This window comes from Caulobacter sp. BE264, from assembly GCF_031457805.1.
Classification (GTDB): Bacteria; Pseudomonadota; Alphaproteobacteria; order Caulobacterales; family Caulobacteraceae; genus Caulobacter.
In genome coordinates this window covers 1-393,807 of the sequence record NZ_JAVDXI010000005.1, presented here as the reverse complement: position 1 = coordinate 393,807, position 393,807 = coordinate 1, and the positions used below count along the sequence as shown (strand labels likewise).

Annotated in this window: 372 protein-coding genes, 4 tRNA genes, 11 pseudogenes and 2 riboswitches; of the genes and pseudogenes, 223 read left to right on the top strand and 164 right to left on the bottom strand. The window is 67.1% G+C overall.

Going from position 1 to position 393,807, the window contains the following annotated elements; translation table 11 throughout:
• Positions 1–7: 7 nt before the first annotated feature.
• Positions 8–84 (top strand) — tRNA-Met (locus J2X45_RS14785).
• A 54-nt stretch (positions 85–138) separates the two neighbouring features.
• On the opposite strand, the gene J2X45_RS14780 is transcribed toward J2X45_RS14785, so the two are convergent.
• Complete coding sequence (locus J2X45_RS14780; protein ID WP_310216030.1) at positions 139–1,611, bottom strand: inorganic triphosphatase; 1,473 nt, start codon at positions 1,609–1,611, stop codon at positions 139–141.
• A gap of 84 nt (positions 1,612–1,695) precedes the next feature.
• Here J2X45_RS14780 and bioB point away from each other — a divergent pair, with 84 nt between their 5' ends.
• Complete coding sequence (gene bioB, locus J2X45_RS14775) at positions 1,696–2,721, top strand: biotin synthase BioB (RefSeq protein ID WP_310216027.1); 1,026 nt, start codon at positions 1,696–1,698, stop codon at positions 2,719–2,721.
• A 3-nt stretch (positions 2,722–2,724) separates the two neighbouring features.
• Here the strand turns inward: bioB and J2X45_RS14770 are convergent, their stop codons facing one another.
• Positions 2,725–3,006: a hypothetical protein gene (locus J2X45_RS14770; protein ID WP_310216025.1), complete on the bottom strand. Its 282-nt coding sequence runs from the start codon at positions 3,004–3,006 to the stop codon at positions 2,725–2,727.
• Between the two features lie 546 nt (positions 3,007–3,552).
• Positions 3,553–3,847 (bottom strand): annotated as a pseudogene (locus J2X45_RS20355) (hypothetical protein); the annotation flags it as partial.
• Positions 3,848–3,937: 90 nt separating this feature from the next.
• On the opposite strand from J2X45_RS20355, the gene J2X45_RS14760 reads away from it, so the two are divergent.
• Positions 3,938–4,342 carry a DoxX family protein gene (locus J2X45_RS14760; protein WP_404980072.1) on the top strand — a complete coding sequence of 135 codons (405 nt, stop codon included), beginning with the start codon at positions 3,938–3,940 and terminating at the stop codon, positions 4,340–4,342.
• An 85-nt stretch (positions 4,343–4,427) separates the two neighbouring features.
• Complete coding sequence (locus J2X45_RS14755; RefSeq protein WP_310216022.1) at positions 4,428–4,793, top strand: hypothetical protein; 366 nt, start codon at positions 4,428–4,430, stop codon at positions 4,791–4,793.
• Positions 4,794–4,984: 191 nt separating this feature from the next.
• Here the strand turns inward: J2X45_RS14755 and J2X45_RS14750 are convergent.
• A pseudogene (locus J2X45_RS14750) lies at positions 4,985–5,074 on the bottom strand (hypothetical protein); the annotation flags it as partial.
• A gap of 125 nt (positions 5,075–5,199) precedes the next feature.
• Here J2X45_RS14750 and J2X45_RS14745 point away from each other — a divergent pair.
• The 5 genes from J2X45_RS14745 (at position 5,200) to hisG (ending at position 10,742) form a co-directional block, all read left to right on the top strand.
• Positions 5,200–5,970 carry a TIGR04255 family protein gene (locus J2X45_RS14745; protein WP_310216020.1) on the top strand — a complete coding sequence of 257 codons (771 nt, stop codon included), beginning with the start codon at positions 5,200–5,202 and terminating at the stop codon, positions 5,968–5,970.
• Entirely contained in the window at positions 5,961–6,461 is a 501-nt protein-coding gene (locus J2X45_RS14740; RefSeq protein WP_310216018.1) for a hypothetical protein, read from the top strand. The genes J2X45_RS14745 and J2X45_RS14740 overlap by 10 nt, the downstream gene beginning before the upstream one ends.
• Positions 6,462–7,138: 677 nt before the next feature.
• The gene (gene hisS / locus J2X45_RS14735) at positions 7,139–8,638 is read left to right on the top strand and encodes a histidine--tRNA ligase (protein WP_310216016.1); all 1,500 of its coding nucleotides are present in this window, start codon (positions 7,139–7,141) and stop codon (positions 8,636–8,638) included.
• Positions 8,639–8,640: 2 nt separating this feature from the next.
• A complete protein-coding gene (locus tag J2X45_RS14730) occupies positions 8,641–9,780 on the top strand; it encodes an ATP phosphoribosyltransferase regulatory subunit (RefSeq protein WP_310216013.1) in 1,140 nt (379 codons plus the stop codon).
• The gene (hisG, locus tag J2X45_RS14725; RefSeq protein ID WP_310216010.1) at positions 9,777–10,742 is read left to right on the top strand and encodes an ATP phosphoribosyltransferase; all 966 of its coding nucleotides are present in this window, start codon (positions 9,777–9,779) and stop codon (positions 10,740–10,742) included. Before J2X45_RS14730 ends, hisG begins: the two co-directional genes overlap by 4 nt.
• 340 nt (positions 10,743–11,082) lie before the next feature.
• Here hisG and J2X45_RS14720 read toward each other — a convergent pair whose 3' ends face one another.
• Positions 11,083–11,985, bottom strand: a complete 903-nt coding sequence (locus tag J2X45_RS14720) for a LysR substrate-binding domain-containing protein (RefSeq protein ID WP_310216007.1) — start codon at positions 11,983–11,985, stop codon at positions 11,083–11,085.
• A gap of 120 nt (positions 11,986–12,105) precedes the next feature.
• Between J2X45_RS14720 and J2X45_RS14715 the strand changes: the two genes are divergently transcribed.
• Together J2X45_RS14715 and J2X45_RS14710 are read left to right on the top strand one after the other, a co-directional pair.
• Positions 12,106–13,110, top strand: a complete 1,005-nt coding sequence (locus J2X45_RS14715) for a sodium-dependent bicarbonate transport family permease (RefSeq protein WP_310216005.1) — start codon at positions 12,106–12,108, stop codon at positions 13,108–13,110.
• A gap of 169 nt (positions 13,111–13,279) precedes the next feature.
• The gene (locus tag J2X45_RS14710; protein WP_310216002.1) at positions 13,280–14,041 is read left to right on the top strand and encodes a hypothetical protein; all 762 of its coding nucleotides are present in this window, start codon (positions 13,280–13,282) and stop codon (positions 14,039–14,041) included.
• A 66-nt stretch (positions 14,042–14,107) separates the two neighbouring features.
• Here the strand turns inward: J2X45_RS14710 and J2X45_RS14705 are convergent, their stop codons facing one another.
• The 7 genes from J2X45_RS14705 to ybaL all read right to left on the bottom strand — a co-directional run bounded on the left by J2X45_RS14705 (position 14,108) and on the right by ybaL (position 22,611).
• Positions 14,108–16,225 (bottom strand): M13 family metallopeptidase, encoded by a 2,118-nt coding sequence (locus J2X45_RS14705; protein WP_310216001.1) that lies wholly within the window; start codon positions 16,223–16,225, stop codon positions 14,108–14,110.
• Positions 16,226–16,429: 204 nt separating this feature from the next.
• Complete coding sequence (locus J2X45_RS14700) at positions 16,430–17,002, bottom strand: SCO family protein (protein WP_310215998.1); 573 nt, start codon at positions 17,000–17,002, stop codon at positions 16,430–16,432.
• Positions 17,002–17,448: a copper chaperone PCu(A)C gene (locus J2X45_RS14695; protein ID WP_310215995.1), complete on the bottom strand. Its 447-nt coding sequence runs from the start codon at positions 17,446–17,448 to the stop codon at positions 17,002–17,004. The genes J2X45_RS14700 and J2X45_RS14695 overlap by 1 nt, the downstream gene beginning before the upstream one ends.
• A gap of 142 nt (positions 17,449–17,590) precedes the next feature.
• Complete coding sequence (locus J2X45_RS14690; RefSeq protein ID WP_310215992.1) at positions 17,591–19,636, bottom strand: TonB-dependent receptor domain-containing protein; 2,046 nt, start codon at positions 19,634–19,636, stop codon at positions 17,591–17,593.
• Between the two features lie 98 nt (positions 19,637–19,734).
• On the bottom strand, positions 19,735–20,154 hold the full coding sequence (locus tag J2X45_RS14685; RefSeq protein ID WP_310215990.1) for a DUF2946 family protein: 420 nt from the start codon (positions 20,152–20,154) through the stop codon (positions 19,735–19,737).
• 61 nt (positions 20,155–20,215) lie between these two features.
• Complete coding sequence (locus tag J2X45_RS14680; protein WP_096034491.1) at positions 20,216–20,668, bottom strand: MaoC family dehydratase; 453 nt, start codon at positions 20,666–20,668, stop codon at positions 20,216–20,218.
• Between the two features lie 266 nt (positions 20,669–20,934).
• Positions 20,935–22,611 (bottom strand): YbaL family putative K(+) efflux transporter, encoded by a 1,677-nt coding sequence (gene ybaL / locus J2X45_RS14675; RefSeq protein ID WP_310215987.1) that lies wholly within the window; start codon positions 22,609–22,611, stop codon positions 20,935–20,937.
• Positions 22,612–22,682: 71 nt separating this feature from the next.
• Here ybaL and J2X45_RS14670 point away from each other — a divergent pair, with 71 nt between their 5' ends.
• The 11 genes from J2X45_RS14670 to J2X45_RS14620 all read left to right on the top strand — a co-directional run bounded on the left by J2X45_RS14670 (position 22,683) and on the right by J2X45_RS14620 (position 34,977).
• Complete coding sequence (locus tag J2X45_RS14670) at positions 22,683–22,931, top strand: helix-turn-helix domain-containing protein (RefSeq protein WP_062098038.1); 249 nt, start codon at positions 22,683–22,685, stop codon at positions 22,929–22,931.
• 42 nt (positions 22,932–22,973) lie between these two features.
• Positions 22,974–24,773 (top strand): cation:proton antiporter, encoded by a 1,800-nt coding sequence (locus J2X45_RS14665; RefSeq protein WP_310215982.1) that lies wholly within the window; start codon positions 22,974–22,976, stop codon positions 24,771–24,773.
• 46 nt (positions 24,774–24,819) lie between these two features.
• Positions 24,820–25,650 (top strand): methyltransferase domain-containing protein, encoded by an 831-nt coding sequence (locus J2X45_RS14660; protein ID WP_310215980.1) that lies wholly within the window; start codon positions 24,820–24,822, stop codon positions 25,648–25,650.
• A 101-nt stretch (positions 25,651–25,751) separates the two neighbouring features.
• The gene (locus tag J2X45_RS14655) at positions 25,752–26,393 is read left to right on the top strand and encodes a TetR/AcrR family transcriptional regulator (protein WP_310215977.1); all 642 of its coding nucleotides are present in this window, start codon (positions 25,752–25,754) and stop codon (positions 26,391–26,393) included.
• A complete protein-coding gene (locus tag J2X45_RS14650) occupies positions 26,390–27,373 on the top strand; it encodes an HlyD family efflux transporter periplasmic adaptor subunit (RefSeq protein ID WP_310215974.1) in 984 nt (327 codons plus the stop codon). The genes J2X45_RS14655 and J2X45_RS14650 overlap by 4 nt, the downstream gene beginning before the upstream one ends.
• A complete protein-coding gene (locus tag J2X45_RS14645; protein WP_310215971.1) occupies positions 27,370–28,290 on the top strand; it encodes an ABC transporter ATP-binding protein in 921 nt (306 codons plus the stop codon). Before J2X45_RS14650 ends, J2X45_RS14645 begins: the two co-directional genes overlap by 4 nt.
• Complete coding sequence (locus J2X45_RS14640) at positions 28,287–29,429, top strand: ABC transporter permease (protein ID WP_310215970.1); 1,143 nt, start codon at positions 28,287–28,289, stop codon at positions 29,427–29,429. Before J2X45_RS14645 ends, J2X45_RS14640 begins: the two co-directional genes overlap by 4 nt.
• A gap of 333 nt (positions 29,430–29,762) precedes the next feature.
• Entirely contained in the window at positions 29,763–30,968 is a 1,206-nt protein-coding gene (locus J2X45_RS14635; RefSeq protein ID WP_310215967.1) for an OmpA family protein, read from the top strand.
• 486 nt (positions 30,969–31,454) lie between these two features.
• Positions 31,455–33,338 (top strand): ribonucleoside-diphosphate reductase subunit alpha, encoded by a 1,884-nt coding sequence (locus tag J2X45_RS14630; protein ID WP_310215964.1) that lies wholly within the window; start codon positions 31,455–31,457, stop codon positions 33,336–33,338.
• A 325-nt stretch (positions 33,339–33,663) separates the two neighbouring features.
• The gene (locus J2X45_RS14625) at positions 33,664–34,551 is read left to right on the top strand and encodes a lipid A-modifier LpxR family protein (protein WP_310215960.1); all 888 of its coding nucleotides are present in this window, start codon (positions 33,664–33,666) and stop codon (positions 34,549–34,551) included.
• An 84-nt stretch (positions 34,552–34,635) separates the two neighbouring features.
• Positions 34,636–34,977, top strand: coding sequence for a hypothetical protein (locus J2X45_RS14620; protein ID WP_310215957.1), 342 nt, complete (start codon positions 34,636–34,638; stop codon positions 34,975–34,977).
• Between the two features lie 6 nt (positions 34,978–34,983).
• On the opposite strand, the gene J2X45_RS14615 is transcribed toward J2X45_RS14620, so the two are convergent.
• The 7 genes from J2X45_RS14615 to divL all read right to left on the bottom strand — a co-directional run bounded on the left by J2X45_RS14615 (position 34,984) and on the right by divL (position 43,499).
• Positions 34,984–36,711 (bottom strand): serine hydrolase, encoded by a 1,728-nt coding sequence (locus J2X45_RS14615; RefSeq protein ID WP_310215955.1) that lies wholly within the window; start codon positions 36,709–36,711, stop codon positions 34,984–34,986.
• 65 nt (positions 36,712–36,776) lie between these two features.
• Positions 36,777–38,054, bottom strand: a complete 1,278-nt coding sequence (locus tag J2X45_RS14610; protein ID WP_310215952.1) for a patatin-like phospholipase family protein — start codon at positions 38,052–38,054, stop codon at positions 36,777–36,779.
• A gap of 16 nt (positions 38,055–38,070) precedes the next feature.
• Positions 38,071–38,769: a hemolysin III family protein gene (locus J2X45_RS14605; RefSeq protein ID WP_310215949.1), complete on the bottom strand. Its 699-nt coding sequence runs from the start codon at positions 38,767–38,769 to the stop codon at positions 38,071–38,073.
• A 231-nt stretch (positions 38,770–39,000) separates the two neighbouring features.
• Positions 39,001–39,771 (bottom strand): sulfite exporter TauE/SafE family protein, encoded by a 771-nt coding sequence (locus J2X45_RS14600; RefSeq protein WP_310215947.1) that lies wholly within the window; start codon positions 39,769–39,771, stop codon positions 39,001–39,003.
• Between the two features lie 69 nt (positions 39,772–39,840).
• Positions 39,841–40,887 (bottom strand): aspartate-semialdehyde dehydrogenase, encoded by a 1,047-nt coding sequence (locus J2X45_RS14595; RefSeq protein WP_310215945.1) that lies wholly within the window; start codon positions 40,885–40,887, stop codon positions 39,841–39,843.
• 98 nt (positions 40,888–40,985) lie between these two features.
• The gene (locus J2X45_RS14590; protein WP_024265966.1) at positions 40,986–41,063 is read right to left on the bottom strand and encodes a hypothetical protein; all 78 of its coding nucleotides are present in this window, start codon (positions 41,061–41,063) and stop codon (positions 40,986–40,988) included.
• Positions 41,064–41,189: 126 nt separating this feature from the next.
• Complete coding sequence (gene divL / locus J2X45_RS14585) at positions 41,190–43,499, bottom strand: cell cycle protein kinase DivL (protein WP_310215943.1); 2,310 nt, start codon at positions 43,497–43,499, stop codon at positions 41,190–41,192.
• A gap of 168 nt (positions 43,500–43,667) precedes the next feature.
• Here divL and J2X45_RS14580 point away from each other — a divergent pair, with 168 nt between their 5' ends.
• From J2X45_RS14580 to J2X45_RS14570, 3 genes are all read left to right on the top strand, one after another.
• Positions 43,668–44,069, top strand: coding sequence for a metallopeptidase family protein (locus tag J2X45_RS14580; RefSeq protein ID WP_310215940.1), 402 nt, complete (start codon positions 43,668–43,670; stop codon positions 44,067–44,069).
• Positions 44,066–44,473 carry an SWIM zinc finger family protein gene (locus J2X45_RS14575; protein WP_310215939.1) on the top strand — a complete coding sequence of 136 codons (408 nt, stop codon included), beginning with the start codon at positions 44,066–44,068 and terminating at the stop codon, positions 44,471–44,473. Before J2X45_RS14580 ends, J2X45_RS14575 begins: the two co-directional genes overlap by 4 nt.
• A 61-nt stretch (positions 44,474–44,534) precedes the next feature.
• Complete coding sequence (locus J2X45_RS14570) at positions 44,535–45,158, top strand: class I SAM-dependent methyltransferase (RefSeq protein WP_310215937.1); 624 nt, start codon at positions 44,535–44,537, stop codon at positions 45,156–45,158.
• Here J2X45_RS14570 and J2X45_RS14565 read toward each other — a convergent pair.
• The gene (locus tag J2X45_RS14565; RefSeq protein ID WP_310215935.1) at positions 45,155–45,862 is read right to left on the bottom strand and encodes an NAD-dependent deacylase; all 708 of its coding nucleotides are present in this window, start codon (positions 45,860–45,862) and stop codon (positions 45,155–45,157) included. The two genes, J2X45_RS14570 and J2X45_RS14565, sit on opposite strands and share 4 nt — an antisense overlap.
• Before the next feature lie 162 nt (positions 45,863–46,024).
• Between J2X45_RS14565 and J2X45_RS14560 the strand changes: the two genes are divergently transcribed.
• On the top strand, positions 46,025–47,152 hold the full coding sequence (locus J2X45_RS14560) for a ferritin-like domain-containing protein (RefSeq protein ID WP_310215931.1): 1,128 nt from the start codon (positions 46,025–46,027) through the stop codon (positions 47,150–47,152).
• Positions 47,153–47,281: 129 nt separating this feature from the next.
• Positions 47,282–47,827: a lipocalin family protein gene (locus J2X45_RS14555; protein ID WP_310215930.1), complete on the top strand. Its 546-nt coding sequence runs from the start codon at positions 47,282–47,284 to the stop codon at positions 47,825–47,827.
• Positions 47,828–47,905: 78 nt separating this feature from the next.
• Here the strand turns inward: J2X45_RS14555 and phyR are convergent, their stop codons facing one another.
• A complete protein-coding gene (phyR, locus tag J2X45_RS14550) occupies positions 47,906–48,706 on the bottom strand; it encodes an anti-anti sigma factor/receiver protein PhyR (RefSeq protein ID WP_310215928.1) in 801 nt (266 codons plus the stop codon).
• Between the two features lie 227 nt (positions 48,707–48,933).
• On the opposite strand from phyR, the gene J2X45_RS14545 reads away from it, so the two are divergent.
• The 5 genes from J2X45_RS14545 (at position 48,934) to J2X45_RS14525 (ending at position 52,945) form a co-directional block, all read left to right on the top strand.
• Positions 48,934–49,119, top strand: coding sequence for a NepR family anti-sigma factor (locus tag J2X45_RS14545; RefSeq protein WP_096053953.1), 186 nt, complete (start codon positions 48,934–48,936; stop codon positions 49,117–49,119).
• 2 nt (positions 49,120–49,121) lie between these two features.
• A complete protein-coding gene (locus tag J2X45_RS14540; protein ID WP_310215925.1) occupies positions 49,122–49,727 on the top strand; it encodes a sigma-70 family RNA polymerase sigma factor in 606 nt (201 codons plus the stop codon).
• Positions 49,724–51,430 carry a sensor histidine kinase gene (locus tag J2X45_RS14535; RefSeq protein WP_310215923.1) on the top strand — a complete coding sequence of 569 codons (1,707 nt, stop codon included), beginning with the start codon at positions 49,724–49,726 and terminating at the stop codon, positions 51,428–51,430. The genes J2X45_RS14540 and J2X45_RS14535 overlap by 4 nt, the downstream gene beginning before the upstream one ends.
• A gap of 89 nt (positions 51,431–51,519) precedes the next feature.
• Positions 51,520–51,663, top strand: coding sequence for an entericidin A/B family lipoprotein (locus J2X45_RS14530; RefSeq protein ID WP_310215920.1), 144 nt, complete (start codon positions 51,520–51,522; stop codon positions 51,661–51,663).
• A gap of 160 nt (positions 51,664–51,823) precedes the next feature.
• Positions 51,824–52,945, top strand: coding sequence for a hypothetical protein (locus J2X45_RS14525; RefSeq protein ID WP_310215919.1), 1,122 nt, complete (start codon positions 51,824–51,826; stop codon positions 52,943–52,945).
• Here J2X45_RS14525 and J2X45_RS14520 read toward each other — a convergent pair.
• From J2X45_RS14520 to chpT, 3 genes are all read right to left on the bottom strand, one after another.
• Positions 52,906–53,736, bottom strand: coding sequence for a protein-glutamate O-methyltransferase CheR (locus tag J2X45_RS14520; RefSeq protein WP_310215917.1), 831 nt, complete (start codon positions 53,734–53,736; stop codon positions 52,906–52,908). The two genes, J2X45_RS14525 and J2X45_RS14520, sit on opposite strands and share 40 nt — an antisense overlap.
• Positions 53,733–54,110 (bottom strand): response regulator, encoded by a 378-nt coding sequence (locus J2X45_RS14515; RefSeq protein WP_310215914.1) that lies wholly within the window; start codon positions 54,108–54,110, stop codon positions 53,733–53,735. The genes J2X45_RS14520 and J2X45_RS14515 overlap by 4 nt, the downstream gene beginning before the upstream one ends.
• Positions 54,111–54,189: 79 nt before the next feature.
• Positions 54,190–54,867: a histidine phosphotransferase ChpT gene (gene chpT / locus J2X45_RS14510; RefSeq protein ID WP_310215911.1), complete on the bottom strand. Its 678-nt coding sequence runs from the start codon at positions 54,865–54,867 to the stop codon at positions 54,190–54,192.
• A gap of 140 nt (positions 54,868–55,007) precedes the next feature.
• Here chpT and J2X45_RS14505 point away from each other — a divergent pair, with 140 nt between their 5' ends.
• Both J2X45_RS14505 and cysQ read left to right on the top strand, forming a co-directional pair.
• Positions 55,008–55,199 (top strand): DUF3553 domain-containing protein, encoded by a 192-nt coding sequence (locus J2X45_RS14505; protein ID WP_024265963.1) that lies wholly within the window; start codon positions 55,008–55,010, stop codon positions 55,197–55,199.
• Entirely contained in the window at positions 55,196–55,996 is an 801-nt protein-coding gene (gene cysQ, locus J2X45_RS14500) for a 3'(2'),5'-bisphosphate nucleotidase CysQ (RefSeq protein ID WP_310215908.1), read from the top strand. The genes J2X45_RS14505 and cysQ overlap by 4 nt, the downstream gene beginning before the upstream one ends.
• Here the strand turns inward: cysQ and J2X45_RS14495 are convergent.
• Positions 55,993–56,865 (bottom strand): DMT family transporter, encoded by an 873-nt coding sequence (locus J2X45_RS14495; RefSeq protein WP_310215905.1) that lies wholly within the window; start codon positions 56,863–56,865, stop codon positions 55,993–55,995. The two genes, cysQ and J2X45_RS14495, sit on opposite strands and share 4 nt — an antisense overlap.
• A gap of 85 nt (positions 56,866–56,950) precedes the next feature.
• Here J2X45_RS14495 and mmcB point away from each other — a divergent pair, with 85 nt between their 5' ends.
• Positions 56,951–57,409, top strand: coding sequence for a DNA repair putative endonuclease MmcB (gene mmcB / locus J2X45_RS14490; protein WP_310215902.1), 459 nt, complete (start codon positions 56,951–56,953; stop codon positions 57,407–57,409).
• Positions 57,410–57,457: 48 nt separating this feature from the next.
• Here mmcB and J2X45_RS14485 read toward each other — a convergent pair whose 3' ends face one another.
• Positions 57,458–57,775 carry a hypothetical protein gene (locus J2X45_RS14485; RefSeq protein ID WP_310215899.1) on the bottom strand — a complete coding sequence of 106 codons (318 nt, stop codon included), beginning with the start codon at positions 57,773–57,775 and terminating at the stop codon, positions 57,458–57,460.
• A gap of 46 nt (positions 57,776–57,821) precedes the next feature.
• Positions 57,822–59,669 carry a DNA helicase RecQ gene (gene recQ / locus J2X45_RS14480; RefSeq protein WP_310215897.1) on the bottom strand — a complete coding sequence of 616 codons (1,848 nt, stop codon included), beginning with the start codon at positions 59,667–59,669 and terminating at the stop codon, positions 57,822–57,824.
• A gap of 120 nt (positions 59,670–59,789) precedes the next feature.
• Here recQ and polA point away from each other — a divergent pair, with 120 nt between their 5' ends.
• Positions 59,790–62,681 carry a DNA polymerase I gene (polA, locus tag J2X45_RS14475; protein ID WP_310216066.1) on the top strand — a complete coding sequence of 964 codons (2,892 nt, stop codon included), beginning with the start codon at positions 59,790–59,792 and terminating at the stop codon, positions 62,679–62,681.
• A 169-nt stretch (positions 62,682–62,850) separates the two neighbouring features.
• Positions 62,851–64,788, top strand: coding sequence for a methyl-accepting chemotaxis protein (locus J2X45_RS14470; RefSeq protein WP_310215894.1), 1,938 nt, complete (start codon positions 62,851–62,853; stop codon positions 64,786–64,788).
• A gap of 61 nt (positions 64,789–64,849) precedes the next feature.
• On the opposite strand, the gene J2X45_RS14465 is transcribed toward J2X45_RS14470, so the two are convergent.
• Positions 64,850–64,987, bottom strand: a complete 138-nt coding sequence (locus J2X45_RS14465) for a hypothetical protein (RefSeq protein ID WP_310215892.1) — start codon at positions 64,985–64,987, stop codon at positions 64,850–64,852.
• Positions 64,988–65,192: 205 nt separating this feature from the next.
• Positions 65,193–66,380 (bottom strand): acetyl-CoA C-acyltransferase, encoded by a 1,188-nt coding sequence (locus tag J2X45_RS14460; protein ID WP_310215890.1) that lies wholly within the window; start codon positions 66,378–66,380, stop codon positions 65,193–65,195.
• A gap of 266 nt (positions 66,381–66,646) precedes the next feature.
• Here J2X45_RS14460 and J2X45_RS14455 point away from each other — a divergent pair, with 266 nt between their 5' ends.
• Together J2X45_RS14455 and J2X45_RS14450 are read left to right on the top strand one after the other, a co-directional pair.
• Entirely contained in the window at positions 66,647–69,049 is a 2,403-nt protein-coding gene (locus J2X45_RS14455) for a TonB-dependent receptor (protein WP_310215887.1), read from the top strand.
• 233 nt (positions 69,050–69,282) lie between these two features.
• Positions 69,283–71,025 carry an amidohydrolase family protein gene (locus tag J2X45_RS14450; RefSeq protein WP_310215885.1) on the top strand — a complete coding sequence of 581 codons (1,743 nt, stop codon included), beginning with the start codon at positions 69,283–69,285 and terminating at the stop codon, positions 71,023–71,025.
• A 4-nt stretch (positions 71,026–71,029) separates the two neighbouring features.
• Here the strand turns inward: J2X45_RS14450 and J2X45_RS14445 are convergent, their stop codons facing one another.
• The 5 genes from J2X45_RS14445 to J2X45_RS14425 all read right to left on the bottom strand — a co-directional run bounded on the left by J2X45_RS14445 (position 71,030) and on the right by J2X45_RS14425 (position 75,215).
• Positions 71,030–71,461: a DUF1330 domain-containing protein gene (locus J2X45_RS14445; RefSeq protein ID WP_310215884.1), complete on the bottom strand. Its 432-nt coding sequence runs from the start codon at positions 71,459–71,461 to the stop codon at positions 71,030–71,032.
• A gap of 69 nt (positions 71,462–71,530) precedes the next feature.
• The gene (locus tag J2X45_RS14440; RefSeq protein WP_310215882.1) at positions 71,531–72,232 is read right to left on the bottom strand and encodes a TPM domain-containing protein; all 702 of its coding nucleotides are present in this window, start codon (positions 72,230–72,232) and stop codon (positions 71,531–71,533) included.
• 1 nt (position 72,233) lies between these two features.
• On the bottom strand, positions 72,234–73,154 hold the full coding sequence (locus tag J2X45_RS14435) for a YgcG family protein (RefSeq protein WP_310215881.1): 921 nt from the start codon (positions 73,152–73,154) through the stop codon (positions 72,234–72,236).
• Position 73,155: 1 nt separating this feature from the next.
• A complete protein-coding gene (locus J2X45_RS14430) occupies positions 73,156–73,806 on the bottom strand; it encodes a LemA family protein (protein WP_310215878.1) in 651 nt (216 codons plus the stop codon).
• A 116-nt stretch (positions 73,807–73,922) separates the two neighbouring features.
• A complete protein-coding gene (locus J2X45_RS14425; protein WP_310215876.1) occupies positions 73,923–75,215 on the bottom strand; it encodes an acyl-CoA dehydrogenase family protein in 1,293 nt (430 codons plus the stop codon).
• 137 nt (positions 75,216–75,352) lie between these two features.
• Between J2X45_RS14425 and J2X45_RS14420 the strand changes: the two genes are divergently transcribed.
• From J2X45_RS14420 to sugE, 11 genes are all read left to right on the top strand, one after another.
• Entirely contained in the window at positions 75,353–75,769 is a 417-nt protein-coding gene (locus tag J2X45_RS14420; RefSeq protein ID WP_310216064.1) for a hypothetical protein, read from the top strand.
• A gap of 245 nt (positions 75,770–76,014) precedes the next feature.
• Positions 76,015–76,338: a CC_3452 family protein gene (locus J2X45_RS14415; protein WP_310215874.1), complete on the top strand. Its 324-nt coding sequence runs from the start codon at positions 76,015–76,017 to the stop codon at positions 76,336–76,338.
• A 153-nt stretch (positions 76,339–76,491) separates the two neighbouring features.
• On the top strand, positions 76,492–76,731 hold the full coding sequence (locus J2X45_RS14410) for a hypothetical protein (protein ID WP_310215872.1): 240 nt from the start codon (positions 76,492–76,494) through the stop codon (positions 76,729–76,731).
• A gap of 192 nt (positions 76,732–76,923) precedes the next feature.
• On the top strand, positions 76,924–77,478 hold the full coding sequence (locus J2X45_RS14405; RefSeq protein ID WP_310215871.1) for a F0F1 ATP synthase subunit delta: 555 nt from the start codon (positions 76,924–76,926) through the stop codon (positions 77,476–77,478).
• A gap of 49 nt (positions 77,479–77,527) precedes the next feature.
• Positions 77,528–79,060 (top strand): F0F1 ATP synthase subunit alpha, encoded by a 1,533-nt coding sequence (atpA, locus tag J2X45_RS14400; protein ID WP_310215869.1) that lies wholly within the window; start codon positions 77,528–77,530, stop codon positions 79,058–79,060.
• 34 nt (positions 79,061–79,094) lie between these two features.
• Positions 79,095–79,970 (top strand): F0F1 ATP synthase subunit gamma, encoded by an 876-nt coding sequence (locus J2X45_RS14395; protein ID WP_310215867.1) that lies wholly within the window; start codon positions 79,095–79,097, stop codon positions 79,968–79,970.
• A 48-nt stretch (positions 79,971–80,018) separates the two neighbouring features.
• Positions 80,019–81,638, top strand: a complete 1,620-nt coding sequence (gene atpD / locus J2X45_RS14390; protein ID WP_310215865.1) for a F0F1 ATP synthase subunit beta — start codon at positions 80,019–80,021, stop codon at positions 81,636–81,638.
• A complete protein-coding gene (locus J2X45_RS14385; RefSeq protein WP_310215864.1) occupies positions 81,638–81,889 on the top strand; it encodes a hypothetical protein in 252 nt (83 codons plus the stop codon). The genes atpD and J2X45_RS14385 overlap by 1 nt, the downstream gene beginning before the upstream one ends.
• Positions 81,889–82,149, top strand: coding sequence for an ATP synthase F1 subunit epsilon (locus J2X45_RS14380; protein ID WP_010921274.1), 261 nt, complete (start codon positions 81,889–81,891; stop codon positions 82,147–82,149). Before J2X45_RS14385 ends, J2X45_RS14380 begins: the two co-directional genes overlap by 1 nt.
• Before the next feature lie 207 nt (positions 82,150–82,356).
• The gene (locus J2X45_RS14375; protein WP_310215861.1) at positions 82,357–83,061 is read left to right on the top strand and encodes a hypothetical protein; all 705 of its coding nucleotides are present in this window, start codon (positions 82,357–82,359) and stop codon (positions 83,059–83,061) included.
• A gap of 111 nt (positions 83,062–83,172) precedes the next feature.
• Positions 83,173–83,493, top strand: a complete 321-nt coding sequence (sugE, locus tag J2X45_RS14370; RefSeq protein ID WP_310215859.1) for a quaternary ammonium compound efflux SMR transporter SugE — start codon at positions 83,173–83,175, stop codon at positions 83,491–83,493.
• Between the two features lie 10 nt (positions 83,494–83,503).
• Here sugE and J2X45_RS14365 read toward each other — a convergent pair whose 3' ends face one another.
• Genes J2X45_RS14365 through J2X45_RS14350 form a run of 4 tightly spaced genes read right to left on the bottom strand, consistent with a single transcriptional unit; the run spans position 83,504 to position 87,314 of the window.
• Positions 83,504–84,253 carry an alpha/beta hydrolase gene (locus tag J2X45_RS14365; protein WP_310215857.1) on the bottom strand — a complete coding sequence of 250 codons (750 nt, stop codon included), beginning with the start codon at positions 84,251–84,253 and terminating at the stop codon, positions 83,504–83,506.
• 51 nt (positions 84,254–84,304) lie between these two features.
• Positions 84,305–85,588 carry an alpha/beta hydrolase gene (locus tag J2X45_RS14360; protein WP_310215855.1) on the bottom strand — a complete coding sequence of 428 codons (1,284 nt, stop codon included), beginning with the start codon at positions 85,586–85,588 and terminating at the stop codon, positions 84,305–84,307.
• Positions 85,589–85,618: 30 nt separating this feature from the next.
• Positions 85,619–86,107: an RNA pyrophosphohydrolase gene (locus J2X45_RS14355; protein WP_310215853.1), complete on the bottom strand. Its 489-nt coding sequence runs from the start codon at positions 86,105–86,107 to the stop codon at positions 85,619–85,621.
• A gap of 22 nt (positions 86,108–86,129) precedes the next feature.
• Complete coding sequence (locus tag J2X45_RS14350) at positions 86,130–87,314, bottom strand: divergent polysaccharide deacetylase family protein (protein ID WP_310215852.1); 1,185 nt, start codon at positions 87,312–87,314, stop codon at positions 86,130–86,132.
• A gap of 195 nt (positions 87,315–87,509) precedes the next feature.
• Positions 87,510–87,598: riboswitch (glycine riboswitch) on the top strand.
• 384 nt (positions 87,599–87,982) lie between these two features.
• On the opposite strand from J2X45_RS14350, the gene J2X45_RS14345 reads away from it, so the two are divergent.
• A complete protein-coding gene (locus J2X45_RS14345; RefSeq protein ID WP_310215851.1) occupies positions 87,983–90,385 on the top strand; it encodes a TonB-dependent receptor in 2,403 nt (800 codons plus the stop codon).
• 79 nt (positions 90,386–90,464) lie between these two features.
• Here the strand turns inward: J2X45_RS14345 and J2X45_RS14340 are convergent, their stop codons facing one another.
• The 6 genes from J2X45_RS14340 to J2X45_RS14315 all read right to left on the bottom strand — a co-directional run bounded on the left by J2X45_RS14340 (position 90,465) and on the right by J2X45_RS14315 (position 96,119).
• Positions 90,465–91,859, bottom strand: a complete 1,395-nt coding sequence (locus J2X45_RS14340) for a S41 family peptidase (RefSeq protein WP_310215848.1) — start codon at positions 91,857–91,859, stop codon at positions 90,465–90,467.
• 113 nt (positions 91,860–91,972) lie between these two features.
• Positions 91,973–93,028 carry a peptidoglycan DD-metalloendopeptidase family protein gene (locus J2X45_RS14335; protein WP_310215845.1) on the bottom strand — a complete coding sequence of 352 codons (1,056 nt, stop codon included), beginning with the start codon at positions 93,026–93,028 and terminating at the stop codon, positions 91,973–91,975.
• 16 nt (positions 93,029–93,044) lie between these two features.
• Positions 93,045–93,509 carry a 23S rRNA (pseudouridine(1915)-N(3))-methyltransferase RlmH gene (gene rlmH, locus J2X45_RS14330; RefSeq protein WP_096054103.1) on the bottom strand — a complete coding sequence of 155 codons (465 nt, stop codon included), beginning with the start codon at positions 93,507–93,509 and terminating at the stop codon, positions 93,045–93,047.
• Positions 93,510–93,676: 167 nt separating this feature from the next.
• Positions 93,677–94,108: a ribosome silencing factor gene (gene rsfS, locus J2X45_RS14325; protein WP_168193729.1), complete on the bottom strand. Its 432-nt coding sequence runs from the start codon at positions 94,106–94,108 to the stop codon at positions 93,677–93,679.
• Positions 94,109–94,228: 120 nt separating this feature from the next.
• Complete coding sequence (locus J2X45_RS14320; protein ID WP_310215842.1) at positions 94,229–94,879, bottom strand: nicotinate-nucleotide adenylyltransferase; 651 nt, start codon at positions 94,877–94,879, stop codon at positions 94,229–94,231.
• The gene (locus J2X45_RS14315; protein WP_310215840.1) at positions 94,845–96,119 is read right to left on the bottom strand and encodes a glutamate-5-semialdehyde dehydrogenase; all 1,275 of its coding nucleotides are present in this window, start codon (positions 96,117–96,119) and stop codon (positions 94,845–94,847) included. The genes J2X45_RS14320 and J2X45_RS14315 overlap by 35 nt, the downstream gene beginning before the upstream one ends.
• Positions 96,120–96,303: 184 nt before the next feature.
• On the opposite strand from J2X45_RS14315, the gene J2X45_RS14310 reads away from it, so the two are divergent.
• The gene (locus tag J2X45_RS14310; protein ID WP_310215839.1) at positions 96,304–96,519 is read left to right on the top strand and encodes a DUF4287 domain-containing protein; all 216 of its coding nucleotides are present in this window, start codon (positions 96,304–96,306) and stop codon (positions 96,517–96,519) included.
• Between the two features lie 4 nt (positions 96,520–96,523).
• Here the strand turns inward: J2X45_RS14310 and J2X45_RS14305 are convergent, their stop codons facing one another.
• Genes J2X45_RS14305 through J2X45_RS14290 form a run of 4 tightly spaced genes read right to left on the bottom strand, consistent with a single transcriptional unit; the run spans position 96,524 to position 98,719 of the window.
• On the bottom strand, positions 96,524–96,787 hold the full coding sequence (locus J2X45_RS14305) for a hypothetical protein (protein WP_310215838.1): 264 nt from the start codon (positions 96,785–96,787) through the stop codon (positions 96,524–96,526).
• A 56-nt stretch (positions 96,788–96,843) separates the two neighbouring features.
• Complete coding sequence (locus J2X45_RS14300) at positions 96,844–97,683, bottom strand: aldo/keto reductase (RefSeq protein ID WP_310215835.1); 840 nt, start codon at positions 97,681–97,683, stop codon at positions 96,844–96,846.
• A 20-nt stretch (positions 97,684–97,703) separates the two neighbouring features.
• The gene (locus tag J2X45_RS14295) at positions 97,704–98,360 is read right to left on the bottom strand and encodes a Pr6Pr family membrane protein (protein ID WP_310215834.1); all 657 of its coding nucleotides are present in this window, start codon (positions 98,358–98,360) and stop codon (positions 97,704–97,706) included.
• The gene (locus J2X45_RS14290) at positions 98,357–98,719 is read right to left on the bottom strand and encodes an MmcQ/YjbR family DNA-binding protein (RefSeq protein WP_310215833.1); all 363 of its coding nucleotides are present in this window, start codon (positions 98,717–98,719) and stop codon (positions 98,357–98,359) included. The genes J2X45_RS14295 and J2X45_RS14290 overlap by 4 nt, the downstream gene beginning before the upstream one ends.
• Positions 98,720–98,748: 29 nt before the next feature.
• Between J2X45_RS14290 and J2X45_RS14285 the strand changes: the two genes are divergently transcribed.
• Complete coding sequence (locus J2X45_RS14285) at positions 98,749–99,609, top strand: NAD-dependent epimerase/dehydratase family protein (RefSeq protein ID WP_310215832.1); 861 nt, start codon at positions 98,749–98,751, stop codon at positions 99,607–99,609.
• A gap of 96 nt (positions 99,610–99,705) precedes the next feature.
• Here J2X45_RS14285 and J2X45_RS14280 read toward each other — a convergent pair whose 3' ends face one another.
• From J2X45_RS14280 to J2X45_RS14265, 4 genes are all read right to left on the bottom strand, one after another.
• Positions 99,706–100,212, bottom strand: coding sequence for a YkgJ family cysteine cluster protein (locus J2X45_RS14280; protein ID WP_310215830.1), 507 nt, complete (start codon positions 100,210–100,212; stop codon positions 99,706–99,708).
• 190 nt (positions 100,213–100,402) lie between these two features.
• Positions 100,403–100,933 carry a hypothetical protein gene (locus J2X45_RS14275; RefSeq protein WP_310216061.1) on the bottom strand — a complete coding sequence of 177 codons (531 nt, stop codon included), beginning with the start codon at positions 100,931–100,933 and terminating at the stop codon, positions 100,403–100,405.
• Between the two features lie 5 nt (positions 100,934–100,938).
• On the bottom strand, positions 100,939–101,292 hold the full coding sequence (locus tag J2X45_RS14270) for a VOC family protein (RefSeq protein ID WP_310215828.1): 354 nt from the start codon (positions 101,290–101,292) through the stop codon (positions 100,939–100,941).
• A 44-nt stretch (positions 101,293–101,336) separates the two neighbouring features.
• Entirely contained in the window at positions 101,337–101,996 is a 660-nt protein-coding gene (locus J2X45_RS14265; protein WP_310215826.1) for a methyltransferase, read from the bottom strand.
• A gap of 15 nt (positions 101,997–102,011) precedes the next feature.
• Here J2X45_RS14265 and J2X45_RS14260 point away from each other — a divergent pair.
• Positions 102,012–102,136: pseudogene (locus J2X45_RS14260) on the top strand (hypothetical protein); the annotation flags it as partial.
• Here the strand turns inward: J2X45_RS14260 and J2X45_RS14255 are convergent.
• Together J2X45_RS14255 and ubiA are read right to left on the bottom strand one after the other, a co-directional pair.
• Complete coding sequence (locus J2X45_RS14255) at positions 102,132–103,076, bottom strand: fatty acid desaturase family protein (protein ID WP_310215824.1); 945 nt, start codon at positions 103,074–103,076, stop codon at positions 102,132–102,134. The pseudogene J2X45_RS14260 and the gene J2X45_RS14255 overlap by 5 nt on opposite strands.
• A gap of 71 nt (positions 103,077–103,147) precedes the next feature.
• Complete coding sequence (ubiA, locus tag J2X45_RS14250) at positions 103,148–104,095, bottom strand: 4-hydroxybenzoate octaprenyltransferase (protein ID WP_310215822.1); 948 nt, start codon at positions 104,093–104,095, stop codon at positions 103,148–103,150.
• Between the two features lie 129 nt (positions 104,096–104,224).
• Between ubiA and J2X45_RS14245 the strand changes: the two genes are divergently transcribed.
• The 3 genes from J2X45_RS14245 to J2X45_RS14235 all read left to right on the top strand — a co-directional run bounded on the left by J2X45_RS14245 (position 104,225) and on the right by J2X45_RS14235 (position 106,774).
• Positions 104,225–104,482, top strand: coding sequence for a hypothetical protein (locus J2X45_RS14245; protein WP_310215820.1), 258 nt, complete (start codon positions 104,225–104,227; stop codon positions 104,480–104,482).
• 69 nt (positions 104,483–104,551) lie between these two features.
• On the top strand, positions 104,552–104,845 hold the full coding sequence (locus J2X45_RS14240; protein WP_310215817.1) for a DUF454 family protein: 294 nt from the start codon (positions 104,552–104,554) through the stop codon (positions 104,843–104,845).
• Between the two features lie 135 nt (positions 104,846–104,980).
• Complete coding sequence (locus J2X45_RS14235; protein WP_310215815.1) at positions 104,981–106,774, top strand: ABC transporter ATP-binding protein; 1,794 nt, start codon at positions 104,981–104,983, stop codon at positions 106,772–106,774.
• Here J2X45_RS14235 and J2X45_RS14230 read toward each other — a convergent pair.
• Positions 106,755–108,503 carry a DUF4153 domain-containing protein gene (locus tag J2X45_RS14230; protein WP_310215813.1) on the bottom strand — a complete coding sequence of 583 codons (1,749 nt, stop codon included), beginning with the start codon at positions 108,501–108,503 and terminating at the stop codon, positions 106,755–106,757. The genes J2X45_RS14235 and J2X45_RS14230 overlap by 20 nt on opposite strands.
• 100 nt (positions 108,504–108,603) lie before the next feature.
• On the opposite strand from J2X45_RS14230, the gene J2X45_RS14225 reads away from it, so the two are divergent.
• Both J2X45_RS14225 and J2X45_RS14220 read left to right on the top strand, forming a co-directional pair.
• A complete protein-coding gene (locus J2X45_RS14225; RefSeq protein ID WP_310215810.1) occupies positions 108,604–110,103 on the top strand; it encodes a S10 family peptidase in 1,500 nt (499 codons plus the stop codon).
• A gap of 66 nt (positions 110,104–110,169) precedes the next feature.
• A complete protein-coding gene (locus J2X45_RS14220; protein ID WP_310215807.1) occupies positions 110,170–110,577 on the top strand; it encodes an iron chaperone in 408 nt (135 codons plus the stop codon).
• On the opposite strand, the gene J2X45_RS14215 is transcribed toward J2X45_RS14220, so the two are convergent.
• Both J2X45_RS14215 and ppk2 read right to left on the bottom strand, forming a co-directional pair.
• On the bottom strand, positions 110,574–111,161 hold the full coding sequence (locus J2X45_RS14215; RefSeq protein ID WP_310215806.1) for a hypothetical protein: 588 nt from the start codon (positions 111,159–111,161) through the stop codon (positions 110,574–110,576). The two genes, J2X45_RS14220 and J2X45_RS14215, sit on opposite strands and share 4 nt — an antisense overlap.
• A 146-nt stretch (positions 111,162–111,307) precedes the next feature.
• A complete protein-coding gene (gene ppk2, locus J2X45_RS14210; protein ID WP_310215804.1) occupies positions 111,308–112,069 on the bottom strand; it encodes a polyphosphate kinase 2 in 762 nt (253 codons plus the stop codon).
• Positions 112,070–112,115: 46 nt separating this feature from the next.
• Here ppk2 and J2X45_RS14205 point away from each other — a divergent pair, with 46 nt between their 5' ends.
• Entirely contained in the window at positions 112,116–112,832 is a 717-nt protein-coding gene (locus tag J2X45_RS14205) for a 16S rRNA (uracil(1498)-N(3))-methyltransferase (protein WP_310215802.1), read from the top strand.
• 139 nt (positions 112,833–112,971) lie between these two features.
• Positions 112,972–114,333, top strand: coding sequence for a glutamate--cysteine ligase (locus J2X45_RS14200; RefSeq protein WP_310215800.1), 1,362 nt, complete (start codon positions 112,972–112,974; stop codon positions 114,331–114,333).
• A 123-nt stretch (positions 114,334–114,456) separates the two neighbouring features.
• Here J2X45_RS14200 and J2X45_RS14195 read toward each other — a convergent pair whose 3' ends face one another.
• A complete protein-coding gene (locus tag J2X45_RS14195) occupies positions 114,457–114,600 on the bottom strand; it encodes a hypothetical protein (protein ID WP_310215798.1) in 144 nt (47 codons plus the stop codon).
• Here J2X45_RS14195 and J2X45_RS14190 point away from each other — a divergent pair.
• A pseudogene (locus J2X45_RS14190) lies at positions 114,547–114,763 on the top strand (hypothetical protein); the annotation flags it as partial. The gene J2X45_RS14195 and the pseudogene J2X45_RS14190 sit on opposite strands and share 54 nt — an antisense overlap.
• 127 nt (positions 114,764–114,890) lie before the next feature.
• On the opposite strand, the pseudogene J2X45_RS20350 reads toward J2X45_RS14190, so the two are convergent.
• Positions 114,891–115,211, bottom strand: a pseudogene (locus tag J2X45_RS20350) (DUF427 domain-containing protein); the annotation flags it as partial.
• A 92-nt stretch (positions 115,212–115,303) separates the two neighbouring features.
• On the opposite strand from J2X45_RS20350, the pseudogene J2X45_RS14180 reads away from it, so the two are divergent.
• The 3 genes and pseudogenes from J2X45_RS14180 to J2X45_RS14170 form a co-directional block, all read left to right on the top strand.
• Positions 115,304–115,426 (top strand): annotated as a pseudogene (locus J2X45_RS14180) (hypothetical protein); the annotation flags it as partial.
• A 3-nt stretch (positions 115,427–115,429) separates the two neighbouring features.
• Positions 115,430–117,310: a peptide MFS transporter gene (locus J2X45_RS14175; RefSeq protein WP_310215794.1), complete on the top strand. Its 1,881-nt coding sequence runs from the start codon at positions 115,430–115,432 to the stop codon at positions 117,308–117,310.
• A gap of 288 nt (positions 117,311–117,598) precedes the next feature.
• Positions 117,599–118,096, top strand: coding sequence for a GNAT family N-acetyltransferase (locus tag J2X45_RS14170; protein ID WP_310215791.1), 498 nt, complete (start codon positions 117,599–117,601; stop codon positions 118,094–118,096).
• Positions 118,097–118,112: 16 nt separating this feature from the next.
• Here the strand turns inward: J2X45_RS14170 and tldD are convergent, their stop codons facing one another.
• Genes tldD through J2X45_RS14150 form a run of 4 tightly spaced genes read right to left on the bottom strand, consistent with a single transcriptional unit; the run spans position 118,113 to position 121,325 of the window.
• Positions 118,113–119,549, bottom strand: a complete 1,437-nt coding sequence (gene tldD / locus J2X45_RS14165) for a metalloprotease TldD (RefSeq protein WP_310215788.1) — start codon at positions 119,547–119,549, stop codon at positions 118,113–118,115.
• A gap of 56 nt (positions 119,550–119,605) precedes the next feature.
• Positions 119,606–120,442 carry a GIN domain-containing protein gene (locus J2X45_RS14160; RefSeq protein WP_310215786.1) on the bottom strand — a complete coding sequence of 279 codons (837 nt, stop codon included), beginning with the start codon at positions 120,440–120,442 and terminating at the stop codon, positions 119,606–119,608.
• Positions 120,439–121,002: a DUF1700 domain-containing protein gene (locus tag J2X45_RS14155; RefSeq protein ID WP_310215784.1), complete on the bottom strand. Its 564-nt coding sequence runs from the start codon at positions 121,000–121,002 to the stop codon at positions 120,439–120,441. The genes J2X45_RS14160 and J2X45_RS14155 overlap by 4 nt, the downstream gene beginning before the upstream one ends.
• Positions 120,999–121,325 carry a PadR family transcriptional regulator gene (locus J2X45_RS14150; protein ID WP_310215782.1) on the bottom strand — a complete coding sequence of 109 codons (327 nt, stop codon included), beginning with the start codon at positions 121,323–121,325 and terminating at the stop codon, positions 120,999–121,001. Before J2X45_RS14150 ends, J2X45_RS14155 begins: the two co-directional genes overlap by 4 nt.
• 375 nt (positions 121,326–121,700) lie before the next feature.
• Between J2X45_RS14150 and coxB the strand changes: the two genes are divergently transcribed.
• The 12 genes from coxB (at position 121,701) to J2X45_RS14090 (ending at position 133,279) form a co-directional block, all read left to right on the top strand.
• Entirely contained in the window at positions 121,701–122,618 is a 918-nt protein-coding gene (gene coxB / locus J2X45_RS14145; protein ID WP_310215780.1) for a cytochrome c oxidase subunit II, read from the top strand.
• Between the two features lie 26 nt (positions 122,619–122,644).
• A complete protein-coding gene (ctaD, locus tag J2X45_RS14140; protein ID WP_310215779.1) occupies positions 122,645–124,303 on the top strand; it encodes a cytochrome c oxidase subunit I in 1,659 nt (552 codons plus the stop codon).
• A gap of 104 nt (positions 124,304–124,407) precedes the next feature.
• The gene (cyoE, locus tag J2X45_RS14135) at positions 124,408–125,427 is read left to right on the top strand and encodes a heme o synthase (RefSeq protein WP_310215778.1); all 1,020 of its coding nucleotides are present in this window, start codon (positions 124,408–124,410) and stop codon (positions 125,425–125,427) included.
• Positions 125,424–125,585, top strand: coding sequence for a hypothetical protein (locus J2X45_RS14130; RefSeq protein WP_010921233.1), 162 nt, complete (start codon positions 125,424–125,426; stop codon positions 125,583–125,585). Before cyoE ends, J2X45_RS14130 begins: the two co-directional genes overlap by 4 nt.
• Positions 125,563–126,213, top strand: a complete 651-nt coding sequence (locus J2X45_RS14125) for a cytochrome c oxidase assembly protein (RefSeq protein ID WP_310215774.1) — start codon at positions 125,563–125,565, stop codon at positions 126,211–126,213. Before J2X45_RS14130 ends, J2X45_RS14125 begins: the two co-directional genes overlap by 23 nt.
• 69 nt (positions 126,214–126,282) lie before the next feature.
• Positions 126,283–127,155: a cytochrome c oxidase subunit 3 gene (locus J2X45_RS14120; RefSeq protein ID WP_310215772.1), complete on the top strand. Its 873-nt coding sequence runs from the start codon at positions 126,283–126,285 to the stop codon at positions 127,153–127,155.
• Positions 127,156–127,224: 69 nt separating this feature from the next.
• Positions 127,225–127,587, top strand: coding sequence for a DUF983 domain-containing protein (locus J2X45_RS14115; protein ID WP_310215769.1), 363 nt, complete (start codon positions 127,225–127,227; stop codon positions 127,585–127,587).
• Positions 127,580–128,266, top strand: coding sequence for an SURF1 family protein (locus tag J2X45_RS14110; protein ID WP_310215767.1), 687 nt, complete (start codon positions 127,580–127,582; stop codon positions 128,264–128,266). The genes J2X45_RS14115 and J2X45_RS14110 overlap by 8 nt, the downstream gene beginning before the upstream one ends.
• Positions 128,266–129,663, top strand: coding sequence for a threonine synthase (thrC, locus tag J2X45_RS14105; protein ID WP_310215764.1), 1,398 nt, complete (start codon positions 128,266–128,268; stop codon positions 129,661–129,663). The genes J2X45_RS14110 and thrC overlap by 1 nt, the downstream gene beginning before the upstream one ends.
• Positions 129,664–129,709: 46 nt before the next feature.
• Positions 129,710–130,981, top strand: coding sequence for a pitrilysin family protein (locus J2X45_RS14100; RefSeq protein ID WP_310215762.1), 1,272 nt, complete (start codon positions 129,710–129,712; stop codon positions 130,979–130,981).
• A 17-nt stretch (positions 130,982–130,998) separates the two neighbouring features.
• Positions 130,999–131,577, top strand: coding sequence for a GNAT family protein (locus J2X45_RS14095; RefSeq protein WP_310215760.1), 579 nt, complete (start codon positions 130,999–131,001; stop codon positions 131,575–131,577).
• Between the two features lie 34 nt (positions 131,578–131,611).
• Entirely contained in the window at positions 131,612–133,279 is a 1,668-nt protein-coding gene (locus tag J2X45_RS14090; protein ID WP_310215758.1) for a bifunctional diguanylate cyclase/phosphodiesterase, read from the top strand.
• Here the strand turns inward: J2X45_RS14090 and J2X45_RS14085 are convergent.
• Positions 133,276–133,863, bottom strand: a complete 588-nt coding sequence (locus tag J2X45_RS14085) for a YqgE/AlgH family protein (protein WP_310215756.1) — start codon at positions 133,861–133,863, stop codon at positions 133,276–133,278. The genes J2X45_RS14090 and J2X45_RS14085 overlap by 4 nt on opposite strands.
• A gap of 128 nt (positions 133,864–133,991) precedes the next feature.
• On the opposite strand from J2X45_RS14085, the gene J2X45_RS14080 reads away from it, so the two are divergent.
• Positions 133,992–134,474: a peroxiredoxin gene (locus tag J2X45_RS14080; protein ID WP_310215754.1), complete on the top strand. Its 483-nt coding sequence runs from the start codon at positions 133,992–133,994 to the stop codon at positions 134,472–134,474.
• A 33-nt stretch (positions 134,475–134,507) separates the two neighbouring features.
• Here J2X45_RS14080 and J2X45_RS14075 read toward each other — a convergent pair whose 3' ends face one another.
• Positions 134,508–134,951 carry a MarR family transcriptional regulator gene (locus J2X45_RS14075; RefSeq protein ID WP_310215752.1) on the bottom strand — a complete coding sequence of 148 codons (444 nt, stop codon included), beginning with the start codon at positions 134,949–134,951 and terminating at the stop codon, positions 134,508–134,510.
• Between the two features lie 124 nt (positions 134,952–135,075).
• Between J2X45_RS14075 and J2X45_RS14070 the strand changes: the two genes are divergently transcribed.
• On the top strand, positions 135,076–136,056 hold the full coding sequence (locus J2X45_RS14070) for an alpha/beta hydrolase (RefSeq protein WP_310215749.1): 981 nt from the start codon (positions 135,076–135,078) through the stop codon (positions 136,054–136,056).
• 117 nt (positions 136,057–136,173) lie between these two features.
• Here J2X45_RS14070 and J2X45_RS14065 read toward each other — a convergent pair whose 3' ends face one another.
• Positions 136,174–137,931, bottom strand: a complete 1,758-nt coding sequence (locus J2X45_RS14065; RefSeq protein WP_310215746.1) for an acyl-CoA dehydrogenase — start codon at positions 137,929–137,931, stop codon at positions 136,174–136,176.
• Positions 137,932–138,128: 197 nt separating this feature from the next.
• On the opposite strand from J2X45_RS14065, the gene J2X45_RS14060 reads away from it, so the two are divergent.
• From J2X45_RS14060 to J2X45_RS14045, 4 genes are read left to right on the top strand one after another with little or no spacing between them, the layout of a single operon-like run.
• Positions 138,129–138,776, top strand: a complete 648-nt coding sequence (locus tag J2X45_RS14060; protein ID WP_310215744.1) for a YceI family protein — start codon at positions 138,129–138,131, stop codon at positions 138,774–138,776.
• Between the two features lie 33 nt (positions 138,777–138,809).
• Positions 138,810–140,093, top strand: a complete 1,284-nt coding sequence (locus J2X45_RS14055; RefSeq protein WP_310215743.1) for a YceI family protein — start codon at positions 138,810–138,812, stop codon at positions 140,091–140,093.
• A complete protein-coding gene (locus tag J2X45_RS14050) occupies positions 140,024–141,001 on the top strand; it encodes an L-threonylcarbamoyladenylate synthase (RefSeq protein WP_310215740.1) in 978 nt (325 codons plus the stop codon). Before J2X45_RS14055 ends, J2X45_RS14050 begins: the two co-directional genes overlap by 70 nt.
• Before the next feature lie 23 nt (positions 141,002–141,024).
• Positions 141,025–142,434, top strand: a complete 1,410-nt coding sequence (locus tag J2X45_RS14045) for an FAD-binding oxidoreductase (RefSeq protein ID WP_310215738.1) — start codon at positions 141,025–141,027, stop codon at positions 142,432–142,434.
• Here J2X45_RS14045 and J2X45_RS14040 read toward each other — a convergent pair.
• Together J2X45_RS14040 and J2X45_RS14035 are read right to left on the bottom strand one after the other, a co-directional pair.
• A complete protein-coding gene (locus J2X45_RS14040; RefSeq protein WP_310215737.1) occupies positions 142,431–142,727 on the bottom strand; it encodes a transcriptional regulator in 297 nt (98 codons plus the stop codon). The genes J2X45_RS14045 and J2X45_RS14040 overlap by 4 nt on opposite strands.
• On the bottom strand, positions 142,724–143,176 hold the full coding sequence (locus tag J2X45_RS14035; RefSeq protein WP_310215736.1) for a hypothetical protein: 453 nt from the start codon (positions 143,174–143,176) through the stop codon (positions 142,724–142,726). The genes J2X45_RS14040 and J2X45_RS14035 overlap by 4 nt, the downstream gene beginning before the upstream one ends.
• Before the next feature lie 134 nt (positions 143,177–143,310).
• Here J2X45_RS14035 and yaaA point away from each other — a divergent pair, with 134 nt between their 5' ends.
• From yaaA to J2X45_RS13995, 8 genes and pseudogenes are all read left to right on the top strand, one after another.
• Positions 143,311–144,078, top strand: coding sequence for a peroxide stress protein YaaA (gene yaaA / locus J2X45_RS14030; protein ID WP_310215734.1), 768 nt, complete (start codon positions 143,311–143,313; stop codon positions 144,076–144,078).
• A gap of 98 nt (positions 144,079–144,176) precedes the next feature.
• Positions 144,177–144,974: a 3-hydroxybutyrate dehydrogenase gene (locus J2X45_RS14025; protein WP_310215733.1), complete on the top strand. Its 798-nt coding sequence runs from the start codon at positions 144,177–144,179 to the stop codon at positions 144,972–144,974.
• Positions 144,975–145,044: 70 nt separating this feature from the next.
• Positions 145,045–146,106 carry a patatin-like phospholipase family protein gene (locus J2X45_RS14020; protein WP_310215731.1) on the top strand — a complete coding sequence of 354 codons (1,062 nt, stop codon included), beginning with the start codon at positions 145,045–145,047 and terminating at the stop codon, positions 146,104–146,106.
• A gap of 9 nt (positions 146,107–146,115) precedes the next feature.
• Positions 146,116–146,547: an NUDIX hydrolase gene (locus J2X45_RS14015; RefSeq protein WP_310215729.1), complete on the top strand. Its 432-nt coding sequence runs from the start codon at positions 146,116–146,118 to the stop codon at positions 146,545–146,547.
• Positions 146,525–146,671: pseudogene (locus J2X45_RS14010) on the top strand (hypothetical protein); the annotation flags it as partial. The gene J2X45_RS14015 and the pseudogene J2X45_RS14010, both read left to right, overlap by 23 nt.
• Positions 146,672–146,753: 82 nt before the next feature.
• Positions 146,754–147,521 (top strand): site-2 protease family protein, encoded by a 768-nt coding sequence (locus J2X45_RS14005; RefSeq protein WP_310215727.1) that lies wholly within the window; start codon positions 146,754–146,756, stop codon positions 147,519–147,521.
• A gap of 64 nt (positions 147,522–147,585) precedes the next feature.
• Complete coding sequence (locus J2X45_RS14000) at positions 147,586–148,368, top strand: SDR family oxidoreductase (RefSeq protein WP_310215725.1); 783 nt, start codon at positions 147,586–147,588, stop codon at positions 148,366–148,368.
• Positions 148,369–148,421: 53 nt separating this feature from the next.
• Positions 148,422–148,644, top strand: a pseudogene (locus tag J2X45_RS13995) (hypothetical protein).
• 7 nt (positions 148,645–148,651) lie between these two features.
• Here J2X45_RS13995 and J2X45_RS13990 read toward each other — a convergent pair.
• Positions 148,652–149,149 (bottom strand): helix-turn-helix domain-containing protein, encoded by a 498-nt coding sequence (locus J2X45_RS13990; protein WP_310215722.1) that lies wholly within the window; start codon positions 149,147–149,149, stop codon positions 148,652–148,654.
• Between the two features lie 85 nt (positions 149,150–149,234).
• On the opposite strand from J2X45_RS13990, the gene J2X45_RS13985 reads away from it, so the two are divergent.
• Positions 149,235–149,888: a glutathione S-transferase family protein gene (locus tag J2X45_RS13985; protein ID WP_310215719.1), complete on the top strand. Its 654-nt coding sequence runs from the start codon at positions 149,235–149,237 to the stop codon at positions 149,886–149,888.
• A 68-nt stretch (positions 149,889–149,956) separates the two neighbouring features.
• Positions 149,957–150,922, top strand: a complete 966-nt coding sequence (locus tag J2X45_RS13980; RefSeq protein WP_310215717.1) for a nitronate monooxygenase family protein — start codon at positions 149,957–149,959, stop codon at positions 150,920–150,922.
• Here J2X45_RS13980 and J2X45_RS13975 read toward each other — a convergent pair.
• A complete protein-coding gene (locus J2X45_RS13975; RefSeq protein WP_310215715.1) occupies positions 150,919–151,674 on the bottom strand; it encodes a Crp/Fnr family transcriptional regulator in 756 nt (251 codons plus the stop codon). The genes J2X45_RS13980 and J2X45_RS13975 overlap by 4 nt on opposite strands.
• Positions 151,675–151,786: 112 nt before the next feature.
• Here J2X45_RS13975 and J2X45_RS13970 point away from each other — a divergent pair, with 112 nt between their 5' ends.
• Complete coding sequence (locus J2X45_RS13970) at positions 151,787–152,323, top strand: hypothetical protein (RefSeq protein ID WP_310215713.1); 537 nt, start codon at positions 151,787–151,789, stop codon at positions 152,321–152,323.
• Here J2X45_RS13970 and J2X45_RS13965 read toward each other — a convergent pair.
• Positions 152,320–152,547, bottom strand: coding sequence for a hypothetical protein (locus tag J2X45_RS13965; RefSeq protein ID WP_310216060.1), 228 nt, complete (start codon positions 152,545–152,547; stop codon positions 152,320–152,322). The genes J2X45_RS13970 and J2X45_RS13965 overlap by 4 nt on opposite strands.
• Positions 152,548–152,709: 162 nt before the next feature.
• On the opposite strand from J2X45_RS13965, the gene J2X45_RS13960 reads away from it, so the two are divergent.
• From J2X45_RS13960 to J2X45_RS13940, 5 genes are all read left to right on the top strand, one after another.
• Complete coding sequence (locus J2X45_RS13960; protein ID WP_310215712.1) at positions 152,710–153,138, top strand: TIGR02301 family protein; 429 nt, start codon at positions 152,710–152,712, stop codon at positions 153,136–153,138.
• A 146-nt stretch (positions 153,139–153,284) separates the two neighbouring features.
• Positions 153,285–154,259, top strand: a complete 975-nt coding sequence (locus J2X45_RS13955; protein ID WP_310215710.1) for an SPFH domain-containing protein — start codon at positions 153,285–153,287, stop codon at positions 154,257–154,259.
• 4 nt (positions 154,260–154,263) lie between these two features.
• Positions 154,264–154,725: an NfeD family protein gene (locus tag J2X45_RS13950; protein WP_310215708.1), complete on the top strand. Its 462-nt coding sequence runs from the start codon at positions 154,264–154,266 to the stop codon at positions 154,723–154,725.
• A gap of 125 nt (positions 154,726–154,850) precedes the next feature.
• On the top strand, positions 154,851–155,777 hold the full coding sequence (locus J2X45_RS13945; RefSeq protein WP_310215707.1) for an ABC transporter ATP-binding protein: 927 nt from the start codon (positions 154,851–154,853) through the stop codon (positions 155,775–155,777).
• A complete protein-coding gene (locus J2X45_RS13940) occupies positions 155,774–156,535 on the top strand; it encodes an ABC transporter permease (protein ID WP_310215706.1) in 762 nt (253 codons plus the stop codon). The genes J2X45_RS13945 and J2X45_RS13940 overlap by 4 nt, the downstream gene beginning before the upstream one ends.
• Here J2X45_RS13940 and J2X45_RS13935 read toward each other — a convergent pair.
• From J2X45_RS13935 to thrB, 3 genes are all read right to left on the bottom strand, one after another.
• Entirely contained in the window at positions 156,532–156,999 is a 468-nt protein-coding gene (locus J2X45_RS13935; protein ID WP_310215705.1) for a recombinase family protein, read from the bottom strand. The two genes, J2X45_RS13940 and J2X45_RS13935, sit on opposite strands and share 4 nt — an antisense overlap.
• A gap of 85 nt (positions 157,000–157,084) precedes the next feature.
• A complete protein-coding gene (rnhA, locus tag J2X45_RS13930; RefSeq protein WP_310215704.1) occupies positions 157,085–157,534 on the bottom strand; it encodes a ribonuclease HI in 450 nt (149 codons plus the stop codon).
• Positions 157,534–158,484: a homoserine kinase gene (gene thrB / locus J2X45_RS13925; RefSeq protein ID WP_310215702.1), complete on the bottom strand. Its 951-nt coding sequence runs from the start codon at positions 158,482–158,484 to the stop codon at positions 157,534–157,536. The genes rnhA and thrB overlap by 1 nt, the downstream gene beginning before the upstream one ends.
• A gap of 9 nt (positions 158,485–158,493) precedes the next feature.
• Between thrB and J2X45_RS13920 the strand changes: the two genes are divergently transcribed.
• Together J2X45_RS13920 and J2X45_RS13915 are read left to right on the top strand one after the other, a co-directional pair.
• On the top strand, positions 158,494–158,805 hold the full coding sequence (locus tag J2X45_RS13920; protein WP_310215699.1) for a hypothetical protein: 312 nt from the start codon (positions 158,494–158,496) through the stop codon (positions 158,803–158,805).
• Positions 158,806–158,808: 3 nt separating this feature from the next.
• Positions 158,809–159,192, top strand: coding sequence for a type II toxin-antitoxin system death-on-curing family toxin (locus J2X45_RS13915; RefSeq protein ID WP_310215695.1), 384 nt, complete (start codon positions 158,809–158,811; stop codon positions 159,190–159,192).
• A gap of 569 nt (positions 159,193–159,761) precedes the next feature.
• On the opposite strand, the gene ispH is transcribed toward J2X45_RS13915, so the two are convergent.
• Positions 159,762–160,721, bottom strand: a complete 960-nt coding sequence (gene ispH / locus J2X45_RS13910; RefSeq protein ID WP_310215693.1) for a 4-hydroxy-3-methylbut-2-enyl diphosphate reductase — start codon at positions 160,719–160,721, stop codon at positions 159,762–159,764.
• A gap of 141 nt (positions 160,722–160,862) precedes the next feature.
• Here ispH and J2X45_RS13905 point away from each other — a divergent pair, with 141 nt between their 5' ends.
• From J2X45_RS13905 to J2X45_RS13865, 9 genes are all read left to right on the top strand, one after another.
• Entirely contained in the window at positions 160,863–161,573 is a 711-nt protein-coding gene (locus J2X45_RS13905) for a Tat pathway signal sequence domain protein (RefSeq protein ID WP_310215690.1), read from the top strand.
• A complete protein-coding gene (locus J2X45_RS13900; protein WP_310215688.1) occupies positions 161,570–163,372 on the top strand; it encodes an arginine--tRNA ligase in 1,803 nt (600 codons plus the stop codon). The genes J2X45_RS13905 and J2X45_RS13900 overlap by 4 nt, the downstream gene beginning before the upstream one ends.
• 173 nt (positions 163,373–163,545) lie before the next feature.
• Positions 163,546–166,059: a zinc-dependent metalloprotease gene (locus tag J2X45_RS13895; RefSeq protein ID WP_310215686.1), complete on the top strand. Its 2,514-nt coding sequence runs from the start codon at positions 163,546–163,548 to the stop codon at positions 166,057–166,059.
• 91 nt (positions 166,060–166,150) lie between these two features.
• A riboswitch (glycine riboswitch) is annotated at positions 166,151–166,241 on the top strand.
• A 167-nt stretch (positions 166,242–166,408) separates the two neighbouring features.
• Entirely contained in the window at positions 166,409–167,521 is a 1,113-nt protein-coding gene (gene gcvT / locus J2X45_RS13890; RefSeq protein ID WP_310215684.1) for a glycine cleavage system aminomethyltransferase GcvT, read from the top strand.
• A gap of 18 nt (positions 167,522–167,539) precedes the next feature.
• Complete coding sequence (gene gcvH, locus J2X45_RS13885; protein ID WP_310215681.1) at positions 167,540–167,905, top strand: glycine cleavage system protein GcvH; 366 nt, start codon at positions 167,540–167,542, stop codon at positions 167,903–167,905.
• 117 nt (positions 167,906–168,022) lie between these two features.
• Positions 168,023–169,369 (top strand): aminomethyl-transferring glycine dehydrogenase subunit GcvPA, encoded by a 1,347-nt coding sequence (gcvPA, locus tag J2X45_RS13880; protein ID WP_310215679.1) that lies wholly within the window; start codon positions 168,023–168,025, stop codon positions 169,367–169,369.
• Complete coding sequence (gene gcvPB / locus J2X45_RS13875) at positions 169,366–170,946, top strand: aminomethyl-transferring glycine dehydrogenase subunit GcvPB (protein WP_310215676.1); 1,581 nt, start codon at positions 169,366–169,368, stop codon at positions 170,944–170,946. The genes gcvPA and gcvPB overlap by 4 nt, the downstream gene beginning before the upstream one ends.
• Before the next feature lie 131 nt (positions 170,947–171,077).
• Entirely contained in the window at positions 171,078–171,497 is a 420-nt protein-coding gene (locus J2X45_RS13870) for a hypothetical protein (protein WP_310215673.1), read from the top strand.
• Positions 171,494–171,940, top strand: coding sequence for a hypothetical protein (locus J2X45_RS13865; RefSeq protein ID WP_310215671.1), 447 nt, complete (start codon positions 171,494–171,496; stop codon positions 171,938–171,940). Before J2X45_RS13870 ends, J2X45_RS13865 begins: the two co-directional genes overlap by 4 nt.
• 69 nt (positions 171,941–172,009) lie before the next feature.
• Here J2X45_RS13865 and J2X45_RS13860 read toward each other — a convergent pair.
• Positions 172,010–173,693 (bottom strand): annotated as a pseudogene (locus tag J2X45_RS13860) (PAS domain-containing methyl-accepting chemotaxis protein).
• A gap of 380 nt (positions 173,694–174,073) precedes the next feature.
• Between J2X45_RS13860 and J2X45_RS13855 the strand changes: the two are divergent.
• Positions 174,074–174,538: a hypothetical protein gene (locus J2X45_RS13855; protein WP_310215667.1), complete on the top strand. Its 465-nt coding sequence runs from the start codon at positions 174,074–174,076 to the stop codon at positions 174,536–174,538.
• Positions 174,436–175,215 (top strand): HTTM domain-containing protein, encoded by a 780-nt coding sequence (locus J2X45_RS13850; protein ID WP_310215664.1) that lies wholly within the window; start codon positions 174,436–174,438, stop codon positions 175,213–175,215. Before J2X45_RS13855 ends, J2X45_RS13850 begins: the two co-directional genes overlap by 103 nt.
• Here the strand turns inward: J2X45_RS13850 and J2X45_RS13845 are convergent.
• Entirely contained in the window at positions 175,212–176,303 is a 1,092-nt protein-coding gene (locus tag J2X45_RS13845; protein WP_310215662.1) for a glycosyltransferase family 1 protein, read from the bottom strand. The two genes, J2X45_RS13850 and J2X45_RS13845, sit on opposite strands and share 4 nt — an antisense overlap.
• Positions 176,303–177,127 carry a UDP-2,3-diacylglucosamine diphosphatase gene (locus J2X45_RS13840; RefSeq protein ID WP_310215661.1) on the bottom strand — a complete coding sequence of 275 codons (825 nt, stop codon included), beginning with the start codon at positions 177,125–177,127 and terminating at the stop codon, positions 176,303–176,305. The genes J2X45_RS13845 and J2X45_RS13840 overlap by 1 nt, the downstream gene beginning before the upstream one ends.
• A gap of 263 nt (positions 177,128–177,390) precedes the next feature.
• On the opposite strand from J2X45_RS13840, the gene J2X45_RS13835 reads away from it, so the two are divergent.
• Both J2X45_RS13835 and J2X45_RS13830 read left to right on the top strand, forming a co-directional pair.
• Positions 177,391–178,020 (top strand): helix-turn-helix domain-containing protein, encoded by a 630-nt coding sequence (locus J2X45_RS13835; RefSeq protein WP_310215660.1) that lies wholly within the window; start codon positions 177,391–177,393, stop codon positions 178,018–178,020.
• Positions 178,021–178,258: 238 nt separating this feature from the next.
• Positions 178,259–180,388 carry an FG-GAP-like repeat-containing protein gene (locus J2X45_RS13830; RefSeq protein ID WP_310215658.1) on the top strand — a complete coding sequence of 710 codons (2,130 nt, stop codon included), beginning with the start codon at positions 178,259–178,261 and terminating at the stop codon, positions 180,386–180,388.
• Positions 180,389–180,469: 81 nt separating this feature from the next.
• Here the strand turns inward: J2X45_RS13830 and J2X45_RS13825 are convergent, their stop codons facing one another.
• A complete protein-coding gene (locus J2X45_RS13825) occupies positions 180,470–180,691 on the bottom strand; it encodes a hypothetical protein (protein ID WP_310215656.1) in 222 nt (73 codons plus the stop codon).
• A gap of 224 nt (positions 180,692–180,915) precedes the next feature.
• On the opposite strand from J2X45_RS13825, the gene J2X45_RS13820 reads away from it, so the two are divergent.
• Positions 180,916–181,152, top strand: coding sequence for a hypothetical protein (locus tag J2X45_RS13820; protein ID WP_310215653.1), 237 nt, complete (start codon positions 180,916–180,918; stop codon positions 181,150–181,152).
• Between the two features lie 298 nt (positions 181,153–181,450).
• Here the strand turns inward: J2X45_RS13820 and J2X45_RS13815 are convergent, their stop codons facing one another.
• Positions 181,451–181,945, bottom strand: coding sequence for an Lrp/AsnC family transcriptional regulator (locus J2X45_RS13815; RefSeq protein ID WP_310215650.1), 495 nt, complete (start codon positions 181,943–181,945; stop codon positions 181,451–181,453).
• 99 nt (positions 181,946–182,044) lie between these two features.
• Between J2X45_RS13815 and J2X45_RS13810 the strand changes: the two genes are divergently transcribed.
• The 5 genes from J2X45_RS13810 to J2X45_RS13790 all read left to right on the top strand — a co-directional run bounded on the left by J2X45_RS13810 (position 182,045) and on the right by J2X45_RS13790 (position 187,969).
• Positions 182,045–182,305 carry a DUF6356 family protein gene (locus J2X45_RS13810; protein ID WP_310215648.1) on the top strand — a complete coding sequence of 87 codons (261 nt, stop codon included), beginning with the start codon at positions 182,045–182,047 and terminating at the stop codon, positions 182,303–182,305.
• Positions 182,302–183,303, top strand: coding sequence for a putative sulfate exporter family transporter (locus J2X45_RS13805; RefSeq protein WP_310215646.1), 1,002 nt, complete (start codon positions 182,302–182,304; stop codon positions 183,301–183,303). The genes J2X45_RS13810 and J2X45_RS13805 overlap by 4 nt, the downstream gene beginning before the upstream one ends.
• Before the next feature lie 152 nt (positions 183,304–183,455).
• A complete protein-coding gene (locus tag J2X45_RS13800; protein WP_310216058.1) occupies positions 183,456–184,907 on the top strand; it encodes an amino acid permease in 1,452 nt (483 codons plus the stop codon).
• A 109-nt stretch (positions 184,908–185,016) separates the two neighbouring features.
• The gene (locus J2X45_RS13795) at positions 185,017–186,165 is read left to right on the top strand and encodes an acyl-CoA dehydrogenase family protein (protein ID WP_310215644.1); all 1,149 of its coding nucleotides are present in this window, start codon (positions 185,017–185,019) and stop codon (positions 186,163–186,165) included.
• Between the two features lie 196 nt (positions 186,166–186,361).
• Positions 186,362–187,969, top strand: coding sequence for a globin-coupled sensor protein (locus tag J2X45_RS13790; RefSeq protein WP_310216055.1), 1,608 nt, complete (start codon positions 186,362–186,364; stop codon positions 187,967–187,969).
• 277 nt (positions 187,970–188,246) lie between these two features.
• Here J2X45_RS13790 and J2X45_RS13785 read toward each other — a convergent pair whose 3' ends face one another.
• On the bottom strand, positions 188,247–188,558 hold the full coding sequence (locus J2X45_RS13785) for a hypothetical protein (protein WP_310215643.1): 312 nt from the start codon (positions 188,556–188,558) through the stop codon (positions 188,247–188,249).
• A gap of 296 nt (positions 188,559–188,854) precedes the next feature.
• Here J2X45_RS13785 and J2X45_RS13780 point away from each other — a divergent pair, with 296 nt between their 5' ends.
• From J2X45_RS13780 to J2X45_RS13720, 13 genes are all read left to right on the top strand, one after another.
• Complete coding sequence (locus tag J2X45_RS13780; protein ID WP_310215641.1) at positions 188,855–190,876, top strand: methyl-accepting chemotaxis protein; 2,022 nt, start codon at positions 188,855–188,857, stop codon at positions 190,874–190,876.
• Complete coding sequence (locus tag J2X45_RS13775) at positions 190,876–191,163, top strand: STAS domain-containing protein (protein WP_096053365.1); 288 nt, start codon at positions 190,876–190,878, stop codon at positions 191,161–191,163. Before J2X45_RS13780 ends, J2X45_RS13775 begins: the two co-directional genes overlap by 1 nt.
• Complete coding sequence (locus J2X45_RS13770; RefSeq protein WP_010918320.1) at positions 191,160–191,525, top strand: response regulator; 366 nt, start codon at positions 191,160–191,162, stop codon at positions 191,523–191,525. The genes J2X45_RS13775 and J2X45_RS13770 overlap by 4 nt, the downstream gene beginning before the upstream one ends.
• Positions 191,526–191,593: 68 nt before the next feature.
• On the top strand, positions 191,594–193,867 hold the full coding sequence (locus J2X45_RS13765; protein WP_310215637.1) for a chemotaxis protein CheA: 2,274 nt from the start codon (positions 191,594–191,596) through the stop codon (positions 193,865–193,867).
• A 3-nt stretch (positions 193,868–193,870) separates the two neighbouring features.
• Complete coding sequence (locus J2X45_RS13760; RefSeq protein WP_310215636.1) at positions 193,871–194,338, top strand: chemotaxis protein CheW; 468 nt, start codon at positions 193,871–193,873, stop codon at positions 194,336–194,338.
• Positions 194,338–195,219 carry a protein-glutamate O-methyltransferase CheR gene (locus J2X45_RS13755; RefSeq protein ID WP_310215635.1) on the top strand — a complete coding sequence of 294 codons (882 nt, stop codon included), beginning with the start codon at positions 194,338–194,340 and terminating at the stop codon, positions 195,217–195,219. Before J2X45_RS13760 ends, J2X45_RS13755 begins: the two co-directional genes overlap by 1 nt.
• Complete coding sequence (locus J2X45_RS13750; protein ID WP_310215634.1) at positions 195,219–196,253, top strand: chemotaxis response regulator protein-glutamate methylesterase; 1,035 nt, start codon at positions 195,219–195,221, stop codon at positions 196,251–196,253. Before J2X45_RS13755 ends, J2X45_RS13750 begins: the two co-directional genes overlap by 1 nt.
• Positions 196,254–196,256: 3 nt before the next feature.
• Positions 196,257–196,646: a response regulator gene (locus J2X45_RS13745; RefSeq protein WP_019847929.1), complete on the top strand. Its 390-nt coding sequence runs from the start codon at positions 196,257–196,259 to the stop codon at positions 196,644–196,646.
• Positions 196,643–197,206: a chemotaxis protein CheD gene (locus J2X45_RS13740; RefSeq protein ID WP_310215633.1), complete on the top strand. Its 564-nt coding sequence runs from the start codon at positions 196,643–196,645 to the stop codon at positions 197,204–197,206. The genes J2X45_RS13745 and J2X45_RS13740 overlap by 4 nt, the downstream gene beginning before the upstream one ends.
• A 3-nt stretch (positions 197,207–197,209) precedes the next feature.
• Positions 197,210–197,593 (top strand): chemotaxis protein CheU, encoded by a 384-nt coding sequence (locus tag J2X45_RS13735; RefSeq protein WP_310215632.1) that lies wholly within the window; start codon positions 197,210–197,212, stop codon positions 197,591–197,593.
• Positions 197,594–197,600: 7 nt separating this feature from the next.
• Positions 197,601–198,203, top strand: a complete 603-nt coding sequence (locus J2X45_RS13730) for a response regulator (protein ID WP_310215631.1) — start codon at positions 197,601–197,603, stop codon at positions 198,201–198,203.
• Positions 198,200–198,670: a chemotaxis protein CheE gene (locus tag J2X45_RS13725; protein ID WP_310215630.1), complete on the top strand. Its 471-nt coding sequence runs from the start codon at positions 198,200–198,202 to the stop codon at positions 198,668–198,670. The genes J2X45_RS13730 and J2X45_RS13725 overlap by 4 nt, the downstream gene beginning before the upstream one ends.
• A 269-nt stretch (positions 198,671–198,939) precedes the next feature.
• Positions 198,940–201,954: a TonB-dependent receptor gene (locus J2X45_RS13720; RefSeq protein WP_310215629.1), complete on the top strand. Its 3,015-nt coding sequence runs from the start codon at positions 198,940–198,942 to the stop codon at positions 201,952–201,954.
• An 84-nt stretch (positions 201,955–202,038) separates the two neighbouring features.
• Here J2X45_RS13720 and nagA read toward each other — a convergent pair whose 3' ends face one another.
• From nagA to J2X45_RS13700, 4 genes are all read right to left on the bottom strand, one after another.
• Complete coding sequence (nagA, locus tag J2X45_RS13715) at positions 202,039–203,175, bottom strand: N-acetylglucosamine-6-phosphate deacetylase (protein ID WP_310215628.1); 1,137 nt, start codon at positions 203,173–203,175, stop codon at positions 202,039–202,041.
• Positions 203,175–204,266 (bottom strand): SIS domain-containing protein, encoded by a 1,092-nt coding sequence (locus J2X45_RS13710; protein ID WP_310215627.1) that lies wholly within the window; start codon positions 204,264–204,266, stop codon positions 203,175–203,177. Before J2X45_RS13710 ends, nagA begins: the two co-directional genes overlap by 1 nt.
• Before the next feature lie 28 nt (positions 204,267–204,294).
• Positions 204,295–205,038, bottom strand: a complete 744-nt coding sequence (locus J2X45_RS13705) for a GntR family transcriptional regulator (RefSeq protein ID WP_310215626.1) — start codon at positions 205,036–205,038, stop codon at positions 204,295–204,297.
• Positions 205,039–205,117: 79 nt separating this feature from the next.
• The gene (locus tag J2X45_RS13700; RefSeq protein ID WP_223395741.1) at positions 205,118–205,186 is read right to left on the bottom strand and encodes a hypothetical protein; all 69 of its coding nucleotides are present in this window, start codon (positions 205,184–205,186) and stop codon (positions 205,118–205,120) included.
• A 123-nt stretch (positions 205,187–205,309) separates the two neighbouring features.
• On the opposite strand from J2X45_RS13700, the gene J2X45_RS13695 reads away from it, so the two are divergent.
• From J2X45_RS13695 to nhaA, 5 genes are all read left to right on the top strand, one after another.
• Entirely contained in the window at positions 205,310–207,979 is a 2,670-nt protein-coding gene (locus J2X45_RS13695) for a TonB-dependent receptor (RefSeq protein ID WP_310215625.1), read from the top strand.
• A 157-nt stretch (positions 207,980–208,136) separates the two neighbouring features.
• Positions 208,137–210,410, top strand: coding sequence for a family 20 glycosylhydrolase (locus tag J2X45_RS13690; RefSeq protein ID WP_310215624.1), 2,274 nt, complete (start codon positions 208,137–208,139; stop codon positions 210,408–210,410).
• Between the two features lie 16 nt (positions 210,411–210,426).
• On the top strand, positions 210,427–212,958 hold the full coding sequence (ptsP, locus tag J2X45_RS13685; protein ID WP_310216052.1) for a phosphoenolpyruvate--protein phosphotransferase: 2,532 nt from the start codon (positions 210,427–210,429) through the stop codon (positions 212,956–212,958).
• Positions 212,959–212,962: 4 nt separating this feature from the next.
• Positions 212,963–214,765 (top strand): N-acetylglucosamine-specific PTS transporter subunit IIBC, encoded by a 1,803-nt coding sequence (gene nagE, locus J2X45_RS13680; protein ID WP_310215623.1) that lies wholly within the window; start codon positions 212,963–212,965, stop codon positions 214,763–214,765.
• A 169-nt stretch (positions 214,766–214,934) separates the two neighbouring features.
• Positions 214,935–216,167, top strand: a complete 1,233-nt coding sequence (gene nhaA / locus J2X45_RS13675; protein WP_310215622.1) for a Na+/H+ antiporter NhaA — start codon at positions 214,935–214,937, stop codon at positions 216,165–216,167.
• Positions 216,168–216,344: 177 nt separating this feature from the next.
• On the opposite strand, the gene J2X45_RS13670 is transcribed toward nhaA, so the two are convergent.
• The 4 genes from J2X45_RS13670 to J2X45_RS13655 all read right to left on the bottom strand — a co-directional run bounded on the left by J2X45_RS13670 (position 216,345) and on the right by J2X45_RS13655 (position 219,333).
• A tRNA-Ser gene (locus tag J2X45_RS13670) sits at positions 216,345–216,434 on the bottom strand.
• A 171-nt stretch (positions 216,435–216,605) separates the two neighbouring features.
• On the bottom strand, positions 216,606–217,451 hold the full coding sequence (locus J2X45_RS13665; protein WP_310216050.1) for an MBL fold metallo-hydrolase: 846 nt from the start codon (positions 217,449–217,451) through the stop codon (positions 216,606–216,608).
• Between the two features lie 90 nt (positions 217,452–217,541).
• The gene (locus tag J2X45_RS13660) at positions 217,542–218,207 is read right to left on the bottom strand and encodes a hypothetical protein (protein ID WP_310215621.1); all 666 of its coding nucleotides are present in this window, start codon (positions 218,205–218,207) and stop codon (positions 217,542–217,544) included.
• Positions 218,208–218,304: 97 nt separating this feature from the next.
• On the bottom strand, positions 218,305–219,333 hold the full coding sequence (locus tag J2X45_RS13655) for an RluA family pseudouridine synthase (RefSeq protein WP_310215620.1): 1,029 nt from the start codon (positions 219,331–219,333) through the stop codon (positions 218,305–218,307).
• Between the two features lie 95 nt (positions 219,334–219,428).
• On the opposite strand from J2X45_RS13655, the gene J2X45_RS13650 reads away from it, so the two are divergent.
• Together J2X45_RS13650 and J2X45_RS13645 are read left to right on the top strand one after the other, a co-directional pair.
• Positions 219,429–221,918 (top strand): TonB-dependent receptor, encoded by a 2,490-nt coding sequence (locus J2X45_RS13650; RefSeq protein WP_310215619.1) that lies wholly within the window; start codon positions 219,429–219,431, stop codon positions 221,916–221,918.
• A 32-nt stretch (positions 221,919–221,950) separates the two neighbouring features.
• Positions 221,951–223,642 carry an alkaline phosphatase D family protein gene (locus tag J2X45_RS13645; RefSeq protein ID WP_310215618.1) on the top strand — a complete coding sequence of 564 codons (1,692 nt, stop codon included), beginning with the start codon at positions 221,951–221,953 and terminating at the stop codon, positions 223,640–223,642.
• A 100-nt stretch (positions 223,643–223,742) separates the two neighbouring features.
• Here the strand turns inward: J2X45_RS13645 and J2X45_RS13640 are convergent, their stop codons facing one another.
• Positions 223,743–224,369, bottom strand: coding sequence for a LysE family translocator (locus tag J2X45_RS13640; RefSeq protein WP_310215617.1), 627 nt, complete (start codon positions 224,367–224,369; stop codon positions 223,743–223,745).
• Between the two features lie 46 nt (positions 224,370–224,415).
• Between J2X45_RS13640 and J2X45_RS13635 the strand changes: the two genes are divergently transcribed.
• On the top strand, positions 224,416–225,462 hold the full coding sequence (locus J2X45_RS13635) for an acyltransferase (RefSeq protein WP_310215616.1): 1,047 nt from the start codon (positions 224,416–224,418) through the stop codon (positions 225,460–225,462).
• On the opposite strand, the gene hisI is transcribed toward J2X45_RS13635, so the two are convergent.
• Complete coding sequence (gene hisI / locus J2X45_RS13630) at positions 225,420–225,818, bottom strand: phosphoribosyl-AMP cyclohydrolase (RefSeq protein WP_310215615.1); 399 nt, start codon at positions 225,816–225,818, stop codon at positions 225,420–225,422. The genes J2X45_RS13635 and hisI overlap by 43 nt on opposite strands.
• A 91-nt stretch (positions 225,819–225,909) precedes the next feature.
• On the opposite strand from hisI, the gene J2X45_RS13625 reads away from it, so the two are divergent.
• Positions 225,910–226,794 (top strand): DUF817 domain-containing protein, encoded by an 885-nt coding sequence (locus tag J2X45_RS13625; RefSeq protein ID WP_310215614.1) that lies wholly within the window; start codon positions 225,910–225,912, stop codon positions 226,792–226,794.
• A gap of 84 nt (positions 226,795–226,878) precedes the next feature.
• Here the strand turns inward: J2X45_RS13625 and folE are convergent, their stop codons facing one another.
• Positions 226,879–227,529, bottom strand: coding sequence for a GTP cyclohydrolase I FolE (gene folE / locus J2X45_RS13620; RefSeq protein ID WP_310215613.1), 651 nt, complete (start codon positions 227,527–227,529; stop codon positions 226,879–226,881).
• A 195-nt stretch (positions 227,530–227,724) separates the two neighbouring features.
• Between folE and cysS the strand changes: the two genes are divergently transcribed.
• The 6 genes from cysS to J2X45_RS13590 are packed head-to-tail and all read left to right on the top strand — an operon-like array spanning position 227,725 to position 233,245.
• Positions 227,725–229,116 (top strand): cysteine--tRNA ligase, encoded by a 1,392-nt coding sequence (cysS, locus tag J2X45_RS13615; protein WP_310215612.1) that lies wholly within the window; start codon positions 227,725–227,727, stop codon positions 229,114–229,116.
• Positions 229,117–229,118: 2 nt separating this feature from the next.
• A complete protein-coding gene (locus J2X45_RS13610) occupies positions 229,119–229,580 on the top strand; it encodes an SRPBCC domain-containing protein (protein WP_310215611.1) in 462 nt (153 codons plus the stop codon).
• A 6-nt stretch (positions 229,581–229,586) separates the two neighbouring features.
• On the top strand, positions 229,587–230,048 hold the full coding sequence (locus tag J2X45_RS13605) for an iron-sulfur cluster assembly scaffold protein (protein WP_310215610.1): 462 nt from the start codon (positions 229,587–229,589) through the stop codon (positions 230,046–230,048).
• Positions 230,049–230,100: 52 nt separating this feature from the next.
• Positions 230,101–230,355: a membrane protein insertion efficiency factor YidD gene (gene yidD, locus J2X45_RS13600; RefSeq protein WP_010918351.1), complete on the top strand. Its 255-nt coding sequence runs from the start codon at positions 230,101–230,103 to the stop codon at positions 230,353–230,355.
• Positions 230,352–232,319, top strand: a complete 1,968-nt coding sequence (gene thrS, locus J2X45_RS13595) for a threonine--tRNA ligase (protein ID WP_310215609.1) — start codon at positions 230,352–230,354, stop codon at positions 232,317–232,319. The genes yidD and thrS overlap by 4 nt, the downstream gene beginning before the upstream one ends.
• A complete protein-coding gene (locus J2X45_RS13590; RefSeq protein WP_310215608.1) occupies positions 232,319–233,245 on the top strand; it encodes a glycosyltransferase family 2 protein in 927 nt (308 codons plus the stop codon). Before thrS ends, J2X45_RS13590 begins: the two co-directional genes overlap by 1 nt.
• A 57-nt stretch (positions 233,246–233,302) precedes the next feature.
• Here J2X45_RS13590 and J2X45_RS13585 read toward each other — a convergent pair whose 3' ends face one another.
• Genes J2X45_RS13585 through J2X45_RS13575 form a run of 3 tightly spaced genes read right to left on the bottom strand, consistent with a single transcriptional unit; the run spans position 233,303 to position 236,240 of the window.
• Positions 233,303–233,668 carry a hypothetical protein gene (locus tag J2X45_RS13585; RefSeq protein ID WP_310215607.1) on the bottom strand — a complete coding sequence of 122 codons (366 nt, stop codon included), beginning with the start codon at positions 233,666–233,668 and terminating at the stop codon, positions 233,303–233,305.
• Positions 233,665–234,564 carry a hydroxymethylglutaryl-CoA lyase gene (locus J2X45_RS13580; protein WP_310215606.1) on the bottom strand — a complete coding sequence of 300 codons (900 nt, stop codon included), beginning with the start codon at positions 234,562–234,564 and terminating at the stop codon, positions 233,665–233,667. Before J2X45_RS13580 ends, J2X45_RS13585 begins: the two co-directional genes overlap by 4 nt.
• Complete coding sequence (locus J2X45_RS13575) at positions 234,561–236,240, bottom strand: glycosyltransferase family 39 protein (RefSeq protein WP_310215605.1); 1,680 nt, start codon at positions 236,238–236,240, stop codon at positions 234,561–234,563. Before J2X45_RS13575 ends, J2X45_RS13580 begins: the two co-directional genes overlap by 4 nt.
• Positions 236,241–236,296: 56 nt before the next feature.
• On the opposite strand from J2X45_RS13575, the gene J2X45_RS13570 reads away from it, so the two are divergent.
• Positions 236,297–237,034: a glycosyltransferase family 2 protein gene (locus J2X45_RS13570; protein WP_310215604.1), complete on the top strand. Its 738-nt coding sequence runs from the start codon at positions 236,297–236,299 to the stop codon at positions 237,032–237,034.
• A gap of 98 nt (positions 237,035–237,132) precedes the next feature.
• Positions 237,133–237,555 (top strand): hypothetical protein, encoded by a 423-nt coding sequence (locus J2X45_RS13565; protein WP_310215603.1) that lies wholly within the window; start codon positions 237,133–237,135, stop codon positions 237,553–237,555.
• Here the strand turns inward: J2X45_RS13565 and J2X45_RS13560 are convergent.
• Positions 237,552–238,016: a tRNA (cytidine(34)-2'-O)-methyltransferase gene (locus J2X45_RS13560; RefSeq protein ID WP_310216047.1), complete on the bottom strand. Its 465-nt coding sequence runs from the start codon at positions 238,014–238,016 to the stop codon at positions 237,552–237,554. The two genes, J2X45_RS13565 and J2X45_RS13560, sit on opposite strands and share 4 nt — an antisense overlap.
• A 204-nt stretch (positions 238,017–238,220) precedes the next feature.
• Between J2X45_RS13560 and petA the strand changes: the two genes are divergently transcribed.
• Genes petA through J2X45_RS13545 form a run of 3 tightly spaced genes read left to right on the top strand, consistent with a single transcriptional unit; the run spans position 238,221 to position 240,909 of the window.
• On the top strand, positions 238,221–238,772 hold the full coding sequence (gene petA / locus J2X45_RS13555) for a ubiquinol-cytochrome c reductase iron-sulfur subunit (protein WP_310215602.1): 552 nt from the start codon (positions 238,221–238,223) through the stop codon (positions 238,770–238,772).
• A 5-nt stretch (positions 238,773–238,777) separates the two neighbouring features.
• Complete coding sequence (locus J2X45_RS13550) at positions 238,778–240,058, top strand: cytochrome b N-terminal domain-containing protein (protein WP_310215601.1); 1,281 nt, start codon at positions 238,778–238,780, stop codon at positions 240,056–240,058.
• 5 nt (positions 240,059–240,063) lie between these two features.
• Positions 240,064–240,909, top strand: a complete 846-nt coding sequence (locus J2X45_RS13545) for a cytochrome c1 (protein ID WP_310215600.1) — start codon at positions 240,064–240,066, stop codon at positions 240,907–240,909.
• Between the two features lie 77 nt (positions 240,910–240,986).
• Here the strand turns inward: J2X45_RS13545 and J2X45_RS13540 are convergent, their stop codons facing one another.
• The 5 genes from J2X45_RS13540 to ychF form a co-directional block, all read right to left on the bottom strand.
• A complete protein-coding gene (locus tag J2X45_RS13540; RefSeq protein WP_310215599.1) occupies positions 240,987–241,760 on the bottom strand; it encodes a hypothetical protein in 774 nt (257 codons plus the stop codon).
• A gap of 62 nt (positions 241,761–241,822) precedes the next feature.
• Positions 241,823–242,356: a histidine phosphatase family protein gene (locus J2X45_RS13535; RefSeq protein ID WP_310215598.1), complete on the bottom strand. Its 534-nt coding sequence runs from the start codon at positions 242,354–242,356 to the stop codon at positions 241,823–241,825.
• Positions 242,353–243,030: a dienelactone hydrolase family protein gene (locus J2X45_RS13530; RefSeq protein WP_310215597.1), complete on the bottom strand. Its 678-nt coding sequence runs from the start codon at positions 243,028–243,030 to the stop codon at positions 242,353–242,355. Before J2X45_RS13530 ends, J2X45_RS13535 begins: the two co-directional genes overlap by 4 nt.
• The gene (locus J2X45_RS13525; RefSeq protein ID WP_310215596.1) at positions 243,030–243,710 is read right to left on the bottom strand and encodes a dienelactone hydrolase family protein; all 681 of its coding nucleotides are present in this window, start codon (positions 243,708–243,710) and stop codon (positions 243,030–243,032) included. Before J2X45_RS13525 ends, J2X45_RS13530 begins: the two co-directional genes overlap by 1 nt.
• Positions 243,711–243,774: 64 nt before the next feature.
• A complete protein-coding gene (ychF, locus tag J2X45_RS13520) occupies positions 243,775–244,875 on the bottom strand; it encodes a redox-regulated ATPase YchF (RefSeq protein WP_062096357.1) in 1,101 nt (366 codons plus the stop codon).
• Between the two features lie 118 nt (positions 244,876–244,993).
• Between ychF and J2X45_RS13515 the strand changes: the two genes are divergently transcribed.
• A complete protein-coding gene (locus J2X45_RS13515) occupies positions 244,994–245,824 on the top strand; it encodes a pirin family protein (RefSeq protein ID WP_310215595.1) in 831 nt (276 codons plus the stop codon).
• A gap of 136 nt (positions 245,825–245,960) precedes the next feature.
• On the opposite strand, the gene J2X45_RS13510 is transcribed toward J2X45_RS13515, so the two are convergent.
• Together J2X45_RS13510 and pth are read right to left on the bottom strand one after the other, a co-directional pair.
• A complete protein-coding gene (locus J2X45_RS13510) occupies positions 245,961–246,710 on the bottom strand; it encodes a hypothetical protein (protein WP_310215594.1) in 750 nt (249 codons plus the stop codon).
• Between the two features lie 96 nt (positions 246,711–246,806).
• Positions 246,807–247,415 (bottom strand): aminoacyl-tRNA hydrolase, encoded by a 609-nt coding sequence (gene pth, locus J2X45_RS13505; protein WP_310215593.1) that lies wholly within the window; start codon positions 247,413–247,415, stop codon positions 246,807–246,809.
• A gap of 28 nt (positions 247,416–247,443) precedes the next feature.
• On the opposite strand from pth, the pseudogene J2X45_RS20345 reads away from it, so the two are divergent.
• A pseudogene (locus J2X45_RS20345) lies at positions 247,444–247,547 on the top strand (hypothetical protein); the annotation flags it as partial.
• 74 nt (positions 247,548–247,621) lie between these two features.
• Here J2X45_RS20345 and J2X45_RS13500 read toward each other — a convergent pair.
• From J2X45_RS13500 to lgt, 6 genes are all read right to left on the bottom strand, one after another.
• Positions 247,622–248,218 carry a 50S ribosomal protein L25/general stress protein Ctc gene (locus tag J2X45_RS13500; RefSeq protein WP_310215592.1) on the bottom strand — a complete coding sequence of 199 codons (597 nt, stop codon included), beginning with the start codon at positions 248,216–248,218 and terminating at the stop codon, positions 247,622–247,624.
• A gap of 157 nt (positions 248,219–248,375) precedes the next feature.
• On the bottom strand, positions 248,376–249,452 hold the full coding sequence (locus J2X45_RS13495; RefSeq protein WP_310215591.1) for a hypothetical protein: 1,077 nt from the start codon (positions 249,450–249,452) through the stop codon (positions 248,376–248,378).
• 225 nt (positions 249,453–249,677) lie between these two features.
• Entirely contained in the window at positions 249,678–250,616 is a 939-nt protein-coding gene (locus J2X45_RS13490) for a ribose-phosphate pyrophosphokinase (RefSeq protein ID WP_310215590.1), read from the bottom strand.
• Between the two features lie 125 nt (positions 250,617–250,741).
• Entirely contained in the window at positions 250,742–251,527 is a 786-nt protein-coding gene (gene pgeF / locus J2X45_RS13485) for a peptidoglycan editing factor PgeF (RefSeq protein ID WP_310215589.1), read from the bottom strand.
• Positions 251,524–252,675 (bottom strand): class I SAM-dependent methyltransferase, encoded by a 1,152-nt coding sequence (locus J2X45_RS13480; RefSeq protein ID WP_310215588.1) that lies wholly within the window; start codon positions 252,673–252,675, stop codon positions 251,524–251,526. Before J2X45_RS13480 ends, pgeF begins: the two co-directional genes overlap by 4 nt.
• Positions 252,662–253,570, bottom strand: coding sequence for a prolipoprotein diacylglyceryl transferase (gene lgt, locus J2X45_RS13475; protein ID WP_310215587.1), 909 nt, complete (start codon positions 253,568–253,570; stop codon positions 252,662–252,664). Before lgt ends, J2X45_RS13480 begins: the two co-directional genes overlap by 14 nt.
• A 114-nt stretch (positions 253,571–253,684) precedes the next feature.
• Here lgt and J2X45_RS13470 point away from each other — a divergent pair, with 114 nt between their 5' ends.
• The 6 genes from J2X45_RS13470 (at position 253,685) to rplL (ending at position 257,435) form a co-directional block, all read left to right on the top strand.
• Complete coding sequence (locus tag J2X45_RS13470) at positions 253,685–253,942, top strand: accessory factor UbiK family protein (RefSeq protein ID WP_012639990.1); 258 nt, start codon at positions 253,685–253,687, stop codon at positions 253,940–253,942.
• 130 nt (positions 253,943–254,072) lie between these two features.
• The gene (locus J2X45_RS13465) at positions 254,073–254,579 is read left to right on the top strand and encodes a YbjN domain-containing protein (RefSeq protein WP_010918381.1); all 507 of its coding nucleotides are present in this window, start codon (positions 254,073–254,075) and stop codon (positions 254,577–254,579) included.
• Between the two features lie 177 nt (positions 254,580–254,756).
• Entirely contained in the window at positions 254,757–255,539 is a 783-nt protein-coding gene (proC, locus tag J2X45_RS13460) for a pyrroline-5-carboxylate reductase (protein WP_310215576.1), read from the top strand.
• Between the two features lie 67 nt (positions 255,540–255,606).
• Positions 255,607–256,140 carry a TetR family transcriptional regulator gene (locus J2X45_RS13455; RefSeq protein WP_310215574.1) on the top strand — a complete coding sequence of 178 codons (534 nt, stop codon included), beginning with the start codon at positions 255,607–255,609 and terminating at the stop codon, positions 256,138–256,140.
• Between the two features lie 347 nt (positions 256,141–256,487).
• Positions 256,488–257,006 carry a 50S ribosomal protein L10 gene (gene rplJ / locus J2X45_RS13450; protein WP_062096335.1) on the top strand — a complete coding sequence of 173 codons (519 nt, stop codon included), beginning with the start codon at positions 256,488–256,490 and terminating at the stop codon, positions 257,004–257,006.
• A gap of 45 nt (positions 257,007–257,051) precedes the next feature.
• On the top strand, positions 257,052–257,435 hold the full coding sequence (gene rplL, locus J2X45_RS13445; protein ID WP_310215570.1) for a 50S ribosomal protein L7/L12: 384 nt from the start codon (positions 257,052–257,054) through the stop codon (positions 257,433–257,435).
• Positions 257,436–257,619: 184 nt separating this feature from the next.
• Here rplL and J2X45_RS13440 read toward each other — a convergent pair whose 3' ends face one another.
• Together J2X45_RS13440 and J2X45_RS13435 are read right to left on the bottom strand one after the other, a co-directional pair.
• Positions 257,620–258,516: a pirin family protein gene (locus tag J2X45_RS13440; RefSeq protein WP_310215567.1), complete on the bottom strand. Its 897-nt coding sequence runs from the start codon at positions 258,514–258,516 to the stop codon at positions 257,620–257,622.
• A 217-nt stretch (positions 258,517–258,733) separates the two neighbouring features.
• On the bottom strand, positions 258,734–259,231 hold the full coding sequence (locus J2X45_RS13435; RefSeq protein ID WP_062096149.1) for an Lrp/AsnC family transcriptional regulator: 498 nt from the start codon (positions 259,229–259,231) through the stop codon (positions 258,734–258,736).
• A gap of 142 nt (positions 259,232–259,373) precedes the next feature.
• Between J2X45_RS13435 and J2X45_RS13430 the strand changes: the two genes are divergently transcribed.
• Positions 259,374–262,811: an indolepyruvate ferredoxin oxidoreductase family protein gene (locus tag J2X45_RS13430; RefSeq protein ID WP_310215561.1), complete on the top strand. Its 3,438-nt coding sequence runs from the start codon at positions 259,374–259,376 to the stop codon at positions 262,809–262,811.
• Between the two features lie 197 nt (positions 262,812–263,008).
• Here J2X45_RS13430 and J2X45_RS13420 read toward each other — a convergent pair whose 3' ends face one another.
• Positions 263,009–264,178, bottom strand: a complete 1,170-nt coding sequence (locus J2X45_RS13420) for a DUF418 domain-containing protein (RefSeq protein WP_310215559.1) — start codon at positions 264,176–264,178, stop codon at positions 263,009–263,011.
• A 127-nt stretch (positions 264,179–264,305) separates the two neighbouring features.
• Between J2X45_RS13420 and J2X45_RS13415 the strand changes: the two genes are divergently transcribed.
• From J2X45_RS13415 to J2X45_RS13405, 3 genes are all read left to right on the top strand, one after another.
• On the top strand, positions 264,306–265,415 hold the full coding sequence (locus J2X45_RS13415) for an NAD(P)/FAD-dependent oxidoreductase (protein ID WP_310215558.1): 1,110 nt from the start codon (positions 264,306–264,308) through the stop codon (positions 265,413–265,415).
• Between the two features lie 103 nt (positions 265,416–265,518).
• Positions 265,519–266,568: a glycosyltransferase gene (locus tag J2X45_RS13410; protein ID WP_310215557.1), complete on the top strand. Its 1,050-nt coding sequence runs from the start codon at positions 265,519–265,521 to the stop codon at positions 266,566–266,568.
• A gap of 44 nt (positions 266,569–266,612) precedes the next feature.
• Positions 266,613–266,689 (top strand) — tRNA-Met (locus tag J2X45_RS13405).
• A gap of 39 nt (positions 266,690–266,728) precedes the next feature.
• Here the strand turns inward: J2X45_RS13405 and J2X45_RS13400 are convergent.
• Positions 266,729–268,141: an HWE histidine kinase domain-containing protein gene (locus tag J2X45_RS13400; RefSeq protein ID WP_310215555.1), complete on the bottom strand. Its 1,413-nt coding sequence runs from the start codon at positions 268,139–268,141 to the stop codon at positions 266,729–266,731.
• Positions 268,142–268,203: 62 nt separating this feature from the next.
• Positions 268,204–268,662, bottom strand: a complete 459-nt coding sequence (locus J2X45_RS13395; protein WP_310215553.1) for an Lrp/AsnC family transcriptional regulator — start codon at positions 268,660–268,662, stop codon at positions 268,204–268,206.
• A gap of 105 nt (positions 268,663–268,767) precedes the next feature.
• Between J2X45_RS13395 and J2X45_RS13390 the strand changes: the two genes are divergently transcribed.
• Positions 268,768–269,973: a methionine gamma-lyase gene (locus J2X45_RS13390; protein WP_310215551.1), complete on the top strand. Its 1,206-nt coding sequence runs from the start codon at positions 268,768–268,770 to the stop codon at positions 269,971–269,973.
• Between the two features lie 9 nt (positions 269,974–269,982).
• Here J2X45_RS13390 and J2X45_RS13385 read toward each other — a convergent pair whose 3' ends face one another.
• On the bottom strand, positions 269,983–270,960 hold the full coding sequence (locus tag J2X45_RS13385) for a glucokinase (protein ID WP_310215550.1): 978 nt from the start codon (positions 270,958–270,960) through the stop codon (positions 269,983–269,985).
• Positions 270,961–271,176: 216 nt separating this feature from the next.
• Between J2X45_RS13385 and J2X45_RS13380 the strand changes: the two genes are divergently transcribed.
• Positions 271,177–271,533, top strand: a complete 357-nt coding sequence (locus tag J2X45_RS13380) for a PilZ domain-containing protein (protein ID WP_310215548.1) — start codon at positions 271,177–271,179, stop codon at positions 271,531–271,533.
• 244 nt (positions 271,534–271,777) lie between these two features.
• Here J2X45_RS13380 and J2X45_RS13375 read toward each other — a convergent pair whose 3' ends face one another.
• The 3 genes from J2X45_RS13375 to J2X45_RS13365 all read right to left on the bottom strand — a co-directional run bounded on the left by J2X45_RS13375 (position 271,778) and on the right by J2X45_RS13365 (position 277,089).
• Entirely contained in the window at positions 271,778–272,209 is a 432-nt protein-coding gene (locus J2X45_RS13375; RefSeq protein ID WP_310215545.1) for a helix-turn-helix domain-containing protein, read from the bottom strand.
• 240 nt (positions 272,210–272,449) lie between these two features.
• A complete protein-coding gene (locus tag J2X45_RS13370; protein ID WP_310215541.1) occupies positions 272,450–273,982 on the bottom strand; it encodes a response regulator in 1,533 nt (510 codons plus the stop codon).
• A 293-nt stretch (positions 273,983–274,275) separates the two neighbouring features.
• Positions 274,276–277,089: a TonB-dependent receptor gene (locus tag J2X45_RS13365; RefSeq protein WP_310215538.1), complete on the bottom strand. Its 2,814-nt coding sequence runs from the start codon at positions 277,087–277,089 to the stop codon at positions 274,276–274,278.
• A 471-nt stretch (positions 277,090–277,560) separates the two neighbouring features.
• Between J2X45_RS13365 and queC the strand changes: the two genes are divergently transcribed.
• The 3 genes from queC to J2X45_RS13350 all read left to right on the top strand — a co-directional run bounded on the left by queC (position 277,561) and on the right by J2X45_RS13350 (position 279,356).
• A complete protein-coding gene (gene queC / locus J2X45_RS13360) occupies positions 277,561–278,289 on the top strand; it encodes a 7-cyano-7-deazaguanine synthase QueC (protein ID WP_310215535.1) in 729 nt (242 codons plus the stop codon).
• Complete coding sequence (gene queE, locus J2X45_RS13355) at positions 278,286–278,918, top strand: 7-carboxy-7-deazaguanine synthase (protein ID WP_310215534.1); 633 nt, start codon at positions 278,286–278,288, stop codon at positions 278,916–278,918. The genes queC and queE overlap by 4 nt, the downstream gene beginning before the upstream one ends.
• A gap of 72 nt (positions 278,919–278,990) precedes the next feature.
• A complete protein-coding gene (locus J2X45_RS13350) occupies positions 278,991–279,356 on the top strand; it encodes a 6-carboxytetrahydropterin synthase (protein ID WP_310215532.1) in 366 nt (121 codons plus the stop codon).
• A gap of 6 nt (positions 279,357–279,362) precedes the next feature.
• Here the strand turns inward: J2X45_RS13350 and J2X45_RS13345 are convergent, their stop codons facing one another.
• The 4 genes from J2X45_RS13345 to J2X45_RS13330 all read right to left on the bottom strand — a co-directional run bounded on the left by J2X45_RS13345 (position 279,363) and on the right by J2X45_RS13330 (position 282,980).
• Positions 279,363–279,605, bottom strand: a complete 243-nt coding sequence (locus J2X45_RS13345; protein ID WP_310215531.1) for a hypothetical protein — start codon at positions 279,603–279,605, stop codon at positions 279,363–279,365.
• Between the two features lie 49 nt (positions 279,606–279,654).
• Positions 279,655–280,197, bottom strand: a complete 543-nt coding sequence (locus tag J2X45_RS13340) for a response regulator (RefSeq protein ID WP_310215529.1) — start codon at positions 280,195–280,197, stop codon at positions 279,655–279,657.
• A 158-nt stretch (positions 280,198–280,355) separates the two neighbouring features.
• Positions 280,356–281,489, bottom strand: a complete 1,134-nt coding sequence (gene aroC / locus J2X45_RS13335; protein WP_310215526.1) for a chorismate synthase — start codon at positions 281,487–281,489, stop codon at positions 280,356–280,358.
• Between the two features lie 129 nt (positions 281,490–281,618).
• Positions 281,619–282,980, bottom strand: coding sequence for a pectate lyase (locus J2X45_RS13330; RefSeq protein ID WP_310215524.1), 1,362 nt, complete (start codon positions 282,978–282,980; stop codon positions 281,619–281,621).
• Positions 282,981–283,186: 206 nt separating this feature from the next.
• On the opposite strand from J2X45_RS13330, the gene J2X45_RS13325 reads away from it, so the two are divergent.
• Positions 283,187–284,146 (top strand): GNAT family N-acetyltransferase, encoded by a 960-nt coding sequence (locus tag J2X45_RS13325; protein WP_310215522.1) that lies wholly within the window; start codon positions 283,187–283,189, stop codon positions 284,144–284,146.
• Here J2X45_RS13325 and J2X45_RS13320 read toward each other — a convergent pair.
• The 4 genes from J2X45_RS13320 to J2X45_RS13305 form a co-directional block, all read right to left on the bottom strand.
• Entirely contained in the window at positions 284,082–284,897 is an 816-nt protein-coding gene (locus J2X45_RS13320; protein ID WP_310215520.1) for an EAL domain-containing protein, read from the bottom strand. The genes J2X45_RS13325 and J2X45_RS13320 overlap by 65 nt on opposite strands.
• 196 nt (positions 284,898–285,093) lie before the next feature.
• A complete protein-coding gene (locus J2X45_RS13315) occupies positions 285,094–287,616 on the bottom strand; it encodes a TonB-dependent receptor (protein ID WP_310215517.1) in 2,523 nt (840 codons plus the stop codon).
• A gap of 381 nt (positions 287,617–287,997) precedes the next feature.
• Positions 287,998–290,520, bottom strand: coding sequence for a TonB-dependent receptor (locus J2X45_RS13310; protein ID WP_310215514.1), 2,523 nt, complete (start codon positions 290,518–290,520; stop codon positions 287,998–288,000).
• A 257-nt stretch (positions 290,521–290,777) separates the two neighbouring features.
• Entirely contained in the window at positions 290,778–292,607 is a 1,830-nt protein-coding gene (locus J2X45_RS13305; RefSeq protein WP_310215513.1) for a methyl-accepting chemotaxis protein, read from the bottom strand.
• Between the two features lie 346 nt (positions 292,608–292,953).
• Between J2X45_RS13305 and J2X45_RS13300 the strand changes: the two genes are divergently transcribed.
• Positions 292,954–294,018, top strand: coding sequence for a DUF2332 family protein (locus J2X45_RS13300; protein WP_310215511.1), 1,065 nt, complete (start codon positions 292,954–292,956; stop codon positions 294,016–294,018).
• A 28-nt stretch (positions 294,019–294,046) separates the two neighbouring features.
• Here the strand turns inward: J2X45_RS13300 and J2X45_RS13295 are convergent, their stop codons facing one another.
• A complete protein-coding gene (locus J2X45_RS13295) occupies positions 294,047–295,375 on the bottom strand; it encodes an aspartate aminotransferase family protein (protein ID WP_310216046.1) in 1,329 nt (442 codons plus the stop codon).
• A 68-nt stretch (positions 295,376–295,443) separates the two neighbouring features.
• On the opposite strand from J2X45_RS13295, the gene J2X45_RS13290 reads away from it, so the two are divergent.
• From J2X45_RS13290 to J2X45_RS13205, 18 genes are all read left to right on the top strand, one after another.
• The gene (locus J2X45_RS13290; RefSeq protein WP_310215508.1) at positions 295,444–296,115 is read left to right on the top strand and encodes a GntR family transcriptional regulator; all 672 of its coding nucleotides are present in this window, start codon (positions 295,444–295,446) and stop codon (positions 296,113–296,115) included.
• 64 nt (positions 296,116–296,179) lie between these two features.
• Positions 296,180–297,670, top strand: coding sequence for an aldehyde dehydrogenase (locus tag J2X45_RS13285; RefSeq protein ID WP_310215505.1), 1,491 nt, complete (start codon positions 296,180–296,182; stop codon positions 297,668–297,670).
• Positions 297,671–297,675: 5 nt separating this feature from the next.
• The gene (locus tag J2X45_RS13280) at positions 297,676–299,121 is read left to right on the top strand and encodes an NAD-dependent succinate-semialdehyde dehydrogenase (protein WP_310215503.1); all 1,446 of its coding nucleotides are present in this window, start codon (positions 297,676–297,678) and stop codon (positions 299,119–299,121) included.
• A gap of 145 nt (positions 299,122–299,266) precedes the next feature.
• Complete coding sequence (locus J2X45_RS13275; RefSeq protein ID WP_310215500.1) at positions 299,267–300,619, top strand: aspartate aminotransferase family protein; 1,353 nt, start codon at positions 299,267–299,269, stop codon at positions 300,617–300,619.
• The gene (locus J2X45_RS13270; protein WP_310215499.1) at positions 300,616–301,998 is read left to right on the top strand and encodes a glutamine synthetase family protein; all 1,383 of its coding nucleotides are present in this window, start codon (positions 300,616–300,618) and stop codon (positions 301,996–301,998) included. Before J2X45_RS13275 ends, J2X45_RS13270 begins: the two co-directional genes overlap by 4 nt.
• A 78-nt stretch (positions 301,999–302,076) precedes the next feature.
• A complete protein-coding gene (locus tag J2X45_RS13265) occupies positions 302,077–303,183 on the top strand; it encodes a spermidine/putrescine ABC transporter substrate-binding protein (protein WP_310215496.1) in 1,107 nt (368 codons plus the stop codon).
• A gap of 153 nt (positions 303,184–303,336) precedes the next feature.
• The gene (locus tag J2X45_RS13260) at positions 303,337–304,245 is read left to right on the top strand and encodes an ABC transporter permease (RefSeq protein ID WP_310215493.1); all 909 of its coding nucleotides are present in this window, start codon (positions 303,337–303,339) and stop codon (positions 304,243–304,245) included.
• Positions 304,242–305,099 (top strand): ABC transporter permease, encoded by an 858-nt coding sequence (locus J2X45_RS13255; RefSeq protein ID WP_310215490.1) that lies wholly within the window; start codon positions 304,242–304,244, stop codon positions 305,097–305,099. The genes J2X45_RS13260 and J2X45_RS13255 overlap by 4 nt, the downstream gene beginning before the upstream one ends.
• A complete protein-coding gene (locus tag J2X45_RS13250) occupies positions 305,096–306,214 on the top strand; it encodes an ABC transporter ATP-binding protein (protein WP_310215488.1) in 1,119 nt (372 codons plus the stop codon). The genes J2X45_RS13255 and J2X45_RS13250 overlap by 4 nt, the downstream gene beginning before the upstream one ends.
• Before the next feature lie 4 nt (positions 306,215–306,218).
• Positions 306,219–306,983, top strand: a complete 765-nt coding sequence (locus tag J2X45_RS13245) for a gamma-glutamyl-gamma-aminobutyrate hydrolase family protein (RefSeq protein WP_310215485.1) — start codon at positions 306,219–306,221, stop codon at positions 306,981–306,983.
• Between the two features lie 119 nt (positions 306,984–307,102).
• Positions 307,103–308,506, top strand: a complete 1,404-nt coding sequence (locus J2X45_RS13240) for an aspartate aminotransferase family protein (protein WP_310215483.1) — start codon at positions 307,103–307,105, stop codon at positions 308,504–308,506.
• Entirely contained in the window at positions 308,503–309,900 is a 1,398-nt protein-coding gene (locus J2X45_RS13235; protein WP_310215480.1) for a glutamine synthetase family protein, read from the top strand. Before J2X45_RS13240 ends, J2X45_RS13235 begins: the two co-directional genes overlap by 4 nt.
• A 75-nt stretch (positions 309,901–309,975) precedes the next feature.
• Positions 309,976–311,265, top strand: a complete 1,290-nt coding sequence (locus tag J2X45_RS13230; protein ID WP_310215477.1) for an FAD-binding oxidoreductase — start codon at positions 309,976–309,978, stop codon at positions 311,263–311,265.
• Positions 311,266–311,331: 66 nt separating this feature from the next.
• Positions 311,332–313,353 (top strand): sulfotransferase, encoded by a 2,022-nt coding sequence (locus tag J2X45_RS13225; RefSeq protein ID WP_310215474.1) that lies wholly within the window; start codon positions 311,332–311,334, stop codon positions 313,351–313,353.
• Between the two features lie 130 nt (positions 313,354–313,483).
• Complete coding sequence (locus J2X45_RS13220) at positions 313,484–315,850, top strand: TonB-dependent receptor (RefSeq protein WP_310215471.1); 2,367 nt, start codon at positions 313,484–313,486, stop codon at positions 315,848–315,850.
• A 72-nt stretch (positions 315,851–315,922) separates the two neighbouring features.
• Positions 315,923–317,224, top strand: a complete 1,302-nt coding sequence (locus J2X45_RS13215) for an amino acid permease (RefSeq protein ID WP_310215467.1) — start codon at positions 315,923–315,925, stop codon at positions 317,222–317,224.
• Complete coding sequence (locus J2X45_RS13210) at positions 317,221–318,504, top strand: amidohydrolase family protein (protein ID WP_310215464.1); 1,284 nt, start codon at positions 317,221–317,223, stop codon at positions 318,502–318,504. Before J2X45_RS13215 ends, J2X45_RS13210 begins: the two co-directional genes overlap by 4 nt.
• Before the next feature lie 118 nt (positions 318,505–318,622).
• A complete protein-coding gene (locus J2X45_RS13205; protein WP_310215462.1) occupies positions 318,623–318,862 on the top strand; it encodes a hypothetical protein in 240 nt (79 codons plus the stop codon).
• Here J2X45_RS13205 and J2X45_RS13200 read toward each other — a convergent pair.
• The 5 genes from J2X45_RS13200 to J2X45_RS13180 all read right to left on the bottom strand — a co-directional run bounded on the left by J2X45_RS13200 (position 318,859) and on the right by J2X45_RS13180 (position 326,678).
• Complete coding sequence (locus J2X45_RS13200) at positions 318,859–319,446, bottom strand: TetR/AcrR family transcriptional regulator (protein ID WP_404980067.1); 588 nt, start codon at positions 319,444–319,446, stop codon at positions 318,859–318,861. The two genes, J2X45_RS13205 and J2X45_RS13200, sit on opposite strands and share 4 nt — an antisense overlap.
• A complete protein-coding gene (locus tag J2X45_RS13195; RefSeq protein ID WP_310215459.1) occupies positions 319,443–320,657 on the bottom strand; it encodes an aromatic ring-hydroxylating dioxygenase subunit alpha in 1,215 nt (404 codons plus the stop codon). Before J2X45_RS13195 ends, J2X45_RS13200 begins: the two co-directional genes overlap by 4 nt.
• Before the next feature lie 61 nt (positions 320,658–320,718).
• The gene (locus J2X45_RS13190; protein ID WP_310215458.1) at positions 320,719–322,350 is read right to left on the bottom strand and encodes an NAD(P)/FAD-dependent oxidoreductase; all 1,632 of its coding nucleotides are present in this window, start codon (positions 322,348–322,350) and stop codon (positions 320,719–320,721) included.
• A 179-nt stretch (positions 322,351–322,529) separates the two neighbouring features.
• Positions 322,530–325,598: an efflux RND transporter permease subunit gene (locus J2X45_RS13185; RefSeq protein WP_310215456.1), complete on the bottom strand. Its 3,069-nt coding sequence runs from the start codon at positions 325,596–325,598 to the stop codon at positions 322,530–322,532.
• 3 nt (positions 325,599–325,601) lie between these two features.
• Positions 325,602–326,678 (bottom strand): efflux RND transporter periplasmic adaptor subunit, encoded by a 1,077-nt coding sequence (locus J2X45_RS13180; RefSeq protein ID WP_310215453.1) that lies wholly within the window; start codon positions 326,676–326,678, stop codon positions 325,602–325,604.
• Between the two features lie 76 nt (positions 326,679–326,754).
• Between J2X45_RS13180 and J2X45_RS13175 the strand changes: the two genes are divergently transcribed.
• Positions 326,755–327,387: a TetR/AcrR family transcriptional regulator gene (locus tag J2X45_RS13175; RefSeq protein WP_310215452.1), complete on the top strand. Its 633-nt coding sequence runs from the start codon at positions 326,755–326,757 to the stop codon at positions 327,385–327,387.
• 50 nt (positions 327,388–327,437) lie between these two features.
• Entirely contained in the window at positions 327,438–327,638 is a 201-nt protein-coding gene (locus tag J2X45_RS13170) for a hypothetical protein (protein WP_310215451.1), read from the top strand.
• Here J2X45_RS13170 and J2X45_RS13165 read toward each other — a convergent pair.
• Positions 327,635–329,050 (bottom strand): PLP-dependent aminotransferase family protein, encoded by a 1,416-nt coding sequence (locus J2X45_RS13165; protein WP_310216043.1) that lies wholly within the window; start codon positions 329,048–329,050, stop codon positions 327,635–327,637. The two genes, J2X45_RS13170 and J2X45_RS13165, sit on opposite strands and share 4 nt — an antisense overlap.
• Between J2X45_RS13165 and J2X45_RS13160 the strand changes: the two genes are divergently transcribed.
• The gene (locus tag J2X45_RS13160; protein WP_310215449.1) at positions 329,049–329,459 is read left to right on the top strand and encodes a DUF983 domain-containing protein; all 411 of its coding nucleotides are present in this window, start codon (positions 329,049–329,051) and stop codon (positions 329,457–329,459) included. The genes J2X45_RS13165 and J2X45_RS13160 overlap by 2 nt on opposite strands.
• Positions 329,460–329,466: 7 nt before the next feature.
• On the opposite strand, the gene J2X45_RS13155 is transcribed toward J2X45_RS13160, so the two are convergent.
• The gene (locus tag J2X45_RS13155) at positions 329,467–329,775 is read right to left on the bottom strand and encodes a polyhydroxyalkanoic acid system family protein (RefSeq protein WP_310215448.1); all 309 of its coding nucleotides are present in this window, start codon (positions 329,773–329,775) and stop codon (positions 329,467–329,469) included.
• Positions 329,776–329,890: 115 nt separating this feature from the next.
• Between J2X45_RS13155 and didA the strand changes: the two genes are divergently transcribed.
• Both didA and J2X45_RS13145 read left to right on the top strand, forming a co-directional pair.
• Positions 329,891–330,106 carry a DNA damage-induced SOS-independent cell division inhibitor A gene (gene didA / locus J2X45_RS13150; protein ID WP_310215447.1) on the top strand — a complete coding sequence of 72 codons (216 nt, stop codon included), beginning with the start codon at positions 329,891–329,893 and terminating at the stop codon, positions 330,104–330,106.
• Between the two features lie 30 nt (positions 330,107–330,136).
• Positions 330,137–331,138 (top strand): dipeptide epimerase, encoded by a 1,002-nt coding sequence (locus tag J2X45_RS13145; RefSeq protein WP_310215446.1) that lies wholly within the window; start codon positions 330,137–330,139, stop codon positions 331,136–331,138.
• A 102-nt stretch (positions 331,139–331,240) separates the two neighbouring features.
• Here J2X45_RS13145 and J2X45_RS13140 read toward each other — a convergent pair whose 3' ends face one another.
• A complete protein-coding gene (locus J2X45_RS13140) occupies positions 331,241–332,194 on the bottom strand; it encodes a helix-turn-helix domain-containing protein (protein WP_310215444.1) in 954 nt (317 codons plus the stop codon).
• A gap of 111 nt (positions 332,195–332,305) precedes the next feature.
• Here J2X45_RS13140 and J2X45_RS13135 point away from each other — a divergent pair, with 111 nt between their 5' ends.
• Positions 332,306–333,529 (top strand): acetyl-CoA acetyltransferase, encoded by a 1,224-nt coding sequence (locus tag J2X45_RS13135; protein ID WP_310215440.1) that lies wholly within the window; start codon positions 332,306–332,308, stop codon positions 333,527–333,529.
• Positions 333,530–333,561: 32 nt separating this feature from the next.
• Entirely contained in the window at positions 333,562–334,494 is a 933-nt protein-coding gene (locus J2X45_RS13130) for a DUF1295 domain-containing protein (RefSeq protein ID WP_404980066.1), read from the top strand.
• A gap of 146 nt (positions 334,495–334,640) precedes the next feature.
• Here the strand turns inward: J2X45_RS13130 and J2X45_RS13125 are convergent, their stop codons facing one another.
• From J2X45_RS13125 to J2X45_RS13105, 5 genes are all read right to left on the bottom strand, one after another.
• Positions 334,641–335,387 carry a DUF72 domain-containing protein gene (locus J2X45_RS13125; RefSeq protein WP_310215437.1) on the bottom strand — a complete coding sequence of 249 codons (747 nt, stop codon included), beginning with the start codon at positions 335,385–335,387 and terminating at the stop codon, positions 334,641–334,643.
• Positions 335,388–335,585: 198 nt separating this feature from the next.
• A complete protein-coding gene (locus J2X45_RS13120; protein WP_310215435.1) occupies positions 335,586–336,974 on the bottom strand; it encodes an L-serine ammonia-lyase in 1,389 nt (462 codons plus the stop codon).
• Between the two features lie 133 nt (positions 336,975–337,107).
• On the bottom strand, positions 337,108–338,760 hold the full coding sequence (locus J2X45_RS13115; protein ID WP_310215433.1) for a M28 family metallopeptidase: 1,653 nt from the start codon (positions 338,758–338,760) through the stop codon (positions 337,108–337,110).
• 222 nt (positions 338,761–338,982) lie between these two features.
• Positions 338,983–340,206 carry an alanine racemase gene (locus tag J2X45_RS13110; RefSeq protein ID WP_404980065.1) on the bottom strand — a complete coding sequence of 408 codons (1,224 nt, stop codon included), beginning with the start codon at positions 340,204–340,206 and terminating at the stop codon, positions 338,983–338,985.
• A gap of 42 nt (positions 340,207–340,248) precedes the next feature.
• A complete protein-coding gene (locus tag J2X45_RS13105; RefSeq protein ID WP_310215430.1) occupies positions 340,249–341,226 on the bottom strand; it encodes a threonine/serine dehydratase in 978 nt (325 codons plus the stop codon).
• A gap of 98 nt (positions 341,227–341,324) precedes the next feature.
• Between J2X45_RS13105 and J2X45_RS13100 the strand changes: the two genes are divergently transcribed.
• The 5 genes from J2X45_RS13100 to J2X45_RS13080 all read left to right on the top strand — a co-directional run bounded on the left by J2X45_RS13100 (position 341,325) and on the right by J2X45_RS13080 (position 347,316).
• On the top strand, positions 341,325–341,951 hold the full coding sequence (locus J2X45_RS13100) for an acyloxyacyl hydrolase (RefSeq protein WP_310215428.1): 627 nt from the start codon (positions 341,325–341,327) through the stop codon (positions 341,949–341,951).
• A gap of 123 nt (positions 341,952–342,074) precedes the next feature.
• A complete protein-coding gene (locus J2X45_RS13095) occupies positions 342,075–343,361 on the top strand; it encodes an adenylosuccinate synthase (protein WP_310215426.1) in 1,287 nt (428 codons plus the stop codon).
• A 94-nt stretch (positions 343,362–343,455) separates the two neighbouring features.
• On the top strand, positions 343,456–345,204 hold the full coding sequence (locus tag J2X45_RS13090) for an ATP-binding protein (RefSeq protein WP_310215424.1): 1,749 nt from the start codon (positions 343,456–343,458) through the stop codon (positions 345,202–345,204).
• Between the two features lie 80 nt (positions 345,205–345,284).
• A complete protein-coding gene (locus J2X45_RS13085) occupies positions 345,285–346,430 on the top strand; it encodes a hypothetical protein (protein WP_310215421.1) in 1,146 nt (381 codons plus the stop codon).
• 76 nt (positions 346,431–346,506) lie between these two features.
• Positions 346,507–347,316: a response regulator gene (locus J2X45_RS13080; protein WP_310215418.1), complete on the top strand. Its 810-nt coding sequence runs from the start codon at positions 346,507–346,509 to the stop codon at positions 347,314–347,316.
• Positions 347,317–347,415: 99 nt separating this feature from the next.
• Here J2X45_RS13080 and J2X45_RS13075 read toward each other — a convergent pair whose 3' ends face one another.
• Positions 347,416–348,138, bottom strand: coding sequence for an alpha/beta hydrolase (locus tag J2X45_RS13075; protein WP_310215415.1), 723 nt, complete (start codon positions 348,136–348,138; stop codon positions 347,416–347,418).
• Positions 348,139–348,205: 67 nt separating this feature from the next.
• Here J2X45_RS13075 and J2X45_RS13070 point away from each other — a divergent pair.
• Positions 348,206–348,352 (top strand): annotated as a pseudogene (locus J2X45_RS13070) (hypothetical protein); the annotation flags it as partial.
• Between the two features lie 355 nt (positions 348,353–348,707).
• On the opposite strand, the gene rpoH reads toward J2X45_RS13070, so the two are convergent.
• Together rpoH and J2X45_RS13060 are read right to left on the bottom strand one after the other, a co-directional pair.
• The gene (gene rpoH, locus J2X45_RS13065; RefSeq protein ID WP_310216041.1) at positions 348,708–349,604 is read right to left on the bottom strand and encodes an RNA polymerase sigma factor RpoH; all 897 of its coding nucleotides are present in this window, start codon (positions 349,602–349,604) and stop codon (positions 348,708–348,710) included.
• Entirely contained in the window at positions 349,601–349,705 is a 105-nt protein-coding gene (locus J2X45_RS13060; RefSeq protein WP_310215413.1) for a hypothetical protein, read from the bottom strand. Before J2X45_RS13060 ends, rpoH begins: the two co-directional genes overlap by 4 nt.
• A gap of 84 nt (positions 349,706–349,789) precedes the next feature.
• Here J2X45_RS13060 and J2X45_RS13055 point away from each other — a divergent pair, with 84 nt between their 5' ends.
• From J2X45_RS13055 to J2X45_RS13040, 4 genes are all read left to right on the top strand, one after another.
• Complete coding sequence (locus J2X45_RS13055; protein WP_310215412.1) at positions 349,790–350,152, top strand: phage holin family protein; 363 nt, start codon at positions 349,790–349,792, stop codon at positions 350,150–350,152.
• 67 nt (positions 350,153–350,219) lie between these two features.
• Positions 350,220–350,744 carry a VOC family protein gene (locus J2X45_RS13050; protein ID WP_310215410.1) on the top strand — a complete coding sequence of 175 codons (525 nt, stop codon included), beginning with the start codon at positions 350,220–350,222 and terminating at the stop codon, positions 350,742–350,744.
• Positions 350,744–351,379, top strand: a complete 636-nt coding sequence (locus J2X45_RS13045) for a carboxymuconolactone decarboxylase family protein (protein ID WP_310215409.1) — start codon at positions 350,744–350,746, stop codon at positions 351,377–351,379. The genes J2X45_RS13050 and J2X45_RS13045 overlap by 1 nt, the downstream gene beginning before the upstream one ends.
• 157 nt (positions 351,380–351,536) lie before the next feature.
• Positions 351,537–353,360: an EAL domain-containing protein gene (locus tag J2X45_RS13040; protein WP_310215407.1), complete on the top strand. Its 1,824-nt coding sequence runs from the start codon at positions 351,537–351,539 to the stop codon at positions 353,358–353,360.
• Positions 353,361–353,387: 27 nt separating this feature from the next.
• On the opposite strand, the gene J2X45_RS13035 is transcribed toward J2X45_RS13040, so the two are convergent.
• The 6 genes from J2X45_RS13035 to J2X45_RS13010 all read right to left on the bottom strand — a co-directional run bounded on the left by J2X45_RS13035 (position 353,388) and on the right by J2X45_RS13010 (position 359,013).
• Entirely contained in the window at positions 353,388–354,422 is a 1,035-nt protein-coding gene (locus J2X45_RS13035) for a low specificity L-threonine aldolase (protein WP_310216037.1), read from the bottom strand.
• The gene (locus J2X45_RS13030) at positions 354,419–354,823 is read right to left on the bottom strand and encodes a GFA family protein (protein ID WP_310215404.1); all 405 of its coding nucleotides are present in this window, start codon (positions 354,821–354,823) and stop codon (positions 354,419–354,421) included. Before J2X45_RS13030 ends, J2X45_RS13035 begins: the two co-directional genes overlap by 4 nt.
• A 24-nt stretch (positions 354,824–354,847) precedes the next feature.
• Entirely contained in the window at positions 354,848–355,987 is a 1,140-nt protein-coding gene (locus tag J2X45_RS13025) for an epoxide hydrolase (RefSeq protein WP_310215402.1), read from the bottom strand.
• Positions 355,988–356,202: 215 nt separating this feature from the next.
• Positions 356,203–357,099 (bottom strand): EamA family transporter, encoded by an 897-nt coding sequence (locus tag J2X45_RS13020; protein WP_310215400.1) that lies wholly within the window; start codon positions 357,097–357,099, stop codon positions 356,203–356,205.
• A gap of 91 nt (positions 357,100–357,190) precedes the next feature.
• Positions 357,191–357,901, bottom strand: coding sequence for a CPBP family intramembrane glutamic endopeptidase, BDIM_20840 family (locus tag J2X45_RS13015; RefSeq protein ID WP_310215397.1), 711 nt, complete (start codon positions 357,899–357,901; stop codon positions 357,191–357,193).
• Between the two features lie 56 nt (positions 357,902–357,957).
• Positions 357,958–359,013 carry a helix-turn-helix domain-containing protein gene (locus tag J2X45_RS13010; protein ID WP_310215395.1) on the bottom strand — a complete coding sequence of 352 codons (1,056 nt, stop codon included), beginning with the start codon at positions 359,011–359,013 and terminating at the stop codon, positions 357,958–357,960.
• 151 nt (positions 359,014–359,164) lie between these two features.
• Between J2X45_RS13010 and J2X45_RS13005 the strand changes: the two genes are divergently transcribed.
• A complete protein-coding gene (locus J2X45_RS13005; protein WP_310215393.1) occupies positions 359,165–360,220 on the top strand; it encodes a DUF2855 family protein in 1,056 nt (351 codons plus the stop codon).
• A gap of 8 nt (positions 360,221–360,228) precedes the next feature.
• Here J2X45_RS13005 and J2X45_RS13000 read toward each other — a convergent pair whose 3' ends face one another.
• Positions 360,229–360,855 carry a glutathione S-transferase gene (locus tag J2X45_RS13000; protein ID WP_310215391.1) on the bottom strand — a complete coding sequence of 209 codons (627 nt, stop codon included), beginning with the start codon at positions 360,853–360,855 and terminating at the stop codon, positions 360,229–360,231.
• 104 nt (positions 360,856–360,959) lie between these two features.
• On the opposite strand from J2X45_RS13000, the gene J2X45_RS12995 reads away from it, so the two are divergent.
• Positions 360,960–362,654, top strand: a complete 1,695-nt coding sequence (locus J2X45_RS12995; RefSeq protein ID WP_310215388.1) for an acyl-CoA dehydrogenase family protein — start codon at positions 360,960–360,962, stop codon at positions 362,652–362,654.
• A 152-nt stretch (positions 362,655–362,806) separates the two neighbouring features.
• A complete protein-coding gene (locus J2X45_RS12990; protein ID WP_310215386.1) occupies positions 362,807–364,417 on the top strand; it encodes a serine hydrolase in 1,611 nt (536 codons plus the stop codon).
• A gap of 34 nt (positions 364,418–364,451) precedes the next feature.
• On the opposite strand, the gene ccrA is transcribed toward J2X45_RS12990, so the two are convergent.
• Complete coding sequence (gene ccrA / locus J2X45_RS12985; RefSeq protein WP_310215383.1) at positions 364,452–365,726, bottom strand: crotonyl-CoA carboxylase/reductase; 1,275 nt, start codon at positions 365,724–365,726, stop codon at positions 364,452–364,454.
• A 257-nt stretch (positions 365,727–365,983) separates the two neighbouring features.
• On the opposite strand from ccrA, the gene J2X45_RS12980 reads away from it, so the two are divergent.
• The 5 genes from J2X45_RS12980 (at position 365,984) to J2X45_RS12960 (ending at position 370,672) form a co-directional block, all read left to right on the top strand.
• A complete protein-coding gene (locus tag J2X45_RS12980) occupies positions 365,984–366,679 on the top strand; it encodes a hypothetical protein (protein WP_310215381.1) in 696 nt (231 codons plus the stop codon).
• Positions 366,680–366,684: 5 nt separating this feature from the next.
• Positions 366,685–367,416: an enoyl-CoA hydratase/isomerase family protein gene (locus tag J2X45_RS12975; protein ID WP_310215379.1), complete on the top strand. Its 732-nt coding sequence runs from the start codon at positions 366,685–366,687 to the stop codon at positions 367,414–367,416.
• A gap of 116 nt (positions 367,417–367,532) precedes the next feature.
• A complete protein-coding gene (locus J2X45_RS12970) occupies positions 367,533–367,793 on the top strand; it encodes a hypothetical protein (RefSeq protein WP_310215376.1) in 261 nt (86 codons plus the stop codon).
• 97 nt (positions 367,794–367,890) lie between these two features.
• Positions 367,891–369,879, top strand: a complete 1,989-nt coding sequence (locus tag J2X45_RS12965; protein ID WP_310215374.1) for a protein meaA — start codon at positions 367,891–367,893, stop codon at positions 369,877–369,879.
• 31 nt (positions 369,880–369,910) lie between these two features.
• Entirely contained in the window at positions 369,911–370,672 is a 762-nt protein-coding gene (locus J2X45_RS12960) for a hypothetical protein (protein WP_310215372.1), read from the top strand.
• Positions 370,673–370,709: 37 nt separating this feature from the next.
• Here the strand turns inward: J2X45_RS12960 and J2X45_RS12955 are convergent, their stop codons facing one another.
• The 3 genes from J2X45_RS12955 to J2X45_RS12945 are packed head-to-tail and all read right to left on the bottom strand — an operon-like array spanning position 370,710 to position 373,018.
• Positions 370,710–372,089: an MFS transporter gene (locus J2X45_RS12955; protein WP_310215369.1), complete on the bottom strand. Its 1,380-nt coding sequence runs from the start codon at positions 372,087–372,089 to the stop codon at positions 370,710–370,712.
• A 52-nt stretch (positions 372,090–372,141) separates the two neighbouring features.
• Positions 372,142–372,519 (bottom strand): DUF1801 domain-containing protein, encoded by a 378-nt coding sequence (locus tag J2X45_RS12950; RefSeq protein ID WP_310215366.1) that lies wholly within the window; start codon positions 372,517–372,519, stop codon positions 372,142–372,144.
• 13 nt (positions 372,520–372,532) lie between these two features.
• Complete coding sequence (locus J2X45_RS12945) at positions 372,533–373,018, bottom strand: SRPBCC family protein (RefSeq protein WP_310215364.1); 486 nt, start codon at positions 373,016–373,018, stop codon at positions 372,533–372,535.
• Between the two features lie 268 nt (positions 373,019–373,286).
• On the opposite strand from J2X45_RS12945, the gene J2X45_RS12940 reads away from it, so the two are divergent.
• Both J2X45_RS12940 and J2X45_RS12935 read left to right on the top strand, forming a co-directional pair.
• Positions 373,287–374,051: an SDR family oxidoreductase gene (locus J2X45_RS12940; protein ID WP_310215361.1), complete on the top strand. Its 765-nt coding sequence runs from the start codon at positions 373,287–373,289 to the stop codon at positions 374,049–374,051.
• 78 nt (positions 374,052–374,129) lie between these two features.
• Complete coding sequence (locus J2X45_RS12935; protein WP_310215358.1) at positions 374,130–376,682, top strand: response regulator; 2,553 nt, start codon at positions 374,130–374,132, stop codon at positions 376,680–376,682.
• A gap of 173 nt (positions 376,683–376,855) precedes the next feature.
• Here the strand turns inward: J2X45_RS12935 and J2X45_RS12930 are convergent, their stop codons facing one another.
• The 4 genes from J2X45_RS12930 to typA form a co-directional block, all read right to left on the bottom strand.
• Positions 376,856–378,016, bottom strand: coding sequence for an aminotransferase (locus tag J2X45_RS12930; protein ID WP_310215355.1), 1,161 nt, complete (start codon positions 378,014–378,016; stop codon positions 376,856–376,858).
• A 91-nt stretch (positions 378,017–378,107) separates the two neighbouring features.
• Entirely contained in the window at positions 378,108–381,671 is a 3,564-nt protein-coding gene (locus tag J2X45_RS12925) for a TonB-dependent receptor (RefSeq protein WP_310215354.1), read from the bottom strand.
• 113 nt (positions 381,672–381,784) lie between these two features.
• On the bottom strand, positions 381,785–384,205 hold the full coding sequence (locus tag J2X45_RS12920; RefSeq protein ID WP_310216034.1) for an EAL domain-containing protein: 2,421 nt from the start codon (positions 384,203–384,205) through the stop codon (positions 381,785–381,787).
• Positions 384,206–384,364: 159 nt separating this feature from the next.
• Positions 384,365–386,197 carry a translational GTPase TypA gene (gene typA / locus J2X45_RS12915; protein ID WP_310215351.1) on the bottom strand — a complete coding sequence of 611 codons (1,833 nt, stop codon included), beginning with the start codon at positions 386,195–386,197 and terminating at the stop codon, positions 384,365–384,367.
• Positions 386,198–386,753: 556 nt separating this feature from the next.
• Here typA and J2X45_RS12910 point away from each other — a divergent pair.
• The gene (locus J2X45_RS12910) at positions 386,754–387,170 is read left to right on the top strand and encodes an energy transducer TonB (protein ID WP_310215349.1); all 417 of its coding nucleotides are present in this window, start codon (positions 386,754–386,756) and stop codon (positions 387,168–387,170) included.
• 9 nt (positions 387,171–387,179) lie between these two features.
• Here J2X45_RS12910 and J2X45_RS12905 read toward each other — a convergent pair whose 3' ends face one another.
• A complete protein-coding gene (locus J2X45_RS12905) occupies positions 387,180–388,106 on the bottom strand; it encodes an N-formylglutamate amidohydrolase (RefSeq protein ID WP_310215346.1) in 927 nt (308 codons plus the stop codon).
• A gap of 152 nt (positions 388,107–388,258) precedes the next feature.
• Between J2X45_RS12905 and cpdR the strand changes: the two genes are divergently transcribed.
• Positions 388,259–388,615: a cell cycle two-component system response regulator CpdR gene (gene cpdR, locus J2X45_RS12900; RefSeq protein ID WP_010918630.1), complete on the top strand. Its 357-nt coding sequence runs from the start codon at positions 388,259–388,261 to the stop codon at positions 388,613–388,615.
• A 109-nt stretch (positions 388,616–388,724) separates the two neighbouring features.
• A tRNA-Val gene (locus J2X45_RS12895) sits at positions 388,725–388,799 on the top strand.
• 635 nt (positions 388,800–389,434) lie between these two features.
• Here J2X45_RS12895 and J2X45_RS12890 read toward each other — a convergent pair.
• From J2X45_RS12890 to J2X45_RS12870, 5 genes are all read right to left on the bottom strand, one after another.
• Positions 389,435–389,869, bottom strand: a complete 435-nt coding sequence (locus J2X45_RS12890; RefSeq protein ID WP_310215342.1) for a hypothetical protein — start codon at positions 389,867–389,869, stop codon at positions 389,435–389,437.
• Positions 389,866–390,309, bottom strand: a complete 444-nt coding sequence (locus J2X45_RS12885; protein ID WP_310215339.1) for a D-Ala-D-Ala carboxypeptidase family metallohydrolase — start codon at positions 390,307–390,309, stop codon at positions 389,866–389,868. Before J2X45_RS12885 ends, J2X45_RS12890 begins: the two co-directional genes overlap by 4 nt.
• A gap of 63 nt (positions 390,310–390,372) precedes the next feature.
• Positions 390,373–390,666, bottom strand: a complete 294-nt coding sequence (locus J2X45_RS12880; protein ID WP_310215337.1) for a hypothetical protein — start codon at positions 390,664–390,666, stop codon at positions 390,373–390,375.
• A 3-nt stretch (positions 390,667–390,669) separates the two neighbouring features.
• On the bottom strand, positions 390,670–391,053 hold the full coding sequence (locus J2X45_RS12875) for a hypothetical protein (protein WP_310215334.1): 384 nt from the start codon (positions 391,051–391,053) through the stop codon (positions 390,670–390,672).
• A 45-nt stretch (positions 391,054–391,098) separates the two neighbouring features.
• Positions 391,099–391,923 carry a tyrosine-type recombinase/integrase gene (locus tag J2X45_RS12870; RefSeq protein WP_310215332.1) on the bottom strand — a complete coding sequence of 275 codons (825 nt, stop codon included), beginning with the start codon at positions 391,921–391,923 and terminating at the stop codon, positions 391,099–391,101.
• 72 nt (positions 391,924–391,995) lie between these two features.
• Here J2X45_RS12870 and J2X45_RS12865 point away from each other — a divergent pair, with 72 nt between their 5' ends.
• The 3 genes from J2X45_RS12865 to J2X45_RS12855 all read left to right on the top strand — a co-directional run bounded on the left by J2X45_RS12865 (position 391,996) and on the right by J2X45_RS12855 (position 393,699).
• Positions 391,996–392,175 carry a ribbon-helix-helix domain-containing protein gene (locus J2X45_RS12865; RefSeq protein WP_310215331.1) on the top strand — a complete coding sequence of 60 codons (180 nt, stop codon included), beginning with the start codon at positions 391,996–391,998 and terminating at the stop codon, positions 392,173–392,175.
• 479 nt (positions 392,176–392,654) lie between these two features.
• The gene (locus J2X45_RS12860) at positions 392,655–392,831 is read left to right on the top strand and encodes a ribbon-helix-helix protein, CopG family (RefSeq protein ID WP_310215329.1); all 177 of its coding nucleotides are present in this window, start codon (positions 392,655–392,657) and stop codon (positions 392,829–392,831) included.
• Between the two features lie 679 nt (positions 392,832–393,510).
• Complete coding sequence (locus J2X45_RS12855) at positions 393,511–393,699, top strand: hypothetical protein (RefSeq protein ID WP_310215326.1); 189 nt, start codon at positions 393,511–393,513, stop codon at positions 393,697–393,699.
• Positions 393,700–393,807: the final 108 nt, after the last annotated feature.

The window sequence follows — 393,807 nt, the reverse complement described above, 5'->3', positions numbered from 1 at the left end:
ACCCTGACGCGGGGTGGAGCAGCCCGGTAGCTCGTCAGGCTCATAACCTGAAGGTCACAGGTTCAAATCCTGTCCCCGCACCCAAGGTCTGATTGTAAAGAAGCCGCCGTTAGGCGGCTTTTTTGCGTTCTCTGGCCTTCACCAGAAGGTCTCTGCTTCGACCAGGTCTTCGAGCGCCTCGTGAGCCCTGCGTAGCGGCTTCATCTCATCGCCTTGCAGGACAACGCTCGCCGCATCGTGTGCGAGAGCGATGTCGCCATGGGCGGCGGCGTCCACGACGCTTTGACGGACCGAGCGGTCGTTAAGCGCGCCCAGCGTGTCCTGCACCCGCTTGGCGGCGGCGAGGAAGCGTTCGGCGCGGCGCGGATGGTCGGGGAACAGCGCCGCAAGGTCCTCGACGGCGTAGCGGAGAGTCTTCCCCTTCAGGCGGAGCCGGTGGCGCTCATGGGCGTCGAGGTCGTCGAAGCGCTTGGCGGCCTTCTTCACGCGGCGGCGCAGGCGATCGAGCCGGCTTGCCGCGAAGGCGGCTGCGGGGCGTTCGCGAAGCGCGGCGAGGGCGGGATCGCTTGTCCAGGCGCCGGCTTCGAGCCAGGCGGCGGCTTCCAGCAACACATCGCGCGCGCGGGGGCTTTCGAGGGCGGCCTCCATGCGCAGGTAGGCGTTGGCGCGGGCGGCCTTGAGGCCCCGGTCGAAGGCGTCTCGGCCCTCGAAGGTCGCCGTCGTCGCCTCCCAGACCTCGCCGACGAAGACGTCGAGATCGCGAGCCGTGTCCAGTTCGCCGGCCAGCTCGCCGAGTTCGGCGTTGAGCGCCCGGGCGGCGGGGTCGCGCGACAGGGGCTTGAAGATCTTCAGCAAGGCCCGCAGCCGGCGCGCGGCGATGCGGGCCTGGTGGACGTTTTCCGGCTCGGGCCGCTCACGCAGGGCCTCGAGTGCGGCGCAGAGGTGGGCGAGGCCCGCCTGGCCGATCGCCTGCAAGGCTTCGCCGACGCTCGCGTCCGGCGACAGCGCCAGCGGCGGCCGGCGCACCGCCGCCGCCTCGCCGGCCGCCAGGCCGTAGCCGCGCTCGGCCTTGCTGACCAGCGACAGGCGCAGCGGCGCGTGGCGGGCCAGGGCGCGGGCCAGGTCGAACAGCGCCGCAGGCTCGCCCGACTTCAGTTCGAGCTCGAGCTCGCACACCGTCGCGTGGCGCTCGCCGGCGCTGAGCTGGCCGCGATCCAGCGCCACCTCGATCAGCGTCTCGCCGTTACGGACCATGCGGATCACCCGCTCGACCCGCGTGGTGAACACCGGCGAGAGCGCCGCCTCGGCCAGCATCTCCCCCACCGGCGTGCGGGCCAGAGCGTCGCGATCGGGCGCGGGCCCGGCGATCTTTTCTTCCCATTCGCCGCGCGAGAACACCCCGCCGGCCGAGGCCGATTTCAGAGTCTGCTTGCGGCCGCCCTCGCCGTCGCGCACCCGCAGGCCAAAGCCCGCCCGGCGCAGCGCATGGTCGGCGGTGTCGTAATAGGTGGCGTCGAGCTGGCGCACCGCGCCCTCGCCGTCCAGCGCGCCCAGGATCGCCTCGGCCGCCTCGGGCGGGATCAGGAACTTCAGCTCGATCTCGCGATCCATGAAAAGCGCGTCTCCCCGACCCGTCGCCTACTGCTCTAGCGGAACTCTTGCCAACCGTCATGTGTCGGTCCAAACGTCGCGGCCATGAGTCAGATCAATGCTTCCCCCCGCCACGACTGGACGCTTGCTGAGGTCGAGGCCCTGTTCGCCCTGCCGTTCATGGAGCTGATGTTCCAGGCGGCCAACGTTCACCGGGCGCACTTCGATCCCTCCGAGATCCAGCTGTCGCAGCTCTTGTCGGTCAAGACCGGCGGCTGCGCCGAGAACTGCGGCTATTGCAGCCAGTCGGCCCACTTCAAGACGGGGCTGAAGGCCGAGAAGCTGATGGCCGCCGACGACGTGGTGGCCAAGGCTCGCGCGGCCCGCGACGGCGGCGCCCAGCGCTTCTGCATGGGCGCGGCCTGGCGCGAGCTGAAGGACCGCGATCTGCCCAAGCTGACCGAGATGATCGGCGAGGTGAAGGCCCTAGGCCTGGAGACCTGCGCCACGCTGGGCATGCTGACCGCCGATCAGGCCAAAGCCCTGAAGGCCGCCGGCCTCGACTACTACAACCACAACCTCGACACCGGCCCCGACTACTACAAGGACGTGGTGACCACGCGCACCTATCAGGAGCGCCTCGACACCCTGGCCCATGTGCGCGACGCCGGCATGAGCACCTGCTGCGGCGGCATCGTCGGCATGGGCGAGCAGCGCCGCGACCGCGCGGGCCTGCTGCACCAGCTGGCCACCCTGCCGGCCCACCCCGACAGCCTGCCGATCAACGGCCTCGTTCCGGTCAGCGGCACGCCGCTGGGCGACAAGGTCCTGTCGGAAGGCAAGGCCATCGACGCCATCGAGTTCGTCCGCACCATCGCGGTCGCCCGCATCGTCTGCCCCAAATCCATGGTCCGCCTGTCGGCCGGCCGCGAGGGCATGAGTCGCGAGCTGCAGGCCCTGTGCTTCATGGCCGGCGCCAACTCGATCTTCGTCGGCGGCAAGCTGCTGACCACCCCGCTGCCCGGCCAGGACGAGGACAGCGCCCTGTTCCAGGACCTCGACTTGAAGCCCATGGGCGGCGCCGTCCGGGTCGAGGCCAAGGCCGACGCCGCGATGGTGGCGGCGGAGTAGGGGCTAACTGGCCATCCCGTCCAGAATATCGCGGCGCTGGCTTTCCAGCTCGCGCCGCGTTTCGGCCGCCCCGGCCAGGTACTCGGCCAGCACCTGAGGCGGATAGTCCCGCGCCGCAGCGCGCATCTCGCGCTCGGCGACGTCCAGCATGGCCAGGGTCCTGGCGATCAACTCCAACCAGATCGCGTCGCTGCTACGTACATGACGCGGTCGCCGCCGGCCCTTGCCGAGCACGCGGTCGTGCAAGGCGCGGATGCGGGATCGGGGTGGGGCTGACTGGGGCATGGTTGGGTGTCTCCTGAACATCGCCCTTCCTCCGATGGGGAAGGGCGGGGTGAACAATCCGCCCCCCAGTGGGGGAGGTGTCCGTGCAGCGGAGGGAGGGGGGAAGTGCTGCTGACCCGGCCTCTTCCCCCTCCGTCGTCTCTTCGAGCCGACACCTCCCCCGCTGGGGGGAGGATTTGGGGCGTGCGTCCGCCGCTTCACGCGGCGTGACCGCTGAAGGTGTTGGGGAGGCGACGGAGCGGCCGGGCGAACCCGGAGACCGTGAATGTGTTTTGCGTTTCGGCTCGCGCTTCCGCTCCGCCAGGTTGTTCTTGCCCGTGAGGATGGGGGGCGTGAGCGTCTTTCAGCTCGGGACCCCAGGAGCCCCCGGACGGGCGCGGACCAACTGGAGCGGCTACATCCGTGTCCAGCCCGACGATCCACGATAGGCGGCTTGTACGATCACCGCCCTGTCGCTCCGCCTCCGACGTGATCCCAAGCGGCCCGGCCCCTCGTGCGCGCTCCTAAAGAGTAAGCCGCACGACCAGACAAAGCCTCCCGGGCGCCGAACGCGGCCCCGCTCAACCTAGCCCCGCCGCCGTATTGGGCCGGATCCAAACGCCCTCCCCCGCGACGGGGATGCATTGAGTATGGAGCGAGTTTTGACGCCGGGGATAAGTTGGCGCGTAAAAGTTAGAAGTGGTTGATTTTGCTGGCTTCGGTTCCGCCAATTCCGAGCGTTCAAGCCCGCCAATCCCCGTAAAATCCTCCCCCCAGCGGGGGAGGTGTCCGCGCAGCGGACGGAGGGGGAAGTCCTGCCGACCCCGCCTCTCCCCCCTCCGTCGTCTCTTCGAGCCGACACCTCCCCCGCTGGGGGGGGATTTTTGAGCGCGCCCCCTGTCGGCTTTCGCCCGCGTCGTCCGTCCTTGGCCAAAACGGAGAGACCCACCGCATGCGCGACAAGATCATCCCCTGGGCCGGCTGGATGCTGACGAGCGCCTTTTCCCTGTTCATCGCCGGGGCGTCGATCGCGCCCAAGCTGCTGCATCACCCGGCGGCGACCAACACCCTGCAGGCCCTGGGCTGGGACCCGCGCCATACGCTGATGATCGGGCTGATCGAGCTTTCGTGCCTCGTGCTCTACCTCGTTCCGCCCACGCGCCTCTTGGGCGCGGTGCTGTTCACCGGCCTTCTGGGCGGGGCGATGGCGACCCAGATCCGCGCCGGCAGCCCGCTGTTCAGCCACACGCTGTTTAGCCTGTATCTGGGTGTCTTCCTGTGGGGCGGCCTGTGGCTGCGCGACCCGGCGCTGCGGGCGCTGTTCCCGGTGCGGCGGAGCCCGCGCCTCGACGGCTGAGGCGCGCGGCCCCCCTGGCCCCTGCGCCGTTTGCCGCTAACCTGCCGACCCAACAGAGAGAGACGGCGGGAGGGGCCGAACCGACATGGCGCGCTGGATTTTCAGGATCGCGGCGATCTATGGGCTGATCGCCCTGACGCCGCTCTATTTTCTGGAGGCCAAGGTCGCGGCCCCGGCCCCGCTGCTGGCCCATCCCGAGCACTTCTACGGCTTCATCGGCACCGCCCTGGCCGCCCAGGTGATGTTCCTGGTCATCGCCAGCGACCCGGTGCGCTACCGGCCGCTGATGCTGGCCGGCGTGCTGGAGAAGCTGGCCTTCGGGGTTCCGGTCTGGTGGCTGTGGACCCAGGGCCGCGTCATCGCCCCGACCCTGGTGTTCGCCAGCATCGACCTGACCCTGGCCGCCCTGTTCCTGTGGGCCTGGCGCCGCACGCCGACGGCGGCGGGGTAGGGGAGACGCGGACGGAGGGGACGTTCTGCTGGTCCGCCCCTTCCCGTCAGACCGGTTCCCTCTCCCAGCGGGAGAGGGTGGCCCCGGCGAAAGCCGGGGTCGGGAGAGGGGTTAGGTGGTCTGCCGCCCTGCCGCCCTTCCGGCGCCGTACCCCCCTCACCCCGACCCTCTCCCCATGGGAGAGGGGGGCTGGGCGGCGGCGCGAAGCGCCGTCCTAGAGCAACTCGGCCCGCCCGGCGGTCGTTTCGCCGGGGGATATAAGAGGGCTGCGGACCAGTGATTACGAACCCTTACCCAGACAGGCATGGGCTTCGATGGGGTAGCTCGTTAACGACAATCGGTTTAGGAGCTTGTTTGGTAGATTCGGAGCTGAAAATTGGGGACCTGGGAGTACAGGAATCCGCCGGTGTGGGAAGCCGCCGTTGGCGCGTCCCTGCAGCAGGCAACGCTCTACGACCACTACGAGGTGGCCGATGTTCACAAGCTATTTGAAAAGCAGTTTCCGCGCGCTGAAAGGCAGCCGCCAATACCTTCTCTTAATTTGTTTGAACTTTCTGTCGGAAACGACGAACAGGATAGCGTTCAAGAATATTCTGGTGCTCTGCCGGCGCGCTGGTGGTTTACTACCGAAGATAGCCGAAATCTTCTGCAAATCCAGGATGATTTCATCGGTAGAAATTGGCGACGCACGGACTCAAGTCCCGCGCCGAGTCAGGGCTATCCCGGATTTGATGGTCTTCTAGCGGATATTCAACTAGCTGTAGATGCTATTAATAATTTTAATAATTCGAGAGGCCGCTCGGTTCCCGAGCCCGATATATTTGATGTGGTATATGTAAATCATTTGTTTGCTAAGCGTGAAGATGGGACGAGCCGCAAATTTCGAGAGATGGTTCCGTGGCTTAACTTCACGGATGATGTTATGAAGGGTGGGATGGCAGTCAACTGGTTTGAGCGTGTAACCAGTTTTACTACAAATATTCAGGCTCACTTCGTTGGGGTTCGGTCCCACACCGAGAGGTCGGTTGCTCAGCCTGCCCTACGCTTGGTAATAAACGCCCGCGGAAGCTGCTCTTCTTGGCCGGAATTTTACGAAAGGTGTGAAGAGGCCCACGCCTATATGCGAGCACGCCTGCTAGCCTTGACGTCGGAGGAGGTGCAAGCCACATGGTCGTAGTGATGGAGCAGAATCTCCGCAATCGACGTCCAGAGGTAGCCGAAGTTCTCATTCGGGTGGCTGCCGCCACGTCGTTTGAGCGCAACTTCCAAGCCTATGATCAGCTCGACTCTCTTTTAAAGCTGAGGCCTGGGTGGGACGGCTATTCCGGACATGCTCCCAGCGAAGAGGCTGTGCATCAGGCTAAAGCCTTCCTGGCGAACCTGCCGATCGACCTCGCCATGCCGGCTATCGAGCCCTCCGGCGATGGGGAGATCAACTTTGTATGGAGATCTGACGCCGCTTACCTTGAGATCGGCTTTTGCGGCGACCACCACTTTAGTTTCTTTGGTAAGACAAAGACCTTACCAGAGAAGCGAGAGTTTGGGGATATACCTGTAACGGCGAATCGGCTTCCATTGTCCCTCCAATGGCTGCTCAATCACTTCCCTGATGTCGTGCCAGTGCGAAAAAACATCGCAGAGCGAGAATCCTTCGCCTGGGCCAGTTGATGATGGGGAGACGCTAGTGCGCCTAGCGTTTCTCCCAGAGATGATCGACGAAACGGGTCGGCTAAAGAATTCAGCGATTCCTAGCGCTGAGCTACAGCGGCAGGTCGACGGTGAGCCTCCGCTGCGCGGTTGCTCTGTATTCCGTAAGAGTCATACGACTGGCGAGCAGCTTCAAAGAGAAGCTATGGGTTTAGCGGCGAATAAGCTTCAACGCGCTGAAGCTTTCCAGTTTCACTGGTCTGCAGAAGAATTGCGCAAGCTATTTGCGGATGACGGCCATCGTAGCATGTGCGTTGTCGACCGCGCTGAGCCCCACAATTCCTCACATGCAGAATTGTGGGGAGCTAAGGCTGGAAGAAGTAAAGGGGCTTTGAAAAGCATACGGGATCAATTGATTTCCCTTTTGGTACCCGCTGGCGAAATTGCCTTATGGGGTGGCGGATAAATGCAAGGCCGAGAGTAAAGCCTTCCCCTCTCCGCCGCCATCCGCTACACCGCCCCCGCAATGACCCGCACGCCGCACCATCACGGCCACCACCACCATCCGACCTCGCCTCGCGGGATCGGCCGGGTCCGCGCGCTCTAAAGCCGAGCGTACCCAGCCAGAGCCCCGCCTAGCGGATGGGGCTTAAGTGCAAGCGCCATCCGTCGAAGCCTAGAAGACTTAGGACCGACGCATGACCACCGACACTTCCGACACCAACACCGACTTCCGCCCCGAGGCCCGCGCCCCCCGCGGCTTCGCTGACAAGCGCGCGCGCGACCTGCGGGCCGAGCGGGCGATCCTGGAGGCGGTGTCGGCGGTCTATGAGCGCTACGGCTTCGAGGCGCTGGACACCGGGGCGTTCGAATATGCCGACGCGCTGGGCAAGTTCCTGCCCGACAGCGACCGGCCCAATGAGGGCGTCTTTGCGCTGCAGGACGACGATGATCAGTGGATGGCGCTGCGCTATGACCTGACCGCGCCGCTGGCTCGCTTCGCCGCGCAGACTTGGGAGACCCTGCCCAAGCCCTTCCGCCGCTACGCCTACGGGCCGGTGTGGCGCAACGAGAAGCCGGGGCCGGGGCGCTTCCGCCAGTTCATCCAGTGCGACGCCGACACGGTGGGCTCGGCCCGTCCGGAGGCCGACGCCGAGATCATCGCCATGGCCGTCGAGGGGCTGGAGGCCGCAGGCCTGCCGCGCGGGACGGCGGTGCTGAAGATCAACAATCGCAAGCTCCTGAACGGCCTGCTGACCGCCGCCGGGGCCGACAGCGCCGGCCAGAAGCTGGCCGTACTGCGCGCGGTCGACAAGCTGGACCGCCTGGGTGTCGACGGCGTGCGCCTGCTCTTGGGCGAAGGGCGCCTGGACGAGAGCGGCGACTTCACCAAGGGCGCAGGGCTGAAGGGCAAGGCGGTCGACCAGGTGCTGGACTTCGTCCAGGCCGGCTCGAAAGGCGGCCGCGCGGCGACGCTGGACAATATCGCCCGCGTGGTGGCCGGCTCGGCCGAGGGCGACGAGGGCCTTCTGGAGTTGTCGCGGATCGACGCGGCCCTGACCAGCCTTGGCATCGCCGACGACCAGGCCTTCATCGATCCGTCGATCGTGCGAGGGCTGGAATACTACACCGGCGCGGTGTTCGAGGCCGAGCTGCTGCTCAGCACCACCGACGAGAAGGGGAACAAGGTCACCTTCGGCTCGATCGGCGGCGGCGGGCGCTATGACGATCTGGTGGCGCGGTTCACCGGTACTGTGACCCCGGCGACGGGCTTCTCGTTCGGCGTGTCGCGCCTGGCGGCGGCGCTGCGGGCGGCGGGGCGCGAGCCGGGCGGGCAGGCGCGCGGGCCGGTGGTGGTCATCGCCTTCGACGACGCGCACATGCCCGAGTACTTCAAGGTGGTGGGCGAGCTGCGCGCGGCGGGTATTCCGGCCGAGGTGTATCTGGGGACCTCGGGCATGCGGCCGCAGATGAAATACGCCGACCGTCGCCTGTCGCCGGCGGCCATCATGCTGGGCGGCGACGAGATCGCGGCCGGCACGGTGACGATCAAGGACCTCGACCTGGGCCGCGAGCTCGCCTCGGGCGTGGCCGACAACGCCGCCTGGAAGGCTGAGCGTCCGGGCCAGCAGACGATCCCGCGCGGCGAGCTCGTCGCCGCCGTCCGCAAGATCATCTCGAACTCCATGGGGGGCTGAGGATGAGGCTCGAGCGTTCCATTCCAGCCGACGCGCTGGACGCTATCCGTAGCCCCTTGCTGGACGCCGGCGCGGTGCTGACCGACGCCCCGGTGCTGCAACCGCTGGGCCTGCTGCTCGACTTGGCCGGCGAGGCCATGCGCTCGCGGCTGTTTGTGGTGTCGGGCGAGGCGGGCGAGGAGGCGTGCCTGCGTCCCGACTTCACCGTCGCCGTGGCCCGCCAGCACTTCGAGGGCGGGGGCGGGGCGGGGCGTCGCCGCTATGAGGGCAAGGCCTTCCGCGTGGCGCCGCGCGGCTCCGACCGCGCCGAAGAGTTCCTGCAGCTGGGCGTCGAGGCCTTCGAGGGGGGCGACCGCGTCGCCGCCGACGCCGAGATGGCGGCTCTCGCCTGGGCCTCGGCCACGGCGGGCGGACGCGAGGACCTGTCGCTGGTGCTGGGCGATGTCTCCCTGTTTTCGGCTTTCGTCGACAGCCTGGGCCTGGCCCCGCCGCTGGCCGCGCGCCTCAAGCGGTCGTTCGCCAAGCCGCGCCAGCTGAAGGCCGAGCTCGACGGCTCGTCTGAGCGCGGACTGGCGCTGGACGAGAACAAGAGCCGCATTGCGGCGCTGCTCGCGGGTCTGCCGGAGGCCGAAGCCGCTTCGGTGCTGCAGGAGCTGTGGTCGCTGGCCGGCATCGAGCCCGTCGGCGGTCGCCGTCCCGCCGAGATCGCCCGCCGCCTCGTCGAAAAGGCCGACGCCGCCAAGGCCGGGCGCCTGGATCCCGAGCCCGCCGCCAAGGTCCGCGCGTTCCTGGCGGTCTCGGACCGTCCGGACGCGGCCCTCTCGGCCATCGCGGCCCTGGCGGGGCCCAAGGCGGGCGCGCTGAACGCGGCGATCGACGGCTGGCGCGCGCGCCTGGCCGGCATGGGGGAGCGCGGCGTGGCCCTGGAGCGCGCGACGCTGGCCGCCGCCTTCGGCCGGGCGTTCGGCTACTATGACGGCTACCTGTTCGAGATCCGCTCGGCCGCGCTGGGCGACGAGCGCCCGGTGGCCGCCGGCGGCCGCTATGACGGCTTGCCGGCCAAGCTGGGCGTTGCGACCGACACCGGCGCGGTCGGCTTCATGATCCGCCCCGCGCGGGCCTATGCGGGAGGCGGCGAATGAGCTCCGCTCCAATGATCTTCGCCATCCCCTCCAAGGGGCGCCTCAAGGACCAGGTCGAGGCCTGGCTGGCCGACTGCGGCTTCAAGCTGGAGATGACCGGCGGCGCGCGCGGCTATTCGGCCGAGCTGTCGGGCCTGCCGGGCGTGTCGGTGCGTCTGCTCTCGGCCGGCGACATCGCCGCCGGGCTCGACTCGGGCGACCTGCACCTGGGCGTCACCGGCGAAGACCTGCTGCGCGAGCGCGGCGACGACATGGACAGCCGGGTCATGCTGCTGCGGGCCCTGGGCTTTGGCCGCGCCGACCTGGTGGTCACCGCGCCCAAGAACTGGCTCGACGTCGACACCATGGCCGATGTCGACGAGGTGGGTCACGCGCATCTGGCCAAGACCGGCCGGCGCCTGCGGGTGGCGACCAAGTACGTGACCCAGACCCGCGCCTTCTTCGCCCGTCACGGCGTGGCCGACTATCGCATCGTCGAGAGCAGCGGCGCCACCGAGGGGGCCCCGGCCGCCGGCGCCGCCGAGCTGGTGGTGGACATCACCACCACGGGCGCGACCCTGGCCGCCAACGGGCTGAAGATCCTGTCCGACGGGGTGATCCTGAAGAGCCAGGCCCAGCTGACCGCCTCCCTGAGCGCCGGCTGGAACGGCGAGCAGCTGGACGCCCTGCGCCGCCTGCTCTCGGTGGTCGAGGCCAAGGGCCGAGCGGGCAAGCTGGCCACCCTGGTCTGGCCGGCCGAGCAGGACCGCGCCGCCCAGGACGCCGTGGCCGCCTTCATCGCAAGGGGCGGCTCGCGCCGCGCCAACGGCGCCCTCCTGGCCACCGCAGACCTGTTCGACGCGGCTGCGGCGCTCGCCGAAGCCGGGGTCGAGCCGGTCACCGTCTCGCGTCCGGACTACGTCTTCGAGTCGCGCTCAGCGGTGCTGGACCGGTTCGCGGAGGCGTTGAAAAGTAAGATTTGACACCATCGTCAAAAAATAACCGCGTTTTCCGACGTAAATTCGACCCGAGCGTCCAAACAACATCCCGAATGTCAAAATTTCGGCGAACCCGTTGAGAAAAAGGCGGTCGCTGCGTTGACACCGTCACGAATTTGACGTTTCTACACACTGCAAGGACGAAACGAGCCCACCAGAGAGCTCCCGTTCTTCGGCGTTTCGGGGAGGAAACGCCCGCCTAGATCGAATGATCGAGAAAATAGCCAGCCCGTCGCGATTATCCCCCGCGGCGGGTTTGGTGTATCTGGGCTCCACCTCAAAAATTTGACGAAAGAGTCAAAAAGGCCAAATTGTCTCTCCGCGTCTACATCGCCCGCGCCTTGGTCGGCGCCCCGGCGGCCTGCGTGCGTTGGCGGTCCAGGGCCGACAGGATGTGGTCGGCCAGGCGCTCGGCGGCGGGCGGCGGCGCGCCGCGGGCCTTCAGCAATGCGATCTCGGCGTCTTCCAGACGCGGCAGGCCGTCCGAGAGGATGGTCAGGTCGTCGGGGGCCATCTCGCGCGGCAGGACGCTGAGGCCCAGACCCCCGCGCAGCGCCGCCAGCTGTCCGGCCAATGAGGGGCTGGTGTAGGTCGCCCGCCAGGCGCGTCCCGACGCCTCCAGCGCCGCGACCGCGCGCTTGCGATAGACGCAAGGGGCCGGGGCGGCCACCAGGGGGATCGGGCCGTCGCGTCGCGCGAGGTCGGGATCCAGCGCCACCCAGACCAGCGGCTCGCGCCAGACCCGCACGCCCAGATCCGGCCCCAGCGGCTCGCGCTTGACCAGCGCCAGGTCCAGCGCGCCCTCGCTCAGGCGATCCAGCAGGTTCAGGGTCAGGTCGCAGGTCACGGTGAGCGCGATGCGCGGATGGCTGCGGGCGAAGCTGCCCAGCACAGAGGGCAGATGCTGAGTGGCGAAGTCTTCCGGCGCGCCCAGCCGCACCTCGCCCTCGATCTCGTCGGCGCCGAGACTGGCCAGAATCTCGTCGTTCAGTCGCAGCAGGCGACGGGCCTGAGGCAGGAAGGCCGCGCCCTCTTCGGTCGGCGCCACATGGCGCGGATCGCGCGACAGCAGCGGTTGCCCCAGCTGCTCTTCCAGCCGCCGCACCTGCAGGCTGACCGCCGACTGCGAGCGCCCCAGACGCTCGCCCGCCCGGGTGAAACTGCGTTGCTCGCACACCACCAGAAAGGCGCGGACGAGATCGAGGTCCAGATTGGTGCGGCGCGGCATGGCGGCTCCATGATGAGCATTCCTCATCATGACTATATCAGAAATCAACAAGGGAAATCACTGGTCCTCCCGTAGAGGAGCCCCCGCGCCAAGCGGCGCTGTTTCTGAACGGGGCGTTTCGTGGATCTTCTCACTCAGACCGTGTCGGCGGCGGCCGGCAATCTCCTGCAGCCGGCGGTGCTGTTCTTCGCCCTGGGCCTGATCGCGGCCCTGGCGCGCTCGGACCTGGCCCTGCCGAGCGAGGCGGCCAAGACCCTGTCGCTGATCCTGATGCTCTGCATCGGCTTCAAGGGCGGCGTCGAGGCGCGCGCCCACGGGCTGGACGCCGGATTCCTGAAGGCGGCGGGACTGGGCCTGACCCTGAGCTTCCTGCTGCCGTTGCCGGCCTATTTTCTTCTCAAGCGCATGGGGCTGAACACCATCACCGCTGCGGCGACCGCCGCCCACTATGGATCGGTGTCGGTGGTGACCTTTGCGGCGGCGCAGAGCTATCTCGCCTCGATCGGCCAAGCGGCGGGCGGCTACATGTCGGCGGTGTTGGCCCTGATGGAGACGCCAGGCCTGCTGACCGCCATCGCCATCGCCGCGATCGCCACCCGCGACGGCGCGCATGGCAAGGATCCCGACCGGGTCTCGGCCGGCAAGCTGGCCCATGAGGTGCTGCTGAACGCGGCCAGCGTGGTGCTGATCGGCGGCTTCTTCATCGGCCTGATCACCGGTCACCCCGGCGGGGCCAAGCTGGCGACCTTCACCGGGCCGGTGTTCCAGGGCGTGCTCTGCGTGTTTCTGCTGGGCCTGGGGGTTCGGGCCGGCCAGCAGCTGGCCGCAGCGCGGGGCTTCAAGCTCGGCCTGCTGGCCATGGGGATCGTGCTGCCGATCCTGGGCGGTTCGGTCGCGCTCGTCCTGGGCTGGCTGGCCGGTCTGCCGGCCGGAGACCTCGCCGCCCTGGCGGTGCTGGCGGCCTCGGCCTCTTACATCGCCGCCCCGGCGGCGATGGGCATGGCCCTGCCCAAGGCCGACGCCGGGGTCTATCTGACCCTGTCGCTGGGCGTGACCTTCCCCTTCAACCTGATCCTCGGCATCCCGCTGCTGGCCCTGGCGGCCGCCCAACTGGCAGGGGGGTAGGATCGTCCCGGCGCCGCGCATCCGTACCCGGATTCAGACACCCGGCTGCGCGGCGCTCCATCGCAGCCTCTGGACTGTCGTCACAAACTCGTGGCCTATGGCGTTGGGATAACGGGGGTATGTCAGGCGCCCAGGCGCTTTGGGCCGCGCCCCTGTCAGGGGGGCGAACATGGATATGACGGCAAGCCCGGCGCCGACGCGCGACCGGGCGTTTTTCCGCACCACGATCACGGCCATGGCCGTGGTGCTGGTCGCAGGCTTTGTCCTGCAACTGGCCATGGGGCGCTCCAGCTTCGGCGCGCCGCTGGTCGTGCACCTGCATGCGGTGGTGTTCATGGGCTGGGTGGCGATCCTCGTCGCCCAGGCCTGGCTGGCGGCCGGCGGCGCGGTGAAGCTGCATCGGACGCTGGGCGCGGTGGCGGTGATCTGGTTGCTGGCCATGGTGGTGCTGGGGCCACTCGTCACCCTCGAGGCCGCGCGCACGGGCCGTGTGCCGTTCTTCTTCCAGCCGCAGCATTTCATCCTGGCCAACACCATCACCCTGCTGGGCGCGGTCGGCCTGGTCGCGGCGGCGCTCGTTCTGCGCAAGAACCGCGACTGGCATCCGCGCCTGCAGATCGGGGCGTTCACCCTGCTGATGGGGCCGGGCTTTGGCCGGATCCTGCCGATGCCGTTCCTCAAGCCCTATGCGTTCGAGATCGCCACGGGCGTGGCGGTGATCGTGCCGCTGATCGGGATGGTGCGCGACTGGCGCGTGCGGGGCCGGCCGCATCCGGCCTGGCTTTGGGCCATCGCCGTGCTGGTCGGGACCCTGGCGCTCGCGCGGGTCCTGGCGTTCTCACCCGTCGGCGCGGCGATCTTCGCCGTCGTCACCGCCGGCAGTCCGGCGGCCCATAGCGACGGCCTGATCTATCCCAAGCCGCCGTTCTGAGCGGCGGATGCAAAAAGGGCCGGTGATCGCTCACCGGCCCCTGATGTCGTGTGACGGCTCTGGCGACTACCAGATCTTTACGCGGTCTTCCGGCGCGACATAGAGCTTGTCGCCCGGCTTGATGTCATAGGCCTTGTACCAGCCTTCCATGTTCCGGATGGTGCCGTTGACGCGGTAGTAGCCCGGCGAGTGCGGGCCGGCGATGATCTGCTGCTTGAGAGCCTCGTCGCGCTGCTTGCCACGCCACACCTGGGCCCAGCCCAGATAGACGCGCTGGTCGCCGGTGAAGCCGTCCAGCACCGGGGCGGGCTGGCCCTTCAGCGAGGCGCGATAGGCGTCCAGCGCGAAGGCGAGGCCGCCCATGTCGCCGATGTTCTCACCCATGGTCAGGGGGCCGTTCAGCTTCATGCCCGGCAGGGGCTCGAAGGCGCCGTACTGGGCGCCGAGGCGGTCGGCCTGGGCCTTGAACTTGGCCGCGTCCTCGGCCGTCCACCAGTCGCGCAGCACGCCGTCGCCGTCGGACTTGCGGCCCTGGTCGTCGAAGCCGTGGCCGATCTCGTGACCGATCACGCCGCCGATGCCGCCATAGTTGATGGCCGGGTCAGCGTCCGGGTGGAAGAACGGCGCCTGCAGGATGGCGGCCGGGAATACGATCTCGTTGTTGACCGAGTTGTAGTAGGCGTTGACCGTCTGCGGGGTCATGCCCCACTCGGTCTTGTCGACCGGCTTGAACAGACGCTCGACGTCCTTGGCCCAGGCCCAGGCGCCGGCGCGCTGGACGTTGCCATAGGCGTCGTTGTCCTTGATCTCGAGCTTGGAGTAATCCTCCCAGACGTCGGGATAGCCGATCTTGACGGTGAACTTGGCCAGCTTGTCCTGGGCCTTGACCTTGGTCTCGGCGCTCATCCAGTCGAGATTGTCGATGCGGACCTTCATGGCGCCGCGGACATTGGCCACCAGCTCCAGCATCTTGGCCTTGGACTCCGGCGGGAAATAGGCCGCCACATAGTCCTTGCCGACCGCCTCGCCCAGCAGGCCGTTGACGGCGGCGACGCCGCGCTTCCAGCGCGGGCGCTGTTCAGGCTGGCCCGCCAGGGTCTTGGAGCGGAACTCGAAGTTGGCGTCGACGAAGCGCTTGGACAGCAGCGCGGCGCCGCCATCGGTGACCTTGAACGCCTGCCAGGCCTTCAGGGTGTCGAGCGGCGTCTCGGCGTAGATCTTGGCGTACTTCGGGAAGGTGGTGTTGGTGGTCACCACGAACCGGTCGACCTTGGGCAGGCCCGAGGCGGCGATATAGCGGTTCCAGTCATAGCCCGGCGACATCGCCTGCAGCTCGGCCAGGGTGGCGGGGTTGTAGGTCTTGTCGCGGTCGCGGCGCTCGGCGCGGGTCCAGGTGACTTCGGCCAGCTTGGTCTCGAAATCGACGACGGCCTTGGCGTGCTCGGCGGGCTTCTCCCAGCCGGCCATGGTCAGCATCTTCTCGACATAGGCCAGATAGGCGGCCTTCTTGTCGGCGAACTTGGCGTCCAGATAGTAGTCGCGGTCGGGCAGCGACAGGCCGCCGGCGCCGGCGTAAACGGCGTAAGCCTTGGGGTTCTTGGCGTCGGTCGAGATGCCCAGGCCCAAGAGGCTGGTGAACGGCGTGGTCGAGCTCTTGCCCATCAGGGTGGTGAACTCGTCCTTGGTCTTCACCTTGCGGATCTCGGCGAGGTACGGCGCGATCGGCTTGGCGTCCAGCTTCTCGATGCCGGCCTCGTCCATGAACGCGCGATAGGCCGCGCCAACCTTGGCGGTGTCGCCCGTGGCGGCCTTGTTGGCGGCGGCGGCTTCGATGATCGCCTTGGTGCGGGCTTCAGACAGCTCGGCCAGCTTGTCGAAATTGCCGTAGCGGGTGCGGTCCGACGGGATCTGCGTGCGCGCGTCCCAGGCGCCGTTGGCGAACTTGTAGAAGTCCTCGCCCGGCTTCACCGTGGTGTCCATGCCCGACAGGTCAAAGCCCCAGGTTCCGAAGCGCGGGGACTCCAGCGAGGCGACGTCGGCCGAAGCGCCGGCGGCGATGGAGGGCAGCAGCGATTGCATGACGCAAGCGTCATCGATGCAGGCGTGTTTTTCGTGGGCTTGCGCCCCGAACGCCGAGAGGGACAGGGCCGCGAACGCCGCAGCGCCGAACCAGACTTTTTTCATGGAATTCGCATCCGTTGGTGTGAGCCGGCGGCAATCTGCTACGGCGCGAAAACTTTACCCCCTTAAAAAAAGTTCATGTGACCCATTTTTTGAGACGGGCGGTCAGGCCTCGGCGCGAGGCGCGGCGCAAAAAGGCCGCCGACGTTGGGGAACGTGCGGCGGCCTTGCAGGCGATCCAAGCCGGGAAAGGATTTGCCTTGCGGCTCAGTTCACCAGGTCGCGCAGCTGGGCCAGGGCCCGATCCTGCGGCGCCTGGTAGGCGATCGGCGAGACGAACCGGCCCTTGGCGTCGAACAGATAGATCGCCGAGGAGTGGTCGATCGTGTAGCCGCCGCCGTCCAGCGGGACCTTCTGATAGTAGACGCGGTAGGCCCGGGCCGTCTTGGCGATGGCGTCGGGCGTGCCGGTGAACCCCTGGATGCGCGGGTCGAAGTTGGACAGATATTCCTTCAGCTGCGCGGGCGTGTCGCGTTCGGGGTCCACGGTGATCAAGACCACGTTCAGCTTGTCGGCGTCCTTGCCCAGCGCCTTCAGCCAGGCGCTCATCTCGGTCAGGGTGGTCGGGCAGACCTCCGGACAGTAGGTGAAGCCGAAGAACACGGCCGTGGGTTTACCCAGCAGCGACTTCTCCGTCACCGGCTGACCGTTCATGTCGGTCAGCTGGAACGGTCCGCCGATCTTGATGACCGAACCTGCGGCTTCTTGCGCGGCCTTCTCACCGCAACCGGCCAGCGGGGTGGCGGCCAGAAGGGCCAGGGTCAGAGCGAGGGCCCGCATCAGTGGTGCATCCCCGACATCGGCGGCTTCTTGACGACGGCCATCACCTTGACCGGCTTGGCCTTCTGGAACTTCAGCGTCAGCGGCGCCTGGGCGCCTTCGGTCAGGGCCATCTTGGGACCGATGATCATGATGTGGTCGGCGCCGGGCTTCAGCGCCACGGCCTTGCCGGCCGGCAGGGCCAGGCCGTCGGCCAGCTTGCGCATGCGCATCACGCCGCCGTCCATCGACATGGTGTGGATCTCGCCGCGGTCGGCGGCGGTGGTCTCGACTGAGACCAGGCGGTCATCGACGCTGGCGGTCAGGGTGACATAGCACCCACCGGCCATGGCGCCGGTGGGGGCGGGACGGCACCAGGCGTCGGCGGCGACGACCTTGGGCGCGGGGGCGGCCGCGGTCAGGGCCAGGGCGGCGGCGCAGACGCCGAGCAGGGGCAGGGTCTTCATCTTCAGGCTCCGGTCTGGGCGCGCGGCGTGATCAGCCGGCGCAGGGTAGGCGTGAGGGGCGCGGCTCGCTGCAGCGCCCCTTTGGGGAAAGACTATGGCCAGTCTTAGGGCGATCGCCAGCCGACCGGCCACACGCTGAGGATCAGAACGTGACGGTCACGCCGCCGAACACCGAGCGGCCGTCGCCCGGCCACAGCACGGCGCTGGCCGCCGTCCAGGCGATGGCGGCCTGGGTGTTGGAGACATAGGCCTTGTCGGTCAGGTTTCGCGCGTCGAGGAACAGCGACACCGTCTGATTGACCTTCCAGCCCGCGTTCAGGTTCAGGATCGCGTAGCTCGGCGCCGTCTGGGTGTTCTTGTAGTCGATCCACTGGTCGCTGGCCGACCACTCGACCGACGGGGCCACGAACCAGCCGCGCGGATCGTCATAGCGGACTTCCGAGCGGTAGAAGTTCTTGGGCACGATCGGCAGGCGGTTGTCGCCGTACTGGACGTCGTTCTTGAAGCGGAAGTCCGAATAGGTCCAGGTCTGGCGGATCCGCCACTGAGGTGTCACCGCCCAGTCCAGCGCCGCCTCGATCCCCTGATGCAGGGTCTTGTCGGCGTTGAAGGTCGAGGCCGGGATCGACGGATTGACCGTGTACTGCAGCATCTCGCCCTTGAGTTCGGCGCGGTACAGGGTGACGTCGTAGGTGAACGGCCCGCGATGGCCGCGCGCGCCCACCTCGCCCGTCCAGGCCTTTTGCGACTTCACCGGCGCAAAGCCCGTATTGGTCGGCGACATCGAACCGAAGTTCGGCGGTTCGACCGAGCGGGTCAGGTTGGCGAACAGCTGGTCGCCGGCGTCGTTCTGCCAGAGCAGGCCGATACGGGGAGAAACCCAGTCATAGGTCTTGTCGGCCTTCAGGTTGAAGGTCGAGGCGACGCCGGGGATGGCGAAGCTGGTGTAGTCGCGCTTGGCCTGACCCCAGTTGGCGCCGGCGACCAGCGCGACCTCGTCGGTGACGAACAGCCGGCCCTCACCGAACAGGTCGAACGCCTCGGCGTTCTGCAGCGTGCGCGAGGTCGGCGCGCCACGGCCGCCGCGGTTGTTGACGTAGAAGTTGGAGTCGAGGTCGCCGGTGCGATACCAGGCACCGAAGAAGGCGTCGGCGCGCTTGCCGCCGATCTCGCCGTCCCAGTCGAAGCGGCCAAAGGCGCCGTAGTTGCGGCTCTGCTGGTCGATGACCTGGAAGATCGGGTGATCCAGGTCCTTCCACACCGCATAGACCGCGCCCTCGAAGACCAGATTGTCGTCGAGGCGCCAGGTCGTGCGCAGAGAGCCCCGCACGCCGCGCTGGTGGCGGCCGTTGTCATTGACCAGGTTGCCGGCGGACGACTGGCGCGGATTGGCGTTGAACTGCGCCAGGGTCAGAGAGCCCGGGATCTCCTGGTTGATGTTCGAGCCGTTGACGATGAACCGCACCTCGCGGTCCTCGCCGAACGATCGGCCGATGTTCAGCGAGCCGAACTGGATGTTCTGCTGGCTTTGCGAACGCCAGCCCTGGCTCGTCTGGTTGGTGGCGGCGACAAAGACGTCCCAGTCCCCCGATTGGCGGGCCAGGGCGACGTGCTGACGCGCCAGGCCGTAGGAACCGCCGTCGAGACGGATCTTGTTCTGGAAGCCGGCGTCCTTGCCCGTCAGCGTGACCATGTTGACCGCGCCGCCCAGCAAGGCCCCGCCGAAGCGCAGGGCGTTGCCGCCGCGATAGACCTCGGCGTAGCGAGTGTTCAACGGGTCGGCGATCTGGGTGTCGCCATAGCCGTCGGCCTCGTTCAGCGGCACGCCGTCCTGGGCGATCAGGAGGCCCCGGTTGTGGTTGGCGTTGCCGATGCCTGAGCCGCGGATCGAGACGCGGATGTCGCCGCCCCACTTGCGCTGGGCGTAGACGCCCGGGGCGTCGCGCAGCATGTCGTCCAGCGCCAGGGTCTGGCGGTTGATGTAGCTCTCCTGCGAGATCACCGAGACCGCGCCCGGGGTTTCCGACAGGCGCTTGCGGGCGTCGGCGACGACAGGCGGGTCTTCGGGGTTCGGGCGGGCGGTGACGATGACCGACGAGACCTCCGTGGCGTCAGCGGTGGTGTCGGCTGCGGAAGCGGCGGATGCGAAGGCGAGCGCGGCCGTGGTGGCCAGCAGAAGAGACTTCATGGAAATACAGCGTCCTTCGGCCGCCGGACGGCGGCCGTGAATGATCCAGGGCGCGCCGGGAAGGGCGCGCGTTCACGCTCGGTCGCGAGGACCGAGGGTCAGATCAGGACGACGGGTGGGCCGGTGGGCGGCGGCGGCGGCGCGGCGAGGCCGCGACCGGGCGCCAGCGTGCGCGTTGGCGTAAGGATCGGCGCGGCGTAGGCGACGAGATCGACGGCGATCGCCGCGACCACCGTGGGCGGCGGAGCCGCTGCGCCCTGGGCCGCGAACGGGCAGGGGACGTCGTGGCCAGCCTTGTCGCTCTGGTCGCCGTGACGGGCGTCGAGCGTATCGCCCGGCTGGACGACCTTGGCCCCGTCGCCGGTGCAGAGCACCAGGGCGAAGGGCAGGCCGTTACGGCTTTCGGCGCTGGGCATGAAGCCCGCCGGGATCATGACCTTCAGCACAACGGCCAGCAGCGCGAGCGCCAGGAAGGCGTCGCGGGCCAGAAGTCTCGCGGTGGAGGTCGGGCGGGTCACGAACGGCGCATTAGCGCAAGGCGGCGCGCTTGTCTCGGGTCAGCGCGCCCTTAAGCTCGCGTCAGGCCTTGGCCGGTCGACGACGGCGCGGCACGCGGACCGTGGCCTCGCCGTCCATCACGACCTCGTCACCGACCAGGGCGGCGCATCGCAGAACGACCCGCGCGCTCTCGGCGTCGATGGAGGCGACGGTGGCGCGGGCGGTGACGACGTCGCCGATCCGAACCGGCTTATGGAAGGTCAGGGTCTGGCCCAGATAGATCGCTCCGGCGCCGGGCAGGATCGTGCCGACCACGGCTGAGCCGAACGAGGCCGACAGCAGGCCATGGGCGATACGGCCGCGATAGGCGGTCTTGGCCGCGAAGGCTTCATCCACGTGGACGGGGTTGAAGTCGTCCGACGCCTCGGCGAAGCGCTGGATGCGCTCTTCGGTGACGGTGACGTGTTTCTCGGCGGTCATCCCGACGGAGAGCTCCTCCAGGATGTAACCGCCCGTGGGGTGCGGTCCGATCATGTCCGGCGGTTACCGGTCTCGCGGCGCGGTGGCTAGAGAAATGTGGAATCTCTCTCTTGGGAGAGAGGGAGGGGCCCGCCGCGAAGCGGTGGGAGGGTGAGAGCGTACAGCGTGTCTAGCGATCCAGGGGGCGTGACTGCAGGGGGGGAGCGGGTAAGGGGCGTTCGAGTCACTGTGACAGGGCGCTTTAAGCCGATAGGGTGGAACCTCTCACCCTCCCACGCCTGCGGCGCGGGCCCCTCCCTCTCTCAAAAAGAGAGGGATTTTCAGTGCGCCGCCGGCGGCGGCTTCCTCTTCGGCGCGCGCGCCAGCATGCCCCGGGCGATCTCGTCCTCGCCGATCAGGGCGTGGGTGGCGCCGGCCGTCTTGAGCAGGGCGACGTCGGCGTCGGTATAGGCGCGGGCGATGATCTCGCAGGCGGGATTGGCCACGCGGGCCTGCTCGATGATCCGCGCGGCCTCGAAGGGGCTGGGCACGGCGACGAACAGGTGGGTGGCCTTGTCCAGGCCCGCCTTCAGCAGGACCTCGGGCTTGACCGCATTACCGCCCACCGTCTCGAAGCCGGCCTTGCGCACGTCCTCGGCGCGCTCGATGTCGTCCTCGATCACGACCAGCGGCGTGCGGCCCTTCAGACCCGCGGCCACCGCCTTGCCGACCCGGCCATAGCCGACCAGCAGGGCATGCGGCTGGGCGGCGGCGACCAGGGGCGGCTCGCCGGCCGCCTCACGCTCCTTGGCGATCATGCCGGGAAGCATCTTGTCCAGCATCGCGAACAGCAGCGGGTTGACCAGGATCGACAGGATGGCGCCGGCCAGGATCAGGTCGCGACCTTCCGGCGGCAGCAGCTTCAGCGAGACGCCAAGGCCGGCCAGGATGAACGAGAACTCGCCGATCTGGGCCAGGCTGACCGAGATGGTCAGGGCGGTGCTCATCGGGCGGCGGAAGGCCAGCACGATGACCAGGGCGGCGATCGACTTGCCCACCACGATGATCGCCAGGGTGGCCAGCACCGCGACGGGCTCGCGCAACAGCACCATCGGGTCGAACAGCATGCCGATCGAGACGAAGAACAGCACGGCGAAGGCGTCGCGCAGGGGCAGGGTCTCGTTGGCGGCCTGCTGGGAAAGCTCGCTTTCGGCCATGATCATGCCGGCGAAGAAGGCGCCGAGCGCAAAGGAGACGCCAAACAGCGCCGCCGAGCCGAACGCGACGCCCAGCGCGATGGCCAGCACGCCCAGGCGGAACAGCTCGCGCGAGCCGGTATGGGCCACGCGGTGCAGGATCCAGGGGATCACCCGGCGGCCGACGATCAGCATCAGGGCCACGAAGGCGACGACCTTGCCGATCGTCAGGGCGAAGGCGCCCAGCACCCCGCCGGCGGCCGCGCCGCCCTTGGCGTGCTCCATCGGGGCCTCGCCGCCCAGCACGCCCGACAGCGCCGGCAGCAGAACCAGCGCCAGCACCATGGCCAGGTCCTCGACGATGAGCCAGCCGACCGCGATCTTGCCGCGTCCGGTCTCGACCAGTCGCCGCTCCTGCAACGCGCGCAGGAGCACCACCGTCGAGGCCACTGAGAGCGCCAGGCCAAACACCAGGCCCGCGCCCATGCTCCAGCCCAGCGCCACCGCCAGGCCAAGACCCATCACGGTGGCCGCCGCGATCTGCACGACCGCGCCGGGAATGGCGATGGCCTTCACGGCCAGAAGGTCCTTCAGCGAAAAGTGCAGGCCGACGCCGAACATCAAGAGGATGACGCCGATCTCGGCCAGCTGCGGGGCAAGCTCCTGGTCAGCCACGTATCCCGGGGTGAACGGACCCACCAGCACCCCGGCCAGCAGGTAGCCGACCAGCACCGGCAGTTTCAGCCGATTGGCGAGCGCGCCGAAGATGAAGGCCAGACCCAGGCCCGCGACGATGGTGGCGATCAGCGAGGTGTGGTGCAAAGGCTCTCCTTGACGGTCATCTATTTCGGGCGTACTCAACCAATATGGGCGACGATGTCCTGGTGTGCTAGATGCCTCACGCAAAAATTCTCCTGCCGGCCCAGTGCCGGGCCGCCCGCGGACTCATCAACTGGTCGCAGGGCGAGCTCGCGGATCGGGCGGGCGTGTCGCGCAGCACGGTCAAGGACTTCGAGACCGAGCGTCACGCCTTGCACCATAGCACCGAACGCCTCCTGATAGAGGCGATCGAGGCGGCGGGGGTGTCGCTGATCGCAGGCGACGAGGCGGGGCCGGGCGTCCGGTTCAAGCGGCCGGTCTAGCGCTTGGGTTCCCGCAGCCGGACGTAAAGAAGAGGAGGGCGCGTGGCGCACGAGGTTTCCCCAGAGAGCTACAAGGACCTGGTCCTGTTCCTGGCGACCGCCGGCATCGTTGCGCCGATCTTCAAGCGCCTGAAGATCAATCCGATCCTGGGCTACCTGCTGGCCGGCGTGATCCTGGGTCCGTTCGGACTTGGGCGGTTCATCCACATCGCGCCTTGGCTGGACTACGTGACCGTCGACAACCCCGACGAGATCGCCCAGCTGGCCGAGTTCGGCGTCGTCTTCCTGCTGTTCATGATCGGCCTGGAGCTGTCGTGGGAGCGCCTGCGGCTGATGCGAAAGTGGGTGTTTGGCCTGGGGGCCGTTCAGGTGATCGGCTGCTCGCTGGCGCTGGGCGCGGGCGGCATGCTGCTGGGTCTCGAGCCTGTGGCGGCCCTGACGATCGGCGCGGCCCTGACCCTGTCGTCGACCGCCATCGCCGTGCCGGTGCTGGCCGAGCGCCGGCGGCTGCACTCCGAGGCCGGGCGCGCCACCTTCTCAGTCCTGCTGTTCCAGGACCTCGCCGTCGCCCCCATCCTGATCACCCTGGCGATCCTGGGGCGCGGCAACGGGACCTTCCAGCTTCAGGACCTGCTGGCCCTGGCCCCGGCGGCGGTCGGGCTGGCGGCGATCGTGCTGGTGGGGCGCCTGGCGCTGCGGCCGATGCTGAAGTCGGTCGCCAAGGCCAAGAGCGAAGAGATGTTCATGGCTGCCTGCCTGCTGGTGATCATCGGCGCGGGCATGGTGGCGGCGCTCTCGGGTCTGTCGATGGCGCTAGGCGCGTTCGTGGCCGGCGTGCTGCTGGCCGAGACCGAGTATCGCCACGAGGTCGAGGTCAAGATCGAGCCGTTCAAGGGGCTGCTGCTGTCGCTGTTCTTCGTCTCGCTGGGCATTCGCCTGGACCTGTCGCTGCTGGCCGCGCAGCCGGCCACGATCCTGGCGACGGCGCTGGGCCTCCTGGTGCTGAAGACCGCCGTGGTGTTCGGCAGCGGGCTCTTGATGGGGCTGAACCGCCGCGCCGCGATCGAGGCCGCCCTGATCCTGGCGGCCGGCGGTGAGTTCGCCTTCGTTCTGCTCGACAACGCCATGAACGCCCAGGTCGTCGCGCCGGCCATCGGCCAGGCGGTGCTGGTCTCGGCGACCCTGACCATGTTCCTGATCCCGGGCCTGGCGGCGCTGGGCGGCTATCTGGGACGCAAGAACGCGCCGCTGCCCGTCAGCGAGGCCCCGCCCTCGACCGCCAACGAGCCCGACCGCGTGGGGCCGGAGCCGGCCGGCCAGGTGCTGGTGATCGGCTATGGTCGCGTCGGCAAGCTGGTCGGCGATATGCTGGGCCGCCACGATTTGCCCTGGATCGCGGTCGAACGTGACGCGCGTCTGGTCGAGCAGGGCCGGCGCGACGGCGCCCGCATCTACTACGGCGACGCTTCGCGCCTTGAGCTCCTCGAACGTTGCGGCCTGGCTACGGCGCGGGCGGTGGTGGTGACCATGGACGCCTTCGAGGTGGCCGAGGCGGTGGTCGCCGCCGCGCGCGGGGCGCGTCCGGACGTGCCGATCGTCGTCCGCGCCCGCGACGCCCGTCACGCCGCGCGTCTTTATGAGTTGGGCGCCACCGACGCCGTGCCCGAGACCATCGAGGCCAGCCTGCAATTGTCCGAGGCGGTGCTGGTCGATATCGGCGTGCCGATGGGGCTGGTCATCGCCTCGATCCACGAGCGCCGCGACGAGTACCGCAAGAAACTCAATCGGCCCGACGCGCTGGGCGGCCGTCGCCGCCGTCTGCGCGACGCCAGCTTGCGGTGACGCGGCGAGCGCGTACCTAAGGCCCGTGCAGAACGGGAGACAGCCTATGAGCGACGCCGCGACCGATATGTCGGCCTACTGGGACCGGGCCGGACGGGTGTGGGTCGAGCAGCAGGCTCTGCTGGACCGGATTTACCAGCCGATCGCCAAGGCGGTCGTGGACCGCGCCGATCTCCGCGCCGGCGAGGCGGTGCTGGACGTTGGCTGCGGCTCCGGGGCCACGACCTTCGAAGCCGCCTGGCGGGTTGGGCCGGAAGGCCGCGCGGTCGGGGCCGACATCTCCGGCGCCTTGCTGGAGCTGGCGCGCCGCCGGGCGGGCGAGCAGGGGCTGGAGAGTGTCGACTTCGTCCACGCCGACGCCCAGACCCATGACTTCGGCGCAGAATTCGACGCCATCGTCTCGCGCTTTGGCGTTATGTTCTTTCCTGATCCCGTCGCCGCCTTCGCCAACCTGCGGCGCGCGTTGAGGCCCGGCGGGCGCCTGGCCTTTGTCTGCTGGCGTAGCCCTGAGGACAACCCGATCTCGCAGGTCCCGCTGGAGGCCGCCGCGCCCTTGCTGTCCGAGGTTCCGAAGTTCGAACGCAACGCGCCCGGCCGTTTCGCCTTCGCGGATCCGGAGCGGGTGAGCGCGATCCTCGACGAGGCCGGCTGGCGTGACGTCGCCATCGAGCCCCTGGACGACCCGACACCTGTCACGGCTGAGGAACTGATGACGATGAGCCTGCGGGTGGGGCCGCTGAACCCGATCCTGTCCAACGCCGACGCGGCGTTGAGCGCGCGGGTGCGAGAGGCGGTCGCCGAAGCGCTGTCCCCCTATGTGGAAGACGGCGGGGCGCGAATGAACTCAGCCTGCTGGCTGGTGACGGCCCGGCGCTAGAGTCCTCTCCGGTCTGGTCGAGCGCCGATGAAGCGGCAGGCTTGAACTTCACAAAACGCTATTATATGACTCGTGGGTCAGTTACAGATGAGACCCGCAAAATGCAGGCCGGTTCCCCTAAGTGGCGGCGGCGGAGTGAGGCCAGGCCCGGCGAGATCGTCCAGGCCGCGCTGGAGGTTTTCGCTGAAAGGGGCTTCGCGGCCGCCAAGCTGGATGAGATCGCCCGGAGGGCCGGCGTCTCCAAGGGCGCGCTCTACCTCTACTTCGAGACCAAGGAGGACATCTTCCGCGCGGTTGTCCGCGAGGCGGTGGTCCCCAACATCGACATGGTCGAAGCCATGCTGGCCCAGGCGACCATCCCGTTTCCCGACCTGTTGCGGCTGGCCTTGGCGCGGATCGAGACGGTGATCGAGACGACCCGCCTGGGCGCTGTGGCCAAGCTGGTTGTCGGCGAGTCGCGAAACTTCCCTGAGCTCGCCAGGGTTTGGCACGACGAAGTCGTCAGCCGGATGCTGGCGGCGATGTCCGGCGCCCTGGAGCGAGCGCAGATGCGCGGCGAGGTTCGCCTGGGAGATCCTCGTCTGCAGGCCTTCAGCATCATGGGGCCTATCCTGCTGGGCGTCATCTGGCAGGAAACGTTCACACCAGTCGGTGCTCCGCCCGCTCCCCTCAAGAGCCTCGTCCGACAGCACGGCGAGATGATGATCGCTGGCCTCGCGCCCCGTGTAGGAGACCCGCAATGAAGCGTGCCGCCCGCCTGGCGGGCCTCGCCGTAGCGATCGGCGTCGCCGGCTTTCTGGGATGGCGCCTGTGGGGCCCGGACGCCCAACGGCCTCATCGTCTCTCAGGTTATGTCGAAGGCGAGACGCTTTATGTCGGCGCCGCCAACGCGGGCCTGGTCAGCGCCGTGGCGGTCCAGCGCGGGGATCGCGTCGCCGCCGGCCAGCCGCTGTTTGCGCTGGATGCTGCTCAGCTTACCGCCGCGCGCGACCAGGCCGCCGCCCAGGCGGCGATGGCCCGGGCGCAGTTGCACGACGCGCGCAAGGGGCAACGCCCGCAGGAACTGGCGGTCTACGACGCCGAGCGCCTCGCCGCCGAGGCGCGGGTGAACGAAGCCCAGGCCGAGTTCGATCGCGTTCAGCCGCTGGTGGCCAAGGGCGTCTACGCCAAGGCGCGCCTGGACCAGGCCAAAACCGGTTTGGACGCCGCGCGCGCCAATGCTGTTGTGGTTAGTCGGCGCAAGGCTGTCGGGAGTCTGGGCGGACGGTCCGATGCGGTCGCCGCGGCCGAGGCGGCTGTGGCCGCCGCCGAGCAGGGCCTGGCCGCCGCCCAGAGCCGCCTGGACCAGATCAGTCCGCGCGCGCCCGTCGCCGCGCGGGTGCAGGATGTGTTCTACCAGCCCGGCGAATGGGCCGCCGCCAACCAGCCGGTGGTCGCGCTGCTGTCGGACGATCGCGTGCGCTTACGCTTCTTTGTGCCGGAGGCGGAGGTCGCCCGCTATCGGGTCGGCCGGACAGTGCGCTTTTCCTGTGACGGCTGTGGCGCGACGCGGTCCGCGCAGATCAACTATGTGTCGCCCCGCGCGGAGTTCACGCCGCCCGTGATCTACAGTCGCGAGTCGCGTCAGCGGCTGGTCTTCCTGGTCGAGGCCAGGCCTGAAAAAGGCCCTCCCTTGGCACCGGGCCAGCCGATCGACATCACCCCCTTGGGCGACGGCGCATGAGCGACCTGGCCGTCGACGTCTCGGGGCTGAACAAGCGCTTTGGCCCGCGCCATGTGGTGCGCGACGTCTCGATCCAGGTCGAGAAGGGGCGCATCACCGGGTTCCTCGGGCCTAACGGCTCGGGCAAGACCACGACGCTGCGCATGTTGTGCGGCCTGCTGACGCCCGATAGCGGCGAAGGGCGAGTGCTGGGCCTGGACTTCCGCAGGGCGGCCGAGGCGGTCAAGCGCCAGACGGGCTACATGACCCAGAAGTTCTCGCTCTATGAGGATCTGTCGATCGAGGAGAACCTCGACTTCGTCGCCCGGGTCCATGAGCTGGACGCCCGACGCGAGCGGGTTCGCGACAGCCTGGAGCGACTGGGCCTGACCGCGCGGCGCAGGCAGCTGGCCGGAAGCCTTTCCGGCGGCTGGAAGCAGCGCCTAGCGCTGGCGGCCAGCGTGCTGCACGGCCCGCGCCTGCTGCTGCTGGACGAGCCGACCGCCGGCGTCGATCCGAAAGCCCGTCGCGAGTTCTGGGACGAGATCCACGCGCTGTCGGCCGAGGGACTGACGGTGATGGTTTCGACCCACTACATGGACGAGGCCGAGCGGTGCCATGACATCGCCTACATCGCCTATGGGACCCTCATGGCGCGGGGGACGGCGGATGCGGTGATCGCCGCCTCGGGTCTTGTCACCTTCCGAGCCGAAGGCGCGGGCGCCGACCGGCTTTCCCGTGATCTTGCGGCCGCGCCCGGCGTGCTGATGGCCGCGCCTTTTGGAGCGGCCCTGCATGTCAGCGGCGCGGATCGCGCGGCGCTGGAGGCGGCCATCGCCCCCTATCGGCGCCCGCCGTTCGTCTGGAGCGAGGTGAAGCCGACATTGGAGGACGTGTTCATCCGCCTGATGAGTCAGGCCGCGGACAATTTCCAATGAGCGGGGCGGCGTCCAAGCGGCTGTCTGGGGCGCGTATCCTGGCCGTGCTGATCAAGGAGTTCATCCAGCTCACCCGCGACCGGCTGACCTATGCGATGATCCTGGTCCTGCCGATCGTGCAATTGATGCTCTTCGGTTACGCCATCAACAACGACCCGCGCGACCTGCCCACGGCGATCCTGGTCCAGGACCAGGGACCGATGGCGCGCTCGACGGTCTCGGCGCTGGTGAACTCGGGCTACTTCAAGATCGTGCGGACCGCCGCGTCGCCTGCGGAGCTCGACAACGCCGTGGCGCGCGGCGAGGTCCAGTTCGCCCTGACCATTCCCGCCGATTTTACGCGCAAGGTCGTGCGCGGCGACGGCGCCCAGGTCCTGGTCGAGGCTGACGCTTCGGATCCTGCGGCCACCGGCGGGGCGATCGCGGCCTTGGCCAGCCTGCCTCGGACGGCCCTCGTGCGTGATCTCGTCGGCGCCGCCGGACGGCCGGGCGGCGAGCCGTTCGAGGTGGTGATCCATCGCCGGTACAATCCCGAGGCCATCACGGCCTACAACATCGTGCCCGGCCTTCTGGGCGTGATCCTCTCGATGACGCTGGTGATGATGACCTCGCTGGGCGTCACCCGCGAGTACGAGCGCGGGACCATGGAGAGTCTGCTGGCCACGCCAGCGCGACCCATCGAGGTGATGATCGGAAAGCTGGCTCCCTATGTGGCCGTCGGGCTCGTGCAGACCGTGGTCATCCTGACCTTGGCCAAGGCGCTGTTCGCCGTGCCCATGGCCGGGGGCTGGCTGGCGCTGACCTTGGGCGTTCTGTTGTTCATTGTCGGGTCGCTGGCCCTGGGGTTCCTGATTTCGACCCTGGCGCGAACCCAGCTGCAGGCGATGCAGATGTCGTTCTTCTACATCATGCCGTCGATCCTTCTGTCCGGCTTCATGTTTCCGTTCCGCGGCATGCCGGACTGGGCGCAGGCGCTTGGAAGCCTGATTCCGGTCACCCACTTCTTGAGGGTGGTGCGCGGCGCTCTGCTCAAAGGGCTCGACAGCCCGCAGCTGTGGCCAAGCCTGGCGGCCCTGGCCGTCTTCGTCGTGGCGATCTCGGCCCTCGCCATGGCGCGTTACAGGACAACGCTCGACTAGAGATGAGCGGCGTTGGTCCCCGGAAGTCCCGCCCAAGACCAGCGCTTTGAGCGAGGTTTTGCCAAGCCTTGGCCGTTTCCTGGCTCTAGCCCCTTGCGCGCCAACGGTTCCCGTGCGAACCCAGCGGAGCTGACGCTTATAGTTTTCTGGATGTCGGCGGGCACGCTCGGAAGTTGATTCTGAGGGGCGGTCTTGGTTCAGCGTCGTGGCGGAAGACCGGGGCGAAACCTGACGAGTGTGTCTTTGCTGACACTTTCCCGTGGCGTTCGCCTTGGTATAACGATGCTCGGTCGGTATCCCGGCCTGGGCAGGGCAATAGAGGGCTCTTCAACAATGAAACTCAACCTCCTGGCGGGAGCTGCTCTGGCCGCGGTGTTCGCCGCGTCGGGCGTTTCGGCCCAAGAGACCGGCTGGTACGGCGCGGTCGACCTCGGCCAACACTGGCCGCAGAACATCAAGACGCAGTCTGACCAGACCGTGCCGGATGGCCAGTATGCGCACTGGACCTGGAAGTCCGAGAAGGATTGGACCGGTTTCGTCCGTCTGGGCTACCAGTTCAACCCGAACTGGCGTGCTGAAGTCGAAGGCGGCTACCGCCCCGGTGACCTGCGCGCTGTCCAAGGCAACGTCGCTCGCCAACAACCGCGTGGTCTCTGCACCCCGGGCATCACCCGCACCGCGGCCGCCCCGACCTGCGGCTCGCCGGACGGCTCGATCGACGCCTGGACCCTGATGGCGAACGTCATTTATGACTTCGCTCCGGGCTCGTGGCTGAACCCGTTCGTCGGCGTGGGCGTGGGCGTGAACCGTCTGGACGTCAACGCCCTGGGTCAGTTCAGCGGCGTTGGTACGGTGACCGCGACGAACGCGGCGATCCAAAACCTGACCGTCGACGACGACGACCTGGCCTTTGCTTACCAAGCGATCGCCGGCGCTTCGATCAAGGCGACCGACAAGCTGAAGATTGACGTCACCTATCGTTACCTGACCGGCGCTGACCACATTTGGCAGTCGAAGGGTTCGGGCGCTCTGCAGCCGGGCTCGTTCCAGGGCCAGTACAAGGACCAGTCGGTGACCGTGGGTCTCCGTTACTCGTTCGCGTCGCCGCCGCCGCCGCCGCCTCCCCCGCCGCCGCCGCCCCCGCCGCCGCCTCCCCCGCCTCCGCCTCCGCCGCCGCCGCCGCCTCCGCCGCCGCCGCAGTTTGAGGCCCGCGAGTTCATCGTTTACTTCCCGTTCGACCAATCGGTCCTGACGCCGGAAGCTCAATCGGTGGTCACGGAAGCGGCCAAGTACTCGAACGACGGTAAGGCGACGAAGATCATCGTCGTCGGCCACACCGACACCTCGGGTTCGCCGAAGTACAACGCCAAGCTCTCGGAACGTCGCGCTCGCGCCGTCGCCGACGCTCTGGTCTCGCAAGGCGTTTCGCAAAACGTCCTGGGCGTGGACTGGAAGGGTGAAAGCGCTCCGGCCGTCGCCACCGGCGATGGCGTGAAGGAACCGCTGAACCGCCGTTCGACGATCTCGATCAACTTCTAAGATCGAATCGACTGCACGATTGGGAGGGCCCGGCGGCGACGCCGGGCCCTTTCTCTTTGCGCGTGTGTTTGAGAGGCCGCCGAAGTCGCTGTCACTCGCGCGATCCGGCGGGTCGGCCGCCAAAAGCCCCGCACTGCGGGCGTCTCACGGCCGTCAGGACCGACGGCGCGTCGAGCCTTCGCCCTGGCCTCGCCACCCTGCCTTGTGCTCGCCCTGTGGGCGAACATTGTTGTCCGGGGACGGACGCCCGTCGGCGCCTTGCGGCGCTCTGTCGCGGGTGAAAAAAGTTCGGCTAGGCAACCCCTTGTCCCGCCTATGCAAGTTGGTGGCGTTCACAGGTTGTTAACGAAAAACTCGGCGCAGGGGCGTTGACGAGTCATTCACCAGTGTGGCCCCATATTTGGGTTGAGGGGGCTCCTCAGCCACAAGATATAGCGGCTGGCGGGGATACTTCCTTCTCCGGAACACGCTGATTGAGCATGGATTTTGGTCATGAACGGCAGTGAAGCGGTGAAGTCGAGCGTCCGTAACGAGGCCCGTCTGGCGGCGATCAAGCCCGCCAAGCGCCCGCAATTGGCGCTGGTGCGCAAGGTCGAGGTCGACCGCTCGCGCGACGCCCTGTTGACCGACTTCGGCAAGACCACGCTGGAAGACCGCTACTTGCTGCCGGGCGAAAGCTATCAGGACATGTTCGCGCGCGTCTCGACGGCCTTCGCCGACGACGCCGACCACGCCCAGCGCGTCTATGACTATATGAGCCGCCTGTGGTTCATGCCGGCCACCCCGGTGCTGTCGAACGGCGGCGCCGATCGCGGTCTGCCGATCAGCTGCTTCCTGAACGCCGTCAATGACAGCCTGGACGGCATCCTGGGCGTCTGGAACGAGAACGTCTGGCTGGCGGCCAACGGCGGCGGCATCGGCACCTACTGGGGTGGCGTGCGCTCGATCGGCGAGAAGGTGAAGGGCCAGGGGCAGACCTCGGGCATCATCCCCTTCATCCGCGTGATGGACTCGCTGACGCTGGCGATCTCGCAAGGGTCGCTGCGCCGCGGTTCGGCCGCCGTCTATCTGGACATCCATCACCCGGAAATCGAGGAGTTCCTCGAAATCCGCAAGCCGTCGGGCGACTTCAACCGCAAGTCCCTGAACCTGCACCATGGCCTGTCGATCACCGACGAGTTCATGCACGCCGTGCGCGACGGCACGAAGTTCGGCCTGCGCTCGCCCAAGACCAATGAGGTCCTGCGCGAGGTCGACGCCCGCGCCCTGTGGCAGAAGGTTCTGGAGCTGCGCCTGCAGACCGGCGAGCCCTATCTGATCTTCTCCGACACGGTGAACCGCGCCATGCCCTCGTTCCAGCGGGAGCTGGGCCTGAAGGTGCGCCAGTCGAACCTGTGCAGCGAGATCATGCTGCACACCGGCACGGACCATCTGGGCCAGGAACGCACCGCCGTGTGTTGCCTGTCGTCGGTCAACGCCGAGACCTATCTGGAGTGGCGCGACCACCCGACGTTCATCGAGGACGTCATGCGCTTCCTCGACAACGTCCTGCAGGACTTCATCGACCGTGCGCCGGACGCGGCTTCGGCCGCCGCCTACGCCGCCATGCGCGAGCGCTCGGTGGGTCTGGGCCTCATGGGCTTCCACAGCTTCCTGCAGAGCCAGAACGTCCCGTTCGAGAGCGCCTTGGCCAAGAGCTGGAACATGCGGATGTTCAAGCACCTGCGCCGCGAGGCCGACAAGGCTTCGATCAAGCTCGGTGAAGAGAAGGGGCCGTGCCCCGACGCCGCCGATCGCGGCTCGATGGAGCGCTTCTCGCACAAGCTGGCCATCGCCCCAACCGCGTCGATCTCGATCATCTGCGGCGGCACCTCGGCGGGCATCGAGCCGATCCCGGCCAACATCTACACGCACAAGACCCTGTCGGGCTCGTTCGCGGTGAAGAACCCCTACCTGGAGAAGCTGCTCGAGGAGAAGGGCCAGAACACCGACGCGGTGTGGGGCTCGATCCTGGAGAACGAAGGCTCGGTCCAGCACCTCGACTTCCTCAGCCAGGACGAGAAGGACGTCTACAAGACCGCCTTCGAACTGGACCAGCGCTGGGTGATCGAACTGGCCGCCGACCGGACGCCGGAAATCTGCCAGAGCCAGTCTGTCAACGTCTTCCTGCCCGGCGACGTCGACAAGTGGGACCTGCACATGCTGCACTGGATGGCCTGGGAGCGCGGCGTGAAGAGCCTGTACTACCTGCGCTCCAAGTCCGTGCAGCGCGCGGCTTATGCCGGCGCCGAGGACAAGGCCGAGGCCGCTGCGAGCGGCTTCGACGTTCCCGAAAAGACCGATTACGACGAGTGCCTGGCCTGCCAGTAACGCCGATGTGACGTCATTGCAGAGGGCGGCGCGAGGAATCGCGCCGCCCTTTTCACATTCCGGGAACCCTGTTGGCGCACAGTGGTGGTCACCTGCGCGCTTTCGTCCCCGTGACAGCCGGGATCGGAGGCGTAGGCTGGAAACACTAGAGCGTGATAGCCGAAAGTGTGAGCGGTTTCGGCGGCAATCACGCTCTAACTGTTTGAAAACGAGCCTTCTTTCCCCCTCCGACTGATTCCATTCGAAGGGAGAAGGCTCGAGGGTCTGGGAGTCCGCGATGCGGGCGATTGGAAAGCTAGCCGTGTTTGCCGTGGGGGTCGCGATCATGACCCCTTCGATCGCCGCCGCCCAAGCGCCGGCCCAGCCAGCAGGCCCTTATTCATTCCAGGTCAAGCCCGAGGCGGCGCGTCCGCTGTCGCTCGCCGCGACTGGCCTTCTCGCGCGCCCCATCGAGGCTCCGCAGGCCCAACTGGAGGGCGGCTTTGGCCTGACCCCGGCGGCGGCCATGGCGGGCGATGCGCGGATTCTCGATGTCGACCGCTATTATGACGGCGCTGGTCCGGTCATGTGGCGCTCGACCGCCGTGGCCTACCAGGGCGAAGTGGGCGGTCCGATCAGTCAGGTCCGTGTTTCGATGGCGGGCGTGCCTCGCACGGCGACCGTCGCTCCCCTGACCCTGGTCCGCCCCGACAGCGACGCCTATGAGCTGCGAGAGGTCGATGTGACCGTCACGCGGGGTTGGCCCTCGGCGGTGATGCTGAAGGGGCGCAGGTACGCCCTGGACGTCACCCCGCACGCGGGCGTGGGCTTTGGCGGGGCCGGCGGCTCGGCGGAAGCGGGCGCCACGGTGCGTCTGGGTACGAAGAAGAATATTGGCGACCGTGTCACCGACGCGCTGGGCGTTCGCGAAGGCGGCGCAGCGTTCGGTGACCGGGGACGTTGGTACATCTACGCCGCCGCCAGCGGTCGCGCCGTCGGGTTCAACATGCTGCGGGGCCAGAACGGCGATTGGTCCCGCGCAGGCCTGTCACAGGACGTCACCAGCCGCCTGATCGGCGACACCCAGGCGGGCGTGGCCTGGCGCAAGGGGCCGATGCAGGCCGCGTTCGGCTATATCCACCGCGAGATCCGGGCCAAGGAAGGCGTTCTGGGCCTGGCCACCCAGAAGGATGACGTCGTGGCCCTGTCGTTCAGTCTGAAGCCGCATTGGTAAGGGGCTAGGCCCCCGTCGGGCTTGTGTTTCCGCCCGCTTTCATGCAGCAAGCCCCGGTTAGCGCCTTAAACCGTCAGCGAGACCATGAGCGACAGCGAGCCCCCGCGCCGCAAGACCCTGAGCCTGAAGAGCGCCGTGGTCGCCCCCGGCGGCCCGCCGCCGCTCGAGCGCATGGTCAAGTCGTCGACCAAGACGGTCTTCGTCGCGCCTCAGGCCGCGCCGCCGCCGCCGCCTCCGGCGGCTCCGGTCGTCGGGGACTGGAAGTGCAAGCCCTGCGGCACGCGCTTTGACCCGCCGGCCGAGCTGGCCGACGAGGACCATGTGCGCTGCCCGTCTTGCAACGCGCGCCTTGGCCTGGCCTCGGACTTCCGCAGCGATCCGCCCAACGTCGCCAAGCTGCGCGCGCGCTGGCTGAAGAAGGCTTAGAGGCGCTTAAGGCGACCGAGGCGCCGGCAGGCTTCTTCCGCCTTGGTGCAGGGTCAGGCTGGTCGCCTTCCCGTCCGGGCCCAGGGTGAACGTGGCGTTGGCGGGCACGACGGTCCACACGACCTTGGTCGGGCTCTCGGGAAACACCTCGAACGCGGGCTGGCCGGTGATCTGGGCGAACAGGCTCTGGTCCTTGCGCGTCACCGTGATCGCCACGCCCGGGGCCAGCGCATAGCGCCCCGCCAGGGCGTCCAGCTCGGCCGAGGACAGGGTCGCGACCTTGGCCGGGCGCGGCGGCGGGGGCGGTTCGGCGCCGTCGGCCAGGCGCTGGGCCGTGGTGTTCTGGCCGTTCTGATGCAGGGTCACCGCCGTCCCACGCCCTTCGGCGTCGACGGTGAAGGTCAATTGGGCGTCGACCACCTTGAGGAAGAAGGTTGTGGGACTCTCGGCGAAGATCTCGACGGCCGGCTGACCCGTCAGCTGGCCCAGCATGCGCTCGCCGTCGCGGCGGATGGTCATCACCACGCCCGGGGCCATGGCGTAGCGACCGACCAGCTTGTCGAAGGCCGCAGCCGGCAGCGGGACGGCGACCCTGCTCTTGGGGGCGGTCTTCAGCGGTCGCCCCGCCATCAGGTGCAGCCCGATGTCGTCCACGCCCATCACGCCGGCCGTGTTGCTGAGCACCACCACGCCCAGTCCGGTCTTGCGATTGAAGCTGACGAAGCTCTGAAAGCCCATGGTGCCGCCGGAATGGGTGACGATATCGCCGTCGGGTGTCGGCCAGATGTGCCAGCCCAGGGCCACGGACACGTCGCCGCCGGCCGGACGCCGGGGGACCAACTGGTCGGCCATCGCCGTATTCAGCGACGTGTCGGCGTAGCCCAGTTCGGCGGCGAGCAGCTTCAGAAGGTCGTCAGCGGTCGAGCGCAGCGCGCCCGCGCCGGCCAGGCTGGGCAGGTCCCAATGGGGCGTAACCTCCAAAGCCGCGTTGTGGCCGCTGGAGAAACGGACGGCCTGGGCCGGCGAGAGCGCGATGGCTGTGTTGGTCATGCCCAGCGGCGCCAGCACCCGCTTTCGCAGCACGGTCTCGTAGTCGCCGCCTGCGCGATAGGCCAGGGCGCGCCCCAGCAGTCCCAGCCCAAGATTCGAATATTGGTAGGTGGCGCCGATATCCCGAGGCAGGGCGTAGTCGCGCAGGAAGGCGTCCAGCTGAGCCTCGGTATAGTCCGCATAGGGGTTGAGCGGGTCCTTCATCGCCATGTTGGTCGGCAGGCGCGGCAGGCCCGAGGTGTGCGTGGCTAGGTCGATCAGGGTGATCGCCTTGCCGTTCCGGGTCGGAACGACCGTTCCCGGCGGCAGGTGCTTGGCCACCGGATCCTCCAACCCGACCTCCCCGCGCCGGACCATGTCGGCCAGCAAGAGGCTGGTCAGCGCCTTGGTGACCGAGCCGATCTCGAACAGGGTCTGGCCGTCGACCGGCTTGCCGCCGGCGCTCATCAGGCCGTGGGCGATCACCCGCTGGCCTCGGGCGTCGATCACCCCGACCACCATGCCCCGGCTCTGGCGATCGACGTCGACTCGCTGGGCCAGGATCTGGCGGATCGCCGCGTCCGAAAATCGATCGGTCGAAACCGAGGCAGGCTTCGCCGCCGCCCCTGTCGTCTGGGCGAAAGCGCCCAGAGGGGCGAGGCCGACGAGGGCGGTTGCAGCTAGAGCGACAAAAAGACGGCGCATCAGGGCCCTCTCCGCCTCAGGGGTTGAGCAGTCTTGTCGACGCCGCTCCCGCTGGCAAGCGGGCGCTAGACGCCTTGGGGCGACTGCTGGGGTGCGGCGTCCAGCGGTTTCTCGTCGCGCACGATCAGACCCGTTCCCGCCGAGACCGCCTGCGGCGTCTGCTTTCTAAACAGGCCTCGCCACAAGCTCTGTTCCTCCACGGCGTTGGACCAGACCGCGCCGCTCGCCGCCTGCTCGAAGCCGGCGTCATAGATCCGGCGCATCAGGCCGGTTTCGAACTTCAGAAGGTTCATTCCCTCGAAGGTGTTGGGGATCGAGGCCACGCTGAGCGGCAGGTTGTGACGGGCGCAAAAGCCTGCCGCCAGACTCAAGGCCTGCCGATACGAAAAGCGCAGCATGGTCTCGAAGCTGCGCGCCATGATCGAGGCGACGCCCGGCGGCGTCGACTGGGTCGACGGATCGAGCACCGTGTTGACGATCACGTGCACGCGACCCCGGCGCAGGCGGGTGCCAAGGTTGCGCCAATGCAGAAGGGCGTCGGGCATCAGGAACAGCGGCGCGGCGACGCCGCCATCGACGTGCATCTCCTGAAAGACCTGTCCATCGGCCTCGACCTCGATCAGCTTGGGCGGAAAGATGCCCGGCACCGAAGACGAAGCGACCAGCAACGACCGGACCAGCTTCAGCGCCTCGGGTCCGCCCTTCACCGCAATCTCACCGAGATCCCAGACGACCGCGCGTTGGCTGTCGAGATTGGTGGTGGCGATCAGCAGCCGGCGGCCCTTGGCGTGTTCGACGGCGATAGCCTCGACCATCTCCTGGTCGACGAAGGTCTCGACCAGAACGTCCAGGGACTCGCCCTTGAACAGGCTGGGACCCAGCGCAGGCGCCAGGCGGCGCAGGCTGAGCAGCTCGGCGGCGTGGCCGCCGGTATATGCGTCTGTCAGGCGCTCGTCCCAGGCTGAACCCAGAAAGGCCAGCGGGGCGATCAGGGCGCCCGTGCTGACGCCGGTGACGATGGCGAAGTCGGGTCGGCGCCCGGCCTTGGAGAGTCCCGCCAGCACGCCCGCGCCATAAGCGCCGCCAGCGGCCCCGCCCGACAACGCCAGGATGTTGAACTCGTCTCGGCCCAGCAGGGAGCGCATCGGCGCCAGCCGATCCGCGGCCTGCCGCAGCGCGTCGTCGGCCTGGTCGACGGTCAACCGCACCCGGGGGAACCCCACGGCCTCCACCTGACGGTCCGAAGGCGGCGTGGGCAAGCGCTTGCCGCGGAGGGGGTCGCTGGATTTCCAGTCCCGGAAGAAGCCTTGCAGGCTGAAGCTGCCAGCCGGGTCCTTGTCCACGCGATGGTTCTCCCGATCAGTGCGCGCCGGCCAGGACCACGCCCACCAGGACGGCCGCGTAGTGCAGGCCCGCGCCGCCGATCACGTGGCCGTGCCAGATGGCGCGGCGGAACTTCAGGCGTCGCATCAGGTAGAAGACGGTTCCGGTCGAATAGACGATGCCGCCGATGGCCAGCAGCAGCAGGGCGGGCCACGACAGGCCCTCGATCATCGGCTTGATCGCCACCAGCACCAGCCAGCCGAGCGCCAGATACAGGCCGACCCAGAAGCGCTTGTCCAGCCCCGGCAGGAACAGCTTGGCCGCCACGCCGACGCCGGCCACGGTCCAGACCGCCGTGGTCATGCCGATCGCCCACCAGCCGTGCAGGTTCTGGGTGGTGAAGGGGGTGTAGGAGGCGGCGATCATCACGAAGATGCCGGCATGGTCGAACCGGCGCAGCAGCGGGCGCCAGCGGGCCTTGGCGAAGTTGTAGGCCGTCGACAGCGACAGCATCAGGATCAGGCCCACCGTGTAGACGCTGACGGCGGCGACCTGCTTGAGGTCGCCCAGCCCGAACGCCAGGCCCAGCAGGATTCCGCCGCCCATCAGCGCACAGGCCAGGCCTGCCAGATGCACGACCAAATCAGCGCACTTGGCCGCCGGGGTGGGATAGTGCCGTCCCGGCTTGGCGACGACGAGCTCGGTCGTGTTGGCGGTGGTGGTGAGTTCGGTCATGGCCCGGCCCCGATGGCTTGCAGTACGCACGAAGCATAAGTTCGTTCCGCGACATATAAGCGTCGATCATCGTGGCTGTGAAAGGGCCGTGGCGACACGATCGCGCGGAAAAGCGCAATTAGAGCCTCGCGCGTCAAAACGGAATCGTTTTGACGCGACAACGAGGCTCTAAAATCAAACACTTAGAGCGTGACTTGCGCCGAAACCGGTTCCCACTTTCGGCGTCACGCTCTAGGCTAAAAGGCCGCGGGCGCCGTCGAACATCAGCTTGCCGCCGACCAGCACCAGCAGCACGTAGATCAGCTTGTAGAAGCCTTCGGCGGGCACGCGCCGCACCAGCCAGACGCCGGCCCAGGTCGAGGCGATGGCCAGCGGCAGCAGCACGCCAGCTGTGGCCAGGGCCTGGGGCGTCAGCTGGCCCAGCGCCAGATAGGCCGGGACCTTCATCCAGTTGACCACGCCAAAGAAGATCGCGCTGGTGCCGATGAACACGTCGCGCGGCAGGCCGCGCGGCAGGGCGTAGATCTGAAACGGCGGGCCGCCGGCGTGGGCGATCTGGCTGGTGAAGCCTGCGGTCGCCCCGCAAAGCACGCCGAACCAGGGTCGGGCGGGCCCCGCCTCGATCTCATCGGCCGCCTTGAGGGCGCGCTCGGCCCAGAGGCGCTGCAGGGCGAAGACGACCGAGATCGCCCCGACCGCCAGCCTGACGGCCGACTCGTCGACCAGCGCAGCCAGCGCCCAGCCCAGGACGATGCCGCCCGCCGCGGCCGGCAACATCAGGACCAGAATCCCCTTGTCCCAGGTTTTCCGGAACGACCACACGCTGACCACGTCCTGCACCAGCAGGATCGGCAGGATGATCGAGGCGGCCATGACCGGGGACACCGCCAGGGTCATCATCGGCACCGCCACCACCCCGATCCCCGCGAACCCGCCCTTGGTCAGGCCCAGCAGGAACACGGCCGGAATGGCGACGAGGTAGAAGAACGGGTCGGTAATCATGGCGGGGTGTTAGCAGAGCCGTCGCGCAAGGTCTCCCTTCCCCCTGTCAAAGGGGGGAAGGGGAAGCCTCTAGGCGTCCAGCATCACCTCGGCGATCTGCACGGCGTTGAGGGCCGCACCCTTGCGCAGGTTGTCGCCGACCACGAAGAGGGCCAGGCCGTGGGGGACGGTCGGGTCGGGTCGCACGCGGCCGACGAAGACCGGGTCCTGGCCGGTGGCCGCCAGTGGGTTGGGGACGTCGTCGATGACCACACCGGGCGCGGCGCCCAGCAGCTCAAGCGCCTCGGCCACCGAGACCGGGCCGTCGAACTCGGCGTTGATCGACAGGGCGTGACCGGTGAAGACCGGCACGCGCACGCAGGTGCCGCTGACCGGCAGGCCGGGGATCTCGAGGATCTTGCGGCTCTCGTCGCGCAGCTTCAGCTCTTCCTCGGTGTAGCCGTCCTCGCCCAGCACATAGTTCAGCGGCACGACGTTATAGGCCAGCGGCACGGCCCACTTGCGCGGGGCGGGCAGGGGGGCGGCGTCCGGCGAACGGGCCAGACCGTCCAGGTCGCCGGCCGCGCCGGCGCGCAGCTGCTCGGACAAGACCTCGATGCCCTCCATGCCGCCGCCCGAGGCGGCCTGGTAGGTGCTGACGGTCAGGCGCTTCAGGCCCGCCTTGTCGTGCAAGGGCTTGAGCACCGGCATGGCGGCCATGGTGGTGCAGTTGGGATTGGCGACGATGCCCTTAGGGATGGTGTTCAGGGCGTGCGGGTTCACCTCCGCCACCACCAGCGGCACGTGCGGATCGCTGCGCCAGGCCGAGCTGTTGTCGATCACCACGGCCCCGGCGGCGGCGGCTTTGGGCGCCAGCTCGCGCGAGGTCGAGCCGCCCGCCGAGAAGAACACAATGTCCAGGCCCGAGAAGTCAGCGGTGGCGGCGTCCTCGACCACGATCTCCTGACCGTTGAAGTCGATCTTGCTACCGGCCGAGCGGGCCGAGGCGAACAGGCGCAGCGAGGCGACGGGGAAGTCGCGCTCGACCAGCAGTTCGCGCATCATGCCGCCGACCAGGCCGGTGGCGCCGACGACGCCGACGTGGGGTGGATTGGCTCGGGAAAACTTGAAGCTCATGGTGTTGCGTCTCCGGGAGGTGTGGAGCGCGGGGAGCTAGTGGTCTCTGAAGGTGAGAGCCGCCCCGCGCATCGGCGGGGCTGGTTCGAGGATGCCGCTTAGATCGCGCGCACGCCCGCCGCCCCACCGAGGTGGGTCGTTTTGCGGGTAATAGTTTTGGTCGCGGCGAAAGACATCGGCAGCGCTTCTAGCGGCGCCGATGCGTCGCGTAAAGCCCTGCTAGGGCAAAAGGATGCTGTCTTCGCCTGCCGGGTGCGGGGAAGGGGCAAGAACTTGCCGCCCCGCCGCGTTCCGCGCGACGGCTAGAAGCCAAGTTCCGGCTGCATGGCGCCCGGCTGCTGGGTCTCGGGCAGATGGCAGGTGAAGGTTGAGCCATTGCCCGGCTCGCTCTCCAGCGCCACCCAGCCGCCGTGCAGCTCGACCAGCGCCTTGACCAGCGCCAGGCCAAGGCCCGGGCCGCCGCGATCGCGACCGACGAACCGGTCGAAGATGTGGGCCTGCACGTGGAACGGCACGCCCCGGCCGGTGTCGGACACGTCCAGCCTCACCTCGCCCAGCGCGCGGCGGGCCGAGAGCGTGACGCGACCGCCGGGCGGGGTCTGGCGCAGGGCGTTCTCGACCAGGTGGTCCAGGGTCTGGGCCAGGCGCTTGCCGTCGCCGCGGATCAGGCCGACGTCCTCGTCGCATTCCACGGCCAGGGTGACGCCGCCCAGCTGGGCGTCCTTGAGGGCGCGCTCCTGGGCGTTGAGCAGCAGGTCGGAGACGCGGATGTCCTCGATCTCCAGCGCCATTTCGCCGGCGTCGATCTGGGCCATGTCCAGGACGTCGTCGATCGAGCGCGCCAGCTGGGTGGCGGCGGCGCGGACGGCGGCCACGTGGTTGCGACCCCGTTCGGAAATGCCGTCGGCGCGCTCCAGCAGTTCGGAGTAGCCGATGATCGTCGTCAGCGGCGTGCGCAGCTCGTAGGAGACATTGCCGACGAAGTCGCGCTTCAGGCGCTCGGCCTCGGCCAGAGCCGCAGAGCGGTCCGCCAGGGCGCTTTGCAGGTCGCGGGTGTCGGTGACGTCGGCGAAGGCGATCAGGGTCGCGCCGTCGGGCAGCGGCCGGCTCTGATAGAGCACGATCCGGCTGTCGGAGGTCCGCACCTCGCCCGAGGTCGGGGCCCGCATCTGCGGATCGGGATCGGCGACCCGGCCCTTCAGCTCGCGCCAGAACGACAGGTCGTGCAGGCGCGGCACGCACAGCTCGACCACGCCCTCGAAGTCGCCGGCTGCTTCAAGCGCGTGCGGGGTGACGTTCCAGAACGTCTCGAAGGCCTCGTTGTGCAGGCGCAGGCGGCCGTCCGAGCCGAACACGGCGACGGCGTCGTTCAGCTTGTCGAGCGTGGCCTGCTGGACCTGAATCAGGGCGTTGTACTGGGCCTTCAGGCGCAGCTCGCCGGTGATGTCGGAATAGATCAGCAGCATACCGCCCAGCGGGTGCGGCTGGCGGACGACCTTCAGCGTGCGGCCGTCGGGCAGGTCCCACAGGTCGTCGGCCTGTGGGCCCAGGTGCTCGTAGCGCGCGAGCTCGGCGGCCTTCCAGCCAGCGTAGTCGATGGTCTCGGGCAGGCGGCGGCGCTGGCGCAGGCGGTCCAGGACCTCGCCGTGGGTCGGACGGTCGGCCAGCCAGGCCGGCTCCAGGCCCCACAGCTCGGCGAAGGCGGTGTTGTGATACGACAGACGGCGCGTCTGGCTGAAGATCGCCACGGCCTCGGCGATGTGGTTCAGCGTCTCGTCGTGGGCCTCGACGTGCTTCTTGAAGGCGTCGCGGACGTCCTCGATCTCGGTGACGTCGGCGCAGAACACGCCCACCCCGCCGCCGTCCAGCGGCTGGGCCGACAGGCGGAAGGCGCGGCGACGGCCGTCCAGATTGATCCAGCGCAGCGCTTCGCGACGCTCGCCCTTGCTGGCGGCCTCGACCACCACGGCGTCGGCGCCGCGGTCAAAGCTCTTGCCCGCCAGGGCCGGGGCCTGCGCGGAGGCTGCGCCGACGGCGCGGACGAAGGCGGCGTTGCCCCAGACGGCCTGACCGTCGGCCCCGGCGATCCAGCAGGGCTCGACCACGCTGTCGACGAAGGCGGCGAAGCGGGCGGCGGTCGGCAGGCCCGAGTCGGCGCGGTCGATCGGCGCCAGACGCAGCCAGGCCAGCGCGCCCGCCGCGCGGCCCTCGACGGCGACGAGGCCGTTGGCGCCGCGCGCTTCGAACACGCAGGGCTCGCCGCGCTCGAACAGGGCGGCCAGTTTCTGGGCGTAGTTGGGATCGGCGTCGCCGAGCGCGGCGACCACGGCTGAGACCTCGGTGTCGGCGCCCAGCGCCTTGGCGCAGGCGGCCAGGCCCTCGCCGCCGGCGACAAGGCTGGCGCGGCCGCCCTCGACGGCGACGACGGCGGTGTCGAAGGCGTCGAGCCAAGCCGGGGCGTCGTCAGCGCCGCCTTGCTGGATCAGGCGCGTCTTGAGCGCGGCGATGCGCGCCTCCAGGTTCCGCCGCTGCCCGTGGGACCACAGGGCGACGGAAATGGCGAGACACACCGCGCCGGCCGCCGCCGCGAGGATCAGGTCATACGAAGTCATCAGGCGCGCGCTACCCCAGCGGGTCTTCGAATCAGAATCCCAGATTAGTCGGGCCGTGACCAGAGGGCGATCAAGCTCGGGTGTGGCCGTCCGTCGCGTTTTCTGTGTTCGCCGCCAAGATCGGCGGTCGGCTATGGCGATCTTCGCCAATCGCTCTATGTGAACCGGATGACCTGGTCTGATCGCCTCGCCCCCTCGCTCGACGATTTCGCCGTCCTGGCCAAGCAGGCCTTCGACGACCTGCCCGCCGAATTCCGCCACCTCGCCGGCGAGGTGGTGATCCGGGTCGACGACTTTCCGAGCGAAGAGGTTCTGGACAGTCTCGGCATCCAAGACGCCTTCGAGCTGACAGGCCTCTACCAGGGCGTGGATCTGAGCAGCCGGTCGGTGCTGGACTTCGGGGCCGAGCCCTCGCGGGTCTTTCTCTATCGTCGGCCGATCCTGGACGAATGGGCCGAACGCAGCGACGTCAGCCTGGGCGATCTGATCACACACGTGCTGGTCCACGAGATCGGCCACCATTTTGGCCTGTCGGACGACGACATCCACCGCATCGAGGACGAGGCATGAGCTTCTTCGATACTGAAGCCTGGCGCGAACGCATGGACGAGCGCTGGTTCGATACCGGCGTGGCCATGGCCGAGGCGGGCGCGGTCGACCTCGTCGCGCTCGAGGATGACAAGGTCACCGCCCACGTCACCGGGAGCGTCGGCGACCTCTATGTCGTGCAGCTGTGGGCGCCGGCGGGCGAGGGGACCTGCACCTGCCCGGGCTTTGAGAAGTTCGGCGCGTGCAAGCACCAGGCGGCCGTGGTCAGCGCCGCCAATGCGGCCGACCTGGGCAAGGTCAAGGACCGGATGGCTCGGCTGCGCGACGGTCTGGCCCTGGACAGCCGCGAGGCGCTGGTCGAGCGGCTGGCCGAATTGGCTCGCCTACAGCCGATGGTGCTGGCGGCGCTGGAAGGGCGCGGGTGATCGCCGACGTGGCTTGACCTTCGGCCCGCCCGGCCGCTCTCCTGATGCGGGGAGATCAAACATGGCCAGCTGGTACGAGCGTCACATCCTGCCGAAGCTGTTGTGCTGCGCGTGCGGCGCGCCGGCCATCCAGGCCCAGCGACGGCGCGTGGCCCCCCGCGCGGAGGGCGAGGTGCTGGAGCTCGGCATCGGCGGGGGGCTGAACCTCGCCTACTACGATCCGACCAAAGCGACGCGCGTGACGGGCGTCGATCCGTCGCCGGAGCTGCGCGCGATCGCCGAGCAGGCGCCGCGTCCGGACGGTCTGGCGGTGGAGATCCAGGCTGGGGAGGCCGAGCGTCTGCCGTTCGCCGACGCCAGCTTCGACACCGTGCTGTGCACCTTCACCCTTTGCTCGGTGCGCTCACCGACGGCGGTGCTGGCCGAGGCCCGCCGAGTGCTGCGGCCGGAGGGCCGTTTCCTCTTCTGCGAGCACGGGCTGTCACCTGACGCCGAGGTCTCGCGCTGGCAGCGCCGCCTCGAACCGCTGTGGAAGCGTATGGCCGGCGGATGCCATCTGACGCGCCCGGTCGCCAGCGCCGTCGCGGCGGCGGGATTCCACTTGGACGAGGTCGAACAGCGCTACATGCCCAAGACGCCCCGGCCGCTGGGCTGGTGCGAATGGGGCGTGGCGCGGCTGGCCTAAAGGTCGGCCAGCACCCGCTCCACCCAGGCCGGCACGACCTCGGTGGCGGGGCCGTAGACCTTCTGGTCGAAGGCATAGGCGTTGGCCGAAGGCTCCAGATTGATCTCGCAGGTCGAAATCCCCATTGCCCGCGCCTCGGCCACGAAACCGGCGGCCGGATAGACCGAGCCCGAGGTGCCGATCGAGACGAAGAGGTCGGCGCGCGCGAGGGCGTCCTCGATCTTATCCATGAACAGCGGGATCTCGCCGAACCAGACGACGTGGGGGCGCGCGCCGCCGTCGCGTCCACAAGTCGCGCAGACCGTGTCGGGCGACAGCGGACCCGGGTCCGGCCAGGTCGCTTCGCAATGATGGCAGCGGGTGACGGCCAGCTCGCCGTGCATGTGGATCACGCGCCGGCAGCCGGCCTTCTCGTGCAAGTCGTCGACGTTCTGGGTGCAGAGGAACAGTTCGCCGCCAGCGGCGGCGAGGCCCGCCTCCAGCCGCGCCAAGGCCTCATGCGCCGCATTGGGCTGCGCGCCGGCCAGATTGGCGCGGCGGGCGTTGTAGAAGTCGCGCACCAGGGCCGGATTGCGGGCGAAGCCCTGCGGCGTCGCGACCTCGTTCAGGTCGTACTTCGTCCAGACGCCATCCTTGTCGCGGAAGGTGCCCAGGCCGCTCTCGGCCGAGACGCCGGCGCCCGTCAGAACGAAGACGTTCATCATCCCTCTCCACACTCCCGAGACGCGAACCTGACGGCGGCGTCATTTTTCATTTGACCGCGATCAAGTCTTGAGTTGACACTGTTTAGATAGCCGAAGGTCCGCGCAAGACGGACCTCGGTGAGCCCACATCCCAGTCGATCGGCCGAGTTAGGGAGCGCCGCCATGACGGACAAGAACATCACCAAGGACGCCATGTATGACGCGGTGGCGCCGGACGATTTCGAGTCGATGCTCGAACTTGACCGGTACAACAACCGCTCGACGGCGTTCGACAAGATCATCTCCGCGACCCATGATCATTTCTGGGATCCGCTGGACAAGGCCTATATCGATTTCGACGAGCCCTTCGACATGGAGAACCAGCCGCTGGTTCCCGAGGAGATGGTGATCGCCCTGTCGACGGACTACGTCTCCAACCACCTGTCGGACCCGAAGGTCCGCACGCGGTTCATCAACCAGTCAGTGCTGCGGAATTTCTCGTCGATCCTGCATGGCGAGCAAGGCGCGCTGAACCTGTCGGCCAGCCTGTGCCACGTCCTCAAGGACCAGGGCGCCCAGGAGTACGCCGCCAACCAGACCCGCGAAGAGGCCCGCCACGTCACGGCCTTCGCCAAGTACATCAAGGCCCGCTGGGGCAAGCCGGTCGAGTGCGGTCCGGCTCTGAAGACCCTGCTGGTCGAGATCATCGGCTCGCCGGAAGTCTACAAGAAGATCATCGGCATGCAGATGCTGGTGGAAGGCCTGGCCATGGGCGCCTTCGCCACCTTCTACAACAACATCAACGATCCGGTCGGCAAGAAGCTGCTGCAGCTGGTGATGACCGACGAAGCCTTCCACCACAAGTTCGGAAAGATCTGGGCTGACCGCACCGTGCCCAAGCTCTCGCCCGAAGAGCATGCGATCATCGAGGACTGGGCGGCGCACTGCTTCCAGACGCTGCTGTTCAACCTCGTCTCGCCGCACCAGCAGCTGGATCTCTACCGCGAGTTCGGCCTGGATCCCGACAAGGTGGTTGAGGAGTACGGGAAGATCATGACCGACGACGTGCGTCGGGAGAACATGAAGGAGCAGACCAACATCTTCCGGGTGCTGGTCAAGACTCTGCTGAACGCCGGCATCATTACCGACCGCACCAAGGCCTTCTACGCCATGTACGTGGATCTGGCCGAGCTGCGGGACGAAGGCGAGCGGATGGTCGGCGACGATATCGCCGAAGAGGGCATCCGCTACCTGCAGGCGATCAACTTCAAGGATCGGCCCGTCGCGCCGGTCAGCATCGCGGCCGAGTAGGGATCCCACCTCCCGAAGACGTCGCCCCGCCCCGCCGGAACCCCGGCGGGGCGGTTGTCGTTTTGGCGAGCCACCGACATCCGCCGGACCATCCCGCGCGTATCCCAGGCGTTGTTTTCCGGAGGTTCCATGCGCCAGTCGCTGCTCGCCCTGCCTGTCATCTTGACGCTGACCGCGACCCTTGGCGCCTGCGCGTCGGGTCCGGTCGGCAATCCCAACCCGCCGCAGCCCGCCAGGTCGGTCGAGGTCGATCGCTATCTGGGCAAGTGGTACGAGGTGGCGCGCTACGACATGCGCTTCCAGAAGGGCTGCGAAGGCGTTACGGCAGAGTATTCCAAGCGCCCTGACGGCCTGATCCGCGTGCTCAACACCTGCCGGGACGGCGCGGTCGACGGCCCGGTGCGGACCGCCGAAGGCAAGGCCAAGATCGTCGACACCACGACCAACGCCAAGCTGAAGGTCAGCTTCTTCGGCCCGTTCTTCGGCGACTACTGGATCATGGATCGCGCCGAAGACTATGGCTGGGCGATCGTCGGCGAGGGCTCGGGGCGTTATCTGTGGCTGCTGTCGCGTCAGCCGCCGACAGAAGCCGAGCGGGCGGCGCTGACCGCCCGGGCCAAGGCGCTGGGCTATGATGTCGGCATGCTGCGGCCGACCAAGCAGCCGCCGCGCTGAGCGCGACGGTCGCTTCTGCAAACAAAAACGGCCTCCCTGTCGGGAGGCCGCTTCTGGTTCAACGACGCAGGTTCGCGCTCAGGCGGCCTTGGCCGTGCGGCGAGGATGGAAGAATAGCGCCTGGCCGATGGCCGCCTTCACCGTTTCCGGCTGGAACGGCTTGGTGATCAGGAAGGTCGGCTCTGGACGCTCGCCGGTCAGCAGGCGCTCGGGGAAGGCGGTGATGAAGATAACCGGCACGTCCATGCGGCCCAGGATGTCCTTCACCGCGTCGATGCCCGACGAGCCGTCGGCCAGCTGGATGTCGGCCAGGACGAGGCCGGGCGTGCGCCGGGCGACGGCTTCGAGCGCCTCGCCGCGCGTGGCGGCGATGTCGGTGACCTCGTGACCCAGTTCGCGAACCAGCGCCTCGATATCGGCGGCGATCACGGGCTCGTCCTCGATGATCAGGACCTCGGTCGCCAGTTCGGCGTCGATCTCGGCCTGGGCGTCGGCGATCAGGCGCTCCACCTCGCCGAAGTCGCAATCCAGGATCTGGGCGGCTTCGGTGGGCGTGAACCCCTCCAGCGCCGTCAACAGGAACGCCTGGCGCGAGCGGGGTGCGATACGCATCAGGCGCTGGGCGGCGTCGTCGCCGGCGTGCGAGGCGTCATCGCGACGGGCCTCGAGCTGGGCGCCGGAGCTGAGCCAGATGGCGTGGAACACACGGTAGAGCGCCACGCGCGGCGACAGGTCGGCGTCCAGCGTCAGCTCGCCCGCCGCCAGGGCTTCCAGCGCCACGCGGACATAGTGATCGCCGGTCGTCTGGTCGCCCGTCAAGGCGCGGGCGTAGCGGCGGATGTAAGGCAAATGCGGCGCCAGGCGAGCAAGAAGACTCATGACCCCTCCCGATTAGGTGTCTTCGAAACTAGTCTAAAGAACGGTCAAGCTACGCCGTTCCGTCGAAGGTCGATAACGCCCCCTCAACTCGACGGTTCCGCCCGGAGCGGAATTTTGCCATCATATGCCCAAGCTTATGGAACCGGGTACGGAAAACCACGTTGTCGTCTGGCGGAAAGACATTCGGCCAAAGGGGGCGGGCGCCGATGAACTTCGGCGTCGAGGACATGATCGAACACGTACCCATGGAAGACAAACGCAAGAGCGCAGCGGCGCTGGATGAAGCGCGCCTGCGTCAGCAGGCGATCGGCGTCAAGCTGCGGCAGATGTTCGACGAGGTCGTCAACGAGCCGGTTCCCGACGAGTTTCTCGCCATCCTCCGCAAGGCCGAGCCTCCAGCGGGGGGTGAGTAAGCATGGCCGAGGAACAGGTTGGACGCTCGCCACCGGACCCTGTCCGCGACAACACCTTCAAACGTGAACTGGTCACGCTGATCCCGCATCTGCGCGCCTTCGCCCGGACGCTGACCGGCGACCCCACCGCCGCTGACGATCTGGCGCAGGACGCCATGATGAAGGCCTGGGACGCCCGCGCCAGCTTCCAGCTTGGCACCAACATGAAGGCCTGGACCTTCATGATCCTGCGCAACCAGTTCTATTCAGAAAAGCGGCGCAGCTGGCGTCAGAGCCAGCTCGACCAGGAAGCGGCCGAACGCACCCTGGTCGCGGTCGACGACCCGGAGGCGCCGGTGGCGCTGGATGAGCTGCGTCTGGGCCTCTCGATGCTTCCGGCCGAACAGCGTGAAGCGCTGATCCTCGTCGGGGCCGGCGGCTTCGCTTACGAGGAGGCGGCCGAGATCTGTAACTGCGCCGTCGGCACCGTGAAGAGCCGCGTCAGCCGCGCGCGCCGGGCCTTGCAGGCCATCCTCGAGACCGGCGCCTATGACCGCGACGGGGCGGCGGCGGGGGATGCGATGCGGGCGATCCTGGCCGACGCGGAGCGACTGAGCTCTTTACGGTGAACGCCTTCACCGGCCGCGCCGGGCGGGCCGCCACCTCCATTCGTGTCCGATTGGCCGTCGCGCTCTGCGTGGCGCTTCTGCCCGTGCTCGTACTGGGCGGTCTGCAGTCGATTTTCGCCTTCCGCGCGGAAGCCGACGCGCGTCGCCAGAGCCTGGAGCTGGCCGCCGGGCACAGCGCGACGATCGCCCGCGCCCGCATCGAGGCCGCTGGCGTCCTTCTGCAGACCTTGGGTCCGGGCTCGGTGGGCCTGGAGTGCGCTCAGCGCCTGGCCGACGTGCGCGCCCGGCTGCCGGGTTACGCCAACCTGATCCGGTTTGACGCGCGTGGCCGGGTGGCCTGCGCTGCGGCGACGACGCCCTCTGACAGCCAGCGCGGCGCCCGCGCTTGGTTCCAGGCGTTGCGGGCCAGTCAGGACATGGTCGTCGCCTCCGCGCCAGGCGCGGTCTATGCCGACGAACCGGCGGTGCTGGCCGCCGTCCGCGCAGGAACCCCCGAGCGCTTCGACGGCGCGATGGCGGCCGTACTGACTTTGCGAGAACTGAAGCTCCAGACGACCAACCGGTTCATGCCGGACGGCGCGGAGGTGGCCCTGGCCGACTCCAACGGTCGCGTGTTCGCCGCCACCAGCCCCAAGGCGTTCGGCGCGCCTCACCCGGGCTGGCGAGAGATCGCGGCGCGTGAAAAGTCCGTGCTGTGGAGCGGCAAGGACCTCGAAGGCCGGAGCCGGAACTATTCCGCCGCGCCGCTGGTCGACGACAATGTCTTCGTGATCTTGTCGGCGCCGTCGCCGGGTCTTTTGTCATGGGCGTCGATCAACCCGATCTCGCGCCTGCTGTTGCCCCTGCTGGCGTTCTTCCTGGCTCTGGCGGCCGTACTGTATGCGGCCGAGCGCGGCGTGATCCGCTGGATCGTCTACCTGCAACGGGTTGCGGCGATCTATGCGCGGGGCCGTTTCACTGTGCGCCCGCTGCAGGCTGAGCGCGCGCCGCCGGAAATTCGCGAACTGGCCACGACGCTGGACGCCATGGCGGGCGCGATCGTCACGCGCGACGCCTCGCTGATGGACAGCCTGGCGGAGAAGGACGCGCTGATGCGCGAGATCCATCACCGGGTGAAGAACAACCTGCAGATCATCACCTCGCTGCTCAACATGCAGCAGCGGGCGCTGGCGGACCCGGCGGCCAAGGCGGCGATGAACGACACGCGTCAGCGCATCACCGCCCTGGCCCAGATCTACCGCGCCCTTTACCAGGGCCCGGACCTGAAACGGGTCGACCTGCGGCCGTTCCTGGAAGAGCTGACCGCTCAACTGCTGGCCAACGACATGGGCGGCTTTGGCGGGACAGGCGGGCTGGTGCGAACCGAGGTCCACGCCGATCCTCTGGTCATTGACCCTGATCGCCTGGCGCCGATCGCCCTCTTCGCGGTCGAAGCGATCACCAACGCCCAGAAGCACGCCTTTGGACCAGGCGGCGGGACTCTGGTGGTCGGATTCCACGTGCGGGGCGAGGAAGCGGAACTGTCGATCAGCGACGATGGGCCGGGCGCGCCCGACAGTCTGGGCGGCGGCGTCGGACGCACCCTGATGACCGCCTTTGCGCGTCAGCTTCGGGGCAAGGTCGCGTTCGAAACGCGCGACCCGCGCGGCCTGACGGTGCGCCTGACCTTCCCCACGCCCCAAGCGCTGCCTCCGGTCGCCTGACCTGGAACCGAGCTTCGCTGCTGACGTTCTGCAAGGGCAATGGTTCAGACGCCCAGGCCCGTGACGGCTCCCGGCGAACAGCGGAGAAAATGATGCGTAAACTGGTGATCCTCGCCGCCCTGGCCGCGTCCCTGTCGGTCGCCGCCTGCAACACGGTCGAAGGCGCGGGCAAGGACGTCTCGTCGGCCGGCAAGGCCGTCACGGACACGGCCCGCGACGTCAAGAACAACTAAGCCGTTCAAGGTCGTTCAGGGCCCGCCGGTCACCCCGGCGGGCCTTTTTCGTTTCAGAGCTCGTCGTTGTATTGCGCGGATGCAACCTTGGGCCGTGTTCTCGATATCCGACTGAAAAGTTTCATCGAGAAGCTCTCCCCATCCTGGGGATTAGAGCCGCTTGCCGCCATCCGACCCGACGACCGTCTTCATCCATAGCGGCTGGCGCTGTTCCAGCACCTATGTCTGGCATCGCTTCCGCGCGTCACCTGGTGTTCGGGCCTATTACGAGCCCTTCCATGAGCAGCTAGCCCACGTCACCGCCGAGACAATTAACGCCCAGACGCCGGACAACAGCGGCTTGCGCCATCCCGGTGGAGAGACGCCCTATCTGCGCGAGTTCGACGTCGTGCTGGACCCGGCCGGCGGGGTGCGGGGGTTCGATCCAGGCTTTGCGCTTGACCGCTTCTGGATCGAGCCTGAGGCGAGCGATCTGCAGCAGCAGGCCTACGTCGACGGCCTGACCGCCGCCGCCCGCGAGCGCGGCGAGACTCCCGTCCTGGCCTGTTGCCGCACCCTGGGGCGCGCCGGCTGGCTGAAGCGGCGCTTTGGCGGCTTCCACATCGTGTTGATCCGCGACCCGGTCCAGCAATGGCTGTCTTTCTATTCGCTGCGCCGCCGGCCGCGCCCGACCTATTTCGAGCTTTGCCACTATGTCCTTCTCTCCGAGATGGCGGGATGTGACGACGTCTCCTGCGCGCTGCTCGGCGAGGCGTTCGACAGGGCGGGGCCGTTGGCCGAACGGATCGCGGCGGTCCGCGCGCGGCTCAAACGCGCCCCCGCCAGCGTATCGTTTCAGGCCTTCCTGGCGGTCTGGCTGCGGTCCTACCTCAAGGCGCTGCCGCACGCCGACCTCGTCGTCGATGTCGACCGGCTAGCCCGGGACCAGGCCTATGCGCGGACCGTCGAGCACGCGATCGAGGCGGGCTGCGGCTTGCGGCCCGACTTCACTGACTGCCGTGCGCCCCCGCCGCACGGCGTCAGTCCGCCGGTGGCTTGGCGCAAGGCGACCCGCGCGGTGGTCGAGATGATGGATCTTCGCCAGGCGATCATCGGCCCGGAAGCGCCGCCCGTTCTCTTTCGCAAGCTGGCGCCAGCGCTGGCGGCGCTAACGCCGGCGCCCGTGGGCGGCGCGGCGCGACTGCGGGAGGCTGTTGGGGCGCTGATCGGCGGCGCGTCGGTCGCGCGGGCGCCCAGCAAGGCCTATGCGGCCACCGCACGGATGGACGGATCGCGCAGATAGATGCCCCGCCCGCCCGGAGCGGGCGTCAGCAGTTCGTCGATCTCCGAGGCGTCATCCTCGGCGTCCAGAACCAGGACGCCGTCGTCGGGAAGCAGCGCCGCCAGCGCGCGGGCCACCTTGCCGCGCAGCGAGGCGTCCATGCCGCCCAGCACGTTGCGCAGCAGGATCACGTCGAACCGGCCCATCGCCGACAGGTCGGCCAGCAGGTTGATCCGCTTCCAGCGCACCGTCTGGCGGATACGCGGCGAGATCGCCCAGGTGTCGTCCTGGTTCTCGAAGTACTTGATCAGCATCCGGATCGGCAGGCCGCGCTGCACCTCGAACTGGGTGTAGAGGCCGGCCTGGGCCTTCTCCAGGCTGCGCTCCGAAAGATCCGAACCGAAGAATTCAAACCGCGTGCCGGTGGCCAGCCCGGGGGCTTCGGCGGCGGCGATCGCCATCGAATAGACTTCCTGGCCCGTGGCGCAGGCGGCGCTCCAGATCCGGATCGGCGCTTCGCGGCGACGATGCGACAGGGCCGGCAGGATCTGGTCCCGGAGCTGGGCGAAGGTCTCACGGTCGCGGAAGAAGGTGGTCTCGCCGCGGCACAACGCCTCGACCACGGCCCAGATCAGGCGCTCCTCGCGCTTGCTGCGCAGCGCCGCGATCAGGGCCTCGATCGAGTCGTAGCCCTCCCGCCGGGCCAAAGGGGCCAGACGGCTCTCGATCAGGTAGGGCTTTTCGGTCTCGACCCGAACGCCGGCGCGGGCCCGGCCAAGGGCCGCCAGCAGGTCCATGTCCTCGGGCGTCACAGCAGGCCAACCTCGGCGAACTTCGCCTCGATGATATCGCCGTCGAACGGCTTCATGATGTATTCGTCCGCGCCGGCGTCGAGCGCGGCGCGGATATGGTCCGGGGCGTTCTCGACTGTGCAGAACACGACCTTGGGCGCGTCGCCGCCCGGTTCGCTGCGCAGCTGACGCAGAAAGTCGATGCCGTTCATCACCGGCATGTTCCAATCCAGCAGGATGGCGTCAGGCATGGCCGCGCGGCACCACGCCAAGGCCTCCATGCCATCGGCGGCCTCGGCGATCTCGAAGCCGATGTCCTCGAGGACTCGGCGGGCGACCTTGCGGATCACCCGGCTGTCGTCGACCACCAGACAGGTCTTCACGGCGCGCTCCAATCCAGAGGGCCACCATGCGCGGTCTCTGGTTAAGGAGCGGTTTGCTAAACCCGGATCGGGGTGGCTGAGATTGTAAAGTTTAAGCGGGCACCCAGGCGGCGATCGAGGCGCGATCCTCGCCGATCTCGACGGCGATCTGGCCGCCGGCCGCTCGGACGAGCGCGTTGAGGTACGCCGCTTGCACCCAGGGTCCGCCCAGGCCCTCGGCCAAGGGCTCGCCCTTCAGGCCCGCCAGGACTTCCGGACGCAGTCGGGCGCGGGGGCCCGCAGCGTCGGCGATGATCGAGAAGCGGCCATCGGCGGCCACGCCCTTGACGCTGGCGACGCCGCCGGCCGGCAGGGCGCTGGCGGCGATCTGGGCGATATTCAGCACCGCGCGCGACGAGGGCTTGTTCATCGCCTGCGGTTCGATCTGCCAGTCCAGGGTGGGGCGCACATGGGCGAAAACGCCCTGGGCCAGCTTTTCCAGCTCGCGGGAGTCGAAGTTTTCCGCCGAGGCCGAGGCGCCGAACGCCACCCGCGTGAACTGCAAGAGGTCGGCCAGCTTGCGGGCCGACGAGGCGATCAGGTTCATGGCGTCGTCGCGCATGTCCTGGGCCGAGGGGTCTTCCAGCAGGTCCAGACCCGAGACGATGGCGCTGGCCGGACTGATGAAGTCGTGACACAGGCGCGCGGCCAGCATGGCGGCGAAATCGGGGCCCTGGACGTCGGTCTCGGGGGAGGCGGGGGCGGCGGCTTCGGTGACGGTCTCGGTCATGGCGGCGAACTCTGCCGTGATTTGAGCCTTTCGCAAACCGGCCCAGGCGACGCACCGCTATCGCCGCTAGGAGAAAATAACGCACGCGTGTGGCCGGTCTCTGATTTCATCCCGGACGGACAGGCCCTATGGAAGCGACCGTGATCGATCCGTTCCTCGAGCCTGGCGTCCTGGTGCGCCATCCTGGCCAGCCCGACTGGGGTCTGGGTCAGGTTCAGTCCGTCATCGGGCATCGGGTGACGGTGAATTTCGAAGAGGCCGGCAAGCAGACCATCGACGCCACGCGCGTGCGGCTGGTCTTCGTCGGCGACGATCCCCGGGGGCAGGCATGAGCGACGACAAGCAGACGGTTCAGGATCTCGCGGACTGGGGCCGGGTCCTGGCCAGGATCACCGAGGAGGCCGCCGTGGTCATCCTGCCGTTCTGGCGCACGGAGCTGGCTGTCGCCCAGAAGGCCGACGAGAGCCCTGTCACCGAGGCCGATCGCGCCGGCGAGCGCCTGATCCTGGAGCGCCTGGCGAAGCTCTATCCCGATATTCCCGTGATCTCGGAAGAAGACGCCAGCGAGTTCGGCACGCCCGAAGCCGTCGGGCCGCGCTTCTTCCTGGTCGATCCGGTCGACGGCACCAAGGCCTTCGTGCGCGGCGATCCGAACTTCACGGTGAACATCGGTCTGATCGACCACGGCGTTCCGGTCGCTGGCGCGGTCTGCGCCCCGGCGACGGGCGAGGTGTGGTTCACCACGGCCGACGGCGCGGCCAAGCGCGCCGGGCCGGACGCGCCCGAAGCGCCGATCCAGGTCCGTCCCTGGCCGACCGGCCAGGCCCTGGGCCTGATCAGCCACACGATGCGTGAAGACAAGGCCACCGAACTGGCGGCCGAGTACGGCTTTGACCTGCGCACGCCGATGGACAGTTCGATCAAGATGTGCCGGATCGCCGAGGGCTCGGCTGACATCTATCCGCGCCACGGGCCGACCTCGGAATGGGATACCGCCGCGGGCCACGCCGTGCTGGTCGCCGCCGGTGGAACCTTCGTACAGCCGGACGGCTCGCCCTTCCTCTATGGCAAGGCCGATCAGAGCTTCCGCAATGGCTGGTTCGTCGCGGCGGGCGGCGCTAAACCCTAGGGGACGTCCTCGCTGACCGCTTCGGCGGGCGTGGTGAGGATGGTTCCGGCCGAGGCCGCGACGATAGCGGCGATCGCCAGCCATTGCGTCAGAACCAACCGCTCGTGCAGGATCGCCAGTCCGGCCAGCGCGCCGACGGCCGGCTCCAGGCTGAGCAGGACGCCGAAGCTGCGCTTGGGGATGCCGCGCAGGGCGATCATCTCCAGCGAGTAGGGGATGGCGCTGGACAGCACCGCCACCACCAGACCCAGGGCGGCGATCTTTGGATCGAACAGGGCCGGGCCGGCCGAGACGACCCCGATCGGCGCGACGATCAGCGCGGCCGTGGTCATGCCCAGCGCCACCGAACGTCCCGCATGCAGGTGGGCCGTCCGTTTGCCCAGGATGATGTACAGCGCCCACATCACCGCCGCCGCGCAGGCGTAGGCGACCCCGACCGGGTCCAGCGGCTTGGCGCCGGGATTGATCGGCAGCAGCAGGCCAAGGCCCAGCACCGCCAGGGCGATCCAGACGAAATGGATCAGGCGGCGGGAGTGGGCGACGGCGAGGACCAGCGGGCCCATGAACTCGATGGCGATGGCCAGGCCCAGCGGGATGGTGCGGATCGACATGTAGAAGCACAGGTTCATCGTGCCCATCACCGCGCCGTACATCGCCACGGTGCGAAGATCCGCGACGGAGAGCCGATGACGCCAGGGCCGCCAGATGGCCAGCAGGATCAGCGCCGAGAAGCCGACGCGATAGGCGCTGACGCCCTGGGCGCCGACCAGCGGGAACAGGGTCTTGGCGAACGAGGTGCCCACGCACAGCGTGACGATCGCGGCCAAGAGAGCGGCATAGGGCAGGAAGGAAGCGCGGGCGCCGGACATGGCCCGTCTTTAGGGGGAGGGCGCAGGGAAGGCCAGCGCCGCCCAGCTTGATCTGTGAACAAAGCTGGAACATGATCGCGCGCAAATGGACGTGATCATCGAACTGGCCCCCTCCCGACCGGAAACCACGCTGGCCGTGACGCGCGGCGCGGCGCGCCTGCTGGTCGATCTGGGCTATGCGCCCCTGGCGGAGGTGACCTTGCCCAACGGCCGCCGCGCGGACCTAATGGCGCTGGGACCCAAAGGCGACGTGCTAATCGTCGAGGTGAAATCGGGGCTGGAGGACTTCCGCGTCGATCGGAAGTGGGGCGACTACGCGCCGTTCTGCGACGCCTTCTATTTCGCGGTGGCGCCGACTTTTCCCGATGGCGTTCTGCCGGAGGACCCGGGTCTGCTGGTCGCGGACGGGTTCGGCGGCGCGGTGGTGCGCGAGGCGCCGTTGACGCCGCTGGCGCCGGCGCGGCGCAAGGCTTTGACACTCGCGTTCGCACGCCTCGCCGCCTGGCGAGCGGCGGGCGTGAACGCCGAGCGTCTCAGTCTCTGAAGTCGGGGATTGGGCGCGGAGCGGACACGCCGCCCCACGCCCGGCCGATCAGTGACGGTTGCGCGAGATCAGGAAGCCCAGGCCAAGGCCGATCGCGAACGCCCCCAGGGCGACGCCCATCGGATGTTCTTCCGCGACGTGATGGGCCACCTTGGCCTTCTCGGTGGTCCAGGCCGCGCCGACGCGGGCCTTTTCGGTCGCGAAGGTGCGGGTCTGTTGCGCGACTTCGCTCGCGGTTTCGCGCGCGGCCTTCACGGCGTCCAGCGCGGCTTCCTTGGCGCGCTTTGTCTTTTCGGCGGTGGTCTTGGCGGCGCTGTCCGCGGCGGTGGTGACGTTGGACGGGGTGAAGCTGCTGATATCGGTCATGGGGAGGCTCCTCGGCTTGACCCGGTGGAAACTCGCAGCGCGCCGATTAGTTCTCCCGGACAACCTTCAAAACGCCTTCGCCGTAGCGGTCGAGCTTGCCTTGGCCGACGCCGCCGGCCTTGCCCAGCGCCGCCAGGCTGGTCGGACGCGCGGCGGCGATCTCGGCCAGGGTGGCGTCGTGGAAGATCACATAGGGCGGTACGTGCTGCAGCTGGGCCTGCTCCTTACGCCAAGACCTCAAGGCCTCGAACAGCAACTGGTTCTCAGGCGGGATGGTGAGGGCGCGGCCTTCGCGACGCTTGCGCAAGCCCCCGCCTGCGCGGCCGCCGCTGTCGGGGGTGTCGGCCATCTGGCGCAGCGCGACCTTGCGCTCGTTGCGATAGACCTGCCGCACGCCCTCGACATCGCCGAGCCCCACCAGGGGGCGACCGTCGTTGGGGTCTTCGCGCAGCAGGCCCTCGAAGATCAGGGTGTCGAAGAGATCGCGCCAAGTGGGCTGGCTGAACTCGCGACCGATGCCGAAGGTCGGCAGCTGCGCTTCCTGAGGGGTGACATCCTTGGTCTTGCCCATCAAGTGCTCGATGACCCGTCCGCGCCCCAGGCGTCCGCCCAAGCGGTGGACGGCCGACAGCGCCTTCTGGGCCGCTTGCGTAGCGTCGATGCCGGTGGGCGGCGAGACGCAGATGTCGCAGACCCCGCAGCGGCCGACGCCCTCTTCGCCGAAGTAGCGACGCACGGCGGCGGCCCGGCAGGTGACGCCCTCCAGCATGGCGTAGAACTGGCGCAGCTTGCGGGACTGAACCTGCTTGACCTCGTCGGGCGCCTCGCGGGTCTCGATCCGTCGGCTGGCCCAGGCCATGTCGGCCGAGCCGTAGAGGGTGATGCCCTCGGCGGGCTGGCCGTCGCGCCCGGCGCGGCCGACCTCCTGCCAATAGGCCTCGATGGCGGCCGGCGGGTCGGCGTGGATCACATAGCGCACGTCGGGCTTGTCGACGCCCATGCCGAACGCGATCGTGGCGACCATTACCGCCGCATCGGCCTCGAGGAAGTCCTCCAGCCGACGGGCGCGGACGGCCTTGTCGAGACCGGCGTGATAGGCCAGAGCCGGGACGCCTTCCGCGTTGAGCCGCTCGGCCAGCTTTTCGGTCCCGTCACGCGAGCCGGCGTAGATGACGCCCGAGCGCCCGGGGCGCTCCAGGACAAGCTCGACCACCCGGTCGTGTCCCTTGCCGCGCTTGCGCTCGGCGCTGAGCGCCAGTTCCGGACGGGCGAAGCTGTCGACGAACTCCGCCGCGCCCTGCAGCCGCAGTTCGGCGCGGATGTCGTCGCGGGTGCGGGCGTCGGCGGTGGCGGTGACGGCCAGGCGCGGCACGTCGGGAAACAGTTCCGCCAGCCGGCCCAGCATCCGGTACTCGGGGCGGAAGTCGTGGCCCCACTGGCTGACGCAGTGGGCCTCGTCCACGGCGATCAGGGCCAGCGGCGTGCGCGCCAGGCGATCCAGCATCCAGGGCTGCATCAGGCCTTCGGGCGAGAGATACAGCAGGTCGACCTCGCCGGCGTCGATGCGTCGCCAGATGTCGGACCGCTCATCGAGCGAGATATTGCTGTCCAGCCGCTCGGCCGCCACGCCCGCCTGGCGCAGGCCCTGCACCTGGTCGGCCATCAGGGCGATCAGCGGCGAGATGACGAGACCTAGGCCCGGCCGGATCAGCGACGGGATCTGGTAGCACAGGCTCTTGCCGCCGCCCGTGGGCAGAACCGCCATGGCGCTGTGGCCGGTCAGCAGCTCGTGGATGACCCCGGCCTGCAGACCCCGGAAGTCGGCGTGACCGAACGTGCGGCGCAGGACGTCGCGCGCGCGGTCCAGTTCTGGGGATTCGGGAGGGACGTACACGGGCGCTCTTATGGCCGCCGCTCCGCCCCCCGCCAAGCCAGGAACTGAGGCATGGCGGTTTCTGTGGGCGGGCCCGCCGAAGGGTTCCCGACGCGCGCCGCGCCCCCTATGTTGCCGGCCATGACCGACGCCGCCGCGCCCCCGCTTCCGAACGCTTCCGAACTGACCCAGGACGGCCCGGCCGTCCGGCTCTTCCTGGTCGACGGCTCGGCCTATCTGTTCCGCGCCTATCACGCCCTGCCGCCGCTCACCCGCAAGAGCGACGGCCTGCCCGTGGGCGCGGTGCAGGGCTTCTGCAACATGCTGTGGAAGCTGCTCCGCGACATGCAGGGCGACACGCCCACCCACCTTGCGGTGATCTGGGACCACTCGGAAAAGACGTTCCGAAACAACCTCTACGACCAGTACAAGGCCCACCGGCCGCCGCCGCCCGAGGACCTGATCCCGCAGTTCCCGCTGGTGCGCGAGGCGACGCTGGCCTTCGGCGTGCCGGCCATCGAGCTGCCGGGCTACGAGGCCGATGACCTGATCGCGGCCTATGCCTGCAAGGCCCGCGACGTCGGCGGCGAGGCGATCATCGTCTCGTCCGACAAGGACCTGATGCAGCTCGTCGGCGACGGCGTCTCGATGTACGACCCGATGAAGGGCGTGCGCATCGATCGCGAGCAGGTGTTCGAGAAGTTCGGCGTCTATCCTGAGAAGGTGGTCGACGTTCAGGCCCTGTGCGGCGACAGCGTCGACAATGTGCCGGGCGCGCCGGGCATCGGGATCAAGACCGCCGCCCAGCTGATCACCGAATATGGCGACCTCGACACGCTCTTGGCGCGCGCGGGCGAGATCAAGCAGCCCAAGCGCCGCGAGACCCTGATCAACTTCGCCGACCAGATCCGCCTGTCGCGGGCCCTGGTGAAGCTGGACTGCGACACCCCACTGCCCCAGCCGCTGGACGACCTGAAGGTCCGCGAGCCCGACAAGGAGGCTCTTGGCGCCTTCCTGGAGCAGATGGAGTTCCGCTCGCTGGCCCGCCGGGTCGGCGACGGCTCGGCCGCCGCGACGCCCGGAACGCTCGACCGCCCCGCCGCGCCGCCCAAGGCCCCGGTGGTCAGCGTCTCGTACATGGGCGCGGCCGCCCGCGCGGCGGCGCATCCGGTCGAGCCGGTGAAGATCGACCACGCGGCCTACGCCTGCGTCCGCGACCTTGAGACCCTCAAGGCCTGGGTGGACAAGGCGACCGCCAAGGGCCTAGTCGCCTTCGATACCGAGACCGACGCCCTGTCGTCGGCGACGGCGGGGCTGTGCGGCGTGTCACTGGCCATCGCGCCGGGCGAGGCCTGCTACATCCCCATCAGCCATTGCGAAAAGGCCGACGGCCTGGCCTTCGAGGCTCCCGCCGACATCGAGCAGATCCCGCTGGCGGACGTCATAGCCACCCTCAAGCCGCTGCTGGAGGATCCGGCGGTGCTCAAGGTGGCGCAGAACGCCAAGTACGACATCGCCGTCCTGGCCCGGCATGGGATCCAGGTCGCGCCGATCGAAGACACGATGCTGATCAGCTACGTGCTGGAGGCGGGCCTGCATGGCCACGGCATGGACGAGCTGTCCGAGCTGCACCTGGGACACAAGCCGATCCCGTTCAAGCAGGTGGCCGGCAGCGGCAAGGGGCAGATCAGCTTCAAGCACGTGGCCCTGCCCGAGGCGACGGCCTACGCCGCCGAGGACGCCGACGTCACCTTGCGGCTCTACCACCACCTCAAGCCCCAGCTGGCGCGGGCCGGGCTGTCGACCGTCTATGAGACGCTGGAGCGCCCGATGCCGGCGGTGCTGGCGATGATGGAGAACAACGGCGTCCGCGTGGACCCCGAGGCCCTGCGCCTGCTGTCCAACGAGTTCTCGTTGCGGATGGCCCAGTTCGAGGCCCGCGCTCAGGAGCTGGTCGGTCGCCCCTTCAACCTCGGTAGCCCCAAGCAGATCGGCGACGTGCTGTTTGGCGAGATGCAGATGAAGGGCGGCAAGAAGACCGCCACCGGCCAGTGGTCGACCGACAGCGACGTGCTGGAGAGCCTGGCCCTGGAGCACGAGTTGCCGCGCGTCCTGCTGGACTGGCGCCAGCTCTCCAAGCTGAAGGGCACCTACACCGAGAACCTGATCGCGGCGATCGCGCCGTCGACGGGACGGGTCCACACCTCGTACGCCCTGGCGGCGACGACCACGGGGCGTTTGTCTTCGTCTGACCCCAACCTGCAGAACATCCCGGTTCGCACCGAAGAAGGCCGCAAGATCCGCAAGGCTTTCGTGGCCGCGCCGGGCAACGTGCTGATCAGCGCCGACTACAGCCAGATCGAGCTGCGCCTCCTGGCCCATATCGGCGACATTCCGCAGTTGAAGAAGGCCTTCCAGGAAGGTCTCGACATCCACGCCATGACGGCCTCGGAGATGTTTGACACGCCGATCGAGGGCATGGACCCGATGATCCGTCGCCGGGCCAAGGCGATCAATTTCGGCATCGTCTACGGCATCAGCGCCTTTGGCCTGGCCAACCAGCTGGGCATCGGCCAGGGCGAGGCGGGGGCCTATATCAAGACCTATTTCGAACGCTTCCCGGGCATCCAGGCCTATATGGACGCGACCAAGGCCTTCGTGCGCGAGCACGGCTATGTCACCACGATCTTCGGCCGGAAGATCAACATCCCCGACATCGAGGCCAAGTCGGCCGCGCATCGCCAGTTCGCCGAGCGCGCGGCGATCAACGCCCCGATCCAGGGCGCGGCGGCGGATGTCATGCGCCGGGCGATGATCCGCATGCCCGCAGCGCTGGAGGCCGCCGGGTTGTCGACCCGGATGCTGCTGCAGGTGCACGACGAACTGGTGTTCGAAGCGCCCGAGAGCGAGGCCGACCGCGCCTGCGACGTGATCCGGGCGGTGATGGAGAAGGCGGCCGAACCGGCCGTGGCGCTGTCGATCCCGTTGACGGTTGAGGCGCGGGGCGCCAGCAACTGGGACGAGGCGCACTGATCAAAAAAGCGGCGAAAATGTCGGCTGTGCGACATCTCGCCGCGGCAAGGTTAATGCCTCTGAAAGGGGTTTCGGCGGAAGCTTGGGGATGAAGGCTGCGATTGGTTTGCGCTGAAATATATCAGCGTTTTCCAATTTTTGTGGCCTAGCGCCAGACTTGGAGCCGGCCGTGTCCTTTGGTGACCTGAAGATCTCGCAAAAACTGATGGCGGTGTTCGCCGTCATGCTCACGACGATCATGCTTATGGGCGTGGCGCTGTATGCCAATAATGTGAGCTTCACCAAGTCGGTGCACCGGACCGAGCGCGCCTATGAAATGGTCCGCGCGGCCGATCAGGCGGCCTTCCGCCTGACGCGGCAGGAGAACTCGCTGCGCGGCTTCCTGCTGTCGGGCGATACTTACTACGTCAAACGCCTGGAAGAGGCCCACAAGCCCAAGTTCATGAAGGCGCTCGACACGTTGCGCGCCCTGGCTGATGGCGACCAAGAGGACCTTGCGCGGATCGCCGCCGTCGACGCCGCCTACGCCAACTATCGCAAGATGGCCATCGAGCCGGCCTTCGCCCTCGGCGCGGATCCGGCCACCCGTCCCCAGGCGGTCGAGCTGGTCCGCAATGACGGCGTCGCCGACAAGGCCGTCGAACCGGTTGAAAACGCCATCGAGGCCATCACCAAGAACGCCGAGGAAGAACTGGCCACCGAAGCCGCCGCCCAAAAGCGCGCCGATGCGCAATCGACCCTGGCTCTGGCGATCGGCATCCTGATCACCGCCGCCATCGCCATCGCGGGCGGGCTGTTGCTGACCGGCGCTATCGCCAAGCCCGTCACCGCCATGACCAGCGCCATGCGCCGTCTGGCCTCCGGCGATCACAGCGTCGACGTGCCGGCGCGCGGCCGCAAGGACGAGATCGGCCAGATGGCCGGCGCGGTGGCCTACTTCAAAGACTCCGAAGCAGAGAAGGTTCGTATCGAGGCCGCCGCCGCCGCGCAGCGCCAGGCTGCGGAAGAGGAACGCGCCGCCAGCGAGGCCGAAAAGGCCGAGGTCGCCCATCACGACGCTGTCGCCATCTCGGCGCTGAACGAGGGTCTGGATCGCATGGCCTCGGGCGACCTGACGCACCGCATCACCACGCCCTTCGCTCCCAAGACCGAGAGCCTGAAGACCAATTTCAACGCCGCCGCCGACCGGATGCAGGAAGCGATCCAGGCGATCAGCGTGGCGACGGGCGGGGTCAACAGCGGCACGGACGAGATCTCACAGGCGTCCGACAACCTGTCGCGTCGCACCGAACAGCAGGCCGCCAGCCTGGAAGAGACCGCTGCGGCGCTGGACGAAATCACCGCGACGGTCCGCAAGACCGCCGCCGGCGCCAAGGAGGCCTCGCAGGTCGTCGCCGTGGCCCGCACGGACGCGGAAAAATCGGGTCAGATCGTCAGCCAGGCGGTTTCGGCCATGACGGAAATCGAGGCCTCCTCCAACCAGGTCAGCCAGATCATCGGCGTGATCGACGAGATCGCCTTCCAGACCAACCTGCTGGCGCTGAACGCCGGGGTCGAGGCGGCGCGCGCGGGTGAAGCCGGTCGCGGCTTCGCGGTCGTCGCCCAGGAAGTCCGGGCTCTGGCGCAACGTTCGGCCGACGCTGCCAAGGAGATCAAGACCTTGATCTCGACCTCGACCCAGCAGGTCGAGGCGGGCGTCAACCTGGTTGGCCAAACCGGCGAGGCCCTGAACCGTATCGTCGAGCAGGTCGCAACCATCGACAATCTGGTCAAGGAGATCTCGGCGTCGGCCAGCGAGCAGGCTACGGGCCTGAACGAGGTCAACACGGCGGTGAACCAGATGGACCAGGTCGTTCAGCAGAACGCGGCCATGGTCGAGGAGGCCACCGCGGCCACCCACTCGCTGAAGAACGAGGCCAAGTCCCTGGCCGAAATGGTCGCGCGCTTCCGCGTGGCCGAAGGCGCGGCGATGGCGCCGCCGGCGAGCGCGCCGCGCGTCAACTACCGTCCGCCGGCCGAAACGCCCGCGCCGCGTCCAACCGTATCGGCGCGGCCTGGACGAGGCTCCGCCGCCGTGGCGGTTCGCGAGGATTGGGAAGAGTTTTGATCGCCTGACAGACTGATCACCAGAAGGCTCCCGGTTCGCCGGGGGCCTTTTTGCTATGGCCTCAGCCCTTGTTGATCGTGATGGTCTGGAAGGATGACTCGGTGGGTTGCGGCTTGGGTCCCGGGCCCGGCGTCGGCAAGGCCAGACCAATGGCGGCGGCGATCAGGAGGGCGAGGGCGAAGAAGGCCTTGCTGGCCATGCTGGGTCTCTGGTCTGCGTCGTGTTGCGACAGTCGCTAAAGCCGACGGGCGCACAGATGGCCACGCCGGCATGGGGTTCAAGTCGTCGGCGGCGTTCCGCTCCAACCTGATCCGACAAGAAAGGCCGGAAACCGCCTCGACGGTTCCCGGCCTTCTTCACTCACGCGCAGGTTTCGCGGACGGAAAGGTGTCCGCGCGCCGAAATCAGAAGATTTCGAACAGGCCCGCAGCCCCCATGCCGCCGCCGATGCACATGGTGACCACGCCCAGCTTGGCCTTGCGGCGCTTGCCTTCCAGCAGCAGATGGCCCGCGCAGCGGGCGCCGGTCATGCCGAAGGGGTGGCCGATGGCGATCGAGCCGCCGTTGACGTTGTACTTCTCCGGATCGATGCCCAGGCGGTCGCGGCTGTAGAGGCACTGGCTGGCGAAGGCCTCGTTCAGCTCCCACAGGTCGATGTCGTCGACCTTCAGGCCGTGACGCTCCAGCAGGCGCGGCACGGCGAAGACCGGGCCGATGCCCATCTCGTCGGGCTCACAACCGGCCACGGCGAAGCCGCGGAACGCGCCCAGCGGCTCCAGGCCGCGACGGGCGGCTTCCTTGGCTTCCATGACCACGACGGCGGCGGCGCCGTCCGACAGCTGGCTGGCGTTGCCGGCGGTGACGAAGTTGCCCGGACCCTTGACCGGCTCGAGCTTGGCCAGACCTTCCAGGGTGGTGTCGGCGCGATTGCACTCGTCCTTGCTGACCACATAGTCGACCAGGCTCTCTTCCTTGGTCTCCTTGTTGACCACCTTCATCTTGGTGGCCATCGGCACGATCTCGTCGTCGAAGAGGCCGGCGGCCTGGGCGGCGGCGATGCGCTGCTGGCTGCGCAGGGCGTACTCGTCCTGGTACTCGCGGCTGACATTGTAGCGCTTGGCCACGATGTCGGCGGTGTCGATCATCGCCATCCACAGGGCCGGGTGGGTCTTGAGGAGCTTCTCCTCGGTGATGTGGTAACGGTTCATGTGACCGCTGGCGTTGACCAGCGAGATCGATTCCACGCCGCCGCCGATGGCGACTTCCGCGCCGTCGTTGCGAACATAGTTGGCCGCCGTGGCGATGGCTTGCAGGCCTGACGAGCAGAAGCGGTTGACCGTCTGGCCCGAGGTGGTGATCGGCAGGCCGGCCCACATCGCCGCGTTGCGCGCCACGTTCATGCCGGTGGCGCCTTCGGGGCCGCCGCAGCCCAGGACCACGTCCTCGACTTCCGCGCCTTCGAGCTTGGCGCGGGCGACCGCGTGCTGGATCGCGTGGCCGGCCATCGCCGCGCCATGGGTGTTGTTGAAGCCGCCGCGGACCGACTTGGCCAGACCGGTGCGGGCGTAGGAAACAATGACCGCTTCGCGCATAGAGGCGCACTCCCCGTTAAACGTTAGTTTGAATTGGCCGCCACCCTAGACCGTCTCGTTGCGGTGCGAAAGATCACGCGTGCGTAAAGGAAAATCATCCCTTCTCAGGCTTGAGCGTGGCTTTGTGATCACAGTGTTATGCGTGTCTAACGCCCTGATTCTAATGCGCTTCGTTTCGCGTTGACTTTAGTCAGGGGCAGGATGAACGCTGGCGCTGCGTCGGGAGTCGCGACTCCAAGAACGCGAAAAACATCAGGGAGGTATTCATGACCATCGTGTCGTCGCGCCGTCGCGCGCGCGCGCTGCTGGGCGCCAGCGCGCTTTCCACGCTTCTGGCGGCGGGCCTTGTGGCGCTGCCGTCGATCGCCGCCGCGCAGCAGGCCGATCAGAACGCCATCGAGGAAATCATCGTCACCGCGACCAAGCGCGACGCGACGATCCAGGACATCCCCTTCTCGATCAACGCCCAGACTGAAAAGGACATCCAGCGCTCGGGCGCGGTGACCTTGGAAGACCTGTCGCGCAACGTGGCGGGCCTGACGATCCAGAACCTCGGCCCCGGCCAGAGCCAGGTCTCGGTGCGCGGCGTCTCGGCCGGCCAGGTTGTCCGCGACCAGCCGGGCGTGAAGGAGCAGGTCGGCGTCTATCTCGACGAGTCGGTGATCTCGCTGTCGCTGTTCACGCCCGATATCGACCTCTTCGACCTGAACCGCGTCGAGACCCTGCGCGGTCCGCAGGGCACGCTGTTCGGCTCGGGCTCGGTGGGCGGCACGATCCGCTACATCACCAACCAGCCCAAGCTCGGCGTCTCGGAGGGGACGTTCGAGGCCAACGCCAACCTCGTCGACGGCGACGCCTTCGGCGGCCATGTGAAGGGTGCGGTGAACATCCCGATCTCCGACAAGGTCGCCATGCGCGCCGTCGGCTATCTGACGCAGTACGGCGGCTTCATCGACGCCCGGAAGGAAGGCGGCAAGGTCGACAAGAACGTCAATGACGGCGTGCGTCGCGGCGGTCGCCTGTCGTTCTATATCGAGCCGAACGAGCAGGTGAACTTCACCCCGCGCGTCGTCTACCAGGAGATCCGCGCCGGCGGCTTCAACCGCCAGGAAACCTTCAACCTCTTCGCCAACAACAACACCACGACCCGGCCGAAGATCCGGCTGGGCGAACGCGAGCAATACCTGCTGCTGGACGAGAGCTTCGCGGACAACACGCTGCTGGCGGACATGACCGCCAACGTCAAGTTCGACGCCGCGACCCTGACCAGCGTCACCAGCTTCATCAGCCGCGACATCACCGTCAGCCGCGACGCCAGCGCCCTGACCGGCAGCGTGTCGGTGGATCTCGGCTATCCGGCCGCTGCGGTGCTGCTGCCGTCGAACCTGCGCGACACCACCGACCTTGAGCAGTTCACCCAGGAACTGCGCCTGGCCTCGACCAGCGACGGTCCGTTGCAGTGGGTGATCGGCGGCTTCTATTCGAAGGTCGACCGCGTCTACAACCAGCGCCTGCCCACCGCCGGCTATGACACCTACACCGACGCTGTGCTGGGCGCGGGCACCTCGGCCGCCGTCGCCAACGGCTTTGGCAAGGACTCGCCCTACAACGCCTACCTGCCCTACGACATCAAGCAGAAGGCCCTGTTCGGCGAGCTGAACTATACGTTCGGCAAGCTGACCGCGACGGCCGGCGGTCGCTACTACGACTTCAGCGAAACCCGTCAGTTCAAGTCGGGCGGCCTGTTCGCCAACGGCGACAATCGCACCGACAAGACCTCATCGGACGGGTTCACCCCGCGCTTCCTGCTCAGCTATGAGGCTAGCGACACGGTCACCTTCAACGCCCAGGCCTCGAAGGGCTTCCGTCTGGGCGGCGTCAACGACCCGCTGAACCTGCCGCTGTGCTCGGCGCAGGACAAGGCGATCTTCGGCGGCTACCAGTCGTATGACGATGAGACGCTGTGGAACTACGAAGGCGGCGTGAAGTCGCGGTTCGGGCGCGTCACCCTGAACGCGGCGGCCTTCTACACCGACATCAGCAACCTGCAGACCACCCTGGACGCCGGCTCGTGCTCGTCGCGCGTGGTGTTCAACGTGCCGAAAGCCCACACCAAGGGCGTCGAAGCCGAGCTGACCGCGCGTCTGGCCTCAGGCCTCGACATCGGTCTGTCGGGCAGTCTGCTGGAGGCCGAGTTCGACTCGACTGTGAAGGACGGCACGGGCGCGGTGATCGGCGGCATCCGCGACGGCAATCGCCTGCCGTCGGTGCCGAAGTTCCAGGTGTCGTTCGATGTCACCTACACCAAGGAAGTGCGCGAAGGCGTCAACGGCTACCTGAAGGCCTCGCTGCAGCACGTCGGCAGCCGCTTCACCCAGGCCAGCGACCAGGAGAACAACCCGCGCTCGTTCGTCTCGGGCCTGGCCTTCGGCGGCGCCACGGGCACGGTTCCGACGGTCGTCAATCTGAAGCTGCCCAGCTACGAGATCGTCAATCTCAGCGCTGGTCTCGAGATGTCTGACGGCGTGGACCTGACGCTCTACGTCAACAACCTGTTCGACGAGAACACGCTTCTGTCGTTCGACCGCGAACGCGGTGGTCGCGCCCGCCTCGGCTACGCCGTTGGCCAACCGCGCACCATGGGCGTGACGGTCCGCAAGTCGTTCTAGAGCGTGAGGCCGAAAGTGGGAACCGGTTTCGGCTATTCTCACGCTCTAAGTATCTGATTTAGAGCCTTTTTAACGCCTGAAATCGATTCCGATTTCAGGCTAAAGGCTCTAGGGGTAGACACCTTCCCGGAACGGGGATGGGGCGGTCGCTTCGGCGGCCGCCCTTTTTCTTGACGCCTCCGCCCTGCGGGGTTCACGCTGGTGAACAACGATAAGATAGCGGGAGGGCGGCCATGGCCGAGCACGCCTACGATCTGGTCCTGCGAGGCGGGATGGTTTTCGACGGCGCTGGCGGGCCGGCCTTCCAGGCTGATGTCGGCATGCGGGACGGCGTCATCGTCGCGGTCGGCAAGGGCCTAGGCGCCGGCGCCGAGGAGATCGACGCCCGAGGCCGTATCGTCACCCCAGGCTTTGTCGACATCCACACCCACTATGACGGTCAGGCGACCTGGAGCGGCCAGCTGGGCCCCAGCTCCGGCCACGGCGTCACCACGGTGGTGATGGGCAATTGCGGCGTCGGCTTCGCCCCGTGTCGCCCGGAAGACCACGATCGCCTGATCCGCCTGATGGAAGGCGTCGAGGACATTCCCTTTCCTGTCCTGACCGAGGGGCTGCCGTGGACCTGGGAGAGCTTTCCCGACTATCTCGACTTCCTGGCCGGCCGCGCCTTTGACGTCGATGTCGGCGCTCAGCTCCCGCACGCTGCCCTGCGGGTCTATGTGATGGGCGAGCGCGGCGCCAACCGCGAGCCGGCGACCGAAGCGGACATCGCCGCCATGGCCGCGATCGCCCGGCGCGCGGTCGAGGCCGGCGCCCTGGGCTTCTCGACCTCGCGCACCCTCAATCACCGCACCAGCGACGGCCAGCCCACTCCGACCCTGACCGCCGGCGAGGATGAGCTGACAGGCATCGCGCTGGGTCTGGCGGCCGCGGGCAAGGGCGTTCTGCAGGTGGTGTCGGACTTCATCGACGGCCCCGCCGAACTGGCCATGCTGCGCCGGATCGTCGAGCGGTCGGGCCGTCCGCTGTCGTTCTCGCTGGTCCAGAGCCCCAAGGCCCCGCAGGGCTGGCGGACGCTGCTGGACGGCGTCGCCGCCGCCGTCGACGCGGGACTGCCGATCAAGGCGCAGGTGTGCGGACGGCCGGTCGGCGTGCTGTTCGGCCTGGAGCTGACCCTCAATCCGTTCAGCCAGAACCCGGTCTTCGCCGAGCTGAAGGACCGCCCCTTGGCGGAGAAGGTCGCGGCCCTGTCCGATCCGACGTTCCGCGCCCGGCTGCTGGCTCACGACGGCGACGCCAAGGGACCTTTCGCCGGCAGCGCGCTGCGGGCCTGGGACAATCTCTTTCCGATGGGCGACGACCCGGACTATGAGCCCACCGCCGACATGACCGTCGCCGCGATCGCCGCGCGGGAGGGGCGTGACCCGGCCGCCGTCGCGCTGGACGCCATGCTGGCCCAGGACGGGCGGGGCATGCTGTACCATCCGTTCCTGAACTATGCGGACGGCTCGCTGGACCCCAGCTTCGCCATGCTGACCCATCGCGACACCGTGCCGGGCCTGTCCGACGGCGGCGCGCATGTGGGCATGATCTGCGATGGCAGCTTCCCGACCAGCAACCTGATCCACTGGACCCGTGACCGGACGCGGGGACCAAGGATCCCGCTGGAGACGATCATCGCCCGCCAGACCCGTGACACCGCCCAGGCCGTCGGCCTGCTGGATCGAGGCCTGATCGCGCCGGGCTATCGCGCCGACCTTAATGTCATCGACTACGAGGGCCTGAGGCTGGAGGCGCCGCAGGTGGCCTATGACCTTCCTGCCGGCGGGCGTCGCCTGATCCAGCGCGCGCAAGGCTATGTCGCCACGATCGTCGCCGGCGTGATCACTCAGCGCGACGGCGAGCCGACCGGCGCCTTGCCGGGCCGCCTAGTGCGCGGCGTCCAGGCCGCGCCGCTCGCCCTGGCGGCGGAATAGCCCGCTACTCGCCGAAGCCCTTGCCGGGCGCGAAGGGCGAAAAGCGGATCAGCCGGGAGTCCTCCACCGCCGCCTGGCGATGCTTGACGTGCTCGCGGTAGTCCGGGTTCGTGACCATCGCCAAAAAGGCGCCCGCGTTGGGATACTCGGCGATGAAGGCCAGGTCCCATCGCTCGTCGCTCGGACCGGTCAGCACCACCTCGGGACTGCCCGCCCAGACCTGCCGCCCGCCCAGTCCCTCGAAGATCGGACCGGAGGTGCGCCCATATTCGCGATAGGCGTCCAGGCCCGTCATGCCCTTGCCGTGATTGGGATGATCGGCCGGATAGTCGGCCAGCGGCTTTAGCCGGATCAGGTTCAGCATGTGGATCGGCGTGTCGCGCGGCAGGGCCTTGAAGGCGTCGAACTGCGCGCGGGTCGGGTCGATATTGGACATGGCGTTTCCCCTCTTCCTTGGCGTCGATGATGACGCCGAGGCGGCGGGTTTCGCCAGCCCTCCCCAGCGTCACCTTTTCGGCAGGATCGTCAGGCCGTCGGAGAGCTCGTTGCGGTCGTCGCCGCGCGGGGAGACGTGGGCGGCCAGGATCGCGCCGGTGCGGGCGACGGCGGCGACGAAGCCGTCGGCGATCTTGCCGCGCTTGAGGCCCGCGACGAGGTCGGCGACCACCTCGTCCCAGACCGCATTGGGCGCGGCCTTGTAGATGCCCTCATCGGCGATGACCTCGACGCGATGCTCGGCCAGGGCCGCGAAGATCAGAACACCGGTGCGGTCGCGGGTGACGTGCAGGCCGTGGCTGAGGAACTGCTCCATGGCCGCGCGCTTGACGCGGGCCGTCTTCAGCGCGCCGGGGGTGAGGGCGCGGCGGATCGGCGGGATCGTGACCACCAGCGCCGCGACCACGAACACCACGAGCTGCAGCACAACGTAGGTGGAGAGCGCTGAGAGGATTGCGCCGTCCTGGGCGGCCTGATGGCCGACGCTCCAGCCGCCGAACAGGCGGGTCAGCATCTCCGGGCGGAAGCCCGCCAGAAGCGCGCCGGCCGGCAGAACCAGCGCCGAGGCGGCGGCCCAGACCAGCGGCGTCTCGCGGTAGTCCGACACCTCGGGCGAGAGGACGCAGAAGATTTCGCCGGCGGTGGTCTTTTCGGCCTCCGCTACCGCCTGGGCGATACGGTCGAGGTCTTGAGGGGTCATGCGCTTGGCCATCTCACCACCGTCCCGAACTGCCGCCGCCGCCGAACGAGCCGCCGCCGCCGGAGAAGCCGCCGCCTCCGCCGCCCCAGTCACCGCCGCCACCGCGTCCGCTGCTGGTCAGGGCGTTGAGGATGATCCAGGGCAGGGCTGAGCCGAGGCCCCCGCGCCGTCCCCGGAACAGGCTGGAGAACAGGAAGATCACGAACAGGAAGATCAGCAGTCCGACGAGGGGTGACCCGCGCGAGTCGTGACGCTCGGGGCGGGCGGCGTCCGCCACGCGCGCCTTGGCCTCCTCGGGTGGAAGGCCCAGCTGCTCGACCATGGCGTCTGCGCCGGCGACGACGCCGCCCGAAATGTCGCCGTTGCGGAACTTGGGCAGGATCGCCGACTGGATGATCACGCTGGACAGGGCGTCGGTCAGGACGGGCTCGAGGCCATAGCCGACCTCGATCCGCACCTGGCGATCATTGGGCGCGACCAGCAGGATCGCGCCGTCATCCTTGTCCTTGTCGCCGATCCCCCAGGTCCGGCCGAGCCTGTAGCCGTAGTCCTCGATCGGATAGCCCTGCAGGCTGCTGACCGTCGCCACCACCAGCTGATGGCCTGTGCGGGTCTCCAGCGCTTCGAGCTTGTCGGAAAGGTCGCGTTCGACCTCGGGCGACAGAACCTGCGCCTCGTCGACGACGCGGCCGGACAGCGGCGGGAATTTCGGCTCCGCGAGGGCGGGCAGGGCGAAGAGTGTCGCCACCAGCATCAACAGCCACATCCTCACCCGTGCAACGGGGCAGGTGGCGCGGCGCGCAGGCGCGCCGTGACGGAGGGGGCGCTGTGCGATGGAGAGCGCCCCCTCCACCGCAGAGCCCGTCCTCGGGCGCGCGCTAAGCGCGACCCGGGGGCGGTTCCCCTCCCCCGTTTCTCGGGGGAGGAGGGCCATCCTACTGCACCTTTGGCGGCGTCGCCGTCGGCGGGCTGGAGAAGTCCACCGTCGGCGCGCTCTGGGCGGCGGCCGTGGCCTGGAACAGCTGGGCCGGCTTCTGGTCGCTGTAGAGGGTCTTTGCCCAGAACACGCTCGGGAAGGTCCGCAGGGTCGTATTGTACTTCTGGGCGGTCTCGTTGTAGTCGCGCCGCGCGATCGCGATGCGATTCTCGGTGCCTTCCAGCTGGCTCTGCAGGGCCATGAAGTTCTGGTTCGACTTCAGGTCCGGATACTGCTCCTGGATCACCATCAGGCGGCCCAGCACGCCCGACAGCTGATCCTGGGCGGCGGCGAATTTCTGGAACTGGGCCGGGTCGGTGATGGTCGAGGCGTCGACCTTCACCTGGGTGGCGCTGGCGCGAGCTTCGGTGACGGCGGTCAGCACGTCCTTTTCCTGGGCCGCATAGCCCTTCACCGTCGCCACCAGGTTCGGGATCAGGTCGGCCCGGCGCTGGTACTGGTTCTGCACCTCGGCCCAAGCGGTCTTGGTCGCCTCATCCTGGGTCGGAATGGTGTTGATCCCGCAGCCGGCCAGGGTGGCGGGGATGGCGACGACCAGGGCGACGCGCGCGGCGTTGCGGCCCAATCGAGAGATGGCGACACGGTTCATCAAGAGCCCTCCAGATGCGGACATGTCCATCCGCATACCGCTGTTAGATAGCGTGGCCGTGACACTACGTCAGGTCGCGCAGGATTAAACCTTCGACATGTCGCTTGGCTCCAGGCCTAACCCTCCGCGAAGGCCTGCTTGCGCGGGCCCATATAGCCGAACAGCCAGGCGGCGACCTTGCGCATCTGGATCTCCTCGGCGCCCTCGGTGATCCGATAGCGGCGGTGGTGGCGATAGATGTGTTCGAACGGCTTGTGGCGCGAATAGCCGATGCCGCCATGGATCTGCATGGCCCGGTCGGCGGCCTCGCAGCAGAGGCGGTTGGCCCAGTAGTTACACATCGAGACCTTGTCCGAGAGGCGCTTTTCGACCTCCGGCTTGCTCATCTGGTCCATTTCCCAGGCCGTCTTGCGAATCAACAGGCGCAGCATCTCGGCCTGGGTGGAAAGCTCGACGATCGGGAACTGGATGGCCTGGTTCTCGGCCAGCGCCTTGCCGAACGGCTTGCGGGCGCGCGCGTACTTGATGCTTTCCTCGATGCAGTAGACCGCCGCCCCCAGGCTGGAGGCCGCCTGGCGGATGCGGTTTTCGTGCACAAAGTGCTGGGCGAGAGCGAGGCCCCCGCCTTCTGGACCGAACATTGCGCTGTCGGGCACCCAGACGTCGGTGAAGCTGACCCGCGGGTGGTCGGTCGGCATGTTGAAGGTCCAGAGATACTCCTCGATCTTCACGCCGGGCGCGTGGGCGGGGACCAGAAAGGCGGTGATGCCCCGGGCGTCGCCGTCCTGGCCGCTGGTGCGGGCGAAGAGGCAGCAGTGCGTGGCCACGTGCATGCCGGTGGTCCACATCTTCTCGCCGTCGATCCGCCAGCCGGCCTGGCCGTGACGCTCTTCGCGGACCGCCTGGGTCTCCATGTGGGTCGCGTCCGAGCCGTGGTCGGGCTCGGTCAGGCCAAAGGTGGGGCGGAACGCGCCGCGATCGAGCATGTCCTCGATCAGGTGCTGCTGGTCGGGCCGGCCAAAGTCGCGGATCATCAGCACGAACGGATTGTTGCCGACGATCGAGTGCTCGTTCTGCAGGTCGTTGAAGAGGCCAAGGCCCTTGCTGGCCAGGTGCTCGCGGATCACCGCCATGCCCAGGTTGGTGCCGTCCTTGCCGCCGTAGGCCTTTGGCAGGGCGTAACGATAGTGGCCAGCCTTGTCGGCCAGCTTGCGCGCCTTGCCCAGCAGCTCTTCCCAGTCATGGCGCGGCAGGCCGCCGGCGTCCCAGTCGGTGCGGGCCCATTCGCGGCGGTGGTCGAAGAAGCGCTGGTTGTCATTCTGCGCCTGGAGGGGCGCGATCTCGGCCTCGATGAAGGCGTCTAGCTCTTCGAGATAGGCCGAAAGTTCCGATGACAGTCGGAAGTCCATGGTCGTGCCTCCCTGCGTATTCTTCTCTGTAGAAGAGACTAAAGCGCGGGCGGTGGCGGCGGCCAATCATGCCCCTGCGGAACGGGCCTTAACCGGTCCTTGACCAGAACCGGTTAAGGCTCACCGCCATGATCACCATGGCCGCCTTCGCGATCATCGGCGCAGCGCTCGGACTCTTGGTCCGGCCGCGCCCTTTGGGCGTGATCCTGCCGGTGCTGCTGGCCGCCATCGTCGAAGGCTCCGTCCTCTGGATGATCGGGGTGATGGAGAAGCAGCCGAACCGCGAGCTGCTGATCGACCGCCTTCAGGCCATCTTCGGTGAGGGTTGGGTCGGCGCGATCGGACCCGTGGCGGCCGCCTTCATCGGCGCGACCATGGCCGCCGTGATGAGCGCCTTCACCGATCCGGCCGGTCCCGGACCCGTGCTGACCGCCGACGGCATCCAGCGCCGGGTCGGCAAGGACGGGCGCTACGCGCGCGCCAAGGGGATGGTCGAGGAGCGCGCTATCCACGCCAAGGCCGAGAGCCGGATCGACTCGATCCTGGGGCTTTAGGCTCGCCAGATTCCGTTCCGATTTGGCCGTGTCCGGCCAGACCTGAGCGATTCTCGAAAATGCGAGGCGGAAGCGAAATTGCGCTTGCGCAATTTCTTATCACTGATATCTAAGCGATGCTTAGTTCGGACCCGAAGCACCGGTGGGGATACCGGCGCTGTCATCCCCGGGGTCGAGCGGCCAGTACACGCTTTTCACCGATCCTCGATCTGACCGCAACTTCCCCAAAGCCGGAGGGCTTTCTCATGAAGCTCCGTTCGCTGGCGGCTGTCGCCGCTCTGTCTGTCTCCATGTTCGCGGGTTCGGCCTTCGCCGACGGCCGCATCGCCGCCGCTCTGGACGCGCCGGTCGCGGCCAAGACCAAGGTGGTCGCCGGCGGCGCCGTCTTCGTCTGCGAGGGCGCCGAGTGCGTCTCGGCCCAAGCCCCCTCGCGCGCGCTCACTGCGGCCGCCTGCAAGGCGCTCGCCAAGGAAGTGGGTCGCGTCTCGGCCTTCGGTGGCGAAACCAAGTCTCTGGACGCTGAAGACCTGACCCGCTGCAACGCCTCGGCCAAGGTCGCGGCTAAGTAAGAACACCTATCGCTTTACCCTGGTACCAGACGCGTTGTGGGCCGCCGTTTCTCCGGCCCGGTCTGGCTGTTTCCTCGAGCATTCGCCTTAAAGGGGCGGCGGGACCTCCCGCCGCCCCCTTTTCTTTTCCGGCGACAGGACTAGTTGAAGCCTATGGATACGAGCCTCGCCGCCCAACTGGAATCCGTACTGCGCAAGGCCGCAGGCGAAGGAACATCCCTGACCTCGATGACCGTCGACTACGGTTCAGGCGAGGGGGCGGCTGATTTTGAGGCCAAGGCGTGGGTCGAGCGCGCGACGCGCAGCCTCGTCTTCGTCCAGGCCGAGTTACGGCGCGCCGACGGCGGCTTGGCGGCTTCGGGCTCGGCGATATGTCGCCGCGCGGGAGCCTGACAGGGCTGTTGGTTGCGCCCCTTTGGTTGCGACTGCGAAAGGCCCGTGTTATCAGGCGCGCGGCTTCGGACGGGACGGCGCGGCAGCGCCGACCGTCCATGTGCTTTTTTCAAGCGCGTTCAAGCCTTTAAGTCGCGATGAGGGTTAAACTTCTTGTCGGCGGCGATTTGCAACGCACCGGGCGGATACCAAGTGGCGGACGAAACCAAGGCGACGGATGCGGGTCAGCGCTATGCGCAGTCCCTCTTCGAACTGACGATCGAGAACGGCTCCCTGCAAAAGGTCGAGGCCGACCTGAAGAGCTTGAAGGCCATGGTCGCCGACAGCGCCGACCTGCGCCGCCTGATCGCTTCGCCGGCCTTCTCGGCTGAAGACAAGGGTAAGGGCCTGACCGCCGTGGCCAAGAAGGCCGGCTTCCAGCCGCTGACCACCAAGTTTCTGGGCCTCGTCGCGGCCAACGGTCGCACCGGCGACCTGCTGGGCGCGATCTCGGCCTTTGTCGCCCTGTCGGCCAAGCATCGCGGCGTTGTGACGGCGGAAGTCGTCTCGGCCGCCGCCCTGTCGCCCGCCCAGCTGAAGGGCGTGCAAGCCGCTCTGGCCGAGGCCCTGGGCAAGACCCCCGAAGTTTCCACGCGCGTCGATCCGTCCCTGCTGGGCGGTCTGAAGGTGCGCGTTGGTTCGCGTCTCTTCGACGCTTCGCTCCGTTCGAAGCTCGATTCCCTGAAATTCGCCCTGAAGCGCGCCTGAGCGTATAAGCGCGCCTTAAAAAATTAGATCGCAGAGAGCCCAGAAGACCATGGACATCCGCGCCGCCGAAATCTCGGCCATCCTCAAGTCGCAGATCGCCAACTTCGGCGAAGAGGCCGCCGTCTCGGACGTCGGCCAGGTGCTGTCCGTCGGTGACGGCATCGCCCGCATCTACGGTCTGGACAACGTCCAGGCCGGTGAAATGCTGGAATTCCCGAAGGCCGGCGTGAAGGGCATGGCCCTGAACCTCGAGCGCGACAATGTCGGCGCCGTGATCTTCGGCCAGGACCAGGAAATCAAGGAAGGCGACGAAGTCCGTCGCCTCGGCGAGATCGTGGACGTGCCGGTCGGCCGTGGCCTGCTGGGCCGCGTCGTCAACCCGCTGGGCGAGCCGATCGACGGCAAGGGCCCGATCGAATACACCGAGCGTCGCCGCGTCGACGTGAAGGCCCCGGGCATCATCCCGCGCAAGTCGGTGCACGAGCCCGTGCAGACCGGTCTGAAGTCGATCGACACCCTGATCCCGGTCGGCCGTGGCCAGCGCGAGCTGATCATCGGTGACCGTCAGACCGGCAAGACCGCCGTCGCCATCGACACCATCCTGAACCAGAAGGCCGTCAACGCCGGCAAGGACGAGAGCGCCAAGCTCTACTGCGTCTATGTCGCCATCGGCCAGAAGCGCTCGACCGTCGCCCAGATCGTGAAGACCCTCGAAGAGCACGGCGCTCTCGAGTACACCACGGTCGTCGTGGCCTCGGCCTCGGAGCCGGCTCCGCTGCAGTACCTGGCCCCGTTCGCCGGCTGCGCCATGGGCGAGTGGTTCCGCGACAACGGCCTGCACGGCCTGATCATCTATGACGATCTGTCCAAGCAAGCCGTCGCCTACCGCCAGATGTCGCTGCTGCTGCGCCGCCCGCCGGGCCGCGAAGCCTATCCGGGCGACGTGTTCTACCTGCACTCCCGCCTGCTGGAACGCGCCGCCAAGCTGAACGAAGACAACGGTTCGGGCTCGCTGACGGCGCTGCCGATCATCGAAACCCAGGCCAACGACGTGTCGGCCTACATCCCGACCAACGTGATCTCGATCACCGACGGCCAGATCTTCCTGGAAACCGACCTGTTCTACCAAGGCATCCGTCCGGCCGTGAACGTCGGTATCTCGGTGTCGCGCGTCGGTTCGTCGGCCCAGATCAAGGCGATGAAGCAAGTCGCCGGCCCGATTAAGGGCGAGCTGGCCCAGTACCGTGAAATGGCCGCCTTCGCGAAGTTCGGCTCGGACCTGGACGCCTCGACCCAGAAGATGCTGGCCCGCGGCGAGCGCCTGACCGAGCTCTTGAAGCAGCCGCAATACGCGCCGCTGTCGGTCGAAGAGCAGGTCTGCGTGATCTACGCCGGCACCCGCGGTTACCTCGACGGCATCCCGACCTCGTCGGTGCGTCGCTTCGAGAGCGAGTTCCTGGCGCGCCTGCACAGCCAGCACGCCGACCTCCTGGAAGGCATCCGCACCAAGAAGGCGCTCGACAAGGATCTGGAGAACACGCTGAAGAGCGCGCTCGACAGCTTCTCGTCGACCTTCGCCTAAGCCCCTCGGAACCGCTCGGAGAGAGTAGCGCCGAATGGCCAGCTTGAAGGAAATGCGCAATCGGATCTCAAGCGTCAAAGCGACGCAAAAGATCACGAAAGCGATGCAGATGGTGGCGGCGGCCAAGCTGCGCCGGAGCCAGGACGCGGCGGAAGCCGCCCGTCCTTACGCCCGGCGTCTGGCCAGCGTCATCGCCAACCTCGCCGCCGGCGTGTCCGGCGACGGCGCCCCGAAGCTCCTGGCCGGCACCGGCCGTGACGATCGCCATCTGGTGGTCGTCGCTGCGGCCGATCGCGGCCTGGCGGGCGGCTTCACCTCGTCGATCGTTCGCGCCGCGCGCGCCCACATCGACGGGCTGATCGCCCAGGGTAAGGAGGTCCGCGTGATTTGCGTCGGCAAGAAGGTGACGGCGCAGCTCGCCAAGCCTTACGCCGGTCGCATCGTCGAGACGTTCGACCTGTCGTCCTACCGCCAGCTGACGCTGGCCGTGGCGCAGCCGATCGCCGACGTCATCACCCGCGAGTATGAAGCGGGCGAGACCGACGTGGTCACCCTGTTCTACAGCCGCTTCAAGTCGGTGGTGCAGCAGATCCCCACGGGCCTGCAGCTGATCCCCGCCACGGTCGAGGGTGCGGAAGCGACCTCGGGTCCGGCGGCGGTCTACGAGTACGAGCCCTCGGAAGAGGCCATTCTCGAGACCCTGCTGCCGCGCAACCTGACGGTCCAGATCCTGTCGGCCCTGCTGGACAACATGGCCGGCTTCTACGCCAGCCAGATGACCGCCATGGACAACGCCACGCGCAACGCCGGCGACATGATCAAGCGCTACACCCTCGAGTACAACCGTTCCCGCCAGGCCCAGATCACCAAGGAGCTGATCGAGATCATCTCCGGCGCCGAAGCCGTCTGATCCAGCCTAACGACATAAGCACGCAGAGACAGAAAAGACCGCACCGCCATGGCCAAGACCCCCGCTGAAAAGCCGGCGACCGCCGCCAAGAAGCCCGCCGCCCCCAAGGCCGCTGCTGCTCCGAAGGCCGCCGCCGCCAAGGCTCCCGCCGCCGCCGCCAAGGCTCCGGCCGCCAAGAAGCCGGCCGCGCCGAAGGCCGCCGCGCCCAAGGCTCCGGCCACGAACCTGGACGGCGCCACCGGCCGCCTCGTCCAGATCATCGGCGCCGTCGTCGACATCGAGTTCGACGGCGCTCTGCCGGCGATCCTGAACGCCGTCGAGACCGTCAACGAAGCCACCGGCCAGCGCCTGGTGTTCGAAGTCGCCCAGCACCTGGGCCAGAACACCGTCCGCGCTATCGCCATGGACGCCACCGAAGGTCTGGTCCGCGGTCAAGCCGTCCGTGACACCGGCGAGCCGATCCGCGTTCCGGTCGGTCCGGGCACCCTGGGCCGCATCATGAACGTCATCGGCGAGCCGATCGACGAGCAGGGCCCGATCCAGTCGACCCTGTCGCGCCCGATCCACCGCGACGCCCCGACCTTCGCCGAGCAGACCAACACGGCTGAAGTGCTGGTCACGGGCATCAAGGTCATCGACCTGATGTGCCCCTACACCAAGGGCGGCAAGATCGGCCTGTTCGGCGGCGCCGGCGTCGGCAAGACCGTGACGATGCAGGAACTGATCAACAACATCGCCAAGGCTTACGGCGGTTACTCGGTTCTGGCCGGCGTGGGCGAGCGCACCCGCGAAGGCAACGACCTCTATCACGAGATGATCGAGTCGAACGTGAACGTCGACCCGAAGGCCAACAACGGCTCGACCGAAGGCTCGCGCTGCGCCCTCGTTTACGGCCAGATGAACGAACCCCCGGGCGCCCGCGCCCGCGTCGCCCTGACCGGCCTGTCGATCGCGGAATACTTCCGTGACGAGGAAGGCAAGGACGTGCTGCTGTTCGTCGACAACATCTTCCGCTTCACCCAAGCCGGCGCCGAAGTGTCGGCTCTGCTGGGCCGTATCCCGTCGGCCGTGGGCTATCAGCCCACCCTGGCCACCGAGATGGGCAACCTGCAGGAGCGCATCACCTCGACGAACAAGGGCTCGATCACCTCGGTCCAGGCCATCTACGTGCCCGCCGACGACTTGACCGACCCGGCTCCGGCCACCTCGTTCGCCCACTTGGACGCCACCACCGTTCTGTCGCGTGACATCGCGGCCCAGGCCATCTTCCCGGCCGTGGACCCGCTGGACTCGACCTCGCGGATCATGGACCCGCTGGTCATCGGCGAAGAGCACTACACCGTCGCTCGTCGCGTCCAGGAAGTCCTGCAGCAGTACAAGGCCCTGAAGGACATCATCGCCATCCTGGGCATGGACGAGCTGTCGGAAGAGGACAAGCTGATCGTGGCCCGCGCCCGCAAGATCCAGCGCTTCCTGTCGCAGCCGTTCCACGTCGCCGAGCAGTTCACCAACACGCCGGGCGCCTTCGTCCAGCTGAAGGACACGATCCGCTCGTTCAAGGGCATCGTCGACGGCGAGTACGACCACCTGCCGGAAGGCGCCTTCTACATGGTCGGCCCGATCGAAGAAGCCGTGGCCAAGGCCGAAAAGATGGCGGCTGAAGCCTAATGACCGAAGAGACGGACCTGGCCAATTTCTGCTGCGACGAGCTGGCCGAAGCGGTGTCTCCGGACACCAACGCCGGCTTGATCGAGCATGACAGCGGCCTGATCCTGCTGAACCTCGGCGAACGCGAGGAAGAGGGCGAAACGGGCGTGGTGCTGGCCACCATCCGCTTCTGCCCTTTCTGCGGCACCGAGATCCAGACTGATGAAGACATCGAGGCCGCCCTGGGCGGTGTCGAGGAGACGTTCAACTGATGGCCAAGCTGCACTTCTCTCTGGTCGCCCCCGAGCGCGAACTGTTCTCGGGCGAGGTGGACATGGTCCAGGCCCCGGGCGCTGAAGGCGACTTCGGCGTTCTGGCCAACCACGCGCCGTTCATGACCACCTTGCGCGAAGGCAAGGTGACCGTGAAGGACGGCGCGACCACCAAGGTGTTCGATATCCAGGGCGGGTTCGCGGACGTTGGTCCCGAGGGCCTGACGATCCTGGCGGAGCACGCTGTCGAAGCGGCCTGATCCGCCTCGATCCCGTGTCGAGATGATCTTGAAGCGCCCTCGGTCCCCCGGGTCGAGGGCGTTTTCGCGCCGAAAGCGACCTGCTGTCGCGCTGCGGGAGATAAAATTACACCTGTGGCCCAATCTTGGTCTTAATCAGCGCCCATAAGGGTTGCGAGGGACCGTCTGTCGGTTTTAATGCCGACCTCTCGTCTTGTTGGGGATACCTTGCCTATGCGCCTTGCGCTCGTCAGCCTGATCGCCCTCGGCGCGGTCTCGACCTCCGCCTTCGCTCAAGAGCAAACCACTGCTCCTGCGTCCACTCCGGCCGCTACGCCGGCTACGGCGGATCAAGCCGCTCCCGGCGCGCCGGCTGACCAAGCCGCTCCCGCCGTCGCCGCTCCGGCCGCCGAAGCCGCGCCAGCCGCCGACTCCTATGTCGCGCCGGTCCGCGGTCCGCGCACCACCGACCCCTTCACCGTCCGCCTGCTCGATGTGCTGGACAAGGTCTGCAAGCCGCAGGTCGCCGGCGGCGATTTCGCCCAGCTGGTCAAGGATTACGGCTTCAAGAAGAAGAAGGAGCAGTGGATCTTCGCGCTGGAGAAGCCGTTCAACATCACCCTGGATAACCCGGGCTCGAACCGCAACGTCTGCACGGTCACGATCGACTACTCGCAGGCTCAGGAGCAGGCTCAGGAACTGGCCAACGGCCTGCACGACTGGGCGACGTGGGAAAACAGCCCGCAGCTGCGCCTGATCCGTAACGACCAGACCGTGGGCAGCGATTTCCGTCGCTTCACCGTCTCGTGGGACGACGCCTGGGCCGGCGGCCGCGCGGGGCTTGTCTACATGCGCCTGAAGAAGCTGGACGAGACCTCGGTCGGCAAGAACTTCGAGCGTGCGCAGATCCTGTACAGCACGACCAGCCGCTAACGGCGTGTTGCGTCCCTTGGGGCGCGGACCTATCTAGCGAAGGCGCGGGGACGACCCCGCGCCTTTTGCGTTTCCTGGGGACGACCCCGCTTCTGAAACAAGGGGCTCGTCGTGGCCTGGATCGTTCTTTTCGTCGCCGGACTGTTCGAGGTGGGCTGGGCCGTGGGCCTGAAGTTCACCGAAGGCTTTACGCGGCCTTTCCCCATCGTGCTGACCGCGATCAGCCTCGTCCTGTCGATGGGGCTTTTGGGCTGGGCGGTGAAGACCCTTCCGCTGGGAACGGCCTACGCCGTCTGGACCGGCATCGGCGCGGTGGGCACGGCCATCGTCGGCATCGTGGTGTTCAAGGAGCCGGCCACGGCCGCGCGGCTCGTGTGTTTCGGGCTGATCGTGGCGGGGATACTCGGGCTGAAGTTGTTCAGTCCGCAATAGGCAGGCGACGTCAGGCCGCCGCGCGCCCTTCGGCGGCGATGAAGGCCAGACAGCGTTCGGCGACCCCTTCCCAACCAGGCTCGCCGGGCAGCCAGTGGCTCATCTCGGCGAACACCTCGACCTGGCCGCCCAGGCGCGCGGCGGTCTGGCGAACCGTGGCGGGCGGATGGATCACGTCCTTGCCGCCGGCGATCGCCAGGACCGGACAGGCGGGCGCACGCACATTGGTGGTCATGAACGGGTCGAGCCACCAGTTCAGCGTCTCCCACAGCGCCCGACCGCTTTCCGCCGTCATCCGGGCGAAGACCGCCTTGCGTTCGGAGCGCTCCAGCCGATCGACGCTGTAACGGCGCACGACGCCGTAGTCGGGCGCGATCGCCTGCATCCAGTACGGGCCCAACGCGTACAGGCTGACCGCCGAGACGGCTTCTTCAAGGGTCGCGCCAGAAACGCCCCACGGCGCGGACGGCGCCAACAGGATCAGCTTGGACACGGGCGCGCGCGCGGCGGCCATCTGGGCGACAAGACCGCCCATGGAGTGGCCGATCAGGATTGGGGGCGTGTCGCAGGCCTCGGCCAGCCGGCCGATCTGCCGCGCATAATCCGACATGGACACGCCCGCAGCGCTGCTAGCGCCGTCATGACCGATCAGGTCGGGCGTCAGAACCCGATGACCCGCCGCCTCGAACGGCGCGCGGAACGCATCGAAGGTCCATCCGCCGCAGAAGGCGCCGTGGACCATGATCACCGGTGCGCGCATGAACGCCCCTAACACCCCGCCGACGAAGCAGCCGGCGGGGTCAGCCTACACTTACTTCTTGGCCTTGGGCGAGGATTTGGCCGGCGCCTTTGTCGCAGGCGGCTTCGCAGCTTTCGGGGCGGCCTTAGGAGCGGCGGGCTTCTTCGCGGCAGGCGCGGGCTTAGTGTCCGCCTTCGCAGCGCGTTTTGCCGCGGCCTTGGGCGCGGCGGCTTTCTTGGCTGCGGGAGCCTTTTCAGCCGCCGGCTTGGCTTCGGGCTTGGCCTTTGGCGCGGGCGCCGCCTTGGCCGCAGGTTCGGCCGCGGGCGTCGACTTGGCTTTCGGTGCGGCGGTCTTCTTAGCGGCGGGCGCCTTGGCCGGGGCCTTGGGCTTGGGCTCAGCCTTCGGCTTCGCCGCCGCCTTCGGGGTCGCGGCCTTCTTGGCGGGAGCCGGTTCCGCAGCCTTCACCGGTTCCGGCGCAGGCGCGGCCGCTTCGGCCGGGGCGGGGGCCGCCGGCTTGGCGGGTTCGGGCGCGGGCGCCGGGGCGGCCTTTGGAGCCGGTGCGGCCGGGGCGGCGGGCGTCTGGGACTTGCCCCGCAGCCAGGCGATCACGTCATCGAGGATCTTCATCGTGTTCGGCTCGTCTATGAGATAGTGGGCGTTGTTGGGATAGATCTTGATATCGGCGGTGGCGTACTTGCGCCCGATCCGCTGCACGTCGTCCAGCGGCGTCGTGCGGTCCAGCGCGCCGGCCAGCACGAGCACCGGAACCGTCACCTTGGTCGCGTCAACGTGCGCGGTCTTGTTCGGATCCTTGTCCGGCCAGGCCAGGTCGGCCAGGACCTGGCCGCTGTCGTGCACCATCGTGGCGTAGAGGGCGTCATGGCGGCTGGCCGGCACGACGTTCATCACGCCGAACTTGAAACCTGTCTTCCACATCTTGCCCGCCCGCGTTTCGGGCTTGGACTGCAGCGCCATGTTCAGGAAGGTGAAGACCGGCGAAAGCTTGGGCTTGCCGCGCGCGTCGGCGGGCGAAGCGGGCGCGAAGAGAACCAGAGCCGAGGCGTGGCCGGCTTCGGCGATCTTCTGGGCGATCAGTCCGCCCATCGAGTGGCCGACGACCAGCGGCTTCTTCCCGGTTTCCTTGGCCAGGGTCTGGGCCAGGGCGCTCATTTCGGCGACATAGTCGGCCAGCGTCAGGCCTGCCAGACCCGCCCTTGGGCCGTCGACGGTGCGCACCGCCGAGCGAATCGTCGGCGCCTCGACGCGATAGCCTTCGGCCTTCAGTCGCTCAGCGACCGGACCCCAGACGTCGCCGGCGCAGCCGTAACCGTGAATCAACAGGACCGTGTCCGTCATCCAACTCTCCCCTTCGCGGCGGACGACAGATCAGGCCCCGCGCGCGAACCCCTGGAACGCGGCGACCACTGCTTCGTAAACCCCGCGTTTGAAGGGTACGATCAGTTCGGGCGTTTCGTCGAGCCTGCCCCATCGCCACGCGTCGAACTCGACGTGTTCGTCCGCTTCCAGATTGATCTCCGACTCTTCGCCGACGAAACGATAGGCGAACCAGACCTGCTTCTGCCCCCGCCAGCCTCGGGCCTGTTTCGGATTGGCCAGGACCTCCGGCGGGAAGTCGTAGGTGATCCAGCCCTCGGTGCGTCCGAGAAGCTCCACGGACGTTACGCCGGTCTCTTCGGCGAGCTCGCGACGGGCCGCGGCTTCGAGATCCTCGCCGTCATCCACGCCGCCTTGCGGAAACTGCCAGTTGTAGGGCGGAGCCTGACGATGGCGACGGCCCAGCCAGACGCGGCCATCCGGGTTAAACAGCACGACGCCGACATTGGGGCGATGGTGAGGATGGTCCAGCTCAGTCATGGCGGACCTTATCTCAGGGCGCTCAGCGATGCGCCAGGGCCGAGGCGGGGGCTAGCTGGATCCCGCGCGCCTGCAGGCCTGCGGCCCAGGTTCGCACCTGATTGATCGTCACGGGATAGGCGAAGCCCGAGCCCATGGACTGGCCCCGTCCGGCCGCGCCGGTCTCCAGGGCGCGAAGCTGGGCGTCGATGGCGCTGGCGGACAGTTCGTCATCGATCACCCGGTCGGCGGAGGCGCGGGGGATGGGGCCCGCCCGGCGAGCGGCAAGGCCGTCGTCGATGAAGGCCAGGCCTCGGGCCTTCAGCGTGGCGTTGAATGTGTTCATCGCCTGGTCGTTGTCGACGAAGCGCGCGCCGAGATAATTCGACAGACCAAAATAGCCGGTGGCGCGCGACATCAGCCATTCCAGCTTGCGCACGGTGTCGTCAGGCCGGTTGGTCGCGATCAGCGTGTAGGGGCCAGGGTCGTTCGCCGGATAGTCCGCCGGCTCCATCGGCGTTTCCAGCAGCACCTCGTGGCCGTGCGCGCGGGCCAGGTCGATCCAGCCTTGCAGGCCCTCCGCGTAGGGGGCGAAGGACAGGGTGATCTCGCCGGGCAGAGTCTCGATCGCCGCGCGGGTGGTCTGGGCGTTCAAGCCAAGGCCGCCGATGACGACCGAGACCTTGGGGCGACCGTTCGGCGTGAACGGACGGGCGTAGGCCTCGGCGGCCGTGCGGCCGTCGGCGGCGATGATCGGCAAGAGGCCACCGCCAGGCCCGGGCGCGCTCAAGCCGGCGAGCGGGGCCTGGGGCAATCCAGGTCCTTGCGGGATGGCGGTCGCGTTTTCCAGGCCTTCGGCGATGGGCGCCTCGCCCTCGGCCTTGGCCATGATCGGGCCGAACGGATTGGCCGATAGGCCCAGCTCGCCAGGAACGAGGCTGGCTTCGTGCGCCGGATCTCCGCCCAGCGCCTCGCGCCAGCCCTCGGGTGCGTTCTTGGTGGCGCCGATCTTGGTCAGTTCGAGGCGAATCACCGGCGAGCCCGCGTGCGGATCGCTGGTGATCAGGACGAGCGTCGCGACCGAGGCCAGGAACAGCAGGGCCGCGCCGCTGGCGCTGATATAGGGATTGCTGATCGCCGCCATGAGCTTGGCGCGCAGATCTCCAGGCACGCCCGGTGCGGGCGCGGCGGCGGCGTAGGCGGGCTTGCGCGAGAACGAGACGGCCATGACGTCTTCACCCTAGAGGGCAAGCTTCGAAGATATGGTTAACGAGATATGGCCAGCGCCGATCCAGGGCGCGGCGCGGCGACGCGGGCGCCGCTGAAATCATCGTTTTCTGCAACAGACGCGAGCGCAGGCGTCAAGCTGTCGAAAAGTCTTCCGGACGCGGATTGACGTTCCTGACTCATGCTCGTCCCCTGAGGGCCTCTCGCGGGAGAGACCGGGCCTCGCCCGGCGCTGAAGGCGAAACCGCCCCGGAAACGCTCAAGCAAAAGGACCGCGCGAGACGTTGAACGCTGGAAAGCAGGGCGCTAGAGCGCGAGGCTCTAGCCGCCCTCGCCGAAGGAGCAAGGCCCGCCGGCCCTTGGCCGGCTGCTGAATCTCTCAGGCGCCAAGGACAGCGGGGGCAGAAGGCGTGTCGCTTCGGCGCGTCCAAGCCCCTGTGTGTCATCACTAGCGTATAGCCTCCGTAGATGTTCCGTAATTCAGTAACGCGATCGCCGGTCGGGCTTTCGCGGTTAAGTCGTTTCGATTCGATTATAGAATATTGATCGTGACTTAAAATCAAACAGATGTTGCATAAGCTTTTGACGAAGTGGTCTTGTTTCCATGTTTTTATTTCCAGAGGGTTTACCTGGATTTTCCCCCTTGTGACGCTGAGCGGGTCAACATGATTGGGGATAGTCATGACTTCTCGCAGACCCGCCCGCGACGCCGCTCGCTTTAAGGCGCTCCTCCTGGCCGCCTCCTTGTTGGGCGGCGCGACCGCCGCGTCCGCTCAGGAGGCGGACAAGGCCGCCGAAGTCGACGCCGTGGTGGTGACAGGCAAGCGCCTGTCGGAGGCCAGCGTCGCCATCGGCACCGATCGGGCCACCGCGACCGTCTCGATCACGCGCGAGGCCCTGCTGTCAGCCCCCGCCGGCATTACGGGCCTGAAGATGCTGGAGAGCCTGCCGGGCTTCAACGTCCAGGCCAATGACGCGCTGGGCATGTACGAATTCGGCAACTCGGTCTCGGTGCGGGCCTTCAACTTCCAGCAGATCGGGTTCCTGCTGGACAACATTCCGATGGGGCGCAGCGACCAGTTCGGCGGCAGCCCGATCTATCGCTATGTCGACAACGAGAACCTGCTGCGGGTGACGGCCTCCTCCGGCGCCGGCGACGTGGCCCTGCCCAGCTACGCGTCGCTCGGCCCGATCGTCGACTACTTCACCCAGGCGCCGTCTCAGGAGGCGGGGGGCGCGATTAGCCAGACCTTCGGAAGCGACGACCTTCGCCGCACTTTCCTGCGGCTTGAGATGGGCAAGGTGGGACCGCTGTCGGGCTATGTGAGCGGGTCGTGGATCAAGGGCGACCTGTGGCGCGGCCCCGGCACGATCGATCGCAAGCACTATGAGGGCAAGCTGAAGTACGACCTGCCCAACGGCGGTGACGTCACCTTCCAGACCGTGCACAACGACTATTTCGACTACGACAGCCCGTCGATCACCAAGGCCCAGTACGCGGGGACGGCTGGCGATCTCTTCGGTCGCAAGGGCCGCTATTTCGCCTATCTGGGCGTGCCGCCGACGTCGGTTCCGTTCGGCACGGCGATCACCATCCCCACCGCCAGCCTTCCCGAAGCGGTGGCGGGCGTGCCGTACTCCAACGCCGGCTACGCGCAGTACTACAAGTTCGCGATCAACAAGCGGAAGGACCACCTCTATGGCCTGACGCTGAACACGCCACTGGGCGAGAGCCTCGACCTGACCACCACGGCCTATTACGAGGACAAGGGCGGCTACGGCGTTTCGCCCGAGGCCTACGCGACATCATTGGCCAGCCACAACGCCCAGCGCCTGATCGTGCCGGGCCTGTTCGCGCCCAAGGGCATCCAGTACGGCCTGTCGGGCGTGGACGGCATCCGCCAGGGGGTGACCGCCAAGCTGGCCTGGCATGTCGGCTTCAACAAGATCGAGGCCGGCCTCTGGCTCGAGAACGACGACTATCACCGCACTCAGAACCGCTACAATGTCGAGGGCGGCAACCCCGACGGCGCGCCGCTCTTCAACGAGCGGGTTCACGCCCAGCGCGACTACAAGTCGCTGCGCGAGACCAAGCAGTTCTTCCTGAAGGACACCCTGACTCTGATGGACTCCAAGCTGAAGCTGGAGCTCGGCTTCAAGGCGACTGACATCGACTACAAGATCTCGGGCTATCGCAACCCGAACGACTATATCAACCGCCGTCGCCCGATGCTGAAGGACAACTGGAAGGACAGCTTCCTGCCCCAGGTCGGCGGGGTCTACAGCCTGACCGGGCGCGATCAGGTGTTCGCCTCCTATTCGGAGAACATGGCGCTGCCCCGCGGCGCCGACGACATCTTCTCAGCCGCCAGCCCGACGGTCGCGGGCCCCGATCCCGAGACCTCGACGAACTGGGAGCTTGGCTATCGCGCCAACCACAAGACGTTCAACGCTTCGGTCGTGGTCTATCAGACGGAGTTCAAGAACCGCCTGCAGTCGTTCGCCGCTCTGGTGCCAGGCGGCGGCGGGATCACCGAGACCTTCTTCCAGAACGTCGGGGCGGTGCGGGCCAAGGGCGTCGAGTTCAGCGGCCAGTGGAAGCCGGAGTTCCTGGCGGGCAAGGCCTATTTCAACGCCAACGTCTCGTACAACAGCGCCAAGTTCCAGGACGACGTCCTGAACTACCGCGCCAGCACGACGGCGGCGGCCACCACCCTGGCCATCGCCGGCAAGAAGGTGCCGGACTTCCCCGACTGGGTCGTTCAGGGCGGCCTGACGGTTGAGCCCTTCGACGGCCTTCTGATGAACGTCTCGGCGCGCCATCTGGAGAGCCGGTTCACCAACTTCATCAACAGCGAGAAGGTCGGCGGCTATACGATCGTCAACGCCTATATCGACATCGGCGACGGCTTCGCAGCGGGGCCGTTCAGCCAGATCAAGGCGCGGGTCAATATCGATAACCTGCTCGACAAGGACTATCTGGGCACGATCAGCACGACGGTGAACACCGCCGCCAGCTTCCGTTCCGCGCCGCCGAGGACCGTGCAGTTCACGATCTCGGCCGACTTCTAGAGACAGCCGCCCTGAAACCGAAAACGCCGCCCCGGAGACCCGGGGCGGCGTTGACGTTTGAAGGGTTCGGGATCGTCGCCTACTTGACCTCGGTGACCGGCGCCTTGCCGCCGGCCGCCGCAGCGGCCTTGGCGGTGACCTCGGCGACCTTGGCGGCCGGCTTGGGCAGCTTCGGCGTCTTGGCGACGCCGCCAGCCTGCAGCACCGCGATCGCGCGTTGCAGCTGGAAGTCGCCCTTCTTGTCGTCAAAGCCGGTGGGCGGAGCCTCGGCCGGCGCGTGCGGCGCCACCCGGGTCTTGCCCTCGTCGGCGTTCAGCGCGTTCTTGAAGCTGGCCTCGCTGAACCAGACGCGGTTGGCGATGTCCTGGGCCTGGTCGCGGGTCTGGGCGACCTCGAGGTCCGGCGCGATGCCGGTCTTCTGGATCGACCGGCCGGACGGCGTGAAGTATTTGGCCGTGGTCAGTTTCAGCGCGCCGTCGGCGCCGCCGCGCAGCGGGATCACGGTCTGCACCGAGCCCTTGCCGAAGCTGGTCAGGCCGACCACCTCGGCGCGCTTGCGGTCCTGCAGGGCGCCGGCCACGATCTCGGCCGCCGAGGCCGAGCCCTGGTTGATCAGGACAACCATCGGAAGGCCGTTCAGCATGTCGCCGCCCCGGGCGTTGTAGCGCTGGATGTTGCGCGGATCGCGGCCGCGCTGGCTGACCACCTCGCCACCGTCCAGGAACACGTCGGCGACGCCGACCGCCTGGTCCAGAAGACCGCCCGGATTGTTCCGCAGATCCAGGATCAGGCCCTTCATCTTCGGGTTCTTGGACTTCAGCTCGTTGACCGAGCTGGATAGGGCGTCAGTGGCCTTTTCGTTGAAGCCGGGCAGGCGGACATAGCCATAGTCGCCCTCCATGCGGGCGATGGCGGCCTTGGGCTTGATCACCTCGCGCACCAGCTTGACGTCGAACGGGTCGGTCTTGTCGCGCGCGATGGTGAGGGTGACGGCCTCGCCGGCCGTGCCGCGCATCTGCTTGACCGCTTCGTTGACGGTCAGGCCCAGAACGCTCTGGCCGTTGACGGCGGTGATGTAGTCGCCGGCCTGGATGCCGGCGCGCGAGGCGGGGGTGCCGTCCATCGGCGAGATCACCTTGACCACGCCCTCTTCACTGGTGACCTCCAGGCCAAGCCCGCCGTACTCGCCGCGCGTGGTGTCCTGCATGTCTTCGTAGCTATCGGGCGACAGGTAACCCGAGTGCGGGTCCAGGCTGGTCAGCATGCCGTCCAGCGCCGCTTCGATCAGTTTTTTGTCATCGACCTCGGTGACGTACTGGTCCTCGACCGTGCCCAGCACGTCGCCGAACAGCTCCAGCAGCTTGTAGGTCTGGGCCTTCGGGGCGTTGTTCGCCTGGGCGATGGGACTGATATAGGCCATCGTTCCCGCGCCGAGGACGAAGGCCGAAACGCCAATGAGCAGGTACTTGCGCATAAAGGCCCAGAAGGCTCCCTAGCGGCGCGCGGCGCCGCAAACCGTGTTTAGCCCCGACCAACCCTGTCCGTGACCGGAGGTATAATTACGGCCACAATTACTGAAAAAGTCGACTATCGCGACTCCTGTTTCAGCCAACGCTCCGGATCGGCCGGCTCGCCGTTTTCCCGAACCTCCATATAGAGCTCCGGCTCGGAGGATACAGGGGCAGGCATCTTGCCGACCGGGGCGCCAGGCGCGACAGATTGTCCGGGCGAGACGGTGATCTGATCCAGGCCCGCCAGGACGACGTGATAGGCGCCTTGCACCCGCAGGATCAGCACCGCGCCCCAGCCGTTCAGCGCGCCGGCGTATTCGACGACGCCGCCTGCGGGCGCGGCGATGGTCGCGCCTCTTTCAGGCCGGAGCGTCAGGCCCGGCGATTTGCCGCCTGCGGTCATCTCCTGGCCAAAGCGACGGATGATCGCGCCCTGCGTCGGGGGGCGAAGGGAGAGCGGGCCGCTGGGCTGTGCGTTTCCGAGACCGTCGGTCAGGGCGCCGAGGGTTTTCAGTTCGTTGGCCTGGGTCAGGGTCTCCTGAGCGTAGGCGCGTTCCAGCTCGGTCTTTTCGATGATCAGCCGTTCGATCTCGCCCTTTCGGTCGGCGACGACGCTTTCGGCGGTGAACAGCTCGGCCGACGCGGCGGCGGCCTCGCGGCGCAGCGCCCCGACCGCGACGGCCTGACGGCCATAGGCGTCGGCTCTCTGCTTCAGTTCGGGCGTCATCGCCCGGATCAGGATGGCCGCCCGCACCGCGTCGCGCGCGTCGCCCGGCGAGACCAGCAGGGCCGGCGGCGGATCCCGGCGGAACATCTGCAGCGCTGAGAGCAGGCGCGACAGGCGCTGCCGGTTCTGCCCAAGGTCGCTGAGGATCTTGTTTTCGCGCGCGTTCAGCGCCTCCAGCCGCGCGCGCTTGGCGTCGACATCCACCCCGGCGGCGATGCGGGCGTGGTCCAGTCGATCAAGCTCGGCCCGCAGATCCTCGATCTCGCGCCGGGTGTCGGCGGCGAGCTGGCGGTCCTTGGCGCGTTGAGCCTCGAAGGCGGCGTCGGCGCGCTGCCAGCCGACCACGATCGTGGGCGCGGCCAAGGCGAGAGCGCAGACGGCGAAGATGAGTCGCGAGCGGGACATCGCCGCAACTCTTGCCTCAATCACGGTGGTAGGGCGAGCCCGACAGGATGGTGGCGGCGCGATAGATTTGTTCGGCCAGCATGGCGCGGGCAAGGGCGTGCGGCCAGGTCTGGACGCCGAAGGCCATGGTCTCGTTCGCCGCCGCCAGGATCGACGGGTCAAGACCGTCGGCCCCGCCGATCAGGAAGACCACGCGGCGGTTCCCATCATCGCGCAGGCGCGCCAGATGATCGGCGAAAGCGCGGCTCTTCCAGGCCTTGCCGTGTTCATCGCAGGCTACGACGTAGGCGCCCTCCAGATGCGGGCGCAGCACCTCGGCCTCGGCAGCCTTGCCAGGCTTTCTGGCCTCGACCTCGAGGATATCCACGGGGCCGAGCGCCAGCGCGCGGCCGGACGCGGTGGCGCGGGACGCATAGTCCAGCGCCAGCTGCGCCTCGACCATGCGGCCGAGCTTTCCGACGGTGAGGATGGTGATCTTCATCGCGATAGCTCTAGAGCCTTTAGCCTGGAATCGGAATCGATTTCAGGCGCTAAAAAGGCTCTAAATCAGATACTTAGAGCGTGAGAATAGCCGAAACCGGTTCCCACTTTCGGCCTCACGCTCTAGGCCGTCACTCGCGAGGGAGCGACGGCCGAGCGAGGACAGGATCAGTTCGCCGCAGTGCGGTGCGGGGCGTCGACCGCCCAGATCTTCTCGATGTTGTAGAAGCTGCGCACTTCGGGGCGGAACAGGTGAACGACGACGTCGCCGGCGTCGATCAGCACCCAGTCGCAGTGCGGCAGGCCTTCGACCCGCGCCTTGCCGAAGCCGTTTTCCTTCAGGGCGCGCAGGATATGGTCGGCCAGCGCGCCGACGTGACGGTGCGAACGGCCCGACGCCACGATCAGGCTGTCGGCGACCGAGCTCTTGTCCGTCAGGTCGATGTGGACGATGTCCTGGGCCTTGTCGTCGTCAAGGCGGTCGAGGATGAGGCGCTCCAGCGCCTTCACGTCGAGAACCGGACTCAGGCCCGGGGATTCAGTCGAGGACTCGGCGCCGGCCGGGCCTTCGTGCGCACTTTGCGCGGGGTCGCTACGCAGCGGATTGCTCCTTATGGGGTCGCTGTGGATAGCCCTCATAGCACGGAATTGGGCGAAACGTGAGGGGGTGATGGCCGAACGGCGATTTGCGGGCGCTCCGAAGCCCTCACGCAACGCTTCTCAGCCCTTCTGCCGCGCCCGCATCGCGGTCGAGGAGGCGAAGTTCAGCGGGCCCGTCAGGTAGACCCAGGCCGGCGATTTGGCGTCCGGCAGGCGGGCGGCGGCGCTGGCCGGCCAGCGGGCGAAGGCGAAGCGGCGAGCGGCGGGTGAGGTGCGGGCCTTCAGCGCGATCCAGGGGCGCGAGATCACCGCCACGGGCACTTCGCGCATGATCTGGGTCCAGCCGCGCCAGCGATGGAAGGTCGCCAGGCTGTCGGCGCCCATGATCCAGACGAACTTCACGCCGGGATAGCGGGCCCGCAGCACGCGCAGGGTGTCGATCGTGTATTGCGAGCCCAGCCGCGTCTCGGCGTCGGAGACGATCATACCCGACGCGCGCGCCCAGCGGCGGGCGTTGGCCATGCGTTCGGCCACCGGGCGCGTCTCATGCGAGGGCTTCAGCGGATTTTGCGGCGACACCAGCCAGATCACGCGGTCCAGCTCCAGGCGGCGCATGGCCGTCTCGGCCACGTGGGCGTGGCCCTCGTGGGCCGGGTTGAAGCTGCCGCCGAACAGCCCGACGCGCATCCCGGGCTCCAGGTGGAACCCCAAGCGCTGGGCGTTGGGCCGGCCGGCCTCAGGGACGAGTCTGGCCGGTCCCGCGAACCACATACTTGAACGTCGTCAGTTGCTCGGCCCCAACCGGGCCGCGGGCGTGAAGCTTGTCGGTGGCGATGCCGATTTCGGCCCCGAAGCCGAACTCGCCGCCGTCGGCGAACTGGGTCGAGGCGTTGACCAGGACAATGGCGCTGTCGACCTCGGCGATGAAGGCCTCGGCCGCGGCGGCGTTCTCGGTGATGATCGCGTCGGTGTGGCCCGAGCCATACGAGGCGATATGCCGCGCCGCGCCAGCCACGCCGTCGACCACGGCGACGGCCAGGATTGGGGCCAGGTATTCGGTGGTCCAGTCCTCGACCGTGGCTTTTTTCATCGTCGGTTCGATGGCGCGGGCGGCGGCGTCGCCGCGCAGTTCGCAGCCGGCCTTGATCAGGGCGTCGGCGATCGGCGGCAGAAGCTTTTCGGCGGCGGCTGCGTCGATCAGCAGGGTCTCGGCCGAGCCGCAGACCGACACGCGGCGCAGCTTGGCGTTCACCACCACCTCGACGGCCTTTTTCAGGTCGGCGTCGGCGTGGACGAAGACGTGGTTGAGGCCTTCCAGGTGGCCCAGCACCGGGGCGCGCGCCTCGGCCTGGACGCGGGCCACCAGGCTCTTGCCGCCGCGCGGAATGATCAGGTCGATGGTCTTGTCCAGCCCGGCCAGGATCATGCCGACGGCCGCGCGATCGGGCGTCTTCACCGCCTGGACGGCGCCGGCAGGCAGGCCGGCTTTCTGGAGCCCGCGGACGATGGCGGCGTGGATGGCGAGGTTGGAGTGGATGCACTCCGACCCGCCGCGCAGGATCACCGCATTGCCCGAGCGCACGCACAGCGCGGCCGCGTCGGCGGTCACGTTGGGGCGGCTTTCATAGATCATGGCGATGACGCCGATCGGCGTGCGCACGCGGGCGATGTCCAGGCCGTTGGGCCGGGTCCAGCGCGAGGTGGCGACGCCGACAGGATCGGGAATGGCGGCCACGGCCTCGACGCCGGCGGCCACGCCTTCCAGACGTGCGGCGTCCAGGGCCAGGCGGTCCAGCATCGGACCCGACACGCCGTTGGCCTCGGCGCGGGCCAGATCCTTGGCGTTGGCGGCCAGGATGGCGTCGGCGTCCTCGCGGATGGCGACGGCCATGGCCTGGATGGCGGCGGTGCGCTGTTCTGGCGTGGCGAGACGAAGCGCGCGCGCGCCCTCGCGGGCCGTCCGGCCCATCCCCGCCATGATCGCCTGAAGGCTCGCGCCCGCGTCGTCCATCTCGTCCCCGCCTTGCCTTGGGAAGGTTATGCTCAGGTTGAGGCTTACCTAAGCGCTTTCAGGGGCGAGCGAAACCGCGTTCGTCTGAAAACGGAGGGAGTTTTGGTCACAGTCTTTCCCGCGGAGTTGCGCAGTGCGGCCGCGCGACGCATCAGTAACGCGTCAAACCGGGGAGGCGCGCTTCATGTCCGACACCAAGGTGAAGGGACCGGCGTCCTACTTCCCCTCGATCGAGAAGACGTACGGGCAGCCGATCGCTCACTGGCAGAAGATCGTGCGCGACGCCTACCCGGCCAAACACATGGACCTCGTCGCCGTGCTGAAGAGCGTGCATGGCCTGGGCCACGGGCACGCCAACGCGATCGTGGCCTACACCTTGGCCGAGGACGGCCTGAAATAGCCGCCTACTTCGCGTAGACGATCCGGCACTCGCCCTCGACCGTCGTGTAGCGGCCGTTGGCGGCGTCGACGAACGAGATGCGGCCGCCCTCGTCATACTCAACCTTGCCGGTCGAGCGGCCGGCGAAGGTCTGGGTTCCGTAAGACCAGCAGACGATGTCGGCCGGCTTGTCGTTCCACGTCGCCGCACGCCGGGCCTGCTTGCTCTCGGTGCAGGCCGAAAGGGCCGGAAGGGACAGGACGGCGAGAGCGACGACGGCGAGGCGCATGGGTGGTCTCCGAGTGAGCGGCGATTAAGAGCGTGGATCGGACCGAGGCGCCACCCTTAGTCCGCATCCCACTGATAGGCCTTGTCCAGCCAGTCGCCGATCCGGCCGTCGGGACGGGCCAGGGCGTGGATGCGGGTCATCTCGGCGTCGGACAGCTCGAAATCGAGCACATCGAAGTTCTCGGCGATCCGCGCCGGATTGCTGGTGCGGGGGATGGCGATGATCCCCTGCTGGATGATCCAGCGCAGGGTGACCTGACCGGGCGTCTTGCCGTGGGCGCGGCCGATCTCGATCAGCACAGGGTCCTGCGCGACCTTGCCCTGGGCCAGCGGCGACCAGGCGGTGATCGAGACGCCCAGCTGGTCGGCCTTGGCCTTCAGGGTCTTCAGCGACAGGTAGGGGTGATACTCGACTTGGTCGGTGGCGATCGGGGCGTCCGACAGCTTGGCGGCCTCTTCGAGCAGCGCCGAGGGGAAGTTCGACAGACCGATGGCGCGGGTCCAGCCCTTGGCGCGGACCTCGTTCAGGGCCTTCAGGGTTTCGGCCAGCGGGACCTCGGGCTTGGGCCAGTGCAGCAGCAACAGGTCGACATGGTCGACGCCCAGCTTCTCCAGGCTCTTTTCGGCCGAGCGTTGCAGGTCGCCGTCGGCGAACTTGTCGATCCAGACCTTGGTCGTGAGGAAAATCTCGTCGCGCTTGACGCCGCTATTCTTGATCGCCGCGCCTACGTCGCGCTCGTTGCCGTAGATCTGGGCGGTGTCGATGTGGCGGTAGCCGACCTCAAGCGCCTTTTCGACCAGGGGGACGGCGGTCCCGTTTTCCAACTGCCAGGTACCAAAGCCCAGGGCGGGCATGAGAACATCGCCCGAGCGGACGGCGGGAACGAGCTTGGACATCGATAACTCCGGAAGAGGCGTCAGGCCGATATGGGTTCGCCCTGGCCGGGCGCCACCCTGGCCCTAAGGCGGAAGAGGGCGATGAAGATCAGGGCGCCCAACGCAAAGGCCACGCTCATCTCCACCATGGTCAGAAGCACCTTGGGATAGCCGCGCTTGGCGACGTTCATGAAGGGGTACGGATACCAGGTCGTCAGCGCGCCATGGGCCAGGGTCCAGACGCCGAACAGGGCCGGAAAGGCCATGGCCTTGGCCGCGACGATCCAGCGCGCCGGCCCTTGCCCGCCGCGCAGGGCCACGTCCAGCAGGAAGGCGATGGGCGTGATGGTGTGCAGGATGGTGTCGGAGACCTTGCGCAGGCCCTGCGGGTCCCACTGCCAAGCCAGTAGGGTGTGATAGACGACCGCCGTGATCGCCAGATAGGTCGTGATCGCTGCGCGCGGCCCGCTGCGTTCGGCCCAGGCGGCGAAGGCGCTGCTGGGCGCGACCAGAGGCGCGGTCAGGGCGGCGGCCGCCAGCATATTCGTCAGGATCGTGAAGTAGCTGAAGAACTCGACCGACTTCACCGCCGCCGAGACCAGGGTCTCGTCATAGACCATCAGGCCGTACTGCAGGGCGGGGCCAAGGCAGGCGATCAGCGCGATCAGAATGCGCCAGAGCGCGAGCGGGCCTTTCATCGAATCTCCGTCGGATGGGCTGCGTCCCAGGCCTTTAGCACTGACTTGGGCGCCGTGGCGCGCCACTGGCGCATCACCAGTCGCTCCACCGTGCCGGGGTGTGCGCTCGCCAGGCGGACCAGGACGTAAGGATAATTCCGGAAGTGGTCGGTGAAATGGAACACCTCGGGCTCGGCCTCGAGCAGCATGTCGCGTTCGTCGAAGGGCACGGCCGGACAGACCAGGCTCTCGCCATCTTCGAACAGGCGGGTCAGGAACTTGCCATGCGCTTTCAGGCACGGCCGGCCGTAGGCCGTGCCGTCTTCGACGCCCGGCAGGCGGAACGCAAAGGCGCGAACCTCGTCATAGGTCATGGGCAACCCCTCCCGGCCGGGACTATAGGTGGCCCATGGACGCTGAGAACCCCCTGAAGACGCCGGTGCTGGTGCTGGGCGCGACCAGCCTGATCGGCCGCCATTTGATGGCGCGCCTGAAGGACGAGGGCCTTGACCCGGTCGCCTTCAGCCGCCGCCCGCCGTCGGGCGACGCCTGCTGGGTCGGCGGCGATCTGAAGGATCCGGATCTGGACGAGCGCCTGCCGTTGGCCGCCACGGTGTTCTCGCTGTCGCCGATCTGGCTGTTGCCGCCCGCGCTGCCGGCGCTGAAGGCGCGGGGCATGGCGCGCTTGGTCGCCTTTTCCTCGACCAGCCGGTTCACCAAGACCGACTCGCCGGTCGCGGCCGAACGCGCGGTGGCGGTGGCGCTGGCCAAGGCGGAACAGGCGCTCGAGACGTGGTGCGCCGCCAACGGGGTCGCCTGGACGATCCTGAGGCCCACCCTGATCTATGACGAGGGCCACGACGAGAACGTCAGCCGTATAGCCCGGCTGGTGCGCCGCTTTCATGTGATGCCGCTGTCGGGGGCGGGGGAGGGCCTCCGTCAGCCGGTCCACGCCGAAGACCTGGCGACTGGCGCCTTGGCCGCTGCTCACGCGCCAGCCGCGCAGAACCGGGCCTATGACCTCGTCGGTGGCGAGACAGTCAGCTACCGCGTGATGGTCGACCGCGTGTTCGAGGGCCTGGGCAAGACGCCCCGTAGCCTGCCAATGCCGACCTGGCTGTTTGGCTTGCTGATGCGCCTCGCCAAGCCGTTCTATCCCGGCGCCACAACCGCCATGGGCGCGCGCATGGGCCAGGACCTCACCTTCGACTCATCGGACGCTGCGCGGGACTTTGGCTGGGCCCCGCGAGACTTCCATCCCCGGTTCTAGAGCTCACGACCTGACTGGGTCAGGCCGTGAGCTCTAGTGTTTATTTTGGCGCATTTTTCTTGACGCGAACCGGACCCACTTCGCTCGAAAAATGCTCTAATCCACGTCAGCCAGCACCATGGCGAAGGGCGTCAGACCGTCCTCGCCCTCGACATAGCCGCTGACCAGCTTGCGATCGGGCGGCAGGACGCCCAGGTCGATATCCTCGGTCGGAAACACCACGATGCGGCGGTCGCCGATGCAGACCACCAATTCAAAGCCCTCCAGCGCCCGACGCGACATCGACTTGATGTACGAATAGTACGGTTCGCGCTTCCAGGCGGCGGGTTTGCTGGCGTCGACCACCACATTCAGCCGCTTGCCGTCGCGATCGACATACATGACGAAACCGGCCTTGTCGGGACGCCATTCGTCGCCCAGCCGATCCTGGGTCAGCCACAGACAGGTGAAGGCCCGGCAGGCGGTCGGGCGGTGTTCGTAGAAGCCGCAGCCGCCTCCGCCCTTCCTGAAATGCCCGCACCAGGCGCCTTGGGGCTTTTCCAGGGCGTCGATCGCCAAGACCTTGCAGCACAGGCCGCATGATCCGCAGCTCTTGTCGACCATCTCGCCCAATCCCCTAACGCCCGATCGTCAGGCGACGGACGTTAGCGCCGCTGTGTGACGGTTTGATGCGGGCGGCCGCTAGGGCGTGACGCCGAAAGTGGGAACCGGTTTCGGCGTAAGTCACGCCCTAAGTGTTTGATTTAGAGCCTCGTTATCGCGTCAAAACGATACCGTTTTGACGCGCGAGGCCCTAGGCCTTCGGACAGGCTGAGCGCGTCAGGGCGTAGCTGGCGAAGGCGCTTTCCTTGCCGCCGCCGGGGACGACGATCGTCCAGGTCAAGCGGTCGCCGTCGCGCCGCCAGCGATTGAGGAAGCTGGCGTCGGGATAGGCGTAGGCGATGTCGAAGCCGCCGGGCTGGACCTCGCCCTTGCCCACGGCGGTGGCGTCACCGCCAAAGCTGTCGGCCCAGAAGCCCGAGACGCCGGTCGCCGGACCCGCCTTGGGCGGCGCGCCGCGACCGGCCAGAATCAAATGGGCCACATAGCGGTCCGCGGGATCAGCCTTGGCGTGGCTGTCGGCGTCGACGGTCATCAGGGTTCCGAGGGCGGCTGGACGGGCGGCGAGCGTGATCTCAACCGGCTTGCCCATCACCTCGCCCTCGCCGCGCCAGCAGCCCTCCAGCGCGCGGACCTCGGCGGGGACCGGCGCCGGCGGCGGATCCTCGGCTTGGGCGGCGCCGGCGATCGGCAGCAGAAGCAGGCCAAGGCCCGTCAGACGCATAGACACTACTCGACCCCCGTCGCGCTCCAGACGCCCAGCTCGTTACCCGACGGGTCGGTGAAGTGAAAGCGACGCCCGCCCGGGAAACTGAAGATCGGCGCGGTGATCACGCCGCCGGCCGCCGTGACCTTGTCGAGCATCGCCTCAAGGTCGTGGGCGTAGAGGATGACCAGCGGCTTGTCGCTGGAGCCTTCCTGCGGCTTGGCGAAACCGCCGTCAGCTCCTTGGCCCTCGAACGCGACATAGTCGGGGCCGTAGTCGACGAAGCTCCAACCAAAGGCGGCGGAATAGAAGGCCTTGGTCGCCGGCAGGTCGCCGCCGGGCCACTCGATATAGTCGATCTTGCCGTCTTCGCGCATGGTGGTCTCAGCTCCATATGTTCCCGAATTGTTCTAGTTTGCCGTCAGGGCAGAGTCCAGACGCTGGTGCGCTTGATCGCCATGTCCTCCAACTCGCGCGTCGTCTCCACCTGGTACTCGGCCAGCTTCAAGAGGTCGTCCTTGCGGAAGTAGGTGCGGCCCGGATCGCCGATCAGCACCGTCGAGCCCTGGGCGCGGCCGCGCCGCAGCCAGTCCATCACCGCCTCGGTCATGGGCTTTTCGTAGCAGATGTCGCCGGCCAGCAGGACCTGCGCCGCCGGCGGCGGCCCGTCCAGCAGGTTGGCCTCGGTAAAGGCGACCGCGACCCCATTGGCCTCGGCGTTCAGGGTGACGGCGGCCTCGCAGAAGACGTCGATGTCATTGGCCAAGACGCTCGCCGCTCCGGCCTTCATCGCCGCAATGGCCACCAGGCCCGAGCCCGTGGCGAAGTCAAAGACGGTCTTGCCGGCGACGGTTTGCGGATGATCGAGGATGTAGCGCGCCAGGGCCTGGCCGCCGGCCCAGGCGAAGGCCCAGAAGGGCGGCGGCAGGCCGATCTCCTCCAGCGCCTCCTCGGTCAGCTTCCACAGCGGCGTGACCTCGTCGGCCAGATGCAGCACTAGTTCGGGCGCATGCGGCGGCGACAGAAGCTGGGTGTTCTGGCGAATGAAGGCGCGACGGCCCTCCAGGGTCTGGACGATCATGGAGGGGGTTAGAGCATCGCACGCCAGGTCTGGGGAGCCGAAATCCTCGTCCTTCGACAAGCTCAGGATGAGGATTTCGGGCGCGGCGCCGGATCAGGCCTCACCCTGAGCCTGTCGAAGGGCGAGGCCGGCGGCTCAGGCGGCCGCCGGTTTGCTCGATGCGGCCTTCAGCACGCTCAGATAGCCCGGCGCGGTCAGCATGCCCTGGGTCAGGCCCTTCTTCTCCAGCACCCGATGCGCCAAAGGCAGGTTCCAGCACGGGGTGTGCATGAACATGTGATGTTCGGCGTGGAAGTTGACGTAGTAGGGCGCGATCAGGGCGCGCTCGATCATGTTGGCGTTCGTGGTGCGGGCGTGGCGGAACGGGTCGGGCTCGTCCTTGGCCACCAGGGCATGCTCGGCGATGTTGCGCAGGCGCGTGACCAGCGGGAACCAGGTGGCCATCGGTACGATCCAAAGCGCCAGCCACGCCCACCACAGGCCCATGGCCGACAGCGCCACCAGAATGCCGAGGTTCCACAGCAGGAACGGCTTTTGCCGCGCGATCTCGCCGGCGAAGATCGCGCCCTTGGGCGCGTCGCCCTTCATCTTTCCGAGCAAAGGCCCGAAGCGCTGCTTGAAAAAGGTCTGGCCCGTCAGGTCGCGAACGACCTTGCGCCACAGCGAGGCGCGGGTCGTCGGGAAGGGCGCCGAGAGTACGAGGTCAGGATCCTCGGCCTGCTGGGCGTACTTATGGTGGCTGAGGTGATAGGGCCGATAGCTGGCCAGCGACGCGCCGGTCGGCGCCGCGCACAGCCATTCACCCAGCCAGTCGTTGATCTTGAGATTGGGATGCAGCCCGCCATGCGCGGCCTCGTGCATCAGGATCGCCAGGCCCAGTTGCCGCGCGCCGATCAGCATCACGGCCAGCACGTAGGTGAGCGGATTGGGGAAGGCCACGAACAGCGCCCCGGCGGCGAGGATCACCCCCCAGGCGTGGACCACCATCCACACGCCGCGCCAGGACGAGCGCGCGGAAATCCGCGTCCATTCCTCGGGCGTGAATAGGTCCTGCGGTTTGACACGCGGAGCGACGGCCATGCGATGAGCATCGCACAGTCCGCGCGGCCTCGACAGCATGACCTTAGGTCACGGTCGGGCGGGGTTCACGGCTAGAAGCTCACGCCCGGCTTCCAGAGGCCGGCCACCAGGCCCGCGAACACCAGCAAGCCCGCCAGCGCGTTCGACTTGAAGAGCTTCAGCGCGCCGGGACCATCCTCGATCCGCACCGCGGCGGCCTGGCGCGACAGGTGCACGGCAAACAGGGCCGCCAGCGGCAGGAACAGCGGGCCGATGTTCCCGATCCAGCCGGCGATCACCAGCAGGATGAAGCTGACCAGATAGAAACCCGCGACGCCGATCTGGACGTGTTGGCCCAGCCGCCGGGTCGAGGACTTGATCCCCGCCAGGGCGTCGTCCTCGATGTCCTGGATCGCGTAGATCGTGTCATAGCCCAGGGTCCAGAAAATGCCTGAGGCGTAGAGCAGGGCGGCGGACCACGACAGATGCCCGGTGGCGGCGGCGTAGCCCAGAAGGGCGCCCCAGTTGAAGGTCAGGCCCAGCCACGCCTGCGGCCACCAGGTGATCCGCTTCATGAACGGATAGGCGGCCACGAGGGCGAGCGACAGCACGCCCAGCAGGATCGCGGTCCAGCCCAGGCAGATCAGAATGAGAAAGCTGGCCAGGCAGCAGCCGGCCACGAACAGCCAGGCCTGCTTGACGCTGATCAGCCCCGCCGGGATCGGGCGCATGGCGGTGCGGGCCACCTGGGCGTCGAAGTCGCGGTCGACGATGTCGTTGAACGCGCAGCCGGCCGCCCGCATCAGGGCCGCGCCGACGAACACCGCCAGCAGCAGCAGCGGATTGGGCCAGCGGCCCTGTTCGGCGGCGGCCAGGGCGATGCCCTGCCAACCGGGCAGCATCAACAGCCAGATCCCTACCGGCCGGTCGAAGCGGCCCAGCTTCAGCCAGGGCCGCAGGCGCTCGGGCGCGTGGCGGTCGACCCAGTTGGTGGCGGCGGCGTCGGGCAGGACGCCCGAGGGGTTTTGCGTGGCGCTCATGGGGCGAGGCTTAACCTGCGATCCCGATCACGTCCCATAGGGAAGATCGATTGGCCTGCGAAAAACGATCAATTGGATTTATCTGGCGTTCGGCGCGAAGGTCCGGTCACACCCCGAGGAGACCTCGCCATGACCCTGTCATTCTTTTCCGGCGCTGTTCTTCGCGTTTGCGCCTGGAGCCTGCTGCTGGCCGGCGGCGCGGCCGGGATCGTGCTGCCGCACCCGGTGACCACGGCCTTGTGGGCGGCCGCAGCGCGCCTGTTCGCCAAGGTGGGAGACAAGGCCATGGTCGCTCGCCTGATCTCGGCGACCAAGTTCGGGCCGCGCATCCGGCGCGGTCTGGCCCAGAGCCGCCGCGCCGCGCCCACGCGCCTGCGCCTTGCTTAAGGGCGGGATGTCTTGCGAGCCGCTCTCAATTTTCTCGACAGCGGGGTTTCGGGGCGCGAGGATCGGCGCATGGCCATCGCCGTCCCGGATCGCCGCTCGCGCCGCCGTCGCCTGACCCGCGTCGAGCGTTGGGTGCTGGACGGGATGGGCGGCGCGCTGCTGGCCACCGGCGCGGTCGGGGCGGTGGTGCCGGGCATGCCGACGACAGTGTTCTGGATCGGCGCGGTGCTGTGTTTCCTAAAGACCCGACCCCACGCCGTCCGCCCCATGCTGCGCGTGCCGGTGGTGGGCCCCGCGATCCGCTGGTTCCTGCGCTGGCGGCCGTTCGGCGGCGGGCGCAGGAAAGGTAAGCCTCTCCCATAGGGAGAGGAGGGACCCGCCGCGAAGCGGTGGGAGGTGAGGGGTTTCGGCATCACCGCGCTCCGTCGGCCGACTTAACCCCTCTCCCCAGCCCTCTCCCTCTGGGAGAGGGAGCCAAAAAGCCCTATCTCCCGCGCCATGACCGACTTCCTCGAGGACGAAGACGAGACCGGCGCCAAGAAACGCGCCCTGTCCAATCGCCAGGTGCTGGGCTTTGTCGCCCGCTTCTGGAAGCGGCGGCCGGTGCTGTTTGGCCTGGGCGTCGGCCTGACCCTGGTGGCTGTGGCCTTCGATCTGGCGCTGCCCTACGCGGCCGGACACCTCGTCGACACCGTCGCCACCCAGCCGCGCGGCGATGGGCAGGCCTGGTCGGCCCTGGCGATCTTTGTCGGCGTCTATTTCGCCTTCGCGGTGGTGCGCAACATCGCTCACCGGTTCTGGATCCCGCTGGCGGCCCGGAACATGGAGGAGATGACCAACGAGAGCTTCGCCAAGGTGCAGGCCTTCTCGTCGGACTGGCACGCCGACAGCTTCGCCGGCGCGACCGTGCGCAAGCTGACCCGCGCCATGTGGGGCTATGACAGCGTCACCGACGCGGTGACCATCTGGCTGGGTCCGGGGGTGATCGTGCTGATCGGCCTGTCGGTCGCCATGCTGGTGCGCCAGCCGCTGGCGGGCGTCATCTCGCTGGTCGTGGTGGCGGCCTATCTGACAGTGAACCTCGTCATCACCGAGCGCTATGTGCGGCCCAGCAACCTTAAGTCCAACGCGCTGGATTCGAAGATCGGCGGGGCCCTGGCCGATGCGGTCACCTCCAACCCTACCGTCAAGAGCTTTGGGGCCGAGACCCGCGAGGCTGAGCGTCTGGCGCAGGTGACGGCGCAGTGGCGCGACGCGGTGATGGTCACCTGGAACCGCTTCACCGACGTGTGGCTGGGCCAGAACCTGCTGCTCGTGGTGCTGCAGGCCGGCCTGACCGGGGCCATGGTCTGGGGCTGGGCGCAAGGCACGGCCACGCCAGGCGACGTCGCCTTCGCCATCACCGCCTTCATGCTGATGAGCGGCTATCTGCGCAATCTCGGCGAAAACATCCGCATGCTGCAAAAGGGCTTGGACGACACCGAGGACGTCGCGGCCTGGACCCGCCTTGCGCCGCAGATCGCCGATGATCCGAACGCGCCCGACTTCCAGCCGGGTCCCGGCGCGATCGAATTCAAGGAGGTGACCTTCCGCTACAAGGCGGCCGGCGCGCCGCTGTACGACCGGTTCAGCCTGAAGATCGCGCCCGGCGAGCGGGTGGCGCTGGTCGGGCCGACGGGCTCGGGCAAGTCGACCTTCGTCAAGCTGATCCAGCGCCTGCACGACCTGCAGGACGGGGCGGTGGTCATCGACGGCCAGGACGTCTCCAAGGTGAAGCAGGCCAGCTTGCGCCGCGCCATCGCGGTGGTGCCGCAGGACCCGGCCCTGTTCCACCGGACGCTGTTTGAGAACATCGCCTACGGCAAGCCGGACGCCACCCGCGAGGAGGTCGAGGACGCCGCCATCAAGGCCCGCGCCCACGACTTCATCCTGCGCCTGCCCAAGGGCTACGACACCCTGGTCGGCGAGCGCGGCGTCAAGCTGTCGGGCGGCGAGCGCCAGCGGGTGGCCATCGCCCGCGCCTTCCTAGCCGACGCGCCGATCCTCGTCCTGGACGAGGCGACCTCTTCGCTGGACGTCGAGACCGAAGGCCACGTCCAGGCCGCCGCCGAGGCGCTGATGGAAGGCCGCACCACGATCGTCATCGCCCACCGCCTGTCGACGGTGCGCGGCGCCGACCGGATCCTGGTGTTCCAGGGCGGCCGCGTCGTCGAGGAAGGCCGCCACGCCGAGCTGACCGCCAGGGGCGGGGTCTATGCTCGGCTCAACGCGATCAGCGCGGGGGTGGTTTAGCGCTGATCTCGCAACCCTTGCTCGCCGGCTGCAGCGCCAGACGCCGCCCGTTGAGGATCAGGTCGCGGCGGGCGACAGGCTCGCTCAGGCTCGGTGCGCTAGCCTTCATCCAGGCTTCCAGGTCGTAGGACTCGCAGCCCACCGTCGCCACTGAGGTGAGCCGCCAGGTCCGATCCGCGCCTTCAGCGAAGACCTTCAGGCGGTCGCCCTCAGCCAGCAGGACCTCGTCCTTGCCGTCGGCGTCCACGTCGGTGATCAGCGCCGGGCACTGCATGGCGGTGAAGGTGCAGTTCGAGCCCGAGGGCTTGGACCAGTCCTGCGTGACGAAGCTCTCGGGCAGCGTCTTGCCCGCCGGATAGACGGCCATGGCCTTGAAGTTCGGCCGCGCCTCCTCCGCCGCGACGCGCCTTTCCGTGCTGGCGGCGGCCTCACGGGCCCGCTTGGCGATCTCGCCGTTAGGATGGGTCTTCAGCCGCTCCAAAGCCTCGCGCCCATAGCGACCGGCGTCGAAGCGCAGGAACTGGAAGTCAAACTTGTCCGCCGCCACCTTACCGGCCTCCAGGCGCTTGACCTGGCTCGCCACCGACAGTCGCGCCGGGTCGGCGATCGGGGTGAAGAGGGCGATCAGCAGCAGCACGCAGACAGCGGCCATCAGCGGGTTTGTCCGCTCCAGCGGCTTCATCCATGGGCCTGGCTTCACGGCGGCGAGCGCGTAGCCGATCGTGAAGCCGATCGCGACCAGCAGGAAGACGCCGGCGAACACCCGCTCGGGCGTCAGGCCATACTGATCAACGCGCAGCCACAGGGCGTACCCGGCCAGGATCACGATCGGGATCAGCAAGAGGCCCGCGATCCGCGCCGCGAGGCGGGGGATCAGGTGGGGCGGCTCGTCGCCGTCCTGATAGGCGGCGTTGATCAGCAGGATCAGGGCGGCGGCGGCGGCCAGCAGCAGGGCGGTGGCGGCCTTGGTGCCCCACAGCGGCGCCAGGCCCGTGAAGGGCAGGGTGGCCAGGAAGCCGCCGCCGATCAGCACCATCAGTGGCAGCAGCCAGGTGAGCAGGGTCAAACCGACCGTCAGCGCGCCGCGCACCAGGCCCGCGCGGGCCTCGGTCAGCTGCACGGCCATGTGGACGGCGGCGGCGAACATCAGGCCGGTGGCCGGGAAGGCGAAGGCGGTCTCGCCGATCAGCTTGCCGATGGCCTCGATCCCGATCAGCTTGAAGAGGGCGGCGGCCAGGAACAGCAGCAGCCAGAAGGCGCCGGTGAAGGCCAGCGACAGCGCCAGCCGCACGCCGTTGGTCCAGGTCAGGTCGAAATAGGCGGGGTAGGGTGCGACGGGCTTGCCGGCCGCGTCCGCCGGCTGAACCAGATGGTGGGCGATGAACAGCATGGCCGCCGTCGCCAGGAACAGCGGCGGCGACAGCGGGCTGACGCCGATCCGATCGGGCGCTGCCCCGACCCAGGCGGCGTGAACGGCCAGGACCGCCGTGACGGCTGTGGCGATGGCTGTCCAGACCAAGAGGCTCCCGCGACGCATCGCCGACAGCGCCGCCAGCGGCAGCAGCGGGATCATCAGCACGCAGACCAGCAGCGGCGCGTAAAGCATCGGCTGTGTCGCGGGCCAGGCCTTGGACTCGTCGGCCTTCTGCAGAAGGAACAGCAGAACGCCCTGAGCCAGGCCTATGGCCAGGCGCAAAATGGCGGCGTCGCGCGATCGCGTGGCGTCCATGACAAAGTCCTCCCGTGCGCGGGCACACCATCACGTTGGCGCAAGGTTGTGAAGCCGCGCGCCTTGGCCTAGCACTTTCGCCCTCAGTGGAGGGGTATCGATGAAACAGTCTTTCCGAGCGGGCCTGCTGGCCCTCGCCGCCGTCGCGGCCTTGTCGGGTCCGGTCGCGTTCGCCCAGGACAAGGGCGGCGACAAGCCGGCCGGCGAGAAGTCCGGAACGGACCTGCCCGCGTTTCCCAGCGAGAAATCGGTCAAGCAGACCACGGTCCTGGCCGGCAAGACCCTGGCCTACACCGCCACGGTCGGGGCGATGCCGGTGCGCGACGAGAAGGGCAAGAAGATCGCCGAGGTGGTCTATACCGCCTACACCCTGGACGGTCCGCGAGACCCCAAGCGTCCGATCACCTTCGCCTTCAACGGCGGTCCGGGCGCGGCCAGCGTCTATCTGAACTTCGCCCTGGGCCCCAAGCGGGTGCAGTTCGGCGCCGAGGGCGACAGCCCATCGGATTTCAGCAAGCTGGACGACAACCCGGCCTCGTGGATGGACTTCACGGATCTCGTCTTCATCGACCCCGTCGGCACCGGCTTCTCGCGCTCGCTGGTCAATGAGGACGAGACCAAGAAGCGCTTCTACGGCGTCAAGCAGGACATCGACTACCTGTCGCGGATCGTCTTCGATTACCTGGTCAAGACCGATCGCCTGACCTCGCCCAAGTACCTGGTCGGCGAAAGCTATGGCGGCTTCCGCGGGCCGCGGCTGGCCTACACCCTGCAGACGGATCTTGGCGTTGCGGTGAAGGGCGTCGTGCTGGTGTCCCCGCTGCTGACCAGCGCCGGCCGCGTCTCGCAGGAGATCTCGCCGCTGCCGGCCATGTGGACCCTGCCGTCGATCGCGGCGGCCAAGCTGGAGCGCGACGGCAAGCTGACCCCTGAGGCGATCAAGGCGGTCGAGGACTACACGCGCGGCGAATACATGGTCGACCTGATGAAGGGCTCGGACCCCGCCGCCCTCGACCGCCTGACGGCCAAGGTCTCGGCCATGACCGGGCTGGATCCGAATTATGTCCGCCGCGCCGGCGGCCGCCTGGAGACCCAGTCGTTCCTGCGCGAGGTGTTCCGCGACAAGGGGCGCCTCGGCAGCCGCTATGACAGCAACGTCACCTCGCTGGATCCATTCCCCAACGCGCCGACCCAAGAGGTCAACGACCCCATCCTGGATGCGATCATTGCGCCGACGACCAGCGCCATCGTCGACTTCACCACCCGCGTCGTTGGCTGGAAGCCGGAGGGCCGCTACGACGCCCTGTCCGACGTCGTGAACCGCAACTGGGATCGCGGTCGCGGCCCCGACACGGAGTCGGTCTCGGACCTTCGCAAGATCGTTTCGGTCGATCCCAAGCTGAAGGTGCTGATCGTGCACGGCTACAACGACCTGTCGTGCCCGTTCTTCGCCTCGCGCCTGATCGTCGACGCGATGCCGGCGACGGCGAACGGCCGCGTGACCCTGGCCAACTATGCGGGCGGCCACATGTTCTACAGCCGCCCCGACAGCGGCGCGGCGTTCCGCAGGGACGTGATGGCGCTGTACGGCGCGAAATAGTCGAGGCGTGGTGTCGGCGGGGGCGCTTCTGGAACGTCCTTTGTTCAATCGATTGAGGACCATCCCATGATGAAGCCCCCCGCCGCGTCGGTTGACGACTATCTGGCCAAGCTGCCCGCCGACCAGCGCGCGGCGCTTGAGGTTCTTCGCGCCCAGATCCGCGCGGTCGCGCCTGAGGCGGCCGAGGCGATCAGCTATGGCCTGCCGACCTTCAAGCTGAACGGCAATCTCGTCCACTTCGGCGCGGCGGCCAGGCATTGCGCCTTCTATCCCGGCGCGGTGATGGATGTGTTCGCCGAGCGGCTGACGGGGTTCGACACGGCTAAAGGCACGATCCGCTTCCAGCCGGACAGGCCGCTGCCGCCGGACCTCGTGGCGGACATCGTCCGCTACCGGGTGGCGCGGAACGCGGAGGTCGCCGCCGAGCGGAAGGCACGGAAGTCCGGCGCTCGCGCTGTGTTTCTCACGCGCTAGGACAGGCCGAGCACGCGCAAATAGATCGAATAGATAAAAATGAGTGTCGCGATCCAGCCAACGATGCCGGCCAAGACAATCTGCGGCCGCTTTGACCGCCAGGCGACAAGGAAGGCGATCAAACCCGCGCTGTTCAGGCCGATATAGTGTGTGAGCTTTTCCCATTGGCTCTGCTCGATCATATGGATCGTGCTCGGGATCTCGATCGCCAGGGTGAGAAAGAAGACGCCGATGACCGGGCCAAGGATCCAATTGCGGCGCGCGAAGAAATAGTCGTCAAGATCGGGCCAGGCGGCGTGATCGTCCGGCGTCACCGTGACGGCGGCGAGAAAGTAAGCCACGCCGATGATGATCGGGATCGCCAGATCGATCAGATCGATGCGGAGGTTCTGTAGGCGAAGCCACGCGTCGATCATAGACGCGGTCAGCTGCAGAAACACCAGCACGCCGACCGCGGGCGTGAGCAGTCCGATCTTGGGTCGGGTCCGGGCGCGAATGAGCTTTCCAAACCCGAGCAGGAGTTCCGCCAGACCAATGCCCAGCAAGATTCCGTAGAATCCCATGAAGAACTCGAATTTCGACATGGCGCGACCTCCCCCCGGCGACCATCGCAGAACTCCACCTATCGCAGAGATCACAACTCTGGCGGCGGTCCAACTCGATTCCGCCCGCGCGACCAGACGGGCTTGAGCCGAGCTGTCAGACCCGCAGAAGATCTAAAGGCGCGACGTTACCGCGCCAGCCGGCCGTCCTCGAGCGCCGCCGGCTCGAACGGGAAGATCACCTCCGGATCGGGCTTGGCCACGCCCTTGGCGATCTTCTTGTCGCCGGCCGCATGCAGCAGCCAGCGGATGACGTTGAGCCGCGCGGCCTTCTTGTGGTCGGCGCGGACGCAGATCCAGGGCGCGACATCGCTGTGGGTTCGCATCAGCATGTCGTCGCGGGCGGCGGTGTAGTCGTCCCACTTCTCTTCGGCGACGGCGTCCAGCGGGCTGGTCTTGAAGGCCTTCAGGGGGTCTTCGCGGCGGGACTTCAGGCGCTTGGCCTGCTCGTCGCGGCTGATGTCCAGCCAGAATTTCACATAGCGCAGGCCGTTCTCGACCAGCATCCGCTCGAAGGCCGGGACGTCGCGCAGGAACTGCTCCTGCTGCTGCGGCGTCGAAAAATCCATTACCCGCTCGACCCCGGCGCGGTTGTACCAGGAGCGATTGAACAGCACCGCCTCGCCGCTGGCCGGCAGCCAGTCGACATAGCGCTGGAAATACCACTCGCTGCGTTCGCGGTCGGTCGGCTTGGGCAGGGCCACGACCGTGGTGGCGCGTCGCGACAGGTGCTCGGTGATGCGAGCGATCGCCCCGTCCTTGCCGGCGGCGTCGCGGCCCTCGAAAACGACGAGGATCTTGTCGCCGTCCTGGATCGCCTTCTTTTGCAGGGCGATCAGCGCCAATTGCAGCTGGACGAGTTCGGTCTCGTAGTCTTCGGACTTGCTCATGTGGCGAGCCTACCCCCGAGCGTGCTGGTTAGGCTAGAAGGACGCCATGATCCGTCTCTTCGTTCCCAATGACCTGTCCGCCGGGGCCGGCGTCGTCCCGACCGTCGACCAGTCGCGCTACCTGACCTCGGTCATGCGCCTGACCGTCGGCGCCGAGCTCCTGCTGTTCAACGGCCGCGACGGCGAGTGGCGGGCGACCATCGTCGAGGCCACCAAGCGTGGCTGCCTGCTGAAGGCCGAGGAACAGACACGGCCGATGCATCTGGGCCCGGACCTCGACCTCATCGTTGCGATGGTCAAGCGCGGCCGGGTCGAAACCATTGTCGAAAAGGCCGCCGAGCTGGGCGCACGCCGCGTGCGCCTGACCATCACGCGGCGCACGAATGTCGACTTCGTCAAGCTGGGCCGCCTCGACGCCATCGCCATGGAGGCGGCGGAGCAGACCGGTCGCCTGGACGTGCCCGAGGTCGCGGACCCCGAGAAGCTGGACAAGATCCTGGATGGCTGGGACCCGGCTCGGCGCCTCGTTTTCTGCGACGAGGGCGGTGACGCCAGGCCCGCGATCGAGGCCCTGGCGGGGACTGGCGCTCCGGCCGCCATCCTGATCGGCCCCGAAGGCGGCTTCGCGCCCGAGGAGCGCGAGCGCCTGCGGGGGCTTTCCTTTGTCACGCCGGTGTCGCTGGGCCCCCGCATCCTGCGCGCCGACACGGCGGCGATTTCGGCCATGACTCTCTGGCAGGCCGCCGCCGGGGATTGGCGGTAGCACGCAGATTAGCTCAAGCTCGCCCCTTGAGGTTCGCAAAGAGAACGCCCAACTGGGCGTGACCAAATAGTATCGCCGTCGGCGGAGAGCATGGGCCCTCTCCTCCAGCAGCACTGCACCCTGGGGAGGGACGGCTGGCATGGCCGAGACCGCTAACGTTCAAGAGCGCCAGCTGACGCTCGCCGATCTGACCGAGTATTTCGCCAAGGGCTCCAAGCCCAAGGAGGCCTTCCGCGTGGGGGCTGAGCACGAGAAGTTCGGCTTCTATCTCGGCTCGCACCAGCCTGTCCCCTACGAGGGTGACAAGGGCGTGCACGCCCTGCTGACGGGGTTGCAACGCTTTGGCTGGGCGCCGGTCATGGAAGGGCCGACCATCATCGGCCTGGAGCGCAATGGGGCCAATGTCAGCCTCGAGCCGGGCGGCCAGTTCGAACTGTCCGGCGCGCCCCTGTCGACCATGCACGAGATCTGCGAGGAGACCGGCCAGCACCTGGACGAGGTCAAGACCGTCGCCGACGAACTGGGCCTGGGTTTCACGGGTCTGGGCTTCTCGCCGAAATGGACGCGCGCCGAGGTCCCCGTGATGCCCAAGGGGCGTTACGTGATCATGCGCAACTACATGCCCAAGGTCGGTAATCTGGGCCTGGACATGATGCTGCGCACCTGCACGGTGCAGGCCAATCTCGACTTCTCCAGCGAAGCCGACATGGTGGCCAAGTTCCGCATGAGCCTGGCTCTGCAGCCGATCGCAACGGCCCTGTTCGCCAATTCTCCGTTCACGGAAGGCAAGCCCAACGGCTTCCTGTCGGCCCGGGCCAATGTGTGGACCGACACGGATCCCAACCGCACGGGCCTGCTGGATTTCGTGTTCGAGGACGGCTTTGATTTCGAGCGCTACGCCCGCTATGCGCTGGACGTGCCGATGTATTTCGTGAAGCGCGGCGACAAGTACATCGACGTCGCCGGGCGGTCGTTCCGCGACTTCATCGAGGGCAAGCTGCCCGAGCTGCCGGGCGAGATCGCCACGATGAAGGACTTCGCCGACCACACGACCACGGCCTTCCCCGAGGTGCGCCTGAAGACCTATCTGGAGATGCGCGGCGCCGACGCCGGCCCCTGGAGCCGTCTGTGCGCCCTGCCGGCCTTGTGGACGGGCGTCTTCTACGATGACGCGGCCCTGGCGGCGGCCTGGGACCTTTGCAAGGACTGGACGATCGAGGACCGCGAGGGCCTGCGTCGCGACGTGCCCAAGCTTGGCCTGAAAGCCAAGGTCGCGGGCCGTACGGCGCAGGACGTGGCCAAGGATTTCGTGGCGATCGCCAAGTCTGGCCTGAAGAATCGCGCCCTGCTGAACGGCGGCTTCCTGGACGAGACCATCTATTTGGGCGAGCTGGAGCAGATCGCCGACAGCGGGATCACTCCGGCTGAAAAGCTGTTGTCGCTCTACAACGGCGCTTGGGGCGGTGACATCGACCGCGTCTTCACCGACTGCGCCTACTAGAGCGTGATAGCCGAAAGTGTGAGCGGTTTCGGCGGCTATCACGCTCTAAATGTTTGAATTATAGCCTTATTTTCCGCTCGAACGATTCCATTCGAACGGATAAGGCTCTAGGCGGCGGGCGGGTCAGAAGATCGCGCGCAGGCCCGCGATCAGTCCCGCCCAGAGTGCGATCGTCACGGCGAGCGCCACAAGCCTGCCCCAAGCCAGGCGGCGCTGAGGCCGGATGGCAGTCGCGTGAACAGCCTGATCATAGGAGACGTAGGCCATGGTTTCCTCCGCGCGTCTCTGACGGACGCTGGAGCGATGGTCGCGCTCCTAAGGGTTAAAAGCGCCTTAATTCGCGATTTCGATCAAGGGGACCCAATGTCGCGGTAGGGCTGGGCCACGTCGCGCTCCTCGCGCTCGGGATCGGGCATGGCGACATTGGGCGGCCAGCGCTCGGCCTGGCTCGCGCCTGACCCGCTGTCTGTGTGACGGATCACCTCGTCCACATCCAAGGCTTTCGTCTCCGCGGGCGTCAGGTCGCCGAGCTGGAACTCGACATGCTCGGGATAGAAGGCCAGACGGCCGGCGATCGCATCGAGCACCGGGGAGGGCGACTCATAGGACCAGACCGCGTCCTCGATCACCTGCCGATCCCGATAGATCGTAAAATAGGACGCCTGGCCCTTGTAGGGGCAATGGGTGGATTTGTCCGTGCGGCGCAGGAACGCCATTTGGACGTCGTCGCGCGGGAAATAGTAGACGGGTGGGTAGTTCGCTTCCTGCAACACCAGAACATCATCGCTGTCGGCGATCTCGTGGCCCTCGAAGAGCACACGCACCACACCGGGGGCCGGCGTCAGGTGAAGGGGGTGGGTTTCATCGGGCGTCTTCATGGTCTGGGGCTCCCATCCGCGTTCGGATCACGCCCTAAACGCGCCAGAGGCCAGCCAAGCTTCAGGCCCTGCAAAGGCGCTTGGATCGCGCGGCGCAAGCCGTTGCTTGTGAAACCGTCTCTCGCGTGGTCTTCTCGCCGCCAAATTGGGGCCGGCGGGGACGATTTGACCACATGGGGGGTCTGTTTCCGCCTCTCGTTACGTTTCAAGGCTAGCGTATGAACATCGTTATCGCCGTAGGTATTCTGGTCACGCTCGTGACCGGCATCCCGGTCCTTGTCCAATTGCTGAAAGGCCATCCGCGCGGCCTGATCATCTGTTTCCTGGCCGAGATGTGGGAGCGCTTCTCCTACTACGGCATGCGCGCGATCCTGATCTTCTACCTGACGCAGCACTTCCTGTTCGATCCGAAGGCCGCGTCCGGCCATTACGGCTCCTACACAGCGCTCGTCTACCTGGTGCCGCTGCTGGGCGGCTTCCTGGCCGACAAGTGGCTGGGCACGCGCAAGGCCGTGGCGTTCGGCGCCGTGCTGCTGGTCGCTGGTCACCTGGCCATGGCCATCGAAGGCAAGCCCGCCGTCCAGACCCTGACCTATCAGGGCGCGACCTACGAGTTCCAAGCCGAGGGACGCGGACAGAACCGCGAGGCCAAGCTGGTGGTCGACGGCAAACCCTATGAGGTCGCCGCCACCAAGGTCGGCGATTTCGAGATCAAGGGCCTGCCCGCCAACGCGCCGCTGCCGGCCGTGCTGCCGAAGGCCGACTACAAGCTCGACGTCACGGGTCGCGACCCGCTGTATCTCAATATCTTCTGGTTCTCGCTGTCGCTGATCATCCTGGGCGTCGGTTTCCTGAAGCCGAACATCTCGACCATCGTCGGCCAGCTCTATCCGCAGGGCGACCCGCGCCGGGATCCGGGCTTCACCCTCTACTACTATGGCATCAACCTGGGCTCGTTCTGGGCCTCGATCCTCTGCGGCCTGCTGGGCGTCAATGTCGGCTGGTGGGCGGGCTTTGGCCTCGCGGGCGTCGGCATGCTGGCCGGCTTCATTGTCTTCGTGCTGGGTAAGCCCTGGCTGGACGGCAAGGCCGAACCGCCGGAGCCCAAGGTCCTGAAGGAAAAGGTCGCCGGTCCGATCAATCGCGAACTGGCCATCTACGGCCTGTCGCTGCTGGGCCTCGTCGGCATCTTCTACCTCGTCCAGTTCAACGCCATCGTGGGCGTCGCGCTCAACATCGGCATCCTGGCCTCGCTGGGCTACATCGGCTGGTTCATGTTCACCAAATGCGCCAAGGAAGAGCGTGAGCGCCTGGCCCTGGCGGTGTTCCTGATCTTTGGCGCGGTGGTGTTCTGGACCCTGTTCGAACAGGCCGGCTCGTCGCTGAGCCTCTTCGCGGCCACCAATGTCCAGCTGGATCTGGTCCGCGAGCCGCTCCGGCTGTTCAACGGCGCCGTGACCCTGGCTACGCCCGATCAACTGGCCAAGGCGGGCATCGACGCCGCCTCGACCTTCTGGGTCGACACCAGCTTCAACGCCCCGCAGACCCAGGCGCTGAACGCCGGCTGGATCCTGATCTTCGCGCCGGTGTTCGCGGCGGTCTGGACCTTCCTGGGCGCGCGCGGCAAGGACCCGAACCCGGTCGTCAAGTTCGGCCTGGCCCTGATCCAGGTCGGCGCGGGCTTCCTGCTGCTGCAGTGGGGCTCCACCTTCGCCGACGGCGCCTTCAAGCTGCCGCTGATCTTCCTGGTGCTGATGTACATGCTGCACACTACCGGCGAGCTCTGCATGTCGCCGGTCGGCCTGTCGCAGATGACCAAGCTGTCGCCCGCCTCGGTGGTGTCGTTCATGATGGCCGTCTGGTTCATGGCGGTCGCCATCGCCCAGTGGGTTGGCGGCAAGATCGCCGGTCTGGCGGCCACCGAGACGGTCGGCGGTCAGGTGCTGGACCCTGGCGCGGCTCTGGCCGCGTCGTTGAAGGTCTTCAACATCATCGGCCTGGTGTCGGTGGTTATCGGGATCGGCTTCCTGCTGCTGTCGCCGGTTCTCAAGAAGTGGTCGCACGGGGCCGACGACGTCGGCGCGCCCAAGAAGGCCTAAAGCGGGGCGGCCTAAGCAAAGAGGGGCCCCGGCGACGATCCGGGGCCCCTCGCGGAGACGTGGAGGGGACCACGTCTCACCTTCGGGTGGGACGGTCCTCGCGGTGGCTCAAACCGCGGGGACCGCTTCCGTTCCCAACCCGAAAGGTCCGGACAATGGCGTCCTGAGATCGACGGTGCCCGCCGGGCGCCGTTGAGGAAAGTTACAAGCCGGACAGGTGGATTAAACCTTTGCAACGTGGCGCGGAGTGCGGCGAGGCTCTCTTGGCCGGACGCGCGAGGAGGGGCCTTGAGCTCACTTTCGACACCCCTGACCGTCGCCGATCTTGTCACGCCCGAGGGCGCGGCCTTGCTGGCGTTGAACAATGCGCACGCGGTTGAACTGTCCTGGCTGGAGCCCGAGCGGCTGGCGCGTCTGGTCGCGGAGGCCTTCCTGGCCCGCCGTGTCGGCGTGGCCGACGCCCTGTTGCTCACCTTCGACCAGGACGCCGACTACGACAGCCCCAACTTCCTGTGGTTTCGCGAGCGCTATCCGGCGTTCGTCTATGTCGATCGCGTGGTGGTCGCCGACAGCGCGCGGGGCAGGGGTCTGGCAAAGGGGCTGTATGACGACCTCTTCGCCGCGGCCGAGGCGGCGGGCCATGAGCGGATCGTCTGCGAGGTCAATTCCGACCCGCCCAATCCCGCCTCGGACGCCTTCCACGCCGCGCTCGGCTTTGTCCCGGTGGGGACGGCCGAGATCCACGGCGGGAAGAAGACGGTGACGTATCTGGAGCGGCGGCTGTAGGGCGCTTTCGGAGCCCCTAGACCGCCGTACCGCCCACCGTCAGGCCGGTGATCTTCAGCGACGGCTGGCCGACGCCCACGGGCACGCCCTGGCCGGACTTGCCGCAGACGCCGATGCCGGGGTCGAAGTCGAAGTCGTTACCGATCATCGTCACGCGGGTGAGGGCGCTGGGCCCATCGCCGATCAGCGTGGCGCCCTTGACCGGGGCGGTGATCTTGCCGTCCTCGACCAGATAGGCCTCGGTGCACTGGAAGACGAACTTGCCGTTGGTGATGTCGACCTGGCCGCCGCCGAAATTGGCGCAGTAGAGGCCGCGCTTCAGCGAGGCGATCATCTCTTGCGGATCATGGTCGCCCGCCAGCATGCCGGTGTTGGTCATGCGCGGCATGGGCATGTGAGCGTAGGACTGGCGGCGGCCGTTGCCGGTGGCCTTCATGCCCATCAGGCGCGCGCTCATCCGGTCGTGCATGTAGCCGACGAGGATGCCGTCCTCGATGAGGATGGTGCGTTCGGTGGGCGTGCCTTCGTCGTCGACGGTCAGCGACCCCCGGCGACCGGGGATCGCGCCGTCGTCGAACACGGTGACGCCCGGGGCGGCCACGCGTTCGCCGATGCGACCCGAAAAGGCGCTGATGCCCTTGCGGTTGAAATCGCCTTCCAGGCCATGGCCGACGGCCTCGTGCAGCAACACGCCGTTCCAGCCGGGACCCAGCACCACGTCCATCTCGCCAGCCGGGCAGGCGACGGCGTCGAGGTTCACCAGCGCCATGCGCAGGGCTTCGTCGACCTGATCCTGCCACTTGTCGGGGCTGATCCAGGCGGCGAAGCCGGCGCGGCCGCCGGCGCCGGACGAGCCGCTCTCGCGCCGGCCGTCCTTTTCGACGGTGACCTGGACGTTGACCCGAACCAGCGGGCGCACGTCGCGGATCAGACGGCCGTCGGCGCGGAGAATCTCCACCACCCGGCGCTCGCCGGCCATCGAGGCCATGACCTGCACGACGCGCGGATCGCGGGCGCGGGCGAAGGCGTCGATCTCTTGCAGCAGAGCGACCTTGTCGGAGAAGTCCGGCGCGCTGACCGGATTGTCCTCGCCGTAGAGCTTTTCGTTGGTGGCGCGTGGGCCCTCAGCGCTGACGCCGGCGTGGCCGCGCTTGGCCAGGCTGGCCGAATCGGCGGCGCGGCGGATCGCGGCCTCGGAAATCTCGGCGGCGTGGGCGTAGCCGGCCGTCTCGCCGGCCACCACGCGCAGGCCAAAGCCCTCGCCCGAGTCGTAGGAGGCGCTCTTGAGGCGTCCGTCGTCGAAGACGAAGGCCTCGCTCTCGGAGCGCTCGAGGAACAGTTCGCCATCGTCGGCGCCGGCCAGGGCTTCGCCCAGGATCGAACGAGCGCGGTCGGGATCGACGCCGGCGGCGTCGAGGATCGAAAGGGAAGAGGCGGGGATCGGAGCGTTCATGGTTCTACAGGTAGGCCTTCCGAACGCGCTCGTCACCCCGCCCCTTTTGTCGCGGATCAGTACTCGCGGCGAACTTCGCCCGAGCCGGTGATTTCGCTGGTCACCAGCTTCGGCTCAGTGCGCAGCTCGACGTCGCCGCTGCCGGAGATGTCGATCTTGGCCTTGCCGGTGGCGAAGACCGCGCCGCCGCCGCTGCCCGACACGTCGATGGTCGCGTCCTTGGCCTTCAGCGCGGCCAGGTCGGCGTAGCCCGAGCCGGAGTTGTCGACGCTGACGGTTTCGACCTTGCCATCGGCCTCAACGTCGCCGCTGCCCGAGATGTCCAGGCCGAGGGCCGGATGCTCGTAGCGGCGGATGTCGAGATCGCCCGAACCACGCACTTCGAAGCGGGTGACGTCCGGCGCGACGACCGTGATCTTCATCCGGTCGCCGTCGTTGCGCACCTGTAGTCCGTCGGGGCCCAGGGTTACGACCGCGCGGTCGGTTAGGTTGACGTCGTCGAGGCTTATGCGGCCGCCGGCGATCTTCAGACGATCGACATAGGACTGGGGCCCGGAGACGACGATCTTGGCCTCAGCGCCCTGGACGAACACCACGTCGACCGGGAGGTCGATGATCAGCGTGTCCTTGCCGGTCCAAGGCAAGGTGCGATCGATAATCGGCGAGGGGGCGCCCCCCGCGCCGACATGACGCACCGTGCGGATCACGCGGCCGTTGTCATCGGTGATGGTGACATTGGCCTCGTCACCGAACGGGATCGTCCATCCGTTCTTCATCAGTTCGGGGCCGGCGATGGCCGCCACCCCAGCGAAGCAACCGACCGCGAGGGCGAAGCTCGCCCCGGCGACGATGAGCGTATTGCGGATCAACATGGTCCCCTCCTCTCCGCTCAAGCTTGTTCCATGGCCGGCTTCAGCAGCCGGAAGTGCAGGCGGGCGTACCAGACGACCGCGTTGAAGACCCCGACGGTCACCAGCGTCAGCAGCGAGCCGATGAAGGTCGCTGTGGCCATCAGGCCGATGCCGCTCAGGAAGGCGGTGACCGGTCCGCCGGGCGGCATGGTGAGAGGGCCGGCGGCGAAGATGAAGCCGCCGACGAAGAAGATCGTCACCACGGCCACCAGGAAGCCGAACAGCGTGGCGAGCACGCCCATCAGCAAGGGCAGCAGGAACATCACGTCGATGGCCCCGAGGCCGATCAGCGCGATGATGGCGGCCATGGCGTTGGACGGAGTCTTTTTCTCCTCCCACTGCTTCAGGCCTGCTTCGGCGCGCAGTTCGCGCGCCAGACGGCCTGGATCGCCCAGGGCGGCGGCGACTTCGGCTTCGGGGCGTCCCGCGGCCTGGGCGTCGGCGAAGTGAGCCTCATGATCGGCGACGATGTCGGCGATCGTGGTGGCGGGGAGCCCCGAAAGGCCCCGGCGCAGGCGGGTGATGAACTCGGCGCGGGTCATGCGGCGGCTCCCACGATGCTGTTCACCGCGTTGGCGAACGTCGTCCATTCTACCTTTTGCTGCTCCAGGCTTTCGCGCCCGGCGGCGGTGAGGCGGTAGTATTTCCGCGGCGGGCCGCTCTGGCTTTCCACCAGATAGGTCTCGACCAGGCCATCCGACTGCATGCGGCGCATCAGCGGATAGATCGTCCCTTCCCCCATATCGATGTCCTTTGTGAGCCTGCTGGCGATCTCGTAGGCGTAGCTGTCGGCGTGCGAGAGCAGGGCCAGCACACAGAGCGCCAGCACGCCTTTCTTCAGTTGGATTTCAATTGTTTCCGGCACGGCGTCCTTGCCTCCGTTGATGCTCTCTTCTACCGCCAGGTACTGAGTGGTGCAAGGTACCTATCCATGAATGATACGTAATGATCCGGACGCCGGATTTGGGGGGTTTCTGAGAGGGATTCGCGACTGGAGCCCCCTGTGGCGGGGATAACCGCCCATTCCCGTGCTCAGGGCGTGGGCTCTGGCGCTTGGCAAGGGCTGGCGATGCGCGTATGCAGCCTCCGGACCGACAATCGGGAGGGCTGGGCGTCGACGCGCGACTCATTTTGAGTGAAGTCGATTGCGCAGGACCTTATCGACAGTCGTAATGTGCATGTCGGCGCGGCGCGGGCCTTGATCGGGCTCAAATCGCCGCCGAAACGGGCCGTGAGGGATATGAAGGCGCAATTTTCGGGGATTCGGCGGATCATGACGGGCGCGTCCGCCCTCGCCGCTACGATGATGTTCGCGGGTCACGCGCTCGCTGAAGATCTGATGGGTCAGCCGACGCCGGGGGCCATTGACCTCCAGCCGGCCGCGTCGGAGCTGAAGCACCACGCGATCCAGTTCCATGATCTGGTTCTGATGCCGATCATTACGGCCATCACCCTGCTGGTGCTGGGCCTGCTGATCTGGATCATTGTTCGCTATAACAAGAAGGCGAACCCGGTCCCCGCCAAGTTCAGCCACAACACCACGATCGAGGTGATCTGGACCGTTGTGCCGGTCCTGATCCTGATGGTCATCGCCATCTTCTCGTTCCGTCTGCTGTTCCACTACAACGACATGCCCAAGCCGGACCTGACCGTGAAGGCCACGGGCTACCAGTGGTACTGGGGCTACGAGTATCCGGACCAAGAGATTAGCGAAATCATCTCGCTGCCGCTGACCAAGGAACAGGCCGACGCCAAGAAGGTCCCGTACCTGCTGGCCGCCGACAACGCGATGGTCGTGCCCGTGGGCAAGGTCGTCCGCGTTCAGGTCACCGCCGCTGACGTGATCCACGCCTTCGCCCTGCCGGCCTTCGGCCTGAAGACCGACGCCATCCCGGGCCGCCTGAACGAAACCTGGTTCAAGGCTGAGCGCACCGGTGTGTTCTACGGCCAGTGCTCGGAGCTGTGCGGCGTCGACCACGCCAACATGCCGATCGAGATCAAGGTCGTGACCCAAGCCGAGTTCGACGCCTGGGTGAAGGCCAAGACCGCCCCGCCCGCGCCTGCGGCCGCTCCGGCTGAGGCCGCGGCGACCCCCGCCTCGGCTCCGGCCGCCCCCGCTTCCGCTCCGGCCGCGGCTCCCGCCGCGCCGGCGGCCTAAGAATACGATCGTAGGATAGACGTCAGATGGCTTCCGCCGCAGACACTCACGACCACGCCCACGACGACGACCACAAGCCGCCGTTCTTCGCCCGCTGGTTCTTTTCGACGAACCATAAGGATATCGGCACGCTGTACATCCTGTTCGCCATCATGGCGGGCATCGTCGGCGGCGCGCTCTCGGGCCTCATCCGCTGGGAGCTGATGGAGCCGGGCATCCAGGTGTTCTCCGACACCGGCATGCTGGCCCAGATGGGCATCTTCAAGGGCAAGCACGGCTATAACGCCGTCGTCACCGCCCACGCCCTGATCATGATCTTCTTCATGGTCATGCCGGCGATGATCGGCGGGTTCGGCAACTGGTTCGTCCCCATCATGATCGGCGCGCCGGACATGGCCTTCCCGCGGATGAACAACATCTCGTTCTGGCTGCTGGTCGCCGCCTGGGTCCTGCTGGTCCTGTCGATGTTCGTCGACGGCGGCCCGGGGCACGGCTTCGGCGGCGGTTGGACGATCTATCCGCCGCTGTCGACCATCGGTCACAAGGGTCCGGCCATGGACCTGGCGATCCTGTCGCTCCACCTGGCCGGCGCTTCGTCGATCCTGGGCGCGATCAACTTCATCACCACGATCTTCAACATGCGCGCGCCGGGCATGACCCTGCACCGCATGCCGCTGTTCGCTTGGTCGGTGCTGATCACCGCCTTCCTGCTGCTGCTGTCGCTGCCCGTCCTGGCCGGCGCCATCACCATGCTGCTGACCGACCGTAACTTCGGCACCCACTTCTTCGACCCGGCCGCCGGCGGCGACCCCGTCATGTTCCAGCACCTGTTCTGGTTCTTCGGCCACCCGGAAGTGTACATCCTGATCCTGCCGGGCTTCGGCATCATCAGCCACATCGTCTCGACCTTCTCCAAGAAGCCGGTCTTCGGCTACCTGGCGATGGCCTACGCGATGGTCGCCATCGGCTTTGTCGGCTTCGTCGTGTGGGCTCACCACATGTACACCGTCGGCATGAGCATCAACCTGCGCGCCTACTTCGTGGCCGCCACGATGATCATCGCCGTCCCGACGGGCGTGAAGATCTTCAGCTGGATCGCCACGATGTGGGGCGGTTCGATCAGCTTCAAGACGCCCATGCTGTGGGCAATGGGCTTCATCTTCCTGTTCACGGTCGGCGGCGTCACCGGCGTCGTCCTGTCGAACGCCGGCATCGACTACAGCCTGCACGACACCTACTACGTGGTGGCCCACTTCCACTACGTGCTGTCGCTGGGCGCGGTGTTCGCCATCTTCGCGGGCTTCTACTACTGGTTCGAGAAGATGTGGGGCGTGAAGTACAACGAGTTCCTCGGCGCGCTGCACTTCTGGATCATGTTCGTCGGTGTGAACCTGATCTTCTTCCCGCAGCACTTCCTGGGCCTGCAAGGCATGCCGCGTCGTTACATCGACTATCCGGACGCCTTCACCCTGTGGAACTACGTGTCGTCGGTCGGCTACATGATCACCGTCGTCGCTGTCGGCGTGTTCATGCTGGTTCTGATCGAAGCGGCGATCCGCCGCCGCAAGGCCGAGGCCAACCCGTGGGGCGAAGGCGCCACCACGCTGGAATGGACCCTGTCCTCGCCGCCGCCGTTCCACCAGTTCAGCGAACCGCCGGTGATCAAGGCCGACGACCACCACTAAGGTGAGCCGTCGTCCGTAACCGGACTTATAAGGGGGCGCGGGCGGGATCCTTAAGGGTCCGGGCCGCGCCCCTCGCCTGTTCAAGACCTGTATGTTTTGGATCGATGTCAAAGACAGCCGCCATGACGTCTGACAGCGCCGAGACGACCCCGCTGCGGGATTCGTCGGAAACCGCCCGCTGGCAGGACTATTTCCAGCTGATGAAGCCGCGCGTCATGTCGCTGGTGGTGTTCACCGGCCTGACGGGGCTCCTGGCCGCGCGCGCGCCGATCCATCCCGTCCTGGCCGCCATCGCTGTGCTGTGCATCGCCATCGGCGCCGGCGCGTCGGGCGCGCTGAACATGTGGTACGACGCCGACATCGACCAGAAGATGCGCCGTACGCGCGGCCGCCCGGTGCCCGCCGGCAAGGTCAAGGGCGAGGAGGCCGCCTCGCTGGGCGTTGTCCTCAGCCTGCTGTCAGTGATGTTCCTGGGTTTTGCGGTGAATTGGCTGGCCGCCGGCCTCCTGGCCTTCACCATCGTCTTCTACGCCGTCGTCTACACGATGTGGCTCAAGCGCTGGACCGCGCAGAACATCGTCATCGGCGGCCTCGCCGGCGCGCTGCCACCGGCCATCGGCTGGGCCGCCGCCACCGGCTCGGCGCCACTGAACGCCTGGCTGATGGTGGCGATCATCTTCTTCTGGACCCCGCCGCACTTCTGGGCGCTGTCGCTGTACGTCACCACCGACTACGCCAAGGCCGGCGTGCCGATGCTGCCGGTGGTCAAGGGCGCGCGGGAAACGCGCAAGCAGATCCTCATCTACAGCCTCGTCCTGTTCCCGATCTGCCTGTCGCCGGTGCTCACCGGCCTGGGCGGTCCGATCTATCTGGCGGTCGCCGGCCTTGGCGGGCTGGTGTTCCTTCTGCTGGCCTGGCGGGTGTTCGCCAGCAAGGCCGGCGACGCCGCCGATCCGCGCGTGGCGGACCGCGCCCTCTATGACGTGACCGAGGACGAAAAGGCCGCCGGGGCCAAGGCCGCGCGCAATCTGTTCGCCTTCTCGATTCTCTATCTCTTCGCCCTGTTCGCCGCCCTGCTGGGCGAGGCGGTCACCGGCGTTAGCCCTCTGGAGCTCCTGAAGTGAATCAACCGGTCGAAACCGACGCGGCGCAACAGGCCGCCAAGAAAGCCCGTGACGGACGCAACCTGGCCCTCGCCCTGGGTCTCGTCGCCTTCGTCGTTCTCGTCTTCGTGGTCACCCTCGTGAGGCTCGGCGGAAATGTCGCAAAACCCCACATCTAAGGACGATCTCACCCCGCAGCAGCAGATGGCGCGTCGCAACAAGAAGGTTGCGACCATCTGCGTGGCGACGTTCGTCGGCATGATTGGCGCAGCCTATGCGGCGGTGCCGCTCTATAAGCTGTTCTGCCAGGTCACCGGCTTTGACGGCACGGTCCGCAAGGCCGAGGCGGCCCCCACCCGGGTCCTGGACCGGAAGATCACCGTGCGCTTCGACGCCAATATTCGCGAGCTGCCCTGGCGCTTCGAGGCGCTGCAGCCCAAGCAGGACATCCGCATCGGTGACACGGGCCTGACCTTCTTCAAGGTCACCAACCCTACGGACAAGCCGATCACGGGCCGGGCGCTCTACAACGTCGTGCCGGAACAGGCAGGACCGTACTTCCAGAAGCTGGAATGCTTCTGTTTCACCAGCCAGACGATCCAGCCTGGCCAGACCGTGGAATTCCCGGTGGTCTACTTCGTGGATCCCCAATATGCGGACGACCCTGAAACGAAGGGAAAGCCTGAGATCACCCTCAGCTACACCTTCTTCCCGGCGGTCGACGACGGCAAGCCGGGGCAAGTCGCGGCCGCGACGACGCCTCGCATCGTGGACCCCCTTGGCGGCGCACCGTCGAGAGGTCTATAGCGTTTACAGCGAACACGGCGCGGGGGGACCAGCGACCGTGCTCAGAGGGATATAAGGGTTAGCAGCAACATGGCCGGCGCCGTCAAACACGACTACCACATCCTTCCGCCCAGCCCGTGGCCCTTCGTGGGCTCGGCCGCCGCCACCGTCATGGCCATCGGCCTGATCGGCTGGCTCAAGGGCGGCGTGCTGGGCATCGACAAGGGCAACTGGGCGATCTTCGCCGCAGGCCTCGCGGGCGTGCTCTACACGATGTTCGGCTGGTGGGCCGACGTGGCCAAGGAATCCAAGGCTGGCGATCACACGCCGGTCGTGTCGATCGGCCTGCGCTACGGCATGATCCTGTTCATCGCCTCGGAAGTGATGTTCTTCGTGGCGTGGTTCTGGATGTTCTTCGAGATGGCGCTGTTCCACGAGCACCGCACCCTCTCGACGATCGAGGAAGTCCGCACCGCCTGGGCCGCTTGGCCGCCGGCCGGCGTCGAGACCGTCTCGGCCTGGCACCTGCCGCTGATCAACACCCTGACCCTGCTGCTCTCGGGCACCACGGTCACCTGGGCGCACCACGCGCTGCAAGTCGGTGATCGCAAGGGCGCCAAGTGGGGTCTGATCCTGACCATCCTGCTGGGCTGCCTGTTCACGGCCATCCAGGTCTATGAATACGCCCACATCAACCACGAGCAGCTGTTCTACTCGGAAGCCGCCGCGAACTCGGGCCTCTATGGTTCGACCTTCTTCCTGGCGACGGGCTTCCACGGCTTCCACGTCTTCGTGGGCACGCTGTTCCTGATCGTCTGCCTGATCCGCCTGATGACCGGCGCCTTCACGCCCCAGAAGCACTTCGGCTTCGAAGCGGCCGCCTGGTACTGGCACTTCGTCGACGTGGTCTGGCTGTTCCTGTTCGCGTTCATCTACGTGATCTTCGGGGCCTCGGCCCACTAGATCAGAAGATCCTCGGGGGCCCGGAACGCCAGACAGCGTTCCGGGCCTTTTTCGTTTCGGGAGGTCCGCGTGACCAAGACCAACCCCTACGCCGCCGGCGCCCGCGGCTTATGCCCGAACTGCGGCGAGGGCTATCTCTTCGAGGGCTTTCTGAAGGTTGCGCCAAGGTGCGAGGCCTGCGGATTCGACCTGGGCAAGCACGAGACCGGCGACGGCGCGGCGACATTTGTCATCCTGATCGCCGGCGCGATCTGCGCCTTCGGGGCGTTGTTCTCCATGTTCGCCTGGTACTGGCCCGTCTGGGTGTCGCTGGTGGTCTGGCTGCCAGCCGTGGTGGTGATCAGCCTTGGCCTGATGCGTCCGGCTAAAGGCCTGATGGTCGCCGCCCAGATCGCCCAGAAAGCTTCTGAAGCGGGGCGGGACCATGTCTGACGCTCCGGCTACGCCGCGTCGCTTTCCGATCGGCCTGACCATCGCCACCGCTGTCGCCTTTGCGATCCTTTGCGGTCTGGGCGGTTGGCAACTGCAAAGACGCGACTGGAAGGAGGGCGTGCTCGCCCGCCTTGAGGCGCTGAAGACCGCGCCCGCCCTGCCGCTGGTGCAGGTCCTGACCGCCACAGCAAGGCCAGAGGACCTGGCCTGGACCCGCGTCAGCGTCGACTGTGGCGACGTCGGCGGCGAGCCGTTACCTCTGGTCTATGGCGTGCGCGACGGCGATGTCGTCTGGCGCGCGCAGGCTCCGTGCGCGGTCCTGGCCGGACCCTACAACATGGTCCTGGTCGATCGCGGTGTCGTGCCCGGCCTCACCGGCCAGGTGGCGCCGGCGCCGCGCGCCTTCGAAGCGCCGCGCCGCGTGGTGGGGGTGCTGAGTCCGATTGAGCAACTGGGCGGCGACCGCGCCAAGGTCCTGGAGCGCTACGCCGATCGCAAGCCCGCCCCGCTGGTGTTGATGGCCGAGCAGGAAACCCCGGCGCCGGCCGGGCTGACTCCGGCGCCGCTGCCGGCAGAAATTTCCAATCGGCACCTGGAATACGCCCTTACATGGTTTGGTCTTGCCGTAACCCTGCTGTTTATCTATGCCGCCATGCTCTGGCGGAGACTGAGACCCTGATGCGTTACGTTTCGACCCGCGGCCAGTCCGCGCCGATCGGCTTTCTTGATGCTGTCCTGGCGGGTCTGGCGCCCGACGGCGGCCTGTATGTGCCCGCCGAATGGCCGCGCTTCACCGCCAAGGAGATCGCCGCGTTCGCCGGCAAGCCGTACGCCGAGGTCGCCGCCGCCGTAGTCGGCAAGTTCGTGGGCGACGACATTCCGGCGGAGGATCTGGCCCAGATGTGCGAGGAGGCCTACGCCACCTTCGCCCACACGGCCGTGGTTCCCGTCAAACAGCTGACGCCCAACCGCTACCTCCTGGAGCTGTTCCACGGTCCGACCCTGGCGTTCAAAGATGTTGCGATGCAGCTCCTGGGCCGCCTCTACGACTACGTCCTGGAGCGCCAGTCGCGGAAGATGACCATCATTTGCGCCACCTCGGGCGACACGGGCGGCGCGGCCGTCGAGGCGTTCCGGGGCCGCAAGAACGCCCGCATCGTCGCGCTCTTCCCCGAGGGGCGCATCAGCGAGGTGCAGCGTCGCTTCATGACGACGGCGACCGACGCCAATGTCGCCTGCGTCTCGGTGCTGGGCTCGTTCGATGACTGCCAGGCCATCGTCAAGCAGGCCTTCCAGGACGACCAGTTCCGCCACGCGGTGGACCTGTCGGGCGTCAACTCGATCAACTGGGCGCGGATCGCTGCCCAGAGCGTCTATTATTTCACCGCCGCCGTCGCCCTAGGCGCCCCGGCGCGCGAGGTCGCCTTCGTGGTGCCGACCGGCAATTTTGGCGACGCCTATGCGGCCTTTGTCGCCAAGACCCTGGGTTTGCCGATCCATTCGGTGACCGCCGCCACCAACAGCAACGACATTCTGGCCCGCGCCTTCGAGGACGGCCGCTATTCGCGCGGCGCGGTCGCTGCGACCCAGAGCCCGGCCATGGACATCCAGGTCGCGTCGAACTTCGAGCGCCTCTATTTCGAAGCCGTGCGTCGCGACGGGGTCGAGACCGGCCGCGCTTTCCGCGCCTTCGCCGACACCGGCCTGCTCGACATCCCACCGGCCGCTCACGGCTGGATGCGCGAGTTGTTCCGCGGCGCCGCCGTCAGCGAGGCCGACACCGCCAAGACCATGCTCTCGACGCTGAACGAGACCGGCGAGGTCGTCGATCCGCACACCGCCGTGGGCTTGGCCGCCGCCCAGCGCGTCCGGATCGACCCGGCGATCCCGGTCGTGGTGCTGTCGACCGCCCATCCAGCCAAGTTCCCCGAGGCGGTCCAGGCCGCCACCGGCCTGCTGCCCACGACCCCGCGCGCGACGCCCGACCTCTCCAAGAAGCCGGAGAAGTTCGAGCGTCTGCCGGCTGATGGTTCGTCGGTGAAGGCCTTCGTGCGGACCTTCGCGGCGAATAGTTGAGCCAAAGCTGGCGTTTAGGGGCGCGAAGACTTAGATAGCGCGCCTCATGACCGCTTCCTTGCGCACCCTGAAGAACGGCGTCCGCGTCGTCTGCGACCCGATGCCCGGCCTCGAAACCCTGGCCCTGTCCGTCGTGGCGGGGCGCGGCGCGGCCTATGAGGACCCGGCGCGATCGGGCTGGTCGCACCTTCTGGAGCACATGGTCTTCAAGGGCGCCGGCGCGCGCTCGGCCCGCGACATCGTCGAGGTCATCGAGAACCAGGGCGGCTCGATCAACGCCGCCACCGGCTACGAGCGCACCAGCTTCCAGGTTCGCGCGCTGAAAGGCGGCCTGGATCTCGGCATGGACGTCGTCGCCGATCTCGTGCGCCGTCCGACGCTGGATCCCGCCGATCTGACCCGCGAGAAGCAGGTCGTCGCGCAGGAGATCGCCGAGGCCGCCGACGCGCCCGACGACTACGTCTTTGACCTGATCCAGCGCGCCAGCTGGGGCGACCATCCCGTGGGCCGTCCGATCCTCGGATCCGACGAGACCGTCAACGCCGCCAGCGTCGAAGCGCTGTCGGACTGGCGCGCCGACCTCTACGCCGCCGACCGCCTGGTGATCGCGGCGACGGGCGCCGTAGAGGAGGATCAGCTGATGGCCGCCGCTGAGCGGGCGTTCGGCGACCTTCCGGCGACGCCGGGCGCAGCGGTTCCGCAATCCGCCACCTTCGTGGGCGGTCCGCAGGCCGAGGCCCGCAAGCTCGAGCAGGTGCAACTGGTGTTCATGCTGCCGGCCTGCGGCGCGCGTGAGGATGACTACTTCGCCTTGCGGATCTTCGCCGAGTGCCTGGGCGGCGGGATGTCTTCGCGCCTGTTCCAGGAGGCGCGTGAGAAGCGCGGTCTGGCCTACAATATCGACGCCTACGCTGACACCTACGCCGACCACGGCGCGCTGGGGATCTACGCTGGCTGCGCGGCGAGCGACGCGGTCGAAACCGCCAAGGTTTGCGCCGACGAGCTGCTCAAGCTTGCCGATCGGATCGAAGAGGCCGAACTCGCGCGGGCCAAGGCGCAGTTGAAGGCGCACATGTTCATGGCGCGCGAGCAGCCGCTGTCGCGCGCCGAGCAGGGCGCAGGACAGATCCTGCTGTTCGACCGTCTCTACCCGCCCGCCGAGCTGGCGCGGGAGGTCGATGCGGTGACCTCGGAGGACGTGGCGCGACTGGGGCGCAGGCTGCTGTCGGCCGGCCGGGCGGCGACGGCGGTGCTCGGCGCAAAGTCGGCCCTGAAGGCGGGCGAAGCCTTCGACAAGGCGTTGTTCTCGGCGGCCTGACGGTCGAAGATAGGTCCGTGTCCGCCCTACTGCCGTTTCTGAGCCCTCGTCCCCGTCTGCAATTGCAGGGCGGCGCGGTCTATCTGCGGCCCCCAACGCCGCGCGACTACAAGCCCTGGGCGGCCCTGCGCGCCGAATCCCGGGCCTTCCTGGAGCGCTGGGAACCGACCTGGCCAGAGCACGATCTCAGCCGAGCAGCCTTCCGCGCGCGCTTGGCGGCCTACGCCCGCGAGCTGGAGTCGGGCGAGGCGTACCCCTTTTTCATCTTCCGTCGCGAGGACGACGCGTTGTTGGGCGCGATCCGGTTGTTTCACGTGCGGCGTGGTGTCGCTCTGACCGGAACCATCGGCTACTGGCTGGGTGAGCCCTATGCGCGCCAAGGCCACATGGCAGACGCCGTCCAGACCTTGATCCGTTTCGCCTTTCACGGCCTGGGCCTTCACCGCTTGGAGGCCGCATGCATGCCGGAAAACCACGCCTCGGCCGCGTTACTCGCGAAATGCGGGTTTTCTGAGGAGGGATATGCGCGCGCTTATTTGAAAATTAACGGCGCTTGGCGAGATCATCGCCTATTCGGCTTGGTGGCGCCCGAGTAGCGCTGCGGCTTTCGCCGAACTGGTCAGGACGGGTATGTCTTTTCGGACAGGCGAGCGACGGATCTGGGACGCGACGGCCACGCTTGAGGCGTTGGGCGCGGCGGACGTCGCCCTGTGGATCTGGGAGCCCGAGACCGACCGCCTGCGCCTGAACGGAGCGGCTCGCGCCTTGGGGTTGGGCCCCCTGGCTCCTGAGTGCTCATCGGCCGCCTTCCGCGCCTTGGCTCTGCCGCAGGATCGCGCCCAGGCCGAGGAGGTGCTGAAGCCTCGCGAGCCGGGCAGTGAAGTCGTGGCGCGCTTCCGCGTGCGCGGCGGCGAAACGTGCCTCTGGCGCGGCGTCTGGCTGGAGGAGGGCGTCCGCGCTGCGGGCGTCGTCGCCCCCGAAACGAAATTCTCCGCGTCCGAACTCTGTGATCTGACAGGACTTCTCGACCGTCGCAGCTTTATCGCCCGTGCGCGCGAGCGCCTCACTCAGGAAGGGACGCACCAACTGGTCGTCGCCGACCTCGACCGCCTGCGTCGTCTGAACGAGGCCCTGGGTCACGAGCGCGCGGACCTGGTCCTGGCGGCTCTGGGCTCGCGCCTGGCCGCAGCCTTTCCGGCGCAATCGATCCTGGGCCGTATTGGCGAGGATGAGTTTGCGGTGCTTTGCGAGCCGCGCGGTTTCGAGCCCGCCGAAGTTCTGCGTAGCGCGCTGGAGCAGCCGCTTCGCGTGGCCGGCTTTGATATTCACCCGACCTTGTCGATCGGCGCGGTCTCGGCCGAAGGCGGCCTGGACGCGCCCGACGCGGCCGAGCTGCTCCGTCGGGCCGAGCTGGCCGTCGAAGCCGCCGCCGCCGCAGGGCGCGGCGGAGCGGCCGCCTACGGCCGTTCGATGGAGACCGACGGGCTCTCGCGCCTGGCCCTGGAGGCCGACCTGCGGGGCGCCATCGGGCGCGGCGAGATCATGCCTTACTTCCAGCCGATCGTGCGCCTGTCGACGGGCGCGCTTTCAGGCTTCGAGGCGCTCGCCCGCTGGATCCATCCGCGCCGAGGCATGCTGCCGCCGGACGAATTCCTGCCGCTGATCGAAGAGATGGGGCTGATGAGCGAGCTGGGCGCGCACATGATGCACGCCGCCGCCCAGCAGCTGTCGACCTGGCGAGCCGCGCACCCGGCGATGGGAAACCTGACCGTCAGCGTCAACCTGTCGACGGGCGAGATCGATCGCCCCGGCCTCGTCGCCGACGTGGCCGAGACCCTGCGGGTCAACCGCCTGCCAAGGGGCGCGCTGAAACTGGAAGTCACCGAAAGCGACATCATGCGCGACCCCGAGCGGGCCGCCGTGATCCTGAAGACGCTGCGCGACGCCGGCGCGGGCCTGGCGCTCGACGATTTCGGCACCGGCTTCTCGTCGCTGTCGTACCTGACGCGCCTTCCGTTCGATACGCTGAAGGTCGACCGCTACTTCGTCCGCACCATGGGCGCCAACGCCGGCTCGGCCAAGATTGTCCGCTCGGTGGTCAAGCTGGGCCAGGACCTGGATCTGGAGGTCGTCGCCGAAGGCGTCGAGAACGCCGAGATGGCGCACGCCTTGCAGTCTTTGGGCTGCGACTATGGCCAGGGCTTTGGATACGCGCCGGCCCTCTCGCCGCAGGAAGCCGAGGTCTATCTCAACGAGGCCTATGTCGACGGCGCGGCGCCGGTTAAGGCGCGGGGCTAAGCCCGGCCCGCCGTGGCCGACAGGTGATCGGCCGTAATCCCGAGCTTCGCCAGCGCGCGCGTCCACTTGTGGTCGTGGTCCTCGTCGAACAGCAGGCCCTCGTCGGCGTCGCAGATCAGCCAGACATTGTCGCGCAGCTCCTGCTCCAGCTGTCCCGGCCCCCAGCCGGCGTAGCCGAGCGCCAGAAGCGACTTGCGCGGGCGCTTGTAGGCGCTGGCCATGGCGTCCAGCGCATCGCGGGTGGCGGTCAGGGCGACGCCGTCGGCGACGGCCAAGGTCGAGTCCGGCGAGTTGAAGTCGTCGGTGTGCAGCACGAAGCCGCGCTCGCGCTCCAGCGGTCCCCCGAGCAGCACCAAGTCGCTCGGCGCCTGGATATCGGATCTCACGCCCAGGCGGTTCAACAACTCGAACACCGTCAGCCCTTCGACGGGACGATTGACGGCCAAACCCATGGCGGCCTCCTCGTCATGAGCGCACAGGTACAGCACCGTTCGCTCGAAACGGGGATCGTCGATGCCGGGCATGGCGACAAGCAGCCTGCCGATCAGGAACTCGCCGTCGTCGTCGTCGATTAAGCTGACCATGAGCGGAGCATTGGCTTTCGTTGTGACAGTTTCAAGTCGGACGCGCCATGAAAGCGTGCTTGGCGACCGCTGCGGCGGAGTCTATTCGAGTCCCCCTAACTTCACCCCCCACACGAGGAAACAGGCCCATGGCGATCAAGGTTGGCGACACGCTCCCGGCGGCGACTTTCATGACCAGCACGGCTGAAGGGCCCGCACCGATCACCACCGACGATATCTTCAAGGGCAAGACCGTCGCGCTGTTCGCTGTCCCCGGCGCCTTCACCCCGACCTGCTCGGCCAAGCACCTGCCGGGCTTCAAGGAAAAGGCCGATGAGCTGAAGGCCAAGGGCGTCGACTCGATCGTCTGCGTCTCGGTCAACGACGTCTTCGTCATGAAGGCCTGGGGCAAGGACCAGGGCATCGACGGCGAGGTCCTGCTGATCGCCGACGGCAACGGCGATTTCACCAAGGCCATCGGTCTGGACTTCGACGGCAGCAAGTTCGGCATGGGCGCGCGCTCGCAGCGCTATTCGCTGGTCGCCAAGGACGGCGTCGTCACCCAGCTGCACGTCGAGGAGGCCGGCCAGTTCAAGGTTTCGTCGGCCGAGTACCTGCTGGAACAGCTGTAAGCTTTAAGGGCGCGGCGGCCTCCGCCGCGCCCCTCAGTCTCGCACGATCGCCTCGTGCAGCGCCTGGATCCGCTGGTTCAAGGCGCCCAAGGCCTCGCCGTCCATGCCGGACCGCTCCAGCAGGGCCTTGTTCAGGCACCCCGACTGGCCCAGCAGGGCTCGGCCCGCTTCCGTCATCGTCACCTCGACCTTGCGCTCGTCCTCGAGCCCGCGCCGCCGCATGACCAGGCCGGCGGCTTCCAGGCGCTTGACCAGCGGCGTCACGGTGCTGGACTCAAGGTCCAGCCGCGCCGCGATCGCGCCGATGGTGGCGCCGTCGCTCTCGCCCAGCGCATTCAGCACAAGATACTGCGGATAGGTCAGGCCCATCGCGTCCAGCAGGGGCTTGTAGGCCCGGGTGATCGCCATACTGGTGGCGTAGAGGGTGAAGCAGATCTGCTGATCCAGGGGATGCGGGGGCGGCGTCTTCGTCGTCATGACTCTTTCTTATCACAAAAAAGATATCGCAATAAATAAAATGCTGGACAGGCGTTCGGCACTGGCGCAGGTCTAATTCATTATCACAATAAACATTATTGCGAACGTGAAATGAGGGATGATCATGAGCCAGTCGAACCAAGCTTCCCGCCGGGGTGTGATGACCGCCGGCTTCGGTCTCGCCGCCGCCGCCGCCTCGCTGGGCGCTTCCGCCCAAGCCGCGACCCCCGCGAAAAAGCCCGTCGCCTCGCCCCACGCCGCGAACCGCGCCGAAAGCGGTTTCGTCACCACCAAGGACGGCGTGCAGATCTTCTACAAGGACTGGGGCCCCAAGAGCGCCCAGCCGATCGTCTTCCACCACGGCTGGCCGTTGTCGTCGGACGACTGGGACGTCCAGATGATGTTCTTCCTGCTGAAGGGCTATCGCGTCATCGCCCATGACCGCCGGGGTCACGGCCGCTCGACCCAGACCGACACCGGCAACGAGATGGACACCTACGCCGCCGACGTCATCGCCCTGGCCGACCATCTGGACCTGAAGAACGCCTTCCACGTCGGCCACTCGACCGGCGGCGGCGAGGCCATCCACTACGCCGCCCGCGCCAAGCCCGGCCGCGTGGCCAAGGTCGTGCTGGTCGGAGCGGTGCCGCCGATCATGCTGAAGACCGCCGCCAATCCCGGCGGCCTGCCCATGGAAGTCTTCGACGGCTTCCGCGCCGCCCTGCTGGCCAACCGCGCCCAGTTCTTTCGCGACATCCCCGAAGGCCCGTTCTTCGGCTTCAACCGTCCCGGCGCCAAGGTCAGCCAGGGCCAGATCGACAACTGGTGGCGCCAGGGCATGATGGGCGGCGCCAAGGCCCACTACGACTGCATCAAGGCCTTCTCGGAAACCGACTTCACCGACGATCTCAAGGCGGTCGATATCCCGGTCCTGATCATGCACGGCGAGGACGACCAGATCGTCCCGATCGCCGACAGCGCTCACCTGGCCATCAAGCTGGTCAAGAAGGGCGTGCTGAAGACCTATCCGGGCCTGCCCCACGGCATGGCGACCACCCATCCGGAAGTGATCAACGCCGACCTCCTGGCCTTCTTCAAGGCTTAGGCCGAGCCAAGCGGAACCTCGTCCTTCGACAAGCTCAGGATGAGGTTCCTATTGGGCTGACATTCGAAGTCGTCCTCACCCTGAGCTTGTCGAAGGGCGAGGGCGGCTTCGTGGCGTCTAGGCCCCCAGCACTTCGGGCGTCATCGTCTCGAAATCCGCTGCGCCGATCATGACGCCAGCGGCCGCGCCCGGAACCTGCGCCAGGACCGACTCAGTGAACACCCGAGCGAGGGCGCGCTTGCTCTCGGCCCAGGCGGTGTCGGCTTCGCCCGCAGCCGCCAGAGCCCCCTTGGCGAGCATCCAGCCGCCCACGGTGTCGCCGAGCAGCTTCTGATAGGCCGTGGCGCCCGCCAGCGCGTCTGGCATGGCCTTGGCCCGGCGCTCGATCAGCCAGGCCGTCGCCGAGGCGGCGGCGTCGAGCGCGGCCTCCAGGCGCAGACCCACGCCCTTGAGGTCAGAGGCCTTGAGCAGGTCAATCGTGTCGCGGATGTCGTCCATCAGGTCGCCGACGGCCTGGCCTTCGCCCAGCATCAGCTTGCGGCCCACCAGGTCGATCGCCTGGATGCCGTTGGTGCCCTCATAGATCGGGGCGATGCGGGCGTCGCGATAGTGCTGAGCGGCGCCCGTCTCCTCGATGAAGCCCATGCCGCCGTGGATCTGCACGCCCTGCGAGGCGACCCAGACGCCGACATCGGTCGACCAGGCCTTGGCGATGGGGGTCAGGAGCTCCTCGCGCAGCTTGGCGGCGGTGCGGGTCGCCTCGTCCGGCGCGGCGCGGGCCAGGTCGGCGGCGACGGCGGTCGACAGGCAGATGCCGCGCGCGGCCTCGATATGGGCCTTCATCAGAACGAGCGTGCGGCGAACGTCCGGGTGGTCGAACAGGCGCGCGGGATAGGCGCCGGTCCAGGCTGAGCGGCCCTGGGCGCGGTCCTGGCTGAAGGCCAGCGCCTGCTGATAGGCGCGCTCGGCGATGGCGGTCCCTTGCGTCCCCACCTGGAGGCGGGCGGCGTTCATCATCACGAACATGTTGGGCAGACCTTGGCCGAGACCGCCGACCAGCTCGGCCTTGGCGCCCTCGAACAGCATCACGCAGGTGGGCGAGCCATGGATGCCCAGCTTGTGCTCCAGGCCGCCCGCCCGCAGGGCGTTGGCTTCGCCCAGCTTGCCGTCGTCGCCGACCAGCACCTTGGGGGCCAGGAACAGCGAAATCCCCTTCACCCCGGGCGGGGCGTCGGGCGTGCGGGCCAGGACGAGGTGGACGATATTGTCGGCGGCGTCGTGGTCGCCCCAGGTGATGTAGATCTTCTGACCGGTGATCCGCCAACCGCCGTCGCCATCCGGGGTGGCCATCGTGGTCAGGGCGGCCAGATCCGAGCCGGCCTGAGGCTCGGTCAGATTCATGGTGCCGGTCCATTCGCCCGAGACCAGCTTGCCCAGATACTTGGCCTTCTGTTCGGGCGAGCCGCACAGTTCCAGCGCCTCGATCGCGCCCAGGCTCAGCATCGGGCACAGGCCAAAGGCCATGTTGGCGGCCTGAACCATCTCCAGCACCGCGACTTCCAGGGTCTTGGGCAGGCCCTGGCCACCGTGGGCGACCGGCGCGGCGAGGCTGGTCCAGCCGCCTTGCGCGAACTGCTGATAGGCGTCGGCGAAACCGGGCGCGGTGCGCACGACGCCGTTCTCCAGCTTCGCGCCGACCAGGTCGCCTTGCCGGTTCAGCGGGGCCAGGATGTCGCTGGCGAAGGCGCCCGCCGCCTCCAGGACGGCGGCCACCGTGTCAGCGTCGGCCTCAGGGAAAGCGTCGGCCAGACGCTCGAAACCGGCCACATGGCGCAGGGAGAAGGCAAGATCGCGGACAGGCGCGCGGAAAGTCATGGGAGAAGCTCCAGATCGTCCCCCGTCTTAAAGCCCAGCGCCGGGCGCCGCCAAGCGCTCGGCGCCTCATCAGCGGACAATGTGGCGGGCCCATATCACGCGCTCGTGAACGCGGCGGCCTTCAAAGCTGTGCTGGAGTTCCTAAATCGGGGAACTGCAACTAGCGCTGTTTTAATTCTCTCTGGAGCGCCTCCCCGATGTCTCGTCATTTTTCCCTGTCCAAGGTCGCCTATGGCGCCGTCGCCGTCGCCCTGCTGACGGCGCCCGCCGCCTTCGCCGCGCCGGGCGTCAGCTCGACCAAGCCTGCTGACCTGCCGGCCGGCCGCTATGTGCTCGACAAGACCCACGCGTCGGTGGTGGGCAAGATCAAGCACATGGGCTTCTCGAACTACCAGTTCCGCTTCACCAAGGTGGACGCCGAGTTCACCTACGATCCCAAGGCCCCGCAGGACGCCAAGATCAAGGTGACCGTTGATCCCGCCTCGATCGACACCGCGACGGGCGCTGACGAGTTTGGCCTGAAGTTCAACAAGGAACTGGCCGGCGATGGCTGGCTGGAAGCCAACAAGTTCCCGACCGCCACCTTCGTATCGACCAAGGTCGAGCCGGGCGCGGGCCAGACCGGCAAGGTGTATGGCGACTTCACCCTGCACGGGGTGACCAGGCCGATCGTGCTGGACGTCACCTTCAACGGGGTCGGCTCGGGCTTCGCGCCGGGTAGCGTCAAGACCGGCTTCTCGGCCATGACCACGATCAAACGCTCGGAGTTCGGCGTCAGCAAGTATGTGCCGCTGGTCGCCGACGAGGTTGCGCTGAGCATCGAAGTCGAGTTCGACAAGAAGTAAGCCTATCGTCTGACAGGGATCTGGGAGAGTCGCATGGCCGAGAACCGGACGCGCTACACGACGTTGGCGATCGTGCTGCATTGGCTGATCGCCGCGGCCATCATCTTCCAGATCATCCTGGGCTGGCGCGCGGGAGACGGACCCAAGGGGCCCGCCACCTTCGCCATGATGCAACTGCACAAGTCGATCGGGATCACCATCCTGCTGCTCAGCCTAGCGCGTCTGGGCTGGCGCTGGGTCAATCCCGCCCGGCCGGCGCCGGTGGGACAGCCCCGCTGGGAGCAGATCGCCTCCAAGGTGGTCCATGTCGGCTTCTATGTGATCATGATCGGCCTGCCATTGACGGGCTGGATCCTGGTCTCGACCAGCCGGACGAACCTGCCGACGATCCTGTTCGGCGCGATCCCATGGCCGCACCTGCCGCTGCTGCCGGACCTCGCCGCCGGTCCCAAGCACCTTTGGCACGAGATCGGCGAGATCGGTCACGGGGTGCTGGTCAAGACTACCTACCTGCTTCTGCTGCTGCACCTGGGGGCAGTGGCCAAGCACCAGATCCTCGACAAGGACGCGGTGTTCCAGAACATGGCGCCGGGCGCCAAGCCGGGCTGGAAGGAGCCGCGCCTGTGGCTGGCCGCCGCCGGCTTTGCGGCGATCGTCGCCGCCGGTTATCTCTATGCGCCGAACACCGCGCCCGCCGCCCCGCCGCCCGCGCCTGCCGAGGCGGCTCCCGTCGCCGAGCCTGTCGCCGCGCCCGACGCTTCCGCGGGCCCGGCTGGCGCGCCTGCAGCCGCCGCCACCCCTCCGGCGAGCGCGCTCAAGGATCCGGTCGCCTGGAGCGTCCAGAAGGGCGCTGCGCTCGGCTTCACCGCCACCTGGTCGGGCGCGTCCATCGAGGGCCGCTTCCAGCGGTGGACCGCCGACATCCAGTTCTCGCCCGAGGCGCTGGACCGCTCGAAGGTCGTGGTCGGCGTCGACCTGGCCTCGGCCGAGACCGGCGACGCCCAGCGTGACGCCAGCCTGACGGGCGAGGACTTCCTCGACACCGCCGACCATCCTAAGGCCGTGTTCACCGCGACCAAGTTCCGCAAGACCGGCGAGGGCAAGTACGTCGCTGACGGCAGCCTCGACCTGCGCGGCGTGAAAAAGCCGCTCAGCCTGCCGTTCTCGCTGAAGATCGATGGCGACACGGCGACCGCCAGCGGTGTAACGACCCTCGACCGGACAACGTTCGGCGTGGGACAGGGCGAATGGGCTTCGACGGACGAGATCGCGGCGCAGGTGACGGTGAGCTTCAAGCTGACCGCCAAGCGGAAATAGACGCCGCCGCCGAGGCGCTGCGCGCTGGCGGGCTGGTGATCCTGCCCACCGAGACCGTCTATGGCCTGGGCGCGAACGCCGCCGATCCCGCCGCCGTGGCCGCGATCTTCGAGGCCAAGGGCCGGCCGCGCTTCAACCCGCTGATCGCCCACGTCGCCGACCTCGAGACCGCCGCGCAGATCGCCGCCTTCGACGATCGCGCCTACGCGCTGGCCCGTGAGTTCTGGCCGGGCCCCCTGACCATCGTGGCGCCGATCCGAGACGCGGGGGCCGTCTGCGACCTGGCCCGCGCAGGCCTGGACACCGTGGCGATCCGCGTGCCGGGGCATCCCACCTCGCGCGCCGTGCTTGCCGCCTTCGGCGGGGCCGTCGTCGCGCCGTCGGCCAATCGCTCGGGGCGGCCCAGCCCCACGACCTATGCCGACGCCATGGCCGAGACCGGCGACAAGGCCGCCGCCAGCCTGGACGGCGGGCCCTGCGCCGTCGGCCTGGAATCGACGGTCGTCTCGGTGCTGGACGGCGAGGTGCGGCTCCTGCGGCCCGGCGCGGTCACGCGCGTGCAGTTGCAGCAGATCGTCGGCCGCCTGGCTGAGGCGCAGGACGACGCCAAGCGCTCGCCGGGGCGGCTGGCCCTGCACTATGCGCCCGACGCGCCGGTGCGGATCAACGCCAAGGCGCCGGAGGCCGGCGAGGCCTACCTGGCCTTTGGTCCCTGGCCCGAAAGCGCGCGCGTTTTCAATCTCAGCCCGACCGGCGACCTCGCCGAGGCCGCCGCCAACCTGTTCGCCTTCCTGCGCGCCGCCGACCGCATCCGGCCCTCGGCCATCGCGGTTGCGCCGATCCCCGAGGAGGGCCTGGGCGAGGCGATCAACGACCGCCTGCGTCGCGCGGCGGGCTATGTCGGTTAGCACCAGAGGCGTATGATCGCATCATGACCAAGCCCGTCCCCGCCGATGTCGTGTCCCGTCTGAAAGCCGTGCTCGGCGAGGGCGGGTGGAGCCAGGATCGCGACGTGATCGCGCCCAAGCTCGTGGAATGGCGCGGACGCTGGCAGGGCGAGACGCCGCTGCTGGTCACCCCGCGCTCGACCGCCGAGGTCGCCGCCGTGGTCGCGATCTGCGCGGCCGAGGGCGTGGCGATCACCCCGCAGGGCGGCAACACCGGCCTCGTGGCCGGCCAGATCCCGCGCGGCGAGATCCTGCTGTCGACCCAGAAGCTGACGGCGATCCGCGATGTCGATCCGATCGACGACGCCATGGTGCTGGAAGCCGGCGTCACCCTGTACGAGGCCCATCAGCAGGCCGCCAAGGTTGGTCGGCGCTTCACCGTCGGCGTGGCCTCGGAAGGCTCCTGCACGATAGGCGGCCTGATCTCGACCAACGCCGGCGGCACGGCCGTTCTGCGTTACGGCATGATGCGGGAGCAGGTGCTGGGCATCGAAGCGGTGCTGCCCAACGGCGAGATCTGGAACGGCCTCAAGCGGCTGCGCAAGGACAACACCGGCTATGACCTGAAACAGCTGCTGATCGGCGCCGAGGGCACACTGGGGATCGTCACCGCCGCGAGCCTGAAGCTGCACGCGCCGCTGGCCTCACGCGCCGTGGCGATCGTGGGCCTGGCCTCGCCGGCGAACGCCATCCAGCTTCTGGCCCGCGCCAAGGACGAGACTGGCGGCGCCGTGGAGGCCTTCGAGCTGATGGGCCGGCTGGGCTTTGAGCTGACCGTCCGCAACGTGCCGGGCCTGCGCGACCCGCTGCCCGAGGCGCACCCCTGGTATGTGCTCATCGAGATCGCCAGCGGCGAACCGGGCGCGGCCGAGGCGGCGTTGGAACGCCTGCTGGCCGGCGCCCTGGAGCGCGGCCTGATCGCGGATGCGGCGGTGGCGCAAACGGAGACGCAGATGAAGGCCTTCTGGCACATCCGCGAGGGTCACTCCGCCGGCCAGAAGCCGGAGGGCGCGGTCTGGAAGCATGACGTCTCGGTGCCGGTCTCGAAGATCCCCGACTTCATCGGCCAGGCCAATGCGGCGATCGAGAAGGCCTTCCCAGGAACCCGCATCGTCGCCTTCGGCCATGTGGGCGACGGCAATGTCCACTACGACGTCTTGCAGCCCGTCGGCGGCGACGGCGACGCCCACGAGGCCCAGCGCGAAGCCGGGGCCAAGATCATCCACGACATCACCGCCGCTTTCGGCGGCTCGATCAGCGCCGAGCATGGCCTGGGCGCGATGAAGACCGCCGAGGCCCTGACCTACAAGGACCCGATCGAGGTCGCGGCCCTTCGGGCGATCCGCAGGGCGCTGGACCCCAAGCGGATCATGAATCCGAGGGTGCTGTTCTAGCCCTCGGGAACCCCCGCCATCATGGCCTTCAATGCCGCAAGGTGGCCCTTCAGCGCCTTGCGTCCGTCGCCGGTCAGCGCCAGCCAGGTGCGCTGGCGGCCGTCCGAGGCGGCCTTCTTCACCCGGACGTAGCCGGCCTCTTCCAGGGTCTTCACGTGCTTGCTGAGCACCGATTCCGAGACGTCGAGCGCCTCACGGACGGTGGCGAAGTCGATGGTGTCCACCGCCGCCAGCATGCAGCACATCTGCAGGCGGTTGGGGGCGTGGATCACCGGATCAAGCGCTCCGCTCACAGGCGGCCGCCGTCGCGAAGATCGGCGCGGAAGGCGGCTTCCCAGACAAAGCCGCCGATGGTCACGATCACCGCGATCAGCCCCGCAAACACGAAGGGGGCCAGGGCCTCATTCCGGGTGTGGAACAGCCAGGCCGACAGCAGCATCAGGCCGGTTGTGATCGTCGCCAGCCCCACGGAGACCCACCGCGTCCGTCCGGCGCGATAGCCGCTGACCCAGAGGCCCGTGCGCTTGATGTAGGCGCGAACCAGCAGGATCAGACCGGCGATGAACACGGCGTAGTAGGCGTACATGCCCGGAACCGGCGCGGCCTGGACGGCGCAAAGCCCGCCCATCAACAGCCCCAGGGCCGGATGATACCAGACCGGCGCCCTGACGCGCTCGGCGAGGTCGGCGTTGGCGGCCTCAAGTTCGGCCAGCATGCGCAGGGCGTCTTCGTCTCGGGTCATGGCGATCTCCTCACTTTCCAATATGGAAACTCATGGCACCCGCTTTCCATGTTGGCAAGTGAAAACTTTCCATCATGGAAAGTAAATTGTCTCGGGCCTAGCGCCGGGACGCCTAAGCCTCTATCTCCCCGGCCATGCTGATGGTCATCTCGCCCGCCAAGTCGCTGGACTTCACCGCGCCCCAGACGGTGCTGCCGCTCACGACGCCTGAGCTGAAGCCTCAGATCGCCGAGTTGGCCAAGGTGGCGCGCAAGCTCACCGCGCCCGACCTGAAGCGCCTGATGCATATCTCCGACGCCCTGGCCAAGCTGAACCGTGAGCGCTTCCAGGCCTTTGATCCGGAGGTCGAGGACGGTCTGCAGGCCGTGATCGCCTTCAATGGCGACGTCTATGCGGGGCTGAACGCCCGCGAGCTGGACCGCCCGGCCCTGGAGTGGGCGCAGGACCACCTGCGGATCCTGTCGGGGCTCTACGGCGTGCTCCGCCCGTTCGACGCCCTGCAGCCCTATCGCCTGGAGATGGGCACGCGCCTGAAGACCAAGAAGGGCGCAAACCTCTACGACTTCTGGGGCGAAACGATCTCCAAGACGCTGAACCAGGCGGCCGAGGGGCACGCCGATCCGACCCTGGTGAACCTTGCCAGCCAGGAGTACTTCGGCGCCGTCGACGCCAAGGCCCTGAAGCTTCCCGTCGTCACCTGCCACTTCAAGGAAGAGAAGGGCGGCGAACTGCGCGTGCTGGGCTTCTTCGCCAAGAAGGCGCGCGGCCGGATGGCGCGCTACATCATCGACAACCGCATCGACAAGGCTGAAGGCCTCAAGGGGTTCGACCTGGACGGTTACCGTTTCCAGCCGTCGCTTTCGACCGATGCGGACTGGGTTTTCGCTCGCCCGCAGCCCTGAATTCATCTATCGATGAATTTATAGGCGCTCGCCCTTCGCAGGGGCGAGCTATATGCTGCACCGCAACACGATAGGGCAGCACTTCAGGGAGCGCGCGCATGGCCGTCGATTTCGGTTTGCAGGGGCAGGTCGCCATCGTCACCGGCTCGACCAGCGGCATCGGCCACGCCATGGCCGACGCGCTCGCGGCTCAAGGCTGCAACATCGTCATGAACGGTCTCGGTGAAATGAACGCCATCGAGCGCGCCCGCGCCGAGATGGCCGAAACCCATGGCGTCGAGGTGCTCTACCACGGCGCCGACATGACCAAGCCGATCGAGATCGCCGACTTGGTCCGCGCCGCCAAGGCCGAGTTCGGCGAGCTGGACATCCTCGTCAACAACGCCGGCGTCCAGCACGTGGCGCCGGTCGAGGACTTCCCTGACGACAAGTGGGACCTGATCGTCGCCGTGAACCTGTCCTCGGCCTTCCACGCCACCAAGGCGGCGGTGCCGATCATGAAGGAGCAGGGGCGGGGCCGGATCGTCAACGTGGCCTCGGCGCACGGCCTGGTGGCCTCGCCGTTCAAGGCCGCCTATGTCGCCGCCAAGCACGGGATCATGGGCCTGACCAAGACGGTCGCCCTCGAGGTCGCCCAGCATGGTATCACCTGCAACGCCATCTGCCCGGGCTTCGTGAAGACCCCGCTGGTCGAGGCCCAGATCGCCGATCAGGCCAAGGCGCGCGGTATCTCCGAAGAAGCGGTGATGAAGGACGTGATCCTGGCCAGCCAGCCGACCAAGCAGTTCGTCACCTTCGGCCAACTGAACGGCATGCTCCTCTACCTGGTCTCGGACCTGGGGGCCTCGGCCAACGGCGCGGCCTATCAGATCGACGGCGGCTGGGTCGCCCAATAGTCCCGTTTTTCGGGCGCCAAGCGCCGGGAGGAAGCGTTACTGATCGGGGGCTGGTCCTTCGAGAGGTCGCATGCCGATTCCACCGTTCAAGAAAAAGCCCTCGGGCCCCAAGGGCCTGAGCCTCGCCTTGCAGGGCGGCGGCGCGCATGGCGCCTTCGAGTGGGGCGTGCTGGATCGCCTGCTCGAGGAAGACGATCTGGAGATCCGCGCCGTCACCGCCGCTTCGGCCGGGGCGATGAACGCGGTCTGCCTGGCTCAAGGCCTGATCGACGATGGCCGGGCGGGGGCGCGGGCGCGACTTGAGTCGTTCTGGCGCAACGTGAACCGGGCCGGCAGCCGCAATGTTTTCGGCGACACCAGCATCTGGACCAACGCGTTTGGCGGCGGCGTCGACTGGCTGAAGAACACCCCTGGGTGGCGGATGGCCGAGACCCTGGCCCTGTCGCTCAGCCCCTACGAATTCAACCCGTTCAACCTCAACCCGCTGCATGACGTGCTGGAGAGCGAGGTCACCTTCAGCCGCATCCGGGGCGAGAGCCCGCTCAAGCTCTACATCTCGGCCACCCAGATCCGCACCAGCAAGTCGAAGGTCTTCCGCGAGACCGAGCTGACCTCGCGCCACATCATGGCCAGCGCCTGCCTGCCGCAACTGTTCCAGGCGGTCGAGATCGACGGCGAGCCCTACTGGGATGGCGGCTTCCTGGCCAATCCGCCGCTGTGGCCGCTGTTCTACGACGACACGCCCGACGACATCCTGATCGTCACCCTCAACCCGTTCGTCCGCGAGGAGACGCCGAAATCGCCGGGCGAGATCATGGATCGTCTGAACGAGATCACCTTCAACGCCTCGCTGGCCTCGGAGCTGCGGGCCATCGGCTTCGTGCAGAAGCTGCTGGACGAGGGGCTCCTGAAGGACAACGCCCGGGGCCGCTACCGGCGGATGCTGGTCCATGCCATCACCGCCGACAAACCGCTGGCGGACCTGTCGCTGTCGACCAAGTTCAACACTGAGTGGAGCTTCCTGACCGATCTGAAAGAGCGGGGCCGGGCGGCGACGGACGCTTGGCTGGCCGATTGCGGCGATTGCGTCGGCGAGAAGTCCAGCGTCGATCTGAAGGTCGGTTTCCCGTAAAGCTAGGGCATGAGCCATCCCGTTCCCACTGTCGGCGTTGTCTGTCTCCGGGGCGAGGAGGTCCTGCTGATCAAGCGCGGCACGCCGCCGAGGCTCGGTCAATGGAGCGTGCCTGGCGGCCGCCTCGAATGGGGCGAGACCCTTCAGGACGCGGCGCTGCGTGAACTCAAGGAAGAGACCGGCGTTGACGCCGACTTGCTGGGCCTGATCGACGTGATCGACGGGGTCTTTCCGGCGCGGCCGGGCGGGGAAATCACCCGCCACTACGTGCTGATTGACTACGCCGCCCGCTGGACCGGCGGTGAGCCCCTGGCCGGCGATGACGCCGCCGAGGCGCGGTTTGTCTCCCGCGAGGAGGCCATGGAGCTCGTTGAGTGGGAAGAGACCCGGCGGGTCATCGCTGAAGCGTTCGAGCGGTTTGGGGGACTCCCTCTCCCATAGGGAGAGGGTCGGGGAGAGGGGTTACGGTGTCGGACGGAGGGCCGGCACGCCGTCGAGCCTCGTAACCCCTCTCCCTCCCACCGCTTCGCGGCGGGCCCCGCCCTCTCCCTTTGGGAGAGGGGTTTGTGGTCGCCCTTCCAAACCTCCGCCCGCCGCCCAACCAGTCTCCGCTTGCGCTCCTGGCCAAGGTCCCCGACATCACAGTCATGAGCCTCGTCGAAGTCCCCGCCCGGCCGCGCGCGCCGATCAGTCCCAACGCCCTGATCCTGATCGCCGCCGTGCTCGGCCTTGGGTGGGCGGTGGCCAGCGGGGTCGAGCCGCTGGGGATCGTCACCTTCGCCTTCGTGGCCGCCGCTTGGGTGCTGAGCGTCGGGATCCATGAATTCGGCCACGCCTTCACCGCCTACAAGGCCGGCGACACCACGATCGTCGAGAAGGGCTATCTGACCCTCGATCCGCTGAAGTACTCGGACCTCTTCACGACGATCATCATACCGCTGGTCGCCCTGGCCCTGGGCGGCATCGGCTTTCCGGGCGGGGCGGTCTATCTGCGCGAGGATCTGATGCGCTCGCGCGGCTGGCGGTCGCTAGCCTCGCTGGCCGGGCCGCTAGGGACGCTGGTGGTGCTGGTCATCATCGCCGTCAGCCTGCCGCTGGCGGCCGCCAGCCCGCCGCTGTTCAACGCCCTGTCGCTGCTGGCCATGCTGCAGGCCAGCGCGCTCGTTTTGAACCTGCTGCCCGTCCCGGGTCTCGACGGCTATGGCGTGATCCGACCGTTCCTGCCCGACGGCGTCCAGGCGCGGATGGTCAAGGTCGAGCGGGTCGGCTTCCTGATCCTGTTCGCGCTGATCTTCTGGGCCCCCGGCGTCAGCGAGTTCATCTTCGCCGCGGCCCTGACCATCACCGACCTTTTGGGCGTTTCGCGGCCGGCGATCGGCGACGGCTGGCGAACCTTCCACTTCTGGGGCTCTTGACCTTCGGCCCCTGAGTCCTTCTCCTTCAAACAAGCGTTTCAAGAACAATGAGGGAGGGTTCGTCATGGCCTATGCGCCGTTCAACCTGTCGGGAAAGGTCGCCCTGGTCACCGGCGGCAACCGGGGCATCGGGCTCGGCATGGCCAAGGCCATGGCGCAGGCCGGGGCCGACATCGTCATCTGGGGCTCAAACCCCGAGCGCAACCTGGCCGCCGAGGGCGAACTGACCGCCCTGGGCGTGCGGGTGAAGGCCCAGACCGTCGACGTCTCCAACGAAGCCCAGGTCCGCGAGGGCATGGAAGAAGCCGTCGCCGCCATGGGCCGGGTCGACAGCGTCTTCGCCAACGCCGGCATCGGCTATGGCTCGCCCTCGTTCGTGGACATGAGCACCGAGGTCTATCGCAAGGTTCTGGCCGTCAATCTGGACGGGGTGTTCTTCACCCTCCGCGAGGCCTGCCGCCACATGGTCGAGCGCGCCAAGGCCGGGGACCCGGGCGGCTCGCTGGTCGGCGTCGCCTCGCTGGCGGCCATCGAGGGTGCGGCCCGCAACGAGGCCTACGCCGCCACCAAGGGCGCGGTGATCTCGATGATCAAGTCGGTCGCCGTCGAGCACGCCCGCTACGGCGTTCGCGCCAACGCTATCCTGCCCGGCTGGATCGCCACCGACATGACCGCCGGCGCCCAGGCCAATTCGGCCTTCGCCGAAAAGGTCATTCCGCGCGTTCCGGCCCGCCGCTGGGGCGAGCCCGAGGACTTCGGCGGCATGGCCGTCTATCTGGCCTCGGACGCCTCCAGCTATCACTCGGGCACGACCCTGGTGATCGACGGCGGCTATTCGATCTTCTAGAGCGCGGTTTAATGGACTCTCAAGTCCATTAAAACCTGATGTAAAACAGGGGCTTGCGTGGACGGCCCGTCAGTGTGAAGCTTCCTCCCACGGCAGCCGGGACGACAAGATCCGGGCGCCGACGAGGAAACGAGAGAGATGACGCCCCAAGACGTTGTCAGTCTGGCTCCGCCGCGCGGCTTCCTGTTGATGCTGGCCCTGGCCGTCAGCAGCATGCTGGCCTGCTTCTGGACGCATGGCGCGGACCTGGAAGCCGAGCTGGTTCGGCGCGACTAGAAGCCGCTCACCCGGCTGACGTTTCGGCCAGCACCCGCTCGTAAGCGGCCTGCAGTTCCACGCTCACGCGCCGGGCCGGCGACGGTGCGCCCAGGTGGATCGCTCTCAGCTCGTCCATGAACGCGGCCCACATCTCGGGCCCGCCCGCCTCAAGAAGCTCGGCGCGGATCGCCAGGAGCGGCGTGGTCGGCGTATGCCGCCGCCCCCAGGCTCCCATCTGCGCCATCAGCGGCACCAGCTGGATCGAAGGTTCGGTCAGGCTGTAGACCGCCTTCTGCTTGTGGCTGGGGTCATCGACCCGCGACAGCAGTCCATTGGCCACCAGGCGCTTGAGCCGGTCGGCCAAGACGTTCGAGGCGATCCCTTCCTCCGACTGGCTCAAGAGCTCGCGATAGTGGCGACGGCCGCCGAACATCACGTCGCGCAGCACGATCAGGCTCCAGCGGTCGCCCAGCACTTCCAGCGTCAGGTTGATCGGGCAGCCCGACCGCAGGGTGTTCGACATCGTCGCATCCAAAACTGCTTGCGATGTAGGATTGGTATGGCTAGATGGCAACTGCTTGCAAAGTGCAATCAGATTGAGGCCGCCTGTGACCTTGTCGCTCTACGCCCATCCGTTCTCGTCCTACTGCCAGAAGGTGCAGATCGCGTTCTACGAGAACGCCATACCCTTCAGCTATCGCTTGCTGGGCCCCGAGGATCCCGCCGCGATGGAGGAGCGCCAGGCCCTGTGGCCGCTGGGACGCTTTCCGGTGGTCGTCGACGACGGCGTCACGGTGGTGGAGTCCAGCATCATCATCGAGCACCTGCAGCTCTTTCACCCGGGGCCCGTAAAGCTGCTGCCGGACGACCCCAGGGCGGCGCTCAAGGTGCGGTTTCTGGATCGGTTCTTCGACAACTACGTGATGACGCCGATGCAGGTCCCGGTGTTCGAGTCCCTCCGGCCGGACGGCGGCCGTCCGGAGGCGATGGCCGAGGCGGCGGTCGCGCTGGATAAGGCCTACGCCTGGCTGGAAGAGCATCTCGAGGGTCCGTGGGCGGCGGGCGAGGATTTCACGATGGCGGACTGCGCGGCGGCGGCGTCGCTCTTCTACGCCGACTGGGTGCGGCCGATCGGCGAGGCGTTCCCGAAGGTCCGAGCCTATCGGGCGCGCCTCTTGGTCCGGCCCTCGATCAGCCGCTGCGTCGAGGAAGGCCGACCCTATCGGCATTTCTTCCCGCTGGGCGCGCCCGATCGGGACTGACCTCGCGGCAGGCTTGTGAGGCGGCGGCCACGCCCTGATCCTCGCCCGATAAACGGGGAGAAACGACCATGGGCCTGCGCACGCCGCTGTGTGATCTGCTGAATATCGCGCATCCGATCCTGTTGGCCGGGATGGGCGGCGTGTCCTACGCGCCCCTGGCGGCGGCGGTCTCGAACGCGGGCGGCTATGGCGTGCTGGGCATGGCCGGCACCAGCCCGGACTTCATCCGCGCCCAGATGCGCGAGGTCAAAAGCCTGACCGACAAGCCGTTCGGCGTTGACCTGCTGGCCGCCACGCCCGACGCGCTGACCGCCAGCGTCGAGGTGATTATCGAGGAGGGCGCCTCATCGTTCGTCGCGGGCCTGGGCGTGCCCCTGCCGATCATCGAACGGCTCAAGGCCGCCGGCCTGAAGGTGATGGTCGTCTGCGGGGCGGTGAAACATGCGGTCAAGGCCGAGCAGGCCGGCTGCGACGCGGTGATCTGCCAGGGCGGCGAGGGCGGCGGCCATACGGGCCTCGTCGGCACCCTGCCGCTGGTGGCCCAGGCGGTTGAGGCGGTGAAGATCCCGGTGGTCGCCGCCGGCGGCCTGCATGACGGACGGGGTCTGGCGGCGGCCCTGGCGTTGGGCGCGCAGGGCGTCTGGATGGGAACGCGGTTCATCGCCTCGCACGAGGCGCACGCTGGCGATCTCTACCGTCAGGCGGTGGTCGAGGCGGCGGACGAGGACACCGTTCGCACCCGCTGCTACTCGGGCAAACCGATGCGGGTGAAGAAGAACGCCTATGTCGACGACTGGGAGTCGCGCCCGGCCGACATCCAGCCCTTCCCGCAGCAGGCCATGGTCTCAATCCGCAACGGCGCCATGGGCGGCATCGGCGGGCAGATCGACGGCCTGGACGCCGACAAGTCGTGCTTCGCCATGGGCCAGAGCGCCGGCGGCGTGCGCGAGGTCTTGCCGGCTGGCGAGATCGTGGCGCGGCTGATGGCCGAGGCCGAGGCGGCGCTGACCAGGGCCTCGTCTTTCAGGACCTAAAGCTCGACCTTCGGCAATAGCCGGTGGAAGTGGGCCTCGACGGCGTCGTGGCATTCGCAGGCCCGCTTCTCGAGGGCGGAGCGATCCAAAACCTCCACCCGGCCCCGGCCGATGTGGATGATCCGGGCGTCCTGTAGAGCCCGCGCCACCGCGCTGATCGTTGTGCGCTGCACGCCCAGCATCTGGGCCAGGGTCTCCTGGGTCAGGCGGATCGGCTCGTCGCCCGAGCGGTCGTGGGCGAACAGCAGCCAGCGGCACGCACGCTGCTCGATCGGATGCAGGGCGTTGCACGCCACCAGTTGCATCATCTGGGCGATCATCACGTCCGCGTAGCGATCGAAGAGGTCCGCGACGGCGGGGACGCCGGTCTTGATCTGTTCCAGCCGTTCGGTCGGTATGCTGAAGGCCCGGCCCGGCGTGCGCACCACCGCGCGACCATAGGCGGGCTTGTAGCCGGCGCTGACGACGCCGCCGATCGCGCCTTCCAGTCCGACGCTGGCGGCTTCGATCTCCTGACCGTCGGCGGTGACCACCAGCAGCGACACCTGGGTCGGGCCGCAGGGCAGGTAGGTGGTCTCGACGTCGTCACCGGAGTCGAACAGCACGGCGTCCAGGGCGAGTCCGACGGGCGTAAGGTGCGGGGCCAGTTCGGCCAGGGCGTCGGGGCGCAAGGCCGCCAGCAGTCGGTTGGCGGTGAAGTGCGGCGTCTCGCCGTCGGCGGCGGCGCGGATGTTGCGAGCGATGGCGGTCATCGGGACCTCCCAGCGGTTAAGTCCCTAAGAAGCGCGCCACGCACGGCTTAGTTTCCCGTGGACGTCGAGACTCTTCCGAAGCAGGCTGACGCTGATCGCGGGGGAGAAGGCGATGATCGCGCGAAAGCACCTGAGGCGTCGGCTAAGCCAGTACGGAGCGCTGTGGCTGGGCGGCTTTGTCGGTACGCTGGCGGTGATGGCCGTGATGGTCTTTGGCGTGCGTACGCCGCTGGCGGCCGCCGACCTCGTCCTGCCGATAGCTCTGGCCCTGCTTGGCCTTGCGGTGATCGCCGGCGTCGTAATCACGGTGGTCAAGGACATAGGCCTGTCGACCAAGTCGTTGATCACCGCCCTGGCGCTGCTCCTGGTGCTGCCGCTACTGTGGGCGCCGGTGCTGGCGGTGGTGGTCACCGCCGCGATCGCCGGGGCGTCGGTCGAGTACTCCACCGTCTATGCCGAATTCCGGATCGCGGTCAGCAACCTGATCTATCCGCTGGTCGCCATGCTGGGCGAAGACCCGCTGATCAGCTTCGTCTGGCAAGCGTTCCAGGTCGTCGCCTCCGTCGTCGGGGCGATCGCATCGACCTTACAGGTCTGGCGGTTCGTCAAGCCGCTGCTGTACGGCCCCGACGAAGTTGAGACCGCTTAGCTGAGAAGCGTCGGGCCCGGGAAGACCCAGTCCTCTTCCTGTTCATGCAACATCACCGGCAGGCCAAGGCCCGCCGGATACTCCGCCAGGCGCCGGACGGCCGCCTGGGCCTCGCTTCGCGTTTCATAGGCGCCGAACCGAAGGTTCTCACCGACGATCGCCCAATGGTCGCCAACGCGCACCACGCCGTAATGCACCTCAGTCATGGTCAGACCTCCTTGCAGTATCCACAGGGAAGACCCGATCCGTGGCGATCGCAAGGCCTTTATTTGGCGAGGTTTTTTCCGCACTGCGGCAAAACTTGTCCCCAAGCGCCACCGTCCATGGGTTCGCGCGTTGGGAGGCGTGGTCGTGACAGGGCGGCTGGAGTTGGCGATAACCGAGGCATGTCGCGTCCGCTTCTCATCGGTGTCTGCCTGGCGAGCCTGATCGCCGCTCCGGTCCTGGCCCAGGAACGGGCGCCCGAGGATCGCCAGCGCCTGTTGGATCTGGCCTATGCGCTGGGGGAAAGCCACGCCCTGCGTCAGGTCTGCCAGGGCGAGAGCGACCAGCATTGGCGGTCGCGGATGGTGCGCCTGACCGAGGTGGAACAAGCCGACCAGGCTTTCGACGCGCAGATGCGCGAACGTTTCAACACCGGCTTCGCCTCGCGCCGTAGTGAGTATCCGACCTGCGACGACGCCAGCCGCAAGGCCGAGCAGGCGGTGGCGCGCAAGGGTCAGGCGCTGGCCCTGAAGCTTTCCCAGACCATGCGCGAGGTCCGTGGCGTCGCGCCGACGCCAGATTCCGTGGCGATCGAGACCGGCGCGCGCTAGAGCCTTTTCCCTTCGAATGGACTCATTCGAAGGGCGCAAAAGGGCTCTATTCCAAACATTTTGAGCGTGGTGGCCGCCGAAACCGCTCACGCTTTCGGCTATCACCCTCTAGTCTCCATCCAACTTCAAGTTGGGGAGCGACCGTCTTGGGCGGCATCGTCGTACTGGTTTTCCTGGCCTTCGCCTTCGTCCTGCTGGTCAGCGCGATCAAGATCGTGCCGCAGGGGCGCGAGTTCACCGTCGAGCGCTTCGGCCGCTACACCCGCACGCTGAAGCCGGGCATCACGATCCTCACGCCGTTCTTCGAAACGGTGGGCCGCAAGGTCAACATGATGGAGCAGGTCCTGGACGTGCCCCAGCAGGAGGTGATCACCAAGGACAACGTCTCGGTGAAGGTCGACGCCATCGTCTTCATCCAGGTGATGGACGCGGCGGCGGCCGCCTATCGGGTCGACAACCTGATGTACGCCATCACCCAGCTGGCCCAGACCAATCTGCGCACCGTGGTCGGGGCCATGGAGCTGGACGAGGTGCTCAGCCAGCGCGACGCGATCAACAGCCGCCTGCTGTCGACGATCGACCACGCCACCGGCCCCTGGGGGGTCAAGGTCGCGCGGATCGAGATCAAGGACCTCACTCCGCCCGCCGACATCACCAACGCCATGGCTCGCCAGATGAAGGCCGAGCGCGAGCGCCGCGCGGTGATCACCGAGGCCGAGGGCGAGAAGCAGGCCCAGATCGCTCGCGCCGAAGGCCAGAAGCAGTCGGCGATCCTGCAGGCCGAAGGTCGCCGCGAAGCCGCGTTCCGCGACGCCGAGGCCCGCGAGCGCGAAGCCGAGGCTGAGGCCAAGGCGACCGCCTTCGTCTCCGAGGCCATCGCCAAGGGCGACGTCAACGCGATCAACTATTTCGTGGCGCAGAAGTACGTCGAGGCCTTCGCCGAACTGGCCAAGAGCCCGCAGCAGAAGACCGTGATCGTCCCCGCGGATTTCGCTGGCCTGACAGGCACGGTCGCCGGGGTTGGCGAGCTGATCAAGTCGCTGGGCGCAGACACGCCGCGGGCCGCGCCGACGCCGCGGGGAGCGACCAGCGCCCCGGCGGGCGGCAAGCGCGGAGAGTAGCAGAATGGACGCGATCGCTGGCTTTCACGCCCTGCACCCGTTCTGGCTGTGGCTGGCCGTGGCCGCCGCCTTCCTGGCCGTCGAGGTCGCCACCGGAACCGGCTGGCTCCTGTGGCCAGCCGCCAGCGCCTTTGTCGTCGGAGCCGTCGCCCAGCTTCTGCATCCGAGCTTTGTGATCGAGCTTGGGCTGTTCGCCGCTCTGACGATCGCCTCGACCTATCTGGCCAAGCGCTTCCTGCGACCTGTTTTAGACGCGACGGGACCGGACCTGAACGACCCGATGCAGCGCCTCGTGGGCCAGCGCGGCCAGGTGCTTTCAACCTTCGAGCAGGGACGCGGCCGCGTCTTCATCGACGGCAAGGACTGGGCGGCCGAGACCGACGAGCCGATCCCGGCGATCAGTCAGGAAGTGGTCGTTGTCGGGGTCGACGGCGCGATCCTGAAGGTGCGCAAGATCCCGACCTGACTGGGCTGCTGACAGTTTGCGACGCACAGCCCTGTTATCCGGCCGCCGCGACACCATCTAGGCTCGCATCAGCGGGACAGAAGGGGCCGCGCGGCGCTGCATCGCCGCGCGCTAGGGGGAACGGCGTGACGTCCATCATTTCAGTACAGGGTCTGACCAAGACCTATGCGTCGGGCCATCAGGCCCTCAAACGGATCGACCTGGATATCCGGCAGGGCGAGATCTTCGCCCTCCTGGGACCAAACGGGGCAGGCAAGACCACCCTGATCAGCATCATCTGCGGCATCGTCAATCCCAGCCAGGGCGTGATCCTGGCCGACGGCCACGACGTGGTGCGCGACTATCGCGCCGCCCGCACCAAGATCGGCCTGGTGCCGCAGGAGCTGCACACGGACGCCTTCGAGACGGTGTGGGACACGGTCAGCTTCTCGCGCGGCCTGTTCGGCAAGCCGCGCAACGACGCCCTGATCGAGAAGATCCTTCGCAACCTTTCCCTGTGGGACAAGAAGGACAGCAAGATCATGGCGCTGTCGGGCGGCATGAAGCGCCGGGTGATGATCGCCAAGGCGCTGAGCCACGAGCCGACCATCCTGTTCCTGGACGAGCCCACCGCCGGCGTCGACGTCGAGCTGCGCCGCGACATGTGGGACATGGTGCGCAAGCTGCGTGAGAGCGGCGTCACCATCATCCTGACCACCCACTACATCGAGGAGGCCGAAGAAATGGCCGACCGGATCGGGGTGATCAACAAGGGTGAGATCATCCTCGTCGAGGACAAGACGGTCCTGATGCGCAAGCTGGGCAAGAAGCAGCTGACCGTGCATCTGAGGGAGCCGCTGTCCGCCATGCCGGCCACGCTCGCCGACGCCTCGCTCAGCCTGACCAATGACGGCGCTGATCTCGTCTATACCTTCGACGCCCAGGCCGAGGACACCGGCATCGCCGATCTGTTGCGGCGCCTCTCCGAGCAGGGGATTGAGTTCAAGGACCTGAAGACCGACCAGAGCTCGCTGGAAGACATCTTCGTCAGCCTGGTGAGGGCGCCGCAATGAACCTCTACGCGATCAAGGCCATCTACAAGTTCGAGATGGCGCGGTGGTTCCGCACCCTGGCCCAGAGCGTCATCTCGCCGGTGCTGTCGACCAGCCTCTATTTCGTGGTGTTCGGCTCGGCGATCGGCTCGCGCATGCAGGCCATCGACGGTGTCAGCTATGGCGCGTTCATTGTGCCGGGCCTGATCATGCTGTCGCTGCTCAGCGAGAGCATCTCCAACGCCTCGTTCGGCATCTACATGCCCAAGTGGGCGGGCACCATCTACGAGCTCTTGTCGGCGCCGGTGGCCTGGTACGAGACCGTGGCCGGCTATGTCGGGGCGGCGGCGACCAAGTCGATCTGCCTGGGCCTCTTGATCTTGGCCACGGCGCGGATCTTCGTGCCGTTCGAGATCGCCCATCCGTTTGTGATGCTGCTGTTCCTGGTGCTGACCTCGGTCACCTTCAGCCTGTTCGGTTTCATCATCGGGGTCTGGGCCGACGACTTCCAGAAGCTCCAGATCGTGCCGCTCCTGATCGTCACGCCGCTGACCTTCCTGGGCGGCAGCTTCTACTCGATCAAGATGCTGCCGGAGGTCTGGCAGAAGATCACCCTGTTCAACCCGGTGGTCTATCTGATCAGCGGCTTCCGCTGGGCTTTCTACGGCCAGTCGGACGTCGGCGTCGGGATCAGTCTCGCCATGACGGCGGTGTTCCTGGCCGCGTGCCTGGGCGCGGTCTGGTGGATCTTCCGCACGGGGTACCGGCTGAAGGTCTAGGCTTCGTCGTCGGAGGAGGGGGCCGGAGCGACCGCCTTCAGCCCCTTCATCCCGCCCGCCTTGGCGCCTTTGGCGACCAAGGCGGTTTCAGCCCGGCGGATCATCACGCGTTCGCCGTTGAAGGCGGCAAGCGCCGCGATGGCCTCGAAAAACCCGGTGTCCTGGCGCGTGTCGATCTCGGGCTGCTGGACGACCAGATGCAAATCGCGGGCGCGGAGTTTCAGCACAACGTCCATCACCGCCACCAGGTCACCGCCCAAGGCGTGCAGGCTGGGCGCGGCGAGGACGCCACCGGTTTCAAGGGCTTCAAGGGCGCGCTCCAGTCCCGGACGCACCACGCCCGAGGCCAGGCAGCGGTCGCTGAACACCTGCTCGCAGCCCAGCAGCAGCAGGCGCTCCTCCTGGGCGGGGCTGAAGAACACCCCCGGCGCGGGCGGGACGCGGTAGTAGCCGACGATTTTCATCCCGGCTGACTCGCAGACGGGGCGGACGCTGGCGAGCGGATTTCTCGACCGTCCACAGATCGCTGGACCGCGTCGCGTCGACCTTTCAGATCACGCGCGGGTTGGCCTGGCGCAGGCCTTCGTTGGCCAGGGCGTCGGCCCGCTCGTTCAGCGGGTGGCCAGCATGGCCCTTGACCCAGCGCCAGTCGACATCGTGTCGCGAACGGGCTGCGTCGAGACGCTTCCAGAGGTCGTCGTTCTTGACTGGGCTCTTGTCGGCCGTTTTCCAGCCGCGCGCCTTCCAGCCCCGGATCCATTCCTGGATACCCTTCATGACGTACTGGCTGTCGGTGTGCAGCTCGACCACGCAGGGGCGGTTCAGCAGCTCCAGCGCCTGGATGGCGGCCATCAGCTCCATGCGGTTGTTGGTCGTCCCCGGCTCGCCGCCGCAGATCTCTTTCTTCTTGTCGCCGTAGAACAGGATGGCGCCCCAGCCGCCGGGGCCCGGATTACCCTTGCAGGCGCCGTCGGTGTAGATCGTGACCTTCGGCGTCATCAGAACAGCACGAGACCTTCGCGGTGGACGGCGAGCTTGCGCTCGTATTCCAGCGGGTCCTTCGGCTTGACCAGCGCGCCGGCGGGGGTCGAGCCCCAGTCGGCTAGGCGGGTGAGGAAGAACCGCATCGCCGCGCCGCGCGCCAGGATCGGCAGGGCTTCCTTTTCGGCCGGGCTCAGAGGGCGGCGGCGCTCATAGCCGTTCAGCAGCGCCTTGGCGGCGGTGATGTTGAAGCTGCCGTCGGCCTCGAAGCACCAAGCGTTCAGGGTCACCGCCACGTCATAGGCGTAGGCGTCGTCGCAGGCGAAGTAGAAGTCGATCGCGGCGGCGAACTTGCCGTCGGTGCGGAAGAAGACGTTGTCCGGGAAATAGTCGGCGTGGATCGTCCCGGTCGGCAGGTTGCGTGGCCACATCAGGGCCAGCTGCGCCAGGTCCTGGTCGATCGTCGCCGACAGGCCAGGCTTGAGATCCTCGGCGGCCTTGCGGTGCTTGGCGAACAGAGGCGACCAGGCTTGCTGGCCAAGATCGTTGGCGCGCCGACCCGGATAGCCCTCGCCGGCGAGATGGAGCCAGGCCAGACCCTCGCCGGCCTCGCGGCAGTGGGCGGCGGTCGGCTTGCGCACTGACAGTCCCGGCAGGAACTCGACAATGGCGGCGGGCTTGCCGCGCAGGCTCGAGAGTGTGGCGCCGGCGCGCGTCGGGATCGGCCGGGCGCTGGGATAGCCGCGATCGGCCAGCCAGGTCAGCATGTTGAGGAAGTAAGGGAGGTCGTCGGCCTTCACCCGCCGCTCGTAGACGGTAAGGATGTAGCGGCCCTTCTCCGTCTCCAGCAGGAAGTTGGAGTTCTCCACGCCCTCGGCGATGCCCTTGAACGCCAGCGGCGCGCCGAGGTCATAGCCTTCGAGGAAGGCTTCGAGTTCCTGGTCGGTGATGTCGGTATAGACGGCCATGCCGCCGGGATGCGGGACGGGGCGCTGGCGGTCAAGGGGGGCGATCCTGTCTTCGATCCGATGATCATGCTATGTCAGCGAAGAAGGAGCCGCGAGATGATCGTTCTTAAGGTAGAGAAACAAGGCGACGACGTCGTGCTCGTTCCGAACGACGAGGCGCTGGCCTTGCTCGCGCCTCAGCCTGGCGATGTCTTTGTCGTCTCCGAGACCGAAGGCGATCACCTGGTGATTTCGAAGCGGCGCAGCCTGGAAGAAAGGTTCGAGCGCGGTCGAGCCTTCCTCGGGCGATATCGCAAGACGTTCGAAGACCTCGCGAAATAGGCGATGATCGAACCGGTTTGGATGGATGAGGAGCTTCTTCTGAAGCTTCATGAAGAGGTTCTGCGCGAGACCGGCGGCGCGTGCGGAGTGCGTGACCTCAATCTCCTGCGTTCGGCTTTGGCCCGTCCGCTCAATCGTTATGCCTACGAAGGCGTGGCAGATCTCATTGAGCTCGCCGCGACCTATGCCGTCGCGATCTCCGGCAATCATCCTTTTATCGACGGCAACAAGCGGGCGGCGTTCATGGCGCTCGGTCTTTTCCTCGATGACAATGGCCTGGAGTTGATCGCCGAAGGAGACGACGCGACCCAGACCATGCTGGCCGTCGCCGCCGGGGAGCTCGATATTCCCGCCTTGACCGAGTGGTTGCGGACCCGCGTCGTTTAGGTTCGATCTTAAGGGGCGCACCGACCTCGCGAGGTCGGGTTGCGGCGCTGGACGGGCATGGTGCCGACTAACGTAGCGGCGATTGGGGCGGGAAATAGGTCGGTAGCAGGGTGGGCGCGCCGCCTGCCGGAGAGCTGTCATCGATGTTGCACCAGCTTCCCAGGGTGACGCCCGTCTCAGCATCCGACACGATATTCACCACTGAACATCCGCCGTGAACGAACTCTGGAAACTGTTCTCGCTTTCCAACGACGCGCACGCCCGCAGGCTCGGTGGTCCAAGAGCTAGGGGTTCGGACATACACGCCGAGCCACACTGTGCGCGGAGCGCGTAGAGTGAAGGAGCCTGATGTCGTGAAGGGAAGGTCGTCGTCGGTCCTGATCACCGCTCGCAGATAGTAGCGGGCGTAATGTTCTCTGCTGAGGCCAGGGTCGGGTAACACGGCGCGAGCGTCAGCATTTTCAGCCGGTGTATATGTCTCAGCCGTTGCAGGGGCGACAAGCGCCAAGATCATCGCGAAGGGCAAGATCATTTCCGCAGACCTCCAGACGGCTGCTCCGCTTCCCACTCTAAGCCGTCAGCAACCTCGGTAGCTTGAACGTGATCGTCTCGCGGGCCTCAACCAGTTCCTCGACGGTCGTGTCGAACCGCGCCGAGATCGCGTTGATGACGCCCTGCACCAGGTCTTCCGGCGCCGAGGCCCCGGCGGTCAGGCCCACGCGCGAGACGCCGTCGAACCAGGTCCAGTCGATCCCCGAGGCGTCGTCGATCAGGTGCGCGGCGCTCGCGCCGGCCTTCATGCCGACCTCCTTGAGGCGCACCGAATTCGACGAGTTCTTCGAGCCGACCACCAGGATCAGTTCGGACTGCTCGGCCAGGTGCTTGACCGCGTCCTGGCGGTTGGTGGTGGCGTAGCAGATGTCTTCCTTGTGCGGCGCGGCGATGCCGGGGAAGCGCTGGCGCAACAGCGCCACCATGTCGGCGGTGTCGTCGACCGACAGGGTGGTCTGGGTCAGGAAGGCGACGTTGGCGGCGTCCTTGGGCTCCCAGGTCGCCGCGTCGTTGATGTCCTCGATCAGGGTCACCGCGCCCTCGGGCAGCTGGCCCATGGTGCCGATGACTTCCGGATGGCCGGCGTGGCCGATCAGCACGATCTCGCGGCCGGCGTCATAGTGCTTCTGGGCCTCGACGTGGACCTTGGAGACGAGCGGGCAGGTGGCGTCCAGGTAGATCATCTGGCGGGCCTTGGCCTCGGCCGGCACCGACTTGGGAACCCCGTGGGCCGAGAACACGACCGGGCGATCATCGGGCGCCTCTTCCAGTTCCTCGATGAACACCGCGCCCAGGGCCTTCAGGCGATCGACGACGTGACGGTTATGGACGATCTCGTGGCGCACATAGACCGGCGCGCCGAACTTCTCGACCGCGCGCTCGACGATCTGGATGGCCCGGTCGACGCCGGCGCAGAAGCCGCGCGGGCTGGCCAGCACCAGGGAGATCGGGCGTCGGATCGGGGTCTGAGCGTTCATGACGTGGAAACTAGCGCCTCGAAGGTCCATTCGCCAGGAGTCTGCGTCGTTGCGACGTCACGCATATGCCTTTATCAGGCTGCATGACGCTGGCGGGGCGCTGTGGCCCCGCTTGGCTCTTGTGTCCGGAACCGACGTTTCATGCGCCGTACTTTCACCCTCGCCCTCAGCGCCCTGATGGCTGTCTCGATCGCCGCGACCACGGCGACGGTCGCTCACGCCCAGCGCGGTCCCGGCGGCGATGCGAGCGGTGAGGACGACGCGGCCAAGAAGCGCAAGCGCGACGAAGAGTGGAACCAGCCCAAGGCGCCGCTGCCGCAACTGCGCAACGCGGGCCCGTGCCCCTATGTGAAGGTGCTGTACGACGCCGGTCGTTTCGTCGAATTCAAGGACGGCAAGGAGTCGGCCGCTCAAGCCGGTTTCACCGGCGAGATCCAGAGCCTGACCTCGGGCTGCGCCTACAAGGGCGACGAGCCGATCAAGATCCGCATCGAGGCGCTGTTCCAGCTGGGCCGCGGCCCGCAGGCCGTCGGCGACAAGTACGTCTATCGCTACTGGGTGGCGGTGACCGAGCGGAATCAGGCGGTCATCGCCAAGGAATATTTCGACCTGCCCGTCAACTTCGCCGCCGGCGAGGACCGCGTCTATGCGCGCGAGACGATCGAGCAGATCACCATCCCCCGCGCTGACGCCAAGGTCAGCGGCGGGAATTTCGAGGTCCTGCTGGGCTTCGACGTGACGCCGGCGATGGCCGCCTTCAACCGCGACGGCAAGCGCTTCCGGGTCAACGCCGGCCAGACCGCGCCCGCCCCGCAAGCTCAGACCCAACCAGGGACGACCACCAAGCAATGAACGATTTGAAGCGGTCCTTGAGCGAGGCGGCCGCGGCCGCTTTCCAGGCCGCCGGACTGCCTCCCGAGTTCGGACGCGTCACGGCTTCCGACCGACCAGACCTGGCCGATTTCCAGTGCAACGGCGCCCTCGCGGCGGCCAAGAGCGCCAAACGCAATCCGCGTGAGATCGCGGTTCAGGTCGTCGAGATCCTGAAGGGCGACCCGCGCCTGGCCTCGGTGGAGATCGCCGGGGTCGGCTTTATCAACATGCGCGTCAGCGACGAGGCCCTCTCGGCCCGCGCCCGTGAGATCGCGTCCGACGACCGCACCGGCGCCCAGCTGCTGGAGACGCCGCGTCGGGTGCTGATCGACTACGCCGGCCCCAACGTCGCCAAGCCGATGCACGTGGGGCACCTGCGCGCCTCGATCATCGGCGAGTCGATCAAGCGCCTGTACCGCTTCCGCGGCGACGACGTGGTGGGCGACGCCCACTTCGGCGACTGGGGCTTCCAGATGGGCCTCTTGATCAGCGCGATCATGGACGAGGACCCGTTCATCAACGCCCTGATGGCGAAGCTGCCGGAGGCCCCGCGGGGGTTCTCGGCCGCCGACGAGGCCAAGGTGATGGCCGAGTTCGAAAAGCGCATCACCCTGGCCGACCTCGACCGCATCTATCCGGCCGCATCCGTGCGCCAGAAGGAAGACCCGGCGTTCAAGGAGCGCGCGCGGAAGGCGACCGCCGAACTGCAGAACGGCCGCTTCGGCTACCGGCTGCTGTGGCGTCACTTCGTCAATGTCAGCCGCGTGGCCCTGGAGCGTGAGTTCCATGCGCTGGGCGTCGACTTCGACCTCTGGAAGGGTGAGAGCGACGTCAACGACCTGATCGAGCCGATGGTCCTGCAGCTGGAGGCCAAGGGTCTGCTGGTCCAGGACCAGGGCGCGCGCATCGTCCGCGTGGCCCGCGAAGGCGACAAGCGGGACGTGCCGCCGCTTTTGGTGGTGTCGTCGGAAGGCTCGGCCATGTACGGCACGACCGATCTGGCCACGATCCTGGATCGTCGCAAGTCGTTCGATCCGCACCTGATCCTCTACTGCGTTGACCAGCGCCAGGCCGACCACTTCGAGACGGTGTTCCGCGCCGCCTACCTGGCCGGCTACGCCGAAGAGGGTTCGCTGGAGCACATCGGCTTTGGCACCATGAACGGCGCCGACGGCAAGCCGTTCAAGACCCGCGCCGGCGGCGTGCTGAAGCTGCACGACCTCATCGAGATGGCCCGTGAAAAGGCGCGTGAACGCCTGCGCGAGGCTGGTCTTGGCGCCGAGCTCTCCGAGGAGCAGTTCGAGGACACGGCCCACAAGGTCGGCGTCGCCGCTCTGAAGTTCGCCGATCTGCAGAACTTCCGCGGCACCTCCTACGTCTTCGACCTCGACCGCTTCACCAGCTTCGAGGGCAAGACCGGCCCGTACCTGCTGTACCAGTCGGTCCGGATCAAGAGCGTGCTGCGGCGCGCCGCCGAGAGCGGCGCTGTGGGCGGCCGCATCGAGATCCACGAGCCGGCCGAGCGCGACCTGGCCATGCTGCTGGACGCGTTCGAGGGCGCGCTTCAGGAAGCCTATGACAAGAAGGCCCCGAACTTCGTCGCCGAGCACGTCTACAAGCTGGCGCAGTCGTTCTCGAAGTTCTACGCGGCGTGTCCGATCATGAGCGCCGACACGGACGTGCTCCGCGCCTCGCGGCTGACCCTGGCCGAAACGACCCTGCGTCAGCTGGAGCTGGCGCTGGATCTGCTGGGGATCGAAGCGCCGGAGCGTATGTAGCCGCCAGCCCCTTTGTCTTGCGCGGAGAAGGGGCGACGGCGGGCTGAACATCCGTCTCTTTGACGCTCACGCGCCGCTCATCGACTCCTTGCCGTCGATGGGAGGGGAGGTGGGCGTTGCAATCCCGAGAAACCGGCCCGACAGTCCCGCGCATGCCGCGTTCGGGAGGGGTCATGAAGAAGTCCTTGGTCGCCATGTTGATGGCGAGCGTTTGTGTCGGCGCGATCACCGCGCCGGCGATCGCCGCTGAGAAGGCCAAGCCTTCCGGCGCCCAGAAGCAGAGCGACAAGTTCGCCGAGGCCACGGCCGGTCTCGAGCGCAAGGACGGTCTCGTCCCGGTGTTCGTCGACAAGAAGGACGGAAAGGTCCTGCTGCTACTGCCCAAGCCCGGCGCCGACGGGATTGCGGGGCGCTACCTCTATCAGACCTACCTGCGCGCGGGGCTTGGCTCCAACCCGACCGGCCTGGACCGTTCCGCGCCCGGCGACACCCAGATCATCGCCTTCCGCAAGGTGGGCGGCAAGGTCGTGGCCCAGTTCGAGAACTGGGGCTTCTCGGCCGCGCGCGGCTCGGCTGACGAGCGCCAGGCGGTGGCTGACTCGTTCCCCATCTCCAGCGTCTGGTCCAACGTGGTCGAGGCGGAAGGTCCTGACGGCGCCCTGCTGGTCGACGTGACGTCATTCCTCACCCGCGACGCCCAGGGGATCGCCAGAACGCTCAAGCGCAGCCGCCAGGGCGACTTCCGGCTGAACGACGGCCTGTCCTACGCCGACACCGGCGCGGTGAACGCCTTCCCCAAGAACATCGAACTTGAGGCGGTGCAGACCTTCGTCGGCGACGAGCCGGGTAGCGAGGTGCGGGGCATCGTGCCGGACCCGCGCAATGTCACCCTGGTGCTGCATCACTCACTGGTGGCCCTGCCCGAGCCCGGTTATCAGCCGCGCCAGAACGACCCGCGTGTCGGCGTAATCGACCACACGGTGGCCGACTATTCCGCGCCTCTGGACGAGCCTCTGGTGCATCGCCTGGTCCACCGGTTCCGCTTGGAGAAGACCGATCCGACCGCCGCACGTTCGCCGGTCAAGAAACCCATCGTGTTCTATGTCGACCGCGCTGCGCCCGAGCCCGTCCGCTCGGCCCTGATGGACGGGGCGCGCTGGTGGGCCCAGGCCTTCGAGGCGGCCGGCTTTATCGACGCCTTCAAGGTGGAGGTGCTGCCGGACGGCGTCAGTCCGCTCGACGCGCGCTACAGCGTCGTCAACTGGGTGCACCGCCAGACCCGCGGCTGGTCCTACGGCCATGCGGTGGTCGATCCGCGCACCGGCGAGATCATCAAGGGCGACGTCCTGCTGGGCTCGCAGCGCATTCGCCAGGATCGCCTGATCTTCGAAGGTCTGGCGGGCGCTGACGCCACCGGTAAGGGCGGGCCCAACGATCCCATCGAGATCTCTCTGGCCCGCCTGCGCCAACTGGCCACCCACGAGATCGGCCACTCGATCGGCCTGCAGCACAATTTCGCCGCCAGCACCTATGGCGGTCGCGCGTCGGTGATGGACTATCCCGCGCCCAAGATCGCGCTGAAGGACGGCGCGCTCGATTTCACCGACGCCTATGGCCGTGGCGTCGGCGACTGGGACAAGTTCGCCATCGACTGGCTGTATGGCCCGGCGCCCGCCGGCGTCGACGAGAAGGCCTGGCTGAAGGCCAAGGCCGACAAGAGCCAGGCCGCCGGCCTGCGCTATGTCTCCGACGAGGACGCCCGCAGCGCTGACACGGCTCATCCGCTGGGCGCGGTCTGGGACAACGGCAGCGACCCGGTGGCCGAGCTCGACCACCTGATGGCCGTGCGCAAGGTCGCGCTGGATCGCTTTGGGCTTGGCAACCTGCCCAAGGGGGCGTCGGTCGCCGACCTGCGCCGGGTGATCGTCCCGATCTATATCTTCCACCGCTACCAGATCGACGCCACCGCCAAGCTGGTCGGCGGGATCGACTTCACCTACGCCGCCGAGGGCGACGGCCATGAGGCCAGCAAGATCGTGCCCGCTGACCGTCAGGCCGCCGCCGTCGACGCCCTGCTGCGGACCCTGTCTCCGGCCGCGCTGGACCTGAACGACACGACTCTGGCTGTGCTGAGCGCGGGCCAGTCGCAGGGCAATGACAAGGCCAATGACATCGAGACCTTCGGCCAGGGGCCGGTTTTCGACCTGCCGGCGGCGTCGGATGTCGCGGCTGACCTCGTCTGGAGCGCCCTGTTCGCGCCGGCGCGCCTGAACCGCCTTGTTGAGGCCAAGCGCCGCGATCCCGGCCAACTGGGCCTCGAGGGTGTTCTGGACAAGGCTTTGGCCGCCGTCGCCTTCGACGGCAAAGGCGCCGGACGTCAGGCCGAGCTGGCGCGCCGTGTCCGCCAGCGTCTGGTGGTCAGCCTGGCCCAGGCCCTGAACGACAAGACCCTGTCGCCGACGGCGGCCGCCGTGATCCGCGCGCGCCTGGCCGACTGGGGCAAGGGTCTGGCCAAGGCCGGCGGCGACGGCGCCGACCGAGCCCAAGCGCGGCTTCTGGCCGGCGTCCTCACCGACGAAACCGGCGCTCGCCTCGCGGCCCTGGTCGAAGACGGCAAGGCCAAGGTCGAGATCCCGCCGGGCCCGCCGATCGGCGAGACGGACTGGTTCGGGGACTTGAGCCTTTAACGCCTCCGACCTCCCCGGCGAACGCCGGGGAAATCGGCGGGGATGGGGTCGGTCCAGCTTGACTCCAGGTGGACCGTCCCGCATGAGCCTCACGACCCTCGCGGGAGACATCGGGATTCGCTCCCGAGGCCGAAGGCGCAACCGCCCCGGAAACGCTCAGGCAAAAGGACCGCGCGGGTTTAGGAACGCTGGAAAGCAGCCTCTTCACGGAAGGGGCTCGCCGAAGGAGCAAGGCCAAACCCGTCCGGCAGAGGGGCGAGGCCGGAATCTCTCAGGCCCAAGGGACAGCGGGGGCGACTTGCCGGCGTAAGGCCGGTCCCGTCGCCGTCCCCGCTTGGAGCCCGCTCGCGTGTCCGATCAAGATCTGAAGAAGACTCCGCTTTACGACGCCCACGTGGCGGCCGGCGCGCGCATGGTGCCGTTCGCGGGCTATTCCATGCCGGTGCAGTACAAGGACGGGGTGCTGAAAGAGCACCTGTGGACCCGCGAGCACGCGGGCCTGTTCGACGTCTCACACATGGGCCAGGCTCGCATCCGGGGCGAGAACCCCGCCAAGAGCTTCGAGAAGGTCGTCTCGGCGGACTACCAGGGCCTGAAGGCCGGCAAGCAGCGCTACGGCGTGCTGCTGAACGCCGACGGCGGCATTGTCGATGACCTGATGACCGCGCGTCCGGATGAGGACGGCCTGTTCGTCGTTGTCAACGGCGCCTGCAAGGACAATGACTACGCCATCATCGCCCGCGAACTGGCGGGCGAGGCCACCGTGACCCGCCTGGAAGACCGCGCGCTGCTGGCGCTGCAAGGTCCTGAGGCCGCCGCCGTGCTGACCGCCCACGTGCCGGAAGCCGCGCAGATGGTGTTCATGGACGCTCGCGCGCTGACCGCTTTCGGCGTCGACGCCATCATCTCGCGTTCGGGCTACACCGGCGAGGACGGCTATGAGATCTCGGTCCCGGCCGACGCCGCCGAGCGGGTGTGGAACACCCTGCTGGCCGACGCGCGCGTCAAGCCGATCGGCCTGGGCGCCCGCGACAGCCTGCGTCTGGAGGCCGGGCTGCCGCTCTATGGCCACGACCTGGACGAGACCGTCTCGCCGGTCGAGGCCGGTCTGAACTTCGCCGTCGGCAAGTCGCGCCGCGAGGCCGGCGACTATCTGGGCGCGGCCCGCATCGCCAAGGAACTGGCCGGCGAGCTGTCGCGCGTCCGCGTGAACCTCAAGGTGCTGCAAGGCGCGCCGGCCCGCGAAGGCGCCGAGATCGCCGACGAAGCGGGCAATGTCATCGGCAAGGTGACCAGCGGCGGCTTCGCCCCCAGCCTCGGCTACCCGATCGCCATCGGTTTCGCCCCACCGGCCTTCTCGGCTGTGGGGACGCAGCTCAAGGTCATCGTCCGGGGCAAGCCGGCCGCCGCCGAGGTGGTCGCCAGCCCGTTCGTTCCGAACCGTTACGTCCGCAAAATCTAACTCAGGGGACTCACCAAGATGCGTTTCACCAAGGATCACGAGTGGGTCATCGTCGAGGGCGACGTGGCCACGGTCGGCATCACCGCCTACGCCGCCGAGCAGCTGGGCGACGTCGTGTTCGTCGAGACCCCGGAAGCCGGCAAGGTCGTCAAGCAGGGCGAGGGCCTGGCCGTCGTCGAGAGCGTCAAGGCCGCCTCGGACGTCTACGCCCCGGTGTCGGGCGAGGTGATCGAGGGCAACGGTGAGCTGGCCGGCGCGCCGGAAACCGTCAACGCCCTGCCGGAAAGCGGCGGCTGGTTCGCCAAGATCAAGCTGTCGAACCCGGCTGAAGTCGACGCCCTGATGGATCGCGACGCCTACGAAGCCTTCCTCGCCACGCTGTAGAAACCTGTCATCCCGGACGGCCGAAGGCCGAGCCGGGACCACCGGAAGCGCCGCGCTTTCTGAGGTCCCGGCTCTCCGCTCCGCTACGGCCGGGATGACAAATCAGGCACAGAAAACATGCGCTACCTCCCCCTGACCCCCGAAGACCGCGTCGAGATGCTCGGCGCGATCGGCGTCAAGTCGATCGACGACCTCTTTGTCGACGTGCCGGCCTCGGCCCGCCGTGACGTGCCGGTGGACCTGCCGCACCATGCCGGCGAGCTGGATGTCGAACGCGAGATGGCGGGCCTGGCCCGTCGCAATCGCGCGGCGGGGGAGGGGCCGTTCTTCTGCGGCGCCGGCGCCTATCGCCACCATGTGCCGGCCACGGTCGACCACATCATCCAGCGGTCGGAGTTCCTGACCAGCTACACGCCGTACCAGCCGGAAATCGCCCAGGGTACCCTGCAGGTCCTGTTCGAGTTCCAGACCCAGGTCGCGGCCCTGACCGGCATGGAAGTGGCCAACGCCTCGCTCTATGACGGCTCCACCGGCGCGGCCGAGGCCGTGATGATGGCCCAGCGCGTCACCCGCAAGAACAAGGCGGTGATGTCGGGCGGCCTGCACCCGCATTATGTCGGCGCGATCGAGACCCTGGCCCACGCGGCCGGCGTCACCACCAACGCCCTGCCGGCCGCCGTGGACGCGGAAGACGCCGTGATCGCCGCCATCGACGCCGACACCGCCTGCGTCGTCGTCCAGACCCCGAACGTGTTCGGCACGGTCACCGACGTGAGCAAGATCGCCGAGGCCGCACACGCCGCCGGCGCGCTGCTGATCGTGGTGACCACCGAAGCCGTCTCCTACGGCCTCCTGAAGTCGCCGGGCGAGATGGGCGCCGACATCGCCGTGGCCGAAGGCCAGTCGATCGGCAACGGCCTGAACTTCGGCGGTCCCTATGTCGGCCTCTTCGCCTGCAAGGAAAAGTTCGTCCGCCAGATGCCGGGCCGCCTGTGCGGCGAGACCGTCGACGCCGACGGCAAGCGCGGCTTCGTGCTGACCCTGTCGACCCGCGAGCAGCACATCCGCCGCGACAAGGCCACGTCGAACATCTGCACCAACAGCGGCCTCTGCGCCCTGGCCTTCTCGATCCACATGAGCCTGCTGGGCGAGACGGGCCTGCGCCAGCTGGCGGCGGTCAATCACCAGAAGGCCCTGGCCCTGCGCGACGCACTGAAGGCCGTGCCGGGCGTCGAGATCCTCACGCCGCGCTTCTTCAACGAGTTCGCCATCAAGGTTCCGGGTAAGGCCGCCGAGGTCGTCGAGACCCTGGCCGCGCACGGCGTCATCGCCGGCGTGCCGTTCTCCCGCCTCGACGCCAAGGCCGGCCTCGACGACGTACTGCTGGTCGCCGCCACCGAGACCACGCTCGATATCGACATCAATGTTTTCGCCAAGGCCCTGACCAAGGTGTTCGCCCAATGAGCATGAACAATGTCGGCCGCCCCACGCGTCCCGAAGCCGCTAACGACGCCGCTAACGGTCACCAGACCCTGACGGGCGCGCGCGGCCTGCTGCAGGACGAGGCCCTGATCTTCGAACTGGACGGCTGGAACAAGACCGGCGTCGACCTGCCGGCCGTCACCGCCGCGCCCTCCAGCGATCTGGCGGGCCTGCTGCGGTCCGAGCCGATCGGCCTGCCGGGCCTGTCGGAGCCGGAAGTCGTGCGCCACTATGTACGCCTCAGCCAAAAGAACCACGCCATCGACCTGGCGCTGTATCCGCTGGGCTCGTGCACGATGAAGCACAACCCGCGCCTGAACGAGAAGATGGCGCGCCTGCCGGGCTTCTCCGACATCCACCCGCTGCAGCCGACCTCGACCGTGCAGGGCGCCCTGGAGCTGATGGACCGCCTGGCCCACTGGCTGAAGACCCTGACCGGCATGCCCGCCGTCGCCCTGACGCCGAAGGCCGGCGCCCATGGCGAGCTCTGCGGCCTCCTGGCCATCCGCGCCGCTCATGAGGCGGCCGGCAACGGTCACCGCAAGACGGTCCTGGCGCCCACCAGCGCCCACGGCACCAACCCGGCCACGGCGGCCTTCGTCGGCTACACCGTCGTCGAGATCGCCCAGACCGAAGACGGCCGCGTCGACCTCGCCGACCTGGAGTCCAAGCTTGGCGACCACGTGGCCGCCATCATGGTCACCAACCCCAACACCTGCGGCCTGTTCGAGCGCGACGTCGTCGAGATCGCCCGCCTGACCCACGCGGCGGGGGCCTACTTCTACTGTGACGGGGCCAACTTCAACGCCATTGTCGGCCGGGTGCGTCCGGGCGACCTCGGCGTCGACGCCATGCACATCAACCTGCACAAGACCTTCTCGACGCCGCACGGCGGCGGCGGTCCGGGCGCTGGGCCGGTGGTGTTGTCGGAGGCCCTGGCGCCGTTCGCGCCGACGCCCTGGCTGACCCACGGCGACAACGGCTTCGAGCTGGCCGAGCACGCCGGCGACGACGACGCCAGGACCGCCTTTGGCCGCATGAGCGCCTTCCACGGCCAGATGGGCATGTATGTGCGCGCCTACGCCTACATGCTCAGCCACGGGGCCGATGGCCTGAAGCAGGTGGCCGAGGACGCCGTCCTCAACGCCAACTACGTCAAGGCTCAGCTGAAGGACGTCATGACGCCGGCCTTCCCCGAAGGTCCGTGCATGCACGAGGCGCTGTTCGACGACCGCTGGCTGGAAGGCACCGGCGTGACCACGCTCGACTTCGCCAAGGCGATGATCGACGAGGGCTTCCACCCGATGACCATGTACTTCCCGCTGGTCGTCCACGGCGCGATGCTGATCGAGCCGACCGAAACCGAGAGCAAGCACGAACTGGATCGCTTCATCGCCGCCCTTCGCGCCCTGGCGGGCGCGGCCAAGGCCGGCGACGTCGAACGGTTCAAGGGCGCGCCCTTCCAGGCCCCGCTCCGGCGCCTGGACGAGACCCAGGCCGCCCGCAAGCCCCGGTTGAAGTGGAAACCTGTTGCTGCGGCGCCACTAGCGGCTGAATAGCATTTTCCATACCCCCCTTGCGACCAGAGGGCGCCTTTACGGCGCCTTCTTCCCTCCACATATCGGGGAGGCGCAACGGGGCTGACTGGATTTCCAGGGAGCAAGCGAGGCGCAAGCCCGTTTGACCTCCCATGAATGCTTTTGCTCTCGCCATGCCGCGCGCCCGCCGCACCGCCGATGATCTCGCCCGCGAGTTCGTCGCGCGCTTCCTGCGCGTGGCGCTGGTGGCGCTTGGCCTGGTGTTCATCGCCGGCGGCGCCCTGATCGCGCCCCTGCCGGGGCCGATGGGTCTGCCGCTGACGGTGATCGGCCTGATGCTGGTGCTGCGCAACTCGTTCAAGGCTCGCAAGCAGTTCGTCCGCTTCCAGCATGCGCACCCCAAGCTGATCTTCCCCATCCGCCGCCTGCTTCGGCGTGAGCCTGAGGTCATCCCCGTGGCGTGGCAGCAGGCGCTGCGCATCGAGCGCATCGTCATGCCCCGCAAGTGGCGGGTGGGCGTTCGCTGGCGCAAGTCGCTGAAACGGCGGGCTCGCAAGACAGCAGGTCGTTGAGCGCGACCGCTTCAGCCTTGGATGGCGTCAAGCACAGGGTCCGGCGCCGTGCGCGACTGGCCCTGTTGCTGCGCGAAGCCGCCGCCCGCGCCTTCCGCTGGGCGGCCATCGGCTTCGGCGTCCTGGTCATCCTCGCCGGCGCGATCCTGACCCCGCTGCCCGGGCATGTGGGCCTGCCGCTACTGGTCATCGGCCTGATGATCGTGCTGCGCTACTCGTTCCAGGCCCGCAAGCACTTCATCCGCCTGCAGCGCCGCCACCCCAAGCTCGTTTTTCCCATCCGCCGCCTGATGCGCCGCGAGCCCGAGGTGCTGCTGGTGGTGTGGCAGCAGATGCTGCGCACCGAGAAACTCGTCCTGCGCAAGGCCCGCTGGCGCCTGCTGAAGAAGACCCGCAAGCGCGTGCGCCGCTATGTGGCGCGGAAGACGCGCGAGAGCCGGTAGCCCGGCATCAGCCAGGCGTCCATTCCACGCCTACGACGGGACGGTCAGGCGGCGTCGGGGTGTGATGATCTAAGCGACCAGCCGTGGTCGACCGACCGCGCGCGCCGTGACATGGAAGCGCGCGATCAGGTTGTCGAGTTCGTCGGCTTCATGACGCAGGCTGGCCGCAGCAGCCGTGGCCTCTTCCACCATGGCGGCGTTCTGCTGGGTCACCTGGTCCATCTGATTGACCGCCACATTGACCTCGCCCAACCCTGTCGACTGCTCCTGGGACGATTGGGCGATCTCGCGGATCAGCGTATCGATCTCGCCCACCTTGCCTACAATCGTTTGCAGCGCGCGTCCTGTATCGCCGACCAGTTTCACGCCACGCTCGACCTGGGCCGAACTGTTGGCGATCAGGACCTTGATTTCTTTGGCCGCGTCGGCCGAGCGCTGCGCCAGGGCGCGGACTTCCTGAGCCACGACCGCGAAGCCTCGGCCCGCCTCGCCAGCGCGCGCGGCCTCGACGCCGGCATTCAGGGCCAGAAGATTCGTCTGGAAGGCGATCTCGTCGATCACGCTGATGATCTGGTTGATCTGGCTTGAGCTCGACTCGATGCCGTCCATCGCCGAGACCGCTTCGCTGACGATCTCACCGGACTTGGCCGCGTCAACACGGGCGTCTGACGCCGCCACCGCAGCGCGCTTGGCGCCGTCGGCGCTGCGGCTGACCGTGGCGGTGATCTGATCCAACGCCGCCGCGGTTTCCTCGAGACTGGCGGCCTGTTGTTCCGTGCGGTGCGCGAGATTGTCCGAAGCGTTCGAGATCTCGCTAGCCCCGGAGGCGACGTTCTGCGAGGCCGCTGCGACGGCTCCAATCGTCTCATCGAGCGCCGCGACGGCGTTGTTGAAATCGTCCCGGACCCTGGCGAACTGCGTATCGATCTGTCCGGTCATCCGGTAGCTTAGATCGTTCGCGGCCAGCCGCGACAGGGCGTTGGCGATTTGAGCGACCGCGTCGACGCGGCCGGTCACCTCGGTCGCGAATTTGACGACCTTGACCACGCGACCCTTGGAGTCGAACACCGGGTTGTAGGACGCCTGGATCCAGACCTCCTTGCCGCCCTTTCCGACCCGCTTGAACTCTTCGGCCACGAACTCGCCGGCGTTCAGCGTGCGCCAGAACGCCTTATAGGCTTCAGATTGGGCGTAGGCGGGCTCGACGAAGATGCTGTGGTGCTTGCCCTTGATCTCGGCCAGCGAGTAACCGACCGTGGCCAGGAAGTTCGCATTGGCGTTGTGAATCACGCCGTCGGGCGTGAACTCGATGGTGGCCTGCACGCGCTCCACGGCGTCGAGCTTGGCCGTTCTGGCGGCGTCCGCTTCCTTTTGAGCCGTGATGTCCGTCGCGATCTTGAGGATCGAGGTGACGCGGCCAGCGGCGTTCTTGACCGGGTTGTAAGACGCTTGGATCCAGACTTCGCGGCTATCCTTGCCCAGGCGCAGATATTCGCGCGCATCGAACTGTCCGCTCACCAACTGGGTCCAGAAATCGCGATAAGCTTGGCTTCCGGCGTATTCCGCCTCGACGAACATGCTGTGGTGCTTGCCGATGATCTCCCGCTCCTCATAGCCGAGGGCTTTTGCAGAAGTTAGCGTTGGCCGCGAGGATCGTGCCCGTCGTGTCGAACTCGATCATCGCCAGTGACTGGCTGAGCGCGTCGATCTTCGGCGCGGCGCCGCTCTTCAAGCCTTTCCTCCGGCTGATCATCTCGCGCCAACCCTTTCGTTGCGACGAAGCTACAATGTTACACATAACATCGATTTTTATGTGAATTTTCTGTAAATTTCACCGTACGCTCAGGTTGAGGTGGCCGCTCCTACACTCGAATTGAGTATAGATGGGTCGCGTTATGGTTTTCAGCGCATCAATATTTTTGGGGGAGACGACGATCTTCCTCATCTATTGGTTAAGCGATTTTGCCTGATGCTTCTTTCGGTGGGGCGCTCGCCAATCCGCTTGTTGAGACGTGCAGAGCTTTGAAGCGACCGCGAGCCGTTTGGCGTCCGTGGTGAGGCGGCTTAGCTTGGCGTTGAAAGGATTCCTCATGGATCTTCGCTCTGCTGGCCCCGACGTCGTGATCAAGGCCGATGTCGCCTGACGTTTCGGCCCTCCTCTCCCCGCTCCGGCTTTTGGCGCCGGCGCTGGTTCCATCGTGGAACTTCTTCGACGTGATCGCGCCTGCGCCGCGCGTCGAGTACGCCCTGCTGGCCTCGCCCGGCGACGCCACCGGGACTTGGCGCGTGTTCCGACCCCGGCCTGAGCGTGTCTCGCTGGCGCGGATGGCGCTGCGGCTGGTCTGGAACCCGCGCTGGAACCAGTCGCTATTTGTGATGAGCTGCGCCGAGCGGCTGGCCGAGGACCGCACCCCCGAACACAGCGAGGCCGAGCTCTTCAAGCGCATCGCCGCCGACCTAGCCGCCGAACCGGCCGACCCCGCACGTCCCTGGCTGTGCTTTCGCCTGGTGTTCGTCCACCGCGAGGGCGAGACCCTGACCGAGGAGGTCATGGTCCAGCCCGCGCCGCGCCGGCTGGCGGAGATCGACATCCGATGAGCCTGGAGCTGGCCCGTCGGCTCGTCGAGATCCTGCTGGCCCTGGCGCTGATCCAGCAGAGCCTGGAGCACCTGCGCGGATTCCGGGACGAGCGGATCCTGTTTTCGGCGCGGATCGCCTTGGCGGTCCTGGTGCTGGCGGGCGTCGCTTCGCCGTGGCCGCTGGTCGGGCTGGCCGCCCTGTCGCTGCTGATCCTCCACCGCTTCCAGGGGCCCTATAACGGCGGCAGCGACCGAATGGGCCTGCTGATCCTGTGGTGCCTGACGCTGTCGAGCCTGGCGCCGACGCCGCTGCTGGCCGAGCTGGCCTTCGGCTATCTGGGCGCGCAACTGACCCTGTCCTACTTCATCTCGGGCTGGGTGAAGGTGGTTAACCCCGACTGGCGCTCAGGCCGGGCGCTGCGGGACGTCTTCCAGTTCTCGGCCTATCCGGTGGCCGAGAGTTTGCGCGGCTTCGCCCATCGGCCGTGTCTGCTGCGCGCCATGTCCTGGGGCGTGATGGGCTTTGAGCTGGTGTTCCCGCTCACCCTGCTGTGGCCGCCGGCCCTGATGGCCGGACTTGTAGTGGCCGGGACCTTCCACCTGGCCAATGCGTGCCTGTTCGGGCTCAACCGCTTCTTCTGGACGTGGCTCAGCGCCTATCCGGCGATCCTGTGGCTGCAGGGGCGGGTGTTCTAGGCCGCCGTCTTCTTGCGCAGCCGCGCGAGCCGCCGCAGCCGGCGCCAGAAGCGGGTTTTTTCCGGTTCCGGATAGGGCTGCAGGTTGCGGAAGAACTCCTCGGCGCAGGCGCGCCACGAGAACCGCTCGGCGAACTTGCGGACCACGGTGCGGTCGAGATCCAGGCAGGCCAGACACGCCTCGCGCAGACCCTCGGTCTGGCCCGGCGCCAGGACGCCGGCGTTGGAGCCCGGAATGATGTCCACCGGACCCGGCGCCGAGAACGCCGCCACCGGCACGCCGGCGGCCATGGCTTCCAGGATGACGAGGCCGAAGGTGTCGGTCAGGGACGGGAAGCAGAACACGTCGGCGCAGCCGAAATAGCGGCCCAGTTCGTCGCCGAACTTGGCGCCCAGGAACTTCACCTCGGGATACTTCTCGGCCAGCTCCTCGCGCTGGGGACCATCGCCGATGACGACCTTGGTGCCCGGCAGGTCGAGGCTGGCGAAGGCCTCGATGTTCTTCTCCACGGCCACCCGGCCGACATTGAGGAAGATCGGCCGCGCCAGGCCCTCGAACAGGTCAGGCTCATCCGGCAGGCGGGGCTTGAAGATGTCGGTGTCCACCCCGCGCGACCACGGCGAGAGGTTGCGGAAGCCGTGCTTGGCCAGCTCGTCGCGCATGGTGGGCGTGGCCACCATCAGGCGGCCCGACGGCTTGTGGAACCAGCGCATGTAGGTGTAGCCGGCCGCCAAAGGCAGCGGCAGGCGCGCCGAGACATATTCCGGGAACTTGGTGTGGTAGCTGGTCGTGAACGGCAGCTTCCATTCCAGACAGATGCGGCGCGCGGCCAGGCCGATCGGCCCCTCGGTGGCGATGTGGATCGCCTCGGGCTCGAACAGCTTGAAGCGCTCCTGCACCGGCTCATAGGCGCCGATGGCCAGCTTGATCTCGGGATAGGTCGGCAGCGGGAAGGTCGGGAACTGGTCGGGGCTGACCACGTCCACGATATGACCCATGGCGCGCAGTTCTTCGGTCACCCGGCTCAGGGTTCGCACCACCCCGTTGACCTGGGGCTCCCACGCATCGGTCGCAAGCAGTATTCGCATCAGGCGGCGGCCGGCTCCCGCATCGGCTCGTCAGCAGACAGGGCGGGCGCGCGGTCGATCACCGACCACGACCGCACCTTGGCCCATTCGACGATCTCCAGGCGACCGTCGGCGTGCTCGGCCAGGGCCGTGCAGCTTTCCACCCAGTCGCCGTCATTGACGTAGTGCATGCCGTCGATGTCGCGCATCTCGGCCTTATGGATGTGACCGCAGATCACGCCATCCACGCCCCGACGTCGGGCCTCGTCGGCCACGGCGGCCTCGAAGTTCTCGATGAACTGCAACGCGTTCTTCACCTTGACCTTCAGATAGGCCGAGAAACTCCAGTACCCGAATCCCAGGCGACGCCGCAGGCGATTCACCAAGGTGTTCAGCATGAGGATGGTTCTATAGGACCAATCCCCGAGGAAGGCGAGCCACTTGGCGTGCTGCACCACCCCGTCGAACTCGTCGCCGTGCACCACCAGATAGCGCTTGCCGTCGGCGGTCTCGTGGATCACGTCGCGGGCCACCACCACGCCGCCGAAGTGGACGCCGCAGAACTCGCGCACGCCGTCGTCGTGGTTGCCGGGCACATAGATCACTTCGGTGCCCTTGCGGGCCATGCGCAGGATCTTCTGCACCACGTCGTTGTGGGTCTGCGGCCAGTGCCAGCCGCCGCGCAGCTTCCAGCCGTCGATGATGTCGCCGACCAGATAGAGCTTTTCGCACTCGATGTGGCGGATGAAGTCCAGCAGCAGCTCGGCCTGGCAGCCGCGCGTGCCCAGATGCAGGTCGCTGATGAACACGGCGCGATAGTGGCGGACGGCGACGTGGGCGCTCATGGTCGAATCCCCCTCGCGGCCGCTACAGATCGCTCCGTCCCCGGATCGGCGCGACGGCGGCCGGTGGGTGGCGATTAAGCCGATTGCATGTCGCTTTGATGAAGCCCGGCGCTCGGGCAGCGACTGAGGCTTCCCCTGGGGCAGCCTGAAAAAGACGCACTTTCGACCAAGCTGTCAAAAAACTGCGCCGCGCGTCGGAACCTTTCGCCACAGGCGACTTGCGGCCTGTTGCGGTGCAGCATCCGCCACATTAGATCAAGCCGATGGACGCCGCCCGCCTCGCCAAGGACACCCGCAAGTCGCAGAAGACGCGCGCGCGGATTCTTGACCGGGCGATGCATCTGTTCGCCGAGATCGGCTACCACGCCGCCACCAACCCAGCCATCGCCGATGCGGCCGGTCTGACGCGCGGGGCGATGCTCTATCACTTCCCTACCCGCGAGGCCCTGGTCGAGGCCGCCGTCGCCCATATCCAGGCCGAGCGCTCAGCCCTGTTCCGCGCCGCCGCCGACAGCCTGCCGGCCGGCGGCGACGTGACCGAGCACGCCATCGACAGCTATTGGGACCTGCTGCACAGCGTGCCCTTCACCGCCTTCGCCGAGCTGGAGGCCGCCGGCCGCACCGACCCGGCGATCCACGCGCTGCTGGCCCCTGCGCAGGCCGAGTTCGACCGCGCCCAGGCCGGCGACCACTTCCTGAAGATCCTCCACGCGGGCGCCGGTCCCCGCTTTCAGGCCAGCCGCGACCTCGCCCGCTTCATGCTGGAGGGGCTGGCCCGCACCACGCTGACCTATGACAAGGACGGCCGCAAAGAGCGCCTGCTGGCGGTCATCAAGCGCGCCACGCACATGCTCAACCGCAAGGGCGACATACAGGATCTCTGGCCGGAGTAGGGGGCTCCGGGCAGGCGATGAGGCCGGGCAGGTCTTGTCGCCGTCGCGACGCTAAAGGCGGCAGTCGACCCTGAGCAGTCCCTCGCTCAGTCTGCATCTGCGGCGGTGTCACGCCAATCGCTCCCATTGGCGCGCCTCCGAGACGTGCGACACCCTACAATCGGCGATGCGCGCGCTGGCCCGAGGGTGAGATCAAGCGGCGACGGAGGGAGCCCTCCGGTCGACCGTGGAGATCGCCTTGCCTGTCACCCTCAGCGCTCAGAAGCCGCCCATTCCATCCACCTACTACAAGGTCGGCCAATTTGGCATCGAGACGGTGTCGATCCGTGAGGACTACGGGGTCTATTATTATCCGACAGCCGCCGACCGGCATGATCCGGGCATCTTCACGGTCAACATGACCTATAGCGCTGTCGGCGACTTCAACGGCGACGGCTTTCAGGACGCCATCGTCAGCTGGTCGGTCTATCCGCACACAGTACCGCATCAAACCGCGATCCGGCCCGCGATCTATCTCAACGACCAGCATGGCGGCCTGCGCTTGGCGACCGCCGCCGACGTGGAGACAATTCCCGTGGTCGCCAAGGGCCAAAGGTTCGCTGTCGGCGATCTCAACGGCGACGGGATCGACGATATTGTCCAGGCCAGCGAAGGACTCAACCAGCGCAACACCGACGGCACATACACGACCAAGTACGACCCGATCGTCATGCTGCTTTCGGCGGCCGGCGGAAAGCTGGTCAACGGCACGGCAAAGATCCAGGGCCAGGAGACTGGCGGCCCGGCCGTCGGCTACGGTGTCGGACACGAAATCTCGCTCGGCGACGTCGATGGGGATGGCGACCTGGATCTCTTCAGCGGCCGGATCCTGTTCCTCAACGACGGCAAGGCCAACTTCACCAACGCGGCCAACGCTCTGCCAAGCCAAGTCCGTCCAGCAAACACGATCCTGACCGCCTCGGCGATGGGCGACTTCGACGGAGACGGCAGGGCCGACATCTTCGCGGCCTATCTGGACGGGACGCAGTACGTGGCTCTGTCGCGGTGGAACGGGACCGAGACGGGCTGGCAGGTCGCGGCCGCCCCCGCCCCGCTTTTCGGCGCCAACACCAAGCCCAATGACGCCGCCGTCGCCGACATAAATGGCGACGGCCTGCTCGACATCATCGTTAGCGTGACGCGAGCGGAGCCGTATTACCAGGGCGCGGCCCTGCAGATTCTGGTCAACAAGGGCCAGGGCAAGTTCGCCGACGAGACCACTGCGAGAATCGACAACACGCCTCGAGACAGGTGGCATGGCGAAGGCCAGCTGGACATGGTCGATATTGATCGCGACGGCGATCTCGACCTCATCCACAGCACCGACTGGACCTATGACGGCGCCGGCAAGATCGTTGGCGGCGGCGTCGCCGTGGCGGTCAACGATGGAAAGGGCGTCTTCACCTGGCTGCCTCAAGCCGTATTCGCCGACGTCAAGAGTTACCAGTTGACCGGTTCTGAAAGTGCAGAGCCCTTCCAGCAGCGGGACTTTCTGGCGCGCTTGTTCCCCATCGATATCGACAAATCCGGCGCGATCGACTTCATCGGCACGGTTCAGACACCGTACGCTCGCTGGCCAACCACCGAGCCGTCGGAGTTCACCTCCTACACGGTCATCAACACCGCCCCTGCGCCGGGAATGTCCTTGCCAGCGCTTAGCGAAGCGACGCGCTCGATCCTGCGCCTGACCGATCCTGTGCTGACCTCGACGCTGTCCACAAAGGTGAGCGCCGGAACCCTGACGAACGCCGAAGCGATGACCGAGATCATCAAGGCGGCGGGCGCCTCGACCTCGGTGGCGGTCCTGGCCTATGAGTTTTTCACGGGAAAGATTCCGGGGCAGGCCGGCGTCGACTATCTGGTCTCGCCGACCGGTCCCAACGCCAACAACCTCAACAGCAAGTACTACCAGTCGTTCAACCTGGAAAATCGCTACATCAACTTCGCGGTCAATCTGGGCAAGGTCGGCGAGGGCAAGGCGCAGTTCGAGGCCAAGTACGGGTCCCTCTCGCTCTTCGACGCCACCCGCGAGGCCTATAAGACCATCTTCGGCGCGGCTCCGACCGACGCCAAGATCCACGCCCTGATCGACACCCGGACCGACTATTTCGCCAGCTACGGCGGCGACGGGGCGAACGGGATCGGGACCAAGGCGGCCATGGTCGGCTGGCTGCTGGCCGAAGCCGTCAAGGCCGATGTCGGCGTCATGGCCAAGTCTAACGATGCCTGGCTCATCGACCTCTCGGACGGCTCGGCCCCGTTCGCCATCGACATCCTCGATCCCGCCAAGGGCTACTACAAAGCCGAGTTCATCTTTGGGGGAAGCTGAGCTTAGCGCGGTGTTGGTGGCTGGCGACTTCCGCAAACACCCATAACAGACCCTCGATCTGTCCGTTTCTGGCAGCGGTCGTTACCCGGTGCGCTGGGCCGTCCACGGTTTGAAGAGGCCGATCCACAGCACCAGCACCGCGAGATAGGCGAGGAGCTGAGTCAAAGGAGCGACGGGGCCCAAGCTGTGCAGCAGCGCCACCAACGTCACCCAGAGCGGAATCGCGTTGGCGACGCAGGCCAGCCAGGCCGAAAGGCTCTGGCCCTTATCGGCGGGCGCGGCGGTCGCGCTAGGCTTGGACATCGTCTCCCGCTCCGGACATGAAACCGAGCGTCACCCAACCGCGCGGGCCCGCGCCGATCAAACCAGTTCCGCTGAGGCGGGCGATAGCGCGGCTGAACGACCATCGGCCTTGATGGGGACCGAGGACGCCCAATCCCCGTCATTGGCGGCGCAAGCGTCCATGAAATCAGAGGCTTGCGATTTTTCAGCGCCGCTGAATGACCCGCGTCTAAATCAGCCGCACAATGATCCCACCTCGTCGCGAGGAAGGGGCGCATGGCCAGCGACCATTTGCGGCGGCGGGGGGTGGTCGAGCGGGAAGAGGTTCGAGGGGGATACTCGAACGGTCCGGGGCTGAGCTTGCTGGGTTCACCCGCCCGCCGTCGGCGTGGTTGGAGGTAAAAGGATGTGTCTTAGCCTGTAGTGGCTCGTCCTCTCCGACCGTCGAGCGTCTGGGAAACCAAGCGCTCGGGTCCCGGTAAGGCCTGAACAGGGCCACCTGACGGGACGCGGACGGATAACGGCTGCGCGGAGCGTTCGGGCTTCGTCGAAACGGTATTTACAAACTCACACTCCGGACGAACGTCCGGCGCTCCGCAGCCCTTTCCAGACCTTCAGCGGTAAACTGCGTGAAGCTGCTAAAGCGCGTCCCCTCCCCTCGATGGGGAGGGGTAGGGGTGGGGTGAACACAGCGCCAAATGCAGCGTACCGCCGCCACCTCAGCACTCACCCCCATCCCCGGCCCTTCCCCATCAAGGGGAAGGGAGGTCTTCACAGCGCTCAGGTCGGGGCGATCGGCAGGGCGGTGGTGAACTTGATCTGCTCCATGGCGAAGCTGGACGAGACGTCGGTCAGCGGGGCGGTGGCGATCAGGCGCTTGTAGAACCGGTCGTAGGCGGCGATGTCCCTGACCACGACCTTGAGGAGATAATCGACATCGCCGCTCATCCGATAGAATTCGACCACCTCGGGCAGGGCGCTGGCCCCGGCGGCGAACTGGTTCAGCCAGCCCTCGTCATGGTGGCCGGTCTTGACGGCGACGAAGACGGTCAGGCCCAGGTCCAGGGCCTCGCGGTCCAACAGGGCGACGCGGGCGGTGATGACCCCGGCGTCCTGCAGGCGGCGCACCCGCTTCCAGCAGGGGGTCTGGCTGAGGCCCACCCGTTCGGCCAGTTCGGCGATGGGAACTGTGGCGTCCTCCTGCAGGATGGCCAGCAGGCGGCGATCGATTTGATCAAGATCAATCATCTCGAATTCCGCTTCCAGGGAGAACAATATTCTCCATATCGCGGAAATGGTAACCTTTCAAACAATGCCTTTCTCCGAATCCACGCCATCCTTAGAACGCATCGGTTTCAGCCAGCGGGGGCTTTCATGGACCTGTCGTTCACGCGTCATCCCAAGTCGGTCGGCGAAAGCTACGGTCAGCACATGGGCGTGGCCTGGAGCTTTGGCTTCACCCTGCTGGGCGCGGGCCTGGCCTGCATCATCCATGGCGTCCTGCCCTTCGCGTTCGAGCGCACCGGCAGCCAGACCGTGCGCCGGCTTCACGAGCGCCTCTCGAACCGCTGCGCCAAGGCCGACGCCCACTTCGCCGCCGCCGCCTCGATGAACGGCGAAACCGTCCGCGGATGACCGCCGCGGCCCTGCGCCTGAACGCCGTCCGCATGGGGCCGGGCCTTCTGGCCGGCCTCTTGATGGCGGTGCTGGCCAAGCTCCTGTCCCAGAGCCTGCACGCCCCGGCGCCGCTGATCGCGGTGGTGCTGGGCATGATGCTGGGCGCGCTGGGCCTGCAGGGGCAGCTGGGCGCGGGTCTCGACATCTTCGCCAAGCCCGGCCTGCGGCTGGGCGTGGCCATGATGGGCGCGCAGATCAGCTGGAGCGAATTCGCCGCTCTGGGCGGTCCGGCCGTTCTGGCCAGCGGCGCGGTGGTGCTGGGGGGGCTCGGGATCGGGGCCCTGGCCGGCGCGGCCTTGGGTCTGCCGCTCGCCGAGGCCCTGATCGCCGCAGCCGCCTGCTCGATCTGCGGCGCCTCGGCGGCCCTGGCCGCCTCGCAGGCCGCGCCCTCCAGTCCGGAGAACCAGCGCACGACGGCGCTGGTCATCGTCGGGGTCAACCTGCTCTCGACCGTAGCCATGCTGGCCTATCCGCCGGTCGCCAACGCGCTGGGCCTGACCGCCCACCAGGCCGGCGTCTTTTTTGGCCTGTCGATCCACGACGTCGCGCAAGTGGCCGGGGCCGGGGCCTCTGTGTCGCCGGAGGTCGCCGGCACGGCGGCTCTGGCCAAGCTGTCGCGGATCCTGTGGCTGGGCCCGGCCGTGGTGTTGATCGGCCTGATGCTGACCCGCACCGCCCAGGGCGGCCGGGTGTCGGGCCTGCAGGCCCCGCCGATCTTCGTCTGGGGCTTCGCGGCCCTGGCCGCCGCCCGGGGCCTCAACCTGATCCCGCCGGCGCTGGTGGCGATGCTCGGGGCGTGCTCGAGCTTCCTGTTGCTGGCGGGCGTCGGCGCCATTTCGGCCAAGCTCGGCCCAAAGGCCCTGCTGGAGGTCAAGCCGCGCCTGGCGATCCTGCTGGTGACGCTCACGGTGGCCGTGGCGATCCTCGCCTACGCCCTGACGAGGATTTTCTTCTAACTTCGAGGCTTGGCTGGGAACGAAACCCGCTCCATGGTCCGCATCGAGAGCCTGTCCGCTTCGGATCTCGATCCGAAGCGGCTAAACAGGCTCGCGACTATTTGCAGAGCATGGCGGACGCCGAAACCGCTGACGCTTTCGGCTGCCATGCTCTGGTCGGAGGGACCCCCAAAGTGAGCTTCTGGACGCGCCGCAAGGCCATCGACACCATCACCGCCGGTCATGCGGACAGCCATCAACTGAAGAAGACCCTGAGCTGGCCGCACCTGGTGGCCCTGGGTGTCGGGGCCATTGTCGGGACCGGCATCTACACCCTGACCGGCGTCGGGGCGGGCCTGGCCGGGCCGGGCGTCATTCTCTCGTTCCTGATCGCCGGCGCGGTCTGCGCCTGCGCCGCGCTTTGCTACGCCGAGCTGTCGACGATGATCCCGGCCTCGGGCAGCGCCTACACCTACAGCTATGCGGCGATGGGCGAGCCGGTCGCCTGGTTCGTCGGCTGGAGCCTGATCCTCGAATACACCCTGGTCTGCGCGGCGGTGGCCGTAGGCTGGTCGGCCCACGCCCATGGCTTGTTCAAGATGATCGGCTTCCCCGACGCCCTGCTGGCCGGACCCCACCAGGGCGGGCTGATCAACGTGCCGGCCGTGTTCATCTCGATGGCAGTGGCGGGTCTACTGGCCCTTGGCACCCGCGAGAGCGCCACGGTCAACATGGTGCTGGTCTTCGTGAAGATCATCGCCCTGGCGGTCTTCGTTGCGCTGTGTCTGCCGGCGTTCAACATCGCCCACTTCACGCCCTTCATGCCCAATGGCTTCCAGGCCCATGTGCCGGAAGGCGCGGCCGCCGACGCCGCCAAGATCGGGGTGATGGCCGCGGCCAGCCTGATCTTCTTCGCCTTCTACGGCTTCGACGCGGTGTCGACCGCCGCTGAAGAGACCAAGAATCCCAAGCGCGACCTGACCATCGGCATCGTCGGCTCGATGGCCGTCTGCACGGCGATCTACATGATCGTCGCCGCCGTCTCGATCGGCGCCTCGCGCACCGAGGTGTTCTCCAAGAGCGAGGCCCCGCTGGTTTTCATTCTTGAGAGCCTGAACCATGGCAAGATCGCCCAGCTGGTCGCCCTGGCCGCCGTCGTCGCCCTACCGACCGTGATTCTGGCCTTCATGTACGGCCAGAGCCGGATCTTCTTCGTCATGGCCCGCGACGGCCTCCTGCCCCGCGCCCTGTCGAAGGTGAACGCCAAGACCGGCACGCCCGTGATGATGACCCTGCTGACCGGCGTGCTGTCGGCGGTGATCTCGGGTCTCCTGTCGCTGAAGGACATCGCCGAGCTGGCCAACGCCGGCACGCTGTGGGCCTTTATCGCGGTCGGCGCCTCGGTGATCCTGCTGCGTCTGCGCGAGCCGAACCGTCCGCGGGTGTTCTCCACCCCGCTATGGCCCATCGTGGCGCCCGCCGGCATCCTGGGCTGCCTCTACCTGTTCGTCAGCCTGCCCGGGAAGACCCAGCTCTACTTCCTCTACGCCCACCTGATCGGGGCGGTGGTCTATCTGGCCTATGGCATGCGCAAGAGCGTGCTGGCCCAGCAGGAGCGGGCGTAAGGGAAGGCTTCCATTCTCGAGGGCCATCGCTACAGTTCCCGGCAAAACAAGCGTTTGACGCCACCCTCGCGGTTTCCGTGAGGGGCTGGGAAACTGGGAGACGAAGCGAATGGCCCTCGATCTGGAAACGCGTGAGCAGCTGATCGACACGGTCGCCCGCTTCGTGGCCGAACGTCTGCGGCCCATCGAGGCGCAGGTGGCCGAGAACGACGCCGTCCCCGCCGACGTGATCGAGGAGATGAAGGGGCTCGGGCTCTTTGGCCTGACGATCCCCGAGGAATTCGGCGGCCTTGGCCTCAACATGGAGGAAGAGGCGCTGGTGGCCATCGAGCTGGGCCGCGCCTCGCCGGCCTTCCGCTCGGTGTTCGGCACCAATGTCGGCATCGGCAGCCAGGGTCTCGTGATGTTCGGCAACCCCGAGCAGAAGGCCAAGTGGCTGCCGGGAATCGCGTCGGGCGAGGTGATCACCTCGTTCGCCCTGACCGAACCGGAAGCCGGCTCCGACAGCGCTGCGGTCCAGACCCGCGCCACGCTGGACGGCGACCACTACGTCCTGAACGGCTCCAAGCGTTACATCACCAACGCTGGCAAGGCGTCGCTCTTCACGGTGATGGCGCGGACGAACCCCGACGCCAAGGGCGGGGCGGGGGTCTCTGCCTTCCTGGTGCCGCGCGACCTGCCGGGGCTGACCGTCGGCAAGCCCGAGAAGAAGATGGGCCAGCAGGGCGCCCACATCCACGACGTGACCTTCGACAATGTCCGCGTGCCGGCGTGGAACCGCCTTGGCGCGGAAGGCGAGGGCTTCAAGGTGGCCATGCAGGTGCTGGATCGCGGTCGGTTGCACATCGCCGCCGTCTGCGTGGGCGTGGCTGAGCGACTGATCGCCGACTGCGTGGCCTATGCTTCGGAACGCAAGCAGTTCGGCCAGCCGATCGCCAGCTTCCAGCTGATCCAGGCGATGATCGCCGACAGCAAGACCGAGGCCCTGGCCGCCAAGGCGCTGGTGCTGGAGACCGCCCGCAAACGCGACGCCGGGGTCAATGTCACGCTCGAGGCGGCGTCGTCCAAGCTCTTTGCTTCTGAAATGGTCGGCCGCGTGGCGGATCGGGCCGTGCAGGTGTTCGGCGGCGCCGGCTATGTCGCCGACTACGGGATCGAGCGGCTCTATCGCGACGTGCGGATTTTCCGAATCTACGAGGGCACCAGCCAGGTCCAGCAACTGATCATCGCGCGGGAGACTTTGAAGCGCGGGGGGTGACTGCGGCGACCGGTCGCACCAGCCGCCGTTGGGGCGTACTTAGCCCGCAAGCCGTGCTTCCGTTGGCGCGGCGCAAGAAGCTAGAAGTGTGCAATCGCTTGCAACCTACGCGGGGTGTGCGGCAAGGCGTCGCACCTGATGCGAGTATATTTAAGCGCCGGTTAAGGATCAGAGCCCAGGCTTTCCTCACGAAATGATGGGGACGGCTATGAGCCAGGACTACGCGATCGGCGAACGCACAGCGTTTATGGGGATCGATGACAAGGCGCGATCGGCGCTGCGCGACCTGCGCCCGGTGATCCGGGCCGAGATCGGCAAGGCGCTAGACAGCTTCTACGGCAAGGTCCGGTCGACCCCCGAGACGCGCAAGTTCTTCAGCGACGACCGGCACATGGACGCGGCGAGCTCGCGGCAGCAGACCCACTGGGCCTTGATCGCCGAGGGCCAGTTCAGCGACGACTACGTTCGGGCGGTGCGGGCCATCGGTCAGACCCATGCGCGCATTGGGCTGGAGCCCCGCTGGTACATCGGTGGCTACGCGGTCGTCGGCGACCATCTGGTTCGGGCCGTGATCGACTCGATGTGGCCCAAGGGGCTGATGTCGAAGGGCGGCTCCGATCGCGCTGGCGAGGCGGTCGCCGCGCTAATGAAGGCGATCTTCCTGGATATGGACTTCGCCATCTCGATCTATCTGGAAACCCTGGACAACGAACGGCTCCGCCTGGAGGCTGAGCAGAAGAAGGCGCAGGCGCGGCAGGAGCATGTCGTCACGCTCCTGGCCGAGGCGTTGGATCGTCTCGCGGCCGGCGATCTTCTGGCGCGTCTCGACGGCGAGGTCTGCACCGAGTTCCAGAAGCTCAAGGGCGACTTCAACCATGCTGTCAGCCTGCTCGATCAGGCCATGTGCGGCGTTGGCGGCGCGACCGAGGGAATCCGCTCCAGCACCGAGGAAATCAGCGTCGCCGCCGACGACCTTGCGCGTCGCACCGAACAACAAGCCGCCAGCCTGGAAGAGACGGCAGCCGCCTTGGACCAGATCACCGCCACTGTTCGGCGCTCGGCCGCTGGCGCCAAGCAGGCTCAGGAGGTAGTCGCGGGCGCCAAGACCGACGCCGAGCGGTCCGGCGCGGTCGTCAGTCAAGCGGTCGCCGCCATGGGTGAGATCGAAACCAGCTCCCGCGAGATCGGCAATATCATCGGCGTGATCGACGAGATCGCCTTCCAGACCAACCTTCTGGCGTTGAACGCCGGTGTCGAGGCGGCGCGCGCCGGTGAAGCTGGTCGCGGCTTCGCCGTCGTCGCCCAAGAGGTCCGGGCTCTGGCGCAACGTTCGGCCGACGCGGCGAAGGAGATCAAGACCTTGATCTCGACCTCGACCCGGCAGGTTGAGACGGGGGTGGCGCTGGTGGGGCAGACCGGCGATGCGCTGCGGGGGATCGTGACGAAGGTCGCTGAGATCGATGAACTAATCGCCCAGATCTCGGTCTCCGCTCAGGAGCAATCGAGCGGCCTGCACGAGGTGAACACCGCCGTGAACCAGATGGACCAGGTCACCCAACAGAACGCCGCCATGGTCGAGCAGACAACGGCGGCGACCCATTCTCTCAAGAGCCAGACCGGTGAGCTCGTGAGGCAGGTGGAGACCTTCCGGACGTCGGGAGGGCGTCGCGCTTCATCGCAGCCGGCGAGGTCGCCCGCACCGGTGACGACTCCGCCTCGCCCCTCAGCGAGCCGACCGGGCGGCGCGCCGGTGTCGCGCGGCGGCGCTGCTGTCGCTCTCAAGGAAGAGTGGGAAGAGTTCTAGGCCGCGTCCCGAAGAGCCTCGCGCGTCAAAACGGAATCGTTTTGACGCGATAACGAGGCTCTAGATCAAACACCTAGAGCGTGACTGTCACCGAAACCGGTTCCCACTTTCGGCGTCATGCTCTGGACCTCGCTCAAACGAAGAAAGGCCGCGTCGTATTGACGCGGCCTTTCTTTCTGGGGTCTCGCCGCCCAAGGGCCCTGGCCGAACTCCACAAAGCAAAACGCCCCCGTCGACCAAGTCGACGGAGGCGTCTTTGTTCCGACCGGAAAGACGCTTACGCGCCGCCCGGGAAGCGGAACGGAACCTTCACGGAGCCGGTCTTGGCGCCCATCGGGAGCTTTTCGGCGATGCACATCGCGGCCTTGTCGAAGCCCTTACCGGCGGCGCTGTTGTCGACGACCTTGCAGTCCGACAGCTTGCCGCCGTCAGCATTGCACTCAAGCATGACTTGTGCGGCGTCGCGCGTGTTGGCGTGCTGCTGCAGGCAACGAGCCATTTGGTCTTCGAAACCGCCCGCGGCCGAGGCGACCTGAGCGACAAACAAGCTGCCAGCGATTCCCGCGGCAATAGCGATCGGATATTTCATCCCGCTGCTCCTAGTAATGAATTCACGTCCTGTGGACGACGCGCCAACCGGACGCAGCAGCAAATTGGCAGGCTCGCGTTAAAATAGTCTGAGTCGCTGAATAATATTCGCGATTTACTTTCAGGTAACCATGTCTCGATGCTTCTGAGACTCTTGTTACGTCAGGAGCTGCCTATAGAATCCGTAAGCGGGCAGCTGCGACCAAACGACCACCTGATCCAAAATGGGACGAAAATCGGCCGGTTCCTTTAACCAAGTCAGAGTCTGTTAGTAATCTGTCGGGATTATCCCCCTTCATGTTGGCGATCCGTGGGCACGGGGCGCTGGTTGGAGGGGACCTCGCGATGAAACGGATCCGTCTCGTCGATCTACCATTGATCATCAAAATCGGCTTCGCGCCGGCGTTTGCGCTGTTGATGCTGGCCGTGATGGCCGGCGGCGCCATCGTCGTGCAGAAGAGCCAGTCCGCCGCTCTGAAGCAGGTTGTTGAAAACGACATGCGTCAAAACCTGGAGATCGAACGGATCTCCAAGCGGATCTCGAACATCAACGGCGAACTGTTCGTCGTGATGACCCACAAGGCGGGCAACATCGAGGTTGATAAGAACGATGCGCGGATGGCCGCCGTTCTGGCCGAGACCGACGCGGTCAAAAAGGATCTGCTGGCGCTGAAGAGCAAGCTGCCGGCGGCCGAGCAGCCGAAGATCGCCGAGCTGATCAAGTCGCTCGAAGAGTGCCGCAGCGCCATCGACACCGTCAGCGGGATGATCGGGGTCGACTTCAACATGGCCGCCGGCTTCATCGCGCCGTTCGAAGAACAATACGCCAAGATGACCGGCCAACTGGACCAGGTCGTGGCCGCCGCCAACAAGCGCGTTCAGAGCGAAACCGCCAAGCGCCAGGCTGAAGCCACCGCCGCGATGAGCGTGACCATCATCATGTCGCTGCTCACCCTCGCCGCCGTCGGCGCCTTGGCCTTCCTGACGGTCATGACGACCCGCAAGTCGATCAACGATATCGCGGCCGCGACCGACAAGCTGTCCAAGGGCGACAACAGTATCGATCTCGAGAAGCTGACGCGCGGCGACGAGCTGGGCGCCATCGTGACCGCCCTGAAGGTCTTCCGTGACAACCAGCTGCACCTTGAGCAGCTGCGCGCCGACCAGGAGAAGTCCGCCGCCCTTACGGCTGACGAACGCCGCGCCAAGGAAGCCGCCGCCGCCGCCGCCGCCCAGGAGGCCTCCTTGGTGGTGTCGAACCTGGCCGAGGGCCTGGAGAAGCTGGCTTCGGGCGACCTGACGTTCCGCGTCACCGCCGATTTCCCCGGCGACTACCGTAAGCTGAAGGACGACTTCAACGCCGCCATGGGCTCGCTGCAGGAGACGATGAAGGTCATCGCCGCCTCGACCGACGGCCTGCGCACCGGCGCCGACGAAATCGCTCACGCGTCCGACGACCTGTCGCGCCGCACCGAGCAACAGGCCGCCAGCCTGGAAGAAACCGCCGCCGCGCTCGACGAGCTGACCGCCACGGTGCGCCGCACCGCCGCGGGCGCTCGCCAAGCCTCCGACGTCGTGTCAACGACCCGTGGCGAAGCGACGCATAGCGGTCAGGTCGTGCACCAGGCAGTCTCGGCTATGGGCGAGATCGAAAAGAGCTCGGGCCAGATCAGCCAGATCATCGGGGTCATCGACGAAATCGCCTTCCAGACCAACCTCCTGGCCCTGAACGCCGGCGTCGAGGCCGCCCGTGCGGGCGAGGCGGGACGCGGTTTCGCGGTGGTCGCCCAGGAAGTTCGGGCCCTGGCCCAGCGCTCCGCCGAGGCGGCCAAGGAAATCAAGGCGCTGATCTCCAGCTCGACCCAGCAGGTCAGCCAAGGCGTCAGCCTGGTCGGCCAGACGGGCGAGGCGCTGCAGCGGATCGTCACCAAGGTCGGCGAGATCGATGCGCTGGTCACCGAAATCGCGGCCTCGGCCGCAGAGCAGGCGACCGGCCTGAATGAGGTCAACACCGCCGTGAACCAGATGGACCAGGTCACCCAGCAGAACGCCGCCATGGTCGAGCAATCGACCGCCGCGACGCACTCGCTGAAGGGCGAGACCGCTGAACTGGTCCGCCTGATGGCCCGCTTCCAGGTGGGATCGGGGTCATCGTCCTACGCCCGTCCGGCGGTCGCCGAAGCGGGGCACCATGCTCCGGCGCGCAATCCGGTGGCCGAACAGCAGGCGCGCCTGAACAGCTTCGCCCGTCCGGGCCGGAGCAGCGGTTCGGCGGCGGTCGCTCAGGCCCCGGTCACTGACGGTTGGGAGGAATTCTGATGGTCGCCGCGATCTCTCTGCCTGAAAACTTGGATCTCAAGGCCGCAGCGCCTCTGAAGGCCGCCTTCCTCGAGCGTCGCGGCGCCGAGATCATCATCGAAGCCGATCAGGTTCGCCGCCTCGGCGGGTTGTGCCTGCAGGTGCTGCTGGCCGCCCGCAAGGCTTGGGACCAGGACGGCCATCCGTTTTCCATCAAGGGGCCCTCAGAGGCCTTCGTCGAAACCACCCGTCTATTTGGCGCCGCAGGGGCGCTCCTTTCGGCGGAATTCCAAGGAGCTGAATCGTGACGCGTACGGTTCTCACGGTCGATGATTCCCGGACGATGCGGGACATGCTGCGCATGGCTCTCGCCGGCGCCGGCTTCAATGTGGTCGAGGCGGTGGACGGCGAGCATGGTCTCGAAGTCCTGTCCGCCCATCGCCCTGATGTGATCATCACGGACATCAACATGCCCAAGCTGGATGGCTTCGGCTTCATCGAGGCGGTGCGCGTCGACGACGACTACCGCGCGATCCCGATCCTGGTTCTGACCACGGAAAGCGACCCTGCCAAGAAGCAGCGGGCCCGCGAAGCCGGCGCGACGGGCTGGATCGTCAAGCCGTTCAATCCGGAAAAGCTCGTCGACGCGATCCGTCGCGTGGCCGCCTGATCAAGAACGCAGATCCAAGACCCTGCTTTTGACTACCCGTTGCTAGACGCGAATTAGGACTTACGGGAATGGACGAGCTAGAGGCCATCAAGGTCACCTTCTTCCAGGAGTGCGAGGAACTGCTCGCCGACCTCGAAGGCGGTCTCCTCGCCATGGAAGAAGGGGCCGGCGACCTCGAGACGGTCAACGCCGTGTTCCGCGCCGTCCATTCCATCAAGGGCGGCGCCGGGGCTTTCGGCCTCGAGCCGCTCGTGCGCTTCGCCCACGTCTTCGAAACCCTGCTGGACGCCGTACGCGCCGGCTCGGTGCCGAACACGGTTGAGCTGGCCGCTGTTCTCCTTCGCGCCTCGGACATCCTGGCCGACCACGTCAGCGCCGCACGCGGCCTGGGCGATGTCGACATGGCGGCCTCGGCCGCCATGGCCGCCGAACTGGAGCAATGGACGGATCCCAACGCGGCGCCCGCGGCCCCTGCGCCCGCCGCCGAGTCCATTGTCTCCGAAGACGCCGCGCCGATCGTCATCGGGGCGGATGACGACGCGATGGACGAAGATGATCTCGGTTTCGTCTTCGTGCCGCAGACCATCACCGTCGAGGCCCAAGCGGCCGACGCCGAGCTGGTCCCCTCGAACGTCTGGACGGTGTCGATCCGTCCGAAGTCCGACCTGTATCGGAAGGCGAACGAGACCGCGCTCCTGCTGCGCGAACTCAGCCGCCTTGGCCCAATCAAGGCGACGCTCGACGACAGCGCTCTTCCGACCCTACAGGACCTGGACCCTGAAGCCGCCTTCGTGACGTGGAGCGTGCGCCTCGAGACCGATCAGGACGAGGCCGCCATTCGCGAGGTCTTCGAGTTCGTGGACGGCGACTGCGACCTGGAGATCATCCACGGCGAAAGCGCGGTGGAGGCCACCCTCGCCGTGCTGACGGCGCCCGCCGAGCCGATGGCCGTCGTCGAACCGATCGCGCCCGCGCCTGTCGAAGTCGCTCCTCCGCCGGTCATCGCGTCAGCGCCCGTCGCGGACGTTCCGCCCGTCGTCGAGGCCGCCAAGCCTGCGCCCGCCACGCCCGCTGCGGCTGCGGCAGCGACGCCGAAGGCTACGCCCGTCGAAGTGCCAGGACCCGGTCAATCGGTCATTCGTGTCGATCCCGAACGCATCGACCGACTCATCGACCTCGTCGGCGAGCTTGTGATCAACCAGGCGATGCTGGCGCAACGCGTCGGCGAATACGGCATCGCCCCGTCTTCCAACCTGGCCATGGGCCTCGACGAGCTGGAACAGCTGACGCGCGAGATCCAGGACAGCGTGATGGCCATCCGCGCCCAGCCGGTGAAGTCGGTGTTCCAGCGCATGCCGCGTCTGGTTCGCGAAGTCGCCAACATGACGGGCAAGCAGGCCCGTCTGGTGATGGACGGCGAAAACACCGAGGTCGACAAGACGGTCATCGAGCGCCTGTCCGACCCGATCACCCACATGCTGCGCAACGCCATCGACCACGGGCTGGAAAGCCCCGAGGAGCGCAAGGCCGCCGGCAAGAACCCGGAAGGCGTCGTGCGCCTTGCGGCCCTGCACCGCAGCGGCCGGATCGTCATCGAGGTCTCGGACGACGGCAAGGGCATCAACCGCGAGCGCGTCTTCGGCATCGCCGTCAAGAAGGGACTGATCGCGCCTGACCTGCAGCTGACCGACGAGGAGATCGACAACCTGATCTTCCTGCCGGGCTTCTCCACCGCCGAAAAGATCTCGGACGTATCGGGCCGCGGCGTCGGCATGGACGTGGTCAAGCGCTCGGTCCAGGCCTTGGGCGGCCGCATCTCGATCTCCTCGCGCCCGGGCCAAGGCTCGACCTTCACGCTCAGCCTGCCGCTGACCCTGGCCGTCCTGGACGGCATGGTGGTCGACGTCGCCGGCGAGACCCTGGTCGTGCCGCTCGCCGCCATCGTCGAGAGCCTGCGTCCGAAGCCTGAAGAGGTTCGTCCGTTGGGCCCGGTGGGCTCGGTGCTGGCCGTCCGCGACAGCTTCGTCCCGCTCATCGATGTCGGCCTGACGCTGGGCTATCGCGAGGAAAGCCCGCATCCGACCGACGGCGTCGTGCTGCTGGTCGAGGGCGAGGACGGCTCGCGCGCCGCCCTGGTGGCCGACGCCATCCATGGCCAGCGCCAGGTGGTCATCAAGTCGCTTGAACAGAACTACCAGCAGGTCGAGGGCGTGGCCGCCGCGACGATCCTGGGCGATGGCCGCGTGGCCCTCATCCTGGATGTTGACGCCACGATCAACCTGCGCCGTCGCGAGGGTGGCGCGCCGCGTCCCCCTGAGCCCAGCCTCATCGCCGCGGAGTAAGTCATGACGGATCATGCCACCGCCACCAGCGCCGATCGGCGCGAGCTGATCTCCTTCCGCGTGGGCGAGCAGGAGTACTGCGTCGACATCATGGCTGTGCGCGAAATCCGGGGCTGGAGCCCTGCGACGACGCTGCCGCAGTCCCCCGGCTACATGCGCGGCGTCATCAACCTGCGCGGCGCGGTCCTGCCGATCATGGATCTGGCTTGCCGCCTCGGCATGCCGGTGATCGAGCCCACGGTCCGCAGCGTGTTCATCGTCGTCAAGGCGGGTGATCGCACCGTCGGTCTCCTGGTCGACGCGGTGTCGGACATCCTGTCGATCAACGACGACATGATCCAGCCGACGCCCGACGTCGCCTGTGACGCCGTCCGTAGCTTTGTCCGCGGGATTATCTCGGTCGAGGGACGCATGATCAGCGAGATTTCTCTGGATCGAATCCTGCCTGAACGGGAGGCGTTGGCCGCCTGATGTCTACTGTCGCCACATCCTCTTCGGACCGCCGCGAGGCCATCGTCGATGGCGAGTTCGCGTTCACGAACCAGGATTTCAAACGTATCGCCGCGTTGCTCTACGACCTGGCTGGCATCAGCCTGCCGGACAGCAAGGCGACTCTGGTCTACTCGCGTCTGGCCAAGCGCTTGCGCGCTCTGGGCTTGCGCTCGTTCAGCGAGTACTGCGCCTTCGTCGCCAGCGACAACGGCCATGACGAGAGCCAGGAGATGCTGCGGGCGCTGACCACCAACGTCACGCGCTTCTTCCGCGAGCCGCACCACTTCGACGACCTGCGCGCCAATGTGCTGGAGCCGGTCGCCGACAAGGTCCGCGCCGGTGGCCGGCTGCGCTTGTGGTCCGCCGCCAGTTCGTCGGGGCAAGAGCCCTACTCGATGGCTTTCACGGTCCTGTCGGTGTGGCCTAACGCCGCAGACCTCGACATCCGGATCCTGGGCACGGACATCGACACCAACGTCCTCGCTACGGGGCGGGCCGCCGTCTACGACGAGGGCCTGCTGGAAGGCATTCCCGCCGCCGCGCGCAGCCAATACTTCGAGCGCGATCCGAGTGATCGGCGCAACTGGCGTGTTTGCGAGGCGGCCCGAAGCCTCGTCGCGTTCCGCGAACTAAATCTCAACGGTCCGTCCTGGCCAATGAAAGGCCCGTTCGACGCCATTTTCTGTCGGAATGTCGTGATCTATTTTGATGAACCTACTCAGGAACGTGTCTGGAACCGGTTCGCGCCGCTCGTCGCGCCGGGTGGCCGGCTCTATGTGGGGCACTCTGAACGCGTCGGCGCATCCGTGACCGCGTTCGAGAGCTGCGGTCTGACCGCCTACCGGAAGGTGGGGCGCTAATGGCCAAGATTCGCGTTCTTGTCGTTGATGACTCCGCCACGATGCGGAGCCTGATTTCGGCGGCCCTCAATCGTGATCCGGATATCGAGGTGGTCGGCGGCGCCGGCGACCCGTTCGAGGCGCGGGGCATGATCAAGGCCCTGAACCCCGACGTCGTCACGCTCGACATCGAAATGCCGAACATGAACGGCATCGACTTCCTCGAGAAGATCATGCGCCTGCGGCCGATGCCGGTCGTCATGGTCTCGACCCTGACCCAGGCCGGCGCCGAGATGACGCTGCGAGCCCTGGAACTGGGCGCGGTGGACTGCGTGGGCAAGCCCGCTGACGCCACCGGCACCCAGGAAGCCCTGGCCGAGATCGTCGCCAAGGTGAAGATCGCGGCGCGCGCTTCGGTTCGCACCAACGCGGGCGCTGCGCCCACTACGGCGGCCCCGCGCCGCAAGGACTTCATGCCCTCGGGCGACATCGTGGCGATCGGCTCATCGACCGGTGGGGTGGAAGCCCTGTTGTCGATCCTGCAGCTCTTCCCCGACACCTGCCCGCCGACGGTGATCACTCAGCACATGCCGGCGACGTTCACCGCCAGCTTCGCCGCCCGCCTCGACCGTTCGAGCGGCGCCAAGGTTCAGGAGGCCTTCGACGGGGCCCCGCTGGAGCCTGGCAAGGTCTATGTCGCCCCGGGCGGCGCTACGCACCTGGAGGTCGTCCGTTCGGCCGGCCTACGTTGCCGCCTCGTCGCTGGCGACCCTGTCAGCGGGCACCGTCCTTCGGTGGACGTGTTGTTCAACTCGGTGGCCAACGCCGTGGGCGACAAGGCGGTGGGCGTAATCCTGACCGGCATGGGCCGCGACGGCGCCCAAGGCCTTCTGGCTATGCGCAAGGCCGGCGCCAAAACGCTGGGCCAGGACGAGGCAAGCTGCGTCGTCTACGGCATGCCCCGTTCCGCTTTCGAAATCGGCGCCGTGGAGAAGCAGGTCAGCCTGTCCTCCATGGGCCAGTCCATCCTCGATTTGGCCTCCGCGAGGCGATAGACCATGCCCCAAGCAAGCTCCATCTCCGTTCTGGTGGTCGACGACCAGCTCACCATGCGGGCCTTGATCCGGAATGCGCTGCAGCAGATCGGATTCAAGGACATCCGTGAGGCGCCCGATGGCGAGGAGGCTCTCAAGAACCTCCTGGCCAAGCCGGCGAACCTCGTCATCTCGGACTTCAACATGCCGAAGATGGACGGCCTGGCGCTGTTGCGCGCGGTGCGTTCGCACCCGCCGATCCGCCAGACCGCCTTCGTCATGCTCACCGGACGCGCCGACCGCGAACTGGTGCAGCGCGCCGTGCAGTTCGGCGTGAACAACTACTGCGTGAAACCCTTCACGGTCCAAGGCCTGAAGGAAAAAATCGAGCAAGTGTTCGGGCAACTGACATGACGGCATTCCATCACGACGACCCGGAACGCGCGATCAAGGTTCACGTCACGCAGGGCGAAAGCCATGTGTCGACCGATCCCAACGTGGTCATGACCACGGTGCTGGGCTCCTGTATCGCCGCGTGCATCCGCGACCCGCAGAACGGTGTCGGCGGCATGAACCACTTCCTGCTGCCGGACTCCGGCGACGGGCGCCGGGACGGCGACGCCGTCCGTTATGGCGCCTATGCGATGGAAGTGCTGATCAACGACCTCCTGAAGCGCGGCGCGCGGCGCGAGCGTCTTGAGGCCAAGATCTTCGGCGGCGCCAAGCTGTTCGATGGCCTCTCGGACGTGGGCGCCAGCAACGCCGCCTTCGCCGAGCGCTTCCTGCGCGATGAAGGCATCCCGATCGTCTCGTCCAGCACGGGTGGCGTTTCGGCCCGCCGCGTCGAGTTCTGGCCCGCTTCCGGCCGCGTTCGGCAGCGCTTGGTCGCCGTCGACAACGCGCCGCAGGACGTCCGGCGTCCGACTCCCCCGCCGATGCCGGCGGTGGCGAGCGGCGACGTGGATCTGTTCTAGCGAATGGCTGCTTCACCGCTCCAGGCCAACGCGACCACGACACCGGAAGAGCTGCTTCCAGTGGGCGAGCTGTCGCGACGCCTGGCGGCGGAATTGGCTTCGGCTGCGGCCATCTGCCAGGACTGCGAGCATATCGTGGGCGATCTGGCGGACGGCGGCGCGACCCTGCCAAACCTCACCAGACTCCAGGCGCTCGACGAGCTGAGCCAGCGTCTTCATGGCCTTTCGGCTGTGCTTCAGCGTATCGGCCAGCATGCGTCTGGCGAGTGGAGCATGTCGATCGAGCCGTTGTTGGAGGGGCTGGGCCTATCCGATCTTGTCGTCAGGCTCCGTGCGACGGAGGAGGCCGAGCGGAAAGCCGAGGCCGGCGAGCTGGACTTTTTCTAGGGCGCCGATGTCAGACGCCCTTCTTCCCTCGACCCGGATCAATCTCGAGCGGGCGACTGTGCTCGTGCTGGACGATAACGGACCCTCTCTGGACATCCTGTCCCAGGTCGTTTCCGGCTTCGGCGTCAAGCAACTGCATCGCGCCGAGACCGTCGCCGACGCCCAGGGCCTGATCAAGACAAAGACCTTCGACCTGATCATCAGCGACGTGCAGATGCCCGTGACCGATGGCATCGAGTTCATCGAATGGCTGAGGCGCGAGGGCGGGGAAACGAACCGCTTCGTTCCGGTCATCCTCGTGACCGGACACACACGCACTTCCCAGATCGTCAAGATCCGGGACGCAGGCGCCAACTACGTGGTGGCCAAGCCCATTACGCCCAAGGTTTTGCTCGAGCGGATCTTCTGGGTGGCGCGCGAGGATCGGGCGTTTATCGAGTGTCCGACCTTCGTGGGCCCAGACCGACGATTCAAACATATGGGGCCGCCTCCGGGGACGGATGGCAGACGCAAGGACGACCTTCCGGCGGAGGTGGGCGAGGCGCAGACGCCCAACCTGTCCGATGATGAAATCAGCAATATGATGCGCCCAGCGAAGGTGCAGATATGACCGTCCGTAAATTCAAACCGCCGAACCGCCTGGCCAAGATGATCAAGGAACGGGGTGGCTTGCTCGCTCAAGACGCCATCGCGGCGGCCGAAGCGGGCGTAGAGTCGCTTCGGGAGGCCTCGCTGGCGGCCTTGGACGAGACCCTCGCCGAGATCGAGGCCCGGTTTAGCCGGGCTGCCGAAGACCGGGAGGCCGAGTCGTTCGAGGCCCTCTATGTCCTCGCGTCGCGTATCATCGACGTCAGCGCCTTTGTCACCGGAACGGGTCTGGATCGCGCCGCCATGTCCCTGTGCGGGCTGGCCGACAACTGCGCCGAAGCTGGTGTCTGGCGTTGGGATGCGGTCGACGTCCACCTGAACGCCTTGAAACTCTTGCGAGCCGCCGGGGCTAGCTTGCCCGCGGCGCAGCGCGACTCCATGCTCCAGGGCCTCTACAAGGTCAGCCATTTCCGCCCCGACGAGAGCTGACCCGATCCCCAGCGGCCGGGCCGATTGTGTCGGAAACGCAACGGGCCGCAGAGTCTCTTAGCTTATGACCGCATTGTGGCCTTGTGGGTCGCCTCCGCCTTTGTTAGCAGTCTGATACCGGTGTCAAAAACCCAGAGAGGCTTGTGACACCGGTAGCAAAAACGAAGACTTCAAGGCCGGGGGCGGTTTCGCGGGAAGGACGCGGAGCCGATACGAAGGCCAAGGCGGCGGCGACGTCGCCGTCCAATGGTCGAACGGGAGGAGGTTCTATGTCCAAGAATACCACGGGACGCGTGCGCGGCCTGCAATACGGCGTCTCGGGCGGCGCCCTGGCGCTGGCGATGGCGTTCGCTGGCGCGGCGAGCGCGCAGACCGCTCCGGCCGCTCCGGCCGATGATCAGGTCGAAGCCGTCGTCGTCACCGGTTTCCGCGCCTCTCTGGCCAACGCTCTGGACGTCAAGCGTCGTGAGAACGACCTTGTCGACGTCATCAAGGCGCAGGACATCGCCGATTTCCCCGACCTCAACCTGGCTGAATCGCTGCAGCGCGTGCCGGGCGTCTCGATCGACCGTGACGGCGGCGAAGGTCGCACCATCACCGTTCGCGGCCTGGGTCCTGACTTCACCGTCGTGCGCCTGAACGGCCTGGAAGCCTTGGCCACCACCGGTGGCAAGGACGGTTCGGGCGGCGCCAACCGCGGCCGTCAGTTCGACTTCTCGATCTTTGCTTCGGAGCTGTTCAACAGCGTCACCGTCCGCAAGTCGACGTCGGCCATGAACGAAGAAGGCTCGCTGGGCGCGATCGTCGATCTGCAGGCCGGCCGTCCGTTCGACTTCAGCAAGTTCACCATGAGCGCCAGCGCCAAGGTGGGCTGGAACGACCTCTCGCGGAAGAGCGACCCGCGTTACACCTTCCTGGTCAGCAACCGCTGGGACACCGGCATTGGTGAAGTCGGCGCGCTGCTGTCGGTCGCCTACGCCACGCGCGCTCAGCGCGAAGAGGGCTCGTCGACCGGCCGCTGGGAAAACCCGTCGGTCCGCTTCAACTCCTCGACGGCGTTCCCCTGCTCGGGCGCGGCCTACAATCCCGTCAGCGGCCCGGCCCTGACCTGCGCCCAGATCGGCACTGTGACCGGCGGCACCAACCCCACCGTCACCGCCGCCTCGGGCACCGCCAACAACCTGTGGCACCCGCGGATCCCGCGCTACGGCCGTCTGGACTACGATCAAGAGCGTCTGGGCGTCACCGGCTCGCTGCAATGGCGTCCGACCGACCGCTCGACCCTGACCCTCGACGCGATGCTGGCCAAGTTCCAGAACAACCGCGACGAAACCTATCTGGAAATCATCTCGTTCAGCCGCAGCGGCGCGGGCCTGCCCCAGACCGACGTCGTGAACTTCACGGCTGACAGCAACGGCAACCTGATCAAGGGCACGTTCGACGACGTCGACGTTCGCACCGAGTACCGCCACGACACGCTGAAGACCGAGTTCAACCAGTTCGCCCTGACCTACGACACCAAGTTCGGCGAAGGCGGCAACCTGAAGGTCGGCTACGGCCAGTCGCGCTCGATCCAGGACAACCCGGAACAGACGACCTTCTCGTTCGAGCGCTACGACAGCGACAATTACAGCTACGACTACTCGGCCAACGACAAGCTGCCGAACTTCAACTACGGCTTCGATCCGACCAACCCGGCGAACTACGTCTACAGCCCGACCAACACCCTGGGTGACGCCTCGCTGCTGCGCATGCGTCCGAGCAAGGCGGTCAACACCTTCAAGACCTTCTTCGCCGACGTGGACTACCAGATCCTCGACGGGTTCAAGCTGCGCTACGGCGCCAAGTACAAGGAGTACGGCTTCACCTCGTGGGAGAAGCGCCTGAACTCGCGGGTGCTGGCCGGCAACTCCGCCACCACCTTCACCAACGAAGCCGCGTTCGGCCTGCCCGCCGGCGTCACGGTCGCGGACGTGTCGCGGGTTATCACCGGCTTTGGTCGCGGTCTCGACATCCCGGCTGGCGTGCCGACCTCGTGGCTGGCGCCGGACCTCGACAAGCTGCGCGAAAAGCTCGGCTATGACTGCAACTGCGTGAACGCCAACGGCGACTTCCGTCTCAGCGTCCTGAACCAGCTGGGCGCAATTCGGGCCATCACCGAGAAGGACACCGCGTTCTACCTGCAAGGTGATTTCGACTACGACGTCTTCAACATCCCGGTGCGCGGTAACTTTGGCGTCCGTTATGTGAAGACCGAGCAGGAAGCCACCGGCAACTACAGCATCGGCAACACCACCCAGACCGTCACGACGCTGGGCGGCACGTTCAGCCAGCGGGTGCCGATCGGCGCGACCCAGACCGTCAAGCGCCAGTACACCAACACCCTGCCGTCGCTGAACATCTCGGCCCAGCCCTTCGACAGCTTCTTCGTCCGCTTCGCCGCCGCCAAGGTGATGACGCGTCCGCAACTGCCGAACCTGTCGCCCGGTTACAGCGCCATCAGCCAGGCCGCCCAGACCCTCACGCGCGGCAATCCCGACCTGGACCCGATGCTGGCCAACAATCTGGACCTGAGCTTCGAATGGTATCCGGACAAGGAGACGCTGTTCTCGGTCGGCTTCTTCCAGAAGGACATCAAGTCCTACATCCAGACCTCGTCGGTCGCGATGCCGTGGGCTGAAACCCAGCTGCCCGACAGCCTGCTGTCGAACGGCAACACCGCCGACACGCTGTTCACGGTGACGACCCAGATCAACACCCCCGGCGGCAAGCTGAAGGGCTTCGAGGTCTCGCTGCAGCGTCCGTTCACGTTCCTGCCCGCGCCGTTCGACGGCTTCGGCGGCATCGTGAACTACACCCACGTCAAGAGCGACATTCAGTACGTGATCGCCAACCCCGTCTATTCGGGCACGCCGCGCGTCCTGGTCACGCCGGCGGTCATGCTGACCCAGCCGCTGGTGAACCTGTCGCCCGACGCCTACAACGCCACGCTCTACTACGAAAAGAACGACTTCAAGGCCCGCATCTCGGCCTCGTATCGTGACCCGTACCTGATCCAGGTGGCTCCCTCGGCGACGAACAACAACGATGTCCGCATCAAGGAAAAGACGCTGAACATCGACAGCCAGATCAGCTACAACTTCAAGAACTTCACGGTCACGTTGGAAATGATCAACCTGACCGACGAGAAAGATAGCAAGGTCGACGACTCGACCCGCATGATCTCGGAAGAGTACGTCCACTATGGTCGCCAGTACTATCTGGGCGTGAAGTGGAAGTTCTAAGCTCCCGCGTCATCTGCGCGTAAATGCGGAAAGGGCGCTGACCTCGCGGTCAGCGCCCTTTTTCGTTTTCCTGGCTCTCCGTCGTCAGGCGGTGACGCCGTCGATCCACGTGGCCGTGACCTCAAGACGATCGTCCAGCAGGCAAAGGTCCGCCGCGTAGCCTGGCGCAATAGCGCCGCGGCGCTGGCCAAGCCCTAGAAAGGTCGCCGGGGCTAGAGCCGCCATCACGACGGCGTCTTCCAGCCTAAGATCCAACAGCGTCACCGCATTCCGAACGGCGCTGACCATGTCCAGGTCCGAGCCCGCGAGCGTGCCCTGGTCATCGACGCAGACGCCGTCGACCACCCGGATATGGCGGCCCTGCAGCGTGAACTGCTTATCCGCCATCCCCACGGTGGGCATGGCGTCCGTGACCAGCATGAAGCGATCCAGCGGTCGAGCGCGCAGCGCGATCTTCAACGTGACGGGGTCCACATGGCGACCGTCGACGATGATTCCGCACCATGCCTCCTGGCTCTCCAGCGCGGCTCCAACGGCGCCCGGTTCGCGGCTGGTGAGCGGCGACATCGCGTTGAACAGGTGGGTGAAGCCGGTCAGGCCGTGGTCCAAGGCCTGGCGCATGGTCGGGTAGAGCGCATTGGTGTGCCCCGCCGCCACGATCACGCCGGCGTCCGCCAGTCGACGGATCATCTCCGGCGTCGTGCGCTCCGGCGCCAGCGTGACAAGCATCTTGCCGACCTTCAACGAGGTCAGCAGCGCCATGGCCTCGTCATCAATGACGCGGAACTTCTCCGCGTCGTGGATGCCCTTGCGCTTCGGATTGAGGAACGGGCCTTCGATATGGACGCCCAGCACTCCCGGAACGCCCTGGGCGATCGCCTGCTCTGTGGCGCGCATCGCCTGGTCGACGACGTGCAGGTCGTCGCTGATCAGGGTTGGCAGGAAACCGGTCGTGCCGAAGGGGCGATGGGCCGCGCCGATTGTGGCGATGGTCTCCACCGTGGGGGCGTCATTGAACAGAACCCCGCCGCCGCCATTGACCTGGGTGTCGATGAATCCGGGGGTCAGCAGGCCGCCGTCAAGGTCCAGGCGCTGGGCGTCGTCGGGGATCGCATCGCGCGTGACGATCGCCTTGATCACCCCGCCTTCGATCAACAGGGCCCGACCTTCAATGACGCCCTCGCCCGTCAGGATACGGCCATTTTCCAGTGCAGCCAGCATCAGACGGTTTCGGTGACCTTGTTGAGGTGGGGCGGGCTGTCGGGATCGTAGCCGCGCGCGACTGAAAGCGCATTGGCCATTCGGTAGAAGCTCTGGATCATCAAGATCGGCTCAAGCACCGGGTGGCTGGAAAGCGTCGGCAGCGCGCCTGGCGCGGCGTCCTCGCCGCCGGCGATCAGAACGTCGGCCCCGCGCGCCCGCAGGCCGGCGGCCATATCGTCGACACTGGCCCGGCTCTCGTCGTCCTGCGCGAAGACCAGAGCGGGGAATCCGTCCTTCACCAGGGCCATCGGGCCATGCAGCACTTCGGCGGCGCTGAAGGCCTCGGCGTGCAGGCCACAGGTTTCCTTGAACTTCAGGGCGGCTTCCAGCGCCACGCCAAAGCCGACGCCCCGCCCCAGGACGTAAAGGTTGCGGGCGGATTGCAAGCGCTCGACGGCCGGCGACCAGTCCAGGTCCCAGGCCTGCGTCAGCAGGTCGGGCAAGCGGTCGAGCGCCGAGGTCAGCTCGGTGTCCTCGGTCCATGCGGCGATCAACTGGGTCAAGGCGACCAGAGCGGCGATGTAGGATTTGGTGGCCGCCACGCTGAGTTCGGGCCCGGCGTGCAACGGGATCACCTCATCCGCCAGCGCCGCGAGCGGGGAGTCCACAACGTTGACCAGGGCCACGGCGTAGGCGCCCGCCGCCTTGGCCGCGCGGACGGCGGCCAGCAGGTCGGGGCTCTTGCCCGACTGCGAGATGGCCAGGTAGAGCGCCCCCTCGAGATTGGGCGATGCATCGTACACGGAGCTCACCGAAAGGCCGGCCGATGAGGTCAGAACGCCCGCCTTGGTCTCGATCAGGTAGCGCGCGAAGGTGGCGGCGTGATCGCTGCTGCCTCGCGCGCAGGTGACGACGACGCGCGGCGGATTGGCGCGCAGGCGGGCGGCGAGGGCCGAGATCTTGTCGCTGTTGGCCGTCAGTTGGGCGGCTGCGACCGTGGCGGCCTGGCCGGCCTCCTGGAACATGCGCGTGGATTCCGGGGAGCGGGCCAGAGGCGACGCGCCCGCAGGCGCGGGGGTCTCAGGACGGGTCAAGACAGTCGCCTCCAAGCTCTACTCCTCGGACTTCAGGTCGTACTCAAGACAGGGAATTCAGTTCCGCGACGAAATCGTAGGCGTCGCCGCGGTAGTACGATTGCGTGACCTCGACGGCCCGTCCGTCCTTCAGGAAGCCCCGTCGCTCGATCAGCAGGCCCGCGTCCTTCACAGGCACGCCCAGGAGGTCAGCTTGTTCGGCCTGGAACAGCACCGCACGCAGCCGTTGCAGGGCGCGCACCGGGCGATGGCCGGTCGTCTCGAGGGCCTCATAGAGCGAGGTGCCGACCACTTCGGTGGAGGGGAGGGCGAAGGCCGCGATCGTCGTATACTCCACCGCCATCGGTGCGCCGTCGGCGTAGCGGATCCGCGCAAATCGATAGACCGGAGTTCCAGGCGACAGCCCCAGGGTCAGGGACTCCTCGGGGGTCACCTGGCCTTCGCTGCGGCTGATCCACTCGCTGCGCGGGACCCGTCCGCGCGAGATCATGTCTTCGGTGAACGACGACAGCTTTGAGAAGCTTTTCTCGACTCGGGCGGCCACGAAGGTGCCGGCGCCCTGCCTGCGGGTCAGCAGGCCCTCGCTGACCAGACCGTCCAGCGCCTTGCGAACCGTGATGCGGGAGATGCTGAACTCGTCCGCCATGTCCCGCTCGGCGGGAAGGGCGTCATCGGGCGCCAGGATCTTCTTCTGGATGGCTTCGCGCAGCGCGCGCTGGAGCTGCCGGTAGAGCGGCGCATGGTCGCCGGCGGCGTCGAGCCGACCGATCCGTTCTGCAAACGTCATTGCTCAACCCTCCCTGGCTCGCGCCGCGCCGCAAGATGTTGCAGCGCCCCTTGGCTGCGTCGATAGCATAGGACCATTTTCATACCAATAAGAACATGGTCTGCAATTGGTTTCTTTTTGGCCTTGTCATTCGCAAAATTTCCGTCACAGTCGCGTCCCGAGGCCTGAGAAGTACCACTTTCTGCGGATCCTCCCGGAAAATTGGTATCATATTGGGCTTGGGGTTCGGCTCCGGGTCCAATCGGCCCGGCATAATGGGGAGAAGCCGAGTATGAAGACTATCCGTAAATCCGTTCTGGCGGCCTCCGCCAGCGCGATGGTGGTCATGATCGCCGCGCCGGCGATGGCCCAGAGCAGCGGCAACCAAGTGGAAGAGGTGGTCATCACCGGCATCCGCGCTTCGCTGCTGCAATCGATCGAGTCCAAGCGCAAAGCCGACGCCATTGTCGACGTCGTCACCGCTGAAGACGTGGGCAAGTTCCCGAGCTCGAACGTCGCCGAAGCGCTGACGATCGTCCCGGGCGTCACTGTTGATCGCGCGTTCGGTCAAGGTGAGAAGGTCAGCATCCTGGGCACCGACCCGGCGCTGAACCGCACGCTGCTCAATGGCCAGACCGTCGCGTCGGCCGACTGGTTCATCCTGGATTCTCCGGGCCGCACCTTCAACTACGCGCTGCTGGCGCCGCAGATCGTCGGCAAGGTCGACGTCTACAAGTCGCCCGAAGCGCGCATCGACGAAGGCAGCATCGGCGGCACCGTCATCGTCAACACCCGCAAGCCGCTGGACCTGAAGTCCGGCACGATCGCCGGCGCGGTGAGCTATCTCTACACCGACCGCTCCAAGAAGGGTGATCTGCAGGGCTCGCTGCTGGCCAGTTGGAAGAACGCCGACAGCACCTTCGGCGCCAGCTTCTCGGTGCAGCGCGCCGAAGACCAACTGCGCCGTGACGGCGTCGAGACCTACGGCACGATCGCGGCCAATCAATGGGCCGGGGGCAATCCGGACAACCCGGTCGACTCGCGCACCAAGGGTTGCGTCGGCTCGTGCGCCAGCACCCTGACGGCGAACCTCAACGCCCGCAGCCCGAACGCGTTCGGCGCGTCATACTTCGAGCAGGGGCGTACGCGGACGACCTACACCACTGCGCTGCAGTACAAGCCGAACGACCAGCTCTCGCTGGAGTTTAACTGGCTGAAGATCGACGCCGACTACGACAACACCAACCAGTCGATGTACGCCTTCCAGGGCAACACTTGGAACAGCCTGGGTGCGCTGACCGGCCTGACCGTCAACAACGGCGTGGTCTCCAAGGCCTCGTTCAACAACGCGCTCAGCGTACTGGACGTGCAGTACCGCGAGGCTGGCCTGAAGTCCGACACCTTCCACCTGAAGGGCGGCTACAACGGCGACGGCTGGGACCTGAACGGCGAGGTTGGCAAGTCGAGCGCCGACGGCGGCACCAAGCGTCAGGTGTTCCTCGAATTCCTGAACTGGGCCAGCTACACCGTCGACATCAGCGGCGCGCCGAAAAGCCCGGGCAGCCTGACCTATACGACCAATGTCATGGGCAACCCGGCCGCCTTCGCGACCGATCCGGGTTGGAGCGGCAACCTCGTCAGCAAGCCCACCTCGGATGAGGAAAAGTACGCCCAGTTCGACTTCGGCAAGGACTTCGACGGCGTCATCCAGCGCGTCCAGGTCGGCTACAAGCGCCGTGAACACCAGACCGGTCAGCAGTATGCGGGCATCGCCATCACCGGCGTCGCCGCCCCGGCTTCGTCGTTCAACCCCTCGACCGTGCCCAGCAACTACCTGAAGGGCTTCGACGGCGTCGGGACCCAGATGCAGAGCCGCTTCCGCATCGACGGCGAGTCGATGGTCTCGTATGTCGAGAGCGGCAAGTGGCTGGCGGCGGGCGCGACCATGCCCAAGCCGTCGATCTTCGCCGCCGCCGAGTTCACGGCCGGCAACTGGAACATCCAGGAAGACATCGACGCCCTGTACGCCCAAGCCAACTTCAAGGCCGATAACGTGCGCGGCAACTTCGGCGTCCGCTACGTGAAGACCTCGGTCGACAGCGCCGGTTACGTCTGCAAGCCGGGCGCGCCCTGCAACAAGGCCGCTGACTGGACCTGGCAGTCGACCAAGAAGAGCTACGACAACGTCCTGCCCAGCGTGAACATCATCGTCGACGCCCGCGAGGACCTCGTCCTTCGCTTCGCGGCGGCGCAGGTCATCGCGCGTCCGAACTATTCGGACATGACCAACTACTTCTGGCTGTCGGACGGCATCCTGACCGGCGGCGGCGGCAACCCGGCGCTGGAGCCCTATAAGTCGAGCAACTTCAACGCCTCGGCCGAGTGGTACTTCCAGCCCCAGGCGATCCTGTCGGCGGAGGTGTTCTACAAGGATATCTCCAACTACATCCTGCAGCGCACCCAGCCGGAAGCCTACTTCAACCAATCGCAAGGCAAGGTCACGACCTATCAGATCAGCCGTCCGTTCAATGCGGGTTCGGCTGAGGTGAAGGGTCTGGCGCTGGCCTATCAGCAGACCTTCGGCATGGGCTTCGGCGTCCTGGCCAACTACACCTACGCCGACGCCTCGGGCCAGTCGGGCGCGCCGCTGCCCTACAGCTCGAAGAACCAGGTCAATGTCAGCCCCTTCTACGAGAACGGTCCGTTCTCGGCCCGGGCCACCTTCACCTGGCGCTCGAAATACTTCACCGGCGTCGATCGCGGCGACGACATGTTCGTCAAGGCCTCGAAGACCCTCGACGCCACCGTGGGCTACGCCGTGACCAAGAACATCACGATGTCGGTCTCGGGCCAGAACCTGCTGGACAGCGAGTACTACGCCTACGCCAACACCACGGCCCTGCCGCGCGGGGTCTACCGCACGGGCCGCAAGCTGCAAGCCACGCTGAACGTCGCGTTCTAGGACGTTCAGTGGTCGGAGGCTTCGGCGCGATCCGAAGCCTCCGATGTTTGCGCATTGATCCAACCCCTCCTGACTGCAAGCATGGAGCTGGGGCGGGACGGCCCGGCCGTCCCGCCCGCTTTTTGCCGGCTGTCCACCACCTTCTTTGCGAGGCTGCGTGACCTTGACCCCGCTCCGTATCGCCGCTGTTTCGGCGTTCGCGCTAACCGCTGTGTTTGCGACCGGCGCATTCGGCAGCAGCCTCACGATCACGCCCGCACCCGCCAAGGTCGTCGAGGCCGAGGGGAGCTTCACCCTCTCAGCCTCCACCCGCATCCACGTGCCCAAGGGGGATGTCGAGGCCAAGGGCGTGGCCATCCAGCTCGCAGACCTTATCCAGCGTTCGCGCGGCTTCCGTCCGCTTGTCGCGGAAGGGCCCCCATCCGTCGGCGCCATCGTCCTGACCCGGGAAGGGCCCTCAGGCGAAGCCTATACGCTCGATATCAACGCCAAGGGCGTGACCATCGCCGCCGCCAGGCGCGCCGGCTTGTTCTACGGCGCGATGTCGCTCTGGCAGTTGGCCACCCCGGACGAGGCCAAGGGCCCTGTCGCTCTTCCCGCCGCCGCCATCGAGGATGCGCCGCGCTTCGCCTGGCGCGGCCTGATGGTCGACAGCGCCCGCCACTACCAGTCGCTCGACACGCTGAAGGCGGTGATCGACGCGATGGCCGCGCACAAGCTCAACACCTTCCACTGGCATCTGGTCGACGACCAGGGCTGGCGGCTGGAGATCAAGAAGTATCCAAAGCTGACGCAGGTCGCCGCGTGGCGGCGCAATCCGGGCGCGGCGGTCAACTATCCCAAGTACGGCGGCTTCTACACGCAGGACCAGGCCCGGGAACTGGTCGCCTACGCCGCAGCACGTAACATCACCGTTGTGCCGGAGATCGAAACGCCGGGTCACGCGCTGGCGCCGATCGTCGCCTATCCGCAGCTGGGAACCGCGCCGCCGGACGCCAGCAAGATGGGCGACTGGGGCGTGTTTCCCTGGCTCTACAACACCGACGACGCCACCTTCGCCTTCCTCGACGACGTCCTGAATGAGGTGATGGACATCTTCCCGTCGACCTTCATCCATGTCGGCGGCGACGAGGCGATCAAGGACCAGTGGAAGGCTAGCCCGAAGGTCCAGGCCAAGATCAAGGAACTGGGGCTCAAGGATGAGCACGAGTTGCAGAGCTGGTTCATCCAGCGGGTCGGCAAGAGCCTGGAAAGGCGCGGCCGCCGCCTGATCGGCTGGGACGAGATCCTCGAGGGCGGCCTCGCGCCCAACGCCACGGTCATGTCCTGGCGCGGGATCGACGGCGCGATCGCCGCCGCCAAACAGGGCCATGACACGGTGCTGTCGCCGCACCCGGTGCTCTATCTCGACAACCGCCAGAGCGCCTCGGCCGAGGAGCCCACCGGACGCGGTCACATCTCCAGCCTGAAGGATGTCTACGCCTTCGATCCGGCGCCAGCGCAGCTGACCCCTGACGAGCGCAAGCATATCCTCGGCGTCCAGGCCAATGTCTGGACCGAGCACATGCAGACCGATCAGCGCATGCAGCTGATGGCCTTCCCGCGCGCTGTGGCGCTGGCTGAGCGAGCGTGGTCGTCCGAAGCTAACGCCAGCTGGGCGGCTTTCGCCAAGCGCCTTCCCGCCGAGATGGCCCGGCTGAAGATCCTCGGCGTGGCCGCCAACCCGGTTCCCTTCGAGCCTCAGCCGGCGCTGTCCGAGGGGGAGGGCGGCAAGATGCGTTTGGCTTTAGCGACTGGCCTGGGCGTCGGTCAGATTCGCTACACGACCGATGGCAAGGCGCCCACGGCGGCCTCTTCGACCTATGCGGCGCCCGTCGAGCTGGCCACCGGCGCGGTGCTGAAGGCGCGGACCTTCGTCGACGGTCAGCCGCTGGGCCGCGAGCGGTCGTGGACGATGTCGGCGGATCTTCTGCAGACGCGCAACAGCGGCCAGCTGAAGCTCTGCACGCAGCAGGTGCCGCTGACGATGATCGACGACGCGCCCGCCGCGCTCGACCAGCGCCCGATGATGATGGTCGACATTTTTAATCCCTGCTGGATCTGGGAAGGCGCGCGTCTCGACAAGGGCGCGCTGCTCAGCGCCCGCGTCACCCAGATCCCGTTCAACTTCCAGGTTGGCCAGGACCGCGACAAGATCCCGCTGCGTGCGCCGGCCACGCCAGGCGGCGAGCTGGAGGTCCGTGCGGGTTGCGCGGGTGAAAAGATCGCCGCCATCCCGCTCGGCGACGCCGCCCGCAATGCCGGCCTCTCGACCATCGCCGGCCGTCTGCCGGCGCGCGCTGAGAAGGTCGATCTGTGCCTGACCTTCACGTCGAAGAGCCTCGATCCCTTCTGGGTGATCGAACGCGTGACCCTCAAGCCTGCGCACTAGTTTCGAGGAAGCGTAGATCGTGTCCAACCTCGTCCTCACCGCCCCCCTGAGGGGATGGATCGCGCCGCTTGAAGAAACGCCGGACGCCGTATTCGCCGAGCGGATGTTAGGCGACGGACTGGCGATTGATCCGCTGGATTCGACACTGCATGCGCCGTGCGACGCGACCGTCGTGAATGTGCACCGCGCTTGTCACGCCGTGACGCTGCGGGCGGCGAACGGCGCTGAGATCCTGATGCATATCGGCCTGGAGACCGTCGCCCTGAACGGCGAGGGCTTCGAGGTCTTTGTCCAGGACGGCCAGTCGGTGAAGGCGGGCGACCGGTTGATCAGCTTCGATCTCGACCTCCTGGCCCAACGCGCCCGCAGCCTGATCACCCCGGTGGTGATCACCAATCTGGAGGCGTTTCAGATCGTGCGTCGCGACCAGGACCGCGAGGTCGCGGCCGGAGCGTTCCTGATGGAGCTCGCGCCGGTCGGCGACGCGGTGGTGGCTGCGGCGGGGGCTGGCGAAGAGGCCCTGCGTGAGATCGTCGTGCCTTTGGCCCATGGAATCCACGCCCGCCCGGCCGCGCGGATCGCCGAGGCGGCCAAGACCTTTGACGCCGAGACGGCGCTGGTGATCGGCGCGCGACGCGCCAACGCCAGGAGCCCGGTGGGATTGATGTCGCTGGCCGTCCGTCATGGCGATGTGGTCCAACTACAGGCCTCCGGCCCAGATGCTTCGGCGGCGGTTGCGGCGCTGGCCGAGTTGATCGAAAGCGGGATGGGCGAGGGCGCGCCGCTGATCGCCAAAGCGCCGGCGGCGTCCGCGCCCCCGCAGGTCGAACCGTCCACGCCCGCCGACTTGCCGCGCGACGGCGTGCTCAAGGGCGTGCTCGCCGCGCCGGGCCTGGCGATCGGCAAGGCGGTGCGTCTGGCGGCCGCTGAGATCGTGGTGCGCGAGGCTGGCGAGGGGCGGGCGCAGGAAGAGGCGGCGCTGGCGGCGGCGCTCCAAAAGGTCCGGACACGGATCGGCAAGGCCGCCGAGACCGGCGACAAGGCTCGCAAGGCGATCCTGGCGGCGCACCACGCGTTCCTCGACGATCCGGAACTGACCGCCGGTGCGCGGCGGCTGATCGCCGAAGGCAGGAGCGCCGGCTTCGCCTGGCGCCAATCCGTAGGCGGATATGTCGAGGCGCTTCGAGCCTTGGGTGATCGTCGCATGGCCGAACGCGTTGATGACCTGATCGACTTGGAACGGCAGGTCCTGCGCGCCCTCAGCGGCGAGGAGGAAGCGGACGCCACGCTGGCGCCGGGCTCGATCCTGCTGGCCGACGAGTTGTTGCCCTCTCAGTTGATGGACGTCGATCCTGCCGCTGTCGCCGGCTTCGCCACCGCGCGCGGCGGTCCGACCTCGCACGTGGCGATCTTGGCGGCGGCCATGGGCATACCCGCGCTGGTCGCTCTGGGCGGCGCGCTGTCAAAGGTCAAGGACGGCGCGACTCTGATCCTGGACGCCGACGCCGCGACCTTGCGCGTCGCGCCCGACGCCAAGGCCCTTGAGGCGGCGCAGATGGGCCTGGCCCGGCGCCAGGAACTCAAGGCCGCCGCTAAGGCTGCGGCGCATCAGCCAGCCGTGACGCTGGACGGCGCGCGCATCGAGGTTTTCGCCAACACCGGTTCGGTCGCCGACGCCCAGACCGCCGTGGCCAACGGAGCCGAGGGCTCGGGCCTGCTGCGTACGGAGTTCCTGTTCCTGGATCGTGAAACTCCGCCCGACGAGGACGAGCAGGCCCGTCAGTATCAGGCCATCGCCGACGCCCTGGACGGCCGGCCGCTGATCATCCGCACGCTGGATGTCGGCGGCGACAAGGCCGCGCCCTATCTGCCGATCCCGGCCGAGGAGAACCCGGCGCTGGGCCTGCGCGGGGTACGGGTGAGCCTCTGGCGACCGCACCTTCTGAAGACCCAGCTGCGCGCCATCCTGCGGGTTGTTCCGCTTGGACAATGCAAGATCATGGTTCCGATGGTGGCGAGCCTGGACGAACTGCGCGCCGTGCGCGCGGTGCTGGAGGAAGCCAAGCGCGAGTTGGGGATCACTGAGCGCGTGGAGCTCGGGGTCATGATTGAAACTCCGGCCGCCGCGGTCACCGCCGACCTGCTCGCGGCCGAGGCCGACTTCCTGTCGGTGGGCACCAACGACCTGACCCAGTACGTGCTGGCCATGGACCGGGGCAATCCGGAACTGGCCGCCGGGATCGACGCCCTGCATCCGGCGGTGCTGCGCATGATTGACCAGACCTGCAAGGGCGCTGCCAAGCATCAGCGCTGGGTGGGGGTGTGCGGCGGCCTCGCCTCGGACCTCGACGCCACGCCGATCCTGCTGGGTCTCGGGGTCACTGAACTGTCGACCACGGCCTCGATCGCGCCCGAGGTGAAGGCCCGCGTGCGGATGCTTTCGCTGGAAACCTGCCGGGCCCTGGCGGCTCAAGCGCTGGAACAAACCTCGCCTGACGCGATCAGAGCGCTTGTCCAAACCCATCTGAATGCGCCCCACGGAGCCTGAACCGATGAAGTCTCCGCTTGAAGTGCTGCAGCCGCTCGGTCGCGCCCTGATGCTGCCGATCGCGGTGCTGCCGGTGGCGGCGCTGCTCCTGCGCATCGGCCAGCCGGACCTGCTGGGCGCGCCCGCCCTGGCGGCGATGACCCATGGGGTTTCGCTGACGGTGGCCAACACCTTCGGGGCGGCTGGCGGCGCGATCTTCGGCAGCCTGGGCCTGATCTTCGCCATCGGCGTGGCCGTGGGGCTGGCGCGCGAAAACCACGGCGCGGCTGGCCTGGCCGGGGTGGTCTGCTACGTGATCGCCACCAAGGGCGTCGAGGCGGTGCTGGTCGCCCCGCCCGAGGTTGCGGCCAAGGCCGTCGAAGGGGCCAAGGATCTGGCGGTCGCAGCCTGGAAGGCCAAGGAGATCGGCAAGCTCTCGATCCCTGTAGGCATCCTCTCGGGCGTGATCAGCGGCTGGCTCTACAACCGCTACAGCAGCATCAAGCTGCCCGAGTACTTGGCCTTCTTCGGCGGCCGCCGGTTCGTGCCGATCGTGGCGGGCCTGGCCGGGGTCGTGCTGGCTCTGCTGTTCGGGTCGTTCTGGGGCACGCTGGAGTCGGGTGTCGACGGCCTCAGCAATCTCGTCACCGCGTCCGGGAATCTGGGCCTCGTCATCTATGGCCTACTCAATCGCCTGCTGATCGTCACGGGCCTGCACCACATCCTCAACAACGTGGTCTGGTTCATCCTGGGTGACTTCAACGGCGTCACCGGCGACCTCAACCGCTTCGCCGCCGGGGATAAGACCGCCGGCGCGTTCATGAGCGGATTCTTCCCGGTGATGATGTTCGGCCTGCCGGCGGCGTGCCTGGCCATGCTGCACGCGGCGCGTCCGGAGCGTCGCAAGGCGGTGGCGGGCATGCTGGGATCGCTCGCCCTGACGTCGTTCCTGACAGGCGTGACCGAGCCGATCGAGTTCACCTTCATGTTCTTGGCGCCGGTGCTCTTCGCCATCCACGCGCTGCTGACCGGGCTGTCGATGGCCCTGATGAACATGCTGGACATCAAGTTGGGCTTTGGGTTCTCGGCGGGCCTGTTCGACTATGTGTTGAATTTCAACAAGGCCACGCGGCCGCTGCTGCTGATCCCGGTGGGGCTGGCCTATGGCGCGGTCTACTACGGCGTTTTCCGGTTCGCGATTCTCCGGTTCGATCTGAAGACGCCTGGTCGCGAAGTTGACGAGACGCCGCCGGTTGAGGCGGTGACCACCGGGGGCGGACGCGGCGCCGACTTTGTCGCGGCGCTTGGGGGCGCGGCCAATCTCGTCAGCGTCGACGCCTGCACCACCCGGCTACGCCTGATCGTGGCGGACCAGGGCGCGGTCAACGAGGCCATTCTGAAGGCCTTGGGCGCCCGGGGTGTCGTCAGACCCTCCGACAAGGCGCTTCAGGTCGTGCTTGGGCCCATCGCCGATACGGTCGCCGGCGAAATCCGCGCCGCGATGAGCAGCGCTGCGACCGGGGCGCCAGCATTGCGCGCACATACGCAGGCGCCCTCTGAAGCCTCACCCACCGGTCAGCGCTCCATCGCCGATGATCAAAGGGCCTCGGCGCTGGTCGGCGCGTTGGGCGGCGCGGCCAACCTGCGCGAGGTCAGCGCTTGTTCGAGCCGCGTGCGTGTCGTTGTCCACGACGCGGCGCTCGTTGATGAAACAAGCTTGCGGGTGGTGGGCGTTCGGGGCGTCGTTCGCGTGGGCGAGCGGTCCGTGCACGTGGTCTTGGGGCCGGAGGCCGAGGACGTTTGTCAGGCGATCCGCCGGCTGACTTAGCGCGGCGGCCAGCGCCAAGCTGTGGCCAGTTCCTCGGGTCTCGACGGGAAATGTCCTCGCGGAGGCTTGTTCGTCGTTTTTCTTGATGCGATAGGCGAACGTGGGTGGTCGATCCTGTTGGTCGATCAGGTTTTGCGTTGGTCGGGCCGCCAGCGTGGAGACCTGCGCCATGCTGCAACGCGTCCGTAAGCCGTCTGTTCTGAGAGAGCTCCTGGAGAGCGGCGCCGCCGGCGGCCTGCTTCTGATGGCTTGCGCCGTCCTGGCCCTCTTCGTCGCTAACTCGCCCCTGGCGGAGGGCTATTTCCACGCCCTGCATGTCCCGTTCGCCGGACTTGATCTGCTGCACTGGATCAATGACGGGCTGATGGCGATCTTCTTTCTGTTCGTCGGCCTTGAGATCAAGCGGGAGTTCCTGGACGGTCAGCTGTCGACGTGGGCGAACCGGGCGCTGCCTTGCGTCGCCGCCGCCGGCGGCGTGATCGTGCCGGGCTTGATCTATGCGGGCCTGAATGCAGGCAGCCCCGAAACGCTTCGGGGTTGGGCGATTCCCACGGCGACAGACATCGCCTTCGCCCTGGGGGTTCTCTCGCTGCTGGGCTCGCGCGTCCCCACGAGCCTGAAGATCTTTCTCGCGACGCTGGCCATTGTCGACGACCTGGTGGCGGTCCTGATCATCGCCGTCTTCTACACGGCCGAGCTCAACACCGCCGCCCTCGCGGGCGCGGGGATCGTCACGCTGGTCCTGATCGGCTTCAATCGACTGAAGGTGAAGCGACTTGCGCCCTATCTCGTCATGGGTGTCGCGCTGTGGTGGCTGGTCCTGATGTCCGGCGTCCATGCCACCATCGCCGGCGTGGTTCTGGCCATGACCATTCCTCTGCAGGCGTCCAAGGCCGCCCCGGACGACGTGACCTCGCCGCTGCACCGCCTGGAGCATGCGCTGTCGCCGTGGGTGGCGTTCCTGGTCGTGCCGATCTTCGGCTTCGCCAATGCGGGCGTTTCGTTCGCCGGCATGACGCCGTCAGTTCTGATCGAACCCGTTACGCTCGGCGTGGCGCTTGGCCTGTTCTTCGGCAAGCAGATTGGTGTCTTCGGTGCGGCGTGGCTCGCCATCCGGCTGGGTGTCGCCCGCCTGCCGGTGGCGGCCTCGTGGCTTCAGCTCTACGGCGTCAGCCTGCTGTGCGGCATCGGCTTCACCATGAGTCTCTTCATCGGGTTGTTGGCGTTCCGCGACGCCGCTCTTCAGAATGAAGTGAAGGTCGGCGTCCTGGTGGGTTCGCTGGGCGCCGCCCTCATCGGCGCGGCCGTGCTGAGCGTGTCCAAGACGCGCCGCTCGGTGCTGGCTGATGACCCCGCAAGCGCGGCCTTGGTCGATGACATCGAGCGCGGAGACGCGCGCTAACCCCTCTGAGGGCGTTCGCGCGAACCGGCGCCCTCTTCCTTGCGCCAGACAGGGGCTAAGGGACGCCGTGACTTGCTTGGTGCTGTTCTGACGAAATCAGTCCGCCATCGCGGCGCTAGGCGTCCGGCCATGGCTCATGGAACCATGCGGCTTCTGATGATCATGATCGGGCGGGGCTGGCGGAGAGGGTGGGATTCGAACCCACGTTACGCTTTCACGTAAACCGCATTTCGAGTGCGGCGCATTCGACCACTCTGCCACCTCTCCAGGCGCCGTCCGGGAGGCCAAATTCGCTGCCCGAGGTCGAGGGCGCGATACCTAGCGGCGTCGCCCTCGAGACGCAAGCCCCCGAGGCGCTTTCTTTCGTAGCTTTTTCGGCCTCAGCCCTTGAGCTGTGAATCGTCCGCGTAGGGAACGCGGTCCGCTCACGATCCGTGGCTAGATCCGGCTGAGATCAACTGGCGGGAAGCGAGGGCCTGACTCGGGCTCCGAAGGCGGGCGACCAGAACGAATGGCGACGCGCAATGCGGCGGCGGCCAGGTCCGGATCCGGGAGGAAGGCGTCGGCCGCTGTGCGCAGCGCGATGAAGTCGAGGCGGTCGATCGTGTCGTTGAGTTGGATGTTCGACGCCTTCTGGTCGGCCACCGTTGACTGGGCGGGCGTCGTCGCGGCTACGCCTGGAAACACACGGGTTTCCGGCGGCAGGGCCAGAATCTTCTGAGCGTCGTCCCACGCCTTGCCTGCGTCGCCGCCGGGAATGTCGCAGCGGCCGGCGCCTTCTGCGGGGGCGAGCACCAGATCGCCGGTGAAGACCATGTCCGCCATCTTATAGGCGACGGCGCCGGGTAGTCGACCCGTCAGGGCGATGGGGGTGATTTCCAGTCCGCCCATCGGGAAGGTGTCACCGTCCTGAGCCAACTTGTCAAAGTCCCAACCGTCGAGGTCGACCATGGTCTCGCCGAACTTGGGCGCCAGGCGCTTGAGGCTTTCCACGACCCGGGCGCCGATGCACACCGAGGCGCCGGTTTCGTACTTCAGGTGGCCGGCGGCTGACAGGTGGTTCGCGTGCAGGCCGGTTTCTAGAATCCAGGTCGGGCCAAGATCCTTGGCGCGAATATCGGCGATGATCGCATCGACAAAGCCGGTGCCGATCGTCTCGGTGATCGGATCGAAATCCAAAACCGGGTCGACGATGGCGCAAAGGAAGGTGGCCGGGTCGACGATCAGGTAGCTCACCGCGCCGGTGGCGGGGTGGTGGTATGGTATGATTTCCGGCTGCATCAAAAAGCCCCAGACGCCCGAGGCGCGCAACATCGCGCGCAAGCCGTTAAACATGAGCGAACAGAAGCGCAGGAAAAGCGAGATTTCTTTCGGTCAGCGAGGCGGAGCCGTCTGGGGGCAGGGATGCGTCCCGTCGCGCATGGTCTCCACCCACAGGGGCTCAACATAGCGTCCGCCGCTCCGGAAACCCGGCGCGCATCCGTCCGGAACGCCGGCGGACCCCGTCGCCTCGCCGGTCATCACCGACAGGGCGATGGATTGCCGCTCGCCACCGCGCGCGCGGCTGAAGGCGGGTCCGTCATAGCCATAAGCGCCGTAGGTTGGGTCACCGTACCAGCCGCCGTGCTTGCCAAAGTCCGTCTTCGAGACCGCGACGCCGATCGTGGTGCTTTCGCCGACGGGGATCAGCGCCGAGGCGTAGGCGCTGCGATAGCCGCCGGTGCCGACCGAGACGCCCATGGAGCCATGGATCTTGCGCTTGCCGTCCTCATCGCGTTCGGCGGGCAAGACGCCGCGCGGGGCGTCATCGGCTTGGGCGTTGGCGGCGATGAACGCGGCGATCTGTTCCTGGGTCGTCAGCGGCCGCGGGGCGGTCGCCGGGAGAGCGGCCGGCGCGTCGGCCGAGACGGCGGTGAGCGCCTTGGCCGAGGGTTTGGCGTGAGCCGTTGCGATCACCTCGTCGTCTCCCGACAAGGTCGCGGCCTGGGCCGTGCTCACCAGGGCTGCGGCAAGGCTGAGAGTCGCAAGATAAGGCCGCATAGGGTCGCTCCACATGACGAGGCCGAACCCTGCGGCGCCAAGCCAGCGCAATTAGGGCGCTTTTGTTGCGTCAGCGCAAGCTTGAGCCTTGTCGTGCTCAGAGCTTGGTGAGCGCCGCCTCCAGAGCCGCCATGTCGGCGGGGAGGGAAGTCTCGAATCTCAGCGTCTCGCCGGTGATCGGATGGACGAAGCCGAGCACGGCCGCATGCAGGGCCTGGCGTCGGAGGCCAGCCGTCTCCATCTGTTCGCGGACGGCGGCGGCGGGCTGTCCGGCGCCGTAGACGGGGTCGCCAAGGCAGGGCGAGCCCTTGCTGGCCATATGGACGCGGATCTGGTGGGTGCGACCGGTCTCTAGCCGACAGGCGACGCGCGCGGCGACGGGGCGATCCTGCGGACCAAAGGCGGCTTCGACCCGATAGTGGGTGATGGCTTCGCGACCGCCGGAGCGCAACACAGCCATCTTCTTACGGTCTCCCGGTGATCGGCCGAGCTGAGTGTGGATCGTACCGATCGGCGGGCTGGGCGCGCCGCGGGTGAGGGCCACATAGAGGCGATCAATGTCATGCGTGGCGAACAGCGCGGAGAGCCCGCGATGGGCCGCGTCGCTCTTGGCCGCGACCATGACGCCTGAAGTGTCCTTGTCGAGCCGATGCACGATGCCCGGTCGCGCCACCCCGCCGACGCCCGAAAGGGTGTCGCCGCAGTGATGCAGCAGGGCGTTGACCAGCGTGCCGCTGTAGGTCCCGGGCGCGGGGTGCGCGGCCATGCCGGCGGCCTTGTCCACCACGATCAGATGGGCGTCCTCGAAGAGGATCGACAGCGGGAGGGCCTCGGGCTCCGGGTCTGCGGGGGCGGGCGGCGGAACGACCAGGCTATAGACGCCCGCCCGGGCCTTGCGCGAGGCGTCGGCGATCGTCTCGCCCTCGAAGGTGAGCCTGCCTTCAGCGATCAGCGTCTGGAGCCTGGCGCGCGACAGGTCCGGGAACAGCGGCGCAAGCACCTTGTCCAGGCGCTGGCCGGCGAGGTTCGCCGGAAGGTCCGCGCTGAGGCGCTCGCCATCGCCGTCGGCTGGCGCGGCGGCATCGTCGAGCAGGTCGTCGTCCTCGATGTCGTCCACGCCGTTCACTGGGGTTTCATCGCTCCGTCATCAGCCCGTCGCACCGCCGACATGCTGGGCGCCTAGGTGCGTGCTCAAGTTTCGTGTCTTTTGGGGGATAGTCCATGCGCGCCTTCCGCACCACCACGCTGTTGACCGCCAGCGCTCTGAGCCTGCTCGCCGCCGCACCGACCCTGGCGGCCGCTCAGGAAGGCGCTCCGACAGGCAACAACGAACCCGCGCTGCTCGGAGAGCTCGTGGTGACGGCCCAGAAGCGGGCGCAGGATCCGGTCGACGTGCCGATCGCCGTCACGGCCTACTCCGGCAAGTTCCTGGAAGCGATCGGCGTAAAGGCGTTCGACGAGCTCTCGGCCTTCACGCCGGGCTTTCTGGTTCAGAACCAGTCGAACAACAATTCCGGCTTCGTGATGCGCGGCATCACCTCGGACTCAGGCTCGGCCACCGACGAAACCCGCGTTTCGATCTATCAGGACGGCGTGCCGATCTCGCGTTCGCGCGGCTCGTACGTCGAACTCTTCGACATGGAACGGGTGGAAGTCGCCAAGGGGCCGCAGTCGACCCTGTTTGGTCGCGGCGCCCTGATCGGGGCGGTGAACCTCGTCCAGAACAAGGCGAACCCCGCGAGCCTCGACTGGGCGCTCAAGGCCGAGGGCGGCACGCGCGGCTATCTGGTCGGCGAGACGATGGTCAACTTCGCTTTCGGCGACGGTTCGGCTCTGCGCATCGCGGCGCGGACGCGTCAGACGGAAGGCTATGTGAAGGACGCGGCCGGCGGCGACGCCTATGACTCGACCAACACGAAGGCCGTGCGGATCGCCTATCATATCGAGCCCGGCGCTTTGAAGCTGGACCTGATCGGTAACTACCAAGTCGACGACACTACGGGCACATCGTTCAAGAGCCACACCTTCAACCCCAGCAATCCAATCACCGGCGAGGCGCTGAGCGACACGTCGGTGGGCGGCTTTGCGACCCTGTCGCCAGGAGCGGGCTTTGAAGGCGGCAAGCCGCTGGGCCTCGACCGCAAGGTCTACGGCCTGACGGCGCTGGCCGATTACCGGATCAACGACAGCCTGACCCTGTCGTCGATCACCGCCACCCGCGCCTTCCACTCGAACGAAGTCTTCGATCCGGACGGCTCGTCCCTGCCGATCCTGACGTTCGCCGAGGACGCGCAAGGCCGCCAACAAAGCCAGGAACTGCGTCTGCGCTATGACGCCGGCGGCCGCTTCTCGGGCTTTGTCGGCGCCAACTATTTCCACGAGACCGGCTCGTGGCGCATCCCGGGGCAGATGGACGAGCGCCTTGTGCTGGCCTTGCTGGCGGGCGCCTCGCCGCTGGGCATCAGCCGCCCGACGCCCCAGCCTCAGGCCGTCCTGACCAACCCGGCCTATCTGGCGCAGGTCCTGCAACTGGGCTTTGGCATTCCCTCCACGCTGGCGACGGGCCTCGCCTCGAACCTGAAGCCGGTCCATCGCGAAGAGTTCGCCAACTACGGTGAGAACACCACCTACGACGTCTATGCCGACGGCACGCTGCGCTTGACGGACAAGCTGGAGTTGACGGCCGGCGTTCGCTACACCAGCGAAGATCGCGAGGCGGCCTACCGCTCCACCGTCCAGAACGGCCGCTCGATCCTGGGCGTGCTGCTGGCCGCGCCGACGCCGACCAACCTGTTCCTGGCCGCGCAGCCGAACGCGGTGAACAATCCGGCCTTGCCGCTGCTGGGCCTGCTCAACCAGCCGACCGCCAACAATGGCGACACGTTCAGCAAGTCGATCTCTGACAGCGGCGTCACCTGGCGGCTGGTGGGCCGCTACGCCGCGTCGGAGAATCTCAGCCTCTATGCGTCTTTCGCGCGCGGGCGTCGTCCGGACGTGATCTCGACCAGCGCGCCCGCCGCGCCGCTGGGCCAGCCGCGCTTCAGCACGGTCGACGCCGAGGTTGTCGACAGCTACGAGGCCGGCGCGAAGGGCAAGCTGATGGACGGTCGCCTGTATCTGTCGGGCGCAGTGTTCCGCTATGACTACGACAACTTCGCCACCACCTTCCGTCAGGGCGCTCAGGTCGTGACGCTCAACGCCGGCAAGGCCAAAGCCTATGGCTTCGAGGGCGAAGCGCGGCTGCAGGCGGGCGACTTCTGGACGCTGTTCGGGACCTACGGCTACAACCACGCCCGTCTCGAGAGCGGTCTGCGCAAGGGCAACCAGTTCCGTCTCTCGCCAGACCATGCCGTGTCGATGGGCGCGCTGTTCAGCCGCGAGGCGCTGGGCGGCAAGGTGACGTTCTCGCCGACCTACACCTGGCGCTCGAAGATGTTCTTCGATGACAACAACGACCGGGCTGATCTGCAATCGGCGGGTCTGTTCCCCGACACCAAGCTGGACGAGTTCCAGGACGCCTATGGCCTCCTGAATGTGCGTGTCGGCTTTGGCGCCGTGGACGATCGTTGGAAGGTCGAGGCCTTCGTCGAGAACCTCGGCGACGAGCGCTACCTGAAGGACGCGGGCAACACGGGCGACAGCTTCGGCATCCCGACCTTCATCGCCGGCAAGCCGCGCTTCATGGGCGTGGGGGTGACGTTCCGTCGCTGACGGCGCATCGTGTCGGAAAAGGGGAGGTCGGGATGAAGATCGATCGTCGCAGGTTGCTCGGACTACTGGGCGTGTCGGGGGCGGCTGCGGGTGAGGCCGCGGCCAAGCCTGTCGTGGCCTACAAGGGGGCTGTGGCCTTCGAGCACGGCGTCGCCAGCGGCGATCCCGGCCCAAGCGCCGTCGTCTTCTGGACGCGCGTGACGCCCAAGCAGCCGACGACCGGCGACATCGACGTCGATCTTGAGATCGCCGTCGACCCCGATTTCAAGACCCTGATCACCATCAGTCGCGGCCTGCGCGCCCGCGCCAGCCGCGACTGGACCGTCAAGCATGACCTCGACGGCCAGGGCCTGAAGCCGGCCACCGAGTACTGGTATCGGTTCAAGGCCAATGGCGTAACGTCGCCGGTCGGACGCACGCGCACACTGCCGGTCGGCGCGACCAAGGACGTCGTCCTGGCGGTGGCCTCTTGTAGCCTGCATCCCAACGGCTACTTCAACGCCTATGACGCCATCGCCAAGCTGCCGCGCGTCGACGCGGTGCTGCACCTGGGCGACTATATCTATGAGTACGGTGGAAGCCCCAAGGACTACGGCATGAACTCGCCGGTGGCTGCGGCGCGCGCGCCGGACCCGCCGCATGAGATCGTGACGCTTGAGGACTATCGTCGTCGTCACGCCCAGTACAAGACCGACCCAGGCCTTCAGGCGGCTCATGCCCGCGCGCCTTGGATCGTGGTCTGGGACGACCACGAGACCGCCAACGACAGTTGGGTTGGCGGGGCCGAGAACCATCAGCCCAAGACCGAAGGTGACTGGACGGCGCGCAAGGCCGCAGCGCTGAAGGCCTATTACGAGTGGATGCCGATCCGCGAGGCGACGCTCCCGGAAGCCGCCTGGCGATCGTTCCAGTTCGGCGACGTGGCGTCGCTCATGATGGTCGAGACCCGTCTGACCGCGCGCACGCCGGAGCTCGACTATGACGTCGATCTGCCGGTCGTCGAAGGCAAGCCCGATATCGCGGCCTTCGCCGCCAAGTGGAAGGATCCCAGCCGTCGTATGATGGGCGAGGGACAGGAGCGCTGGCTGGCGGGGCAGGTCGATGCGTCGGTCAAGGCTGGAACGGCCTGGCAGGTGCTTGGCAACCAGGTGGTCATGGCCCGCGTCGCGGCGCCGGACCTCAAGGCGACCATGGGCGAAGCCGCGTTCGCCGGGCTGCTCGCCAAGCTGCCCGACTACGCGCGCAGCCGCGTCGCGCAGTCGGTGGCCATGGCGGCCTATGACATTCCCTCCAACCTCGACGCTTGGGACGGCTATCCCGCTGATCGTCAGCGGGTCTACGACATCTTCAGCGCGGCCAAGGCCCGTCCGATCGTGCTGGCTGGCGACAGCCACATGTTCTGGGCCAACGAGCTGTGGAACGACGCGGGCCAGAAGCGCGTGGCGGTCGAGTTCGGGACCACCTCGGTCACCTCGCCCGGCTATGGCGACATCCTTCCGGGCGTGCCGCTCGGCGAGGCGTTCGTGCAGCGCAACAAGGAAGTCAAATACGCGCATCCGAGCGCGAAGGGTTTCGTGGTGCTGACCCTCGCGCATGGCAAGGCGACCAGCGACCTGATGGCGGTCTCCACCATCCTTGAGCCGACCTACACGGTCAGCGCGCTCAAGCGGTTTGTCGTCACGCCGGCGGCGGACGGCGGGGTGGAGGCCCTGCGGGAAGTCTAGAGCATTTCACGACCTGACTGCGTCAGGCCGTGAGCTCTAATCTTTTGTTTTGACGAATTTTTCTTCACGCGAACCGGAACCACTTCGCTCGAAAAATGCTCTAGCGCCGGTCGAGAGCCAAGCGCAGGCCGAACGCGATGAACACCAGGCCGGTGGTCCGGTCCAACCAGCGGACCACCACCGGTAACCGCAAGATTCCTGCGATGGGGACGGTGGCTGCGATGAGCAGCGCGAACCACGCCAGGCCCTCCACGACGTGGATCGTCGTGAGCAACAGTCCAAAGCGCGCCGGATCAACGCCGGCGGGCATGAACTGGGGCAGGAACGAGACGTAGAAGATTCCGACCTTGGGATTGAGCAGGTTGGTCAGCAAGCCACGTCGCAGCGCTGCGGCGGGCCCTGCGTCGACGGGCTTGGTCTCGCCCGGCTCGAAGGCCTCGCGTGGTCGCAGGATCATGCGCAATCCCGTCCAGGCGAGGTAGATCGCGCCGGCCCATTTCAGCACCGTGTAGGCCGCCTGCGACGCCGTCAGAAGCGCGCCGACCCCGAATGATGCGGCCGCGCCCCAGATCATGCAGCCGAGTCCGATGCCGATTGCTGCGCCGGCGGCGCGACGCGGGCCTTCTGCAGCCGCTGTGCGGATGACCAGCGCGGTGTCCAGGCCGGGTGTCAACGTCAAGAGGCCGGCCGCGAGAGTGAAGGCGATCAGGGCCTCGAGCGTGGTCATCGCGGGCTTTCCGGCTTTCTCAACCAATCCATGGTCTGTTGTCAGCATGACCGCAAGCCGCATCCCAGGTCTGGACGCCCTGCGGGGCCTCGCCGCCCTGTTGGTGCTGGCTTACCATGCGCGCGGACTGGCCCTGCCGCGCGAAATTCTCAGCCACGGCTACCTGGCGGTCGACCTCTTTTTCGTCATCAGCGGCTTTGTTCTGGCGCGAGCCTACGACGGAGCGCTGGCGGATGGCGCGGGCTGCGCCTTCATGCTCAAGCGCCTCAAACGCCTCTACCCCATGGCTGCCCTGGGCCTGTTTCTGGGGGCGACCTTGTGGCTGATCGGCGGCAAGGATCCGGCTTCTGTCGCGCTGCTTTTAAGCCTGGGTCTGCTGTTCGTGCCCTTCACAGCGGGCCGCGACGTATTCCCGCTCAATGGTCCGCAGTGGTCGCTGATGTGGGAATTGGCCTCCAATCTCGTCTATGCGTTGGTCGCGCCCTGGCTATCCACCCGACGACTGGTCGCCTTGGTTCTGGTGGGCGCCGCCGCTCACATCACCCTGGTGATCAGCCAGGGGACGGGCTCGCTGGGACCAGAAGGGGGCGCCTGGTGGATGGGCGCTCCACGGGTGGTCTACGGCTTTTTCGCCGGCGTGCTGGCGGCGCGACTGGTCATGGCGGGAAGGTCGCTCGTTCCCGCCGCGCCGATCGTTCCGATTCTGGCGGTGGTCGTCCTCACGCTTACGCCGCCAGTCCCCGAGACCGGGCGCGCCGTGTTTGATCTGTTCGCGGGACTAGTGCTTTTCCCTGCAATCGTCGCCTCGGCGGCGCAGGCGACGGTTGGTCGGCTGCGGCCTGCGCTGGACGCGCTAGCGGGCCTCTCCTACGCGCTGTACGCCTTGCATATTCCGGTCGTAATGGGGCTGGCTGAAGTCACCCGGACGATGCCCGATGGGATCGTACGTTGGAGCCTCAACGCTCTGGCCTTCCCTCTGGCGCTGGGCCTGGCCTGGGCTGCGCATCGCTGGTTCGAGCCTTGGGCCGCACGACGCCTTGATCGGAAGCCTCAGGGTTTCTCGATCAGCGCCCCGTCTTCCAGCACCCGGTAGAAGCACGACCGGAAGCCCACGTGGCAGGCCCCGCCATCGCCGCGCGGGCGGACCTTGAGCAATACGGCGTCCTGGTCGCAGTCGACCCGCAGCTCGACCACATCTTGCAGTTGGCCGCTGGTGTCGCCCTTCTTCCAGAGTTCATTACGCGATCGACTGAAGTAGTGCGCGATCTGGGTGTCGACCGTCAGCTTCAGCGCCTCGGCGTTCATCCAGGCCAGCATCAGGATCTCGCCGGTGTCGGCGTGCTGGGCTACAGCCACGACCAAGCCATCGCCATTGAAGCGCGGCGCGAGGGCCGAGCCCCGCTCAAGATCGTGCTTGGTGTGGGCTTGGGGGAACAGTTCGGTGCTCATGCGCCACATATGGCGCAGGCTTCGAGCCTGCGCTAGTTTCCGCGCCGCTTCTGGGGAAAGCGGACGCGTTTCGCGCGTCCCAGGGAACGCGATGAACCTGAAAGACCGCATCAAGGCTGGCGTGGCGGCGCTGGATGAGCGGGCCAGGCCGTGGGCGCGGCGGTCACGCTGGAACGGCTACGCCTACGAGTTTCTGCTGTTTGGGCTCAAGCAGGCCTGGGCCTGTCTGTTCGGCGGACTCATGCTGGCCCTGCTGGTCGGAACCAAGCTGTTCTGGCCCGAGGCGACGCCGATCGCCCGTTATGATTTTCTGGTGGTCGCTGCGATCGCGATCCAGGCCGCCTTGCTGGCGCTGAAGCTGGAGCGCTGGGACGAGGCGCTGGTGATCTTCATGTTCCACGTCGTCGGCACGATCATGGAGCTGTTCAAGACCGCTCAAGGCTCTTGGATCTACCCCGAGGAGAGCTTCTTGCGGATCGGCGGCGTGCCGCTGTTCACCGGCTTCATGTACGCCTGCGTCGGCAGCTACATCGCCCGCATCTGGCGACTGTTCGACATCACCTTCATCCGCTACCCGCCGTTCTGGACGACGCACATCCTAGCGGTGCTGATCTACGCCAACTTCTTCACGCACCACTACATGATCGACATCCGGGTGGGGCTGTTTGCGCTGTCGGTTCTGCTGTTCGCACGCACCTGGTTCGTGTTCACGCCCGACCAGACCGCGCGCCGCATGCCCATGCTGATGGGCGCAGTTCTGGTGTCATTCTTCATCTGGATCGCCGAGAACCTCGGCACCTTCGCCGGCGCCTGGATCTATCCCAGCCAGGCCGAAGGCTGGCGCATGGTGCCCTTCGAGAAGATGGGCGCCTGGTACCTGCTGATGCTGATCAGCTTCGTGCTGGTGACGCTGGTGCATCCGCCGGTGCACGCCTGCGTGGCGCGGATCCGTCAGGGGATCTGGCGGGCGGCTTAACGCGTGCGGCCCCCCGAGGCCCGCTGCGCGGCCGCCTCAGGATGAGGAAATCAGCAAACGATCCTCATCCTGAGGTGCGCGCTGCTAAGCGCGCCTCGAAGGACGCACCAGATCCATGAAGCGCTGCTGCAGGACCTTGTCGGTCTTGAACACGCCGCGGAACTGGGTGGTGATCGTCGAGACGTCGTGGTGGTGGACGCCGCGGGTGCTCATGCACTGGTGCTCGGCGTCGATCAGGACGGCGACGCCGGCCGCCGACAGGTGGTCCTCGATGGCGTCGGCGATCTGCATCGTCATGGTCTCCTGGGTCTGGAGACGCTTGGCGAAGATCTCGACCAGGCGCGCCAGCTTCGACAAGCCCACGACCTTGCCGGTCGGCATGTAGGCGACCCAGGCCTTGCCCAGGAACGGCGCCATGTGGTGTTCGCAGTGGCTCTGCACGTCGATGCCGCGCAGCATGACCATGTCGTCATATCCCTGCACGTCCTCGAAGGTGCGCGACAGTTCCTTGGCCGGATCGCCGTGGTAGCCGGCGAACCACTCGTCAAAGGCCTCGACCACGCGCTTGGGCGTGTCGAGAAGGCCTTCACGTTCCGGATTATCGCCGGCCCAGGCCAGCAAAGTCCGCACGGCGGCCATGGCCTCGTCCTTGGTGGGGCGCTGGGCGGGTTCAAGATCAAGACCGGTCGTATCGTCCGAGCCGATCAGGGTTCGCTCGCGGGTCAGTGCGTCCATTTTGGAGGGTTTCTTTCCACGGGCTGAGTTGCGCCGAGACGCCGATCGCCTCGGAATGACGCGTGCCACCCGTTTCACATACGGCCGGGCCGGGAACTTAGACGCATCACGCCGTGGCCCTGGCCGTAACAGAAAGCTATATGGGGCCGTTCATGGGGTGGGCAACACCCTTCCGCTACGTCAGAACCCAGAGTCATGACCCTTAAGATCCACGACACCCTGACGCGCGAAAAGCGCGACTTCGTTCCCGCCGATCCCAAGCGGGTGACGATGTATGTGTGCGGTCCGACGGTCTACAACTACGCTCACATTGGCAACTTCCGGCCCGTGGTGGTGTTCGACGTGCTCTATCGCGTTCTGCGCCACCTCTATGGCGAGGACGCTGTGGTCTATGCGCGCAACGTCACGGACGTCGACGACAAGATCAACAAGAAGGCCGCCGACGAGGGCGTGCCGATCAGCTTGATCACCGATCGCTACCTGGCCGCCTACCATCAGGACGCCGACGCGCTAGGCGCGCTCCGGCCCAACCTCGAGCCCAAGGCCACCGAGCACATCGGCGCCATCCTCGAGATGATCGGCCAACTGGTCGACAACGGCAGCGCCTACGCCGCCGAGGGTCACGTGCTGTTCGACACCCAGAGCTTCGCCGACTACGGCCAGCTGTCGGGCCGGCCGCTGGACGAGATGATCGCCGGCGCCCGCGTCGAGGTCGCGCCCTACAAGCGCCACCCGGCCGATTTCGTGCTGTGGAAGCCGTCGAAGGAAAACGAGCCCGAGTGGGACAGCCCCTGGGGCGCGGGCCGTCCGGGCTGGCACATCGAATGCTCGGCCATGATCGACAAGGCGCTGGGCAAGACGATCGACATCCACGCCGGCGGCATCGACCTGACCTTCCCGCACCACGAGAACGAGGTCGCCCAGAGCCGCTGCGCCCACAAAACGTCGGTGCTGGCCAACTACTGGATGCACAACGGCTTCCTCGACATGGGCGGGGAGAAGATGTCCAAGAGCCTGGGCAATGTGATCATCCCGCACGAGCTGCTGAAGACGGTTCCGGGCGAGGTGATCCGCTGGGCGCTGCTGTCGGCCCACTATCGCCAGCCGCTGGACTGGACGCCCGAGCTGCTGGAGCAGTCCAAGAAGTCGCTGGACCGCCTCTATGGCGCCCTGCGTCGCGCCAAGGACATCGCGCCGGATCAGGCCATGGAAGCGCCCGCCGACGTGGTCTCGGCCTTGATGGACGACCTCAACACGCCGCTGGCCACCTCGGCCTTCTTCGAGGTGTCGAGCCTGATCGAGAAGGCTGTCACCGCCGGCGACACCGTCGCCATCGCGGCCAACAAGGCGCGCTTGCTTGAGGCTGGCGCGCTGCTGGGCTTCCTGCAGGCTGACCCGGACGCCTGGTTCGAGGGCGACGCCTCGGATGAGCTAAAGGCCAAGGTCGAAGACCTGCTGGCCAAGCGGGTCGCCGCCCGCGCCGCCAAGGATTGGCCGGCCGCCGACGCCATTCGTGGCGAGCTGGACGCCCTGGGCGTGGTGGTGATGGACGGACCCTCGGGTGCGACCTGGCGGATGAAGGACTGATTATGCAACGCGCTGTCGAGCATCGCATCGGTGTCCAGGCGCCGGCCGAGATCGTCTGGGAGGTCGTCTCGGACTTCGAAGGCTGGGCGCACTGGAACCCGCTCTACCGGCGGGCCGAGGGCGTGATGAAGGTGGGCTCGACCCTGGTGCTGGAGCAGCACCTGCCAGGTCAGCCGCCCACGGTCATCCAGCCGATTGTCCAGGACTGGGTGCCCTATGAGCAATTGCACTGGCGTTCGAGCCGGCTGGGCGGCTTCGTGACCGCGATCCGGTATCTTGAGATCGAGAACATGGGTCCGGCCAACGCGACCTTCTCGAACGGCGAGCTGTTCATGGGCATGCTGCTGCGTTTCGTCAGCCGTGACGAGCGCCGCCGGCTGAAGGCGGCGTTCACCCAGATGGGCGAGGCGGTGCGTGACCGCGCTGAGGCGATCTGGTCCGAGCGGTCCGCGAGCACCATCTAGCCGACGATGATCGACGATCTCTACAGCGCCCGGATCCTGGGGCTCGTGGCCAACATGCCGCGCGCTGGCCGCCTGGCCGCGCCGGACGCCAGCGCCGAAAAGACCGCCAAGCTGTGCGGCAGCCGGATCACCGTCGATGTCATGGTCGAGGACGGCAAGGTCGTCGACTACGCCCAGGACGTTTCGGCCTGCGCCTTGGGACAGGCCGCCGCGGCGATCCTGGGGGCGAACGTGATCGGCGCGGAACTTTCGGACATCGAGTTGGCGCGCGACTCGCTTGCCGCTATGCTCAAAGCGAACGGTCCGCCTCCTGCGGGCCGGTTTGCGGAGCTCGCCGTGCTGGAGCCGGTCAAGGACTATCCCGCTCGTCACGCCTCGACGCTGTTGGCGTTCGACGCGACGGTCGAGGCTGTCTGTAAGGCCACAGGCGTCGGCGAAACGCGAACTAGCACCGCCGGCGCGTCTTGATCGCGACCCCCTTCGGGGTGTGTAACCGCATCGCAACAATTCGCGCGCCGGCATGACCTTCTACGAACGCACCGTCGATTTGGGCCTTCGGGCCTACAAGTTGACGCTCTCGCCTCTCATCGGGCGTCAGTGCCGTTTTACGCCGAGCTGCTCGGAGTACACGGCCGCCGCTCTCAAGGATCATGGCCCGCTCAAGGGCTCCTGGCTGGGGTTACGACGGATTTGCCGTTGCAACCCGTTTGGTGGATCGGGCTATGACCCGCCGCCGCCGCGACACCAGCCACGCAAGTGGAAATGTGAAGAATGATCGATCTGGTTTTCCCCGACGGCTCGGCGCGTCAATATCCTGACGGCTCGACGGGGCGCGACGTCGCGGCCGCCATCTCCAAGTCACTGGAAAAGAAGGCTCTGCTGATCAAGCTGGATGGTCAGGTTCTCGACCTCGATCGTCCGCTGACCCCCGACCTGCTGACGGGCGAGCGCAAGTTCGAGATCCTGACGCGTGAGGCGCCCGAGGCGCTGGACACCATCCGTCACGACACCGCTCACGTGCTGGCTGAGGCCGTGCAGGAGCTGTTCCCCGGCACCCAGGTCACCATCGGCCCGAACGTCGAGGATGGCTTTTATTACGACTTCGCGCGCGATGAGCCCTTCAGCCTGGACGATCTGGAGAAGATCGAAAAGCGCATGAAGGAGATCGTCGATCGCGACGAGAAGATCACGCGCGAGGTCTGGGACCGCAACGAGGCCATCGCCCACTTCGACGGCATCGGCGAGCAGTACAAGGCGCAGATCATCCGCGATCTGCCCGATACCGACACGATCACGGTCTATCGCCAAGGCGCCTGGAAGGATCTGTGCCGTGGTCCCCACCTGCCGTCGACCAAGCATGTCGGCAAGGCCTTCAAGCTGACCAAGCTGGCCGGGGCCTATTGGCGCGGCGACCAGAACAACGCGCAGCTCCAACGCATCTACGGCACGGCCTGGGCCTCGGAAGCCGATCTCGAAGCGCATCTCAAGCGCATCGAGGAGGCCGAGAAGCGCGATCACCGCAAGCTGGGCAAGACCATGGACCTCTTCCACATCCAGGAAGAGGGCAAGGGCATGGTGTTCTGGCACCCGAAGGGCTGGGCGCTCTATCGGGTGCTAGAGGACTATATGCGTCGTCGCCTCGATGCGGCCGGCTACAAGGAAGTGAAGACCCCGCAGATCCTGGATCGCAGCCTGTGGGAAAAGTCGGGCCACGCCGAGAAGTTCGGCCATGCGATGTTCATGTGCGAGAGCGCCGAGGGCGAGGTCCTGGCGGTCAAGCCGATGAACTGCCCCGGCCACATCCAGATCTTCAACGTAGGCCAGAAGAGCTATCGCGAGCTGCCGCTGCGCATGGCGGAGTTCGGCGCCTGCCACCGCTACGAGCCCTCTGGCGCGATGCACGGCATCATGCGGGTCCGCGCGTTTACGCAGGACGACGCCCACATCTTCTGCCGCGAAGAGCAGGTCACCGAGGAGAGCGCCCGGTTCATCGAACTGTTGCGCAGCGTCTATAACGACCTGGGCATGACGCTGGCGGACACCAAGTTCTCGACGCGCCCCGAGCTGCGCGCCGGCACGGACGAGACGTGGGACAAGGCCGAGGCCGCCTTGGCCGCAGCCGCCGAAGCCGCCGGCGAGACCCTGACCCTGCAGCCCGGCGAAGGTGCGTTCTATGGGCCCAAGCTGGAGTTCTCGCTGAAGGACGCCATCGGTCGGGTCTGGCAGTGCGGCACGCTGCAACTTGATTTCGTTCTGCCGGAACGATTGGACGCCGAGTACGTTTCGGAGGATGGTTCGAAGAAGCGTCCAGTGATGCTTCACCGTGCAATCCTGGGGTCCTTCGAGCGTTTCATCGGCATTCTGTTGGAAAACTTCGCGGGCGCTCTGCCCGTGTGGCTGGCGCCAACGCAAGTGGTGGTGGCTACGATTACCTCCGACGCCGATGACTATGCCCGCGAGGTCGTCGAGAAATTGACGAAACTGGGTATGCGTGCGGAGCTGGACCTGCGAAACGAGAAGATCAACTATAAGATCCGCGAGCACAGCCTCGCGAAGGTGCCAGTGATCGCAGTGGTCGGACGTAAGGAAGCGGAAACGGGGCAACTGGCCCTTCGTCGCCTCGGCGGCGAAGGTCAGAGCATCCTGTCGCTTGAGGAAGCGCTCCGGGTGCTGCAGTCCGACGCGACGCCGCCCGACGTCGCGCGCGCCCGGGCCGACCAGGAGGCTGCGGCCGCCTGATGAACAGCATTCTCCCGTCTGTTTCGACCCTTGCCGTTGGCGCCCGTCCGGCTCGTCCGAACGTGTCCGTCGTCATGGTCGTCTATCGGACGGGAGAGGCGCTTGTCGAAAGCATCCGCCACGTACTGGCCGAGCCGCTGATCGATGAATTCATCATCGTCGACAACGGCTCGTCTTCGCGCGATGAGGACATGCTGCGGTCCCTGGCCCTCACCGAGCCGCGCGTTGTGCTCAAACAAGGCCACGGCAATGTCGGCTTCGCCCGCGGAGCCAATCTTGGCGCTGTGACAGCCGGCGGCGAGTACATCGTCTTCCTCAATCCTGACGCCAACCTGCAGCCCGGTTGCGTGGCGTCGCTCGTCACAGCCTTCAAGGGCCAGCCCGTGCCCACGATCGTCGGCGCGCGGGTTCTCAACGCCGACGGCAGCGAGCAGCGCGGCGGGCGCAGAGGCGAGGTCACGCCGATCAGCACCGTTCTGAGCTTCGGGCAACTGACGCGCCGCTATCCCAAGCTTGCGGCGTTCGAAATCCATCGTGAGAACGAGCCTCTGCCCGGCGCGCCGGTGCCGATGCCAACGATCTCGGGCGCCTGCTTCGCCATGCGTCGCGCCGATTTCGAGGCCCTGAACGGCTTCGACGAGGGCTACTTCCTGCACGTCGAAGACATCGACCTGTGCTGGCGCGCCCGCCGGGCCGGCGGCCGAGTGCTGTTCCAGCCCAACGCCCAAGTGATCCACCTGGGCCACACCAGCTTGGAACACCCGGTGAAGGTCGAGTTCCACAAGGGCGTGGGTTTGACCCGTTACTTCATCAAGCGCGCCGACAGCCTGCAGCTGTTCGCCGCCGCCGTGCTGCTGGCCCCGGCGATCATGCTCATGAGCGTATGCCGCCCACTGCTATGGAAACTGACCGGTCGCCCCATCTAGGGCTGCGGGTCGGCGCGTCTTTGCGTCCTTCGAGGCGTGCCCCTTCAGGCTGGACGCCTACATCGGCGCAATGGTCTCGAACTTCAGGCCGTCCGGGCCCTCGATCGACGTCGGCGCTTTGAGATTCCGCGCGGGAAGCATCGCTCGATAACGCGCAAAAACCGCCCTGGCGTCGCGTCCCGGCTTCACTGTCAGGCACTGGTCGAACTCGCCCTCGCGGCCCCAGGGCTTGCGTTCGGAGCGAGCGATCGCCCGGTCGGACTTCACGGCGGCCGCGACCTGGTCGGCGAGCGCGCGGTCGATCCCAGCGCCGTAGCTGCCAAACCGGATCGTGACGTCGCAGCGCGCGGGTCCTGCGTCGGCCACGGGCGCGGCGACGCAGGCGGAGAGGCCCAGGGCGAGCAGAGCTGTCAGGCGCTTCATGCGGGAAATCCTCCGGCGCGGGCCAGGGAAGAGGCGGGGGCCTTGCCGAGGCGCGCGCTGATGTCGCGGCCAATCGCGATCAGCGCCGCCAGATCGTAACCGGTCTCGAAACCGGCGCGTTCCAGCATGTAGACCAGATCCTCGGTGCCGATATTGCCGGTGGCGGCCGGGGCGAACGGACAGCCGCCCAAGCCTCCAACCGAAGCGTCCAGCACGTCCACGCCCGCCTCGACGCTGGCGAAGGCGTTGGCCAGGCCCGTGTTGCGGGTGTCGTGGAAATGCATGCGCAGTCGAGCGTTCGGCGCGGCGGCGCGGGCGGCCTCGATCCTTTTGCGGACGGTCCAGGGCTCGGCCACGCCGATGGTGTCGGCGATGGCGATCTCGGGCACACCCAGCGCGGCGGCCTCACGCACGATGGCCACCACCTGGTCCTCGGAAACCTCGCCGTCGAACGGACAGCCGAACGCCACCGAGATGGTGGCGGTGATCGGGGGGCCGCCTTCGCTGGCCTGGCGCTCGACGATGGCCGCCAGGGTCTCGACTTGCTGGCGCGTCGTCGAGCCCTGGTTGCGGGTGGCGAAGCCGTCCGAGGCGCAGACCACGACATTGGCTTCGTCGCAGCCGGTCGACACGCATCGCTCCCAGCCCCGCATGTTCAGGACCAGGCCGATCCGCGAATGGACGAGATCGGCGGGCAGGGCGGCCATGATCTCTTCAGCCCCGGCCATTTGCGGCACGCGGCTGGGGTTCACGAACGACACGACCTCGGTGCGACGAGCGCCGGCGGCCTCCAGCCTGGCGATCAGATCCAGCTTTTCCGGGACGCTCAGTACGGTCTTCTCGTTCTGCAGCCCGTCGCGCGGCCCGACCTCGACGATCTGGATGAAGCGGCTCATGGCTGGGCCTCCTGGGGGGCGATCGGTTCGCCGCGATAGACGGTCAGGCGCTCTTCGTCGCCGTCGGAATAATTCAAGCCTTCGACCACGGCGGCGGGCCGGGCCGTCAAGCCGAGCGCCTTCAAGGCTGTTTGGAAAAGCTTTTCCTCCCGCGCCTCGACGATGGCCGGACGGCCCTCGGAGATCGCCCGAGCCGCGCCCGCCCCGTCTGTCAGTTGGGTCGTCGTACCAAGTTTGAAGATCAGGCTCGGCTCGGCGTAGCCAGTCACCGCCACCGGACCCGGCGCGCCCGACTGCGGCGACAGGCGGGCGGCGTCCAGGGTCCGGGCCAGATCCCGCGACAAGAAAAGCGGCTCCAAGCGGGGGATCAGGCCGGCGGTCAGAGCGATATGGGCGGCTACGCCGAGGGCTCCGGCGGTGACCAGCGCTCGCGCGGACTGATGAAGAAGTAGCAGCGCTGCGCCGGCGACGCCCGCGCCCAGGGCGAGCAGGGTGGCCAGGATGGTCCAGACAAGATCGCTTGCCGCGCCAAAGGCGGTCTGGCCGTAGATCGCCACAGCCGCCAGGGCCGCGCCCATCAGCACCGACAGCGCGCCGCCGATCCAGCGTGACCGCTGGCCGATCGGCTCGCGCACGGCGGCGGCCATCAGCATGGCCAAGGCGCCATAGGCCGGGAGCTCGTAGTGAACCAGCTTGGTCGGCAGAAGCTCGAACATCAGCCAGGTCGGGATCAGCCAGCAAAGCGCGAAGCGCACGCCGGGCTCGTCACGCTTGGTCCAGCCGACGACCAGGGCCGCGGGCAATAGCAGGGTGGCGGGGAACGACAGCAGCGGCGCCAACAGCGTATGATAGCCGAAAGGACCGGAGTGGCCTTCCTGGCCGCCGGCCAGCTTGGGGGCCAGGTCCGCGCCGACCGCCGCGCCCCAGAAGGCGCCGTCGGTGGCCACGGTGATCATCATCGCCCAGGGCAGAGTGATCGCGGCGAACAGGATCAGGCCCCAGGTCCAGCCCAGGCCTTTCATCCAGCCGGCCTTTCGGTCCCAGACCGCCAGGGTGACGAGGGCGAAGATCGCCACCAGCAGGCCCACGGGCCCCTTGATCAACGCGGCCAGGGACAGGCCCAGCCAGAAGGCGAGCTTGGTCCCTTTGCTCGAAGGCTCGCCTCTGCGATGCGCCATGTAGACCCGCGCCAGGGCCGCCATGGCCAGGGTGGTCGTGCCGCACAACGCCGCGTCGGTCTTGGCGATGAACGCCTCGGACGACAGCAGGAAGGTCGCCCCCAGGATAGATCCGGCCAGCAGGCCTGTGCGCGGGTCGAACAGGGCCGCCGCGCCCCAGGCGCAGGCCGCCGCCGCCAGCATGGCGCCCAGCAGCGAGGGAATGCGATAGGCCCAGATCTGGCGCGCCTCGGCGTCGGACAGCGCCTTGACGCTCAGCGCCTGCATCCAGTGGATGCCGACGGGCTTCTTGAAGCGCGGCTGGTCCTGGAACTTGATGACCACATAGTCGCCGGTCTCCAGCATCTGGGAGGTGGCCTGGGCGAAGCGCGACTCATCGCGGTCCAGCGGCGGCATGGCCAGCAGACCAGGCAGGCCGGCGATCAGGGCGACCAGCGCGGCGAACAGCGGCGCGCGCCACCCGCGGCTCCAGTCGTCGAGGCGAGATTCAAGCGTCATACCGCCTGCTTTAGCACGATCCTTTCGTGGGGAAATTTTTCCGGTATTAGAGGGCGATGAACGCCGCCCGCGCCGCCACACCCGATTATTCCGTCGTCGTGCCTGTCTTCGACGAGGGCGAGGCCGCGCCGAAGCTGGCCCGAGAGATCGCGGCCGCCTTCGCCGGCGAAGCCTATGAGATGATCTTTGTCGATGACGCCAGTCGCGACGACACCAAGGCGCGGCTGATCGCGCTGAAGGCTGAAATTCCCCAGCTTCGGGTTTTGGGGCATCGCAAGAATTCGGGTCAAAGCCGCGCTGTGCGCAGCGGGATCCTCGCCGCGCGCGGTCCGATCATCGTCACCCTGGACGGCGACGGCCAAAACGACCCCGCCGACGCCCCGCGCCTGGCCAAGGCCCTGGCGGCCGGTCCCGAGACGCTCGCCTTGGTTGGCGGCGAACGCGTCAAGCGCCAGGACAGCAACGCCAAGCGCTTTGCTTCGAAGTTCGGCAACGGGGTCCGCAAGCGGCTCTTGAAGGACACCGCCAACGACACCGGTTGCGGGCTGAAGGCCTTCCGGCGCGAGGCCTTTCTGCGCCTGCCGTACTTCGATCACATCCACCGCTACATCCCGGCGCTGATGCTGCGCGAGGGCTATGAGGTGGCGTTCCAGCCGGTCAATCACCGGCATCGCGAGAGCGGCGTGTCGAAGTACACCAACTTCGGCCGCCTCAAGGCGTCGGTCTCTGACCTGCTGGGGGTGATGTGGCTGCAGTCGCGGGCGCGTAATCCTCAAGGTGTGGACGAGGCCTAGTCTCGGGCTAGGCGAGCCGACTTCACCGAAGCGCAAATTCCGGCTAGGCCTTAACCATGGCTCCCACACGCATGGTGGGCGCTGGAGGGGGAAGCTCGATGTTCGCGGCCGTTCCGCTGCTGGCCTTGCCGGTGATTGTCTACAATCTGGTCGCCCTGACGCTGACCGGAGGCTTCAAGGCCACGGACGCCTCGGTTCGCATGACCGAGACGCTTTTCACCATCCATATGACCTCCCGCACCGACTGGGCCGTCAGTCTGGGCGATCTGTTGATGGCGGCTTCCCTCGTCGTGCTCTTTGTGGAGCTTCTGAAGTCGACGACCAGCCGCAAGATCGCGATCATCAACCACTCGCTGTCGATGGTGCTGTTCATCCTGTGCCTGGTCGAGTTTCTGCTCGCCCCGGCTTTTGCGACCTCCACCTTCTTCCTGATCACGCTGATGGTGCTGCTGGACGTGCTGGCCGGCTTCATCGTCACAATCGTGGCCGCGCGCAGAGACGTGGATTTCGGCGACAGCTAACCCGCTGCGGGGAAGCCGCCGGTCTGACGCAAGGCTTCACCCAAGGCCATCGCCGCTGTCGTCGCCAAGTTCATCGAGCGCGCCTCCGCGCGGATCGGAATGACGATTCGACCGTGAGCGGCCGCATGAACCTCGTCCGGCGCGCCGCGGCTCTCGTTGCCGAACAGCAGGGTGTCTCCGTGTTCGAATGAAAAGTCGTGCAACGGCGTCGCGCCCTTGGTCGTGAACAGCAGAAGACGTCCGTCAACGCGTTCCGGCGCCTTAAGGAATGTCTCCCAGCTGTCGTGCCGGGTCAGGTGCGACAAAGGGCCATAGTCCAGGGCGGCGCGTTTCAAGCTCTTGTCGTTCAAGGGAAAACTACAGGGCTCGATGACGTCGAGGCCGAGGCCAAAACAGGCCGTGAGGCGGATGCAGGCCCCTACGTTTTGGGGAATGCCTGGTTGAAAAAGTGCGATGCGCATAATAAGCGAACCAACCACAAGGGCAGCAGGGGCTTTGCCACGAATCGAAAGGACTTGCGGACTTCGCCCGCGCGTCCGATAGGACGATTTGACCGCTGCCTTGTGGCGGAGATCCGCTTGCGGGTCGAGCAAGATATGGCGCCGAAAGGCGCGTCTCCAAGCCGGTCGCTCCCGCGGCCTGGCGGAACCAAAGGGTGACTTAAGGTGGCCGACACCGCCGTGGGCGCAACGACCGAGCCGGAACACGGGGGCGATCCCTCCCGGCGCGACTTCATTCATATCGCCGCGATCGCCGCTGCTGCTGGCGGCGCGGCGAGCCTGGCTTGGCCGTTCATCGACCAGATGAACCCGTCGGCGGACACGCTGGCCATGGCCTCGACCGAGTTCGACCTGACCAAGGTGCCGGAAGGCCAGCAGGTCACGCTGAAGTGGCGCGGCAAGCCGCTCTTCGTGCGCAACCGCACCAAGGGCGAGATCAGCAAGGCCGTCGCCGACGACAGCGTGTCGATGAAGGACCCGCAAAAGGACGCTGACCGCGTGAAGCCGGGCAAGGCCCAATGGCTCGTTCTGATCGGTTCGTGCACGCACCTCGGCTGCGTGCCGACGTTCGGCGGCGGTGACTTCGGCGGCTGGTTCTGCCCCTGCCACGGGTCGCACTACGACACCTCGGGCCGCATTCGTAAGGGCCCCGCGCCGCTGAACCTGGCGGTGCCGGAGTACGAGTTCCTGTCCGACACCAAGGTCAAGATCGGTTAATCCAGATGAGCGGACATTCGACCTACCAACCCAAGACCGGTTTCGAGCGCTGGCTCGACGCCCGTCTGCCGATTATCCGCCTGGGCTACGACTCGTTCGTCGATTACCCCACCCCGCGGAACCTGAACTACTGGTGGACCTTCGGCGGCATCCTGTCGCTGTGCCTGGCCTCGCAGTTGATCACCGGCATCATCCTGGTGATGCACTACACGCCCAGCGCCTCGGGCGCGTTCGCGTCGGTCGAGCACATCATGCGCGACGTGAACTACGGCTGGCTGATCCGCTATATGCACTCCAACGGCGCGTCGATGTTCTTCATCGCCGTCTACATCCACATGATGCGCGGTCTCTACTACGGCTCATACAAGGCGCCGCGTGAAGTGCTGTGGCTGCTGGGCTGCGTGATCTACCTCCTGATGATGGCCACGGCCTTCATGGGCTACGTCCTGCCCTGGGGTCAGATGTCGTTCCACGGCGCCGTCGTGATCACCAACCTGTTCGGCGCCCTGCCGATCGTCGGCGAGAGCATCACCACCTGGCTGTGGGGCGGCTTCGCGGTCGACAACGCCACGCTGAACCGCTTCTTCTCGCTGCACTACCTGCTGCCCTTCATGATCGCGGGCGTCGTGATCCTGCACATCTGGGCGCTGCACGTGGTGGGCCAGAACAACCCGACCGGCGTCGAGCCGAAGTCGAAGGCCGACACCGTGCCCTTCACGCCGTACGCGACGGTGAAGGACGGTTTCGCGATGAGCGTCTTCCTGATTCTCTTCGCCTTCTTCATCTTCTACATGCCGAACGCCCTGGGCCACCCCGACAACTACATCGAGGCCAACCCGCTGGTGACGCCGGCGCACATCGTTCCGGAATGGTACTTCCTGCCGTTCTACGCGATCCTGCGCGCCGTGCCGGACAAGCTGATGGGCGTCCTGGCCATGTTCGGCGCCATCGCCTGCCTGTTCGCCCTGCCGTGGCTGGATACGTCGAAGGTGCGCTCGATGCGCTATCGCCCGACCGCCAAGGTCTATTTCATGATCTTCGTGGTGGCGTGCTGCATCCTGGGCCTCTGCGGCGCCAAGCTGCCGGACGACAAGGTGATCCCGCACCTGACCACGTTCAAGCTGATCGACGCTGACCTGAACAGCTTCGTGTGGCTCAGCCGCGTGGCCTCGCTTTACTACTTCGCCTTCTTCCTCTTGATCCTCCCGATCCTGGGCCTGAAGGAAAAGCCGCTGCCCGTGCCGGAATCGATCGCGTCGCCGGCGCTGACCGAGAAGAAGGGCTGATCCCGATGCTGCGCAAACTCTCCATCATCGCAGCCGTTGCGGGTCTGGCCTTCGCCGGCCAGGCGCTCGCCGCCGGTCACCCGCTGCCGCCCAAGGACGTCAAGTGGTCGTTCGAAGGTCCGTTCGGCAAGTTCGATCAGGCCCAGCTGCAGCGCGGCTACAAGGTCTATCGCGAGGTCTGTGCGTCGTGCCACTCGATGAAGCTGGTCAGCTTCCGCAACCTGGGCGACAAGGGCGGTCCGTTCTATAACGAGAAGTACAAGAACCCGAACGACAACCCGTGGGTCAAGGCGATCGCCAAGGAGTACGAGGTCGCCGACATCGACTCCGAAACCGGCGATCCGATCAAGCGTCCGGCGACCAGCGCCGACCACTTCCCGGCGCCCTTCGCCAACGAAGTGGCCGCTCGCGGCGCCAACGGCGGCGCCCTGCCGCCGGATATGTCGCTGCTGGCCAAGGCCCGTGCGAACGGTCCGGACTACATCTACTCGCTGCTGACGGGCTACGTGAACCCGCCGGCCGGCCTGAAGATCGGTCCGGGGCAGCACTACAACCCCTACATGGCCGGCGATCTGACGGCCTACTGGTCGGGTTCGCACGAGCATGTTCCGCCCGGCGGCTTCATCGCCATGGCCCAGCCGCTCAAGGACGGCCAAGTGACGTTTGACGACGGCACGAAGTCGACCCTCGACCAGCAGTCCAAGGACGTTGCGGCCTTCCTGATGTGGGCCGCCGAGCCCAAGCTGGAAGAGCGCAAGCAGACCGGCTTCGCCGTGATGATCTACCTCCTGCTGCTGAGCGGTCTGCTCTATGCCAGCTACAAGCGGGTCTGGCGCAACGAGTCGCACTAAGCGGCTAGCGTCTTCCCAAGATTGGAAGGGCCCGGTGGCGACACCGGGCCTTTTTCATTTAGACGGCTGATCTTGGTTTAGGGCGCGATTGCAAGGGTCCGGGCGTCCGCCGCCAACCGTAGCCGATGACGCGCCCACAGACCGGTGCCTAACGTCCCGGTGACGCCCTCAGGCAGATCGTCCGCAAGGGTGGCCGGAACGTTCTCGGCCAGCACGCCGGCGATCGACAGGGCTCTGAGGCGGGCGGGAGCCTTGTGCCGAGCGCTCGGCGCCAGCGGACCCGTCGTCGTGGCGTCCCGCACGGAGAGCCGCGCCATGGCCCGAGACGCCGTATCGATGGCGAAAGCGCCTTGGAGCGCCCTCGGGCCATCACTGACCGCGGCGGTGATGGTCGGCAGCCCCTCAACCACCTCCACAGGCAACACCACCTGCCGTCGCGCGCGCCATGGCTCATCAATGAGCAGACGGCATGCGGCGAAGTCGATCTCGACGCTATGGCCGGCCAATACATCCATGCCAATCACGCCCGCAATCGGCGCCACAAAGCCGGCGCCGCGGTCGTCGAGATCGGCGACGGTCACGGAAACCGCCGGAACCTTCAGCCCTGCGACCTCGACGGGAAGGGCCAGGACCTCAGTGGTGATCCCGGCCATCTGGGCCTTGGTGTTATGGAGCAGGGTCCGCGGGGCTGAGAGATCGATCACAAAGTCGCCGGCCATGTCCGCGATGGCGGCTGGCGCGACAACGGCGCCGTTCTCGAACCAGCAGTGGGTCTGGCCTGCCCAAGCGCGACTGGTGACGCCAAAAGGCGCGGCGAAGCAGAGCACCAAAACGGCGAGGCGGGCACGCATGGGGCGAGCGTAGCTCAGCCTTGGCCTTCGCGCGATGGGCGCTGCGTTCAAGGCTCGCGTGATCAGTCCCCGGGGCAGGCCTGGGTCGCGGCGCCATAGCGCGCGTGGATCGCGCGGCTGGACGGCGTGCTGAGGGAGACAATTGTCATCTGATCATAGTCGCAGTCGGTGACCGGGCCTGGCGCGGCGTCGCCCAGAGCCCGCGCGATCTCGCCGATGGTGTTGCTATGGCCGACGACCAGCACCGTGCCGTCTTCGGGCGCGGTCCGAGCGGCCGCCGCGACCCGCTGGGCGTGGGCGGGAACACCACCCTCCAGAGCGATCGTCTGGATCTTCACACCGGCCGCATCGGCGGTCGGCTGAGCGGTCTGCTGCGTGCGCTTCAGCGGTGTCGCGAGGACCATCGTGACCTTGGCGTTGGAGAGCGCCGCCGCTAGCGCCCGGGCGCGCGCCTGTCCGGCGTCAGACAGGTCGGGATCCCCGTCCGGGAAGGCCTTCTCGCCATGCCGGACGATGACGACCGTCTGGGCCAGGGTAGGGCCTGCGGCCAGCAACAAGGCGAGGGTCAGCGCGCTGAGTTGTCGGATCATGGTCAAGTCTCGGCCTTGGTCCCGCCGGACCGTTGGAACAGTTGCAGGGTGCGCAGCAGTGACAGGCGTGCGCTATCGGGATGATGACCGTTGGGGGCCACAAAGGCGTGACCGGCATCGTAGAGATAGATCGGCAGTTCCGGATGACGTTCGCGGATCGCCTCGACGTCGGCGAGCGGGATCATCGTGTCCGCTTTGCCAAAATGCAGGATCGTCGGGACCCTGGGAGCCTCGTCGCGATAGGCCGCGATATCGCCGCCGTAGAAGGCCGAGACGGCCGAGAGACCTTCGCAGCGGGAAGCGGCCAGCCACGCCGTGGTCCCGCCATAGCAGAAGCCCATGGCGTAGACCGGCCCTTCCAGGGCGTCGATGCAGGCCTGGACCCGGGGCAGGATGCTCGCGCCCCATCCGGTCCGCTCACCCATGGCCATCCGCGCCTCAAGGATCGTCGGTGTGGTGTCCTCGCTCGGGAACGCAGCGTCCGCAGCGTCCATCAGGCTGGGGAGGATGACCTCATAGCCCTGCTCGGCCAGACTGTCGGCCAGCTGGCGCAGATGCGGCGTCACGCCCCAGATGGCGTGCAGCACGACGATCCCGCCACGCCGAGCCTCCAGGGGCGGGGCGTGGTAGGCGGCGAAGGGCGCGCCGTCCAGCGTGGCGAGGGCGATCCGCTCGCCCACTACGCCGTTCCGTGCTTGGCGAAGAAATCCACGGTGCGCTGACGGGCTAATTCGGCGTCAGCAGGGTCGGAATCCGGGCGGCCGTCATTGTTGAAGCCGTGGCCGCTGGCCTCGTAGATATAGACGGGAACGTCCGGGTGGGCCGCTTGGACCGCCGCCTTCACGTCGTCGGCCGGTATGTGCGGGTCCTTGCGCCCCAGGTGGACGATCACCGGCGCTTTCAGCGCGAACTTGGCCATGCCGGCGACCTGGCCGCCATAGTAGCTCGAACCGGCCGCGATCCCCTCGCAGCGCGAGGCCGCCAGCCAGGTCATGGTCCCGCCATAGCAATAGCCAACCACGAAGACCGGTCCCCGTTCCCTCAGGAAGTCGACACAGGCCTGGATGTCGCCCATGGCGTTGTCGGGGCCGTTGGCCAGGGCGTGCTTGACGCCGTTCTCGAAGCCCGCCGGATCGTGAAGCGCGGTGAAGCCCTTCTCCTGCCGGTCAAACATCGACGGCGCGATCACTTCGAAGCCGCGCGCGGCCCACCGGGCGACGTCCTCGTGGACGTACTGGTCCAGACCGAAGATCTCCTGGATGACGATCACGCCGCCTTTGCGCGCGCCCTCCGGTTCGGCGTGCAGGGCGGTGAATGCAAAGCCGTCATGCGTGGCGGTCAGGGTGATGGTCTTGGCCACAAGCTTACTCCCCAATGAGAAACGGCCGGGGCGTCTCCGCTCCGGCCGTTGGTATTCTGGTTGCTTAGACGTTGAAGCGGAAGTGCATCACGTCGCCGTCCTTGACGACGTATTCCTTGCCTTCCGACCGCATCTTGCCGGCTTCCTTGGCCCCGTTCTCGCCGCCCAGCTTGACGTAGTCGTCGAAGGCGATGGTCTCGGCGCGGATGAAGCCCTTCTCGAAGTCTGTGTGGATGACGCCTGCCGCCTGCGGGCCGGTGGCGCCCACGGGGATCGTCCAGGCGCGCGCTTCCTTGGGGCCGACCGTGAAATAGGTCTGCAGGCCCAGCAGGCTGTAGGCCTCGCGGATCAGGCGGTTGAGACCCGGCTCGGCCAGGCCCAGGGTCTCGAGGAACTCGGCGCGTTCTTCCTCGTCCAGCAGGGCGATCTCGCTCTCGATCTGGGCCGAGATGACCACGCTCTTGGCGTTGTCGCGGGCGGCGCGTTCGGCCACCAGGTCCGAGAACTTGTTGCCCTTGTCGGCGCTGGCTTCCTCGACGTTGCAGACATAGAGGGCCGGCAGCGAGGTCAGCAGCTGCAGCATGGCCCAGGCCTTGGCGTCTTCCTTGTCGATCTGGGCGGCGCGGGCCGGACGGCCGGCGCGCAGCTGCTCCAGCGCCAGATTGATCAGGCGCAGGGTCTGGATCATGTCCTTGTCGCCGCCGCTCTTGGCGCGCTTCTCGACGTTGGGCAGACGCTTTTCCAGGCTCTCCAGGTCGGCCAGCATCAGCTCCATCTCGATGATCTCAAGATCGCTGATCGGGTCGATACGACCCTCGACGTGGGTGATGTCGCTGTCCTCGAAGCAGCGGGCCACGAAGGCCACGGCGTCGCAGTCGCGGATATTGGCCAGGAACTGGTTGCCCAGGCCCTCGCCCTTGGACGCGCCGCGCACCAGGCCCGCGACGTCGACGAAGTTGATCCGGGCGGGGATGATCTCCTTCGACCCGGCGATCTTGGCCAGAGCGTTGAGGCGCGGCTCGGGCACGGCGACGTCGCCAGTGTTGGGCTCGATCGTGCAGAATGGATAGTTGGCGGCCTGGGCCGACGCCGTCTGGGTCAGGGCGTTGAACAGGGTGGACTTGCCGACATTGGGCAGGCCGACGATGGCGACTTTCAGGGCCATGGAACTCTCGTGAATTTCGTTGGGCGCGCGCTTAGCACGGATGGCCGCGAAAGGCGACCGCGCCCCTTGCGCGAACCGCAACACGATCTGATATCAATCGCCGAGCAAGGAGCCCGTCATGCCCGTTCGTCCGGTCCTGAAGATCGTCAAAGGCCAGCCCACTTCAGACGGGGCCGGCGTGCGCCTGACCCGGATGCTTGGCACCCCGGAAGCTCAGATGTTCGATCCGTTCCTGATGCTGGACTGCTTCGACAACGACCAAGCGTCCGACTACTTGGGCGGCTTCCCCGACCATCCGCATCGCGGCTTCGAGACCGTGACCTACATGCTGGAAGGTCGGATGCGTCACAAGGACAACACCGGCCGCGAGGGCGTGATCGGGCCGGGCGGGATCCAGTGGATGCGGGCCGGCAAGGGCATCGTCCACTCCGAGATGCCCGAGCAGGACGCGGGCCGCATGCGCGGCTTTCAGCTTTGGGTGAATCTGCCAGCCAAGCTGAAGATGAGCGCCCCCGGCTACCAGGAGTTCGAGGCCGACAGCATTCCGGTTGAAACCCGCGACGGCGAGGTGACCGTCAAGGTGATCTCCGGCGCGACGGAAGCCGGCACGGCCGGTCCGATCGGCGGTGGCGCGGTGGACGCGCTGTATTTCGACGTCGTGCTGCCCGCCGGTGCCGTCTTCGAGGAGCCGGTCGGCGATGATCGCAACGCCATGCTGGCGGTCTATGAAGGCCAGGTGCGTGTGGCCCATGACACCGTCGGCGCCTTGTCGGGCGTGTTCCTGGGGCGCGGCGACACGGTGCGCGTGGAGGCCGTCACCGACGCCCGCGTCCTGTTGCTGGCCGGTCGTCCGATCGGCGAGCCAGTGTTCTGGCACGGGCCCTTCGTGATGGACACGCGCGAGGGGCTGGTTCAGGCGTTCGAGGACTTTCAGCGGGGAAAATTCTGAGGCGACGGCCTAGAGCCTTTAGCCCGAAAACGGAATCGATTTCGGGCGTTAAAAGGGCTCTAAATCATATGCTTAGAGCGTGAGGCCGAAACCGGTTCCCACTTTCAGCCTCACGCTTTGGGCGGGGACGGCCGATCTAACCCACCGCCTGCGCCGCGAAGTCACGCCAGGTCTTGGCTTCCTTGCGGAAGTGGGCGTGGGTTTTGGTCAGGCGCTTGTCGATCTCGGCGAGTTGCGCGCGCGCTTCGTCTTGTCGGCCCTGACGCGCCAGGAAGGCCGTGTAGCGCGCGACGCCTTCGAAGCCGGGATAGTGGTCTGCGGCCCAGCGGAGCGCCGTCTCGGCCTGCTCGTCGCGGCCCAGCGCCTGGTAGACGCGGCCCAGCGCCAGCATCGTGTGCGGCGTGCGGCCGGCGGTCGGGGTTTCACCCAGCTTTTCGAGCAGCGGCAGGGCCTCGGCCGGCCGGTCCAGTTCGATGAGAGCGTTGGCGCGACCCAGCAGCAGTTGCGGATCGTCGGCGTAGAGGCCCGTAAGGCTGTCAGCGTAAAGGCGCTCGGCCTCCGCATGCTTGCCCAGCTCCGTTGCGGCCAAGGCCAGGCGAACGCGGTTGGCGACGGTCGGCGCGTCGTCCACGGCCTTGGCGGCCTCGCGGTACTCGCGTTGCGGATCCAGCGCCTGGCGCGCGGCGGCGCCGACCTTCTGCGCGGCGCGTCCGCCCAGCAGCTCAGGCAGGATCACGGCGGCCAGATAGACGACGCCTCCAACCGGCTGGAACAGCAGGATGATCCAGAGCCAGTACATCTCGCGATGGGTCCGGACGACGTGGACGCATAGCGCGATCGAGAACAGCAGCGACAGGCCCAGCAGCGGCAAAGGAAGCGAGAACATGGCTGGGTGTTTCCTTCGCAGGCTGGAAGTCGTCAAGCAGGCGGCCGAACCGCCGCTCCGGTCTAGATGGGGACGCCTTGGCGGAGCGGGAAGGCTCTAGGCGGGCTTGCGCGGGTCCGCCTTGGGCGCGGGCGCCAGGCGCATGACCTCGGCCTGGTAACGCTCGTCGTCGCCGAAGGCGGCGAAGGGCAGGGCGTCGGCGATGGCGTCCAGCATCGGGTCCAGCCACTGGTGCTCGACCTTATGGAAGTCGCCGAGCACATAATGCATCACCGCGTCCTTGTGACCTGGATGGCCCACGCCGATGCGGCCGCGCCGGAAGGCGTCGCCGACCTGGCTGGTCACCGAGCGGATGCCATTGTTGCCGGCCGCTCCGCCGCCGGACTTCATTCGGAAACGGCCCGGCGCCATGTCGATCTCGTCGTGAAACACGACCACGTCAGCCGGCGTCAGCTTGAAGAACTTCATCGCCTCGCCCACCGCGCGGCCGCTCTCATTGTAGTAAGTTTTGGGCTTCAGCAGCAGCAGCTTGACCGGCCCGTCCGGCGTCGAGACCTGCCCTTCGCAGGCCAGACCCTGGAAGCGCGCGCGCCAGGGCGCCGTGCCCCATTTGCGAGCCAGGGCGTCGACGGCCATGAAGCCGACATTGTGGCGGTTCTTCTCGTACTTGGGCTCGGGATTGCCCAGGCCGGCGAGGATCAGCATGTCTGTTCCTTGTAGGCGGTGAGGCCTTGCGTTCTTCGAGGCTCGGCTTCGCCTCGCACCTCAGGATGAGGAATTCAATATGCAAGGGGCCCTCATCCTGAGGCACCCGCGCAGCGGGCCTCGAAGGACGCACGGCCTCAAAGAAAAACGGGCGGACCCGAAGGCCCGCCCGTCTCTAATGCGCTTCGATCCGACGACCGAGAGACTTAAGCGACGGTGGTGTCGCCGGCGTCCGACTGGGCCGAGGCCGAGGCCTTCAGGTTGGCGATCACGAAGTCGCGGTCCATGGCCGGCTTCACGCCTTCCGGCAGCTTCACTTCCGAGATGCGGATGACGTCGCCCAGGTCGTGCTTGGCCAGGTCGATGACCAGCTCTTCCGGAATCTTGTCGGCCGGGCAGGCCAGCTCGACGGTGTGACGGATCACTTCCAGGGTGCCGCCCTTCTTTAGGCCCGGCGAGGTTTCCTGGTTCTTGAAGTGCACCGGCACTTCGATCTTGATCAGCTGGTGCTCGTCGACGCGGTACAGGTCGAAGTGGACCGGCTCGTCGGTGACGGGGTGGAACTGCACGGCCTTGGCGATGACCGACTGCTTTTCTTCGCCGTACTGCAGGGTGACCAGGTGGCCCAGCAGCTTGCCGGTGTACAGCGACTTGCGGAATTCGTTGGCCTTCACGGCGATGTTCACCGGAGCCTTGCCGCCGCCGTACAGGACGCCCGGGACCTTGCCGGCGCGGCGGGTGGCGCGCGCGTTGCCGGTGCCGGCGCCGTCGCGGATTTCAACGTTCAGAATGATCTCGGCCATGGTGGCGTTCTTTCTAGAGAGCCGGATGCTCTCTTCTGGGACCAGAGCGCCTATGGCTGGATCGCCACGCTCGCCCGGTCGTTTTGGGGTCGCGCTACATACACAAAAGGGCCGGGCGACGCAACGCCCGGCCCCTGGTGATGGAAAGCGCGGAAGATCAGCCCTTCTTGGCCGGCTTCTTGGCGGCGGCCTTGGCCTTGCGCGAGTTGGAGCCGGCCCCCTTGGTCGCGATCGATTCCTTGACCGGCAGAACCTTGGGCGGCTCCGGCGGCACGGTGGCGCCGGCCGCCTTGATCACGCAGGCGCCGGTGTCGATCAGGATGTGCTGACCCAGGCAGAAGATGTCCTCGTAATGCGGCTTCGACACGGCCAGGCACTGGTAGAGGTTCAGCTTGGCCATGCTCAGGCAGCTGTTGGTGGCCGGATCGAGGCTGAGGGCGTCGATCGAGGCCAGGTTCTCGTCGCCGGCGGCGCCGAGCGCGGCGAGGGCGGCGACCGCAAGGCCCCGGATCACCACGGGCGAGTAAGGCGCCTCGGCGGCGCGCGGGGTCAGGCCCAGCGACTGCCCGCCGATCGAGGCTTGCTGCAGGACGGCGACATCAGCGCTTTCGGCCAGCGCGGGGCTCGTCGACAGCGACTTGGCGGACGCCAGGCGGCCGTCGCGGTCCACGACAGCGCTCTTGGACCAGGTGGACTTCTGAACGTCATAGGCGGCCTGCTTGACGGCCTTGCCGGCCATGAACAGCTTCAAGCCGTCGCCGCCGATGGTGTCGATGATCAGGCCTGCAGCGCTGTCGCTGCCCTTGAACACGGTGGCGTAGGACGGGTTGGAGAAGAGGTTGTTGACCATCTCCTGGCGCTGAGCCGGATTGGCCGCAATCTCTCGCACCGAGGCGACGAAGGTGGGGTCCTGTAGGGCGAGCACGGCGGCATAGGCGACCGCGCCGTTCATGAACGACTTGGTCTCATAAGCCGCGCCGACCTTCAGCGAAGCCTGAATCTGCTCGCCGTTCTGGAAGGTGGGCGAAACCTGGCTGGCGCGCGCCATATAGCCCCGGAAGGCGCTGGCGCGCTCGACGACGCTGGCCGACAGGGTGATCGGCGGCGGCGGCGGCGGGGCCTGGACGACGGGCGGAGGGGGCGGGGGAGGCGGAGAGCTACAGGCCGCGACCATAGCGGCCAGCGCCACGGCGGTCGTCGTCAGCACGACCCGCGTACGCGAGAAGAAACGCATTATCCGAATTTCCCCATAAGACTTTAGTGGCGCACATAGCAGCCCGGGCAGGCGACATTGTGACTGTCGCCCCGTTAACCAAGCTTTTACAAGCGTGACCGTGCGAGAGGCGAATTCCTCATGGAACGCGCCGCTTCACGCGAAAAATAACCTTAATGGGCCTCCGGGCGCGCAACGCCCTGGAGGAGCGCGGCGTGGCCGGTAACGAATGGCGTCGGCCGCCGCTCAGTCGAACAGCTTCGACACAGACTCTTCGTTGGCGATCCGGCGGATGGCCTCGCCGATCAGCGGGGCGCACGAGACATAGCGAATCTTCGGACACGCCTTGGCCTGGTCCGAGGCCTCGATGGAGTCGGTGACAACCAGCTCGGTCAGGACCGAATTGGCCACACGATCCGCCGCCGCGCCCGAGAGCACGCCATGGGTGATATAGGCGCTGACCGACTTGGCGCCGTGGGCCATCAGGGCCTGGGCGGCGTTGCACAGGGTGCCGGCCGAGTCGGCGATGTCGTCGAAAAGGATGCAGCGGCGATCCTTGACGTCGCCGATGATGTTCATGACTTCCGACTGTCCCGGACCCGAACGGCGCTTGTCGACGATGGCGAGGTCCGCGTCGTCCAGGCGCTTGGCCAAGGCGCGCGCGCGCACCACGCCGCCGACGTCGGGCGAGACGACCATCAGATCATCGCCCATCGGATAGTGACGACGGATGTCCTCGGCCATCAGGCGCGAGGGCAGGAGGTTGTCGGTCGGGATGTCGAAGAAGCCTTGGATCTGGCCGGCGTGAAGGTCCATCGTCAGGACCCGGTCGGCGCCCGAGCGGGTGATCAGGTTGGCCACCAGCTTGGCCGAGATCGGCGTGCGGCCGCCGGTCTTCCGGTCCTGGCGGGCGTAGCCGAAATAGGGCAGCACGGCCGTGATCCGCTTGCCCGACGCGCGCTTGAGGGCGTCAATGCAGATCAAGAGCTCCATCAGGTTGTCGTTGGCCGGATAGCTGGTCGACTGGATGACGAAGACGTCTTCGCCCCGCACGTTCTCGTCGATGGTGACGAACACCTCGAGGTCGGCGAACCGGCGCACCTGGGCGCGGGTCAGCGGCATGTCGAGATATTCCGCGATCGCCTGGGACAGCGGGCGGTTGGAGTTGCCGGACAGCAGCTTCATGATGATCTCGGGTGTGGGGGTCGCCGTTGGCGGGCCTTCTAGCAGGCGAAGCCCCGGACACAAGTGTTAACGGCGAGACTTTTTCGTTTCCGTACCCGGAGCATGGTCTGGACGGTGGCGGGGGCTCACGCCTCGAGCATGATCGCCGACAGCAGGCGGCCGTAATCGCCCTCGTTGTTCAGGAAGGCGCGGCGGTTCGAGAAGAACCATTCCTCCTCGGCGCGGGTGTCGCGGCCGACCCACTCGCGGCGTTCGACGCCGGCGGTCGCCAGGCGGTCCAGCACGAAGGCGGGCAGGTCGAAGAAGCGCTTGTCCTCGCTCGCGCCGCGCTTGAAGAACCGGCCCGAGCCCGGGCAGTCGGCCTCGAAGCGATGCAGGAAGTCCAAACCCACCTCGTAGGACTTCGGGCCGATGCAGGGGCCGACCACGCCCGTCATGTTGGCGGGACTGGCGCCCAGCTCGACCATGCGGTCCACGGCCGACTGCACGACGCCGTCCAGCGCGCCGCGCCAGCCGGCATGGGCGGCGGCCACGATCCGCGCCTCGGGATCGACCAGCAGCACGGGGGCGCAGTCCGCCGCCATGGCCCCGCAGATCACGCCGGGGGTCTTGGACACCACAGCGTCGCCCTCGGGCCGCGCCTCGCCCCATGAGCCATCAGCGACGATCGAGATGGTCGAATGGATTTGATAGCAGACGTTGAGGTCCTCAGGGCCGCCGCCGAACCAGCGCGCGATCCGGGCGCGGTTCTCCTCGACATCGGCCGGTTCGTCCTTGCTGCCGCGTCCGACGTTCAGGCTGTCATAGATGCCCTTCGACACGCCGCCCTGGCGCGTGAAGAAGGCGTGGCGCACGCCCGGCAGGCTGGACAGCAGCGGCGACTGGACGGTGGGCAGGGTCGGCGTCTTCATGTCGCGTCCTCGAAGAGGGGGGGCGAAAGGCCGGGCGCGCAAAGGCACGCGACCTTGAACAGATCGCCCATCTGCGCCTCTCCGACCAGGCGATCAAGCTGTCTTGCGATCTCGTCGACGCGATCGGGCTGGCGCGCGGCCAGGGCCTCTGCGCGCTCCAGAATTCCGAGGGCCAGCAGAAACTGGCCTTGCGTCAGGATCGGACCCGCCTTGGCCCCGGTCTCGCGCGCCGCCGCGATCACCGACGGGAAGTCCGCCCAGACGGTCAGGTCCGCGAGGCCCGCCGTTTCCAGCGGGTCGACCTTCCGGTGGTTCTGGATCGCCTGCAGCGTGTCGCCGGGCTCAGGCTCCGCGCGGCCATAGTCGATCAGCAGCGCCGCGCCGCCGTCGGTGATCAGGCGATGGGCGATGTCCGAGGCGAGCGCCGCCTGGGCGGGGGAGGATTCCACGACGCAACCGGCTTCCAGATCCTCCCCCCAGCGGGGGAGGTGATCCAAAGGACCGGAGGGGGAAGGCGCGTGGCCGACGGGACTTCCCCCTCCGTCCGCTACGCGGACACCTCCCCCTCTGGGGGGAGGGTTTATAGCGCGCAACCCGAACGCCAGCGCGCCATCCGCGTCCAGTCCGATCACCCGCTCGGCCCAGCCCGTCCGGGTGCGGACGAACTGACGCGCGGGCAGGCAATCCAGCAGTTCGTTGGCGACGAGGATCATCGGCGCGCCGCCCGGAACCTCGTCCAGGCGCGAGACCCAGCGGGGGCCTTCGCCCAGCCGCGTGACCTGCTTGGTTTTCAGAGGTTCGGACACTTCGACCAGCCACACCTCTGCGGCGGCGAGAAAGTCGGGCGCGAGTCGCCCGGCCCGAAGGAGGTCGCTCATCAGCGTTCCATCCCCCGGCCCCATCTCGACCAGACGGAACGGCGAGGGACGGCCCATGCGCGTCCAGGTCTCGATCGCCCATAGGCCGATCAACTCGCCGAACATCTGGCTGACCAGCGGGGCGGTGATGAAGTCGCCGCCCGCTCCGAGGTCCGGACGCGTGGCGTAGTAGCCGTCGCGCGGGTCATGCAGGCAGCGGGTGAAGAACTCGGGAACCCCGATCGGTCCATCCTGGGCGATCTGGGCCTTCAGACGATCAAGCAGGCTCATGCGCCTCGGCGTCGTTCTGGATCGGTTCCTTCAGCGCCTTCCACAACAGCCAGCCGCCAGCCAGGATCATCGGGATCGACAGCATCATGCCCATGGTCAGGCCCAGCGGGAAGTCGGGCATGCCGACGTCGGGATTGCGCACGTTCTCCAGCGACAGGCGCGCCAGGCCATAGCCCAGCAGGAACGTCGCCACGAGCGCGCCGCGCCGGCGAAGCCATTTCAGCTTGTAGATGGCGAACGCCATGATCAGGAACAGCAAAAGACCTTCCAGCGCCGCTTCGTAGAGCTGGCTGGGATGGCGGGGCAGCGGCCCGGCCGGGCAGATGCGCTGGGGGTGATTGGCCTGGATCGTCTCGTTGCAGAAGATGATCCCGAACGGTCCGTCGGTGACGCGGCCCCACAGCTCGCCGTTGATGAAGTTTGCGATGCGGCCAAAGAAGATGCCGATCGGCGCGACCGGCGCGATCAGGTCGCCCAGTTTCAGCATGTCGATCTTCTGCTGGCGCGCGAACAGGACGATGGCCGCGCAGACGCCCAGGAAGCCACCGTGGAACGACATGCCGCCTTCCCAGATCTTGAAGACGTCCATGGGGTGGGCGGCGAGCCAGGCGCGCTGGTCGTCGTTCATCAGCATGTAGAAGAGGATGTAGCCCAGGCGCCCGCCGGCGATGATGCCGAGCGTGATCCAAAGCACCAGATCATCGATCTGCAGCCCGGTGGCCGTCGGGGCTCGGCCGCCCCAGACGCTGGACGTCCGCGTCAGGCGAAGCGCGTAGCGCCATCCCAGCAGGATCCCCGCCACATAGGCGAGAGCGTACCAGCGCAGGGCCAGCGGGCCGAATTGCAGGGCCCAGGGGCCAATGTGGACCACGGGGTCGATGTTCGGAAAGATCACGCGCTCGGGCTCCGTGCGGGACAGATCGACGCAGACGTATAGCGTTCGGGCTTCGCTTTCATCCACCGTTTCCCATATAAGAGCGCAAGGCCCATTCGCGGGCATGGATTACCGATGCACAGCCAGAACCCCTTCCTCGACGAATTCGCCAAGCTGACCCAGGCGGCCATGGGCATCGCCCAGACGGCCGGCGAGGAGGCCAAGACCGCGATGCGGGCCCAGGCGGACCGCTTGGCGGCGGAGTTCGACCTGATCCGTCGCGACGATTTCGAGGCCCTGAAGGCCGAAGTGGCGGCGCTGCGCGAGGAAGTGGCGGCCTTGAAGGCGGCCAAGAAGGCGCCCGCGAAGAAAACCGCGAGTTCAGGCGAATAGCTGACCCGCCGCTCGCTTCCAGCGTGAAGCGAGTTGAGACGAACGCCGCGAAGCAGATTAGTGTCCCCGTACGTGAGCGATTCAGCGCGGGGCTAACCCCCGCCGTCGCCGGCGGGGACGTAGGTTTTTCATGGACACCCAACCGGAAGACGACGACGTCCTGATGGCTCTCGATCCCCTGGAGGTGGTCGAGCACGTGCTGTCGGCCGAGAACCTTACCTTCGATCGCACCGAGGACGGTGATCTCGCCTTCGCCCTGAAGGGCGACTGGAAGGACTACGAGCTGTGGTTCGCCTGGCGGCCCGAGGCCGACTGCCTGCAGCTGTGCCTGTCGCTGGACCTGCGCGCACCGAAGTCCAAGCGCGCCAACGCGTATGAACTGCTGGCCCTGATCAACCAGCGCGTCTGGCTGGGGCATTTCGAGGTCTGGACTGAGGACGGCGAAGTGGTGTTCCGCCACGCCCTGGCCCTGCCGTCGGGCGAGCGTCCCACCATGGCCCAGGCCGCCTCTATGATCGACGCGGCGGTGGAGGCGGCTGACCGCTTCTTCCCGGCGTTCGAATTCCTGCTGCAGGGCGCCAAGACCCCCGACCAGGCGATGGCCGCCTGCATGTTCGAGACCGTCGGCCAGGCCTGATTAGGGCTTCAAATCCTTCTCCCCTTGCGGGAGAAGGTGTCGCGAAGCGACGGATGAGGGGTCGCGCAGGCGAGCGCTCGTCATCTTGCGGCGAAGTCCGAGAAACCCCTCATCCGACCTGCTCCGCAGGCCACCTTCTCCCGCAAGGGGAGAAGGACAGAGATCGAGGTGACGCGCATGACTCCCATCCTTCTCCTCGGCGCGGGCCGCATGGGTGGCGCTCTGATTCAGGGCTGGCGCGCCGCGGGCGCCTTTCAAGCCTCCGACCTCATCATCCGTGATCCCCATGTGGACGCCGCCGCCTTCGCGGGCGCGGTGGTCAACCCGCCGCTGGAATCCCTGAGCGCCGCCAAGACCGTCCTGCTGGCGGTCAAGCCGCAGATCTGGCGCGAGGCGATCGAGGACGTTGTTCCGCACCTGGCCCCGGATGCGGTGATCGTGTCGATCGCCGCCGGCGTCCGCGCCGCCGACATTTCACAAGCCTTCGGCGGCCGGCGCGTCGCAAGGGTGATGCCAACGACGGCCGTCGCGATCGGACGCGGCGCGGCCAGCCTCTACGCCGACGACGCCGAGGCGCTGGCGCGGGCTCAAGCTCTGTTCGCGCCCGTCGCGGTGGTGGCGATCCTGCCGGCCGAGGACCTGATGCACGCGGCCACCGCCGTATCGGGCTCGGCCCCGGCCTATCTCTACGCCTTCATCGAGGCGCTGGAGGCGGCGGGTGCGGCCCAGGGGCTTGAGTCGGCTGAAAGCGCCCGTCTGGCCCGCGCGACCATCATCGGCGCGGCCGCCCTGATGGCGCAGAGCGGCGAGGAGCCGGCCGAATTGCGCAAGCAGGTGACGTCGCCCGGCGGCACGACGGCGGCGGCGCTGTCGGTGCTGATGGGCGAGGGGGGCTTTGGGGACCTTCTGCCCAAGGCGCTGGACGCGGCCGTGGCGCGCTCGAAGGAATTGGGCGGTTAGGCGCTTTGACGGCTTAACGGGAGAGGATCGTCTTGTCCCTGTCGCCGCGCGGGGCCATGTCTAGCCTATGACCGCCGACATCCTCGACCGCGCCGCCGCCGCCCTGGCGCTCGCCGCCGACAAGCCATGGCCTCAGGTCACGCTGCGCGACATCGCCGCCAAGGCCGATGTGCCCTTTCCGGCGCTGTATGCGCTGGCCGATAGCAAGGCGGCGGTTCTAAGCCACCTCTCGAGGCGCTTCGACCAGGCCGCGCTTGGTGTCGACTATCCCGAAGGCTCCGCCGCGCACGACCGCCTGTTCGACGCGGCCATGGCGCGTATCGAGGCGATGGAGCCGCATCGCGCGGCGCTGATCGCCATCGCCAAGAGCGAAGGGGTTCTGGCCTCCGCCGCGCGTTTCCCCCGCATCGCTCGCGCGATCCTTGAGGCCGCCGGTGTCGAGGCCACCGCCCCGCGTCTGGCGGCGATGACGGCGGTGTGGGTCCGTGTGGTCCAGGTCTGGCGCGACGACGAAGGCGCGCTGAACCGCACCATGGCCGAGTTGGACAAACGCCTGAAGCAGATGGCCGAGCAATTGGGCAAGATCGGCGCGGGTCTCTAGGCCCCTGTTTGTCGGCCCCCTGTTGAAATCCACCGCGTCTTCGTCTATACGGCGCGCCTTCTCCGACGGACTCCGGTCCGTTGGCGAACCTGTTTGAGAACAACGGGGCGTGGGGTCACCAACGCCGTAACCGAGGAAGAGCCCTTCCTCGCCGTCGGGAGACAGGGATAGAGACGCCAAGTCTTCCTGCTCGTGGCCCCCTTCTTCGGTTGGGCCGGTCCGAGACCGGAACGCGGCCGACTTTCCTTGAAACAGGCACATGCGACTCGCACGCGGGAGCAATCCCGCATGGGACCGCATCTGGCTGCCGGAATGGTCCGGCCGCTGTTATTGAGTAGGAGACCGCAATGGACCGCGCTCAAAAGCAGGAATCGATCGAGTCGCTGAAAAGCGTCTTCGCCGATGCCGGCGCTGTCGTCGTGACCCACTACATGGGTCTGACCGTTGCGGAAATGACCGACCTTCGTCTTCGCCTCCGCAAGGAAGGCGCCGCGATCAAGGTTGTGAAGAACACCCTGGCCCTCAAGGCTCTGGACGGCAAGCTCGGTGACAAGGGCGAAAAGCTCTTCACCGGTCCGGTCGCCATCGCCTACGGCCCGGACGCCGTTTCGGCCGCGAAGATCGCGGTGCAGTTCGCCAAGGAAAACGACAAGCTCAAGCTCGTCGGTGGCGTTCTGGACCAGACCAACGTGCTGGACGAAGCCGGCGTGCGTGCTCTGGCGACGCTGCCGTCGCTGGACGAACTGCGTGGCAAGCTCATCGGCCTCATCCAGGCTCCGGCGACCAAGGTTGCTGGCGTCCTGCAGGCCCCGGCTGGCCAGCTGGCTCGCGTTTTCAACGCCTACGCGACCAAAGACGCCGCGTAACGGTCATCCCCGCAATCTATCCCAATCTCTCTAAGGAACTGACACATGTCGAAGCTCGAAAAGCTGGTCGAAGAACTGTCCACCCTGTCGGTGCTGGAAGCCGCTGAACTCTCGAAGATGCTCGAAGAGAAGTGGGGCGTCTCGGCCGCCGCTCCGGTCGCCGTCGCCGCCGTTGGTGGCGCTGCTGCTGCTCCGGCTGAAGCCGCCGAAGAGCAAACCGAATTCACCGTCGTCCTCGTCGACGGCGGCGACAAGAAGATCAACGTGATCAAGGAAGTCCGCGGCGTCCGTCCGGACCTCGGCCTGAAGGAAGCCAAGGACCTGGTCGAAGGCGCTCCGCAGAACGTCGTCGAGAACGTCTCGAAGCAACAAGCCGAAGAGATCTCGAAGAAGCTCACGGAAGCCGGCGCCAAGATCCAAATCAAGTAATTCGGTCCCAGCCCCGGACATTCCGACCCTGTCGGAATGTCCAGCCTTTTACAGGAAATTGGAGCCCCTTGGGGCTCCGGGCTGGGAATCGGGTTCCTTTTGGACCTGCCGAAGCGGCCTCGGAGGGAAACCTCCGGGGCCGTTTTCTTTGGGCGTTCAAGGCGCCGTGATCGGGGCCTTGGTCCTACGACATCGGATTGGCTGGCGGCGGCGGCCCCTCGGGCAAGGGGATGAATTCATCGTGGTCCAGATCCGGCAGCTTCATGCGGCCGGCCTTCCAGTCGGCCTTGGCCTGCTCGATGCGGTCCTTGGACGAGGAGACAAAGTTCCACTCGATGAAGCGCGGCCCCACCGGCTCGCCGCCCAGGAGCATCACGGTGGAGCGCTCCAGGGCCTTGAACACAATGGTGTCGCCCGGCGCGAACACCGCCATCTGTGTGGCTGCCAGTTCCCGGTCGCCCACCTCGACCCGGCCAGCCGCGATATAGGCCGCACGTTCGGAATACTCGGCTGGGAGGGCGGCGACCGTGCCGGGCTCCAGCTCCCAATGCACATAGAAGAGCGGCGAATAGACTGGAACGTTCGACTTGGCTCCGAAGGCCTCGCCAGCAATCAGCCGCGCCTTAAGCCCGCCGCTCTCGTAATAGGGCAGCTCGGCGGCGCCTTCGTGGTGCGTAAAGCTTGGAGCGATCTCCTCGAATTCCTTGGGCAGCGCCACCCAGGCCTGCATGCCGTCCATGCGGCCGCCATGCTCGCGCAGGCCCTCGAAGCGCTCGGAGTGGGTGATGCCGGAGCCGGCGGTCATCCAGTTGACCTCGTGCGGCTTGATCACGGCCAGCGAACCCACGCTGTCGCGGTGGGTGATCTCACCCTCGAAGAGATAGGTCAGGGTCGACAGGCCGATATGCGGATGCGGACGCACGTCCGCGCTCTTGGCGAAGCCGGGGTCGAAGGCCGCGGGGCCCATGTGGTCGAGGAATGTGAACGGGCCGACCATCCGATGGGCATGGAACGGCAGCACACGCCCGACCTCGAAGTTGCCGAGGTCCTTGCGGCGGGCGTCGAAGACGAGGTCGATCATGGAAAGCTCCGGCGGCTAGGCGACCGGGAGCTTAGCGGGGAGTTTCGCGGGGCGCTTGTTGAAAACGACCCTTCTCCCCGTGTGGGAGAAGGTGGCCGCGAAGCGGTCGGATGAGGGGTTTCTGGGGCTGTCCGCGTATGAAAAAGGGGCCGCTGGTGCGACCCCTCATCCGTCGACTGCGTCGACACCTTCTCCCGCAAGGGGAGAAGGAAAGTCGCTAGCTCAGCGGGCTGACATAGGGGCTGATCAGGCCCAGCGGCACGGCGGTGGAGTTCTTGACGCCGCGGATGACGATGCGGCTTTCGATGTTCGACACCAGGCCCAGCGACAGCAGCTTGTCGCGCAGGAATTCGTCAAAGGCGCGCATGTCGCGGGTGACGATCCGCATCTCGTAATCCGCCGCGCCGGTCACGGTGGCGCATTGCACGACCTCGGCCCACTTGCCGACGGCCTGTTCGAAGGTGTCGAGATTTTCCTTGGTCGGCAGCGACAGCTTCACGGTGCAGTACACCTCAAAGCCCAGGCCCAGCTTTTCGCGGTCCAGAATGGTGACGCGGCGCTGGATGACGCCGGCGTCTTCCAGGCGCTTGATCCGGCGCCAGCAGGGGCTGGACGACAGACCTACGCGTTCGGCGATCTCCGCGACGGACAGTCCGGCGTCGTGTTGGATGAGATCCAGAATCTTGGCATCCACGGCGTCGAGTTGTTCGGACAAGAAATTCCTCCCCCCAGAGGGCGTTGGCGCTTTGATTTTGCGCAAAGCGCCCCCGAGTCGGGCACGCCTTGGGCAAACATTTTCCGCGCTTCTATAAGATATTGCGTAGCGGGCGAGAAGACCCGGGAGGAAAATTTTTGCCATGCGGCACTCGGAAGTCACTCTCGACGACAAATATGTGCTCGAAGATGGTCGCGCCTTCATCACCGGCGTGCAGGCGCTGCTCCGTGTTTTGCTCGATCGCAAACGCCTCGACCGCAAGGCGGGGTTGAACACCGGCGGCTATCTGTCGGGCTATCGCGGGTCGCCGCTGGGCGGCCTCGATCAGCAGGCCGCGCGCATCAAGAAGCTTCTCACCGCGCATGACGTGGTCTTCCAGGAAGGCCTGAACGAAGACCTCGCCGCCACCGCCGTGTGGGGCAGTCAGCAGGCCAATCTGTTCCCCGGCGCGCTTTACGATGGCGTGTTCGGCATGTGGTACGGCAAGGCGCCCGGCGTTGATCGCACCGGCGACGTCTTCAAGCACGCCAACTTCGCCGGGACCTTCCCGACCGGGGGCGTCCTGGCGGTGGCCGGCGACGACCACGCCTGCAAGAGCTCGACCCTCCCGTCGCAGTCGGAATTCGCCTTCCAGGACTTCGAGATGCCGGTGCTGTCACCGGCCGACGTCCAGGAGGTGCTCGACTACGGCCTGCTCGGCATTTCGATGTCGCGGTTCTCGGGCCTGTGGACGGGCATGATCGCCCTGGCCGACACCATGGACTCCGGCGTGACGATCGACGTGTCGCTCGATCGCCACCAGATCGTGGTCCCCGAGTTCGCGTTTCCGCCGGGCGGTCTGGGCATCCGCCAGAAGGACCAGCCGATGGAGAAGGAGCGGCGCATGCGGCTCCACAAGATCCCGGCGGCCCTGGCCTTCGCCCGCGCCAACAATATCGACCGCGTGGTGCTGGGCGCTTCGCACGTCAAGGTCGGCAAGGCGCGGCTGGGCATCGTCTGCCAGGGGCAGGCCTACAAGGACGTGCTGGAGGCCTTCACGGCCATGGGCATGACCCTGCAGGAAGCCGCGGACCTGGGCGTCTCGATCTACAAGGTCGGCATGCCCTGGCCGCTGGAGCCGCTGGGCCTGCGCGCCTTCGCCGCCGGCCTCGAGACCCTGATGGTCATCGAGCACAAGCGCGCCCTGATCGAGCCGCAAGCGCGCGCTGCGCTCTACGACCTGCCCGCCCAGGCGCGTCCGCGCGTCATCGGCAAGACCGACGAAAAGGGCGGCCCGCTGCTGTCCGAGCTCGGCTCGCTGTCGGTCGCCGAAATCGCGCTCGCCATCTACGACCGCTTGCCGGACGGCCCGCACATGGAGCGCGCCCAGGCCTACCTCAACCGCGTCAGCGCCGCTGGCGTCGCCGCCGTCAGCCTCGCCGCCGACCAGGCCCGCAAGCCGTTCTTCTGCTCGGGCTGCCCGCACAACACCTCGACCAAGCTGCCCGAGGGCAGCCGCGCCCTGGCCGGCATCGGCTGCCACTACATGGCCGGGTTCAACGACCCGATGACCGACCTCAACACCCACATGGGCGGCGAGGGTCTGACCTGGGTGGGCGCCGCGCCGTTCACCAGCGAAAAGCACGTGTTCCAGAACCTGGGCGACGGCACCTACAACCACTCCGGTTCCTTGGCCATCCGCGGCGCCGTCGCGGCCGGGACCAATATCACCTACAAGCTGCTCTATAATGACGCCGTCGCCATGACCGGCGGCCAGCGCGCCGAGAGTGGCTTCACACCCGCCCAGATCACCCGCCAACTGGCGGCCGAGGGGGTCAAGAAGACCGTCATCGTCGTCGATGACCTCCAGCGCTACGAGGGCGTCAACGACCTGGCGCCCGGCGTCGAGATCTTCCCGCGCTCGGACCTGATGCGTGTGCAGGAGATGCTGCGCGAGACGCCCGGGACCACGGTGCTGCTCTACGACCAGACCTGCGCCACCGAAAAGCGCCGCCGTCGAAAGCGCGGCTCGATGCCCAAGGCCACCCAGCGCGTCTTCATCAATCCGCTGGTCTGCGAAGGCTGCGGCGACTGCTCGGTGAAGTCCAACTGCGTCTCGGTCGAGCCGCTGGCCACCGAGTTTGGCCGCAAGCGCAAGATCAACCAGTCGTCCTGTAACCAGGACTACTCCTGCGTCGAGGGCTTCTGCCCCTCGTTCATCACCCTGGAAGGCGCCGAGAGCGCTCAGTCCAAGAAGACGCCGGCGACCCTGACGGCCGAGTCGACGCCGTTGCCCCAGTTCGAGCCCCTGACCGGCGTGCGCAAGATCCTGTTCACGGGCGTGGGCGGGACGGGCGTGACCACGGTCGCCTCGATCATGGCCATGGCCGCCCATATCGACGGCCGCGCCGGCAGCGTGGTCGACATGACGGGTCTGGCCCAAAAGGGCGGCTCGGTGTTCAGCCACGTCAAGATCGGCGAGACCGAGGAGACGATCGTCGGCGGCCGCGTGCCGGCGGCCAGCACCGATGTGCTGATCGCGTGTGATCTTCTCGTGGCGGCCAGCCCCGAGGGTCTCTCGCTCTACGCCAAGGACCGCACGCGCGCCTTCGGCAACAGCGACTTCGCCCCCACGGCCGACTTCGTCACCAGCCGCGACGTGCGCTTCGACAGCGGGGCCATGGCGCGGCGCGTCAAGGGCGCGACCAAGACCTTCGACGCTTGCCCGGCCCAGCGCCTGGCCGAGACCGAGTTCGGCGACGCCATCTATGCCAACATGATCATGGTCGGCTTCGCCTGGCAGCGCGGGGTGATCCCGCTGTCCAGCCGCGCGGTCTATCGCGCGATCAAGCTGAACGGCGTCGACGCTGACGCCAACCTGCAGGCCTTCGAGCTGGGTCGCCGGGTGGCCCACGATCCGTCGACCCTGACGGTGAAGGAAGACACCACCCCGACGCCCGAAACCATGCCGCTGGACGCTCTGATCGCCCACCGCGTGGAGCAGCTGACGGCCTATCAGAACGCCGCCTACGCCCAGCGCTATGCGGACAAGGTGGCCAAGGTCCGCGGCGCCGAGACCGCCGTGTCCGGCGAGGACGGCGCCCTGCCGCTGACCCGCGCGGCGGCGGTGAACCTCTACAAGCTGATGGCCTACAAGGACGAGTACGAGGTCGCGCGCCTCTATACCGACGGCCGTTTCGCGGCCGAGCTGGCCGGGACCTTCAAGGGCGGCAAGGCCAAGGTGTGGCTGGCTCCCCCGCTGCTGGCCCCCAAGGGCGCCGACGGTAAGCCCAGGAAGATCGCCTTCGGCGGCTGGATGCTGGATCTGGCCTTCCCGATGCTGGCCAAGCTGAAGGGCCTGCGCGGCACGGCGCTCGACATCTTCGGCAAGACCGAGGAGCGCAAGATGGAGCGCGGCCTGATCGCGTCTTACGAGACGAGCCTTGATCGCCTGGTCGCCGGGCTGTCCCCCGAGAGCGTGCCGCTGGCCGTGAAGATCGCCGAGATCCCCCAGCAGATCCGCGGCTTCGGTCACGTGAAGGAGGCCTCGGTGAAGGTCGCCAAGGCGGCCGAGGAGAAGCTGTGGGCGCAGTGGGGGTAGGGGCGAGAGACTGCTCACGACCCTAGTCGGACGCTCGGAAAATCCTCCCCCCAGAGGGGGAGGAGGCCGAAGGCCGGAGGGGGAAGTGCTGCCGAGCCGGTGTCTTCCCCCTCCGTCGGCTTCGCCGACACCTCCCCCGCTAGGGGGAGGATCTGGTCTCCTCACCACCCCAAGCCGTCGCTCCAAACCTCCGCCCCTCACCGCATGAACGGCACCTTCACCGTCCCATAGGTCGCTGCGCGCCAGACCCACTCCAGCGGGCCGTAGTGGAAGCGCTTGAACCACAGAGTCGCCACCACGCCCTGGATCACCAGGAAGCCGAGGCCCAGCAGTAGGGCGGTTCCCTGCGGCAGCCATTTCCAGGCGCCCAGGCCAAAGCCATAGAACACCGGCACCCAGATCAGCGATTGCAGGACATAGAAGGTCAGGGTCATCCGACCCATCGGCGCCAGGCGTCCCAGCAGCTTCCGGCCAACGCCCTCATAGGCCTCGACGATCAGCAGCACATAGACGCCCATCAGCGAAACGTCGAACCAGCCGCCCATCAGGTTCCCCAGCAGCTTGCGCGCCATAGGCGCTGCGGTCGCGTCGGGCAGCAGGGCGGCCAGCGGCGCCTGGCCAAAGCGGGCCAAGAGCGCGACCACGATCAGCGCGACCAAGGCGCGTCGGCGCTGGCGGAGGAACCGTTCCGGCGCATCGAACACCCCGGCGCGGCCCAGGCTCAGGCCAATCAGGAACAGCGCCAGGATCTGGAAGAGGCGGCCCGTCTCGATGAAGAACCACCACTTGAAGCTCTGCCCCTGCCAGACGTTCCAGGTCAGCATCGGGCCAAGGGCCGCGTCGCGATAGAAGGCCGGGCCGGTGTCGCCCCAGTGATGCGGCGCGGCGTTGGCCCAAGTCGCGCCCGTCGCGGCGCTGACGATCTGGAAGGCCAGCAGCGGCTGGGCCAACAGCACCGCCGCGACCGTCAGGATCACCTTGGTCGGGGCCCGATAGAACGGGATCAGCAGCAGGCCCAGCGGCGCCAGCACCATCAGGATGTCGCCGCGATAGACGAGGCTATGGGCCAGGCCGATCAGGGCCAGCACCACCATCCGCCAGGCGAAGCGGCCCGAGAAATTGGTTCCCCGCCGATCGGCCCTGTCCATCAACAGGAAGAAGCTCAGGCCAAAGCACAGGGTCAGCAGGCTGAAGGCCTTGCCCATGAAGAAGGTGGTGAAGATCGTGTGGGTCAGGTTCTGGTTCGGCGCAGCCCAGTAGATCTCGTACTGCTCGAACATGTGGACCATGTAGACGCCGATAAGGGCGAAGGCCCTCAGCGTGTCGATCAGCAGATTGCGCGCGGGCGCGGCTGGCGTGCCGTCCATCTCGTCATTCCCCCCGATGCGACGTCTGGGCGCCGCGTGGCCTGACCATGCCGCGTTTGCTAGCGCTGTCAATCAAGGTGAGAGCGTCGTGACTGGCCAATTGGGGCGCCTCGTCTAAGGTGGCGGTATGAGCGAGTTTGATTTCGACGCGGTCGTGGTGGGCGCGGGCGCCGTGGGGCTGGCCTGCGGTTACGCCCTGTCCCGGCGAGGCCTGGTGGTCGCGGTCCTGGAGGAGCAGGGGCGCATCGGCGAGGGCGTCTCCTCCCGCAATTCCGAGGTCATCCACGGCGGGCTTTACTATCCGACGGGCTCACTGAAGGCCAAGCTGTGTGTCCAGGGACGGCGCGCGCTGTACGCGTTCTGCGACGCCCACAAGGTGCCCTACAAGAAGTGCGGCAAGCTGGTGGTGGCGACGTCGCAGGACGAGATCGCTCGGCTGAACGCCATCTGGGACCAGGCTCTGGCCAATGATGTCGAAGGCATGGAGCGCCTGACCGGCGCGCAGGCCCGGGCGCTGGAGCCTGGCCTCAACGCCCACGCCGCGCTGCTGTCGCCCGAAAGCGGCGTGTTCGCCAGCCATGACTACATGCTGGCCCTGCAGGGCGAGATCGAAGCCGCCGGCGGGGCTGTGGTGCTCTCGACCCCGTTCGAAGGCGCCGAGCCCTTGGCCGGCGGCGGTTTCCGGATTCGCGCCGGCGGCGCCGAGCCCACCGACTTGACCTGTCGGCTGCTGGTCACCGCGCCGGGCCTGTCGTCACAAGCGGTGGCGGGCCGGATCCAGGGCTATCCCGCCGACCGAATTCCGACGGCCCACTTCGGCAAGGGCGTCTATTTTCGGCTGAGCGGCAAGGCGCCGTTCCAGCGCCTGATCTATCCGCCGCCGATCCATGGGGCGCTGGGCACCCACTATCGCAACGACATGGGCGGTCAGGCGGTGTTCGGGCCGGATCTCGAATATGTCTCCGCGCCGGACTATTCGATCGATCCAGCCAAGGCCGAGGCGTTCGCCGCCTATATCCGCAAGTTCTGGCCGGACGTGCCGGCGGATCGGCTGGTGCCCGACTATGCGGGCGTAAGGCCCAAGCTGCATGGGCCTGATGAGGCCCAGCCGGATTTCCAGCTTCTGGGCGCCGAGGATCACGGACTTCCAGGTCTGATGGCGCTCTTCGGCATCGAGAGCCCTGGCCTGACGAGCTCGCTGGCGATCGGCGAGACGGTGGCCGAACGGCTCGCCTGATCGAAGCTGGCAGGGGCGGATCGCAAGCCGAAGCTCCCGCGTTGACACCAGGGCCGCGCGCCACGATGGTCGCGGCCCGCAACGCCTCCCCCGGAGTTTCGCCTTGACCACCATCCTGCACGCCATGCTGGGCAAGGGCCTTGGCGGTCTTGAGCAGGTTTTCCTCGACTACCAGCCGATCCTCGAAGCCTGGGCCGCGCGCCACGGCGATAGCTGCGTGGGCGTCGTCCGTAGAGGCGGCAAGGTCGCAGCGGCCCAGGCCGAACGCAGGCCGCCGCTCAGCGTCATGCCGGCGCTGACAGACTGGGATCCGATCACGGTCGGCGCCGCACGCGACCTCGTGAAGGCGCATCGGCCCGCGCTCATTTTCAGCCACGGCCAGCGTCCGGCCCGCGTCTTCGACAAGGCTGCGCCGGCCGGCGTCGTGCGCGCCGTATGCTTGCACAAGCCGTCCTTCGACGTCACGCCGGGCACGCACTATGTCTGCGTCGGACGACATCTGGCGGCGCTAGCGATCGAACGGGGAGCCCCTGCGGATCACGTGTGGTTCGTACCCAATGCGGTCAAGCCGCCCCGCGCTCAAGCCCATCCCTTCGCCGTGGACGGAGCGGCGGTCAGGATCGTCGCCGCCGGACGGCTCCATTCCAAGAAGGGCTTTGACGTCCTCATTCGCGCGATCGGCAAACTGCGCGCCTGGGAATACGAGGTGACTTGCCAGATCGCGGGCGAGGGCGACGAGCGCGGCGCGCTGGAGACGCTGATCCGCGAACTCGACCTCGAGGCCTGCGTCAGTCTGGAGGGCTGGACCGATGATGTGGCCGGGTTCCTGGCGACCGGCGATCTCTTCGCCTTTCCTTCGCACCAGGAGGGCTTCCCTCTGACCTTGCTGGAGGCGATGGCGGTCGGCCTGCCGGTCGTGGCCAGCGAGATCGATGGACCACTTGAGATCCTGACCGATGGGGTCGACGGTCGTCTGGTTCCTGACGATGATCCGGACCGTCTGGCCGAAGCTCTGGCTGAGCTGATCAGCCAGCGCGACGTTTCGCGGCGCCTGGGGGGCGCTGCTCGCCAGCTGGTCCTGACCGAGTACAGCCCCGAGGAACTAACGCGGCGACTGGAAGCTGCGCTGAATGGAATGACATCGCGCACTTGATGCGAAGCGCGCTTGGGCGTATGACCCCCGTCCGTCCTGGCTATGGCTGGGTAGCTCAGATGGTTAGAGCGGTGGATTCATAACCCACAGGTCGGCGGTTCGATCCCGCCCCCCGCCACCAGGACGGATAGATCTCCCCTAAAACAGATCGGGATTTTCCCTAGGCGCGTTCGGTCGAGAGCTCCGGCAGCTTGGCCCGAAGCGAGCAGGAAAAGCCCTCAGGCGGATAGGCCATGGTCGCCTCGCCCTTGAGTTCGCCCCTCAGGCTGCGCTCGATTAGCCGCGAGCCGAAGCCCTTGCGGGTCGGCGGAGTCACGGGCGGGCCGCCCGCTTCTGTCCATTGGCAGTCGAGCCAACGCGCCTCGGGATCATACCGCCACGAAAGGTCCACTCGACCCTCGGCGTTCGACAGCGCGCCGTACTTCAGAGCGTTGGTGGCCAGCTCGTGGAAAATCAGGGCCATGGTGAGGGCGCCTCCGGGCTGCAGGCGCACGGGCGGGCCCGTGATCTCGACACGGGCGCCGGCCTCGTCGAAGGGGTGCAAGGCCCGTTGCGCGACTTCGCTCAGGGAGGCCCCGTGCCAGCTCTCGCGGGTGAGGATGTCATGCACGCCTGAAAGGCCCATCAGTCGGGCCTCGAACTTTTCGAACGCCGCTGTCGGGCTGGGCTCGTTACGCAGCGTCTGGGCGGCCATCGACTGCACCGTAGCCAACGTGTTCTTCACGCGGTGGTTCAGTTCGTTGATCAGCAGGCGTAGCTGGGCCTGGTGATGTTGCTGTGCGCTTTCGGCCTGCTTGCGGTGGCTGATGTCGGAGAGGATCACGACCGCATAGGGAGGCTCCTCGGCGGGGCTGACCTTCGAGACGGTCAGGTTCAGCCAGAGGATTTCGCCCGGCGTCGCGCCGACAAATCGGCGGTCGGCGGCGTAGGTGTTGATCTCGCCGGCCCACAAGGCCTGGCCGTCGGCGATCGCCTTGCCGAGGTCTTCTTCGTGCACCAGGGCGGCCATCCGGGTTCCCACCAGCTGGTCCCGGGCGCGGCGCAAGATGGCGCAGAAGCTGTCATTGGCCTCCAGAATGGTCCCGTCCTCAGTCAGGCGCGCCACGCCCATGGCGGTCTGGTCAAAGACGGCCCGATAGCGCGCCTCGGCCGCTTCCAGCGCACGGCGCGCCAGGACGCCAGCGGTCACCACCTCGGTGTAGAGCACAAGGCCGCCGATCTCTCCTGCGTCGGTGCGCCAAGGCGCCATCGACCAACGGATCCACTCGGTGCGTCCGTGACGATCGACATAAGGGTCGCCGTCGTGGCGCAACTCGACGCCCTCGGCGAGAACCCGGGCGTGCAGGTCCCGCCACTTTTGCGGCACTTCGGGAAAGACGTCGTAGTGGAGGCGGCCGATCAACGGCAGGTCTGGCGCCATGTCCTGGTCGGTCAGATACCGGCTCGACGCCGCCAGATAGCGCATCTGATTGTCGAAGATGGCGATGCCCAGCGGCGCGTGCTTCAGCGCCGTCGTGACGCTGGGGGACGTGGCCATGGGGGGGCTGGGCTGGGGCGGCGCTTTGTCGATCATCGCGCAACCATCGTATCGCCTGAAGGTAAGGCTTGGATTGACGTTCCCGTGAGGCGGGCGTTTCAGCCCGCCACAGGAAACACACGGGTCTGCTTGACCACCCCGTAGGCGAAACTGGTGTCGATCGAGGCGATGCCCGGGATGGCGTGCAGCTTGCGGCGCATGAAGTCCTCATAGGCCTCCAAGCTGTCGACGATCACGCGCAACAGGTAGTCGTCGCCGCCCGCCAGCAGAAAGCAGTCGAGGATCTGGTCGATACGCGCTACGGCGTCTTCGAACCCCTTGATCAGATCCTGGCCATGGCGGTCCAGCCGAACGCGGACAAAGACCGTGATGGGCAGGCCATAGGCCTTCTGGTCCACCAGCGCCGTATAGCCGGTGATCACGCCCTCGGCCTCGAGATTGCGCACGCGCCGCAGGCAGGGGGAGGGCGACAGGTTCACCCGCTCGGCGAGTTCTTGGTTGGTCAGCCGGCCATCCTTCTGCAGTTCACGGATAATCTGACGATCTTTGGTGTCCATACGTCGTTCCTGAGCAGGATCTGCCAAAATGGATGCTTAGGATAGCAGACTTTGCAATTCCATGTGCCTCTCTCGGCGCCAAAGTGGCGTCAAAGGGAGCAGCACATGCGCGACGACCAGACCGGCTTTTCCACGCGGGCGATCCATGCGGGCTACGATCCCGCCGACGAGCATGGCGCGCTGACCCCGCCGCTGCACCTGACCTCGACCTTCGCTTTTGAGAGCGCCGAGGCGGGCGGCGAGATGTTCGCCGGGACCCGCGAGGGGCACTTCTACTCGCGCATCTCAAACCCCACGACGGACCTTCTGGAGCGTCGCCTCGCCAGCCTGGAAGGCGCCGAGGCGGCGGTCGCCACGGCTTCGGGCATGGGCGCCATCACCGCCACGCTGTGGAGCTTTCTGCGCGCGGGCGACGAGGTGATCACCGACCAGACCCTTTATGGCTGCACCTTCGCCTTTCTGCGTGATGGCCTGACCCGCTTCGGCGTGACGGTGAAGCAGGTCGACATGACACGGCCCGAAGCGCTTGCGGCCGCCATCTCCGACCAGACCCGGATCGTCTATTTCGAGACCCCGGCCAATCCGAACATGCGTCTGGTCGACATCGCCGCGATCACCCGCATCGCGCATCGCGCCGGAGCCAAGGTGGTGGTGGACAACACCTACGCCACGCCGTGCCTGACGCGACCGCTCGCTTTGGGCGCGGACATCGTGGTGCACTCGGCGACGAAGTATCTGGGCGGACATGGCGATCTGATCGGTGGGATCGCCGCTGGCGGGATCGAAGACATGGGCCGCGTGCGCTTGTGCGGCGTGAAGGATATGACCGGTGCGGTCATGTCGCCGTTCACCGCCTTCCTGATCCTGAGAGGGCTCAAGACCTTGTCGCTGCGGATGGGCCGCCATAGCCAGAGCGCCCAGACGGTCGCGCGTTGGCTTGAGGACCATCCGGCGGTGGAGCAGGTGTTCTACCCCGGCCTCCAGAGCTTTCCACAACGGGATCTGGCCGCGCGCCAGATGATGTCGGGCGGTGGCATGATCGCGTTCGAGCTGAAGGGCGGCCACGCGGCCGGGGTGGCGATGATGAACCGGCTTGAACTGATCCGCCGCGCCGTGTCGCTGGGCGACGCCGAGACGCTTATCCAGCACCCGGCCAGCATGACCCACTCGCCCTATACGCCCGAGGAGCGTGCGGCGGCCGGCATCGGCGAGGGCATGGTGCGCCTGTCCGTCGGCCTTGAGGACGTCTCCGATATCCTGGCGGACCTGGAGGCGGCGCTGGAGCCGCTGAAGGTCGCAGAACCGGCCTGACGTCTGAGGTCAGCAGTCGAGGAACTTCACCTCGGCGGCCTCGTAACGCATGTCGCTTGCCGTGAAGAGACCCGATAGTCCCAGCAGCGTGCAGCGTCCGACGGTGAGATAGACCGGAATGTCCTTCAGATAGGCGCTCATCCGGCCCTTGTCCTCGAACCGGCGCGCGAAGGCCGCAGGGTCGAGAAGATCGCCGATCCGTTCCATGAGCGGGCTGTTGATATAGACCCCGCCGCGCGCGGCGAAGATCAGAGCCGCGTCGCCGGCGAAGGCGCCCAGCAGGGCGCTGAAGATCGAAACCGCTTCGCGCGCGGCCGCGTCTCCGGCACGGGCGCGCTGGATGATCCGATCGTCGTCATCCGCCGCGTCGCCGCCTAGGGCGGCGTAAATGTCGACCAGGCCCGCCTGGGAAAGAAAATGTTCCGCTGACACACGCCCATGCCGGGTCTGCAGCGCCTTGAAGACGGGGATCTCGCGGGGCTCGCCCGGCGTGAAGTCGATGTGGCCGCCCTCGCTGACCACAGGGGTCCAACCGTCTGTGCGATGCGGGGTCAGACCGGCGACGCCAAGGCCCAGGTTGGGTCCGATCACCGCGATCTGGGCGTTGCGACCCGGCTTGCCGTCGTGGATCAGGCGCATCGCCGACGGATCCAGGCGCGGCGCGCCAAGCGCGCACGCGGCGAAGTCGTTCAACAAAGCGACGCGTGGCGTCTTCAGCACCGCGCGCAGCCAGGCTTGGGTGACCGTGAAGTCGCCCGCCGTCAGTGCGATTGCGCCATCGATCTCAGGGCCCGCCCCGCAGACGGCGGCGCCGATCAGTTCTTCCGCTGCGTTGTCGGACAGGGCGTCGATCAGGTGTTGCTCGAGCGCTTTCAGGGAAGTGCAGGTAAATTCGCGATGCGTGCGAGGCGCGTCCCCAGGGGGCACGAGCGCCAAGGCGAGATCGCGACCGTTCACATCGGCGAGCAAGACCGATCCCTTGGCCATGGTGCCTCCTCCGCGCCGGCGTCTTTGGCCGGCTTGCGCGCCCCTCTGATAACAAGGGTCGCTGAGGGACCTTGGCCTGATCCTTCCCGTTGTGACAAGGCTGTCATCGACCCCTGAGGGACCAAACCTCAAATTGGGTGCGCGGCGACGTTAACCTTCACTACAAAAATCTTACTTCTGCACGGCCGATTAACTGCGTCGTGCGTTTATCCACCCATGGCGAAGAACGCGCCCGGCGCGGAACATGATCGACGAGCGGCTGTCCGCATTCAGACACAGAGGTCCGGCAAAGTTCTCTGTGGCGCCTTTGCGTGGGACTGCGTCATCCGTGATCTTTCCAGCCAAGGCGCGCGCGTGCAGATGCTGACGGGCGGCGGCGCGCCGACGGGACAGGGTCAGTTGGTGGATTTGGATGCGGGCTTGGCGCATGACGTGACCGTGGCCTGGCAACGCGAGCGCGAAGTCGGCATGCGCATCATTCGAACCTATGACCTGCGAGGGCTGGCGCCTGCGGCCGCCGGAACGGCGAAGCGGATCTGGAAAGCGTCGCGATCGGACATTCCGACGGGATGAAGTCTTCCGGATTCGACAGCGCGTCGAAAGCGGCGCTCATCGCTTTGCTCTAGAGCATTTTGCGAACGAAGTGGTTCCGGTTCGCGTGAAGAAAAATGCGTCAAAACAAAAGATTAGAGCTCACGGCCTGACGCAGTCAGGTCGTGAAATGCTCTAGACTAGGCTGGCTTGAGCGTAAAAAAACGGACCCCGACGAGCCGCCGAGATCCGTCTATGGGATTGTATCGTTCAGCGTAGGGAGGTCCTAGACCCCGTCGATCGAGGCCTCGTCAGCCATGGCCCGAACCAGGTCGAGCACTTGCCGGCGGACACGACCGCGCGCGATCCGCGGGAAAACCTCAGCCAGTTCGAGACCTTCGGGAGTTGTCAGGAATTCCTGCACCACCTTCTCGGCCCGCAGGCCGGCGTCGTCCATGTCCGCGCCGCTCATGGGATCGGCGAGCCCGTCGAAGAAGAACGATACAGGGACCTGCAACGTCTTGGCGATTTCGTAGAGCTTGCTGGCGCTCACGCGGTTGGCGCCACGCTCGTATTTCTGGACCTGTTGGAAGGTCAGCCCGAGGGAGTCCGCCAATTGTTCCTGGCTCACGCCCAGCAGCTTACGACGCATGCGGACTCGACCCCCGACATGCAGATCGACAGGGTTGGGGCGCCGGCCTTCGGTGTCTTCGCTCATGTTTCTTCCGCCTCCAACGGTTGTCCCTTGAAAATGACACGACCGTTACGTTGGTGGAAGCGAGCCCAACCTGGCGCGGCGTTACGTCGCGATGTCGACACTTCCTTCCCCGCATTGGAGGAAGGCTAGCGACCTCAATTGCGATTCGCCGCCAACCAGAGCTTGACCGGCGCCCGCGTGGCGCGAGTCGTCCGGCGTAGATTTCGCAGACGCTATGGGTTCGCCGCAGTCCGAAGGGACTCAGGCGGCGGCTTCGGCGCCGCTAGGGTCTTCGCCCGCCAGTAGGCTGTTGAGCACAAGGGCGAGGCGCTCAGGCTTGATCGGCTTTTCCACGACGTCCTGCATGCCGGCGGCCAGATACGTCTGCACGTCGGCCGGGTCGGCGTTGGCGGTCAGGGCCACGATCGGCGCGGAGCCGGACCGGCCGCCCAGTTCGCGGATGGCGCGGGTGGCGGCGACGCCGTCCATGCGCGGCATCTTGATGTCCATAAGGATGAGGTCGAAGCGGCCGCCGCGCGCCATCTCGACGGCCTCCACGCCATCGACAGCCTGCTCTGAGGTGCAGTCGAACATGTCGCAGAGCGCTTCGGCCACCATGCGATTGGTGGCGTTGTCGTCGACGATCAGAATATGCGCCGAGGGGCCGCCGACGGAATCGGTGGCCTCTTGGGTTGCGGCTTCGGCGGCGGCTGGAGCCAGGGACAAGCAGAATCCAACCGTCAGACCCGCACCGCGATTGGCTTCCGCGACCAGGCGGCCGCCCATCGCGCGAACGACACGCTGGGCCAGGGCAAGGCCCACGCCCAGGGCCATCTCGCTGCGATCCTGCGCGCCCACGGCGCCGAGCGGATCGTTGACGCGACGCACCCGGTCTTCGGCGTGTCCGCCAGCGTTGTCGCGCAATTGACAGTCCAGCAAGATCTGGTCGCACTCCGCGCGCGCGGACAGGCGCACCTCGGTCATGCCGCGCCCGGCCGAAAGGGCGTTCTCGACCAGGATGTCGATGACTTGCAGAAGGCGTTCGCCGTCGATCTCGACGCCGCATTCGGGGTCTCCATCGTAGGAGACCAGGAAGGTGGAGCCCCCTTCGCTCGCCCGGCTTCCCCACCGGGCTTCGACGACGTCGGCGAAATCGCGCAGTCGCGTGGGAACGGCGTTCAGGGACAGATCGCCGTTCACGGAGCGATGCAGATCCACGGCGCGCCCAACCGTCTCGCTCATATCGCGGCTGGTGTCGCCGATCGCGCGGACGAAGGCTGCGGCGTCAGGCGTCAGGCGTTGTTGTTCGAGGCGTTCGGTGATGGCGAGGACGCCGTCCAGGTGCGCGCCGATATCCACGGCCATCCGCTCGACCATGGCCATGGCGTCGTGCGCTTCGCGCTGGCGGCGTCGGTGAGACGCCAGCAGGGACGCCAGCCCGCCTACGCCAGCGTAGCGTCCGTCGGCGTCGACCGCGACGTAGGCGGTGCGGAAGATGGGGGTGGGGCTGTCGGCGAGGGCGTTGACGAACGTGTTGGCGTCCATGGCGACGGTCACCATGCGGGGCGACGCGTCCATGATCTCGGAGATCGGGCGATCGCCGAGGGCGGCGCCCGCGACCCGCATCATGCCCTGGAACACATCCCGATAGACGAGTCCCAGCGGCGCGCCGTCATCGACCACGGCGAGCGCGGCGATCGTCGGATCGGCGTCGAACATCGCCGCCACGGTCGTGCTGGAGCAGTCCGGCGCGATGGGGGCGAGCGGTTCGATCAGACGGGACAGCGTTTCCATACGGCGCTTCGTCAACGGCTTGGGATCTGCACCTTGCCCCGCCCGCCCTTGCGGAGTCGTTAAGGTGGTACCGCTCTCATCCTAGCGATCCGATTTGAAGGGATTTGAACGTCTGGAGCGTGACGCCGAAAGTGGGGACCAGCTTTGGTGCGAGTTACGCTCTAAGTGTTTGATTTGGAGCCCTTCTATCGCGTCAAAGCGATTGTTTCTTAACGCGCAAGGCTCTGGCGACGACGTAAAAAAGGGGGCGGCGGATAGCCCGCCGCCCCCCCTCAAGTTCTTCGGCGAGATCCCTACCAGGACTTGCTGATCGCGATCCCGTAGAGGCGCGGCTCGGCGGTGATCACGTTCGTGAACAGGCCAGAGCTGTCGTCTGTGGTGTAGGCGTCGACGATCGGAGTCTTGTTGCCGATGTTCTTGACATAGGCGTCGATGGCGAGGCCCCACTCGGGTTTTTCAACCTTCAGGGTGATGTTGCCGTTGTCCCAAGACTTCAGGGTGTCATAGGCGGTGTTGTAGACGCGAGCGAATTGCTTGCTCTGGCGGTAGTAGTCGCCGCGCAGCGTCGCCGACCACCCGTCGGACAGTTCGAACCTGTACTGAGCGCCGACCGAGGTGGTCCAATGCGGGGAGTTGGGCAGTTCATTGCCCGACAGATCCGCCGCCGTGCCCTCGATCGAATAGCCCGAGCCGTAGGTGTAGAGCCCGACGCCGTTGGCCAGGAACGCCGCCGTCGCCGCAGGAAGGCCCGCGCCGCCAGCCGCAGCCGGAGCCGCCAGGAAGCCTTGATAGGCCGCCGCGCCCGAGCAGGCGAAGGGCAGGGTCGCGCCGGCGCCAGCGCCCAGGATGGTGGCGACGCCCGCAGTGCTCAGCACGCAATTGGCGCCGACCGACGAGGCGTTCGGACCGACCTTCACCACCGTATAGGCTGGGTTCGACTGGGTGCGGTTCATGGTGTCGATCGAGCTGACTCCGGCGCCGATCTTGGTCTTCAGGTAACCGACGTTGGCGTTCAGGCGCAGGTTGCGGACCGGCGACCAGATCGACTCCAGTTCGAAGCCGTGGACCTTGGCGTCCACGTTCTCGTTCACCGAGGTCCGGTTCACGATCTTCGAGATCTGGTAGCCCTTGTAGTCATACGAGAAGGCGGTTGCGTTGAAGAGCAAGCTGCCGCCCAACATCGTGTTCTTCGTGCCGACCTCGATCGCGTTGACGAACTCCGGCTCGAAGGTCTGCTTGATGCCGACCGAGTTCGCCGGGACCCCCGGGTTGATGCCGCCGCCCTTGTAACCCTTGGAGTAGAAGGCATAGAGCAGGGTGTCGTCGGTGAAGCCCAGGTGCGCCTTGTAGTCGACGCCGGCCCGACCGGTGGTCTCGTTGAAGCGGGCGCGCTGGTCAGGGTTCGTCGGGTTCAGCGTCAGGCCGTAGCCGGGCGCAAGCAGAACGGTCGAGTAGTTCTTGACGGCCTTCTTGTCGCGGGTCTGACGCAGACCCAGGGTGAACTTCAGATCGTCGTTGACCTGATAGTACACCTCGCCCAGCAGGGCGTCGGACACGAGGTTATAGGGCGTCCGATTGTCATAGTAGTTGTGGCCGTCGCCGGTCGGATTGGCCGAGGTGTCGATGCCGATGCAGTTGGCGGTCGTCGCCGGGTTGCAGGTCGGATTGCCCGTGCGCTGGAAGTTCAGCGCCATCGACGACAGGGTCAGTGAATTGCCGATCACGTAGTAGTCGGTCAGCGTGCGGTAGGTGAAGTGGATGCCGCCCACCGTGAAGTTCAGCGGGCCGTCGAACGCCGACTGCAGGCGGAACTCCTGGCTGAACTGCTCAGAGCGGCCCGACGAGACGTCGATGGTGGTGAACTTGTTGGTCCGGCCCACCTGCGGGTCGGTGAAGAAGCCGCCCGGCGTGAAGGGCGTGTTGTTGAACGGCACCGTCGCGACGTTGCGGTTGTAGTCCTGCTTGGTCCAGACGTCGCCCTTGCCGTACGAGGTCATCGACGTGAAGGTCAGTTCGTCGGTGATGTCGTAGTTCAGGGTGAACTGGTAGGTGTTGGACTTCGACTGGTAGATCGGATCCAGCGAGGTCTCGATCTCGCGCAGGTTGGTCGAGGTGGTGTCGCCGGCGTTCACGTCACCCGAGGTGAAGCCGAAGATGTTGCCAAGCAGGCCTGTCAGCGAGCCCGACGTGTTCACCGTGCCATAGGCGGCCGGGGCGTACAGCGAGCCCGGGAGGCAGCCTTGGGTCAGGAACACGCGGGCCGCGCCAGTGGGCACGCCGCCGACCGTGGCCGGACCGTTGTCCTTGGTGCACAGCTGCTTGCCGGTCCGGGCGCGGCTGTCGTCTTCGTGGAACCGTTCCCACAGGAAGTTGGTGCGCAGCTTCTCGGTGGGATTGAACATGACCTGCACGCGGGTCGAGTACAGATCCCGGTCGTCGACCTTGTGGCCATTGAAGGTGTTGGTGACGAAGCCGTCGCGCTTCAGCGTGGTGCCCGCCAGACGGACAGCCAGCTTATCGCCGAAGATCGGCACGTTCACCATGCCGCGCAGCTTCATCGAGTTGTAGTTGCCGTACTCGGCGCGAACATTCGCCTCGAACATGTCGGTCGGCTTGGCCGTGATCACGTTGACCACGCCGCCGGTCGCGTTGCGGCCATAAAGCGTGCCTTGCGGACCGCGCAGCACTTCGACGCGCTCGACGTCGTAGAACTCCGCTTCGAACAGGTTGCCCGACTGCTGTGGGGCGTTGTTCATGTGGACGCCCACGCCCTGGTCGGCCGACGCGCCGACCGCCTTGGCGCCGATCCCGCGGATCTGGAAGTTGAAGCTGTTGGTGAAGTTGCTCTTGGCGAAGGTGACGTTTGGAATCGCCAGCTGCAGGTTGGGACCGCCGTCGATCTTCTGGGCTTCCAGGCTGTCCTGGCTGAAGGCGGACACCGCGATCGGCACGTCCTGTAGCGCTTCTTCCTTCTTTTGAGCCGTAACGACCAGCTCCTCGATGATCGTCGTGTTCTGTTGGGCGAACGCGGGGACGGCGAAACCGGAGATCGCGACCGCCGAAGCGCCCATGATCAATAGGCTCCGCATACGCAGAGTTTGCGACATTGAATTCCCTCCCTGAACGCAAGCGGCGCCTTATGGGTGGAGCCTGCGAGCGTCGATGTTTCCTCGGCGCCGTACTGTTTTCACCGCGTGGGCGTACGGCGAGCCCCTCGCAGCATTGGGAGATTGCATACTTGCGTTTGAAGGCTGTCAACTGGCCAGAGTGTAAGTGAACAGCGATAGGTTATGCCTTTTCACTTTCCGGGAGGCCCTGTTCTCCTGCTGCGGGTAAGTTTCCGCACGATTAGAAGAAGCGGTTTGTGATTTCCCTTGCGGAAGTCTGCCCCCGGATATGGCCAATAGGTCATTCACAGCGAGATGTGCCGGTAGTTCGTGGGCGAAAGAGTTCGTTTCTTTTCGTGGGCTGAGTATCGCCTGAGTCGCGGGGCGGCGCTTCGGATGGTTCCGGGGGCGACTGACCTCGTGTAGAGGGAGGGCCATGTTCCCCCTTTTCATGGACATCGAGAGGCCCGCATGAGCGCCCGTGAACGCCAGGCCGCCCTGGTTCTGTTCTCCGGCGGTCAGGACAGCAGCGTCTGCCTGGCCTGGGCCTTGTCGCGTTATGATCGCGTCGAGACGGTCGGCTTCGACTACGGCCAGCGCCATGCGGTCGAGATGGAGGCGCGCCAAGCGGTGCGTCGCGAGATCGCCGCGCGGTTTCCAGACTGGGCGCAGCGGCTGGGCGAAGACCATGTCCTGGACATCCGAAGCTTCGGCGCGGTGGCGCAATCTGCCCTCACCGCCGATCGCGCGATTGAGATGACGGAACGCGGGCTGCCCTCGACCTTCGTGCCGGGGCGCAACCTGGTGTTCCTGACCTATGCGGCGGCCCTGGCTGATCGGCGAGGGATCGACGCCTTGGTCGGCGGCATGTGCGAGACTGATTTCTCGGGCTATCCCGACTGTCGGCGCGACACACTGGACGCCATGCAGGCGGCGCTGAACCTGGGCATGGATCGGGATTTCCGGATTGAAACACCGCTGATGTGGCTCACGAAGGCTCAGACCTGGGGGCTCTCCAAGCAACTCGGCGGGGAGACGCTTGTCCGCCTGATCGTCGAAGAGAGCCATACCTGTTACCAGGGGGAGCGCGGTCAGCTTCACCCCTGGGGGCATGGCTGCGGGACGTGTCCCGCGTGCGAACTGCGCGAGAAGGGCTACGTCGAATGGGACGCGGCGGGGCGTGAGGCGCTGGCCCAATGACCTATTCGGTCAAGGAGATCTTCCTCACCCTGCAGGGCGAGGGCGGACAGGCGGGCAAGGCCGCCGTGTTCTGCCGGTTCTCAGGCTGCAATCTCTGGAGCGGGCGCGAGCAGGACCGGGCCAAGGCGGTCTGCACGTTCTGCGACACCGATTTCGTGGGAACCGACGGCGAGAATGGCGGCAAGTTCGCGACGGCCGATGATCTGGCGGCGGCCGTCGAGGCTCAGTGGACCGGCGGTCCGGACGATCGCCTGGTGGTCTGCACCGGCGGCGAGCCGTTCCTGCAGCTGGACGAAGCGGCGATCGTGGCCCTGCATGCGCGCGGGTTCCAGATCGCGGTCGAGAGCAACGGCACGCTCCAAGCGCCGCCCGGTATCGACTGGATCTGCATAAGCCCCAAGGCCGACGCGCCCGTCGTCCAGACATCGGGTCAGGAGCTAAAGCTCGTTTTCCCGCAGGAAAAGGCGATGCCCGAGCGCTTCGCCGATCTGGATTTCGAGCGGTTCTATCTGCAACCGATGGACGGACCTGACCGCGACGCAAATACGCAAATGGCTGTGGCCTATTGCCTTTCGCACCCACAATGGCGTTTAAGCGTCCAAACGCACAAATATCTCGGCCTGCCCTGACGGATAAGGCGCGCGACTTGGTGACAGGGTCGTTGCGCTAGAGCCTCCCAGGCCTAGTCAAAGAAGCAACAGATGAAGCCCGTCTTCGAGATCACGAAGGCCGCGTATTTCGACGCGGCTCACTACATTGAGCAGGGTCCGCAGGACCATCGCTATCGCAAGCTGCACGGTCACTCGTTCAAGGTCGAGGCCAGCGTGCGGGGCGAGATGCTGGAGGCCGGTTGGGTGGCGGACCTGGACACCCTGGACGTGGCTCTGAAGGCCGTCGCTACGGAACTGGATCACGGGTTGCTGAACGACAAGCCGGGTCTCGAGGTGCCGACGCTGGAACGTCTCTGCCTCTATTTCGCCGAGCGCCTGAAGGTCCGGTTCCCGGGGCTTTCGCGCGTGGTGCTGTCGCGTCCGACGATCGGCGAGACCTGCTCACTGTCGCTGTAAGCGGGCCTATTCTTCCTCGTGGCGATGATCGGCGAGATTGCTCTTGTCGCTGTCGCCAGGGATGATCGCCTTTCCGGTGGCGACGACGGCCTTGCCGCCGACCTTGGCCGCGCCCCCCACAACGGCGCCGGTGACGCCGATCGCCGTTCCGGCGACCGTGCCCACGGCTGCTGCGGCCATGCAGCCGGCTTGAGTGAGGCATAGACCGCCCAGAACAAGAGCGATCGGAACGAGGCGACGAGGGATCATGACGGTGCTCGTGAAGGGGCTGTTCACCATCTTGTAGGCCCGTAAAGGTTTACAGTCTCCGCGTCGGATGGTCGTGCCCTGCGTCCAGGTCGTCCAGGTAGAACGCCCCGCCGTCCTCCGCCCGGCGCCGGGGCCCGGCGTACCGTGGATCATCACGTCGCCGACGGTCTGGCCCGAAGTAGTCTCCGGCCCGAACAAAGGGGCGCGGATTTTCGATCAGCAGGGTCAGGCGGTGCACCAAGCCGCGCGCGGTGATGGGCTTGGCCAGGAACTCGTTGACCCCAGCGTCGCGGGCTTCCCGCACGCGACGTTCGGTCGAGTGGCCGGTGATCATCACGATCGGGCAGAACGGGTTGGGGCTGTCGGGCGAGCGGCGCAGAAGGTGCACGAACTCAACGCCGTCGAGGCCGCTCATCGTCAGATCGGTCAACACCACGTCGATATGGGTCGAGCGCATGGTCGTGAGCGCTTCGGCCCCGTCCACCGCTTCATGGATGTGACGCACGCCGATGGCGCGCAGCATCTCGATCAGCAGGATGCGCATGTGCTGGTTGTCTTCGACCAGCAGGATCTTCAGGAGGTCGAACCGCACGCCAAGCCTCCCCACCGCCTCGCATAGCACACTTTATGCGGGCGCTTTGAGCCGCCATCGTTTCTGTAGGCTGGAGGCTTACTCGCGCCTTTGGCCACCGGTCAAGCCGGCGACCCGGCATATCGGGTACGCTTGGCCGTTGCGGGCTATCTCTGGTTTCACAAGCTTTCCGGGTGGCGGCCTGCGCCAAGCCGGAAGTGCTCGCCTCCGGTCTGACCACGATGACGCAGGAAGGCGTCGGCAAGCACGCAGGCCGTCATCGCTTCCACCACCGGTACGCCGCGAATGCCCACGCAGGGGTCGTGGCGGCCCTTGGTGCGCAGCTCGATCTCCTCACCGGCCTCGTTGACCGTCTCGCGGGGGATCAGGATGGAGGAGGTCGGCTTGAACGCGACGCGCGCGACGATCGGCTGTCCCGTAGAGATGCCGCCCAGGACGCCACCGGCATGGTTGGACTGGAACACGGGCTCGCCGTCCGCCCCCATCCGCAGCGTGTCAGCGTTATCCTCGCCCGTCAGGGCGGCGCTGTCGAAGCCGTCGCCGATCTCCACTCCCTTGGCGGCGTTGATCGACATCAGGGCGGCGGCGAGTTCGGCGTCCAGCTTGCCATAGAGCGGCGCGCCCCAGCCGGCCGGAACACCCGTGGCCTCGACCTCGACAACAGCGCCGGTCGACGAGCCGGCTTTGCGGATCTTCTCGAGGTGCTCCTCCCAAACCGGCACAACGGCCGCATCAGGGGACCAGTAAGGGTTCTGTTCGGTCTGGGCCCAGTCCCAGTTGGCGCGATTGATCTTGTGCGGACCGATCTGAACGAGGGCGGCGCGCACCGTCACGCCGGGGAGGATCAGCCGGGCCACCGCGCCGGCCGCCACGCGCGCGGCGGTTTCGCGCGCCGAGCTGCGGCCGCCGCCACGATAGTCGCGCACACCGTACTTGGCGAAGTAGGGATAGTCAGCGTGGCCGGGCCGGAAGGCCTGCGCGATCTCCGAATAGTCCTTCGAGCGTTGGTCAGTGTTCTCGATCATCAGGCTGATCGGGGCGCCGGTCGTGCGCTGGCCGTTCGAGCGCTCGTCCTCGAACACGCCAGACAGGATCCGCACCGCGTCCGGCTCCTGGCGTTGGGTCACGAACTTGCCATTCCCCGGACGGCGCTTGTCGAGGAACACCTGGATCATCTCCGCCGTGAGGGCGATCCCCGGAGGGCAGCCGTCGACGACGCAGCCCAGCGCCGGGCCGTGGCTCTCGCCCCAGGTGGTGACGCGGAACAGGTGACCGAAAGTGTTGTGCGACATGGGGCGGCTTCTAGCGGAAAGCGCGCGGGGGGGCAAAAGCCGCAAAGATCCTCCCCCTAGCGGGGGAGGTGGCGCGAAGCGCCGGTGGGGGAAGGCCTAAGGTCGGCAGAACTTCCCTCTCTGTGGGGTCTACCCCCGAACCTTAGCCGCGTCGGCGAGATAGAGCTCCAGGTTCGTCCACCCCGAACCGTCGTTGGCCGGCGCCGCGCCGTCGGCGGTCTTCGGGTCGAGGCCTTGCGCCTTTTCCCAGGCGTCAGGCATGCCGTCGCCGTCGGTGTCGGCTGGCGCCTTTCCGACGGGTAGTTCCGGCCAGCCGCCGACGTCGGTCTCGGTGTTGATCACCTTGCCCTGGCGGGAGCGCACGCCCTCGACGATCCGCCGGTCGACCGGGTCGCGCCAGACCGAGGCGCCGGCGTCGGCCAGGACACGCTGATAGGCCTTGTCGGCGCTCTCGGGTGAAACCGGCGCCACGTCCAGCGGCGTAGCGAGACGATAGCCGGCGGGTTCCGGGATCGTGAAGGTCACCAGGCTCCAGGGATCGGCCGGGATCACGCCATCCATACTGTTGCCGGCGAAGTAGCCCTTGGCCTCCAAGTTGCTCTCCTGGAAGATCACGCGCTTGCCAGTGTCGGGACCGGGGACGTAGGCGTTGTCGACGAAGTTGTAGGCCGCCCGCGTGGCCTTGTCGGCGTTGTAGCCGGCATAGCCCTTGCCCCAGTTGTAGAAGACGTTGGATCGGAAATCGAACAACGGACCGATCGGGTCCTTGTCGGGCCCGTCGTAGTTCCCCGGGCGCGGCATGCGGGCCACGTGGTTGGCCCACAGATTGTGGTGAAAGCTGATCCGGCTGCCCTGGCCGCCGCGGATCAGGCTGCCATACCCGTGGTCGCCCTTGACGTGGATCGACTTGGCCAGGCTCTCGGCGATGATCGACCACTGGACCGTCAGGTCATGGAAGCCTTGGCCCGGCTCGCCGTAGCGGGCCGAGGCCGACAGCGTTTCGTCCACCGACCAACTGGCCGAGACGTGGTCGAGGATGATACGGCGCCCGCCGCTGATCCAGATCGCGTCGCCCTCGACCTTGCTCTCGGCGCCCAGGCGCGAGCGGATGAACCGGATCACGACGTCATCGGCGCCGATCACCAGGGTCTGGTCACGCAGGGTGATCCCACCGCCCGGCGCGGTCTGGCCGGCGATGGTGATACGCGGATTGCTGATCTTCAGCGGCGATTTCAGTTGGATCGTACCGGCGACGTCGAACACGACCGTGCGCGGGCCCTTGGCCTCGACCGCAGCGCGTAGCGAGCCCGGGCCGGAGTCATTCAGATTGGTGACCTTAAGCACCGCGCCGCCGCGCCCCCCAAGGCTGAGGCGTCCCGCGCCTTCAGCGCCTGGAAAGGCGGTGACTTCGCTGGCGCGGGCGGGGCCGGCGGCGAGCAACGCCAAGGCTAGCGCGCCGGTGGCTGCGAAAAGGGAGCGGCGGTCCCGCATGGCGTTTCCTGTTCGAAGACGTCGGCGATCGAGCCGCCGTTAGGTCGATGCCGAAAATGCCGGGCGGGCATCACTTTGTCCACCGGTGTCATTCTTCCTCCCCGCTGCGGCTCGATTGGGACACACCGTTACGCGCGACGAGGAGACTTGCGGGATGGGTTATTCCATAGCTAACTATATAGCGCGCTATGAAATGGAGCGGGGCGATGGGCGTTGATCTTCTGGCCGGTTTGGGCGTCGGATTCCTGGGCAGCCGGCTCAAGCGCCTGGCGGAGCGGATGCAGGCTGACGCCGCTGAGGTGGCGCGCTCGTTGGATCTGCCCGTGCAGCCAGCCCAGATGTCGCTCCTCATGGCGATCCGTATGCACGAGCCGATCTCTGTGGGCGAGCTGGCGGAACGGCTGCAACTGGCGCAGCCGACGGTGACGCGGGCGCTGGGGCCCCTGGAGCGCGAAGGTTTCGTCGAGATCCGTCGCGTACCGGGAGACCAGCGCACCAAGCGTCTGGCCTTCACCGACAAGGGACGAGCGCTGATGGCCCGGATCCAGTCTGAACTTCTGCCGCGCATTGAACCGGCGGCGGCCCAGTTGGTCGCGTCGCTGAATGGCGATTTCATGCTGGGGCTGTCACGGGTGGAGGCGCGGTTGGCCGAGCGCTCGCTGTTGGCCCGCGCCGACGCGGCGGGTCGTCCTACGATGTGGACGCGCGACTTCTCCGACGACTTGGCGGAGGCCTTCTATCGGATCAACGCCGAGTGGATCGAGGAGATGTTCGCGCTCGAAGAAAACGACATCGACCTGCTGTCGAGGCCCCGTGAACTGATCCTGGAGAAGGGCGGGGCGGTGCTGTTCGCCGAGACGGCGGCGTTGGGCGTTGTGGGGACCTGCGCCCTGATGGTCTCGAAGGACGACTGGGTTGAACTGACCAAGATGGGCGTGCTCAAGAGCGCTCGCGGGCTCAAGGCGGGTGAGTTCCTGCTCGCAAAGACGCTGGAACGCGCCGCGAGCCTGGGAATGGACAGGATCTACCTGCTGACCAACCGCAAATGCGAGGCCGCCATCCACCTCTATGAGAAGCTAGGCTTCGTCCACGATGCGGAGATCATGCAGAAATTCGGGGCGCGCTATCAGCGTTGTGACGTGGCGATGTCGTATCGCCCGCGATGATCGCGTTCAGGTCCGGCGTCGCCAGACCCTGGAAGACCGGCTTTGCGATGACGTAGCCCTGGACGTAGTCCACGCCTAGATCGCGAAGCGCCGACAGCTCATCGATCGTTTCGACGCCTTCGCAGACCGTCAGGATCTCCAGTTCGGCGAGCATCTTCACCAGGTGCGAGACGATCACCCGCTTGCCGCGATCGCTGTCGACGCCGCGGATTAGCTCCATGTCCAACTTGACGATGTCGGGCTGGTACTTGGCGAGCAGGTTGAGGCCTGCATAGCCCGCGCCGAAGTCGTCGATCGCGGTCTTGAAGCCCATGGCGCGATAGGTGCGCAGGATGTTCAGCACGTGCTGGATATCTAGCTGCTCGTTCTCGGTGAACTCGAAGATCAAGCGATTCAGGGGAAAGCCCGTCCGCATGGCGGTCGCCAAGGTCAGGCGAATGCAGGCGCGCGGCTCATAGACCGCGTTCGGCATGAAGTTGATCGACAGGTTCGCGCCCGTCTGGGGGAGCTCCAGCGTGGTGGCCAGCTCGATGGCCTTCACGCGACACTGCTGGTCGAAGACGTAGCGGTTCTGGTCCGAGATCGTCGACAGCACGGTTCCTGCGCCCTGACCCTCAGCGCCGCGCGCCAGGGCCTCATGCGCGAAGACCGCGCCAGACGACAGCTGCACGATCGGCTGAAAGGCCATCGAGAAGGGCGTCTCGAAATCCTGGCCATCGCGGCATCCGCTGCAAGCTTTGGACATGATCATTCCCTGAAACGCGATAAGGCGCCGAGCATCGCAGGAAAGAATGAAGCGAGGCTTAGTTCGCCTGCGACAACCTGGCGGCTCTACGAGGTTTGGCGCGATGCGCGCGCCCAGACACGCCGACGCCGGCGGGGGAGGGCCCGCGCCGGCGTCTTTAAGGCTGTGGCCGAGACGCGTGAACGTCTCGGCCGGTTCTGTCTTAGAAGCTGTAGCGCAGCGTCGCCGAAGCGGTCCGGCCCAGGAAGGCGCGGCCGAGGATGACGCCGGTTGCGGGGATCGCGGGCTGCTCGGAGTCGATTAGGGCCAGTTGGTTGAACAGGTTGTTGACGTTCAGCATCAGCTCCACGCGTTCGGCGGGGCGGACCTGCACGAAGGCGTTGACCAGTTTGTAGCCGGGCAGCTTCAGCTGGTTGGCGTCCTGCGCGAAGCTGCTGGTGGTGCCGATCACATTCGCGCCGAAGGTCACATGCTTCAGCTCGATTTGCGGTGTCACCGAGTAGATGAAGTCGGCCTGGTGACGTGGCGTGTTGCCGACGAGCTGGGGACGGAGGGCGTCGCTGGCGATCTTGGCGTCCGTATAGGTAGCGCCGGCGTTCACACTGAACGGGCCCTTGCGAACGGTCGCTTCCAGCTCGACGCCCTTGGCCTCGTAGCTGCGAACGATGTTCAAGACCTGAGCCGTGCCATCGGCGCCGCTGACGATCTGGACGTTGCGCTCGCCGGTCTTGGCCGAAAAGCCCGTGACGTTGAAGGTCAAGCCCGAGATCCGGTACTTCAGGCCCAGCTCGGCCTGCTTGACGGTGTCGTAGGCGCTCTCGTCGTCCACAAGCTTGCCGGTGCTGTAGTTGACCGCCGGCGTGAACAGGATCTTGTCGGCCGAGGCGCGCCCGCCGCGGCTGTAGCGACCGAAGACGGCCAGCTGTTCGGCGATGCGGTAGTTCACGCCCGTCGAGTAGCTGAGGTATTTGTAGTCGTAGTCCACGTGGCCCGGCTGGCCGAGGGGCAGGTACGAAACCTTCGTTTCCGCCGTCGAGATCACGCCGTCGCGGTTCATGTCGAAGGATGTCGTGCCAGGACGTCCGCCGCCCAGTTCGGCGCCGAACAGCGTGCCGCGGACTTTACCCATGTCGTAGCGCAGGCTGCCGCCCACGGCGATCTTGCCGATGTGATAGTTGATCGATGCGTAAGGCGCGTTGACGCCGTAGTTCATGTCGTAGTTGCGGCGGAAGGTGTTGCCCAGGCCATACGAGGCATAACCGTCCTGCGTGTAAGGTACGCCGGCCGCCGTCCTGGTGTTGATCAGCGTGGCCTGGCCTTCGCCGGCGACACTGGCTAGGACGTTGAGGAACGTTAGATCTGTCGCGTAGTCCTGGGACGAGGCGTAGAACCCGGCGGTCGTGGTGAGGGCGCCGCCATTGATGTCCCACACGCGGCTGGCGCGGATGTCGTTGGTGACGTTGTTCAGGCTCTTGATCTTGGTGTCGAACTGCAACGAGGAGGTCAACAGCCCGTTGCCGTTCAGGGTTGCGGGGCTCGATATAGCCTGACCCGCCTGCGGTCCCGTGGCGAAGCTGAGCGTGCTACCCGCCCCGCCATTGGCCACCGCTAGAACCGCCGCCTGATTCACCGCGATGGGGCGAATGGTAAGATTGCTGCCGCCCACGTCGGAGAAGCGGAACTTCTCGGTGATGGTCCAGCCGTTCACATCGAACTGAGCGTCCAGGCCCACCGACTTGACCACGGCATGCTGGCCGCCGCGCGCGTCGTCTTGGGCCAGATTGTTGTTTTCATCCAGCTTCAGGATGTTGGTGGTGTAGCGCGACAGCAGCGAGTCGGTCTTCGGGTTGAAGTTGGCGAGCGCGCTAAACGTCGGGTCGGCGTTCGTGCCCGAAACCTTGATGGGAACGAACTGAAAGTTGGGCGTGCGGTCGTTCAGATACTTGCCGTAGACGCGCACATAGCCGTTGCTGAACGTCTTGGTGAGGTTGGCCTTGATCTGCCCGCCCTTGTAGGCGGTGTAGCCGACATCACGCGGGCCTTCGCCCTGACGGTAGAAGCCGCCAACATGGAAGCGCAGGGTGTCGCTGATCTTGCCGCCGTAGTCGCCGTCGAGGCGCTTTTCGCCGTAGTTCAGGCCATAGGTCCCCTGGACCGCGCCGCCTTCGGTGTCGCCGGTCTTGGAGATCAGGTTGATCACGCCGCCCGGCGAGTTCGACGCGAAGGTCGAGGCCGAACCGCCGCGGATCGTCTCGATCTGCGAAAGGTTCAGGTCGGCCCGCATGAACATGTCCGGGGTGAACTGGTACATGTCGCCGAACTCGAGGACCGGCAGGCCCTCTTCCTGCAACTGAACGTACTTCGAGCCGGCGCCCGACAGGGGCAGGCCGCGGATCGAGTAGTTGGCGTTGCCCTCACCGATCGCGTACTCGGCCCGGATGCCGGGGATGTTGCGCAGCACTTCGCCCAGCGAGCGGGCGCCGTAGGTCTCGAACTCCGAAGCGCGCAGGGCGCTGGTCGAGGTGGCGCTGTCGAGGCGGTCGCGGCCCTTGGCGACGCCGGTCGAGAACACAGCTTCGCCGCTCGCCTTGCCGCCGGCGCTTTGGACGGCCTTTTCAGCTGCGGGTTTAGCCCCATCGGCGGCTTCAGCGCTCAGCGCCGCTGCGGTCGCCGAGGAGAACATCAAGAGAGGCGCGATCGCAGCAGTTGCGAGCAGGTACTTCATGAAGGGCTCCGTACGTCTCTGTATGTGTTGTGTAATTTGATCAGATATTGGGGTTCCGATTATAACGATAAGGTAAATCTGGACTTATGCTTTGCCGCGCGCGGGTGCGACATTGTGTCCGCATTTCTACTTTTTATTTTGACTCAACCTTGTTCGGGTTGCGCCGCTCAGGCGTGAATATTCTGGCTCGTCGCGGCGATGGCGACTGATAGCCAGCTTCAGGGGGGGGCTGCGCTTGGGTCTGGGCTTCTATCTTGTCCGCGACCTCGCGGGCGGGCGCTTCGGTGTCGCCGATCGTCGACCCCAGCTACCCAAAAAAGCAGCGGCCGGGACGCTTGCGCGTCCCGGCCGCATTGGTTCTAGAGCTTTAAGTGCAGCGTCTTAGAAGCTGTAGCGCAGCGTCGCCGAAGCGGTCCGGCCCGCATAGGCGCGGCCCAGGATGACGCCGCTGGCCGGGATTGCGGCCTGCTCGGAGTCGGTGAGCGCCAGCGTGTTGAACATGTTGTTGACGTTCAGCATCAACTGCACGTTCTCAACCGGACGGATCTGCACGAAGGCGTTGACCAGGGTGTAGGCGGGCAGCTTCAGCTGGTTGGTGTCCTGCGCGAAGCTGCTGGTGGTGCCGATGACGTTGAAGCCCACCGTGGCGTTCTTCAACTCGACCTGAGGCGTCACCGAGTAGATGAAGTCCGCTTGGTGGCGCGGCTTGTTGCCCTTGTACTCCGGATGGAGGACGTCGCTGGTGATCTGGGCGTCGGTGTAGGTGGCGCCGGCGGTCACGCTGAACGGACCCTTGCGGACGGCGGCTTCCAGCTCGACGCCCTTGGCTTTGTAGCCACGCACGATGTTCTCGACGCGGATCGAGCCGTCGGCGGCGCTGTTGACCTGGAGGTTCCGCTCGCCGGTCTTGGCCGAGAAGCCCGTGACGTTGAAGGTCATGCCCGAGATCCGGTACTTCAGGCCAAGTTCCGCCTGCTTCACGGTGTCATAGGCGCTTTCGTCGTCCACCAGCTTACCGGTGTTGTAGTCGATCGCCGGGGTGAACAGCAGCTTTTCGGCCGAGGCGCGGCCGCCGCGGCTGTAGCGGGCGAAGACGGCCAGCTCTTCGGCGACGCGGTAGTTCACGCCGGTCGAGTAGCTGAGGTAGTTGTAGTCGTAGTCGACGCGGCCCGGTTGACCCAGCGGCAGTGCGGCGGTCTTGGTCTCCGCGAGCGAGATCACGCCGTCGCTATTCATGTCCTTGGAGATGACGCCCAGGCGACCGCCGCCCAGCTCGGCGCCGTACAGCGTGCCGTCAACCTTGCCCATGTCGTAGCGCAGGCTGCCGCCCACGGCGATCTTGCCGATGTGGTAGTTGATCGAGGCGTAGGGCGCGTCGACGCCGTAGTTCACGTCGTAGCTGCGGTGATAGAGCGCGCCGCCGATGCCATAGGCCAGCATGCCGTCCTGCGTGACCGGCACGCCGGTGGCCGTGCGCACGTTGACCAGCGAGGTTTGTCCGTCGCCGTTGACGTCGGTCAGCATGTTCAGGAACGACCAGTACGAACCATAGTCCTGTGACGACTTGTAGTAGCCGACCGTGGTGGTCAGGTTGCCCTCGCCGACCTTCCAAACGCGGCTGGCGCGCAGATCGTTGGTGACGTTGTCCAGGCTGTTGATATCGCTCTTGATCATCAGCGACGACGTCATCAGGCCGTTGCCGTTGAGCGCCGACGGGTTCGCAATCGCCTGTCCGCGCTGCGGACCGGTGGCGAAGCTGAGCGCGCCGCCGACGCCGCCGTAGGCGAAGGTGAGCGCCGCCGCCGGAGCCACGGCGATAGGGCGCACCTGCAGGACGCCGCCCGAGATCTTCGAAATGCGGAACTTCTCGCTGATGGTCCAGCCGTTCAGGTCGAACTGCGTGTCGAGGCCGATCGAGGCGACCTTGGCGCGCTGGCCCTCGCGGACGTCATCGCGAGCGATGTTGTTGGCGCTGTCGAGCGTGAGGATGTTGCCGGTGTAGGGCGACAGCAGCGAGTCGGTCTTGATGTTGAAGTTGGTCGGGCTGCTGAAGGTCGGATCGGCGTTCGTGCCGGTCACGCGGATCGGAACGAACTGGTAGGACGGCGTGCGGTCGTCCATCAGTTTGGCGTAGACGCGGACATAGCCGTTATCGAGCGTCTTGGTGAGGTTGGCCTTGATCTGGCCGCCCTTGTAGGCGGTGTAGCCGACGTCGCGCGGGCCTTCGCCCTGGCGATAGAAACCGCCAACATGGAAGCGCAGGGTGTCGCTGATCTTGGCGCCGTAGTCGCCGTCGATGCGCTTCTCGCCGTAGTTCAGGCCGTAGGTCCCCTGGACCGCGCCGCCCTCGGTGTCGCCGGTCTTGGAAAGAAGGTTGATCACGCCGCCCGGCGAGTTCGACGCGAAGGTCGAGGCCGAACCGCCGCGGATCGTCTCGATCTGCGCGAGGTTAAGGTCGGCGCGCATGAACATGTCGGAGGTGAACTGCAGCATGTCGCCGAATTCCAGGACCGGCAGACCGTCTTCCTGGAGCTGGACATACTTCGAGCCGGTGCCCGACAGCGGCAGGCCGCGGATCGAGTAGTTCGCATTACCTTCACCGCCCGCGTACTCGGCGCGGATGCCGGGGATGTTGCGCAGCACTTCGCCCAGCGAGCGGGCGCCAAAGGTCTCGGCGTCCGTGCCGCGCAGTGCGCTCGTGGAGGTGGCGCTATCGAGGCGGTCGCGGCCCTTGGCGACGCCGGTCGAGAACACCGCTTCGCCGCTCGCCTTGCCGCCGGCGCCTTGAACGGCCTTCTCGGCTGCAGGCTTGGCGCTCTCGGCGCCAGCGCTCAGCGCCTCAGCGTTCGCCGAGGAAAACATCAGAAGGGGCGCGATTGCGGCGGTGGCAAGCAGGTATTTCATGAGAGAGCTCCGTATTTCTACTTATATTTTATGTGGCTTCAGATGATGTTGGCGGATCGAGTATAACAATAAGGTAAATCTGGACTTATCAGCCGCGACCTTTAGGTGCGACAATGTGTCCAAAATACTATCGTTATACTTGCTATTGCATCCCTCGCTCGAGCTTTACGAGCGCGAGCGCGCAGGCTCGGGCGCCGTATGGCGCCCGACTGGACGTCAATGCAGTGTCGTAGGGCGCGGGGGGCGCGCCGCCGAGATCAGCCCCGGCCGGCGCCGGCGACCCTCAGGCCGCGCGCAGCCGGAGCTGAGGCTTGGCCGAACTCCGCCGAGCGCAGCCGGAAGCGGGCGACCAAGGTGGCCAGTTCGTCGGCCTCCCCGGCGAGGCTGCGCGCTGCAGCGGTCGCCTCTTTCACCATGGCCGCGTTCTGCTGGGTCATGCTGTCCATGCTCGCGACGGCGCTGCTGACCTGCTTCAGGTTGTCGGCTTGGGTTTCGGTGTTGTGCGCGATCTCGTTGATCAGCGTGTTGGTGTCGCCGATCTTCGAGCCGATGAGGGTGAGCATCTGGCCGGTGTCGCCGACCCGGCGCACGCCGCTGGCCACTTGTTCGGACGACGTATGGATCAGCGTCTTGATGTCCCGCGCCGCATCGGCCGAACGCTGAGCCAGCGCGCGAACTTCCGAGGCCACGACCGCGAAGCCCTTGCCCGCATCGCCCGCCCGGGCGGCTTCGACGCCGGCGTTCAGCGCCAGCAGGTTGGTCTGGAAGGTGATGCTGTCGATCAAGTTGATGATCTGGCTGATCTCTTCCGAGCTGGTCTGGATGGCGTCCATCGCCGAGATCGCCTCGTTGACGATCGCACCGCCGTCCGCAGCATTACCGTTCGCGACCTCGATCGCGGTGCGGGCGTCAGCGGCGCGCTGCGCGGTCTCGCCCACCATGACGGTGACCTGCTTGGTCGCTTCGGTCGTTTCCTGCAGGCGCGAGGCCTGCTGTTGAGTGCGGCGCGAGAGATCTTCGGAGGCCGTGTAGATCTCGGCGGCGCCTGAGCGCACGCTCTTGGCCGAGCGCGCCACGCCGGAAATGCTCTGCTCAAGACCTTCCACGGCGCTGTTGAACGACTGACGCAGGCGTTCGTATTCGGGCTCGAACGGGTTGCTGATGACGTGCGTCAGGTCGCCGGACGCCAGAGCGGCCAGGGCCGTGTCCAGCGTTTCCACGACGCGACGCTGGGCCGCCTCGGCGCCGAGCTTAGCGCGGTCGGCCTCAGCCTTGGCGCGATCGGCTTCTTCCTTGGCGCGGTCGGCCTCGGCCTTGGCCAGGGCGGCGTCACGGAACACGAGCACGGCGCGCGCCATATCGCCCAGTTCGTCGCCGCGGTTGGCGTCGACCACGATGTCGTTGTCGCCGCGGGCCAATTGGGTCATCGCTGCGGTCAGCGTCGTGATCGGACGTGCGATCGAGCGGCTCAGAATGCGCGCCGCCAGCATCGCGATGGTGATCAGCGCAATCCCGCCGATGGCGAGGGCGGCGATGGCGGTGACGATCGCGGTCTGCTGACGGTCGCCGTTCTCAGCGATATGCTTGACCTCGGCGTTGCGAACTTCGCGCAGCGGCAGCACGGCCGCGCTGACCAGCACCTTCTTGCCCGCGTCGCGGACTTCCTGCTGCGCGGCGTCGCGCTGGCCCGACTTCACGACCGCGATCAGACGGTCGCCCCAGTCCTTGCGCCAGGCGAGGGTCGCGGCGCGCGAGTCCTCGATGTGCTTGAGCATCTCGGGATCGGTCAGCGTGGCGGACAGCTTGGCCGAAACCTGATCATACTCGTCCCGGCCCTCGTAGTAGGACTTCAGGTAGGTGTCGTCGCCAGTGACCAGATAGCCGCGGAACTGGCTGTTCTGCCGGAGAATGGCCGTCTCGAGCGCCAAGGCGTCGGCGTGAATCTCTTGGCTGAGATTGTTGTTTTCGGTCGAGGCGCGGATCATCAGGATCGTCGCCAGGAAGACGACCATCATGATGGCTGCAGACACGCAGATGAAGACGAACGACAGGCTGAGCTTCTTCGGAATGTTCATATCGGTCGTCATCGTTCCACTACTCTCTGGCCGATCAGCTGCAGGCCCCGGGGCGACATCGGATCGTTCTCGACGTGTTTGTCTCAAACGGTGAATCGACCCGTGGGAAGCTGGCATCAAGAGCTAGACAAGAGTGATTGCTCGGGTCTTAACGACGTTTGGCGTGTGCCCAATCTGAGGGCGCGACATAGTGTCGCCAGAAAGATCGATCGTAATTTATACGGCCTTAACGGGCGGCGCGCTTAGGTCGCCACGGCCACAACTCCAGAAGAAGCCAAAAACAGGGACCCGGTGTCATCTGGCGCCGATACTTGGAAACTGATCTGTCCCACCTTCCGGGACGTGTTTCTCGCGTGGATTGTATTTCATGAAGATGCTCGCAGCTGGCGCCAAGTATGAGTTCGCGCGCCAGGCGGAAAAATGCCGCTCGACGGGCTCTGACTTTGTCGCCGCCGTTCTGGAGGCCGTCGATCGCCAGCTTCCGCTGGCGCCGCAAAGCAGGAAGATGGTCGAGAGCTGGCGCGGGGACCCTGCGGCGGCCGCCGTCGCGATGCGCGTCAACGGCGCGCTTCACGCACTCGCGCGTCGCGGAAAGCCGCAATATCTCGCCGATCTCTACAGCGGTGAGCATGACGATTTCGACGGCGCGATCGCTGAGGCGCTGGCCCAGGAAGACCAATTCATCGCCGACTGGATGCGCTACCCGACCCAGACCAACGAAGTCGCCCGGGGCGGCGCGGTCATGTCGGCGCTGATGGCGGTTGCGGCGCAACGGCCGATGCCCTTTCAGATCCTGGAGCTTGGTTCCAGCTGCGGCCTCAACCTCAACCTCGCCCGCTACGCCTATCAGCTAGGGTCGGTCGCGGCGGGCGACGCTGCGTCGCCGGTTCATATCGCCCCCGTCTGGCGCGGCGCGGATCCGCCTTTCGCCTCCGTAGAAATCGAATCCGCCCAGGGTGTCGATCTCAGCCCCCTCAGCGCCCTCGACCCCTCGCATCGCGAGCGGCTCTTGTCTTTCACCTGGGCTGACCAACCCGCGCGCTCACAGCGGCTCGAGGCCGCTCTGCAGATCGCCGTCGATCATCCGCCCAACGTCCATCGCGGCGACGCCAAGCTTTGGCTCGCCCAGCGTCTGGCGGAGCGGCAACCCGAAGGCGTTTGTCGCACCGTGGTCCACACGATGTTTATCCAGTATCTCAGCGATCGAGAGCGCCAAGGCGTCGCCAGGATGATGGCCGCCGCCGGCGCGGGCGCGACGGCTGATCGGCCGCTCGTCGAGATCGGTCTTGAGTGGACGCCGGATCGCCGGGAGGTTCAGCTGCGCTGCACGCGCTGGCCCGACGGTGACACGACGATCCTGGCTGTCTGCCATCCCTACGGCGATTGGGTCGAGTGGCGCGGCTTCCCGGGCGCCACGTCCTAGCGTCTGTCCATCCTTAGGCGCGGCCCGCCTAGTTCACCTTCGACAACACGGCGCGGATCGTTTCCGCCATGCGGTCGATGTGGTCCTTCTCCAGGATCAGGGGCGGCGATAGGGCGATGATGTCGCCTGTCACGCGGATCAAAAGGCCTTCATCGAAGCAGGTCTCGAAGACCTCCATCGCCCTGGCCGTGGGTGCGTCAGGGCGCGGTTCAAGTTCGATCCCGGCGACGAGCCCCAGATTGCGGACATCCACGACGTGGCGGGCGTCGGCCAGGCTGTGCATCGCGTCCTGCCAGTAACCCTCCAACCCGGCGGCTCGCGCAAAGAGATCGTCCTCGTGGTAGGTCTCCAGCGTAGCGAGGCCAGCGGCGCAGGCCAGCGGGTGGGCTGAATAGGTGTAACCGTGGAAGAGCTCGATCGGGGCGTCCGCGCCGTCCATCATCGCATCGTAGATCTTGCCGGACGCCGCCACCGCGCCGCAGGGCACGGCGGCGTTGGTCAGGCCCTTGGCCATGCAGATCAAGTCAGGTGTGATCCCGAAGCGGTCGGCGGCGAACGGCGCGCCGACCCGGCCAAAGCCGGTGATCACCTCGTCGAAAATCAGCAGGATGTCGTGCTTGTCGCAGATCGCCCGCAGGCGCTCCAGATACCCCTTCGGCGGGATCAGCACCCCGGTCGAGCCCGCCACCGGCTCGACGATCACGGCGGCGATGTTGGAGGCGTCGTGCAGCGCGACGATCCGCTCCAGATCATCAGCCAGATGCGCGCCGTTCTCGGGCTGGCCCTTGGCGAAGGCGTTGCCCGGCAGGCCGTGGGTGTGGGGCAGATGATCGACGCCGGTCAGCAGGGACCCAAAGTACATCCGGTTCTTGGGGATGCCGCCCACCGAGATGCCGCCGAAGCCCACGCCGTGATAGCCGCGCTCGCGCCCGATCAGCCGGGTTTTGGTCCCCTTGCCCCGGGCGCGGTGGTAGGCCAGCGCGATCTTCAGCGCCGTGTCGACCGACTCCGAGCCCGAGTTTGTGAAGAAGATCCGGTCCAGGCCCTTGGGCGTGATCTGCGCCAGGCGCGAGGCGAACTGGAAGGCCAGCGGGTGGCCCATGTTGAAGCAGGGGGCGTAGTCCATCTCGGCCGCTTGGCGCTGGATGGCTTCGCGGATCTTGGGTCGGTCGTGGCCCGCATTGACGCACCAGAGGCCAGACGTCGCGTCCAGGACCTCGCGGCCTTCAGGCGTGCGGTACCACATGCCACTGGCTGATGAGAGCATGCGCGGATGGCTTTTGAACCGCCGGTTCGGCGTGAACGGCATCCAGAAGGCGTCTAGGTCGTTGGCGCCGAAATCAGGCATGGGCAGGATCCTTGCGAGCGCTTGCATTGTGATCGCAATTGAGGGTCAACTGGCAAGGCCTTCTTGGAAGATGACGCATGAAGACCCGCCGGCCGCTCGCCGATTCAACAGCCGTGCATGACCAAGTGTACGAAGCGATCCGGCAGGCGCTGATCACGGGTCGGATTGCGCCGGGCAAGGGCGTCTCCCTCCGGAGTCTCGCCGCCGAGCTGGGGGTTTCGCCCATGCCTGTGCGGGACGCGGTGCGGCGGCTGGTGGCCGAGCGGGCCCTGGCGATCAACCCGGCCAACAAGCGCCTGTCCGTGCCGTCGCTGACTGCGGATCGCCTGGAGCAGCTGTCTCTGGCGCGGCTCTGGGTCGAGCCTGAATTGGCCGCGCGCGCTGTGACGCGGGCGGACACCGGGCTCGTCCGCCAGCTTCAAGCCATCGACGCCGACCTCGACGAGGCGCTGCGGCTGGGCGATGTCGACCGTTACATGGCGGCCAACCACGCATTTCACTTCGCGCTGTATGAACGCGCGGAAGCGGACGTTCTGCAGGCCATGGCGGGCGGGCTCTGGCTACAGATCGGACCGTTCATGCGCGTGGTGTTCGGCCGTGTCGGCGCCGACGTGCTGGTCGCTGACCGCCATGCCGAGGCGATCGAGGCGGTCAGGAGCGGCGACGCAGAAGGCGCCCGTCGCGCCATCGCTGCTGACCTATCCGAGGGCATGGATAAGATGCGTATCGCCGTCGAGGCGATCGCCTAAGGCGAGCGCTTGACACGCCGCCTGATGCAGAAAACTGTGATCACAGTATTATGGAAATCCAAGCGTGACCCTTCCCGCCGACATCGCCGAGCGCCTCGCCAAGCTTGCGCCCCCCAGCCAGGCGGTGATCGACGGCGCCTTGGTTGAGGCCGCATCGGGCGCGACCTTCCACAACGTGTCGCCTCGCAACGGGCAGGTGCTGAACCTCGTGGCGGCCTGCCAGCCCGAAGACGTCGAGCGCGCGGTCGCCGGCGCCCGCGCCGCCTTCGAGGACGGCCGCTGGCGCGATCAGGGGCCGCGCCAGAAGAAGGCGGTGCTGTTCCGTCTGGCCGAACTGATGGAGCGCGACGCCGACGCGTTGGCGCTTCTGGAAAGCCTGGATGTCGGCAAGCCGATCAGCGACGCGCGCAACGTCGACGTGCCCCTCGCGATCAACACCTGTCGCTGGTACGCCGAGGCGTTGGACAAGGTCTATGGCGAGGTCGGGGCTTCGCCGGCGGATCGACTGAGCTACGCGGTCCACGAACCGCTGGGCGTGATCGGCGCGATCGTGCCGTGGAACTTTCCGCTACACATGGCGATGTGGAAGGTCGCTCCGGCCCTGGCCATGGGCAATTCGGTCGTGCTCAAGCCCGCCGAGCAGTCGCCGCTGACGGCCTTGAAGTTGGGCGCGCTGGCGCTTGAGGCGGGGTTGCCGCCGGGCGTCCTCAATGTCGTGCCAGGCCTTGGCGGCGTTGCGGGCGAGGCGCTGGCGCTGTCGATGGACGTCGACATGATCGCCTTCACCGGTTCGGGACCCGTGGGCCGGCGGCTGATGGAGTACTCGGCGCGCTCGAACCTCAAGCGCGTCTCGTTGGAGCTGGGCGGCAAGTCGCCCCAGATCGTCTTCGCCGACTGCCCGGACCTGGAGGCCGCCGCCCAGGCCGCGGCCTGGGGCGTGTTCTACAATCAAGGCGAGGTCTGCACCGCCGCCTCTCGCTTGCTGGTCGAGGCCTCGATCAAGGACACTTTCCTGGCGCGGGTGGTCGAGGTCGCCAAGGCCATACGGGTCGGCGACCCGCTGGATCCCTCGACCCAGTTTGGCGCCATGGTCAGCGAGCGCCAGATGAACACCGCGCTCGACTATATCGCCACGGCCGACAGCCAGGGCGCGCGGCGCGTGCTGGGCGGCGCGCGCGTGCGCCAGGAGACCGGCGGCTTCTATGTTGAGCCGACCATCTTCGATCAGGTGCGGCCCGACCACTCCCTAGCGCGCGAAGAGGTGTTCGGCCCGGTTCTGGGCGTTATGACCTTCCAGTCCGAGGACGAGGCGATGCGTCTGGCCAATGACACCATCTACGGCCTGGCCGCCGGGCTCTGGACCGCTGATGTCAGCCGAGCCCTGCGCGGTGCGCGGCGGCTGAAGGCGGGTCTGGTCTGGGTCAATGGCTGGGACGCCTGCGACATCACCATGCCGTTCGGGGGTTTCAAGCAGTCCGGCTTTGGCCGCGACCGCAGCCTTCATGCGTTGCACAAGTACGCCGACCTGAAGTCGGTGTCCGTGACGCTGAGGTAAGCCGAATGACCGCCCTGAACCTTGTTGAAACAGAAGCCCTGATTGACGCCCGTTGGGTCCGGGGCGAGACGACCTTCGACGTGTTCAATCCCGCCGACGAAGCCGTGATCGCCAAGGTCGCGGACCTGGGCGCGGAAGAGACGACGCTGGCGATCGACGCGGCGCATCGCGCCCTCCCTGCGTGGGCCTCGAAGACCGCCAAGGACCGCGGGGCGATCCTGCGGCGGTGGAGCGAACTGATCCTCGCTCACGCTGACGATCTGGCCCGACTGATGACCGCCGAGCAGGGCAAGCCGCTGGCCGAGGCCAAGGGCGAAGTCGTCTATGGCGCGTCGTTCATCGACTGGTTCGCCGAGGAGGCCAAGCGCGCCTACGGCCACACGATCCCGACGCCCATGGCCGGCAAGCGCCTGGTCTCGGTCAAGCAGCCTGTGGGCGTCTGTGCAGCCATCGCGCCGTGGAACTTCCCGATCGCCATGATCACCCGCAAGGTCGGCCCGGCCCTCGCGGCCGGCTGCACGGTGGTGGTCAAGCCGGCGGCCGAGACGCCGCTTTGCGCGCTGGCCATCGCGCGGCTCGCCGTCGAGGCGGGCGTGCCGGCGGGCGTGCTGAACATCGTCACGACCACCCGCTCGGGTGAGGTCGGCAAGGTGCTGTGCGACGACAGCCGGGTGCGCAAGCTGTCGTTCACCGGCTCCACCCCCATCGGCAAGGTGCTGTACCAGCAGTGCGCCGGCACGATGAAGAAGCTTTCCCTGGAGCTTGGCGGCAACGCGCCCTTCATCGTCTTTGACGACGCAGATCTTGAGGCCGCCGTTGATGGCGCAATCGCCAGCAAGTACCGTAACGCCGGCCAGACCTGCGTGTGCGCCAACCGGCTTCTGGTGCAGTCCGGCATCCACGACGCCTTCGCCGCGCGCCTAGCCGAAAAGGTCGCCGCGCTGAAGGTGGGGCCCGGCACGGGCGAGGGCGTGCAGATCGGCCCTCTGATCAATGAGAAGGCCCTGACCAAGGTGGTAGGCCTGGTCAGCGGGGCCGTGCAGGGCGGGGCAGAAGTGCTGACCGGCGGTGACGTCCATGGCCTGGGCGGGCTGTTCTATCAGCCGACCGTGCTGGTCGGCGCCACCCCCGAGATGCGGATCTTCCAGGAGGAGATCTTCGGGCCGGTCGCCCCCATCGTGAAGTTCGAGACCGAGGCCGAGGCGGTCGAGCTGGCCAACGCCACGCCCTTTGGCCTGGCGGCCTATTTCTACAGCCGCGACGTCGGCCGCTGCTGGCGCGTGGCCGAGCAGATCGAGGCCGGCATGGTCGGGATCAACGAAGGCCTGATCTCCACCGAGGTCGCGCCGTTCGGCGGGGTGAAGGAATCGGGTCTGGGCCGTGAAGGCGCTTCCGAAGGGCTCGATGAGTATTTGGAGACGAAGTACCTGTGTTTTGGCGGGGTCGGATGAGACAGGCGCTCAACATCCAGACCTGTCATCCCGGACAAGCGCGTAGCGCGCCGATCCGGGACCGTCGCCTGAGCGCCGTGCTCTCGGCGGTCCCGGGTCTGCGCTTCGCTACGCCCGGGATGACAGCATCTGTCGAGGCAGCGAGATGATCGCCGAACTTTCCAGATCGCTGGAAACCCTCCTTGCCGCCGAGCGCGCCCGCTTCACGACCGAGCACCCGCGTTCGGTCGCCATGGCCAAGGCGGCCGGCGCCCACTGGCGCGGCGGGGCGCCAATGCACTGGATGAACGACTGGGCCAGCCCGTCGCCCATCTTCGCCGCTCAAGGCGTCGGGGCTCAGATCACCGACGTCGACGGCAAGCTCTATGACGACTTCTGCCTGGGCGACACGCCGTCGATGTTCGGGCACGGCGATCCGTCCGTCGCCGCCGCCGTCGCCGACCAGATCAAGCGCGGGGCGGGCTTCATGCTGCCGACCGCGTCGGCCGCGATCGTCGGCAAGCTGCTGGCCGAGCGCTTCGGCCTGCCGCTGTGGCAGGCGGCGACGACGGCCAGCGACGCCAACCGCGCGGCGATCCGCTGGGCGCGGGCGGTCACCGGTCGGCCGGCGATCCTGGTGTTTGACGGCTGCTACCACGGCATGGTCGACGACGCCTTCGTGGTGCTGAAGGACGGTGCGCCGGTGATGAAGCCGGGTCTGCTGGGGCAGGTTCAGGACCTGACCGCCACAACCCGCGTCGTGCCCTTCAACGACCTGGCCGCCCTGGAAGCCGCGCTGGCCCCCGGCGATGTCGCCGCCGTCCTGGCCGAGCCGGTGATGACCAACTGCGGCATGATCCTGCCCGAGCCCGGCTTCCTGGAGGCCCTTCGTCGGGTGACGCGCGAGGCTGGAACCCTGCTGGTCATCGACGAGACCCACACGATCTCGACCGGCCCCGGCGGCTATACGCGGGCCCACAGCCTGGATCCCGACGTCTTCGTGCTGGGCAAGGCGGTCGCCGGCGGCGTGCCGGCGGCGGTCTGGGGCGTCACCGCAGAGCTTTCGGCGCGGATGGACGAGGCTCAGCAAAGGATTGGTCCTGGCCAGTCGGGCATCGGCACCACCTTGTCGGGCAACGCCCTGGCCATGGCCGCCATGCGCGCCATGCTCACCGAAGTCATGACCGAGGCGGCCTACGGCAAGATGCTGGCCGGCGCCGATCGGCTGGTGACCGGTCTTAAGGGCGTGATCGCAGCGCGGAAACGGCCTTGGTCGGTGGTCCATGTTGGGGCCCGGGTGGAGCTGGTCTTCGCCGACCCGCCGCCGAAAAACGCCGCCCAAATGCGGAAAGTGCTGGACCACGAGGCGGTGGAAGCGCTGCACTTGTGGCTGATTAACCGGGGCGTCCTGATCGCGCCCTTCCACAACATGATGCTGGTCTCGCCCGTCACCGAAGACGCGGCGATCGACCGACTGGTCGCGGCCGTTGACGGCTTTGCGGCGGCGATGGGGGAATGATGAGCGCAGTAGCCGACATCCAGGAGTGCCGCGACTTTCTCGCCGCCCATCCGCAGGTTAGGTTCGTCGAGGTGTTCTTCACCAGCATGACCGGCGTGCCGCGCGGCAAGCGGCTGCGCGTGCACGAGCTGGAGGCCATCTACGAGTATGGCCGGTTCCTGCCCGGCTCGGTGCTGGTGGTCGACACCAACGGCGCCGACTGCGAGGACACAGGCCTGGTCTGGGAGGACGGCGACGCCGACCGCCGCGCGCGGCCCGTGCCGGGCACCCTGACGCTGGCGCCGTGGCTCGGCCCCGACGTCGCCCAGGTGATGCTGTCGCTGTATGAGCTGGACGGCACGCCCAACGACCTCGACCCCCGCCATGTGCTGCAGCGTGTGCTCGACCGCTACGCCGCCGACGGCCTGACGCCGGTCGCGGCCTGCGAGCTGGAATACTACCTCGTCGATCTGCAGCGGGGCCCGAACGGCGAGCTGCTGCCCGCCAAGTCGCTGCAGACCGGTCTGCGCCCCACCGGCATACAGGTCTATGGCCTGCCGGAACTTGAGGCCCACGCCCCGTTCCTGCGCGAGCTTTGGGATGTCGCCGATACGATCGGCGTGCCGCTGGAAGGCGCGATCTCGGAGTTCGCGCCGGGGCAGGTGGAGCTGACGCTCAAGCATAAGCCCGACGCCCTGCGCGCGGCGGACGACGCGGTGCTCTACAAGCGCGCGGCCAAGGGCGTGGCCCTGCGTCACGGGATCGAAGCGACCTTTATGGCCAAGCCGTGGAGCGACCGGGCCGGCAACGGATTCCACGTCCATCTCAGCGTCAACGACGCGGCCGGAAACAACCTCTGCGCCAGCGAGGACCTCGAGGGCTCGGATCTGCTCAAGCAGGCCATCGCCGGCATGAAGGCGCTGCTGGGCGAGGGGATGGCGATCCTGGCGCCTAACGCCAACAGCTATCGCCGGTTCAAGGCCAACAGCTACGCGCCGGTGGCGCCGACCTGGGGCGTGAACAACCGCACGGTGTCCTTGCGGGTGCCGGCCGGTCCGCCCAAGACCCGTCACGTCGAGCACCGCGTGGCCGGCGCTGACGGCAATCCGTATCTCGTCCTCGCCGTGCTGCTGGCCAGCGCCCACCACGGGATCAAGAACAAGCTCGATCCCGGTCCGGCGGTGGTCGGCGACGGCTATGCGGCGGCCGCCAAGGAGAACATCCGCCTGCCCAACAACTGGTTCGCGGCGGTGGACCTGTTCGAGCAATCGACGGTGCTGCGCGACTATCTGGGCGACCGTTTCGTGGACATGTTCGTCTCTGTGAAGCGCACCGAACAGGCGCGTTTCTTTGAGGTCGTCACCGAACTGGATTTCGACTGGTATCTCCGCAACGCCTGAGGGCGCTGCGATGTAGCGTGAAGTCAGCCCGGGGCCCGGGCCCCGCATTTAACGAAGCGATAGGGGAGTTTCGAGACGATGAGCACGATCACCCAGCGAGGACTGAACAAGGCGGGCCTGAGCCGCCGCTCGCTTCTGACCGCCACCGGCGCGGCCGCGATCGGCCTGACCTTCACGGCCTGCGGCGAGAAGCCCAAGGCCGCGCCCGGCGCCGAGGAGGCCAAGCTCAACTTCTACAACTGGGACACCTACATCGGCGAAACCACGCTCGGTGACTTCAAGAAGGCCACCGGGATCGACGTGAACATGAGCCTGTTCGCGACCAACGACGAACTGTTCGCCAAGCTCAAGGCCGGCAATCCCGGCTTCGATGTCGTGGTGCCGTCGAACGAGTTCGTCACGCGGATGAGCCAGGGTGGCCTCTTGGAGCCTCTGGATCACGCCAAGATCCCGAACCTGAAGAACATCGATCCCAGCTTCCTGAACCCGGACTTCGATCCGGGTCGGAAGTTCTCGATGCCCTACACCTGGCTGCTGCTGGGCATCGGCTACCGCAAGAGCAAGGTCAAGGGCGTGCCCGACAGCTGGAAGTGGCTGTTCGACAGCGACCAGTACAAGGGCCGTATCGCCCTCCTGTCGGAAAGCGCCGACCTCGTCCGCCTCGCGGCCAAGTATATGGGCCACTCGGTCAACAATATCCCGGCGGATATGCTGCCGAAGATCGAGCAGATGCTGATCAAGCAAAAACCCTTCGTGAAGGCCTTCCACGACGACAACGGCCAGGACCTGTTGCTGTCGGGCGAGGTTGATCTGGTGCTTGAGTACAACGGCGATATCGCCCAGGCGATGAAGGAGGATCCGGACCTCGACTTCGTCGTGCCCAAGGAAGGCAGCCTGATCAACTCCGACACGCTGTGCATCCCGAAAGGCGCGCCGCGGCCGAACAACGCCCACGCCTTCATCAACTACCTGCTGGACGCGCAGGCCGGGGCCGAGATCAGCAAGACGATCCTCTATCCGACCCCGAACGCGGCGGCCAAGGCGCTGATGCCGGAGGATTACAAGAGCAATCCCGTGATCTTCCCGCCGGCCGACGTCATGGCCAAGTGCGAGTACGGGGCCTTCGAGGGTGCGGAGAAAGCCAGCCAGTACGAGGAGCTGATCACCCGGGTGCGGGCGGCTTAAGGTCGCGACGAGGAAATAGTTCCTCCCCCGCGCTGCGGGGGAGGTGGCCCAGAGGGCCGGAGGGGGCGGTTCCGCCAATCTCCAGCTAGCCCCCTCAGTCGCTCCGCGACAGCTCCCCCGCAGCGCGGGGGAGCATCTTCAAGGACGAGCTCCATGGAACAATCCTGGAAACAGGCGAAAGCCGTGTTCGCCGCGGCGCTGGGACCGCCGCTGGTGTGGCTGGCGCTGTTCTTCCTCGCGCCCATGGCGATCGTCTGGGCCTATAGCTTTGGCCACAATGTCGGGCTGACCGACATCGCCATCAGCGGCACGTTCCACAACTATGCGCGCGCCATCGAGTCCCTGTACCTGAAGATCTTCCTGAAGTCGGTCTGGGTCGCGGGCCTGACGACCGGCCTGTGCCTGGTGATCGGCTTCCCGGTCGCCCTGGCCATCACCTTCGCCTCGGACAAGGCCAAGGCCTGGCTGCTGCTGCTGATCATGCTGCCGTTCTGGACGAACCTCCTGATCCGCACCTACGCCCTGATCGCCGTGCTGCGCACCGAGGGCTATGTGAACCAAGGCCTGGAGTGGCTTTGGAAAGGCGGCAGCACTCTGGCCGCGCTGGTCGGCCTGCAGCCGCTGGGCGACTTCCAGCCGCTGGAGCTGCTGCACAACAATTTCTCGGTGATCCTGGGCCTCGTCTATGTGCACCTGCCCTTCATGGTGCTGCCGCTCTATTCGGCGCTGGACCGGCTGGACAAGTCGTTGCTGGAAGCCAGCCTGGACCTGGGCGCCGGACACCTGCGGACCCTGTTCAAGGTCGTCGTGCCGTTGGCTATCCCGGGCATCGCCTCGGGCGTGCTGATCACCTTCATTCCAGCGCTCGGCGCCTATCTGACGCCGGACCTCTTGGGCGGCCCCGACAGCCAGATGATCGCCAACATCATCGAGCGCCAGTTCAAGCGCGCCAATGACTGGCCGTTCGGCGCGGCCCTGTCCTTCCTGCTGATGTACCTGACCTTCATCGCCATCGCGATCCAGGCGGTGCTGAACAAGAAGACTCCGGAGGCCAAGGGATGAGCAAGAAATCGCCCCCCGGTCCCCTCGAGTACCTGCGTCGCTGGCAGATGCAGGCCTGGCTGGCGGCCGTGTTCATCTTCCTCTACGCGCCGCTGATCGCGCTGATCGCGTTCAGCTTCAATGACAGTCGACGCAACATCGTCTGGAAGGGCTTCACGCTCAAATACTACGAGAAGCTGTTCAACAATTCCGAGCTGCTCGAGGCGTTCGGCAACAGCCTGACGATTGCGGCGGCCTCCACGGTGATCAGCCTGTTCCTCGGCGCGGCCGTGGCCCTGGCGCTGTGGCGGTTCCGCTTCCCCGGTAAGACGGCGGTGGACGGGGCGATGGCCCTGCCGATCGTGGTGCCCGAGATCTGTATGGGCGTGGCCATGCTGGTGTTCTTCGCCAAGGTGCTGCCCTGGCCGCAGGGGATGCCGTGGCCGCTGAACCTGGGCGCGATCATCATCGCCCACGTCTCGTTCTCGTTCCCGTTCGTGGCGGTAGTCGTCCGCGCGCGGATGGCCAGCTTCAACCGCGAGATGGAGGAAGCGGCCCGCGACCTAGGCGCGGGTGAGTTCCGCACCATCAAGGACGTGATCCTGCCGCACATGGCCCCGTCCCTGATCGCCGGCGCGCTCCTGGCCTTCACGCTGAGCCTGGACGACTTCGTCATCACCTTCTTCACGGCGGGCCCTGACACAGTGACCTTCCCGGTGAAGGTCTACTCGATGGTCCGCTTCTCGGTGACGCCCGAGGTCAATGCGGCCTCGACGGTTCTGATCGTGCTGACCGTGCTGCTGACGGCGGCGGCGCTGAAACTGCAAGGCAATCCCGCGGCGGCGGCCGGTCATGGGGCGGGGGACACCAAATGACCAAACCCATCATCACTTTTGAGAACGTCACCAAACGCTTCGGCAAGCTGGCCGCGGTCGATGACGTATCGCTGACCGTCAATGAGGGCGAGTTCTTCGCCCTGCTGGGGCCGTCGGGCTGTGGCAAGACCACCCTGCTGCGGATGCTTGCCGGCTTTGAGACGCCTACCGAGGGACGGATTCTGATCGACGGTCAGGACATCTCGAAGGTGCCGCCCAACAAGCGGCCGGTGAACATGGTGTTCCAGTCCTACGCCGTGTTCCCGCACATGACCGTGGCTGAAAACGTCGCCTACGGCTTGGTGGTCGATAAGGTCGGCAAGGCCGAGCGCGAGGCGCGCGTGGCCGAGGCGCTGGAGCTGGTGCAGCTGGGCGGCTTGGGCGGTCGCAAGCCTGACCAGCTGTCGGGCGGGCAGCGCCAGCGGGTCGCTTTGGCCCGGGCGCTGGTCAAGCGTCCGCGCGTGCTTCTGCTGGACGAGCCCCTGTCGGCCCTGGACGCCAAGCTGCGCGAGCAGATGCGCACCGAGCTCTGCACCCTGCAGGAGAAGGTTGGCATCACCTTCATCATGGTCACCCACGACCAGGATGAGGCCCTGGCCCTGGCGTCGCGCTGCGCGGTGATGAGCCGCGGCGTGCTGCAGCAGGTTGCGACGCCCAGCGACCTCTATGAGTTCCCCAACAGCCGCTTCGTCGCCGACTTCATCGGCCAGGTGAACCTGTTCGAGGGCGTGCTCGCGGTCGACGAGCCCAGCCACGCGGTGATCAAGTCTCCCGACCTGCCGGTCGACATCTTCCTGGATCATGGCGTCACCGGCCCGCGCGGCGGCACGGTGTGGGCGGCGATCCGCCCCGAGAAGATCGAGCTGCACAAGAAGACCGACGACAACCCGCCCAACCTCGGCGACGCGCCCAAGGGGACCAACGCCGTTGAGGGCGTGATCAAGCACGAAGCCTATCTGGGCGGCTCCTCCACCTTCGAGGTTGAGATCGCCGGCGGTCGCCGGATCAAGGTCCAGCGCTCGAACCTGACCCGCTGGGACCAGGAAGACTTCAAGCTGGGTGAGACCGTCTGGCTGTGCTGGCACGCCTGTTCGCCGGCGGTCTTGCTGAGCTGACGCCATGACCGCACGCCCCGTCGCCGGGATCATCTGCTGCACCCGCACCGTCGGGATCGAACCGGCCCAGGCGGTGATGAGCCGCTATGTCGACGCGACCATGGCCTATGGCGACCTCGCGGCGCTGCTGATCCCGTCGCTGCCGGGCCGCATGCGGGCGGCGGAGGTCGCGGGCCGTCTCGACGGCCTGATGCTGACCGGCAGCCCCTCGAACCTGGATCCCGCCCTCTATGGCGAGGAGATCGGCGACGCGCCGGGCCCATTCGACGCCGCCCGCGACGGCATGACCGCCGACCTGATCAAGGCGATGCTGGACCTGGGCAAGCCAGTGTTCGGGATCTGCCGGGGCTTCCAGGAGATCAATGTCGCGTTTGGCGGCACGCTGCGCCGGGACATGACCTCAAGCTCCGACCTGATCGCCCACCACGCGCCCGACGACGTCGACTTCAACGGCATGTTCGATCACGTCCACGAAGTCGCCCTGACGCCCGGCGGGGTGCTGTCGCGCGCTCTTGGCGTCGAGGCGGCCGTCGTCAATTCCGTCCACTACCAGGGCGTCGACCGGCTGGGCGAAGGGCTGACCGTCGAAGCCCGCGCCCCCGACGGCGTGGTCGAAGCCTTCTCCGCCACCGTCAACGGCGCGCCTGTGCTGGCCGTCCAGTGGCACCCCGAATGGAAGCCGGCGCAGAACCGGCAGTCGCAGATCTTCTTTGAAATCTTCGGACGCGCCCTGAGAGGCGCGCCGCCAGATCCTGTTTCCTCTCTCTAGCCGTTGGGATTTCAAGGTGACGAAACAGGATCAGAATCAACAATTTAGAGCGTGTCGGGCGGCGAAACCGCTCGCACTTTCGCCTGACACGCTCGTCGCGTAAGGCCCAGGAGCCCCCCATGAACGCCCCGATCCGCAACCACGACATCGCTGAGCTGAAGCGCCTGGACCTGGCGCACCACCTGCCGGCCCAGGCCGACCACAAGGTCATCGCCGAGCTGGGCGGCAGCCGCATCGTGACCCGCGCCGACGGCTGCTACATCACCGACGGCGATGGCCACCGGATCCTCGACGGCATGGCCGGTCTGTGGTGCGTCAATGTCGGGTACGGCCGCAAGGAGCTGGCCGACGCGGCCTACGAGCAGATGCTGGAACTGCCGTACTACAACACCTTCTTCAAGACCGCGACGCCGCCCACCGTGACCCTGGCGGCCAAGATCGCGCAGAAGATGGGGGGGCACCTGACCCACGTCTTCTACAACTCGTCGGGGTCTGAGGCGAACGACACGGTCTTCCGCCTCGTCCGCCACTACTGGAAGCTCAAGGAGCAGCCGCAGCGCACGGTCTTCATCAGCCGCTGGAACGCCTATCACGGCTCGACCGTGGCCGGCGTGTCGCTGGGCGGCATGAAGCACATGCATGTGCAGGGCGACCTGCCGATCCCAGGCGTCGAGCACGTGATCCAGCCCTATCACTTCGGCGAGGGCTTCGGCGAGGATCCGGCCGCCTTCCGCGACCGGTGCGTCAAGGCGATCGAGGACAAGATCCTCGAGGTCGGGCCCGAGAACGTCGCCGCCTTCATCGGCGAGCCCGTGCAGGGCGCCGGCGGCGTCATCATCCCGCCCGACGGCTACTGGCCGGCGGTCGAGGCCCTGTGCCGCAAGTACGGCATCCTCTTGGTCTGCGACGAGGTGATCTGCGGCTTCGGGCGCCTGGGCCAATGGTTCGGCCACCATCACTATGGGATCAAGCCCGACCTGATCGCCATGGCCAAGGGCCTGTCGTCCGGCTACCTGCCGATCTCGGCCGTGGGCGTGGCCGACCACATCGTCGCCGAGCTGCGCGAGAAGGGTGGCGACTTCATCCACGGCTTCACCTATTCCGGCCACCCGACCGCCGCCGCCGTGGCGCTGAAGAATATCGAGATCATGGAGCGCGAGGATCTGATCACGCGCACCCGTGAGGACACCGGCCCCTATCTGGCCAAGGCCCTGGCGAGCCTGAACGACCATCCGCTGGTCGGCGAGACCCGCTCGCTGGGCCTGATCGGCGCGGTCGAGATCGTGCGCGAGAAGGGGACCAACCATCGCTTCCTCGACAAGGAAGGCGAGGCGGGGCCCATCGTCCGCGACATCTGCATCAAGAACGGCCTGATGGTCCGCGCCATCCGCGACACCATCGTCTGCTGCCCGCCGCTGATCGTCAGCCACGCCGAGATCGACGAGCTGGTCGGCATCATCGGCAAGTCGTTGACCGAAGCCGAGCCGATCCTCCGCGCGCTGAAGCCGGAGGCGGTGTCATGAAGCCCAAGCACAACAAGGCCAAGCGCGACCAGATCCTGGATCGCGGCGTCTCGACGATCGAGGAGGCCAAGGACTGGTTTGCGCGCCAGCACATCGAGGAGATCGAGTGCGTGGTGCCCGATCTCGCCGGCGTGGCGCGCGGCAAGATCATGCCGGTACGCAAATTCCTGGGCTCGCCATCGATGAACCTGCCGCTGGCGGTGTTCTACCAGACCATTACCGGCGACTTCCCCGAGTTCGAGGGCGCGGTGAACGCGGTGCAGTCGGACACCGACATCTTCCTGACCCCTGACTTCGCGACCCTGGCCGCCGTGCCCTGGGCGCAGGATCCCACGGCGCAGGTCATCCACGACGCCTTCCATCCCGATGGCCGCCCGGTCGAGGAGGCTCCCCGCCAAGTGCTGCGCCGGGTGCTGGCGCTCTATGCCGACAAGGGCTGGAACCCCATCGTCGCGCCGGAGATCGAGTTCTATCTCGTCGATCGCAACACCGATCCGGACTATCCGCTCAAGCCGCCGATCGGGCGCTCGGGGCGTCCCGAGACCGGCCGGCAGGGCTATTCGATCAGCGCGGTCAACGAGTTCGATGCGCTGTTCGAGGACATGTACGAGTACTCCGAGCGCCAGGGGCTGGAGATCGACACCCTGATCCACGAAAGCGGCGTGGCGCAGATGGAGATCAATCTGCAGCACGGCCATCCGCTGGAGCTCGCCGATCAGGTGTTCATGATGAAGCGCACGATCCGCGAGGCGGCGCTGGAGCATGAGATCTACGCCACCTTCATGGCCAAGCCGATGGCCAACGAGCCCGGCAGCGCCATGCACATCCACCAGTCGATCGTCGACAAGAAGGGACGCAACCTGTTCTCGGACGAGGACGGCGCGGAGTCGGCGCTGTTCCACGGCTTCATCGCCGGCCAGCAGACCTATCTGCCGGCGATCATGGCCATCCTGGCCCCCTATGTGAACAGCTATCGCCGCATCTCGCGCGACAGCGGCGCGCCGGTGAACACCCAGTGGGGCTATGACAACCGGACCTGCGGCCTGCGCGTGCCGCCGTCGGGACCGGCCAACCGCCGGGTCGAGAACCGCATTCCCTCATCGGACGCCAATCCGTACCTGGCGATCGCTGCGTCCCTGGCGGCCGGCTATCTGGGCATGGTCCAGGGCCTGACGCCCAGTGAGCCGGTGGCGATCGACGCCGGCGCGCGGGGCATCGAACTGCCGCGCAGCCTGTCGGATTCCTTGCGCCTGTTCGTCGCCTGCCAGCCGCTGGTCGAGATCCTGGGGCCCACCTTCTGCGCCGCCTATGACCGGGTGAAACAGGCCGAGTACGAAACCTTCATGCGCACCATCAGCCCGTGGGAGCGGGAGTTCCTGCTGCTGAATGTGTAGGGCGGAGTATGAACCTTCTCCCATAGGGAGAAGGGGGACCCGCGCCGAAGGCGTGGGGGATGAGGGGTTACAGCGGTGACCGGCGAAACCCCTCACCCCTGCCCCTCTCCCTATGGGAGAGGGAACTGGTATGCGGCCACCGCTCCCGACGGCCCCGCCCTTGCGTCGCTTGAGGGCGATGTCCAAACCGAGGTCTGCATCGTCGGCGCAGGCTTCACCGGCCTCGGCGCGGCCTTGGCCCTTGGGGAGCGGGCCATCGTCCTTGAAGCAGGGCGCGTCGGCTGCGCCGCCTCAGGCCGCAACGGCGGACAGGTCCACACGGGGCAGAGGCGCGACCAGGCCTGGCTTGAAAAGGCGGTGGGCCAAGACGACGCCATGGCTCTCTGGCGCTTGGCGGAGGACGCCCGGGCGCACTTCGCCCGCCTGGTCCGGTCGATTGACTGCGACTGGCGGCCCGGCATGATCCATGCCCGCCACAAGCCTGGCGGCGAGGCTGAGGACGCGGCCTATCTGGCGCTGATGGCTGAGCGCTATGGCTACGGTGAGCTAGCCCTGATCGATGCGGAGGCCCTGGCGCATGAGCTGGGGACCGACGTCTATCACGGGGGACTCGTCGACCATGGCGGCGGCCACGTTCAACCGCTGAAGCTGGCGCGCGGCATGGCGGACTTGGCCAAGGTCGCTGGGGCGAGGATCTACGAGAACACCCAGGCTGCGTCCTGGCGGCGAGAGGCCGGCAAGATCGTGGTCGAGACCGCGCACGGGCGGGTCGCCTGCGACCAGCTGATCCTCAGCGGCGATGGCCTGCTCAACGCCATGGCCGGCAAGGCTCGCGCCCGGGTCATGCCGATTAACAACTTCATCGCCGTCACCGCTCCCCTGGACAAGCTGGCCGACGAGATCATTCGATCGAACGCGGCGGTTTCGGACAGCCGCTTCGTCGTCAACTACTTCCGCAAGACGCCGGACGGTCGTCTGCTGTTCGGCGGCGGCGAGAACTATCGTCCTGGCTTTCCGAGCGATATCGCGGGCCTGGTCCGGCGGAACCTCGCCAAGATCTATCCGCGCCTGGCGGACGTCGAGATCACCCACGCCTGGGGGGGCACGCTGGGGATCACGTTCAACCGTATGCCCTTTGTCGGTGAGGTGGCGCCGGGCGTGCGCGTCGCTTCAGGCTATTCGGGGCAGGGGGTCATGCTGGCGCCCTATGTCGGCAAGCTGCTGGCCGACGCCGCCTCGGGCGAGACCGGGCCCATGGCGTTGCTGTCGCGCCTGCCCACCCCGCCGTTCCCCGGCGGACGCCTGTTGCGCTGGCCGCTGACAGTGGCGGGGCTCAGCTGGTACGCGCTTCGCGATCGGCTTTAGCCGAAGCGGCGGGAAGACGTGCGGATCGCATTGACACCGGCGCCGGCGCGCCGCTCTCCTCCCGACATGGAGTCCACGACCGCCCAGCCCGCCGTCAGCCTCGCCGCGGCGCTTGAACATGCCGAACGCCTGCTGGAGACTGATCCGCGTCTGGCGGCCGAACAGGCGCGGGCGATCCTGGAGGTCGTGCCGCGTCACGCCGACACGACTCGAGTGCTGGCTGCCGCCCTGCGCCTCTCCGGCGACGCCGAGAGCGGGCTGGCCGCTGTCGCCCCGCTAGCCGCGGCCCTGCCCAACATGGCTCTGGCGCAACTGGAGCTGGCCCTGTGCTTGGAGCGACTGGGGCGGACCGCCGAGGCGGCCCGCGCCTTCGACCGGGCCAGCGCGCTGGAGCCGCGCCTGTCCGAAGCCTGGCGAGGCTTGTCGGAGAGTCTGGAGCTGCTGGGCGATCACCAGGGCGCCGAACGCGCGCTCGCGAGGCAGCTTCGCGCTTCGACGCGTGATCCGCTCCTGGTCGAGGCGGCCACGGCGCTGTCCGAGGATCGCCTTGGCGAGGCCGAACGCCTTCTGCGCGATCGTTTGAAGGCCGACGCCGGCGACGTGGCGGCGATCCGCATGCTGGCCGAAACCGGCGCGCGCCTGGGCCGGTACGCCGACGCTGAGGCGTTGCTGACCCGCTGCGTGGAGCTGGCCCCGAACTTCGCCGCCGCCCGCCACAACCTGGCGACCATGCTCTACCGCCAGAACAAGAACCTTGAGGCGCTAGCGCAGATCGAGCAGCTCGTAGCCAAGGATGCGCGCCATCCCGGCTACGCCAACCTCTACGCGGCGATCTTGGCGCGCCTGGGCGAATACGATCGCGCCATCGCCGTCTACGACCAAGTTCTGGCGGACTACCCCAATCAGCCCAAGGGTTGGATGAGCTATGGTCACGCCCTGAAGACCGTGGGCCGGCAGGCGGACAGCGTCGCCGCCTATCGAAAGGCGCTGGAACTGGCGCCAACGCTCGGCGAGGTCTGGTGGAGTCTGGCCAACCTCAAGACCGTCAAGTTCACGCCCGACGATCTGAACGCCATGCGCCAGGCGCTGCAAGCCGAGGGCCTGTCCGACGACGATCGACTGCACCTGCGCTATGCGCTGGGCAAGGCGCATGAGGACGCTCAGGACTGGGACGGGTCTTTCCAGCACTACGCCGCCGGCGCGGCGATCCGGCGCGCGCAGCTGGACTATGATCCCGACGAGAACACGTCCGACACCGTCCGGACCAAGGCGGTGTTCTCGCCTTCGTTCGTCGCCGCGCGGGCGGGGCAGGGCTGTGATGCGCCCGATCCCATCTTCGTCGTCGGCCTGCCGCGCTCGGGCTCGACCCTGGTGGAGCAGATCCTGGCCAGCCACTCCCAGGTCGAGGGGACGATGGAGCTGCCCGACCTGATCGTCATGGCGCGTCGCCTGGGCGGCAAGACCGCCAGGCGCGCCGAGTCGACCTATCCGGAAAGCCTGGCGGACCTGTCGGCGGAGGACCTCAAGGCCCTGGGCGAGGAGTTCATCGAGCGCACCCGGATCCAGCGCAAGACCGACAAACCGTTCTTCATCGACAAGATGCCGAACAACTTTGCTCACACCGGCCTGATTCACCTGATCCTGCCCAACGCCAAGATCATCGATGCGCGGCGCCACCCGCTGGGCTGCTGCTTCTCGGGCTTCAAGCAGCACTTCGCGCGGGGCCAGGCGTTCAGCTACGACCTGACCGACATTGGTCGTTACTACGCTGACTATGTCGACCTGATGGCGCACTTCGACGCCGTGCTGCCTGGGCGGGTGCATCGCGTGATCTATGAGCAGATGATCGCAGACCCCGAAGCGCAAATCCGCGCTCTGCTGGAGCACTGCGGCTTGCCGTTCGAGGAGGCCTGCCTCTCGCCGCACGAGAACGATCGTGCGGTGCGGACCGCCAGTTCAGAGCAGGTTCGCCGCCCCATCTTCAAGGATGCGGTTGAGCACTGGCAGAAATTCGAATCGTATCTGGGGCCGCTCAAGCAGGCATTGGGACCTGTGCTCGACTCTTACCCGCAAGCGCCCGTTATTTGACCACCTGCCCAACCCCTCGCCATTTCTGCAACACTCACAGGAATTGACGACAAACCGAAAATTCAATCTTGCCCAACGATTAGGCGCGGGTCGAACATCGTTCCTTCAAAGCCGCAAGGGGAGCGACTGTATGTCGTCGGGATCGGTTCGTTTAAAGAAGGCGGGGGTCTACTCCGCTGCGTTGCTAGCCAGCACGATGTTGTCCGGCGTCGCTTACGCCCAGGCGCAGTCGGGGCCCTCCACCGCGCTCGAAGAGGTGGTCGTCACCGCCCAGAAGCGCAGCGAAAATCTTCAGGACGTGCCTGTCAGCATCCAGGCGCTGGGCGGCGAAAAACTGGATCAACTGCAGATCAGCGCTTTCGCTGACTATGTGCAGTATCTGCCCAGCGTCTCGTTCACCAGCTCGGGCCCGGGCTTCGGCCAAGTCTACATGCGCGGCGTGGCCAGCGGCGGCGACGGCAATCACTCCGGTTCGCTGCCCAGCGTGGGCGTCTACTTGGACGAGCAGCCGGTCACCACGATCCAGGGCGCTCTGGACATCCACGTCTACGACATCGCCCGTGTCGAGGCGCTGGCCGGCCCTCAAGGTACGCTGTACGGCGCCAGCTCGCAGGCGGGCACCCTGCGGATCATCACCAACAAGCCTTCCACGGCCGGCTTCTCCGCCGGCGTGGACGTCGAGGTGAACAAGATCGCCCACGGCGACACCGGCCACGCGCTGGAAGGCTTCGTAAACATGCCGCTTTCGGACAAGATCGCGGTGCGTCTGGTCGGCTGGGACGTCCGCGACGGCGGTTACATCGACAACGAGCCTGGCACGCGCATCTACAATCGCGGCGACGCCGATCTGGCCAATGATTTCACGATCACCAACAAGGCCCGTGTGCGCGAGGACTACAACTCTGTCTACACCCAAGGCGGCCGCGCCGCTCTGCGGGTCGAGCTCGACGACAACTGGGTGATCACGCCCCAGGTCATGGGCCAGGTGCAGAAGTCGAACGGTTCGTTCTCCTATGACCCAAAGGTCGGCGATCTGAAGGTCCAGCGCTACTATCCTGAGAGCGCCAAGGACAAATGGTACCAGGCCGCCATGACCATCGAGGGCCAGGTGGCCAATCTCGACGTCACCTACGCCGGCTCGTTCCTGAAGCGGAACACCGAGACCAATTCCGACTACACGGACTACTCGTACTTCTATGACCAGGTCGGATACGGTTTCTACTGGACCGACAACGCCGGCAACCTAGTCAACCCTTCCCAGTTCATCCAGGGCCAGGATGACTACAAGAAGGAAAGCCACGAAATCCGGATCGCCTCGCCTCAGGACAAGACCTTCCGGTTCGTGGTCGGCGGCTTCTACCAGAAGCAGACGCACGACATCTTCCAGAACTATCGGATCGCCGACATTGGCAGCGACATCTCGGTGCCCGGCTATACCGGCACGATCTGGCTGACCAAGCAGCAGCGTATCGACCGTGACCGGGCGGTGTTCGGTCAGGCCGAGTACGACATCACCGACAAGCTGACCCTGACCGCAGGCATCCGCTTCTTCAAGGCGCACAACACCCTGGTCGGCTTCTACGGCTACGGCAAGGGGTACGGCTCGACCGGCGAGAAGGCCTGTTTCAAGGCTGCGGTGGTGTCAGGCTCGCCCTGTACGAACCTCGATAAGGGCGTGAAGGAAAGCGGCAACGTTCCGAAGGTCACGCTGACCTACAAGCTCGATGACGACAAGCTGGTCTACGCCACCTACTCCAAGGGCTTCCGACCGGGCGGCATCAACCGGCGCAGCACCTTGCCGCCTTACCAGTCGGACTTCCTGAAGAACTACGAGGCCGGGTGGAAGACGACCTGGCTGAACAACAGCTTCCGCTGGAATGGCGCGGTGTTCATGGAGGACTGGTCGAACTTCCAGTTCTCGATCCTGGGGGCCAACGGCCTGACCGAGATCAAGAACGCCAACCAAGCCCGCATCAAGGGGATCGAAAGCGACATCACCTGGGTTCCGGTCCAGGGGCTGACGATCAATGCGGCCGCCGCCTACACCGACGCGCAACTGACGGCGAACTATTGCGGCTTCACCGACGCTGCTGGCAATCCGGTCACGACCTGCGCTTCGCCGCAGGCGCCGGACGGCACCTCCCTGCCGGTCACGCCGAAGTTCAAGGCCAACCTCACGGCGCGCTACGACTTCAACTGGGGTGAGTGGGACAACTATGTGCAGGGGTCGGTCGTCGGCCAATCCAGCACATGGACCGACCTGCGGCTGTCCGACCGCGCGACGCTCGGACAGCAGAAGGGCTGGGAGACCGTCGACCTGTCCGGCGGCATGGAGAAGGATGGTCTGTCGATCGGCTTCTACATCAAGAACGTGTTCGACAAGCGCGCCAGCCTTGATCGCACGGCCCAATGCGCGATCAGCGTTTGCGGCGCCCAGTCCTACATCGTGCCGAACCAGCCCCGCACCATCGGGGTCAAGCTGGGCAAGGCGTTCTAGCCATTTGTGGGTAGCGTAGCGGGGGCGGTCCATCGGGCCGCCCCTTTTGCTTTCCGGGGAGGCCGGACCGTCATGACGTCTCCAAAAGCCAAGCCGCTGGGCGTGTGGATGTGCGCGGCCCTGGTGGTCGGCAACATGATCGGCTCGGGCGTCTTCATGCTGCCCGCCTCGCTGGCGCCGTACGGCTGGAACGCCGTCATCGCCTGGGGGCTGACCATCGGCGGTTCGCTGTGTCTGGCCTATGTCTTCGCAAAGCTGGCGGGGGCCTTTCCCCGGGCGGGCGGTCCGTTCGCCTATACCGAGGAGGCGTTCGGGCGCGGGCCCGGCTTCCTCGTCGCCTGGTCCTACTGGATCTCGGTGTGGGTGGCCAATGCGGCCATCGCCATCGCGGCGGTCAGCTATCTGAGCGTCTTCCTGCCCGGCATTTCCAAGGTTCCCGCCCTACCGGCCCTGTTGACTGTAGCGGTGGTCTGGGCCGCGACCGGGATCAATTGCGCCGGCGCTCGGTCAGCCGGCTGGACCCAGGTGGTGACCACAGTGCTGAAGCTGGTTCCGTTGATCGCCGTGGCGGGTCTGGCGCTGAGCGTCCTGTTGCGAAAGGGCCCAGCTGCGGTGACGCCCTTGGAGCCTTCGGCGCTGTCGGGCGCATCGATTACGGCTGCGGCGGCGCTGACCCTGTGGGCGCTGCTGGGCGTGGAGACCGCGACCATCCCCGCCGACAAGGTCAAGGATCCCGCCCGAACGATCCCACGCGCCACCTTGGCCGGCACAGCCTTCGCCGGACTTGTCTATCTGGTCGTCTCGTCGGGCGTGCTGCTGCTGACGCCCGCCGCCGTGCTGCAAGGCTCCAATGCGCCGTTCGTCGACTTTGTGACCTATCACGGCGGTGGTGATTTCCGGCTGGCGCTGGCGGCCTTCGCGACGATCAGCGCGCTCGGCGCCCTGAACGGCTGGTCGCTGATCCAGGGCGAACTGCCCGCCGCCATGGCCCGCGAAGGCGTCTTTCCGGCCTGGTTCGCCAAGACCTCCGCCAACGGCACGCCGGTACGGGCGCACCTGGCTTCCAGCGCCCTGGTGACGATTTTGGTGCTGATGAACTACGCCAAGTCGATGGCCGACGCTTTCACCTTCATGGCCCTGCTGTCGACGACCTCGACCCTGTTCGCCTATCTCTTTTGCTCGCTCGCCGTGCTGCGCCTGCAGCGCAGCGGCCGCATGGCGCCGTCCAAGGCCCTGGGCGTCGTGGCCGGCCTCGGCGCGATCTATTCTGTCTGGACCTTCTATGGCGCCGGATGGTCTGTCACCTTCTGGGGCTTGGTGCTGCTGGCTGGCGGCGCGCCGGTCTATTGGCTGATGCGGAGAGCCGTCCGGTGATCGTCCGTCTCCTTTGCGTCGCCGCGCTGGTCGCCCTCGTTCCCACCGCCGCCTCGGCGCAGGTCTCCTACGTCCGGGCCGGCAAGCTGGTCGATCCCCAGGCCGGCAAGGTTCTGACGGACCAGATCCTCCGCATCGAGGGCGAGCGCATCGTCTCGGTCGGGCCCTGGAAGGGCGCGCCCAAGGAGGGGCGGGTCATCGACTGGTCCGGCCTGACCGTTCTGCCCGGCCTGATCGACATGCACACCCATCTCGTGGACGACGAGCAGAGCGAGAACATCGCCCTGCCGCTGCTGCGCTCCGCCGCCCAGCAGGCCTATATCGGTGCTGGCCATGCGCGCTCGACTCTGATGGCCGGCTTCACCAGCGTACGTGATGTCGGCGCCTGGCGGGCGCTCAGCGATGCGGCCCTGCGTGACGCGATCGATCAAGGACTCGTGCCTGGACCGCGCATGTCGGTCGCCGGAGCCTATGTCACCGCGCCAGGCGGGGGCGGGGAGATCACCGGCGTCGCGCCCGACGTGGCCATCCCCGCTGAGATGCGACGCGGCGTGGTCGAGGACGCCGCCGATGTCCACAAGAAGGTCCGCGCTCTGCTGGTGGGCGGCGCCGACTTCATCAAGCTGATCGCCACCGGCGCCGTGCTGACCGAAGGCACCGAGCCTGGCCAGCTGGAGCTGTCCGAGGACGAGATCCGCGCCGCTGTCGAGGAAGCCGCCAAACGCGGGACCTACGTGACCGCCCACGCTCATGGCGCCGAAGGGATCAAGATCGCCGTGCGCGCCGGCGTCCGGTCGATCGAGCACGGCTCGCTGATCGACGACGAGGGGATCGCCCTGATGAAGGCCAAGGGCGCCTTCCTGGTGGCCGACATCTACAACGGCGACTTCATCGACACCTATGGCCGCGAGCAGGGCTGGCCCGAGGGCATGATCCGCAAGAACCGCGAGACCACGGACGCCCAGCGCGAGGGCTTCCGCAAGGCGGTGAAGGCCGGGGTCAGGATCGCCTATGGCACCGACGCCGGCGTCTATCCGCACGGCGGGAACGCGCGCCAGATGCCCTACATGGTCAAGTACGGCATGACGCCGATGCAGGCGATCCAGTCGGCGACCACGGTGGCGGCCGAGTTGTTGGGCAAGACGGGTCAGGTCGGCTGCGCCGCCGTCGGCTGCTACGGCGACCTGATCGCCGTTGCGAGCGATCCGCTCGCGGACGTCTCCACCCTGACCAAGGTCGCCAAGGTCATGAAGGGCGGGGCGGTGGTGAAGGACGACTAAGTCCGCGTCTGGCGCGGCTCATGCATTGTGCATCGCAACGCAATTTCGTTGTGCGATTGCGAAACAACTGTCATGTCCCCATGCCTAAGTGCACGCTGAGTTGTCCAAGGAGGTCGCCATGACCGAGAACCACTACTACGTCCGTCCCGTCGCCGGGGTGTGGCATGTGACCTGGAACGACTCTCCCGAGCTGATCGGCTCCTATTCCTCGCAACATGAGGCCGAGGCGCTGGCGCAACTGCTGGCTGGCCACATGCGGGTGCAAGGCCGCAAGGCCGAGGTGCACACCTTCGAGCCGGAAACCCGTACGCCGTCCTGGGGCCGCAACCGCGCGGCCAACCAGGCTGCGGTGGCCTAAAGCCAACCGTCGAGCGCGCGGGTCACGATCGCGCGCGCCTCGTCTGGATTGAACGTCGCCGGATCGAGGCAGAGCTCCAGCCAGAGTCCGTCCACTATCGCCGTCAGGGCGATGGCGGCGAGACGCGTCTCGCGCGCGCCGGCCTTCGCCAGCAAGACCTCGAGCCGCGTGCGGAAGTCGGCGTAGGAGGCCGCGTGGATGGCGGCCATGCGCGGCTTGGTCTTGACCAGCGACCAGAACCCGACCCAGGCCGCCAGCAGACGCTCGTCCAGCACCGGGGCCGCGAAGCTGGCGCCCAGATAGGCCAGCAGGCGCGCCCGGGGATCCTCGCCCGCGCCCTCCAGCGCCGCATCCAGCGCGGTGTCGATCCGCTGCGACACCGCCTCATAGGCCGCCGCAATCAGCTCATCGACACCCTCGAAATAGTGCCGCAGCAGGCCCGGAGAGACCCCGGCCTCGGCGCAGATCGTCCGCACACTGGTCCCGCCTACGCCCTCGCGCGCCAGCACCGCCTCGGCGGCCGCCACCAGCGCGTGCCGGCGAACGTCGGGGGTTTCGCGGGTGAAGGCGGCGCGTGCGCTCACCACCCCTCCGGCGGCCGGGACAGGCGACTTTCCGGGATCAGGGCCCGCATCTTGCGGCCGAAGCTGCGCAAGCTGACCTCACTGGTCGCCAGCGGACCGGCGGTGAAGGTGCGCGAAGCCATGCCTTGCTGCACGCGGGCCACCAGCTCGGTGTCCTCGGCATTGACCTGCCGGTTGATGCGCCAGTTCAGATAGCGGGCCGCCTTCATCTCGCGCCGCTCGTCGGGCAGGGCGTAGGCGATCTCGCGGATCATCGTCTGCTCGGCCGAAATCGGGATGAACTGCATGAAGTCCACCTGATCGGGATAGATGTCGAAGGCGAAGTTCGGCCAGAGCTTGAAATAGGTCCACAGCCGCTTGCGGTCGTCCGGCAAGTGCGCAACGTCGGGCAGGAGGTCCTGATACAGGCGCTCGGACGGGCTCTCGGACGGCTCGTCGATCAGCTGGCCCCACATCTTGTCGACATAGGCCTCGGCCTCGACCCCGTAGCCCTTGCCGAACAGCCGGGTCAGGCCCGGATGGGCGACCGGGATGTGCAGGCCGTCCGAATAGTTGTCGCTGATGTTCTTCCAGTTCACCGCGCGCGGACGCAGCGTGACGCGACCGAACGGCTGAAGCTCCTCGAAACGGTAGTGCGCCACCTCGTCCTCGTAGGGAGCCATCATGGTCGCCACCGAAGGACCCTCGCCCTCGATCCGGACAAAGACGAAGCCGCGCCAGATCTCGGTTTCGATGGCGGCCAGGCCCTCCTTGGCCATGTCCAGCGCCGGGTAGTCGTCGCGCATCGGCACGCCGATCAGCCGGCCTTCCAGGTCATAGGTCCAGGCGTGGTAGGGGCAGACGATCCGCCCACCGCAGCGGCCGACGGGTCCGTCCAGCAGCCGCGCCCCGCGATGGCGGCACACATTGGCGAAGGCCCGCACGCCGCCGTCCTTGCCGCGCACGACCACCAGGCTTTCGCCGACGAAGTCGAAGGTATGGAAGTCCCCGGCCTTGGGGATGTCGTTCAAATGGCAGACGATCTGCCAGGACGGGCGGAAGACCTTGTCCTGCTCTTCCTTGAAGAACCGCTCATTGGTGTAGATCCAGCCGGGCAGGCCCCAGTCGGAGAGGGGGTCGGTGTTGGAGATCTGGGTCATGGCGCCACCTTCTCTCCGATTTCCCCGGCGAATGCCGGGGCCCAGGTCGTAGGGCTGTGGGGCGCCAAGCACGGCGAAAGCTCGGGGTGAATCTGGGTCCCGGCATTCGCCGGGAAGGTCGGATGTTGAGCCATCACCGCCCCACCACCGACAGCTTCACGGCCGTGGCGAAGTCCTTGTCGCGCAGGATCTCGCGGGCGGCGTTGCGGCCCGGATTGCCCGAGACGCCGCCGCCGGGGTGCGTGCCCGCGCCGCACATGTAGAGACCTGCGATCGGCGCGCGGTGGCTGGCGTGGCCCAGCAGCGGGCGTGTGGCCCACAGCTGATCCAGCGACATGTGGCCGTGCATGATGTCGCCGCCGATCAGGCCGAACTTTCGCTCCAGGTCCAGCGGCGACAGGATCATCCGGCCCAGAACCGAGGCCTTGAAGCCCGGCGCCCACTGGTCGACCGTGTCGATGATCAGGTCGGCGGCGGCCTCGCGCGCGTCGTCCCAGGAACGACCATCGGGCAGCTCTGGCGCGAACTGCTGGCAGAAGAGGCTCGCCACATGCTGGCCGGGCGGAGCCAGGCTGGTGTCCAGGCTGGACGGGATCAGCATCTCGACGATCGGGGCCTTGCTGATGCCCTCGCCCTTGGCGTCGCGATAGGCCGCGTCCATGTAGTCGAGGCTCGGGGCGATCACGATGCCCGACTGATGGTGCTCGGCGGTCTCCTTGCCGGGCAGGCAGGTGAAGCTGGGCAGCTCCGACAGCGCCACGTTCATCCGGAAGGTGCCCGAGCCGTTCTTGTAGCCGTCGACCGCCTTGCGGAAGTCGGGGGGCAGCGCCGAGGGCGGCACCAGTTTCTTGTAAAGCAGGGCCGGGTTGACGTTGGCGCTGACGATCGGGGCCATGATCTGGCGGCCGTCGACCAGCTGCACGCCGGCGGCCTTCCCGCCGTCGACATGGACGCCCTCGACCGGAGCGTCGAGCAGGATCTCGACCCCGGCCGCCTCGCAGGCCTTGGCCATGGCCTGGGTGATCGCGCCCATGCCGCCGACCGCATGGCCCCAGGCGCCCTTCTTGCCGTTCACCTCGCCGAAGGTGTGGTGCAGCAGCACATAGGCCGAGCCGGGCGTGTCGGGGCTGGCGAAGTTTCCGACCACGGCGTCGAAGCCGAAGGCGGCCTTGACCGGCTCGCTCTCGAACCAGCCGTCCAGCACGTCGCGGGCGCTCTTGGTGAAGAGATCCAGCAGGTCACGCTTGCGCTGACGCGACAGGAACGCCAGGCGACTGCCCTGGCGCAGGGCGCGCAGCAGGCCGGGCAGACCATCACCGAGGTTCGGCGGCGTCTCCTGGGCCAGGTCGCGCAGGATGTCGCCGATCTCGTCCAGCATGGCGTAGTAGGCCGGCAGCACCTCGGCGTCGCGCCGGCTGTACTTGCGGAACTCCTCCTGGGTGCGCTCCAGGCCTCCGCCCAGCTTGATGTACTTGTCGTCGCTGATCGGCAGGAAGTTCGAGATCGGCCGTTCCAGGAAGGTCAGGCCCAGCTCGCGCAGGCCCATGTCGGCGATCACGCGCGGGTTCAGGAGGCTGACGGTGTAGCTGGCCACCGAGTTGCGGAAACCGGGGTGGAACTCTTCCGTCACCGCGGCGCCGCCGACCACGCCCCGAGCCTCACAGACCGTGACCTTCAACCCCGCCTTGGCCAGGTAGAAGGCGCAGACGAGGCCGTTATGGCCCCCGCCGATGATGACGGCGTCGCGTGTTTGCGTGATGGCCATGGTGTTCTCCCCGCACAGGTGGGGAGAGTGTTGCTATACGATCGTATAATAGGCAAGAGCGATGCCGCAGATCCTCCCCCTAGCGGGGGAGGTGTCCGCAAAGCGGACGGAGGGGGAAGTCATGCCGACCCTGCCTCTTCCCCCTCCGTCGTCTCTTCCTTCAGGGAGAGGATTTTTGGTCAAATCGCCTCCGCCTTCCCCCGCGCCGTCAGCCAGTACATCACCGGCGTCGCTACGCGGCTGAGCAGGGTCGAGGTGATCAGGCCGCCGATGATCGCGATGGCCAGCGGCGAGTAGAGACCCGATCGCTCCAGGGCCAGGGGCAGCAGGCCGCCGATGGCTGTGACGCTGGTCAGCAGCACGGGCAGGAAGCGGACCTCGCCGGCTTTCTCGATAGCGTCGTGCAGGTTCATGCCTTCGCGACGCAGCTGTTCGGTGAAATCCACCAGCAGGATCGAGTTCTTAATCTCGATGCCGATCAACGCGATCAGGCCGATGGTGGCGGTGAACGACAGCGAGTTGCCGGTCAGGGCCAGGGCGAGCACCGCGCCGAACACGCCGAACGGGATGATGCCGGCGACCACCAGGGCGGTCTTGAACTTCTGGAACTCCAGGACCAGCACCGCCAGGATGCCGAAGATCGCCACCAGCACCGCGGCGCCGAGCCCCGCGAAGCTTTCCGACTGCGCCTCGGCCTGGCCGCCCAGCGACAAGCGATAGCCCGGTGGCATGGGGACTTCTTTTTCCAGGCGCTGGACCACGTCCTCGGTGACCTTGGCGGTCAGATAGCCGGTGGCGACATAGCTGGTCACCGTCACCGTCCGCTCACGGTCGAAGCGGTCGATGCGGGCCGGGCTCGAGCGCAAGGTCGGCGTGGCGATCGCGCCCAGCGGCGCGGCCTCGCCCTCGGCGGTCGGCACATAGACGCCGTTCAAGGCTGAGAGCGGATTGCGCGCGGCGCCGTCGACCTGCGCCGTCGGCAGGCGCACCCGCACGGCATAGTCGTCGCCGTCCGGATCGCGGAAGCGGGCCGCCTCCTCGCCTGACAGCGCCAGGCGGGTCACGCGGCGCGCCGCGCCGGCGGGTACGCCAAGAGCGGCGGCCTTGGCCTCGTCGACGCCGAGGTCGAGGTCGGTGCGGTCCAGGCGCATCGGATTGCTGACATCGCGCGCGCCGGGCGTGTCCTTCAGCGCCGCCTCGGTCCGGGCGGCCAGGGCCTTCAGCACCTCGAGGTTCTGGCCGGTGATGCGGATGGCGATCGGCGCGTCGATCGGCGGGCCGTTCTCGAAGGCCACCACGGTGATCCGCGCGCCGGGGTACTTGGCGAAGTCGGCGCGCAGGCTGTCGAGCACCTTGTCGCTCTTGCCCGGTTTCCAGGCCTCGAAGCTGGCATAGACCTCGGCGAAGCTGTTGGAGCTCTCGCGCTGGCTCTTGTTGTAGAAGATCTGCGGATTGCCCCGGCCCAGATTGCTGGCGCGCCAGAGGATCTCGGGCTCCGTGGCCAGACGCGCGTCGACGAAGCGCAGGGCCTGGTCGGTACGGGCCAGAGAGGCGCCGTCGGGAGTCTCGATGCGGATCAGGAACTGCGGCGTCTCAGCGGGCGGAAACAGCGAGCTGCCGATCAGTTTCACCAGCGGGACCGTGGTGGCGCACAGGGCCAGCATCAGGGCCAGGGCCAGCCAGGGGCGCGCCAGCGAGGCGTGCAGGACCGGGCGATAGAAGCGCTGGATGCCGCCGTTCACCGCCCGCAGGATCGCGTTGCCTTCGGGATCCGAGTGCTTGTCGAGGATGCGGCTGGCCAGGAATGGAATGATGGTGAGCGACACCAGCAGCGAGGCGCCGACCGTGCACAGCACCGTCACCGGCAGCGACTTGATATAGGCGCCCGAGCCGGCCGGCAGGGCCATCAGCGGCAGGAAGGCCAGCATCAGGGTGGCCGTGCAGCCCACGACCGCCAGGCCGATCTGCCGCGCGCCGTTGACGGCCGCTTCGGTCCGTTCCTCGCCCTCGCGGATCCGGCGGGCGATGTTCTCGGTGATCACGATGCTGTCGTCGACCAGAAGACCCAGCGCCAGCACGAAGCCGGCGATCGACAGCTGGTTCAGGGTGAAGCCGAACGCCTGCAGCAGCGACAGGCCGATCAGCAGGCTGAGCGGAATCGAGACCATCACCACCACGCCGGCGCGGGGGCCCAGCGGCAGCAGGGTGATCAGCACCAGGACGAGCGCGATGCCAAAGTCGCGGAACAGGTTCTTCAGGCGATGCTTGACGTTCTCGGCCTGGAAGAAGGCGCGTTCCAGCTTCACCCCGGCGGGGAGGGCGCGCTCGTACTCGTCCAGGACCTTGCGCACCTCCTGAGTGATCTTGGCGACGTCCTGGCCGTCCTTCTGCTTGACGGTCACGAAGACGGCCCGCTTGCCGTTGAAGCGGGTGACATGGGTCGGCTCCTGCTGCGCCCAGCCGATGGTGGCGACGTCGGAGACGCGCACGACCTTGCCGCCGATCGATCGCACGGGGGTGTCGGCGATAGTCTTCAGGTCACGGAAGGCGCCGCCGGACTTGACGTTGAAGCGCCGCTCGCCCGCTTGCACCGCGCCGATCGGCGCCTCGGCGCCGGCCGCGCGCAGGGCGTCGGTCACGGCGGTCGCGGGCAGCTTCAGGGCCGACAACCGGGCCAGGTCCAGCGTCACCTGAACGTCCGACGGTGGCGCGCCCCAGTACTGGGCCTCCCGCACGCCGGGCACCCGGTCCAGCCGCTCGCGCAGGCGATCCGCCACCTTCTCCAGACGGCGCATGGGCAGGGTGTCGCTGGTCAGGGCCACCTGCACGACCGACACTTCGGTGGTGCGGGCGCGCTGGATGTCGAGGCGGGCCAGACCGGCGGGCAGATTGCCTCGGATGGCGTTCACCTCGCGGACGACCTGGTCGTATTTACGCTCAGGATCGACATCCCAGGTGAAGTGCACCGAGACGACCGCCGCGCCGTCCAGGCTGACCGACTCCACCTTGTCGATGTTGTCGAGGCCGTCGACCGCGTCCTCGATCGGATCGACGACCAGTTGCTCCATCTCCGAGGGCTCGGCGCCCGGCAGCACGGCGCGGACGACGACAATCGGGATCGGGAAGTGCGGGTCTTCCGAGCGCGGAATGCTGGTGAAGGCGTTGATGCCCAGCATCACCAGCAGGCCAAAGGCCACCAGCGTGAACTGCCAGCGACGGACCGCGAAGGTCGAGAGGTCGAACTTCACGGTCTAGCGTCCGAGCTGGGTGGGATCGACGACGGCCACGCTCTCGCCATCGGAGACGAAGCCGGCGCCGGCGGTGATCACCTGAGCGCCGTTCGGCAGGCCCGAAACCAGGGCGTCGTCACCGTCAAAGCCGCCAAAGCCGACGGCTGTGCGCCGGGCCTTGCCGCCGTTGACGCGGAAGACGAAAGCGCGTTGGCCGTTGGCCTCCAGCACCGCTTCGGCGGGCACACGGGCATAGGCGGTGGCGACGCTGGGCGCGGCGCGGACGTTGAGCGTGGCGTGAGCGACTTGGCCGCTGCGCAAGGTCGAGGGCGGCGCGGAAAGCTCGATCTCGACCAGGATCGCGCCGGTGCGGGTGTCGGCGGCCTCGCCCACGCGGGTGACGCGACCGTTCAGGGCCGTTTCGCCGATCTCATCGACCTTGACCGTAGCGGGATCACCGACCCGGATGCGGGCCGCGTCTCGAGCGGCCAGAGGCAGGCGCAGGACGAGCGGGCTGGTCAGGTCGGCGACCCGCGCCACGACCTGGCCGGCGCCGACCACCTCGCCCGCCTGGACGCGGCGCTCCAGAACCACGCCCGAGACTGGCGAAACCAGATTGGCCCAGCGCCGGTCGAAGCGGGCGGCGTCATAGGCGGCCTGAGCCGACTTCAGCGTGCTGGTCCGGTCATCGATACGCTGACGGCTGACATAGCCCTTTTCGAACAGGATCTTGTCCCGCTCCAGGTCGCGGCGCACGCGCTCAAGATCGGCCTGGGTCTGTTGCTGGCGGGCGTCGACGCCGGCGGGGTCGATGGCGGCGATGAGTTGGCCAGCCCGGACACTGTCGCCGGCCTCGATCTTCATGGTCGTCAGCACGCCGGGGATCCGGAACGACAGCGCCATCTCGCGACGGCGCTCCAGCGTCCCCGCGCCAGCCACGACGCCGGCGGCGTCAGGGGCGGCGACGCGAGCGGCCTCGACCGGCGTCGGCGGAGCCGGCGCATCGGTTTCGGTCTTGCCGCCACAGGCGCTCAACGTCGCCGCCAGGAGGAGGGCCGCCAGGGGAGGGAGCGGGGTCCGCCACATAAGCTGTTCCAAATCAATCAGCGATAAGTTATCAGTGATTGATAACATCGTCTTGTCAAGCTGATGTGACGAAGCCTAGGACGTCGGAATGAAGTCGCCGAAGACCCGTTCGCCCCGGAAGCCCAAGGGACATGGGGGCGAGCGTCGCGAAGAGATCCTCGACGCCGCCCTGACCCTGTTCATCCAGAAGGGCGTACAGGCGGTCTCGACGCGTCAGATCGCCGAGATCGCGGGCATCTCGCAGCCGGCGCTCTACGCCTATTTCGCCACCAAGGACGATATCGCGGCCGAACTCTGCGTCCGGGCGTTCGCCATTCTGGGGGAGCGGATGGAGGCGGCGCGTGTCGACTACGTTCCGACGGCCGAGAACTTCGAGCGGTGCCTGCGGGTCTATATCGACTTTGGGCTGGACCATCCCGACGCCTACCGGGTGGCCTTCATGCTGGAGAAGAGCGTCGACGGCTCGTTCCTGGAAAAGACCGGCGGGCGCCCGATGATCGCCGGCAAGGAGGTCTTCGCGGTGTTCGCCCAGATGGTCGGGGAGTTCCACGCCCGCGGCGAAACCGTCTCGGACGATCCGGAAGCGGCCACCCAGTCGCTGTGGGCGGGTCTGCACGGCCTGGTGTCACTGCTGATCGCCCGTTCGGAGTTTCCCTGGGTCGAGCGCGAGCAACTGATCGCCACGCACGTGGCCATGCTGCGCAAAGGCGCGTTGAAGTAAGGCCTGTGCTTCCCTAGATGAGCGCCTCGCTCTCTCGGGAAGGATCCCCCATGGCCAAGCTCCTGCCGCTCCAATCGTTCAGCCTGCAGGAGACCGAGGACGGCTACCGCCTGCTGGTCTCGGCCATCGGCGGGGAGTCGCTGTACGTCTCGATCACCCCGGACCAGATGGACGACATAATCGACAGCCTCGAGAACGCCATGGGCGGCGAGGCGGACGAGGCTGAAGCCGACGACGACGACGCGTTCTAAAGGGGACTCAACAAGGCCAACTCCCGTAGGCCCCGCGCCAGCGTCGTTTGTTTGCTCGCGGCGCCCAGCGAGATTCGTAGTCCCTCGCCAGAGGCGCCGGGGGCTTTGAAGGCGCTCGCGCCGACCAGCGCCAAGCCGCGCTCGCGCGCCGCCAAGGTCGCCGTTGCGTCCGGCAGCCAGACGTGCAGGCTTTCGACGCCGCCTATTGCGCCAGGCAAAAGCTCCGCCGCCAGCGCCCGGCGGGCGACCGCTTCAGACCGGACCCCCGCCAGCACCTTGGCCGCCACGCCCTCGCGGATCCACTGCGTGACGGTCCCCGCCATCAGCGGCGCGGGCATCTGGGCGATAGCGTGCAGCGTGGCTGCAAGCGCCTCGGCGCGTCCCGGCGGTGTCACGACATAGGCCAGCCGAAGGCCGGGCGAGAGCGTCTTGGCGGTGGTCGTCACATGAAAGACACCCTCGGGCCACAGCGCCGCCAGAGCGGGGAGGGGCGTGGCCGGCAGGAGGCCGTAGGCGTCATCCTCGACGATGAGCGCGCCGGCGGCGCGGGCGGTCTCGACAACAGCGACGCGGCGGGCCTGACTCATGGTGGCGGCCGTCGGGTTCTGGAAGGTCGGCGTGCAGCAGATCAGGCGCGGCCGATGGACCGCGACCAGCCTGGCCAAGGCCTCGGGCTCCAGGCCCTCAGCGTCCATCGGGCAGCCGACGAAGTTCAGCCCTCGGCGCGATGCGGTCGCCAGCAGGCCCGGATAGGTGAAGGTCTCGACCAGGATGGTGTCGCCGGGCACGGTCAGGTGGTCGATCAGAGCGGTGAGCGCGGTCTGGGCGCCGCCTGTGACCACGACGCGCGCCGGATCAACCTCGCCCACGGTCGGCGCCATCCAGGCCGCGCCCGCCGCGCGTTGAGCCAGCGAGCCCGCGCCGGGATGATAAGCCATCAAGGCGGCTGGATCGGTGCGGGCGAGGATTGCGCTGGTCGTCTCGCGCAACAGGCTGGCGAGGTTCACGCCCTGCGGGGGCGGCGGGAGGTTCATCGACAGATCGACGAGGCCCGTCTCGTCCTCATTGCTCCGTGGGCGGATAAACGTTCCGCGTCCGGCTGTTCCCTCGATCAGGCCGCGCTCGCGGGCTAGGCCATAGGCGCGAGTGACGGTGGTGAAATCCACGCCGACCAGGCGCGCGACCTCGCGCTGGGCGGGGATCTGGTCGCCCGCCTGCAGTTCACCCTCGGCGACCGCCGCCTCGAGCGCCAGGGCGATCCGGCGGTAGGTCGGCCCTTCCAGCGCGGCTACCCGCGACAGCCAGCCAGCGGCGACATTCGGCGATCCCTTAGTTGCGGGCATAACGGTATTTCCATACATTGAATGCAGAATGTATGGATCAATCGCGCGATTGTAGGAAGGGCTTTCGATGGCCGACGCCGCCTATCCCAATGCTCCGAGCCCCATCCGGGCGGGTCTGAAATGCTGCTGCCCCCGCTGCGGTGAGGGCAAGCTCTTCCAAGGCTTCCTCAAGCTGGCGCCGGCCTGCGATCGCTGCGGGCTCGACTACGGCTTCGCCGATCCGGCTGACGGTCCGGCCTTTTTCGTGATGAGCGGCGTCGGCATCCTGGTGACCGCCGTTTTCGCCTGGGTCGAGGTCGTCTATCGCCCGCCGATGTGGGTGCATCTGGTCACGGTCTTCCCGGCCTTCCTGGTGGGCTGCCTGGCGACCCTGCGCCCCGTGAAGAGCTGGCTGGTCGCTGCGCAGTACATCAACAAGGCCGAGGAAGGCCGCTTCGAGAGCCTGGGCCGCCACGACTTCGATCCGCGTCGGCTCTAGGAACGTCTTACTTCAGCAGCAGCTGACCGCGGCGGCTTAGCTCGTCCTTGATCTTGCCGGCGGCCATGCCCAGCAAGCCGGGCAGCGAGAGGTCGAGGCGCGCGTGGTCGTCCAGCACCTGCACCACGCCGGTGATGGTCTGACCCATGGCCACGGCCGAGAAGTTCAGCACGTCGCCCGCCCAGCTCTGGGTGAATCGCGCCGCGTCGCCGCCGGGGATCTGACCGGCCAGCTGCGACAGGCCTTCTTCAAGGCGACGTCGGGCTTCGGCCGCGCCCAGCTGGTGAGGAATGTTGATGCTGACGGTCTTGGCCATGAGGTCCTCGTGAATCCTTGCCCGTGAAATGCGGGCGTCCGGCCGGAAGTTCAATACGTCCGAATCTGGCGCATGTCCCGGCCAAGGTCGTCTTCATCAGATGAGGGACGACGACATGACCGACTTCGCCATGACCCAGCCGTTCGCCGCGCCGCGCCGGCCCGCCCGTTTCGTGCGCCCGGGGCGTCCGGGCGGTCTGTGGGGCGCGGTTCACTACGCCGGCGTGCTGCTGGTCTGGCTGGCGTTGTTCGTTGTCGACCGGCCGCTGGCCCTGAAGGTGATGGCCGAACGTCGCGCCGACTCGCCGATCCCGCGTCACTGGGGCTGGTAGAGGCCCGCAAACGGCGCCATCCCTGCGGTCATGTCGATCGCCGTTTCCGCCCGCCCGGTCTCGCATCCGCTGAAGGCCCCGTTCCGCATCTCGCGCGGGGTCAAGACCGCCGCCGAGGTGGTTGAGGTGATCGCGCGGGTCGATGGCCACGTCGGGCGCGGCGAGAGCGTGCCCTACGCCCGTTATGGCGAGACGGTGGAGAGCGTGCTGGCCCAGCTGGCGCCGGCTCTCGCGGCCGAAGACGTGGAAGCCGCCTGCTTCGCTCTGCCGCCCGGCGCGGCGCGCAATGCGCTGGACCTGGCCCTGTGGGACCTGCGCGCCCGACTCACCGGCGTCAGCGTCGCCCAGGCCACCGGGCTGCCCGTTCCTCGCGATCTTGTTACGGCCGTCACGGTCAGTCTCGATACCCCCGAAGCCATGGGCGCGGCCGCGCAAGTCGTCGCCGAGGCCCCGCTGATCAAGATCAAGCTGTCGGCTGACGATCCCGCCGCCCGCCTGCGCGCCGTGGCGGCCGCCGCCCCGAACGCACGCTTCATCGTCGATCCCAACGAGGGCTGGACCTTCGAGATTCTGAACGACTTGAAGTCGCTGCTGGCCGACCTGCCGATCGCGCTGGTCGAGCAGCCGCTTCCCGCCGGCGAGGATCAGGCGCTGGAAGGCTGGGACCCGCCGTTCACCGTCTGCGCCGACGAGAGCGTGCATGTCGGCGACGATCTGGCGGCCCTAAGCGGGCGCTATGGCGCGGTGAACCTCAAGCTCGACAAGACCGGGGGGCTGACCGAGGCGTCGGCCATGCTGAAGGCGGCCCGCGCCCTAGGCTTCCAGGTGATGACGGGCTGCATGGTGGCGTCGTCCTTGGGTGTTGCGCCGGCCCTGCATCTGGGGGGCGCCAGCGACTTTGCGGATCTCGACGGGCCTTGGTGGCTGGCGGCCGATCATCCGGGCGGTTTGCGGGTCGAGCGGGGGCGCATCATGCCGCCCAAGCCGGGCTTCTGGGGGGATGGAGCGGACGGGGAAGGGCTATGGCTCTAAATCCTCCCCCTGTGGGGGAGGCGGTCGCATAGCGACCGGAGAGGGAAGGAGGCAGGTGCCTCAGAACTTCCCCCTCCGTCACCTGCGGCGACACCTCCCCCGCTAGGGGGAGGATCTAAGTCGCGTATTCCCCGTATCGACTCCGCCGCCACAACCCTCACATCGCACCACAGGCGCCAGCCGCGCACCGCAGTGATGTGTCAGAATTTCGGGCGCTCCCTCGTTTCCTGACAGCCAGCGATCGCCCCACGCCATCAACGCCGCGATCAGCGGGAAGAGGTCGCGCCCCTCCTTGGTCAGGCGATATTCCCAGCGCTCGGGCTTTGCCTGGTATCGAACCCGTTCCAGCATACCCCGCACGACCAGTCGCTCGAGGCGGTCGGTCAGGATGTTGCTGGCGACCTTCAGCTCCTCCTGGAAATCCTTGAAGCGGCGCAGACCGTAGAAGGCGCGTGCAACCACGTGGGCGGTCCAGCGGTCGCCCAACACCTCGATCCCGCGCTCCAGCATCGGATGCAGGCCCTCGCCCCCGACGTCGTCATGGCTGGCGCGGCGCGAGTGACGGGCGCGCGGGGCTGGCTCGAGGCCCGCGCCCGGACCGGGCGACAGGGTGATGTCGCGGACCTTCACGACCTCGCCACAGGCCGCGCAGCACAGGACGGGCTTCAACGGTTGTCCGCAGCTCGTGTGGACGATCTGGTGGGACGGGCAGGTTGGGTCAAAGCGCCAGCGCATCTCCCAGCCCAGCAGCATCAGCGCCGAGTCGTAAAGATCGCGACCCATAGGTGTCAGGCGGTATTCCGACCGCGGCGGACGATCCTGATAGAGGCGACGCTCCAGCACGCCGCCCGCTTCCAGGCGTTTGAGGCGATCGGTCAGCAGTGAGCGGGCGACGCCCGTCATCTCGACGAAGCCGTCGAAGCGGGTGACCCCCATGAAGGCGGCGTAGAGCACCAGCAAAGTCCAGCGGTCGCCGATCAGGTTCAGCGCGCGGGCGGCTGAACTGCGGCGCACCAGCGCCGTCCGGGCGGGGTCTGGAGCCGTCGGCGGGACCATGGCGGGCTTGGTGCGGCGTTTCGGTCTGGAGAGTCAATGTTCGACGACGGCGTGGACTCCGGACAAGTCGCTTGTATAATCGGACTAACTAGAACAACCGGGGGTGCGGCCATGGTCTATGTGCTGGGCGGCTGGCAGAGCGATTTCGCCGCCAACTGGAGCCGCGAAGGCCGCGAGCTGGCCGACGCCTTCGCCGAAGCGGTGGGCGAGGGGCTGGCCGCCGTGGACCTTGATGCTGAGGACGTCGAGACCGGTCACGTCGGCAACTTCGCCGCCGAGCTTTTCGCTGGTCAGGGACACCTTGGCGGCATGTTCGGTCTTGTGCACCCAGCGTTCGACGGCCTGCCGACCGCGCGCCACGAGGCGGCCTGCGCGTCGGGCAGCATCGCCATCCTCGCCGCCGCCGCCGAAATCGAGGCCGGGCGCTACGATCTGGCCTGTGTGGTCGGCGTCGAGCAGATGCGTAACGTCCCGGGCCAGAAGGCGGCCGAGAACCTGGGCAGCGCAGCCTGGGTCGGGCACGAGTTCCAGGACGCGCGCTTCCTCTGGCCGCGCGCCTTCTCCGACCTCGCCGACGAGTACGATCGCCGCTATGGCCTGAAGTACGAGCACCTGATGGGCATCGCCGAGGTCAATTTCGCCAACGGCAAGCGCAATCCCAACGCCCAGACCCGCGGCTGGAATTTCGGGCCTGGCGCCTTCACCGCCGATGAGGTCGCCAATCCGGTGGTCGAGGGGCGCACCCGCAAACAGGACTGCGGCCAGGTCACTGACGGCTCGGCGGTGATCTTCCTGGCGTCGGAGAAGCGCGCGCGCGCCTATGCCGACAAGCGCGGGATCGCCCTGGAGAGCATCCCGCGCATCAAGGGCTGGGGGCACCGCTCGGCGCCGCTCAGCTACACCCGCAAGATCGAAGCCAGCCGCGACCAGGATTATGTCTTCCCGCAGGTGCGCCGCGCCATTCTCGACGCCCGCGCCCGGGCTGGGATTGCGCCGGACGTCTCGGGCATCGACGTGGTCGAGACCCACGACTGCTTTACCGCCACCGAATACATGGCCATCGACCACCTGGGTCTTACGGCGCCTGGAGAGAGTTGGAAGGCTGTCGAGAACGGCGACATCGCCATCGGCGGCAAGCTGCCGATCAATCCCTCGGGCGGCCTGATCGGTACGGGCCACCCGGTCGGCGCGACCGGCGTGCGCATGGTGCTCGACGCCTGGAAGCAGACCACCGGTCAGGCCGGCGACTATCAGGTCGAGGGCGCCAAGACGGTGCAGACCCTGAATATCGGTGGGTCCACCACCACGACCGTGAGCTTCGTTGTGGGGACGTGATTTGAAAGATCCTCCCCCGCGATGCGGGGGAGGTGTCGCGGAGCGACGGAGGGGGCGAACTGGACCCATGCCGCGCTAGCCCCTCCGCCCCTTCGGGCCACCTCCCCCGCATCGCGGGGGAGGATCAACCAAAACGCCCCGCCGCCCGTACCATCCGCATCTTCCCGTCAGAGCCCTCCATGCCCATCCTCACCATCCTCGCCGTCAACGCCGCGGTATCAGCGGTCGCGTTCCTCGCTCTCTGGGCCGTCAGCCTGCGGACAAAGGACGTCAGCTTCATCGACGCCTGGTGGGGGCCTAGCATGGCGCTGCTGGCCTGGAGCACCCTGCTGCAGAGCCAGCACACCCCGCACGGCCTGCTGCTGACCGGGCTCTGCACCCTGTGGGCCGCGCGGCTTGGGATCTATCTGCTGTGGCGTTGGCGCAAGCATGGCGCCGACCGCCGCTATGTCGCGATCTTCGCCCACTATGAGAAGACCAAGCGCTGGAACTTCGCCACCACCTCGCTGATCATCGTGTTCGGCCTGCAGGCGGTGCTGAGCTACCTCGTCGCCCTGCCGGTGCAACTGGGGCAGGGGCCTGGCGTGCTCGGCGGACTGGCCTATGCTGGCGCGGCCCTGACGATCGTCGGCATCCTCTTCGAGACCATCGGCGACGCCCAGCTGACCGCCTTCAAGGCCAATCCGGACAACGCCGGCAAGGTCATGGACAAGGGCCTGTGGCGCTACACTCGCCACCCGAACTATTTCGGCGACGCCTGCGTCTGGTGGGGTCTCTATCTGATCGCCGCCGAGACGGGCATCGGCGCCTGGGCCTTGCCGGGGCCGCTGCTGATGACCTTCCTGCTCACCAAGTGGAGCGGCGTGCCGACCACCGAAGGCAAGATGCGCAAGAGCAAGCCGGGCTACGAGGAGTACGTCGCGCGCACCAGCGGCTTCGTGCCGTGGTTGCCGAAGAAGGGGTGAGGAAATCCCTCTCCTTTTGGGAGAGGGCGGGGCCCGACGCGAAGCGGTGGGAGGGTGAGGGGTTACAGCGGCAACCGGACAGCCGGCAACGCCCTCAGACCTCGTAACCCCTCACCCCAACCCTCTCCCAATGGGAGAGGGAGCTTTCAGCCCAGCTTCTCGATCAGCGCCATCGCCGCGGCCGGATTCCTCACCTTCGCCCCGGCGATGAAGTAGGCGAACAGGTCGCCGCGCTCGGCCCACTTGCGGGTCTGGGCGACCACGCCATCCAGCTCCTCGGAGGTCATGCCGGTGGGCTCGTCCGCGCGGCTGCACATCAGGCGGGCGTAGGTGAAGTCGGCGGTCGGCTGGTCGATGCACGGCCACTCGGGGGCCTCGTCGTCGACGGCGTAGACGATGGCCACGCCATACTGAGCGCAGAGGTCGTAGAACTGCTGGCAGGCGAAGGTCGGACTGCGCACCTCCATCGCGTGACGCAGGCGCACGCCCTTCTGCTCCTTTGGCAGTAACTTCAGAAAACCCTCGAAATCCGCCGGATCGAACTTCTTGGTGGCCATGAACTGCCAGTTGATGGGGCCAAGCTTCGAACCCAGCTCTTCCAGCCCCTGCGACAGGAATTTCTCGAGCGAGTCGTTGTTCTCCGACAGCACCCGGCGGTTGGTGCAGAAGCGGCTGGCCTTGACCGAGAACACGAAGTCATCGGGCGTCTCGTCGCGCCACTTCATCCAGCTGTTGGGCTTGAAGGTCGAGTAGTAGGTGCCGTTGATCTCGATGCTGGTCAGCTTGGAGGACGCGTATTTCAGTTCGTCCTTCTGCTTGAGATCATCGGGATAGAAGGTCCCGCGCCAGGGCTCGAACGTCCAGCCGCCGATGCCGGTTCGGATCTTGCCCATGTGCGAATGTTCCCTTGATGTTCTCGCGGAAGTTAGGCGAGGTTTGGCAGGGCGTCGAGAGGCAATAGCGCCCCCTCCGTCACGATGCTGACGCATCGTGACACCTCCCCCGCGATGCGGGGGAGGAGGCCACTCATCCTGCCCCGCGCAACGGGGGAGGGGGACCGCGAAGCGGTGGAGGGGGCGCTTACGCGCTCCTCAACACTCCACCCGGTTGACCGACAGGCCCACCGCTAGGCCGCCCATCGAGGTCTCCTTGTAAATCTCGTTCATGTCCTCGCCGGTGCGCTTCATCGTGGCGATGACCTTGTCGAGCGACACCGAGTGCTGGCCGTCGCCCAGCAGGGCCAGACGCGCGGCGTCGATGGCCTTGATGGCGCCCATGGCGTTGCGCTCGATGCAGGGGATCTGAACCAGACCCCCGATCGGGTCGCAGGTGAGGCCCAGGTTGTGCTCCATGCCGATCTCGGCGGCGTTCTCGATCTGGGCGTTGGTGCCGCCCAGCGCGGCGGCGAGACCCGCGGCCGCCATCGAGCAGGCGACGCCCACTTCGCCCTGGCACCCGACCTCGGCGCCGCTGATCGAGGCGTTCATCTTGTAGAGCGCGCCGATGGCGGCGGCGGTCAGCAGGAACGTCCGGACCTGTTCGGGCGTGCCCTTGTGAAAGCGGACGAAGAACCGCAGCACGGCCGGAACCAGGCCCGCCGCGCCGTTGGTCGGGGCGGTGACCACGCGGCCGCCGGCGGCGTTCTCTTCGTTGACCGCCATGGCCCACAGGTTGACGAAGTCCATCGCGGCCAGCGGGTCGCTCATCTGGCGCTCCATCCGGCCCTGGATGGTCTGGTGGATCTGGCGAGCCCGGCGCTTGACGGTGAGGCCGCCCGGCAGGACGCCCTCCTGGCGCATGCCGCGATCGATGCAGGCCTCCATGGCGCCGAAGATGCGGTCGAGACCGGCGTTCATCTCGCCCTCGCTCATCCGCGCGCGTTCGTTGGCGGCCATCACCTCGGCGATCGTCAGACCCGCCTGCTCTGCGCGGTCCAGCAGGTCGGCTGCGCTCTCGAACGGGAAGGGGATCGCGGGGCCTTCCTCGGGCGGGGCGTTGCGGCCCATCTCGCTCTCGTCGCGGACAAAGCCGCCGCCGATCGAGAAGTAGGTGCGCTCGGCAAGGAGGGCGCCGACCTTGTCGAAGGCGCTGAAGGTCAGACCGTTCGGGTGCTGCGGCAGGCGTTCATGGCCCAGCCAGACGATGTCACGCGCTTCATCAAAGGCGATATCGACCTCACCGCCCAGCTTCAGCGACTGGCTGGCCTGGCTTTCCAGCAGGGCGGCCTCGCCAGCGTCGGGATCAAGCTCCGCGGGCACCAAGCCCATCAGGCCCAGGATCACCGCGCGATCGGTGGCGTGGCCTTTTCCGGTGAGGGCCAGGGACGCGTAGAGCCGCGTCTCGACCCGCGCGACGGACGTCAGCTTCCCGGCGTCGCGCAGCCGACCGATGAACAGCACTGCAGCCGTCATCGGGCCCATGGTGTGGCTGCTCGACGGGCCGACGCCGAGTTTGAAGAGGTCGAAGACGGAGGCGGTCATGGGGGAGGTCGCAAACTCAAGGTGTCATCCCGGGCGGAGCGAAGCGCAGACCCGGGACCTCGGAAAGCGCAGAGCTTCCTGCGGTCCCGGCTCGGCGCGCTGCGCGCTTGGCCGGGATGACAGTTACCAACGCCTACTTCCGCTCAGCCTTGCTGGCGTCGCGGGCGGCCTTGAACTCGGAGTCCGCGCCCCAGTCGGGCCAGCGGGTCGAGCCGGCTAGGTCGCGGCCGACGCTGTAGACCAGCGCGATGTCGGCGCTCATGCCGTCCAGCCGCCAGCTGTCATTCCACTCGTCGGCGGGCTGGTGGTAGGCGTTGATGCGGTAGGCGTCCGAGGCGGCCTTGCCCGCGGCGACGCCGCCCTCGACAAGGTCCTCGCCGGAGCCGAACGAGATCGCCGGCACGCCGCGCTTGGCGAAGGGGAAGTGGTCCGAGCGGTAGAAGTAGCCGGCTTCGGTGGCCGGATCGGGCGTGTAGGTCCGACCGACGGCCTTGCCCTTGGCGATCAGGTCGTCCAGCAGATCGAGCTTGGCGTTGCCGGAGATCGTGAAGTCCTTGGCCGGGCCCGTCGGGTCCAGGGCGTCGGTGTTGATCACGCCCGCCGTCTTGGCCAGCGGATACAGCGGATTGGCCGCGTAGTATTCCGAGCCGAGCAGGCCCTTTTCCTCGGCGGTGACCGCCAGGAACACCATCGAGCGATCCGGCTTGGGGCCGCTGGCGGCGATGCGCCCCATCTCCAGCATGGCGGCGATGCCGGTCGCGTTGTCGACGGCTCCGTTATAGATCTTGTCGCCCTTGGCGTCTGGCAGGCCGACGCCCAGGTGGTCCCAGTGACCGCTGAAGATCACGGTCTCGTCCGGACGCTTGGCGCCGGTGACCTTGCCGACCACGTTCTTCGAGACGATCACCTCGTATTTGACCTTGTAGTCGGCCGAGAAGGTGGCGCCCTTCAGTTCCACCGGCTTGAAGTCGCGGCTCTGAGCAGCCTTCTTCAGCGCGTCGAAATCTAGGCCGGCCTTCTTGAACAGGTCCACGGCGACGTCGCGCTGGATCCAGCCTTCCATCGGCGGATGCGACTTGGCCGGGTCTTTCCGGACGATGTCGAACATCGTGTTGGTGTTCGAGTTCTTGACGGTGGCCCAGCCGTAGGAGGCGGGCGCGGTTTCGTGGACGATCAGCAGGCCCGCCGCGCCCTGACGGGCGGCTTCCTCGAACTTGTAGGTCCAGCGGCCGTAATAGGTCATGGCCTTGCCGCCGAAGTCGCCGGATCCCGTCTCGAAGTCCGGATCGTTGATCAGCACAACGACGACCTTGCCCTTCAGGTCCATGCCCTTGAAGTCGTCCCAGTTGCGCTCGGGCGCCTTGACGCCGTAACCGGCGAAGACGATCGGCGCGTCCTTGATCGACACGGCGTTCACGTTGGTCATCGCCGCGCGGATGGCGACCTGTTCGCCCTGGTTCAGCATGATGTGGTCGGCGCCAACCATCACATGGGCCATGACCGGGCCGTCGATGTCGAACTTGCTGAGCGGCACGTCCTGGGTCCAGAGGCGCTTGCCGTCCTTCAGGTCGCCGCCGGGCTCCAGGCCCACGGCCTTCATCTGCTCGGAGATGTAGGCGACGGTTTTCGTCTCGCCGGCTGTGGCGGGGCCGCGACCTTCGAAGGCGTCCGAGGACAGCGTCTTGATGTGGGCGGCCAGCTTGGCGGGGTCGATCTTGGGCGCGTCCGACGCGTACGCCAGCATGGGCGCGGCGAACAGGGCGGTGGCGAGCAGCAGGCGTTTCATCGGTAAGCCCTCTTGGAGCAAATCTTGTCGTTGGGCGCGGACCCTAGATCGCTCTTGCCCCAAGGGGAAGCGGTTTACCGCTACCCAAAGGCCCGACCTCACCGGCGAATGCCGGGGTCCAGATTCATCCGGTGCTTTTTAGGTGTTCGCGCCAACAGACAGCGCTTCTCGGAGGCGCTTGCGGGCTCGATCTGGACCCCGGCATTCGCCGGGGAAGCCGGTTTAGAGCGCGCTGACCCGCCGCCCGTCCACCGCCCAGCGTTCCAGCGTCTCGCCGTCCCAGACGTGGATGGCGTCATAGAGGTTGATCGTCGGGTCGCAGTGGCCGGGTTGCAGCCAGACCACATCGCCGACCTTGGGCGCGTCGGAGGGCCAGGCGCGGGCCGGATCGGCGTCGGCTTCGGCGACCGCCTTGTCGAAGCTCAGGGGATCGCGGCCGCCGGCCTTCAAGACGTCGATCAGGCTTGGATGAGCGATCATGCCATGCTCGTCGCCCATGGCCCGCCACAGCGAGCCCGGCGCGGCGCCGGCGACAACGCGGGCGGGGGGACCATCCATCGCCACGGCCTTGAATCCGGCATCGACGGTGACGTGGCTCTTGTGGTTGGCCGAAACCACGCTCGCGGCGACCACCATCGCCGGCTCGAAGCCCCAGGCCTGCCCGTCTGGCGCGCCGCACGCATCGTACTCGACGTCCATCACCGCGTAGGAGCCCGCCTGCAGCTCGGTGTAGACGCCGGAGGCGAGGTCATAGGCGTGGGTGCCTGTCCCACCGCCCGTCACGACCGGCGGCGGCAGGCCGGCGGCGGTCAGTTCGACGACCAGCGCCTTCAGGGTGGCGAAAGCGGCTTCGTCCGCCGACTTGCGCAAGGACAGATCATCCATGTGCTGCAGGTGGCCGAGATAGGCCTGGATCCCCGCAAACCGCAGTCCCGGCGCGGCGTCGGCGGCGCGCGCCAGCCGCAGGGCGTCTTTCGGATAGGCGCCGGCGCGGTGGGTGCCGAGATCAAGGTCCACAACAAGGTCTAGGACCACGCCTGCAGCTACGGCCGCGTCCGACAGGCGGTCGATCTGGCCCTCGTCGTCCGCGACCGCGCCAACGCGCGCGCCGGTCTTGGCCAGGGACGCCAGCCGCGCCGCGCCCCAGGGCGGGGAAGGCGCGGTGAGCAGCACGTCCCGGATGCCGCCCGCGACATAGGCCTCGGCCTCGCCGACGGTCTGGCAGCAGAGCCCGACCGCGCCGCCCTCGATGATCAGGCGGCCCAGAGTCGAGCACTTGTGGGTCTTGCCGTGCGCCCGCAGCCGAACCCCCGCCGCGTCGCAGAGCGCCTGCATCCGCGCGAGGTTTCGCATCAGCGCCGCGCGGTCGATGACGAGCAGCGGGGTCTGGGGGAGGGCGGTCGTGGGCGGCAGGTTCATGTCTCTCCGCAATGCTTCTATTGTCATCCTGGGTCGGCCTCACTGGCCGGGACGACACGGCTCTATGAGCTAGATTTGACCGCTCAACACCTGCGCGAACAACCCCGGATCCACATTGCCGCCCGACAGCACGATCGCCACGGTCTTGCCCGTCACGTCGACCTTGCCCGCCAGCGCCGCCGTCAGGGCCACGCAGCCGCCGGGCTCCACCACCAGCTTCAGGGTCGAGAAGGCGTAGCGCATCGCCTCGGCGACCTCGGCGTCGGTCACCGCGACCGCGCCGGCGAGGTTCCTCTGGTTGATCGGCCAGGTCAGGTCGCCGGGGATCGGCGTGAGCAAGGCGTCGCAGATCGAGCGGGCGTCCTTGTCGATGGTCTCGCGCTGGCCGCTTTCGAGCGATCGACGCGTCTCGTCGAAGCCGGCGGGCTCCACACCCCAGATTTCAGTCGACGGCGAGAGCGCCTTCACCGCTGTCGAGGTCCCCGCAATCAGGCCGCCCCCGCCGACGCAGCAGATCAGGCGGTCCAGCGTCGCGCCTTGCGCGGCGGCCTGGGCGACGATCTCCAGGCCCACCGTACCCTGGCCGGCGATGATGTGCGGATCGTCATAGGACGGCACGACCACGCAGCCGCGCTCGGCCGCGATCTGGTCGGCGATGGCGATTCGATCTTCTGTGAAGCGATCGTAGAAGCGGATGTCCGCGCCAAACCCGCGCGTGCCCTCGACCTTCACGCTGGGCGAATCGGAGGGCATCACGATCAGGGCCGGCACGCCTAGAAGCTGGGCCGCCAGCGCCACGCCCTGGGCGTGATTTCCTGACGAGAACGCCACCACGCCGCGCGCTTTCTCGGCGTCGGTCAACTGGCTCAAGCGGTTATAGGCCCCGCGAAACTTGAACGCGCCGGCGCGCTGCAAGGTCTCGGGCTTCAAGAAGACGCGCCCGCCCAATCGCGCGTTGAGGGCTGGACTCTCAAGCAGCGGCGTCTCGACTGCCAGCCCCTTCAGGCGACCAGCGGCGGCTTGGATGTCGGCAAGAGAGACGGTCATGCCCAACAGGCTAGCTCGCCGACGCATCGATCGAAACCCTTTCCGACCTCTGCCGTTACGGCCATATTGGGCCGGGGGCCCATGCTGTTCAGGACGACTTGATGAAGACCGCCACTTTCGCCGCCGTGGCCTCCTTGACGCTGGCCGGAGCCGCGCTCGGATGCGCCGTCCCCGCCTTTGCGGGAGAGGCCTTCGTTGGCGTCTACAAGCACGACGTCACCTTCATAGGCAAAGCCGTCGGCCTGGGCGCGGCGGGCCGGGAAGGCGGCGCCGACATCCACCTGGGTTATCGCACGGACCGGATCGAGCGTCTGGACTGGCTGGGCAAGCCGCAGGTCCACGCCATGGTGTCGATCAACACCAACAACACTTCGAACTTCGCCGCGGTCGGCTTCAACTGGAAGGTCGAGCTGGGTCAGCCGGGCGGCTTCTATCTGCGCCCCGGCATGGGTCTGGCCTACACCGACGGCAAGGCCGGCCTGCCGCCGGCCAACGCGCCGAACCTGACCCCGGAAGAGCGCGCCCGCCGCACCTGGCTCTACTACAACCGCATCGACTTCGGATCGAAGGTGCTGTTCGAGCCCGAACTGGCCCTGGGCTACCAGGTCAGCGACAAGGTGTCGGTCGAGCTCAGCTATACCCACCTGTCGAACGGCCAGATCTTCCACCAGGGCAAGAACCAGGGGCTTGACGACGCGGGGGTTCGGCTGGTTTACGCCTTCTGACTTCGCGAAGGGACTGTTTGACGGTCCGCGCGGCGCCGCCCAAAATTGAGACCACGTCCGGGGTCGAGTCCTGTCGAAGGACCTCGCGGCGTCACTCGGCAGGCGACAAGGCGTATTCAAACCATGGCTAACGTGACCGTTGTCGGCGCCCAGTGGGGCGACGAGGGCAAGGGCAAGATCGTCGACTGGCTCAGCAACCGGGCCGATGTCGTCGTGCGCTTCCAGGGCGGCCACAACGCCGGCCATACGCTGGTGGTGGACGGCAAGGTCTACAAGCTGGCCCTGCTGCCCTCGGGCGTCGTGCAGGGCAAAACCTCGGTGATCGGCAACGGCGTCGTGGTCGACCCCTGGCACCTGCTGAGCGAGATCGACAAGATCGCCGACCAGGGGGTGGCGATCACCCCGGACCTGCTGATCCTGGCTGACAACGCCTGCCTGATCCTGCCGCTGCATCGCGATCTGGACCAGGCGCGTGAAGCCGCCTCGACCCAGAAGATCGGCACCACGGGCCGGGGCATCGGCCCGGCCTATGAGGACAAGGTTGGCCGTCGCGCGATCCGCGTCGCCGATCTGGCTGATCCGGAAGCCCTGAAGCCGAAGATCGAGCGTCTGCTGGCGCACCACGGCGCTCTTCGGCGCGGCCTGGGCTTGCCCGAAGCCAGCGCCCAGGAGCTGTTCGACGCGCTGATGGAGCTCGCCCCTCGCATCCTCGCCTACGCCCAGCCGGCCTGGCGGGTGCTGGACCAGGCCTACAAGGCCGGCCGCCGCATTCTGTTCGAGGGCGCGCAAGGCTCGCTGCTGGACGTCGACCACGGCACCTATCCGTTCGTCACCTCGTCGAACACCGCGGCGGGCCAAGCGTCCGCCGGCTCGGGCATGGGCCCTTCGGCGACCGGCTATGTGCTGGGCATCGTCAAGGCCTACACCACCCGCGTCGGCGAAGGCCCGTTCCCGGCCGAGCTGTTCGACGAGGTCGGCAAGCACCTGTCGACCGTCGGCCGTGAGGTCGGCGTCAACACCGGCCGCGCCCGCCGCTGCGGCTGGTTCGACTCGGTTCTGGTGCGCCAGTCGGTGGCCATCAACGGCATCCACGGCGTGGCCCTGACCAAGCTGGACGTGCTGGACGGCCTGAAGACCCTGAAGATCTGCATCGGCTACAAGATCGGCGACAAGGTCGTCGACTACCTGCCGGCCGGCCTGCGCGACCAGGCCGCCGCCACGCCGATCTATGAAGAGATCGAGGGCTGGACCGAAAGCACCGCCGGGGCGCGCTCGTTCAAGGATCTCAACGCCAACGCCATCAAGTATGTGCGCCGGGTCGAGGAACTGATCGGCGCGCCGGTGGCCCTGTTGTCGACCAGCCCCGAGCGGGACGACACCATCCTGATGCGCGACCCCTTCCAGGGTTGATCGAAGCGTCGAGAGCCATGCTCGGCCTCGCTTAAATGCTTTTTGAACACTGTACGCCTTAACTCCCGCGACCTTTGGTTCGCGGGAGTGAGCGTTGGCTCTCCGGGATATTCTTGACGACGGCCAGGCGGGCTCAATGCTTGTGGTCACTCGGCGTAGCCGGGTGGCGCGCTTGAGCGTGACCGCCATGGTCGGCGGACTCCTGGCTTTTTATCTGGGTTGGCCCGCCCTCGTCGTATGGCTGATCGCGAACACGGTGTTTGAGCTCTCGGTGCTCTATCTGGAGAGGCGCTACAATCCGACTTGGCCGATGGCCATGATCCGGTTCATGCGGATCGGCCCCACCTCAGGCTTCGCGATGGTCTGGTCATTCATGGCCGGTTACTGCGTCATCAACGGCCCGATCGCGATGAAGTACGCGGCGCTCCTGATCTTGTTTGGTATCGTCGTCGAAGGCGTTCGCTACGCGATGAACAGCCTTTTGGCGATGCTGTCGTTGACGGTCTGGCCGTTCATGACGCTGGCCGCGCTGCCGCTGATGGCCACCCGGTTCAGTCTATGGGATCGCCTCGCGGCGTTCGCCATCTTGCTAGGCCTGGTGGGCTATGTCGCTGATGCTGTTCGCACAATGCGGGCCTCGGCCAAGGCGCGCGAGGAAGCAGAGGCCAATGCGATCGAGGCCAGCCGCGCCAAGTCAGCCTTCCTGGCGATGATGAGTCATGAATTGCGCACGCCGATGAATGGCGTCCTGGGTCTGGCTCATGCGTTGCGCGGCACCAAACTTGATGCCCGCCAGTCCGAGTACCTGGAGATGATCGAGGAGTCCGGCCACGGGCTGATGACGATTCTCAACGACATCCTTGATCTTTCCAAGATCGAGGCGGGAAAGCTGAGCTTGGAGGTCGCTCCGTTCGACGTCCGCAAACTGGCGCTGCAAACGCGCGCAGTCTGGAGCGAGAGTGCGCGCCTGAAGGAACTGGACCTGGTGCTTGAGGTCAGTCCTGACACGCCCCGTTGGGTTGCTGGGGACGCTGCGCGCGTGCGTCAGATTCTGATGAATCTGGTCTCAAACGCACTGAAATTCACAGAGACAGGCCGGGTGTTCATCCGCGTGGCGGGCGAGGAGGCGCAGCGCATGGTCACTCTGTCGGTGAGCGACACGGGTGTCGGCATGACGGCTGAGCAGGTCAGCCGCCTGTTTACGCCGTTCGGCCAGGGCGACCCTTCGATCGCGCGTCGTTTCGGCGGCACAGGTCTTGGTCTTTCCATCTGTAGACAACTGGCTGAACTTATGGAGGGCGAGATCCTCGTCTCCAGCGAGCCTGGCGTAGGCTCCACCTTTACGGTTCGCCTGCATCTCCCCGCCGCGCCCGCTCCGGCGACGACCTCGGCCCCAGCGGCCCCGCCGCAACTCGAAGGCGCGCGCGTGCTCGTCGTCGATGACAATGTGGTCAACCAGATGGTCGCCCGCGCGATCCTCGAAGCCGTCGGGGCCGCTGTGGCCGTGGCGGGCGATGGCCATGCCGCGCTTGCCCGGTTGCGCATCGAGGACTTCGATGTCGTCCTGATGGACGTTCACATGCCAGGCATGGATGGGGTGGAGGCGGTGCGCCGCATCCGCGCCGGCGAGGTCGGCCGCAGTGACCTTCCCATCGTGGCCCTGACAGCTGACGCCATGGCCGGCGACAGTGAGCGCTTGATCGCTCAAGGGTTCGACGACGCCCATCCCAAGCCCGTCCAACCCGCGGGACTGCTGGCGACGGTGGCTGGCCTGCGTCGCGTTCCTTCGGAGCTCGAGCGCCTGCGCCTTGCCGGGTTAGGGCGGTCTCTTCCGGTCGGGTAAGATTGCGGAACGGTGTTCGGTTAGCGTTTGTTAGCCAGCTTGGCGTTACACAGACGGGCGTTTTCAGAACTGGGGGATCTGTGCCCGCATCCGCGCGCCGTAGGCTCAAGCCGGCCAGAACGTCCGATCGGGTGACGCGGAGTCTTCGCGCGCTGGAGCGGACGGCCTCGACCAGCCGCGTGCTGAACCTCATCGCGATCGAAGCCGAGGGCGGCCACAAGCCCGAATACCTCCAAGCGCCGCTGTTCAAGAACCGGGTGCTGAACACCGCGCTCATCGTCAAGCACCGCGTCCGTCACGACGACATCTATCTCTTCGAAGAGGCGCGGGCGACGGCGACCAAGATCATCATCCCGTTCGACCGCAAGGATCTGTCCTTGGGCGGGCAATCGGTCTTTGTCGGGCAGCGCGGCTGGACCAATCTGCTGATCGACGCCTGCAATGGCGCGGGCGAGAGCGCGCGGGACCTGTCGGTTCTGCGGATGATCGACCAGCTGCCGTCGCTCGATCCTTTCTTGCTGCGCGAACATCTGCGTCGCCAAGGCGTTTTCGCCGCCCCGTGCTACTTCGCCCTGTCGCCGGCCGACGTCGACGCCATGCAGGGCTTCGTGGCCATGGAGATCGCGCGCCTGATCGCGCTGGCCTACCGCGACCTCGGCGGGGTCGGCGAAATCCACGCCACCCGGATGGTCGAGGCCTTGCTGGCGACCGATGTCGATGGCCGGCTGGAACCCCTTCGTGAAACCCTTGTCCTGGAGGGCGACAGCTTCAAGGAGGGCGTCTTCAGCTGGAAGGGCTTCCTCTACTACAAATGGACTCTGGAGAGCCTGTGGCCGCGCTTGGCTGAAGTCGCCGCGGAGATCGGGCGTCTTGCCATCCGTGGGGAGCGCGACCCCGAAACGGGGCGCTACCTGGAGGATGCGCGCCGTCGTCTCCAGGGCGGTGTTCTGGTGGAGCGCAACGCCATCCTCAGGACGCTGAAGGTGTACGATGACGCCTTCGAGGGCTTGGTTGAGAATAACAACCCGCGCGCATTCCGTGAATTCTTGCTCAGGGCGCCAGAGTTATTTCTGAGTTTGGGTGAACGCGTTGGCGCAATCTCGCACATCTCCAGCTACTGGCGTTACCGTTTTCCGTCAGGCGAGACACTCACAGCCTCTGTTGAAGAAGCGCTCGATATCTTCATGGATTTCGAGGCGGGACTGTCGGTGCCCCTTCCTGATTGAGGTGGGCATGGTCCAAGATTCATCAAGCGGATTTTTACACTCTAGGGCGTAGTTTCCCGCCTTAGGTTCAGGAGTCGTGTTCGTGTTTGACGGCAACGTCCGCACAATCCAGCGTGTCGCCGCAAAGGTTCAAAGGGTGATGGTCGTCGACCCCAGCCCAGCGACTGCACGTCTGTTGACCGAGCATCTTCGGCCCCTGGGCGGGGTGCAGATCTTTCCAGCCGCGACCGCCGAGAAGGGCTACGCCCTAGCTCGCGCCGCCGATCCGCAGCTGATCTTCGTCGAACACGGCAGCAGCGGCGTCGACGGTCTGGCGTTCACGCGCAAGCTGCGTCGCAGCGATCTGGCCTGCCGCGAGGCGCCCGTCATCATGTGCACCAGCGAGGCGACCGCCGAGGCGATCTTCGGCGCGCGGGACGCGGGTGTGCATGAGTTCATGCGCAAGCCCTTCAACCTGAAAGACCTTGAGCGACGTCTGGAGGCGGTGACGCTGAAGCCGCGCGACTGGGTCGAGGCCGTGGCCTATGTCGGCCCCGATCGACGTCGCTTCAACTCGGCTGACTACAAGGGGCCGCGCAAACGCAAGGCCGACGCGTCCGACACGCCCGCCGCGCGGCTTTCCCAGGCCCTGCGGATCGTCAAATCGGCCGCCCAGGCGCTGGACAGCGATCCGGCCCAAGCCCGACGCGCCTTGGCGGCTCAGGCGCTGGAGCTGCGCCGGGTCGGCGAAGCGGTGAAGGAGTCGCGCCTCATCCAGGCCGCCGAGGCGCTGACCGCCTGCACCCAGTCTGACATGACCGGCTCGGGCGCGCGCGTCGAGCTGGTCAAGCGGATCGACGCTCTCCTGGGCTTCATGGCGCCCGAGGATACGGGCCGCGCGGCCTAGCGCATTTTTCGAGCGAAGTGGTCCCGGTTCGCGTGAAGAAAAATGCCCAAAACAAAAGATTAGAGCTCACGGCCTGACGCAGTCAGGTCGTGAAATGCTCTAGCGATGTCCGGCGGGACGAGCCAGCCAATGCCGTAAGGCGCCATTGACGAGGCCGGGCGCCTCCATCGGCGTCATGTGCCCCGTATCCGGGATCACGACGAGGTGCGAACAACCGATGGCTGCGGCCATCTTGCGGTGTCCTTCCGCAGGCGTGATCTGGTCGTTCTCGCCGACGATGACCACCAACGGAACCCGCAAGGCGCGAAGCGCCGCTTCGCCGTCCTCTCGTTCCAGGCTGTTCTGGCGCAGAAACACCTCGCGGCCCAGGCGCTGGGTCATGTCGACGATGCGGCGGGTGAGGTCGAGGTCGTCCAGGCGCGAGGCGTCGACATAGCTTTTCATGATCGCCTGGCCGATCCCCAGGAACGTTCCGCCCTTGGCGGCGGCCTTGTTCAGCGCGCGGCGTTGGGCGGCGCGCTCGGGCGTGTCGACGCGGATCGAAGTGTCGAGCAGGGCCAGACGCTCGATGCGCTCAGGTGCGATCCTGGCGATGTCCTGGGCCACATAGCCGCCCATGGAGAAGCCGGCGAGGGCGAAGGTCGGCTCGGCATGATCCAGCACATGCTGGGCCATCTGGCGGATCGTCCCATAGGGCGTGAGATCCGGAACCCAGGGCCGTGCGACGTCGGCAAGCCCGCTGATCTGATCGCGCCACAGCTCGGCGTCGTTGAGGAGGCCGGGGAGCAGGATGAGCTGAGGTAGGGCGGGGACGGTGATCATGGCTTGGCTATACCACTCTTGAGCGCCGTCATTTCCGCCTTAGGGGTCAGCTTTCACCGGGGGGCGAGAGACAGTTCGCGACCCATTGCGGACGTTCGGAAAATCCTCCCCCCAGAGGGGGAGGAGGCCGAAGGCCGGAGGGGGAAGTGCTGCTGAGCCGGCTTCTTCCCCCTCCGTCGGCTTCGCCGACACCTCCCCCGCTAGGGGGAGGATTTGATCTGCCATCCACCCATACTTGCCCCCGCCGCGCCGGAGCCTGTCCTCGGGCGCGCGCTTCGCGCGACCCGGGGGGCGCTCCTCCCCCGGAGGGGGAAGAAGGAAGCGCACCTTCTGCCCCCTATGGGGGCGGACGACCATGCGAAGCATGGTCCGGTGGGGGCCTGCGGCCTGTCCGACTTCCACCCCAAACAGCCGATCGGAAGGTCTGCTGTCGGGCGCCACGGTCGGTTTGGTCAGTCGCTGTGCGTCCCTCCGCTGCATAAAGGGCATGACGGCGAGGTGGGACGGGCCACAAACAAAAAAGGGCGCTCCGAGGAGCGCCCTTTGGTCGAGACGGTGAGCCCGAAGCGTCAGGCATCCACCATATTCTTGGCGATCGCCGCCTCGCGCATGGTCTTCTGCAGCTTTTCGAACGCGCGGACCTCGATCTGGCGCACGCGCTCGCGGCTGACGCCGTACTGGGCGGCCAGCTCCTCCAGGGTGGTCGGATCGTCCTTCAGGCGGCGCTCGGTCAGGATGTGACGCTCGCGGTCGGTCAGCTCGACCATCGCCTCTTCAAGGAGGCTCATCCGCAGCGACTTCTCCTCGTCCTCGGCGACGCGGGTCTCCTGGGAGACCTGTTCTTCGTCCGCCAGCCAGTCCTGCCACTCGCTTTCGCCGTCGGCGCGCAGCGGCGCGTTCAGCGAGGCGTCGGGGCCCGACAGGCGGCGGTTCATCGAGATGACTTCGCTGTCCAGCACGCCCAGCTTGGTGGCGATCTGGCTGACCTGGTCAGGATGCAGATCGCCTTCCTGGAAGGCGGCGATCTGGCTCTTGGCCTTGCGGAGGTTGAAGAAGAGCTTCTTCTGCGCGGCGGTCGTGCCCATCTTCACCAGCGACCACGAACGCAGGATATATTCCTGGATCGAGGCGCGGATCCACCACATGGCGTAGGTGGCCAGGCGGAAGCCCTTCTCAGGCTCGAACTTCTTGACCGCCTGCATCAGGCCGACATTGCCTTCGGAGATCACCTCGCCGATCGGCAGGCCGTAGCCGCGATAGCCCATGGCGATCTTGGCCACGAGACGCAGGTGGCTGGTGACCATCTTGTGGGCCGCTTGCGGGTCCTGATGCTCTTTCCAGCGCTGGGCCAGCATGAACTCTTCGTCCTTGCTGAGCATCGGAAACTTGCGGATCTCGGTGAGGTAACGCGACAAGCCGCCGTCCGGCGACATCACCGATAGAGAATTTACGGCCATCCTACTTATATCCCCTTGCGTGCGGATCCGCTCGCCAATCGCGCGCGATCATCCCCCACACGAGGGACTAGATAGTTCACGCTGCGGCGGTTTGAAGAGCGGTAACGCATTTGTAATGTCCGAGTTTCGTGCTCGGATATTGTACGAATGCGGCGATCGTTTGGACGCGTCGCCTCTGACGTTCGGGAGACTCCATGGTCCGCCTCATTTTCCGCCTGTTGATCGCCGCCTTCGGCTTGTGGCTGGCGACCCAGATTGTGCCGGGCGTCGCCGCCGACGGCTGGAAGACCCTGCTGATCGCCGGCCTCCTGCTCGGGATCGTCAATGCCGTGGTGCGTCCGATCGTGACTCTGCTGACCTTCCCCCTGACCCTGGCGACGCTGGGCCTGTTTCTGCTCGTGATCAACGCGGGCATGATCGGCCTCGTGGCCTGGATGCTGGACGGTCTGACTGTTCAAGGCCTGTGGGCGGGCGTCCTGGCCGCTATCGTCACGGGTTTCGTCAGCTGGGGCGGCCAGGTCCTGCTCGGCGACACCAAGAAGGAGGAGCGGGCGTAGGCGCCCCAACGTCACGCTGTACGCCCCATCGCTTTGGCGTAACCTTGGTCTCGGGGAGGAAGCCGAGATGAAGATCACCGGCGTCAATCACCTGGCCCTGGTCTGCCGCGATATGGCGCAGACCGTCAGGTTCTACACCGAGATCCTACAGATGCCGCTGGTCAAGACCGTGGCCCTGCCGGATGGCGGCCAGCATTTCTTCTTCGACTGCGGCGGCGGGTCTTGCCTGGCGTTCTTCTGGTGGCCGGACGTCCCGCCGGCCGCGCCGGGCGTGGCGTCAGTGAAGGCCTTCCCGGCTGAAGCCAAGACCGCGGTCGGCTCGATGAATCACGTCGCCTTCAGCGTCGACGAGGCCGATCTCGACGCCTGCCTTGAGCGCCTGCAGAGCGCCGGCGTTCCGGTGTTCCCGATGGTCGTGAATCACGACGACAGCGAGATGGGCGTGGCGCGCAAGCTGCACCTTGGCGTCTTCGTCCGCTCGGTCTACTTCACCGACCCCAACGGGATCATGATGGAGCTCGCCGCCTTCACGCGGGCGTTCGGGCCCGAGGACGTGCGGCACGAACCGGCCCGCGCAGCGGTCGACGCCTGATGCCGCGCCTGCGGCAGATCCCCCGCGCCGAGGTCGCCGACACGGGGACCCTGCGGCTCTACGACCTGTTGTTCGGCGACCGCGATCCGGTGGCCGAGCCGGGCACTGACACCGGTACGCGCGGCGACTGGTGGACAGTCTTCGCCGGCAGTCCCGACATCCTGCGCCACGCGGCCCAGGGCTTTGCGCTCTATCGCGATCCGGCCCGCAAGCTGGACCCGGTGCTGCGCGAGCTGGCCCAGACCCGCGCGGGCTGGGCGCGCGGCAGCCAGTTCGTCTTCTCCCAGCACTGCAAGTCGCTTCGGGGGCTTGGCGTGTCGGAGGCCAAGATCGCGGCGGTTCCGCATTGGCAGGTTTCCGAGGTCTTCGACACCCACGAATGCGCGGTGCTGGCCTATGCCGACGGTCTGGTGCTGGACGGGGGCCGGATCGCTGACGGCGTATTCGCAGCGCTGAAGGCGTTCCTGTCCGACGAACAGATCCTGGAGCTGACCTACATTACCTGTCTCTATGAGATGCACGCCGTGATGAGCAGGGCCCTGCGCACCGAGTTCGATGACCGCGACGACCCGATCGTCGAGGTCGCACCGCCGGAGGGCTTCAGCGCCCGGGACTTCATGGATACGGGCCGCTGAGCCATCTCGCCAGTCGCGTGAGGGGCCTTGTAAACACACAGGAAAACACTGTGACAGGCCTGTGAAGTTTTCGCGAAATCAGCGCCGTAAAGCGGCGCCATTAGCGCCTCGTTAGCCCCGTCCAGGCCTCCTCCCCCCCGTGAGTGGAGGCGTATCAATGTTCACCCTGAGGGACACCGTTTCTTTCCTGGAGCCAGCGCGCGAGGATCAGCTCGGCAAGGCTCTGTACGAGCGGTTCCGGGAAGAACCCGACACGCTGATCATCCCGGTGCTGGACCACGACGACCGGCCGATCGGCCTCGTCGAGCGCAACGCCTTCTTCCTGCGTATGGCCGCCGAGTATGGGCGCGCGCTCTACGCCAACCGGCCGATCTCGACCTTGATGGACCGCGAGCCGCTGGTCGTGGACGCTGACACCGAACTGGCCGAGTTCACCTCCGACAGCCTGTCGTATCGCGCCTCGGATCTGCTGCGCGGTTTCATCGTCACCGAGAACGAGCGCTATCTGGGGGTCGGCACGGTGCTAGCCCTGCTGCAGGCCAGCAACGAGACCAACCGCCGGGGCGTGGCGCAGATCGCGCGCCTGGCTCACTTCGATCCTCTGACCGACCTGCCCAACCGGGTGCTGTTTCAGAAGTCGCTCAGCGAGGCCCTGGCCCGCCGGTCGCGCAAGGGCGACGCCCTGGCGGTGCACTTCGTCGACCTGGACCGCTTCAAGACCGTCAACGATACTCTGGGCCATCCGCTGGGCGACGCCCTGCTGAAGATCGCCGCCGAACGTCTGCGCGGCTGCGTGCGGGAGGGGGACACTGTCGCACGCCTGGGTGGCGATGAGTTCGCGGTGGTCCAGACGGGACTGGACGACGGGAACGGCGCGACGCGCTTGGCGGCGCGGATCGTCGAGGCGATGGCAGCGCCGTTCGATCTGCAAGGCCACCATGTGGTGATCGGGGCCAGCGTCGGGGTCAGCCTGGCGCCCACCGACGGCGACGACGCCGACGAGCTGCTGAAGAAGGCCGACATGGCGCTGTACCGCGCCAAGGCCGACGGGCGCGGGGCGTATCACTTCTTCGAACGCGCGATGGATGAGCAGCTTCAGGCGCGCCGGGCGCTGGAGCTGGACCTGCGCCGGGCGCTGCAGGCCGGCGAGTTCGAGCTTGTCTATCAGCCGCTCTATCACCTGGGCGCCGAGCGGGTGACGGGCTGCGAGGCGCTCCTGCGCTGGTATCATCCCGAGCGCGGCACGGTCTCGCCCGCCGACTTCATCCCCCTGGCCGAGGAGATCGGCCTGATCGTCCAGCTAGGCGAGTGGGTCTTGCGCCGGGCCTGCGCCGAGGCGGCGAACTGGCCCGAGCATGTGCGCCTGGCGGTGAACCTGTCGCCCGCCCAGTTCCGTGACCGGGGTCTGGTGCGCACCGTGGTCTCGGCCCTGGCGGCGTCTGGCCTGTCGGCGAACCGTCTTGAGCTTGAGATCACCGAGTCGGTCCTGCTGCAGGACAACGCCGCCAACATGACCATGTTGCACGACCTGAAAGCCCTGGGCGTGCGGATCTCGATGGACGATTTCGGCACCGGCTACAGCTCGCTGAGCTATCTGCGCAGCTTCCCGTTCGACAAGATCAAGATCGACCAGACCTTCGTTCGCGACATCCTGCACGACAGCGACGCCATGGCCATCATCAAGGCGGTGCTGGACCTGGGCGCGTCGATGGGCGTCACCACCACGGCCGAGGGCGTGGAGACGCTGGAGCAGCTGAACGCCCTGCGCGGGCAGGGCTGCGCCGAGATCCAGGGCTACTTCATCAGCCGTCCGGCGCCTGCCAGCGAGATCGCCAGGATGCTGGGCGTCACCGAGACATCGGCCGCTGAGCCGATGTCGCCGGTGATCACCTTCTCCCAGAGGGAGAAGGAGGGGCCCGCGCCGCAGGCGTGGGAGGATGAGGGGGTGCAGCCTCGCATGGAGCGCCAGCACGCCGGGTGACGGCGTAACCCCTCGCCCCGAAGTCCTCTAAGCCACCCGCTTCAGCGCCGCGCCCAGGTCCTCGACCATCTCGGGCGTCGTGGCCCACGAGCACATGAAGCGCACCGTGCCGTCCAGGAAGCGATAGACGAACCAGCCCTCACCGCGCAGACGCTCCAGCGTGGGCTCGTCCATCTCGACGAAGATCCCGTTGGCCTCGACCGCGTGCTTGATGGGGAAGGGCATCAGATCGGCCAGCTTCCGCGCCATCGCGTTGGCGTGGGCGGCCCGCGCAGCCCAGGGACCGGTGTCACCGTGCTCGCCCAGCAGGCCCAGCCACGGGGCGGCAAGGTAGCGACCCTTTGAGATCAGCTGACCCGCGTGCTTGAGCCGCGCGTCCAGGCGTCGCGCGTGGTCGGGGTTCAGGAAGACCACGGCTTCGGTCGGGGTCGAGCCGGCCTTGGTGCCGCCCATCACCAGGATGTCGACGCCCATCTTGGCGATGCTCTTCAGATCAAAGCCCGCCGCGACCGCATTGGCCAGCCGCGCGCCGTCCAGATGGACGCCATAGCCCTTGGCCTTCACCGGCGCGATCAGGCTCTCCAGGTGCGCTTGCGAATAAACCGTGCCGTACTCGGTGGCCGTGGTCAGGGACAGGGCCGCCGCCGGCTGGCGGTATGAGACGTCCGGCTGCGCCAGCGCCGCCTCCAGCGGCGCCAGCTCCATCTTGCCCGAAGCACCCGGCAGGCCGATCAGGCCGACGCCCTGGCCAAAGAAGCCCGGCGCGCCGGTCTCGTCGGTGCAGATATGGGCGTGCTCGTGAGCCAAAACCGCCTCGTGCGGCGCGGCCAGCAGCGTCAGGGCGAAGGCGTTGGCGGCGGTGCCCGAAGCGGTGAATCGCACCTCGGCGTCCGCGTTCAGCGCCGCGCGGATGCGATCTGCGGCGGCGCGGCTGACGTGGTCTGTCCCATAGCCCGAGGCCGTCCCCGCATTGGCTGCGATCAACGCCTCCATGACTTCCGGCATGGCGCCGGCGACATTGTCGGAGGCGAAGTCGAAGCGGGGCGTGGTCTGGGTCATCAGCCTGAGGGATTCTTCGGGAAAGCCGGTGCGGCGGGATCGATCGGATGCCACGGCTGCGCCTCGCACGTCCAGACCGAGACCCCCGCCTTGTAGGGCGCCGGATCATCAAGACCGCCCAGCTTCACCGCCACGACGGGCATGGCGATCTCTGACGCCAGGGGCGTTCCGCAGTCGGCGCAGAAGATCCGCGTCACCGCCTGGCCGCTGCCGCCGGGACGGGTGTAGCGATGCGGCTCGCCCTTGGTGAAGGCGAAGGCCGGCTTGGGGACCAGCGCGATATAGTTGGGCCCGCCGCCCGACGCGTACTGGCATTCGCGGCAGTGGCAGACGGCGACGTTGATCACGCCCTCCATCTCGTAACGGATTTCACCGCACAGGCAGCCGCCGGTGATCTTGCTCATCGCGTTTCCCCTCTGATCAGAAATCTAAAGTTCGCGCGCCCAGGCCCGCACGTCGTCGACGAACAAGCCCGGCTCCTCCATCGCTGCGAAGTGGCCGCCGCGCGGCATCTCGCTCCAGCGGGTGATGTTGTAGGCGCGGTCGGCCCAGGAGCGGGGCGGGGGCTTGTAGATGCTCTCGCCCGGGAAGTTGGCGAAGGCGGTCGGCGTCTCGCAGCGCTGGCCTTCGGCGAGGACTGGGCCGCCTTCCTCCAGCATGGCCCGGTAGTACCAGGCGCCGGTCGTGAAGCTGCCGGTCATCACATAGATCATCAGGTTGGTCAGCAGCTGGTCGCGGCTGAACACCTCTTCGAACGGCTTGCCCGACAGGTCGGCCCAGTCGTGGAAGCGCTCCAGGATCCAGGCCGCTTGGCCGACCGGGTTGTTGGCTCCCAGCCAAGCCACCGATTGGGGCTTGCTGGCCTGCAGCCGGAAATAGGCGCCCCAGAGGTCCATCTGGGCGCCGAACCCGGTGATCCAGTCGATCTCGTCCTGGGTGCGCGGCGGACCGGCGGGGCGCAGGCCGATCATGTTAAGGTGGATGGCCTTGGCGTGGGCGCCGTGATCCAGGCCCAGCCAAGAGGTGACGAGACCGCCCCAGTCGCCGCCCTGGGCGAGGTAGGTTTCATAGCCCAGCTCGCGGGTCATCAGGGTGTTGAACAGGCGCGCCGTGGCGCGCTGGCCCAGCGGCCGCTTGGGCTTTCCTGAAAAGCCGAAGCCCGGCAGCGACGGGATCACCAGATCGAACGCGTCCGCCGCATCGCCGCCGTGGCGGGACGGGAAGGCCAGCGGTTCGATGGCCTCCCAGAACTCGAAGTGCGACCCCGGCCAGCCGTGGGTGACCAGCAGCGGGCGCTTCCCCTGCGCCTCGCCGACCACGTGGACGAAGTGGATATCGAGGTCCTCGATGGTCGCGGTGAACTGCGGAAAGCGGTTCAGATTGGCCTGGGCCGCCCCGACGTCGAAGCCGTCGGTCCAGTAGGCGCAGATGTCCTTCAGGAAGTCCGCGTCGCAGCCATAGCCCCAGCCGCCGCCTTCCGGCGCGGGCGGGAACTCATAGGCGCGGACCTGGCCCAGCACCTTGTCGACCGCCTCGCGGCTCCAGTGGACCTCGAACGGCTTTGGCATGGCGACCTCCCTGTTTTGTTAGGGAGCGTCGGGCGGTTGACGTGGGGGAGGTCAAGGGATGCGAGTTTGAACGCAAAGTATCCCCGTCATCCCGCGACTTGTTCGCGGGACCCATTCGTCAGCCGCACGTGCGGAGAAAGTCACACACTCACGGTGAAGCTGAACCATGGGTCCCGCGCATAAAGCGCGGGATGACGGTGGTGGTGTTGTGCGCTTCAAGCCGCCGCCGCTCTCCAAGCCCGCACCTTCGGCCACAGCATGTTGACCGCCAGCCCCGTCAGCACCAGGGCGGCGGCGATCAGCTTCCAGGCGGGCAGGGCCTCGTGCAGCAAGAGGGCCGAGGCGCCCATGCCGAACACCGGAACCATCAAGGCCATCGGCGTGATGGTCGCGGCGGGGTGGCGGGCCAGCAGCCAGCCCCAGGCGGCATAGCCGAACATGGTGTTGCCCACCGCCTGCCAGGCGACGGCGGCCCAGGTCAGGGCGTCGGCCTGCATCACGCCCTTGACGATGGCCGGCCAGCCTTCCAGCCATAGCGACATCAGAAACAGCGGCGGGATCGAGAACAGGCTGGCCCAGACCACATAGCCCAGCATGTTCACCGACCCGGCCTGGCGGGCGACGATATTGCCCGCCGACCAGCTGGCGGCGGCCAGCAGCACCAGGATTACGCCCAGCGGCGTCGCCGAGCCGCCGCCGTGTGCGGCGATCAGGATGATACCCGACGCGGCCAGCAGCAGCGCCACGACTTGGAAGCCCTGCACCCGCTCTCGGCTGATCCACATGGCCATGCCGATCGTGAAGAACACCTGGGTCTGCACGACCAACGAGGCCAGGCCCGGCGAGATGTGGCCCTTCATGGCCATGAACAGCAGGCCAAACTGCCCCGCGCCGATCGCGACGCCATAGGCGGCGAGGTTGCCCCACGACACCGCCGGCCGCTTCACGAAGAACGCCATCGGCAAAAGCACCATCGAAAAGCGCAGGGTGGCGAACAGCAGCGGCGGCAGGTGATCCAGGCCCACCCGGATGACCACGAAGTTGGTTCCCCAGACCGCCACCACGGCCAGGGCCAGCAGGAAGTGGCGCAAGGGCAGGGCGGCTTGGGGCATGGGCGCTCCATCGGCGGTGGTCGCCTCCGCTTGCGCCTCAGCCCGCGCGACGGCAACGGAAACATTGTCCCGGTGACAATCCGGGCAGGTCTCAGATCAGCAGGGATGCGGCGTTGCCCAGATTGTGCATCAGCACCGGCAGCAAGAGGCTTCCCGTGCGCAGACGCACCCAGACGGCGATCAGCGAGGGGCCGGCGGTCAGGGCGAAGACGAGCGGCTCGAACGAGACCTCGCCCTTGGAGACGCCAAACGCGTGAGCCAGGCCGAACAGGGCGCAGGACAGCGCAGCGCCCCAACTCCATTCGACGCCGAGGAAACGAACCCGGCCGGTGAAGGCGCGGTCCAGGGCCAGCAGCAGGACGCCGCGATAGAAGGCCTCTTCCTCAAGGCCCGGCATGGTCAGCTGGAAGGCCAGGGTCTCCGCGTTTGCGGGGTCGTTCGGAAACGCCAGGGCCAGGCCGACGAACAACAACGCATAGAGGCCCGCGACGACGAGCGGTCCCTTGAGATGGTCTTGTCGCCAGGTCAGACCGCTCGCGCGCCAGCCCAGAACGGGCAGGGCGGCCAGGGCCAGGGTCGCGGCCAGGGCCGCCAGCTTGCCCTGCCAGTTCCAGTCGCCGCCGATCAGGTCCGGGACCAGGCGATAGACCCGGGTCAGCAGGGCGTCGTTGAGCAGGACCAGTCCCGCCGCCGCGAAGAGCCAGCGAAACGAGACGGCGCTGCGTCCGCCGAAAAGCGCGATGACCCCGCCGGTCAAAAATAGCAGCGCCAGGATCGCGCCGATGCTCAATAGTCCGTCCATAATCTCGCCTCGTGATGGGAGGCAAGGGCTTAGGCCGGCGGCAGTACGCGCGCTTCTCAGAACACGGCGGGGCGTTCCTCAGGAGTCGGCGCGTGTCGGAAGGCGCTGGGCGGGCGGCCCTCCACAGCCTGGAAGGCGCGGTTGAACGAGGCCAGCGAGGCAAAGCCGCTGTCGAGCGCGATGGCGATCAGCTTGTCTTCAGCCCGCGTCGGATCGGCCAGCAGCCGCCTGGCCTCGGCCACCCGACAGGCGTTCAGGAAGGCGCGGAAGTGGTCGTGCCCGAGGCGATGGTTGATCAGGCGCCGCACCGTGCGTTCCGGCGCGCCCATTCGGCGCACGACGTCGGCGAAGTCGAGATCGGGGGCCAGGTGGATCTTCTCAACCTCGACCAGCACGCGCAGGCGCTCGACCAGACGCGCTTCGTCGCCTTGGGCCGGAGTGAGGCTTCGCCCTCGCACGCTTGGGCTGGCGGGCGCGGGGACCGGCAACAGGCGAAGGGCCAGCCAGGCGGCGAAGGCGAGGAATGCCGCGTTTTGCAGGATGGTGAAGCCGTGCGGGCCCCAGTCCAGCCCCATGACCAGGTCGACCATAAAGTCGGCTCCCAACTGGCCGGCGAGCAGCAGCACCACCAGCAAGCGGGCGCGGCGGCTCTCATCCACCAGGTCGCCCGCGCGGTCGCGGACCAGGCGCCAGGCCAGATAGGCCAGCATCGAGACGCCCAGCGCGATGAGCGCCCACGACAGTCCGCGACTTTCCAGCGCGGGACCAAAGAGGCCTCGGTCGGCGCTGGCGATCATCAGCCAGGCCAGGCCCGCAATGAGCACGCCGCCGCGCGGACGAAACAGCGGATCGAAGCTGGCCAGACAGAACCACCACAGGAAGACGGCGGCGTAGCCGGCGATCAGGGCGCCCACCGTTCCAAGCGGGCCGCTCAATCGCAGAGTCGGTTCAGGCGTGTTGCCGGCCAGGAAGCCCACCAGGCAGACCGCCATGGGGGCGAAGTAGATCGCGACGCGGCGCGTCCTGGGGTCACGCGCCAAGAGGATGGCCAACAGCAGCAGCAGGGTGGCGCCGGCGACCCGAACGATCACATCGAGCTGGTTGATGTCCATGAGGCTCCGGAGCGCGGCTTGTGCGCGGGTCTAGCACGAACCGCGCGGTCGAGCCTCCCATCCGGCCGAGATCGCTCCAACGCGGCGAACGTTTGTTTGACGGGCGTTCGGTCGCCGCCTAGCTTCCCGCCAAAGCATCAGGGAGGCCCCCATGGCCTGGGATTTCGTCGTCGCCAAGAGCGATCTGCGCCGCACTGAAGTCCAGGACGTCCCGTCGTCGCCTCTGGCCGATGGCGAGGTGCGTCTGGCGATCGAAAGCTTCGCCCTGACGGCTAACAACATCACCTACGCCGTGTTCGGCGAGATGATGAAGTATTGGGATTTCTTCCCGACGGCGGATGACTTTGGCCGCGTGCCGGTCTGGGGCTTCGCGCGGGTCGAGGCCAGCAACCATCCCGGCCTCGAGGTCGGCCAGCGGTTCTACGGCTACTGGCCGATGTCCACCCACCTGACCGTGACGCCCAAGGTCGGCAAGGCTGGGTTCGCCGACGTCGCGCCGCACCGCCAGCACCTGGCGGCGGTCTATAATCAGTACATGGCCGTGGGCGATGAAAGCCCGCTGGAGGCCCATACGGCGCTGCTGCAGCCGCTGTTCATCACCTCGTTTCTGATTGACGACCAACTGGATGAGGCGGGCTTCCACGGCGCCAAGAGCGTGATCCTGTCCAGCGCCTCGTCCAAGACCGCCATCGCCTTGGCGGCGCTGCTGAAGAAACGCGGCGGCGTCAACGTGGTTGGCCTGACCTCGCCGCGTAACCAAGCGTTTGTCGAGGGGCTGGGTTTCTACGATCAGGTGGTGCTGTACGGCGACCTGCCGACCGCGCCGATCGCCGGACCGACGGTGTTCGTCGACTTCGCCGGCGACTCGGCGGTTCTAGCGGCGGTGCACAACCGCTTCGCCGACGGCCTGAAGGCCTCGATCCTGGTCGGCGGCACCCACTGGGAGGCGCCACGCGCCCAGGTCGCGCTGCCGGGGCCTCAGCCGGCCTTCTTCTTCGCGCCCGACCGGGTGGCCAAGCGTCGCCAGGACTGGCCGGGCGGCGAGTTCGACCAGCGCTACGGCGCGGCCTGGGCGCCGTTCGTGGCCGACGCGCCGCGCTGGCTGAAGGTCGAGGAAGGCCTAGGCCAGGACGCCGTGCGCGCGGCCTACCTGGCCCAGGTGGACGGCGGGACCGCGCCGGACGTCGGCGTGGTCCTGCGGCCCTAGGACGGAGCTTAAGCTCCCAGCGCGTACGGCCCGCCCTTGTCGAGCGCGGTCTTCCAGGCCGGACGGGCGTGCATGCGGCCGATCCAGGCGGCCATGTGCGGATAGTCCGCCAGCTTGCCCATGGCCTTGGCGACCTCGGGCACGAAGCTCATCTGGATGTCGGCGCCGGTCAGGCTGTCGCCGACGAAAAACTCGCTGCCCGCCAGGCTCTGGTCGACATACGACAGGTGGTTGGCGATCTCGGACTGGATGCGCGGGTGCAGCGGCGCGCCGGCCTCGCCCAGGCGGCCGACATACATGTTGAGCATCAGCGGCAGCATGGCCGAGCCCTCGGCGTAGTGCAGCCACTGCTGGTAGCGGTCATAGTCGGCGCTGGCGGCGTCCGGGGCCAGGCGACCGCCGCCGTGGCGGCGGATGACATAGTCGATGATCGCGCCGGACTCGATGACGACCAGCTCGCCGTCCTGGATCACCGGTGATTTGCCCAGCGGGTGGACGTCCGTCAGCGACGGCGGCGCCAGGCGGGTCTGCGGATCGCGCTTGTGCTGGACGATCTCGTAGGGGAGCGAAAGCTCCTCCAGAAGCCACAGAATCCGCTGCGAGCGCGACTCGTTGAGGTGGTGGACCTTGAGCACGTTTCATCCCCTATTTTGTGGTTATGCTGCATTGCGGCATTGCTCGCAGGTGCGAAAAGGGCCACAGTGAAAGAAAACAACTGTTTGGGCGCGGGGAGCAAGCCATGACCGACACGGTCGCCGAGAAGACCAACGAGACCCTGATCCTGCCTGGCCTGACGGGCCTGCTGCGTGAGGCCGCCGACGCGGCGGGGCTGTTCGTGGCCGAGGCCAAGCCGGCGGTCCTGGCGCACATCGCGCCGAACGGCGGCAAGGTCGATCGCAAGCTCGCCGACGTCCACCAGCACCGCGTCCACGGCTATGGCTGGTACGCCTCCTACGCCGAGCTGATGAACCAGGTCGCCGGTTGGGCCGAGCGACTGGAGGCTGAAGGTCGCTTTGGTGAAATCGAGGCCCTGCTGGCCCAGCTGCTGTTCTCCGAATACTGCGCCCAGCTGGTCGGCGGCGTGCCGATGAACCAGGGCGAGATCGTTCGTCCCGCGCACCTTGTCGAAGACCGCGCGGTGCTGAACCGCCTCTATTCCAACGGCCTGATGAAGCTGATGGTCGAGGGCGGGACCCAGGCCGTGAAGGCCCGCATCGCTCAGCGCCTGGCCGAGGCCCGCGGTCGCCCGACCCTCGAACAGACCGGTCTCGACGAGACGTTCGAGATGATCCGCGACCAGTTCCACGCCTTCGCCGAGGAGAAGGTCACCCCCTTCGCCCACGAATGGCACCTGAAGGACGAGCTGATCCCGCTGGAGCTGGTGCAGGAGCTGGGCGAGCTGGGCGTGTTCGGCCTGACCATCCCCGAAGATTTTGGCGGCAGCGGCATGGGCAAGACCGCCATGTGCGTGGTCTCCGAAGAGCTGTCGCGCGCCTGGATCGGCGTCGGGTCGCTGGCCACCCGCTCGGAGATCGCCGGCGAGCTGATCCTGACCGGCGGCACCGACGCCCAGAAGGAATACTGGCTGCCCAAGATCGCCAGCGCGGAGATCCTGCCGACCGCCGTCTTCACCGAGCCGAACACGGGCAGCGACCTTGGCGCCCTGCGCACGCGCGCCGAGCTGAAGGGCGACCAGTATGTGGTGACCGGGAACAAGACCTGGATCACCCACGCCGCCCGCGCCGACGTGATGACCTTGCTGGTCCGCACCGATCCGGCCACCACCGACTATCGCGGCCTTTCGATGCTGCTGGCGCCCAAGCCGCGCGGCGCCGAAGAGGCTCCGTTCCCGGCCGAGGGCATGAGCGGCGGCGAGATCGGGGTGATCGGCTATCGCGGCATGAAGGAATATGAGCTGGGCTTCGACGGCTTCACCGTTCCGGCCGAGAACCTGCTGGGCGGCGTGACCGGCCAGGGCTTCAAGCAGCTGATGGCCACCTTCGAGAGCGCCCGTATCCAGACCGCCGCCCGCGCTGTGGGCGTGGCCCAAGCGGCGCTGGAGGTCGGCCTGTCCTACGCCCTGGATCGCAAGCAGTTCGGCCAGCCGATCTTCGACTTCCCGCGCGTGCACAACAAGCTGGCCATGATGGCCGCCGAGATCATGGGCGTGCGCCAGCTGACCTATTTCGCCGCCCGCCAGAAGGACGAGGGCAAACGCTGCGACCTTGAGGCCGGCATGGCCAAGCTGATCGCCGCCCGCGTCGCCTGGGCCGCCGCCGACAACGCCCTGCAGATCCACGGCGGCAACGGCTTTGCGATGGAATACGCCGCCAGCCGCCTCCTGGCCGACGCGCGGATCCTCAACATCTTCGAGGGCGCCGGCGAGATCCAGGCGCAGGTGATCGCGCGGCGTCTGCTGGACGGCGGGAACTAGGTCCCTCTCCCAGAGGGAGAGGGCGGGGCCCGCGCTGAAAGCGCGGGAGGGTGAGGGGTTTCGCCGCTGACGGTTTACCCCCTCACCTCCCATTGCTACGCAATGGGTCCCTCCTCTCCCTATGGGAGAGGGTTTCCTCTTAGGGACGCCCCATGCTGACCACCACGCGCCGCGCCGCCCTGATCTCGGGTCTCGCCACCACAGGCCTGGCGGCGTTCGGGAACCGGGCCTTCGCGCAAGAGACGGGCGCGGTCGGCGCGGCGGTCGATCAATTCGCCCAAGAGGTCATGGCCGCCTTCCCTGACCAGCCGGGCCTGGGGATCACGGTGGTCGAGAACGGCCAGATCACCCTGGCCAAGGGCTATGGCGTCAAGGCGCTGGGCGGCCAGGACCGCTGCGACGCCAACACGATCTTCGGCATCGCCTCCAACACCAAGGCCATGACCGCCGCCCTGCTGGCCATGCTGGTGGAGGAGGGCAAGGTCGAGTGGGACGCGCCGGTCACGAACTACCTGCCCGACTTTGCGATGAAGGACCCGATCGTCACCAAGCTGCTGACGGTGCGCGACCTCTTGGTACATCGCAGCGGCCTGAGCTTGGGCGCCGGCGACCTGATGATCTGGCCGGCGCCCACCCATACCCGGGCCGAGATCGTGGCGGGCCTGAAATACCTGCCGATCGGCGGCCAGTTCCGGGGCGGCTACGCTTACGACAATGTCCTCTATGTCGTCGCCGGGGCGGTCATCGAGGCGGTGACGGGGCAGACCTGGGAGCAGGTGATCAAGGCGCGGATCTTCGATCCGCTGGGCATGACCAACACCGTCTCCAGTCCGCGCCTCGTCGACCAGTCCCGCCGCGCCCTGCCGCATGCGCGCCTGGGGCCGCCGGTGCGGGGACTGGGGCCGCAGAAGGTGCTGCCGTTCGACGCCAGTTTCGATGCGGCGGGCCCTGCGGGCGGGGTCAACTCGTGTCCCGCCGACATCGGCAAGTGGATGCAGGTCCAACTGGGTCGTGGCCTATCGGCGGACGGAAAGCGTCTGTGGGGCGAGGTCCAGGCCCGCGAGATGTGGAAGCCGCAGACCATCACCAGCTGGTCGGACGGCCCGAGCAACGAGAACCCGGCGCGGCCCTCGATGCAGGCCTATGCGCTGGGCTGGTACGTGCAGGATCACCGGGGCGAGCGGCTGCTGTGGCACACCGGGGGCCTGGCCGGCTTCATCTCCTATACGGGCCTACTGCCGGGGCGGAAGTCCGGCATCATGGTCATGACCAACGCCGAGGAGAACCCGGTGCTGCGGTCACTGCGCTTCGGCGGACCGGACCGGCTGCAGGGCCGCAGCGACTTCGACTGGATCGCCTCGTCCAAGCGCGTCCAGGCCGAGGCCGACGCCCAGACAATCAAGGACGCCGCAGCCGCCACCACGCCCAAGGGCGGCGGCGTTGCGCCCAGCCTGCCGCTGGAGGCCTATGCCGGGGTCTATCGCGATCCCTGGTACGGGACGGTGACCGTTAGCGTCACGGGCAAGGGCAAGAAGAAGGGCCTCTACGTCTCGTTCGACAAGACCCCGCTGCTGCGCGGCAAGCTCGCGCCGTTCGACGGCGAGACCTTCATCGCCATCTTCGAGGACCGCACCCAGGAAGACGCGTTCTTCACCTTCGACATCAAGGACGGCAAGGCGGTCTCGGCCCTGGTCAAGGCGGTCTCGCCGCTGGCCGACTTCAGCTACGACTACCACGACCTGCGGCTGACGTGGGAAGGGTAGAGGCGGACGGCGGGGGCCGCCCGCCTCCACGGCTTCAGCGTTCCCCGCTCAGTTCCTGCACTTCCTCGAAGGTGCGCAGGCCCGGGCGCTGGGCGCAGACCAGAACGGCCATGTTCCCCGGCAGGTGCTGGTTGGCCAGCATCTTCTCGTGGGCGGCCGGGATCTGGTCCCAGGGGAAGACCTCCGACAGACAAGGGTCGACGCGGCGGTCGACGACCAGCTGGTTGGCCGCAGAGGCCTGCATAAGGTTGGCGAAGTGCGAGCCCTGCACGCGCTTCTGGCGCATCCACAGAAAGCGGGCGTCCATGGTCAGGTTGAAGCCCGACGTGCCGGCGCAGATCACGACCATGCCGCCGCGTTTGACCAGGAACACCGACACCGGGAAGGTCTGCTCGCCAGGGTGCTCGAACACCATGTCGACGTCCTTGTTGCCGGTGATCTGCCAGATCGCCTTACCGAACTTGCGGCTTTCCTTCATGTAGTCGTTGAACTCGGGGCCGTTGACCTTCGGCAGCTGGCCCCAGCAGTTGAACTCCTTGCGGTTCAGCACCGCCTTGGCGCCCATCGACAGCACGAACTCGCGCTTGTCGTCGTCGCTGACCACGCCGATGGCGTTGGCGCCGGCCACCGCGGCCAGCTGGGTGGCGAAGACGCCGAGACCGCCCGAGGCGCCCCAGACCAGCACGTTCTGGCCGGGCTTCAGCTCATGCGGCTTGTGGCCGAACAGCATGCGGTAGGCGGTCGCCAGGGTCAGGGTGTAGCAGGCGGCCTCTTCCCAGGTCAGGTGCTTGGGGCGCGGCAGAAGCTGGCGCGACTGCACCCGGCAGAACTGGGCGAAGCTGCCGTCCGGCGTCTCGTAGCCCCAGATACGCTGGCTGGACGAGAACATCGGGTCGCCGCCGTTGCACTCCTCATCGTCGCCGTCGTCCTGGTTACAGTGGATGACGACCTCGTCGCCCAGCTTCCACCGCTTCACCTTGGCGCCGACCTTCCAGACGATGCCCGAGGCGTCGGACCCGGCGATATGGTAAGGTTGCTTGTGACCGTCCAGCGGGCTGATCGGCTCGCCGAGCGCGGCCCAGACGCCGTTGTAGTTGACGCCGGCGGCCATCACGAGAACCAGCACCTCGTCCTCGCCGATCTCCCAGGTGGGCACCACCTCGACCTGCATGGCGGTGGACGGCTTGCCGTGGCGCTCCTTGCGGATGCTCCAGGCGTACATGTTTTTCGGAACGTGGAAGGCCGGCGGGATCTCACCGATCTCGTACAGGTCCTTCAGCTCGGTCTTCTCAAGCGTCTCGGTCGTCATCTCACTCCCCGTTCCTTCCGCGCCGCAACCCATCTCGCGGTGCAGCAACGCGCAAAGGTCAAACTCGGCTGCGCCGCCCGCCAGTCGAAACGCGAAAAAGTTCCGCCGGCAGGTCATTTTTGGCTCTCGGGCGCAAGAACTCGCCCAGAAGGGCCCTACGCTGAGACAACTGTTTGAAACTGGCAAGCAGAATCTTTGTGCGGCGCAACATGATGCGCCGCCTTGCCGCATGGTCCCGTTTGCGACAGCGTGGCCCCATGACCCGCGAGGCTCTTCTGGATCGTGTGCGACAGGATCGCGCCGCCGCCCTGGCGCAAGCCTGGTTCGGCCTCGCCTTGGGCGCGGTGATGGCCCTGGGCGCGGCGCTCTATGGACGCAGGCACGGGTTCGGCCCGGGCGCGACTCTGGCCCTGACTGCGGGCGGCTCGGTGCTGCTGGCGGCATTGACGCGCCTGATGACGCCCAAACCCGACTATGCGGGCGGTCGCCTTGAGGCTCGCGCCACCGTGGCCGGGACTCTGGTGGCCATCGCCTTCCTCGCCACCTTCGTGACGGCGTTGGTCTATGCGTTTTCGGAGCCAAGTCTTTGGCGACGCGGCGAACTGCTGGTCGCCCTGGTCTTCGTGGCCGTGCTGATGGTGATGAACTGGGGTGTCGCCCTGGGCCCGGCGCCGATCGTCGTTATCGACGCCGACGGCTTCCATGATCGGCGCGCGACGCGGGGGGGCATCCCCTGGCGCGAGCTTGAGCCGATCGACATCCGCTGGGTGCGCAATCACGCCTACTATCGCCTGCGGCCACGCGATCTTTCCCGCCTCACCTGGCCCGCCCGCCTGAACCTGCTGGTCGGCTTTCCCGGCTTCGCGCTGAACGGCGTGGGGCTCGACCATGGCGAGGGCGACATGCTCCTGGCCATTCACGCTCATCGACCTGATCTGGTCGCCACCCTCTAGGTCTCATGATCCACCTTTCCCATCCCGAGGCCGGCGTCGCGCTGGTCGAGCTGGACGTCGCGCCGGCCAATGTCCTGGCCATGGCCGAACGGGCCCGGCTGCTGGAGGCCTTCGCCGCCATCGACGCAGACCGTACGGTTCGCGTCGCGATTCTCACCGGCCGCCACGGCGCCTTCTGCACCGGCGATGACCTGGCCGAGTCGCTGTCGCGCGACGTGCCCACCCAGACCGCCGCCATCCTGCATTTCCTGAACATGTGCGAGCGCATCGCCGCCGTCCGCGTGCCGGTGATCGCCGCCATCGACGGCTGGTGCATCGGCGGCGGACTGGAGCTGGCGCTCGCCTGCGACATCCGCCTGGCCGGCGCGCGCGCCAGCTTCGCCTGCTCGGCGGTGCGGATGGGTCTGACCGCATCGGCGGATCGCCTGACCCGCCTGGTCGGAGAGAGCCGCGCCAAGCCGCACCTCCTGACCGGCGCGCCCTTCGACGCCGCCCGCGCCCTGGCCGACGGGATCGTGGCCGAGGTTCACCCTTCGGAGGGGCTGTTGCCGGCAGCGCTGGACATGGCCCACGTCATCGCCTCACGCGCCCCACTGGCGATCGAGGCGACCAAAAGGGTGGCGTCGGGCGTGTCGGCGACGGCGGCGGAGATTCCCGCCCTCGCCGCGAGCGCCGATCACGCCGAGGCGCGCGCGGCCTTCATGGCCAAGCGGGCGGCGGTGTTTACGGCGCGGTGATCGGCGCCTAGCTTCCCGCCATGACCACGCCTTCGCCTTCGTCGTTCAAGCCTATCGTTCTCACCGACGCGCAAGGTGTCGCGTTCCTCCAGCGCCATCCCGCGACGAATAAGGTCGTGACGACGCCCGCGAAGGCGGGGCTGATCGAGACGGCGCTGCACTTCCAGGATGGTGTGGCCGTGCCTCCGGACGATCAGTGGACGATGCCGAACGCCAACGTCCCCCAAGATCGTGACGCCGACTTGCGTTTCGAGAACACCGGCCATGCGCCGCCCCTCGGCTTCTGGGTGACCCACCCCGATATCCTCGCCTGGACGACCTCGGCCCTCGAAGACGCGCACGAGGACTGGTGGGTTGAGGTCTGGCTGAAGCGCTAGGGCGTTCGGTTCGCATCCGCGAAATCCATATTGCGCCGCAGCAAAACCCGGCTCATGATCGGCGATAACAAGAACCAAAAAACGCCGGGAGCCCGTCATGTCCGCCAAGCCGTATCAGCACGCGCCCGATCCGCCGTGGATCTTCCGCACCTATGCCGGCCACTCGACGGCGGAGAAGTCGAACGCGCTCTATCGGGCCAACCTCGCCAAGGGACAGACGGGCCTGTCGGTGGCCTTCGACCTGCCCACCCAGACCGGTTATGATCCCGATCACATCCTGGCGCGCGGCGAGGTCGGCAAGGTCGGGGTGCCGATCAGCCATCTGGGCGACATGCGCCAGCTCTTCAGCGAGATCCCGCTGGAGAAGATGAACACCTCCATGACCATCAACGCCCCGGCGGCGTGGCTCCTGGCCATGTACGTGGCGCTGGCCGACGAACAGGGCGCCGATCGCAAGCTGCTGCAGGGCACCACCCAGAACGACCTCATCAAGGAGTATCTCTCGCGCGGCACCTACATCTTCCCGCCGGGCCCGAGCCTGCGGCTGATCGGCGACATGATCGCCTGGTGCTATCGCGAGGTTCCCAAGTGGAACCCGATGAACGTCTGCAGCTACCACCTGCAGGAAGCCGGGGCGACGCCCGAGCAGGAGCTGGCGTTTGCGCTGGCCACCGCCATCAGCGTGCTCGACACGGTCAAGGCCGGCGGCCAGGTCCCCGACGAGGACTTCGAGATCGTCGCCTCGCGGATCAGCTTCTTCGTCAACGCGGGCGTCCGGTTCGTGACAGAGCTGTGCAAGATGCGGTCGTTCACCAAGCTGTGGGACCAGATCCTGCTGGAGCGCTACGGCGTGCAGGACAAGAAGGCCCGCCGGTTCCGCTATGGCGTGCAGGTCAACTCTCTGGGGCTGACCGAGCAGCAGCCCGAGAACAACGTCTACCGCATTCTCATCGAGGCCCTGGCCGTCACGCTCAGCAAGGACGCCCGCTGCCGGGCCCTGCAGCTGCCGGCCTGGAACGAGGCTCTGGGGCTGCCGCGACCGTTCGACCAGCAGTGGTCGCTGCGCCTGCAGCAGGTTCTCGCCTACGAGACCGACCTGCTGGAATACGAGGATCTGTTCGACGGCTCCCACGTCGTCGAGGCCAAGGTCGCCGAACTGTCGAAGGGCGCGCTGGAGCAACTGGCGCTGATCGACGAGATGGGCGGGGCTGCGAGCGCCATCGACTACATGAAGTCCGAGCTCGTCGCCTCCAACGCCAAGCGGGTGCGCGCGGTCGAGACCGGCGACATGACCGTGGTCGGCGTCAACCGCTGGACCGAGACCGAGGCCTCGCCGCTGTCGGCTGGAGAGGGCGCGATCGAGACCGTCGATCCGCGTCTGGAGGCCGAGGTCGTGGCGCGCATCAAGACCTGGCGCGAGGCCCGCGACGCCGCGGCGGTCGAGGCCGCTCTGGCCGACCTGAAAGCCGCCGCCCGAGAGGGCCGCAACGTCATGGAGCCCTCGATCGCGGCCGCCAAGGCCGGCGTCACCACCGGCGAGTGGTCCGGGGCCCTGCGTGAGGTGTTCGGCGAGTATCGCGGCCCGACCGGCGTCGCTGTCGTGGTCTCGACGGGCGAAGCCGAGGACGTCGAGGCGGTGAAGCGCGAGGTCGAACGGGTCTCGCAGATGCTGGGCCGCACGCTCACCTATCTGGTCGGCAAGCCCGGCCTGGACGGTCACTCCAACGGCGCAGAGCAGATCGCCACCCGCGCCCGCGCCTGCGGCATGGAGGTCGTTTATGACGGCATCCGCTCGACGCCGGAGGAGATCGTCCGCCGCGCCAAGGAAAGTCGCGCCCACGTGGTGGGTCTGTCGATCCTGTCGGGCTCGCACCTCGACCTCGTGCAGGAGGTCATCCGCGTGATGCGCGCCGAGGGGCTGGGCGACATCCCCGTGGTGGCCGGCGGCATCATCCCGCCCGAGGACGCTCTGATCCTGAAACAGATGGGCGTGGCGCGGATCTACACGCCCAAGGACTTCAAGATCACCGAGATCATGGGCGACGTGGTGAAGCTGGTGGAGGCGACCGCGCTGGCGGAGGCGTGACATCGGCGCGATGCGCGCCTAGATTGAAACTATGAGCCGCCCTCTGTTCTCGCGTGAGAGGCTGGCGAAGGCCCGCACCTTCGCCTTCTATGCCGCTGTGCTTGGGCTGTTGCTGTTCTGCCGTTGGGCAAGTCAGCCGGTCAACGGCGATGACGGACCAAGTTTCGGCTGGGCGATCATCGTCATGATCGGGGTCGGTTGGCTTCTCTCGCAAGACCGGTTTGAGCGGGTGCTCGGTCGCCTCAACGCCCCCGCGCGCGGCGAATGGAGGACGACCCGCGCCGCGCGCCTCCGGTTGTTGCTGCCGTTCCCGTGCATGATCGTGTTCCTCATCTGGGCGGGCCAGACGGGGTGGGTCCTCTGGAAAATGGCGGACCTGCCGCGGTTGGTCGGCCTGGCGGCGGTCACGCTGCTCCTGGGCGCGCTGACGATCCGCAATATCCTGCAAATCTGGCGCGCCCGGGTCGAACTCCGGATCGATGAGGCGGGCGTGTTCGCCGCGCCGTGGCGGCGAGCGTATGGCTGGGACGAGATCGCCTTCGTCGTCCAGCCGAGCGGGCGGCGCGAGCTTCGCCTGGTGCTCACCGACGCCGCCGCGCAGACGGCGGGGCGTAGCGCGTTGATGACCGCGCCGCTCGCGCCGACGGGACTGTTTCCGAACGAGGCTCTGGCCGCCCTGCGCGCGGTTCAGCCCGACCTGCTGATCGCGCCCTGGACCTCTAACGACGTCGTCCTGCCGATCCGGGGGGCCACGGACCTGCCCGACATCAGCAAGGTCGGGACCTACGGCTGAGCTCAATCTCGCCGATGCTGGCGGAGGTTCGAAACTCCTAATCCCGCCCCAGCCGCCACGCCGCCGCGAAGCCGACCAGGGCCAGGGGCAGGAAGGCGCCGAACAGCAGCACGCCGTGGCTGGTCGCCAGCGCTGCGTCAATGCCGTGGTGGCCAAAGCCCAGCACATTGGCCATCGCCCCTGCGCCCGCCGAGCCGACCGCGCCGCCGATCAGTTGCGAGGTCGGCACCGCGCCAGAGGCCATGGCCTGTTCTTCGCTCGGCGCGCCGGCGATGGTGCGGCGGGCGATGAAGGCGTGACAGAGGCCAAAGCCCGCGCCCAGCACGACGAAGGCGAGCGAGGTCTCGACCAGGTTCCCGCGCGGCACGGCCCAGGCGCTGAGCGCCGCGCCCAGGGCGATGACGCCGGCGCCCAGGCGCACGAAGCGGCCGTCCTTGTGGGCGGGCACATGACCGAAGATCAGGGCGCAGGCGGTCCAGCCGGCGGCGATCGCGCCGGTGACATAGCCCGCCAGCAGCGGCGAGGCGTCGTGGCGGGCCTGGATGAAGGCCGGGCCATAGACGGTGAAGCCGATCACCGCCGCCTCGCAGGCGAAGATGGTCAGGAGGCCAAGCCCCGTGGCGGTGCGCAGGTCGGCGGCGGACTTGGGCAGTAGGCGGTCCTGGGTGCGGGTGTTGGCGGCCAGCATGGCGGCCATGCCCATCACGCCGCCGATGGCCAGGATCACCGCCCAGCGTGGCGAGGTGACGACCCCGGCGCCGCCGATCAGGCTGACGCCGATCACCAGCAAGGCCAGTTGCAGGCTGGGGATGCGGCCGCCGCCGTCTTCGCGCTTGCCGCCCGGCAACATGACCATCACCGCACCGACGAAGATCACCGCCTGCACGACAAACATCCAGAACACCCCGCGCCAGAAGCCGGCGGCGGCGAACAGGCCGCCCAGCGCCGGGCCCAGCAACGTGGCCGCGCCCCAGACGCCGGCGATCGCGCCATAGACGCGCGGCCACAGGCTCTGGGGGAACAGGGCTGTTATGGCGACATAGCAGAGGGCCACCACGGCGCCGGCGCCCAGGCCCTGGACCAGGCGTCCGACGATGAAGGTGACGAACTCCGGCGCCAGGGCGCTCATGGCGCAGCCGATCGCATAGACGAGGCCGCTGATCGCCGTGGCGGCGCGCAGGCCAACCGCGATCGACAGCTTGCCCGAGCAGGTGCCCGCCACGATCGAGCCCGTCAGATAGGCGGCGACCGACCAGCCGAAGTACTGATAGCCGCCGATCTCCTTGGCCACGCTGGGCATGATCGTCGCCGTCACCAGGGTGTCGGCGGCGTTCAGCCAGATGCCCAGGCACAGCAAGGCGAAGCGGGGCACGAGGGCCTTGTCGACCAGGCGCGCAGGGGCGGGGGCGGAACTCATGCCGGCGCACATGGCCCTTTTCGCCGCCCGCGCCAAGGGTGTTCTGCGCGCCTCAGGTCTCCGAGACGTGTTGGACCCAGCGCGCGCAAAGGTCACGCAAAGACGACGCCGTCGCTTCGACCGCTTGCAAGTCCTTGAACACCATGACGCCCCGATCGGGCGCTGGCCATCGTCCGAGACCCCCGGGGTCATCGAAGCGGAAATCGACGGTGTCCTTCGGCTTGGCGCCGCGATGGAGGACGAGGCGCACGCCGCCGCGTCGCTCCAAGCCCAGGGTGATCAGATCGTCGTCGCCAAGCGCGAAGCTGGGCGCGTTCCACTTGATGCGCTCGGCGAGGAAGGGAGCGGCGCTGGTGACGATCGCCCTTAGCCGCTCGACCGTGGAGCGCGTTTCCGGATCCAGGCGCGCCAGAAAATCGCTGACTGTCACTCTGGATGATCGCTCAGAGCGTCTTGGCCAGGGCCGTCAGCTGGTCGGTGGCGACGCCCCAGCCCTCGTGGAAACCCATCTGCTCGTGGGCCGTCTTGTCCTCGGCGGTCCAGTGGCGGGCTACGGCGCGGTAGCGGGTCTTGCCGTCGCCGAGATCCTCGAAGGTGACGATCCCGACCATGAAGGGCTTGTCCGACGGCTTCCAGGTCTCGGTGAAGGCGTCGGTGAAGACGAGCTTCTGGTTCGGAACCACCTCCAGATAGACGCCCGGCTGGGGCACGACTTCGCCGTTCGGGCCGTTCATCTCCATGTAGCTGTTGCCGCCCGAGCGCACATCCTGGCGCACGTCCGAGACAAACCAGGGCTTGGGACAGAACCATTCCGGGAGCAGCTCCGGGGTCGTCCAGCATCGATAGAGCTTCTCGGCGGGGACGTCGATGATGCGTTCCAGCACAAGGTCGCGGCTATCGTCGATGGCGGCGGTGGTGTCGAGCGGCATGGGCGTGTCTCCGTGTTGGCGTGATCTTGCCTCAAGGACGCGTCGATGGCGCGCGAGCCGACAGGGGGGCAATAGAAATCCTCCCCTCAGCGGGGGAGGCGGTCCGAAGGACCGGAGGGGGAAGTGCTTGAGCGCCTGCCTCTTCCCCCTCCTTCGTCGCTCCGCGCTGACACCTCGCACGCGAGGGGGAGGATTTTCGCGCGCTTGACCCTGCGCTTCACCCGCCGCACTGTATTCAAAATTCAAACAAGTGTTTGGGATGCGCGACATGAACCTCTTCGACCTCTCCGGCAAGGTGGCGATCATCACCGGGTCCTCGCGCGGGATCGGCAAGGCGATCGCCGAGCGGATGGCCGAGCACGGGGCCAAGGTGGTGATCTCCTCGCGCAAGGCCGGACCCTGCGAGGAGGTGGCTGCGGAACTGAACGCCAAGCACGGCGCGGGGACCGCCATCGCCGTCCCCGCCAACATCGCCTCCAAGGAAGAGCTTCAGGCCCTCGTCGATGAGACCCGCAAGGCGTTCAGCAAGATCGACATCTGCGTCTGCAACGCCGCCAGCAATCCCTATTACGGACCCCTGGCCGGGATCGCCGACGACCAGTTCCGGAAGATTCTGGACAACAACATCATCAGCAATCACTGGCTGATTTCGATGGTCGCCCCCGAGATGCAGGCCCGCAAGGACGGCTCGATCATTATCATCAGCTCGATCGGCGGCCTGCGCGGCACCGCCATCATCGGCGCCTACAACATTTCCAAGGCGGCCGACTTCCAGCTGGCGCGGAACCTGGCGCACGAGTTCGGACCCGACAATGTGCGCGTCAACTGCATCGCGCCGGGCTTGATCAAGACCGATTTCGCCAAGGCGCTGTGGGACAATCCAGAGACGCTGAAGCGCTCGACCACGGGCGTGCCGCTGCGCCGGATCGGCGAGCCGGACGAGATCGCCGGGGCGGCTGTCTATCTGGCCTCGAAGGCCGGCAGCTTCATGACGGGACAAGCCATGGTGGTCGACGGCGGCGCGACGATCTAGCCTGCAATCAGGACGTCAACCTTAACCCGTCCTACATTTCTACCCGCGAAGGCTTGCTGTGGATTCCAGGAAACGGACTTGCGGCGCCTTCTGATCTTCCTCGCGGTCTTGACCACCTTCGGCGCCACCAGCGCCTGGGGCAAGAGCAACGCGCCCCTGGCTCAGCGGCTCGAGCAATTGAGCCAGGAGATCGGCGCGCACGAAATGCGCGCGCCGTCCCGCGACAACGAGGACATCGAGCGCGCCGGTCGCAGGGCCCTGAGCGAGCGAGGCCAGCTCCGCCTGTATGGCCTCTGGCGGGTGCTCTACGCCTACAAGAGCAACCAGCTTCAGCAGCCGTTCGACGCCTGGGCGAAGCAGGCGCGTGAGGTGGCCGCGCGCGAAAAGGACGCGAGCCTTGCGACTCTCGTCGACCTGGAGACCCTGGCCTATCGTCACGAGAGCGGTGGCTATCAGGCTTTCAAGGACGCCGACTGGGATCGCTTCCTCAAGCAGTCCGGCCCTGACATCCGGTCCATGGCGGGCATAGAGCGCGTTCGGCATCTGGGTCAGATCGGCCGCTGGGCGGAGGCCGCGCGCCTGGCCGCCGAACTGACCACTGATCTGGAGCGCCGGGGCCGTATCGCCCAGCCGCTGCTGGCCGAGCTGCATCAGGTGCACAGCTACACGCTGTCGGACATCGGCGACAAGGAGGGCGCCCTCGACCACATGACCCAGGCGGCCGCGCTCGACGAGCGGGACGCCTTCTATGTCCGCAAGATCGAGCGGATCTACGACATCGCCTTTACGGCGGCCGACCTCGGCGAACTGAGCGCCGCAGAGCGTTTCGCGGCGCTTCATCACAAGCTGACGCTGGCCGACGGCGATACGGCGCTGCTGACCTGGGATCGGTATCTCTGCGCCAGGATCGCCGGCCTGCGCGAGGCGCCGGCCAAGGTGATGGCCTGCCTGGCGCCGGCCGCGGACATGCTGGCCAAGCCCGACCGTCGTCTGCAGGTGCGGATGCTGGCGCAGCGTGCGCTCGCCGCCGCGCAACTGGGTCAGGCCCAGGCCGCGCAGCGCGACCTGGATCAGCTGAGAACCATTCCCGAAGACCTGGCCACGCGCGACCTGCCGCTTGAGGCGCTGGTCGAGGCCTATATCGATCAAGGCCAGGGGCGCAGCGCCGAAGCCTTCCGCAAGCTCGACGCCTGGCGCAAGGCCGATAGCCGGGCCGCGAGCAAGGTCCACGCCCGCAGCGTGGCCGAGATGTCCGCTGCGCTGGAAAGCGAACTGCGGGCCAAGCGCGACGAGAGCCGCCGCCTGGCCGAAGAGGTCCGCCTCTCCCGCAGCCTGGCGCGCGCCTCGGTGGTGATCGCGCTCTTGCTGGGCGTGCTGGTCGCCGGCGCGGCGGCGTGGGCGGTGCATCAGCGGCGGGCGTCTGGACGCCTCAAGGGCGCGCAGCAGCGGGCCGAAGCCGCCAGCACCGCCAAGTCGGCCTTCCTGGCGGTGATGAGCCATGAACTGCGCACACCGCTGAACGGCATGCTGGGCCTGGCCCAGGCGCTGCGATCCGGTGACCTGACCGACGAGCAGCGCGATCAGGTCGATCTGATCCTCGACAGCGGCGACACGCTGCTGGTGCTGCTCAACGACATTCTCGACCTGTCCAAGATCGAAGCGGGCAAGCTGGAGATCGCGCCGACGGTCGGTGACATCGTCCAGACCGCTGGGCGTCTGGTCGGCGGCTATCAGCCCACCGCGCGCGAGAAGGGCGTCGCCCTGACCTTCAGGCTGGAGGGCGAGGCCCCCGGACCGCTGATGTTCGACGGCGTGCGCGTACGGCAATGCCTGAGCAATCTGGTCTCCAACGCGCTGAAGTTCACGACGCACGGCAAGGTCGAGGTCGCGCTGGCCTGCTATCCCGAGCCGGATGATCGCGTGCGCGTGCGCCTGCGTGTGGCCGACACCGGCATCGGCATGAACGAGGCCACGGTCGCCAAGCTGTTCCGCCCCTTCACCCAGGCCGACGCCTCGACGACGCGCAACTTCGGCGGCACGGGCCTTGGCCTGAACATCACCCGGCGTCTGGTCGAGATGATGCGCGGCGACATCAAGGTCGAGAGCGAGGAGGGCGTGGGTTCGGTCTTCACCATCGAGATGGTCGTCGACCAGGCCGAAGCGCTGGCCCCCCAGGCGCGCGAGGCGGATGGCGCCGAGGAGGAGGTCGGCTTCGCCGCCCTGCAGGGGCGCCGCGTGCTGGTGGTCGACGACCATCCGGTGAACCGGCGGGTCATCCGCCTGTTCCTGGAGCCGTTCGAGTGCGATCTCGTCGAGGCCGAGGACGGCCAGCAAGCGCTGGGCGCGCTGGAGCGCGAGGCCGTCGACATCGTGCTGATGGACGTCAACATGCCGGTCATGGACGGGCTGGAGGCGACACGTCGCCTGCGGATGGACCCGCGTTTCCGTCGCTTGCCCGTCATCGCCCTGACCGCTGACGTGATGTCGGCCCAGATCAAGACCTGCCTCGACGCCGGCTGCGACGCGCACGTCGCCAAGCCGATTGACCTGCGGAATCTCCTGTCGGCGATGGACCGCTGCCTGGCGCGGGGCGTCGCCCGTGAAGCCGCAGCGGGGCTGAGCGCGATTTAAGGGTTGGGGTTTTGCAAGGCGGACTTTGCTAAGGGCTGAGTGGGGCGCGGGCTCAGTGCGTCCTTTGAGGTTCGCCTTCGGCTCGCACCTCAGGTTCTGGAAGGCTGGCGCTGAAGACTTCATCCTGTGATGAGCGCTCCTGAGCGCGCCTCGAAGGGCGCAGGAACGCTGCTCTAGCCCAGCGCCGCCTTCGCCGCCGCCAGCCGCTTGACCGCCTCGTCCAGCGTCGCGTCGGTCTTGGCGAAGCACAGGCGCGCCACGGTGGTCACCGGATCCTCCGCGAAGAAGGCCGAGACCGGAATGGCGGCCACGCCGTGCTGGGTCACGCAGCGCTCGCAGAAGGTGACGTCGTCCAGCGCGATCCCAGAGGCGGCGAGATCGACGTTCAGGAAATAGGTGCCCTGGCTGTCCAGCACGACATAGCCGGCGGCGCGCAGGCCGGCCGTGAGGCGGTCGCGAGAGCGCTGCAGGCTCGCCGGCATCTCGTCGAACCAGGCGCGGTGGTTGTCGAGACCCCAGGCTACGCCCGCCTGCAGGTTGGGCGGGGTGGTGAAGGTCAGGAACTGGTGGGCGGCCGCCAGGGCCTTGGCCAGGGGCGGGGCCGCGCATAGGAAGCCGACCTTCCAGCCGGTCATGCCGAACAGCTTCCCGGCCGAGCCGATCTTGACCGTCCGCTCGCGCATGCCGGGGAAGCTCATCAGCGGGCGGTGGCGGCGACCGTCGAACACCACGGCCTCCCAGACCTCGTCGCAGACGGCGATGACGTCGTGGCGGACGCAGAACTCGGCCAGCAGCGCCAGGTCGTCGTCGGGCGTGACCACGCCGGCGGGATTGAGCGGGCTGTTGAGCACCACCATCCGTGTACGGTCGGAGAACGCCGCCTCCAGCATGCCCCGATCGAAACGCCAGTCCGGCGGCGACAGCTTGACGAGCTTCGGCACGCCGCCGGCCCGGCGCACCAGCGGCAGGTAGGCGTCGTACAGCGGCTGGAACAACACCACCTCGTCGCCGCGCGAGATCAGAGACGTGAACGCCGCCGCCAGGGCCTCGGTGGCGCCCGAGGTGATGACGATCTCGGTGTCGGGGTCGAGCGCAAGGTCCTGGGTGCGCTTGTAGTGACCCGCGACGGCGGCGCGCAACTCAGGCAGGCCGCGCATCGGCGGATACTGGTTCGAGCCCTCGATCAAGGCCCGCGCGGCCGCTTCGCGGACGGGCAGGGGGCCCTGGTCGTCGGGAAAGCCCTGACCCAGATTGATCGCGCCGTGCTGGCGGGCCAGGCCGCTCATGCGCTCGAAGATGGTGGTGGGCAGGTTGTCGAAGACGGGATGAACCATGGCCGAGGCGTAGCATTCCGTCCGGCGGATCGACCATGAAAAAGGGCGCGGCTAAAGCCGCGCCCTTCGTCCGTGTTTCAGAAGGCCTGTCTTAGAAGCGGTACTTCAGGCCCATGCCCACCGACCACAGGCTGGCGGCCTGATCGACGGTCGGGGTGGCCAGGGTGGCCGGCGATGCGGTGGTGTAGCTATAGCGATAGGCCGCGCAGGTCGGGTCCGCCGCCCCCGCGACGGTCCCGTCAGCCTTGGCGCACTGGGCGTTGACCACGACGCCGCCCGAACGGCTGTTGGTGTACTCCTTCACCACGCCCCACTTCTTGTCGAGCAGGTTGCCCAGGTTCTGGATGTCCACCGTGAACAGCAGGCTGTGGCCGCGGATCGGTGACGGGATCTCCTGCGCGTACTGGAAGTCGATGCGGTCGACGTTCGGGTTCTTGCCGAAGCCGCGCGGCACGATCTTGCCCATCGGCAGGCCGAACTGGTTGACTAGGGCCTTGAGCTTGTCGACCGAGGCCTGGCTGTCGAAGAACACCGTTGTGCCCGACGCGCTGACGAACTTCAGCGGGTTGGCCGCGTCCGGGCTGTTCAGGTTCGGGATATAGGCCAGGGCGTCATCGCGCGACACGCCGAAGGTCGGGTTACGACCACCGGCCGGATCGGTCATCAGGAAGCTGATCGGACGACCATCGCGACGCTCGCCAAACAGCGTGAAGCGCGACACCCAGCCCGGACGCAGCTCGAGCTTGTAGCTCAGGTTCACCTTCAGCGAGTTGCGCAGCAGGTTGTTGGACTTGCCCTTGGCCGCGCCGTTCGGGTCCATCTCGAAGCCCTGATCGGCATAGTAGTTGCCGCTCGTCGAGTTGCCGCCGGCGGTGGTGCCGAACTCCGAGATGCCGCCGTACTGGCGACCGTCCTGCCAGGTGTAGGCGGCCCAGGTGTCGACGCCGAAGATGTTGCGGCGGGCCGACAGGGCGACCGTGCGCGTCCAGTTCTTGGTCGACGGGTTGTAGGCCTGGATGTCGCCGAACAGGCCCAGATTGGCGAGGTCGGCGTTGGCGACGACCGGCAGGCCCAGGGCCGTGCGGGCCGTGTTGATCGCCGCAGCGTTGGCGCCGGGGATGACCAGACCGTCGTAACGGATCCGGCCGTCCGGCGTGAGCTGCTGGACGCCATTGATCGTCAGGCGACGGGCGCGGGCGTCGCGGAAGGCGACATTGACGTCCGACCAGCTGGCCACCGCGTCGACGCCCCAGTCGATGCCGAACTGGGTGGTCTTGAACGAGAGGTTGGCCTTCCAGTCGGCCGCCATCTTGAAGCCCGGGGCCAGCGAGTTGGTGTAGGCGTTGCGACGGCTGGCGCTGTCGGCGGTCAGCAGGGTCTGGGCGACCGCCGCCGGACTGGTGATGAACGACGGCGAGGCCTTGTTGATCGTCAGCAGGGCGTTGCCGGTGGCCGCGTCGATGGCCTGGTTGGTGGCGGTGTCGACGAAGGTGTCGTCCGCCGTCGAGAGCGTGCCGTTGGTGCTGCGGCGGATGGCGAAGCTGTTGGTCAGGGCGCCGGTGGTGCCGCCGTAGCTGTTGCCCAGGAACACGTCCGGCAGACCGCCCGACACCAGGCCCAGGCCGCCCGAGAGCTCGAACCAGTCGCTGTTATACTTGGCCGAGACGCGCGGCATCACCACGTCGATGCCGTCATAGGTGGTTTGGTTGGAATAGCCGTAGCGGTTGACGAAGTTGGTGTTCAGCGTCGGCTTCTTGTCGGCGGCGTAGTGATCCCAACGAACCCCGAAGTTCACCGTCAGGGCGTCGGTGACGTCCCAGGTGTCCTGGGCCAGAAGCGAGTGGACCTTGTAGTCCAGCACGGCGGCGGCGTCGGTGGCCGTGCCGGTCAGCGAGTTGCCGTACGACAGTTGGTTGGCCTGGCCCGCCTGGAACTCGGCGACGCTGTCGAAGTAGTAGACGCCGCGCGCGGCCTGCAGGAACAGGTTGTAGATCTCCATCCCGCGGTACTGGTACCCAAGCTTGATCTGGTGGTTGTCGAAGCCGGTGTAGTTGGCGACGAACGAGCCCGAGGTGTCCTTGGTCTTCAGGACGTTGGCCTGGCGGAACTGGTCGGGACCGAAGTTGATCGACGGCACGCCCGACGAGCACGAGAAGGCCGCGCCGGCGCCAAAGGCTGGGTCGGTGCAGATCGAGACGTTGGCGAAGCCCTGGCCGACCGGCGGCAGCTGGCCGCGCTGATAACCGCGGAACGCCACGCGCGCCTCGGTCGCCAGATCCGGCGTCCAGCGCGAGTTCAGCTGCAGGGCGTAGTTGTCCTCGTTCTCGGGCTGGACGTACCAGTTGGTGTCGAGGCTGATCGCAGTGGCCGAGGGACTGCGCTTCCAGACCGAGCTGAAGGCGTGGCGGTAGGTGGCCGACAGGCGGTGCTTGTCGGTGATGTTGTAGTCGATCTTGATCGAGGACTTCTCGTCGAGGATCGGCTCGACCAGCGCCACCGAGCCCGGCTTCAGCAGCGACGAGGCCGCATAGCCGTTCCAGTTGGCCAGCACCGCATCGATGTCGGCCTGGCTGGCCCCCGTGCCGGTCGAGATACCCGGGATGCGGTTGAAGGTGTTGGCGAAGCCCGCGCCGATCGGGCCCGTACCCGTGGTGTCGGAGCTGGAGAACTTCTCGTACGAGGCCGCGAAGAACAGGCGGTCCTTGATGATCGGGCCCGACAGGAAGACGCCGTAGTTGGTCTCGGCGATCTGGTTCTTGACCTTCCGGAAGCCGCTGAGCGGCGCCTGGAGCACGTCATTGTTGGTGAAGCCGACGATCGGCAGACGGTTGCCGACCAGTCGGGTGGTGCGCTCGTTGGAGAACAGCGAGCCGTGGAAGTCGTTGCCGCCCGAACGCATGATCAGGTTCAGCGCGCCGCCGGTGAAGTCGCCGTCTTCGACGTCGAACGGCACGGCCTGGATCGCGACCTGCTCCAGCGCCTCGAACGAGACCGGACCGCGGTTGGTCGACAGGCCGCCGGTGTTCAGGCCGTAGCTGTCAGCCGAGCGCACACCGTCGATGGTGATGCGGTTGGCGCGGGGCGCCGAGCCGGCGATGTAGAGGCCGCCCGAGGGACCGGTGCCACGGGCCACGAAGTCCAGATTGGCCAGCGGGTCGCGGCGGCCGATGTCGCGGATGTCGCGCTTGACCGACACCACGGCGTCGATCTGGTCGCGGCCCAGGGTCGTGCGCGAGCCGACATTGGCCAGTTGGCTGGTGGTGGCGTTCTTGGCGGCGGTGATGACGACTTCCGACACCTCGCTGGCCGGCACCAGGGCCAGGCGCACGCGCTGGGCGTCGCCGACGTTCAGGAACAGGTCGCCTAGCGTCTGCGGCGCGAAGCCCTGACCCGTGGCGGTGATCTTGTAAGGGCCGCCGACGCGCAGGCCGCGGGCGTCGAACGCGCCGGCCTCGTTGGTGACGACCACCTGGTCGGTGCCGCTGGGAACGTGGGTGACGGTGACGGTGACGCCGGCGATCGGCGCGCCCTTGTCATCGACGGTGACGCCGCGCACGGCGGCGGTGGTTTGCTGGGCGTGAACCGCCGGCGCTGCGAATGCAAAAGCCAGCGCGCCGAACGCCGCTCCGGCGGCGAGCTTGCGAGCGAAAGACATGGAAAACCCCCTCAGGTCGGTCGCCCCTGAGAGTCGGGGCGCCTCACTCGCCCCTACTGCTCGAACTATGCAGTTTGTTACTGTATTTGTGACCGTTTCCCGTCGGTCTCGCCTTAGCGCCCCAAAATGCTCAGGTCGTCGGCGATTACCTCTGGCTCGTGCTCGCGGCGCATGCGCTGGGCCAGGTTCGACACCAGGAAGCTGGGGATGTCGCCGACCGGCATCGGGCGGCCGAACAGGAAGCCCTGGAACTGGTCGCAGCGCATCTCGGCCAGCAGCTTGGCCTGGGCCTGGGTTTCGACGCCCTCGGCGGTGACCTCCAGGTTCAGGGTCTGGCCCAGCAGGGCGATGGTGCGCAGGATGTCGGCGATGGCCGCGTTGTCCTGCATCTCGGCCACGAACGAGCGGTCGATCTTGATCTTGTCGAACGGGAACCGCCACAGATAGGCGAGGCTGGAATAGCCGGTGCCGAAGTCGTCCATGGCGATCTTCACGCCCAGCGCCTTCAGGGCGGCCAGCTGTTCCAGGGTCTTGGCGCTGTCGTGCAGCAGCAGGCCCTCGGTGATCTCCAGTTCCAGGCGCGCCGGCGCCAGGCCCGAGCTCGCCAGGGCCCAGCGGACCTGCTCGACCAGGTCGCCCGAGGCGAACTGGTTCGGCGACAGGTTGACCGCCACCGTCAGATGCGAGGGCCAGGTCGCGGCGGTGCGACAGGCTTCGTTCAGCACCCACTCGCCGATCCGGCCGATCAGGCCCCACTGTTCGGCGCACTCGATGAAGTCGGACGGCGGCACCAGGCCGCGCGTCGGGTGCTGCCAGCGCAGCAGGGCCTCGAAGCCGGTGGTCTCGTTGTCACGACGCCCGATCAGCGGCTGGAAGAACAGCTTGAGCTCATCGCGAGCCAGGGCTTCGCGCAGGTCCAGCTCGAGGGCGCGGCGCTCCTGGGCCCAGACGTCCATGGCGGTCTCGAAGAACCGATAGGCGCCGCGGCCGTCGCCCTTGGCGCGATAGAGGGCCAGGTCCGCGTTCTTGAGCAGACCGTCGGGATCGTCAGCATCGAACGGCGCAACGGCGATGCCGACGCTGGCGCCGATCAGCACGTTGTGGCCGAGGATGTCGTAGGGCGCCGACAGGGTCTCGACGATCGACTGGGCCAGGGCCGACAGGGCTTCATGGCCGGGTGAGGGGGCGCAAATGACCGCGAACTCGTCGCCGCCCAGGCGCGCGACCATGCCGGCCTCGCCGACGCAAGACCGCAGCCGGCTGGCGACCTGCATCAGCAGCGCGTCGCCCACCGGATGGCCCAGGCTGTCATTGACGCCCTTGAAGTGGTCGAGGTCCAGGCACAGGACCGCGCAGCCCGAGGTCTTGTCGCGGCCGTGCTCCATCCAGGCCTTGCCCAGGTTCTGCAGCAAAGACAGGCGATTGGGCAGCTGGGTCAGCACGTCGTAGTGCGCCAGATGCGAAATGCGCTCCTGGTCTTCGCGGGCCTGGGTGATGTCGGCGCCCACGCCGCGGAAACCGACGAACAGGCCGTCCAGATCGTGCACCGGCTTGGCCGACAGCGACCACCAGTGCGTCGAGGATTTGTCAGTGTCTGCGGCGACCGTGATCGAGACCACCACGTCACGGAAGGTCTTCTGCTCGGCGAACAGGGCTGAGAGGGCGGCGACGGGGCCGCACGGGGCTTCCACCGCACCGCACAGGTCCGACATGGCCTGGCCCACCAGGGCGTCCTTGTCCACGCCGGCGGCGGCGGCCATGCGGTCGGAGACATAGGTCAGGCGACCAAAGGCGTCGACCTCCCACAGCCAATCGCTGGCGCCTTCCTCGAAGTCGGAGAGCAGCAGGCTGACGACCTGCTTCTGTTTTTCCAGTTCGTCGGCGGCCACCAGGCGCTCGGCGAAGATCCGGGCGTGCGACAGGCACGAAACGGTGACGACGGCGTAGCAGAACACCAGCAGGCCGCCCAAGGCGTAGAGGATCGGATCGCCGCTCGTGCACAGCATGTAGAGCGAGCCGACAACCATCGGCGTTGAATAGGCCAGGGCGGCGGCCGGCAGGGTCAGCATGGCGAACCCGCCGCAGCCGATCATGCCGGCGATTACCGAAGCGACCAGCATCGGCATGGCGCTGGTGTCGCCCAGACGGAAGGTCATCAAGGGCAGGACGCCCCACAGGCAGCCCAGTAGGCCCGCCTGAAGCGCGATGCGGCGGACGCCACGCGCCGACACGGCCGCCTTGCCGGTCTTGCGGCGCTGCGCCGAAACCCAGCCGCGAAGGCCCAGCAGCGCATAGCTGATGACCAGCGCGGCCCAGATTCCGATCCCGACGCGATGGGGATGCGTCAGTCCCGCCAGCGACACCAGAAAGGCGATGGCGATGTTGGCGCCCATCATCACCGGCGTCATGCGCAGGATGCTCTGCACCTGCTCCATGCGCACGCGGCCCGCCAGACTTTCGGGCGCATCGGCCAGCACCTGGGACGGAAGCACCGCCGTGAAGCGATCAAGCAATGAGCTGACGTTGACGCGCACGCGCGAACCCATGGTCTTCCGGAGCGCAAATCCCCCGGCAAACATCGTTCTGTTGGGTAAACCGTGGGTTAAGTCCGGCGGCGCCGGTCAACATGCCGCGCTAACGAAAAAGGCCGCCGTTCTGGCGAACGGCGGCCCCATTGGTCCGGAAAGCCGGAACTAGTCTTCCTTCGTGCGCTTCTTGCGGAACGAGGGGTTCAGGACCTGCTTGCGCAGGCGGATGTTCTTCGGGGTGACCTCGACCAGCTCATCGTCCTCGATGTAGGCGATGGCCTGTTCCAGAGTCATCCGGCGCGGCGGAGTCAGGCGGATCGACTCGTCCTTGCCCGAGGCGCGGACGTTGGTCAGCTGCTTGGCCTTCATCGGGTTGACGTCCAGGTCGTCCGAACGGCTGTTCTCGCCGATGATCATGCCCTGATAGGTCTTCTCGCCGGCGCCGACGAACATCACGCCGCGCTCTTCCAGGTTCCACAGCGCGTAGGCCGCGGTTTCACCATCCGAGTTCGAGACGAGAACGCCCTTGCGCTGCTGGTCGATCGGGCCCTTGTGCGGCTCATAGTGGCTGAACACGCGGTTCAGGACGCCCGAACCGCGCGTGTCGGTCAGGAACTCGCCCTGATAGCCGATCAGCGAGCGCGACGGCGACAGCAGGGTGATGCGGGTCTTGCCCGCGCCCGACGGACCCATGTCCTTCAGCTCGGCCTTACGAGCCGACAGCTTCTCGATGACGATGCCGGTGAACTCGTCGTCCACGTCGATCATCACGTCTTCCATTGGCTCCAGACGCTCGCCGTTCTCGCCGGTCTGATAGACCACGCGCGGACGGCTGATCGACACCTCGAAGCCTTCGCGGCGCATGTTCTCGATCAGCACGCCGAGCTGCAGTTCGCCGCGGCCGGCGACTTCGTAGGCGTCGCGCTCCGAGGTCTCGGTGACGCGGATGGCCACGTTGCTCTCGGCTTCCTTCAAGAGGCGATCGCGGATGACGCGCGACTGCACCTTGTCGCCTTCACGGCCGGCCAGCGGGCTGTCATTGACCGAGACGGTCATCGAGATGGTCGGCGGATCGATCGGCTGCGCGGGCAGGGCCTCGTTGACGTCCAGCGCGCACAGGGTGTCGGCCACCGTGGCCTTGCTCAGGCCGGCGATGGCGACGATGTCGCCGGCTTCCGCGCCGTCGTCGATCGGCTGACGCTTCAGGCCGCGGAAGGCCAGCACCTTGGTGATGCGGCCGCGCTCGATTTCCTTGCCGTTGCGGTCCAGCGCCTTAATGGCCATGCCCGGGACGGCCTTGCCGCTTTCGATGCGGCCCGTAAGCAGGCGGCCCAGGAAGGGGTCGCTTTCGATCAGCACGCTCAGGATCTGGAACGGCTCATCCTTCTTTTCCACCTGCTTGGGCGGCGGCACGTGGCGCACGATCAGGTCGAACAGCGGGGCGAGGTTGTCGCTGGGCTGGTTCAGGTCCAGCGTGGCCCACCCGGCGCGGCCCGAGGCGTAGATGTGCGGGAAGTCCAACTGCTCGTCCGTCGCGCCGATGGCGGCGAACAGGTCGAAGGCGGCGTTGTGCACGCGGTCCGGATCGGCGTGAGCGCGGTCGACCTTGTTGATGCAGAGGATCGGGCGCAGGCCCATCTTCAGCGCCTTGGTCAGCACGAACTTGGTCTGCGGCATGACGCCTTCCTCGGCGTCGACCAGCAGGACGCAGCCGTCCACCATGCCCAGGATCCGCTCCACCTCGCCGCCGAAGTCGGCGTGGCCGGGGGTGTCGATGATGTTGATCCGGGTCTCGCCGGCTTCACCGTTCCAGAGCACCGAGGTGCACTTGGCCAGAATCGTGATGCCGCGCTCGCGCTCCTGGTCGTTGGAGTCCATCGCCCGTTCGGTCGTGGCTTCGTTGGCGCGGAACACGCCGGACTGGGCGAGCAGCTGATCGACGAGGGTGGTCTTGCCATGATCGACGTGCGCGATGATGGCGATATTTCGCATGGACATGGGGGCGGACGGGCTTTCGGGAGGAATAGGAGATGACGCTTCGGTCGTCAGGCGCGCGGCTTTTACGCGAATGCGTTCAATTTATCCACCCCTCACCGTCAGGAACACTTGTCGCGCGACACCGGTGTCATCGCGAAAGTCTTGTCTGGCCTGGGTTTGCGCCTCGATCTCATACGAGACGGTTTCAAACGCAACAAATTGTGCAGTGCAATATGCCTATATTTTGGGCGATTTGAAAGAGCGCCGTTCTACTTCCCCTTTAGGGAAAGGGGTTTTGCGAGGATGGGCTTCAAAAAAATGACGTCGAACACTTGTTTTCTGCTTGCCTAATTTTGCGCCGCACTCTAAAAACAATCCTGTGAGGCGGCGCTGCCGCTTCTGCCCTTCCTGGGCGTTTCCTCCCTAATGAACTGGCCCGGCGGTTTCGCCGGGCTTTTTTTTGGATTCCGCCCCGGCGCGCCGTCCTCAGGTCGGGTAGCCCCCGTCGCAGCGCGGTTTGACACTGTCTTCGCCATCGGTGCTACTCGCCCCTACGAAGCCCACCGGGGGGAGCGCTTTGGGTCGCAAACGCGGGATCACCGCCGTCGCCTTGGCGGCCTTGGCGCTATGGGCCGGGCCTGGCGCCGCTCAGGCGCCATCCAACAGCGCGCCGCAGAGCAGGCCGCCGCCTCTGAAGGTGCTCAAGGCTCCCAGTCCCGAACTCCTGGCGCAACTCTTCCCCGCCACGGCGCGCAGAGCCGGCGTCGAGGGCGCGGCGACGGCGCAATGCACGATCCGGCGGGATGGAAGCCTGGGCGACTGCGCCGTCACCGCGGAGAACCCCCGAGGGCTAGGCTTTGGCGGCGCGGCTCTGGTCGCGATGACCTACTATCAGGTCGATGTGTCGGGGGCGAACGCGGTGCAGGTCTCCCGCCGCCTGTCGGGAATCACCATCCGCTTCGCCCTGCCGCCACTTGAGGGCGCGACTCGCTAGATCGCCGGCTCAGCGCAAGGCACCCAGATCCATGCCGGCGAGGGCGAGAGTCAAGGTCTCGGCGTCGCGCGTCAGCCTCGCCAGCCCTTCGGTCGGCTCGCGGGTGGTCTCGTCCATATAGAGCGCCCTATTGATCTCGATCTGCAGGGCGTGAGTCCGCCTGGCGGGGCGCCCGTAGTGCTCTGTGGTGTAGCCACCGGCGTAAGGCGCGTTGCGGACCACATTATAGCCCAGCGCTTCGAGCTCCCGCTCGACCAGAGCCGTCAGCTTCGGCGAGCAGGCCGCGCCGAAGCGGTCGCCCAGCACGATGTCGCAGGCGCCGCCCGTCCTGGAGCGCTGGCCCCGCGCGGCGGCGGCCGGCATCGAGTGCCAGTCGATCAGGATGGCCGCGCCGTGCGCCGCGCGCGCAGCGGCCAACTGCCGATCCAGCGCGTCATGATAGGGACGGTGCGCCAGTTCGACCCTCGCCTTGGCCTCGCCGAACGACAGCTTGCGGCCATAGATCGGTCGACCTTCGCCGGCGAGGCGCGGGATGGTTCCCAGGCCTGCGGCGACGCGCGCCGATCGGCCCTGCGCGTAGTCGGGCAGATCCTCGTCGAACATCGCGGGGTCCAGCTCCCAGGGCTCGCGGTTCAGATCGACATACGCGCGGGCGAAGCGGGCCCGGACCACGCTCACCCCCCGACTTGGCGCGGCGCCGATGATCTGGTCCACGAACGCATCCTCGGACGCGCGCAGGGTGTCGAGCGGCAGGCGAACGGCGGCGACCATGTCGGCCGGATAGACGCTGCCCGAATGGGGCGAGGCGAACACAAGGCCGGTCGGCGCGGGCGCGCCGGCGGGCGCGGCGCGCAGCACCTCGAACGCCGGCCCGCCAAAGGTCTCCAGCGGCGGGGTCGAAAGCTCATCCGTTGAAAGGGGCCGCCACGCGCTCATGCTTCATCATCGAAGGCTCGCGGCGCGGGGTCAAATCGCAATCGCCGTGGTCGAACCATCCACAGCCGCGACGTTTAGGTTCATCCCCGATTTACGGACATGACGCTAAGGTGGATCCTCTATCGACGATCTTGACCCGGACACGTGACCCCATGGCCCGCATCCTCCTCGCCGAAGACGACGATTCCCTGCGGGGCTTCCTGGCCCGAGCGCTGGAACGCGCCGGCTTCGAAGTCCAGGCCTGCGCCGACGGCGAAGAGGCCGTCCAGCATCTGGACCATCCCTGGGACCTCTTGCTGACCGACATCGTCATGCCCGGCATGGACGGCATCGAGGTGGCCCGCCAGGCCGCCGCGCGCGACCCGTCCCTGCGCATCATGTTCATCACCGGCTTCGCCGCCGTGGCCCTCTCGGCCCAGGACCGCGCCCCCGCCGGCGCCAAGGTGCTGTCCAAGCCCGTGCACCTGCGCGACCTCGTCGCCGAGGTCGAAAAGATGATGGCGGCCTGACCCGAGAAAAAGTTTCGACAGGCGGCTTGCGCAGTCCGCGAGCCGCCGCTATACCCCCACACCTTCCCGGCCGGGACGTCTTCTCGAAGACGCTTCGGATCGCTTCGGCGGACGCGTAGCTCAGCGGGAGAGCACTACGTTGACATCGTAGGGGTCACAGGTTCAATCCCTGTCGCGTCCACCATCGCCTTTTCCAAGCAAAATCAGCACGTTAGACGACCTCGACGGACGTCCAGAGTAGGCCATTTCCTGCGTTGGTTCCCAGTTTGGTTCCCAGCTTCGCGGCCTCACGGCGGCCGCGCGGCCCGAATAGAGCGCGGCGACCGATGCCGCGTGCTGTGTGCCTGTAAGGATCTGGCGAACCACTTCGCCAGATGCCGTTCAAATCAAACCAGGGGGTGCGGGGGATAGGCGGCGAGCAGTTGCCCCTTCAGCACCTGGTCCTGCCTGGCGCTTGAAGAGGGGCTAGCCGAACGGCGGCGAGGGTGGCGCGGCCGAGCTCGATAGAGAGCCGCCGAGCGCAATAAAAAAGCCCCGCCAGCGCGAGCCGGCGGGGCTTTGTTGGAGCGCTCGAGCCATTGAGGCGAGCACCTGGTGTGTTGATCGGCCCGGCCGACGCCGGGCTAGGGTCGTTTTCGGATCTCGGGCGGCGGCGTACAGCGCGCCTGGCCCTGCTCGAGGCGCCGCCAGCCGCGCCGCGCCCAGGCGGGCCAATCGCTTTCGCGCCACTGCAGGAAGGCCACGGCCGCCTCGTCGCCCAGGGCCGCCACGATCGCCTGATAGACCAGATCCCGATCGACGCCGGCGGGCGGCAGGGGTTCAGCCTCGAGGGGCGCGCAGATCGCTGCCGGCGGCGGATCCGGGGGCAGCGGGCTTGAAGGCGTCGACTTCCCAGGCTTGCCGGTAGTCGAGCACGCCGCCAGCAGCAGGCTGACGGCCAGGAGCGGCAGCAGTCGGTGTTTTCGCATGGTTGATCGCGCGGCCGACAGCCACGCCCTTCTGAAATGCGGAGGAGATCTCGGCGACGCACGACCTGTCAGCCTGGCCCCGATCGTCGGCTTCGCCGGCGGCACGGTCCAGGATCTGGCGATCGCGGTCGGCGACGTCGCGGCGGAGGTTGTATTCGCGCGCCTGCTGGTCCTTGTCCTTGAGGCGCCAGGTCACCAGCTGGTCGTGCTGATTTAGGGCCAACAGGCCAAGCCCGATCGCCAACGCCCAGGGCGCGGCGCGCAGCGCCATGCCGGCGGCGATCATCGACGCGCCTCATGCAGGCCTTCGCGCGTGCCGCCCTTGTCGATCGTCAGCAGCTGGCCCCGCCGGCGCGGATCGAAGCTGATGTGGACCCACACGCCATGCTCATGAATCAGCTGGTCAAAGCTGATGGCTGACCGGGCCACGCGCTGCGCGATCGCGAGCGGAGATCCGAACTCAGGACAGACGAAGTCAACCGCCCAGCCCTCGAGATGCGCCGAGGCTTTCGCGCCCCCTGCAGCGCGATTCACAGCCGGCGAGCGGTAGCAGCTGGTGATCCTCACCGGTTTGCCGCCCAGCGCCTCGCGGACGCGCTCCATTTGCGCGGCGACGACCTTCAAGCGCGCGATGATGTCGGGGGGAGGGGTGTTATCGAGACCCAGGCGCTGGGCGTTTGCGCTCACCGTCATTTCGGCCAGCGTGAAGTGCGCGCTCATCTGCATGGCGCGGCCTCCTTTGTGCAGTTTGAGGGGAATTGCGAGCGGCGCTCGCAGAGCCACTAAAGGCTAGCGGCCGATGCGGCCGTCGGCCTGGCCGTCCAGGGCGTCGAGATGGATCCAGAGCTCGCGCCAGAATGTGGCCAGCAGGAAGGTCAATAGGCCCGCCAGCAGGAAGATATCGCCAAGGCCCGGGTCGAGAGCCATGGCGCGGCGCGGGCCCGCCCAGATCAGCCCGCCGGCGATCGCCGTCAGGCCCAAGCGCTGGGCTTGGCTCAGATGATCAACCCAGCCCAAGGCCACCACTGCGACGATCACTACGACAATCGCCGCCGTCAGTACGATTCCGATCCAGAGCAGCATGGCTTAGCCCTCCCCGGTGTTGCTGCCGATCCGAAAGCCGCCGACCTCGAACTTGATAAGCTTCAGCGGATCACCCGAGTACTTGCCGACCGCCTGGGCCAAACCCGCCAAGGCGATCATGCCCAGCAGGCCCGTCAGGAAGGTCACCGCGCTGCCCAGCTCCATCGGGAAGCGCCCCCAGGGCCACAAGGCGCTCGAGACTGCGACGATCGCCGGGGCGATCCACAGCGCAGCCGCCAGGCCGATGACGACGCTCAGCGTCTTGCCCCTTACCGTCAGCTTTTCGCCGAAGGCCAGAGACAGCACCGCGCCGGCGACGCCTGGCGTCATCGGCGCGAGCTTTCCCAGCAGGGTCATCAGCTGGGGATCCCCCGAGTTGTCGGCCATGGGCCTTGTCTCCTTTCAAGCACTAGGGCGGTTCGCGGGGCCACATCAGCACTGGTCCTGCTGGTGAATGGCGTTGAACCGATCCATCACGGTCCGGCCCGCGTTAAGGCTGTGGGCATAGGTCTCAAGGAAGATGGTTGAAGACTTCCAACCACCGGCGTCCATCGCGACGCGGACCGAGACACCGGCGTTCAAGGCGTTGGTCGCGAAGGCATGGCGGCCGACCGTATGCGACGACTTGTAGGGCAGGCCCGCTCGCCTGCACACGGCGGCGATCCGCTCGTTGACCGAAAACCGGCTGGTGTAGCGAAACACCCGGACGCCCGGCCGAGGATCCAGCTCGCGGATCCGCTCCACCAGGTGGTCGGGCAGATAGCGCAGGCTCATGACGTCGGTCTTGGTCTTGACCAGCATGGCCGTGCGCTGGCGCAGATCGACATCCTGGCCCTCGAGCGCGATCGCTTCTGAGACCCGTGCGCCCGTCAGGTTCATCATCAGGGCCAGCGCGGCCAGGTGCTTGAGGCCATCCGCGTCGCACTGGTCGACAAACCGTTCCAGCCAGCGCCGATTGGCCGGGACCGTCTTGCGTTGCTTCGGCGCCGGGAAGAGCCGGATCCTGGCCGGCAGGCGCCAGCCCAGATCATGCGCGTGGTAGAGCACCGCCCGGGTCGGGGTGATGATCTGGCGATTCCGCGTCGAGGGCGCAGCGTTGGGCAGCATGTCGATCGCCGCGTTGCGGACCTGCAGCGGCGTGATGGCCGTAACCAGCTCGGCGCCGAACCTCGCAACAAGGGGTGAAAGGTAGCGTTGCTCGCCGCCGTGCTGGACGTAGCTGTCGGCGGCGGCCTTGAAGGTGCGTTCCTGTTCCATGTCCTTAACCGGATATAAACCGTAAGGTTTAACCCTTGCGGCTCGGGCCGGCGGATAACAGGAGATACAATTATGGGGCGACCTAAACTCAACGTGAAGCAGGTAGGCGTTCAGCTGACGCCGGAGATCCTGGAGCGGATAGACGCGGTTGTGGGCCAGCATCGCCGGTCGGGATTTATCCGCCAGGCGATCGAGGCCGCGCTGGTCAAGGCCGAGGCCGAGAAGGCCGCCGACCCCGACCAGGCGGGCTGACTGTGGGGGCGCCTAGACGCCCACCTTCTATCCGGCGGCGGATTGGGCTTTTTAGGTGATGCTGGTGAGGTTGCCGGGGGATTTCACCCCGGCGCGGCCTAAGCCTCTGACGCCGTCACACCCGGCGCCTAGTGGACAGCGCACCGCCGCGCTGCAGGCCTACTAGGGGAAGTCCGGTCGCCCACATCCACGGAGCTTCCATCAACCCTCCCCGTTCGCACGGGATCTTCCGGGGATTGATGGCTAAGCCCGTCCCCGCAGGCAATCATATCGGCCACCTCGACCCCGGCCTTGTCCGACGTGGGACCGGGTAAAGCTTGGTTGGGAGGCCATCGCCAACCCTAGTCGGAGCTTCAGCACGCTGCCCTTGCGGGCGTCGTTTCGAATGAAGGCATATCCAGCGCAGGTTACGCCGTCAATATGCGGCGCCTCCTATTTACCGTTTTCGCTTACCCTGCGGCCTGGTCAAAGGAGTGCCGATGGGCCGCCCATCTCTCAATGTGAAGCGCGTATCGGTGAACCTTCCCGCCGATATGCCCGATCGGATCGACGCCCTGGTCGGGGCGCAGAAGCGATCGGACTTCATCCGCGAGGCGCTGGAGGGCGCGTTACGGGTGGCGGAAACTGCCGTGAAGGCCCGCGACCGCCGCGAATAAGCTGCGCCTCTTACCCCCGCCTTTTATCCAGCGGCGGATTGGGCTTTTTAGGTGATGCTGGTGAGGTTGCCGGGGGATTTCACCCCGGCGCGGCCTAAGCCTCTGACGCCGTCACACCCGGCGCCTAGTGGACAGCGCACCGCCGCGCTGCAGGCCTACTAGGGGAAGTCCGGTCGCCCACATCCACGGAGCTTCCATCAACCCTCCCCGTTCGCACGGGATCTATCTCCGCCGGACGAACCGAGCGGTCGAGCACTCTGCGGCGTTGGCGACCATGCCCGTACCCGCAGCGCCCTCCGAGATTTCCGGGGCCGGAACCCCTTTCACGCGGCCTCCGAGGTGATCAACCTCTTCACCGGCTTGAGCGCCGAAGCGCCGTAGGTCGCCGAAAACTCTGTGGCCTTGCGGCCGGAACTGGTGAAGGCTTTCCACCTTCTGGGAGGGAGGCCTTCCCTCTCTTCCTGCGGCACGTCCAGGTTCCCAGCGGAAGCCCCCGGCGCTCGCCCAGCACATGATTAGGACGGTGTCGCCACTCGCCCGACCTTCCCGCGTCCCCGCTGGCGTGTGGGAAGGATCTGAACAGCCGCCGTTATAAACGGCCCCATTTTGGTCGTCAATTCTCGGCGCCGTCTATTTACGCCTTGCCGCTATGGTGAAGCCCTCGACCAGGGAGGGCGACGTGGGCAGGCCACGCCTCGACTACATCCGAACGCACATCAGCATTGACGCCAAGGCCCTGGCCCGCCTGGACGCGATCGTCGGCGAGAAGGGCCGCGCCGCCTTCATCCGCAAGGCCCTCGACCAGATGCTTGATGCGGTCGAAGAGGCCCAGCGGATCGCCGCCAAGAGCAGCAAGAAGGCGGAGTAAACGGCCCCACAAACGATTTTGAGGTGTGGGGGTTAGTCGTATGACTTACGGTTAGTCGCCCGGCGAATGCGAACAGTCGCAGAGCCTGAGCCTCCAGCCCCTCGGATA

Excerpts from the sequence above, each read along its gene's own strand:
- gcvH (WP_310215681.1), top strand. The coding sequence starts at position 167,540 with ATGCGTTTCACCAAGGATCACGAGTGGGTCATCGTCGAGGGCGACGTG.
- J2X45_RS13385 (WP_310215550.1), bottom strand. The coding sequence starts at position 270,960 with ATGGCCAAGGGATCGGTCTTGCTCGCCGATGTGAACGGTCGCGATCTC.
- J2X45_RS13645 (WP_310215618.1), top strand. The coding sequence starts at position 221,951 with ATGAAGATCGATCGTCGCAGGTTGCTCGGACTACTGGGCGTGTCGGGG.
- J2X45_RS14270 (WP_310215828.1), bottom strand. The coding sequence starts at position 101,292 with ATGCGCGAAGACGGCAAGATCGACTATATCGAGTGGCCCGGCGGCGAC.
- J2X45_RS13290 (WP_310215508.1), top strand. The coding sequence starts at position 295,444 with ATGAAGACCCGCCGGCCGCTCGCCGATTCAACAGCCGTGCATGACCAA.
- didA (WP_310215447.1), top strand. The coding sequence starts at position 329,891 with ATGACCGACTTCGCCATGACCCAGCCGTTCGCCGCGCCGCGCCGGCCC.
- J2X45_RS14355 (WP_310215853.1), bottom strand. The coding sequence starts at position 86,107 with ATGACTGAGCTGGACCATCCTCACCATCGCCCCAATGTCGGCGTCGTG.
- J2X45_RS14595 (WP_310215945.1), bottom strand. The coding sequence starts at position 40,887 with ATGAGCTTCAAGTTTTCCCGAGCCAATCCACCCCACGTCGGCGTCGTC.
- J2X45_RS13170 (WP_310215451.1), top strand. The coding sequence starts at position 327,438 with ATGGCCAAGCTCCTGCCGCTCCAATCGTTCAGCCTGCAGGAGACCGAG.
- J2X45_RS13550 (WP_310215601.1), top strand. The coding sequence starts at position 238,778 with ATGAGCGGACATTCGACCTACCAACCCAAGACCGGTTTCGAGCGCTGG.
- J2X45_RS14450 (WP_310215885.1), top strand. The coding sequence starts at position 69,283 with ATGGCCGAGCACGCCTACGATCTGGTCCTGCGAGGCGGGATGGTTTTC.
- J2X45_RS14015 (WP_310215729.1), top strand. The coding sequence starts at position 146,116 with ATGAGCCATCCCGTTCCCACTGTCGGCGTTGTCTGTCTCCGGGGCGAG.
- J2X45_RS13570 (WP_310215604.1), top strand. The coding sequence starts at position 236,297 with ATGAACGCCGCCCGCGCCGCCACACCCGATTATTCCGTCGTCGTGCCT.
- folE (WP_310215613.1), bottom strand. The coding sequence starts at position 227,529 with ATGGACGCACTGACCCGCGAGCGAACCCTGATCGGCTCGGACGATACG.
- J2X45_RS14385 (WP_310215864.1), top strand. The coding sequence starts at position 81,638 with ATGACCGAAGAGACGGACCTGGCCAATTTCTGCTGCGACGAGCTGGCC.
- J2X45_RS13325 (WP_310215522.1), top strand. The coding sequence starts at position 283,187 with ATGGGCGTTGATCTTCTGGCCGGTTTGGGCGTCGGATTCCTGGGCAGC.
- J2X45_RS14215 (WP_310215806.1), bottom strand. The coding sequence starts at position 111,161 with ATGTCGAAATTCGAGTTCTTCATGGGATTCTACGGAATCTTGCTGGGC.
- J2X45_RS14485 (WP_310215899.1), bottom strand. The coding sequence starts at position 57,775 with ATGACCGATATCAGCAGCTTCACCCCGTCCAACGTCACCACCGCCGCG.
- J2X45_RS13330 (WP_310215524.1), bottom strand. The coding sequence starts at position 282,980 with ATGCGGGACCGCCGCTCCCTTTTCGCAGCCACCGGCGCGCTAGCCTTG.
- pth (WP_310215593.1), bottom strand. The coding sequence starts at position 247,415 with ATGCTGATCCTCGCCGGCCTGGGCAATCCCGAGCCCAAGTACGAGAAG.
- J2X45_RS13810 (WP_310215648.1), top strand. The coding sequence starts at position 182,045 with ATGGACCTGTCGTTCACGCGTCATCCCAAGTCGGTCGGCGAAAGCTAC.
- gcvPA (WP_310215679.1), top strand. The coding sequence starts at position 168,023 with ATGCGCTACCTCCCCCTGACCCCCGAAGACCGCGTCGAGATGCTCGGC.
- J2X45_RS14200 (WP_310215800.1), top strand. The coding sequence starts at position 112,972 with ATGGCCGAGACCGCTAACGTTCAAGAGCGCCAGCTGACGCTCGCCGAT.
- J2X45_RS13580 (WP_310215606.1), bottom strand. The coding sequence starts at position 234,564 with ATGAGCCGCTTCATCCAGATCGTCGAGGTCGGGCCGCGCGACGGGCTG.
- J2X45_RS12960 (WP_310215372.1), top strand. The coding sequence starts at position 369,911 with ATGAGCCGCCCTCTGTTCTCGCGTGAGAGGCTGGCGAAGGCCCGCACC.
- J2X45_RS13205 (WP_310215462.1), top strand. The coding sequence starts at position 318,623 with ATGACCGAGAACCACTACTACGTCCGTCCCGTCGCCGGGGTGTGGCAT.
- queC (WP_310215535.1), top strand. The coding sequence starts at position 277,561 with ATGAGCGCCCGTGAACGCCAGGCCGCCCTGGTTCTGTTCTCCGGCGGT.
- J2X45_RS13370 (WP_310215541.1), bottom strand. The coding sequence starts at position 273,982 with ATGGAAACGCTGTCCCGTCTGATCGAACCGCTCGCCCCCATCGCGCCG.
- J2X45_RS13640 (WP_310215617.1), bottom strand. The coding sequence starts at position 224,369 with ATGACCACGCTCGAGGCCCTGATCGCCTTCACTCTCGCGGCCGGCCTC.
- J2X45_RS12930 (WP_310215355.1), bottom strand. The coding sequence starts at position 378,016 with ATGGTTCATCCCGTCTTCGACAACCTGCCCACCACCATCTTCGAGCGC.
- cyoE (WP_310215778.1), top strand. The coding sequence starts at position 124,408 with ATGTCAAAGACAGCCGCCATGACGTCTGACAGCGCCGAGACGACCCCG.
- J2X45_RS14410 (WP_310215872.1), top strand. The coding sequence starts at position 76,492 with ATGGATACGAGCCTCGCCGCCCAACTGGAATCCGTACTGCGCAAGGCC.
- J2X45_RS13980 (WP_310215717.1), top strand. The coding sequence starts at position 149,957 with ATGGGCCTGCGCACGCCGCTGTGTGATCTGCTGAATATCGCGCATCCG.
- J2X45_RS13805 (WP_310215646.1), top strand. The coding sequence starts at position 182,302 with ATGACCGCCGCGGCCCTGCGCCTGAACGCCGTCCGCATGGGGCCGGGC.
- J2X45_RS13895 (WP_310215686.1), top strand. The coding sequence starts at position 163,546 with ATGAAGAAGTCCTTGGTCGCCATGTTGATGGCGAGCGTTTGTGTCGGC.
- J2X45_RS14545 (WP_096053953.1), top strand. The coding sequence starts at position 48,934 with ATGATCGAACACGTACCCATGGAAGACAAACGCAAGAGCGCAGCGGCG.
- J2X45_RS14655 (WP_310215977.1), top strand. The coding sequence starts at position 25,752 with ATGCAGGCCGGTTCCCCTAAGTGGCGGCGGCGGAGTGAGGCCAGGCCC.
- J2X45_RS14445 (WP_310215884.1), bottom strand. The coding sequence starts at position 71,461 with ATGTCCAATATCGACCCGACCCGCGCGCAGTTCGACGCCTTCAAGGCC.
- J2X45_RS14020 (WP_310215731.1), top strand. The coding sequence starts at position 145,045 with ATGCCGATTCCACCGTTCAAGAAAAAGCCCTCGGGCCCCAAGGGCCTG.
- J2X45_RS14265 (WP_310215826.1), bottom strand. The coding sequence starts at position 101,996 with ATGATCGTCCAGACCCTGGAGGGCCGTCGCGCCTTCATTCGCCAGAAC.
- J2X45_RS13225 (WP_310215474.1), top strand. The coding sequence starts at position 311,332 with ATGGAGTCCACGACCGCCCAGCCCGCCGTCAGCCTCGCCGCGGCGCTT.
- J2X45_RS14050 (WP_310215740.1), top strand. The coding sequence starts at position 140,024 with ATGGGCTTCGACGGACGAGATCGCGGCGCAGGTGACGGTGAGCTTCAA.
- J2X45_RS14710 (WP_310216002.1), top strand. The coding sequence starts at position 13,280 with ATGGATATGACGGCAAGCCCGGCGCCGACGCGCGACCGGGCGTTTTTC.
- J2X45_RS14295 (WP_310215834.1), bottom strand. The coding sequence starts at position 98,360 with ATGAAAGGCCCGCTCGCGCTCTGGCGCATTCTGATCGCGCTGATCGCC.
- J2X45_RS14465 (WP_310215892.1), bottom strand. The coding sequence starts at position 64,987 with ATGGCCAGCAAGGCCTTCTTCGCCCTCGCCCTCCTGATCGCCGCCGCC.
- cysS (WP_310215612.1), top strand. The coding sequence starts at position 227,725 with ATGACCCTTAAGATCCACGACACCCTGACGCGCGAAAAGCGCGACTTC.
- J2X45_RS13970 (WP_310215713.1), top strand. The coding sequence starts at position 151,787 with ATGATCGCGCGAAAGCACCTGAGGCGTCGGCTAAGCCAGTACGGAGCG.
- J2X45_RS13605 (WP_310215610.1), top strand. The coding sequence starts at position 229,587 with ATGATCGACGATCTCTACAGCGCCCGGATCCTGGGGCTCGTGGCCAAC.
- J2X45_RS14275 (WP_310216061.1), bottom strand. The coding sequence starts at position 100,933 with ATGCGTCTGACGGGCCTTGGCCTGCTTCTGCTGCCGATCGCCGGCGCC.
- J2X45_RS13040 (WP_310215407.1), top strand. The coding sequence starts at position 351,537 with ATGTTCACCCTGAGGGACACCGTTTCTTTCCTGGAGCCAGCGCGCGAG.
- J2X45_RS13500 (WP_310215592.1), bottom strand. The coding sequence starts at position 248,218 with ATGGCCGAGATCATTCTGAACGTTGAAATCCGCGACGGCGCCGGCACC.
- J2X45_RS14570 (WP_310215937.1), top strand. The coding sequence starts at position 44,535 with ATGGCCAGCTGGTACGAGCGTCACATCCTGCCGAAGCTGTTGTGCTGC.
- J2X45_RS13835 (WP_310215660.1), top strand. The coding sequence starts at position 177,391 with ATGGACGCCGCCCGCCTCGCCAAGGACACCCGCAAGTCGCAGAAGACG.
- thrC (WP_310215764.1), top strand. The coding sequence starts at position 128,266 with ATGCGTTACGTTTCGACCCGCGGCCAGTCCGCGCCGATCGGCTTTCTT.
- J2X45_RS13320 (WP_310215520.1), bottom strand. The coding sequence starts at position 284,897 with ATGATCATGTCCAAAGCTTGCAGCGGATGCCGCGATGGCCAGGATTTC.
- J2X45_RS14615 (WP_310215955.1), bottom strand. The coding sequence starts at position 36,711 with ATGCGCCGTCTTTTTGTCGCTCTAGCTGCAACCGCCCTCGTCGGCCTC.
- J2X45_RS14580 (WP_310215940.1), top strand. The coding sequence starts at position 43,668 with ATGACCTGGTCTGATCGCCTCGCCCCCTCGCTCGACGATTTCGCCGTC.
- J2X45_RS14055 (WP_310215743.1), top strand. The coding sequence starts at position 138,810 with ATGGCCGAGAACCGGACGCGCTACACGACGTTGGCGATCGTGCTGCAT.
- J2X45_RS14660 (WP_310215980.1), top strand. The coding sequence starts at position 24,820 with ATGAGCGACGCCGCGACCGATATGTCGGCCTACTGGGACCGGGCCGGA.
- nagE (WP_310215623.1), top strand. The coding sequence starts at position 212,963 with ATGAAGTCTCCGCTTGAAGTGCTGCAGCCGCTCGGTCGCGCCCTGATG.
- J2X45_RS13755 (WP_310215635.1), top strand. The coding sequence starts at position 194,338 with ATGTCTACTGTCGCCACATCCTCTTCGGACCGCCGCGAGGCCATCGTC.
- J2X45_RS14555 (WP_310215930.1), top strand. The coding sequence starts at position 47,282 with ATGCGCCAGTCGCTGCTCGCCCTGCCTGTCATCTTGACGCTGACCGCG.
- J2X45_RS13935 (WP_310215705.1), bottom strand. The coding sequence starts at position 156,999 with ATGAAAATCGTCGGCTACTACCGCGTCCCGCCCGCGCCGGGGGTGTTC.
- J2X45_RS13105 (WP_310215430.1), bottom strand. The coding sequence starts at position 341,226 with ATGACCGTCTCTCTTGCCGACATCCAAGCCGCCGCTGGTCGCCTGAAG.
- J2X45_RS14705 (WP_310216001.1), bottom strand. The coding sequence starts at position 16,225 with ATGAAAAAAGTCTGGTTCGGCGCTGCGGCGTTCGCGGCCCTGTCCCTC.
- J2X45_RS13120 (WP_310215435.1), bottom strand. The coding sequence starts at position 336,974 with ATGACCGCCTCCGTCTTCGACCTCTTCAAACTCGGCGTCGGCCCGTCG.
- J2X45_RS14310 (WP_310215839.1), top strand. The coding sequence starts at position 96,304 with ATGTCCGACACCAAGGTGAAGGGACCGGCGTCCTACTTCCCCTCGATC.
- atpA (WP_310215869.1), top strand. The coding sequence starts at position 77,528 with ATGGACATCCGCGCCGCCGAAATCTCGGCCATCCTCAAGTCGCAGATC.
- J2X45_RS13265 (WP_310215496.1), top strand. The coding sequence starts at position 302,077 with ATGAGCACGATCACCCAGCGAGGACTGAACAAGGCGGGCCTGAGCCGC.
- J2X45_RS13695 (WP_310215625.1), top strand. The coding sequence starts at position 205,310 with ATGAAGACTATCCGTAAATCCGTTCTGGCGGCCTCCGCCAGCGCGATG.
- chpT (WP_310215911.1), bottom strand. The coding sequence starts at position 54,867 with ATGACCGAGACCGTCACCGAAGCCGCCGCCCCCGCCTCCCCCGAGACC.
- J2X45_RS13250 (WP_310215488.1), top strand. The coding sequence starts at position 305,096 with ATGACCAAACCCATCATCACTTTTGAGAACGTCACCAAACGCTTCGGC.
- aroC (WP_310215526.1), bottom strand. The coding sequence starts at position 281,489 with ATGTCGCACAACACTTTCGGTCACCTGTTCCGCGTCACCACCTGGGGC.
- J2X45_RS13305 (WP_310215513.1), bottom strand. The coding sequence starts at position 292,607 with ATGACGACCGATATGAACATTCCGAAGAAGCTCAGCCTGTCGTTCGTC.
- J2X45_RS14245 (WP_310215820.1), top strand. The coding sequence starts at position 104,225 with ATGACCCTGTCATTCTTTTCCGGCGCTGTTCTTCGCGTTTGCGCCTGG.
- J2X45_RS13950 (WP_310215708.1), top strand. The coding sequence starts at position 154,264 with ATGGACGCGATCGCTGGCTTTCACGCCCTGCACCCGTTCTGGCTGTGG.
- J2X45_RS12870 (WP_310215332.1), bottom strand. The coding sequence starts at position 391,923 with ATGGAACAGGAACGCACCTTCAAGGCCGCCGCCGACAGCTACGTCCAG.
- J2X45_RS14700 (WP_310215998.1), bottom strand. The coding sequence starts at position 17,002 with ATGCGGGCCCTCGCTCTGACCCTGGCCCTTCTGGCCGCCACCCCGCTG.
- J2X45_RS13175 (WP_310215452.1), top strand. The coding sequence starts at position 326,755 with ATGAAGTCGCCGAAGACCCGTTCGCCCCGGAAGCCCAAGGGACATGGG.
- J2X45_RS14025 (WP_310215733.1), top strand. The coding sequence starts at position 144,177 with ATGGCCGTCGATTTCGGTTTGCAGGGGCAGGTCGCCATCGTCACCGGC.
- J2X45_RS14740 (WP_310216018.1), top strand. The coding sequence starts at position 5,961 with ATGGTCGTAGTGATGGAGCAGAATCTCCGCAATCGACGTCCAGAGGTA.
- J2X45_RS14045 (WP_310215738.1), top strand. The coding sequence starts at position 141,025 with ATGACCAAGCCCGTCCCCGCCGATGTCGTGTCCCGTCTGAAAGCCGTG.
- J2X45_RS12980 (WP_310215381.1), top strand. The coding sequence starts at position 365,984 with ATGACCCGCGAGGCTCTTCTGGATCGTGTGCGACAGGATCGCGCCGCC.
- J2X45_RS14635 (WP_310215967.1), top strand. The coding sequence starts at position 29,763 with ATGAAACTCAACCTCCTGGCGGGAGCTGCTCTGGCCGCGGTGTTCGCC.
- J2X45_RS14415 (WP_310215874.1), top strand. The coding sequence starts at position 76,015 with ATGAAGCTCCGTTCGCTGGCGGCTGTCGCCGCTCTGTCTGTCTCCATG.
- J2X45_RS13765 (WP_310215637.1), top strand. The coding sequence starts at position 191,594 with ATGGACGAGCTAGAGGCCATCAAGGTCACCTTCTTCCAGGAGTGCGAG.
- cpdR (WP_010918630.1), top strand. The coding sequence starts at position 388,259 with ATGGCCCGCATCCTCCTCGCCGAAGACGACGATTCCCTGCGGGGCTTC.
- J2X45_RS13490 (WP_310215590.1), bottom strand. The coding sequence starts at position 250,616 with ATGAAGCTGCTGTCCGGCAACTCCAACCGCCCGCTGTCCCAGGCGATC.
- J2X45_RS14225 (WP_310215810.1), top strand. The coding sequence starts at position 108,604 with ATGAAACAGTCTTTCCGAGCGGGCCTGCTGGCCCTCGCCGCCGTCGCG.
- J2X45_RS13650 (WP_310215619.1), top strand. The coding sequence starts at position 219,429 with ATGCGCGCCTTCCGCACCACCACGCTGTTGACCGCCAGCGCTCTGAGC.
- J2X45_RS13780 (WP_310215641.1), top strand. The coding sequence starts at position 188,855 with ATGTTGGCGATCCGTGGGCACGGGGCGCTGGTTGGAGGGGACCTCGCG.
- J2X45_RS14690 (WP_310215992.1), bottom strand. The coding sequence starts at position 19,636 with ATGAAGTCTCTTCTGCTGGCCACCACGGCCGCGCTCGCCTTCGCATCC.
- J2X45_RS12905 (WP_310215346.1), bottom strand. The coding sequence starts at position 388,106 with ATGAGCGCGTGGCGGCCCCTTTCAACGGATGAGCTTTCGACCCCGCCG.
- J2X45_RS12890 (WP_310215342.1), bottom strand. The coding sequence starts at position 389,869 with ATGATCGCCGCCGGCATGGCGCTGCGCGCCGCGCCCTGGGCGTTGGCG.
- J2X45_RS13005 (WP_310215393.1), top strand. The coding sequence starts at position 359,165 with ATGGCCTGGGATTTCGTCGTCGCCAAGAGCGATCTGCGCCGCACTGAA.
- J2X45_RS13155 (WP_310215448.1), bottom strand. The coding sequence starts at position 329,775 with ATGGCCAAGACCGTCAGCATCAACATTCCTCACCAGCTGGGCGCGGCC.
- J2X45_RS13215 (WP_310215467.1), top strand. The coding sequence starts at position 315,923 with ATGACGTCTCCAAAAGCCAAGCCGCTGGGCGTGTGGATGTGCGCGGCC.
- tldD (WP_310215788.1), bottom strand. The coding sequence starts at position 119,549 with ATGAACGCTCCGATCCCCGCCTCTTCCCTTTCGATCCTCGACGCCGCC.
- thrS (WP_310215609.1), top strand. The coding sequence starts at position 230,352 with ATGATCGATCTGGTTTTCCCCGACGGCTCGGCGCGTCAATATCCTGAC.
- J2X45_RS14575 (WP_310215939.1), top strand. The coding sequence starts at position 44,066 with ATGAGCTTCTTCGATACTGAAGCCTGGCGCGAACGCATGGACGAGCGC.
- J2X45_RS13395 (WP_310215553.1), bottom strand. The coding sequence starts at position 268,662 with ATGGACACCAAAGATCGTCAGATTATCCGTGAACTGCAGAAGGATGGC.
- J2X45_RS13625 (WP_310215614.1), top strand. The coding sequence starts at position 225,910 with ATGAACCTGAAAGACCGCATCAAGGCTGGCGTGGCGGCGCTGGATGAG.
- J2X45_RS13145 (WP_310215446.1), top strand. The coding sequence starts at position 330,137 with ATGTCGATCGCCGTTTCCGCCCGCCCGGTCTCGCATCCGCTGAAGGCC.
- J2X45_RS13115 (WP_310215433.1), bottom strand. The coding sequence starts at position 338,760 with ATGAAACGCCTGCTGCTCGCCACCGCCCTGTTCGCCGCGCCCATGCTG.
- J2X45_RS13025 (WP_310215402.1), bottom strand. The coding sequence starts at position 355,987 with ATGCCAAAGCCGTTCGAGGTCCACTGGAGCCGCGAGGCGGTCGACAAG.
- ppk2 (WP_310215804.1), bottom strand. The coding sequence starts at position 112,069 with ATGAGCAAGTCCGAAGACTACGAGACCGAACTCGTCCAGCTGCAATTG.
- J2X45_RS14060 (WP_310215744.1), top strand. The coding sequence starts at position 138,129 with ATGTCTCGTCATTTTTCCCTGTCCAAGGTCGCCTATGGCGCCGTCGCC.
- J2X45_RS13135 (WP_310215440.1), top strand. The coding sequence starts at position 332,306 with ATGGTCTATGTGCTGGGCGGCTGGCAGAGCGATTTCGCCGCCAACTGG.
- J2X45_RS14305 (WP_310215838.1), bottom strand. The coding sequence starts at position 96,787 with ATGCGCCTCGCCGTCGTCGCTCTCGCCGTCCTGTCCCTTCCGGCCCTT.
- ubiA (WP_310215822.1), bottom strand. The coding sequence starts at position 104,095 with ATGAGCGCCACGCAAAACCCCTCGGGCGTCCTGCCCGACGCCGCCGCC.
- J2X45_RS14380 (WP_010921274.1), top strand. The coding sequence starts at position 81,889 with ATGGCCAAGCTGCACTTCTCTCTGGTCGCCCCCGAGCGCGAACTGTTC.
- mmcB (WP_310215902.1), top strand. The coding sequence starts at position 56,951 with ATGGACGTGATCATCGAACTGGCCCCCTCCCGACCGGAAACCACGCTG.
- rlmH (WP_096054103.1), bottom strand. The coding sequence starts at position 93,509 with ATGAAGATCACCATCCTCACCGTCGGAAAGCTCGGCCGCATGGTCGAG.
- J2X45_RS14240 (WP_310215817.1), top strand. The coding sequence starts at position 104,552 with ATGGCCATCGCCGTCCCGGATCGCCGCTCGCGCCGCCGTCGCCTGACC.
- J2X45_RS14770 (WP_310216025.1), bottom strand. The coding sequence starts at position 3,006 with ATGCCCCAGTCAGCCCCACCCCGATCCCGCATCCGCGCCTTGCACGAC.
- J2X45_RS13455 (WP_310215574.1), top strand. The coding sequence starts at position 255,607 with ATGACCGCCGACATCCTCGACCGCGCCGCCGCCGCCCTGGCGCTCGCC.
- J2X45_RS14565 (WP_310215935.1), bottom strand. The coding sequence starts at position 45,862 with ATGATGAACGTCTTCGTTCTGACGGGCGCCGGCGTCTCGGCCGAGAGC.
- J2X45_RS14075 (WP_310215752.1), bottom strand. The coding sequence starts at position 134,951 with ATGACGACGAAGACGCCGCCCCCGCATCCCCTGGATCAGCAGATCTGC.
- hisI (WP_310215615.1), bottom strand. The coding sequence starts at position 225,818 with ATGAGCACCGAACTGTTCCCCCAAGCCCACACCAAGCACGATCTTGAG.
- J2X45_RS13280 (WP_310215503.1), top strand. The coding sequence starts at position 297,676 with ATGACCGCCCTGAACCTTGTTGAAACAGAAGCCCTGATTGACGCCCGT.
- J2X45_RS14435 (WP_310215881.1), bottom strand. The coding sequence starts at position 73,154 with ATGGCCCTCCTCCCCCGAGAAACGGGGGAGGGGAACCGCCCCCGGGTC.
- J2X45_RS13560 (WP_310216047.1), bottom strand. The coding sequence starts at position 238,016 with ATGCGCATCGCACTTTTTCAACCAGGCATTCCCCAAAACGTAGGGGCC.
- J2X45_RS13855 (WP_310215667.1), top strand. The coding sequence starts at position 174,074 with ATGTCGCCTGACGTTTCGGCCCTCCTCTCCCCGCTCCGGCTTTTGGCG.
- J2X45_RS14695 (WP_310215995.1), bottom strand. The coding sequence starts at position 17,448 with ATGAAGACCCTGCCCCTGCTCGGCGTCTGCGCCGCCGCCCTGGCCCTG.
- J2X45_RS14205 (WP_310215802.1), top strand. The coding sequence starts at position 112,116 with ATGATCCGTCTCTTCGTTCCCAATGACCTGTCCGCCGGGGCCGGCGTC.
- queE (WP_310215534.1), top strand. The coding sequence starts at position 278,286 with ATGACCTATTCGGTCAAGGAGATCTTCCTCACCCTGCAGGGCGAGGGC.
- J2X45_RS14755 (WP_310216022.1), top strand. The coding sequence starts at position 4,428 with ATGGCGCGCTGGATTTTCAGGATCGCGGCGATCTATGGGCTGATCGCC.
- J2X45_RS14625 (WP_310215960.1), top strand. The coding sequence starts at position 33,664 with ATGACCCCTTCGATCGCCGCCGCCCAAGCGCCGGCCCAGCCAGCAGGC.
- J2X45_RS13420 (WP_310215559.1), bottom strand. The coding sequence starts at position 264,178 with ATGGACGGCACGCCAGCCGCGCCCGCGCGCAATCTGCTGATCGACACG.
- J2X45_RS14085 (WP_310215756.1), bottom strand. The coding sequence starts at position 133,863 with ATGGTCAGCTTAATCGACGACGACGACGGCGAGTTCCTGATCGGCAGG.
- J2X45_RS13705 (WP_310215626.1), bottom strand. The coding sequence starts at position 205,038 with ATGACGTTTGCAGAACGGATCGGTCGGCTCGACGCCGCCGGCGACCAT.
- J2X45_RS13575 (WP_310215605.1), bottom strand. The coding sequence starts at position 236,240 with ATGACGCTTGAATCTCGCCTCGACGACTGGAGCCGCGGGTGGCGCGCG.
- J2X45_RS13820 (WP_310215653.1), top strand. The coding sequence starts at position 180,916 with ATGATCCCACCTCGTCGCGAGGAAGGGGCGCATGGCCAGCGACCATTT.
- J2X45_RS14235 (WP_310215815.1), top strand. The coding sequence starts at position 104,981 with ATGACCGACTTCCTCGAGGACGAAGACGAGACCGGCGCCAAGAAACGC.
- J2X45_RS13610 (WP_310215611.1), top strand. The coding sequence starts at position 229,119 with ATGCAACGCGCTGTCGAGCATCGCATCGGTGTCCAGGCGCCGGCCGAG.
- rnhA (WP_310215704.1), bottom strand. The coding sequence starts at position 157,534 with ATGACGCCGAAGGTCACGATCTACACCGACGGCGCCTGCAAGGGTAAT.
- J2X45_RS13590 (WP_310215608.1), top strand. The coding sequence starts at position 232,319 with ATGAACAGCATTCTCCCGTCTGTTTCGACCCTTGCCGTTGGCGCCCGT.
- thrB (WP_310215702.1), bottom strand. The coding sequence starts at position 158,484 with ATGGCCGTCTATACCGACATCACCGACCAGGAACTCGAAGCCTTCCTC.
- J2X45_RS13515 (WP_310215595.1), top strand. The coding sequence starts at position 244,994 with ATGCCCGTTCGTCCGGTCCTGAAGATCGTCAAAGGCCAGCCCACTTCA.
- J2X45_RS14285 (WP_310215832.1), top strand. The coding sequence starts at position 98,749 with ATGGACGCTGAGAACCCCCTGAAGACGCCGGTGCTGGTGCTGGGCGCG.
- J2X45_RS13270 (WP_310215499.1), top strand. The coding sequence starts at position 300,616 with ATGATGAGCGCAGTAGCCGACATCCAGGAGTGCCGCGACTTTCTCGCC.
- rplL (WP_310215570.1), top strand. The coding sequence starts at position 257,052 with ATGTCGAAGCTCGAAAAGCTGGTCGAAGAACTGTCCACCCTGTCGGTG.
- J2X45_RS13845 (WP_310215662.1), bottom strand. The coding sequence starts at position 176,303 with ATGCGAATACTGCTTGCGACCGATGCGTGGGAGCCCCAGGTCAACGGG.
- J2X45_RS14645 (WP_310215971.1), top strand. The coding sequence starts at position 27,370 with ATGAGCGACCTGGCCGTCGACGTCTCGGGGCTGAACAAGCGCTTTGGC.
- J2X45_RS14730 (WP_310216013.1), top strand. The coding sequence starts at position 8,641 with ATGAGGCTCGAGCGTTCCATTCCAGCCGACGCGCTGGACGCTATCCGT.
- J2X45_RS13075 (WP_310215415.1), bottom strand. The coding sequence starts at position 348,138 with ATGATCACCGTCCCCGCCCTACCTCAGCTCATCCTGCTCCCCGGCCTC.
- J2X45_RS13960 (WP_310215712.1), top strand. The coding sequence starts at position 152,710 with ATGTCGCGTCCGCTTCTCATCGGTGTCTGCCTGGCGAGCCTGATCGCC.
- J2X45_RS12955 (WP_310215369.1), bottom strand. The coding sequence starts at position 372,089 with ATGAGTTCCGCCCCCGCCCCTGCGCGCCTGGTCGACAAGGCCCTCGTG.
- J2X45_RS13275 (WP_310215500.1), top strand. The coding sequence starts at position 299,267 with ATGATCGCCGAACTTTCCAGATCGCTGGAAACCCTCCTTGCCGCCGAG.
- proC (WP_310215576.1), top strand. The coding sequence starts at position 254,757 with ATGACTCCCATCCTTCTCCTCGGCGCGGGCCGCATGGGTGGCGCTCTG.
- nhaA (WP_310215622.1), top strand. The coding sequence starts at position 214,935 with ATGCTGCAACGCGTCCGTAAGCCGTCTGTTCTGAGAGAGCTCCTGGAG.
- J2X45_RS13045 (WP_310215409.1), top strand. The coding sequence starts at position 350,744 with ATGCCGCGCCTGCGGCAGATCCCCCGCGCCGAGGTCGCCGACACGGGG.
- J2X45_RS14350 (WP_310215852.1), bottom strand. The coding sequence starts at position 87,314 with ATGGCCGTCTCGTTCTCGCGCAAGCCCGCCTACGCCGCCGCCGCGCCC.
- cysQ (WP_310215908.1), top strand. The coding sequence starts at position 55,196 with ATGAGCGACGACAAGCAGACGGTTCAGGATCTCGCGGACTGGGGCCGG.
- J2X45_RS14560 (WP_310215931.1), top strand. The coding sequence starts at position 46,025 with ATGACGGACAAGAACATCACCAAGGACGCCATGTATGACGCGGTGGCG.
- J2X45_RS14230 (WP_310215813.1), bottom strand. The coding sequence starts at position 108,503 with ATGGACGCCACGCGATCGCGCGACGCCGCCATTTTGCGCCTGGCCATA.
- J2X45_RS13540 (WP_310215599.1), bottom strand. The coding sequence starts at position 241,760 with ATGCGTGCCCGCCTCGCCGTTTTGGTGCTCTGCTTCGCCGCGCCTTTT.
- nagA (WP_310215628.1), bottom strand. The coding sequence starts at position 203,175 with ATGCTGGCTGCACTGGAAAATGGCCGTATCCTGACGGGCGAGGGCGTC.
- J2X45_RS13920 (WP_310215699.1), top strand. The coding sequence starts at position 158,494 with ATGCGGGACGGGGCGCTGGCGGTCAAGGGGGGCGATCCTGTCTTCGAT.
- J2X45_RS13020 (WP_310215400.1), bottom strand. The coding sequence starts at position 357,099 with ATGCCCCAAGCCGCCCTGCCCTTGCGCCACTTCCTGCTGGCCCTGGCC.
- J2X45_RS13400 (WP_310215555.1), bottom strand. The coding sequence starts at position 268,141 with ATGATCGACAAAGCGCCGCCCCAGCCCAGCCCCCCCATGGCCACGTCC.
- J2X45_RS13125 (WP_310215437.1), bottom strand. The coding sequence starts at position 335,387 with ATGGGCAAGATCCGAACCGGCATCGGCGGCTGGACGTTCGAGCCCTGG.
- J2X45_RS13235 (WP_310215480.1), top strand. The coding sequence starts at position 308,503 with ATGAAGCCCAAGCACAACAAGGCCAAGCGCGACCAGATCCTGGATCGC.
- J2X45_RS14280 (WP_310215830.1), bottom strand. The coding sequence starts at position 100,212 with ATGGTCGACAAGAGCTGCGGATCATGCGGCCTGTGCTGCAAGGTCTTG.
- J2X45_RS14670 (WP_062098038.1), top strand. The coding sequence starts at position 22,683 with ATGCCTCACGCAAAAATTCTCCTGCCGGCCCAGTGCCGGGCCGCCCGC.
- J2X45_RS13975 (WP_310215715.1), bottom strand. The coding sequence starts at position 151,674 with ATGACCGCCATCGCTCGCAACATCCGCGCCGCCGCCGACGGCGAGACG.
- J2X45_RS14780 (WP_310216030.1), bottom strand. The coding sequence starts at position 1,611 with ATGGATCGCGAGATCGAGCTGAAGTTCCTGATCCCGCCCGAGGCGGCC.
- J2X45_RS12990 (WP_310215386.1), top strand. The coding sequence starts at position 362,807 with ATGCTGACCACCACGCGCCGCGCCGCCCTGATCTCGGGTCTCGCCACC.
- J2X45_RS14600 (WP_310215947.1), bottom strand. The coding sequence starts at position 39,771 with ATGATTACCGACCCGTTCTTCTACCTCGTCGCCATTCCGGCCGTGTTC.
- J2X45_RS14640 (WP_310215970.1), top strand. The coding sequence starts at position 28,287 with ATGAGCGGGGCGGCGTCCAAGCGGCTGTCTGGGGCGCGTATCCTGGCC.
- J2X45_RS14005 (WP_310215727.1), top strand. The coding sequence starts at position 146,754 with ATGAGCCTCGTCGAAGTCCCCGCCCGGCCGCGCGCGCCGATCAGTCCC.
- pgeF (WP_310215589.1), bottom strand. The coding sequence starts at position 251,527 with ATGAAGACGCCGACCCTGCCCACCGTCCAGTCGCCGCTGCTGTCCAGC.
- J2X45_RS13140 (WP_310215444.1), bottom strand. The coding sequence starts at position 332,194 with ATGGTCCCGCCGACGGCTCCAGACCCCGCCCGGACGGCGCTGGTGCGC.
- hisG (WP_310216010.1), top strand. The coding sequence starts at position 9,777 with ATGAGCTCCGCTCCAATGATCTTCGCCATCCCCTCCAAGGGGCGCCTC.
- J2X45_RS14495 (WP_310215905.1), bottom strand. The coding sequence starts at position 56,865 with ATGTCCGGCGCCCGCGCTTCCTTCCTGCCCTATGCCGCTCTCTTGGCC.
- J2X45_RS14035 (WP_310215736.1), bottom strand. The coding sequence starts at position 143,176 with ATGACCCGAGACGAAGACGCCCTGCGCATGCTGGCCGAACTTGAGGCC.
- J2X45_RS13240 (WP_310215483.1), top strand. The coding sequence starts at position 307,103 with ATGAACGCCCCGATCCGCAACCACGACATCGCTGAGCTGAAGCGCCTG.
- J2X45_RS14195 (WP_310215798.1), bottom strand. The coding sequence starts at position 114,600 with ATGGCCTACGTCTCCTATGATCAGGCTGTTCACGCGACTGCCATCCGG.
- J2X45_RS14100 (WP_310215762.1), top strand. The coding sequence starts at position 129,710 with ATGACCGCTTCCTTGCGCACCCTGAAGAACGGCGTCCGCGTCGTCTGC.
- yidD (WP_010918351.1), top strand. The coding sequence starts at position 230,101 with ATGACCTTCTACGAACGCACCGTCGATTTGGGCCTTCGGGCCTACAAG.
- J2X45_RS13585 (WP_310215607.1), bottom strand. The coding sequence starts at position 233,668 with ATGAAGCGCCTGACAGCTCTGCTCGCCCTGGGCCTCTCCGCCTGCGTC.
- J2X45_RS14340 (WP_310215848.1), bottom strand. The coding sequence starts at position 91,859 with ATGCGCAAGTACCTGCTCATTGGCGTTTCGGCCTTCGTCCTCGGCGCG.
- J2X45_RS13465 (WP_010918381.1), top strand. The coding sequence starts at position 254,073 with ATGGACACCCAACCGGAAGACGACGACGTCCTGATGGCTCTCGATCCC.
- J2X45_RS14255 (WP_310215824.1), bottom strand. The coding sequence starts at position 103,076 with ATGGCCGTCGCTCCGCGTGTCAAACCGCAGGACCTATTCACGCCCGAG.
- J2X45_RS13055 (WP_310215412.1), top strand. The coding sequence starts at position 349,790 with ATGGTCCGCCTCATTTTCCGCCTGTTGATCGCCGCCTTCGGCTTGTGG.
- J2X45_RS13790 (WP_310216055.1), top strand. The coding sequence starts at position 186,362 with ATGGGGACGGCTATGAGCCAGGACTACGCGATCGGCGAACGCACAGCG.
- J2X45_RS13190 (WP_310215458.1), bottom strand. The coding sequence starts at position 322,350 with ATGGCCATCACGCAAACACGCGACGCCGTCATCATCGGCGGGGGCCAT.
- J2X45_RS13940 (WP_310215706.1), top strand. The coding sequence starts at position 155,774 with ATGAACCTCTACGCGATCAAGGCCATCTACAAGTTCGAGATGGCGCGG.
- J2X45_RS13390 (WP_310215551.1), top strand. The coding sequence starts at position 268,768 with ATGCGCGACGACCAGACCGGCTTTTCCACGCGGGCGATCCATGCGGGC.
- J2X45_RS13565 (WP_310215603.1), top strand. The coding sequence starts at position 237,133 with ATGTTCGCGGCCGTTCCGCTGCTGGCCTTGCCGGTGATTGTCTACAAT.
- J2X45_RS13030 (WP_310215404.1), bottom strand. The coding sequence starts at position 354,823 with ATGAGCAAGATCACCGGCGGCTGCCTGTGCGGTGAAATCCGTTACGAG.
- J2X45_RS14070 (WP_310215749.1), top strand. The coding sequence starts at position 135,076 with ATGAGCCAGTCGAACCAAGCTTCCCGCCGGGGTGTGATGACCGCCGGC.
- J2X45_RS13635 (WP_310215616.1), top strand. The coding sequence starts at position 224,416 with ATGACCGCAAGCCGCATCCCAGGTCTGGACGCCCTGCGGGGCCTCGCC.
- J2X45_RS13660 (WP_310215621.1), bottom strand. The coding sequence starts at position 218,207 with ATGCGGCCTTATCTTGCGACTCTCAGCCTTGCCGCAGCCCTGGTGAGC.
- J2X45_RS13775 (WP_096053365.1), top strand. The coding sequence starts at position 190,876 with ATGGTCGCCGCGATCTCTCTGCCTGAAAACTTGGATCTCAAGGCCGCA.
- J2X45_RS13430 (WP_310215561.1), top strand. The coding sequence starts at position 259,374 with ATGCGGCACTCGGAAGTCACTCTCGACGACAAATATGTGCTCGAAGAT.
- J2X45_RS13720 (WP_310215629.1), top strand. The coding sequence starts at position 198,940 with ATGTCCAAGAATACCACGGGACGCGTGCGCGGCCTGCAATACGGCGTC.
- polA (WP_310216066.1), top strand. The coding sequence starts at position 59,790 with ATGACCGACGCCGCCGCGCCCCCGCTTCCGAACGCTTCCGAACTGACC.
- J2X45_RS12925 (WP_310215354.1), bottom strand. The coding sequence starts at position 381,671 with ATGTCTTTCGCTCGCAAGCTCGCCGCCGGAGCGGCGTTCGGCGCGCTG.
- J2X45_RS14080 (WP_310215754.1), top strand. The coding sequence starts at position 133,992 with ATGGCGATCAAGGTTGGCGACACGCTCCCGGCGGCGACTTTCATGACC.
- J2X45_RS13160 (WP_310215449.1), top strand. The coding sequence starts at position 329,049 with ATGGCCGACGCCGCCTATCCCAATGCTCCGAGCCCCATCCGGGCGGGT.
- J2X45_RS14175 (WP_310215794.1), top strand. The coding sequence starts at position 115,430 with ATGAACATCGTTATCGCCGTAGGTATTCTGGTCACGCTCGTGACCGGC.
- J2X45_RS14440 (WP_310215882.1), bottom strand. The coding sequence starts at position 72,232 with ATGGCCAAGCGCATGACCCCTCAAGACCTCGACCGTATCGCCCAGGCG.
- J2X45_RS14155 (WP_310215784.1), bottom strand. The coding sequence starts at position 121,002 with ATGACCCGCGCCGAGTTCATCACCCGCCTGCGCCGGGGCCTTTCGGGG.
- J2X45_RS13375 (WP_310215545.1), bottom strand. The coding sequence starts at position 272,209 with ATGAGCGAAGACACCGAAGGCCGGCGCCCCAACCCTGTCGATCTGCAT.
- bioB (WP_310216027.1), top strand. The coding sequence starts at position 1,696 with ATGAGTCAGATCAATGCTTCCCCCCGCCACGACTGGACGCTTGCTGAG.
- J2X45_RS14395 (WP_310215867.1), top strand. The coding sequence starts at position 79,095 with ATGGCCAGCTTGAAGGAAATGCGCAATCGGATCTCAAGCGTCAAAGCG.
- J2X45_RS13440 (WP_310215567.1), bottom strand. The coding sequence starts at position 258,516 with ATGATCGACCTCGTCTTCGACGCCCGCCGCAAGGACCTCGGCAACTTC.
- J2X45_RS14365 (WP_310215857.1), bottom strand. The coding sequence starts at position 84,253 with ATGCGCGCACCGGTGATCATGGTCCACGGCGCCTTCTGCGGCGGATGG.
- J2X45_RS13495 (WP_310215591.1), bottom strand. The coding sequence starts at position 249,452 with ATGCGTTTCTTCTCGCGTACGCGGGTCGTGCTGACGACGACCGCCGTG.
- J2X45_RS14220 (WP_310215807.1), top strand. The coding sequence starts at position 110,170 with ATGATGAAGCCCCCCGCCGCGTCGGTTGACGACTATCTGGCCAAGCTG.
- J2X45_RS13725 (WP_310215630.1), top strand. The coding sequence starts at position 198,200 with ATGACCGTCCGTAAATTCAAACCGCCGAACCGCCTGGCCAAGATGATC.
- ctaD (WP_310215779.1), top strand. The coding sequence starts at position 122,645 with ATGGCTTCCGCCGCAGACACTCACGACCACGCCCACGACGACGACCAC.
- J2X45_RS12885 (WP_310215339.1), bottom strand. The coding sequence starts at position 390,309 with ATGCAGATGAGCGCGCACTTCACGCTGGCCGAAATGACGGTGAGCGCA.
- J2X45_RS12995 (WP_310215388.1), top strand. The coding sequence starts at position 360,960 with ATGACCGACACGGTCGCCGAGAAGACCAACGAGACCCTGATCCTGCCT.
- divL (WP_310215943.1), bottom strand. The coding sequence starts at position 43,499 with ATGACTTCGTATGACCTGATCCTCGCGGCGGCGGCCGGCGCGGTGTGT.
- gcvPB (WP_310215676.1), top strand. The coding sequence starts at position 169,366 with ATGAGCATGAACAATGTCGGCCGCCCCACGCGTCCCGAAGCCGCTAAC.
- J2X45_RS12865 (WP_310215331.1), top strand. The coding sequence starts at position 391,996 with ATGGGGCGACCTAAACTCAACGTGAAGCAGGTAGGCGTTCAGCTGACG.
- J2X45_RS14620 (WP_310215957.1), top strand. The coding sequence starts at position 34,636 with ATGAGCGACAGCGAGCCCCCGCGCCGCAAGACCCTGAGCCTGAAGAGC.
- J2X45_RS13990 (WP_310215722.1), bottom strand. The coding sequence starts at position 149,149 with ATGTCGAACACCCTGCGGTCGGGCTGCCCGATCAACCTGACGCTGGAA.
- J2X45_RS13415 (WP_310215558.1), top strand. The coding sequence starts at position 264,306 with ATGAGCGAGTTTGATTTCGACGCGGTCGTGGTGGGCGCGGGCGCCGTG.
- J2X45_RS13050 (WP_310215410.1), top strand. The coding sequence starts at position 350,220 with ATGAAGATCACCGGCGTCAATCACCTGGCCCTGGTCTGCCGCGATATG.
- J2X45_RS13730 (WP_310215631.1), top strand. The coding sequence starts at position 197,601 with ATGTCAGACGCCCTTCTTCCCTCGACCCGGATCAATCTCGAGCGGGCG.
- J2X45_RS13245 (WP_310215485.1), top strand. The coding sequence starts at position 306,219 with ATGACCGCACGCCCCGTCGCCGGGATCATCTGCTGCACCCGCACCGTC.
- J2X45_RS13060 (WP_310215413.1), bottom strand. The coding sequence starts at position 349,705 with ATGCGTTACCGCTCTTCAAACCGCCGCAGCGTGAACTATCTAGTCCCT.
- J2X45_RS14650 (WP_310215974.1), top strand. The coding sequence starts at position 26,390 with ATGAAGCGTGCCGCCCGCCTGGCGGGCCTCGCCGTAGCGATCGGCGTC.
- J2X45_RS13350 (WP_310215532.1), top strand. The coding sequence starts at position 278,991 with ATGAAGCCCGTCTTCGAGATCACGAAGGCCGCGTATTTCGACGCGGCT.
- J2X45_RS13905 (WP_310215690.1), top strand. The coding sequence starts at position 160,863 with ATGCGCCGTACTTTCACCCTCGCCCTCAGCGCCCTGATGGCTGTCTCG.
- J2X45_RS13840 (WP_310215661.1), bottom strand. The coding sequence starts at position 177,127 with ATGAGCGCCCACGTCGCCGTCCGCCACTATCGCGCCGTGTTCATCAGC.
- J2X45_RS14000 (WP_310215725.1), top strand. The coding sequence starts at position 147,586 with ATGGCCTATGCGCCGTTCAACCTGTCGGGAAAGGTCGCCCTGGTCACC.
- J2X45_RS12965 (WP_310215374.1), top strand. The coding sequence starts at position 367,891 with ATGTCCGCCAAGCCGTATCAGCACGCGCCCGATCCGCCGTGGATCTTC.
- atpD (WP_310215865.1), top strand. The coding sequence starts at position 80,019 with ATGGCCAAGACCCCCGCTGAAAAGCCGGCGACCGCCGCCAAGAAGCCC.
- J2X45_RS14315 (WP_310215840.1), bottom strand. The coding sequence starts at position 96,119 with ATGGACGACGCGGGCGCGAGCCTTCAGGCGATCATGGCGGGGATGGGC.
- typA (WP_310215351.1), bottom strand. The coding sequence starts at position 386,197 with ATGTCCATGCGAAATATCGCCATCATCGCGCACGTCGATCATGGCAAG.
- coxB (WP_310215780.1), top strand. The coding sequence starts at position 121,701 with ATGAAGGCGCAATTTTCGGGGATTCGGCGGATCATGACGGGCGCGTCC.
- J2X45_RS13785 (WP_310215643.1), bottom strand. The coding sequence starts at position 188,558 with ATGAAATATCCGATCGCTATTGCCGCGGGAATCGCTGGCAGCTTGTTT.
- ychF (WP_062096357.1), bottom strand. The coding sequence starts at position 244,875 with ATGGCCCTGAAAGTCGCCATCGTCGGCCTGCCCAATGTCGGCAAGTCC.
- J2X45_RS13255 (WP_310215490.1), top strand. The coding sequence starts at position 304,242 with ATGAGCAAGAAATCGCCCCCCGGTCCCCTCGAGTACCTGCGTCGCTGG.
- J2X45_RS12975 (WP_310215379.1), top strand. The coding sequence starts at position 366,685 with ATGATCCACCTTTCCCATCCCGAGGCCGGCGTCGCGCTGGTCGAGCTG.
- J2X45_RS13545 (WP_310215600.1), top strand. The coding sequence starts at position 240,064 with ATGCTGCGCAAACTCTCCATCATCGCAGCCGTTGCGGGTCTGGCCTTC.
- J2X45_RS13380 (WP_310215548.1), top strand. The coding sequence starts at position 271,177 with ATGGCGAAGAACGCGCCCGGCGCGGAACATGATCGACGAGCGGCTGTC.
- J2X45_RS14320 (WP_310215842.1), bottom strand. The coding sequence starts at position 94,879 with ATGTGGTTCGCGGGACCGGCCAGACTCGTCCCTGAGGCCGGCCGGCCC.
- J2X45_RS13015 (WP_310215397.1), bottom strand. The coding sequence starts at position 357,901 with ATGGACGGACTATTGAGCATCGGCGCGATCCTGGCGCTGCTATTTTTG.
- J2X45_RS14590 (WP_024265966.1), bottom strand. The coding sequence starts at position 41,063 with ATGTCTTTCGCCGCGACCAAAACTATTACCCGCAAAACGACCCACCTC.
- J2X45_RS13010 (WP_310215395.1), bottom strand. The coding sequence starts at position 359,013 with ATGGACATCAACCAGCTCGATGTGATCGTTCGGGTCGCCGGCGCCACC.
- J2X45_RS14360 (WP_310215855.1), bottom strand. The coding sequence starts at position 85,588 with ATGACGGACACGGTCCTGTTGATTCACGGTTACGGCTGCGCCGGCGAC.
- J2X45_RS13900 (WP_310215688.1), top strand. The coding sequence starts at position 161,570 with ATGAACGATTTGAAGCGGTCCTTGAGCGAGGCGGCCGCGGCCGCTTTC.
- J2X45_RS13870 (WP_310215673.1), top strand. The coding sequence starts at position 171,078 with ATGAATGCTTTTGCTCTCGCCATGCCGCGCGCCCGCCGCACCGCCGAT.
- J2X45_RS14530 (WP_310215920.1), top strand. The coding sequence starts at position 51,520 with ATGATGCGTAAACTGGTGATCCTCGCCGCCCTGGCCGCGTCCCTGTCG.
- J2X45_RS13510 (WP_310215594.1), bottom strand. The coding sequence starts at position 246,710 with ATGTTCTCGCTTCCTTTGCCGCTGCTGGGCCTGTCGCTGCTGTTCTCG.
- J2X45_RS13310 (WP_310215514.1), bottom strand. The coding sequence starts at position 290,520 with ATGAAATACCTGCTTGCCACCGCCGCAATCGCGCCCCTTCTGATGTTT.
- J2X45_RS13365 (WP_310215538.1), bottom strand. The coding sequence starts at position 277,089 with ATGTCGCAAACTCTGCGTATGCGGAGCCTATTGATCATGGGCGCTTCG.
- J2X45_RS13795 (WP_310215644.1), top strand. The coding sequence starts at position 185,017 with ATGGCCCTCGATCTGGAAACGCGTGAGCAGCTGATCGACACGGTCGCC.
- J2X45_RS13740 (WP_310215633.1), top strand. The coding sequence starts at position 196,643 with ATGACGGCATTCCATCACGACGACCCGGAACGCGCGATCAAGGTTCAC.
- J2X45_RS14120 (WP_310215772.1), top strand. The coding sequence starts at position 126,283 with ATGGCCGGCGCCGTCAAACACGACTACCACATCCTTCCGCCCAGCCCG.
- ccrA (WP_310215383.1), bottom strand. The coding sequence starts at position 365,726 with ATGACGACCGAGACGCTTGAGAAGACCGAGCTGAAGGACCTGTACGAG.
- J2X45_RS14540 (WP_310215925.1), top strand. The coding sequence starts at position 49,122 with ATGGCCGAGGAACAGGTTGGACGCTCGCCACCGGACCCTGTCCGCGAC.
- J2X45_RS13760 (WP_310215636.1), top strand. The coding sequence starts at position 193,871 with ATGACGGATCATGCCACCGCCACCAGCGCCGATCGGCGCGAGCTGATC.
- J2X45_RS14065 (WP_310215746.1), bottom strand. The coding sequence starts at position 137,931 with ATGACTTTCCGCGCGCCTGTCCGCGATCTTGCCTTCTCCCTGCGCCAT.
- J2X45_RS12880 (WP_310215337.1), bottom strand. The coding sequence starts at position 390,666 with ATGCTGCTCTGGATCGGAATCGTACTGACGGCGGCGATTGTCGTAGTG.
- J2X45_RS13315 (WP_310215517.1), bottom strand. The coding sequence starts at position 287,616 with ATGAAGTACCTGCTCGCAACTGCTGCGATCGCGCCTCTCTTGATGTTC.
- phyR (WP_310215928.1), bottom strand. The coding sequence starts at position 48,706 with ATGAGTCTTCTTGCTCGCCTGGCGCCGCATTTGCCTTACATCCGCCGC.
- J2X45_RS14455 (WP_310215887.1), top strand. The coding sequence starts at position 66,647 with ATGACCATCGTGTCGTCGCGCCGTCGCGCGCGCGCGCTGCTGGGCGCC.
- J2X45_RS14300 (WP_310215835.1), bottom strand. The coding sequence starts at position 97,683 with ATGTCCAAGCTCGTTCCCGCCGTCCGCTCGGGCGATGTTCTCATGCCC.
- J2X45_RS13095 (WP_310215426.1), top strand. The coding sequence starts at position 342,075 with ATGGCTAACGTGACCGTTGTCGGCGCCCAGTGGGGCGACGAGGGCAAG.
- J2X45_RS14720 (WP_310216007.1), bottom strand. The coding sequence starts at position 11,985 with ATGCCGCGCCGCACCAATCTGGACCTCGATCTCGTCCGCGCCTTTCTG.
- rplJ (WP_062096335.1), top strand. The coding sequence starts at position 256,488 with ATGGACCGCGCTCAAAAGCAGGAATCGATCGAGTCGCTGAAAAGCGTC.
- J2X45_RS14760 (WP_404980072.1), top strand. The coding sequence starts at position 3,938 with ATGCGCGACAAGATCATCCCCTGGGCCGGCTGGATGCTGACGAGCGCC.
- hisS (WP_310216016.1), top strand. The coding sequence starts at position 7,139 with ATGACCACCGACACTTCCGACACCAACACCGACTTCCGCCCCGAGGCC.
- J2X45_RS12860 (WP_310215329.1), top strand. The coding sequence starts at position 392,655 with ATGGGCCGCCCATCTCTCAATGTGAAGCGCGTATCGGTGAACCTTCCC.
- J2X45_RS14680 (WP_096034491.1), bottom strand. The coding sequence starts at position 20,668 with ATGATCGGACCGCACCCCACGGGCGGTTACATCCTGGAGGAGCTCTCC.
- J2X45_RS14335 (WP_310215845.1), bottom strand. The coding sequence starts at position 93,028 with ATGTCCCGCTCGCGACTCATCTTCGCCGTCTGCGCTCTCGCCTTGGCC.
- J2X45_RS14460 (WP_310215890.1), bottom strand. The coding sequence starts at position 66,380 with ATGCGCGAAGCGGTCATTGTTTCCTACGCCCGCACCGGTCTGGCCAAG.
- J2X45_RS12940 (WP_310215361.1), top strand. The coding sequence starts at position 373,287 with ATGAACCTCTTCGACCTCTCCGGCAAGGTGGCGATCATCACCGGGTCC.
- J2X45_RS14425 (WP_310215876.1), bottom strand. The coding sequence starts at position 75,215 with ATGGACTTCCGACTGTCATCGGAACTTTCGGCCTATCTCGAAGAGCTA.
- J2X45_RS13470 (WP_012639990.1), top strand. The coding sequence starts at position 253,685 with ATGCACAGCCAGAACCCCTTCCTCGACGAATTCGCCAAGCTGACCCAG.
- J2X45_RS13745 (WP_019847929.1), top strand. The coding sequence starts at position 196,257 with ATGCCCCAAGCAAGCTCCATCTCCGTTCTGGTGGTCGACGACCAGCTC.
- J2X45_RS13345 (WP_310215531.1), bottom strand. The coding sequence starts at position 279,605 with ATGATCCCTCGTCGCCTCGTTCCGATCGCTCTTGTTCTGGGCGGTCTA.
- J2X45_RS12945 (WP_310215364.1), bottom strand. The coding sequence starts at position 373,018 with ATGCCGCTCGACACCACCGCCGCCATCGACGATAGCCGCGACCTTGTG.
- yaaA (WP_310215734.1), top strand. The coding sequence starts at position 143,311 with ATGCTGATGGTCATCTCGCCCGCCAAGTCGCTGGACTTCACCGCGCCC.
- J2X45_RS13750 (WP_310215634.1), top strand. The coding sequence starts at position 195,219 with ATGGCCAAGATTCGCGTTCTTGTCGTTGATGACTCCGCCACGATGCGG.
- J2X45_RS12875 (WP_310215334.1), bottom strand. The coding sequence starts at position 391,053 with ATGGCCGACAACTCGGGGGATCCCCAGCTGATGACCCTGCTGGGAAAG.
- J2X45_RS13825 (WP_310215656.1), bottom strand. The coding sequence starts at position 180,691 with ATGTCCAAGCCTAGCGCGACCGCCGCGCCCGCCGATAAGGGCCAGAGC.
- J2X45_RS14125 (WP_310215774.1), top strand. The coding sequence starts at position 125,563 with ATGTCGCAAAACCCCACATCTAAGGACGATCTCACCCCGCAGCAGCAG.
- J2X45_RS14430 (WP_310215878.1), bottom strand. The coding sequence starts at position 73,806 with ATGAACCGTGTCGCCATCTCTCGATTGGGCCGCAACGCCGCGCGCGTC.
- J2X45_RS13260 (WP_310215493.1), top strand. The coding sequence starts at position 303,337 with ATGGAACAATCCTGGAAACAGGCGAAAGCCGTGTTCGCCGCGGCGCTG.
- J2X45_RS14605 (WP_310215949.1), bottom strand. The coding sequence starts at position 38,769 with ATGACCGAACTCACCACCACCGCCAACACGACCGAGCTCGTCGTCGCC.
- J2X45_RS14110 (WP_310215767.1), top strand. The coding sequence starts at position 127,580 with ATGTCTGACGCTCCGGCTACGCCGCGTCGCTTTCCGATCGGCCTGACC.
- J2X45_RS13110 (WP_404980065.1), bottom strand. The coding sequence starts at position 340,206 with ATGACAATAGAAGCATTGCGGAGAGACATGAACCTGCCGCCCACGACC.
- J2X45_RS13480 (WP_310215588.1), bottom strand. The coding sequence starts at position 252,675 with ATGAGCCTGCTTGATCGTCTGAAGGCCCAGATCGCCCAGGATGGACCG.
- J2X45_RS13735 (WP_310215632.1), top strand. The coding sequence starts at position 197,210 with ATGGCTGCTTCACCGCTCCAGGCCAACGCGACCACGACACCGGAAGAG.
- J2X45_RS14420 (WP_310216064.1), top strand. The coding sequence starts at position 75,353 with ATGGCCGCCTTCGCGATCATCGGCGCAGCGCTCGGACTCTTGGTCCGG.
- J2X45_RS13220 (WP_310215471.1), top strand. The coding sequence starts at position 313,484 with ATGTCGTCGGGATCGGTTCGTTTAAAGAAGGCGGGGGTCTACTCCGCT.
- J2X45_RS13915 (WP_310215695.1), top strand. The coding sequence starts at position 158,809 with ATGATCGAACCGGTTTGGATGGATGAGGAGCTTCTTCTGAAGCTTCAT.
- J2X45_RS14090 (WP_310215758.1), top strand. The coding sequence starts at position 131,612 with ATGTCTTTTCGGACAGGCGAGCGACGGATCTGGGACGCGACGGCCACG.
- ispH (WP_310215693.1), bottom strand. The coding sequence starts at position 160,721 with ATGAACGCTCAGACCCCGATCCGACGCCCGATCTCCCTGGTGCTGGCC.